Below are 461,373 nucleotides of genomic sequence, written 5' to 3'. Positions count from 1 at the left end.
GTGCCGAAATACAAAGTATGGCTCTTGGCTTTGGCAATGTTTTGGCTACTTGCTGAAAACCTTGTGTGAAATTATTATCTGCCAATGCATTCATCGGATTTCCGTGTCCAAGAAAAAGAACTGGCATTCGTTCTGTTGGGCCAAAAGTATCTACGGCCGTTTTGAGTGAGCTGAGTTTCATTGCTGCAGCTCCGATAGGTAAAATTGCCATGGTTTTTAGAAAATCTTTACGATTCATTTTTTATAATTAATTGCTTAAAAAGTATCTTTTATTTGTGATACAAAGTTGCATTTAATTATAACCAAAGAGGTAACGATTTTCGGAAGAAAGGTTGTGTTTTTAAGAAAGAAGCTTCTTCATTTCTTCTCTAAATTCGGTTGGAGTTATTCCTGCTTTTCGTTTGAAAGCGTGTGTAAAATAGGTTTTTTCATTAAAACCGAGTTCGTAACCTATTTCGGCAATGTTTTTATCTGTGGTCATCAATAAGTTTTTGGCTTCAGTCAATTTTCTGGTTTCAATAATTTCCGAAACGCTTTGCTGTAGAATATTCTGGCAGATATTATTTAAGTTGCGCGAAGTCATAAAGAGTTTTTCTGCATAGAAATTAACATCTTTAGATTCTTTATAATGCTCTTCTAACAATCTCAGAAAGTTTTTAAAAGTAGAACTTTGAATTTTTTTCGATTCATCATTATTCAAATTCAATTTTCGTCTTTCTGATTCGATAATGGTAAAAAGCGCGCTTAATAATTGTTTGATAACGGCAAGATCAGGAGCTTCTTGTTGGTATTCGTCAAAAATAATTTTGCAGATCGTATCCAGTTTTTCAAAACACTGATTGCTCTGCAAACTAATATTTGCCTTGTCATGAAAGGAAGCATAAAGGCTAAAAGTAGTTTCGGCAATAAATTCACTTTTGAATCGCAAAACCCACATATCACAATCCCCATCTTTTACAAGAGGTTTTGCGCGATGAATTTTTCCTTGAGTGACAAAACTGATAAAAGGCGCTTCTATTAATTTGGATTGAAAATCTATAAAATGTTCCAGCTGACCTTTATTTCCAATAATAAGTTCTTCAAAATCATGCGTATGGGGTTCGTTTACCGATTGCATAATTTTTTCAGATTCGGCAGTTGTAATTTTAAACATTTTAAAAATCTCAGTCATAAATCAATTTTTATAGAATTTTAAAGGTAATTATTATTTTTAAAATTTTTTGAAATCAAAAAAACACAATAAGATTGAATGTCCTTCCAATTAAGTTAAAGAAATTGTTGTATAAATATTCTTATATTCGCTAGAAGATATTTTTAAGTATTAAACAAAAAACGTTTTGTTGATTTGCAAAAGAGGTAAAAAATTGTCTTATTCGAAATGATAAAAAAATAGAAATGAAAATAAAATTAATCATTACAATTGTTCTTTTAACTTTTTTCACAAAGGCTCAATGTCAGTATGTAATAAACTTTAAAGCTGATTTTAAAATGTCTTTGAACGAGACGTTTAATGAAGACCAACTAAATGATTTATTTTCGAAATATTCAAATCTTTTAACTCCGCAAAGCGATATTACACAATTAAGTTCTGGTTTGAAGGGCGAAACTTTGGTGAATTTTCCTTTAAGCGATTTCAAAAATGACGATTTGTATATTGACAACATTGATAAAATGTTGAATTCAGAAAACTCTTTTCAACGTTTATTTTCCTATTTAATAATTGGCGCTTCCAATGATCTAGCAAGAGAAGGACAATTGTTAAATAAACTAAAAACAGAAAAGGATAAAGGAAATTTGATTTGGTGCGGAATGGCACTTCTTAATTTAAAAACAAAGCATACTACTGAATTGTTTGATTTTTTAGTAGAAAATGAAAATTTTGGAGATGCTCATATGCTTCCATTATTTTTAAAACTAGATAAAAATAATTTACAAGAAACAGCTTATCAAAGATATAATATTGACAATATAAAAGCTAGAATTTTAGCGATTCAGATTTTATCAAAAACTGGAAATAATACTGAAACGGAGAAAATTGTTTTAGATGCTGTTAAAAATTGGGATATAAACATTAAAGGATATGCAATTTATACGGTAAAAGAACTTCAAATAGGGAATTTGCTAGAGACTGTTAAGCCATTTTTAGATAATGATAATACAAGAAAAATTACTTTACAAGCTTTAGCAAATAGTCCGACAAGTAGCGACAATGAGTATTTAAAATCATTAATAAATCAAAAAGAGACTGTTCCAGATGATTTATTAAATTGTTTTCTTGAATCGAAAAAAATTGAAAATGTAAAATATTGGTTAGAATTACTGACATCAAAAAAGATTTCAAATGATTATTACTTTTTAGTTCAGCGAAATAAAATTCTTTATTCTGAGGAATTATTGCCCAATATCCAAAATGCTTTAAAAGAGTGCAATAACGAAAAAATAATTGAACAATTAGTTAGTGCGTTAAAAAGTAGAAATGATGTGGAAAGTACAACTATTTTGTTAGACTTTTTAAAACACAAAAACAGAACGATAAGATATTGGAGTGCAGATGCATTGAAAGGAAATAAAAGTCAAAAATTAATTGACCTTTTACCAAGTTTAATAAATGATGAAAAATACAGAACAGTAGCTTTGGTAAATTTATTTGTTGAAAATAGGATTAATGATCAGCAAATTATATTTGAGAAAATATATAAAAATAATACCAAAGATTCCGATTGGGAAAGAGGGGCAATAGAATATTTAGCAAGTTTTCCTTTAGAAAGGCATGCAGAATTTTTTAGAAAAATTTTAATGAATAAACAATCCGATTTTTCCGTTAGATATGATGCTGCATTGGGATTAGGAAGATTAAAAGATGTTGATTCTGTTGATTTACTTATTCAAGTTTGCGAAGAAACCAGAAAAGAAAGCGATCTAAATTCGAGAACATACCTACAGGCATTAGCAATGATTAAAGGAGAAAAAGCACGAAATGAAATTAAATCATTTTTAAATAGCGATGAACAAGTTGTTGCAAAACTTGCAATCGAATTATTAGACAATTGGTAAGTGTAATAATGATTTTAAAAACCTATGAGCATAATTTTTGCAGATTTTTTATTTACAATTTGAAACATCATATTTTCTAAAATTTTAATGAGCTGTTAAATAGAATCATATAAATTTTCTCCAAAATCATGTAACAAATTTTCGAGCTATTTTTTTCAATTTTACGAGTCTATGAAAACAAAGTAATAATCATACTTTCAGTTTTTGATGGTATAAAAAGAATTAGAAATGGATACACGAGATGAAAAAAACGATTTATTCCAAGATGGAATTGATCGTACGCAAGAAACCAATTGGGATCCTATTTTAGGATATCAGATGTATTTTCCGAATGATGAAAATAAGCAGGAACACCTAAACGAAGCAGATACCCCTGTGCACCAGCAAAATACGGGAGATTGGGGAGATGATGCCGATTACGAAGAACTTAGGCATAAAAATAATTTAAATAGAGATATTGCTGAAAATGAAGCAACAAAAACAGACTAAAGAATAAAGAAAGAGCAGAAATTTTCTGCTCTTTTTTTTATACTTATATCAAATTGGTTGAAAAATGAAAAGTTTTTTATATAAAAAGTTAGTGAAATTGTGTAAAAAACGTAAAGTCGAAAAGGAGTATTTTTATAATATTAAAAGGAGAAAATATTTATTTAAAAATATAGGATTATGAAAAGGCAAATAAAAATGAAACTTGCTTTCTTAATTCTTCTTATGGGACTAGCATTTTCTTGTAAAAAGAACGAAAGCACTACAATAGATTCATCCGAGAATGATTCTATTCAAAACACGATTGATACCGTTGCAACCGGAAGTGGATACAATTAATATGGATACAACAGTAACAGTTAAAGCCGATACGATTAAGAAATAATTATTCGGCAAAAAAATAGTAGAAAGCTGAATCTTAATGATTCAGCTTTTTTGATTTTAGAATCACATAAAAGAATTCAACAAATGTTAAAAGTAAAAACGTTTTTCTCTATATTTGAGAAAGAATATAATCTTTTAAATGCCTTTTTGACTATTGAGCAACTTTAGAAATTACCTTTATTTAGTACGATAATGGAGCTAATAAATAATTTAGACCTTTTTCAAACCGTCTTTAATTCTGCGCCAAATGGAATAGCAGTTTTAAAGTCTTTGTACGATAATAAAGGCAAAATAGAAGATTTTTCAATATTATTGTTTAATACTTATATCATCAACTGGATTGATGATAAAGAATACAAAGAAAAACTATTCAGTAAAGTTTTCTCTAAAATAAATAAAACCAATATTTTAGAACAGTTTATTGAGACGGCAGAAACTGGAGTTACAGCCAATTTTGAGCAATGGTATGGAGACGAAGCCAACAAACAATGTTTCAGATTTACTGCTGTAAAACAAGACGATGTTTTGGTGGTAACCATGGAAGATATCACAGAAAAGAAACATGCCGAAACAGCGCTTCGTAATGCATTGCTTGATGCAGAAAAACAAAAAAGGCTATACAATTCTATACTAAACGGTACTCCTGATCTAGTTTACGTATTTAGTCTCGATTATAAATTTACTTACGCCAACAAAGCTTTATTGACGATGTGGGGCAAGTCTGCAGAAGACTCCATCGGACGCAGATTAATTGAAAATGGTTATGAAGATTGGCATGCCGAAATGCATGAAGAAGAAATAGATACTGTAGTAGCTACGAAAAAACCAGTTCGAGGAACAGTTTCTTTTCCGCACGCAGAACTGGGAAGAAGAATTTACGATTATATTTTTGTTCCCGTTTTTAATGAAAATGGAGAAGTAGAGTTTGTTGCTGGAACAACACGAGATATTACAGAAAGCAAGCAAGCACAAGAAAAATTGCAGCAAAGTGAGAATCGTTTTCGCAAAATGATTCATCAAACGCCAGCTCCGACTTTAGTCCTTAAAGGAGATGATCTTATTATTGAGCAGATCAATAGGCATATGCTGCAAATGATTGGTCGCGGCGCAGAAATTATCGGCATGCGACTGATTGATGTTTTGCCAGAACTGGAAGGGCAATATGTTTGGGAGCAAGTTTTAAAGGTTTATAATGAAGGAATTCCTTTTGATCAAAGTGAAGTTTTGGTGCCGCACAATCGTACAGGCGAATTAAAAGACTATTATTATAATTTGGCTTATCGTCCGTTAATTGAAGATGGAGAGATAACCGGAATGATACAAGTAGCAGTTGAGGTTACGCAACAAGTTGTGGCGCGTCAAAAAATGGAAGAGAGTGAAAGCCGCTTCCGTGCTTTAGTCAACGCATCATCCGATTTGGTTTATCGAATGGATGCCGATTGGATGATTATGCAGGATTTAGAAGGAGACGGACGTTTGGCCAATCAAAGAGAACGTGGTGTCAATTGGTTGGATAAATTTATTCATGCTAGCGATTTGCAGATGGCTGTACATCTTATTTCTAAATCGATAGTAGAAAAATCCATTTTTGAAATGGAGCATAGGGTTATAAATAAAGACGATTCTGTTAGATGGGTTTTCTCTAGAGTGGTCCCGATATTAGACGATCAAGAAAAGATTATTGAATGGTTTGGAGCATCGAGCGATATTACTTCGCAGAAAGAACTTCAAAATGTTATTGCAGAAAGTGGAGAACGATTTAGACAGCTTGCAGATTTGGTTCCTCAAATTATTTGGACTGCCAATTCAGAAGGTTTTGTTGATTATTACAATAGCCGCTGGTACGAATACACGGGTTACATAGAAGATGAATTTGGAGATCCAAGCTGGATTTCAAAATTACATGCAGACGATGTTTATCTAGTGTCAAAAATGTGGTACGAAAGTGTTCATGCCGGAGTTCCTTATCAGACTGAATTTCGCTTAAAAAATGCCAGTACGGGAGAATACCGCTGGTTTTTAAGTAAAGCGCTTCCTATTAGAGATAAAGAAGGTATCATTACCAATTGGTTTGGTACCTGTACAGATATTCACGAACAAAAGTCGATTACTGAAAAACTTGAGATTTTGGTAAAAGATCGTACTAAAGAACTGCAAAGATCTAACGACGATTTACAGCAGTTTGCACATGTTGCTTCGCATGATTTAAAAGAACCGGTTCGAAAGATAAAAACTTTTTTAAGCCGTCTAGAAGATCATATGTCAGGACAGTTTGATGAATCTTCAACAAAATATATTGAACGAATTCATGTTGCGGCAGATCGTATGTTTAATATGATTGATGGTGTATTAGCCTATTCGAAAATGAATGCCGATTCGCAAAAAACAACCATAGTCGATTTAAATGAAGTTATTAAAAATATAGAAACCGATCTTGAAATTGCGCTTCAAAATACAAATGGTACGATATATTTTGAAGAACTTCCCGTTATAGAAGGCGCTTCTGTATTGTTGTATCAGATGTTTTACAATCTTATTAATAATTCTATTAAATTTGCTAAAGAAGATACTCCGCCAGAAATACGTATTACAGCAACAGAACAAATTGAAGAAGGCAACAGAATTGCGATAATTACAGTAGAAGATAACGGAATTGGTTTTGATCTTGATCAAACAAGACGAATTTTTGAAACTTTTACACGTTTAAATTCTAAGGATCGTTATGAAGGAACGGGGTTAGGTTTGTCGCTTTGTAAAAAAATAGCCGAACGTCACGGCGGAAGTATTACGGCCACAGGAATTGCTAATAAAGGAGCCATTTTTATTATAACATTGCCAATTGAGCAAAAAGTAAAACACATTTAATATGCAAGAAAAGATGATTTTATTGGCTGATGACGATCAGGATGATGCAGAAATGTTTTGCGAAGCATTGGCAGAAATAGATGAAAGTATTGTTTGTCATTGTTCAGAAAATGGTAGCGGTGTGCTAAATACGCTTAAAAATCAGGAGAAGATTCCAGAAATTGTTTTTCTAGATTTAAATATGCCAGTTATGAACGGCTGGGAATGTCTGAAGCAATTAAAATCAGAAGAACGATATAAAGATATTCCTGTAATTATGATTTCTACTTCTTCGTACAGAAATGATATGGATACGGCTGCCAATCTTGGAGCAGTCTGCTATTTTGTAAAACCAAATAATTTTGACGACTTAAAACAGGTCTTGAGATTAATTACTTCAAACCTTGAAAATGGATTAAAAGAAACTTTTTCAAATCTTGAAAAGAATAAATATCTGCATGTCTTTCTTGCAGAATGAAACTGTTTTTTCTTTTTTTGAAAAGTAAAACGTATGAATTCCTTTTATAAAAAAAGTGCTTGCCCAAAAGTGTTTTTATTTTTAATGTATTGATTTTTAAAATTTTAAATTGTACTAAATGATCTTTTTAATAAAAAAAGTAAAAAAAAGTATTTTAAACTTGACTAATTCGGTAGAATTAATATATATTTGTATCACAGAAAATTTATATAATGATACTTATCCAGAAAGACTGAGGGAATAGGCCCATTGAAGTCTTAGCAACCTGTTGCCGAATAAGGTGCTAAATCCTTCCGCTGTGTGCGGGTAGATAAGAAAGATTTCTCCGTAAATCTGTTTAAGATCATCCAATTTAAAATCTTTATTATGAAAGCAGAATCCATTTTGTACGCCAGTTATGAACTCTTGAATTCCATTTTTGAAGAAAACAGTTTTGCTTTTTTCTGAAGGCTTAAAGACTAGTTTCTCTCCAATTTCTTTTATAAACAATACTAACGCTAATGACTTTTTTCATTGGCCTAAAATTCTTTTGTCTAATCTTAAAACTAAAAATAAAATGAAAAAAATACTATTAGGTTTTGCTTTGCTTTTTGGAGCTTTTCAAACTCAAGCGCAGGAAAATAATTTACAATTAAAAGGGACTGTTGTCGATACAGTGGCGCAATATGTTTACCTGCAAAAGTTTCACAATAAAATGTTTACTACAATTGATTCGGCAAAAGTAAAAGATGGAAATTTTAGTTTTAAAACAAAAGTAAAAACACCAGAATTATATGGATTGAGCGTCAATACAGAAAGTTCGCCCTTGTATGTTTTTCTTGAAAAAGACCCAATTACAGTAAAACTGAGTCCGAAGAAATATTATACCGCTTCTGTAGTTGAAGGTTCAGCTTCTCAAGATTTGTTCGAAATCTATAAAAAGAGCAAAGATGTAGAAATCAGTAAATTCATAACCGAACATCCAAAATCTATTGTTTCAGCTTATGTGTTGTACAGAAACTGGTCTTATAGATTAACGCCAGAGCAGATTACACAAAATATTGCTTTGTTGGATAAAAGTCTTCAAAATACCACTTACGTGAAAGAATTAAAAGAACTGGCTATTGTTTTAGACGGATTAGCGGTAGGTAAAAAAGCCCCTGATTTTACAGCCAATGATCCTGACGGAAAGCCAGTTCGACTTTATGATAATTTAAAGGGCGGATATACTCTAGTTGATTTTTGGGCTTCATGGTGCGGACGCATGCCGAAGAGAGAACCCAAATATTGTAGCAGCTTACAAAGAATTTCATGATAAAGGATTCAACATCGTAGGGATTTCTCTAGATAAAAAGAAAGAAAACTGGGTTAAAGGAATTCAAGATGATAATTTAACCTGGACACACGTTTCTGATTTGCTTTTCTGGAACAGTGCTGTTGCTAAATTATATGGTGTAAGAGCTATTCCAGGAAATTATTTAGTGGATTCTAAAGGAATAATCGTTGCGAAAAACCTGCACGGAGAAGAATTACAAGCTACACTAAAAACGCTTTTAGAAAATAAAATTTAATAAAGAACACGCAATCTTGTCATTCCTCGAAATGACAAAAATTGAGAAAGAATACATATTAGTTAATTTAAAATGATAAGGAAATGAATGCGATTGAGCCAACAACAAAACCAACAGAGCCTGAATGTTACTTTTCTAAATTTAGAGAAAATACAGTAGGAATTGATCATACTTTCGAATCGGTTTACGGAGAACAAAATTTAGTGTACGCAGACTGGGTTGCCAGCGGAAGATTATACCATCCGATCGAAGATATAATGCTCAATAAAATTGGTCCAATGATTGCCAATACGCATTCACTTTCAAGTCAGACAGGAAAAACCTCTACTTATGCCTATCAGCATGCAAGGGATATTATTAAAAAATCGGTTAATGCCAATGATTCGGATGTTTTGGTAACGACTGGAAGTGGTATGACAGCAGCTTTGTCAAAACTGCAACGTATTATGGCACTTCGAACAAAATCGGAAGAAGATAGACCAGTGGTTTTTATTACGCACATGGAACATCATTCTAATCAGGTTTCGTGGTATGAGACCAATGCTGAGGTAATTATTCTTCCGCCTGATGAGAACAATTTAGTCGACCCAAATGTTCTTGCTGAAACGATTAAAAAATATGCAAACAGAAGCTTAAAAATAGGTTCGTTTACGGCTTGTTCGAATGTTACAGGAATTATTACGCCTTATCACGAATTAGCCAAAATCATGCACCAAAACGGCGGACTTTGTTTTGTAGATTTTGCAGCTTCGGCGCCGTATGTCAAAATCGATATGCATCCAAAAGATCCAGAAGAACAATTGGACGCTATTTTCTTTTCTCCTCATAAATTTTTAGGACGAACTGGAACTTGTGGTATTTTGGTTTTCAATGAAAAATTATATCAATCTGATTTTCCAGATAATCCTGGCGGAGGAAATGTAAAATGGACTAATCCGTTGGGCAAATATTGTTACAGCGATGTAATAGAAGTTAGAGAAGATGGAGGAACGCCGGGATTTTTACAGGTTATTAGAACGGCATTGGCTTTAGAATTAAAAGAGCAAATGGGCGTGGAGAAAATCAAAGAAAGAGAAAAAGAACTGCTTGATCTTTGTTTTTCAAGACTTCAAAAAATAGAAGGTTTATCTATTTTAGGAGATTTAACTACAGAAAGAATTGGTTGTGTTTCTTTTGTTATTGAAGACATTCATTATAATTTAATCGTAAGGCTTTTAAATGACCGTTTCGGAATTCAAGTACGTGGCGGCTGGTCGTGTGCGAGTACTTATGCGCATTATCTGTTTAATATTAACGAAAAGAAATCGGCAGAAATTACCAATGAATTATTGCAACGAAATCAAACCAATAAACCAGGTTGGGTGCGTTTGTCACTGCATCCGATTATGAGCAATGAAGAGCTTTTTTATATCTGTGATGCAATTGAAAAAGTAGCTCTGAATTATAAAAAGTGGAAAAAAGATTATGAATATAATCCGGTTTCAAATGAATTTGAGAATCCGGAAATTAAAGATACCATCGCAAGAGAAGTAAACGAATGGTTTAAGTTAGATTAGTTAGTAGTCAACCTAACAGGTTTTGAAAACCTGTTAGGTTTCCAATGGGATAATATTCCGTGGGAATATCTCATCGGTACAAAAATTAGAATTATTTAAGCGATTCGATAATCTTCTCTCTATGCGCCAATCCCCAGTTGACTAAAGTTTCAGTAACCGGAAGCACCGATTTTCCATATTCGGTAATAGCATAAACGACAGTTGCCGGTTTGGTATTTTGTTCGGCTCTGGTAATAAGTAAATTGGTTTCCAGTTCTTTAAGTTCTTTGCTGAGCATTTTAGCCGAAATACCATCAATTTCACGTTGCATTTTTTTAAAATGAATCACCTGATGCGTTCTATTGGTTAAAAACCTTAGAATCATCAATTTCCATTTACCGCCCAAAACATCAAGACTGTCACGCATTGCCATAAGTTCTTCAGAACAATTGGCCTCGCGAAGTACTCCGTTATCGTTAATTTTTGCCATACTAGTTTCTCTTTGGTAACCGGTTACCTTGGGTTAACCCATAACAAAAATAAGGCATTACGGCGATACTTTTGTAAACTAAAATGATAAAAATGAAAGCAATTGTATTACAGGAAAACTGCGAATTTAAACTGGAAACAGTAGCAATTCCGCAACCAGAATCGCATCAGATTCAGGTAAAGATTATGGCTTCAGGATTTAATCCGATTGATTATCAAATGACCGAAAACGGTTCTGAAAGAAAGCTGATACATTCACCAATTTTAGGAAGAGAATTTTCGGGAATCATAACAGCAATTGGTGCTGAGGTAACGGATTTTAAAATTGGAGATGCTGTTTTTTGCGGTTCTGGAAGTATGGGATCAAATGGTACTTATGCCGAATATATTTGTGTCCCAGCAGGAATTGCAATAAAGAAACCACAGAATATTTCTTTTGAAGAAGCGGCCGGAATTCCATCAGCTGGACTTACGGCTTTGCAATCTTTTAAACGAATGAATGCTTCTTTAACCGATTCGATACTAATTACGGGCGGTGCTGGCGGAGTAGGGAATGTGTTTATGAAACTGCTTATTGCTAAAGGTTTTTCCAATTTTGTGGTGACAGCTGGAAACGAAGAAAGTATCACTTCTTTGGTGAATCTTGGCGTAAAACCAAAACAGATTATCAATTATAAAAAAGAAGATATTTACGAAGCCGCTTTTTCTTTAAACGGAAATAAAAAATTTGATATCGCGGTTGATTTAGTTGGAAATCATGTTGCAGAAATTGCGGCAAAATTGTTGAAAATAAACGGAAGGTATATTGATGTCACAAATTTTTCTACTCCAGAATCGCGTGGTATTCTTTTTTCGAGAGGCGCTACAATTCATAATATTTCAAATTATGCGTATGGTGTTGAAAAACAATACGATTACTATAAAAACGGATTGACAGAATTAAGTGATTTATTAGAAAATGAAATAATTACACCGCCAAATATTAATGTAATTGGCGGACTGAATAAAGAAACAGTAGATAAAGCGCTTACTATTTTGAGAGAAAACAAAACCAGTGGCAGAAAATTAATAATGCAGATCAATTAAATGAGAACAATACCACGAAGAATTGTAACAGGTATACGAAACGGAAAATCGATTATAGAACAAGATGAAATCGTTTCGAATGTGTCGGAACATTTTCCAGGATTAATTATTTCAGACATCTGGTCGACAGATTCGATACCGGCAAAATTTGAAGAAAAAGTTATTGAGAATACCGCTTTTCCAAATACACCTAAGAACGGAAGTTATTTTCGTTATGTCCAGATTCCGCCCGATAAAGATTTAGGAATTGTTGCTCCCGAAGGAGAGCCACATCCGTTAATGCATCAGACCGATACCTTAGATTACATTATCATTATTTCGGGTGAAATTTACCTGATTGTAGACGAAGAAGAAACTTTAGTGCAAGCTGGAGATATTGTAATACAGCGCGGAACCAATCACGCTTGGAGCAACCGATCGGATTCGCCCTGTATTCAATTGGCAATCTTACTGGACGCAGTAAAAGCAGAATAATATCAATTATACGCCGATAATTACATTTTTGATTTATTTGTAAAATTGCAATAATCTCATTTGATTGTTGCAATTTTTTTTTGTTTTTAAATATGCACGGAATTTCTCAAAATTGTTCCATTTTATAAAATGAAACAATTTTGATTGTTTGTGTATTAAAGTGTTGAATAATAATTGTTTAAATTTATGCGAAATAATAATGATTGGATAAGCAGATCCAAATAAACCTATCGTAGTTTTTCCGCCTAGCTAAAATTTAATTTTCATCGAAACTTCTGCTAAATATTACATAATGTTGATTACAAATTTCGAAAAAATGCAAAATTAAATCCATATCATCTCATGAGCTATTGGCGGTTTAAAGTTTTTCGTTTAAAGCATTTAGCTCTTTTTTATTGAGCTGCAGCCTCAATGTAAGTTTTGCGCAACAGGATACGATCAGTCTGGCGTCTGCTAAAAAAATAAGATTGGACGAAGCCATTTTATTAGGCATTAAAAACAACCGTCAATTAAAATTGGCCAATGCAGATCTCGCTATTGCAAATGAAAATGTCAGTCAGGCCAAAATTGCAAAAGCGCCAAGAATAAGCTTAAATGGTGGCTACAATTATATTGGCGATCCTAAAATCTATGAAGGATTTTATGCCAGAAATGTTACGGTAGATTATTACGATCATCAAGGTTTTGCCAATATTGTTTCCTCACTCCCAATTTACGCTGGAAATGCCATTAACACTAGAATTAATCAGCAGGAATTAATTAGTGAAATGCAGGAATCTGCGGTGAAAATGACAGAAGCCGATGTCAAGAATGCGATTACAGAGCAATATTTTACACTCGAGAAATTATACCGTCAGATCGAGGTTACGAAACAGAATATTATCAATACCGATATTCGAATAAATCAATTAAAATCACGAGTGAAAAATGGTCAGAATCTTACGAGCGACCTTTTGAGAACCGAATTGCAGCAATCTAATTTTAAGGTTTCTGTTTTTAGAAGCACTAATACGATTGAACTGATCAGCAATTATCTGGATATTTTAATCGGTTTTCCAACCAATACGATTCTGAAACCAGAAGTGACAGAAAGCATGATTCCGACAGAAAATATGAATCTGCAGCAAAGTTTGGAAGAAGCTTTTCAGAATAGGGAAGAAATCAAACGGGCAGACATAAGAATCAAGCTGTCAGAATCTTCATTAAGTCTTACCAAAAGCGGATTTAAGCCAAACCTAAATGCAAATGTTATTCTGAATACCGAATATCCAGCGCAGTGGCCCAATTATGTCAATATTCTCAATTACTGGGCGGCGGGACTTTCTTTGAATTGGGATATTTCGAGTTTCTATAATCTGAAACATCGTATAAGTGGCGATAAACTGGAAATCGATAAAAGTAATATTGCCTTAGAAGTGACCAAAGACCAGATTAGCACGAAGTTAAAAATGCTTATGTGAGATATGCGGAAAGCAAAGAAAATATCAAAACCTATAAAAAAGATGTAGAGTTGTCTATGAGCAATTATAAAATTGTGAAAAGCCGTTATGACAACGATTTTGCTTTAATCAGCGAGATTGTTGATGCAGAATTACAGCTGAACAACTCTCGAATTTCACTTGTAAACGCCAATTTAGATTTAATCATTCAATATTATTCACTTCAATATGCAATGGGCAAACTTTAATATATCTTGTTATGAGCGAAACAGATACACAAAACGGAGCAGTTCAAAAAAATGAAAAAAGAAGAAACACAATTCTAACGGTATTGTCATTTGTTTTTTTGATTGCGGGCGGATTGTGGATTTTAAGTTTGTTCTTTGATTTTAGTTCTTATGAAACCACCAATAATGCTCAGGTTGAATCTTACATCAATAATGTAGTGGCAAGAGCGACTGGACATATAAAAGAAATACGATTTGAAGCCAATCAGAAAGTGCAGAAAGGAGATACATTGGTTGTTTTAGACGATTCTGAATATGTCATTAAAGTCAAACAAGCCGAAGCGGATTTGGCTATAGCCGAAGGAAATCTGCATTCGCTGCAGCAAAACATTACGACTTCGATTTCCAATCAAGCTTCGGGAAAAGAAAGGTTGGCGGGAGATTTGGCGAGTTTAGAAAAAGCGCAAAAAGATTATCAGCGGTTCAAAAATATGTATGCCGATTCGGCCGTAACGCGAAATCAGTACGATCAAGTTATTTCCAAATTAAAATCAGAAGAAGCGTATGTAAAAGCAGGTAAAAAAGGTTTGGATGCCAGCAGCTCGATTACTAAACAAAGTTCAATTAATCTTGAAGCCGCCACAGCAACTGTCGCTAGAAAGAAAGCAGATCTTGATGCGGCAAAACTTCAATTGTCCTATACCGTTATTACGGCTCCAACGAGTGGTTTTGTGGGAGAACGAAATTTGTCTATTGGCGAATTAATCAATGCCAATCAAACCATTGCGACAATTGTATTGAATGAAAAATTATGGATTACGGCCAATTTTAAGGAAACTCAGATAGAGAAAATAAAACAGGGACAAGAAGTAACCATCACGATTGATGCCTTGGACGGAAAAGAATTTAAAGGAAAAGTGGCTGGTTTTTCTCCCGCGACTGGAGCTAAATTCTCAATGTTAGAACCCGATAATTCGACTGGAAATTTTGTCAAAATCACCCAGCGAATCCCAGTTAAAATTGAATTTGAAACTCCGACAAAAGAGCTACAGGAAGTTAGACCCGGAATGAATGTAACAGTTGATGTAAAAAAATAAGAGATGTTTGCAGGAAAAAAAGGAAGCGTTTTTACACTGACAGGATTGTATATCCTGACGATTCCTTTTTTTAACGGACTCAATGTTACGACTTATGATAATTCGCAGATATTAGGACATTTCGGCACCTTCTACGACTGCTTTTAGTTATGCGGTTTACGTTCCGATTTTTGTCATGTTGGCTTTTCTGCCTTTAGGTTTAAAATTAGGGAAGCAAATCAAGGTTAGAACCATGATTTTATCGGTTTCATTTTTATCCTTAATCTTCAATACTGCTTCATTGTTTGCACCCACAATAGCTTGGTTTGTTTTATGCCGTTCTCTTTTAGCAATGGTTTCAGTCATCGGAATATTTGCTTCGATGGTGCCTATTTTATTAAAATACAATCCCGCTCTCAATATGGCTTTGCTTTACGGCATTTTTCAGTTTATCCAGAAAGGAAGCCAGCATTTGTATCAATATTTAGGAGCGCATTTTGTGAGTTTTCATAACTGGACGTTTGGAATTTATTTCTTAAATGTCAACTTTTTAATCTGTATTATTCTCGCTTGGTATTTCTATAAAGCCGATGTTGCACCTCTAAAAACCAAATTCCAATTTGATTGGAGAGGCTGGATTATCCTGATTTTATTTTTTGCGATTATTCTTTTTGTATGTGCCGAAGGGCAGACCAGAAATTGGTTTAGCGATCCTAAAATAACTTTGGCTTTTGCAGTTTTATTTATTGTGGCGGGAATCTATCTGCTTCATGTTCGTTTTACAGTAGAACCATTAATTAATCCGGATGTTTATAAATTTAAAAATGTCATCGCAGGTGCCTTTTTGATGTTTTATATCGGATTAATAAACGGAACCGGAAGTGTCGTAACAGGCTATATGACTAATATTTTAGGATTTGATCCTGTTTTGGGAGCGGTAACACATCTTTCGTTATTAATCGGATTATGCATTTCGATTCCGCTTTCGACTTATCTTTTATACAAGCGCATTTATATGGCTACGATTTGGGTAATTGGTTTTGCTTGTTACGGGATCTATCATATTATACTTTTTTTCAGATTTTATCCCGAAATCGATGCGTCTGATTTTTATCTGCCTTTAATTTTTAAAGGGTTAGGAATGGGGTTTCTTTTTCCTGTTTCGCTTCTTTACATTTCAGAGGGAATTCCGCTGTTTTTGAGCACATCGCGCATGATGACTGGAATTATTGCTCAGGCTGTTTTTGCTTCTTTACTTGGAGGCGCTGTTTTAGGAACTTTTATTTCGAACATGAATGTACAGCATAAAACAGGTCTGAGTCAGCAATTGAGTCCAATAAACAAACAAGCTGAACAACAGCTGGAAAACTCAAAAAGACAATTTTTATTTATGGGATTATCAGATGCCGAAGCGCAGAAAAAAGCCGAGAAGAGCCTTTCGAATCAGACTTCTCAAACTTCTATGTTATTGGCGTACAAAGATATTTATCTCGTAATGTCGGCAGTGTGTTTTCTGCCCATTTTTATTATTCTGCTTTTTAAACTTTGGCGAAGACCAATTGGAAGGGTAGAAGTGGAGCCGATACCGATTTGAGGGTGGAGAGGAAAGAAGCAAGAAGCAAGAAGCAAGAGGAAAGAATATAGAATATAGAATTTGTCCTTAGGCTTTGATATTGGAATTTAGAATTTAGTTTTTGGGATTTGTCCTTAGGCTTAGGCTTCAGGATTGGAATTTGGAATTTAGTTTTTGGAATTTATCCTTAGGCTTTGGAATTTAATATTTGGAATTTATATTATGATAGCAAAAAAAGACCGTTTTTTATATCGCTTTTGGACTCAAGAGAAAGGCCTCAGCGGTATGCTGATACTTCTGTTTATCATGCATTTTATTGTCATTCCGTTTTTTGGCGGTTATACGCGTTTTATGGTGGCGGTTAATATATTTTGGATGCTATTTCTTTTTGCCGGAATTATAGCTTTATCCAAACATAAAAAACAGGCTTTTCTCATTTCCATAATTCCCTTTTTATTTATTATAACACAATGGATTAATTATTTCGAACATAATATTTTCATCCTTTTTGCGGATCTAATTCTTTCTGTTGCCATAATGTTGCTTCTCATTACTTTGGTTTTAATAAAAGTTTTAGAACCTGCGTAACTACTTATCGCATTGTAGGGTCAATAGTCGTTTATATGCTTTTGGTTCACTTTTGGTCTACACTTTATTTATTTTTATTTCAGCATATTGAAGGCGCTTTCCAAATAACCGAATCTAAATTTTCAAGTAATAGCGATCTGGCTAGTTTTATGTATTTCAGTTATGTCTGTATCACATCAACGGGTTTTGGCGAAATCGTACCTCTACATCCTTTGGCTCGTTCGCTAGTTCAGACTGAGGTGCTTACAGGTGTTCTGTATCCCGTAATCTTAATTGGAAGACTGGTTTCAGATGCCAATTTTGCTGTTAATAAGATGGGGAAGAATAAAGAGTAAAGAATATAGAATAAAGAATATAGAATAAAGACACAAGAGTTAAGATTTATAGAGGAGAATTGATTTATCATTTACAACTCACAACTCACAATTACCATTCACCATTAAAAACAATAACCATGAAAACAACCAATTCGAATAAAAAGAAAGAACTCTTCGATACTATTTTGCAGTTATTTTTCATTTTTCTCCTTGTGGGATTTTGTCTTAAATTGTTGCTGCCTTTTTTTATGCCTATTCTTTGGGCGGTAATACTTTCAGTTGTGTTTTATCCTTTATTTAATTCGCTGCAGCGAATACTAAAAGGACGCAAAGCACTAGCATCGGTTGTTATCACTATTTTGCTTATTGCTATTATGGTGGTTCCTCTTATTTATTTTCTGAAAGCGGCAACGGGAAATTTTTTAGAACTGAAAAACAGTTTTGAAGCTGGAACATTAAAAATTACTCCACCAGGAGCTTCTATAAAAGAGTGGCCGATAATTGGTAAACCGCTCTACGAATTTTTACTTTCGTTATCAACAGATTTGGAACAGAGCGTTGTGAAGTACCAAGATCAGATAAGAGAATTGTCGTCTAAAATTATGGCCAGTATTTTGAGCTCCGGTGCGGCATTTCTTCAGTTTATTTTATCGGTTATTATTGCGGGAGTTTTATTAGTATCGCCAGGTGGTAAAACTTTCTTTATGAAATTCCTTAGAAAAATTGCCGGAAATGAGGCCGAAGGAATTATGACCATTTCGGTTTCAACTATTTATCAAGTGGTTAAAGGTATTTTGGGAGTTGCTGTTATTCAGACCATTATTCAGGCAATTGGATTGTTTTAGGCCGATATTCCGTATGCTGGAATTTTGACGTTGATCTGTCTGATATTTTCTATTTTACAGATTGGCTCCATTATAATTAATATTGGCGTTATTATTTATCTTTTCTCAACAGGAGATTCTGGTTATGCTATTTTTTGGACGGTGTTTTTCATTATTAGCGGATTATCAGATAATGTTCTAAAACCATTATTGCTAGGAAAAGGCGCTCTTGTGCCTATGCTCGTGATTTTTCTAGGTGTAATTGGCGGATTTATCATGTCGGGTTTTATCGGATTGTTTGTTGGACCCATTGTGTTTTCAATAGGCTACAAACTCTTTGTTGCTTGGCTGGATGATAATTCAGAACCCATTGAAGAACCTGTAGAAGATATTGAAATTAGTTAATTGTTAATTGTGAGAAGTTAGAAGTTAGAAGTGTTACTTAAGTAGTTTTTTATTTTTCACTTTGTGATTCTCACTTTGTACTTTTTTCACATTTCACAATTAACATTTCACACCTTAATTAACAATTAACAATTTATAATTCACAATTAAATAAAGTATTTTTGCAGGATTATAATTCTAGCAAATGAAACGTTCCGGTACAGCAGATCTTCCTTTACATTATGGACATGTTCCATTATGGCTTGCTGAGCGAATGTCTAAACTTGGCCTTGCCATTGTAGAAACGATTGCAATGGAATTTTCGACTGCCGAAGTTATAAGCAAATTAAGTAATCCTTTCTGGTTTCAGAGTTTTGGAGCTGTTATGGGAATGGATTGGCATTCGTCTGGAATTACCACTTCGGTACTTGGAGCATTAAAAAAATCGGTTAATCCGCACTCCAAAGAACTCGGAATTTATATCTGCGGAGGCAAAGGAAAACACTCGATGGCAACGCCGCAAGAACTTTTATTTGTAGGTGAAAAAACAGGTCTCGACGGAAATAATTTGGCCAACTGCAGCAGACTTACCGCCAAAGTAGACAATACTGCCATTCAGGACGGATTTCAATTGTATCAGCATAATTTTATTGTTGATAATAAAGGGCAGTGGGCTGTAATTCAGCAGGGAATGAATCCGAATTCTAGAACTGCCAGAAGATATCATTGGCATTCGCAAGATTTAAAGTCTTTTATAAACGAACCGCATACTTTTATTTATGGCGAAAATCAAGGCGCCATTTTAAATCTTACAGCAAATGCTGCAACCAAATCTCGCGAAGGTATTTTAGAATTGGTAAAAGAATCACCAGTCAAAATCATAAAAGAAATGCAGCATCTTTCTATGCCTGCGCATCACGACGTGAGAATGGAAGATGTGAATATGAAAAGACTGGGCGCTATGCTTTGGGCTACTCATGAAAATAAACCCGAAGATTTTGAAGAATTACTGCTTTTAAAAGGAATGGGGCACAAGAGCTTTGCAGTCGTTGGCGTTGGTAAGCGAAATAATCTACGGAACTCCAACACGATTTGATGATCCCGCCCGTTTTTCTTTTGCTCATGGCGGAAAGGATGGACATCCGTTTCCTGTTCCCGTTAAAATCTACGATGAAACAATAGACACGTTGCAAAGAGCTATTAATCGTGCTAAAATTGGGAATAGTGATAAATTGAGCGCTATTCAAAAACTATCTGAAATTTCAAGAAAAGCAGAAGAAAGTTTTACGCCAAATTCCAATTTTGATGCTCTTGTTCAAAGAGAAAGAGAAGAATCGCACAAATATGGAGGAAGAACCGTTTTTGGCGATGCGAAACCTCCAAAAAAGAAACCTATAAACCCAAACAATCAGCTGGAATTATTTTAAAGAATCATAATTGTCTACCTGCCTTTAGTTATATAAAAATCTAATAATGTCACAAAACGAAAAATCAATTTATACCTTACAATTCATTTTGCTTTGTTTGAGTTCTCTATTATTTTCATCAAGTTTTAATATGATGATACCCGAACTTCCCAATTATTTAAGCAGTTTGGGAGGAGCAGAGTATAAAGGACTTATTATTTCGTTGTTTACCTTGACGGCAGCAATTTCGAGGCCTTTCAGCGGTAAACTTACCGATAAATGGGGACGTGTTCCAGTTATGGCAATAGGCTCTTCGGTATGTGTGATCTGCGGATTTCTCTATCCCATTTTGAGTTCGGTTTCAGGATTTTTGCTTTTGCGTCTGGTGCATGGTTTTTCAACAGGATTTAAACCTACGTCAACTTCGGCTTATGTGGCAGATATTATTCCGCAACATAGATGGGGAGAAGCACTCGGAATGCACGGATTATGTTTTAGTATTGGTGGGGCGCTGAGCCAGCGCTGGGCAGTATGATTGTGAATTTGTACGGAATCAATGTCATGTTTTATACTTCGTCGTTTTTGGCTTTCTTTTCCATTATTATTGTTTTGAACATGAAAGAAACTCTTGTTGCAAAAGAAAAATTGAACCGATCAATGTTCATTATAGGCAAAAACGATATTGTAGATAGAAACGTATTTCCAGCAGGAATTATCACTTTTCTTTCGTATACAGCTTTCGGACTTATTTTAACTTTAATTCCAGATTGGAGTGAGCATTTGGGAGCAACAAATAAGGGGATATTTTTTACTGCTTTTACGGTAGCTTCAGTTATGGTTCGTTTTGGCGCGGGAAAAGTTTCCGATAGGCACGGCCGTCCAAAAGTGATCATGGCTGGATTAATCATCACTTCGATTGCTCTTTTTGTAATAAGTGCAGGAAGAGATATCAATATGTTATTAATCGGAGCCGGAATTTACGGAGTCGGCACCGGTATTTTATCACCAGCCATTAGCGCATGGACTATAGATATGAGTAATCCTGAGCATAGAGGAAAAGCGGTCGCAACGATGTATATTTCGATGGAACTCGGAATCGGTTTAGGAGCTCTTTTAGGAGGAACTTATTATAATGATCAAATCAACCGTATACCGCAAATCATTAGATTTGATATCTTGGTGCTAATTCTTGGGATTGTATATCTTACTTATTGGGCAAGAAATAAAAGGAAAATCAAAGCATAATTTTATAACGCCTTGGATAAAGTAGAAGAAATTTAAGTAGTAATAATGAAGAAGATTTTGTGGAGCGGGAGACAACTAACCGATTTTTTATTTCGATTAGTTGTCTTTTTCCTATTCAGGTTTACAAGCCGTGTCACCTAAAGCAATAAAAGCATCAATTGCTGCATCTGCTTTATCGCCAGTAAAGACTTTTGCTACAATGCACAAAGGTTTTATTATTGCCCAAATAGAGCACCATTTAGTTGCAAACTTTTTTGTGTCTGGATTTTTAAAATCTCCTGATTTTCCATTTGGAAATACTCCTCCGATTGTTAAATCCTTTTCAATGAAATTTGCTAAATGAATTGCATTACTAACATTTAAGGAGTTTTCCGTAAACGTTTCTTTTTCTTTTGCGGATAATTTCATAATACTATATTTTTGGGTTAAGAATCAAAAATATAATATATTAATTCATTATAAAAGAGTGTAAATACCTGTTTTTCAATGTTTTGAATCGTGTTATAGGAATGGTTTTAATTTAAAATGGTTAATATTATTCTTTTTGAATCGCTAACTGCACTTTAAAATTACCATAATACGGATTGTCGGCCATTAACGAATGTCCGATGACTAAAATATGAGTCCCTTTTTGTTGAAGCGGTATTTTGGTATCCATTCCAAAAGGGCCGTCTGAGGTTTTATCCGGAAAAATAATTTGATTAAAACGAATGTTTCCTTTTCCTGCATCTGGAACAATTTGAGCGTTTAATTCTCCCAAATCTTCATTTTTAAATTGGACATAAACTTTTGAATTTATAGAATCTAAATGGCCTTCTGCTGAAAACACATTTTCTTCATTCTTAAAATTCATAGCAATAGTGTCGCCTATTTGTTCATTTTCTTGTTTTTTCTCTTGTTGAACAACGGGTGTCGGTGCTTCAGCAGCAGGTTTTTTGTTTTCCTTTTGCTGACATGAGAAAAAGAAAACCGAGATTAAAAGTAGAAAACAACTTTTCATATCAGTATTTTTTAGCTTACCATTTCAAAACTTCCAGGTTTTTCTTCATTCTTATCGTATTCTCCGTCAATATCATTTAACTCTTCTTCTTCCCAATCATTTTCATCATACTCTGAATCGAAATCATATTCAAGATTGTCTTCCAGTTCTCCAAGCTCTAGATTGTAGTGATTAGAGGCTGTCAGTCTATTATTGTAATCACCCTCTAAAAAGTCGTCATAATTTAGTAGTAGTTGTTCTTCATAAGAATTCATTTCAAATTCTTCAGATGCGTAATTTTCATATCTCATAATAATCGGTTTTAAAGGATGAATAATAATTATCTCTATTTTTAGATTATTCTAAAATTACTGTCTTAATCTGCTAACTGTTTTATATAATTTTTTTATAGTATTGTCAAATTTTCATTTACCCTTAAATTTAACCATAAAAAAGCAAAAGTTTGAAAATACGAGTACTTTTTTAAACTATAATACTGCTGTTCAATATTATTAAGATTAATCATATTGAATTTTATTCAAAAATGTTTACGAAATCCTTTGCGCTTTTTTTAACTTAATAATCTTTTGGCTTTTAACATTAAAATTGTTTAATATTGCGTTTTTGATCCTCACTTTTTATTAATTAATGTCTGTTTATAGCAAATATGCTGATCATATCTTATTAAATCTCCTTAAGGATGATGATCAATTGGCCTATACAGAAATTTTCGAAAGATATTCTAGACTTTTAGTAAATCATGCCTACAAAATGACGGGAAATCATGATGAGGCCAATGATGTTGTTCAAGAAGTTTTCTTATTTATCTGGAACAAGCGTCGGGAATTGGAAATCACAGGATCATTATCTTCTTATTTATACAAAGCAACCAAAAACAGAATCTTAAATCATATTGCTCACGAAAAAGTGGTTTCTCGTTACGCAGATTCTTTTTCGAACTTTATTGAAAATGATTATGTTTTTGCAGATTCTAAACTCAGAGAAAAAGAATTGGAAGCTATTATTGAAAGCGAAATTGCTTTGCTTCCAGAAAAAATGCGTGAAGTTTTTCTTTTAAGAAAAGTAGAAGAACTGTCATACGACGAAATTGCACTTCAATTGAACATAACAGATAAAACGGCTAAACAGCAAGTTTATAATTCGCTAAAAATTCTTCGTGGAAAGCTAAAATCGGCGTTGAATGTTTTTGTGTGGTAAATTTTTCTTGTTCTTTTTGTTAAATTTTCAAATAAAAACTATCCATAAAAGCCTCATTAATAAAGAGAAACTAACGTTTCAATGAATTTATTAATGATAAATTAATATTTTTTTGATTTTCATCTATGACAAAACCCCTTTCTAACTGTCTTATTATAAAACAAGACAAAATTTCGTGTTGTAATTATGAATGAAACTGAATTTTTAGAACTGCTTAAAAGACATCAAAATGGCACTTTATCTGGTGAAGATAAAGACAAACTTGATGCGTGGTATTTGCATAAAGCGGCAAATAATACTAAACAGCTTAGCGAATACGAACTAGCAGATAGTTACGAACATTTGAAATCGAGACTTCCTTTAGTAAAGCAACCAAAAGTGATTACTCTTTGGCCGCGTGTTGCCGCCGCCGCATCTATTGCGTTACTTTTTGGCGTTGGAATATTCTATTTTACAAAATCGGAAGTAGGAGTAGAACAAGAAAATATTCAGGTTGTCGAAAAACCAAAAGAAATTGCCCCAGGCGGAAATAGAGGAATTTTAACGCTTTCGAACGGAAAGCAGATTGTACTTTCTGATATTTCTTCAAAAGATATTATTGCTAAAGAAGATCAAGATGAGGTAACCATTAAAATGGATGCCAATGGAGTGATTACTTATGTAATAAACCCAAATGCTGATGCTTCAGAAGAAGATGCAAATTCATTTAATACACTTTCGACCCCAACGGGCGGACAATATAATATTGTTTTGGCAGATGGAACAAAAGTATTCTTGAATGCTGTTTCATCTATCAAATATCCCACTCAGTTTAATGGTGATCAAAGAATTGTTGAATTAGAAGGAGAAGCTTATTTTGAGGTTGCTAAAAATAAAAGCAAGCCTTTCTTAGTAAAATCAGCTAACCAAACAATCGAAGTTTTAGGGACACATTTTAATGTCCATGCTTACAATAATGAATCTGTAGTAAAAACTACATTACTAGAAGGTAGTGTTGCCGTTTCTTCTAAAAATCAGAAAGCGATTTTAAAGCCGGGCCAACAATCCAATATATCTGAAAGTTCTAGTAAGATTGCCGTTAAAGAAGTCGATACCGAAGCTGCAATCGCTTGGAAAAACGGCCGATTCAAATTTGATAATGCCGATTTAAAATCAGTAATGAAACAGTTGGAGCGCTGGTACGGAATTAAAGTGGAATACCGCGGTGATGTCTCGGATGTGAGATTTAACGGAGGTACATTTAGAAATAAAAATTTGTCTGAGGTATTAAAAGTACTTGAGCTTAGTAATATAAAATTTAAGGTTGAAGGAAAAACGATTATTGTCTATCCATAAGACCTTATTTAACCGATTATATTGAGTCTATAAACTAAAAAACCAGAGGCAGTTGCGATGCTTCTGGTTGTTTAAAAAGTTTATAGCCAATATAAGTTGTCCACTATTGTTTAACTATAACCAATGTAAATGTATGAAATTAAATTTACAACCAAAAAAACCTTACAAAAAACTTAAAAAAAAGATTCCCAAAGTTCATTTTTCTCCCCATTTATGGGCGTTATGCGCTGTTTTTATGGTGTTGTGCAGTTTTACTGGACAAGCCCAAAACATCACCATTAATTTTAAAGGTGCATCGCTTGAAACAGTTTTAAAAGAAGTAGCCAAACAGGCTAATCATGAAGTTTTATACACTCAAAAAATGCTGAAAGATTCTAAACCTGTAAGCATTAATGTTAAGAATGCGAGTTTGAATGAAACTTTAAATCAAATTTTTAAAACTCAAAATTTAAAATACAATATTACCAATCAGACCATTGTAGTAACTGCTACAAAAGAAAAAGGGGAGAGCTTGGGAAACGAATTAATCAACATTCGCGGAAAAGTACTAAACAATAAAAACGAACCTTTTCCGGGAGTAACGGTTTCTCTTTCTGGAACCAACAGAGTTAGCATTACTGATTTTGATGGTGGTTTTTCTTTTGACGGTGTTCCTGCTGATGGTATTATTGAATGTACAGGATTAACGATCGAGAAAAAAACTTTTGGCATTGGCGGCAGAACGCAGTTAAGTCTTATTGTGGAAGACAAAGTTGCCGCAATGAAAGAAGTGGTAATTACAGGGTATCAGACTTTAGAAAGAAGCCATTCAACCGGTTCTATTTCAACAGTAAGCGAGAAAACTTTAAATGAAAATATCAATACTGATTTAGCAAGTGCTCTAGAAGGTCGTGTGGCAGGTTTAGTATTTCAAAAAAATCCAACAGGAGGCGGTGCAGATACACCTATATTAAGAGGTATGGGAACTTTTTCGGTATCAGAAGTTGGATTCAGTCCGCTTTTAGTAGTGGATGGTCTTCCGACTGAATTGACTCTGGAAGATATTAATCCGTACGATGTTGAAAGTATAAATGTTCTTAAAGATGCGGCGGCGGCTTCTATTTATGGCTCTAGAGCGGCAAACGGAATTATCGTTATCGTTACTAAAAAAGGAAACGGTAAATTAAAAGTAAACATCAACTCGGATTTCTTTGTTTCTACCAAGCCCAATTTAAGAGATATGAATTACGCTTCAACAAGCGATTTAATCGATTTTGAACAGGCAGTTTATAACAGAGAAAGAGGCAGATTTGCAGATACAGCTACCATGTTTAGCAATTATGGAGATATTGGGAACAGTAGTATGAAATATTACAGTCCGCTTTATCAGTTGAACAGAAATTTAGAAGAAGGGAAAATCAACAGTGCAGATTACGAAAGTACTATTGCCCAGTGGAGAAAGAATGATTATGCCAAAGATTACCGCGATAATGTGTGGCAGAATGAATTTAGACAGCGTTACAATGTGTCGTTTTCTGGAAGTACAAGCAGACAAAATACATACGTGTCATTGAATTATGACGAGGCAAAAAATCGTATAAAATTCAATGACAGCAGATCATTTAATTTGTATGCCAAAAGCAGTTTTCAGGTAAACAACTGGTTAAATGCTACATTTGGAATTAATGGAACGTACAGTAATGATAATGTTACAGATAATGATTTCAATAATTATGATATTCAAAAAAGATACGAACGCATTACAGACGATAATGGTAATTTAGTAGTATCACCTTTTGTTGGAATTAAAGACGGGTTTACTTCAAGTGGTGTTATTAATCCTGCTGCTGCAGAAAAATTGGCCGCTTTAAGCGGATTTAAACCTATGACTTTTAATGTTCTGGATGCACTTCAGGAAGGAATTTTAAAAGAAAAATCATTAAGCTTAAGAGCATTTGGAAATCTTAAAGCGAAATTATGGAGAGGTTTAAGCCTTAGTACGCAATTTCAATACGAAGTTAGAAGAAATGATAACGAACAGTTTTATGATGTTAACTCATATAAAATGCGTTACGCCATCAATGCTTTAACAGCTTATAATCCTGCAACAAATGCGTACACTTATTTAGAAGGTTTTTCTACTGGAGGCAGATACAAACAAATAAGCAACCAGTCAACTAATTATTCTTTTAGAAACCAATTAGACTATACTCAGGATTTCAGTGAAGGAAAACATTCTATTAACGCACTGGCTGGTTTTGAAATGCGTGAAACTTTTCTTCCAAGAACGATTGAACAGTTACGATATGGTTACGATCCTGTAACGCTTTCTTCGGCTGTAATCAATAATCTTGCATTAAGCCAGACTGGAACGCCAAGTTATATGTACGGAAACAACCGAACTTTATCTGCATTGTCACGAACACAAACTGAGATTCTTCACCGTTACTTTTCGGTTTTTAGCAGTTTGGGTTACACTTTCTTATCAAAATATAACATAACAGGAAGTTATCGAGTAGACCGAGCAGATTTATTTGGAGTTGATCCAAAATATAAAAACCGTCCTTTGTGGTCAACAGGTTTTGGATGGAATGCGAGTAATGAAGAATTCATGAAAGAAATAAAATGGGTTACGGCGCTTAAAGTGAGAGCAACTTATGGCGTTAACGGAAATATAGATCAAAGTACAACACCTTACGTAACGGCTACGAGAAGAAATGATAATTTATATCAGTCATTACAATACACTAATATTAGCGGACAGCCCAACCCAATGTTAAGATGGGAAAAAACACAAAGTACCAATTTAGGGGTAGATTACAGTTTGTTTAGAGCAAAATTAAACGGTAGTATTGATATCTATCGTAAATATAGCAGTGATTTATTGGCTACGACCGATTTAGATCCAACTGTTGGGGCATTAAACAGAAGAATTAATGCAGGAGCTTTATTAAACAAAGGAATTGAGTTCAGTGTTGGTTCAGATTGGTACAATAACGGAAGTTTCCGTATTGGTTCTAATGTGATTTTAGCTTTTAACAGAACAACAGTTGATAAAATTACAAGAGCAGAATCGTCAGCAGCTTCTTATGTTAGTTCGCCTTTAAATTATTTCTTAATAGGAGAAACCTACAATAGTTTGTACGCTTACAAATACGGCGGAACGGTTAATGGATATCCTTATGTTTTAGATGAAAACGGAAATCCAGCAGTTACTTTTGATGCAAATGGTGTTCCTGTATCAAGTTCTATTAAAACAGTTAACTCCCCAAAAGCTTTGGTAAATATGGGAAGTTTGACGCCAACTTACTCCGGTTCGTTATCGCAGCGATTTTCATATAAACAATTTGATTTGAATTTCTTATTTGTTTTCTCAGGCGGAAATGTAATGAGAAAAGAAGTTCTGGATACAGGTTCTGATGCGGTAAACCTTTCGGGTATTGCAGATCGTTATACAGATGCAAATCCAAATGGAAATACACGTTTGTATGTCGATTATGATGAAAGTGTTAGAAACTATGCTGTAACAATGAGCAGTTTATGGAGAAATTCAGATGTAAATGTTGTAGATGGCGATTACATCAAACTTAGAAACATTTCATTAGCTTATAATTTACCAAAAGCTTTTGCTGGTAAAATGAATATTTCATCGGCTAGGTTTACTTTTCAGATGAATAATATCTGGTATTGGAGTGCAGCAGGAAACCATATTGATCCTGAGGTTTATTCTGCCAATTCAGCTACACGTAATTTACCATTGCCAAAAACATATTTGTTTGGCTTTAATCTTACTCTTTAAATTATGAAACATTTATATATTTCAATTCTGTCCGTAATGATGTTTTCAGTAACATCTTGCGAAGAATATACAGACATAACACCAAAAGGATCTTTAGTAGTTGAAACAGCCGATCAGTTTCACGAAATGGTTTCACTTCCGGGGCGCGGTTATCCAATCAATAACTTTCAATATTTATCTGACGATCAATGGATGAGAGAAGCCAACGTAATCGGAAGAACGCCAAACATTGATATTCTTAATTTTACTTTTGATGAAAGCGTAGACAGAGTTTCGTTATTAAGTGGGTCAAGCTTTTATAATCAGGCTTATAATTATATCAACAGATGGAATACCATTATTTCATTAGTAGACAATAGTAAAGGCGATGCAAATACAAAACAATTAGCAAAAGCCGAAGCTCAGATTTACAGAGCCTACGATCACTTTTTATTAGTAAACACTTACGCAAAAGGCTACGATCCAAATACTGCAGCAACAGATGGTGGAATCTGTATCATGGATAAATTTGATTTAGAAGCACAGCCTTCAAAATCTACAGTGGCGCAGGTTTATGATTTTATTCAAAAGGATATTGAACAAGCGTTGCCTTATCTTCAGGAAAAACCGCTTGATGTTTATCATCCGTCTTTAGCATTTGCTTATGCCTTTAAAGCTAAAGTGCATTTGTTTAAAAGAGAAATTGCACAAGCTCAAGCAGCAGCAGAAAAGTCGTTAAGCTACAACAACCAAATTTTTGATATGGTAGCCTACAGCAAACAAGGACGAACCAACTGCAGTTGCAGTACCAGCAGCCAATAATATAGAAGTATTGAGCTATATGTACATGACAGGTTATAACGAAATGAACTTTGGTCAGCTTTATGTCATCAGTCCGGAATTAAGAACTTTATTTGGTACTAACGATGCCCGCTTCAATTTGTTTTTTAATTCTACAAGCGCAACCAATTTAGATCAGGGTTCAAATACAGCATATTGGGCAACACAATACACCAGATTTTTCTACCCTACTGTGGGGATGAAAACGACAGAAGTATATCTAATTCTGGCAGAATGTTATGCCAGAGATAATAAATTTAATGAAGCCGTTACGGTTTTAAATACATTGAGAGCAAAACGTATTTTATCAGGTACAGTAAACTTAGAAGTTCCAGCTACAAGAAAAGAAACAATGGAACTTGTTATTAATGAAAGAAGAAAAGAATTGCTTTTAGGCTTTAACCGTTTCTTTGATTTAAAGAGATTGAATACAGAAACCGAATTTGCTAAAACCATTACAAGAGTATTTCCTTTGGTAAACAAAACTGTTCCTCAAAAAACATATACGTTACAGCCAAACTCTAGATTGTATATTATCCCGTTTCCCTTATCGGTTTTGCAGAAAAACCCGAAACTGACATTAAACACAGACGAAAAAGTCCCATTTTAATTTAGATGAAAAAGTTAATTATATCTCTAATCATGCTGTCGTGTTGGCAGCATGGTTTTGCTCAGACTCCCGAAAAGAAAGCCGATAGTACCAGTACACAGCCAAAAGGTATGCAGGCTTACAATAAAATAATTACCGATAAAGCTAAAAACAAATCAGGTCTTTTTACAGTTAGCCAAGTTGATACTAAATATTACTTTCAAATTCCAGATAGTTTATTTAATCGATACATGCTTGTTGTAACGAGATATCTTTCAACACCCGAAGGTTTTGGGAATTTTGGCGGAGAAAAAGCGAACGAGCAGACTATTTATTTTGAAAAAGGTTCCAATAATACAGTTTATTTAAGATCGCTGCAATACAGACAAGATGTTCGTTCTTCAGATTCTATGCTTGCAAAAGCATTAGAAGGAAGCAATGAAAATCCGATTGTGGCTGCGTTTCCAATAAAAACAACCAATCCAGACACCAAAGATGTGGTTATTGAAGTAACAGATGTTTTCAAGAAAGATAATGCGATGTTCTCTATCGGAAGTCAGGACAAAACAGAGAAAAAATTAACGTCTCTTGCCGATGACAAATCTTTTGTTGAAAGCATTGATGCATATCCAATTAATATTGAGACTAAAACAACAAAAACGTATACCAGTTCTACATCAAGTAGTGGAAGCATAACATTACGATTGAATACTTCGATTGTATTGCTTCCGAAAACGCCAATGCGCAAACGTTTCTTCGATGAAAGAGTGGGTTATTTTGCCAATAAATATGTTTTGTTTGATGATGATGAACAGCGTGCTCAAAAGAAATTCATTGTGCAACGCTATCGTTTAGAACCAAAAGACAAGGATATTAAAAAATACTTGAGAGGTGAATTGGTAGAACCAAAGAAACAGATTGTTTATTATATCGATCCGGCAACGCCAAAAAAATGGAGGCCTTATTTAATTGCAGGTATCAACGATTGGCAAAAAGCTTTTGAAGCAGCAGGTTTCAAGAATGCCATTGTAGGTAAAGAATGGCCAGAAGACGATAAAACCATGAGTTTGGAAGATGCAAGATATTCTGTAGTGCGATATTTAGCATCAGAAACGCCAAATGCTTACGGGCCAAGAATTAGTGATCCAAGAAGTGGCGAAATTATGGAAAGCCACGTTGGCTGGTATCATAACGTAATGAAATTGGTGCAGCGATGGTACATGATTCAGGCCGAGCTTTTAGATCCAAGAGCAAGAAAAATGCATTTAGATGATGAATTAATGGGGCAATTAATCCGTTTTGTCTCTTCTCACGAAATCGGACATACCATTGGCTTACGTCATAACATGGGAGCGAGCAGTGCAACTCCGGTTGAAAAACTTCGTGATAAAAAATGGGTAGAAGCAAATGGACATACGGTTTCTATTATGGATTATGCCCGTTTTAATTATGTAGCACAGCCAGAAGATAATATTAGTCCAATAGGTCTTTATCCGCGTATTGGGAGTTATGATAAATGGGCTGTTGAATGGGGATATAAATATTACCCAAACACGAAAGATGAGTTTGAAGAAGAGAAATTATTGGCCAAATTAACCACTGATAGCTTAACGGCGAACCCGAAATTATGGTTTGGTGGAGAAGGAAAAGACGAAGATCCGCGTAGTCAATCAGAAGATCTTGGAGACGATGCGGTACTTGCCAGCGATTACGGAATTAAAAACCTGAAGCGTGTTGTGCCTCATCTTATCGAATGGACTTATCAGCCAAACGATCCGTATGATAATTTAGCAGAAATGCACAAAGCAGTAGTAAGACAATACGGATTGTATTTGTATCATGTTCTGAAAAATATCGGAAACAATTACGTTACAAAACGAACAGTTGATGAAAAAGGGGTAGTTTACAAACCAGTTCCTAAAGCAAAAGTAAAGGCAGCGATAGATTATTTGGGAAGACAATTGTTTGTTTCTCCACTTTGGATGTATCCGCAAGAAATTGATGATCTGATTGCTTTAAAGAGAGAAGATCAAATCTCTGATCAGCAGAATCAAGTTTTAAATATGCTGTTGAGTTCAGGAATGCTTTACAATATTAACCTCAAATCAATGCAGTCGGAAGGAGCTTATACGGTTCCAGAATTTTTGAACGATGTGCAACAAACGGTTTGGGTTAAATTTAGCGGAGACGAAAAACAAGATTTTTACAGAAGAGGTTTTCAGCGCGGTTATATCGAAAAATTAGGCATGCTTTTATTGCCGAAAGAATTAGAACCTGGAAAAGCAGCAAATGCAGCACAGCGAAGTGATGTGAAATTATACGCAAAACAGCATCTTTTAAAATTGAAAACGGATATTGAAAAATTAAAAACTTCAGTAACAGGAATCAATAAAGATCATTATGAAAGCATTTTGATTGACATCGATAAAATCATTACCAAATTAGATAAACCTACATCATGAAAAATTTATTAGTTATAGCATTTATTTTCTGTAGCTTTTTAGCTCAGGCGCAACTTACATCAAAAGAAGAAGTAACTCCTGAATTGGTTGCCAAGCGTGAAGCAGAGAAAAAAGAAATCACAAAAAGTTATTTGGCTTTAAAAAATAGCTTTTTAACATCAGACAGTTTAGCGGTTGTTAAAAATGCAGAAGCTTTAAAAAGTGCCTTAAAAAACTTCAAGTTTAAAAAGTTAAATTTAGAAAACATGAATGCGGCTACGACTTCGAGAAAAGAAATTATCGAATTGGCAACGGCATTAACGACAACAAAAAACATCAACAAACAGCGTAAGATTTTTGAAACACTCTCGGTAAAATATTGGGATCAGGCTCCAAAATTTAAACCTGCTGATGAGACATTGTATTTACAAATTTGCCCAATGACAGGTGCGGTTTGGACAAGTGATAGTAAGGAAATCAAAAATCCGTACTACCCAAAAAACATGCTAACTTGTGGTGAAGTAAAAGCAAGTTTATAATTTTTTTAATTTTGAATTAGTTTGATGAATGCGGTATTCTTTGTAGGGAAGCCGTATTTGTCGTTTATGAAATATACATTTTTTTGAGCGAATTTTTGATTTGAAACGAAAGAGCCTTTTCTTTAAGTAGAAAAGGCTTTTTTTGTATACTTTATAAATGATTTATTTATTGATTAGCTTTTCAAGCCTTGCCATCATTTCATCTTTCTCTTTCAACATACGCTCATATAAAGCTATTTTATCATCATACAATTGTACAATTTTATCAATAGGATTAAATGTACAAGTATCATTCTTTTGATAGCCAATTGAACCGTTATCAAATTTATTTGAAATAATATTTATCGCCTGTTCTTCATCAAAATTCTGAAATGCTTCAACAGGAATTCTCAAAGAATTCGAAATTTGTTTAAGAAGAGAATCTTCAATAACATCTTTCTGCTCCAACATAGAAATTTTCTTTTGGTTCCAGTCTTCGCCTAGGTCATAAGCCAATGCTTCTTGTTTAATACCAAGCATTTCCCTGAATCGTTTTACATTTCTTCCTTGATGAATTTTCTGTTCCATAAATGAGTCTTGATTTTCTGAATGCTCAAAGATAAAGCCATTTCGATTAAAAACATTTGAATTTCAAAGATAAAAAAATATTCTATACAATATCTTTTGTAAGATATTATGTCTAAATCGCAATAGTTTTTACTTTTTGTATATATTTATGAAAAACAAAAAAAACGAATACATTCATTGTTTTGCAAAAAATTACTTTTGAATTTGAGGATGAATTGGAACATGAATGTTTGACAAATTATAGATCTAATAATTTGTATGATTCTTTTTTTAATCAGGAATTGAAAAAAGTAACTTATGATTTTAAAATAATAAAAAAGAATGTATAGATCAACAAGATAAAAAATAGTAAATATTTAATTATGAATAATCGCATTTCAGAATTATTGAGCGAATATGATGATATTTTAGAGTCTCCTATTAGTATGGAAATGACTAATCAACCAATAAATGTGTATGAAGGAGAATTTACTTTAAAAGATGACACAGATGAAATCAAACTTATTGGCAAGATCGAATATCGATGGCTTCCGCACAAAGGAGTAATTTTTTACGGGAAATCAATAGAAAAATCTGAAAAGATAATGAAGCTCATAAATACAATTGGATATTTTGATGTTATTTGTGATGAGCATAATTTAGGAAAAGGCTTTATATCTAATTTTAATATTGATGATCAAATTACAATAAAAGGGGTATTTCACTTTGAAGCAATATTCGGAGATAAAACAATAGCTGTTGATAAAATAAAATTTTGTGTACCAAATTTTCGAGAGTTTTCAGGAGGTATAGTTAAAAAAATAGATAACACATTTAGTGGTTCATTTAAAAGCAGAATAATTTTAGATAATGATAAATACTCTATTGTCATTGATAAATGTCTAAACTACAAAATGTCAGTTGATTTGCTAAATGAAAGTGGAGGGTATTTAATTTTATATTCAGGTGAATTAAAAGTAAAAAAAGGTACTTTAACATTTCAAAGTTCTAAAGAAATTCTTCACTGTTTAAGTGTTTTTCTGAGTTTTTTAAATGGAAAACGAACTTCGGCATTATTTATACATGGTATTTATAAAGATAATGTTCTTTGGTTAGATTATTCTAATTACCATGCTGATTCTTATGATAAATTAACAAGTTGGACTAATTCTCATTCTATTGAAGGTTTTAATGAGCTTTGGCAAGTTTTTAGTAATAAATGGAAAGATGAAAATCATAAAGATGTACTAAATAGTGTAATTCATTGGTACATGGAATGTAATAAAGGGAGCGGATTTATTGAAGGTTCAATAATAATGGCTCAAACAGCCTTGGAATTATTATATAATTGGTATATCGTAGAAAATAAGAAACTATTAATTGGTAAAGATTCTGAAAATATAAATGCCTCTAATAAAATACGTTTACTAATTTCTCAATTGAATATTAATTACGATGTTCCAAAAAGATTTACGTCATTGCAGAATTTTTTAAAGTCCGAAAAATTAAGTGATGCTCCTGAAGCTGTTGTACAGATAAGAAATGCAATTGTGCATTCGCAGGAGGAAAAAAGAATAAAACTAAGTAAGATAGAAGATAGGGCTAAACAAGAAGCTTTGGAGCTTTGCATTTGGTATATTGAGTTGACGTTGTTAAAAGTGCTAAATTTTAAAGGTAATTATTGTAATCGGTGCTCTGATCATCGTTTTACAAGTGGAAAAGTAGAAAGACTTCCCTGGAATTAATGATAATAATTAATTTCAAAGTATAGTAAACACCATTGTATGAAGAAATTTGAAGAAATTGATTTTGAAAAGCTTTCTTCCAGAAAGCAATTAGAAATGAAGTGTTATCCAAAAATAAAATGGATATATGTGAAGTTTTATTCAATTTATGGATATTATTGGGCATATAAATTGTTTTGTAAAAACTATGATCTTCCGTATTGGGAGCAGTGGGCTTTGTGGATTTTTGCAATGCTTAGTTTATATTTTTTTGCTAGAGATGAAAGGTTAGATAATTTTTTTAATAAATAATTATATCAATTTTTAAAAAAAACTTCTCCATTTTTTTGATAATACAGATAATGTAAATTATGACAGTAAAGATTGCGAAAAGCCAACCCAGTACAAATTTTATTGAAAAAGAAGCTCTTAGCAAGATTCGAAGTAAGTTAAGAAACTTATTTTTTTTAAAAGATTTAGAAATTCTTGAAAATGAAACCAACCCTAGTCAGGATTGGGGAACAGATATCTATATTGAAGTTCTAAATAAGTCTAAGCATAATAAAAGAGAAATACTTTTTCTAGTACAATCTAAAGGCATTAACAAAAAACCTAAAATTCTGAAAAATGAGGATTCTTTTTCATTCCAGATGTCTCTTCGACATGCTAATTATTTTTACTATGAATTATCGGAACCATTAATTTTTATGGTATGTGACATATCAAATGATATGATTTATTGGTATGCTGTTCAACTTGATAGCAAATTGGAAGATCAAATTATTGAGCAAGCTCAAAAAGGGAAAAAATCTTTACAAGTTAAAATACCGCAGAAAAATATTTTAAATGAAGAAAATTTTGAGAGATTTTTTTCAGATATAGAAGAGTCTCAAAAACATCAATTACATAAAAGAAAATCAAAGATTTTTTTGAGGCCTAATTACAAGCAAATTAATCATGAGGTAAGCAAACTAAACATTATAGATGGGCTTTGTAAGGTAATTGATAAATTTGAAGGAATTGATGTTTTGCCTATCCCTGTAATTAATGGATTAGATATCCTTATTGGTAAAAATGGAAGTTTACTTGGAGAGAATCTTTCAACTGATAATGAAGCAATATTTGATTTGTTTAGTAGTTTAGAACTTAAGGATAATGTATATTATTTTAATAATTTAGATATTGATTACTCGCACGTCAAAGATTTACAAGAAAAACTTAAAAAAATCTTATTGTTTTTCTCAGTGAATTGGATTACACATTTAAATTGGTGTGGTAAAGCAAAAAGAATTGAACATAGAATTTGCGTTCATAATCTGTATTTTTCAAGTGATTGCAGTTGTGAAAGATGTTCTTATGGCGAATTAAATTTTAAAAGAACAAACGAATTACTGCAAATTGACTTAGATTCTACAAATATAGCATTTAGATTACGAAAGGCTTATACATACTACCTAATTGCTGATTTTGAGAAGTCTTACAGAGAACATAAAAATATACTTACTGATATCACTATCAGTAAGTATCCTGGTTTTTTCATTATTGTAAAGTTTAACTTGATTCAGTTAAAAAAAATGATTTCATGGGATTATTTTGGAGTAAATAGGAATGAAATACTTAATGATTTAGATGAATTGACATTTGATCTTGACGAAATACTAATACCTGAGCATTTTATTGATATTTTTAAGTTAATAAAGGATAGAAGATTTATTGATGGTGCTTTATGGGAGATTGATAGTAAATTGTCTGAAATTCAAAAGTTTTGGTTTAATGATCAATTTGGTGGTAGCTCACGAAATGGATATTCCAGAGCTTTAATAGTAGATTTTTTAAGAGCATACGGTTTTATTGAATATAATTTATTAATATACAGTGATTATCTAGAATTTGAAGTATTAGTAAATAAAGCTCTTGAAGGTATTTTTGCTCTTTATTCAATTAATAATCCAGCTTCTGATAAATATGATCATTTTGGTTATACAATTATCGATATGTGGCTTTTTCATGCCGAACCAAAACAAATACGATATTTACTAAATAAGTATAAATTGAAATCATTAGATATTCAATTTACTGATATTACTTATGACCGTCTTAATAATTATATAGATAATTTGGTTAATTCAACAGGAATAATTATTGATAATTTTAAAAATGAAAATTATAAGCACAATAGAAAAATCTTGCAGATAACTCAGAGTTATTTGATGATTTTGGAAGTAATTAATATTTCTATTGATCAAAAAAATGCACTACTTGAAAAATATTTACTCTTATTAGAAATATTAGGAGAAACTTATTTTAGAAATTATGATTTCCTTTATAATTTTTTAAACAGTAGTAATGAAGTTTCTGTATCTAATCTCGAAAAGATAATCTCATTACTTACTTTGGATAATTTACAATCTAGTAATGTGTTTTCGTTGGCCATTAAGTTATATATCGAAAAAAATAATAAAGCCTCAGTTCTAATAGAGAATTCACTTAAAAAGATATTGCAGATTTCAGAATTTTCTATTGAGGAATTCTGTAAGAGGGAGCGATTTGCAAATCTAATATTTATTATAAAACATCTAACTGTTGAGACTGTTACAATATTAAAAGAACAGCTGAACTCTAAACTTGAAAAAGATTTTGATGAGGAGTTGTATTATCTTTTTTCTATTTATAGTGTATTGGATCATAAAGTAGAGTTTTTTGATAAGTATTTAAAACTAACTCCAGATTATACAAATCTAAAAACTGGACATGAGTTTTTGAGTGGAAGAAAAGAAACGAAAAATTATCACTTGGATAAAGTTATAAATTTAATGTTCAAATTTGATATTGAGTTTACAGGGGAAGTTAGATTACTTTCTTCTAAAGCAGTTGATAAGGATTATTATGATTGGTTAATGGATATGGAAGGATTTGATTATTCTAAATTCAACCTATATTGGTTACTTTACTATAAAACAGATTTTTATAAGAAAGCATTTAAGAAGAGTGAAAAATTAAGGATAGAGATTATAAAAGGCTTAAAGGGAAATTACATTGAAGGTGTGGCTAAAATTTTCCTAAATAATTTTAATTGATTTTTAGATTGACTAATTAAAGAAATATAATTAATATCACTATAAAAAGCCTATGATTTTTTTTCGTAGGCTTTTTTATAATGTAATATTTATTATTCTAGTTTAAATGCATAATATTATTATTGCCATGGATTATAGCTTTATCTCTTAAAAGATATTTTAATAATATTAGGCATGATGCATCCGAGAATTTTAGTTTATAGAACAATTATAATATTTTTTTTAACAGGGAAAAAACTCCTGTAATCCAAGCTGGATTGGCAATTGTTTTTGGTGGCTCAGGACTTATATATTCAACTATTGCTTTTATATTAATGGATATTTACAACTTCTTATCAAAAACTATTTTATCATCATCATTCTTGGCTCAATAATAAATATGTTTACTTGTGAATTGTCGTATTAAGTTTTTGTACCAATATAAGATTGCTAAATTAGACTTAAAAAAAGCTGATAAACTAGTTTTTATATCTATATTTGTAATTAATCTACAAAATAAAGGGTAAAAATGATTGTAAATTTTACTATTCAAAACTTTGGTTCTATAAAAGATAAACAAGAATTATCATTTGAAGCCACAAATTCAACAGATTTAGAGAATCATTATGTATTTGAACCTATTAAAGGTATTCGTTTGTTAAAGCTAATTTTAATATACGGAGCTAATGCATCAGGTAAAACTACTGTTCTTAAGGCCTTAGAATTTCTTAAAGATATAGTTCTAAATCCACATGATAAAAAAACGGAAAAATTTGATTTGCATCCTTTTTTATTTGATGAACTAACCCCACAAGAAAATACAATCTTATCTTTAGAATTTATTCATAATAAAATAAAATATGGGTATGAAGTTGAACTTAATAGGAATGCTATAATCAGAGAGGAATTAAATTTTTATAATCCAAATAAAGCAAATGTTTTTAAAAGGACAACAGATATTAATAAACAATTAACCAATATAAAATTTGGAAGCAAAATTTCTAGAAGTAAATCTTTTGAAAAATCATTAGAGGGAAATACTTTATGGAACAATACCGTACTAGGTGGATTTCTGAAAACTAATATTGAACTTCAAGAATTGAAAGAAGTTACAGATTGGTTTTATGAATCTTTAAAGCCTCTTGTATATACTAAAACTGATCTTGAGAGTTTTGTTACAAATGAAATTAATGATGGAAATATTATAAAAGAAAATGTTATAAATATTTTACAAAAAGCTGATTTCAATATTTCAGATATAGTCTTTAATGAAGAAGAAAAAGAAATCCCCAAAAGCTTTATTGAATTTTTAGAAAGGAATGATAAAAATTCTAAAGATAGAGTAGCTGAATTAAAGGCTAATTCAAAATTTACAACAATTAATTTAGAGTTTGAACATACTGTAAATAATTCAAAATATAAACTTCCTTTCGAAAAACAGTCACAAGGAACGCAACGTTATTATGGTTTTGCTGGATTATTAGATTTACTACTTCACAATTCTATGATCATTCCTATTGATGAATTAGAAGCATCCTTACATCCAGATTTATATATCCATTTTCTTTTAACATATTTAATAAATTCAAAAGAATCTCAAATTATTGCAACTACTCATAACAGAGAAATATTAATTAATAAAGATATTTTTAGGAACGATTCTATTTGGTTTACTAATAAAGATGATCAAAATTCAACAGAATTATATTCATTATCAGATTTTGACAGTAAAACAGTTAGAGATACAAGTAATATATTTAATGCTTATAAAATAGGAAAATTAGGGGGTATTCCTCAATTAGGCGATTATTTTTTAGATATTAATAACGACGAGGAATAAAATGAGAAAGAAGAAAGACTTAAAATTTAAAAGTAGGAAGCAAATAGCAATAATTGTTGATGGAGAATGTGAGTTTTGGTACTTTGAAATGATGAAAAGAAATGAGTCAACTTTAAATGTAAGCCTTAAGCCAAAATTACCTCAAAAAAAGAGATTATCTGAGCAGTATAATGAAATAGTTGAATCAGCGAAACATTTTGACAGTGTATTTTGGATTGTTGATTTTGATAAAATAAATGAAGAGGATAGAACAAAATCAAAAGGACAAAAATCAACTGTGCAAGAATTTAAAGAATATCAAATAAAGTTATCTAAAGTAGATAATGTAAAAATAATAGTAAATAATCCTTGTCTGGAATTTTGGTTTTTATTGCATTTTGAAAAAACTGGTCGTTTCTTTGATTCTTGTGAAGGTGCTTCAAAGCAATTGAAGAAACATCTAAAAGATTATGAAAAAACTCAAAAATATTTTACAAAAAAAGATAATGATATATATTTAAAATTGCTTTCTAATCAAAAGAATGCTATTGAGCATTCAAAAGCATTAGGTGATTTTGATATTAATTCTCCACAATCAGCTATTTCAGAAATGTTTGAGTTTTTTGAGAAAAAACATAAATTATTTGCATAAAAAAATAAATAATAGTTAAGTTGATAAGTTATAATTGAAAATTTAAATTGTAGTTTTTGAAAAAAAAAGAAACTAGTGGTATAATGCGTTTTAAGTATGCAATCTATTACTTAGAAAAAAAAGTATTTATCAACAATAAAAATATCAACTAAATTGTCAATTAAAAATCAAAAAGCCTGTAAACAATAAGTTTACAGGCTTTTTTGTGGAGTCGCCGGGAATCGAACCCGGTCCAAACGAGCAACTAAAGAGCTTTCTACACGTTTATTTCCTGATTGAATTTTCGATGTTGAGCTAGGCCAGAAACAACCACCCAACACTTATCTTCTTAATTTTCGAAATCCACCCGAAGCTCATGGAAATCTAGGTTTATTTTTACGGTTCCCCTGAACGGAACGCCACAAACCAAGGCTTTCCAGGAGAATCCAGCTTCTCTACCTTGTAGAGACGTGGCGCAATCTTACTATGATTCGGATTATGCAGCTAAAGCGTAATTATTTTCGCCGTGTAAAAGTTCGAGATCTTATATTTACGAGCAAGGTCTCAATGCTCGACGTGCTTACTGTTCAATTCGACTCGCTGTCAAAACCAGTCGACCCCAAAAATAAGTCTGCAAATTTAGAGTATTTGAAATTACTTTCTGCTAAAAATTTCAGAAAAATTTTGTTATTCTTCGTCTTTAAAATTAAAAGGGTAATCTCCGAAGACTGGGGCTAGTTTACGAACTGCATAAGTGTTTCTGGTCATCTTATTTGATAACGCAATAATGGTTACGCCTTCGTTCATCAAAGTAATGTAAGATGAGGTGTTTCCGTGCCACCAGCCATTATGAAAATAGAAATTCTGACCTGTTTCCCAGTTAATCATTCTAATTCCAAGACCATAATTTTTAGTTCCTTTACGTTCGTTGCTGTAACCTGTGTATACTTGTTTCAATAACTCAGGTTTTAAGAAATCTGGTGATTGTCTTGCTCTATCAAACTTTAAAAGATCTCTAGCGGTAGAGAAAATGTTTTTGTCGCCGTAAACATTGTCTAGATAATCAAAACCAATTTCAACGCCGTTACCTTTATAGGATGGGACAATTTTTTTTCTGTCTTTATCATCGTCAAAAACGTAGGTGTTTTTCATTCCTAGTGGCTTAAAAATCATTTCAGACATTGCTTCTTTGTAGCTTAAACCAGTAATTTTTTCGATAATAAGTGCCAACATTGCATAGTTAGTATTACAGTAGCTAAAACGAGTTCCTGTTCTAGATTCTAAACCAATATCTTTTGTTGCTAAAATATCCAGAATATCTTTATTGGTTAATTGATTATGTCGGTTCCAAATCGATTTATCACGATCTGTGAAATAAGCATAGTTGCGCATTCCGGTACGATGATCCAGTAACATTCTTATGGTACATTCTTCGTATGGAAAAGTTTTTAAGATCGTATTTACCTTTTGGTCCAATTCAATTTTACCTGCATTAACCAATTTTAAAACTGCTGTAGCCGTCAAAACTTTACTTACCGAAGCAATTTGTACAGGTGTTTCGGGCGTTATTTTGGTTCCTTCATTTTTATTGGCAAAACCATTATATCTTTCAAATAAAATCTGTCCGTTTTTGGCAACCAAGAAACTCCCGTTCATGTTATTATTGGGCCAATTTTTATTGTAAAAGTGATTTATTCTGCCTACAACCGAATTTTTATATGCTTGAGAAACTTTCGGCTCTGAACCTAACGGTTTCATTTTAGGTAAAGTATCTTCGACTGTTTGAGTAGTATCTGTTGTTGTTTTTTTGTTTTGACCACATGAACTTAAAACAAGTATAGAAAAAAGTAATTGTGGTATCTTTGTCTTTTTAAGGAAAATCATTTGCATCGTTCTTTAAAAACAAATATATCGAATTCAATTTTGTTGTATTCTTAGTTCTGAGGCTTTAATTTGTTTTTTTAACATAATTTTAAGAAAAGTAAATTTTAGTCGATTGTTTTTCAGCTTTTAACGGTTTTAAAACATTTTAAATTGAATTTTAGAAACAAAATTTTAACTAAATTTGTTATATTTGAAACAAATACATTGCGAAAAGTTATATTATTTAATATTAAAAAATCAGTTTAAATGAAATTTGGAATCATAAAAGAGAGAAAAAATCCGCCAGATAGAAGAGTCGTTTTTTCTCCAAATGAATTGACAAGGTTAAAACAGCTTTATCACGATGCTTCTGTAAAAGTAGAGAGTTCTGATATAAGAATATTTTCTGATGATGATTATAAAAATATGGGAATTACCGTTGCCGATGATGTATCTGACTGCGATGTATTATTTGGAGTAAAAGAAGTTCCCGTAGCCGATTTGATTCCTAATAAAGCCTATTTCTTTTTTTCTCATACAATTAAAAAACAGCCTCATAACAGAAAATTGCTTCAGGCAATTTTAGAAAAGAATATCGATTTATACGATCACGAAACAATTGTAGACGAACATGATCGTCGTTTAATTGGTTTTGGAAGATACGCTGGAATGGTTGGCGTTTATAACGGAATTCGTGCTTTCGGAATTAAATTCGAATTGTTCAAACTTCCTAAAGCAGAGACGCTTTCAGGAAAAGAAGATTTGATTAAGCATTTAAAACGCATCACAATGCCAGCTCTTAAATTTGTAGTTACTGGAACTGGAAAGGTGGGGAGCGGAGCAAAAGAAATTTTGGATGCGATAAAAGTAAAAGAAATTACGATTGATAATTATCTGACTAAAAAATACGCTCAAGCGGTTTATGTGCAGTTGGATGTTTTGGAATATAACAAAAGAAAAGACGGTCAGGTTTTAGATTTTACAGATTTTGTGAATCATCCCGAGGAATACGAATCTGATTTTGAAAGATTCACGAAGGTTTCTGATATTTATTTTGCCGGACATTTTTATGCAAGTAATGCGCCAATGATTTTAACAAAAGAAATGCTGAATGCAAGCGACTGCAAATTGAAAGTTGTAGCTGATATTTCTTGCGATGTTAATGGACCAATTGCTTGTACAATTCGCTCTTCGACAATTGAAGAACCCTTGTACGGATATTTTCCATTGGAAGATCGTGAAGTAGATTTTTTTCATCCTGCTGCAGTTGCGGTAATGGCGGTAGATAATTTGCCATGCGAAATTCCGAAAGATGCGAGCGAAGGTTTTGGAGAACAGTTTATGGAACATGTAATTCCAGCTTTCTTCAACGGAGATAAAGACGGAATCTTAAAACGCGCCAAAATCACAGAAAATGGAAAATTGACGGAGAGATTTAGTTATTTGCAAGACTATGTAGACGGGAAATAAGTTTTTTTTGTTTCAAGTTTCAGGTTTCACGTTATTAAAAAAGGGAGAAAATTTTAAATTTTCTCCCTTTTTTAATTAAGTTAGGTTTTATTCGTCAAGTATTTCAAAACATGAAACATGAAACAAAAAAACTAAACCATCTCCTCAGGTTTCACCCAAGCATCAAAATCTTCTGGAGTTACATACCCTAAACGAACAGCTTCTTCTTTAAGAGTAGTTCCGTTTTTGTGTGCGGTTTGCGCAATTTCTGCCGCTTTGTAATATCCGATTTTAGTATTTAAAGCGGTAACTAGCATTAATGAATTATCTACCAATTCTTTTATTCTTTTATGATTAGGTTCGATTCCTTGTGCGCAATGCTCATCAAAAGAAACACAAGCATCTCCTAATAATTGTGCCGATTGTAAAAAGTTGGCTGCCATTACAGGTTTGAAAACATTCAATTCATAATGACCTTGCATGCCTCCAACTGCAATTGCCATATCGTTTCCAATAACTTGAGCGCAAACCATGGTTAAAGCTTCGCATTGCGTTGGGTTTACTTTTCCTGGCATGATTGAAGAACCTGGTTCATTTTCAGGAATATGAATTTCACCAATTCCAGAACGCGGACCAGAAGCGAGCATTCTAACATCATTAGCAATTTTATTTAAAGAAACGGCCAATTGTTTTAATGCTCCGTGTGTTTCTACAATAGCATCGTGTGCAGCAAGTGCTTCAAACTTGTTTTCAGCCGTTATAAAAGGATGATTTGTAAATTGGGCAATATACTCGGCTACTTTTACATCATAGCCTTTTGGTGTGTTTAATCCAGTTCCAACAGCTGTTCCTCCAAGTGCTATTTCAGATAAATGTGCTAAAGTGTTTTTTAATGCTTTTAATCCGAAGGCTAATTGAGCAGCATAACCCGAAATTTCTTGACCTAAAGTTAATGGCGTTGCATCCATTAAGTGTGTACGCCCGATTTTGACTACGTCTTTGTATTCAGCTGCTTTTTTTGCTAATGTAGCGTGAAGTTTTTCTACACCAGGAATGGTAGTTTCGACCACCATTTTATAAGCCGCAATGTGCATTCCGGTTGGAAAAGTATCGTTTGATGATTGTGATTTGTTTACATCGTCATTGGCTTTAATGAATTGTTCGCCTTCGCCAATTTCAAAACCTTTAAGAACTTGAGCGCGATTGGCAATTACTTCGTTCACATTCATATTGCTTTGCGTTCCCGAGCCTGTTTGCCAAATTACTAATGGAAACTGATCATCTAGTTTGCCTTCCAGAATTTCATCGCAAACAGCAGCGATTGCATCTCTTTTTTCGATTGGTAAAACGCCTAAATCGTAATTAGCGTAAGCAGCTCTTTTTTAAGTAAGCAAAACCTTCAATGATTTCTTTAGGCATAGATGCCGATGGTCAGATTTTGAAATTGTTTCTGGAACGTTCTGTTTGTGCACCCCAATACTTATCGGCTGGGACTTGAACTTCGCCCATGGTGTCTTTTTCTATTCTGTATTTCATTATGTTGTTTGTAAAAATGTTATTCTGTAAAATGTGAAATGTCTAAAGGTGAAATGAAAAGTTTCTTTTGAAAATGAGTCTTTTAGCCCTGATGGTAGCGGCATCTCCCGATTTAGAAAAACAAGGCTTTTTAGCCGTAGTTTTTGTTTATCGGGAATACAGCGGACAGCAGGAATAGCTCCTGAAAATTATTACAATTGTCTGAGCTCTTTATTTCAAAGGACTTCAAGTTCAAAAAAAGCTTATTTAAAATGAGTATAAATATACGTATAAATGTTATTTAACGAAAATTGATTTAGATTTTATTGCTGAGAAAAAATATATACCCTACATTTGTCGTAACATTCAAAAATTCCGGAAAACATGTTTGAATTTTCACAGTACTTAGGCTTTTTACTTTTCTTAACCATACTAACTATAGGGTTTTGGTTAATGTTTTTCTTAGTTGGTTTCGTATCTTATTGGGTTACGGGAGCAAGCTGGGAAATGATTAAAGAAAAAAGAGCCAGAAAAAGACAAGAAGAACAATCTATTAAATATTAGATTGATGTCATAAGAAAAGAACCCACTAGGGTTCTTTTTTTTTGTGCAAAAAAAAAGGAAATTACAATCCTGAAAATTTCAAATTCCAATATTTTGCGTTTAGAACTTTGCCAAAATTTTAAGCTAAATCTAGTTTGCCCATTTTTGTCATTTCGATCAAAGGGAGAAATCTTCGCAAGTAGCTCGACAAAGATTGGGCTTTTTTGAGGAGTTTCTTATGGAGATTTATTTCTCGTGTTCACCATCCATTAGGGCTAAATTCCAAATTCCAATACTCTGCGTTTAGAACTTTGTCAAAGTTTTAAACTTTGACAAAGTTAGACAGCTAAGAAGTAGGCTTAAAATAAAAAATTCCAAATCCCAATTATAATTGGAATTTGGAATTTTTTGTATTGGAATTTAACAGATGTTAGCCCGGAAATTCTCCGCCGCCTTCTCCGCCACCATCGTTTCTTGGCTGTGCGTTTTTATCTCTTTCACTTTTTGGTTTGTTAAAACGGTAAGTGAATGATAAATTGAACTGACGTTTACGGAATTGGAATTCGCTATAAGAATTTACATTGTCTAAGTACGTGTAAGATCTCATTTTTCTTGAATTAAAAACATCGCTAATATTGAATGCGATAGTTCCTTTGTCTTTCATAACATCTTTACTGAAAGCTGTATTCATTCCGAATTGACCTAAGTTTTTACCTTGAGCTGTTTTTTGCTCTCCGTTGTACATTGCTGTTAACTGCCAGTCAATTTTGTATGGTAACGTTACTTTAGAGTTTACTCTTGCAAACCAAGAATTAGCCTGATTGTCTAAATTTTGAACAATCTCGTTTCCTTGTGTGTCTGTGTAACTGTGTTCTCCAGTTGTTTTTACGTTAAAAAAGTTGAAGTTACTGTTTAGTTTCCACCATTTGTATGGAGTATAATTGAATGTAAATTCGAAACCAAATTTTTGTTCTTTTCCTAAGTTAATAGGCTGGCTTTTGATAACTGGGATTCCATTAACTTCATCACCTGTAGGAGATCGTACAAAGCTGAAAACGTCTTTTGTGTCTTCAAAATAGGCAGATGTGTTAAAAGTTACTTTACTCCATTTTTTAATATAGCCTATGTCATATTTATCAGTTAAAGAAGGATCCAAGTCTGGATTTCCTTGAAAGATATTAATGTTACTTGCATAGTTTACAGCAGGATTCATGAAACGACCTCTAGGTCTAGTTAAACGTTTACTGTAGCTAGCTGAGAAATTGCTCTGATCTGAGATTTCGTAACTAACAAAAGCACTTGGAAATAAGTTGTTGTATTTTTTAGTATTGAAATCGCTGTTGTCTAATAAGTTAACTTGGATGTTTGTGTCTTCCCATCTTAAACCAAATAAATAAGAGAATTTATTTACTTTGAAACCATATTGTGTATAAAGTGCATTGATGTTTTCTTTATACTCTAATGTATTTGATAAATTAGGATTTACTGCACCAGTATCGTCTTTTACATAGTACACGTTATTTAGATCTCCAAAACTTCCTTTATAGCCCGCTTCAAATTGACCGCCTTTTCCTAAAGGCAATACGTAGTCTGTTTGAAAAAGAACTTGTTTCTGGATTTGATCGTTTAAAGTAGTGTCAAATCTAGGAGAATCTTCAATAGTACTTTGGCTATCATCTGTATTTCTAGAAATAGAAAGATCTGCTGTAAGTTTATGTCCTTTATCGTTGAAATTTTTAATTAAGTTTGAAGTATACTCAAAGTTTTCACTTCCAGTATCGGCATTATTTAAACGATAGGTTGTTCCTGTAAAATTATGAGCAGCATCATAGTTGTAATAGTTGATCAAATCTCTATCGTCACCAGAATTTTTTTGGTAATTGATAGCATTCGTCCAAAATGTTGATGGGGTAATTGCTCGATTCTACGCCAGCTCTTCCGTTAAAACCTTTTCTAATACGTTGTGTATCGCGGTCTTCGTCTAAGAAACTTTTTGTTGTGCCATCTGGATTTAAATATTCAGAATTTGTTTGTCCGGCACCTTCTGTAGTTCTGTAATTGTAACCAGCTGTGGTAAAATAGTTTAACTTTTCTGTTTTATAGTTCAAATTAGCACTTAAACCGTAAGTTTCTGGTAAACCTGTTGAAGCAATAAAAGTTCCGTTGAAGCCTTGGTTTTTACCTTTTTTAAGAATAATATTGATAATTCCAGAACCACCTTCTGCATCATAACGTGCTGATGGATTGGTAATAACTTCTACTTTATCAATTGCATCTGCAGGCAGTTGTCTTAAAGCTTCTGCCATGTTTATAGCCTGGGAAGGTCTTCCGTCAATTAAAATGCGAATATTGTCACTTCCTCTTAAACTTACATTTCCTTCTGTATCAACAGAAACAGATGGAACGTTGTCTAATACATCGCTCACGCTTCCACCTTTTACAATCATATCTTGACCAACATTGTAAACTTTTTTGTCTAGTTTAATTTCAACTGTTGATTTTTCAGCACGAACAACAACCTCATTTAACTGCGCCGCATCTTCAGATAGGTTTACTATGCCTAAATTGGTGTCATCCTGAATACTTTTCCCCTTAATTTCAGTTGATTTAAACGAAATAAATTCAACCTTAATATCGTAAGTTCCTGGCGCAACAGCAACCTCAAACTCTCCTTTTGGATTTGTGATGCCTCCAGCGACAACTTTTGTATCGTTTGGAGCAGTAATTGAAATAGTAGCATATTCTAAGGGCTGTTTGCTTACTTTCTCGAAAACTTTCCCGGTGACTTTTACTTTATTCTTGCCACCTGGGCCTCCTTGTTGAGAGTAATTGTAAAAACTTGTAAACAAGAATACAAGTAATACTGCAAATTTGATTTTTTTCATTTTCTGGTTTTCTTTATTCCTTTAGACGGCAAATGTAGTTTTTGGTTTAAAGAGAGAAATCACAAAAAAATGTTAATAGGATATTTTAGAATCAATCTAAAAAAGAAGCAACCAATTCTGGGTCACGGCCAATTATAGCTTTTCCGTCTTTTACAACAATCGGACGTTCAATTAAGATAGGGTTTTCTACCATTGCATTAATGATCTCATCATTGCTCAAGGTCTTACCTTTAAAATTTTCAATCCAGATTTTTTCTTTGGTTCTGATAAGCTGAATTGGTTCAAGATTTAACTGTACTAATAGTGTTTTTAACTGATCAAAAGTTGGAGTTTCGGTTAAGTAAGGAATGATTTCAAAATCTTGGTTCGATTTTTCGATAAAAGCTAGGCAGTTTCTTGATTTTCCGCATCTCGGATTATGGTAAATTTGTATCATTTTGTTATATTTAAACGTTTCAAATATTCTTACAATAAAAAAGGGGTATTTTAGCAATATCAAAAGTAAGATTAACTTATCGAATTTGAATTCTCATTTTTTAAAATTTTAAATTTATGTTTTTAGAGCAAGGGATTAAACCTGAAAATAAATTTTGGAAATATCTTTTAGGATTTGTCTTTATTATTTCTGCGTCTTTTGTTGGCCAACTTCCAATTACAGCAGCTGTGTTTTATAAAACATTTACCGAGCACATTGCTTTTCCAACAACTAACGAGGGTGTTATGAACATGTTCGAGTCGAATACGACACTTTTTCTGGTTATGATTTCGTTTGTTTTTGCGTTTGCAGGAATTTATTTTGTTGTAAAATTTATTCATCATCAAACCTTATTATCAGTTACCACTTCTAGATCTAAAGTAGATTGGAAACGAATTTGGTTTTCTTTTTTTGTATGGACATTTTTTTCACTGCTTAGTTTTTTATTTGTCTATTTAAGAGCGCCAGAACAATTTGTATTGCAATTTAAATTGGTTCCTTTTTTAATATTAGTAATTTTAGGTTGCATTTTAATTCCGATTCAAACCACTACAGAAGAATATGTTTTTAGAGGATATTTAATGCAAGGATTTGCCAATTTAGCGCAGAACAGATGGTTTCCGCTCCTGATGACTTCTGTTATATTCGGTTCAATGCACTGTAACCAATCCAGAAGTTGGCAAAATGGGAAATATTATAATGATTTATTATATCGGAACTGGATTGTTTTTAGGAGTGATAACTTTGATGGATGAAGGAATGGAGCTTGCACTTGGATTTCATGCAGGCAAACAATCTTGTGGGAGCTTTGTTGGTTACATCAGATTGGACTGTTTTTCAAACGAATTCTATATTTAAAGATCTTTCAGAACCTTCGGCGGGAATCGATGTTATTCTGCCAGTTGTGGTTATTTATCCTCTTCTACTTTTTATTTTTAGTAAAAAATACGGTTGGACAAATTGGAAAGAAAAGCTAACGGGAAATATTAAACATGTCGAATTAAAAGCTTAAGAATATGCAAAACTTAACTCAAAATAACGTTCACAATTATTTTAAATTAAATGGATATCATTTAAATGCAAAAGATCTGTGTCGTATCGCTTATAGTTTTATCAAAGAAGGAGATGCCTACGAACAATCAATAGGAGAGTTCTTTTTGGATTGGTTTGATAAAAAAGATTATATAGAAATGACTACTTCTGGTACAACAGGCCTGCCAAAATTAGTTAGGCTGAAAAAACAAGCCATGATACAGTCGGCGCTTGCAACGGGAGATTTTTTCGATTTAAAACCAGGGGATAAAGCGTTGTTGTGTCTTCCGACGCAGTTTGTTGCGGGAAAGATGATGCTGGTAAGAAGTTTAATTTTAGGTTTAGAATTGGATGTTGTTTCGCCAAGTCTTCATCCGTTGGAATTAAATACAACGACTTATGATTTTGTAGCAATGGTTCCGCTTCAAGTTCAAAATTCTATTGCTGGACTTTCAAAAGTTCGTAAGTTGATTATTGGAGGTGCTAAATTAGATTCGGCTTTAGAAGAGAAATTGTTGCCACTTAAAACGGAAATCTATGAAACATACGGAATGACTGAAACTATTACGCATATTGCAGCGAAACGTTTAGGTGATTCTGTTTTTTCGATTCTTCCAAATGTGAAAATTTCTCAAGACGATCGCCAATGTTTGGTAATTAATGTTGCGACGATTTCTGATGAACCAATTGTGACTAATGATTTGGTTGAATTGTTGAATGAACAGCAGTTTAAATTTTTAGGCAGAATTGACAACGTAATCAATAGTGGAGGAGTGAAGCTGATTCCAGAACAGATTGAAGCGAAATTAATCGGAAAAATAAACAGCAGGTTTTTTGTTACAGGACTTCCAGATACCACTTTAGGAGAAAAATTAGTTTTGGTTATCGAAGGAGAAAAACAAGATTTTGAACCTGAATTTTTTGATGTTTTAGGTAAATATGAAAAACCAAAAGAAATAGTTTTTGTTTCAAAATTTAAAGAAAACGAAAATGGTAAGTTGTTACGAAAACCTACCTTGCAGGATTGAAATTACAATTTTTTAAATTGCTTCGTCTGTTCGCTAACGCTCGAGTCCAAATTCCAAAGCTTCAAGTGTTATGCTAATATAAAAAAAATCCAAATTCCAACTTTTCGCAATCTTATCATTTCGACGTAAGGAGAAATCTTCGCTAGAAACTCCACAAAGATTTGCCTATTGGAACGGAGCTACTTGCGGAGATTTCTCCTTACGTCGAAATGACAAAAAAGTGAGAACATTGTTTTAGTAATAGAAAAACTCTGAAAATAAAAAATCCCAAATTTCAATAACTAAGATTGAAATTTTGGGATTTTAAATATTAAGTAATTCCAAGGTTGGAATTTATCTTTTTATTTTTTTCTTTCCAAAAGCGCCATATAAAATCCGTCAAAACCAGATTCTGAGGCTAACATTTTACGATCTTCAATAAAAGTAAATTGCTGTCCGATTTCTGTTTTTAAGAACTTCTCTACTTGCTCTTGATTTTCTGATGGGAGAACAGAACAAGTTGCATAAACCAATTTTCCGCCTGGTTTTACAATTTTAGAATAGCTTTCCAAAACTTCGCTCTGAACTTTACGGATATTATCGATAAATTCAGGTTGTAATTTCCATTTAGAATCTGGGTTTCTTTTTAAGACTCCTAATCCGCTACAAGGTGCGTCAATTAAAACACGATCTGCTTTTTCGTGTAATTTTTTGATCACTTTTGTGCTGTCAATAATGCGGTATTCGATATTAAAAGCACCATTTCTTTTTGCTCTTAATTTCAATTGCTTTAATTTACTTTCGTACAAGTCCATTGCAATCAATTGCCCTTTATTTTCCATTAAAGAAGCCATGTGCAATGTTTTTCCTCCAGCGCCAGCGCAAGTATCAACTACACGCATTCCTGGTTTTACATCCAAAAATCCTGCAACTAATTGAGAGTTGGCATCCTGAACTTCAAAAAGTCCTTGCTTAAAAGCATCTGTCAAAAATACATTGGCTCTTTCTTTCAAAACAAGAGCTTCTGGCTGATCTTTTAAATATTCTGTTTCAATATTTAAATCCATTAAAGTATTTCGAAGGTTTTCTTTAGTGCCTTTTAAAGTATTGGTTCTAAGAATAACTTTTGCAGGCTGATTTTGCGCTGCAATTTCTTTTGCCCAAGCTTTTTCTCCAAGTTCTTTCACGCCCAATTCATCCATCCAATCTGGAATAGATTCTTTGATAGCTCTGGTCTTAGATAATTCGTCAAAACGTCCTTTTATTTTTCTTTCAGGAGTTCCTTCCAATTGTCTCCAATCTGGAATTGGATAACCGCGTAAAACAGCCCAAACGGCAAACATTCTCCATAGATTGTCTCTGTCGTAAGGTTCTTTTACTTCGGCAATTTCAGCGTATAATCGTTTCCAGCGAACAATTTCGTATATGGTTTCAGCAACAAACTTCCTGTCAGAACTTCCCCAACGTTTGTCTTTTTTTAATGCTCTTGCTACCACTTTATCAGCATATTCTCCTTCGTTGAAAATTGCATTTAAAGAGTCAATGGTAGTATAAACTAAATTTCTGTGTAATCTCATTTCTATAATTTGAGTTGCAAAGGTACTATTAATTGATTGAAAGTTAAATTTTTAATACTGAATCTTACTTCAGACTTTCACTAAATGAAAAAAACACTCTAAATTAGAGTGTTTTTTGAAATTATTGTTAAGCTTTTTATTCTTTCGAAATAATACGCGTTAATCCAATATTTTCTGGAGCATGAAGCACCATTGGGAATTTTTCTATCTTAACAGAGCTGCTGTCCAAGCCGAAAGCTCTTTCTTCAGACAAACTCAGTTTTTTGATAAAGAAGTAAGAATTCATGATAATGTTTTCATGCCATCTTAAATCATTATCGTTTGATAAGAATTTCTCAGACAATACAAATTTAAAGTCTCCAATAATATTGTTTTTGTTCAAAGATTCATAACGGCTCGTAATATCTACTTCTCCACGTTTTACCATGTCTTTGATAACTTCTCTAAACATCAAATTGATTTTGGTTGGCTCTCTAAAACCTAAATTGAAGTCAATTCTGTAGATGTCATCTTTAGCAATTTCGGTTACTTTATATTGCGTTTTATAGGGTTCAGTCAAAATATTAACGTGAACAAACCAATAAATATCGGCTCTTTTTGGACGTTTTTGCAAGATAGAATAGATGATTTTTTCCTCTAGTTCATCCACACGATTAGCATTTGTCATATAAACCAAATGCGTAGCATATTTCGGAATAGATAAATCTTGGCTTAACTCTACCAAAACTTGTTTGTAATCATCGACCTTAACGACTTTTGTATAGTTTTTGTTGATTTTCTTAGCCAAATACCAAATTGTCATTACGGAAATTAGCATACTGGCAATGATTAGTGTTACGTAACCACCTTCTGCAAATTTGGTAATATTAGCGAAAAGGAAGCTGAACTCAATCAATAAGTAAATCGTAATCAACGGAACCATGAAGTACAGTTTTACACGTTTCATGATTAAGTAGTAGTTTAAGAGGATCGTTGTCATGATCATGCACAAAATAATCGCAAGACCATAGGCGTGTTCCATGTTTCCTGATTTCTCGAAATGTAAAACGATTCCAACACAGCCAAAAAACAATAACCAGTTAATTGACGGAATATATAATTGTCCTTTTACCTCTGTAGGATATTTGATTTTTACTTTTGGCCAGAAATTCAGACGCATTGCTTCGTTAATTAAAGTGAACGAACCAGAGATAAGGCCTGAGATGCGATTACAGCAGCAAGAGTTGCAACTACAATTCCGAATGGTAAAAACCAATGTGGCATAATTAAGTAAAACGGATTTCCGTTTTCGCCTCCTAATTGCTGTAATGTGCTTCCTTCATGGTGAATCAAATAAGCTGCTTGTCCGAAATAGTTTAAAACCAAAGTAGTTTTTACAAAAATCCAGCTAATTCTGATGTTTTTTCTTCCACAGTGTCCCATGTCAGAATATAAAGCCTCGGCTCCAGTTGTACATAAGAATACAAAACCAAGAACGAAGAAACCATCAGGGTGTATCGATAATAAATGATAGGCATAGTAAGGATTAATCGCTTTAATTACCTCTGGATAATTCAGAACCTGAATGGTTCCTAAAGTACCTAGCATAGCAAACCAGATCAGCATCATTGGGGCAAAGAATTTACCAACCAATTTAGTTCCGAACTGCTGAATGGTGAATAAAACGAATAAAATTGTAATTACGATATACACAATGGTTTGTGTTTCCATCGTCGGGTAGAACGCTCTAATTCCTTCTACAGCAGATGAAATCGAAATAGGCGGAGTTATAATTCCGTCAGCGAGCAGGGCGCTACCTCCAATAATGGCGGGTACTATGAGCCATTGAATTTTTGTTTTTTTGACTAATGCATATAGGGCAAAAATTCCTCCTTCACCGTGGTTGTCTGCACTTAAAGTAATAAGTACATATTTAATTGTAGTTTGTAATGTTAAGGTTCAGAACACACAAGAGATACCGCCTAGAACAATATCAGCATTTATCGTGTGATCGCCTAATATAGCCTTCATTACATACAATGGAGAGGTTCCAATATCTCCATAAATAATCCCTAAAGTAATTAATAAACCCCCAATAGACAACTTACTGTGTAAGTTTTTATGCGATGCGCTCATGTTAATTTTATAAAAAGACGGTTGCAAATTTACTGTTTTAAAACAAATTAGAGGCATTTAAAATTAAAAAGATAAAAAAAAGCACAATCGTTAAATTGTGCTTCTGTTTTTGAATATTATTTATTTGGAAAATTAACCTCGTCTTCCGTTTCCTCTAGAATTCGAGCCGCTTTCTCTTTGGCTTTGTCCGCCTCTAGATTCTTGGCTTACTCTAGAAGATTCCTGGCTCATTCTAGGAGATTCTGAACGTTGGCTTTGCTGCGGTCTAGCTGAATAATCTCTATTTGAACTGCTAGATTGATTTTCTGAGTAACTTCTTGAACTTCTTTCAGCTCTTGGAGCAGATGCTTCACGGCTTGAGCTACCTCTTGATGCGCTAGAAGAATTGTTGCTGCCGTAATCTACTCTCTGAGAATTTTGTGTTCTAGGAGTGCTTTCAGCTCTTGGAGTATTATTCGTACTATTAGAATAATCGCGAGTTGCGCTTCTTTGAGTATTTACATTTTCAGTGCTTCTACCTGTAGAATTGTAGCCTCTGTTGCTGTTTCCATTGCCATTATTGCTTTTGTCGACAGAAGATCTATTTGTAGTGCTTCTGTTATCAGCATATGTTCTGTTAGAAACTCCATTGTTAGATGTTGATCTGCCACTGTAATTTCTGTTTGTATTGTACGTATTTCTATTATTTTCTCTGCTTACAACACGTCTTTGATCTAATTCGTATCGGTTTGTTGTGTTAGCATGTCTTTCCGCAAAACTATAATTCGGACGCATTCTTTCGTAACCATAAGTACGTCTTGTTTCATAAATAGCAGGAGCTCTGTAGCTTCTTCTCACATTTACATAATTGTAGGTATTGTGTACATTGATGCATACATTTACGTTGTTTCTGTATCTATAAACAGGGTAAGGTGTCCACGCCGTGTAATACGTTGGATAATAACCCCAGTACCAAGTTGAATAATATGGTCTGTAATTTGTTACCCAAAACGAAGTATAGATAACAGGAACCACGCTATAAACGGGCTCATAAATATAATTTGCTCCGTATAAATAAGTGTTTCCTACAATCTGAACACTTACTTTGTTGTAATTGTCTCTCTCCACATCGATAGTTGCAATGTCTTGATAAACATCACGATCTAAAACGGCTTGAATAATCACAACGTGTGTTCTGTTCTCTACACTCTCAATAACGCGAAGGTAATCTACTTCGTTATCGCCATTAAGGTCTAAGTTTGATATTTGATATTTAGGATCATTTAAACGTCTTTCAAAATCTTGAAGGTTAGCTGATTCTCCAAACATCGAAGCAACAGCTCTTAAATCTAAGTTATCGCTTATATCTGAGTTTTTTGCATAAACAGTAGCTCCAGCTTGGGCTTGGCAAGAACTAATTCCTAATGCAAATAGGGCTAGTAAAAGTATTTTCGCTTTCATGATAAAATCATATTGAAGATTAATATTCTGAGATATCCAATTACTGTGCCATAAAATTTATTCAATATAATTATGGGTTTAGTTTATTGATTATCAGCATTTTTTTATTATCGTCTGTGGAGAAATACGTCCAAAACTGTAAATATAAATGGAACAATAATATCTTTTGGTCGAATTCCGGGATTGGTATTGTATCCTGTATTTCTAGAATTCATGATAATATTAATGGTAGCCACATCTTCGAATATGTTGGTTTGTATTTCTGATTGAATGATGATGATTTTAATATTGTTTTGAATTTTTTCTGAAACTCTTAAATAGTCAACTTTTCCATCATGATTTAAATCTAAGTTTGAGATTCGTTCATCAGGATAATTTAGTCTTGTTTCAAAATCTGCCGCATCTACAGATTGAGAGAATATCATCGAAACGGCATTTAGGTCTAAATTATCTTCTACATAAGAATTTTTAGCATAAACATTTACTTTTTGTGCATTAATGGAATTTATTAATAGTATAAAAAAAGCTATAGATAGTATATTTTTCATATTTTACTTGTTAAATATTATTTGTAGGAAAGCAATTACTGTGCCAGAAAAGAATATAGAATGATTTTGAAATTTTATAAATAATCGTATTTTAGCGTTAACCAAATTTTAAATTTCCTATGAGAAAACTTGCTTTATTTTGCGGTATCTTTATTTTATTGATGTCTTTTACAACATTTAATTTTAAAACTGAAATTCCATTTAACGGTGGATTTACATCAATGACGATAGATACATTATTCAAAGACAGAATTAGTATTAGGGCAATTCTTATTGATAAAAATAAAGTTTGGTACGGGGCAGATAATTCTCGTTTTGGTTATTATGATTTGGATAAAAAAGAAAAATTTGAAGAACATATTTATCGTGATACACTTAAATTAGAATTTAGAAGTATAGCACAAACTTCAAAAGACATTTTTTTGTTGAGCGTGGCAAATCCGGCACTTCTTTATTCAGTTTCTAAAAATGACCGAAAAGTTAAATTGGTTTATAAAGAAATTAATCCGAAAGTATTTTACGATAGCATGCAGTTTTGGAACGATAAGGAAGGAATTGCAATTGGTGATCCAACAGAGGATACTTTTTCTATTATAGTTACTCGAGATGGCGGAGAAACTTGGACGAAACTGCTTTCTGATAAATTACCAACAAATAGCACTGGAGAAGCAGCTTTTGCAGCCAGTAATACCAATATTGTTATAAAAGGAAATGATACATGGTTGGTTTCGGGCGGAAAAAAAGCACGTGTTTTTTATTCTCCAGATAAAGCAAAAACGTGGAAAGTTGTAGAAACTCCTATTGTACAAGGAAAACAAATGACAGGAATTTTTACTGCCGATTTCTACGATTCTAAACAAGGTTTTATTGCAGGAGGAGATTATGATCTTCCTAATAATAAAGCCAATAATAAGGCTTTTACAAAAGATGGCGGGAAGACTTGGCAATTAATTGGTCAGAATATGGGATTTGGTTATGCGTCATGTATACAATATGTTCCAGGAGGCAATGGAAGAGAAATTGTTTGTGTAGGCTCAGAAGGAATACAATATTCTCAAAATGGAGGAGAAAACTGGATGCAGCTTTCTACAGATACCAAATTCTTCACCATTCGTTTTGTAAACAGAAATACTGCAATCGCAGCGGGACATAATAAGGTAGTTCGATTGAATTTTAAATAAAAAAATAAGAACCCTAAATAATAAAGTAAGTATTATTATATAGGGTTCTTATCGCTGTTGTTTCTTTAAGTCTAGTCTTTATTGCCTTTATCTCGATATTGCTGCAATAGTTTTCGATTAAAATCGTCTTCCGATTTTTTAAGTAAAAGTATCTTCTTTGCAGGAAGTACTTTTTTCAGACTGCTCATATATTTTTCACGAAGCTGATATATTTCTTTATCAGTACTTTCAATTTGAGATAATAACGTTGCTGCTTCTTTATCTGAAAGATTTTTAAGATTATCATCTTTTAGTTGTTTCAGATAAGTCTTCATTTTTAAATACTTTAATTCATATTGCTTATCATCATAAGCATTATAAATAGGCCAGAATTTTTCTGCTTCAGTCGAAGTTAATTCCAATTCTGTTGTTAAAAATGACACTTTAAAAGCTTTAATTTTTTCTCGCTTTTCATCAATTTTTCCGCTTTGGGCAAAAATTGAAAAACTTGTCAGAAATAGCAGGAGTGGTAAAATGTTTTTTATTTTCATTGTTAAGCTAAGTTGTTGAGTTAAGTTTGATTTAATTTTGTTCTGAAATTAAGTGTTCTAAGTTCGGACTTGTGACTAAAATGTCTTCTAGTGTTTCGTCTTCTAAAGTGACATTGTTGCCTAATTTTTCTATATCACTGTCGTCTAAGGTTTGAATTAAATCGTATTGGCTGATATTGGAGTGATAAGATAAATAAGTTTCTAAAGTAGCTTCATCAAGTTCGTTTGAGTTAGCTTTGTAATTATTTACGATCGGTATTAATAATGCAAAACCAATTACTGCTGCGGCCGCTAGCGAAATGGTTTTGTTGCGTTTGTAAAAAGGAATTACTTTAACTTCTTTTTTGTCTAATTGCTGTAAAACCTTCTCTGAAAAATGATCAAAATAATTGTCCGGGGTTTTAAAACCAGATTTTATTTTGGGTTCGTTTTCTAATTTAAATGTTTTCATGATACTTATAAGATAGTTTTTGTTACAAAAGGTTTAATTTGATGTAACATATAATTCAATTTTTTTTACTGCGTGATGATAAGATGCTTTTAGAGCTCCAACAGATGTTCCTAAGATTTCTGCGATTTCTTCATACTTCAATTCCTCAAAATATTTCATTTTGAAAACTAATTGTTGTTTTTCTGGAAGAGTTACAATTGCTTTTTGAAGTTTGATTTGAATTTCATCTCCATCAAAATAAAGATCTGCTTTTAAATTATCGATCGTTTTATTCTGCAGATCTTCAGATGAAATTCCGCTTAATTTTGCTTTTTGCGATAAAAAAGTCAAAGCTTCATTGGTAGCAATGCGATACATCCAGGAAAAAAGTTTACTTTCTCCTTTAAAGTTTTTAAGATTTTGAAAGACTTTTACAAAAGTGTTCTGTAAAACATCGTCGGCATCATCATGATTCAAAACAATGTTTCGAATATGAGAATACAAAGGTCTCTGATAATCAGACAAGAGTTTTTGAAACGCAGTATTTTGCGTTTCGGGATTTAATAATTCTTTTATAAATTCTTTCTCGTCTATCAAACTTTTTGTTTTGTAAACTTTCTTTAATAGAAGTTAGACAGAATTTAATGTAAAAGGTTTAATGCGCCTTTGAAATTATTTAAAATTCTGAGTCTTCTTCTTGTACAGGTGTTTGCGCTGGAGCAGGAGTTGGTGCTGCTGGCTTGCGTTTTACAGGCTCTGTACGTGGTTGTTCTGTATGTGGCTCGCTTGTAGTTTCGCTAGTGCTTTCTGGAGTATAAGTCGGCTCAGCAGTAACAGGAACTACTTTTGGTTTTATTGGCAAATAAATTTCAGTCACCAATTTGGATGAAGCTTTTACATCCAATTTACTCAACGTTAAGATTTCAAGATGAGACCAGCTCAAATCTGGAATAATTTTTTGGTTGTTAATGTAAGCCGTTGTTTTTGCAATTGCTTCGTTTCTATGAGAGTAATCTCCGTTAAGAGTTGTTTTTACAGCATCAAAACCATTTAATTTTCCTGCTAAAATATCACTTCCTGAACTAGTTGAAATTTCTTTATTAATAGGTAGACAGATTGAAATCTTTGCCAAACCTGTTTTAGTGTCGTAGGTATGATAAATAATGAATGGTTTTCCGCTTGCTGCTAAACCATTTGTTTCACTAAAGTGAATAAGCTTCGGAATTACAATCCTAGCATTTTTATTTACTTTGGCAATTTCGCTAGTAAAAGTCTGTTTTATATAAGGCGTTTCTGTTTTCTTAACCACTCCGTCTACTGTAACGGCGTAAGTTTTGGTTTCGTAATCTAAATTTTTGTCAATATTAGCCAAACTTTTTTCGTAGATAGTTCCGATAACTCTGTCTGAACCTCCATGTAATGCGGTATAAATTTTAAACAGAAAGCTCATTGTTCCTTTTCCTTTCCAGGTAACTTTTGTTTTACCGTTCAAAGTATCTTTCAAAGTCCAGTTTACATCAGCTTCAGTACCGTCAAACTGCATTTTTTGGTCAATGCTTTCGCCATCTTTTGTTTTAAGAATAATAGAATTTCCTTTTCCATCAGCACCATCCCAATAAAATGTCGCACCATTTCCGCTAGTTTTATTAGTGTATGTCATTTTTATAGAAGGATCTTCAACCGACCATGATTCAAAATCTTCGTAATTTCTAAAGTCGTTTAGGTAGTTATAAACCGTTGTACGAGGAGAATTGATGACTTTACTTCTTTCTACAGAAAAATCTCCTTTTTGAGTAGCAACAAAAACAGTAAGAGCAACAAAGCTTAAAAGTGCAAAAAGAAATAAATACTTTAGAATTTTCATGGTAGGCTGTTTGGTTTCGGTAAAGTTATAAATTTATCATGACTCTTACTAATAACCCATAATGATTAGGTTTTATTTTATTGCGAGCAGAATAATTTATCGTTTCAAAAAGATTTTAATTACGAACAAAAGGACAATGAAAAGCAGAAAGGCAAGGAGTACTTTGTAATTTCCTTTATAAAAGACTTTGTGTAATTTTAAATCTTTTCGATAAGCAAATATCATGATGATTACAAAAACGATAAAAAAACATATTCCAAATTGTATTTGACCTTGACTAAACATAGTTATAAAAATTTTTGGCAAATTTAAAGATTTGTAAACGATTTGCTGCTAAATTGCCTTTTATTTCCTTCAATAAATTTCAGATTTATAAGAAAGTGACTTAAATTAGCAAAAAAAAGAAAACGACTATATGAAAAAACAACTTGACGCCGTAACTGAATTTCACACTGCTTTTAAAATTGGCCACAGCGCAACTCCAATTGCCGATGTAGGAGCAGAGAAAAAACTACTCCGTTATAATTTAATGAAGGAAGAGAATGAAGAGTATTACGAGGCGGTTCAAAATAATGATTTGGTTGAAATTGCAGATGCACTTGGAGATATGATGTATATTTTGTGCGGAACAATTATCGAGCACGGACTTCAAGATAAAATTGAGGCTGTTTTTGATGAAATTCAACGCAGTAATATGAGTAAATTAGGTGAAGATGGAAAACCCATTTATCGCGAAGACGGAAAAGTGATGAAAGGCCCAAATTATTTTAAACCTGATTTTTCGAAATTATTATAAAGAGGATTAAACGCAAAGAACGCTAAGTTTTTTTTCTGTGGTTCTGATAAGAACGCAAAGTTCGCAAAGTTTTACGTTATTTGAGTTTAGTCTTATCTCTAAGATAAAATTTAAAAATAAAGAAAAATGAAAAACCCGATAAAACTAAATTTATCGGGTTTCTTTTTTATATGGTTTTGGATTATTGAACTTTAACTGTCCATCCAAAAGTATCTTCAGAAAGTTTGTTTTGAAGACTTGTTAATTTTTCTTTTAAGAAAGAAGCATAAGAATTCTCAATTGGAGCCATTTCAAAATATTCATCTTTATAAGAGAATCCTTTGATAACGCTAATAACTGCAGCAGTTCCTGCTCCAAAGATTTCTTTTAGAGATCCGTTTTTAGCCGCTTCAACCAATTCTGAAACAATTACTGGACGAACATCAACTTTTAATCCTTCTTTTTCGGCCATTGCAATCAAACTTTTTCTGGTAACACCATCTAAAATTCTTTCGCTTGTTGGAGCTGTCAATAAAGTATCGTTGATTCTGAAGAAAACGTTCATTGTTCCCGCTTCTTCTAATTTTGTGTGCGTTGCATCATCAGTCCAGATCACTTGTTGGAAACCGTCTTTGTTTGCCAAGTTAGTTGGGTAAAATTGAGCAGCATAGTTTCCGGCAGCTTTCGCAGCACCAATACCACCATTTGCAGCTCTACTGAAATGCTCAGCGATGATTACTTTTACTTCACCTCCATAATATGCTTTTGCAGGAGAAAGTAAAATCATAAATTTATATTCGTCAGAAGGATTTGCGATAACTCCAGGACCTGTAGCAATCATAAACGGACGAATGTACATACTAGCTCCGTTTCCTCTTTGAATCCAGTCTTTGTCTAATTTCAATAATTCATTTAAACCATCCATAAAAATAGCTTCCGGAACTTCTGGCATTGCCATTCTTACAGCCGATTTATTAAAACGGTTAAAGTTTTCATCTGGTCTAAACAACCAAACATCATTATTGTCATCTTTATAAGCTTTCATTCCTTCGAAAATTGCTTGTCCATAATGGAAGACTTTTGAAGATGGATCCATTAAAATTGGAGCATAAGGCTTAATGACAGGATTTTGCCACTGTCCGTTTTTAAAATCGCATTCGAATAAATGGTCTGTAAATACAGCACCAAAACTTAAGTTGTCAAAATCTACTTCGTTTATTTTTGTAGAAGTAGCTTTAATGATTTCAATTTTGCTTGTTTGAGTTGTACTCATAGTTATGTAAGTTTTTTGTGAGATACTCTTCACTATCAGAAATCTAAAGTGACGATATCATTTAAAATGGAATTTATTGAATGCAAAATTACGTAAAAATATGTAAAATGCTTAGCGAAAATTCATTATTTGATGGTTTTGACTGAGATTTATTTATCCTATAATAAACTCAAATATTTAATTGATTTTTATAAAGATTTTATGAAAAAAGTATGGTTTTTTAAGGCTTTACGCATTAGTTTTGATTAAATTTGATTATTAAAATGGCTTGAAAACCAATAAAAAGCTATTGTAAAATTCTAAAAAAAGTGAAAAGAGAAATAATTAAAACGCTAGATGGCTCAACTACAATTCGTTTACCAGAATGGGATGAATGCTATCATTCTAAACATGGTGCCATTCAGGAAGCGAAGCACGTTTTTATTAAAAATGGTCTTTCGTTATTTGAAAATCCGATAAGTATATTAGAAATAGGTTTTGGGACTGGTTTGAATGCTTTTATAACTTTTTTAGAATCTGTTAGAAAAAAGCAGGCTATCGATTATGTTGGAGTAGAAGCCTATCCAGTTGATGCAGATGAGATTTTGGAAATGAATTATGCGGAAGAATTAGAAGCGTCGGAATTTTATAACATTTTTGAAAAAATGCATAAATCGGAATGGGATGAAAAAATAGAAATTTGCGATCAGTTCTCGTTAACCAAAAGAAAACAATTTTTTCACGAAATAAACGATTTTGAAATTTTTGATTTGATTTATTTTGATGCCTTTGGTTATCGAGTGCAGCCAGAACTTTGGAGTACAGAAATTTTTCAGAAAATGTACAACAGTTTAAAGCCAAACGGAGTTCTTGTAACTTACGCAGCCAGAGGAGTTGTTAAAAGAAGCATGATTGAAGTTGGATTTACTGTAGAAAAATTGGCATGAGCCTCCAGGGAAAAGAGAAATGTTTAGAGCCTTTAAAAACGTTTAAATGAGTTATTTAGAATAATTCTACATTGATTTATATGTTTTAAGAAAACGTATTCGTTGCTAAATTTTTTAAAAAAATAAGTTAAAAGTAGAAATTATGTTAGTTATTTGTTTAAATTTGGCTCGAGTTTAAAAAAATAGATAACCCCCGAAAATCTTATTTTATTATGTCAAAAATGATGTTTGATTACACGAAATCAATACTTGAAAGAGTTAGTTTCGATCCGATACTTTTCTGCAAAGAGTTAGAAAAAGCTATCAAAACACTGTTACCTTACGAAATGGAACAATTGCAAGAGTGGTTACTTAATTTCGTTGTTGGAAAACCAGAATTAAAACAAAGTCTACAACTAATTAAAGTATAAAAGAAAGGAGCCAAATTGGCTCCTTTTTTATTACGCTTTCTTTTGTAATGGACTAATGATTTGAACATTCTGAAAAACTATTGCACCTTTTACAACGCCAGCAATTGTAGATCTTAATGCGTCAATGATTTGCATTTTTAATTCGCTCTTTGGGTAGATCAAACTTACCTCTCGAGCAGGTTTTGGCTCCTTAAAATTACGGAGCTTCAGTTTGTCGGATTCTTTTAAGTCTAAAGTGTGCAAGTACGGAAGTAACGTTGTACCAAGGCCTTCGTCTGCCAATTTAATTAAGGTTTCAAAACTACCGCTTTGAATCTGGAAATTGTTTTGGTCGACGTCTGAGACATTTTTGCATAAATTTAAAATACCATCCCTAAAACAATGTCCGTCTTGCAATAAAAGAATTTCATTTAGGTTTAAGTCAGAAACTTCAATTTCTTCTTTCTGGAAACTTGCGTGGTGTTCCGGTATATAGGCTACGAATGGCTCAAAATACAAAACAATTTCTTTGATTTTTTCGTCTTCTAACGGAGTTGCGGCAATCGCAGCATCCAAATGTCCATTTTTTAGCTTTAGAATAATTTCCTCTGTATTCAACTCTTCGATTAAGAGTTTTACTTTCGGATATTTTTTAATGAAGTTATTCAAAAACATTGGCAAAAGCGTAGGCATAATCGTTGGAATAATACCTAAACGAAATTCTCCGCCAATAAAACCTTTCTGCTGTTCTACAATATCTTTAATACGATCCGCCTCGTTTACGATATTTTTAGCTTGATTTACAATTTTCTGTCCTATATCAGTCAGCTGAATTGGTTTTTTACTTCTATCGAAAATTAAAATATTAAGTTCTTCTTCGATTTTTTGTATTTGCATACTTAAAGTTGGCTGTGTTACGAAGCATTTTTCAGCAGCAAGAGTGAAATTTTTATGCTCAGCCACCGCTAACACATATTGCAATTGAGTTATAGTCATGTTGATAGTAATTTGTGATGCAAAAATAAGAAAATATAATTTTTATTTATGTTTATTTTAGTAAAGTTACTCTAAATTTGTAGTAAATTAGTGTAAAAAAAATAGATTATGAAGACGAATATTTTAGGATTACCAGTAAAAGAATCAGAATTATTAGTAAAAGAATTGAATGTGCTATTGTCAAATTTTCAAGTGTACTATCAAAATTTGAGAGGAATTCACTGGAACATTCGCGGAAAGCGTTTCTTTGATTTGCATGTAAAATTTGAAGAGTTATATACAGATGCACAGTTGAAAATAGATATGATTGCAGAAAGAGTTTTGACCATTGGAGGAACTCCTCTGCATACTTTTGAAGATTATATTAAAAACAATAAATTAACAGTTGGAAAGAATATTTCTAATGATGAAAAAGCAGTTCAGTTAATTGTTCATTCTTTATCAGATTTATTAAAAATCGAGAGAGAAATCTTGAACAAATCTGACGAAATTAATGATGAAGGAACCAATTCTATGATGAGTGACTTCATTGCTGAGCAGGAAAAAACGATTTGGATGATGAATGCTTGGTTAGAAGAAACTTTGTAAATAATTGTTTTTTAAATAATTAAAAGCAGAATGGAATAAAAATTGCATTCTGCTTTTTTGTTTGTGTTAAATTTCTATGAATTTTCTTTGATTTTATTTGTTTAACGCTATTTTTGTTCTGATGAAATTTATAGCCCGCATATTATTATTCATATTTATTGCCTTCTTATCGACCCCGACAATTGTTCAGGCGATTAAGAAAGGGAATAATACGGCTATATCTTTTAGTATCTCTGAGGAAGAAGTGCATAAGGAACTTAAAAACGTTATGCATCCCACTATTCTTGAGCATGAAGTTTTGATTCCGGTTTGCATCGAGAAAAAAACAATCATTTCTGAAAATATTGTCAAACTAGACAACATATCTCCGAGCATCTTTGCTCCACCACCTAACGTAGCATAATACTTCCGATTATTTCGAACTTTAGCCGCATTTCCATCGAGATGGGGTAAATCTTTAATGAATAATTTTTTTAGTATTATATTATGACAAAAAAAATCAATCTTTTTGCCAACCTCAAATCTGATTTTGCGTCAGGTTTAGTGGTTTTCTTGGTGGCTCTTCCGTTGTGTTTAGGTATTGCAATGGCTTCTGGAGCACCATTATTTTCTGGAATTATCGCAGGTGTTGTGGGTGGTATCATTGTAGGATATCTAAGCCAGTCACATATTAGCGTATCAGGTCCAGCTGCTGGGTTAACGGCTATCATTTTAACCGCAATTACCGATTTAGGAGCTTTCGATGTATTTTTAATGTCTGTTTTTATTGCTGGATTAATTCAATTAGCATTAGGATTTTTAAAGGCTGGAAGTATATCGAACTATTTTCCGACAAACGTAATTGAGGGAATGCTAGCGGGTATCGGAATTATTATTATTTTAAAACAAATACCTCACGCTTTTGGTTATGATGCGGATTTTGAAGGAGATCAGGCTTTTATTCAAAATGATGGAAGTAATTCTTTTTCATTTCTATTTGATGTTTTAAATCATATTCATTTAGGAGCTGTGGTAGTTTCTGCAGTTTCATTGGTGATTTTGTTAGCTTGGGATAAGGTTCCTTTCTTAAAAAGAATAAAACTAGTTCCTGGAGCTTTGATCGCAGTTATTGCTGGAGTTGTTTTAAACGAAATATTTATATCTACAGGAAGCACTTTGGCAATTGCAAAAGAACATTTGGTTTCTTTGCCAGTTCCAAAATCTTTTGATGACTTTAAATCAATTATAATTACGCCAGACTTCACCGCTGTTACAAATCCGCAAGTTTGGGTAGTTGCTATTACGATTGCCATAGTCGCTTCTATTGAAACGCTTTTATGTATTGAAGCTACAGACAGAATGGATGTACAAAAACGTTACACCAATACCAATGTAGAGCTAAGAGCGCAAGGCATAGGTAATGTTGTAAGTTCTCTTTTGGGAGGTCTACCAATGACTTCTGTAGTAGTAAGATCTTCTGCCAACAATAATGCAGGAGCAAAATCTAAATTGTCTGCCATAATTCATGGCGTTCTTTTATTAATAAGCGTATTGTCTATACCAGCGATTTTAAACAAAATTCCTTTGGCGACATTGGCAACAGTTTTGATTTTGGTTGGATATAAACTAGCAAAACCAGCAACCTTTATGCATTTCTGGAAAAAAGGGAAATACCAGTTTGTCCCTTTTATTGCAACTTTGGTCTTTGTCGTTGCGACAGATTTGCTAAAAGGTGTTGCGCTGGGAATTGTGATCAGTATCATTTTTGTGTTGAGAGGAAATCTGAAAAGAGCCTATGTTTTCAAGAAAGAAGAATATGAAGATGGCGATATTATTCATATAGATTTGGCTCAGGAAGTTTCATTCTTGAATAAAGCGGCAATCAAACAAACATTGGCAGAAATTCCAGAAAATTCTAAAGTAATTATTAATGCGCATGATACGGAGTATATTTCGCATGATGTTTTAGATTTAATTCGTGAATTTAAAGAAACCCGCGCAATAGATGAAAACATTAAAGTGAAGCTTAAAGGATTTAAAGAAGCTTACGAATTAGAAAATACACCCGAAAACCATAATCATGTTACGATAGAACATTACTATGATGTGGCAAAAAGGGAAGTGGTTAAAAAAGAAGTTGTTAGAGAAGAATAATTAAAAAATGGTATTTTTAAAGCCGTAGAAATGTCAAATTTTAGGTAACTTTACATTCAAGTTCTTTTTTGAGACATTCGTAGAATTAGAAATTACCACACAAAAAATAAAAAAATGAGAAAATTTTATGAGCAGTTATTAGAAAACAATAAGAAGTGGGTTGAAACTTCATTGGCAAAAGATCCTAATTATTTTGCTGATTTGGCAAAAGGACAACAACCGCCATTATTATGGATTGGATGTTCTGATAGCCGTGTTCCTGCGAACGAAATTGTTGGTGCTAAACCAGGTGAAGTTTTTGTTCACCGTAATATTGCCAATATGGTAGTGCACTCTGATATGAATATGCTTAGTGTTCTGGATTATGCTGTAAACGTTTTGAAAGTAAAACATGTTATTGTATGTGGACATTACGGATGCGGTGGTGTAAAAGCTGCAATGGGACATCAGTCTGTTGGAATTATTGATAACTGGCTTCGTCATATTAAAGATGAATATCGTTTACATGATAAATACTTAAACTCTATTGAAGATGAAACAGAGCGTTTTAATGCTTTTGTTGAAATCAATACTAAAGAACAAGTTTACAACTTAGCAAAAACATCCATTGTGCAAAATGCTTGGAAAAATGGCCAAGACTTAATGCTTCATGGGTGGGTTTACGGATTAAACTCAGGTTTTGTAACTGACTTAGATGTAAATATCGCTTCAAATGATGAGCTAGACGAAGTTTACCAATTAGATCTTTAATAGATACAAATAGAAATCGCCCTCAAAAGGGCGATTTTTTTTATTCGTTTTCGTCTAAATTCTCATTAAATGCCGATGGAAGCATTGTTGGGATAAACTTTATCAAGATTGGTAATAATAAACTTCCTCCTGGAAGTAAAAATATGGTTAGCGACGGAATGGTTTTACAAATGTCCAAAAGCTGTTTTTTTACCTTTTTCTTTTCCTTCGCATCCAAATCTCTTGTTGTAGAATAGGCGAGTAGCACCATCAATTCCTTACTTTGAACAATTTCTTTAATTAGCCTATTTTTGTTTCGTATGATTAGTTTGACTACACTGTGCGTCATTTGGTCATAAAAATGTTTAACAGGATTTGAATAATTAAAGTACGGAATTTTCTTTTTGTGGGTTGTAATAAAAGTATTGGTTGTATCCATGCTTTGCGTTACAAAATCATCAGGAACTCCCATTGTTGAGCCTAAAGAATATAGGAAATACGACTCCTCATTTTCTACAACTCCATCACTCCACAAAGCCATTCCGGCCATATCGATTAAATAGTACTGTTCAAGTCTATTTTTAAAGTATTCTAGATTTAAAGTTTCCAAAGTCTCAACTGTAACTTTCGAAAACTTTGAATAACGTATAGAAGCTTCAAAAAGTTTAATTAAAAGATCGTCGTGCTGAGATTTTACTGTTTTGGTTTTTAAAGCCAAACCAACAATTCCAAGAACCGTTTCTTCAATTCTTTTTAAATATTTTTCAGGAATTTCTCCATGCTCTAAATATTGTCTAAAGGCCAGAACATCAATAAACAATAAAGCGTTTGTCACCAAATGCGAGAAGTTTTTGCTAATGATGCTGTCATTCGTTTGAACTCTTTGGTCAATAATGTTTTCCAGAGATAGAGAAGGAGTGTCTTTTGGCAATAAAATTTTAAACAAATTAAATCCTTCTGGATTCATTTGTTTATAAAACTTTAAAACTTCAGCAATAAAATGTATAGGTTCCGAATTTCTTTTCTCTAAACAAAAAACATGATAGAGTGTGTTAAGTAAGGCAACTTTTGAAATTTCGGTTTTAAACCAGCCCTTTATCGGAATTGGGACTTGAGAATCTATGGCAATAATATGTCCGTAAATAAACCCTGTTTCTCTCACTTTATAGTAAAAGAAATCCACAGTTTCAAAAGGAATTGCTTCTGAAAACTTCTGTTCACTAAAAAATTTATCAATCCAGCCTGGTGCTGATGGGTTAATCATGGACTTAATTTTGCTGATGCAAAGCTATGTCTTTTTCTTGTTTTAGGATTCATTTTAAAATTAAATAACCGCTAGATTTTGTTAAAAATAGCGGTTATTCAAATTTTTCTTATTTAATGATTCCTGCACAAGCAACTCTTCCTCCTGCATTTCCAGTTGGCTGAGTGGTAAAATCATCTGTTCCTGCGTGTACGATTAAGCCTTTTCCTAGAACATCTTTATTACTATCTCCACATCCAATACACCATTCGTCAGTTGTTAAAGTGATAGATCCGTTCCCTTTTGCATCTGCGGTAAAGTTTCCAATATCACCCTTATGATATTCTGCAACTCCCCATTTTCCATGTTTTTTAAAAGTCGGATTCCAGTGTCCTCCAGCAGAACTTCCGTCGGCAGAACTACAATCTGCTTTTTCATGAATATGGATAGCGTGCACTCCAGGTTCTAATCCTGTTATTTTTGCTGTAAAAGTTACTTTACCATTTTTTTCAACAAAAGTAGCAGTTCCGGCAACTTTACTGTTGCTTTTTGGCTCTAACGCAACAGTTAGAGTTTTAGCATCATTTGATTTGTTATTTGTTTTACAGCCAATGATTAAGGCAGTAATTATAGCGAAAGAAACAATTAGTTTTTTCATATCTACGGGCATTTTTAATTAAAGATTAAGTAAATTTAACATAAAATAACGGAATTGATTGACTCTAAAAGTTAAAAAAAAGTCAAACTATACGTTATAATTTGATGTTGATTGAGTTAAAACCCAAAAATATTGTTTAAATTCGTGTAGGTTTTTAACGAATAATTTCTGAAAACCATTTATCTAATTCGCTCACATTTAATCCTTAATGTTATGATGAAAAAGATTTTTACCCTCGTTTTTTTTAGTTCGTTTTTAATTTCTTGCAAATGCGCAAAAACGGATGCAGTTTCTAAGCTTGATGGAACTTGGGAATTGAATTATATTTCTGGACCACGAATTACTTTTGAAGGATTATACCCAAATAAAAAACCAACCATACAATTTGATACCAAAACAAATCAGGTTTCTGGTAACGCAAGCTGTAATTCATACACAGGGAAATTGCTTGTTGATGGCAACAAAATTGATTTTACTCAGCCAATGGCAGTAACGAAAATGATGTGTTTGGATGGATTGCAAGGTGAGCAAACTTATTTGAGTACGCTTCAGAAAATAACTTCTTACGATATTACAGATGATGGTAAAACTTTGAATTTCATTTCTGGAGATATTGCAATGATGCGTTTTACTAAAAAATAGTCTTATGGAAACTAGATTATGTATCTTCCTGTTTCTGATTGTTTTCAATTTTTCAGCTTCTGCACAAGAAAAGACAAAAAAAGAACTCAAGCAAGAAAGAGAATTAAAGAAACAAAACGAAATTAAAGCGCTTATAGATGCTCAAAACTTTGTTTTTGAGGCTCAAAAAGCAACGCCTCAAGGTGGCCGATTACTTCAATTGGACTATAATACTTATTTTTTAAAGTTTAAGGCCGATAGTGCAACTTGCGATCTTCCTTTCTTCGGACGCGGTTATAATGTTGGTTATAATGGTGATGGCGGAATAAAATTTGAAGGCAAGCCTGAGAACATTAAAGTCGAAAATAAAAAAAATAATACTATTCTAAAAGCAACAGTAAGAGGTGCTAATGATGTATATGATTTGACGTTTTCTATCTTTTATAACGGAAACACAACACTTTCTGTAAGCAGTAATAATCGAGGTCCAATTAGTTATGATGGAGTAATATATGCTCCAAAAACAGCAGAGAAACAATGATGTAATTCAATACTAAACTTGTCACAAATTCGTCTGAATATATGGTAAGAATCTTTTTATGGTTAGTAAAGTGGCAGTTTTCGGTTTTGTTTTTCTTTTTTGGTGTGTTCAGCGTATTTGGTCAGGATTTGGAACCCAGAGCTTATGCTAATGTTCCTAAAGGTCTAAACGTAATTGCGGCGGGGTATGTTTTTATGAATGGAAATGTGCTGACAAATCCTTCTCTGCCCATAAAAGATTTTACACTTCAAAGCCACAATATGGCTGTAAATTATATCAGAACTTTTGGGTTGGCAGATAAACTGGCTCGTATACAGGTAGCGCTGCCTTTTACGTTTATGGATGGATCTGCTGTAATTAGTGATCAGTTGGTTACTGGCTCTAGAACTGGTTTTGCAGATATGAAAGTGCGTTTAGGAATTAATTTGCTAGGTTCTCCTGCACTTGATAAATCTGAATTCAGAAGTTTTGAGCAAAAAACAATTCTTGGAGTCAGTTTGGTTACTTCAATCCCAACAGGAAGGTATTATGGCGATAAACAAGTAAACATTGGAACAAACCGTTGGGCTTTTAAGCCCGAAATAGGGGTATCGAAAAGGTTTGCTCACATTTATGCTGAGGCCTATGGCGGGGTGTGGTTTTATACGGATAATAATGATTATCTAGGGAAAAAATTAGAGCAAAAACCAACCTATAGCCTTCAGGCGCATGCAAGCTATTATTTTAAAAACCAAATGTGGGTTGGTTTTAATACGACTTGGTTTTTTGGAGGTAGAACTATTGCTGATGGAGTTTCAGATGATAGCCAAATTGATAATTGGCGGGTGGGCGGAACTTTTTCTACTCCAATTGCAAAAGGACAGTCGGTTAGATTTCAATATCATATTGGAGCCTATACCAATAACGGACTAAATTATTATGCTCTTTCAGCGGTTTACCAATATTCATTTTTTTAAAACCTGTTGATCGTTTAATGTGTTTAAAATCAGTATATTTGAGTATGCATATATTTTTAAAAACAAATTTAAAATTGAAACTATGAAAAAATTAAGTCTTATTCTTATCATGGCGATAGCCTCATTTTCATCTTATGCGCAATCTTCTTATAAAGAAGATTTGGAAGTAGTACAAAGTGTTTATGGAAAATCTAAAGCTGAATTGGTAAAACAGTACATGAATTTATCTGATGCGCAGGCAACAGCTTTTACTAAAGTTTACGATAACTATGAAACGTCGCGAAAAGCTTTAGGGCAGACTAAGTTTCAATTGATAAATGATTATGCGGCCAATTATGAAACTTTAACCGATGAAAAAGCGGATCAATTGGCTAAAGCAACTTTGAAAAACCATATTGATTACGAGAAATTGTACTCTAAAACTTATAATCAGGCAAAAAAAGCGATTGGTGCTATAAATGCAACAAAGTTTATTCAGCTTGAAGTATATCTTCAAACCATAATAAGAAGCGAAATTTTAGAAGCAATTCCGTTTATTGGAGAATTAGATAAGAATAAGGTAATGTAAATTGTTACGATTTTTATAAAAGTAAAATGGGCTGTCTCAATTTTGAAACAGCCCATTTTATTTTATTTTTCAGTTTTAACTTTATAAATTTCATTTACCATTCCGTCGCGGAAACTATCCAAAGTAAGTTCCCAAAACATAATTCCACCTAATTTTTTTGCTTTTGCATATTCAGCTTTAGCTTTGATCGATTTTAAATCATCAGATGTTGCAAAAGTTTTCGTTGAAGCATTGTACCAATATGGTGCTTGAGCTTTTTCATCATAAAAATATTTCCAGCCGTTAGCCTCTGTGTATGTTGTAGCATAGTTTTTAAAATCAACACCTTGAAAATGCTCTCCAGATTGATACAATCCGTTATTGATGTTTTCTACGTTCTTCCATTGTCTAGTATAGAATGCACCTCCAATTACTAACTTTTCAGCAGGAACGCCTGCTTTTAGTAAAAACTCAACAGCTCTATCTGTAGATTCTTCTTTTGGATTTGTGCTGTATAATGGCGTATGATGACCAGTAACTTTTGAATATCCGTTTACTAAATCGTAGCTCATAATATTAATGCGGTTTACATAAGGAGCTACAGCTTTCCAGTCTATAGACTCATCTAAACATTTTTGGAAACCTCCCGCAGCAAAACTTAGTTCATATTTTTTTCCTAATGTTGAACGTAAAATTTTAAGAAGTTCTGTAAAATTAGGTTTATCAGCAGCTTGGTATAAATGTCCAGGAAGTCCTTCAATTGATGGATATTCCCAATCTAAATCTAAACCATCAACTTTAAAATAATCGCTTACTTCTTTGACAGATTTTGCAAATTTTAAGCGTCCTTCAGCAGTTGAAAATGCTTCCGAGCATGGCTCACAGCCTCCCCAGCCACCAAGAGATAAGATAATTTTAAGTTGCGGATTTTTTGCTTTAAGCGAAACCAAATGTTTGATAGTAATAGAGTCTTTAGCTGAATCAACGCTCAATTTCCCATCTTTTAGATGGCAAAAACTAAAGATAATCTGGTTTAATTTGCTGACCTCATATTGGTCAATGAGTTTAGAATCGCCAGTATAGTAGGCAATAATATCCATTTTTTTGTTTTTCTGTGCAAAAGTGGTTGTAATACCAAAACACAGCAAAAAGGATGCGATTAGAGTAATTTGTTTCATTATTTTGTTTTTTTATAGTTTTTAGAATGTTAAATATACTGTAATACATTTAATATTTTACATCGTAAATGCTCTAGAAAGTTAATTTTAACGAATATTTTGCAAATTTCTGCAAAAATATTGCGTCTTGTAAGTGATGTCTTTCATGGAAAATTACAAAAAAATAAGCCCGCGCAGTTTCGGACTTGCGCGGGCTTAAACAAATTAAAAGCTAAAAACTATTTGATATTAGAAGCAGTAATTATCTTCTGCTACTAATTTCGCTGCAATTTTTTCTCTCAATGCCACAACGTTTGGAAGATTAGTATATTTAGTGAAACGTTTAAGTCCCATTAACATCATACGTTGTTCGTCACCTTCAGCGAACGAAGCAATTCCTTCTTTTCCTCTTAAGTTTACGATATCTACAGCTTTATATAAGTATAATTTTGCCATAGCGATTTGCTCCTGAACTTTATCTTCACCTTGAGCTTTTGCTAATTTTTCAGTTCTCAAAATTGTACTTTCAGCCATGTAGATTTCGATTAAGATATCAGAAGCTGCCATTAATAATTGTTGGTGAGCATCTAATTCATGACCATATTTTTGAACAGCGCTACCAGCAACCATTAAGAAAACTTTTTTCAAGTTAGCTACGATTACTTTTTCTTCTGCAAATAATTCAGAGAAATCAGGCGTATCAAAAGATGGAATTCCCATTAATTCTTCCTGAACTTTCATTGCTGGTTCAAGTAAATCAACGTGTCCTTTCATTGCTTTTTTGATCAACATACCTACAGAAAGCATTCTGTTGATTTCGTTTGTTCCTTCATAGATACGAGCGATACGAGCATCTCTCCAAGCACTCTCCATTGGAGTGTCTTCAGAGAATCCCATTCCACCAAAAATCTGAATTCCTTCATCAGAACAAGATTGAACGTCTTCAGAAACTGCTACTTTCAAGATAGAACACTCGATAGCATATTCTTCAACACCTTTCAATTCAGCTTCTTGGTGGCTAGTTCCTTCAGCTTCACGAGCAGCGATTCTGTCTTCGATATCTTTTGCAGCACGGTAAGAAGCACTTTCTCCAGCATAAGCATTCGTTGCCATTTCAGCTAATTTAGAACGGATAGCTCCAAATGATGAAATAGAAGTATTGAACTGAATTCTTTCGTTAGCATATTTCACAGCTCCAGAAGTAACTCTTCTTTGCGCATCTAAACAAGCCGCAGCCAATTTAATACGACCAACGTTTAAAGCATTCATTGCAATTTTAAAACCGTTTCCTCTTTCAGATAACATGTTTTCAACTGGAACTTTTGTTTCGTTGAAGAAAACCTGACGAGTAGAAGAAGCACGAATTCCTAATTTATGCTCTTCTTCATTCATAGAAATTCCGTTTGAAGGATCGTTTTCTACGATGAAACCTGTAATATTTTTATCATCTCCAATACGAGCAAAAACGATGAAAACGCTACAGAAACCTGCATTCGAAATCCACATTTTTTGTCCTGTAATTAAATAATGAGTTCCGTCTTCAGATAAAACAGCTTTTGTTTTTCCTGAGTTAGCATCAGATCCTGCGCCTGGTTCAGTTAAGCAATAAGCTCCAAACCATTCTCCAGTAGCTAATTTCGGAACGTATTTTTTCTTTTGTTCTTCAGTACCGTAAAGTGTAATTGGCATAGTTCCAATTCCTGTGTGAGCACCAAAAGCAGTTGAGAAAGAACCTGTTGCTCCAGAAATGTAGTCACAAACCAACATTGTAGAAACAAATCCCATTCCTAATCCGCCGTATTCTTCAGGAACCGCAACTCCAAGAAGTCCTAGTTCGCCCGCTTTACGCATAGAAGATTCTGTATAAGCGTAATCTTTCTTTTCGAAACGATCTTTATGCGCCCATAATTCTTTGTCAACGAACTCTTTTACAGAGTCACGCATCATTAACTGCTCTTCCGAGAAATCTTCTGGTGTAAAGATATCCTCGCATTTTGTTTCTTTAACTAGGAATTGACCTCCTCTTGTTTTGTCGCTCATGACTTTTTTGTTTTTTAGATTGATAGGATGAAAAAGAGGCAAGAAGCAAGAAGAAAGATTTTAACCTAACTTATTGATGAAGCCTGTAGTCATCTTTTGAAATTCAATTATTTTGTTTTCTAATTTTTCTGTTTTTTCTTTTGTTAGATAGTCGTTTTGATAAGCTATTAACAATTGTGTTTGTAATTCAAATGAAGATCCTAAACTAATATTCAAATAATGCTGAAAGTGTTTGTTTCCTCTGTTAGAGCCTTCGGCAATATTGGAAGGCATTGAAACAGAACATCTATTCATTTGATTTGACAAACTATAAGTTTCTGATTTTGGAAAAGTGGCAGTTAGTTTATAGATATCATTTGTAATCTCCATAGCTAAAATCCAAATTTTCAAATTCTTAAAATTATGTTTCATGTTTTTTTGAGGCAAGATAAGAAGAAAAAATAGAAGTAAGTTTTTTACTACTTTTAAAAACGCACTTTTAGAATTTCTACATTCCAAATGTAAGTCTTGCTTCTTGCTTCTTTCCTCTCAAAAAAACTACAGCACTTCGTAAATACCAGCGCTTCCTTGCCCAGTTCCCACACACATACTCACGATTCCGTATTTATTACCTCTACGTTTCATCTCGTCAAATAACTGAACAGAAAGTTTAGCTCCTGTACATCCCAGAGGGTGACCTAAAGCGATTGCTCCACCGTTTACGTTTACGATATCTGGGTTTATATTTAATTCTCTAGTAACTGCTAAAGCTTGTGAAGCAAAAGCCTCGTTTAATTCAATTAACTCAATATCGTTTAATGTTAGACCAGCTTGTTTCAAAGCTTTCGGAATTGCTTTTACAGGACCGATACCCATAATTCTAGGTTCAACACCAGAAGAAGCAAAGTTTACCAAACGTGCAATTGGCTCAAGGTTTAATTCTTTTACCATTTCTTCGCTCATGATTAAAACGAATGCAGCGCCGTCGCTCATTTGAGAAGAGTTACCAGCAGTTACGCTTCCGTCAGCAGCAAAAACGGGTTTTAAACCTGCCAAAGCTTCTTTAGAAGTTCCAGCTCTTGGCCTTCGTCTTTATTTACAACGTATGATTTAGTTTCTTTTTTACCATTTTCATTGATGAAAGTCTGCTCAACAGTAATAGGAACGATTTGTTTGTCAAATTTACCTTCTGCTTGCGCTTTTAATGCTTTCATGTGAGAGTTGTAAGCAAACTCATCCTGATCTTCTCTTGAAATTTTATATTGGTTGGCAACCGCTTCCGCAGTTAAGCCCATTCCCCAGTAATAATCTTCGTGACCTGCAGCAGCAACTTTATAATCTGGAGTTGGTTTGTAACCTCCCATCGGAATATAACTCATACTTTCTGCACCACCAGCAATGATACAATCTGCCATTCCTGATTGGATTTTAGCCGTCGCCATTCCGATAGTTTCTAATCCAGAAGCGCAGTAACGATTTACAGTTACACCAGGAACGTCTTCCACTTTTAATCCCATCAAAGAGATCAAACGTCCAACGTTAAGACCTTGTTCTGCTTCCGGCATGGCATTTCCTACCATAACGTCGTCGATACGTTTTTTATCGAAATTAGGCAGTTCATCCATCATAAACTGAATGGTTTCTGCAGCTAATTCATCGGGTCTTTTAAATCTAAAAACACCTTTTGGAGCTTTTCCAACTGCTGTTCTATATGCTTTTACTATATATGCTGTTTTCATTTATAAAATGTATTAAGATTGGTGTATTAAGTATTAAGACTGCCAATCGATATAGTTATTATTTTTTTAGAGATCTTTGAAGCGCAAAATTCATGTTGCTGACTTCTACTAATTCATTTATTATAGTTGATATTTTTTCTTCAGCTATTAATTTCAAACGTTTTGAAATCATTAATTGAGTAATTAATTCATAAGTTGAACCATTTGCAATTCCTAAAAAATGCGCAAACTCATTGTTAGAATTTCTTCCAGAGCCTTCCGCTATATTTGAAGGAATAGATACTGCACATCTTTTTATTTGACTTATTAAGTTAAATTTTTCATCTGACGGTAATTCTGCACAAACTTTGTATACGTTTTCTACTATATCCATAGCTTTTTGCCAGATTTTCAACTTTTCAAATTGATGCATAATTCTTTTTAATCTTAATACTTAATACTCAAATCTTAATACTCAAATACTAATTTCTAAGCGGTTTTCCTTTAGTCAACATGTACTGGATTCTTTCTAAAGTCTTACGCTCTGTACATAAACTCAAGAAAGCTTCACGTTCGATATCTAATAAATATTGTTCAGATACTAAAGTTGCTTCAGATAAATCACCACCAGCCATTACATAAGCCAGTTTGTTAGCTATTTTCTTATCGTGCTCAGAAATATATTTTCCAGCTTGCATTTGATCTGTTCCTACTAAGAACATACCCAAAGCTTGTTTTCCTAAAACTTTAATATCGTTTCTTCTGATTGGTTGTGTGTAACCAGCTTCTGCCATTAGCAAAGCATGTTTTTTAGCTTCCGCAATCTGACGATCTTTGTTTACTACGATGACATCTTTTCCATGTTGTAAAAGTCCAGTGTCAAAAGCTTCGTATCCAGAAGTCGAAACTTTAGCCATTGCGATTGTCAAGAAATACTCTTGAAGAACATTCAATTCCACATCGTTTTTGCGGAATAAATCTGATGCTCTTAATGTCATTTCTTTAGAACCACCACCACCAGGGATAACTCCAACACCGAATTCAACTAATCCCATATACGTTTCTGCAGCAGCAACCACTTTATCAGCATGTAAGCTCATTTCGCATCCACCACCAAAAGTCATTCCGTGAGGTGCTACTACAACTGGAATAGAAGAGTAACGAACACGCATCATTGTATCTTGAAACAATTTAATTGCCATGTTCAATTCGTCGTATTCCTGCTCAACTGCCATCATGAAAATCATTCCGATATTAGCCCCAACAGAGAAATTCGCTGCTTGGTTTCCAATAACTAAACCTTGATATTCTTTTTCAGATAAGTCGATTGCTTTATTGATAGCTTGCAGTACATCGCCACCAATGGTATTCATTTTAGATTGGAATTCTAAGTTTAAGATTCCATCTCCTAAATCCTGAATGATTGCACCGCTATTGCTCCAAACTTTTTTGCTTTCGCGGATGTTGTTTAGAATAATGAATGAATCTTGTCCAGGAACTTTTACTTGTGATTTTGTTGGAATGTTATAGAAATAAGTTGCTCCTTCTTTTACAGAGTAGAAACTTTCGCTTCCAGAAGCTAACATTTCATTAACCCATGCAGCAGGCTCTAAACCTTCCGCTTTCATAATTTCAATTCCTTTCGCAACACCAATAGCATCCCAGATTTCAAATCGGACCATTTTCCCATCCAAAACCAGCTTTCATGGCATCGTCAATTTTGTATAATTCGTCTGAGATTTCAGGAACTCTGTTTGATACATAAGCAAACATTCCAGCGAAACTCTTACGGTAGAATTCTCCCGCTTTGTCTGTTCCTTTAACTAAAACTTTAAAACGATTAATAGGTTTATCGATAGTTTTTGTTAGTTCAAGCGTAGCAAAATTTGCTTTTTTGGCAGCACGGTATTCTAATGTATCTAAGTCAAGAGAAAGAATATCTTTATCTACTTTTTTGTAGAAACCTTGTCCAGTTTTACTTCCTAACCAATTATTTTCCATCATTTTGTTGATGAAATCAGGAAGTTTGAACAATTCGTGTTGTTCGTCATTCGGGCAGTTTTCGTAAATACCGTTGGCAACGTGTACCAAAGTATCCAATCCAACAACGTCAACGGTACGGAAAGTAGCCGATTTTGGACGACCGATAACTGGTCCTGTCAATTTATCAACTTCTTCAATTGTTAATCCCATTTCTTTTACTAAGTGGAATAAACTTTGGATTCCGTAAATACCAATTCTGTTTCCAATAAACGCCGGAGTATCTTTAGCAACAACAGAAGTTTTTCCTAAGAATTTAGATCCGTATTCGTTTAAGAAATCCAATACTTCAGTAGAAGTTTTTGGACCAGGAATAATTTCAAATAATTTTAAGTAACGCGCAGGGTTAAAAAAGTGAGTTCCGCAGAAGTGCTGTTGGAAATCTTCGCTTCTTCCTTCACTCATAAAGTGAATTGGAATACCAGAAGTATTAGAAGTAACTAAAGTTCCAGGTTTACGGAATTTCTCGATTTGTTCAAAAACTAATTTCTTAATGTCTAAACGCTCCACAACAACCTCGATAATCCAGTCAACATTAGCAATTTTTGCCATATCATCTGTCGTATTTCCAGTCGTAATTCTGTTTGCGAATTTCTGACTGTAAATAGGAGATGGTTTTGATTTTAATGAATTCGCCAAATGTTCGTTTACCACACGGTTGCGAACGGCTTTACTTTCAAGTGTTAATCCTTTTTTAGCTTCAGCTTCGGTCAGTTCACGCGGTACAATGTCCAGAAGTAAAACTTCGACACCAATGTTAGCAAAATGACAAGCTATACCTGAACCCATAATTCCGGATCCAATTACAGCAACTTTTTTAATTGTGCGTTTCATACTTGTTATTATTTGTTTGTAGGAGAAAATAAATGCTTTTTAAAAACTATTTATTTTCTGTGTTTTCTGTTTGATTAAATATGTTTTTATCGTGAATCAGTTCATTGATAATTTCAGAAACCTCGATAAAATGATTCAGTTTTTCTTCCGAAACATGTTTTCTTACCATTTCATTAAATTTCAGAACTGTATTTTTAGATAAATCTCTTTTTTCTTTCCCAAAATCGGTCAGATAGATTAAAACACCTCTTCCGTCGCTTGGGTTTTTCTTGCGAACAATTAAACCTTTTTCTTCCATAGATTTTAAAGTTCTTGTTAAGCTGGTGGCTTCCATACCCATTCTATGCAGAGCCGTTGATGGAGTTCCTTCTTCCTTGTCCATACTTAAAAGAGCAAATCCTGTCGCCATTGTTGCATCATATTTTGCAGCCTCTTCATTATACATTCTTGAAACAGCTTGCCATGTCGCTCTTAAAATATAATCTATCGTTTTGTCTTTCATAGGTAACTATATCGATTTCAAATATAATTAAAAAATACTATGCATGCATATAATTTTTTAATAATTTTTTGGTTAGTTATAAAATATCCCTGATTTAGAGGGTTTTGGTGGTTTATTTTAAGTGTAATATACTATTCTTTTTTTAGATTTTAACATTTTTAATGCGGTAAAAATCTTTTTTTAATTTTTAAAAAGCATTTATTTCTGTATTCTGTAAAAAATCATGCATTTATTTCAGTTGGTTTTTCAGATTCGTAGCGCGAAATAGCCTCTTGAAGGGTCTTTTTCATACGATTTCTCAGACTTTCAGGTCTTAAAATTTCCAGACAGCTTCCAAAACCCAAAAGAAGCCTTTCCATTTCATAATTTGGTATTACATATATATGTATAATAACACTCCCGTCTTCATTTTCCTTAATTAATCGCTGAGACGTGTGCAAAGGTTTAGTGAGTACATAAGGTGCATTTGACGCATCTACCCACAATTCAATTCGTCTTGCATTCAATCCCGAATTTACCGTAACACCAATGACATCTTTGTAATAAATGTCAGCATCAAAATCTTCTTCTAGATAAGGATGATTAAAATCGTAATCAATAGAAATGATTCTGTCCAAAGCTAAATTGGTAATCGGCTGTGAGGCTTTTTTCTTTCCGATTAAAAACCAGCGATTGTTAAACTCTTTTAGTATAAAAGGATGAAAATGGAATTTTGTTTCTTCTCTGGATTTAAAAGATTTATAAGTAATAATGAGAACCATTTTCTTGATAATCGCCTGATATATTTCGTCCAGATAATGAAGTCCTTTTAATTTCTCATTTTTATCCAGGTAAATTACAGGTTTGGTATGTGATTTTTCGGAATAGATTTTATCTTCCAATCGCTGTAGAATATCCGAAACATCATTAAATAAAGAGAAATCTTTAAACTGTTTCAGCATAGAAACCGTTTCCGTCAAAACATTCATATCGGTTTCCGTCAGCGGAATATCGGTTATCGAAAAATCTTCGTCTTCATATTTATAATACTTTTTATCGTAAACCACGATCGGAGCGTTATATCCCAGTTTTTCACTTCGCATCAGCTGAATGTCCATCTGAATGGTTCGCTTACTGATTGGATTCTGTCTTCCTTCATATTCAAATAAAGCTTCAGAACATTCTTCGATTAAATCTTCGAGTGTCCATTGTCTGTATTTATTCTGTAGGCATTTATCGATGGTTTTGTATCTAATTAGGGCGTTTTTGTTTTGTGACATTTTTGTGTTGTTTTGCCACAAAGGCGCGAAGGCGCAAAGTTTTTTAATTCAATGATTATTAAGATTTGTTTCACGCAGATTAAAAATGATTTAGGCAGATTCAGCAGATTATTTTAAAAATAAAATCTTTTTAGATCTGCTCAAATCTGTAAAATCTGCGTGAAACAAAAAAACTTTGCGACTTTGCGACTTTGCGAGATTCAATTTTTAGCTTAATAACTTTATTTCTTTCTCAATATTAGCCCGAGCTTTTCCCTCATATAAATTCCTAAATTCCTCGGTCTGAAAAATAAATTCGTTTTCCAGAAAATGCTTCAACGCTTTTGCGCGACCGGGTTTGTATAGAAAATCAGGATAAATGCGATATTCTTTTCTAATTTGTTCAAAGTAGATTTTATAATCATCCCAATCTTTAGCGAGGATTTTTAAATCAAAATCGATTAACCAATTGATATCTTCAATTGCATTTTGCTGATGCTGTTGTGTAGCACAAATCGCATCAAAAACCAATTCTTTATTCAGGCTGACATTTTCAGGTAAAATTGCCAAAGCATATTCGGAACTTTTGAGTTCATTGTCTTTTTTGGAAGCCGAATAAACAAAATCATGATAAAAAATAGAAAATAATATTTCGTTTGGATTTTGAAGTTTATCGCGATAGGTTTCAAAACTGGAAATCATTTCTTTTAAATGGGTAAGATTATGATAATGTCTTGATTTTTTGGAATATGCCTTTTCTAAATCCAGCCAGTTTTGCTGAATTTCATTTGCTGAAAAGCCAACATTTGAGAGTAAATCAGAATAAATTTCCTTTAAATTCATCTTGTTTTTTACTCAAATTTAAAATTCTTTTTTTACTGCGCAAAATAATTGCGTAGTAGTTTTGAAATCTTTGTAATGTTAAAACGAAACAGTTATGAGAAGTATTAAAATTTATTGTAGAGAATGTGAAGTTGAGTTGACTTCTGAGTTAAACGAAGTGCTGGAATCCACATTGCGTTGGGAAGACTATGATCAGAGTATAATTGCAAAAAGTAAATTTTCATTTTTAAAGAATATAGAATCAAACAAAAACGATATTGTAGTTGCTATTGATGATTATAATCTTATAAATCATGCTGATAAAAATAGATTTTATGGATGTTGCGGAAGTGATGGTACAAACGGATTAAATAAACTTTGTATCAATGGTCATGAAGTAGCGACTGAATTTTCAGATTGTTGGACAGGACATTATATCGAGTTTGATGATGATAAAATATTTATTAGTGAAAAAAATCACTAACACTATTCAAAAAATTGGAAGAAAAATTCACTACGCAAAATAACTGCACACTAGTTTTAAAATCTTTGTTCAGAAATAAAAACAAACGTTCATAGAAATAGAAAAAAGAATAAAACAGGTCAAGTTTGAGTTACTTCGAAAACACTTTCCAATGTACACACTTAAACCATTACCTTTTTATTTTATAATCATAATTGGGGCAGTAGCTCAGTGGTAGAGCAGGTAGTTTTGAAATTATCAATTAAAGGTCAATCAAAATTTACTTCTTACACTTTTAATGTCCGTGTCGTGGGTTCGAATCCCACCTGCTCCACAATTAATGGTCAATTAAAACTTACTTCAGAAAATTGGTACTCCGGTTCGAGTCCGGCAAGTTTTAAAATCATCATTAATAAAAAAACGAGGGTCAAAATTAGCTTACTTCTTGGGGAAACCCGCAAACCAATTTGAATCAGCTAATTCATTACACTCCAATTTCAGGTCAAGTGTTTCTTACTTCAAAAATCTTTTAGGTAGAACTCAGAAACACCATTATCTAAATTTTAAAAATTAAAAAAAATGAAAACAAAAGAATTATTAAAAATCAGTTTACGCCAAAATGCTATTTTCATTCCATCAGAAATGATTACGAATGACGTTAAAAATTTATCAGGAACAACATCCGTTTTATTGGCTAATGTTTCAAAACTTGGATTTACATTTTCTGAAACTTTACTTCACGCTTTAAACAACGTGAGCCCAACTTATAAAATCGAAGTTTTAGAAGTTCTAAGAGAAGTTTTAGGAACAGATAAAAACTGGACGCCATTGGTAAAAGAATGGAATATTCCAACAGGCGAATCTGTTGTAGATCATATTATCACGTATTTCGGAAATGTTTTTAAAACTAAAAACGGAACAACTTTACAATGCGGTCATATTATCCCAGATAATACTTTTCCATTAGAAAGATACAACGGTTGTCCGTTCTGCGGAACTCCGTTTGAATTCGGTAAACTGGAAAATATCGGACAAGGAAGCAAATTGAAAATGCTGGAATTGTGGACAGAAAAAGATTTAAATGATTTCTATATATCGTTATTGCAATCTAAAACCGCTTTAGACGCTACTCAGGTAGATAGTTTAAAAATGGCGATGCAATATTTGCCTTTACCAAAAACCGAGGTAGCAATGAAGGAAACTTTAATGCTGGTGATTGATCTATTGATCGAAAATGGTAAAGAAGACGAAGCGTCTCAGTTTTTGAAAACACCAACCGATATCTTACGATACTTATGGTATAAAAACACAGGAATGCTTCAGATTATTGAGCCAAAAACGATTATCAAAAGAACATCAAAAAATGCTCAGCATTTCCATAATGTTTTAGATTCAAGCGTTCAGGCCAGAATTGCATCTCAAAAAGATTTGAAACTAAAATATTCCCGAAAAGAGTGTTTAATGGTGGCAAATTGGTTGAATAATATGAATATGGATGTTGAAGCGATGTGCGAAACCATGCATCCAAAAAGAGGAATGTGGGTTCGTTTTATCCGTGCACTGCGTTTGGCAGAATACAGCAAAAGAAAAGGATTCGAGAAATTGAACTTCTTAATGGATGTATTCTACAACCAAGTGTACGATGTTTGGCAAAGTAAAGTAGATTCGTCAAGATTGAAATTTGATGCCGATAAAACGTTTGCTTTATTGAAACAGCGCCCAGGATTGTTTGCTCGTTCGTTATTTTCGAATATGCTTTGGTTTGGAGCAGAGGAAACGATTGCTCATTTTGAAGAAATCATCGATAAAGTTCCGGCTCGATTGGTGTTTACTTTAAACATGTATGCTCAAAATTATTTTGATAAAAACATGCAGAGAAGTGTGAAACCTTTGGGTGGAACCAACAAACGAATTGAAGCAAATGCTTTATTGAAGTTGTACGAAGATTTTCAGTTGGAGGCAATGAAAAATCAAATCGAAGAATTGTGTCTTTTAGCCATGAAAAAACGATTTGCGAAAATGGCGAACACCAACAAAACAATCTATATCGATCCGCAATTGTTTAACATTCCGGTTTCTATAGGAGACCGAAGCGAGACAGTTCAGGATTTGCCAGTTGCTTTAATGGGAACACGTTTCCCAGTTGAAGGTAGCGAAGTGCGATTGTTTATGCAATGGGGTAAAGATTTGCCAGCGCAACATTTAGATATGGATTTGAGCTGTCATATCGCTTATGAAGATAAAGCCGATATTTGTTCTTTTAGCCGATTAACCACAACAGGTTGTCAGCATAGTGGAGATATCCGAAGCATTCCAAATAAAATTGGAACAGCCGAATATATCAACATCAACATCGACGAATTGGCGAAAGCGAAAGCAAAATTTGTAACTTTTACTTGCAACGCGTACAGCAACGGAAGTATTACGCCAAATTTGGTTGTAGGTTGGATGAACAGCAAACACCCGATGAAAATTTCGGAGAAAACGGGTGTAGCATACGATCCGTCGTGTGTAGATCATCAGGTTCGTGTGACGCAGAATGTTGCCAAAGGTTTGGTTTTTGGAGTGTTGGATGTAGCCAAAAGAGAAATCGTTTGGTTAGAAATGACTTTTGGAGGTCAGGTTGTAGGCGGACTAGATTTCAAAGGCGTTCAGGCGTTGTTGTCAAAACTAAACAGCAAATTGAATATTGGTAGTTTGTTACAGCTTAAAGCGGAAGCTCAAGGTTTAACGATTACTGAAAATGAAATTGCTGATGAGGTGTATACAGCGCAATGGGCGATGAATCCTGCGGTTGTGACGCAATTGTTGGTGGATTAGTTGCAAAGTTGCAAAGTGACAAAGTGACAAAGTAACAAAGGTTTGTAGAGGTGCACTGCTGTGCGTCTCCGCAAAGATTGGTAAATTTAATCACGCAAAGACGCGAAGTCGCAAAGTTTTTTTAAGCGACAGATTATGAGGATTAAAAGGATTATTAAAAAATCGGCAGAATCTGCAATCCCGATAGCTATCGGGAGCGGGAAAAAATCTTTGAAATTACTGTAACCACACAGTTTGTCAATTCGACCGAAGGGAGAAATCACACGCGGGATTTGACAAAGATTGGCGACGTTCTGTGCGGAGTTTCTAGTGTGATTTCTCCTTACGTCGAAATGAAAAAAAATCCTTTTTAATCCTCATAATCTGTGGCTTAAAAAAGAAAAATCTTAGCGTCTCTGCGACTTTGCGAGAAATAATAAAACTACGCAAAATAACTGCGCAGTAGTATTTAACCTTTGTACTATCAAAATAGAAAGAAAAATGAAAACACAAATAAACGGTACAGATATATTAGAATTAGGATTCCCAGAAGGAAAAATAATCGGAATCGCCTTAAAAATAAACAGCAAAAGAAACGGATTCACAAGAGACGAAATGATTACCAATTTTAAAAACGTCTTAGAAACTCCGGAGAATTATATAGACGATAAAATCTTCAGCAAACTAGCTGTGGCTTTAATCGAAAAATCGAATGAAAAACCAGAAGATTTTATTGCTTTAAACGAAAATCCGAATGCGTATTCGGCTTACGGATTAGATCATATCGAAGATGGAGCCAGAAAACAAATGGAAGTTGCCATGAAATTGCCTGTTACGGTTGCAGGAGCTTTAATGCCAGATGCGCACCAAGGTTACGGATTACCGATTGGCGGAGTTTTAGCCACAAAAAATGCTATTATTCCGTATGGTGTTGGCGTTGATATTGGGTGTAGAATGGCATTGTCGGTTTATGATATTCCAGAAGATTTTTACTTTGAAAACGAAGCTAAATTCAAAAGAGAATTAATTGCGAATTCTATTTTTGGAGCAGGTCACGGATTTCACGGTCAGTACAAATCTGATCATGCGGTTTTGGAGAATGAGACTTTCAATATGAATCCGTTTGTGAAGAACTTGAAAGATAAAGCCTGGTCGCAATTAGGATCTTCAGGTGGTGGAAATCACTTTGTGGAATTCGGAATCATGGAATTTGCGCAAGACGATGCGGTTTTGAATATCCCAAAAGGAAAATATGTCGCTTTGTTAACGCATTCTGGTTCACGCGGAATGGGAGCAACCATTGCGGGACATTATACTAAAATCGCCAAAGACGAATGTAAACTTCCAGAAGTGGCAAAAAACTTGGCGTATTTAGATATGAACTCACAGTTAGGTCAGGAATATTGGCTGGCGATGAATTTGGCGGGAGATTACGCTTCGGCTTGTCATGAGATTATCCATAACAAAATGGAACGCGCTCTAGGAGCGACGATTTTAGCCAAAGTCGAAAACCACCATAATTTTGCCTGGAAAGAAATCTGGAACGGCGAAGAAGTGATTGTACATAGAAAAGGAGCAACTCCAGCCGGAAAAGGCGTTATGGGAATAATTCCGGGAAGTATGACCGCACCGGGATTTTTGGTGAGAGGAAAAGGCGAGGAGAACGCCATTAATTCGGCTTCGCATGGAGCAGGAAGACAAATGAGCAGAACCCAAGCCATCAAAAACATCACACAATCCGAAATGAAATCGATCCTGAGAGATCATGGTGTTACGCTTATCGGTGCAGGTCTGGACGAAGCCCCAATGGCGTATAAAGATATCAATCAGGTTATGGAAGCGCAGAAAGAATTGGTTGATGTTGTAGCGAAGTTTACACCGAAATTAGTGAGAATGGCGGATGATGGGAGCAAAGAGGATTAGTGGTCAGTTTTTTATTGTTCAGTCGCGGTCACAGTTTTCAGTTTAGAGGCGCACAGCAGTGCGTCTAACGCTTTGTGGTGATTTTAACCGCAAAGTTCGCTAAGAATTACGTGAAGGTCGCAAAGATTTTTTCACGCAGATTCAGCAGATTTTAAAATAATCCTTTTAATCTTAATAATCTGTGGCTAAAATAAAAACTTTGCGACTCCGCGACTTTGCGAGATTAAAAACAAAAAACTTAGCGTCCTAGTGCCTTAGTGGCAAAAAATAAAAAATAATTTAAGGCAACAGAGAGAAAAAAACTTAGAATCTTAGCCTCTCAGAACCTTAGCAACTTTAAAAAAAAATGAATTATATAGACATAGGAATAAACCTAACCAACAAACAATTCCAAAACGACATAGACGATGTCGTACAAGACGCGCTCGACGCCGATGTATCGCAAATGATACTTACGGGAACAAGCGTACGAAACAGCGAAGCTTCATTAGAAATCGCAAAACAATATACGGGAATATTATATTCGACGGCAGGAATACATCCGCATGATGCGAAGAGTTTTGATGAAAAAAGCATTTCGAAACTGCGGAATTTATTAAAGCAGAAACAAGTCGTTTCGGTTGGTGAATGCGGACTCGATTTTGATCGTGACTTTTCGCCCCGAAACAAACAGGAAGAATGTTACAAAGCCCAATTAGAATTGGCGATCGAAGTACAGAAACCTTTGTTTTTGCACGAAAGAAGCGCTTTTAGTTCTTTTATGAATATCACCAAAGACTATTTACCACAATTGCCAAAAGCCGTTGTGCATTGTTTTACAGGAACATTGCAGGAAGCCAAAACCTATCTCGATAACGGATTTTATCTCGGTTTTACGGGAGCGATTTCTGATGTTAAACGTTTCAGCCATTTAAAAGAAGTCATTCAGTACGTACCCATCGACCGAATGATGATTGAAACCGATGCGCCGTTTATGCTTCCTAAAAATGTCCCGAACAGCCTCTTAAAGAAATACCACGAACGCCGTTGCGAACCTGCTTTTCTGCCGTATGTTGCCGGAACAATTGCACAGTTTAAAGGAATTACTTTGGCTAAAGTGGCAGAGGAAACGACTAGAAATACTAAGAGCTTTTTTGGGATTTAGAATTTAATTTATAAAGATTATTTGTTGCCTTTTAAATCAGGTGTTTGTACTTGGTTTAAGGGCTTTTTGTTTGTATGTATTTGATTACATCTCGATGATATATTATGGAAAACCGTAAAATAGTTTTTAAAATCTTATTCATCTTTGATTAAAATGTTTTCAATATAAAATAATTAAACAGATAATTTAATCAGAATAATAAGAGTATATTAGAAGGCAGAGAAATTTGAATAGAAATTGAGAGTTATTATTTAAAATTATCGAAACAAACACATTAAAATAAATATTATGGAACCAATTACAATGGCAGTTATTACACCTTTTTTAATCGAATTAGGAAAACAGGGAATAGAAAAATTTAAAGAGAAAGGCGTTGAAAGCATTTCAGAAGGAGCAATTAATTGGATTAAATCATTATTCTTTAAAGATGATAAACCAAAAAAGGCATTGCTAGAGCTTCAAGAAAATCCTGAAAACATAGAAAAGCAAAATATTGCAAAAGCACTTATTGAAAACTCTCTTGAAGATAATCCTGAATTTAAAATTCATTTAAAGGAAATTTTAGAAAAACTTCCAAAAGTTGAAAATACAATTACAAATAGTAAAAATGTAAATACAGGTAATGTAAATACAGGAGGAGGGGATTTTAGATTAGGAGATAATTATGGAGCTTAATAATGTAAATTTAGGAAATATTGATACTAATGGGGGGCCAGTTCATCTTGGACATAACATCAATAATATTTTTGAAGGATTATCTTTTTTGCTTACTGAGTATAAACAACAATTAGAAGAAATTAATAATCTTATTCTATCTTTTAAACCTAAAACAGCACTTGATTTGCTTAATGGATTGGAAGAAAGAATTAAAAATGGAGAAGCTAAAATTGATGATAAAATAAAGAGTAAACTACTTTATTTGAAAGCTCAATGTAAAAGTGATTTAATTGAATATTCGAAAGAAGATTCTGGAAAAGATTTTGTTCAAGCATACAAATTAAATAATACAGATGAACTCCTTAAAGAAAGGGCCTGTGTTGAATATCTAAATTTAAAAGATAATGTAAAAGCGATAGAACTGTCTGATCAAATACTTCAAACCGATGAATATAATATAAGTGCTTGGTTTGTAAAAGTTTTAACTTCTGGTGATATTAAAAATTATCTAAAGTCTGTACCTAAAATTGTATTTGATAACTATGGTTTTCAACAGAGTGTTATTTATCAAATTATTCGAATTGAAAATTTAGATTTCTTTGAAAACTTAAAAGAATATGGGTTTGAGTTAAATATCGATTTTGAAAAATATAAGGAAGTTACATTCGATAATAAGATATCATGGTTAATAGCTATAGATTTAGCTCTTACTAAAATATTCAACAAATATCCAACAAAATATATTGCAGGGGAGAGATTTCTTTTAGAAGAAATTCCTGAAATTGAGCCTACTATTAGCTTGGCTGAAATTTTTGTTAATACATTAGATAAAACAGAAATATCAAATACTATTAGTCACCAAAAGTTTTATTATTACTATTTAAGTTATATACAGACATATAGCGATAGTGATTTTGAAAATATTAATAAATCATTTCAAGATTTACAAAAACCTTTTTGGTTTTACACATACTTTATGTGCCAAATTCTTAATCACAAAAAGCAATATGGAGAAGCACTTGCATTATTGAATGATTATGAAAATTTAAAAGGAGAATTAAATAGTGAATATTTTCTCTTTAAGTCTGTTGTATTTCATTTGCTGAAAAAAGATGATGAAATTGAAAAATTATTTGACCAATATTTACAATCTATAGATATTTTAAATGAAAAACATATTTTGAATATTGATAATGCATTTTTTGGTGTTCAAAGTAAAAATTACGATAAAGAATTATACAATAGGGAATTGGAAAAAGTTTTAAAAAAGGATTTTAGCTTTGATGAACTAAAAGTTTTTTTTGAAATTTTAATAAAAATTAGATATATAAAAGAGTACGATAGTGAAAAAATTTATGAGCAGATAATTCAAATAAAGGACTATGAGTTATTTGATGTTAATTGTAAAGTTCTAATAGCTAATAGCCTAAATTTAATAGGAAAGGTAAAAGAAGCTATTAATTATATGGAAACTTTTATAGAAAAATCTAAAGTATCAGGTGCTTTAAGACTGTATATAATACTTCTTCACAAACAATTACATGATAAAAATGATGATGAAAGAGGTAGATATAAGGAATTGTTAGAATTGTTGAAATTTTGGAGAGAGAATAATTCATATATAGACGAGCTCTTACTTGGATTTGAACATAATTTCTATGTAGAGATAGATAATCTAGATAATCTAGAACAGATAGATGAACTTTTGCACAAAGAATTTCCTAATAATGAACAATATTTATTTTTTTATTTAGCGACTCTTGAAAGGAAGAAATCATTTGATAAAATTGATGAAATCTGTACGGATATTAAAACCGTTTTTGATGATGAAGTTATAGGACTAAATATTAGCTTTATAATGATTCGCAATAATATTAATATTTCAAAAGGATTTGGCATATTATATAATCTAGCCCTAGATATTAATAATACTAATGCGAGAAAAAACTATTTTACAGCTTCATTATTGCTTACTGATTTTTTTGAACAGTATGAAGAAGTGGAATTAGGTTATTGGGTCGCATATAATGTAAATGGAAAAATCGAAAAGAAAAAAATTATAAATGCAGAAGGATTAAATAAAGAATTTATAGGTAAGAAAAAAGGAGAATCCTTTTCTACTAAGTCTTCAATGTCTCATAACCTTAATACAATTGTTATTATTGAGATTTATAATGACGCTATGAAATTGTTTAGAGATATTTCAGAAGAAGCCAATAATCCAATTAATGAGTTAGGTTTTGAATCGCTTCAAGTACCTAAAGATGCCGAAGAAATGAAAAAATTTCTAATTGAACAATTTGGAATTTCTGGTACTCAAGAAAAGCAAAGAGTAGATAATCTTTTAAATGACTATTATGGTTATCAAGTAGGTTTTACAGAAATAGTACGGGGAGTTTTTAGAGAAAATTATCTAAATGCCTATTTGCATTTGACAAACGTCAAAGGATGTAAATTTACTACAGTACCGAATGTGTTTTCCCAGAAAATTGCTTCGAATGATGACGTTGAATTCATTTTAGATTTAAGCACTTTGTTATTATTCTTTTCTTTAGAAAGAGATATGGATTTTAAGTTTAAGCATAAATTTAAAATATCTCATTTGATTAAGAAAGGAATTGAGGATGAATTATTAGAACTTAAAAATTCACCAGAATCCTCAATGAGTATTCAAATTACGACTGAAGGTATAACAAGATATGATATTCCTGAGAATTATAAGGAAAAAGAGAAGAGTTTATAAACTCAATATTAAAATGGATTGATGAAAATTGCGAAATTGATTTTGTTGAAGAAAAATTAGATTTGGTTCCAAAATTGAGGCAAAATGAAATAGGATTTGATTCTAATATTATGAAAATATTAATTGATTATATGCATTTATCTATGAGGGAAAATCATAATTTAATTAGTAGCGATAATACTTTGTTTTTATTTAAAAAAAATGCAAACTTGTATGGTAATATAATTAGTCCTGAAAAATATTTTACAACTTTTTATCCAGAGAAATGTAATACAGATTTTTACAGATACTTACTAAAAAGTAATTATTTAGGAATTGATATTAGCCTTGAAACTCTAAAAAATGAATTTTTTGATTTTATAACTGGCAGAGAGAATTATTATCTTTTAGTTTTGGAAAATTTGCAGTATTATATAAATCATAATCCTAATGTAATTATTTTATGTGTTAATTTTCTAAAATATCTTTACTTAAGTAATACCATAACAGTAAAAGATAAAAATAGATATTCTTCAGAATTATTTAGAAATACTTTTTATGGAATGCCTATAAATTTGATTAATCAATATGAAAATATTCTAAAAAAAGAGTTTAAGCTTTTAGGAGATTATTATGAAGAAGTTTTAAGTGAATTTTATGCAGTAAAAAATCTTTATTATTCTTAATTTAAACTTATGTAAAATTTAAAAAGTAAGTTATTTCTTTCTTTTTTGAAATAAAAGTATATCTTTGCGATGCAAAACAATCAAAGGAGAAATCCTTAAAACTTTTTTTAAGTTAACATAAACGAATACCTCGTCATGGTGAAGGAACAGGAAACTGTCCTAAATCATTCCTTTGAATGTTTTGCACACCTAAAGCGAGGTATTCGCGTATCTAAAATTTTCTATTATGCAAAAAGAAAATCAAAAACCAACACATCGTGATGTAGTGCCATCCGTAATTAATTTCCTTTCAGACGAATTGTTTGAGGGAGATTACAAAGAACAGCCCATGTATTTACAGGAAATCTTCGAGCTATTAATGCATACAGAGTTTGGCGACGATATCAATTTAAGGCAAAAAATACTGAGCTGTTTAAGAACCAGCCGAAATCTGGCAGAAACGTTATCGCCATTTTCAGAGAAGCAGATTCAGAAGGCTTGTGTAAGCAATAGATAAATTATTCCACTAAAAACCCAAACCCTGCAAATTGGTTTTTGCAGGGTTTAATTTTGTAGATAAAATTCTTATATTTATTTTTTATTTTTTTAATTATGAACTGCAAAATATCATTCAAAGAAAGGGCGGAAATAGGTATGAAAATTTTAGCCAAACAGAAACCAGTCACTTTAGAACAAGCAAGAGCACAAGCAAAATGGCTTAGTGAAAATAGTACTTCTAAAGTAAAGAAGAAAAGAATCTAATATTTTATCCGAATAAAAACCCAAACCCTGCCAATACCAATTGGCAGGGTATTTTTTTGCAATCAAATAGTACTTTTAACTCCTAGATTTTTTAACATTTAAAAGACATTATTTTAAGAACAAATCACTCTAAAATTCTTACATTACCCTTTCAAAATAAAAGCCGATAAAGATGAATATAAGCATCTCAGTTAAACAATTAGGAAAAAAACATCCGCTACTTCAGGAAAAAAGTATCGCTCTGGATATTGAAAATCCTGTCATTACTACACAAAAACTCATAGAATCGATTGTTGACCATCAGGTACAATTGTTCCGATCTTCATCCTTTGAGTTTGAAGACGAAGACAAAATCCATCTTCCCAAAGAACATTATTTACCCATTCTTACCGATACCGGAAAAGTAGGTTTTGGCGCGCTGTACAATCACAATCAAGTAGATTTGGCCAAAGCGCAGGAAAATGCCATTGTAGCTTTCGAAGACGGTTTGTATGCTATTTTCTACGGAGACGACCAGCTAGAAACGTTAACAGAACAAATCGATTTATCTCAAAACAAATCCATCACTTTTATCAGGCTTACGTTTTTGGCGGGAAGCTACTGGTAGTTAAATTCCAAAAAATAAATCCCAAATTCCAAAAGCGAATTCCAAATTCCAAAAAAAAAAATAAATCCCAAATTCCAAAATCTGTTTGGGGAAATCCTTCGACTTCGCTCAGGAAGACAAAGTGAAGTAATCTATCCCGATAGCTATCGGGACTAAAATCAGAAATCTAAAATAAACAATATGACAATTGAAGATTTATTAAAAAGTAAAGTAATCGAAAATCCAATTAAGAGATTTAAAAAAGAATTGGAAGAAATTGTAAACAGTAATCTGGTTACTAAATTATTTTCTAAAACAAAACTAAAAAAAGAAGTGGCGGAGTTTGGTCTAGAACTCGTTAAACTTCAGGACAATTATTATAGCAATTATATTTCTCTTGGTTCTAAAGAAGCCGAAAAGTTTGCGACTTTGGTAAAAGAGGATATATGGGAAGATCAAAATTACTACGATCTTTTGCTTTACTTTTTTGGCGAAGAAAACGCCGCATACGTCAAAGAAGCTTGGAGCAGATTGCCTCAAAAAATGTATCAGACGGGTTATACGCGAAGAGCATTTAGAGCACCAAATCATAAAAGTTATTTGCTGGTCAATCAGATTAATTTTCTGCGTTCTTTGCTAAACTGAACCTTACAAATACAATTATCAGGACAGCACCACTTTTTATTATGATTTGAGTATTGAAGATGAAATTCGTTACGATACCGAGATTTCAAATACCATTACCAAATTCATGGTTTGGTCTGCTGCATTGGATTCTGGTAAAGAAGGACTTTTTCAATTATTTGAAGACATTATTTTCAATAAAGATTCACACGGAAAAGTGTCTAGAAATATCATCAAAGCCCTTTTAAACAGCGAAAAGCAGGAAAACTGGGAATTGGTAGAAAAACTTCTTCTGGCCGCTCAGCGTCAGGAAGGTTTGCGCCAGACGATTCTGGAAGCTTTAGACGAAACAAGCATCGGTGCTTTGCAATACATGATTAAAGTACTTATTGATAATAAACTGACTCGTTTTTCATCGGTTGTAAGAGCGATTGATACGTGGACAGGTTTGGGTTGGGATTCTGAAAAAGAAACTACAGTTCGAAATATTATCGAGTTGGCTTCGGGTTATTTTACAAAACCAGAAACGATTGCAACTGGCGTAAAAAGCAAAAATAATAACGAAGTCTACATGGCGCTTTGGGTTCAAGGTGTTTTGGATGTCGAGAAAACAGTTCCGTACCTGCACGAATTATTAGAAAAAGGTTCGGTCGAAAAGAAATCGCTGGCATTGAAATTTGCAGGAGAAACCAACGATCCTTATATCGAAATGCCTCTTTATTTTAAAGCATTAGAAGATGAGAATCTGCAGGTTTTAGCCTTTGCAGTTCCGAGAATGAATGCTTTATTGGAAGCCAATACAAAATCGAAGTTTTATATCGAAAACACAGATTATCCGAACTTCTTTGATAAAGTTTACAATCTTGCACAAAGCATTACCGAAAAAGAAAAAACTTTTGAAGGAAAAGTGTTCTCGTGGTTAAATGTAAAGTTCGAAAGAGATACGCTTTATGCCGCAGCCATTAATTTGGTTGGTGATAACAACGAAAGATTAGAAGCGGTTTTGCAACATTTTGAAGGCTTCTCGATCAATTTAAGAGAGAAACTGACTAGAAATTTATTGGGAAGTTTTTATAGCTATTCGTATTACAGTAATCAAAACAATCAAACCAAATCAGAACCAACTGAATTTCAAAGAAATTTTGCCTTACGTATTTTAAAAGATAGGGGAGAATCTCTTGTGGCTTCGGCGGTTAATGTTTTAAAAGATTTGAGTTTAACCGAAGAGGAATTGACTGTTTTTCAGGAATTATTTAAACGTAAAAATTCTAATTTAAAAAAGAATCTAACAGCAATTCTGATTAAGCAAGAAGATCAGAAAGTAGTCAATTTTGTTGATCAGACCATAGAAAAAGGCGATTTAGAACAGCGTATGTCTATGTTGAACCTAATGTTGCAAGCTTCAGAAAAATAATAAACTGACAGATAAGGTTAACGATTGGGTAAAAGATTATCTGCAAAGACCAAAAATTACCGAGAAGGAAACCAAATTTATTGAGCAGTTAGAACCTTCAAAAAAACAAGATCTTTTAAGCGCAGAAAACGGTTATGGATTTTTTACGCCAAACGAAATTTCAGTTTACGAATTGCCAAAACCAAAGGCAGATTCTGTGTATGCAAAAGCGGTAAAAGAACATCAGTACGGTTTTTCCAAATCGATGTCGCATATTAAAGAGGAAATTGCGAAGCTTTATAAATTGTTTGAAGAAAACAGAAATTACGAATACGAAATTGAAAACTACGATAACAGCAAATCGACTGTTTTATTGGGGAATTCTTTTAGACCATTAAAAAATCTAAAAGACGAAAAGAATTCAGAATTGGCAGCAACCAATTATCCGTTATATGAAGTTTGGGAAGAATGGTTTAAAAATTCAGGTTTAGTAGAACGAGATTTGTTTTTGCTAACGTTTGTAAGCAGTTGCGATCGAAAAATCTGGAGAGATTTTCTAGAAAAGCATGTTTTTTATTATAAAGAATTACTGCCACACCCAAACAAAAGAGGTTACGATTGGGACAATGCGATTCTGAATATTCTGAATGCGTTGCAAGTAAAATATGCTTTTGAAGAAAAAGTCGATTTCTTAATCGACGCTAGTAGCGCTTTGTATGCAGATCTTCCAGAATCTATAAAAGAGTTTGAATACGTGCCAGGTAAAAATGAATATTATTACAATAACAACAACGGAAACGGCTGGCAAAGTCAGAACTTTTTTGATGTTTATCTAAACAGAATCGACTTAAGAAATGTAACTACAGAACAAGAAATTAAGATATGGAATCTGTACAGATGGAGACAGTTAAACGGACTGGAAAAAAATATTTCTCACTGCAAACCTTTTGTTCAGTTATATAGTGCTGCATTTGAACAAAAGTTAATTACCGAAGGTGAATTGTACGAAGGTATTTTGGAACCAGAAAGAATTTCATTTTTAACGGGTGGAAACAGAAATTACAGAAATCAAGGAAGCGAAGACTTATTGGTTAGATTTCCATTCCTAGTTTCGATGGTAGATAAAATTCGCGAAACATTTTTGGATGTCGAGGTTAAAAGAGGCGATTCTAATACTTCGGTAGCGCATTTGGTACAAAGTTTCCAGAAGATTTTTGGTGCCAACCGTTTGGTCGAATTGATTACAGCGCTTGGCAAAGCAAGTTTGTACAAAGGCTATATTTATTCGTGGAGTTACACCGATTTAACGAAACAGAAATTATTTAGTTTCTTATTAAAGAGATGTTATCCGCTAGAGACAGATACACAAGAAAGCTTTAATGCTTTAATTAAAAAAGCTAAAATCTCTGAAGAAAGATTGATTCAGACTGCTATTTATGCGCCTCAATGGCAAAAGTTTATCAGCAGTTATTTGGATTGGAATGGTCTTGATGAAGGAATTTGGTGGTTTCATGCGCATACCAAAACAGCATCTTACAGTGCTACAAATTCAGAATTAGAAAGTGAGGCGGCTAGATTTTCGACTTTAGATTTGCAAGATTTTAAAGATGGTGCCGTAGATAAAGATTGGTTTACATCGGCTTACAAAAAACTTGGAAAAGCTAAATGGGAAATGCTGTACGAATCGGCTAAATATGTAACAGACGGAAACGGTCACCGTCGTGCGCGTTTATATGCAGACACGATTACAGGCGATTTGAAAATTAGGGAAGTTACAGCCAAAGTAAAAGACAAACGTGATCAGGATTATTTGCGTGTTTACGGTCTGGTGCCTTTAAGTAAAGCAAGTCCAGAAAAAGATATTTTGGCGCGTTACGAATATTTGCAGCAGTTTAAAAAAGAAAGTAAAGAATTTGGTTCGATGAAACAGGCGAGCGAAGCTTTGGCGATTCGTGTGGCATTGGAAAACTTAGCCAGAAATGCGGGTTATCCAGATCCAGTTCGTTTGACTTGGGCAATGGAAACCAAGCAAGTTCAGAATATATTATCAAAGGAAACCGAAGTGGTTTTAGATGATGTAACGATAAGTTTGGTGATCAATAATGAAGGAAAAGCCGATTTAGTTACCTATAAAGCAGGAAAAGAATTAAAATCGATTCCGCCGAAATACAAAAAAGACAAAGGAGTTGTTGAACTGACGAATTACAGAAAAACGATGCGCGAGCAATGGACACGTTCGAGAAAAGGTTTGGAAGAAAGTATGATTCGCGGAGACGAGTTTTTATTCGCAGAAATGCAAAACCTTTTTGAACACCCGATTATTTCAAAACATCTGGAGAAATTGGTTTTTATTTCTAATGACAATCAGATTGGTTTTTATGTCGATGGAAGTTTAGTGACCGGTTTAGGAGAAATGATTTCGTTAAACGAAAATCAGACTTTCAGAATTGCGCATTGTTTTGATTTACATAAAAATAATGTTTGGGTAGATTACCAGAAATATTGTTTTGACAATAAACTGCAACAGCCATTTAAACAGATTTTCAGAGAATTATATGTTCCAACGCCAGATGAATTAAAAGAAAAATCAATTTCGAGACGTTATGCAGGGCATCAAGTACAGCCGAATCAAACTTTGGCTTTATTGAAAACAAGAGGCTGGAAAGTAGATTATGAGGAAGGATTGCAGAAAGTTTTCCATAAAGAAGGCTATCAGGTAAAAATGTATGCAATGGCAGATTGGTTTTCGCCAGCAGATGTAGAAAGTCCGACTTTAGAAACTATCGAATTCCATTCTTTAAAAGATTATAAAAACATTGCTTTTGAAGATATTAATCCGAGGATTTTCTCAGAAGTCATGCGCGACATTGATTTAGTGGTAAGCGTTGCTCATGTTGGCGGAGTTGATCCAGAAGCGAGTCATTCTTCTATCGAAATGAGAGCAGTATTGTTAAGAGAAACACTTCGTTTATTTAAAATAAAAAATGTAGAAATTACTGGAAACCATGCCATCATAAAAGGACAATTGGCCGAATACAGCGTACATTTAGGAAGCGCGATTGTACATCAGGTTCCGGGTAAATATTTGTCAATATTGCCAATTCATTCGCAACACAGAGGACGTTTGTTTCTTCCATTTGCAGACGACGATCCGAAATCGGCTGAGGTTATGTCTAAAGTTTTATTGTTTGCGAAAGACAATGAAATTCAGGATCCAACTATTTTAAGTCAGATTGATAAGACGTATGCTTAAATTAAAAATAGAAAAGGCTGTTCAATTAGAACAGCCTTTTTTTAAATTCTTTTTTTTTATATAAAAAGTCTAAGTAGTTGTAGTTGGTAACAAAAAAAGAACGTTACTTTATCAAAGCTTTAACTTCAATAAAAAATGACAAATCTAAAAAACCGGGGAAAAGAAGCCAGCGATGATGCGCTCTTCGGAACTTTAAAAATGCAACAGAAACTAAAAGAAGCTGTTGCAGATATGCACTACTTTCTTAGCAGAGGTTATGGCGAAAAAGCAACATTGGTTTTGGTTGGAAATCGCTACCGTTTAAATGCGCGTCAGCAACAAGCTGTTCGTGGAATGAGTGCTTCTCAAAGTCAGATTGAAGACCGAAAATCAAAGGAAATTCAAAATAAGGATCTAGAAGGAAAAGAAATTGTTATTGATGGTTTTAATGTGTTAATTTTGCTGGAAAGCATCTTATCAAAAGCCTATGTTTTTACAGGATTAGATGGTTATATAAGAGATTTGTCAAGTGTTTATGGAACTTATAGAAAGGTAAATCAAACTTCGCAGGCTATTGACATAATAGTGGATTTTTTTAGAAACGAAAAAGTAAAAACGGCGCATTGGTTGTTTGATAAACCCGTTTCTAATAGCGGAAAATTAAAACAGATAATTGAAGAAATCGCTTTGAAAAATTGTTTAGATTGGAAAGTCGAACTAGTCAATAATCCTGATAAAGTTATGGCAGAAAGTAATCAAATTGCGATAACATCTGATGCGTGGATTTTAGATCATGCTTTAGCAAATTTTAATTTGATGAAATATGTTTTGACTCATCTCAATATAACTGAAACTATAATTTGCAGTGAATAAATAAAAAAAGAATGTTCTTTTTTAAATGAGGCCAAAGCTGTAATTCTTAAAAATAATGAAAGAAAACAATAACAACAATACCTATATTTTTGATGATGAAGAATGGAAAAGCTGTATAAAGGTTTTACAGGCTTTAAAAGACAATCCGTTGGAGAATCCTGACAACGATTTATTTGCGGGTTTGATTACCAAAATTCATAAAAATGCCAAAAAAAATATCCGAAGCGTCAGTTATACTTCAAAAAAGCAGCAGGATTTTCAGGTTAGTATAAACTCGACTATAGTATCAAAAGCTTTAAAAGGAGAAACATTATTTTCAGAAAAAGAAAATCCAGAAGAACAACAATTTACCGAATTAAATCTGCCTAAAAATTGTTATGCCTGTAATCGGTCTTATAAGTTGGCCCATAGTTTCTACACAAGACTTTGTCCAGAATGTGCAGAAGAAAACTATGAAAAACGTTTTCAGAATATAGATCTAAAAGGAAGAAACGTAATTTTAACTGGCGGACGAGTAAAGGTAGGTTTTGCAACAGCTTTAAAATTATTGCGAAGTAATGCCAATGTTGTACTTACAACCCGTTTTCCTGCGCTTGCGTTAGAACAATTCAAACTTGAAGAAGATTTTGATCAATGGGGAGAAAATCTGATTATCTATGGTCTGGATTTACGAAATCTAAATGCTATTAATGAATTTGTATCGTTTTATAAATCCAAATTTGACAGTTTGGACATTTTAATAAATAATGCGGCTCAAACTATAAAATATCCAGATGAATATTATGTTCCATTAATTAGAAAAGAAGAAAACCTGCTTGGAGAATTTTCGGTAAATGTCCATCTGATTGCCAATAAAACTCAAGTAACATCAGAAGTAAAAGCTTTAGAGTATGGCTTTGAAGAACAAACCGAAATCGCACTTTCGCGTTTTGGACAACCTGTTGATAATCGGGATAAAACCAGTTGGAATTCTACTTTGGAAGAAATTAGCATGTATGAACTTGTTGAGGTTAATCTGATCAATCAAATTGCGCCTTATTTCCTGATAAAGGAACTTAAACCATTATTTTTAAACTCAGCATTCGATGAACGTTTTATTGTGAATGTGACATCTTCTGAAGGAATATTTAGTTATACTAACAAAACGATTTTTCACCCTCATACTAATATGACAAAAGCAGCACTAAATATGATGACACTTACTTCTGCCAAAGAATTTGCAGAAGATGCTATCTTTATGACCAGTGTAGATGTTGGCTGGATTTCGACCGGTGCAAAAGAAAGCCTGCGAAAAAAGCAGTTTGAGGAAGGATATATTCCGCCGCTGGATTCTGTAGATGGAGCCAGCAGAATTTTTGATCCAATCGTGCAGGGTATTAAAGGAAAAAGTATATTTGGGGTCTTGTTGAAAAACTACAAAGTTTCCAATTGGTAAAAGTTAGGATAGTAGTTTAATTGGAAAAATATTCCCCCCACAGGAAAAGTTTTGGGTTCGAGTCCCAACTATCCACTAGGGTGTTAGCTCAATTGGAAGAGCGTTCCCCGCCACTGGGAAAGGTACAGGTTCGAGTCCAGGTGCATCCTTTTTTTTTAAAGTTGCAAAGGTTCATAGCTTAAAAGTGACAAAGGGCTTTAACTTTGCGGCTTATTTAAGGTTCAAAACTTAAAAAGAAAACTTCGTGTCTTGCTGCCTTCGTGGCAAATAAAAATATAAAGGTGTTAGCTCAATTGGAAGAGCGTTTACCCAGCAGGTAAGAGGTTGCAGGTTCGAGTCCAGGCACACCTTTCTTTTTTAAGTTACAAAGACGCATAGTTTAAAAGTGACAAAGGTTTTTTTACTTCAAAACTTAAAAAGAAAACTTCGTGTCTTAGTGCCTTCGTGGCAAATAAAAATACAAAGGTGTTAGCTCAATTGGAAGAGCAACTGTTTGCTAAACAGAAGGATGCAGGTTCGAGTCCTTGCACACCTTTTCTTAAATACGCATTTTCGCGGTAGTAATTCCTTAAAACATGCGTTCAATTTATTTAAATTGTATGCTATTGAATATCAGTATGTTTAAGTTGTTTTTAAAAAAATATGTTAAAATTAATTTCATTAATCAATTTAAATTATGACAAAATATACTACATTTGTGGCCATAATTAAATATCCTAAAATACATATGACACTTTCAATCGCAAAATATTTTGACCACTTAGCAGGAGAACTTCCGGCTAGAGTATCAGGATGCAATATGTATTTTTATGAAATTAAAATGTAAAATTTAGAGTCAAACTCATCATAAAACAGAAAAGCGTCCTCAAAGTAGGGCGCTTTTTTTGTTTTTAACCACTTCGACTTCGTTCATTGTGACAATAAAATTGAATAGAAAGACAATAAAAATGATAGAATATTAAACCATAACTAAAAAAAACTAAAAAAATAATTGACAAAATGTTTAATGATTAAACCCAATAGCGAAATATAATCTTGAAAAGTAATCTGATGAGTAACAGTCATTTGATAAAAAGAGAAATCTGCACCAGTTTGCGGACAGGGATTTCTTTGGTTTAATTTTAAGTGTAACTAATTGATAATCAGAAAAATAATCTTAAAAAATATTTGGAAATATGATTTTTTCGACATTATCTTTGCCAAACAAAATTGAAACACAGCGTTTCAAATAATAACAAGAATTTAAAATATAATACAGCATACAAAATGGCTTTACAAAATAAAATATCATACGGATTACCACTAAACGCAAGATTCGATCTTGGACGTTTGACAATGCAGGTGCATCAATATAGGCAATAGGATAGTTATATCACGTTGAATTTTGTAAAGCACCTTTGATCGGGTGCTTTTTTTATGCCCAAAAAATTGATTTTGTAGCTCAGTTGGATAGAGCGTCTGCCTACGAAGCAGATGGTCGAAGGTTCGAATCCTTCCAAAATCACTTGTTCTCTAGAAGGAACTGGCTCATTGGGGTTACTGGCTAACCTTCCCGACTGTCTCTCGGGAGAAACGGGTTCGACTCCCGTATGAGCCGCTTTTTTAAAGTTTCTAAGTTTCTGAGATGTTAAGATTCTAAGTTACTTAAATAAACCTGGGAAGATAACGGAGGTTGTTTACCCGCTTTGGATGCGGGAGGTCGCAGGTTCGAATCCTGCTTCCCAGACAAATGAAATGGTTTTTAAAGTTGCTAAGATTCAGATTTAAAAGTTTAAAAAACTTAGTCCCTTAGCATCTCAGAAACTTAGAAACTAAAAAAAAAATGCAGGAATGGTGAAATGGTAAACACGGCTGATTTAGGATCAGTTTCCTGAGAGTTCGAGTCTCTCTTCCTGTACAAAAATGAAGATTTAAAAAAATATACAATGAAAAAGATAAGTACATTATTCGCCAAAGATCCTAATGATTTAGGAAGGATTATAGATAAAATTAATATTGAAAACAAATGGGTTTTTGAAGGAGAATCTATTGCAACTAGAAAATTTGATGGTACATCTGCAGCGATTATCGACGGTGAAATATTTAAAAGGTTTGATGCTAAAAAAGGAAGAACAATTCCGTTGGGAGCAATTCCTTGTCAGGAAGCAGATCCAATTTCAGGACATCATCCACACTGGTTAAAATGTGATCGTTCAAAATCGGAGGATAAGCATTTCTTTGAAGGTTTTGATGGATTAGAAAATAAAGTTGACGGAACTTACGAATTATGCGAACCTAAAGTACAAGGAAACCCGGAAAATTTTGAGAAACATACATTGGTAAAACACGGAAGTGAAATACTTGATTTTGTAAGTCTTGATTTTAAGGATTTAGAAATATTCTTATCAGAGAATGACATTGAAGGTATTGTTTTCCATCACATTTCAGATGAGCGAATGTGTAAATTAAGAAAATCAGATTTTGGTATTAAACGAATGAAATTAGAATCTGTGTAAAAAGAAAATAACGCTAAAAATTAAAAAAATGAAAGAATTATACAACCGAATAGCTCTTGTTGGAATTGAACAAGAAGAATATGATGTTATAAAAGGCAATTATTCAGGACATATTATTTGGCATCAGTCTATTCCTAAAATCGTAGTAAAAGATGAAGTGCTTTATATGGAAAAAGCCAATGGAGTTGGAATGCTTCCGGTTGATAAAGTGGTTTATTATGGAATTTACGATAATGATTTCGATTTTATTACTGGTTTAGCAATTTGGCGAGGAGACTGTTATCCGAATGCGGCGGCAATGTTGGATTGCCGATTTAAGATTCCGTGTCTGGTAAAAGCATTATCTCTTTCGAAATTTAGTGCACCTCGTGGGTTTATAAGTGCTGGAGCTTCTGTAACTATTGCAAATGATACGGTTGCCAAATGGGGTAATTGGCATTGCGGCGAGAATAAACATCGTTTTACGGGAGAATGGGAAAGCCAATTTACGGCTACAATTGAACCTTATTATGAAGGGGAAGCCGTTCGTATCATGATGATTGGAGATGTTTATTGGCAGATTAAATTAGAAGGAGACGATTGGTTAAAATCTATTCATCCTGATAACGCAGGTTTTATGCCTGTTGATGAAGATTTACTAGCAGATACAATTTATATAAAAGAAACTTTGAAGATGGATATGATTGGAAATGATTATATCGTTGGAAAAGATGGTTCTAAATATTTATTAGAAGTAAATCATATTCCGAACATAACTCGATTTGATCAAGTAAGAGAAGCTTATTTATCGACGGTTATAGAATGGATTAATTAAAAAAATATCCTGCGCAGAATAATTGCGCAGGATCATTTGAATCTTTGTTTAAGAAGTAAAAAAGTTCTTTTATAAAATGAAATTATATCAAAGGAAACTTTGATTAAAAATATCAAACAAGCCTTGTTGGGTGTTTCGGTATAGCACCATTGTAGCAGACTTTTCGCGAAAGCGTATTATGTTTTTCTATGCAGCTTGGTTTGGAGGTTTTGATGGTTTTCCAAAAAATTATCACACGATCTATTTGTCGTGGGTTCGATTCCCATCCGCAGTAATGTGGTAACTCAGTTGGTAGAGTAATAGAATGTTTATGCAGGTTCGAATCCTGCACCGAACACGTTTCGGTTGGACGAATTGGTTAGTCAACGGGTCTCAAAAACCTGTAACAGTAGAGCGCATCACTCTTAAAAAGATGTACCATTAGAAAAAACTAATTTGTCTTTGTCAGTGAAATTAAGATTTTAGAATCTGATGTTTCACACTCTGATAAAGCCAGTGCGAATCGAAATGTGTTTTGAAAAGTTTGTTTTCTTTTTGATTTGATTGTTAAGAGAATTTGGGGATTCTCTCAATAAAATAAAATCAGAAACAATTCAGACAGACAAAGAACAAACTATTCGTCCGTTTTTCTTAGAGGAGAAAGGCAAAAAGGTTTTTTTATTAAGAAGAGAATAGAGGAAAGAAAATAGAGAAAAGAATAAAGAGAATAGAGGTTTTAATGATTTCAGAACATGAAACTTGAAACATGAAACAAAAAAACATTATGATAAAAAGAATTAAAATCGAGACTTACCAAGTAGGCTTGGTGTTCGAAAATAGAAAATTAATAAAAGTATTAGAAGAAGGATTACACTGGGTTTTTGGAAACAAAAACATTATGATTTATGATCTAAACGGATTCTTTCAGGCTCCTTTTGAGTTGGATATTTTATTGCAAAATGAAGTGTTAGCATCTCTTTTGGAAGTTGTTGAAGTTGCCGATAACGAAATTGTGTTGCAATTTGTAAAAGGAAATTTTAAAGAAGTTCTGGTGCCAGGAAAGTATGCTTTTTGGAAAGGAGTTGTAAAAAATGAATTCATTAAAGCAGATTTGTCTAAGATTGAAATTACAGAAAATATTCCAGTAAACTTATTGGAAAATGTTAAGATGAGATACTTCACAAGAAAATTTATTGTAGCAAGTAATGACAAAGCTTTATTATTTGTGAATGGAACTTTTGTGAAAGAATTGAAATCAGGGACACATTATTTCTGGAATAACGCCATTACAATGGAAGTGAAAACAGTTGATACTAGACAGCAACAATTGGAAATTTCTGGTCAGGAGTTGTTGACTAAAGATAAAGCAGGATTAAGAATCAACTTTTTTGTGAGATATCAAGTGGTTGATATTATGAAAGCTTTGACTGAAAATAAAGATTTTGAAAAACAATTGTATGTCGCAATGCAACTGGCTTTAAGAGCTTTTGTTGGCGGATTAACTTTAGATGAATTATTGTCAAAGAAGGATGCAATTGCCGATGCAATTTTAGAAGAAGCAAAAACTAAGATCAAAGATTTAGGTTTAACAATTTCTGATGCTGGAATAAGAGATGTAATTCTTCCAGGAGATATGAAAGAAATCATGAATCAGGTTTTGGTTGCTGAGAAAAAAGCGCAGGCCAATAGCATTATGAGAAGAGAAGAAACTGCTGCAACAAGAAGTTTGCTAAACACAGCAAAGCTGATGGAAGAAAATGAAATGTTGTGGAAGTTGAAAGAGATGGAGTACGTTGAAAAAATCGCTGATAAAATTGGTGAAATCACCATTTCTGGCGGTGGAAACGTAATTGGTCAATTAAAAGAAATCTTCGTAAAATAAAAGAGCCATTAACAGTAAATGTTGATCGTTTAAGTTTAATAATAAAAATTTAAGGATGAATCAAGAAATAGGATTTGCGTCGGGCTAAAAAGGTCAAACGGATAAAGTGGAGTTAAGTGAATCTTCGTTTGCCTCAATTAAAGGAGCAGATTTAGAATGCATTAGCCTATGGAATGAAAAGGTGAATTTTCGGGAAACCATATATATCATTTAGAGATATTTCTCTGGTAAAGCAAGCGTGCTTTTAAACTTTGTGATATTGGATTTCCCAGAAAAGCCTTTGATTTCCTGAGATTTCCAAGAATTGCAAAAGAAAAATATCATGCAAAACAATACACTAGAAAAATATAAAAAAGCAATTAGAAATAAATACGAGACAGAAAAAGGCGGCAAATACTTTGATTATTTGTACAAGCCTTCTCGTGGAAAACTTCGTGATTTGTGCTGGCTTATTTTCGAAAATAACCCAACTCAAGATGATTTGAATGTTTTTAAAAACCTATTAGGGCTAGATTTCGTTCATACGAAAAAGAACAAGTTTAAGGAAAAGAAAGACAAATTCAGACCTATCGAAACTTTCTTAAAAGGAGAAACAGATCCATCCAATATTGATGCTATAAATATGGCAGCTATTTTGGTTGATTTTGAGCCACGTCCTTTCAAAAAGTTTTATGAAACTTCTAAAAAAGAAGAGACAAAACCAGTTAAAAAGCTTGAGAAAGCTAAAGCTGTTTTTGAAAAGAAGAGTTCTGCAAAAAAAGAAAAGCCTGAAAAAAAGTCTAAGAAAAGAAGTTTCTTTCTAGATTTTAAAAGCATGTTTTTCTAAAGGTCTGCCACAAAGTCGCTAAGACACAAAGTTTTTTAGACACAGATTAACAAGATTATTAAAAAAAATCTGCTGAATCTGCGAGAAACTAATCTTAGCGTTCCTTTGCGTAAATCTTAGCGCTCTTAGCGGTTAGAAAAATCTCGCAAAGGCGCAAAGGCGCAAAGTTTTTTAGCCACAGATTAATAAGATTAAAAGGATTATTAAAAAAAATCTGCTAAATCTGGGAGAAACTAATCTTAGCGTTCCTTTGCGTGAATTTTAGCGCTCTTAGCGGTTAGAAAAAAAATAATTATTAAAAAATTAAAAAAATGAAAACTACAGATAAAATTATTATTATTGATTTAGAAGCCACATGCTGGCAAGGCGCGTTGCCCGAGCGGGCAGCAAAATGAAATTATAGAAATTGGTTTGGCTGTGTTGAACACAGAAACGGGAGCAATTTCTAAGAATAAAGGGATATTGGTAAAGCCGCAACGCTCAACCGTTAGTTTGTTTTGTACAGAATTGACCACCATTACTCAGGATTTACTTGATAAGAGCGGAGTTAGTTTTGAAGATGCTATTAATGAGCTTATCGACGAATATAATCCCGATTTGTACACTTGGGCAAGTTACGGTCAGTACGATTTGAATATGCTGAAAAAACAGTGTAAATCGTTTGGTGTTTCTTATCCAATGGGAGAGGAGCATATCAATGTAAAAGAGCATTTTGCCGAAAAGTTTGGCTTGGTTAAACCAACAGGAATGAATGGTGCGCTTGCATTGCTGAATATTCCGTTAGAAGGAACACATCACCGCGGAATTGACGATGCCAAAAACATCGCAAAGATTTTGAATTGGTGCCTTAAAAATTAGAATTTAATTTGTTAATCGCAGTTATCAAAAGGATAGCTGATAACTGTAGAAAACTGCAAATAGAAGTATTTGCAGTTTTTTGTGTTTTTACAATTGCTGTAAATCATTCAAATCCATTCTCCAGCAGCATTGTAATCATCTGGAAGATAAGTAAGATATTGAACCATTCTTGGACTTTCTCCTCTGTTAGGTGTTGCGCAGTGTGGCAATGCATTGTGCCAGATTATAAAATCGCCTGCATCTCCTGTAATTGGTTTTGGTTGCAACGTTTTTAAAGCTTTTTCTCTTGGATTTTCATGTGGCTCAAGTTCGTCGAGCCATTCATCGATTTGATTGTGAAAACCTGGAACGCAATGGAAAGCGCCATCATTTTCTTTGCATTCAGTTAAATAAAATAACCCTTGTAGACCATAAGTAAGCGGTTTTTTTAAGCTCATATCCCAATGAAGCGGACTTCCAAGAAAGGTGAAATGATCTGTTTCGGGCGGATTAAAACTTACTTTATCTATTGTTTTGTAGATATTTGTAGTTCCATAAAGCTGTTCGTAAGCCTTTTTTACTTTTGGCGAAAAGCGATTACGATTTAAAGTTTCATGATCCGAAAAATTAAGCATAAGCCCTTTTTGTTCTTCGTGACGCTTGTACCAGCTTTCTTTTTCATTCGGATTCATTTTTAAATATTCCCAAATGGCTTTTTGAGTGGCTTCGCAATCTTCTTTTGAAATAGCATTTTTAACCACAACATAACCGTTCCGATTCCAAAATTCAAGATCCTGTTCAGACAAGACATTTACAGTTAAATCCTCAATTTCTTGATCAGTATTTCTTTTTCTATTATTAATCCATGTTTTGAAAGTTTCAAAATCTGGTTTTTCAGAATATAGAAAATACAAAGTATCTTCCATGCCAATGCCTAACTGATATAGTGTTTTAATCTGGTTATCCCAATTGGTATGGTCTGAATTCGCATTTTTAGAATCTAAAGTTCGTTTCCACAATTGTTCGAGAACTGTCCAAGGCATATTGTTTTGTTTTAGGTAAAAGAAAACCTAAAAATACGCGATTTATAGTTGGGTGTTTAAAGTAAAAATACCCGTTTTTTGATACTAAAAAAAAGGCTATCTCAATGAGACAGCCTTTTCACTTTGGTTATATTATCTTGATTTATTAATTGTTTCCGTAGATTTTTGCATAAAGATCTTTGTAAATTTCTTTAATGATTTTACGTTTCAATTTTAGAGTAGGGGTAAGCTGCCCGCCGTCAATTGACCATACATCTGGAGTAAGTTCAAAACGTTTTACTTGTTCCCAATGTCCGAATTTTTTGTTGATTCCTTCTACTTCTTCATCGATTCGTTTGATAACATCTGCATTAGCGCTGATTTCCGCATCAGAACTTCCTAAAGTAATTTTATGGATTTTTGCCCATTCTTTTACAAATTCAAAGTTTGGCTGAATAAAAGCACCTGGCATTTTTTCGCCTTCACCAATAACCATTATCTGTTCAATAAAACGAGATTGTTTCATGGCATTTTCGATCATTTGCGGAGCAATATATTTACCTCCAGAAGTCTTGAACATTTCTTTTTTACGATCGGTAATTTTTAAGAAACCTTCGCTGTCAATTTCTCCGATATCTCCCGTATGAAAATAACCGTCAATTACAGCTTCTGCCGTTTTCTCAGGATCTTTATAATAGCCTAACATTACGTTTGGCCCTTTTAATAAAATTTCTCCGTCTTCGGCAATTTTTACTTCTAGGTTACGAATCGGCTTTCCAACAGTTCCAATTTTAAATCCTTTGTTTCTTTGGTCGTTTACAGCAATTACTGGAGAAGTTTCCGTTAAACCGTAACCTTCCATAACTGGAATTTCTGCAGCAGCAAAAACCCTTGTCAAACGCGGCTGTAAGGCAGCACTTCCAGAAACCATTAAATCTAAATTCCCACCCAAACCTTCTTTCCATTTACTGAAAATTAATTTGCGTGCAATTTTTAATTGGAATTCATACCAAGCGCCATTTGCTCCGTATGGTTCATATCTTAAACCTAAATCGATAGCCCAGAAAAACAGTTTTTTCTTAATTCCTGTTAGCTCAGCTCCTTTAGCATAAATTTTATCGTAAACTTTTTCTAAAAGTCTTGGTACAGCTGTAATTACAGTTGGACGGACGTCTTTTAAGTTATCACTGATTTTATCAATAGATTCTCCAAAATAAACCGATACGCCATAATATTGATAGATATACAAAATCATTCTTTCAAAAATATGACAGATAGGCAAGAAGCTTAATGCGGTGCTTTTTCCTGGATCAAATGGGATTCTTGGTGAGCTGTCTAAAACATTTGACACAATATTTTTGTGCGAAAGCATAACACCTTTAGGTCTTCCTGTTGTTCCAGAAGTATAAATAATAGTAGCTAAATCATCTGTTTGGATACTGTCTTTTTTAGCCTCAACTTCGCTTTGATTGCTGTCATCTTCGCCTAAAACCAATAAGTCTGACCAATGTTTACAGCCATTAATTTCATTAAAAGAATATACTTCTTTCAATGTCGGTACATTGGCTTTAATTGCATTTACTTTTTGTAACACTTCATCATCAGAAACAAAACAGTAAATACTGCCGCTGTGGTTTAAAATATATTCGTAATCTTCTTCTGCAATAGTTGGATAAATTGGAACATTTTGCGCACCAGTCTGCAAAATTCCAATGTCCATTATATTCCACTCGGTACGGTTATTTGAACTAATTAAAGCAATTTTATCATCTTTCTGAACGCCCATACGCAATAATGCTCTCGAAATAGCATTTGCTTTTGCAATATATTCTTCACTGGATGTTTTTTCCCAGACTCCATTTTTTTTGGTTGCGAGAGCAACTGGAAGGTTGTAAGTTTCTTGTTGATAATAGGGAAAATCAAAAAGGCGTGTGATTGAAACCATGTTTAATATATTGAATTTTATTGCAAATTAAATAAAATTTGGGTATGATTTTCAGTTTTATAAAATTTAATGGGAAAATTTATAAAGACTATTAAAAATCAACGAAAACGTTTTCTTTTTCGCCGTTAAATTTCTAAAAAATCAAGAAAAATTTAATTTGAAGACGTTTTTTAAACGCTATTGTACGTTATAATCTTCGTATACTTTTACTCTTTCGCCCATTAGAAACATTTTTTTCTTAGCAAAATGAATAGAGAATTGAGAATAATACCATTCATTACTGTCATTTGGTCTGTACCAGAATGTGTAAGAAGCACTATTGAATCCTTCTTTAAAAACAGGAACACCTTCTTCAGTACATTCGATTCCCCAATTTATTTTTTGTTTGCTTAAATCTTCAGCTTGAATAAAACCTGTTCCGTCTGGATTTAAAACCGTAATAGGCTCTTTTTGATTTAATGGCGCGTAAGTTCCAGGAACTGGATAGCCAATTGTAGTAGTAATATAACGTTCTTTAGAATTGTGGATAATCTGATCTACGTGAACTTGTGAATGTGATGGTGTAACAGCAAAGAATAGGCTGAAAACAAAAAGTAATTTTAAAAATTTCATTCTATGTAGGTTTAAATATTTTTGGGTCGAAAAATCTAGTGGATGATTTTTGCTGAGCGAATATAATCCATTTTTTTTATAGAATGGAAGCTTAAAAATACAAGAATGAAATTTTTATGTTTTATTTATTTTAGGTAAGTTTTTACTCTGTAGAAAACTGATTTTCTAGTAATTTTTCTTTAAAATCAGATCTAAACGTATAAGCAAAAGTAATCATCAAAGCGCGTGTGTCTGATTTGTTTGTTCGGTGATTGCTAAACAAAAGAGTGTTGTTTTTATAACCGCTTTCTAAGGTGTTAAACATATCGGTTACAACCAAACCTAAACGGGCATTTCCTTTTCCTAATTTCTGTTGAAATCCCATATCAACATTATAAATCGGAATTCTTTTTCCTTGTGGAGTGGCAACGGCCGAATTATAGTTTCCGATAATCTGAAGTTTTCCGCCTTTCCAAGGAACAAAGTTGTTAATCATTTTTCCGTACCAGCTGAAGGCATTGCTCACAACATCTTCGGCCTGTGGCAAATTGTCTGTATTAATGTTTTGCTGAAAAGCGGTTAAACTAATATTAGCATCATAAAAACCAACTGGTTTAAGAGTAAAAATGGTTTCTAAACCATAAGTAACCGTGCTTCCAATGTTTTGTGGCTGAAGTAAAACCACTCCATTGTCCAAAAGTTGTGCATATTGTCTAATTGCGTCAGTTGCATTTCTGTAAAAAGCATTGGTCGAAAAAGAGTAGTTACGCCAGTTTTTATTATAACTGATTTCGGCAATATGAATGATTTCAGGTTTTAAATATGGATTTCCTCCATGCGGATTTAACGCATCGGTAATGTCAATAAACGGATTTAAATCATCCAGGTCAGGGCGGTTAATTCGTTTACTGTATCCTAATTTTATAAATTCATCCGATTTTAAATTTAATTGTAAAGAAGCAGATGGAAAGAGTTTTAGATAATTATTGCTGAATCGGTCACTGTTATTTTGTGTTGCTCCAGTGTTGGAAACATTTTCTGCACGCAAACCTAAATTGTATTTCCATTTTGGGTTTTCGCTATCGCCAATATAAGAATTCATTAGACCATAAACGGCATTTATCTGTTCGTTAAATTTGAAACTATTACTAGCTAACGGATTCACGATATATTCACCATTAATTAGATCAGCACTTTCAAAATCGGACTTAAAAAATCGGAAAGTTCCTTTGTAACCTGTTTCTATAATCGATTTTTCTGAAATTGGAAAAGCGTAATTTACAATGGCATTCGAAATATTCTGATTTTCATAATTGTGTGTTCTCTGCAGTAAAGCCTCACCAATCTGCTGCTGATATTCATCGTAATTATAAGTGTCAATATCAGTGTTTTCTTTATGTTTTCCAAAAGAAGAAGTAATAGAGGTATTCAGACTTTTTCGTTCGTCATCAAATTTACGATCATAGGTAAAAGCAAGTTCGCCAACTTTTGAACGTTCCAGTTCTAATGAATGTCTTCTATTATTGGAGAAAAAGGCGTTGGCACTTGTGTTTACCTGCGTGTATAAAGTCTCGTCATTGTCTTGATTTTCTAGATTTCCAAGCGCTTCAAATGAAAAACTATTTTTGTCATTTGGAGAAAAATCAATATTTAATTTCAGATTCTGAAGGCCTTCAGTTCGTTCATCGTTTCGATTTTGATGAATATAATGTTCGTCATCAATAAAATAATTGGTTCGGTCAGCATTTATTTTCTTTGTTCTTCCAGCAAAACGATTGTCATAGCCTAAACCAAAATTCCATTTTTCTGTTTTATGATTGAAAAGAACAGAACTATTTACTCTTCCTTTTGCACCAAAACCTGCGCCCAATGCCACAGCACCATTTGTACCGCTAAGATTGTTCTTTTTAAGTTTTATATTAATGATACCGCTTTCGGCATTTGCATCATATTTAGCCGTCGGATTGCTAATTACTTCGATACTTTCAATACTGCTCGCAGCAATCTGATCCATATTGGTAATGGCCGAATTTTTTCCGTTTATCAAAATCATCGGCGATTTTCCTCTTAAAGTAATACCGCCTTCTGCATCGACAGCAACCGTTGGAATACTTTTAAGCATATCTGTAGCGGTTCCGCCCGTTTGCGAAATATTCGAAACAGCATTAAAAATAAAGCCTTCGTTTGTTTTCTGAATCTGTTTTTTCTGTGAGTTTACCACTACAGTATTAAGCTGGTTGGCATCTTCTTGTAAAGTGATCGTTCCAAGTGAAATAGCTGTACCAGTATATTTTATTTTTTTAGTATTGGTTTTAAAACCAATTAATTTAAACTGAAGCAGATATTCTCCAGAAGTTATATTTTCTAATGAAAAATTTCCAGAAATATCTGTAACGGCGTAATTAGCGGTTTTGGTTGAATCGGCTGTGTTTTTTAAAATTACATCAACAAACTCTATAGGATTTTTTCCGTCTGTGATAGTTCCTTTTATTGCTGTTTTTTGAGCGAAAGAAAATTGGCTTAAAGTAAATAAGAGGATTGCGAGGTATATTTTGCGTATAATATTTTTCATGTAGCAAAGATATTTACCAGAATGTTTACGCTTGCTTAAGCTGTCTTAAGATACCATTAAATTAATCTTAGAGTCGTTTTAAATAATGTTTTTTTGCCACAGATTAAAAGGATTAGAATGATTTTAAGCGTTGCTAAAAAATTCTGTGATAATCTTTTTAATCTGTGGCTATAAAAAAAAGCGCCCGATAAAATTCGGGCGCTTTTAGTAAAAATATATTTCTTAGTTTTTCTCAATCCATTTTCTGGCATTAACAAAAGCTTCGTGCCAAGGCGAAACCTCGTCATTTCTGTCTTTTGGATAATGCGCCCAGTTCCATTGGAAAGTCGAACGCTCAATGTGAGGCATCATAACCAAATGTCTTCCTGTTTTATCACACATCATAGCCGTGTTGTAGTCAGAACCATTCGGGTTTGCAGGATAACCTTCGTAAGCATATTTAGAAACAATGTTGTATTGGTCTTCTGCATAAGGTAATTTAAATTTACCTTCTCCGTGAGAAACCCAAACACCTAAAGTGCTTCCAGCTAAAGTCGATAACATAACCGAATTGTTTTCCTGAACTTTTACAGAAGTAAAGATACTTTCGTGTTTGTTACTTTCGTTATGGTGCATTTTTCCGTGAACTTCATGTTCTGGATTAATCACTTCCAATTCCATAAACAATTGGCAACCGTTACATATTCCAACAGATAAAGTATCTTCTCTTTTGAAGAAATTATCTAAAGCCGTTTTTGCTTTTTCATTGTATAAGAAAGCTCCTGCCCAACCTTTAGCAGAACCTAAAACATCAGAGTTAGAGAATCCTCCAACAGCACCAATAAACTGAATATCTTCAAGTGTTTCGCGACCAGAAATTAAATCGGTCATGTGAACGTCTTTTACATCAAAACCTGCCAAGTACATAGCATTTGCCATTTCACGCTCAGAATTACTTCCTTTTTCACGAATAATAGCCGCTTTTGGTCTCTCGACTCCGCTCGAGATGACAGGCGCTTTTCCTGTAAAATGTGCAGGGAAAGTATAATTTAAAACCTGATTTTTATAGTTTTCAAAACGTGCCTGAGCTCTTCCGTTTTTAGATTGTTTTTGATCTAATAAATAAGAAGTTTCAAACCAAATGTCTCTGTACTTCGCAATATCCAAATTATAAATTCCAAATTCCAAACTTGGTATGCTTTGAACTGTACCTAATTTGAAGAATTCGATATTGTTTGCATTTAATTTAGCTTCAACAGCTGCATCAGATTTTGCTTGGAAAACAATTCCGATGTTTTCAGCGAAAAGGATTTTCAATAAGTCTTTTTCCGCGAAAGCGCTGAAATCAATTTTTGCTCCCAAATTCACATCAGCAAAACACAATTCTAATAAAGTAGTGATTAAACCACCGCTTCCGATATCATGTCCAGCTAAAATTTGGTTTTCACCAATTAATTCCTGAATGGTATTAAAAGCATTTTTGAAGAAAGAAGCGTCTTTTATAGTAGAAGTTTCGTTTCCGATTGTGTTTCTGATTTGCGCAAAAGAGGAACCTCCTAATTTGAAATCATCCTGAGACAAATTGATATAATAAATTGAATCTCCGTTTTTCTGTAAAACTGGTTCAACTACTTTTCTAATATCTGTACAGTTTCCTCCAGCCGAAATAATAACCGTTCCCGGCGCGATTACTTCGTCGTTTGGATATTTTTGTTTCATCGAAAGCGAATCTTTTCCTGTTGGAATATTGATTCCCAATTCGATTGCAAATTCTGAACAACCTTCAACAGCAGCGTACAAACGAGCGTCTTCACCTTCGTTTTTACAAGCCCACATCCAGTTTGCAGATAATGAAATTCCTTTTAAACCATCTTTAATTGGAGCCCAAACAATGTTTGATAACGATTCTGCAATAGCATTTCGAGACCCTGCAACAGGATCAATCAAAGCAGCAATAGGAGCGTGTCCAATAGAAGTTGCAATACCTTCTTTTCCTAAATAATCCAGAGCCATTACCCCAACATTATTTAAAGGTAATTGTAACGGACCTGCATTTTGTTGTTTTGCTACTTTTCCACCAACACAACGGTTCACTTTGTTTGTTAACCAGTCTTTTGAAGCAACAGCTTCTAAACGTAAAACGTCTTTTAAATAACTTTCAAAATCATTTGCTGAATAAGCAACATCAGCATATTTTCTATCGATAGTTTTGTCAGTCATAACCGTTTTAGGAGAACTTCCGAAGAAATCTTCTAAAGCATAATCCATCGGTTTTGAACCATTTGATTTAGATTCGAATGTAAAACGGTGATTTCCCGTTACATCTCCAACCTGATACATTGGCGAACGCTCTCTGTCGGCGATTCTTTGTAATGTATCAATATCTTTTTGACCAATGACCAATCCCATTCTTTCTTGAGATTCGTTACCGATAATTTCTTTTGCAGAAAGCGTTGGATCTCCAACAGGTAATTTATCTAAATCGATTAAACCTCCAGTTTCTTCCACCAATTCTGAAAGACAGTTTAAGTGTCCTCCAGCTCCGTGATCGTGAATAGAAACAATTGGGTTATTATCGCTTTCTACTAAACCACGAATCGCGTTTGCAGCACGTTTTTGCATCTCAGGATTTGAACGCTGAATGGCATTTAATTCGATTCCTGAACCGAAAGCTCCAGTATCTGCAGAAGAAACCGCAGCACCACCCATTCCGATTCTATAATTTTCTCCTCCAAGAATTACGATTTTATCGCCTTCTTGTGGTTTCTTTTTAATAGATTGATCTAGTTTTCCGTATCCAATTCCACCCGCTTGCATGATTACTTTATCGTAACCAATTTTACGTTCGTTTTCTGAATGTTCGAAAGTTAAAACTGAACCTGTAATAAGCGGCTGACCAAATTTATTTCCGAAATCTGAAGCTCCGTTTGAAGCTTTGATCAAAATATCCATTGGCGTTTGGTACAGCCATTTTCTTTCTTCAACAGCATTTTCCCATTTTCTGTCATCTTTCAAACGAGAGTAAGATGTCATATAAACCGCAGTTCCTGCTAATGGCAATGAACCTTGTCCACCCGCTAAACGGTCACGAATTTCTCCTCCAGAACCTGTTGCAGCTCCGTTGAAAGGCTCAACTGTTGTTGGGAAATTGTGTGTTTCGGCTTTTAATGAGATAACAGAATCGAATTCTTTTATTTCGTAAAAATCAGGTTTGTCTGCCGATTTTGGTGCAAATTGCTGCGACTTTTGGTCCTTTTACAAAAGCAACGTTGTCTTTGTAAGCAGAAACAATATCGTTAGGATTTTCCTGAGATGTTTTTTTGATTAATTTAAAAAGAGAAGTTTCTTTTTCTTCACCATCAATAACAAAAGTTCCGTTGAAAATTTTGTGACGGCAGTGTTCTGAATTGGCTTGAGAAAAAGCAAAAATTTCAGAATCAGTTAACTTTCTTCCTAATTTAGTCGAAAGATTGTTTAAATATTCTACTTCTTCTTCGCTTAAAGCTAAACCTTCTACTTTGTTGTAAGTTGCAATATCATCAATCTCCAAAATTGGTTCTGGCTGAATGTTGATAGTGAAGATTTCTTGATCTAATTCGTTGAATTTTTGAGAAAGCATTGGGTCAAAATCAGTAAAATCTTCCGTTGCAGGATGAAATTCTTCGATTCTGATAATGCCAGAAATCCCCATGTTTTGAGTAATTTCTACAGCATTTGTACTCCAAGGTGTAATCATGGTAGCGCGAGGCAACCAACAAAGAAACCTGTCAATGCAGATTTTTCGATCTTATTCGCGTCGGCAAAAAGCCAGTTTAATTTTGAAATGTCTTGAGCTGAAATTTCGTTTTGCGTTTGTACTGCAAAAACAGTTTTGCTTTGGTTTTCAAAGAAATGGATCATTTGTGTAGTTTGTTGTATTGAGGTGCAAATTTAGTCAATCTAAACCGAAAAAAAAGCAACAATAAACGCCTTTTTAATTATTTATTTTTGCCCTTTTTTGCCCTGAAAATGCAATTTTTTTGCTAGTTAAAGCGTCCAAAATTTAACATTTTTACATCTTTAATTTTTGCCTGTAAACGTTTGTTGTTTTTCAAATTTCAATCAAAAAACTACTTCATATGAACAAGGGAATTCTTAAAATTTAATTACAAATTTTTCTAAAGGAAATCCGAGAAATTTGCAGAATGGTCAAAATTTAATCTCGCAAAGACGCAAAGGCGCAAAGATTTTTTTTAGTTTTCAGACTAAAACTTGGCGACTTTACGTCTTTGCGAACAAAATTCACAACCAAAATTCAAAAAAAACTTTGCGCCTTAGTGCCTTAGTGGCAAAAAAAAGTTACTTAGGAAAATCTTGACTCTGATAAGCACCCAAATCTGGCGGCGAAGTTCTTGTAATTCCTAAAATGTCGGTTGGAATCATAAAGACTGGATCTCCTTTCGCGAAAGCGGCAGAAGTTTTATCAATATTAAATTTATTCTGAGGCACATTATAAAACTTCGGATTTTCATTCAGAATTATATTCGTATAATGTTCGGTGTCGGTCTTGAATTGATAATTAGGATCTTTAGTCGAACTGCTGAATTTTAATAGACAATTATTTAATTGATAGACAAATGGCGCATTTGGATTTTTATCCAAATTGAATTCGTTTGTAGCCGAACCATAAATAATGCAATTATTAAAAATAGCATTGGTTAAAGGATTGGTTTCTGGAGTTGCTCCAGCTAAAGAGTTACTTAAATTTACTGCAACTTGAGAACTGCTTGACCAATTGTTGTTAAAGGTGCAATGCGTAAAGTTGTAATTTCCACCATAAACGCAGGATAGAGAAGCTAAACCTGCATAGTTTATTACAACATTGCTAGCAATAACATGAGTATCTCGAGCTAAAATTCCGTATTCGGCACAATTATAAATTTGAGTGTTTTTAATTTCGAATGTATTATAAGGACTTTGCAAATCCAAACCAATAACCGCATTTTTCAAAGTTAAATGATTGATGGTGTGATTGGCACTTCCATTAGAAAAAATAACCGATTTCCACTGTCCAGGAATGTCAGAATAAAGTGATTCTAAACGATCGCCTTCAAAAATCACTTCATTTTCAAGTTTATCAGTGGTAGAAGTTGTTCCGTTAATTTGTAGAGAAGCGTTATCGCCAACATACAATCCAGAATTGGCATGAAAATGAACTCTTGCGCCAGCTTCAAAAGTTACGGTTTTAAATTCTGGAACTCCTGCGTAGCCATAAATTACGTATGGTTTTTCATTTGTAAAAAGAAGTTCATTTCCGTTTGCAGGATCATTTTCGTTTAAATAAAATCCGTCAACATCTTTGCCGTCAATTTTAATTTTTTCTTTGGTTCCGTCGGGATTTTGATTTGGATATAAAAACACGGCATCTTGAATTAAAGTAACCAAAGCTACTTCTTGCAAATTTGCACCACTGTCAAACTGAATTTCGTCGGTATATAAAAAATCATCGGGATTCGCATCTGTAATATCTGCCGTGGTTTCTATAAAAATGTACAAACTGTCTTTTGCTAAAAGCGTAACATCTTTAAAAATTTTTCCGTTGTTGCCTGTCATTCCATCAACAGTCATTCTATATTTAGAATCTAAGCCTTTTTTGAATTGTACAATCGGAATCGAAATATCATTTTTACTCTGATTGTATATTTTCAATTGGTAAGTGCTTGAGCCAATGTTTTTAAAAACAGTATCCAGATAAACAGTGTCTTTCGAGAACTTTAAATTTCCAGAACTGGCAACAGTATCAAAATCAGTTCGGCAAGAACTGAAAACTAAAATTAAACCAATAATGGAAAGTGCAAAGTATTGACGCATTTGAATGTTTTTTTTAGCCAAGAATTCACGAATTTTTATTTGAATTAATTCGTGAATTCGTGGCGAATAAATTGTAGATAAAAAATCTTTTTAATCTGTGTAATCTGTGGCAAAAAAAGCCAAAGATTGATTTTGATTGTTTTTGTAAAAATAGCAAAAAACTGACAAGTTCATAATTGATTTTTAATTTTAGAATCCGATTTTTAGATTTATGTCTTATCTTTCTTTAATTTTACGATTTTAAAGTTTATTTTAATGAATTATACAAAAGAGCAGATTTTAGCGCGCTGTAATGAGTTTTCTAAAAACACATTGATGGAAACGTTAAAAATAGAATATATCGATGCCGGAGAAGATTTTTTAACTGCAAAAATGCCTGTAAATCCAAGTGTTCATCAGCCAATGGGATTATTGCACGGAGGCGCTTCTGTAGCTTTGGCAGAAAGTGTTGGGAGTGCAGCTTCTTTCTTTTTTATCAATCCGAAAGAACAAGAGGTAAGAGGTATCGAAATTTCGGCAAATCATCTAAAAAGTATTCGCGAGGGTTATGTTTTCGGAACAGCTCGAATTATTCACAAAGGAAGAAGTCTTCATCTTTGGGAGATCAAAATCACCGATGAAGCAGGGAATTTGGTTTCGCTTTGCAAATTGACGAATATGGTTTTGGATAGAAAGAAAAGCGAATAAATATGAATTCATTTTTCTTAAAAATTAAAAATCATAAAGAACAAAATTTACCCTTTGTACTTTATTCAAAACCCAATACAGAAAATTATGTTGGGATTTTACAGCAAAATAATATTTTAAATACCGTTTCGGATTATAGTGAAAAAGGTTTTGTTTTTGCTTCTTTTGATGAAAAACAGCTCATCCTAATTCCTGAAAAGGAATCGGAAATTATTACGGTTCAAAAAGAAAAGACTTCATTTGAGTCCATTGAAATTGATGATTTGAGTTTTGGTGCTGAAGCTAAATTTCAATATGAATATCTAGTAGCGCAGGGAATTCAAGCTATTAAAAATGAAGAATTCAAGAAAGTAGTTTTATCACGAAGTGAAGAAGTTCCGTTGTCTGAATTTGATTTTATTGAAACCTTTCAGCACTTGGTTCAGCTATATCCAGCCACTTTCTGCTATTGTTTTTTTCATCCTAAAATTGGACTTTGGATGGGGGCGACACCAGAAAAACTACTAAAAGCAAATGGAAATGTTTTTGAAACCATGGCTTTGGCGGGAACACAAAAAGATAATCAGGAAGCAGAAATCATTTGGCAACAGAAAGAAAAAGACGAACAGCAATTTGTTACTGATTTTATTGTAAAAAGACTTCGAGAATTTACAGCTTCTGTTGTGGTTTATGAGCCTTACAGTTTAAAAGCAGGATCGATTTGGCATATTAAAACAGATATTTCTGGGGTTTTAAAAGATAATTCGACTTTAGAAGAGGTAATAGATACGTTGCATCCAACACCTGCTGTTTGCGGACTTCCAAAAAAGAAATCGAAAGCATTTATTTTAGAAAATGAAAATTATAATAGAACTTTCTATACTGGTTTTCTAGGTGAATTGAACAGTACTTTTGAAGGAAATAATGCTAGTTCTGATTTATTTGTAAATTTACGATGCATGCAGATTCAGGAAGATAAAGCGATTTTATACATGGGCTGTGGTATTACCAAAGAAAGTATTCCAGAAAAAGAATGGGAGGAAAGCGTCAATAAATCAATGACGATGAAACGGGTTTTGAGAAAATAGTTTATAAAATTGTTTCAAGTTTCAGGTTTCAAGTTTCACGTTCTGTTGACAACTTGAAACCTGAAACTTGAAACTTGAAACAAAAAAATAATGAAATTAGACATATTAGCCTTTGGGGCGCATCCAGACGATGTAGAATTAGGTTGCGCTGGAACCATTTTGAAAGAAGTTTCCCTTGGGAAAAAAGTAGGTATTGTAGATTTGACGCGTGGTGAATTAGGAACGCGCGGCACAGCAGAAACTAGAGATCAGGAAGCAAAAGATGCTGCAAAGATTTTAGGAGTTGTTGTTCGCGAAAATTTAGCAATGCGTGACGGATTTTTTGTTAATGACGAAAAGCATCAATTAGAAGTTATAAAAATGATCCGTAAGTACAAACCTGAGATTGTATTATGCAATGCAGTCGACGATCGTCATATCGATCACGGAAAAGGAAGCAAATTGGTTTCTGATTCTTGTTTCCTTTCGGGGTTAATGAAAATTGAAACATCAGTTGATGGAGTGCAACAAGAAGCGTGGAGACCTAAAGTGGTGTATCATTATATTCAATGGAAAAATCTAGAACCTGATTTTGTTGTAGACATTACAGGATTTGAAGAAAAGAAGGTTGAAGCGATTATGGCCTATAAAACTCAATTTTACGATCCGAATTCAAAAGAACCTTCGACGCCAATTACGAGTAAAAACTTTTTTGAAAGCTTAAATTATCGTGCGCAGGACTTAGGAAGGTTAGTTGGGAAAGATTTTGCAGAAGGTTTTACAGTGGAAAGATGTTTGGCAGTCAATAGCTTAGATAATTTGATTTAATTTTTATGAAAATTTTTCATTTTTTTCTTTGTAGAACTCAACCTTTGTTCTATATTTGCACTCGCTAAGCAGAAAAATGGTGGTTGTAGCTCAGCTGGTTAGAGTAGCGGTTTGTGGTGCCGCGGGTCGCCGGTTCGAACCCGGTCAGCCACCCAGATTTAAAGCCTTGAAGAAATTCAAGGCTTTTTTTGTTTTCTGACGAAAACAAAAAAAAGTAAAATTCCAATAAAAAAATTCCAAATTCCAAGTTGTTCTACTTTTGGAATTTGGAATTTTTTTATTGGAATTTTATTAAAGAAAGCTTAAATTAAAAACTTAGTATTTCAAAATATAGCCCTCGGTTTCAACCGCGGGAACGATAAGGATATACGTTGTGGTAACGTTGCGTTCCGGCGGTTTCAACCGCTGGTTATGTTTTTATATGCTGATGAATAATTTAAGGAGAACAAGGATTTTTTTTTGTAATTCTTTAGTTCTTCAATGGAATTAAAGATTGGAATTTGGAATCTTTTTATTGGAATTTCATTAAAAAAACCCAACTGCTAAGTTGGGCTTTTTTTGGTGGTTATTATATTTGGTTTTATGTATTATCGAATTTCTTCAAATGTGTTTCCTTGATTTATATCTCCAGTTTTAAAACCTTTTTTAAACCAATACATTCTTTGCTCTGAAGTTCCGTGAGTAAAAGAATCTGGAACAACGTGTCCTTGCATTTTGCTTTGTATTGCATCGTCTCCAACAGCATTTGCTGCACTTAAAGCTTCATCAATATCTCCAACATCTAGATCTTTTTGGTTATCATGCGCCCAAACTCCAGCATAAAAATCAGCTTGTAATTCTAATGCTACAGATAATTTATTAGCTTCGGCGTCACTTTTTCCTTGCTGCATCTGACGCATCTTAGAAGATGTTCCCATTAAAGTTTGAATGTGATGTCCAATTTCATGCGCAATTACATAAGCAATGGCAAAATCGCCTCCTTTCGCACCAAATTTAGTTTTTAATTCTTCAAAGAAATCCAAGTCCATATACACTTTGCGGTCACCTGGACAATAAAAAGGACCGAAGCAGATGATGCTCCACCGCAGGCAGTTTGTACAGCGCCTTTAAAGAGAACTAATTTTGGTTTTTCGTATGTCATTCCATGCTCTGCAAAAATCTTAGTCCACGTATCTTCATTGTACGCTAACAAAGTTCTTACATAATTTCCCATTTCTTCGTCTTCCTTGCTTAACGGAGCTGCAGCTTCGGTCTGTTGGCCTTGTCCGCCTTGCATTTGTTCTAGTATTGGCGCTATTTGCTGACCTGTTTCGCCGCCAAAAACATTCAGAAGCAAAACGATGATCCCAATAACTCCTCCGCCAATTATTGCTTTTCCTCCACCAGAAATTGATCTTCTGTCTTCGACATTATCACTTTGCCTTCTTCCTTGCCATTTCATATTGAATTGTTTTTTAACTTGTTATTTAAAACGTTGTACGAATTTATAGATTTTTTATGATAAATTTTACAATTGAAACGTTTATGTTTTGTTGTCGGTCGCAGTTTTCAGTTTAAGATTGTTTGCTGAAACTGAAAACTGCGACCGAGACTGAAAACTAAAAAATCACCCCAGCCATTTAACTAGTGCTTCTTCAACACTTCCTTTCATAATTGGTTTAGAAATGTAATCATCCATTCCGGCCGAAATACATTTGTTTCGTTCCTCTTTTTCAGCGCCTGCCGTAACAGCGATTATAGGAACATCACGGCCCTTCTTGGTATTTCTAATTGCTTTTGCAGTTTCATAACCATTCATAATTGGCATTTGGATATCCATAAAAATAATGGTCGGATTAATTTTTTCAAATTGTTGAATGGCTTCGTATCCGTTTTCACATTCAAAAATAAAAGCATTATTATACAGGTTTTTTATAATTGTTTTAAGAAGAAGCATGTTTACTTTGTTATCTTCTACAATTAAAAAGGTAATATTGTTGTCGTTTGTCTCAATTTCGTCGGCATCTAAGTTAATATTCAAACTTTTAAGCTCGGCATTGTATTTATCATTAATGCTGTGATTGCTTGTTTTTAAATTTAAATCAAAGAAAAAAGTACTTCCTTCGTCAATTTTACTTTCTAGCTGTAAACGGCTTTCCATTAAAGCAAGCAATTGGTTAGATATCGTTAAGCCTAATCCTGTTCCTCCAAATTTTCTTGTTGTTGAGCTGTCTTCTTGCAGAAAAGCTTTGAATATTTTTTTCTGATTTTTTTCAAGAATTCCAATTCCGGTATCAATTACAGCAAAACGGATAACGTAATGGTTGCCATGGTTCTTTTCTAAAACCGAAACGTTTAGTTTGATGGAACCTTCTGTTGTAAATTTAACCGCATTTGAAAGCAGGTTAATCAAAATTTGTTTGAGACGAACAATATCTGTCCAGATATATTTAGGAACATCGGGATCAATATTCAATTCGAGTTCCAGATTTTTTTTATTAGACTCATAAACAATTAAATCGAAAACTTGGCCTAAGATTTTTTTTATGTCATACAAATCAATAAAAAGCTCTAGTTTTCCTGCTTCAATTTTTGAGAAATCCAAAATATCATTTATAATTTCAAGAAGGGAATGAGCCGATTGGTTAATCGTGGTCATATATTTTTCTTGAATTTCCTCCAAATCCGTTTTCATTAATAAGTGTGTAAAACCAATAATTCCGTTTAGAGGAGTTCTAATTTCGTGCGACATATTAGCCAAGAAGTCAGATTTTGATTTGTTTGCCGCTTCAGCAAGCTGTTTGGCTTTTATCGCATCTTCTATTTCTTTTTTACTTGTAATGTCAAAATAGATTCCGCCCACAAATTCAATTTCATCGTCTCGCTTAATTACATCTCCAAATTCTTCTATCCAAATAAATTCGCCACTTTTGCGCTGAATGCGATACACGTTATGTAAAGGCATTCCGTGCTGTAGATTATCGATTTGATTGTTAATTACTTCTTCTTTATCATCAGGATGAATTAACGATAGAAAAGACAAATTATTTTCAATGAATTCAGATTTTGAATATCCGGTAAGATTTAAAACTTCATCGTTTAAGAATATTTTGGTCGAGAAAGCATCAAATTTTGATAAATAAACGGTTCCAGGAATATTGTTTGCAATCAGTTTAAATTTCTCTTCGCTTTCAATAATCTTAGTTTCATTTCGGTTTCTTTCTAATGCCGATGAAATATTATTTGCCAATACCTGAAAGATGTTTATTTCATCTTCAGTCCATTTTCTTTCGGTTGTACAATCATCAAAACCAATAAAACCTGTAAAAAGATCATTAATGTAAATAGGTAAGATTAAGATAGATTGTATTTCATTGTCAATGAGAAGTTTTTTGAAAAAACCTTCATTAAGATTTCTTGTAAATATATTTAGGATTTTTCTTTGCGATGCCACATCATATATTTCTTGAAGATTTTGTTCTGTCATATGATGCAAAGGGGTAATTTGATGGACAACCCCCTCTCGTGACCATTTATATTTTTGACTTACAGTATTATAGATTACATCTTTTTCGTAATAATACATATGATCTACTTTGGCTGCTTTTCCAATAATATTGAACGTTTCCTGAAACATTTGATGAGTCGTTTTGCTTAGCAGAAACTTCTCTGTACATAAAGAAAGTGCGGATAAAAGCTGGCTTTTAAGTTCTAATTTTCTTTCTGCCTCTAAACGCATTTGTGAAGAAATGGCAAGAGAAATTACATCTGATATGGTTCTCGCATAATTAATGTCTTCATTGTCCCATTCTCGCTTTTGTTCTGTGCTTTCAAAACAAGCAACACCTGCTAATTGCCCTGTTAAAAAAATAGGTACATCTAGCATTGATTTGATGTTATTTTTTGTAAAATAAAGCTTTTGAAACTCAGATGTTTCCAATTTGTTGAATACATCTGGTGCGTTAATAATTGCTTTATTGTTTAAGGTTTCAAAATAAATAGGATAGGACTCTTTATTTAGAATGTTTTTGTCGCTTAAACTTTGATTGTCAAGACTAAAAAGATTTTTACAGGTAATTAAATCATTGTCATATTTCCAAAAGCTTACGCGGTTAGTGTTGCTTATAGAAGCCGCTTCTTTTAATATTAAATCGATAACAGTGTTTAATTCGTCGTACTTGCTAAAATCTGTTGTTGATAATTTTTTGGTTGAATTATTATAAGCTTCAATTTTTTTAAGGCGTCTTTTTTTCTCGTTTTCGATGTTTTTTTTCTCGGTGATATCTCTTGCAATTCCAGAGAAACCAATTGTTAATCCTAATTCATTTTTACGAACAATAATTTTTTGAGACATCCATATTTCGTCACCATTTTTCTTCAAAATAGGAATTTCAATAATGGGATAATTATTTTCATTAAGAACCAAATTTTCGTAAAAATCTACAGCACTATTGATGTAATTATCATGAATAAAATTGGAATAATGCTTTTTGATTATTTCGTTTTGAGAATATCCAAGAGCAGAAATACCAAATTCATTTATAAAAGTAAAATGACCTTCTGCGTCTATTTCAAAAATAATATCGGTGGCCGTTTCGATTAGGTTTTTGTATTGATCCTGAACAATAACTTGTTCGGTAACATCTTGTCCAATGCTAATAATTAAATCGTCTGAAAACTTTTTATCTTTCCACTGAATGTATTTGTATTCGCCGTTTTCAGTTTTTAATTTTCTAATATAAAGTTTGTTTTCTTGGTCTCTAACAGGATTGAATTTTTCTTCTGATTCTAAATCTTGGGTTAATTCCCAGAATTTCAATCCCATAACCTGATCGGGCTGGTATCCTAAAATAGGAGTTACGGTTTCGCTGCAGAAAAGTATTTCACCTTTTTGATTGGATGCTATTGTAAGTGAATTTCCTTTATGGACGATTTCGTTTGCAAATCTAAAATTGTCGCGATTGTTTAATAAAACTGCATATTTTACTTGATTTATAATGAAAATTAGAATGCAGAAATTAAGCAGTAAGATGGAAGATTTTATTGGAATAAGTTGAAGTGCTAATGTCGTAATTAGAAAGGTAAACGTTAAAGCAACAAAGGCCCAATAAATCTTTATGGGTTTAAGGATGTTGTACGAAAAGAAAAAAGAAATCAGGAAAACAATAATGGGTACAACATCATTTTTTAGTGTAACAATGTTGTAGGCTACGTAACTGATGTAAATAAAAAAGCTGGAAATAAAAATCTGCTGGATTTTATCTCTTATCCATTTAATTTTTTCGGTTATCGTATAAATGATAAGTACCAAAACCCCAATTGAAACATTTACAATTAAGAGGCTTTTGGGTCTTATTTTGAAAATTTCATTTATGATTTCAATTACAATTACCGCAATACCAAAAAATAAGATATAAAGCTGGTATTCTCTTCCAACAGCATCTTGTTCTTTCTTCTTTTCGATGAAATATCCAATTTTGGCTTTAATTCTAAAAAAATGATAAACTAAGAGCGAAAGGAAAGCAAAAAGTGATAAGCCTAAAACAAAAAGTTTATGGTTATTGTAGTAAATGATATCGGAATTAAAAACATACCATCCAGTCATAATTGATTCTAAGGTACTCCCAATAGTGGAAATTCCTGAAATAACCGAATTGAAAAAACTATAGTTTGCGACCATAGAATTTGGAGTATGTTGGTTTAGTAAATAGCCTTTTGAAAATTCTTAAAAGAAGTGGTTAATTTCTCGGTAAATAAGAATTTTCGGTTTTAATCTACATTGTATTTTCCGATTGAATCAATTGAATCTTCTTCTTCAGATTGTGTTCCGAAAATGGCAAAATAAGTCGCATAAATCATAGAGCTGTTAAAAACAACCGTAAATATGATTCCGACGCAACAGCCAATAAATCCAACCATTGAACCAAGAAAACCTATGATAAAAAAAGCAAATATGTTAAGCGGATTTTTTGTAACGATAATAAGGCTAGATTTTATAGCATCTATAGCTTTAAGGTTTCCAAAAACAATTAATGGAATGGAAAGGTACATAAAGTAAGAAACCATAAACGAAATGATGTTTCCAACAAATACAATTCCCGAACTTTCGATTAAATTGGCAATCGCAGTTCCTAAAATTGCTGGAATAAAAGCAGCAACAAAAATTTGTGCAAAATAGGGTGCTTTGTAATAAGTGAAAATAGTAGAAACATTGAACTCAATATCTTTGTCTGCAGAATCGGCCATTTTTAGGAAACCAGCACCAAAAGGAGCTGTAATTCCTGCAACCAAAGAAACAGCAACGGTTTGAATTACGAGTTGAATTGAAGTGAATTGTTGATTCTCAAAATTTTGAATGAAATCTTTCGTCATCGCCTCGGCACCAAAATAGGCAATCATTATACCCATAAAAGCGACGGCTGCAATAATTGAAAAAACTAGGATGATAAGTCCTGAGTAAAGCGCTATTTTTTTATAATTTTCGAAAGCGTGATTAAAAACTGTAGCAAAATCAAGGGAAAAGCCATTTTTTTTAATGTCCTCAATTTGGTTAAGTGTAGATTTCATTTTTATGTAAGATTGTTTTATAGACTTGTAATATTTGAAAGGTATCTTGACGTAAATATAATATTTTTAATCAATTCCGTATAAAAATCTACAAAACATTCCAAAATGTTTTTAGCTGCTGTTACAGCCAGTCTAAAATTCGTTTTATTGGCCAATTTGTCTTTGTAAGGAGCGTAGCGCATAGGCAAATCAAGCCAATTGCCTTTTTTTACAATTGCTTTATGGTGAGAAAATGTGTCGAAGCTTCGTTTACCATGATAAGCACCAATTCCACTATATCCGACACCGCCAAAAGGCAGTCTGTTGTTAGAGAAATGAATAACGGTATCGTTGATACATCCGCCTCCGAAAGAGTATTTCGAAATTAATTTCTTTGCAAAGGAATTATTTTCGCTAAAAATGTAAAATGAAAGAGGTTTCTCATAACGGCTCACAACATTTTCGATGTCATTTTCATTTTCGTAAACAAGAATCGGCAAAATAGGCCAAAGATCTCTTCTTTCATAACGGCACTGTCCAAATCTGGTTCTTCAAGAAGAGTAGGCGCAATATAAAGTTGGCTAGCATTGCTTTCTCCACCAAACAAAATGTGCTCACCTTGAATCATATTGGTCAAGCGATACCAGTTTTTTGTATTTATAATTCGAGCAAAATCGAGAGATTTGTCAATTTTTTTCCCGTAGGCTTTTATGATTTCTTCAATCATATAAGAAATGAAATTGACTTTCATGTTTTTTTGAATTAGAATATAGTCGGGTGCAATGCAAGTTTGTCCTGCATTGATAAATTTTCCCCAGACAATTCGTTTGGCAGCTAGTTTTAAATTGGCTGTTTCATCAATAATGCAAGGGTTTTTTCCGCCTAATTCAAGAGTAACCGGAGTTAGATTTTCGGCTGCCGCTTTTGCAACAATTTTACCAACAGCAACGCTTCCTGTAAAAAAGATATAATCCCAGCGCTGCGCCAATAGTTTATTAGAAACATCAACACCGCCTTCAAAAACTTCTACGTGCTTAACGTGAAACGTTTTTTCTATAATTTTTGCAATTATAGCAGAGGTGTGAGGGGTAAGTTCAGATGGTTTTAAAACGACTCTATTTCCTGCAGCAACTGCAGCTACGAGCGGACTCAAAGCAAGCTGAAAAGGGTAATTCCATGGAGCAATGATTAATACATCTCCATAAGGTTCTTTGTAAAGATAATCGGAAGAGGGAAAATTAAGCAGAGATGGAAAAACACGTTTTGGTTTTGCCCATTTATTCAGGTTTTTAATCGTATCCTTAAGTTCCGAAATAACGTAATTCGTTTCGGTTAAAACAGCTTCGAACTCTGGTTTTTTAAAGTCATCATATAAAGCTTTTACAATTAAATCTTCGCTTTTTTGAATATTATACAATAACTTTTTGAGAGTTTCCTTTCGATATCCGATGTCGCTTTTAAAGTCCATTTTTTTCGATTTGCTTGTTTTTTCTCTATGCAAGTTAATCGATAAAATTTAAAAAATTAACAATTAAATCATAAAAATCAGACAGCATTCCAAATAGGATCATCTGGAGTAGGGGCAATAATTGTAATATTCTCTTTTGAAACAGGATGGACAAAAGTTAGTTTTCGTGCATGAAGATGGATGCCTCCATCGGGATTGCTTCGGTCTGCGCCATATTTTAAATCTCCTTTAATTGGCGATCCGATTGCACTTAATTGTGCACGAATTTGATGATGACGACCCGTATGCAAATTGATTTCCAGAGTGGTATAATTCTGAAGTTCTTTTATTATAGTGTAATCTAAACTGGCTAATTTGCTATCTGGAACTTCTTTTAAATGCGCTTTTGAAGTGTTGTTTTTTTCGTTCCTTTTTAAATAATGAACCAATTTTGCTTTTTCGTCTTTTGGTTTATTTTTGACAACAGCCCAATATGTTTTTTGGGTTTCGCGATTACTGAACAATTCATTCATACGCGATAAAGCTTTGCTAGTTCTAGCAAAAACAACAATTCCAGTTGTAGGTCTGTCTAGACGATGAATAACCCCCAAGAAAACATCTCCAGGTTTATTGTATTTGGCTTTGATATATTCTTTCACAACATCAGACAAAGGTTTGTCGCCCGTTTTATCACCTTGTACAATATCGCCCACACGTTTGTTGACCACAATAATATGGTTGTCTTCGTGCAGAATTTGGAGATTGTTTTTGTCTGAAATAATTTTCATTTTGAAGTGAAATTTTAAATTGAAAAAGTTTGGCTAAAGCCTTTAATATGTCTTAAAAATAAACCTCCAGCTAAAGCTGGAGGCAATTCATAAAAATCTTTGAACCTTTGTTGCTTTGTCTCTTTGAGCCCAAAAACTTAGAACCTTAGCAACTCAGAACTTTAGTATCTTAAAAATTAATATTGTTCCTTTTCGTTAGGAAAATCACTAGCCTTAACATCTGCAGCATATTGACCAATTGCTTTCGTCATTTCGTCGTAAAGATTTAAGTAGCGACGTAAGAAACGAGGGCTGAATTCATTGTTCATTCCTAACATATCGTGAATTACTAAAACCTGACCGTCAACACCGCCTCCAGCTCCAATTCCGATTACTGGAATAGAAATGCTTTCAGCTACTTTTTTAGCTAGATCTGCTGGGATTTTTTCTAAAACAACAGCAAAACATCCTACTTTTTCAAGCATTTGAGCATCTTCAATCAATTTTTCAGCTTCTTCTTCTTCTTTAGCGCGAACACTGTAAGTTCCGAATTTGTAGATCGATTGAGGTGTTAAACCTAAGTGCCCCATTACAGGAATACCAGCATGTAATATTTTTTTAATAGATTCTTTAATTTCTTTTCCGCCTTCTAATTTTACAGCATGAGCCCCACTTTCTTTCATAATTCTGATAGAAGAACGCAAAGCTTCTTTTGGGTCAGATTGGTAACTTCCAAAAGGCAAGTCAACTACAACTAAACCTCTTTCTACAGCGCGAACTACAGAAGAAGCATGATATATCATTTGATCTAAAGTAATTGGCAAAGTCGTTTCGTGACCAGCCATTACATTTGATGCCGAATCACCAACTAAAATTACATCGATACCAGCGGTATCAACAATTTTTGCCATTGTATAATCATACGCAGTAAGCATAGAGATTTTCTCTCCGTTGCTTTTCATTTCAATTAATGACTTTGTTGTGATTCTTTTATAATCTTTTTTTGCTACTGACATTTTAATGTTTTTTTGATGTTGTAAAAGTATTGAATAATTGTAAAAAGGGAATTAGCAATTATAGAATATTTCGAGAGAAAATGGTTTTCGGTCTTTAAATCCTAATAGAAATGGACTGTTTCCTATTACAATAGAGTAATTGTGTAGTAATTTTTGAGGTTTTTGACAAAGACTAAAGGTTTTAAGAATGATTTTTTATCAGTCTAAAACCTTTAATCTCTAGCATTAGTTATTTTAAGTTTTAGCAATCAGCCATGTTTACAGCAATTGCAAGACCTCCTTCAGAAGTTTCTTTATATTTTGAATTCATATCTTTTGCTGTTTCCCACATGGTGTTAATCACTTTGTCTAATGGAACTTTAGCATTTTTAGAATCGGTTTCTAAAGCTAATTCAGCAGCGTTTATGGCTTTAATGGCACCCATTGTATTTCTTTCGATACATGGAATTTGAACTAAACCGCCAATAGGATCGCAGGTTAAACCTAAATGATGTTCCATGGCAATTTCAGCAGCCATAAGAACTTGAGCAGGAGTTCCGCCCATTAATTCGCAAAGAGCAGCCGCAGCCATCGAAGACGAAACGCCAATCTCAGCTTGACATCCGCCCATTGCTGCAGAAATAGTAGAACCTTTTTTAAAGATACTTCCAATTTCACCAGCCACCATCAAAAATTGTTTGATTTCTTTTTCGCCTGCATTATGGTTTTCAATAACCATGTAGTACATTAAAACAGCAGGAATTACACCCGAACTTCCGTTGGTAGGAGCAGTAACCACACGGCCTAAAGAAGCATTTACTTCATTAACTGCAAGGGCAAAACAGCTCACCCATTTTAAGATTTGACGGAATTTAACTTCAGTTTTTCTAATTTCTTCCAACCAGCTTTGCGGGTCTAGTGTAATTAGATAATCCAATTAAGTTTTGGTGCATATCAAAAGCTCTTCTTCGTACGTGAAGTCCGCCTGGAAGAATTCCTTCAGAATGGCAACCAATATACATGCATTCCAACATCGTATTCCAAATACGCATTAATTCAGAATGCACTTCGGCTTCTGGACGCATCGAAATTTCATTTTCGTATACAATTTCAGAAATCGATTTGTTTTCAGTAACCGTATAATTTAATAATTCTGCGGCGTTTTGAATAGGATAAGGAAAGGCACATTTTATAACCTCTTTCAGTTTGGCATTTGTACGTTCTTCTTTTACCACAAATCCTCCTCCGATTGAATAAAAAGTAGATTCGTATTCTGAATCATCAGGCTTGTAAGCCGTAAATTTCAATCCGTTTGCGTGAAACGGAAGAAAGTCTTTATTAAAAACAATGTCTTGAAGAAAAAAGAATGGAATCACTTTTTGGTTGCCCAAATTGATTTCGTTTGTGGTTTCGATTTTTTTAATAATTCCTGCAATATCCTCTACAGGAATATATTCAGGATCTTGTCCGCTTAATCCTAACATTACCGCAAGATCTGTTGCGTGGCCTTTTCCAGTTAAAGAAAGCGAGCCATATAAATCGACTTTTACCCTTGTAATATCGTTTAAAATTGCTTCTTCTTTCAATTCTTCTAGAAAGCGTTCAGCAGCGCGCCAAGGACCGAAAGTGTGTGAGCTTGAAGGGCCAACGCCAATTTTAAGCATATCAAAAACAGAGATACATTCTTCCATTGTTCATTTTTTGTTAAGACAAAGATAATCGAATAATGCAATGATGATTTCTTTTTTAATGTTAATCTTGCGTATTTGTTAAAATAAATATTAAAATTTAATAATTCGGCAACGAAATAAATTTAAAACCTTAATATGCACTTTCCGTAAAAAGTTCGTGTTTTTTAGGTATTTTTGTAAAAGAACGACTTGTATTACTCGAGTCTTTATTATTAATACTTCATGGATTTTGTTTTAATTCTGAAAACGTCTTTTTACAAATAATAATGCCACAAGAAGATAAAGTTACCCTATGATAGAATTTTTCAGACATCTATTACAAGAATTCGAATTACCACTAAGCAATCCAGTATTGATTTTTTCATTAATACTATTTATAATCCTGCTTTGTCCCATTTTACTAAAAAAAATAAACATTCCTGGAATTATCGGACTTATTATTTCTGGGGTTATCATTGGTTCGCATGGATTAAATATTCTGGCTAAAAACTCTGCGGTAGATTTATTTTCTACAATCGGGCTTTTGTACATCATGTTTATTGCGGGTTTAGAATTGGATATGAACGAGTTTAAAGCCAATAGAAATAAGAGTTTGCTCTTTGGCTTTTTCACCTTTATTCTTCCGCTTTCAATAGGATTTCCTGTTTGTTTTTATTTGTTGAAATATGATTTTAATGCGAGTTTCTTAACGGCAAGTATGTTTGCTACACACACTTTGGTCGCGTATCCGATTGTGAGTAAATTAGGAATTGCTAAAAATCAAGCTGTTGCCATTACGGTTGGAGGAACTATTTTAACAGATACTGCCGTTTTAATTATTCTGGCAGTAATTATGGGAAGCAGTCAGGGAAATCTAAATCAGGCATTTTGGGTTAAATTGATCATTTCATTGGCGATTTTCTCTGCTATTATGTTTTTGATTATCCCTCGTGTAGCAAAATGGTTTTTTAAGAAGTTAGAAAGTGAAAAACACGCCCACTATATTTTTGTGCTTTCTGTCGTTTTCTTTGCTGCCTTTTTGGCTGAAGTGGCAGGAGTAGAGCCCATTATTGGAGCTTTCGTTGCAGGTTTGGCTTTGAATCCGCTGATTCCGCATTCTTCCGCTTTGATGAACAGAATTGAATTTATGGGGAATTCGTTATTTATTCCGTTTTTCTTGATTTCTGTAGGAATGCTAGTGGATGTAAGCGTTATTTTGAGCGGACCAACAGCTTTAATAGTGGCTGGAACTTTGAGCGTTGTAGCGATATTTGGAAAATGGATTGCGGCGTTTTTTACTCAAATTGTTTTTAAATATACCCGAACAGAAAGACAGCTTATTTTTGGATTGAGCAGTGCGCACGCCGCGGCAACTTTGGCTGTAATTTTGGTCGGATTTAAAGCAAAAATATTAGATGAAAATATTTTAAACGGAACCATTATCCTAATTCTGATTACGTGTATTGTAGCTTCTTTTGCAACTGAAAAAGCAGCGAAAAAAATTGCCATCTGCGAAGAAGAAATTTCACATGAAGACGCAGACAGAGATCAGATCTTAGACGAACATATTTTGATTCCGTTGGCAAAATCGTCTGCTGCAGCAAGTTTGTTGGATTTTGCGCTTTTGATCAAAGATAAAAAATCATCAAATCCGGTTACTTTATTGACGATCGTTCCAAACAATAATCAGGCGGAAAAGAACATTTTAAAATACAGAAAAGCCGCCGATAAATTTGTAATTCAAGGATCGGCTTCAGAAGTGAAAATTAATACTATTGCCAGAATCGATCACAATCCTGCGAGCGGAATTGCAAGAACTTCTAAAGAAATCATGTCGGATATTGTGATTGTCGGTTGGCCAAGGAAAACAGGATTTATTGATAAAATCTTTGGAGAAAATGTAGATTCGATTATCAATAATGTAGATAAGACTTTATTTATCTGCAGGTTTCAAAAGAATTTTATTGAAGAAAAAAGACTGGTTTTTATTTGTCCGCCATTTTCAGAAAGAGGAATTGGTTTTCATTTGCTAATGCAAAAAGTGAGCCGTTTGGCACAGGAATTAAGTATTCCGATTGTGATTTACGGCGAAGAGAGAACCTATCAGGCTATTCAGCAGATTGCTTCTAATTTAAAACTGAACAGCAAATTTGGTTTTAAAAACATTTCGGATTGGGAAGATTTTGAAAGCATCTCTGATGAAATAAAACCAACCGATTTAGTGGTTGTCAATTTATCTCGAAAAGGTTCTGTTTCATATCAATCTATATTTGATAAATTACCAACGAAGTTTGAAAAATATTTCGACAGCAATAATGTAATGCTTGTTTATCCGCAAGACGATAGGAAAGAAAGTGCAATGGATGCTTACGAAGATTTTACCGCATCGCCTTTGGCAAAAGGTATCGAAGCAATAGAACAAATTGGACGCGGTTTGGGAAGTATTTTGAAGAAAAGCTAAAAATCTGATTTTCATGAAAATCTCAACTATTTTGCTTGTTTTGGCTTTCGCTTTTATTGCTGTAAATTGTAATAAAGTAAAAGAAGAGACGAAATCAAATTCTGAAATTGCTATTAAAAGTGATAGCATTGCAAAACCCATAAAAAAAGAATTGCCTGAGAATTTTGACGAGTTCAATAAAAAATTCCATTCTGATTCTCTTTTTCAAGTTTCAAGAGTTGATTTTCCGATCGAAGGAAAACATGTTTCTGGTTTTGAGCAATACAATTGGACAAGAAAGAATTGGCAGTTTCAAGTAATTCCTGTTGCTGAAAAAACAGAAATTGAAGAATACCAGCATTCATTAGTAAAAACAGATACTTTAATCACAGAAAAATTTTGGATTCCAGATAGTGGTTTTGAAGTAGAAAGACAATTTAAACTGATCGGTAATAAATGGTTTTTAATTTATTATAACGACATAAATTTATAGTAAATGAATCACGGAGCTAAATCAATCAGACCTTTTATAGGTGCTAAGAACTTTGAAATCTCTAGAAGTTTTTATCGCGATTTAGGATTTGAAGAAACGGTTTTAGAATCTAATTTTTCGGTTTTTAAAACGGGAGTAATAGCTTTTTATCTTCAAGATTACTACGATAAAAACTGGATTGAAAATACTATGATTTTTCTGGAAGTGGATAATGTCGAACGCTATTACAGCGAACTTTTAGCTCTAAATCTTCCCTCAAAATATGAAGGAGTAAAACTGACTCCAATAAAATATTTGGATTGGGGAAGCGAATGTTTTTTGCACGATCCGTCTGGAGTTTTATGGCATTTTGGGAAATTCAAGCAATAATTTTTTCTCACTCAAAAACCTTGTTTTCCATTTCATAAATGGCTTCTCAATTATTTGATGTAGCAAATATGCGGCTCCTACACAAGTAATAATGCAAATTAGCATTGAAAATGTACTACTTGTATCAATGTTTAAAGAAGCGAGAAATTCCTGCGTAATATGAATAATTCCTTTGTGCGTTAAATAAATTCCATACGAAAGCCCTGCAATAAAAGTAGTGGTTTTAGAATTCCATTTGTATAAAACGCTTTCAGGAGATATTGCGCCCATAACTACAAATCCATAGCCGAGCCCAATTACCGGAAATCCGAAAAGTGATGCGTAAAAAGATCTTTCTTCAATGCAAAGAATATAAGCACCAAACAATATTAGAAGTCCAATTATAAGTAAAAGGTTGCCGTATTTCGAGATTTTATTCCATAATTCAGGAAGAAATTGATAGAGGGCAGCAATGGATACTCCAATCAAAAGTCCATCCAAGCGATTGTATGTTGGGTAGTAAATATATTTGTACCAATAAAGCCAAGAATTATCATTTTCAATTAATGGAATATATAATTTTTCCCAGCTATAGAATCGAAAAACAAATCCTAACAAGACAAAGATAATCAGCAGCCAATAGGATTTTTTGAAGAATGTTGTGTTGAGCAAAAAGTACAGAAATAGAGGTAAAAGAAGATAAAAGTGTTCTTCTACGCAAAGTGACCAAGCATGCGAAAAAGTGCCAAAATCTTGAAGGTTTAAATCAAAATTTTGAGTAAAAGTAAGTAGCTTCCATAAAGGAGGAAGCGCTTCTCTTTCTCTAAAAAAAGGAAAAAGATAATAGATTGCTGTGACGAACCAAAAAGCAGGCAGAATTCTAAAAAAGCGTTTTACAAAAAAGTCTTTAAACGAAATTTCGATGCCATTTTTAATTTGAAAAAACAGCTGAGAAGAAATTAGAAAACCACTTAAAACAAAAAACAAATCGACTCCTGTCCAGCCAAATTTAGCAATTGCAGGAAGCCATTTTGGGTAATCAAAAACGGGAACTTGATAATGAAATAAAAAAACAAAACAGATTGCAAAAGCACGTAAATGATCTAGTCCGTAAAGTTTTTTATCCACCGTTGTAAGTTTGTATAATTTGGTTATTTTGAACCCAAAGGTAGAAGTATTTGTAAAGCTTAAAACTCGAAATTAGAAGTTTTATTAACAAAATTTATTCTGGTTTAAAGTAAATTATCTCAAACAAAAATCTCCCAAAACACGAGTAGTATTTTTACGCTGATACCAGTCATTGTAAACCAATTCTAAATTTTTAACTTCGAATTCTCCGAAATCATAATCACGAAATTTTGCTGCTATTTCTATTAGTTTTTTCGGGTCATGAAGCTTTTCTTGAAAACGCATTATAGTTGAATGGGCTGTCGATATAGAATAACGGCTATCTATGCTTTGCTGTAATCCGGAATTTTTAAAGTTTTCACGAAGTCTATTTCGTAAATTATTCAGCGTTTCGTCGCTTGGAAATCCCTGAATCATAATTGCCGAAGGAGAAGCAGTTATGCCTTTGTAATGAATTTTTATTTTCTCCACATCTACAAGACTTCGGCAGATTACCTCGATATATTCATTTGGTGAAATCTGATCTAAGGTAAAAGCTGAAGAACAAGAAATAATCGACATAATGGTAATATGAATGTCTGAATCTGGGTAAAAATATTGCTCAGGTTCGGCTTTTTTTAATTCATTAATGAAAGTCTGAATATTAGCTTTAGTTTCATCATTTGGGCGAATAAGTAACGTGATTCCAAAACGAGAATCAGATTCATTTTTAAGTTCAGAATCAATAGCATATTTGCCTGCTGAAATGATTTCAGAAGATGTTTTGTAAAGTTGATCGTAATGTTGGATTAAATTCATTGTGGTTTATTTCTTTTTTGCTTTTTCCAGATTTTCTTTGACTCTAAATTTGACAATTTCAGTAATCAAGTCATAAGGCATTGCTTCTTTTAAAGGAAATTGAACAGATCCTTTTCCAGATTTATATTTAGAAAGTTTTTCTGCAAAAGCAGCGTGTCCGCTTGGTAATGCATAAAGTCCAATATGGTTTTTAAAAGCCGCAAAATAAACTACAATACCGTTCTGTTCAAAAGCTGGCATCGAATAACTGATTTTTTCTTTGGCATCTGGCGCCGCCTTCTGAATCGTCATTCTAACTTTTTCCAGAATTTCTTGTACATCATTAGGAAATGCTCCAATATATTCGTCTATGTTTTCGGGTTTCTTTGTTTCCATTTGGAGAAATTTATTTTTAAGTTTTTTTTTAATCTCGCAAAGTCGCGAAGTCGCAAAGTTATTTTGAACAGATCTTAAAGATTAAGTTTTTTGTTATAAATAAAAAAACTTAGTGACTTTGCGTCTTTGCGAGACTAATTCGTAGCAGTATAGAAAACTTCGCGTACTTTGCGTAAAACCTTTGCGAGCTTTGCGTTAAAAAACTTTACGGTTAAATCACAATTAAGCAAGTCCTTTAGGAAAGCGATCCAATACCAAATTCAATAGTAAATTATGCTCTAAATAAGCTTTTGCTCCAGCCAAAACCAAAGTAAAACCCTCAGTCGAATTACGAACCTGATCGATTATTTTATCAGTGTCTCCATGAAAACCTGAATTGATGATACTTACAAAAGTTTCATTTTCATTCAACGGACTAAAAACCCATTCGACCAAAGTGATTTCATCTGGATTTCCCCATTCAATTACAATCTTTTTATTTTCCTGTAAAACAAGCGTAGTAACCGAAAGCGAAAAACCGTACATTTCCCAAGTCCATTCTGTTTTTTTATTTTCTTCTAATTTTCCAGATCCCTTTGTAAACCAAAATTTACTTGTAATATGAGGATCAATAAAAGCCTGAAAAACTTCTGAAACAGGTTTTCTTATCAGCATTTCGGCCTTTGCATATTTGTTGTTTTCTGTTTTCATTTTTTGTTGGTGAGATGTTGTTTGCGAATTGTAAAATGTGAAAAAAGTCTAGTTTGTTATTCCGAGGAACGAGGAATCTTCACAAGAAACTCCGTAAAGAAAAGCCAATCTTTGTCGAGCTACTGGCGGAGATTCCTCGTTCCTAGGAATGACAAGATTGGGTTTAAAACTGATACGTTTTTTCGAACCTCTAAATTTAATAAAAAAAATCCACACAAGTTTTTACCTGCGTGGACTTTATAATCTACAATCTGCGATCTACAATCTGCGATCTACAATCTACAATCTGCAATCTAAATTTATTCTCTTATTGTAGTTTTATCATGTAGTGCTATTTCTGCAATTTCATCTTTTCGTTTAAAGCTTACGCCTTGATGTTGCTGCATATATTTGATGAGATCGTTTGCTGCTTTTACCATTTGCGGAGTTCCTCCAATACGGTCATGAAAACTAATTGACATTTGTCGGCGTTGTGTTTCACTTTCAGCGTATAATTGGTCAAATTCCATTTTAACTTGTTGAAAGAATTGATCTGCCGAAAAGTTTTTCCCTTCAATCAAAACAATATCATTGCATCGAAGTGTATATGGAACCACTGCAAAATCTTTATTTTTTATCTGAATAATAAAAGGTTCATCACGGCTAAGATCATCGATATGATATTTAAAACCAAGTTCCTGTAAAATATCCAGAGTATTTTGTCCTCGGCGTAACCAGTTGGCATTGTAACCAACAGGAGTAAAGCCTGTAACTTTTTTTATGGCATCGACACCGTCTTTTATAAACTTTTTTTCTTCGTCATACGGCATGGTGTATTGCGTGCTCCAGCTCATTCCGTGTGCGGCAGCTTCGTGGCCTCGTTGTACAATTTCTTTAGCCAGTTCGGGATTTTTTAAAACGGCGGTTCCAACCATGTGCGAAGTTACTTTTACGCCCAATTTATCCCAATTGTCCAACATACGTGGAATGCCTTCTTTATATCCATATTCGTACCAGGTTGCAGAAGGAAGATCAATAAAACCTTTTTGTATATTTTGAGGAAACGGACTTTCGGCATTTTGAGGCTGTCCGCCAGCTTCAAATTGCATTGAGATCGAAACCACTAATCTAGAACCATCTGCCCATTTTGTTTTTTGTGGGACGAAAAGAGGTGCATTTTTCGAAACTTCCGAAAAAGTTTCAATAGGATTCATCATGCCAACCATTCCTATTATTCCAGTTTGCTTAATAAAATTTCTTCTTGAACTCATGCTATTTATTTTTTAATTAAAGTATCAATTGCCCAGCTGTTATAATCTGCAAAATGCAAAAGCAAAGCAAAGAAAGCGATGTGAATTAATTGTGACGGAATAGCTTCCCAGTTCTCAATCATCGAAGTGCCAAATAATAAGATGACCATAACAATTGCTCCTCCAACTAAAGAGGGTTTAGTAAAGATGCCTAATAATAGGAAAAGACCAATTGCAAATTCGGCTATTGGAAGAATGTAACTAAATGGTGTTATGATGATTTTTGGCAGCATCGAATTTTCAAAACTGCCAACCATCCAATTGCTGAAAGTTGCTAGTTTTGGCAAACGGACTAATCCGTGGCCAAACATACTGATGGCGATTGCAAGACGTAATAATAAAAATGAGGTTGTTTCCATATTGATGTGATTTTATAGTACAAAGTTGCAGATAACGACTTTTATAAATTTGTACAATCATTGGAATAATTTGTATTTTTGGAAGATGGAAATTAGAAACTTACACCGTCCTTTTGAACTTCAGTTTTTAGAAGTTTTAGAATACGAACCGAAAGAACGTAAAAATACGTTCTTTGAAATGGTGTTTGTTCTAGAAGGAAAAGGAACTCAAATTATCAACGATCATCGATTACCGTATAGCAGTGATAAGTTTTTCTTGATTTTTCCTCAAGATACACATAGTTTTGAAGTCACTGAGAAAACGAAATTTTTCTTTATACGCTTTAATGACAGTTATCTTAAAACGCAAAACAGCGATTGGATTCAGAAGTTGGAGTTTATTTTCCATAACCACAATCATATGCCGGGCTGTATTTTAAAAACTATAATCGACAAACCTTTAATAAGGGCAATGATAGAGGCACTTATTAGAGAAGAAAAAAGCCAGTTTCCGCAGCAGCAAGAAGTTATAAAGCAAATTCTAAATACGATTATAACAATAGCAGCGAGAAATATTTCGCTTATGGCTCCTCTTAGTATAAATGAAGTTAATGCAGTGCCAAGTTTGGATTTATTGAATTATGTTCATCAAAATATTTATCGTCCAGATCAATTAAGGGCATCGAATATGGCGTCAGCATTTAATATTTCGCCCAAATATATAAGTGAGTATTTTAAAACCAAAACAGGGCAAAGCATACAGGAATATACAATCGCGTACAAAATAAAACTAATTGAAACACGACTGAAATATACCAGTATGCAAATCAATGAGATTGTGTATGAATTTGGTTTTAGCGATGCAAGTCACTTGAATCGACTGTTTAAAAAACATAACGGAGTAAATCCAAGTGACTATAAAAAGCAGTTTAAAAATGTTGATAGAGTGTAACGCCGAAAACTAAGATTGTGCTTTGTCAATCCATTTTCCAACTGTTGGCGGAACATAATTTCTCATTTTTTCTAATAAATCATCAATAGAATCGCTAACTAAAAGCATTTGCTGATTGACCTCTTTCAGCAATCCTTTTTCGGTCATGGTTTGCAGTAATGCAATAAGCGAATCGTAAAAGCCATTTATGTTTAAAATAGCAATTGGTTTTTTATGAAGCCCTAATTGTGCCCAAGTCAGCATTTCGAAAAGTTCTTCAAGTGTTCCAAATCCTCCAGGAAGTGCAATTACGCCATCGCATAAATCGTTCATTTTGGTTTTTCTTTCGTGCATGCTTTCTACCAAAACTAATTCAGTTAAACCTAAATGAGCAATTTCTTTAGATCTTAAAAAGTTTGGAAGCACACCAATCACTTTTCCGCCAGCGTTTAAAGCGCCGTCTGCTACAGCGCCCATCAAACCGACATTTGCACCACCATAAACTAGTTCTATATCTTGTTCGGCTAAAGTTTTTCCAACTAAAATTGCTTGTTCTTCGTAAATTTTTTCAGTGCCAAAACTAGAGGCACAGAAAACGGTTATTCTTTTCATTTTTCTTTTTTTTTATTATTTTGAGAAGTAAGAAGCAAGAGAAGTTCTGCATTTTTCTTGCTTCTAGTTTCTTTCCTCTAAATTCTTTTCTCTTAAGAATCTCTCATTCTTTCTTCAATTCATATTCAAAGTAAGGCACTTCAAGACCATTAACAGTAAATGTCAGCTCATTGATTTTTTCTGCTCCGAGTTTTAAAACGGCTTTTTGCGAACGGAAATTTTCTGCTCCAATATGAAAAAGTACCGAATTAACATGCTGAAAAGCATAATCAATCATTAATTTTTTGTTCGATTTATTATAAGGCCCGCCCCAATATTTTCTGGTAATAAAAGTGTAGCCAATTCCAACGCTCGATTTTTCTGGATTGTAATCGTAGAAACTCGTTGTTCCCATAATTTCGTTGGTTTGTTTATCGAAAATTAAGAACGGACTTTTTGTAATTATCATATCAAAATAAGTTCTAAAAACGTCTCTTTTATATCGATCTTTAGCTGGATTTTGTTCCCAAATTAACGGATTGGAAGCGGCTTCAAATAATGCTTCAAAATGTTTTTCTTCTAACGGAATTAACTGTGAGATTTCATTTTCTAAGAAATCGGGCTGTAGATTGAAGTTATTTATTGTCATATTTTTGGTTTTTTATGATTAGTTTTTGCCTAATTAGACAGAATGTAAAAAATAAAGCAAGAAATAAAATCTGCTATAATCAGCAAAATCTGCGTGAAACAAAAAAATTAAATCTGCTTAATCTGAACACAAGAAACGTTTTCCATTTTAATCTCTTTTCCTATTTTCTTTAATAATCCAGTTTTAGAATCTCTTTTAAAAACAACAACATTGTTGGTCAATACATTTGATGCTACTAAAAATTTTCCGCTTTCATCAAGAGCAAAAATCCTCGGATGTTTTCCTAAAGTAGATTGATAGCCAATGTTTTTTAGATGCCCGTTTTCATCAATAGAGAAAATCGCAATATTGTTTTCTTTTCCACGATTTGTAGCATATAAAAATTTACCATCAGGTGAAATATGAATATCAGAGCTTTCAAAACCCTCTTTTATTTTATCGGAATGCGTCGCAATACGCTGAATTTTATTTAAAACACCATTTTCGTAATTGTAAACGCTTATTTGCCCCGCCATTTCTTCAATACAATATCCCCATTTTTGATTGGGGTGAAAAGTAAAATGTCTTGGCCAGCTTCTAAATCGGTTTTCGTAAACGGATTTTTAGTTTCAATTAAAGGCTTTTTTAGATTTTCATCAAAAGCATAACAGCGAATTTTATCGGCTCCTAAATCGGGTAAAAACAAATAATCGCATTGAGGAGAAAATATGGACGAATGAACGTGAGATCGAGTTTGTCTGTCTTTATTTACGCTTCCGTCCATGTATTGAAAATTTTGAGCAATCGAATCGATTTTGCCGTTTTCCAAGATCGGATAAACCGAAACGCTTCCTTCGGTATAGTTGGCATTGGCAAGCCATTTTCCGTTTTTATGAACAGAAACATAAACAGGATTTTCACCTCCGCTTCTCTGACTGTTTAAAAAAGTCAAAGTTTTTGCTGACGGATTAAATTCAAAACTGCTTACGCTTCCTGCATTTGGAGTTTTGGTATCGGTGCAAGCATAAATGTATTTTCCGTTTGGTGAAACCGTTAAATAAGACGGATTGACAACATTCTTAACCGAAGTAAATTTGGTTAATTTACCACTCAAGGTATCCAATTGATAAACTTGAATAGCTTCAGCTGTTTTATCACGATTGTAAGATCCTAAAAAAACATAGGTATTTTGAGAAAATAGGTTTATTGTTAATAGAAATGCAATTGCGAAATAGTATATTTTTGGTTTCATTTTTTGGTTTCAGGTTTCAAGTTTGAAGTTTCAGGTTTCACGTTTCAAGTGCTGTGCTTGTTGTCAGGCTGAGCGAAGTCGAAGCCCAATTGCCAATCGGAACGCCCTTCGACTTCGCTCAGGGTGACATTACAATTCACAATTCACAATTCATAATTAATTAACCCCTTTCCACCATTGCTTAAACTCTTGTTTTTCATTTTTCAATTCAACGATTTCGCCAATCATTGGTGTAATTAAAGGAATCGGATTTTCAGACAAACTATTCAATTCGGTTACTTTTTTCAAAGGTTCGTCCCAAGCATGAAGCGATAGCGAAAATTTAGAAGAATGCACCGGAAATACACGTTTTGCTTTCAGGTCTTTCATTGCTTTTATTACATCTTGAGGCATATTATGAATATATTTCCATTTCTCATTGTATTGACCATTATCCAATAAAGCGATGTCAAATGAACCGTATTTTTCACCAATTGCAGCAAAATGAGAATCGTAACCGCTGTCGCCACCCAAATACATCTTAAAATCTTTAGTTTCCAAAACAAAAGAAGTCCAAAGTGTATTGCATCTTTTAAAACTTCTGCCAGAAAAATGTCTTGATGGCGTAGTATGAATCGTCAGGTTTTCATCTAATTTGATGGTGCTGTACCAATCTTTTTCGATAATTTTTTCTGATGGAAATCCCCAAAACTCAAAATGTGAACCAACTCCAAGAGCGGTAACAATCTTTTTTGTTTTAGGTTTTAATTTTAAAATCGTATCGTAATCCAGATGATCATAATGATCGTGTGTAATCAATAAATAATCAATTTCTGGAAGATCCTCGACAGAATAAATATCAGAACCTTTGAAAGATTTTGTTGTGCCGGGAATAGGAGAGGCGTTTCCGCTAAAAACGGGATCAATTAAAAATCGTTTTCCTTCCAACTGAATAAAATAAGACGAATGTCCAAACCAAACTAAAATATCCTGATCAAGAGGAAGTTCATGCAAATTGGTTTTTATAGACGGAATCAAATCGGTTGGAGTTTTTCTTTCTACTTTTTTGAAGAAAAATTCAAACAAAACCCCCGCCATACTTTCTCCTTCTGCAAGGTCGGGTGTAAAAGATTGATTTTCAAATTTTCCGTTTTTATATTGAGGCGAATTTTGAATTAAAGTTAATCTTTCGCCAGAAGGAGCTTTTCCGAATTTTGGATGCTGAAGAAATTTGTAAATGGCAAGTAGTATTAAAAATACGAGAATTAAGAATATAATCATTTTATTTTGAGGGATATAATTTTTGAGTGTATTGTTTAGAAAGCAAAATTATCTTTTTTAAGATTTCGATATCGACATCAGCCAATTTTTTGATATAAATGCAAGCTTTTGAAGAGGTGTGTTTTCCTAGTTTCGATAAAAGTTCTTCTCTTTTTTCTTCTGGCAAATAGAAATAAACGGTCAATGCTGTTTTTCTTGGCGAAAATCCAGCTAAAGGCGCGTCGCCTTCATGCCCGCTTTCATATTTATAATGATAACTTCCAAAACCAATAATGCTTGGTTCCCACATCTTGGGTTCAAAACCGGTTGTTTTCTGTATTATTTTAAGAAGTTCAAAAGCATCTTTTCTTTTAACTTCATTTTCGACAGCGTTAATAAAATCAGTAACACTGTTTTGAGTTTCTGTAGTTTTATTTTTTGCCATTTTGTTTACTTTTTACTTAATAAATCGCTTTTTAGAAGGATGTTTTTGATTTTGAATTCAGAAGCATAAAACAAATTGGCATCTTCGGGCATTTGATTTTCTAAAACAATCAGACTAACGTCGCTTTCTGGGAAATACAAATTTACACCAGAAAATCCGTCTCCTAAACCTGTATGTCCAAGATATTTTACAGATTCTTCTTCTACAATTCGAATTCCGTCTCCATAAGGTTGTTTTTCTTTTCCGAAGAAATTATGCTGAGATAAAATGGTGTTTTTAGTTAATAACTGATACGATTCTTGTTTTAATATTTTTCCTTTATGAAGATTAGTGTTCCAAATGGCAAGATCAGAAACGGTTGAAATAATGCCGTCTGCACCTAAAGTTTCATCTGTGATCTGCCTTGAAGTATCAGCTTCCAGCTGATTTTTTACATTATAATATCCCGTTGCCAAATTTTGTTCTTTATCTTTTGAATAACAAAAAGTGTGATTCATTTTTAATTTCTTAAAAAGTGATTCAGCAACCTCTCTATAGCTTTTTTTAGAGCTGAATTCGACAATTTTTGCGACCAGATTAAAACTTAGATTTCCGTATTTAAAATCGGTTCCCGGTTTAAAAGCCAATGGTTTTTCTAAATCGACAATTCCGTGCGAGTGATTTAAAAGCTGATGTACTGTTACCGAATCGGCCCAAGTTTGCGTAAGCTCTGGCAGGTATTTTTTGATTGGAGCATTCAAATTTACTTTTCCTTTTTCTACTTCCAACAAAAGAAAAACGGCAGCAATTAATTTACTGTTGGACATGATTTCAAATTGGGTATCCATTTTCAAAGGTGTTCTAGTTTCAAAATTAGAAAAGCCTTGTGCTTTAGAATACATTGTTTTTCCGCTTTGCGAAATCAAAATCACACCATTAAATTTTGGATTAGAATTTTGAAGTATACTGTCGATACTTTTTTTATAATCCTCTTTTTTCTGTGCCGATGAATTGCAAGAAGTGAAAATTAGAATTGTTAATAAGGAAATTTTGGCGATGAAGTTCATTTGATTGTTAGTGGTGAATTTTTTAATGGTCAATTTTCAATTCTCAGTTTTCACGTTTTGTAGGTAACTTGAAACCTGAAACGTGAAACAAAAATTAAAACATTCCATTTGCATTAATAGAATCTTTTGGAACGGGCTGCCCTAAATCCCAGAATTCTACTATTTTGTCGTCTTTAAATTTTAGAATATGCACCACGGCAAAACCAATGTCTGAAGGCGTTTGTTTAAGATGTGAATGCACAGCAACAAGGTTTCCATCTTCTAAAACATGATGAATTTTAAAAATCTTATTCGGATTTGTCCTGGCAGATTCTTCCATGGCAAGCATTAAGGTGTCTGCATCGCCTTTGAAGTACGCGTTGTGATGTTTGAAATTCTTTCCGACATATAATCGAAAACCTTCGTGAGAATGTCCTTTTGCTGCCAATTTCAGGAAGTTTTTAGCGATTTCTTTCTTAGTCATGATTCAAGATTTAAAAGCAAACTAAGTTATGAAATAAAGTGCTATAAATTTTGTAGAAAAGAAAAGGAAATTTATAAAATTAAATGGCTTCTGATTTTATTTTGCTAAGATCTATTCCTAGTTTAGAAAACTCTTTTTCACCCAATTCGGTTATGTAAAAATGCTTCTCTTCGGGATTATTTTTGGCAATCCATTTTTTGTCTGCAAATGATTCTAGAAGCAATTCTCCCAATTTACCGCCAAGATGTTCATAGCATTTTTTTGCTGGTTTTATCTTTTTTTGATTTTCCATTATTTTACTTTTTTACAGCAACTTTAGAAGCCAAATAAGCCATCGGAATATAAGCAAAAACTAAATCAACTAAACCATACCAAAGTGGAGAAGGTAAAGTGAAAATTGTAACAAGACCACCAAATAAAAAGAAACCTCCAATGCCGAAAGCCAGTTTTGTTTTGTGCTTAATTGCAGCAAAAGCGGTTGTCAATGCTCCTGCAAAAGTTCCGAGTGCGTGCGCCAAAAATGGGAAAAGAAAATGCTTTGGCTCAAATAAATGCATGTTTGCTTTTAAACCTTCAGCAGTAGTAACGTCTGCACCATTTGGCGCTGGAATTATAGAGCCGCTTACTAAAATGATGCTCATGTTGACAATACTGCCAATAACAAGACCTGCAATTACAGCCAAAGTATTTCTTAAAAATGGATTCATAATTTTCGTTTTTTACCTAACGAATGTATGAAAAATAAAGCAATTAGTTAAACGATTGCCTGAATTCTAAAGGGGAAGTGTTGGTCTTTGTTTTGAATAATTTACTAAAGGATTGCTGGTGCTCAAAACCCAGTTCAAATGCAATTTCGCTGATCGATAGAGTAGTAGTCGAAAGCTTTTCTTTTGCCTTTTCAATCAATTTATTGTGAATATGCTGTTGCGTGCTTTGACCCGTATGCGTTTTTAATAGTGCGCTAAGATAATTGGATGAAACATTTAGGTTTTCGGCAATAAATTGAACTGTTGGAATTCCTTTTTGTTTTAAAGTGTCGTCGGTAAAATAGTCTTCCAAAAGTTTTTCTAATCGTGCCAAAATCTGATGACTGCTTATTTTTCGGGTAATAAATTGTCTGTTGTAAAATCGTTCCGCATACGTGAGAAACAATTCAATTTGTGCAATAATAACGTCTTGACTGAATTTATCGATATTGGATTGGTATTCCTGCTGAATATTTTTAATAATATCAATGAGCATATTCTCTTCTTTATCAGAAAGATGTAACGCTTCATTGACCGCATAACCAAAGTAGTCGTATTGTTTGATTTTGTGAGCAAGCGGCGTATTCCAAAGAAAATCAGGATGAATCAATAATGACCATCCTGTGTGTTGCATTTCGGCATTTCCTTCAATAGAAAAAACTTGTCCTGGCGAAAGAAAAATTAAAACTCCTTCTTTAAAATCGTATTCCTGTTGGCCATATCGCATTTTTGCGTTGGCATTTCTTTTTAAAGCAATCGAATAAAAATCCAGCATTAAGCTTTTGGGTTCTTCGTTATTTAGATATTTTAAATCTTCAAAATTGTAAACGCTTACTAAAGGATGTTCGGGTTTTGGCAAATCTCTAAAATCATGAAATTCGCTTATTGTCTTAAATCGAAGTGGTTGCTGATTGGCCATAGTACAAAGTAATTAATTTTGATTGAAAACGGCAGCAAATTCTTTTGCATAATCTGCCAGTTTTGTTTTTCCTAAAACCGCTGGACGATTTTGGTAATAATCTTCACTTAGCAAACCACTGTAAAGTGCGGCATACATTTCTACCAAACCTTGTGCAATTTTAGGTTGCATTCCAACAGCAATTAATCCGTTTAGTGTTTCTTCGTCAGATATTAATTTCCACTTTAAATCTGGATTTCCGATGGCGTCGCCTAAAATTTTTGCAGTTTCATCTCCAGAAACTTCTTCGCTAGCCACATAACGTATTTTTTTTCCGTCAAGCGGAGTTGTAAATTCTTCTGCAATTGCTTCGGCTATATCGTTTGGAGAAACCCACGGAATCAATTGATCGGCTCCATAATTAGCAGCTATAATGGCTTGGTTTTTAATCATCGGGATGTAAGCCAGCAAATTGTAGTAAAAAGAAGTCGGACGCATAAAGGTAATCGAGACATCTGAAAGTTTGTTCAGAACCGCTTCGATTTCATTATAACGCTGAATAATTCCAGAACCTTGTTGTAAATGTGCGCCAATACTGCTTAAAAACACTACTCGTTTTACGCCAGATTTTGCAATAGCTTCTGCATAATTATTTCCAATTGTACGCGTAAAAGCATCTAAATCAAGATTCGGATCAAAATAATTCGCTCGTGGAATCATGCAATATACGGCATTGGCTCCCGTAAAAGTTTGAGTCAAAAAATCGACATCATTTACAGATCCAATTGCGGCTTGAGCTCCAAGATTTTCAATTTCCGATTTTCTTTCGCTACTGCTTGCAATTATTGTAATTTGATGTTTTTCTTTTAATAAAGCTTTCGCTAAAGGCTTGCTAATGTTCCCTAGAGAACCTGTAATTATAATTTTCATACTATTATTTTTTTGTTGATACAAAGTTGCGAAGCATTAGCAAAATAGATTTAGCCAAATCTATGATTGACGTAGTCTAAAATAATAGTATGAAATGTGATTCTATTTTTCAGATAATTTTCTTTCGGTTTCAATTTGTGGTTTTCCAGTAGCATTCGGCATACCTTTTCCTGTTTCAATTAGTTTTTTCAAACTATTCTCAATGTAATTGGTCCAGCCTGCTTTGCAAACGTCAAAACATTCGTAATCAGGAACCAAACCCACATGGGTAAAAACTAGTTTTGTTTTGTCATTTTCTTTCGAAATATCAAAAACAGCAGTAGTATTGGTTGATTCGGTATCGTCTTGGGTGAAGCTGAAATAATTTTCCTCAATCAACCAAACGATTTTCTGATTCGGAATTACTTCAATCAGTTTTATTTTACAACGGTGTACGTCTTCATAATGGTATTTAAATTCGTCTCCTTGGTTCGCTGTTTTTCCTTCAATTTCTTCAGACCACCAGCCGCGAACGTTTTGTATGGCTTTAAAGACTTCTTCTGGTGTTTGACTGACAAGTATTGTTGTGGTAAAATCTTGAGTATTCATAATCAATTGACTTTTAAATTAGTAAAGTAAATTTACAATCTAAAAATCAATTGGTTAAGGTGCTTAAAAGACAATTTTAAGGTGTATTTCGGACAGAAAAATTATTAGACGTTTTCTGTTAATAAGACTACACTAATTATGATTCCGAAAAAAACAATAATGCTTAACAAACCAATCAAAGTGACTCTCCATCCTCCAAAAGTTTCACCTCCATTTTGAATATGTTTTTGAATATTCTGTTCTTGAAATTTTTTCAAAAAATAAGAAGAAACCGTTAAATAAAGTAACGGAAAAAGAAAACTAGGAAAGTTATCTGGAATAATAAAAATAAGCGGAATAATTGCAATCATGGATATGATGGTTATGATCCAAGTGTTTTTGGCTTTTTCAAAATCATTAAATACTTTGAAATTTTCTGCAATGCAATATCCAGCAACTAATCGAACCCGCAAAAAATGTTCCTATTCTTATGGCTTTTTCTGAGTATATTTTTTCTGTTGGGATTTCTTCAAAAACTGATTTTTGTTCATTATTATCTAGTTCCATTTTTGATAAAAGTAAAATTTAAGGTTTATAGTATTGCTTTAATTTTTTGAGGAATTTTATTTAGGAGTTCAAAATGTGTTGACATAACCTTTTCTAGTTCCAGTGTTCCGCCTAGAATGATCATTTCTTTATGCGTAAAACGTTTTCCAAGTCGGTCTTCGAGCATAATTTTTTCCATACTTTGTGCAATTTCAATTTCATGCAAGAATTCATTCGGATGACCTGCTGTACAAATTACAAGACCGTACGGAATAGTTTTCATTTTTCTAGACGTTTCGTTTTGTCCATAAGCATATCCAACCGAGTAAACACGATCAAACCAGCCTTTTAATTTTGCAGGACAATCGCTCCACCAAACAGGATATAGAAAAATAATGCAGTCTGCTTTTTCTATTTTTTCTTGTTCTGCTAAAACATCTTTAGAAATAGGAAGTTCTGTTTTGGCAAGACCTTCCCGTTCATATTCTTCCTCAGACATATCGCTCACAAAATTGGACGCAAATAAATCGGAGATTTCTACCTTCCATTTTTCAGTATTCAAGACTAGTTTCAATCTTTCTAAAACTTGAAAAGTGTACGATTTTTTGCTCGGATGTGCGTAAACAATTAGAATGTTCATTTTCAGGTTTTTTAGATTTATAATTTTTTGAAATCCCAATCTGATTTGTACGAAAATACAAATTAAATCGAAATGAAATTATTCTTCAGAAAATTCTAAAATATCGCCAGGCTGGCAATCTAGAACTTTACAGATGGCTTCGAGCGTACTGAAACGAATTGCTTTTGCTTTGCCAGTTTTTAGAATGGAAAGATTAGACAAGGTTAAATCTACTTTTTCTGAAAGTTCGTTTAATGACATTTTTCGTTTTGCCATCATGACGTCTAAATTTACTATAATGGGCATAATTTTTTGTTTAAATAGTTAAGTCAATTTCAGATTGAATTTCGATTCCTCTTTTAAAAATCTGTCCTACCACAAACATTACAATGGCCATAAAGATCCAAATGCTGTGTCCTTCAAGATTAAGCGATTCCAACGAAGGAAGTTTTACGCCTTTAATAATTAACCAATTGTTGAATTTAAAGGCCTAGAAAGAAAACAAACCAATTCCGAAAGCGAGATAAGAAAGATAAGATATAAAGCGTCCCATTTCGGCAGTAAAAGGCTGTTCGATGTTTAATTTTTTCTCATGCAACATTTTTACAATCAGATAAAACATAATGGCTTTTAAGATGGCCACGATGCTGATAAAGGATATTTCTTGAATATAAAAACTAGGACTGTAATTATATAAGTCAAGTAAATCAAGAAACCGAGCATTGTAGGAGTTTATTGTCATAGTATAAATTCCGTTAAAAAGATACATGCCGGCTTCTACGCATAAGCCAATAAAAATAATCCATGATAAGATATTCAGGATTTTTAGAATCTGTGGTGTTCCAATTTTAATTTCCATACTATTCAAGATTAGAAGTTATGCTGCTAAAATAATAAAAATTTATTGATAAACAATAAATAAATAGTTTTTATCAAAAAAAAGCTTCAACATTAAAATTTGCTGAAGCTGTGGTATTTTGTTTTTAAAATTATGTTAGCGAAGCATTTTCTTTTCGTTTTCAAGCATTTTTTCGATGTTAAAATAAATACCGTCTACATTGTAGACACCTTTTTCGAAACTGAGATAATCGCAATTATCAACGAGCGATTGTCCTTTAGATTCAATTTCAAAAAGATTGAGCAAAATGTATTCGTGTTCGACCATTATGACATGAAAACCAGTTTCGCATTTCTTTCCGTCTCCAGAAGAAAGTATGACATTCATAATGCTGTGAAATCTAAAAGAAGCAATTTTTGCAGATGCTTCGTCTCCTTTTAAGTGATAAACGTAAGTAAGGAAATTGAGCTGTTTTAAGTCAAATGGGAATTCGCTTAAGGTATGATTGGATAATTTGATTATTTGGTCGTAATCTGAAGCTTCGAGTTCTTCCTTGTCATAATATTTGCGAAGCTGTTCCTCGTCTGGTGATTTCCAAAAGGCATCATATTTGGGTTGAAAAACATAGCCTAAATACAAATGGCGGTATTCGTCATGCGATAAAAGCGTATCGTTTTTCGTGAGTCTTTCCATTAATTTAGGATAGTAAAACTTTGAATTTTTGTCGTTGATTTCTTTTTCGATGGCTTTATAATCTGGGGTTGTAAAACCAATTTCTTGTGAATGCACTTGAATTCCGAAACAAAAAATGAGAAGGATGAAAATTTGTTTTAGCATGATTTAGAGGTGTTTTTGGTTGTAGTTCTGATCTTACTAATGTACAAATTATATAAAAACAAAGTGTTCTTATGGATGCCAGATGCGTGAAGGATGGGAGCGGCATCTCCCGATTTAGAAAAACAAGGCTTTTTAGCCGTAGTTTTTGTTAATCGGGAATATAGCGGACAGCCTGACCCGGAGGGACACGCCCCAGTAATTAGGAATCTTATTTTTCTAGATTATTCGCTAATTCATTTTCCTTTTTTAAAGTGGTTTTATTCGAAGCAGTTCGCCTTTCCGTTTGACAATGTTTTTATAGTCCCATTGAATTTCTCTGCTTTTTTCTAGCCAGCGTTTTAAGTCTTCTTCGTTTATTTGATCAACATTTGTATAACGCATTTCTGCAGCTTTGAACGAACCTTCGTTTTGGAGTTTTTCTTCGTCAAAAGATTGTCCGCTCCAGAAAAGTAATCGAACAGAATCTTTTAATTTGCTATAACCCACAATCGGATTTCCGTCTAGAAACCAAACCGGATGCGCATGCCAGATTTTGCTTTCGGCATCAGAAAGGTTTTTATTTATAATCGCCAAAAGAAGGTCGCAGATTTCTTTGTTTTCTACTGTCTGAGAATTGTTGTAATCTTGAATCTGGCTCATGTCTTCAGCATTTTAGGGTTATTTTACCTCTTGGGTCAACTCAAATAGAATATAAGTTCCGTTGCTCGAATTTCCTCTCGTTTTTTCTACAAATCCCTTCTTTCTATAAAACTCAATTGCTTTAATGTTGCTTGTAAGGCATTTTAGGGTAATTGGAAAAGAGATTTTTAAGAGGGCTGCTTTTAACAATTCTGTACCAAGGTTTTTTCCTTGATGTTTAACATCAACGTAAAGATGATGAATAAAATTGTTTGGCATCCAGATCGAAATAAATCCGACTGGAATATTGTTTACAAGAGCCGTTAAAATGTATTCACCTTGTGTTTGTTTGTCAAAATCGTCTAATTCAAATTCTGAAATATCTTGTTCTGTAAATGTGCGCCGTCTTTCGTTTAAGAATAATTCTCTTAAATGAGGTAAATCGGTATCTCTAGATTCTACGATGCTTAACATGCATTTTTGTATTTAATTTCTTTTCAGCAAAATTGTACTTGCTGCATTAGATTCATTAAATTCTGTGGCTCTAACTCCGTTTAAAGTGAGATTGATTTTAATTTCATCATTACTTTTAAAATCTAATATTGCTAAAAACCTGCCTTTTTCAATTTGCTTGCCTTTTTCTAAAGCATAAGCGATGATATCTAGCGCTATAGGCGTTTTAGATTCATCAATTTCATATTTTAATAGGCCTTTTTGCCCGTTGTTTTTTCCTCCTTTAACGATATAATTTTTCCCGTCGATTAATTCACCATTAACGGTCATCGAAATAAAATTATCTGAAGTAAAAATCATTGTATTCTTTGCGCCACTGGCATCTGTTCCTAACCAATTGCCTACTAGGATTTCTTTTTTTGTTTGCGCGTATGATACACTGGTTAAAATAAGGAATAGTAAGAGAATTTTTTTCATTGATTATACTGTTTATATTTTCTTATTGTTCTTCAAGTATAGAATTTCCTTTAGATAAATCTCCAGAAGTCCATTGCCACGTTTCGTGAAGCCTAATTTTTCCGCTTGCTAAAATTTCAGGTTTAGAAGTGCAGAAACCAGTCATTAATTCGCCTTTTTCATTCACTTGATGATATCTCATTTCGATATTTCCCGCGCCGTCAACCAAACCAATTAAATGGCCTTTAACGATTTTTCCTCCAGAATATTCAGAAGTTAAAATGTTTCCTTCTTGTTTATAATGAAATGAAGTTTCGTTAGAAGTTTCTCCGTTTTCGCTGTTGCTTACAGGTTTGAAGATTTTATTATTGTAATTAATCATTCTGGTTTGCAAATTAACTTTTTCGATTTAAATCGGTAATTAATAATGGATTGTTTTCTTTTAATTTATGAACTAATGCTTCAACCTTTTCTGGGTTTTCTTTAATGTTTTCGTATTCTTCTGTAGTAATTCCGACGATTTGTAAAAATGAAACTTCACCGTGTGGCGTTTGTTTTTTAGGGACTTCGGGATCATTCACAAAAATTAATGCCGTAATATCGGTTTCAGTGTCCAAACGAATTGGTCCGTTTGCTGGCATGTAATGAAACTCTTCAAACCAATTTCCACTGTCAAATACATATTTAGCTATATTTTGAAGCAAAGCCACAGCCCAGCTCGGATTTTGATTGTCGGCTCCATAAGGTTTTAATCTAAAAGTAAGTTCAAATCCCCATTTGCTAAATTCTCCATCTGCTTTTTCTTCATTATAATACAATTCAGAAAAACCGTAAGTAATAAAATGGTAATGATCTTCTTGATTTTTGCTTTCGTAATAGCTTACACCATCAAGCGGATGTTCTCCGCCAAGCATATAACTAATTGCTGGAGCAAAATGTTTGGGTTCCTGATTAGGATAAAGGCGTTCAAATTCTTTATCAATTTCTAACCAGCCAACAGCGTCATCTTCGGTAAATTCTTTTTTGTATTGTTCTAATTCCATTTCTAATAAAACTTATTTTTACACTAAAATAAGTCTTTTTTCTAGCTATTAGTTTCCATACATTAAAAAAAATCCGATTTGATTTCGCAAATCGGATTTTGATCTATTTATTGTTGTTGCAATTTTTTCATGAATTCATTTGAAGCCTGTTCTAAAGCCTTAAAATAGTTTCCTTTTTTAAGTTCGGGTATCGAATAGGTGCTGATTATATTTTGTGTGTCTTCAGCATTTAATTTGTATTTTATAAAATCGACGCTTAAAACCTGAATTTGCCTTAATGTTTTACTGACAACAATTAAAAGGGTTGGATCTAATCGCGGGTCTTTTGATAAAAATTTGTCAAGATCTACTGCAAATTCGTCAAAAGATTTAAATGGTTCAACAGAAGGTGTTGTTATGACTACAATTTTATAAAGGTGTTTTTTTTCGAAAGCGTTAAGGGTAGTGTTTAACGATTGAAGTTCTGCTGGTTTTAATACTTTTTCGAAGTCGTTGACACAGTCTGTAGATTGAGAAAAAGTGCTTTTTAAACGGGAAGCAAAATCGGTGTCGGTTTTGGTTTGGGCAGATAAAACTGAAGATAACAGTATAAGCGTAAAGAATAATTTTTTCATTCTATGGCATGTTAGATTTGGTGCTGCAAAAGTAGCACATTCTTTATTGTAAACAGATGAAAAAACGGATCAGTTTTGATTTTAAAATGAAAAAATATTCTTTTTCGAAAAGAAGGTTATTAAACAAAAATCCGATCTACTTTTGGTAAATCGGATTTTGAAATTTTTTATTGAAATAAAGGTATTAAATGATCCCATTTGAGTTCTTTGGCAAAATCTAAAGCTGTTTTTCCGCTATTGGTTTTTGCATTTGCATTGGCTCCTGCTTTTAAAATAAGTTCTACAGAAGTTTGATTTCCAGCAATAGCTTCACGATGCAAAAAAGTGTAGCCTAAATCGTCTTGCGCTCCTATTTCTTCTGGATTGTTTTTTAAGAATTCGATGAGACTTTCTTTCATATTGATACTCATCGGATGCTCTACCAAGTTTTCTGGCTTCTCTTTCTGATTTGTAACAACCAGAATATCATTGTAATCTCCAAACTCTAAGCCCCAAGCGTCGTCGTGGTCTTTTCTTTCGTCTTCGTCCATTTCTGAGCGCATGGCATGTATTGTAAAAGCCCCGTATGTTTTTCCTTGACTTGCAAATAACCAATCGCTGATTTGATTAATCGGAATTGCAATTTCGTCTCCATTATTGACATTGGTTAGATCATTAGGATCATTTACTAAAATTCCGTATATCATTTCGCCATCAAAGTTTACGTCGTTAATCCACATATGTTCTACGATGGTTTCGTCGTCTATATCTTGAGTGAAAGCCAATTTTACACAAGCAACATCCAATCCTGGAACTATTCTTCTGTATTTCCAAGATAGTTCTCTCCAGAAGTATTTAAAGGTTTCTTGTGCTCTTTTGTAAGCTTCGATCATTTTTGGATTTTCTCCGTCGGCGTAGAATATTTTTGTTTCTTCCATAAAAAAGGATATTTATAATGATTTATAAAAGTAATCTTTTTAGTACTTTGGGAGAAATGTTATTTAATTATTTTGAGGTTTTAATTTAAAAGTAAACCTTTTTTTAGACAAAGTATTGTCATTTCGACCGAAGGGAGAAATCTCCGCAAAGTGAAGTTATTTGCAAAGATTTTTACTAATCTTTGTCGAGCTACTTATGGAGATTTCTCCCTTCGGTCGAAATGACAAAACTATACGCACAAAAAAATCCGACTTGTTTTCACAAATCGGATTATATAAAAATTAGAAGTTAATTTCTTAAAAAGTATACCCTATTCTTAAATGAAAATAAAGTAAGAATTGTTCCTTTGTGTAATCAAAATTATCTACACTTTGTGCATTTCCAAAATTAGAATTTGCTTTAATAAATACCATTCTGTATCCTATTCCTGCGCCTGCTTCGTAAGTAAGATGTTCTCCAATTGCTCTTTTCATTCCCCATGTTGGTGTAATAGATAAATCTGCATTTTTAGTGATATTATCATCTAAATTAATGACAAACCAATCTGGATGGTAACTTGTTTTAAGAGAAATATAATTACCGCTATTATTTGAAATGTTTTTTCCTTTAGCGTTTCTTTTTTTCAGATTGAAATAAAATTTTGGCTCTGCTGTAATTACGGGTTGTAATATAAAACCAGCTTCATCATAATGATCTCCAACTGCAAAATCATGTTCGATACCAATTTCGCTTCTTAAAGCAATTGAATTAGCAAGTTTTAATTCGTTGTTAAGCCAAATTCCGGCAAAACCTGTTTGTGCCGAAAAGATTGATTTTTCTACGCTAGCTTCTTGAGCCTTAGCATTAATAGTTATTCCTAAGATTATAAATAGGATTAATTTTTTCATACTAGTATTTGTTTTTTTTGTAATTGGTTAGATTAATTTTGGTGCGAAAATAGTATTAAAATTTTAAAATCTTAATTTGCAAAAACTATAAAGGTTTAAAGAGAAAAGGCACAAAAAAATCCGACTTGCTTTCACAAATCGGATTTTAACGCAAGTAATGTATAGATTACTTTTTATTTACCACAAATCGAATTGTATTCTTTAAAAACATCGATAGCGGTATTTGTTTTAGGCTTATATTTTTCATCTTTGGATTTTTTTACTAATTCAGGACAATCGTAAAAGAAACGATGTATAGTTGTTCGATAAAAACTACCCGCGCCAATTGTCGCTCCAACGTCAGTAGCTGTAAATAATTCAGCTGCATTTTCCCCTTTTCTCCAAATGTAATAAATAGTTGTAATACCCATGTAATGTCCTCTAGGATTTGTAACTTCTTTTTCTAGGCTATACAAGGATGCTTTTCCTTGTGTTATTTCAATTGGAGTAAGCCAGAGATATTTCAATTTTCCTTTTTTCTTATTAGAATAAACTGGGAGAAGAATTTTATCTTCTCCTGATATGGTTACTTTTTCAATATCAGTATTTGTATATGTTATTTTTCCATCTTTAGTTTTAATTGAAAGTTTTTTTTTATTATTATTTAGATTAACATAGTGTGAAGGATCCTTCATCAATCCCTCAACAGATGTTCCATCTTTTAATAGGGTTGTTGATTCTAGTTGAGGGTTTTTGCTTGCACATGATAAAAACAAGCTAGTGAAAATTATTATTACGTACTTTTTCATTATTTAATAAGTTTAATTAGTGTGTAAACCTACAATCTCTTAAATATGAAAAAATACACGAGAAGTTATTTTTGTAATAGAATGCGGTTAAAATGATATTGTGTAATTAAATGATTATCAATTTTTATATGTAGTAAACAAAAAAATCCGACTTGCTTTCACAAATCGGATTTATTAAATTGAGAATTATATATAACCGTAAAACGGTATATTTTTACAAGTGAATTACTTCGCCGTAAGCATCAGCTACAGCTTCCATAACAGCCTCGCTCATTGTTGGGTGAGGGTGGATAGATTTAAGGATTTCATGACCTGTAGTTTCTAGTTTACGAGCTACAACTGCTTCAGCAATCATATCTGTAACACCAGCACCAATCATGTGGCATCCTAACCATTCTCCGTATTTAGCATCGAAGATTACTTTTACGAATCCGTCAGCATTTCCAGCCGCTTTTGCTTTTCCAGAAGCTGAGAATGGGAATTTACCAATTTTTAATTCGTAACCTTTTTCTTTTGCTTGTTTTTCTGTTAAACCTACAGAAGCGATTTCTGGAGTTGCGTAAGTACAACCAGGAACGTTTCCGTAATCGATTGGGTCTACGTGTAAACCTTTAATTTTTTCTACACAGTTAATTCCTTCAGCAGAAGCTACGTGAGCTAAAGCTTGACCTGGAGTAACGTCTCCAATTGCGTAGTATCCTGGAATGTTAGTTTCGTTGTACGCGTTTACTAAGATTTTATCTCTATCAACAGCGATTCCAACTTCTTCTAATCCGATGTTTTCAATGTTTGTTTTGATTCCAACTGCAGAAAGTACGATGTCAGCTTCTAAAACTTCTTCTCCTTTTGCCGTTTTAACAAAAGCTTTAACTCCTGCACCTGTTGTGTCAATGCGCTCAACAGAAGAGTTAGTCATTACTTTAATTCCTGATTTTTTCAAAGAACGCTCAAATTGTTTTGAGATATCTTCGTCTTCTACAGGAACTACGTTTGGCATAAATTCTACGATAGTAACATCTGTTCCCATTGAGTTGTAGAAGTGAGCGAACTCAACTCCAATTGCTCCAGAACCCACAATAATCATAGATTTTGGTTGAGTTGGCAATGTCATTGCCTGACGGTATCCAATTACTTTTACACCATCTTGAGGTAAGTTTGGTAACTCACGAGAACGAGCACCAGTTGCGATGATAATGTGATCAGCGCTGTATTCTGTAACTTTATTGTCTTTATCGGTAACGTCAAGTTTTTTTCCTGGTTTTAATTTTCCAAAACCTTCGATAACGTCAATTTTGTTCTTTTTCATTAAGAATTGAACACCTTTGCTCATTCCTTCAGCTACACCACGGCTACGTTGAATAACTGCAGGGAAATCTTTATCAAATTCAGAAACTTTCAATCCGTAGTCAGAAGCGTGTTTAAGGTAATCAAAAACTTGAGCAGATTTTAAAAGCGCTTTTGTTGGGATACATCCCCAGTTAAGGCAAACTCCACCTAGATTTTCTTTTTCTACTACAGCAGTTTTAAAGCCTAATTGTGAAGCTCTAATCGCTGTTACATATCCTCCACTGACCACTTCCTAAAACAATAACGTCGTATTTCATTTTTTTTGCTTTTAGTATTAACTATCGAAAATGAAGTTTGTATTTCCGAAACTCATCTTTCGATTTTTTCTTTGTTATTTGTGTTTGCGAATTTAAGGATTTATTTTATATGAACACTTGAAATTTTATTTTTAAAGACATAGATTTTGGTCTTTTCACAGAAAGCGAAGTAATTGTGAATTGTAAATTGTGAATTATGAAGTGATTTCTAAGATTTAGTGATTAGTTCTTAGTAATTAGAGACAAGTGCCTTAAAAAAAATAAAAAATAAGCCACAGATTATTAGGATTAAAATGATTTTAAAAAATCTGTGTTAATCTGTGTAATCTGTGGCTATTATAATTTTGTCTCTTTAAGCGAAGTCGAAGAGCTTGCGCGGGCTTCGACTTCGCTCAGCCTGACAGTTATTGAATGGTATGAAAAAAATAAGCCACAGATTATTAGGATTAAAATGATTTTAAAAAATCTGTGTTAATCTGTATAATCTGTGGCTTATAATTATGAATTAATAATTTGCCATTCACAATTAAAAATTAAATCTTAACGTGTCCCCAGTTTTCTCCGCTGGCAATTCTTCTAATTTGCATTTCGCTTACACCAAATTGTTTGGCAATCATTTTAAGACGTGTTTTTTGTTCAGGTCTTGCTAGTATTTTTTTAATTAACATCACTTTTGTAGTGGTTAATTTTCGTCCGTCAGCTTTAAGATTATGTTCAATTAAGTTCTTTTTAGCTTGAATAACACGCGGACTTTTACGGCTGTGCGCCATCATTTCCTGTTTGGTTGCCCAGCGAAGATTACTCACATCATCGTTTGCTCTGTTGTAATCTAAATGCAAAACATAGGTTTGATCTTCAGAATCTTTTGGAATAAAGTACTGAGCCACTAGTTTGTATAAGAAGAGATATTTATTTACGATTTTATCGTCTTTTTTAACCTTAAAACGGAAAGTTGGATATCCGTCGCTTAAACCTCCTTTTAAAATGCGTCCGTTTTCAATATCGTCGGTAAAACTGATTAATCTTCCTCTGTTCGAAATGGCGTATCTTAATTGTAATGAGGCGTTTATTTCTATTTCTTTGAATTTTTCATCAGGATAAAATCTATTTTGTGGCATTGTCTTTTACATTTGATTTCTATATTCTCAAAGATAAAGAATAAACAAAAAAATTCTGCTATCTAACTGATTGTGAAAGGTCAATTTTATGATTTCTATAACGCTAATTTAACGTTTTAAAGCTTTTTTGACAGTTTTTAGTCGGATTTTAAATCACAATTTATGAATATTGCAGTTTTTTAATTTAAGAAACAAACATCAATTTATGGCTAAATAATTATTAATTTATTGATTGAGCCAATTTTTGAAAGTATGAACTTCCTTTTTGCTCATGAAAATTGTGTTGGATTGGATTTGAAGTACATCAGAATCAATCTAAACTCTATAATGTGAAAAAAGGGTTTGACTTTCAATTAAAGTCAAACCCAATTATTTTTAAACTCACATATTTTTTAGAAGGTCTTTTGATTTCCTAATATTGGATTTGAAATAATAAGCGTATCAAAAATCCAGTTTTAAGCAATTTGTTATCTTCTTTAAAAACAAATTAATTACAAGGAGGAGTTCTAAGAACCATATGTACTGTGGTTTCTTTTGGGATGTTGTAATCAGATAGTGTTCTACCGTCTTCAAGTTGTTTTCCTGCAAATATGATTCTTTGGCATTCAACTGGAATTCCTTCTTTATCGAATATTTTAGCCTTAAGATTATCAATAGTGTCTGAACTTTCAATCTCAATTGTTATAATTTTTCCAGTCAAAGTTTTTACAAAAATTTGCATTGAAAAGGCATTAAGCGAAAATGCCAAAAATAGAACGATAAAAAGTAATTTTTTTTTCATAGGATTTTTAAAAATGATTATTTATACCTCAAACGTACTTATTTATTTGTAAGAATACAAGTGGAATTGTTTAGTTATGATAAATTATTTTTTCCCTAATTATAAGAATGAAATGCTTTTTGGTGCTTTAAGTTTTGTAAGATTTTGAAAACTAAGTGCGTAAGTAATTTCTTAAAGCTAATTAGATGCTGAAAATTGCATCAGATTTAACTTGAGGAAGATTAAAAATCAATTCTTAATACTATATGATAAAAGGGTTTGACTTTAATTGAAAGTCAAACCCTTTTATTTTTTGATCTTAGACACTTTTTAGAAGTGTCTTTTTTCTATAGCAGAAAAAAGACTAATTATTACCTTTCCTTACGAACAACCAGATGTATTGAGCTTTCTTTTTGAATGTTATAATCAGATAATGTTCTTCCATCTTCTAGTTGTCTTCCTGCAAATATAAGCCTTTGGGTATCAGGAAGAATCCCTGTTTTGTCCATTATCTTAAACTTAATGTAATCAATGGTATCAGAGCTTTCTACCTCAAGGGTTATAGTTTCCGTAGAACCAACAACTCTAATGAAAATTTGCATTGAGAATGCACTAACCGAAAAGGTTAAAAAGAAAACGATAAAAAGTAATTTTTTTTTCATAAGTATTTTTTAAAAATGATTATTTATTCCTCAAACTTACTTATTTATTTGTAAGAATACAATTAAAATTATGGAGTTATGATAAATTCATTTTTTCCTAAATACAGGAAATATCAGTGCTTTTTATGTTTATTTTTTGTAAGATTTTGAAAATTAAGTGTGTAAGTAATTTCGCAAAGCTAATTAGCTACTGAAAATTGCGAATCGTACAGGTTTTTGTAATATCCATCTGCTTTATTCAGTAATTCGTGATGTGTGCCTTGTTCGACAATCAAACCTTTATCCATCACCACAATTTTATCTGCATTTACAATTGTTGCGAGTCTGTGTGCAATAATAATAGAAGTTCTTCCTTTTGTAATCGTTTCTGTTGCACGCTGAATCATTTCTTCAGAATAGGTGTCGATAGAAGAAGTTGCTTCGTCCAAAATCAAAATACTCGGGTTGCTTACATAAGAACGTAAAAAAGCAATAAGCTGACGCTGTCCAGAAGAAAGCATAACGCCTCGCTCTTTTACATCAAAATCGTAATTATCAGGCAGATTCATAATAAAATCATGAACTCCAATTTTTTTTGCTGCATCAATTACTTTGTCTCGAGTAATTTCTGGATTGTGCAAAGTAATATTATTATAAATCGTATCGGCAAACAAAAACACATCTTGCAAAACAACAGCAATTTGTTTTCTTAAAGAAGCCAAAGTGTAGTTTTCGATATTTTCTCCATCAATGCAGATTGTTCCGCTATTGATTTCGTAAAAACGATTCAGTAAATTAATAATAGTAGATTTTCCTGCTCCTGTAGAACCTACAATCGCCACGGTCTGTCCAGCAGAAACCGAAAGATCAATACCTTTTATGACTTCTTCTTCTGGAATATAGCTGAAACGAACGTCTTTGAAATCAATTCTTCCATCAAAAACAGGCGCTTCAATGGTTCCTGTATCTTGAATGTGATCTTGTGTGTCGATAATGTCAAAAACACGATTGGCAGCAATCATTCCTAATTGCATCTCGTTAAATTTATCTGCAATCTGTCTCAGCGGATTAAATAGCATTCCGATGAACATGGTATACGAAAACAAATCACCAAAAGTCGTAAAATGATCTCCATTCAAAATTCTGAATCCGCCATAAACCACAACCAAACCTAAAGTAATAGACGAAATAATATCGGCAATCGGGAAGAAGATGGAGTTGTACAAAATCGTTTTAATCCAAGCGACTCTATGCTTGTTGTTGATTTCTTTAAAGTTTTCTGCTTCGATTTTTTCGCGGTTAAAAAGCTGTACAATTTTCATTCCCGTCACGCGCTCTTGTACAAAAGAGTTCATATTGGCAATTTGCGTTCGAACTTCTTCAAAAGCCACTTGCATTTTACGTTGGAAAATTCTGGTAATGTAAACCAAAATAGGCATTGCAACTACAACTATCCAGGTTAGTTTCCAGTTCATATAAAACATGAAAATAAGTACCACGACCATTTTCATCAAATCGCTTATAATCATAAACAAACCTTGACTGAAAATACGGGCAATCGATTCAATATCCGAAACAGCGCGAGTAACCAGCTGGCCAACTGGAACCAAATCGAAATACTTCATTCTGAAACTCAAAATGTGTTTAAAAAGTTTAGTTCGAATATCTTTTACAATATCTTGTCCGAGCCAGTTGGCCCAATAAACAAAGTAAAATTGAGAAAAGACCTCCATCAGTAAAACGACTCCCATCAAAACGATATACATCAGCAATCCCATTTTATCATGAGTTTTGATGTAACCATCGACCGTTTCTTTTAGTAAATAGGGGCGAAGTGCAGCGAAGATAGACAGCGAAATGGCAAATATGATTACGCCATAATAACGCCATTTATAAGGTCGTGTATATTTTAAAATTCTTTTGAATAATCCTGTATCGAATGCTTTTGCTTTCATTTATTTTTAGGAGCTGTTTCCTGCTTTCCGTTACAAGTTTTTCTCAAAAATATGTTTTTGTTTAATTTTTATAAAGCTTCCGTTGGTCGCTCCATAAAAATTACAAAAACTATATTTTTTTCAAAAAAGCTTTTCACTTCAATCAGGGCTATTAAATGTAATCGTAATAAATATTGGTCAAATATAAACCATGTGCCGGAACCGAAAATCCTGCTTTTTCCCTGCTTTTGCTGGCAATGATATTTTCAAAATCAGCTAAAGTTATTTTCTTTAAACCAATATTGATCAAAGTGCCCACAATAGCGCGAACCATATTTCTTAAAAAACGATTTGCTGAAATGGTAAAAATCAGTTTTTCGTTTTCTTGTTTCCAGTACGCCTCAAAAATCGTGCAATCAAACGTGTTTACATCAGTGTTAACTTTTGAAAAACATTGAAAATCGGTATGCTTCAGTAGTAACTGCGCTGCTTCATTCATCAAAGTTACATCCAATTTTTGTGTAACATACCAGCTCAATTCCTGTAAAAACGGATTTTTTACTGTATTGATATGATATTCGTAAGTTCGTTTTGTAGCATCAAATCTACAATGCGCATCATCGTGAACCAGAATAATATTAAAAATCGCAATATCTTTTGGTAAATAAGAATTCAGTTTATGAACTAAAACCGGAATGTCTAAGTTTTTTTCTGTGTCAAAATGACCGTACATTTCGCTTGCATGAACACCAGTATCTGTTCTTCCAGCCCCCATAATGCTGATGTTTTCATTTAATAAAACCGAAAAAGCTTTATTTAAAGTTTCTTGAACTGAAGAAGCGTTTGGCTGTATTTGCCAGCCATGATAATGTGTTCCGTTATAAGCGAATTGAATAAAATATCTCACTGTTGAGGTTCAAAGGTTCAGAGTTGCAAAGGTATGAAAAAGATACTAAGGTTCTGAGATGCTAAGATTCTAAGTTTTTTTTTCTTTAGTGGCAAAGTTGCAAAGATTCAGAGTTACAAAGATTTTGGTTGTGTATATCTGTAGAGACGCACTGCAGTGCGTCTAGCCGTAAAGGTATGAAAAAGATACTAAGGTTCTGAGATGCTAAGATTCTAAGTTTTTTCTATAGGGATGTTATGATGTTTTTGGTATTTGTTATTTGCTAATCAAGTTTTAGATGCACAGTAGTGCGTCTCTACAATTTAAAATGCTAGGAAAAACTTAGTATCTTAGCACCTCAGAATCTTAGCCTCTTAAAAAAAAATGACCAAAATCCTTCTTCTCTCAGACACCCACAGTCACATCGATGATACTATTTTAAAATATGTTGCTCAGGCAGACGAAGTTTGGCATGCTGGAGATATTGGAGATTTGGTAGTGACAGATGCGATTAAAAAACTAAAACCTTTACGAGCTGTTTACGGAAATATTGACGATGCAAAAGCAAGATTAGAATTTCCACTAAATAATCGTTTTTCTTGTGAAAATGTGTCGGTTTGGATTACTCATATTGGTGGTTATCCCGGAAAGTATAATCAGTATGTTAGAGAAGAATTAGCTATGAATCCGCCTAAATTATTTATCTGTGGGCATTCGCATATTTTGAAGGTCATGTTTGATAAAAAGAATAATTTATTGCACATGAATCCAGGCGCGGCAGGAAAAAGCGGTTTTCATAAAGTGAGAACCATGTTGCGTTTTGTAATCGATGATGATAAAATCAAAGACTTGGAAATTATAGAAATAGGAGAGAAGTAATTAATGCGGCAGCGGAATCTGAATCTTTATTTTGGTTCCCTGATTTTCTTTGGAAGTTATCGATAAAGTTCCTTTGTATTTTTTGATTCTAGCTCTAATTCTACTTAAACCGAAGCCTTCAGCATCTTTTAATTTTTGTGTTTTAAAACCAATTCCGTCATCGTGAATGTGGAGGATAAGTTGGTTTTCTTTTTCTGCTAAAGAAAGTTTTGCTTTTTGAGCATTGCTATGCTTGGTAATATTGCTGAACAGTTCACTGACTATGAAATAGATTTTCATCTCAAATTTCTCAACATATCTTCTACTGGTCGGAATAGTGCTTGAAAATTCAAATTCAATCGCAGAGTTTGAGTTTTTCTCGCATAGATCTTCCAAAGCATAAATTAATCCAAAACGAACCAAAAGCGACGGAACAAGATCGTGAGACATATCGCGTAAAAGTTCATGCACTTCTGATAGAATAGCTTTTGCTTTACGTATTTCTTCCGATTTTACATCGTTCTGAGCTGTAAATGTATTTAAATGTAATCCTGCAGAAGACAATAATGAATTGATATTGTCATGGAGAAAAGAAGCAATTTTTTTACGCTCTACTTCTTGAGAATCGATTCCAGAATTAATAATATTTAGAAGGATTTTCTGTTTGGTGTCTTTTCTTTTTATTTTCTGTTTTAGCTTGTTGTTTTGGTATAAAAAGTAAAACAAAAGAAAAATGATGACAGTAAGTATAATGGTTAAACTGAAGATTTTTTTGTTTCGAAGCTGTTCTGATTTACTAAGATGATTAACGGTCGTTTGGTTGTTTGCCGTTTGTGAAACTTTTGTTGCATCCTTTGGTTGTGCGATACTATTTCCTTCAAAAGAAAAAAGTAAAAGAATAAATAGAATGAATTTGAAACGAAACATAAAAACAGTCTTTAAGGATTAATCAAATTGTTTTTAAGAGCATATTTTACCAGACCTATTGTGCTTTTTATATTAAGCTTTTTCATGATGTTTTTTCGATGCGTTTCGACAGTATGGGAGCTGATAAAAAGCTTTTTGCTAATTTCTTTACCGCTGTATTCTAAGGCAATTAAAATAATGATTTCAATCTCTCGCGGACTTAAAATTGGGTTTTCTATAACCGCGTTTTGATTTAATTTAGGATTGTCTCTAAAAGTATTAAAAATTTTTTCTCTAATGCTATCGCTAAAATATTCCTGACCTTGATAAACGGCTTCAACAGCTTCAATGATATTTTCTCCGGCGCAATTTTTTAACAGATAGCCTTTTGCACCTAATTTCATAACCTCTTTAATGATTTTCAGATCATCATAACTGGATAAAATAATAGCTTTGCAAGGCATTTCTTTTTCATTAAACTCTTTCAGTACCTCTATGCCGTCTTTCTTTGGCATACTTATATCAAGAATTAAAACATCGGCTTTGTCCTTCATGACATCATCATAAACAGTAGTCCCGTCTAAAGAAGTTCCGACCACTTCAAAATTTGAAACAGTTTGGAGCAGATTTGAAAGACCATCAATTAATACCTGATGATCATCTGCAAGATGAATCCTTATTTTTGGTGTCATGATTATATTTGAATTTGAAAATGCAAATTTATCATGTAAATCACATATCTATAATGCCCTTTAGGTCTGATTTATGATAAAATAAGGCATAAAAAAAACCCGAATAAAAATTCGGGTTCTTCTTCGCACAAATAAACTAAGTTTATAGGTTTACCTCAAACGATCAACAGATTTTACAAGATCTTCGTCCTTTTTGATGGCCTTATTAGCTAAAACTAATAACACGATAGCAACAATCGGCATGAACATCCCAATACCTTTCTCAGAGACCTCAGTCCCTCCAGATAAATTTAGTGATCGATATACAAATAATCCTAATAAAATTAAATTTAATATTATGTTCAATCTGTTTAATACAAACTGATTTTGTCTCTTTTTGAATGAAATGATACTGATAATACTAAGCATAGTCGTTAAGCCTAATAAAACAGTATAAAGCTGGTCATGCATAAAAAAGAATGGCTTTCCTGCACTAGTTGTCCAAAGCGGAACAAAAAGCATTAAAATGCCAGTTGCAGCAAAAGCTAGAAATAAATATACAGTCTGAATTCTTTGTATCATGGTCTAAAAATGTTTTACAAAAATATATTTTCTTTTTTTAAAATACTATTGTATGATAAAATTTTATTCGTATTATTGCATCATAATACCGTAAGCACTTCATACTGCGGTCAATTCAAATTAATTATCTACCTATTCTTTTTACAGTATTCCTTAAAATAATTAAATTCATAGAACATTCATGTTTGATATTTCTGCATTAAAAGAAATGAAGCTTTCTGAGCTTCAAGAAATAGCTAAGTTAGCTAAAACAATAAAGATTACTGGTGTCAAAAAAGAGACTTTAATTAGTCAGATTTTAGCACACCAAGAGAGCTCTAATGCGCCAGCTCAAGCTTCTCAAACAGAAGTAGTTTCTGATGCCAAAGAAGATAAACCAAAGCGTGCCAGAATTGCTCCAGCCAAAACAAAAGCAGCAAATGCCAAAAATACACCCGTTTTAGAATTTGATAAAGTAGAGGAAACTGTTCAAAAAAACGATGCTGCAGATACAATTGAGCCAATTGCAGAAACGGCGACAGTAGAAGCGCAGGATAAGAAAGAGCCAGTAGCAAAAAAAGAGCCTAAAGTTGTAAAATTCAGCAAGTCGGCATACGAGAAAAAAGTAGCTCTTAAAAAAGAGAAAGAGGCTGTAAATGAAGTTCCTGCAGAGGAAAATGTAGAAGCAACCCCATCTGAGCCAACTACTTCTGAGCCAACAGCCGAAATAGCTGAAAAAACTCCTCAAACTGCTCCTGTTAAAAAGATCAATCCGAATCAGAATAAAAACCAGAACCAAAATCAAAACCCGAATCAGAATCAAAATCAGAGCGGGAATGGCAATGGAAACGGAAATCACAATAATCAAAATCCTAATCATAAAAATAAAAAGAACAATAATAATTTCAGGGATTCAGATTTTGAATTTGACGGAATTATTGAAAGTGAAGGTGTTCTGGAAATGATGCCTGACGGTTACGGATTTTTACGTTCATCAGATTATAATTATTTAGCTTCTCCAGATGATATTTATTTATCAACTTCACAAATCAGATTATTTGGTTTAAAAACCGGAGATACTGTAAAAGGTGTGGTTCGCCCTCCAAAAGAAGGTGAGAAGTTTTTTCCTTTGGTTCGTGTATTAAAAATTAATGGGCACGATCCGCAAGTTGTTCGCGATAGAGTTTCTTTCGAACACTTGACACCAGTTTTCCCTTCAGAAAAATTCAAACTAGCCGAAAAAGGCAGTTCTATTTCAACCAGAATTATAGATTTGTTTTCACCAATAGGTAAAGGTCAGCGTGGTATGATAGTTGCACAGCCTAAAACTGGTAAAACAATGCTTCTTAAAGATATTGCAAATGCAATTGCAGCAAACCATCCTGAAGTTTACTTAATCGTTCTTCTGATTGACGAACGTCCTGAGGAGGTTACAGATATGCAAAGAAGTGTTCGTGGTGAAGTTATTGCTTCAACTTTTGATAGAGAACCACAAGAACACGTGAAAATTGCTAACATTGTTTTGGAAAAAGCAAAACGTTTAGTAGAATGCGGTCACGATGTTGTGATTTTATTAGATTCTATTACACGTTTAGCAAGAGCTTACAACACGGTTCAACCAGCATCTGGAAAAGTATTAAGTGGAGGTGTTGATGCCAATGCATTGCAAAAGCCAAAACGTTTCTTTGGAGCGGCAAGAAATGTAGAAAACGGAGGATCTTTAAGTATTATCGCAACTGCATTAACAGAAACGGGTTCTAAAATGGACGAAGTTATCTTCGAAGAATTTAAAGGAACAGGTAACATGGAGCTTCAATTAGACCGTAAAATTGCGAATAAACGTATTTTCCCTGCAATCGATCTTACATCGTCAAGTACACGTCGCGATGACTTATTATTAGACGAAAAAACATTACAAAGAATGTGGATTATGCGTAAATATCTTTCAGATATGAACCCAGTAGAATCTATGGACTTCGTAAACGATCGTTTCAAGAAAACAAAAAACAACGAAGAGTTTTTGATTTCGATGAATGACTAGTTAAAGTTGCTAAGATTCTGAGATGCTAAGATTCTAAGTTTTTTAGCTTTGAGAAAAGTAAATCAAAAAATATATAAAACAAAAAAAGGATGAGTAAAACTCATCCTTTTTTTTATGATCGTTTCTAAAATAAAACTTAGAATCTTAGCATCTCAGAATCTTAGTATCTTAAAAAAAACTATTTCTTATCAACTACCGGTCTATTCTCTCTATTAGCTAAATCCCAAGCTACAACAAAAGCCAGTTTTGTTCTTTTAGTTAAAGCGTCGTATTCAATTTTTTGAGGTTCGTCACCTTTTCCGTGGTAATCTTCGTGAACTCCGTTGAAGAAGAAAACAGCTGGAATACCGTGTTTTGCAAAGTTATAGTGGTCAGAACGCTCATAGAAATGGTTTGGATCTTTTGGATCATTAAATTTAAAATCTAAGTCCATTTTGATATATTTTTCGTTTTGAGCTACAACTGCATTGTGTAAATCAGAAGATAATCTGTCAGCACCAATTACATAAACGTAGTTGTTTGTATTTGAATGCTCAACATCACGACGTCCTATCATGTCGATGTTGATGTCTGCGATTGTATTGGCAATAGGAAATAATGGATTTTCAGAATAATAACGAGATCCGTGTAAGCCATGCTCTTCACCAGTTACATGAAGAAACAAAATAGAACGTTTTGGACCGTGACCTTGTTTTTTAGCTTTAGCAAAAGCTTTAGCCATTTCGATTACCGCTACAGTTCCAGAACCATCATCATCTGCACCGTTGTAAACTTCGCCGTCTTTGATGCCCACGTGATCGTAATGTGCAGAAATTACCAAAACTTCATTTGGTTTTTCTGTACCTTCAATGTAAGCCCAGATGTTTTCTGAATCTGGAAGGTTTTGATTGCGTTTTGCATTCATAAATGCTGCAGGAACTGGCTGATAGAAGTCCGACGCTCCTTTTGGAAAAGAAATTCCGCTTTTTTTGTATTGCTCGATCATGTAAAGACCTGCTTTTTTCTGTCCTTTAGAACCCGTTTCGCGACCTTCCATTTCGTCAGAAGCAATAGTGTAAAGCATTTTTTTAAGATCTTTTTCACTGATAGCTTTAACATATTTTGACGGATCCGAATTGTCTTTGGCTGTTGTTGACTGCGCAGTTTTACAAGAATACGCAGTAACAACTAAAAATAAAATGAGTATTTTTTTCATTCTAGTTAGTTAGTGTAAATTAATAAATGTGTAAAGAACGTATAAAGTCAGTAAAAATAGGATAAAAAGAGAATTTATTATAAACAATAAAAAGCTTTTTATAAAAGAGACTATTCTTGATTCGCCATAAAAACGGTGGTGTGCAGGATAAAAATAATAGCACATCCAGATGGTTCCTGCAAATGTTGTGATTGATGATATAAAAGACAGCGGATTATCTTCTCCAAAAAGACCAATCAATCTGTCAACAACAAACATGATGAGGAAAATCAGTAATAGGAAAGAGAAATAGTGTAGTGTGAAAATTCCGTGATCAAAATAATACCATCTTTTTTTGTTGTGAAAAAGCCACAAGAAAAAAGCAAAAAACGGCATGATTATGAAGAGAATTTTAGGGAGGTTATGAAAGAACGATTCAACGAATTTTTCATAAATCTCTTTTTTGGTATATTTTTCCGTAACGTGTATTGCTTTTTCTGAAAACCAATACGAAGAAGCATTTAGCTTCTCACTTTCTTTTCCATATTTTTGAATCGAATCAAGTTCTTTCATTGTTTTAAAATGAAAGTATCTTTTGTCGTCTTTTCTGCTTATATTTAAGCTATCAGTAGCCTTAGAGAGTTCTTTGTTAAGTGCTTCTTCACTTTTATCAATTTTTTCGCCAACATTATTTGGAAACATTGCAATTAATAAAAAAGTAATAAAACTTATAAAAATGTAAAGTCGAACTGGCGCAAGATAAGACAAGCGTTTTCCCGAAAGGTATTCTTTAGTAAGCGTGGATGGTTTAAAAAGAAGATTTTTTATTGTTTTCCAAAAAGCATTTTCATAATGGGTTAAATCTTCAAAAAAGTGAATAAATAAATGATGAAAAGTCTTTCGGCTATCACTATTTTCTTGTCCACAGTTGGGGCAGTATTTCTGCTCCACAACATGTCTGCAATTTAGACAAGTTTTGTCTTCTCTAATTTTGTTATGTGACATTGGTTTATTTTAATTGATTTGTTTTGGTAGTTTTTAGGTATTTGTTTTTTGAAATTATTTTTTCAGGACTTCGTTTAAGAAAAGCTGTAAATGGTCAAAAGATCTTTTTGCAGCCACAGCATTATACGCCGCACCTTTAGAATTATCACTTCCTGCTTCAGGATTAGTAAAAGAGTGGACGGCATTTGCATAATAAATCATTTCCCAGTCTGCTTTGCCATCACGCATTTCCTGTTGGAAAGCAGCGATTTCGTCTTTTGAAACAAACGGATCATCGGCTCCATGACAAATAAGAACTTTGGTAGCAATAGGTTCATTTTTTCTGCTGGCATCTTTTCCTAAACCACCGTGAAAGGAAGCAATACCTTTGACATTCAAATGTCCGCGGCCGCTTCAAGAACACCGCTTCCACCAAAGCAATACCCAATGGCAACAATATTATCGGCATTTGCGCCAGATTTAACTAATTCTTTCAAAGCGGCATCAATACGTTTTTGATACGCTTCAAAATTTGTTTTATAAAAACCAGCTTGTTTTCCTGCTTCGCCAGTATTTTTAGGATAATTTCCTTCGCCATAAATATCAGCGATAAAAACATGATAGCCCAATTTAGATAATTCTTCAGCGATTCCTTTAGAAGCATTATCAATCCCAAGCCATGCTGGTAGAAGTAAAATTCCTGGATTGTTACTGCTTTTTTTAGCAGATTTTATAAATAAGCCATTAAGTTGCTGGCTTCCTTCTGTATATTTTAATGGTTTTAATTGCGCATTCATAAGATTTGAGAATAAGATTGCACTGAATAAAATGATTATGGAGTTTTTCATAATTTCTTCAATTTTTAACAAATATCAGAAATATTATGTTACAAAAAAACCTCACAAGTAAATTCTTGTGAGGTTTGTAACCAATACTTTAAAAGAATGGTTTTCTTTTTATAAGGATATGTTTCGTTTAAAAGCGCAACCCAATTCTACAATAGAGTCGGTTTTGTCAATGCCTGGAATTCCGTCGATTTTTTCGTAAAGAATACGGCGCATATGTTCGTGATTTGTTGCTATGATTTTTATGTAAAGCGTAAAAGAACCGGTTACGTAATAGCATTCGGTAATTTCAGGAATTTCTTTAAGAGCCTCAATAATTCTTTCAGAATCAGAATCTTTATTTAATGTAAGTCCAGTAAAAGAAGCCCAATCGTAACCAATTTTCTTTTCCTGAATAATAGGTTTTATCCCAGAAATCACACCTTGTTCAATCATTCTGTTAATACGCTGATGCACCATTGTATTTGATATTTTAAGATTAGTGGCGATAGAAGAAAAGGCCATTCTTCCATCTTTTTCCAATTCTTTGATAATGCTAATATCAAATTCGTCTAATAATTCCATTCAATATAAATCGGTTAAAAATTGAGTCTTTGTTATTTATAAAAGTAATTCTTTTTTTTAATAAACGAACACATAATCTCATTTCGAAAAAAATAAATATGTCTTTTTAGAAGTGATTAAATTGAGTTTTTGACTTTTATTTTGTTATATTTAAGTCAAAATATCGTTTTGCAAGTGGTTATTTGTTTAATTTTAATATTTTTGTAGAAATAAAAAGCATATTATGATAAGTACAGAAAAAACACTTTCATCAAAATCAGAAGTTTTGATTGAAAAAGAAAACAAATATGGTGCTCATAATTACCACCCGCTTCCTGTAGTTTTAGAGCGCGGAGAAGGCGTATATGTATGGGATGTTGACGGAAAGAAATATTATGATTTTTTATCTGCTTATTCTGCGGTAAATCAAGGTCATTGTCATCCTAAAATTGTAAATGCAATGGTAGAGCAGGCGCAAAAACTGACTTTGACTTCTCGTGCTTTTTACAATGATAAATTAGGAAACTACGAAGAATATGTAACAAACTATTTTGGTTTTGATAAAGTTCTTCCAATGAATACTGGTGCAGAAGCAGTTGAAACTGCTTTGAAAATCTCAAGAAAATGGGCATACGAAGTAAAAGGAATTCCTGAAAATCAGGCACAGATTATTGTGTGTGAGAATAATTTTCACGGAAGAACGACAACTATCATTTCATTTTCTAATGATGAAACAGCTCGTAAAAACTTCGGGCCTTTTACAGATGGGTTTATCAAAATTGAATATGATAATTTGGAAGCGCTTGAAAATGCTTTAAATTCATCTAAAAATATTGCTGGATTCTTGGTTGAGCCAATTCAGGGTGAAGCTGGAGTTTATGTTCCTTCTGAAGGATATTTAGCGAAAGCGAAAGCACTTTGCGAAAAACACAATGTTCTTTTTATCGCCGATGAAGTTCAGACAGGGATTGCACGTACAGGAAAACTATTAGCCGTTCATCATGAAAATGTGCAGCCTGATGTTTTAATTTTAGGGAAAGCGATTTCTGGCGGAGTTTATCCAGTTTCAGCTGTTTTATGTAATGACGAAATCATGAATGTGATTAAACCAGGACAACACGGATCTACTTTTGGAGGAAATCCTGTTGCAGCGGCTGTAGCGATTGCAGCTTTGGAAGTTATTAAAGACGAAAAGCTGGCTGAAAATGCAGAACGTTTAGGAGTTATTTTAAGAGACGGATTGAATAAAATCGCTGAAAAAAACAACCTAATTACGCTGGTACGCGGAAAAGGACTTTTGAATGCAATCGTAATCAATACAGATGAAGATTCTGATTTGGCTTGGGAAATCTGCCTAAAATTTAGAGACAACGGATTATTGGCAAAACCAACTCACGGAAACAAAATTAGATTGGCTCCGCCGTTGGTAATGACCGAAGAGCAAATTAATGAATGTCTTGAGATTATCGAGAAATCTTTGGAGGAGTTTAAAAATTAATTAATTCTCCGTAACTTTAATGATATAAAAAGGCGACTGTAATGAAACAATCGCCTTCTGTTTATAATTACTTAAAATATCAAAAAAAGTAACTATTTCTTATGAGTCAATGTTTTTAAAGCATTGACTCATTTTTATTTTAGAATTTCACTTTCTTAAGTTCCCATAAGGTTTTAATAAAAGTATCTACATCTTGAGTTGTGTTGTAAAAAGCTAATGAAGGACGAACCGTAGTTTCAACTCCCATTCTGCGTAAAATAGGCTGTGCACAATGATGTCCTGTTCTTACCGCAACGCCTTCTTTGTTCAAGGCCTGTCCGACCTGATCGTTTGAGTAGCCTTGAAGGTTAAAAGACAAGACGCTCGCTTTATCTTTGGCAGTTCCTATTAATCGTACTCCTGGAATTTCTTTCAACAGGTTTGTCGCATATTCTAGTAAATAATGCTCGTATTGTCCAATCGCTTCAATTCCCAGTTTCGTTACATAATCAATAGCAGCGCCAAGGCCAATGGCATCGGCAATATTTCCTGTTCCAGCTTCAAAACGATTAGGTGCTTTGTGGTATTTTATTTCCTCAAAAGTCACATCCTGAATCATGTTACCGCCAGATTGATAAGGCTGCATTTCGTTCAATAAATCTTCTTTTCCGTACAAAGCGCCAATTCCCGTTCGGACCAAATAATTTATGTCCCGAGAAAACCAGCCAATCCGGATTCAGATTTTGAACATCTACTTTCATATGCGAAACGGATTGTGCGCCATCAATCAAAACTTTTGCTCCGGCAGCGTGTGCCATTTCAACTATTTTTTTAGCTGGAGTTACAGTTCCCAGTGCATTTGAAACTTGTGTAAAAGCCACTAAACGCGTTCTTGGATTTAGCAGTTTTGCATATTCATCCAATAAAATCTGACCGTCATCATCAACAGGAATCACTCTTAGCTTCAAACCTTTTTTGTCGGCAAGACGTTTCCAGGGAACGATATTCGCATGGTGCTCCAAATTACTGACAATAATTTCATCGCCCGAATTTAAATTCTGATCGCCCCAAGTTGAAGCAACTAGATTTATTCCTTCGGTTGCGCCTCGTACAAAAACAATTTCGTTTACCGAACGGGCATTCAAAAAAGTTTTTACTTTTTCGCGGGCAGCTTCGTAGGCATCAGAGGCGCGAGCAGCTAGTTCGTGTGCCGCACGGTGAATATTTGAATTTTCATGTTCGTAGAAATAGGCAATTCTGTCAATAACTGATTGTGGTTTCTGAGTCGTTGCGGCGTTGTCAAACCAAACTAGAGGTTTTCCGTTTACGGTTTCTCTCAGAATTGGAAAATCCTTTTTGACCAATTCGGCATTAAAATGATGTCCTTTAAAAAGATTAACTTCTTTAGCATCAAAAGAATTTCCGACGACGATATTGGCACTTCTTCTATCAAACGCAAAAGGATTCTGGTCTAAAAAATAATACGATGTTGCTGTTTCATTTCCGTTTAACGGAAAATCTTCTCGTTTTTTAAATTGTGTATCAACAAAAGCTAATGCAGCCTGCAACTCAATTTCAAAAGAAGAATTTTCTGTTTGAAATGGCAGATATTGATTGTTGAGCAATAATGGCGAAAAAGCAGATTCTTCATTCAGGTGCGGATTCCCATTATTCAAATTAATATCATGAAATCCAGTATGCGGATCATCGATGTTTAAATCATGATTTTCCTGAACTCCAGAAGAACTCTTTTCGCCCTTTGGATCAAATCCCGCTCCAGCATTTGGCGGTAAAGCAAAAGCTCCCGTGTTTTCGTAATTGGATAAGGTAGGAGAAGCGCCAAACCCGCTAAACGAATGCTGAGTCGGTTGCACATTCGACCGAACTGCTAAAGGAATTTGATCTAATGAGCCAATGTTTCCTGTTTGCAAGAACGTTTCTGCAATCTTTGTCGCACGCGGATGCTCGGCTTTATCCGGACTTAACGATATTTCTTTTGGAAACTCGTTGGGCAAGGCTTTGAACAATTCGTTTGCCAAATGCTGCAAATCGTCTATGTTAGGTAAACCGTTGTGGTTAATATTTGTACTCATGATACTTTCCTATTTCTACATCTTCTAATACAGCTATGGCATCGTCAACCAAAATAGCCAAAGAGCAGTAAAGTGAAACCAGATAAGAAGCAATTGCTTTTTCGTTAATTCCCATAAAGCGAACTGATAACCCTGGAGATTGTTCGCCTTGCAAACCTGGCTGAATTAATCCGATAACGCCTTGACGGCTTTCGCCTGTACGCAATAATATGATTTTAGATTTTCCTTTTACAATTGGCAGTTTATCCGAAGGAATAAGCGGAATTCCTCTCCAAGTTAAAAACTGAGATCCAAATAAAGATGTAGTAGGAGGAGGAACGCCACGACGAGTACATTCGCGTCCGAAAGCTGCGATTGCCAATGGATGTAGTAAAAAGAATCCAGGTTCTTTCCAAACCTTTGTAAGCAATTCATCCAAATCATCAGGAGTTGGAGCTCCTGTACGTGTTTTAATGATTTGTGAAGGCACAACATTGCTCAATAAACCATAATCTTTATTATTTATTAGTTCGCTTTCCTGACGTTCTTTAATCGTTTCAATTGCCAAGCGAAGTTGTTCTGAAATCTGGTTGTAAGGTTTACTGTATAAGTCAGAAACACGGGTGTGAACATCAACAATGGTTTGTACTGCCGCAAGATTATATTCTCTTGGATTATCGATATAATCAACAAAAGTATTCGGTAAAACCCTTTCGTCACGAGCAGAACAATCTACTTCGATATGATTGGCATTTTTAACTTTGTTTAAACGAAATACGCCCGATTCTACTGGTGTCCAATGTAATAAATGTGTTAGCCATCTTGGTGTTACAGTTCCGATTTGCGGAACGGTACGAGTTGCTATTGCGAGCTGTCTTGCTTGCAACATCGCCTAATGCGGTCTGTTGTGGTTTTGTTTCGGCCATTTTTTTTGAGTTTTAATAGGTTTATAATTTATTTTTTGATTCCTTAAAGTTATTCATAAATTTTATTCAAACAGCTCATCTACAGATAAATATCTCTCTCCTGCGTTGTAATTGAAAGTTAGGATTGTAGTGTCTTTTTGTGTTTCCTTTTTGTTTTCTGAAAGTGTTTTAATTTTTATTTCGTTCTTATGATACACAATAGAATTTGGAAGAATACTGTTAGTAAGCCAGACATTACCGCCAATAATTGAATTTTTTCCAACGATTGTCTGACCGCCAAGGATGGAGCTGTTGGCATAGATTACCACACTATCTTCAATTGTTGGATGTCTTTTTATAAATGCGTCTTCTTTTTTCACACTCAAAGCCCCAAGCGTAACGCCTTGATAAATTTGTACATCATTGCCAATAATTGTGGTTTCACCAATTACAATTCCGGTTCCGTGATCAATGGCAAAATTATCTCCGATTTGAGCGCCGGGATGAATTTCTATACTGGTTTTAATATGTGCATATTCAGATATAGTTCTGGCAAGAAGTTTTAGATCCTGTTCCCATAATTGATGTGAAAATCGATAAACCGCAATAGCAAAAAAGCCGGGGTAAGAATACAAGACTTCTTCAAAGGATTTTGCGGCCGGATCTTTCGTAAAAATGGTAAGCGCATCGTTTATGGCTTTTTTGTGTAAATGCGGAATGGCTTCAAAAAAAATTTCAGTTTGTTGTCTCGAATCACTTTTGGGAGAAAAATCGGTGACTAGTTCATCAAACTGTTTTTCAAGAAGATTGAATTTATACCTTACAGATGCCTCAGTTTCATAAGTCTTTGTTGTATTTGAATACAGCAGAAGGAAGAAATCATCAATAAACTGATGGATAACTTTTTTTTCAGGGAGGATTAATAATTCCTGATGTTGTCGCGCTATTTCGTGATAAAAAGATTTCATAACAATTGGTTTTTGGTTTGTAATTGAAATTATTACCATAACTGATATCTGAATCAAAACCTTTTAAATAGTATTTGATGACATAATAATCCTCTTGATGCAAAACAGCAAAGTGATTATAGGATTACAGTAGGAAAGTGTTTGGGAAATAAAGAGAATCGCTTTTTGGTTCCCATTTTTTAAAAATGGAAATCGCTAAAAAGAAAATAGTGAAGGAATTAACAACAGAAACACATACAACAAAATGTATTGTATGTATAATTTTTAGGAAAAATGTGAGACGATATTTTTTCTGCTGTTTTCAAAATGTAGTGCTTTAATTATTTAAATTCTACTAATTCTGTAGACAAAGTTATATTTATTATGGTAAAATCCAAATCTTTTTTGAAATTTATTTGAGGCGTTATGAAATTATTCAGAGATAAATAAAATATTTTGTTTTTAATGTGTTGTTTATTAGTTGATTGTGTTTTATTTGGGACAATAAAAAGGGTCGAAGAATAAGTTTTTAGAACTCATTTTTCGACCCTTGAATGCTTTAAAAAATTCAAAAAAGATGATTTTTTTAAAGTTTTGAATTATTTCTTAGCCGCAGCGCCCGGAATCAATTCTCCTTTTTGTTTGAATTTACTGTATTCTACAACTCCTGTTTTATCTGCCCAATCAAAATATTTGGCCGAAAGATCGTTTACAATTCCAGGATTTTGTGAAGCTACGTTTGTAGTTTCTCCACGGTCTGCTTCAAGATCGTAAAGTTCCCATTGGTAAGACGGATAAATAGAAACCAATTTCCATTTTCCTTCTCTAACCGCTCTATTTCCAGCTCTTTCCCAGAATAATGGAGCGCCACGATTTACTTCTGATGCATTGTCAAATAAAACCGGAAGTAAACTTTTTCCAGGAAGCGGATTAGAAGTTACGCCATTTAAATTTTTAGGATATTCAATTCCTGCCAATTCGTAGAAAGTAGGAGCAAGGTCAATAATATGTCCCGTTCCTTTATCAATTCTTCCCGCTTTAATTTTAGATGGATACCAAGCGATAAAAGGAGAACTGAATCCGCCTTCGTGCATGTTATTTTTATAATCTTGCAACGGCGTATTCGATAAATAGGCCCAGTTTTGTTCCTGATAATCAAAAGAACCAGAAGTTCCGATTGGCCCGTCGTTACGAACTAAACCTCTTTTTAATGGATTGTACGTATTGAATCCGCCTTGAGCGCCATTATCTGCAATGAAAATGATTAAAGTGTTTTTATCTTTCTTTAAAGCTTTCAGTTTATCTAAAACCTTTCCAACATTTTGATCCATGTTGTCTACCATCGCGGCATAAACCTCCATTTTAGCTTTCCAGAATTGTTTTTCGTCATACGTCAGTTTATCCCATTCTGGAACTTCTGGATCTCTTGGAGCAATAGTTTGGTTAGGAAGCAAAATGCCGTTTTCTCTTAATTTCTGAATTCTTTTTTCTCTTAAAGCATCCCAGCCTTCGTCAAATTTCCCTCTGTATTTGGCAATATCTACAGGTTTTGCCTGTAATGGCCAGTGAGGCGCTGTAAAGGCTAAGTATAAAAAGAAAGGTTTGTTTTCTTTGTTTTGTTCGTCTAAGAAATTAACCGCATTGTTTCCGATTTCATCTGTGAAGTAGTAAGAATCGTCTTTTGGATGCAGTTCTTCATTATTGCGGATCATTTTCACAGGATAAGCCGTTTTCCCAAACGGAAGCGGTTTTGTATCAAAATAATTCGCGGCACCTTTTAAGATTCCGTAAAACTTATCAAAACCTCTTTGGTTTGGCCATTGCGCTTGATCTTCTGAACCTACGTGCCATTTTCCTGACATTAAAGTGCTATAACCGCCAGATCGGAAAACTTCTCCTAAAGTCAGAGATTCTTTGTTTAAATAGCCTTGATAAGCTGGTAAACCCAAATTCACATCAAAGTAACCAACTCCCGCTTTGTGCTGATATTGCCCAGTTAATAAAGAAGCTCTCGTAGGCGCACAAATCGAATTGTTGTAAAATTCACGAAGACGCGTTCCTTCTTTCGCTAAACGGTCTAAATTTGGCGTTTTTATCTCAGAACCGTAATTTCCTAAATCAGAATATCCCATATCATCTACCATAATTAAAATTACGTTGGGTTTAGATGATGCGGTTTGGGCTTCGGTTTCATAAGAACCTATTATTCCTGTCAATAAAACAGAAAATAAAATGTTTATTCTTTTATTCATCTCATTTATAATTTACTGTTAGTGTATTTTTTATCTCCAAGCTGGAACTTGCTTCAAATTCGGATTCAAATCCAATTCTCTCTGCGGAATAGGAAAGTGAACATGTTTTGGCTGTGCGTTAGTTTTTCCTGCTGCTTTTAATTTTGCTACAAAATAATCTGGGCCTCTTCTTGCCAAATCAAACCAGCGCTGATATTCGTAAACCAGTTCTTTTCTTCTTTCTTCAAAAACGGCTTCTCTAAACGCGTCTTGGCCTAATGCTGGAGAAGTTGTTGCCAATAATTCAACACCTGCTCTTGTTCTCACTCGGTCAACTGCGGCATACGCTTCTGGAGTTGGACACTCCGTTTTGTTCGTTTAAAGCTTCTGCATAAATCAACAATACTTCTGCAAAACGTATAATTGGCGTGTTTTTAGAAGACTGCCCCGGCGAAGTTGGCGTCGCGGGATCAAAATATTTGTTGAAATGAGGCGTAACTTTATACGTTTTTCCATCAGTCGGACTTACAAATTCGACTGCAAAAGTGATGTACTTTCTTTTGTCTGTTTCAGCGAATGCTTCAAAAAGTTTACCTTCTTTATGCAATGCATCTGCTTGATCTCCTGCAATTCCAGGAACCGAAGTTGGAGCAGCTGTAGAAGCCAGCATATTTCCATTCCAATTTGTTAAGCCTTTAAATTGAGCGGAGAAAATATGTTCTTTTCCGTTTTTGGTTGCCACATTAAATACATCAGCATAATTTTCGAACAAATCATAAACTTTGCTGTCAATGATTTCTTTACTTTTTTCGGCTGCTTTCTGCCATTTCTTTTCAGTTAAATATACTTTTGCCAAAATACTTTTTGCAGCGCCAGCCGTTACTCGGCCTTTATTTTGTTGCACTACAGGAAGTGCTTCTGCATCAATTAGATCATTTTCAATCTGAGTATAAACATCTGCTTCTGGTGTATTGCTGACATTGATTGCTTCTGGCGTTAAAACTGTTGTTTCGTGTAAAACCAGCGGAACATCTCCAAACCATCGTACTAAATTAAAGTATAAAAGGGCTCGTAAGAACTTTGCTTCGTTAATTAAATCTTTGTCTTTCTGTGAATTAAGATTTGGATTCTTCGCGATATTGTCAATTGCCACATTTGCTCTGTTGATTCCGTCATAACTTTGTCGCCATAATTCAATCATACGGTCGTTTGATGCATCGTGCGTTAAGTTCGACAAAGCTCTAACATGTGCATTTCTGGCTCTTGGTCCCGCTTCGTAGTCGTCTGTTGCCATTTCGGTTGCAATCTGAATTAAACGATTGTATAATGTATGCGTCGAACTGTTTATAGCATTATGAATAGCAATAACTGCAGCATCAGCATCTTCGGTGGTTTTATAAAAATTGGTAGACGAAATAAAAGCTTTCGGATCTTCGTCTAAAGAATTGCAGGCACTCACTAAAAAGAGTACTGCTAAACTGAATATTATATTTTTTTTCATGATAAGTCTTTTAGAATGTTACGATTAATCCGCCTGAAATTGTTTTAGAAGCTGGGTAAATTCCAGTATCTGTTCCAGGAGAAATTGTCGTTCCGTTTGTTACTTCAGGATCGTAGCCGGTGTATTTGGTCCACGTTAATAAGTTTTCTCCAATTACTCTAAATTTTACGGAGGTTAAGCTTAGTTTTTCGGATATTTTTTTAGGCAGATTGTAACTGAAAGCAATGTTTTTTAATCTCACAAAAGAACCATCTTCTACAAAACGATTAGAGAAAACCGGAGCTGGATCTAATTTTGCTCTTGGCGTTGTAGTACTCGGATTGGTTGGTGTCCAAGCATCCAAAGCTGAGGTTGATGCATTTTGCTGTCCGTTGTACAATTCCAAAGCTTGTAAGTTTCCGTTAAGAATTTTATTTCCAACAGAACCGTTTACTAAAATGGCTAATTCAAAACCTCTATAAGTGAAATTATTTGAGAATCCGAAAACAAAATCAGGCTGTGCGTCGCCAATACTGGTTCTGTCTGCAGCGGTTGTAAATGCTCCATCTCCGTTAATATCTTTATAGAGACGATCTCCAGCTTTTGGTGTTGCATTTCCGGTATAAACTCCTTTTGTCGCCACTTCATCTGTTTGTAAAATTCCGTCAGTAACCGCGCCGTAGAAAGTTCCTAAAGACTGGCCAACCTTTAAAATATAGTTTCCGAAAGTATAGAATTCGGCACCATTTCCTAAAGCAATAATTTTGTTTTGGTTAAATGCAATATTAAAGTTCGATGTCCAAGAAAAAGCTGTGTTTCCAAGAGAAGCATTCAAGCCAAATTCAATTCCCTGATTACGAACAGATCCAAAATTCTGAAGCGAAGAAGTAAACCCTGTTGTGTACGGAAGCTGAACGTCTAACAATAAATCTTTGGTTGTTTTGCGATAAACATCAACCGTCAGATTCAATTTATCATTAAAGAAGCCAACATCAACTCCAGCATCAAACTGATTCGTTAATTCCCATCCTAAATTGTTGTTTGCAATTCGCGTAGGCGTAAAACCAGTATAAATCTGATCTCCAAAAAGATATTTTACACTCGTCAAAGTTGATAAAGACTGATATTCTCCAATTTCCTGATTTCCTGTAGCACCCCAGCTTGTTCTGATTTTTAAACTATTGATAACGTCTTTTACAGGATTAAAAAACGATTCGTTACTAATCTGCCAAGCTGCGGCAACAGAAGGGAAATAACCCCATTTATTGTCTTTTCCAAATCGTGAAGAACCATCGGCTCTAATACTTCCTGTTAAGAAATATTTCGAATCATAATTATAATTTACCCTCGACAAAAACGAATTTAACGCCCAAGTGCTTTCGCCAGAAGTTGGCATTAAAGCCACATTTCCGCTTTGTAAACTGTAGTAACCTGTAATATCATTTACATATTGCTGTGATCCAGAAGTATTAAATTCTCTGGTTGAACTTTGCTGTGTATAACCCGCCAAAGCATTCAAATGGTGTTTTTCTCCAATTACTGTTGTATACGTTAAGGTGTTCTCGTTTAACCAGCTTCTAGAATCGGCAGTTCCGATTTTTCCTTCTCCATTTGTAATAGAACCTTCATAAATGCTAGAAGGCAAATAGCTTTTTTCTTTGTTGAAAATCATATCGGTTCCAAAAGAAACTTTCAAAACCAGATTTTTCAAAATATCATATTCACCATAAATAGTTCCTAAAATACGATCGGTAATAGATTGATTTTTGCGTTCGTTTAATGTCGCAATCGGATTGGCAAAAATATTCTCAAACGGATTTCTTAAAGTATAGCTTCCGTCTGGTTCATATATCGTTGCAGTTGGAGGCATGCTCAATAAAGCTGTAACCAAACCGCTCGGCGCTACTTTCGATTTGGTTTCGGCAATCGTTAAGTTCAAACCAAATCTCGCTTTGCTGCTTATTTTTGAATTTAAATTAACACGTCCGCTAAAACGTTCGAAACCTGTGTTTTTTATGATTCCTTCCTGATTGTAATAGTTTCCAGAAACGGCATATTTGGTCTGATTGTTTCCGCCAGAAACACTTAATTGGTGATTTTGTGTCAGTCCTTTTTGGAAAGCCGCATCTTGCCAGTCGGTTCCTTTTCCTAATTGCGCAATTTGTGCATCACTCAGATATTGGTTTGTTCCGCCCGCTGGATTAGAATCATACAAAGCGGCATTTCTTAATCTCGAAAAACCTTGTGCGTCTAGAACATCAACTTTTTTACGAACCGACTGCTGGCCGATTGTAAAATCATAATTTACAGTTGTAGCAGTATTTGAACCTTTTTTGGTTGTGATAATTACAACTCCGTTTGCGCCTCTAGAACCATAAATGGCTGTTGAAGAAGCATCTTTTAAAACCGTAATCGACTCGATGTCTGACGGATTTATGGTTGAAAGTGGATTGGTTGGCGTACCGCTCAAAACACCAGAAGTGACTTCGGAATTGTATAACGGAAAGCCGTCGATTACGTATAAAGGCTCATTTCCGCCCTGAATCGAACTTCCTCCACGAATACGAATACTCATTCCTGCGCCCGGCTGACCCGAAGTTTGTGTTACGTTAACACCAGCCACAGAACCTTGAAGTGAACTTTCAAGCGTTTTTTGAGTTGCTTTTAATGACATTTGGGCTACTGTTTCGGCTGCTCCGGTATAATCTTTTTTAGAAGTGCTTCCGTATCCAATAATTACAATTTCGTTCAATTCTTTTACATCTTCTTTTAACGAAATCTGAATGAAATCTTTGGTTGCGATATGCTCTGCGGTAACGTAACCTAAATAGCTTACGATTAAAGTATAAGGGAATTTTTGTCCCGTTTGAAAATAGAATTTTCCGTCTAAATCGGTTACAGAACTATGAGTTGTTCCTTTAATTTGAATCGTTACGCCAGGAATGGGCTGATTGGTAACTTGATCTACAACGGTACCATTTAAGGTCGAATTAATTAAGGGCTGTGTATTTTGTGCTTTAATTCCGATCGAAATTAAGAATACAAAAAGCCACAAAAAGGCATGTAATTGCTTGTTCATTACTTTTTTGGATTTAAATAATAAAGCGGTACGGAAAATTGGTTTTCCAATTTCCGAAGGCTTTCTTTAGTGATAAATGTTCTTTGAGTCTTGCCATTTCTGTTGCCGCAGAAATGGTTTTTACTATGAAAGGATAGGGCAGTGCATTATTTTCATTTTGTAATCTTGTTTAGTTATTATTTTTTTTAGTTAATATGGTTTTGACATAATTGTTCTTTCAATACACTTAAGGTATCAATCGTTTATTGTCAATGTGAAATTTAGTTTGTGATTTTATTTTCGATAAGAAACGAAAACGAAGATTGGATTTTAACAACACATGCATATATAACCAAAAGTGTTATAAGTGAATTTTTCAGGAAGAATGTAATGCGATGTGTAAGCTGTTGTTTTCAAAATGTAGTTCTTTATTGTTTAAACTCTACTAATCCTATAGACAAAGTTAATTTTATTATAATGAAAACCAAAAGTTTATTTAATTTTTTTCCAGGAAAAGTATATTTAAAGAATGTGAAATATATTTCAAATATTTCTAAGTAATTATATATTAGTTGTTTAGTGTTTTTGTTTTAAAAAATAAAAATAGATTTAAACTATTTTGTTTATACAGTTTTTACTTGCTTTTTTAATTATTAACTGAATGGTTTTAAACCTTTTCTTCTTTTAGAGTGAACTATTTTTTAATTTGATATGAATTAAATGAATTGCCTCCAGCTTCAGCTGGAGGTTTATGTTGTCTAGTAGAAAAAGGCTTTAGCCAAACTTTTAATTTTGGCTAAAGCCTCTGGAATGTTAAATCAAAAACCTCCAGCTGAAGCTGGAGGCAATTGAAAATTAAAAAATAATTCATTCCGTAGGAACGTTTCATTAATGCAGCGATATATTATTTCTGTAAAATCAGGTGTCCTTACAGGACACAATTCTAAACAATGCGATTTTATTTACCAACGAGATATTCCGTAGGAATATTTCAAGGTTTAAAAAGCAAAAAAGCGATAATCAATGTAATAAGGATATTAAAAAATTGCGCAGCGAGAAAAGCTATTAAAGGTTTTCGGCTATTATTTTGAAGCAAATCTTTAAAATTGGTTTCCAATCCAATGCTCGTAAAAGCCAAAGCAAACCAAAGGCCTTGGAGATTTTTTAAACTTTCTTTTAGTTCATCGCGAGTTTCTGGTGCAACAAAAAACGAAAAGACAATAGAAGCAGCAATAAAACCAATGACAAACTTTGGAAAACGCTCCCAGATTACGCCGAGAGTTGGTTTAGATTCTTGAACTTCAGATTTTTTGTTATGAGTGTAAGTCCAATAAATCGAAATGGCAAAAGCGGCTATACCCAATAAAACATTTTGAGAGAATTTGACAATCGTACTTATTTTTAAGGCCGTTTCGCCCACCAAAGTTCCAGATGCGACGACAGCTCCAGAAGTGTCAATGCTTCCGCCGAGCCAAGCGCCCGTAACTTCTTCGGGAAAATTAAAATGACTGGCAATTATCGGCATAAAAATCATCATCGGAATTGCGGTAACCAAAACCATCGTGATGACATAAGACAGTTTTTTTGAATCTCCTTTTATAGCGCCCGAAGTTGCAATCGCCGCCGAAACACCGCAGATAGAAACTGCGCTCGAAATCATCATGGTTAATTCGTCGTCGATTTTTAGTTTTTTGCATAACCAAAAGGCAAAATACCAAACCGATAAAACTACCACTAAAGCCTGAATTAAACCTAAGGAACCTGCTTTTAAAATATCAGAAAAAATAACACTCGTTCCCAATAAAACCAATCCGATTTTGACAAAAAGTTCGGTTGATAAAGCAGAACGAAACCATTCGGGAAGTTTGAAGAAATTGCCAATAATCAATCCGATGACTAAACTGAAAATAACTGCTTCTAGATTTAGCGCTTTTACTTCAGAATTTCCTGCAATGATTATGGCGATTATGGTCAGGATATAGATGATTGGAAATCCGAAAATGAAATTTTTAATTGATTTTCCAACTAAAAAAGTGCCGATTGTTCCGATAGCAATAAAATAAAGGAATTGTAGAACAATTGTTTGAATGTTTTTAATTTCGAAAACATTGTTTATTAAGTCTGTTCCATTTGTCCATTTAAAAACAGGAACTTCTGGCAGAAAAATAAAGAGAGAAATTCCGATAATTAGAAAACCGAGAATAACGACGGTCCAGTCTTCGTGGATAGTAAATTTTGTTGAGGTTGACATTGTATTCTTAATTAATTTTGTTATCCTAGCAGGTTTTAAAAACCTGTTAGGTATCATTTATAGGGAATTAAATAATAACTGCTATGTAGTTGATTTTGAATCTGTGTAGGTTTTCTGTTTTACCTGTACTGACTTAAAAGTAAATACCTAACAGGTTTTTAAAACCTGTTAGGATATTAGAATTATTTAGTCTGTAATGTTTGTAGATTGGTTACAAATCGACAAAGTATTTTTGCTTGCCAAAGTCAAATTCGTAATAGGTTAAATTAGGCCAAAGAGGCTTAATCAATCCCTTTTCCCAGTTTTGTAAAGCGGCTTGTAATTCCTTTACTTTTTCAGGATTTTTTTGTGAGAGGTCTATTTTTTCAAATTTATCAGAAGCAAGGTTGTAGAGCCATTTTTCATGTGTTCTTCCGCTGATGACTAATTTCCAGTCGCCGCTTCTAATGGCTTTTGCATCGCCCGAACGCCAATATAAATCTTTGTGCGCTACTTTATTTTCATTTACCGTTTTTACTAAATCAACTCCGTCATAAACTCGATCTTTTGGTAAATCAGAACCAATCGCTGATGCAATGGTTGTGAAAATATCTAGAGTGCTTATAGGATTTTTGTAAACAGTATGAGGTTTGACTTTTCCTTTCCAAGAAAGTGCAAAAGGAACATTGATTCCGCCTTCAAAATGAGAAAATTTACCGCCTTTTAAAGGTGCGTTTGTTGTGGCAAAAGTATAATCGGCACCACCGTTATCGCTGGCAAAAACAATTAAGGTATTTTCTTCAAGACCTTCCTTTTTGACTTTTTCGCGGATTCTTCCAATTGCATCGTCCAAAGCGCTGATCATGGCAAAATAAACGCGTTTGTTTTCATCTTTTACATTCGGAAAACGATCGTAATATTTTTTACGAACCTGAAATGGCGTATGTGGCGCATTAAACGGAATATAAAGCAAGAAAGGTCTGTTTTTATTTTTATCAATAAAAGCTTCGGCTTCTTCTGCAAATTTTTCGGTTAAATACTCTTTCTCATCAATAATGGTAGTGTCTCTACGAATTTGTCCAATTCCAACGCGACCATTTCCCCAAATCGTTTTGTCTGTAAAATCTTTATGATGATAATTGATAATATCAGGATTATTATCCTCAGGTGCATAAAGCGAAAATGCCTGATAAAATCCGTAATGATAATCGAAACCACGATCTAAAGGGAAGAATCCTTTGTTATGACCTAAATGCCATTTTCCTATAATTCCAGTGCTGTAGCCTTGTCTTTTGGCTAAATCGGCAAATGTGATTTCAGATTTTGGAAGTCCTTGCGTTTTAATCGAAGCATCGTTTGGATATTCGATTTTATCATTTAATCTCCACTTATTAGTATTCACCAAATATTTGAAGGCATAATATTCGAGATTGTTTTTCGGATAGCGATCTCCTGGCTGATATTCATGTCCAAAACGTTCCTGATATCTTCCTGTAATCAAACCCGCACGAGAGGGCGAACAAATTGCTGCCGATGCATATCCATCGGTAAAAGTAACTCCCGAAGCCGCCAAAGAATCAATCTGTGGAGTAGGAGTCGATTTTCCGCCGTAGAGCGAAATATCATATTTGCCTAAATCATCGGCAAGGAGAATAATAATATTCGTCTTTTTTACTGTTGAATCAGATGGAGCTTTTGAAGCTAAAAAGGCTTTTTTCCCTTCGGCAAGTTTTTGATCTTCTTTGACTAATGTTCCGTCAGTGTTAATAGGCCAGAATAAAAATGCTGCCAGAATGAGAAGCACTAGTAAAATAAGGGTAACAATTTTGGTTATTTTTTTATAGGTTGCCATATATGGTTTTGGTTGGGTTTGAGTGGAATTGATTTTTTTTTGTCATTTCGACGAAGGAGAAATCTTCGCCAGTAACTCCGCAAGAAACTCTACAAAGATTGGCGATTTTGATTGCGGGCTTTGACTTCGCTCAGCCTGACAAACTGTACGTTTATAGAACTTTGTCAAAGTTTCAAACTTTGACAAAGTTTTACGCACATTTTTTGTATGGTTTAAAAGCTTTACTTCGAAGCCAACGCAACATCAACTTCACTTTTCAAATCATTTATACCTTCTTTCTTAAAAACAATTTTACCATTCTCATATAAAATTAAAGTCGGGAAAACTTTTACTGTTTTTAAATCGGCAATAACTTGCGGACTGTCTTCCAATTCGATTTCTACGATTTTTAAATGGGTTCCGTATTCAGATCTGATGGTTTCTAAAACTGGTTTTACTTTTTTACAAGGCGCGCAGTATTTGGATCCAATATCTACTAGAACAGTTTTATTAGCAGCAATGATTTTATTGAATTCTGCCAATGACAATTTGCTTTTAAGATTCGAGTAAAAAGGTTTTCCGTTTCCGATCCAGTTGGCAATTCCGCCATCTAAACTATAGGCTTCAGAAAAGCCATTTTTTAACAATTCTTTTTCTAAAGCCACACTTCGGCCAGCTCCGATAGAATAAATAAAAACGGGTTTAGTTTTATCTAATTTAGCAACAGATTGCGCGTAGTTTTCAGATTGAAGATTAAAGTTTACAGCGCCTTCAATATGATTCAAAACAAATTCTTCAGGAGTTCTCGCATCAACAATCTGCGGATTCTTTTGGCTTTTTATTTTCGAATAAAATGAATCTAACGACAATGAGCTGTGGCTTTCATTTTGCGAAAAAGCAGCAACTGCCCATAAAAAGGCAATTGCTGTTATACTGTTTTTTAAGATTTGATTTTTCATATCCAGAAGTATTAAACTTGTTCTAATACAGGTGATGGAGTTTCTTCGGTAACCGTTTTTGGTTTTAGCGGAAGCGATAATACTCCCTCGGCAAGAGAACTGCCTTCTTTTTTAGATTTAAAAATTGGCCAAAGAAACTGTGCGTACCATTCTTCTTGTTTGTATGATTTTGTTCCGAATGATTTAGGGTATTGACGTGTAATTAACCCTGTTCCGAAAATAACATCCCAGATAAAAAACATGTTCCCGAAGTTTCCTTTAAAATGACCAACGCCATCTCCGCTTGTATCAGCATGGTGCGCGTGATGCGTTGCAGGAGTAGAAATCAGTCTTTCTAAAACCCATGCAATTGGATGCAAGACTTTGTATTTGTAAAAAGGTTTGTCCCATGGAATGCTTGAATGCGCGCCTAAAGTGATGAAACTTTTAATTACTAAAACAAATAAAGCAGGAAGTCCTAAACCTAAATAAGTTAAAGTCGCTGTCAAGTAAATTTGAGAAAAGAAAAGTGTATAAATAAAGTTTTGTCTAGAAGCCATTGCCATTCCCATATACGGAGCTGAATGATGTGTTCTATGAAAACGCCATAAAAACGGAACTTGATGATGCAATCTATGATACCAATATTGCGTTAAATCGTCTGCAATGGCAATTAAGAAAAAGCCTCCCCAAAACGGAACCCATGATAATGAGTTTGCTAAGTTTGGCAGTAAATAAGGCAAAGCAGTTAAACTAAAAAAAGCAATTACAGGAGGCAAAAGAAGTTTTGGCGCTAAGAAACAAACGATATCTATTTTGCGTTCTTCGCCAGTCCATTCATCATCGTATAAACCTGCTGCAAATTCGATAACTCCCAAAACAAGCATAAATACGGTTAATCCCCAAGTTCTGATATTGGCAAAAACAGGTTGCGCAAATTCTAAAAATGAAGGCAGTGTAATATGCGATTCGCTTACAGCTCCTCCAGTTAATTTAAAATACAGATAAATTGCCACTACAGGCAATGAATAAATGAAAAAACTTATCATTAAGTCTCTCGTTAATTTTTCTTTTTGAACTATTGCCATGATTTCTTACTTTAAAAATTGATTTACTACTGCTAATCCGCCAGCCAGAATCGCCAGTGGAACTAAAAATAAGATTATCCCCACGACAATCTTTTTTCCTATAATTTCATAATCTACTCGTTTCATAATCGTTTGTTTTTTATCCTGCAAGGTTTTTCAAACTTTGTAGGTATTTTTTAAAGTTGATATAATTTAAACCTACAAGGTTTTGGAAACCTTGCAGGTTCGGTAATTAGTTATTGGTTCCTCCAGGTTTAGTTGCCTGTTTGATTAAGTCGGAAACTGTTTTTCCTTTGTCGGCACCTGTGTTGTGGATTCTTCTGTTGTAAACATCCTGCCAGTCAATCAACGGATACACATTGTTTTCTTTTGCCTGTTCGTCAAATAATTTTTGAAGTTCAGCTAGTTTTTCAGGATATTTTTTCGCCAGATTATTACGTTCGTTGAAATCTTCGTTTAGGTTATACAGTTCCCAAACATCGGTATCGAAGTTGCTCGGAGCAGGTTTTTCGTTGCTTCCTAAAGATTTTTTCACAGCAAAAGAATCTGGTAAATGTGCTGCAGAAGCTTTCCATCCGTCTTTGTAGATTGCTCTGTTTCCAAAAATGTAGTAATACTGTACTTTGTGCAATGATTCGGCTTTCGGATTATCTAAAGAAGCTTGGAAAGAAGATCCTTGAATAATATCTTGTTTGATTCCTTTGATATATTCTGGAGCTTTAATTCCTGCAATAGCCAATGTAGTTGGAAGCAAATCGGTTACGTGGCTGTATTGATTTCTGATTCCGCCTTTATCTTTAATTCCGTTTGGATAAAAAACGATCAATGGGTTACGTGTTCCACCTTCTGAATGCGCATCTTGTTTCCAGTTTTTGAAAGGAGCATTGGTTGCTTGCGCCCATCCCAAAGGATAATTGGTATTTAGACCTTTTGCTGTTCCGATTTCTCCAATATTATTCAAATTGCTTTGGAAATTCTCCTCATCTGTTTTTCCTTGAGCAAACAAACTCTGATTGATTGTTCCTTGTAAAGTTCCTTCTTTACTGGCTCCGTTATCACCAATAGCAACAAAGATTAAAGTATTATCCAATTGTCCGCTTTGTTTTAAATAATCCACAACTCTTCCAATTTCATAATCAGTATAAGTTAGGAATCCTGCGTAAACTTCCATGAATCTTGCATATACTTTCTTTTGGTCTGGAGTTAATTTTTTCCATTCCGTAATTAAAGCGTTACGATCTGGCAGTCCTGCATTTTGAGGAAAGATTCCCAATTTCTTTTGGTTTGCCAATACCTTTTCGCGGTAAACATCCCATCCTTCGTCAAATTTTCCTTTATATGGTTCAACCCATTTTTCGGCAACCTGATGCGGTGCATGAACTGCTCCCGGCGCGTAGTACAAGAAGAATGGTTTTCCCGGTGCTGCTTTTTGCTGTTTCTGGATGTAACTGATGGCTTTGTCTGTAATCAATTCATTCAAATGACGTCCGTCAGGTTTAATATGAACTTGATCTTCTACCAAATCAGGATTGTATTGATCGGTTTGAGAACCTAAGAATCCGTAGAAATGATCGAAACCTTTTCCAGTTGGCCAACGGTCAAACGGACCGCATCTGATGCTTCTTCGTCTGGTGTAACGCCATATTTTCCAACGGCAAAAGTGTTGTATCCATTATCGCGAAGAATCTCTGCAATTGTTCCTTTATCAGAAGGAATTCTTCCATCCCAGCCTGGGAAACCTGCGGATAAAATAGTATGAGAAAATCCACTAACGTGAACTCTTCCTGAGTTTCTACCAGTCAATAAAGCCGCACGGGTAGGGGCGCAAATTGCTGTTGTATGGAAGTTGGTATAGCGCAAACCATTATTTGCCAAATTATCAAAAGTAGGCGTATTAATCAATCCTCCAAAGGTACTTGAAGCTCCAAATCCTACGTCGTCTAAAAGAATCCAAACCACATTCGGAGCACCTTTTGGCGCCGTTACAGGATCTGGCCAGTATTCTTTAGAATCAGCCAATGTTTTTCCGATTACTCCTTTAAATTCAGTTTTTTCCTGTGCTATTCCCAATTGTGTAATCAGGAAAGCAGTAATCAAAAGTCCTTTCTTCGGACTTTTGATTGCAATGCTATTTTTTAAATTTTTCATTTTTTATAGTTTTTTAGTTATATGGTTTTAAATAATGGTTCTTGTTTTTTTAAACACATAGAATCATAGATTTGCTTTGCGTTGAAAAGGTGTTTCACTTGTTTAAATGCACATAGTAATCTATGTGTGAGAAACATGTTTCTCTTTTAATTCTTTTATTAAATAAAATCTATGTCTCTATGTGTTTAAATTTTTTAGTACCCAGGGTTTTGCGGTAATCCATCAGGGTTGATATTTCTTTCGCTTTGCGGAATCGGATAGAGGTTATTTCGTTCTGAAACTGAGTTTTTAGCCGTTACTTTTTTCACTTCAGTAACCAATGTTCCCCATCGTACTAAGTCAAACCATCTTTGCCCTTCTTGAACAAATTCTTTTTTGCGTTCTTCCTGAATCGCTGCTCTAAAAGAGGTCTGATTTAATCCGACTAAATCCACAGCTGCGTCTGGAGTTGTAATAGGCTTCCCAAAAGCTCTTCTTCTTACTTGATTGATTAATTCGTATGCTTCTGCCGTTGGTTCGCCTTGTTCATTTATCGCTTCCGCTAAAGACAAAAGGATATCTGCATAACGAATAACAGGAAAGTTGATCGCTACGTTTCCAGGAGTAGCCAAATTGGACAAATCCAAGTATTTTTTGAAGATTGGTTTCGGAAAAGTATAAAGTGTTCCCGTTACAGGATTCAACAACTGTTTGGCGTAACTTACATCTCTTCTTTTATCGCCAGGGGCATAAATATCATAAAACAAAGCAACGTCTGAGATAATATCTGCTGGTTCTGTAGCTGTAAATCCGGTAAAAGAAGTTGCTTGGAAAGTACTTCCGCTAGAACCGTTTCCTGCCTGATTTGGCTCAAATTGAACTGAGAAAATATGTTCTTTTCCGTTCTTTTTTGTTTTAGTGAAAATATCTTGAAACTCTTCAAACAAAGCATATCCGTATCCGCCATCAATTACTTCTCTAGATTTTGCAATAGCATTTGGCCAGTCTTTTCTAGTCAGATATACTTTTGCTAAAATTGCTTTTGCAGCTCCCGATGTAGCACGACCTGCATCTGCGGCTGTATACGTTTTTGGAAGAGCTTCAGCATCTGTTAAATCTTTAATGATTTGATTGTACACTTCGTCAACTGTAGAACGATTTGTTTTTAAATCTCCTAAATTGATAGAAGTCGCTTCGTGCAAAACAATCGGAACTCCGCCCCAAAGACGAACTGCCTGAAAGTACAATAGTCCTCTAATAAATTTAGCTTCATTAATTAATCTAGTTTTAATTACGTCTGAACCAGAAACTTTCGGAATATTATCAATAGAAACATTGGATCTGTTGATCCCGTTGTAAATTTGTCTCCACGCCACTTGAACACGATCTGAAGTCGCATCATGCGTTAAACTGCTCAAAGCTCTAACTTGCGGATTGGTTGCTGAAACGCCTGCAGACGCATAATCTGAAGCCATATCGGTCAAGAAATAAAGGTTTCTTCCAAATAAACTCTGCTCACCCGGATCAAGGCTTAAAGAAGCGTAAACAGCAGTTACACTTGCAGTAGCATCATCTTGCGTGACAAAATAATTGTCTTCGGTTACAAACGAGGTAGGTGTTACCTCAAGATCAGCGCACGATACCAATAGACCGGCACTTAAAAGGAATGTTATGATTATCTTTTTCATTATATATTTTTTTACTTAGAAAGTTACGTTCAAGCCCGAGATGAATGTTTTAGAGTTTGGGTAAGAACCAAAATCAATTCCCGGATATAAGTTATTTTGTTCGTATGAACTTACTTCTGGATCATATCCAGTGTATTTGGTCCATGTGATGAGGTTTTCTGCCGAGATGTAAAATTTCACACTCTTGGTTCCCAGTTTTTTAGAAACGCTTTTTGGCAAAGTGTATCCTAATGTGATTAATTTTAATCGTAAGAAAGAAGCATCTTCTACGTAGCGCTCAGAAACAATTCCAAGAGGAGAACTAGATGCTCTCGGGATTTCGTTGCTTGGATTGGTTGGTGTCCAGCGATCATTTAGAGTCGCAGCAGCATTGGTTCCAAGTGTAGAAATTTCTAATTGCTGATTTAAAGCATTGAAGATTTTTCCGCCGTATGCTCCTTGAAAAGAGAAATTCAAATCAAAATCATTGTATGAAACTGTATTGCTGAAGCTTCCCACAAATTTTGGCTGAGAAGTGCCTAAATTTCCTTTGTCAAGAGCTGTAATTACACCATCTCCGTTGGTATCAACATATTTTCTATCTCCGACTTTGGTGTTTGCCAAACTGTTGATTTTTGGCTGTGTGTTAACTTCTTCCTGAGTCTGGAAAATTCCGTTGGTTCTATATCCCCAAAAAGTTCCTAAAGGCAACCCTACTTTTACAATTACGGGCTGTTGTTGTAGCAAAGATCCGTTTGGCACTACAGGAAAAAATTCGTTTACACCGTTTCCGATTTCGGTAACTTTATTTCTATTTAAAGAAAATACGATGTTCGAGTTCCACGCGAAGTTTTCGGTTTTGATGTTTTCAGTTGTTAAACCAACTTCAAAACCTTTATTTTCAACTCCACCAATGTTTTGAAGAACTGTTGCATAACCTGAACTCAATGGCACTGGAACATTGATTAATAGGTCACTTTGTCTTTTTGTAGTACACATCAAAAACAAAATTGATTTTTCGATCTAATAATGATAAATCCAATCCAACGTTATACTGATTTGTTTTTTCCCATTTCAAATCTGGATTTGCCAATCGGGTAGGAGCTAAACCGGTGTATAATGTTCCTCCAAAAGAATAGTTTACAGATCCCATTGAAGCCAACGGAAGATAATTTCCAATTTCTTGGTTTCCTGTAGTTCCTGCTGTAATTCTCAATTTTGCTTCCGTTAAACCTTTAATATTGTTGGCAAATTCTTCGTCAGTAATATTCCAAGAAAATCCAGCAGAAGGGAAATAACCCCAAAGCGATTCTGAACCAAATCTTGAAGAACCATCTGCACGTCCAGATAAAGTGAAATTGTATTTTCCTTTATAAGAATAATTTACTCTCGCCAGCCAAGATTTCAGAACACTTTCGTAAGCATCACTATACGGTTTTACAGGAACACCATCTTGAATGGCATTGTAAGTATTGGCATCATTAACAAAAGTCTGCGCTCCAGCATTCACAACTTCGCCTTTTGTATATTGAAGCGTATAACCGCCCAAAGCAGAAAACTTATGATCTGCGCCAAAATGAGTATTATAATTCAGCGTATTTTCATTCAGAACAGAACTTACCAACCTTTCTCCAATAGAAGCCAAACCTTTTGTTCCTGCACCTGTAGTAGTGTTTGAAGGCGCGTAATAGTTTTGTTTTGTATTCAAAACATCACCGCTTACAGCAACTTTTGCCGTTAATTCTTTATTGAATTTATACTCGCCAAATAAACTAGTTAGAATTCTGTTTAATTTGGTTTCGTTGGTTGTGTTATCCAAATCGTTAATCGGATTCGGAACATAACCATTTACGGAAGTTGCATAAGGATTGTTCGTTACATTGTAACTGCCATCCGCATTTTTGATTGGAACAACTGGAGCAGTTAAAACAACGCTAACCAATGGATTTGGATTCCTTCCAGCTCCCGCGCCGCCATTTGTACCCACGCCATTTGCAATCGAATTGGTATAATTGGCATTTACCCCAAATTTGAATTTCTGAGAATAGTTTCTTTCATAGTTGGCTCGAAGAGAAATACGTTTGAAATCAGATCCTAAAACAATACCATCTTGGTCAAAATACCCTGCAGAAACTGCATATCTTGATTTCTCATCTCCGCCAGAAAATGATAAATTATGGTTTTGTACAGGTGCCGCAGTTACAAAGGCTGCCGATTGCCAATCGTAATTTCCAGAAGTTTTTAAAGCTTCAATTTGTTCAGGAGAAAAAGAAGGAGCTTGACCAATACTTGCCTGAACATCATTTCTTAAACTTGCCCATTCGCTGGCATTCATTAATCTCAGTTTCTTTGAAATATTCTGGAAACCGAAATAACCTTGGTACGAGATGTTATCTTGTCCTTTTGTTCCTTTTTTGGTTGTAATAATGACAACTCCATTAGCACCACGAGAACCATAAATTGCTGTTGCCGATGCATCTTTCAGCACTTCTATCGATTCAATATCAGCAGGGTTAATAGTTGACAGAACATTTACACTTGCTCCAGCATAAGTTACTCCAGCGCCACTATTACTGTTATCATTGTAGATTAAAATTCCATCAACAACATACAAAGGTTCGTTACCAGCAGTAATAGAGTTTCCTCCACGAATACGAACGCTCGAAGAAGCGCCTGGACGACCAGAACTTTGTGTAACTACAACTCCAGCTACAGCGCCTCTTAAAAGATTATCTGCCGATGAAGTGACCTGAGATAAATTGGCTTTTGGAACCGATGCTACCGAACCCGTAATGTCTTTTCTTTTTTGAGTTCCGTAACCCACAACAACCAATTCGTCTAGTTCTTGGCGTTCTTCTTTAAGGTTAATGATTACTGGATTTTTCTCAACAATTACTTCTATTTTTTTATATCCGATGTAAGTTACAATCAGAGTGTAAGGAAATTTCTGTCCCGTTTGAAAATAAAACTTTCCTTCTGCATCTGTAACAACGCCGTGAGTGGTTCCTTTAATAGTTACAGAAGCACCTATAATAGGCTGATTTGTAATGTCATCTACAACAGTTCCGTCTAGTTTTGATTGAATAAGCGGCGTGGTATTTTGGGCTTGTATTCCTGCCGTTATCAAGAGTAGAAACAGCAGTATGTATATGTTTAACTTTTTTTTCATTTCTTTGTATTGGTTTTAAGTAATTAACAAGACGCCTTGAGCACTGTTTATACAGCACTCTAAAAGTGTTCTTGATTTAGTGATAAATGTTCTTTAAGCCTTGCCATTTCTGTTGCCGCAGAAATGGCTTTTTTTATTTACAGCAACAAGTTTGCAATGTTTTCATTTTAGTTTTTTTTAGTTGTTAGTTATTTAATTTGTTGAATAATAGGTGTGGTTTCAAGAATCTGATCCAACACAATTGAATGCATCGGAGAGACTTTTGGTTAAAATTCAGTAAATATTTTTGGTGGTGTTTTTTTTGATTTGCTTTGATATGTATTCTAAAGGCAAACAAAATAAAAGTAGATTATTAACAACAGAAACACATATAACAAATAGTGCTATAAGTGTATTTTTTAGGAAGAATGTAACGCGATATGCTTTCTGTTGTTTTCACAATAATAATTTTTATAGTTTGAAATATTATCTTAAACTCTACTAATCCTATAGACAAAGTTAAATTTTATATAATAAAAACCAAAAGTTTGTAAAGTTTTTTTCAAAAAAATATTCATTTAAAGTAGAGCCTAAAGAATCGATTCTCTTGAAATGCCTTATTTCAATTGATTTCGTGCTAAATTATTGATTCACAGAAATGTTAAATTTAAAATTAGAAATAAAATAAAAATGTAGTATTTATACCCTTTTTTTATAAATTTAAGAGTGCTTAAGACGTAAAATGGAGCTCTTAAAACGTCTGAAAACCATCTTTATAATATTAATTTATAAAAAAATAATAGAGCACATATTCTTTCTTTATAAAGTTGTGTTGCAATTGGTTTATTTTATAAATATTTATTCTTCAATAAGTAATGTTTTGGTTTAATAAAATACCATTTTATCCTTTAATATGATATTTGTCATTTTTAGTAAGAATTTAACCCTGTAGTTTTGCTTTGTAATTGAGGAATAGTATTCTCAATCTAAATCAAAGTAATTTTCTATTTATGGGTAATCTATCTCAGTCTCACAGAATTTTATTCCTTAACACACTTGCTTTTACAATTTGTTTTGCTTGTTGGACTTTAAACGGCGTTTTGATTACTTTTTTGGCTGATAAGGGAATATTTAATTTCACTGTTGTAGAAATTGGTTGGCTTTTAGGAATTCCAATTCTTTCAGGCTCTATATTCAGACTTCCAATCGGGATTTTAACGGATAAATATGGAGGGAAAGTTATTTTTTCTGCTTTATTATTACTTTGTTCAATTCCACTTTTTTTAATGCCGTTTGCAGATTCTTTCTGGACTTTTGCCATTCTTAGTTTTTTCTTTGGCTTAGTGGGAACAAGTTTTGCTGTCGGAATAGGTTATACCTCAATTTGGTATCCTAAAGAATGGCAAGGCAGGGCTTTAGGGATTTTCGGAATGGGAAATGCAGGCGCTGCAGTGACTACTTTTATAGCGCCAACCTTATTAAATACTTTATCAGAAGATGATCCTACTAATGGCTGGAAAATGCTTCCTGTTATTTACGGAGTAACATTAGTGCTTGTAGGAATCCTGTTTATTGTTTTTGCTAAAAACAAAACCAATCAGGTAGTATCAAAAACTATTGGCGAACTAATGTCGCCCCTTAAAAAAGCCAGAGTCTGGAGATTCGGTGCCTATTACTTCTTAGTTTTCGGATTTTTTGTTGCCTATTCGCAATGGCTTCTTCCAAACTTTGTGAATGTGTACGGTACAAGTTTAGTCTTGGGAGGAATGTTTGCCACAATGTTCAGTTTGCCGTCTGGCGTAATCAGAGCTCTAGGAGGCTATCTATCAGATAAATTCGGAGCCCGAAAAGTGATGTATTGGGTTTTAGGATCTTCAATAGTAATTAGCTTTTTGTTGATGTTTCCAAAGATGGAAATCATTACTGCTGGTCATGGCGTTATGTCTCTTACCAACGGAACAGTTACAGAAATTACTGCAAATAAAATAATTGTAAACGGAAAAAAACATCAAATCAACAGTAAAAAAGATTTAGAAACTAACGGCGAATCTTCTGTTTTTCCTGTAAAGAAATCATGGCAAGAAATTGTTGTAGAGCAAAATCAGGAGGTTAAAAAGAAAGAATTATTAGCTCATGGAATTACGCAAATTAATTTCAGTGCCAATCTTTGGGTTTATCTCGTTTTGGTAATCCTGATCGGCATTTCTTGGGGAATTGGTAAAGCAGCAGTCTACAAACACATTCCAGAGTATTTTCCAAATGAAGTGGGTGTAGTAGGCGGAATGGTTGGTTTAATAGGAGGTTTAGGAGGGTTTTTAGGTCCCATAATCTTTGGATATCTCCTCAATTATACCGGACTCTGGACTAGTTCATGGATTTTCATATTTCTAGTTTCTGTGCTTTGTCTGGTATGGATGCACCGCACAATCATAAAAGCTATGAGAACAAAATCACCAAATTTTGTAAGACAAATAGAGGATAATTAATAATTTAAATAAAATAAAGATGAAAACTTGGTTAGAAAAATGGAACCCAGAAGATGAAGCATATTGGAATTCTGACGGAAGTAAAATAGCATGGAGAACTTTAATTATAACAACAATTACTTTAACATTATCATTTGCTTCGTGGTTTATGATGAGTGTTATTGCAGTAAAATTGCCAGGATTAGGATTTAGTTTTTCTAAAGATCAGCTTTTTTGGCTAACAGCAATTCCTGGATTAGCGGCAGGGTTATTAAGAATTATTCACACCTTTCTGCTTCCAATATTTGGAACTCGTCATATTGTATCTTTTGCGACAGCAATTAAATTAATTCCCGTAATCGGAATTGGTTTTGCAATTATGAATGTAAATACGCCATTTTGGGTTTTTGCAGTTTTAGCATTTACTACAGGTTTTGGTGGAGGAGATTTTTCTTCTTATATGCCAAGTACAAGTTTGTTTTTTCCGCAAAGATTAAAAGGAACTGCTCTTGGAATTCAGGCAGGAATTGGAAACTTTGGAGTTTCTCTTGCACAGTTTGTTACGCCTTTAGTAATTAGTGTCGGAATTTTTGGAGCCTCAACGGTATTTACGAGTATTGACCCAAAAGAAACCATAACGGTATTTAAAAATTCATCAGTGCAGAAACAAAAAGAAGTTTTTGCTTCTTTAGATACTGAAGTACAGGCTCGAATCTTATCTAATGTGAAAAAGAATATTGTAGATTCTGTTAGTACGGCAGTTAATTCTCAAGATAATTCAGTTATTTTTTCGTCACTTCCGCTTAAGGCTAAAGCAAAAGCAATTGCAAACGCTAACCCAAAATTAGCCGAAAAAGTACTGAACGATTTAAGCCCAGAAAATTCGGCAGTTAAAAACAAACCAATTTATCTGCAATCTGCTGCATTTTGGTTTGCGCCATTTTTAATACTTATGGCATTTGTAAGCTGGTTTTATTTGAGAAGTATTCCAATGAAAGCTTCTGTAAAAGAGCAATTAGATATTTTTTCGAATAAACATACCTGGTACTGTACAATTACTTATGTAATGACTTTTGGGACATTTGCCGGTTTGTCAGCAGCATTTCCTCTTATGATTAAATTTTTATACGGAGATTTTCCCAATGCACCAGATCCTTTGGTATATGCATTTTATCGTTCATCTTAATTGGTTCTGCTAGCAGAATAGCTTTCGGTTTTGTGGCCGACAAAGTTGGAGGTGCTATATTAACGACTATAACAGGCTTAGGAATTTTAGCAGGATCAATACTTTTAGTAACACAAGGTTTGGTAGCGCCGACAAGTATGGATCAGTTTCCGCTTTTTGTAACTGTAATTTTAGGTATGTTCTTTTTTACAGGTATTGGAAACGCAGGAACATTTAGACAATATCCAATTATTTTTAAAGAAAACCCGCGTCAGGCCGCAGGAGTAATTGGCTGGACGGCTGCTATTGCTGCTTTTGGACCTTTTATATTCTCTAAGTTAATAGGCAATAATATTTCAGCAAATGGTACTGTAAATCAATTTTTTATAGGTGTCTGTCTTTTTACCCTTCTAGCTACAGCTATCAACTGGTGGTTCTACAACCGTAAAAATTGCGAAAAACCAAGTTAAATAAGTAATCAATAAATTTTTAGTTAGTGATGAATAACAAAACATATAATACCAAAGCTTTACTGGTTGCTTCGGCTGTTTCTATACTTACAGTTGTGTTTGTATTTTATGGTTCGAGAGAATTACAAAATTTTGATGCAGCACTTGTAACATACCTTTTTGGAACGATATTCGCCTTCTTCGGAATCGTTTACAGATACACCGTTTGGCTGCAGCGTCCTCCAACATGGATGTACTTTAAACGAAGTATAAAATTTCTATTTACCGGAAAAGTATTTTCTCATTTATGGTTTTTAGGAAAAGAATCAGTGCAGAATATTGTCGTTCAGAAATTTATTTATCCGAGAAGTAAATATCGCTGGTTTGCGCATTTTTGTATTGCATTAGGTTGTCTGTCAGCTTTTGCCATTACAATACCGCTTACATTTGGATGGATCCATTTTACATTGGCTCCTAATTCTATTTCGATTTATGAAGCACATTTTTTTGGATTTAAAATGATGGATTTTGAAATAGGATCGTTTCTTGCATTCTTAATATTTCATGCCTTAAACTGGTCTTCATGGCTTGTAATTATTGGCTCGGTTTATTATTTAAGAAGAAGATTAACCAATCCGGGATTAATTGCAACACAAACTTTTGAAGGCGATTTACTACCTCTAATTTTATTGATTGCAATTTCAGTAACGGGTTTATGTCTGACGTATTCTTATCAGTTTATGAAAGGATTTGCTTATGACTTCTTAGCTGTAATTCATGCTGTAACGGTTATCATGTTTTTGATTTGGATTCCCTTTGGAAAATTCTTCCACATTATTCAGCGTCCGGCACAAATTGGTGCACACATTTACAAACAGGAAGGCATTAAAAAAGGAATGGCCGTTTGTCCGCATACAGGAGAAGAGTTCGCAACAAAACTTCATATTGATGATTTAAAAATCGTGACCAATCAGTTGGGATTTGATTTTACACATGAAGATGGAACTTCTCATCTCGATTTAAGTCCAGAAGGTAAAAGATCACGATTAGCTCAGGCACATTTAAAAGCCAGATCGCAGGGCGGTAAGTTATTTGGATAATTTTTAAAGTCTCAGTCTCAGTTTGCAGAACTGAACTGTGTGATAAAATGAAAATATTAAAAAAAAAAGTAAACAGTCATAGTTTTTAGTTTAGAACTGAAAACTGCGACTGAAAACTGAAAACTTAAAAAAAAATGGCAAAATTACCAGTATCAGCAGAAAAAATAATAGAAGTTTTCGGAACCTCATAAAAATTACGCGCCTCTTGACGGTTATGAAGGAAGAGATGAACCAGATGAGGTTGTAAAAACACATTGTTGTTTTTGCGGAATGCAGTGCGGTATTCAATTATTAGTTAAAGAAAATAAGGTGGTTGGTTTTGAACCTTGGATGGAATTTCCTTTTAACGAAGGTCGTTTGTGTCCAAAAGGTGTACAACGTTATCTTCAGAACAATCACCCTGACCGACTTTTACATCCTATACAAAGAGTTGAAGGAAAAGGTTTTGAAAAAATATCATGGGATGATGCAATGGATAAAACTGTTGCGGAAATAAAACGAATTCAGGAAAAATATGGAAAAGATGCTTTTTCAATGCTTTCAGGAGTATCACTGAGTAACGAAAAAAGTTATTTGGTCGGAAAATTTGCCCGAGTAGCCCTTAAAACAAAGAATTTGGATTATAATGGAAGACTTTGCATGGTGAGCGCTGGTGCGGGCAATAAAAAAGCTTTTGGTTTAGATCGTGCTTCAAATAATTATTCAGATCTCGAATATGCCGAAGTTATTATTGTGACTGGAGCAAATATCAGTGAAACTTTTCCAACATTAACACACTGGATTTGGAAAGCAAGAGACCGTGGTGCCAAACTAATTGTGATTGATCCAAGAATGATTCCGCTAGCCAGAACAGCAGATATTCATTTGGATATAAGACCCGGAACAGATTCTGCTTTGTATGGTGCCATGTTGAAATACTTGGTAGATCATGACATGCTAGATCATGATTTTATAGATAATTACACATCAGGTTTTCAGGAAACAATAGACGCTGTGAAAGATTATACATTAGAATGGGCAGAGGAAATAACAGGCATTGATAAAAACAAAATTAAGGAAGCAGCAGAATTATGGGGTAAAGCTAAGACAAGTTTTTTACTTCATGCGCGAGGCATCGAGCAGCATTCTAAAGGAGTAGATAATGTGGTCGGGTGTATCAATTTAGTTTTGGCTACAGGAAGAATTGGAAGACCTTATTGCGGATATGGAACAATAACCGGACAAGGAAATGGACAGGGAGGAAGAGAACACGGTCATAAATGCGACCAGTTGCCAGGGAATCGAGATATAGAAAACCCAGAACATCGCAAATACATTGCTGGAGTATGGGGGATTGATGAGAGAGATATGCCTGGAAAAGGACTTTCGGCTTATGAAATAATTGATGCTATTCATAGAGGAGAAATCAAAGGTTTGCTTTCAATTTGTTTTAATCCATTAGTTTCTCTTCCAAATAATAGTTATGTGCGAGAAGCGCTGGAAAAGTTAGAGTTTTATGTTTGTATCGATTTCTTTTTAAATGAAACTGCCCGCCATGCCGATATTGTTTTGGCAGGTTCTTTACAGGAAGAAGAAGAAGGAACCACAACTTCTGCAGAAGGGCGTGTTATAAGAGTTAGACAAGCTGTAACGCCTTCAGGAGAAGCACGAACAGATACTTCTATACTATTAGAAATTGCCAAAAGACTGGGAGAGGAAGATAAATTTACCTATGACAATAGCGAAGCCATTTTTAATGAACTTCGCGTGGCTTCGAAAGGAGGTACAGCAGATTATTTCGGAATTTCTTATAAAAAAGTAGAAGATAATATGGGAGTTTTTTGGCCATGCCCGACAGAAGACCATCCAGGAACTCCAAGGCTATGGGAAGATAAAAAGTTTAAAACTCCAGATGGGAAAGCGCATTTTAACCCAGCACCCTATAGATTGCCAAGTGAAGTGACAGATAATGCATATCCGATTACTTTGACTACTGGGCGAGTGGTTTCTCAATATTTAAGCGGAACGCAAACCCGTAGAATTGGAAAATTAGTAGATCAATTTCCTGAGCCATTTGTAGAAATTCATCCAGATCTGGCAGCAAAATACGGAATAAAACAAAGAGAATTAGTGAAGGTATCAACAAGAAGAGGAGAAGGAATTTTTCCAGCAAATATTGTAGAAACAATTAGACAGGATACTGTTTTTGTACCGTATCATTGGCCAGGACTAAAATCAGCAAATCAATTAACTATTGCTACGCTAGATCCTGTTTCTAAAATGCCTGAATTTAAAGTTTGTGCGTGCCAATTGGAACCACTGGGAACAATGGCTCCGCCTTCTAACGAATCTGATGCATATGCAAGCGTTTAATCTGTAAAAAAGAACTTATGAATTTAACCAATTTTAATACCAGCGAGGAATTTTTTGTAGATATGCAACGTTGCATTGGCTGTAAAGCCTGTGAAATGGCCTGTGCTGAATGTGAAACAAATGGTCAGCAAACTTTGATCAGTGTAAATTATGTTGATCGTGCTGCCACAATTCAAACCACAGTGCAGGTTTGTATGCATTGCGAAGATCCGGTTTGTGCCAATGTTTGTCCTGCAGATGCCATTTCTCAGGACGAATTTGGAGTCGTGCACACCGCCAATACAGAAAGATGTATAGGCTGCTCAAATTGTGTAATGGCCTGTCCTTTTGGTGTTCCAAAAAAAGTCGAAGAATACGATTTGATGATGAAATGTACAATGTGTTACGACAGAACAAGCGTGGGCAAAAAGCCAATGTGTGCAACCGTCTGTCCAAGTGGGGCTTTGTTTTACGGAACAAGAAATGAAATAGAAGAAATGAGACCCAATAGCGCACCAATTAATAATTTCATTTTTGGCAAAGAGAAAGTTAAGACTAAAGTCAACATTATGATGCCAAAAGGAAGTACAGAATTAAGAATTTATTAAATATCGAGTCATGTCTAAAGAAGATAACTTAAATCAAAACTGGAAAAAAGATTTTCCAATAAAAAAACAAGAATCAACTCAAGTCAGCCGACGCGATTTTGCTAAATTTTTAACTTTTGTTTCTGGCGGATTAATGGTTGGAAGTGGTTTTGTAACTGCAAAAGCATTTTTATTGCCAAAAGAAGAAGTTCAGGGCGAGCATTTTATTTGCAATAAAGAAGATGTTCCTGTAGGTGGTACAAGAGGTTTTGTTTTGGAAGGAAGTACGATTCCGTATATTTTGATTCACTTAGAAAATGGTGAGTTTAAAGCATACGAACAAAAGTGTACACATCTTTCTTGTTCCGTATTCTACAAGCCCGGAACTGGGATTATACATTGTCCTTGTCACGAAGGTTCATTTGATGCCATGACGGGAGACGTAATCGCAGGACCACCGCCAAGAGCTTTGCCACAATTAGAAGTGGTTTTTAAAGAAAATGCTGTTTTTGTGAAAGCATTTATTGAGAAAAAGGATAGCTAAAAAATAAAGATATGAGTAATTTTAGAACAGGCCAGAACAATTCAAACCCAAATAAGTTGAATAATATACTTTCAACACTTATATTTATTTTAATTTTAAACGTCAGTATACAAATATGGCTTTTGTATGCTTCTCTAAATAATGCATTAGATAACAATAAAGAAATTTTAATACCAGCATTTATCGCTTCGGCAATCCTGTTTCTTATTGGTTTTTCATGGTTGTATTATCTTCCTAAAGGAAATTTCAAAAAAGAAAGAAAATAAAATCCTTAATTTCTTAAAGATATTTTGGTTTTTTCTAAATCAATTAACGGTAAATGCATTAAATTTATATTTTTTAAAAGAATTAAGATTATTAATAATTCAAACTAAGTAAAAGTACTTATATTTGTGATAAGTATTTTTTGCTTTTTAATACATACCGATAATGATTAAAGTTGAAGAAGCCATAGCAATTATTGAAGCGAATAGTACTAAAATGCCTTTGAAAAGTATTCCTGTCAGCAAAGCACTGGGATATGTTTTAGCAGAAAAAGTAATTTCGCCAATCAATATGCCACCATTTCGCCAATCGGCTATGGACGGATACGCATTTAAGCACGGCATTCGACATCAATATGATATTGTTGGTATTTCGCAAGCTGGAGATCATTCCAATTTCAAATTGAAACCGACAGAAGCTGTTCGTATTTTTACTGGTGCTTATGTTCCTAATGATGCAGATACCGTGGTTATGCAGGAACATGTCATGGCAAGCGAAGATTCAATTTTGATTGCAAAAATGCCAGAAGCATTTGCCAATGTAAGAAACAAGGGCGAACAGATTAAAGCAAATGATGTTGTTTTTGAAGCTAATACGTTGATTACGCCGGCGGCAATTGGTTTTTTAGCGTGTTTAGGAATTACAGAAATAACAGTTTATAAGAAACCAAAAGTGGCTATTTTAGTCACAGGAAATGAGTTAGTAAAACCAGGAAAAAAACTTTCAAAAGGTAAAATTTACGAAAGTAACTCTTTAATGCTTCAAGCTGCACTACAGACCATTGGAATTAATAAAATTAAAGTTCATACTGTTAAAGACAATTTAAAAGCAACAAAAAAAGCATTGCAGTCCATTCTGAAAAAGAATGATATTGTGCTTATATCTGGCGGAATTTCTGTTGGGGATTATGATTTTGTAAAAGAAGCATTGTTGAAAAATGGAGTAGAAGAGCTTTTTTACAAGATTAATCAAAAACCTGGAAAACCAATGTTTTTTGGTTCTAAAAAAGATACTTTGATTTTTGCGCTTCCTGGAAACCCCGCTTCGTCTCTGACAAATTTTTATATTTATGTATATTCAGCAGTCAAAAACCGAATGGGATTTTCTAATACACATTTGTCAAAGATTGTTCGAAAATTAGACAACGATATCATAAATAACACAGGAAAAACACTTTTCTTAAAGGCATTGTACAATGAAACAAGTGTTGAAATTTTAGATGGACAAAGTTCTGCAATGCTAAATTCTTTTGCTGTAGCGAACGGATTAGTAATGGTTCCAGAAGATGTTGAAAATATCAAAAAAGGCGAGTCGGTGACGATTCTACCAATTGATTAGAGTTTTTTAGATAGAATAAAGAATAAAGAATAAAGAATAAAGAATAAAGAATAAAGAATAAAGAATAAAGAATAAAGAATAAAGAATAAAGAATAAAGAATAAAGAATAAAGAATAAAGAATAAAGAATAAAGATTTTTGCATAAAAAACGAAAAGCGCTATATAAATAAAAACACATAGCAATAAACTTGAAACTTTAAACTTGAAACAAATAAAACAAAATACATGAATCTCCTAACTTCCGAAAATATGCTATTATTCAGTTTTGCCTTAATTATAATAGCATTTTTATATTCAAGTGTAGGGCACGGCGGAGCATCGGGATATTTGGCATTGATGAGCATTTTTGCTTTTCCGGTTTCGGTAATGAAGCCATCGGCTTTGCTGTTGAATTTGTTTGTTTCGAGTATTTCGTTTTTGTTTTATTATAAAAACAATTATTTCAAACCAAAGCTCTTTTACCCGTTTGCCATAGCATCGATTCCAGCGGCGTTTATTGGCGGTTTTATAACCTTAGATAATACGATTTATAAAATTGTTTTAGGAATTGTATTGGTTTTTGCGGCATTGAGATTGTTTGGAGTATTTAATTTTAAAGAAAAAGAAGAAGTAAAAATAAATCTTCCATTTGCTTTGGCAATTGGTTTTGCCATCGGATTATTATCTGGAATGCTAGGAATTGGCGGCGGAATTATATTAAGTCCGATTCTGTTATTTTTAGGATGGGCATCAGTAAAAGAATCGGCAGCAATATCGAGTTTATTCATTTTTGTGAATTCATTTGCGGGAATGATGGGATTCTTTTTAGGAGGAAAAACAATTCCGATGGAAAGTTTCTATCTCGTTCCAATTGCTGTAGTAGGAGGAATGTTAGGAGGTTTTTACGGAAGTGGATCTTTCTCCAACAGAACATTAAAAATGGTATTAGGAACAGTGATTTTAATGGCAAGTGTTAAATTGATTTTTCCTTGAAAATAAAATTGAATTTAACCGCAAAGCACGCAAGGTTTTGTAAAAGCGGTTTTTAAAATAGTAAAGTTCGCAAAGCTTTGCGAACTTAATTTAAAAGTTAAATGAATAAAAAACTTAGCGCACTTTGCGGTAAAAAAAACTCATTGCAACTTAAAAACCTGAAACAAAAAAGACCATGGAAACACTAACAGTATTTATTCTTTGCGGAGGAAAAAGCACCAGAATGCAGTCAGAAAAAGGATTGGTTTTGTTTCAAGATAAACCTTTTATTGAGCATATCATTCAGGCGATTTTGCCTATTACAGATCAAATTAAACTAATTACGGGATCAAAAGAATACGATTATTTACCGTATCAAAAAATACAGGATTTAGTTGTAGACAAAAGGCCGCTGGGAGGAATTTACACCGCTTTATCACATTCTGAAACCGAATTCAATTTGATTTTAAGCTGTGATATTCCGTTAATTTCAACCGAATTATTGCAGGAATTAATTTCAAAACATACGCAAGAAGCAGGAATTACAGTTTTTGCTTCCGAAAGTAAAACCCATCCGTTAATCGGAATTTATTCAAAAAACATTGTTCCAGTTATAAAAGAAGCAATTGATTCTAATGAATTAAAAATGATGGATCTGCTAGCCAAACTGCCGCATCAGATTATCAACATAGAAGAAAGCGAGAACTTTCATTTAACCAATATTAATTCGGCCGACGAGTTAAACGACCTGAATATCAATTTAACTTAAAAGACTATGCGAAATTTAAAAACACCAAAATTGACGATTGTAGGCGCAGGTCCTGGCGACGTTGAATTGATTACTATAAAAGCAATTAAAGCTTTAAAAAGTGCCGATGTGGTTTTGTACGATGCTTTAGTAAACGAAGAATTACTGGAATATGCATCAAATGCAGAAATTGTTTTTGTTGGAAAACGTTTAGGCTGTCATGCCTACACACAAGATCAGATTAACGAATTGATTGTTTCTATGGCAAATCGTTATGGACATGTTGTACGCTTAAAAGGCGGAGATCCGTTTGTTTTTGGAAGAGGAAGTGAAGAAATCGAATTTGCAGAAGATTTCGGAATCGAGACGGCTATTGTCCCTGGAATTTCATCTGCTTTAGGAGTTCCTGCTTCAGTCGGAATCAGTTTGACACAACGTAAAGTTGCCGAAAGCTTTTGGGTTATTACAGGAACGACTTCAGATCATAAATTATCAAAAGATATTTTGTTAGCATCAAAATCGGCCGCAACGGTGGTTATTTTAATGGGAATGCATAAATTAGACGAAATCATTTCGATCTATCAAGAAAACAGAAATGACGATCTACCTATTGCGATTATACAGAATGGAACAAAAAACTCAGAGCAAAAAGTAATTGGAACTATCAATACAATTACTAAATTGGTGGCTGAAAAAAATATATCATCGCCTGCCATTATTGTGATTGGCGAAGTAGTGAGAAATACATCAAGTTGGATTTCGTATTTTCAAGAACACTTTGAAGACGAATTTATTTTTCAGAATTTAAATTTATAAAAATGATCGAGGTTAAATATTTTGGAGCTGTTGCTGAAAAAACAAAATGTGAATTCGAAAAATTATCTTTTTCGGAAGAATTGTCATTGCAGCAATTATTACAGGATTTAAACGAAAGATACGAGTTTGATTTGCTGACTTTCAGCGTTGCTGTAAATCAGAAAATAGTTTCTAAAACTTCAGATTATACTTTACATACTAGTGATATTGTAGCATTATTGCCACCATTTGCCGGAGGCTAAACCAAACCTAAATGAGCGAAACTTCACGATATAACAGACAAATTATTCTTCCTGAAATAGGAGAGGATGGCCAGTACAAATTGCTGAAAGCTAAAGTTTTGGTTATTGGTGCAGGAGGTTTGGGAGCCGCAATTCTGCCTTATTTGGCAGGTGCAGGAGTTGGTGAAATCGGAATTGTTGATGATGATTTTATCGAAATTTCGAACCTTCATAGACAGGTAATTTACAAAAGTTCAGCGGTTGGAAAAAGAAAAGCGGCTGAAGCAAAAGCGATGATTTCAGAACTGAATCCGCTTATTAAAGTGAATGTTTTTGCAGAGAAATTATCAAGTAAAAATGCCATTTCCTTATTTGAAAACTATGATATTATTGTTGATGCAACAGATAATATTGCAATTAAATATTTGATTAATGATGCTTGTCTCGCAACCCATAAACCAATGGTTTACGGATCTATTTTTAGATTTCAAGGACAAGTTTCGGTTTTCAATTATCAAAACGACCAACCTATCGCTGCTTATATCCAGATGAAAATAATAGTGCATTAAATTGTGAAGATGCTGGTGTAATAGGAGTTTCGGTTGGAATTATTGGAATGTTTCAAGCGAATGAAGTCATAAAAATGATTCTAGGAGTTGGAGAAGTTTTAAGCGGAAAGATTCTGGTTTATAATATTTTGAAAAATGAGCAGCAGAAATATGATTTCGAAAAAAGTTCAGAAGTAGAAATGACCAAAGAAGATTTTGAACAGAAATATAATTCATCTGAAAATCAGGTTGAAGAAATAGAATTTGAGCTTATTTTGGATGAAATAGAAAAAGATGAGGTTCTTTTTTTAGATGTTAGAAATGAAGACGAACTACCAAAAATAAATTTGAAAAACAGCCTTCAGATTCCGTTGGTAAATCTAGAAAATGAAATTAAAAAACTGAATTTAAATCAAACTATTTACGTTTTTTGCCAATCTGGAATCAGAAGTAAAATTGCAGCTGAATTGCTTCAAAAACATCAATTTAAAAATGTAAAAAGTATTTCTGATGGTGCTTTAGCGATGAAACAATCATTGCATGAAAAAATCCAGTAAAACTAATTAATAACGGCTACTATGAAAAAAGTTATTTTCGGATTGTTTTTGTTCTTTTGTTTTTCTCAATTTGGGTTTTCACAAACTCATATTGATGCTACTGACGAAACGGAGCTTTATGAAGCTTATGATAAAGCTGATAAAGAATTGAATGAAGTTTATAATCAGCTGAAAAAGAAATTAGGAACAAAAGATCAGACAGCTTTAGTCGTTTCTCAAAAAGACTGGATAAAATTTAGAGATTCAAATTGTAAATTTAAAAGCTATCCAGAAGGTTACGGTGGTGTCATAGCAAATAAAATGTACGCAGATTGTAAAATGCAGCTTACCATTAGCAGAACAAAGGAATTGAAAAGTTTGATGAATGGCTTTTAAAGGCCTTATTAAAAAACATAAAAATGAGTAAAAATGTATTTGTAGAAGGGCCAATTGCTCCTGAATTTATAGCGGAATCGATCGCTAAACATCAATCCAAACATACGATTGGAGCGCATAATATTTTTCTGGGACAAGTCCGTGCCGATGTTATTCACGACAATACCGTCGTAGCAATAGATTATTCGGCGTATACAGACATGGCAAATGAAGCTTTGTATGCAATCCGCGAAAAAGCGTTTGCTAAATTCGATTTAACCTGCATGCACATTTACCACAGTTTAGGCGTTGTAAAAGCGGGCGAAATCTGTCTATTTGTTTTTGTTTCGGCAACACGTCGCAAACAAGTTTATGAAGCTACAGAAGCCATTGTAAACTGGATTAAAACCGATGTTCCGATTTTTGGTAAAGAAATGTTCGAAAACGATACATTCACTTGGAAACAAAATACCTAAAAAATTATAATGGTAGATATTACGCATAAAATAAGCACATTAAGAGTCGCAACTGCAACTGCAATTGTAAAAGTTAGCAAGCAAGAAACAATTGATGCTGTTGTCAACAATTTAGTGCCAAAAGGGAACGTGTTTGAAATGGCAAAAACGGCTGGACTTTTTGCGGTCAAAAATACCCATTTGTCCATTCCAGATTGTCATCCGCTTCCAATTGAATTTACTTCTGTAGAATACAATATCGAAGGTCTAGACATTCATATTATTTTCAAAGTAAAAACCGTTTATAAAACGGGAGTTGAGGTTGAAGCCATGCATGGCGCATCAATTGTAGCGCTTACAATGTATGATATGCTAAAACCAATTGACAAGGAAATCGAAATTTCGACTATCAAATTAATTAATAAAGAAGGCGGAAAATCGTCTTTCAAAAATAAATTCCCGAATGTAATTAAAGCAGCAGTTTTCGTTTGTTCTGATTCGATTTTTGCCGGTGATAAAGAAGATCGTTCTGGAAAAACAATTGTAGAAAAACTGGATTCATACGGAGTTGAAACTTCGCATTACGAAATCATTCCAGATGAATTGGATATTATTCAGGAAAAAACAAAAGCTTTCGCTAAAGAAAATCAGCTGGTTATTTTTACAGGCGGAACTGGATTATCTCCAAGAGATGTTACACCAGAAGCTTTAGAACCATTATTAGAAAGCAGAATTCCAGGAATAGAAGAAGCCATTCGCAATTACGGTCAGCAAAGAATGCCGTATGCAATGCTTTCTAGAAGTGTTGCGGGCACTTTAGGTAAAAGTTTAGTTTTGGCTTTGCCGGGTTCAACAAATGGCGTAAGAGAATCTATGGATGCAGTTTTTCCACACGTAATGCACGTTTTTCATATTTTAAAAGGAAAAAACCATGATAGCCTCTAACACTATTTTGACGGATGGTTTTGGGCGCAAGCATAATTATCTGCGCATTTCGCTGCTGGAAAAATGCAACCTGCGTTGTACATATTGCATGCCGGCGGATGGAATTGCCTTATCTCCAAAAGCGAGTTTAATGACAGCTGATGAGATTTTTGCAATTGCTGAAACTTTCGTGAAAAATGGTGTTGACAAAATAAGATTAACAGGTGGAGAACCTTTGCTGAGAAAGGATTTTCCTGAAATTGTTTCTAAATTATCAGAGCTTGGCATTTCACTTTCCATGACAACAAACGGAATTTTAGTTGATCGTCATATTGATGTCTTAAAGCAGTTTAAAGTAAAAAAAATCAATTTAAGTTTAGATACTTTAGTTGCTTCTAAATTTACTTCTATAACGCTTAGAAACCAGTTTGAAAAGGTAATTGATAATCTGCATTTGCTTTTAAATCATGATTTTCAGGTAAAAGTAAATGTGGTTTTGATGAAAGGTTTTAATGATAACGAAATTGTAGATTTTGTAAAACTGACTCAGTTTCTGCCTATTTCGGTTCGGTTTATTGAATTTATGCCTTTTGCAGGAAACGAGTGGGACAGAAGCAAAATGGTTTCACAACAAGAAATTTTATCTTTAGTTGAAACTCAATTTTCTTCAGAAGAAATTCTGAAATTAGAAGACGAAAAAAACTTCACTTCCAGAAATTATAAAATTAAAGGGTTCCAAGGCGATTTCGGAATTATCAGTTCCATTACAAATCCGTTTTGTGACAGCTGCAACCGCATCCGCTTGACGGCAGACGGAAAAATAAAAAACTGCCTTTTCTCTAATTCAGAAACCGATTTGCTGACGGCGTTTAGAAATGGAGAATCGATTACCGAGTTAATTTCAGAATCCATTCAAAACAAAAAGAAAGTCCGCGCAGGAATGGTTACGATGGATGAAATGGACGATCCTAAAAAACATTTTGACAATCGCAGTATGATTGCGATTGGGGGGTAGGAGTTTTTAGTTATGAATTGTGAGTTATGAGTTATGAGTGACCCATCGTTATAAGTCCTTCGACTTCGCTCAGGATGACATAAGGTTTGTCTGGCTGAGCGAAGTCGAAGCCTTAACCTCCTAGTTTTATCATTTTTATCATAGAAATCAGAATTGTAAAGGTTAGATAATTCGGTAACAAAATTTAACTTTAATAAATTTTGTTGCGATGAGAAATAACAGTCAGGATTCGACATTAGAGAGAAACTATTTAGAGAAATATCGTTTTTTAATAAGAGAATACGAGCAGGTAAAAAACAAGACTCATCCAGTGCATAAAAAAGCAATGGATTTTTACACAGCAAATGATACCTGCCGAAAAAGTTTTTTAAAGTATTATAACCGCTATAAGCAAAGTGGTAAGGCTGTAGATTTATTGCCTCAAAAGCGAGGTCCAAAATATAAAACCAGGCGCCCTTTGCCTTTTATAGAGCAAAAAGTAGTTGAATTAAGAGAAAAAGGAAACAACAAATATGAAATTGTTAGTATCTTAAATCCCAAATTAGGAAAACATACACCATCATATTCTGGAGTTTATAATATTTTAAAACGGCATAAAATAAATAGATTAACTCCGAAGATTAAAAAGAATCATCAGAAAATAATCAAAGAAAGAATGGGACAGCTGGGTCATATTGATTGCCATTACTTAAGTAAAAGCATAATTCGCGGAGAAAACAAAAAACTGTATTTAGTCTGTGTAATTGATGATTACAGCCGGATTGCCTGGGCAGAATTGGTTCCCGATATAACCAGTTTAACCGTAATGTTTGCTTCATTAAAATGCTTAAATATTCTAAGCAGCCATTATGAAATAAAATTTGAAGAGTTATTATCTGACAATGGAGCTGAATTTGGAATTAAAACAAGCAAGGTAAAAAATCAGCATCCTTTTGAAAGAATGCTTATGGAACTTGGGATCGTACACAGATACACCAGACCTTACCGTCCGCAGACAAATGGTAAAGTAGAGCGATTTTGGAGAACTCTGGAAGAGGATTTATTACGAGATACTGACTTTGATTCTCAAGAAGAACTAAAAGAGGAACTGCTGCAATATTTATATTATTACAATCATGAAAGACCACATCAGGGAATTGATGGAAAAAAGCCAATTGAAATGATAAATACGTTACCGAAATAAGTAACTTTTACAAGAATGACAAACTGTATGTGACATTGCTAATGAAAATAAAAAAAGGTTTAACTTTTTTAAAGTCAAACCTTTCTCAAAATTATTTTTTCTTTTTAGCTTTTGTCTTTTTCTGTGCTTTCGCTTTTTTATCAGCAATTTTCTTAGCTTTCGCTTTTTTAGCCTTTTCTTTTTTCTTTTCGGCTGCTTTTAGTTTTGCTTTTTTCTCTTTTTCTAATTTTTTGATAACAGCTTTAATCGCTTTTTCTCTTTTCTTTTCTTTCTCTTTTTTTGCTTTAAGTTTAGCTTTTAGCTTTGATTTTATGTCATTTTTCTCTTTGCCAATTTTTTCAACAGTTACAACAGGTTTGCTTTCTGCAACGTCATTGGTTTTAATTTCTACAATCTCAGAAACGATAGGTTCTGTTTTTGCAGATGTTGTTGCAGTTTTTTTTACCGTAGCTCTTGGTGCTGTTTTAGAAGCTGCTCTTACAGGTGTTTTTGCAGCAGTTTTAACAGTCGCTGCGGGTGCTTTTGCAGCAGCTGTTCTTGTTGTAGCTGTTTTTGCAGTTGCTGGTTTTACTGCAGTCCTAGTAGTTCTTTTAATTGTTGTCTTAGTTTCTGGTTGTATTTCTGTAGTGCTTTCTACAGCTGTTTCTGCCGGAACATCGGCAGCTTTATCAGCAGAAGATTGTGTTGTTCTTTTTATCATAACTGTATTTTTTATTGAATAAATAGATCTTAACCAAGTGGTTTTAAAGCTTTTGAAGTATAATGCTTTAACGTAAATTCTTAGTTAAGCTAAATATACGCAATTTTTAAATACAGAAATAGTAGAACTTATTAATTTTCAACTGTTTCCAAAATTCTAAAATTGCTTTTTGGTGCTTCACAAAGAGAACAGCAATACGTTTCTGGAAGATTTTCAAACAAAAGACCTTTTGGAATTCCCTGAGTTTCGTCTCCATATTCTGAATTATAAAGCGTTAAGCATTCCTGACATTGGTAAATATCCTGTTGTGGTTTTTCTTTTTTCTGTTGTTTTTCGGTGGTTTCAGATGTTGTGTTTCCTAGCTCTTCAAAATATTTTCGGCTTAATTCAATTAAAATAGTTGGCAGTTCGAGCTTATCAATATCTTGTGAATGCACGATATATTCGCGAGTATTTGGATCGAAATTCTTGGCGAACAATACATTATAAGTATCTCTGATTTTGATCGATTCTAAAGCTATAGGAAGTTCATTTTTTTCGATGACAATCGAAGTAAAATAATGCCCGTCACGATTGTATTCTGAAATTCCAAAGTTCAATCCGTAAGTACTGATGTCGAATTGATCTAATGTTCTAACCAAAAAAGTTTTTAGATTTAAAGCCCATTCCATCGCAACGGGTAAGTGCCAGTTCAATTCTAATAGCGAATGTCGAACATTGATGCCGCGTTTTCCTAAGAATTTTTCCCATTCTAGTTTTCGGTCTTTCGGGATTCCTTTTATAATAAAAGATTTCCAAGGCGTAATACAGATTTTCCCGATTTTGCACTCAAAACACAAATCGCACATTTCTTTCAGAAAATCTAAATCGTATAAATTATTTCTCCAGTATAATCCCAGCCAATATTGATCAATTCCCATTCTGTTCATTCCTTCGTAATAAGGAAATGGGTAAAAAGGAATATTTAATGGTTTATCGATTGTTCTGTTATTAGTGTCTACAGCTTCGCTGACCAAAGTGAAAAGCAGTTCGATGTCAATTGCATCCTCTTCTGAAATTTTTTCGATTTCGTAGTAAATCTTAGCCAAATCCCAACTGTAAATCAAAACAGGATACACTTCTATTTTTTCCCATTTTGGAAGGCGAATGTATAAATACCAATAATCTTCATGTTCTGAAGCAATGAAATTCAAATGACCTGTAAACAAAGGGACTAATTGCTGCTTCGGATCGGTTATATTAACTTTTAATTTTGGCTGTTCTTTAAATTCTTCCAAAATATATAAAAATCTATTTCCAGTAAGCCAATTGGTATTTCTGAAAATGTCTGTCGAAACATAAGAAGAAACAATATTGTTACCACTTTTTTGATCTGGAAAAACAAAATGATGTTTTCCTAAAGTGGTTTTATCCAAAGATTTAAATCCTTTCGGAAAAATAATATCTTGTCTAGAACCAAACGAAATTGAATCCAAACCTTCTTCTAAAGCGATGTTTACAACTTCCCTAAGTTCTCCTGGCGAAATAACGCCTCCTTTTACTATTAATCTAGTTAGTTCCATTTTTTCTTTTTGTTTCAGGTTTTCTTTGTTTCTGGTTTCAAGTTGCTTTATTTTGAACATAAATTTTACCGCAAAGTTCGCAAAGGTTTTTCGCAAAGTTTTTTTATTTTATAATAAGTTGCCAAAGTTCACAAAGCTTTGGGTAAAGATTTTAGCGCATAGCTTTGCGAACTTTTTTCGAAAGAAAACAATTTTAAGCAGAGAATATTATTCTTTGCGAAACTTTGCGAATAACCTTTGCGAACTTTGCGTTTAGATCAACACAACATAACAAAAGCGGCTAAACCTTGCACTTCGCCAATATCTCCTTTACTTCCGTTTTGCAGCTTCCGCAACCTAAACCTGCTCCTGTGTTTTTGCATAAATCCGTAAAATCACTTACACCGTTTTTAATTGTTTCTTCGATGTTTCCAGCTCCAACTTGGCTGCAGGAACAAACTAATTTTCCTAAAACTGGTTTTGCGTTTGAGCTTCCTCTTAAAAGCGTATTTCGTTTGTCTGATAATTCGATTTTGCTTTCAATCATCGTTTTAAATTCGGCAAACTCGTTTTTATCGCCCATTAAAATCGCCCCAACCAAAAGATCATCTTTTACAATGCATTTTTTGTAATAACGTTTTTTCAAATCTGCAAAAACAATTTCTTCATAGGAATCATCATTTTCTGGAATGTTAAGATCGCCAATACTGCAAAGATTAATGTCTTCTAATTTTAGAATATTCATTAAAATCGAGCCTTTGTAATAACTGCTAATATCGCCCGCAAGGAAATTTGCTAGAATATCAGCTTGTTCTTCGGCGGCAGAAGTGATTCCGAATAACTTATTATCAAATTCTGCTATTTCTCCAATCGCAAAAATATCAGGATTTGAAGTTTGTAAATACTGATTTACCTTTACACCGCGTCCGCAGGCTAAACCGCTTTCGCGAGCAATTTCGATATTCGGAATAGTTCCAATCGTATATACAATTGCATTTGCCGTAATAATTTTTCCGCTCTTTAAAGCAATTTCAATTTCATTCGGATTATCGGTTTCAAAAACGGTGCTGACTTCATTATCAAAATAAATCTGAATGTCACGAAGCTGTACTTCTTCGGCCAATAATTTGCTTGAAATCAGATCCAATTGGCGCTCCATTAAACGTGAAGCTCTCTGAACAATTGTAGTTTTTACTTTTTTATGCTTTAAAGCCGCAGCCAATTCTAAACCTAATAATCCTCCACCAATAATGACAACATGCTGTTCTTCTGGCGGAAGATTGGTATTGTCTAAGTGTTTTTTCAAACGGTCGGCATCTTCTTTTCTTCTAACGGTAAAACGTCCAGAAAGATGAAGCTGTGCATTTTCTGGAATAAACGGACGACTTCCTGTTGCTAAAATCAAAGAATCGAAAGTGTGAATTTCTCCCTGACTGTCAACAATTGTTTTTTGTTTTGAATCTAATTTTTCAATTGCCACGCCAGCTTTCATGGTAATTTTCAGTTTATTGAAAGTTTCGCCATCTTTAACTTTTAAAAGCTGATCCCAACTGAATTCGCCCGTCATATATTCGGGAAGCAAAACACGATTGTAAAACGGATTTACTTCATTCGAAAAAACAATAATTTCATCAGTTGAATTGAATTCACGATAGTTTTGAATGAATCGGAAAGAAGCCGCTCCAGCACCAACAATGGCAATTTTCTGAAATGGTTTTACGTATTTTTTAATCGAAACGGTTGTGAACTTAAAATCAGGTTCTTTTGAAATTGGATCGACAACGTTGTTCGTTAAATTATTCGTTCTATTCAAATCATTTTCAAGCTGTTTTCCCCAATGCATCGGCAGAAAAACGACCTTTTCTTTGATCGAATCGGTTACTTTTGCTTTTACGCGAACTTCTCCGTTTTTGCTTGAAACCACCACAATATCTCCATTTTTAATATCGTTTTTAAAAGCATCAATCGGATTTATTTCTAAAACAGGACTTGGAATATGCGTTAACAAACGAGAGACTTTTCCCGTCTTTGTCATCGTATGCCATTGGTCGCGAATTCTTCCTGTGGTTAAAATAAAGGGGAATTCGTCGTTAGGCTGTACCGAAGTATTTTCGATTGAAACGGGAAGATTAAAAATCGCTTTTCCAGAAGGCGTATAGAATTTTTTATCCGTAAACAATCGTGGAGTTCCCGGATGATTATAATCTGGAACGGGCCAGCTGAAAAGTTCCTTCGGTTTTTAAACGATTATAATTTAAAAATGAAATATCAATATTCGTGTTTTTGGTAAGTGCACAATGTTCTTTGTAAACTTCTTCGGCGCTGTTGAAATTGAATCCGTTGAAATTCATTTTTTTAGCAAAACGAATTAAGATTTCAATGTCTGGAAGTGCCTCTCCAGGAGCATTGATTCCTTTTGGCAGATATGAAATACGACGCTCCGAATTGGTCATTGTTCCTTCTTTTTCTAACCAACCCGCAGCAGGCAATAATAAATCGGCAAATTTGGCTGTATCAGCATTATGCGAAATATCTTGAACAACTACGAATTTTGCATTTTTAAGCGCTTTTTCGGCTCTTCTAGAGTCAGGTAAACTCACAAGCGGATTGGTGCAGATAATCCAAACAGCTTTCATTTTACCAGATTCTAAGGCTTCAAACATTTCTGTTGCCGTTAAACCTGGTTTGTCTGAAATTTCGTCAACGCCCCAAAAATCAGCAACTTCCTTACGATGTGTTGGATTGGCAATGTCTTTATGCGCTGCCAAAAGTGTTGCCATTCCGCCAACTTCGCGTCCGCCCATAGCATTAGGCTGACCTGTTAATGAAAATGGCCCAGAACCTGGTTTTCCAACTTGTCCAGTTAACAAAGATAAATTTAGCAATGCCGTATTTTTATCAACGCCAACAGCACTTTGATTTAATCCCATCGCCCAAAGCGAAATAAAACCTTTTGCTTTTCCGATAATATCGGCAGCAAGTTTAATATCGTTTACAGAAATTCCGCAAAGTTTAGATGCTTTTTCAAGAGAAGTTCCTAAAACAAGGTCTTTATATTGTTTGAAATTTTCGGCGTGATTTTTAACGAAATCATGATCGACGTGACCTTTTTCGATAATGCGTTTGGCAATGGCATGATATAAAATAATATCTGAGCCTGGAATAATCTGCAAATGTAAATCGGCAAAAGCAGCCGTATCGGTTCTTCTAGGATCGATACAAATTATTTTGGTTTTCGGATTTTTCTCTTTGTGTTTTTCTAATCTTCTAAAAAGAATAGGGTGGCACCAAGCAGGATTTGCTCCTGTAATTAAAAAAGTGTCCGCCAAATCAATATCATCGTAAGCAATTGGAACAGAATCTTCTCCAAAAGTTTTTTTATAACCCACAACAGCAGAACTCATACAAAGTCTCGAGTTAGTGTCTATATTGTTGGTTTTTAGAAAACCTTTTACAAGTTTATTGACTAAGTAATATTCCTCAGTTAGACATTGTCCAGAAATATAAAATCCAACGCTATCTGGTCCGTGTTTTTTTATAATAGAAGAAAAAACAGCAGCAGCGCGGTCAAGAGCGGTATCCCAACTGACGCGTTCCAGCGGATAGGATTTACTTCCTCGCATTTCAGGGTACAAAATTCTGTCAGAGGTATCATTAACTACGTAGTGCAAGTTCATCCCTTTAGAGCATAGCATTCCTTTGTTTACAGGATGATCTTTGTCGCCTTCTACCATTACTCCATTTTTTGCATCGTTGGTCACAATTATACCACAGCCAACGCCACAGTAGGAACAGGTAGTTTTGATCTTCGTAGTTTGCATTAGAGTTCTATTTAGAGATACTATTTTTATTGATTGATCTGACTTTAGAAAAGTACTTATGCAAAAATAAGTATTTTTACGTATTTATACGTATTTTTTAGATTTATTTTTTTAATTTTGATGAAAATAAATGAGGAACAACAAATTAGTTTTTAATCTGTTAAAATTTAGGACTCATGAAAGAAGAGCAAACCGTTTGTTATTCCTGCGTCAATGAAAATTGTTTTATCAAGAAACATCTGCATTTAGAACAGATGGCAGGTTATGTTTCTAAAAAGCAAAGTATTACCTGTAAAAAAACAGATCGATTTATTACAGAAGGTGCACCGTTGCAAGGTCTTTATTTTATTTGCAAAGGAAAGGCTAAAACAGTAAAAACCGGAATTAACGGTCGTGAACAAATTGTTCGTTTAACCGCAAATGGTGACATTATTGGTTTCCGCGGATTTGGAACGAGTAAACGTTATTTAATTGGTGCTTATGCGCTGGAAGATACGGTTTTGTGTAATTTTAGTAATGAAACGATGCTCGAGATTTTACAGCAAGTTCCTGAATTTACTTATGCTTTGATGCTGTTTTATGCGGAAGAATTGAACAAAAGCGAAAACAATATCCGCAAGATTGCACACATGAATGTTCGTGAACGTGTAATTGATTTGCTGCTTTATATTCATCGCAAATTCGGACAAACTAATGGTTTGATTGATATCGAGCTTTCGCGAAAGGAAATTGCAGACTTTGCAGGAACTACAGAAGAACAAGCAATACGTATTTTATCAAGCCTTAAAAAAGAAGCATTGATTAAAACGGAAGGAAAACGTGTTGGGATTTTAGAAGTTTCAGAGTTGAGATCTGAAATTATGGAGCATAAGTATTTTTAATCTATGTTGCTAAGATTCTAAGATGCTAAGGTTTTATGTTGATGTAAAAATTTTGATTTTTTTTTGTAGAGACGCACTGCAGTGCGTCTTTACCGCATGCGTCTCTACGTCGAGTGTGATTTATTTTTTTCTGCCAATAAATCGAATTACAGAGCCAGTTCCGTTATGGAATAAGCCTTCGTTGAGTTCAATTTCTTTTTCTTCTAATTCAATGATTTCATAATTAGGGAAATCAGCTTTGATTTCTTCTAGTGAAAATAAAGATTCGATATCTTTTGGTTCGCCAACTTTTTCGTTTTTGGTAACGTATTCTAAATGCTTTTTACTGAAAGCTTCAAAAATTAGAATCCCATCTTTTCGTAAAAGTTTGTCAAGTTGTTTATGAATTTCAGATTTTATGGTAGCGGGAAAATGTGCATAGATTAAAGCAATCGCATCAAATTGTCCCTCCTGAAAATCTAAAGTTTCCAGTTCGCCAACTTGATAATCAAGAGAAACATTATTGTTTTCTGCCAAACGAAGCGCTTTGTTTCTGCCTTCTTCGCTAATATCAAAAGCAGAAACTTTCCAGCCTAATTTCGCTGCAAAAATGGCATTTCTTCCTTCGCCTTCAGCAGGAAAAAGAATAGTGCCTGTTTCTAATTTTTCAATTTGTTCTTTTAAATAATTGTTGGGTTCTTCGCCGTATGCGAATTCTTCGCTTTTATAACGGTCATCCCAACGCTGAGTCCAAGTGTTGTTCATTTATTAAATTAAATTTAAAGTTTATTTTTAAGAAACCCACGTTTCTTCAATTTTATCTATTATCCACTTTTGATCTGTTTTTTTTATATAAATTCTAAATCCCTGTCCACAAAGCCTTCCGCATGCAAATCCACCATTTAAAACACCAAATTTTTTATTTTGATCAAATTGTATTCTCGAAAAGAAAATAGCACCTGAAAAATTGAAGTTGTATTTAGTCAGCCAAATTATGCCTCTTTCTTTTGGGAACTGATTTATATGTCGTAGTTCAAATCTGTTATTGAGTTTGATTTTTTGAAAGTCAAGGATGTATTCATTGTAAATTTTTTCTTTTGGAACAAATGCTTTGGTATTTTTAAAGTGTTTTTCAAGATATTCTTTTAAATCTTCGTTGCTATATTCAATTATAGGATTAAATGCTATTATGATTTTAGAAGTGTCCTTTTTAATTTTTTCAGTATTAATTTTCCATTCCAATAATTTTTGTTTTTGCTCTTTTGTTGCTTTTGTGCTGTCAACACCAATATAATGCCCTGTTTTATCAAATATTGATTCACCATACTCAGGAGGAAAGTTAGTAAATAGCCTTGTATCCATGCAAGTTGAATCAATTAAGCTCGGAAAAATTTCGGTCATTACTTTTTTTTCAAATTCCAGATCTGAAATTTCCTTTTTACAGCTTGTAAATAGTATAATAGAAATAATAAATAGTAAGGCTGCGAGTTTCTTCATTATTGTATTATTGATTTGATGTTCAGACATATTTTAAATTAAAGGTCTCAAATTATAAAGTAAATTTAACGATTAAAGGTTTGTGGTCGCTGTACAAAGTCCAGTCTTTATAAGAACCAACTTCCACGCTTTCTAAAGTTTCCATAAAATCATTTGAAGCAAAGCAATAATCAAGATGATAGGGTTTATTTTCATGACGATACAAATACCAAGTTGGATGTTCTTCTTTGCCTTGAATCTGATTGAAGTATTTATGATAAGTGCTAAAAATATTCTTTTCAGCCAATTTATTTACAACTGCTGTATGATTTCCTGCTCTTCGAGGTTTGTCCCAAATTGTATTGCTGTTGAAATCGCCAATTAGTATGGTTTTAGTTTCTTTGATTAAATCTTCGTAGTAATTAATTGCTTTCCAAATCTGAGTTACATAAGCGCCCTCTTTATCTGCAGGATTATTGGCCCAAATAGCAAATAGAGTAAAGTCAATTTTTCCGTCTGTTACGGCAATTGGAAGAATGTTTTTGAAAGTTGGATTATGGCATTCTAGCAATTGAAACCTATAATCTCCGAACGAAAAAACGCCAATTCCTTTATTTGGATTTGCGCCATACCAAAGAATATCCGAAGGTAATTTTATGCCATCTTGAAATTTGAGTTTTTCAGGACTTTCGCACTCAGAAATTACAGCAATATCAGGATTTAAAGCTTGAATATATTGAGCTTTTTTTCTGAATGCCATGTTGCAATTCCAAGCGATGAGTTTCATTATTTTAATGGATTTAAATTGATTTTACAATCCTGTTTTCTGCTTTTTTTCAATTTCATTTTTCCATTGTTCTCTGTTCGTTACAACAAATTGTTCTTTTAAACCATTTTCGGTTCTTATTAATAATCCGTTGTTGACCATTCCTAAAGTTTTTTCAAATTCTATTAAAGTAACATCCTTTAAATTAATTATACATTCGTGTTTTTGTATAAAATTAAGGATGTTGGTTTGAAAGATTAGTTGATTATCTGTTAAGTATAGATTACCACCAACTGCGATTCCATTTAAGTAATGATTTGCTCTTCCAGAATAGATTATATTTTTTAATTCTTGAAAATTAATTTCTTTATTGTTTATGTTGGCAAACATCTTAAAATAAGATATTATTGTAATAAAAATAAACATAAAGACAGCACTGAAAAGTATAACATTAAAATTATATTCTCCTTTGTGACTAATATAAAGGGTTAAAAAGATACTTGTGCTTAATCCTAATACTAACGAATATTTTAGTCTTTTCACAGTTTTTTGCTTTCAGATTGATTAATAAAGAAAAGTTTTTGTTGCTAACGAAAGTACAAATTATAGCATAATGTTGCTTTCATAATTTCGTCAAAAAAATACCCTTTTCCAAAACTGAAAAAGGGTAAGATTTACTATGTTTTAAGTATACTTTTATGAGATTAGCCAACAAATTTAGTTTCGCCACTATTTACATCAATTTCAGCAAAATTATGTTTTCCGATAACGATAAGCAGTTTGTCTGAATTATAACCAACATATCTAATTTCAGGTTCTCCTTTTTTTGGTTTTCCGCAAACAGAAATTACATTGGTTTGCCATTTCAATTTGCTTCTTTTGTAGGCAGAAATGGTTTGTAAATCGTTCTCAACATAATAAACAATGTTGTTTTTCTTGATTCCTCTTTTTTGCGTTTTGGCAAAATTTATTTCAGAATTTTTAGAAATTAAGGCATCATTGTACTTTTGAGCAATGCCTGTTTGCGTGACAATAAAAGTCACCAATGACAATTTTAGAAATGGTTTCATTAGGATAGAATTGGGGGTTCATAATCGCTTCAAATATAAATAATTAAAACAAATAATGAAGTTTTTGGGGATGAAAAAAAATCCCTTTTTTCGAAATGGGAAAAAGGGATTTTTTATGAGTTAATTTTAAAGAAAAATTATTTTTTCCAGCTAAAAATTCTTGGATTCACAGAAACCATTAACCATGCCCAATTGTTGGTATGACCGGCATCTCCAGTTTTAATAAATTCCATCGTTTTAGATCCGAACATTTGAGAATAACCTCCTGTAACTGTAATGTCTTTTTTGAAATTATATCCAAAAGTTGCATCAACTTCAGTTCCTAAATAAGAATCCATTTTTTCGTTAAGAGGAACATTCACTACATCCGCTGCAGCTAAAAATACGTGCGGAATCAAAGCAAATTGCCACTTGTTTACATTGTAATTCAATTTGATAAAAGCATCTTGCAAACCAACATTGTTTAAGTGATTTCCAACATAAAAATAATCCATGTAACCGTTGAATCCGTGGTTGGTTCCAAAAATTGGGTTGAAGGATTTGATTACAGTACTTCCATCATTTGAATCTTTACCAGATAAAAATTCGTAACCTAAACCAGCTTTAAAAGAATCAGTTATGTTATAATTAAAATTTGCGGCAGCATTCCAAGCGCTTACTTGCAAATCGGTACTTTTTCCTGTTTGCCCGTATACCCAAAAGTTACTATCGATTTTACTTGTTTTATAAGTCAAATAAGACCAAAAGTCTGTTTGTAATCAACTAATAGTTTTGCATCGGCATTTGCGTATTCGTAACCTGTGTTAAGCAATAAAAAGCTTGCGCCTAATTTTTCATTAAATTGGTTATGATACCAAGCGTATTGCATTGCTTTATAATTGGCAACGGTATATGGAGTTTGTACAACATTTTCTGCTGTTGAATTGTAAGCGCCTCCAAAATCTAATTTTTGAGTTTCATCATGAAAAGAAACCGTTAACGCATCGTGGCTTTGGCCCTGCTGTGCCCAATCCATTTCACCAAGAATACGCTGATTATCATAAGAAAGAACCTGACGTCCCATTCTGGCGCTCCATTTTTCAGTGAAATTATATTGCGCCCAAGCTTCAAAAACAGCGACTCCATTTTTATCAGCAACTATAGCAGGAGCAACATCTCCCCATGTTCTTGTGTTTTGGAAAGTTAATTTTAAAATTAAATCGTCTTGTTTGTAATTGAAGTTTAGACGAGAACGCTGCGAAATTTGAGAAGTTCCTTTTTGTCCTTCTTGTAAAAGTTGTTTGTAACCGTTACGATATTCAAAACGTGGCCTAATTTGCAGATTTACATCTAATTCTTGAGCTTGGATTTCAAAACTTAATCCTACGATAAGTATTAAAATTAGTTTAAGTTTTTTCATAAAATTCTTGTATTTATATCGAAGGTAAATTTATAAGAAAATGCCGTCATAAACTATGATTAAGATCATGTTTCTAATTTTTTTTTAATCTAAGTCTAATAAGCAGGCTCTAATTTTGCTTTACTTATTTTAACTTCTTTTTCCTTAGATAGTTGTGTAATAGTGTAATGCATCCAAACTAAGCAGACAGTTGAGAAGATTAAAATAAAAATCCATGAACTTGACCAGATTCCTGTTGCAGTTAATAAGTATCCGAAGATAATTGGTCCAAAGAATCCGCCTAAACCGCCAATCATTCCGACCATTCCGCCCACAACACCAACTTCATTTGGGAAGTATTCTGGAATATGTTTGTAAACCGCTGCTTTTCCGATTCCCCAAGAAATTCCAATTAGAATTACTAAAATTAAAAACACCCACATATTAGCATCAAATTTAATAACGGTAACTCCTTTGGCTATCAGTTCTTTTTTAGCTACACTTTGATTATGTGTAACTACAACATCTTGCCAGCTTGTAGAAGTGGGAAAAATAGCATTTTCATTACCATTGGCTTTTTTTTGCACAATTGGATACTCTTTATCTCCAATTTTTACGGTTTTGTCGCTGATTACGTTTACAACGCCTTTTTTTGCTGCTAAGATTCCAGGGCCAGAAGTTGTAATTTCCATTTTAGGAATCGACAATAAAGCACTCAAAATTACTGAAGAGCCCAAAACCCAATACATTACTTTTCTAGCTCCGAATTTATCAGATAAATAACCTCCGAAAGCTCTGATTACTCCAGATGGTAAACTGAACATTGTTGCAAACAATCCTCCCATAACCAAACTGGTTTGGTACACGTTCATGAAATTTGGCAATAACCATTGAGAATAGGCCACAAAACAGCCGAAAACTAAGAAGTAATAGGCTCCAAAGCGCCAAACTCTTTGCGATTTTAACGGGGTAAGCATTTGTGAAATAGTTTTACCGTTGCTTTCTATTTTCTTGTTTTGAGCGAAAATTAAAAACGCAACCCCAATTACAACCAAGGAAATAGCGTAAATAATTGGAAGAAGTTTCCAGCCATTTTGCGGATCATCAATTGAGAAATGGTTTAATAGAGAAGGCGCTAAAAAAGTGGTAATTGCTGCGCCTGCATTTCCCATTCCGAATATTCCCAAAGCGCGCCCTTGCCATTCTTTTGGATACCAGATAGAGGTGTAGCCAATTCCGACTGCAAAACTGGTTCCGACCATTCCGAAGAAGAAACTAAGTACGGCAAACATGAAAAAACTGTCGGCGTAGGGAAGGAGGAATAACGGAATTGAGCTTAGAAGCAGTAAAAGTGAAAAAACATATTTTCCGCCAAATTTATCAGTTAAAATTCCGATAGGAAGACGCATGATTGAACCTGTTAAAATTGGAATGCCCAAAAGCCATCCAACTTGTATAACATCCCAATGGAAAATTCCGTTATCGACTAAGAAGGTTACCAGAACCCCGTTTAATGTCCAGCAGGCAAAACACACTGTAAATGCCAATGTGTTCAAAAATAAAATTTTGTGTGATTGCGATAGTGAGTTTGTATTTTTCATAGCACTTATATTTTTATGTAAAAATAAGTACTATAACTTAGTTAAAACCTGCTAAAACGCAGTTTTTGAAAAATAATTACGTATTTATACGTATTTTTAAATTAAAGAATACTCAGCCGCCTTGTTTGAAAGTTCCATTAGGTTTTTTACTTTCAGTTTTTTCATCAAGTTGAAACGGTGCACTTCGGCAGTTCTTTTACTGATGTCAAGCGCTTCAGCGATTTCTTTATTTCCTTTTCCTGATAAAAGAAGCGTCAAGATTTCTTTTTCTCTTTTTGTTATCATCATTTCTTCACCCAAGGTTTGCTTAGGTTCTAAAGATGGCGATGAATTAGTGAGTTGACTGATTAAAATGGAAGAAATATCACCGCTGAAATATTTGCCTCCACCAGCAACACTGTGTAAAGCTTTTAGGAATTCTTCTTTGCTCGAACCTTTCAGTAAATAACCATCGGCGCCAGCTTTTATCGATTTCAACACATATTCTTCTGATTCATGCATAGAAAGCATAATGATTTTTACGTTGTTATTCTCGCTTCTAAGTTTTTCTACTACCTCGATACCAGTTAAGTTAGGCATACGAATATCTACTATAAGTAAATCTGGCTGCGTTGCGGCAACTACTTCCAGAGCATCTGCACCATCGATTGCTTCGCCTACAACCTCAATGTTTGCTTCATTTTCCAGCAAGGATTTGATTCCGTCTCTAACAAAAACATGGTCATCTGCCAATACTACTCGAATGATATTGCTCATAGTTTACTTAATTTTGATTCTCTATTTTTACGTATATTCATCTAAAAAGAAGATGCTAATATACGTACTTTTTTTATTTAAAAATCCAATTTTTTAAAATTCCAAACTTCAACATTAAAAAATCATTAGAAAAAATTGCAATATCAATGACAATTGCAATAACAAATTTCAATTTTTTATTCTCATTTTTTGTCATTTCGACGAAGGAGAAATCTCCACAAGTAGCTCTATAAAGATTGGATTTAGATTGCGTGGGCTTCGACTCCGCTCAACCTGACAAAATTGAGGTTAACTTTGACAAAGTTATTTGCGCAATATTTGTCATTTCGACGAAGGAGAAATCTCTACAAGTAGCTCTATAAAGATTGGATTTAGATTACGTGGGCTTCGACTCCGCTCAGCCTGACAAAATTGTGGTCAACTTTGGCAAGTTTATTTATTGTATGGGGCTTGGAATTTGGAATTTAAAAAGATTGGAATTTCTATTTAAGAATCGGAATATTAAAAGTAATCCTCGTTCCTTCGCCAGGAATGGAGTTCATAAAAACACGGCCGTTGATGTATTGGATTCTTTCTTTCATGAATAAAAGTCCCATTCCAGATTCGCTGTTGCGTTTTTTATCGACTGAATTCACGTCGAAACCTTTTCCGTTATCGTCAACGATGATGCTTAAAAGTGTTTCGCTGTGCGAAAGCTGTACAATAATATGTGACGATTCAGCATATTTAATCGCGTTGTTGATCGCTTCCTGTGTGAGACGATAAATGTTGATTTCGATTAAGGAATCTAAACGCTGGTCAAAATCAGTTTTGTTGTAAAACAGGATTTCTTTTCCGGTTAGTTTTGAAAGTTCTTGAGTGAGTTTTGCTAAAGAAGAAACGATTCCGTGATCGCTCAATTCTGGTGGCATTAAGTTGAAAGTTGCCGTGCGGACACCTTTTATAATGTCTAATGAAAGTTTTTTTAAATACTCAATTTTTTGTTCTGATTTTTCTCTGTCATCTAAATTGATGCTTTCTAAACTAAATTTTAAACCGGTAAGCATTTGACCAATTCCGTCGTGAATTTCTTTGGCGATTCGGTTTTGTTCGTTTTCTTGATTTTCAACGATTTTGCTTGAAATAATCTTTTGCTGATTGATTTTTTCGGTTGTGTTTTCAAGGTTTAAACGTTCAACCTCGCGTTGCGCTTTTTTGCGTTCGGTAATGTTGAAACAAACAATCAAAAGTTCCAATTCGTCTTTTTTGATCATTACGGGAACCATCGACAAATCGAGCCAGATTTCTTTTTCGTCTTTATTTATAATTTTGATTTCGCCTTGCCAGCCGCTGCGCTGTTTTTCGAAAATTAAACGGTCAAAATTAACCTGTTCTTTTTCGTCTTCAGTCAGTACTTCAGAGAATTTTTTGTTAGATAAAAACTTAGTGTAATTAAGAAGTTTGGCAAATTTTTCTCCGATGTGAATGATGGAACCGTCTGGTGAAATTCGGCAATACAGCAAAGTATTTTCCATCGCGTAATTGAGCGATTTTAATTCTTTTACCGAATTTTCTTTGATTTCACTAATGATTTCGGTGTCGTATGCCAGTTTTAAAGCTTTCTTTTCAGAAGATAAAAGTTGGGCAATTAACCTTTCGATTTTCTTGTTGGTTGGTTTGAAAATGAAGAAGAATTCTAGAAGAAGAACTAAAAGTGTAAAACCAAAAATCCAATATTCGATTCGGCGCTGTTCGGTTACTTTTTCGTGCGCTTCAAGATCGTATTGGGTTACAATCTGATTCATTTTTGAAAGGAAAACGCCTTCGTTTTCTAAAATAATCTGAACCAATTTTTGATTTTCAGAAGCCGATTTTTTCTGTTGCAGATTTAATAAAAAAGAATCTGTAGTTTGTGCAATTTTATTGAAAATCGGATTGATTTCAAGATATAATATAGAAAGTGTTTCTGATTTTTCTTTTGGAAAAGCTAAACTGTCACTGCCGTTTTTCAGTGCGTTTTGGTTCTTTTTCCAAATTTCTAGAACTTCTTTTAAATGCGAAGTTTTTTTGGCTGTAGCCGAATCAGAAACGTAATGTAAAATGAGAACTTCTTTTACAATTTTCTGGCTTAGCATTCTTTGTTTACCAGAAAAATTGATAATCTTAGAATCGCTTAACTGCTGATTCAGATTGTATTGTACTAAAAACTGACTTATGATTATAGTTAAGGCAATAGTAAGAAGCGCAAAAAAATACAGACGGCGTAAATTTTTGAAAGTGATTTTTTCTGCAGCTTCCTGATTGCTTTTTTTCATTCGAAGATAATATTTGTCTTTCTATAGGAAAATGGAATTCGCTTTAGCTCATTTCATATTTTTTACAATCCTAAAGAAGCTTTTATTAGGTTTAAATTTTCTTCAGAATAATTGATTTTTAAAGCTTCCTGATGCCCTTTGTCCGACATTTTATCCCAAGTTTTCTTGATGATATTTTTTAGCTTTTCTTCATCATGTTTGTGGACGAAAGGTTCTAAATAATATTCTAAAAATACCAAACAAATTACATCTTCTAGCAATTGGGTTTCGGCATCTTTTTTAAGTAGTTTTTTTTCAATTAAGAAAGAAACACGATCGATGAAAGTCTGATCATATCCAGCTTTTTCGAGAATTTCAGCAGTAGTTTTTGCATGGAATTTTTTCAGTTCTTCTCTCCATTTTAAATAACCTACGCGATCCATTGGGTACGATTCACGAGCCACTTTCCATCGGCAGATGTGCTGTGCTTTTGATGCAATCTGGATTTCTTCGGATGCATTAGGTTCAAACTGCATTAGTCTTTCGTACATCCTGTTTGAATACAATAATTCTTTTGGATATTCGGTGTTTTGGTCTAATTCGATGTTTGGATCCTGAGCGTTTTCAGCATCAATCCATTCGCTTGCTTTTTGAAAAGGTGTAGTCATTTTTTGGTTTGATAATAGAATTTCAAAGATACGGAATTATGTTTTTTTTCGTCACGAATTTCACGAATTAGCACGAATTATTGTTTTTGTTTTTTTGCCACAGATTAAAGGATTTTTTGGATTTAACTTGGTGTTTATTTTTTTTCCGCCACGAATTCACGAATGAAAACGAATTATATTAGTGAAATTAATGACACAAATTGTACACAAATATTCGTGAATTAGTGGCGGAAGAAAATATCCATTTAATCTATAAAGCCAACAAAAACTTCATCTTCGATAATCTTAATCGGATAAGTTGCAATGCTATATTCTTCGCCGTTTAAATTTGAACCGTCAACTAATGAGAAAGTCTTTTTATGCATCGGGCAGGCAATTTTCGGAATATCATCTGCAGATCCAGTCATTCCTCTTGAAAGCACCATTTCCATTTTGTGCGGACAAGCATTTTGACAAGCGTACCATTCGTTGCGACGCGTAAAATTAAAAATCGCAATTTGTTTGTTTTTGTATTTGATGCAGCCTCCTCGGTTGGTTGGAAAATCTTCTACTTTACCTGCTTTGAACCAAATTGTAGCATCGCTTGCATGAACCGTTTCGTATTGATTTAAGATTTCTTCCATTTTGATTGAGTTTTTGTTTCCTGTTTCTTAGCCCTCTTTTTACAATCAAGAGAGATTTGATGGCGCAGTAAAAAAGAGGGTAAGAAGGACAGCAAACGTTTAATGATTTTTTTTTCTTTTTTTGGAGCTTTATGGTGTTTTGCCACAAAGGCGCAAAGGCGCTAAGTTTTTTCATTAAGCTTTTGTAATTTGACTTTGCGACTTTGCGTCTTTGCGAGATTAAAACATTTTTTACGACCAAGCTTTAGGCATTTTTTGATCTCTTAATGGCACAAAAGCAATGTTGTCATCTTTCTCGTCTGAGTTCACAAAATGATTGAAACGTTTCAATAATCTTGGTTTTTCAAGAACTTGTTTCCATTCGCATTCGAAAGTATTTACCAACGTTTGCATTTCAGCTTCTAATGTTTCGCAGATTCCTAAGCTATCTTCGATAATTACTTGTTTTAGATACTCTAAACCGCCGTCTAGTTTTTCTAACCAAGTTGAAGTTCTAATTAGCGGGCCAGCGGTGCGGATGTAATACATTAAGAATCTATCCATATATTTGATTACTGTTTCTTTATCGATTTTTTCGGCTAATAAAACCGCATGTTTTGGATTGGCACCACCATTTCCTGCGATGTATAAATTCCATCCACCTTCAACGGCAATTAATCCGAAATCTTTTCCGCGGGCTTCGGCGCATTCGCGAATGCAGGCTGAAACGCCACCTTTTAGTTTATGCGGAGAACGGATTCCTTTATATCTGTTTTCTAATTCTATTGCAAATCCAGCGCTGTCGTCCATTCCGTAACGACACCAAGCATTTCCAACACAGCTTTTTACAGCACGAAGTGATTTTCCGTAAGCGTGGCCGCTTTCAAAACCATTATCAATTAAGATTTTCCAGATTTTTGGAAGATCACTTAAATGCGCTCCGAATAAATCAACTCTTTGTGCTCCGGTAATTTTAGTGTACAAATCGAATTGTTTTGCCACTTCGCCAATTACGATTAATTTCTCGGCAGTAATTTCGCCTCCGGCAACTCTTGGAACAACAGAATAAGTTCCGTTTCGCTGAATATTGGCTAAAAATCTATCGTTTGTATCTTGCGTTGTAACGTGTTTGTTTGCCGTATCGTTGTAAATACTAGAGAAAATAGAAGCTACAACAGGTTTACAAATTTCGCAGCCATCGCCTTTTCCATGATGATCGAGAACATCATAGAAATTCTCGTATTTATTGATTTTCACCAAATCAAATAATTCCTGACGCGTGTAGCTGAAGTGCTCGCAAATAACTTCTTTTACTTCTTTCCCTAGAGATTTTTGTGTTGCTTTTACCAAATCGGAAACCATTGGTTTACAGCCTCCACAGCCCGAAGTTGCTTTTGTTGCTTTGACAACATCTGAAAGTGAAGAACAACTTTCGTCTAAAATTTTACAGCAGATAGCGCCTTTAGTTACATTTTCGCAAGAACAGATTACAGCAGTATCAGGCAAATCCATTACGCTTCCTAAAGAAGAACCTTCAGAACCGTCACGGGAACCTAAAATCAAATCTTCAGGATTTTTAGGCAATGCCATTTCATTGATGTAAATCTGGAAAAGCGAATTGTAATCGCTGGAATCTCCGACTAAAATTCCACCTAATAATTTTTTAGAATCTTTGGTAACGTTGATTCTTTTATAAACACCGCTTAATTTATTCTCATAAATAATAGCAGTAACGTCATTATTTTCAATAAAAGGATCACCAAAACTCGCAACTTCAACACCAATTAATTTTAATTGTGTTGACATATCGATGGTTTCTCTCATGGTTTTTTCACCATTTAAGATTTGCTCCGCGGCTACATCGGCCATTTCGTAACCTGGCGCAACAAGTCCGTAAATGTTATGATTGTAAAGAGCCGCTTCACCAATCGCAAAAATAGAAGGATCTGATGTTCGCATTTGATTGTTTACCACAATTCCGCCTCGTACACCAACTTCAAGTCCTGAAACTCTTGCTAGTTCGTCGCGAGGTTTAATTCCGGCAGATATAACCAACATGTCTACTTTTAACAATTCGTCGTTTGCAAACATCATTCCTGTTATACTTTCCTTTCCGTCAATATATTGCGTTGCTTTGTTAAGATGAATTCCGATGTTTAATTCTTCAATTTTTGACTGAAGCATATCACTTGCGCCTTGATCCAATTGTCTCGGCATCAAACGCGGCGCAAATTCCACCACATGCGGATTCAATCCTAAATCTCTAACGGCTTTTGCAGCTTCAAGACCTAATAAACCTCCACCTAAAACAGCAGCTTCAGTTGCGCCTTTTTGTTTTATTTTTTTCGCGTAAGCCATAATAGCATCAAGATCTTCGATGGTTCTATAGACAAAAACACCTTCTTTTTCTACACCTTCAATTGGCGGAACAAAAGCCGAAGAACCTGTTGCTAAAACTAAGTAGTCATACGTATGTGTTTTGTTTAAGTGTGTATGTATGGTTTTTGCATCACGATTAATATCTGTAATTAATTCAGATGTGTTTAGAATAATATTGTTTTCTGCGTACCATTGGCTCGTTGAAAGTGATAGATCGTCTGCTGTCTTTCCGCCAAAGTACTCGCTTAAGTGAACGCGATCGTAGGCGCGTCGTGGTTCTTCTCCAAATACTGTGATTTGATACTTTTCTTGTCCTGATTTTGCAACAAACTTTTCGCAAAATTTATAACCAACCATGCCGTTTCCAACTACTATTACTCTAATCATGATTTCTTTAATTAAGTATTACTACGCAAATATAAGTATTTATACTTATAAAAATACGTAATCAAAATATTTTTTAGGTAGTAAGTAGGTTCGGTTTACTACGTATTTTGTCTTAATCTTTTACGTGGTGCGGGTTTTGAACAATTTGTTCCTTACTTAGTTTTTTTAAATTTGAAAGGATTCTAAATAAGCGTTTCGAAAAAATATCGTAAATTCATAAGAATTTTACAGATGTTTTATAAAAAGAATATTTTTTAAACTAAGATCTTATGAAAAAAATACTTTCAATATTGTTATTAGCAGCTTTAATAATCGGCTGTAAAACGACTGCAAACAAAGAATCTGGCACAACATCTTCTGTAAGTTCTACAGAAGAAGATCTAAAATATTATTTTAAAGGGACTGGAAATGAGCCATTTTGGGGAATCAAAATGGGGAATGAAGAAATCGTTTTTACGTCATTAATTCCTGGAAAGGAAAAAATCACTTTTCCAGCAGTAGATGCAATTAGGGCTATGGATGCCAATGTGAAAATGTATCAAGTAAATAATGAAAATACTTCGGCAACCATTACGATTCAGCAATTGGATTGTCAGGATTCTATGTCTGGAGCGATTTCTCCTTACAGCGTAAAAGTCGAAATCAGAAATAATTCGGAATTAGAAACGAAGAAATTAAGCGGTTGCGGAAAATATCTCACCGATTATAGACTTCACGATATTTGGGTTTTGGAAGAATTGAATGGCTATAAAGTTTTTGCAACCGATTTTCAAAAAGAATTTCCGAGACTTGAAATTAATTCTGCCGAAAATAGATTCTCCGGCTTTGGAGGCTGTAATTCGATAACGGGACAAATCTTTTTTGAAAAAGATGTTTTGCGTTTCACTAAAGTAATTTCAACTTTAATGGCTTGTCCGCAAGGAAATAAAGAAGGTGAGTTTTTAAAAGCTTTACAAAGCACAACAACATATTCTATTGGAAATAATCAATTGACTTTGTCGAATCCTTCTGCGAAATTGGCTGTTTTTAAGAAGGTAGATTAGAGTTTTAAAATGTCCTATTGTATCTAAAATAAAGCTTATTCGGCTCTTGTTTATATTAGCACTAAAATATTTTTGTAAAATAAAACTTATAATATTTATTTTACATGAAAAGGATTTTAATGTTATTAATTGCAATGGTGTTAGTTTGCAGTTGTAAATCGACTAAAGAAGCGAAAACAACAACTTCTGCTAGTCAAGATTTAGTGGAAAAGAAATTACAGCAAACTTGGATTTTGGAAAACTTAAACGGAAAAGTTATTACTGATAAAGAATTTTCAAGTTCTCCGAAAATTGTAATTACGTCCTCTGCATTTTCTGGATCGACAGGATGTAATGCTTTAAAGGGTAATCTAGTTTCAAAAGGTGATGGAAAAATTCAATTTTTAAACTTCACAACAGAAACTAAAAAATGTGATGCAAAAAAAGAAGGTGAATTCACGCAGTTGTTAAAAACGACATCTGGTTATTCTATTAAGGATAATAAACTTTTCCTTTCAAACCAATTTGGACTTACAATGTCTTTTAAAAAGGGTTAATTAAAAAAGAAAGGCTTCGATTTATTTCGAAGCCTTTTTTATTTTGATAAAAATATTGTTACTCAAACAATTCCTTAGGATCATCTTCATTTTCTGATTCTTCTTCAATAAAATCCAATTCCAAAGCTCTTACGCTTTGAACCGCATTTCCAGCAATACCACGAATTGAACCGTACATTCCTAAAGTATTATGAACTACTTTTTCGATTTGTTTTTCGCGCTGTTTCCAAATTCTCTGCATTGCTCTTTTTTCAGAATCCAGATCGCTCTGCATTTGAGTAAAACCTTCAACAATTCCTTCAATCTGCAAACGGAATTCGTTGCTTGTAAGGAAATCATATAACATAGACATTTTATCGCCTTTATTTTCTTGCGCTTGAACGGCTTGGTTAATTTGAATTAAAGATTGACGTAACACAGCGCTTAAACCTTTGAATTCTTCATAGGTACAAATCCAGATCCCGTCACGCATTCCCATTCGATCCATTCCCGAAGGCATAACTTCAGTAACCAAAACACCAATATTGGCTCTTTTGGTTCTAATATCATTTTTGAATTTCTCAATCCATGAAGGCTGAAACGCTTTTGTTCTTTTACTTTCATAATAAATAGAACCGCAATTTTGATGTTCTCTTGTGTTTACAACTTGAAGACAATCGGCGCCGTTTGCACCTTTCTTAATTTCATCAATACTATCAAGAGGGAAGTTGTTGGCAAGCCATTCTTCAATCGCCAATTCCATTACTTCGCCCTGCAATTGCATAGAACCTTGTTCTTGCTTACGTTTCATTTCTTCAGTCAGCTTTTTTTGTTCTTCAAGCTGTTTCTGAAGTTCTTTGAATTTTAATTCGTTTTTATCGTCTTCCTGTTTTCTGATTTTTTCGCGTTCCAAACCTAATTGTACATTCAATTGTTTTTCAGCTTCAGCCTGAATGGCTTCTTTCATTTCCAGTTTTTCGCGCTGCAATTTGGCGATTTCACCTTCCATTTTATTTAATTCCCTGATTTTTTCCGATTTTTCAGAGAGTTCTTTTTCCATCAATAACAAGCGATCTTTGTTTTCTTCTTCAAGTTTCGCTTTTAGTTTTTCCGAAATTTCTTTTTCGGCTGTTTTTTTCTCGCGCTCCAAACGTTCAGCAAAAAGTTCGTTTTCCTGTTTTTTCTTCGCTTCAAATTCGGACTTGGCTTTTTCCAATTGTTCATTTTTAAGCTCTAATTCACGGTTTTGAACATTTGCTTTTTGCTGGAATTCTTTACGAATGCTATCTTCCAACTGATGTTTTAAAACATCATTGACATCGATAGGAGTTCCGCAGTTTGGACACTGAATTGAAGATTGCTCGGCCATTTTATATTGAAATTTTATTGTAGAATTTGAATTTGCTAAGATATTTAAAAGTTCTCTTTTTGTGGTGTGGATTTCTGTACTAAATTGTAACGATTTTTTGTTATAGCCACAAGGGCGCTAAGACACAAAGTTTCTTATGATTTAATCTCGCAAAGTCGCAGAGGCGCAAAGTTTTTTGCCACAGATTAAAGGATTAAATGGATTTATTGAATTGCCTCCAGCTTTAGCTGGAGGTATGAAAGTTGAATTAGAAAAGGCTTTAGCCAAATCAGTAGTTGTTTGGCTAAAGTCTTTTGAACTTAATTATTTTTCCATCCAGCTAAAGCTGGAGGCAACTTATAAATAAAAGCTTTGCGACTTCGCGGCTTTGCGAGATTAAAAAAATTGCGTCTTAGCGCCTTTGTGGCAATAAAAACTCAACCGCAGATCGAGTAATCTCAGATTCATCTTCTTTTGCGGTGATAATTGAAACATTCGTATATAAATTCACTTTTTTCAATTCAATAAAACCAATTTCAGGATCTTGATTGTTTTTGGCAATGTTTGACGGAACAATTGAAATTCCTAATCCGTTTTTGACCAATTGTACGATGGAGTTGATGTTATTTGCTTCATGAATAATTTTTGGCGTAAAGCCATAAAAAGCACAAAGCTCCAATAAGACTTCGTGGTAATGCGGTGCATAATCTTTATTGAAAAAGACGAATGTTTCGTCTTTAAGTTTTAAAATATCATTTTCTGATTTTATCTGAAAAGAACTTTTATTATAAACCAACGAAAACCCATCTTTAAACCATAAATGTGATTTTATTTTTGCAGAATGAATGGGCGATCTAATTATTCCCATTTCAATTTTTCCTTGCTCTAAAGCATCAATTTGTTTTGTGGTGGAAATCTCGAAAAGTTTGAAATTGACATACGGAAATTGTGCTTTCAAATGTTTTATCAAATCTGAAATGACAGAAGAGTAAATCGAACTGATGTATGCAATTCTAAATTCGCCTGAGACGTTCTCTGCAATCTTTTTTGTTTTGATCGAGATGCGTTCCAGATTCTGAAAAAGCGCTTTGACTTCTTCCTTAAAATACTTTCCTGCTTCGGTAAGTTCTACTTTTTTATTGTTTCTGATGAAAAGTTTTGCCTGAAGTTCGTCTTCCAATTCCGCTATTTGTCGGCTTAATGGTGGCTGCGAAATAAAAAGTTTTTCTGAGGCTTTGGTAAAGTTCAGTTCTTCGGCGACAGCTAAGAAATATTTTAAGTGACGTAATTCCATGATACCTCTAAAGTATTATTAATTGATAAAAATAGTATTTTTAAAGTATTTATGAAAGAGATAGTTTTGAATAAAAATAATTCTCTCGCAGATTTTGCAGATTGGGCAGATTATTAATTGATTTATTAAAATAATTCTTAATCACAAAATATCCTGATCTATAATAGCAAAAACGATCCACTAAATCTGCTAGATCTGCGAGAGATTAAAAAAAACAAAAGACCATGAAAAAATCAACTATTGAAGAAATCAAAGAACGATTTGACAATGATGTCGAACGATTTTCAAACTTAGAAACAGGACAAGTGGCCACAATCGATGCTACTATTTCTTTAGAATTAATAACAGAAGCTTCAAAGCGAATTGTTCCTAATGCTACATCCATTTTAGATGTTGGCTGTGGAGCTGGAAATTACACGTTAATGATGTTATCTAAAGTGCCAAATTTAAACTGTACTTTGGTCGATTTGAGTTTGCCCATGTTGGATCGCGCTTTTGAAAGAGTTTCGGCAGTAACAAATGGAAAAGTAGAAATTAAACAAGGAGATATTCGAGAAGCAGCTTTAGAAGAAAATAGTTTTGACATTATTTTGGCTGGTGCTGTTTTACATCATTTGCGTGATGATAACGATTGGGAAACGACTTTCGTTAAATTATTTAAATTATTAAGACCAGGCGGTTGTTTGATGATTTCTGATTTGATCACGCAAGACACACAATTATTAAATGAATATACTTGGCAACGTTATGGCGAATATTTAGAAGGAATAGGAGGAGCGGAGTATCGTCAGAAAGTTTTGGATTATATCGAAAAGGAAGATTCGCCAAGATCTATGAATTATCAGTTAGATTTAATGAAAAAAGTGGGTTTTTCAAAAGTCGAAATCTTACATAAAAACATGTGTTTCGGAGCTTTTGGCGGTATTAAATAAGATTCTATTCGCCACGAATTCACGAATTAGTTTAAAGATCTTTGCGTATAGATTAAAAAAATAAATTCGTGAATTCGTGGCAGAAAACCTTTATAGAATCTGAGCAGTTTTGTAAACCTGAATCGGAGTTGAAACCAGACTTTCGGTTTTTTTGATGAATTCTTGTAAATAAGATTGATTGTTGTGCAGGTCTAATCCTGGCTGATCTTTCCATTCTTCCCAAAGAATAAAAACATTTTCGGAAGTGTGTAAATCGTAACGAATACAAGCAGCTTCTTTTCTAGTTTCAGAAACTAAATTTGTCAGCAGGTTTTGAACTTCATTTAAATGCTCTGGTTTACTTTTTAAAATTGCGGTAATCGAAATCATAATTATAAGTTTTTAAAAGTTTGCTCTAAATGTTCGGTGTATTGTTTTTTAAAGATAACAATATTTTCTGGTGTTGCGCCTTTTTCTACATCATGAAAATGGAAGCCGTTTATTTTTTCCATTCCGGTGAATTTATTCATTTTGTGGAAACCAAACATTACTCCATCATCAACAGAAGTCTGATCGAAGAATTCTCCTGGAAGTGTAAAAGCGGTTGCAGGTGCATTCCAGCTTGTAGTAAGCATATATTTGCGTCCGTGTAGAAGTCCGCCCGTTCCATAATTGATGTCTGGGTTTACACGACTTCTTCCGTCACTTTTATAGATTCCGTTGTTGTGTCCTTGTGTGAAAACATCGTCAATGTATTTTTTAAAAAGATTCGGAATTTGAAACCACCAAACTGGTGTATGATAGATAATTAAATCTGCCCAAACGAATTTTTCTACTTCTTTTTGAAGATCTATTTCGTCTTCAATGTGAGTTGTTTTTATTTCGTAATCGTTGTTTTTAGAAAGAAATTCAACTGTCCAGTCTTGAACTGTTTTGTTGAATTGTCCTCCTGAATGAGCGAATTTTTGCCCGCCGTTAATGATAAATATCTTTTTCATTTTACTTTATGTTGTTATGGATACGTGATGCGTGAGGGATAGGAGCGATATCTCCCGATTTAGAAAAACAAGGCTTTTTAGCCGTAGTTTTTCTTTATCGGGAATTTAGCGGATAGCCCAGCCCTTGGGACACGCCCAAATTCTAAATTATTTAAGTTTTGAGATTTTTTTTAAACACATAGAAACATAGGTTTTTCTTTCTTGGAAAAGAGAATGGAAAGAAACTAGTTTCTAACACATAGGTATGTGTGTTAATGTTAGTGAAACGCCTTTATAGACAAAGTAAAACTAGGTTTCTATGTGTTTAAAAAGAGAATTATTTTATTTTAGCAATTGCCTGATTGATAAATTCCAATTCTGAAGCTGATAGATCGAAATTCATTGTTTTGGCGTTTGAAATGGCTTGTTCTGCATTTCTAGCTCCCGCTAAAACAATTGCAATTCCTTTTTGTAAAGATGTCCAGCGTAAAACTAATTGCGATAAGCTTGCTTCTTTTGCATGTGCTAAAGAAGTTAATTCTTCAACTAAAGTTTTTACTTTTTGAAGATCAAACTGATTGAAATAACTGTTTCTATGGTCGTTTTCTTTTAATTTGCTGTCTGTGAAATATTTTCCAGTCAATAAACCTCTTTCCATTGGACTGTAAGCAATGATTCCGATGTTTTCTGCAACTGTAAAAGGAATTAATTCTTCTTCAATTTTACGGTTCAGCATGCTGTAGGCTACTTGGTTTGAAGATACTTGAATTGTTTTTTGTGCTTCCTGAATTTGTGCAACATTGTAATTGCTTACTCCAAAAGCTCTGATTTTTCCTTGCTGAATTAAGCTTTCTGCGGCTTCCATTGTTTCAGAAATTGGAGTTGTTGAATCTGGCCAATGAATTTGCAGTAAATCGATATAATCGGTTTGAAGGCGTTTTAAGCTTTCTTCAACTTCTTTAATTACGTTTGCTTTTGATGAATATTTGTAAATCGGAACTTTTTTTCCATTATCGTCTGCGTCAAAAAAGAAGTCTCCTTTTCCGTTATTGCTTCCGTCCCAAACCAAACCGAATTTTGTAAGTAACTGAACTTTAGAACGATCTTGACTTTTAATAGCTTCTCCGATCATTTCTTCGCTTAAACCAAATCCGTAAAAAGGAGCGGTGTCGATTGTTGTAACGCCATAATCGATTGAAGCGTGGATAGAATCGATTGAATCTTTCTTTTCTGTTCCACCCCACATGGTTCCGCCAATAGCAAATGCACCATAAGTAATAGCTGATAATTCAAGTTCTGAGTTGCCTAGTTTTCTATATTCCATGATTGTGATTTTTTGTATTTAAAATTGATGAGGCAAAATTATACCGTTTTTATGATTCTTATTTGGTATATATTTGTCTTTTTTAGGTATATTTGCATCTTCAAATAAATAGAATTATGAAAAAAGAAAACTTATATGAACCTTTTACGGTTTCTTTTGAAACGCTGAATGAATATCCAGATGTGGGAGATCGTCATAATTTTTTCGAACTGGTTTACATTTTGGAAGGAACAGGAAGGCAGTGTATTAATAAGAATATTTTTGAGTATGATCCGGGACATTTGTTTTTATTGACGCCCGAGGATTGTCATAATTTTACAATTGAAACCGAAACGAAATTTTTCTTTTTGAGGTTTAATGATATTTATTTGAAAAATTCTAGTCTGCAGAATGAAAATATTCAGCGATTAGAATATATTCTTCAAAACGCCAATCATCAGCCGGGCTGTATTTTAAAAAATGATCCTGACAAATGTTTGGTTAAGGTTATGATTGAAGCTATTTGTCGTGAGCATCAGGATAAAGACGTTTACAATCAGGAACTGATTCAGCAGTTGGTGAATACGCTGATTATTATCGTGGCGAGAAATATTGCGAAATATCTTCCAGAACAAATAACGATAAATACGGAAGCAAAAGCGATGGATATTCTGCAATATATTCAGAATAATATTTACTATCCTGAAAAGATTAAAGCGGAATCTATTAGCGATTATTTCGGAATTTCGAATACGTATTTAGGGCGTTATTTTAAGAAACATGCCAGCGAAACGATGCAACAATACATCAGTAATTACAAAACAAAACTAATTGAGCACCGTTTGCAATTTAGCGATAAGCGTATTAACGAAATTGCGTATGAATTTGGTTTTACGGATGAAAGCCATTTTAATAAGTTTTTTAGAAAACAGAAAGGATATAGTCCGTCTGAGTTTAGAAAAACGATTAGATTGAGTGCTTAATGTTTGTTCGCCACGAATTCACGAATTTGCACTAATTTTTTTTGGCCACAGATTAAAGTGATTAAAAAGATTTTTTTTGTTTCGCACAGATTTTAAATGGATTTTTAAAATAAATCTGCTTAATCTGCGAGAAAAAAAATCCGTGTAAATCCGTGTTTTCGCAAAGTGAATCAGTTTTATCCGCATGCTTTAGTGCTTTAATCTTCTTTTCCAATAATAAAATCAAAATGCTCCGTTTTACCTGCTCTTAGATTGCGGATTTCATTTTGGATTAATTCTTCTAAAGAATCAGCTACGATGTTTCTGTCCCAAGATTCATTTTGGAGCTCTATAATCTGTCCAAATTTTCCTTTTGAAGCGGGATCTGTATCGTAAAGCAAATAATCGCCATTTCTTCCTGTAGCAAACGGAATCCATTTTGGGTTAGCATAATTATTGGTTTGTATTTTTTCGAAATCTATTTCTTGTTCTGGTAAGTCTTCTTCGTCAAATTGCAAATCTTGAATTGAATTCCATTCTTCTGCAATATCTTCAAACGGAATTAAATCATAGCTCCAATTGTTTACTCCAAACTGAAAAACAGCCGTTACTGGGTCATAATCTACATTTTTAACTTTATAAAAATTTACAAGAGCTGGCGGTATAGTAATATTATCTTCAAGCTCCACATGTTCTTGAATATCTTCTTCAGAAATTCCTTGTGTAAGATTGTAATAATCGTTTTTTGTTGAAACAATTTTATTGATTTCCGAAATCCATTCCTGCCATAAGGGCTCAAATAATTTGAATTCGGGGTCAATAGCTGCAGTGATTTTCTTTTCTTTTTCTTCGGAAGCGGAAATGCTCAAAGACGTAATTTTGCCATCTTCTTTATCAAACCAAACACTTATTCCGTTAAGGATAAAGGCACCGCTTCGGTCTCCTTTAAAAAGCTTTACAAGCTGATTTTTGTTGTCTTCGTAGTATTGAAATAATTCTTGTCCGTCAAAAATAAATTCTCCTGCAAAGATGCTTTTTGCGCAATAATCATATTCTCTAACTTCAAATTCAATGGCCAAACTTTCGACTTTGTTTCCTTCTTTAGAAAACGCCATAATGCCAAGTTCATCCCAAGTATAGATATGATTGTATTGTTTTTTTAGATATCTGTAATCTCCTAAAGCTTGTTTTAAAACTGTGATATCAATTGGGAATTCGATGTTTAGGTTATTAATCTGAAAGCCTGTTTTGGATAATTCAAGTTTTGTCATTTTGCTTTTTTGAGGGTTAGATAATCTTTTTGATTACGCGTAGTTTATGGGTGTGTTTGTTTAATTCTGGATTATAGATTCCAGTATTGTGCCAGAACGGTCAATACGAACTTTTCCACTTGCGTGAATGATGTAATTGTTGTCCATAATGATTCCGACATGGGTAATGTTTCCTTCGTCATTATCAAAGAAAGCCAAATCGCCTGGTTCGCATTCTTCAATAAAGCTTAAAGGATCTCCTTCAAGCGCTTGTTGAGAAGCGTCACGATGAATTTTATAGCCGTTCAATTTATAAACCATTTGAGTAAAACCAGAACAATCAATACCAAAAGGGGTTTTTCCTCCCCATAAATAGGGAGCATTCAAATACATAAAAGCCGTTTTTATTAAAGCGCTTTTAGGTTTGATGCCACTGGTTTTGGTTCCTTCGAAATCGAAGTTTGAGATATTGATTTCGCTGTTGTTTAAAAAAGATAATGAAGCTCCAAGCGGAATTGGGAGCAGGAGATTATTGGGAGCCGTGATGTAATCAATTAAATCTGCATTTAAAATAATCGACTCTTTGCTCAAAAGATCAAATTGCTCTTTGGTAATTTCCTGATATTGCTTAGAATCTACCCAGCCTTCATAGTCATCAAACTGAATCTTAATTCGTGCCCATTGATTTTTGCGTTCTAAAATTTCGATATGCTCGCCAAACAAAAGTTGTGTGACAATTTCACTTCTGTCGCTGGCTTCAGCTCGAACGGGTACTATGGCTAAATTGCAAATTCCAAACATTTAAGGAAATTTATAAGTTGAAAAATCAGGAGTTGTATTTACTCCTGATTTTTTGTGATATTGTTTTAAGCTCTTTCGATAACAATTGCCGATGCGCCACCGCCGCCGTTGCAAATTGCAGCTGCTCCAGTTTTTGCATTGTTTTGTTCTAAAACATTCAGTAAAGTTACGATTATACGTGCTCCAGAAGCTCCAAGAGGATGTCCTAATGAAACCGCTCCACCGTTTACGTTTACTTTATTGTTATCAAGGTTTAATATTTTTGCATTGGCTAATCCAACAACAGAGAAAGCTTCGTTAAACTCGAAGAAATCAACATCTGAGATTGAAATTCCTGCTTTGTCTAAAGCTTTTGGTAATGCTTTTGCTGGACTTGTTGTAAACCATTTTGGTTCTTGTGCAGCATCTGCATAGCCTTTTATGTAAGCTAGAGGTTTTAATCCTAATGCGTTTGCTTTTTCTTCAGACATTAAAACCAAAGCGGCAGCTCCGTCATTAATTGTTGAAGCGTTTGCAGCAGTTACAGTTCCGTCTTTTGTGAAAACTGGTGCTAAAGATGGAATTTTATCTAATTTCACGTTAGTATATTCCTCATCTTTTGAAAATATAACAGGTTCGCCGCGTCTTTGCGGTACTTCAACAGGAACAACTTCATTGTCGAATTTTCCAGCGTCCCACGCTTTTGCACTTCTTTCGTAAGATTGAATTGCAAATGCATCTTGTTCTTCACGGCTGATTTTGTATTCAGATGCACATAAATCAGCACAAACTCCCATTGCGTTGTTGTCGTAAGCATCTGTTAAACCATCTTTCTGCATTCCGTCCAACATAGTTGCAGGACCAAATTTATTTCCGGCACGCATTTGAACGTAGTGAGGAATCAAGCTCATGCTTTCCATTCCGCCCGCAACGACAATTTCGGCGTCACCGCATGCAATTGCTTGCGCAGCAAACATTACAGCTTTCATTCCAGATGCACATACTTTGTTTACTGTTGTAGCAGCAACTTCTTCTGATAATCCGGCAAATAATGCAGCCTGGCGCGCTGGTGCTTGTCCAACTCCGGCCTGGATTACATTCCCCATGAAAACTTCATCGACTAATTTTGGGTCAAGATTAATTTTTGAAAGCGCTCCTTTTATGGCAGCAGCTCCTAATTTTGGTGCAGGTACACTAGATAACCCGCCCATGAAACTTCCGATAGGTGTTCTAACGGCAGAAACGATAACAACTCTTTTGTTCATTTTCTGTTTAATAATAGTTAGTAAGCAAATTTAATGTTTATTTGAATAAATTCAAATTTTGTATTGAATAGGGTTGATTTTAAATTTAAGGTCAAATTTTTGTTAATTCTATTTGTTTGATTGTTAAGTGGTTTTGAAAAAAGATGAAAAAAAACTAAAAAAACTCAAAAAAAAGCTTGTGAGAAAAGGAATGTTGTTATACATTTGCACTCGCAAAACGGAAGCAATTCCACTAGCAAGGAGAGGTGCCAGAGCGGTAATGGAGCAGATTGCTAATCTGTCGACGGGTAACCGTCGCCAGGGTTCGAGTCCCTGTCTCTCCGCTTAAATTTTGCCTCGGGGTGTAGCGTAGCCCGGTTATCGCGCCTGCTTTGGGAGCAGGAGGCCGCAGGTTCGAATCCTGCCACCCCGACTACAATTGAAATAATGGTCGCATAGCTCAGCTGGATAGAGCACCTGCCTTCTAAGCAGGCGGTCGAAGGTTCGAATCCTTCTGCGATCACAAAAAGCTACTCAATCGAGTAGCTTTTTTGTTTTATGTAGATAGTTTTGATTTCTATTCTTAGAAATTTTAAAATAATGGTTCCATAGCTCAGCTGGATAGAGCAACGCACTTCTAATGCGTAGGTCGAAGGTTCGAATCCTTCTGGGATCACAAAAGCCACTCCAATCGAGTGGTTTTTTTGTTTTTGATCCTATTTTATTTATTTTTAATTGTTGATGATAAAAAAAACATTAATGACATGAGAATAGCAATACTAGGAGCTCATTTGGTTGGTAAAACAACATTGGCAGAAAAACTACATGAATCTTTTCCTGATTATGAGTTTTATCTAGAGCCTTACTTTGAATTACAGGAAATGGGTTTTGCTTTTTCTGAAATACCTACCGCCGATGATTATATGATGCAGCTAGAGCATTCTTTAAAGCAAACTGTAAGAAGTAACAGAAACGCTATTTTTGATCGTTCTCCAATTGATCTTTTAGCTTATGCGATTGCGGTTGACAATACACTGAATTTTTCATCAGTATTTACTAAAATACAAAATGCAATTAAAGAAATTGACTTTTTTGTATGGGTTCCTATTGAAGAACCTGATAGAATTTCTTGTTCAGACTCCAATTTGCCCGAACTGAGATATGAGGTAAATGATCTTCTTGGCGAATTAATCGATGATTTTGAGATAGAAGTAATTAAAGTGAAAGGAAATTTATCTGAAAGATTAAATCAAATTCAAAATAAAATAGAAGAGTTAAAGGGATAAAATCAATAAAGACCAAACATTCTTGAATGCTTGGTCTTTATTCGTTTGTAAGATTTATTTTTAATGCAAATTACATTTATCAATAATTATCAAATTCTTTACGTTTGTAAAAAGTATCATCATTACTTTCAGAAGCAAGGCGCGATTCTTCAGTAGGATAGTAAGAATTCAATACTCTTCTTTCGTACTCCCTATCAAAATCATTTTGCCAGTTATATCTGCTTGTTTTTCTAAATGTATCATATCCAATATTGTTGGCCATGACAATTTTAGTGTCTTTATTTATGCTGACAGAACCAATTGGTATAATAATATGGCTGTCTCCATCTTTGTATATAAATTCCCTTCCGTTTTCATTCGCAATTGCATCATGTACTTCATTACGACTGTCTTCTATTAATCCTTTATCAAGATTAACGTCAAGATAAACAACTCGTTGCATATCTTTATTAACCCAAAGATTATCAATTTTTCCTATTGTGCGGTTGTCTCCGTCTACAATTTTCCAACCTCTTACATCCGAATAGTTTGAGGCAACTTTATAATCAGAAAGCTCATCTAATCTGTATAAATTTCTATCTTTATTTTCCATAGTTTCTTAATAATTTGCTGTGCTGTCTACACTAGAATTGTTTTCGATTTCCATTCTGTTTTCATTTCGCACTTGATCATCTCTCAAAAAGACATAATATACAAGTGCTGAGATTAATAGGACTGCTACAATCCATGGCCAAATTGGCTTCTTTTTCTCAATCTTAATTTCTGCCATAACCTTTATTTTTTTTATGAATATTTAATTTTATAATAAAGGTACAAATGGAGATTGCGTTTGAAAGTATTTAATTTCAGATAGAAGTTATACAATTCCCAGTCGTCTAGAAAATTGATTTATAATGTTTTGTAAGTTTATTTACTTCAAATATATTTGTTCAAATTGTTTTTTGTCACTTAGATAAACCCAATGTTTACTGGAGTTTCTTATGTTCTTAGATTATTTTGTAGTAAATTGCTTGTTCCTTTTTAATTCTAATAACAAACGAAAAATTTTTACTACGCCCCATGAATGAAGAAATAAAATTATACCGGAACGCTAAGAAAACCAGAAACTTACTTTTATATGCTAGCGGAATCAGTATTTTAATAGCAATTATGCTTCTATACGGCATAGGAGCTTTTGACGGAGTATTTAAAGTAAAACTTTCCATTGCTTCTGGTGCAATTCTTTTAATAATGCTTGTTTTAATATTTAAAATTCTTGCAAGCATAAAAGATAAATCTCCCTTAATTCAAATAGATTCAAATGGTTTTTCTGGAAGAACGACTCCAGTGGCAAAAGCTTTTGGAAGAATAGATTGGCAAGATGTTACCGATTTGCAATTAAAGAAAGTTGGCGGTGATACTTTAGTTGCTGTTACAATTGATAATGTAGCCAAGTATGACGGCCGTGCTTCTAAGTTTCTTTGGAAACTGGCTTTTGATGAACAAAATTCGAAATTGAATATAATGTACTCGGCTTCAGAAATTGATATGAATGAAAAAGCTCTTTATGACTTGTTTGTAAGTAATTGGAAAAAATAAAATCGTAGAAAATTATTGTTAAGTGATGGGGTTTATTATTTTTTTTAATTATTAAAATAGCTTAACTTAGTGTAAATGACATCAAATAACTTCAAATTTACACGTTTAATGCATTTTAAATATTTATCAATATTCCTGATTTTAATATCTTTTAAATCCAATTCGCAAATTGTTGAAGAAAAAAAGAATTTTCGAGCAGCAGATTCTTTATTGAAAGAAAATAGTTTTTCGGTTCATAAAGATAATTACTTTTTGACAGGAATTCCTTTAGATGAGCCTATAACCAGAAACTCTGCAGACGTAAAGTATCAAGTTAGTTTCAAACTAAGATTAAATTCTAAGCCTTTATGGGGCGGATTTTTCCCTTACTTAATGTATACTCAAAAAGCTTTTTGGGATATATACGCGAGCTCTAAGCCTTTCTCAGAAATTAACTTTAATCCGGGAGTTGCAATTGTTCGGCCTTTTTATTTAAAAGGAGGGAGATTAACATACGGGTCGATTTCAGTTGAACACGAGTCAAATGGTAGAGACTCCATCTATTCCCGAACATGGAATATGATCGCTTTTTCATTAAAATCTCAAGTCTCGCCAAGATGGATTGTTGGAATAAGAGGCTGGATTCCTATTGTTGATAAAGATGATAATCCTGGATTAACCCAATATGTTGGTTATGGAGAAGCCAGTGCAACTTATCAGATAAAACCGGGACGTTGGAGCGCAGATGTTCTCTTTAGGAAAGGCAGTGGGCTTATTAATTACGGATCTCTGCAGACACAGCTTAATTGGCGACCTTATAAAAATGAAAATTATTACGTTACTCTTCAATGGTTTATTGGTTACACGGAAAGTCTAATAGATTATCAGGAACATACTAATATGGTGCGTATAGGTTTTACAATTAAGCCGGAAGGAATGGGCATCTTTTAAATTGCTGTAAATTATTTATTTTAATTTTTTGAGCTGATCAAAACACTGAGAATGGATCGTTTTACCTTGATGGTATTGCTCCAAAGTCATTCCGTATAATTTAATAGAACGATTATATTGGCCATTTTCAATATCTTTTTTTGACTGAAGTGTCTTTTTGCTTTTATTGTTCGTAGAAGACATAATATTGTTGTTAGGATTTATTTGATTTTCCAGATCTTAAATTTATTGAGACGTTAAAAGTTTTATTTTTTCAATTGCTTGTTTGTTTTCATATGCAACTTCTACCAATGCTAATAAAATATCATTTCTAAGTATTGTTTTGTTTCGTACATTTCTAATTAATGCTTTGCTTGGAGCAGGATGCCCTTTTTTGATAATACAAGAGATGGTAAGATCAACATACGTTACAGGTAAATGCTTATCTATAAATTCATAAGCTTTTTTATTGTGAGAATTATCTTCTTTAAAATTGCTATTATTGATTAATTTTGACATATATTTGCTAATTATTAACGGCATGGTTGTTAGTCTGTGTAAATGTAAGAATATTATTATATTTTGTATTCTTTTTAATGTTAAAAAATATATTTTAACTATATTTTGTTTGAATTTTAATGATGATGTATCACGAGAAACTAAGTAAATTCTTTAGGGATAAAGGATTAAAGCAGAAGGAAGTCGGGGCAATTTTAGGATTTAGCCCTGCAATGATTGGAAGGTATTTACATGGAACGGCTAATATAGGTTCTGAATTTATTCTTAGCTTAAGTAAAAACTTTCCAGATGTAGATTTGAATGATCTTTTTGCTCCCGATGGGCAAAATTTGGTTAATGAAGCTGGAGCAGTTTATGAAAAGCAAACTATTTTAAACGATTTACAAGAAATAGAAGGCCGTATTCATGATATTAGGCTGCGATTAGCAAACAAAAAGTTTGAGGAATAGTAAATGGTTTCCCAAAAATATCTAACAATTCTAGATTTTACAGTATTAATTTAACCACTCTTTTTAGAGTGGTTTTTTGTTGTGAAATACTTGATTTTTAGTTGAATGTATTCTAAGAGGTTAAGTTTTTTTTTATTAAATTTGGTTAACAATTTCTAGCAGTAACCAATATGGAAAAATTAAAACGACCGGTTTATGTTAAACCAGGAACAGATGATTTTTTTAAAAAGATGCGTTTAGAAGTGAATGAAACGGTCTTAAAAAACTCGTCTTTATATGTATTAAATGTTGTAAAGTCCCTGGGACTTTTAGCAGTATTTTTTTTATTCTATGCCTGTATTTTAATTTTCGGCAACCAGACTCCCTTACTATTTCTTTTTTACATTTTGGCTGGTATTACAATGATTGTTTTATTTATAAATGCTTTTCATGATGCCGCACATGGAGCTTTGTTCAAAAAGCCAAAGCATAATGAATGGTTTTTGTATGTTTTAGAACTCTTTGGGAGTAATCATTGGCTTTGGATGCGACGCCATATAAGTTTGCATCATGCTTATCCAAACGTACCCGATTGGGATGTCGATATCAAACAAAGTGATATTATTAGAATATTCCCAAATAGTCCGTTGTTTAATTACCACAAGTATCAGCACATTTACATGTGGTTTATTTATCCTCTTTATAGCTTAAACTGGCTTTATATTAGAGATTTTAAAGACTTTTTTGGCACGAAGGATAATTATGTAAAAAGAGTAGTCGACAAGATTCCGAGACAAGAAGTTTACAGAATGTTTGCGGCCAAGATTATTAATTTAACTTACCTGCTTTTTGTTCCCATGTTGCTTTTAAGCCAGCCTTGGTATACCGTTCTTTTTGCTTGGCTGTCTATGCATTTATGCGGAAGTGCCATTGGGGTTGTGGCGCTGGTTTCGACCCACGTTGATGAAGATGCTCATTTTCCGGGTACAGATGAAGACGGAAATCTTTCTGATACTTGGGTGGTACATCAAATGATTGTAACTAAAGATTTTAGTACAGAAAGCAAATTGGCTAATTTTTTATATGGCGGATTTACGCATCACGTGGCGCACCATCTTTTCCCGGCGGTTGGCCACACGTATTATCCTTATATTACGCCAATTATAAAACGATATGCAGCAGAATATAATTTGCCTTATACTTCGTACCCATTCTATCATGCCGTTCGTTCTCATTTTAGAATGTTGAAAAACAAAGGGGTAAAAGAAAATATTTTAGTAACAGGAGAGATATAGTTATTGCAAGCTATTTTATAAAAAAAGTCTGGTTCATTATTGAACCAGACTTTTTTTTTGAATTTGCTCCAGAGAAGCGATACTTTTTTAACGTTATGCTTATTTTTTATTTATGATATTTTCCTTTTTAATGTTCAAGTCTTTTAAAAGGTTGCCTTTAATTTCAATGACAAAATTATCTTCTTTAAATACCGTTAGTTTTGATTCGGCAAATTTGTAGACATTAATTTTATTGTTTTTAACATCAATGTACAAATCGTACGAATAATTGCTGCAGTCGTGCTGTTTGCATCCCCAAGCGTGCAATATATTATCTTGTTTTTCAAAAGGAGTTTCGGTATTCCAGTTTGCTACCATTTGATCATAGTCGGTTCCTAATAGTTTTTTTAATCTTGGTGCCAACTTGCTTTTGGTCAAAAACTGAGTTCCGATGACACTTTTATCAGCTAAAGCATATAAAGAATCATTTGGATTTAAAACGATACTGTCTTCTTTTAAAGCTTCTGTTTTTATTGAAGTAGAATCTGTTTTGGGAATACTTTTAAAGCTTTCTTTTTTGCACGAAACAAAGAGTAAACTGCTCAAAATAACTGTCGAAATGTATGTGGCTCTGTAATTCATATAACTGATTTTTTTGAATTAATAATTTAATATACAAAGTCATAATAGTCTAATTTTCATAAAGATATTAAAAATATTTTTTGTTTTAAAAGTAATTTAGGATGGATTTCGGACTCAAAAAACTAATTTTTAGCTTTAAAGAGGAACCATAAGAATCGATTTTTAATATTTTTTGTTTAATTTCAATTTTTTAAATTATTAGGCAATGAATCACACTTTGAAAATTTTAGTTTTTTTTCTTTTCGGAATTAGCTCTTTACAAGCGCAAAATGAAGCCTATGTATCTTCATCTGAAACTAAAATCTCAGATACGACTTTTGTAAACCTAAGAGATTATAGCAATGATTTTGTCTATGATATGAAATATGCTACAGAAGATAATTTTCTAAAAACCAAAGTATACGACTGCGCAGAATGTATGCTTCGTTTAAAGACGGTAAAAGCTTTAATTGCGGCCAATAATGATTTTTTGAAGAAAGGGTACAGAATCAAATTATTTGATTGTTATAGACCTTTAGATATTCAGAAAAAAATGTGGGAGATTGTGTCGAATCCGACTTATGTTGCAAATCCAAAAAAAGGCTCCATCCACAATAGAGGAGGAGCCGTAGATATTTCTTTGGTGGATATAACAGGAAAAGAAGTGGATATGGGAACTTCTTTTGATTTTTTTGGAATTATGGCCAGTCATAATTTTAAACAGCTTTCAGAAGAAATTCTTTCAAAAAGAGCGTATTTAAAAAATACAATGATTAAAAATGGCTTCAATTCATTTGATTCTGAGTGGTGGCATTATAATTTAAAAGCAGGTTTAAAAGATAAAGTTTCCAACCAGAAATGGAAATGCGATTGATTACTCAACGCATCTAATATTTTGCATGAAATAAGTATTCGGATTGGTAACCTTTCCTGTTAACTCAGATGTTAACTCTCGTTTTACAACATAATCCTCTATGTTGGTCAAGTATTTTATTCGCATTATAGAAATTGGAGATTTTTTTAGTTCTTCGTAATTGTCTTTCATGAACATAAAAATTCCTGTGTTTACACGATTGTTAAAACCTTTATCATCACGAATTAATGTGCCGCAATTTTCTTGGTTGATATGCATTAAGGTTACAATTTTTCCGTTTTCTAATTGTAAAAAGATTTTGGAATTTTTATCAAAACAGTTTGCCTTAATAAAATCTTTACTTTTTTGAATAGCCTGAAGATTTAAAGTTGGCAATCCGTCCGTTTGTGCTAATGAAAAGAAAATATAATCAAAGTTTCCTCCAAAATATTTTTCGCTCATTAGATACTCATTGGTTACTTTATAGCTTCCAATTGAGTCATTTACATTTACACTATATTCACATGGTTTTTGTGCAAATGCTGTAATAGTCAATAAAAAAAGAGTTAGTGTAATTAGTTGTTTCATTGTATTAGTTTATTTTGGTGCAAATTAAAACTATTTTGTTAGCTTTTACATCAGTTGTAAAAAAACAATACAAATTACCGCCATTTTTTATTTTCCACTTTTTCCTAATGTTTTCTACCGTCTCGGGGAAATTGCGAGTCGTAATATTCGCCTGCTGATTTGCAAGCTCACTCTTCATTTCATTTTTGTTGTATGGAATAACTTTTTTAATCTCAAATTTTCTTCCAGGAAAATCAATTGAATCCTCAGAAGTATACAAATGAGAATGTTTATGAAGTTTATCCATTTGAAAAGTGACGCTTACTTCATCAAAACCGCCAGATTTCATAATCGCGGCATTGGGTTCGTAAAGATATTTCTTTGGAAAATCAAAGGACGGATACGAGATTTGATCGCCTAAAACAAACTCAAAAACTTCTGTTTTTTCTTTTAGAATATTAGCAGTTTTTAAAGTTACGTTGCCTGAATAACCTTTATGGATTTCAAAAAGCAGTTCCTTAACTTCGTTTTCGAGCGCTATAATATGAATGTTCTTTACGTTTTTTAATTCTGACAATCCCGCTGAAATATCTAATAAAGGCGCTGTTTTAATTAAAATATGATCCGATTTTTCGAAATAAAAATCTAGCAGTTCTGGAACATTTGGAAGACAATCTTTGAGCATAAAAACTTTGCCTTTGCTATCATTTCTTCGGGAAGGATCAATATAAATCCACTCAAATTTCTGATTGGTTTCTTCTAATAAATGAAGAGAATCGCCAGCATGAAAAGTGCAATTTTCAACTTTTAACTGTTTAAAATTGTGTGAAACAACGGCAGACAATTCTTCGTTTATTTCGCAATGTATTATTGATTTAAAATTTTTCGAAAAATAATAATCATCGACACCAAAACCTCCAGTTAAATCAATTAAAGATTCGCCAGAAATTAAAGAAGCTTTGTAAGCCGCTGTTTTTTCTGAAGAAGTTTGTTCTACTGATATTTTGCTTGGGTAAATTATATTTTCCGTAGCAAACCAAGTCGGCAGTTTTTCTTTGGCCTTTGTTCGGGCTTCAATCTGATTTAAAATTAAAATCCAATCCACCTCTGGAAACGGATTTTTTTGCAACGCCAATTTTGTTACATCTGCACCAGTATTTTGGATTATAAATTCCTGTATTTCTTGATGCAAAATAGAAGTGTTCAATGTTAAATTCTTTCGGTTAATACGGAGACAATTTTATTATTAGGAAAAAATTCTTTTAAAATTACTTTGATCATGGTAAAAACAGGAATGGCTATAATCATACCCACAATTCCAAATGTAATACCGCTGATTAAGATAACCAAGAATATTTCTAATGGGTGCGAATTTACACTTTTTGATGAAATTATAGGCTGGCTAACATTATTGTCGATGGCCTGAACGACTAAAAAGCCAATAATTACATAAATGGTTGTAGGAAGAATTTCTGATTGAAAATCTTTCCCGATCATACTTATCATAGTTAATAGCCCTGCCAAAGTGGTTCCGATAATTGGTCCCAAATAGGGTATTATATTTAGAATGGCACATAAGAAGGCGATTACAAAAGCATTTTTATTTCCAAAGATCAGTAACACAATTAAATAAAGAATAAAAACAACGATCAATTGCAATAATAAACCAACAAAATAGCGAGTCAGTAAATGGTTTATTTTAGTAATAGAACTTAAAATTTTATCCTCATTTGAATCTGGTAATATTCTTCTTGCCTGATCTTTAAAGATATCTTGATCTTTAATAAAAAAGAAAGTAATAAAAAATACAGAAACCAATCCCATTCCCATATTGGCCATAAAATTGATTATCGAATTGATGAATCCTGTAAAATAACTGAAATCTAAAACAGAAGTAAGTTTAGAGTCTTTTATCACCTTATTTAAATCAATGTGCTGAATATTAAAGTATTCCTCAAGATGTCTTTCTGCCTCTATAAAATTAGTTTGAAGATGTGCAGTATCTAGCAATGCTAAATTATTGGCTTGCGAAATAATTAAAGGAACAAACAAAAGGATGAAACCTACAATTAGAAATATAAAAAGGATGATGGTGGTGGTGGCCGCCAACGAATTGCTGAATTTTAATTTATTCTTTAAAAATAAAACTAACGGATTCGCAATTAAACATAGTATTAAAGAAATGCACAAATAAACAATAACAGTTTGTATTTCATATAAAAAGTATAAAATGATGCCAATTATTAAGATTGTAGCTAAAGCTCTTAAAATTCCGTTTGAAATAGTTTTTGACGTGATCATGCTTAAAATTTAGATTATAAATATAAGGAAAAGCATTTATATTCTAATCTTCGGGAGTTCTAAAATAATTGGCAAAAAAAAGGCGAGATGATTTCATCTCGCCTTTAATTAAGTTTTTTTATTATGGTTGTGCAAAAGAGGCTCTAGCTCCTCCAGTCGTAAAAATAGCTGAAATTCTGTTTTTCTGACCTGTTGAAAACATGTACATTGCTGCATCGTCAACATAATCCATGTAGTTCATTGTCATTTCTACAGGTGTTCCAGAGCAAGTGCTGTAGTGTGGATATGCAGGAACTCCATAGTTTTCCTCATTGTGAGTAGGAGTGTCAGCAACAAGATCGCTTCCGCAAGTTGCATCCCCCCAAATGTGACGTAAATTCATCCAGTGGCCCACTTCGTGTGTGGCAGTTCTTCCTAAGTTGAACGGTGCGTTTGCTGCACCAGATAAACCGAAATAACGAGGATTGATTACCACTCCGTCAGTTGCAGAAGAACCTCCAGGAAATTGTGCATAGCCTAAAATTCCGCCTCCAATGTTGCAAGACCACATGTTTAATTTTGTAGTTGGAGAAGTAGGAGCAATTCCTCCTTGAGCAGTTTTTTTCATTGCATCATTTGTTCCCCAAGAAGTTTTAGTTGTAGATTTTCTAATAACTTGGTCTAAAACAAAAGTGATTCCAATGTTAGCTTTAACTCCTGAGAATAATGCTGGTACATTATTGTAATCTGAGTTTAAAGCATTAAAATCTTTGTTTAAAACATCAATTTGTGATTGAATTTGTGCGTCCGAAATGTTTTGCGCAGCAGTTCTGTAAAGAACATTCACTACAACTGGAATTTCGATTTTTCCATTTACCAAACGGCCTGTAAAATTTGAACCTGCATGTGTTGCAGTAAAAGTTTCAATTTCGTTCATTCTAATAGCCAATGATGGATCAGCTTTTAATTGCGCTTCTAAAACGTCTTGTGTTGCGCATCCTCTTCTAGAAGCAACACTCGCATCTGGATTAGCAGAATCTGCTGATTGGTCATTTTGACAAGCAAATAGCATTAAGGCTACAAATGTGGTAATAATAACTTTTTTCATAATAATTTGGGTTTTTTGTTATAAAATTGTTGATTAGTTAAACATTGCAGCAATTTTATAACAAAAAAATATTGTAGAAAAATATTACAAAGAATATTTTGTCAGAAATTTTACGAACCCTTACAAACGCTGATTCCTACAAAATTTAGGTAAAAAATATTAATAAGTTTTTTCTTTCTTTTGTGTTTTTGAAATGCATTTCGTCGTGATTATCTGTAGTTTATCGATAATTTAAAACGAGTAAATTGATTTAAAAATGAAATAAAATGAACAGAAAGAGAATTTTTTACAAAGAAATAATCTCATAAAGTGCAATACTCGCAGCCTGAACCACATTCATACTGCTGTTTTTGCCAAACATATTGATATGCACGATTTGATGAGAAAGTTTTAGAAGCTCTTCAGATATTCCGTTGATTTCGCTTCCTATTAAAAGCGCTATTTTTTTATTTTTAGGAATAGTAACTTCTTTTAAAGGTTTGCTATTTGAAGCGATTTCTAGAGCGATAATTTCAAAATCATTATCCAAAAGAAAAGATTGAAGTTCAGTAAAATCTTCAATGACAGAATGTGCTACATGAAGATGTGTGCTTCGTGAAGTTTTATTTATTTTACGAGGCGTAAGCGGAATATCTTTTCCGAAAAAGATAATATTTTCGACTCCGAAAGCTTCAGAAATTCTAAATAAAGAACCAATATTCTGCTGAAAGTAAATATGATCGCAAACTAAAGTTATAGGAAATGTTTTTCTTTCAAATTGATTTTCTTCGTGAGTCAGCTGCATTTTTTGTTAGTGAAAAGTGATTAGTAATTAGTGATTAGTAATTAGTAAATAGTGTTGAGAGTGACGTTGTTTTTTCTTAATTGATAATTACTAGTTACTAATGACTTGTGACTAGTCACTAATTTGTAAATATATAATTGATAATGTTTGCGCCCATTTTTAAGGCTTTGTCTCTTACGTTTGCTGGATCATTATGAACTTCGGGATCTTCCCATCCGTCTCCTAAATCACATTCGTAAGTATAAAGTAAAACCAGCTTATTGTCTATAAAAATTCCAAATGCCTGCGGACGCGTTCCGTCGTGTTCGTGAATTTTCGGCAATCCGTTAGGGAAAGGAAAAGGTTTTTGAAAAATAGGATGATTCGCTGGAATTTCGACTAAACTATTATTTGGAAATATCTTTTTGATTTCTTTTCTAATAAATTGATCCATTCCGTAATTGTCATCAATATGCAGAAAACCACCAGCAGTTAGATAATTTCTCAAGTTTGTTACGTCGGCATCACTAAAAACTACATTTCCGTGTCCCGTCATGTGTACAAACGGATACGAAAATAAATCTGGATTGCTTGGTTCTACAGTCGAAGGTTTGTTTTTGATGCGGGTATTAATATTAGCATTGCAAAAGCTAATTAGGTTAGGCAAAGAAGTAGGATTTGCATACCAGTCGCCACCGCCGCTGTATTTAAGCAAAGCAATTTCTTGTGAAAAAGAAGAGATTGAAAAAAGGAATAATAGGTAAAATATTTTTTTCATGTAAGTTTTAAATATCTTGTTTTCGCATTTTTTGTCATTTCGGCGAAGGAGAAATCACACTAGAAATTCCGCATAGTTTGCCGCCAATCTTTGTGTAATCGAGTGAGATCCTTCGTTCCTCAGGATGACAAACTTTGCGGTTAATTATTCATTAAAAAACACAACACTATGGCAAGCTACAATAGCAGCTGTTTCTGTTCGTAAACGTGTATTTCCTAAAGTTACGGGCTTGTAATTGTTTTCTAATGCCAATGCAATTTCTTTTTCAGAAAAATCACCTTCAGGACCAATTAAGATCGTAACATCTTCGTTGGGTTTTAAAACCTCTTTCAGCGATTTTTTGTCTGTTTCTTCGCAATGTGCAATTAGCCGTAAGCCATTTTGCTTTTGCTTAATAAATTCTTTAAACGAAATAGCTTCATTTAATTTCGGAAGAAATGTTTCGTTGCATTGTTTCATTGCCGAAAGAATGATTTTTTCAAAACGATCTCGGTTAATCACTTTTCTTTCAGAACGATCACAGAAAATCGGAGTAATTTCCTGAATTCCAATTTCGGTAGCTTTTTCCAGAAACCATTCAAAACGATCGTTCATTTTAGTTGGCGCAACAGCCAAATGCAAATGAAATTTTGGTTTTTCGGCATTCGTAATGTTAAGGACTTCAACAATACATTTATTGTCTGAAGCCAATGTAATCTGAGTTTCAAACAATAGCCCAGAACCATTGGTAACATGCAGAATATCTGCATCTTTTTTTCTAAGGACTTTTATAATATGACGGCTTTCTTCCTTGTCAAAAGAAAAGCTTTCGGTTGTTTCGTCTATATTCGGATTAAAAAATAACTGCATGATTTAAAATTCGATTCTTGCTTTAGAAACCACAGCAGAAGTTTCAAAACGATTAGATAAGTATTTTTGGTATCCTACAATTCCAATCATTGCAGCATTGTCTGTTGTATATTCAAATTTCGGAATAAAAGTTTTCCAGCCATATTTGCTTTCGGTCTCTTTCAGCGTATTTCTAATTCCTGAATTTGCCGAAACTCCACCGCCAATTGCAATTTGTGTAATTCCGGTTTCTTTTACAGCTAATTTTATTTTATCCATCAAGATTTCGATAATCGTATGCTGAATAGAAGCACAAATATCGTTTAGATTTTCTTCAATAAAATTCGGATTCTGCTGTTTGTTCTTTTGAATGAAATATAAAATAGCTGTTTTTAATCCAGAAAAGCTAAAATCTAATCCCGGAACTTTAGGTTTTGTAAAAGGAAAAGCTTTCGGATTTCCTTCTTTCGCATATTTATCAATCAAAAGCTCGCCAGGATAGGGAAGTCCAAGAATTTTAGCGCTTTTGTCAAATGCTTCACCGACAGCATCATCGGTAGTTTCTCCGATAATTTCCATATCAAAAAAACTATTCACTTTTACAATCTGCGTATGTCCTCCGCTAATGGTTAAAGCTAAAAAAGGAAATTCTGGTTTATCATATCCTTCTTCATCAATAAAATGAGCTAAGATATGAGCATGCATATGATTTACAGCAATTAGCGGCACATTTAAAGCCAATGACAATGATTTGCTGAAGGAAGTCCCCACCAATAAAGAGCCCATTAATCCTGGTCCTTGCGTAAACGCGATTGCGCTTAACTGTTCTTTTTGTACATTTGCTTTACGAAGTGCAGCATCTATTACAGGGACAATATTCTGCTGATGTGCTCGGGAAGCCAATTCAGGAACAACACCTCCGTATTGATTATGAATTAATTGATTGGCAACAACATTTGACAATACTTTGTCGTTATGTAAAACCGCGGCAGCAGTATCATCGCATGAACTTTCGATGGCTAGAATAAAAACCTCTGGATTTTGCATATAAAGGCACAAATTTTGAATTATATTTGACAAATCAAACGATTATATTTCTTTGATTTAAGCAGTGCCCCAAAATTAAAGAATTTTTATCAAAAACAGCCGTACTTTGTCTGTTCAAAATAAATTAAAAGAAAACTAAAATTAAAGAAGCTATCAAAAAAGTAAAAAAAATAATATCACGAATCCTAATGGGGTTGCTTTTACTTTTGTTAGCGCTTGCTATCATATTATCTCTTCCTGTCGTTCAGACACAGATTGCCAATTATGTTACCAACTCATTAAACGAAGATTACAAGGTTAATATTAATGTTGAAAAAACGGCAATCAATATTTTTGGCGGAGTAAAATTGAAGAATGTAACGATTTTAGATCATCATAAAAAAACGATGATTTATTCGGATATCATTACTACCGATATTGCCAGTTTTAGCAGATTGTTAGACGGAGATTTAATTTTTGGAGATTTGCGTTTAACAGGTTTGATTTTTAATCTGAAAACCTACAAGGGAGAAGACGAGAACAACATCAATAAGTTTATTCAAGCTTTTGAGGTAGAAAATACGCCAAAGAAAAAATCAACAAAACATTTTCTTTTAACTGCTAAAAACGCTTACATCGAAAAAGGAAGGTTTTCTGTTGTTGATGAAAATAAATCTACACCTCAATTTCTGGATTTTACAAAGCTAAATGCCTATATCAGTGAGTTTAAATTGTATGGGCCAGATGTAAATACAAACATTCACCGGTTTTCTTTTATGGATCACCGCGGTTTGTATGTTTCTAATTTTGCGGGAAAATTTAGTTATACTAAAAAACAGATTAAGGTTGAAAATTTGGCTATTAAAACCAAAAGATCTTCTATTTACGGTTTAGCTATTTTAAATTATAAACCGTCAGATTTTCTTGATTTTACAGATAAAGTTCGATTTAATGTTGTGATAGATTCGTCTTCTATTGCAACAAACGATATCCGTTATTTTTATGATGGTTTAGGAAAAAATCAGCATTTTAAACTGAAAACAAAACTAGATCTGTCCGTTGAATAATATGACACTTACAAAGTTAAGATTGAGCGATACAAACGGATCAAAAATTAACGGGACAATCAATTTTAGAAATCTTTTAGGCAGCAAAGAGCAGAAGTTTTCTATGGATGGAAAATTTGATAAACTGCTTTCTAGTTATGATGATTTAGTGATTTTGCTTCCAGGAGTTTTAGGTAAAAAACTTCCGATCGAAATGAAGAAAATTGGTAAGTTTAATATTGTTGGAAAAGCAAAAGTAACGACCACAGAACTAGAAACAGCTTTTAAAATTGCTACCGATATCGGAAACGGACAGGTTGATCTTCATATGAATAATATGGATTTCATTGATCGAGCTTCTTATTCTGGGAATATCATTTTGACGAATTTTGATGTCGGAACTGTTTTAAGTAGAAAAGATATTGGCAGAACTACATTGAATCTTGATGTGGATGGAGTTGGTTTTACCGAAAAATATTTGAATACGGTTATTAAAGGAGATATTGCGAAACTGGATTATAATAAATACACCTATAATAATATAGTAGTAAATGGAAACTTTAAGCTTCCTTATTATAAAGGGCAAATTGCGATAAACGATCCAAACCTGAATTTAAGTTTTGATGGTTTGCTGGATTTGAGCAAAAAAGAGAATCGTTATGATTTTCATATCAACGTTGAAAATTCTGATTTGCGAAAACTTAAGTTGGTCAAAGATTCGATTTCGCGTTTTAAAGGAGATGTTGTCGTTCAATTAACTGGAAATTCTATCGAAAATCTGCAAGGAGACATTTTTATTAATGATGCAGAATATGAAAACCCAAAATCGACTTATGTTTTTGATCAAGTGAATTTGAACTCCAGTTTTGATGCCGATCGTTTGAGAACCATCACGATTAGTTCGAATGATGTGGTCGACGGAAAAATTGTGGGTAAATTCAGATTTGATCAATTGGATAAATTGGTAATGAATTCTGTCGGTAGTTTGTATACCAATTACAAGCCTTATAAAGTTAGAAAAGGGCAGTTTTTACGATTTAATTTCCGTGTTTACGATAAAGTGGTTGAAATGCTTTATCCGCAAATTAATATTGATTCCTCTACCGTTGTGCGCGGAAAGATAGATTCGGATTTGCAAGAATTTAAATTTCGTTTCAGATCTAAAAAAATTACCGCAGACAAAAACACCTTTGATAATATCCGTATTAATATAGATAATAAGAACCCGCTTTATAATGCTTATGTCGAATTAGATAGTATTAAGACACCTTATTATAAAATACGTGATTTCAATTTGATTAATGTTACGGCAAATGATACTCTTTATGTGCGTTCGGAGTTTAAAGGAGGGAATAAGGGCGAGGATTACTTTAATCTAGATTTATACCATACGATAGACAAGAGTAAAAACAACATTGTCGGGATCAAGAAATCTGAAATGAAGTTTAAGGATTATATCTGGTACTTAAATGAAGATGCTGAAAAAGATAATCAGATTATAATTGATCAATTTTTTAAAAATTTCACATTTGATAATATCGTTTTATCTCACGAAAACCAAAAAATTGATTTAAATGGAGTTATTAAAGGGACAGATTATAAAGATCTCCAACTGACCTTTGAAGATGTTGATATTAATAAAATTACACCTGTAAATTCCAAGTTTGTATTTGATGGTAATTTGAATGGAAATGTCAATTATAAGCAGAATAAAAATGTTTATCAGCCCACGGCATCCATAAAAATCGATCATCTGGTTATGAATAAAACAGAATTGGGTACGCTTAATTTTGATATTTCTGGAGATGAAAGCTTTAAAAAGTTTACGGTTAATTCATCGATTCAAAATGGTTTTACCGAATCGTTTATGGCCAACGGAACTTTTGCAGTAGAGAATAAAGAAACAATTATGGATATGAGCCTGAAACTTGAAGGTTTCAATTTGGCTACATTAGGAACTATCGGTGGAGATGTTTTATCGAACGTTCGTGGTTCTGTTTCTGGAAATGCTGCTGTTATTGGGAATTTGAAAAAACCAGAAATTAACGGTCGTTTGTATGTAGAAAAAGCAGGAATGACCATTCCGTACCTCAATACAGATTACGAACTTAGCGATAGAACGGTAATTGATTTAACAAATGAGAAATTCTTGTTTAGGAATAATCAGTTGACAGATACTAAATACAACACAAAAGGTTTGTTGAACGGAAGTATTGAACATAATAATTTTGGAGATTGGAAATTAGATTTGAATATTACTTCTAAACGATTAGTAGCGCTCGACACAAAGGATAGTGATGATGCAGCCTATTTTGGTACGGCATTTATAAACGGATCGGCCAGCATAAAAGTGTCCTGTTGATGCTCTGCTTATTAAGGTAGACGCAAAATCTGAAAAAGGAACCGAGGTTAAGATTCCGATTAATAATACTCAAAGTGTTGGAGAAAGCAGCTGGATTCATTTTGTAACACCAAAAGAAAAGTACAATCTAGCCAATGGAATCGTCGAAAAAACCAGAGATTATAATGGACTTGAGCTAGAATTTGATTTTGATATTACGCCAGATGCCGAAGTAGAAGTTATTCTAGATCGAAATTCGGGTCATGGTATGAAAGGAAAAGGATATGGATCGCTTTTGTTTAAAATTAATACTTTGGGTAAGTTTAATATGTGGGGGGATTTCCAGGCATACGAAGGAACTTATAACTTTAAATATGGCGGACTTATCGATAAAAAGTTTACAGTTAAAAAAGGAGGTTCTATTATATGGGAAGGAAATCCAATGCGTGCCCAGCTGAATTTGGAAGCCGTTTATAAAACGCAGGCCAATCCAGCGGTGCTTTTAGATAATACTTCTTCATTTAATAAAAAAGTTCCTGTAGAAGTTGTTATCGGGTTGAGAGGAGATTTGGCTAGTCCAGAACCTAATTTTGATATTCAGTTTCCATCGGTTAGTAATGTTTTAAAATCGGAGATACAGTATAAATTGGATGATAAAGATATTCGTCAGACACAAGCGCTTTATTTATTGTCAACGGGTTCCTTTATGAGTACCGATGGATTCAGCCAAGGAGATTTCTCTGGAACATTAACAGAAACGGCTTCGAGTCTACTGGGTGGAATTATCAAATCGGATAATGATAAAGTAAACATCGACTTAAATTATATTGCAGCAGATAGAAGAACAGGGCAGGAGGTTGACGGTCAGTTTGTGGCCAATATATCATCTCAGGTAAATGAACGAATTACAATTAATGGTAAATTGGGAGTTCCTGTTGGAGGTGTAAACGAATCGGCTATTGTGGGAGATATTGAGATTTTGTATCGTGTAAATGAAGATGGCACGATGAACCTTCGCTTATTCAATAAAGAAAATGATATTAATTATATAGGACAAGGAATTGGTTATACGCAAGGAGTCGGTATTTCGTACGAAGTAGATTTTGATACCTTTAGCGAGCTTGTCAATAAGCTGTTTAAAAGCCATAAAATTGAAAAAGCAGTAAAAGGTTCTTCTGCCGATCAAATGCAGGATTCTTATTTAAATCCGGATTATATGAATTTTACAAGTAAAAAAGATTCGGAGAAAAATAAAAAGAAAGCAAAAGAAGACGAGGAGAAAAGAAAGAAAGAAGAAGAAAAGAAGAAAAAGGAACAGTCGCAAACACAAACTCCAAATAATAACAATCAGGGGCTGATTCCAGACAACGATTATTAACACTTTGTTAAAAATAGACATTTATAAAACCATTATTCTCGATAATGGTTTTTTTTGTGCTAAATTTAGGCGCTCTAATAGAATTTTCCAAGTGAGCGGTAAATTCTGATTTTTATAACACTTCATCAGGGTATTGTTAATTTTGACGATTTAATTAAAAAAATACGGTTTTATTATTTTTAATGAAATTTTTTCCTAGAAAAAACTTATTAACGAAAACGTTTGAATTTAACAGATTTTATTAATTTATGATAATCGTAACCCGAAAAGTGCTGAATGTTTGCTAATTTTACACTTTAATACTTAAATAATGCCAAAAACAATAAAAAAAGTAGGTGTTCTTACCTCAGGAGGAGATTCACCTGGAATGAATGCTGCAATACGATCAGTTGTTCGAACTTGCGCATACCATAATATAGAATGCATCGGAATTTATAGAGGGTACCAGGGAATGATTGAAGGTGACTTCAAAGAAATGGGACCACGAAGCGTAAATAATATTGTAAACAAAGGTGGAACGATCTTAAAATCGGCTCGTTCAGTTGAGTTTAGAACCCCTGAAGGTAGAAAGAAAGCGCACGAAAACCTAGTTAAGGCTGGTGTAGATGCTTTAGTTGTTATTGGTGGTGATGGTAGTTTTACTGGAGGATTAATTTTTAATTCAGAATTCGATTTCCCAATAATGGGAATTCCGGGTACAATTGATAATGATATTTATGGTACAAGTTTTACTTTAGGGTACGACACGGCTTTAAATACTGTTGTAGACTGTATCGATAAAATTAGAGACACAGCAAGTTCTCATAACCGTCTTTTCTTTGTAGAGGTTATGGGTAGAGATGCGGGTCACATTGCTCTTAACGCTGGTATTGGTGCAGGAGCAGAAGAAATTCTTATTCCTGAAGAAGATTTAGGTTTAGATCGTCTTTTAGATTCACTTCAAAAAAGTAAAGCATCAGGAAAATCATCTAGTATTGTTGTAATTGCGGAAGGAGATAAAATTGGTAAAAACGTATTTGAATTAAAAGATTATGTTGAAGCTAATTTACCAGAATATGATGTACGTGTTTCCGTATTAGGACACATGCAGCGTGGTGGTTCTCCATCTTGCTTTGATCGTGTTTTGGCAAGCCGTTTAGGAGTTAAAGCAGTTGAATCTTTAATTGAAGGAAAATCTAACTATATGGTTGGACTTCGTGAAGATAAAGTGATCTTAACGCCGCTTGAGCAAGCTATCAAAGGTAAATCAGAAATTGATAGAGAATTATTAAGAGTGTCTGACATCATGTCGACATAACCAATATAAAGTTTAAAAAGAGAGAGAAGTTTATTGTGAGGAAATTAGACTTTGAATTAGTGTAATAAAAACAAAAGCAAAAAATTTAGTAAAATGTCAAAAGTAAAATTAGGAATAAACGGATTTGGACGTATCGGAAGAATCGTTTTTAGAGAGTCTTTCAATAGAGATAATGTAGAAGTTGTTGCAATCAATGACTTGTTAGACGTAGACCACTTAGCTTATTTATTAAAATATGATTCAGTTCACGGTCGTTTCAACGGAACTGTAGAAGTTAAAGAAGGAAAACTATATGTAAACGGAAGAAACATCCGTATCACTGCAGAAAGAAATCCTGCTGACTTAAAATGGAACGAAGTTGATGTAGATGTAGTAGCTGAATGTACTGGTATCTTCACAACTATCGAAACTGCAAGCGAGCACTTAAAAGGTGGTGCTAAGAAAGTTATCATTTCTGCTCCTTCTGCTGATGCTCCAATGTTTGTAATGGGAGTTAACCACGAAACTGCTAAAGCTTCTGATTTAGTTGTTTCTAACGCTTCTTGTACTACAAACTGTTTAGCTCCATTAGCTAAAGTTATCCACGATAATTTCGAAATTGTTGAAGGTTTAATGACTACTGTTCACGCAACTACTTCAACTCAAATGACAGCTGACGGACCTTCTAGAAAAGACTGGAGAGGTGGACGTGCTGCTGCAATCAACATCATTCCTTCTTCAACAGGTGCTGCTAAAGCGGTTGGAAAAGTTATCCCATCTTTGAATGGAAAATTAACTGGAATGTCTTTCCGTGTACCTACTGCTGACGTTTCTGTTGTAGATTTAACTGTAAAAGTAGCTAAAGAAACTACTTACGAAGAAATCTTAGCTGTATTGAAAAAAGCTTCAGAAAACGAAATGAAAGGTATTTTAGGATATACTGAAGATGCAGTTGTTTCTCAAGACTTTATTTCAGATAAAAGAACTTCTATCGTTGATGCTGGTGCAGGAATCGGTTTAAATTCGACTTTCTTTAAATTAGTTTCTTGGTATGACAATGAGTACGGATACTCAAGCAAATTAATCGATTTATCTGTACATATTGCAGGTTTAAAATAATAATATATATTTTTGCAAAATCCCGTTACTTTACAATAACGGGATTTTCTTATTTTGTTACTTCTATAATTAATGTAAAAAGTACACTTTTAAATTAAGAATAGAGAAACCTAATTCCAAAAACGAAACAAATGAAATTAATAGTTGACAGTGGATTTACTAAAGCCGATTGGATTGCGATAGATGATAATGGAAAAGTATTATTCACAACACAAACTTTAGGATTAAATCCTGAAATTCTAGACGAGCCAGAAATTATCGAAAGATTAAATGACCGTTTTGATATCTTACAAAATAAAAAAAATGCTACACATTTATTCTTTTACGGTGCCGGATGTGGTACTGATAGAATGAAAGAGTGGTTGAAAAGAATTTTTCAAGAATATTTTTCTAACGCAATTGTAGACGTTCAAGAAGATACTTATGCAGCTGTTTATGCAACAACTCCAAAAGGAGAAGAGGCAATAGTTTCAATCTTAGGAACAGGTTCTAACTGCAGTTATTTTGATGGAAAAGTATTGCACCAAAAAGTACAATCATTAGGGTATATTGTTATGGATGATTGTAGTGGTAATGTTTTTGGAAAAGAATTAATTAGAAAATACTATTTTAATAAAATGCCTAAAGAATTGGCTGTTGAACTTGAAAAAGAGTACGACGTTGATCCGGATTTTATTAAAAACAAATTATATAAAGAACCAAATCCTAATGCTTATTTAGCTACTTACGCTAAATTCTTAATTAAGCATAAAGACACTGAGTTCTGTAGAAAAATCATCTTCAAAGGAATGAAGTCTTTCGTTAAGAATTACATCAAACAATTTGATAACTGCAAAGAAGTTCCAGTACATTTTGTTGGTTCTATTGCATTTTACTTGAAAGACGAATTACAAGAGACATTTAACAAATATGAACTTCAATTGGGTAATGTTTTAAGAAGGCCTATTGACGGATTAATTGCTTACCATGTCGCTAATCAATAGTTCTGGTTTTATGGAAATTGCCATTATTGCTCATGATGGAAAAAAAGCTGATTTAATTGATTTCCTAATCAAAAATGAAGCTGTTTTGCACAATGAAAAAATAAGGCTTATTGGTACTGGTACTACGGGAGGAAAAGCAGAAGCTGCGGGGTTTAAAACTCAAAGAATGCTATCTGGAACCTCTTGGAGGCGATGCGCAAATTGCAGGAAGAGTAGCGGAAGGAATTACTCAGATGGTTTTCTTTTTTAAAGATCCTTTGTCAAGTCATCCGCATGAAGCAGATATTAATATGCTAATTCGTGTTTGCGATGTCCATAATGTGCCGCTGGCAACCAACGAAGCAACGGCACAATTATTATTAGATGCTATCGCACAGCGATTATAGAAATTTCTACATTAACATTTTTTGGCAAACAAGCCACTTGAACCGTTTCACGAGCTGGAGCGGTTTTTTCGTTAAAATAAGAACCGTAAATGGTGTTTATTGCTCCAAAGTTATTCATGTCCATAATGAAAATAGTAGACTTAACAACATTCTCAAATGTCATGTCTGCTGCTTCAAGAATAGCGGCAATGTTTTTCATAACCTGATTTGTCTCGTCATTAATGTTGTCTGTAATCAATTCTCCTGACTCAGGATTGATTGCAATTTGTCCAGAAGCATAAAGTGTGTTTCCAGATAATACGGCTTGATTATAAGGCCCGATTGGAGCCGGAGCTTTCTCGGTGAAAATGATCTTTTTCATAATAAAATTATTTTGATTCGAAAGTATATTATCTATTTGAAACGCTTCGTTTGTTCCATTTGATATCGCTAAGCATACCAGATTTAATTCCGATGAAGAAGTTCCAGTTAGAATTTGTACCCAAAGGCTGCCAGTTAAAGGCCATTCTCCAGCTTAATAAATCTCTTTCAAAACGGAATTGTGTAAAGGTAACTCCTTTTTGCACAAAATCGTATCCTGTAGAAACTCCAGCTTTCCATTTAGGAGTAAGATCGGTATTAATAGAAACCATGATCGAGTTTCCAGAAATAGTGCTTTCTCGTTTGATGTTTGAATAGGTTAACGAATAGGCAAGTGTCATATCCCACGGAACTTTCGAATTGAAGAATTCTGTGATTACATCATCTTTTTCGGGTTCATTGGCAAACTGGCTGTTACGGCTGTCATTTAAGTCGGTATTGGTACCAAATAAGTCATCGCTTCGACCTCCGTTTCGCTGACTCTGTGTGTTTTGTTCTTTTTCTTTTCCGCTTCCTTTATTCGAGAATGAGTAGTTTACAGTTACGTTTGCACTTGTCATTCTGAATAAACTTCCGCCATTGTCAATGTTGAATTTGTCAATTTTGTTACCACCATTATCAATCGCATAAGGATCTAATGTGGCACCAAAGTTCATATTCATTTTATTGTCAAAAAACTGTGTTCCACCACTAACTAATACAGGCTGCCATCCAAATGTTGATTTTCCGTCAGCATTAAAATTGTAGCTTGTGCTAAAGTTTAAGTTGTTTAACAGCATTATTTTTTTAGGTTCTGTTTTTGTGCTGTCTCGATCTCTTACTTTAGCTTCAAAAGTATTGCTCAAAGCAAAACCAACAATGTTTGAATTGTCTTTTCCTGGCGATCCATATATTCCGCTTTCAAATCGCGTATACTCAGAAGTAATTCTACCAGAAGCATCTACAGCATACGTATCGTAGTATTTTTCAAAACTTGGAGTATAGGCATAAGTTACACTCGGACGCATTACGTGTCGAATAGATTGGATTCTTTTATCGTCTCCAAAATTAAAAGTTCCGTAAATCGTCGTACCTAAATTGGTGCTGAAATTGTATGTTCTAAAGGAATCAAAGCCATTTACAGTTTTGTTAACTGTTTGTCCTTCTGTAGGGTCGTAAACTTTTTGAATCGTTTTATTTACCCATGTTTCTTGATAAGTTGTAGAAGCTCCCGCACTAAAATATTTGAAGATTTTAAAGTTTGTGCTTAACGGAATAGTCTGCTGCAACCCTAATTGCGCATCATCAAACATTTGTGGTTTGAAAAACAGTGAATCTTTGGTTTTAAAATAGTTTTTACCGCTTACATTGTACTGTAAGTTGATGTTTTTGATTAATCCCTTTTTAACGCCATTCTTTCCAACAAAAGGATAAATACGGTCAATACTTCCCTGTAAAGACGGAAGCGTCATAATAATGTCTTCTGTTTGCGTATTTTGACTATGAGTTGCAGATAACGCAATACGGGAACCTGGGATCGTATTAAATGTTTTATTATACGAAATAGAAGAGCTTAATGTGTTATTTAAGTTCGATCCAATATTGGCTTGGTTGATAGACTGTTTAAAGTACTTACTACTACCCATGTTGACAGAAGCAGAGAAAGTAGAATTAGGGTTCGATTTTGTGTCTTTAGAATGCGACCACTGAATATTGTAGATGCTTTGTTTCGAATAATCTGGATAACCACGTTCGCTGCTAATTAAATTTTCAAAACGAATGTTCACATTTCCTCGATACTTATATCTTGTCGCATATGCAGATTCAAATCGCATGGCGTAACTTCCGTTGGTATAATAATCACCAAGTACGGTTAAATCGTAATTGTCGCTTAAAGCAAAGTAATAACCTCCATTTTGCAATGAAAATCCACGTGTGTTAGAATCGTTGTAACTCGGAATGATAATACCCGATACGCTTTTTTCCTTGCTTAAAGGGAAAAAACCGTAAGGTAATGCTAGTGGAGTAGGAACATCGGCAATTACCATTTGCGTTAAGCCTGCGACAATTTTTTTGCCTGGAACAAACTTAATTCTACTTGTTTGGAAATAGTATTCAGGATGATCGATATCTTGAGCAGTCGTAATACGTGCACCCTTTAAAAAGTATACAGAGTCGTTTTCTTTTTTAGTAACAGAAGCCTTAATGTTTAATTCTCCTTGTTTTGTTCTTGAATTATAAATTAAAGCCTTTTTTGTTTTAAAATTAAAGCGAATAGAATCTGGTTGCACTTCGCTTGATCCCTGTTTGAAATTAGGATATTGAGTTAATACTCCTGCAGAATCTTTAATTCTTCCGGCGTAAACTTCGTCTTTTTCATAATTAAGAACAATTATACCAGATTTTAATTCGACATCTTTATAGTATAATTCCGCTTCATTGTATAAGGTGATCAGCTTTTTTTTCTGATCAATTTTAGCATAGTCTTTTGCTTTGTACCTTACTTTTCCATCCAAAAAAGTCTTTTTGGGTTTAACAGTATCTAGTTTTATGGTGTCTGTAATGGCAGGATTTTCCTTATCTGTTTGTTTTACAGCAGGTAAAGGCTTTTTTTTGTTTTTTATTTCTTGCGAGTATAAATTACCACAACCTATAGTTAGGAAAAATGATATTAAAACGATATTAAATAAGTTTGTGTGCAAAGGTTTAAATGCTATTTTTGTAAAATTATGGCTTGTTTTTTGACATGTCAAACTTACATATAATTTTTTGGCAAAAATAATCAATTCTAAAAATTATAACAGCTGCATTTTATTAAAATTAACTTTTAGATTTATGAATAGAATTAACAAATTTAAGGTAATATTTACTTTATTTCTAATAATATCGTCCTTTTATGCTCAGAGTCAGTCAAATGTGTTTAAGGTAACACTTGACGCGGGCCATGGAGATCATGACTTTGGAGCGGTTTATAGCGGACGAATTGAAAAGAATATTGCTTTAGCTATTGTTTTGAAAGTGGGGAAGATTTTAGAGCTTAATCCTAATGTTAATGTAATTTATACTCGTAAAACAGATGTTTTTATAGATTTAGTTGAAAGAGCTAATATTGCTAACCGTGCAAATTCAAACATTTTTGTTTCTATTCACTGTAATGCAAATAAAAATACGGCTGCCGACGGTACAGAAACTTATGTAATGGGTTTAAGTAAAGTAGCATCAAACCTTGAAGCGGCGAAAAAAGAGAACTCTGTAATTACATTAGAGAAAGACTATAAACGTAAATATGAAGGTTTCGACCCAAATTCTCCAGAGTCGATGATTGGTATGACTTTGATGCAGGAAGAATATTTAGACAATAGCATTACGCTTGCGACTAAAATCGAGGAAAATTTTGAGAAATTAGGAAAAAAACTTCGTCACGGAGGAGTGAAGCAAGCTCCTTTTATGGTACTTCATAAAGCTTATATGCCTAGAGTTTTGGTTGAAACAGGATTTGTATCGAACCCAACAGAAGGTAATATCCTGAATTCTGAAGAAGGCCAAGACGATATTGCAAGAGCAATTGCAGAAGCTATTCTAAGTTATAAACGTGAATATTTTGGGACAGGAGCGGAAGCTACTGAGAGTCGGCCAGTAAGAGATACTACGCCTGCAAAACCAAAAACAACTACTCCAGTTGCTGTAGCGAAGAATGCTCCAAAAGGAACATTTTTTAAAGTACAGCTTATTGCAAGTATTAAAAAAACACCTTTAGAGCCTAAAAATTTTAAAGGATTGAAAAATGTAACAATGGTGTACGAAAATAATATTTACAAATATTTCTACGAAGAAACTCCAAGTTACGAAACAGCTCAAAAATATCTGCAAGAAGCTAAAGGTAAAGGATATGGCGCCGCATTTTTAGTAGCAACTAAAGATGGAGAAAAAATCAGTATTCAGGACGCGATTAAATAATAAGCGCAAGTTCGAATATTTATATTAATTTTGTACAAACACTTAGAATTTTGAAACTAACAAGAGAAATTAAAACGGCTATTTTAGTCATCGTATCTATTTTATTATTTATCTGGGGATATAGTTTTTTAAAAGGTAGAGATCTTTTTACTAATTATACTGTCTTATACGCTGAATATGATAATGTTGAGGATTTATCACCATCAGCTCCAGTAACACTAAATGGACTTGCAATTGGTAAAGTAAGTAAAATTACAATTGATGAAGTAACGGGTAAATTACTGGTTGAACTTCAGCTTAAAACAGATTTCCCAATTACGAAAAGCAGTACAGCGGCAATTTATTCTCCAAGTTTAATTGCAGGAAAACAAATTAAAATCATTCCGAATTTTGCTGATAAAGAATTAGCTGAAGACGGACAGAAATTAACTTCTACTGTCGAATTAGGTTTGACAGAGTCATTAGGAGGAAAAATTGAACCAATTCAGCAAAAGCTTGATAAAATGCTTTTGAATATTGATAATTTGGTTACCGGATTAAACAATACTTTAGATAAAAATACTCAAGAAAATCTAAAGAAAACAATTGCTGAATTAAGTCAGACAATGCAACAATTTCATAAAGCATCTGGAAGTCTTAACAATATCTTGGATACAAATAAAGGACAGATTAATGGAATGGTTACAAACTTCAATAAAATGTCTGGTAACTTCAATAAGATTTCAGATTCATTAAATAAAGCAGATTTAGGTAAAACAGTTCGCAATTTGAACCAAACTTTAGCTAAAGTTGATGTTTTAATGAACAACTTGAATTCTGGAAAAGGTACAGCAGGAAAAATACTTAACGATGAGGCTTTGTATAATAACCTGACTAAAACTTCAAAAGAGCTTGAATTGTTATTGCAAGATCTTCGTCTTTATCCAACTCGTTACGTAAATGTTTCTCTTTTTGGAAAGAAAAATAAACCATACGTAGCACCAACAGAAGAAACAAACTCAACAGATAAAAAATAATTATAAATGAGTTATTTAGATAATATTTTATTCGCAGTACTTCTTATAGTAGGTTTCGGTTTTTTTGCAGCGAGCGTAAAAAAAATCATCCGAAATATTAATTTGGGAGTCGATGTAGATCGAAAAGATAATCCTAAAGCTCGTTGGAAAAACATGGCATTGATTGCTCTTGGGCAATCAAAAATGGTGAGACGCCCTGTTGCAGGAATCCTTCATATTTTTGTATATGTAGGTTTCATAATAATTAATATCGAATTATTAGAGATTATTATTGATGGACTTTTTGGAACACATAGAGTTTTTGCGCCTTATTTAGGTGTGGTCTATGATGTTTTAATTGCTGCATTTGAAATATTGGCAATACTTGTAATTTTTGCTGTAGTTACATTCTGGATTAGAAGAAATGTAATTCGTTTGAAACGTTTTATCAATTCTGATTTGAATGGATTTCCAAAAAGTGATGCCAATTACATTCTGTATTTTGAAACAGTTTTAATGATTCTGTTTTTATTGATGAATGCTTCAGATTTGCATTTGCAGAATGTTCCAGGCGGATATTCTCATTTTCATAAAGCAGGAAGTTACCCAATAAGTCAATTTATTGCGCCAATTTTTAATGGTACATCTAATGAAACAGTTGGGTTGTTATTTGAAGTTTTCTGGTGGTTGCATATTGCAGGTATTTTAGTTTTTATGAACTATTTATACTTTTCAAAACACTTGCATATTCTTTTGGCTTTCCCGAATACGTATTTTGCAAACTTAAAACCAGAAGGACAATTTGATAATTTAGCTTCTGTTACAAAAGAGGTAAAATTAATGATGGATCCAAATGCTGATCCGTTTGCGGCAGCTCCGGTTGATGAAAATGCTGCTCTGAGTAAATTTGGTGCAAGCGACGTTCAGGATTTAAACTGGGTTCAGTTGTTAAATGCTTATACCTGTACAGAATGCGGACGTTGTACTTCTTCTTGTCCTGCAAATCAAACCGGTAAAAAATTGTCTCCACGTAAAATTATGATGGATACAAGAGATCGTTTGACTGAAGTTGGTAAAAATATTGATGCTAATAAAGGTGTCTTTGTTCCAGATAACAAAACATTATTAAACGATTATATCACGCCAGAAGAATTATGGGCTTGTACTTCTTGTAATGCTTGTGTTGAGGAATGTCCTGTAAATATTAGTCCGTTGTCTATTATTATGGATATGCGTCGTTATTTGGTGATGGAACAAAGTGCTGCTCCAATGTCATTAAATGCAATGATGACTAATATTGAAAATAACGGTGCACCGTGGCAGTACAGTCAGCAAGACCGTTTAAATTGGAAAAACGAGAATTAAGATTTATTGTTTAATCGGTTAGTTCTTTAACCGTTTAATGGATTTTAAAATAATATTTCGGTTTTACAGAATTGTCATTTCGCTTTTAGCGATTAAACAATTTTACGATTAACCGATTAAACAAAAGTGAGAGAAATGTCAGAAAATTTAGTAGTACCAACAATGGCAGAAATGCTTGCCGAAGGAAAACAGCCAGAGGTTTTGTTTTGGGTAGGTTGCGCAGGAAGTTTTGATGATAGAGCAAAAAAAATTACTAAAGCATTTGTACGAATCTTAAATCGTACCAATGTTTCTTTTGCAGTTTTAGGTACAGAAGAGAGTTGTACTGGAGATCCTGCAAAAAGAGCTGGAAATGAATTTTTGTTTCAAATGCAAGCCATGATGAATATCGAGGTTTTGAATGCTTATGAAGCTAAAAAAATCGTTACAGCTTGTCCGCATTGTTTTAATACATTGAAAAATGAATATCCGGAATTAGGTGGTAATTACGAAGTTATTCATCACACAGAATTCTTAAAATCATTAATTGATGACGGAAGATTAACTGTTGAAGGCGGACAATTTAAAGGTAAAAAAATTACGTTCCACGATCCTTGTTATTTAGGTAGAGCCAATAAAGTTTACGAAGCACCGAGAGATTTAATTCAGAAATTGGACGTAGAATTAGTTGAAATGAAACGTTCTAAAGCAAATGGATTATGCTGTGGAGCAGGTGGGGCACAAATGTTTAAAGATGCTGAACCTGGAAACAAAGAAGTAAATGTTCTTCGAACAGAAGATGCATTAGAAGTAAAACCAGACATTATTGCTGCGGGTTGTCCGTTCTGTAATACAATGTTAACGGATGGAATTAAACATGCTCATAAAGAGGGTGAGGTAAAAGTTATGGACGTTGCTGAGTTAATTGCAAATGCGCAAGATTTGTAGTCTGAGGTTCTAAGTTACTAAGATGCTAGGGTTCTAAGACTAAATCTTAAAATCTAAAATCAACAATCTAAAATCTAAAATTAAAAATGTATATACCTTTTGAAAATTTACCAGGTGAATCTAGAGTTTGGATTTACCAGTCGAACAGAAAATTTTCTGAGGAAGAGTTTTCTGAAATCGAAACAGATTTAAAAGCTTTTGTAGAACAATGGGCTGCACACGGCACAAGTCTAGAAGCTTCGTTTTTATTAAAATACAACCGATTTATAATATTGGCAGTAAATCAAGATGTCCAAGCCGCTACAGGTTGTTCTATTGATAGTTCTGTTGAATTTATTCAAAGTCTAGAGAAAAAGTACAACGTTGATTTATTGGATAAAATGAATGTTACTTTTAAAATTGGAGAACATATTGCACATAAACCATTAATTGATTTCAAGAAAATGGTAAAAGATAAATCAGTTTCTGAGAATACAATTGTTTTCAATAATTTGGTAAACAATATCGAAGAATTCAACGAGTCTTGGGAAGTTCCTGCTGCCGATAGCTGGCACAGCAGATTTTTCTAAGAATATTTAAAATATATTATAAGGCACAAAATTTAGATTTTGTGCCTTTTTTTATGGTTTCACGTCTCAAGTTTGAATCCTAACAGGTTTTTAAAACCTGTTAGGATTAGTTGTTTAAAGAACTTTGTCAAAGTTGGGGTAATAATGTTTACGAATTAAACCCGACAGGTTTTTAAAACCTGTCGGGTTTCGTTGCGCAATCTTTGTAAGTAAGAACTTTGTCAAAGTTTTAAACTTTGACAAAGTTGGTGAAGAAAGGTTCTTATGAAAAAGAAAACTTCTAATCTAGCCCCGATGGGAGCGGTATCTCCCGATTTAGAAAAACAAGGCTTTTCAGCCGTAGTTTTTGTTGATCGGGAATTTAGCGGACAGCGGGACTGCAAGTGGTTTTGAATAATATTGTTCTGCTCCTAAAAATATTTATCAACCAGTATTAATCTAATTTTGTCAAAAATCTAACAATTTAAACGGTTAATTAAACGCTATTTTTGAGTATTTTCGTAGAATTAAATTTTATACATGAAAATAGCAATCGTCTGTTATCCTACTTTTGGAGGTAGTGGTGTAGTAGCTACTGAGTTAGGTCTCGAATTGGCCAGAAGAGGACACGAAATACATTTTATTACATATAGTCAGCCAGTGAGATTGGCACTTTTGAATCCGAATGTTCATTATCACGAAGTAAACGTTCCTGAATATCCTTTGTTTCATTATCAGCCCTACGAATTAGCTTTGTCTAGTAAATTGGTTGATATGGTGAAATTGTACAAAATTGAGCTTCTGCACGTGCATTATGCCATTCCGCATGCTTATGCAGGTTATATGGCAAAACAAATGCTTAAGAACGAAGGGATTAATCTACCCATGATTACAACACTTCACGGTACCGATATTACGCTTGTTGGAAATCATCCTTTTTATAAGCCTGCGGTGACTTTCAGTATTAATAAATCAGATTATGTGACTTCGGTTTCGCAGAGTTTGAAAGATGATACGTTGAAATTGTTCAAAATCAAAAATAAAATTAAGGTAATTCCGAATTTTATTGAATTGGACAAAGTCAAAAAAGATCCAAACGCGCCTTGTCACCGTTATGTAATGGCGAATGAGAATGAGCGTATTATTACTCATATTAGTAACTTTAGAAAAGTAAAACGTATTCCAGATATTATTAAGATTTTCTATAACGTTCAGAAAGAAATTCCAGCTAAATTGATGATGGTTGGAGATGGCCCTGAGAAGGAAAAAGCTGAGATTTTATGTCAGGAATTGGGGATTTTAGACAAAGTGATTTTCTTTGGGAATAGCCATGAAATTGATAAAATCTTATGCATGACCGATTTGTTTTTACTGCCTTCAGAAACTGAAAGTTTTGGTTTGGCGGCATTAGAAGCAATGGCGTGTGGTGTTCCGGTAATTTCAAGTAATTCTGGAGGTTTGCCTGAAGTAAATTTTGATGGTTTTTCTGGATACTTAAGCAATGTCGGAAACGTTGAGGAAATGGCACAAAATGCATTGAAGATTTTAAAAGACGATGCGGTTTTAAGTCAGTTTAAGGCAAATGCTCTAGAAGTGGCTAGAAAATTTGACATTAAAAACATTTTGCCTAAATATGAAGCTTTATATCAGAAAGCAGTTGATGATTACAAATTGGAGAAGCACTAATTTAAAAGAATAAGATGAAAAAAGTAATTTCTGTTTTAGCGATTTTTGTTTTGATTTCGTGTGGAGTGAAGAAAGTTGGTAGTTCAAATACTGCATTGTACGAAGTTTTAACAACTCAATCTGATGGCGGTGGAAATATTAAGTTTTTTGAAATTTTGACCGAGCCAAATGAAATCAAAATGCTTGAAAATGATCCGCTTTTGGCGCATAAGATGAAGGATCCCGATATTCAGGATTACAATTATGTGATTCTAAATATGGGCGAAAAAAATACAAGCGGTTATTCTATTGATGTTGAAAAAGTAGAAGAAACAGATAAAAATATCATTATCACTGTAAAAGAAAATAGTCCAGCAAAAGATGCCATGACTATGCAGGTGATTTCATATCCTTATACGGTGGTGAAAATTCATTCTAAAAAAGAGATTATTATTAAGTAAAATATGTAAGGTCTGGGCTTCGACTCCGCTCAGCCTGACATTGATTGTTTCTTAGGAAGCGATTTCAAAGTTTGTCAGGCTGAGCGGAGTCGAAGCCTTTTTTTAGGCTAGAACTCTTCGATACAGTCTCAAACAAAAAAATAAAAAAAAACCTGTCGCTTTTAAACGACAGGTTTCTTCTTACAATTATTTTTTAATTTTAATTTAGAATCTAAATTTAACGCCTAAACCAACGTCAAATCCAAAATTGTCATCATCGTAGTAACCTGAACCAATTTCTGGTCTTGCGTCTAATGATAAGGTAAGTGGCACTTCTTTAAATCTATATTCTATACCGATATCTCCAGCTGCAAAAACATAAGTTCCGCTATCGCTGTATCTGTAATTGTTGTTGTAGTAATCGTGATCCCAAGCAGCTAGTCCTCCTCCGACACCAGCATACCAGTTAAAACCTCCGTCGATGTTCCAAACCCATTGGTAAAGGGCAACTCCTTTTATGGCGTCTACATCACTGCTGTTTCTCCATCCTAAATCGAATTCAAGTCTGTTTTTTTGATTTAATCCTAATTGGTAAGATATTTCTCCTCCAAATCCGTTGTTGTCTCCCAGACGTAATCCTAAAGCGTGTTTCGAAATTTCTTGTGATTGAGCCGTAAATGCTAAACCAAGAAGCATAAGGGCAGATAAAAGTATCTTTTTCATAAAAATGGTTAATTAATTTTTTTCAAATGTATTATATCAGTCAAATAGAGAACGTATAATATTTTTGAAAATTGTTATATAATTTTCATTTTTAGGAATTCCGACCGTTAAAATTCTTAAAAAACTGCTTCTGAGCTCTTTATTTAAGGATTATTGAAGAAATGAGCTGAGATGTGATAAGATCTTCCATTTCTAAAAGATTTTCTTCTTCAGCAAAGTTGCTAGCCTTGTAAGAGAAAAGCTTCCAGCGTTTTTTATGGTATTCTAAAGCAGTCAGATTTTCTACCCAATCACCAGAATTTAGGTATAAAGTAGAACCGTATTTATTTTCTTTGGTCATTATTTTTGGTTCATGAATATGTCCGCAGATAACATAATCGTAATTCTTTTCAATGGCTAGATCGGTTGCTGTGGTTTCAAAATCAGAAATAAATTTTACTGCTTTTTTAACGCTGGCTTTTATTTTTTTAGAAAAAGAATAAGGTTCGCGTCCTAATTTTGCCAGACACCAATTTGCAAATCGATTTGTTAGAATTAGATAATCGTAACCCAATCCGCCTAATTTTGCAATCCATTTTGAATGCTGAACCGAGGCGTCAAACACGTCTCCGTGAAAAATCCAGGCTTTTTTGTCGTCTAATTCTAAAACTAATTTATCAACTAGAGCAAAATTTCCCATGTTCATATCACTGAATTTTCGAAGGATCTCGTCGTGATTTCCAGTAATATAGTAAACTTTTGTTCCTTTAGAAGCCATTCCTATAATGCGCTGAATCACTCGTAAATGTGCTTTTGGGAAATACGATTTACGAAACTGCCAAGCATCAATTATATCGCCGTTTAAAACTAAAGTTTTGGGTTTAATGCTTGAAAGATAGTTGTTTAGTTCTTTAGCGTGACTTCCGTAAGTTCCTAAATGGACATCAGAAAGAATGACCAATTCGACATTTCTTTTTTTCAATTTTTCTTGATTTGAAGTTTTACAAATGAAAGAAAATTTGTGAAATTTAATTTTATTAAAAGGTTACCAAAAAGAGGGTAATTTTACCAAATTGTGATTTTTATCCCATTTAATGTTTCGTTAATAATACCAGTTTTAAATTTTTTAATTTAATTCATAAAACTTACATTTGCTCAAAACAAAACACAATGGCAGGAAATAGCTTCGGCACACTATATAAAGTAACTACATTTGGAGAATCTCACGGTGAAGCTTTAGGCGGAATTATTGACGGATGTCCTCCGGGAATACAATTAGATTTTGAAGCAATTGAACTAGATATGGCTCGTAGAAAGCCAGGTCAGTCGGCAATTGTAACACAAAGAAAAGAGCCAGATGCGGTTCAGTTTCTATCAGGAATATTTGAAGGAAAAACGACTGGAACTCCAATCGGTTTCATTATTCCAAATACCAATCAAAAATCAGACGATTACTCTCATATAAAAGATAATTACAGACCAAGCCATGCTGATTATGTTTACGATCAGAAATATGGTTTCCGCGATTATCGTGGTGGCGGAAGAAGTTCTGCAAGAGAAACAGCAAGTAGAGTAGTAGCAGGTGCAATTGCAAAGCAAATGTTGCCAGAAATTAAAATCAATGCCTATGTTTCTTCTGTTGGTCCAATTCACTTAGAAACACCATACCAAGAATTAGATTTTTCAAAAATTGAAAGCAATCCAGTACGTTGTCCAGATGAAAAATCTGCAGCGACTATGGAAGAATATATTCGAGAGATCCGCAAACAGGGAGACACTGTTGGAGGTGTTGTGAGTTGTGTAATTCAAAATGTTCCAGTTGGTTTAGGAGAACCAGTATTTGATAAACTTCATGCAGAATTAGGAAAAGCAATGCTTTCTATTAATGCAGTAAAAGGTTTTGAATACGGAAGCGGTTTTTCTGGATCTGAAATGAAAGGAAGCGAACATAACGATTTATACAATCCTGACGGAACTACAAAAACAAATTTATCAGGCGGAATTCAAGGTGGTATAAGCAACGGAATGGATATTTATTTCAGAGTTGCCTTTAAGCCAGTTGCAACTATTATGCAGACTCAAGATTCTTTAGATAATAAAGGAAACATTACACCAATGACTGGAAAAGGACGTCATGATCCATGTGTAGTGCCTCGCGCAGTGCCAATTGTTGAAGCGATGGCCGCAATTGTTTTGGCTGATTTTTATTTAATCAACAAAACATATTAATAAAAGGTAAGACAGTGAGGGTCTTATTATTTTAATAATTAAAAAATAAATTAATGCAAGAAGTTACAGAAACTAAAAAACAATCATTTCTTTCGGGATTAACAGGGCAAATTATAATTGCAATGGTTCTTGGAGCCATTTTAGGAATTATATTGCACAACACCATTTCGCCAGAATCAGCGCAGGCATTTAGCAGTAAAATTAAAATGCTGGCAACCGTCTTTATTCGTTTGGTGCAAATGATTATTTCTCCATTGGTTTTTACGACTTTGGTAGTAGGAATTGCGAAATTGGGTGATATTAAAACCGTAGGAAGAATTGGAGGAAAAGCTATTGGGTGGTTTTTTACAGCTTCATTTATTTCTCTTTTAATTGGATTGTTTTACGTAAATATTTTGCAGCCAGGTGTTGGTCTAAAACTAGATCACGTTGATATGGCAGCAGCTTCTGAGGTTACAGGTAAAACACAAAATCTGTCTTTTGATAATTTTGTTGAGCATATCGTGCCAAAAAGTATTGTTGAAGCGATGGCTACCAATGAAATTCTTCAGATTGTAGTTTTCTCTATTTTCTTCGGATTAGCAGCAGCTTCTTTAGGGTCGACAGTAAAGCCAATTATTAGTGCTTTTGATAAACTATCGCACATTGTTTTGAAAATGGTAAACTATGTAATGAAGTTTGCTCCAATTGGAGTTTTTGGAGCCATTGCAGGTGTGTTTGCTATTCGAGATGCAGAAGAATTGGTTATTACGTACTTCAAATTTTTCGGTTCGTTTTTAATTGGTATCGGTACGCTTTGGGCAATTTTAATTGTGATAGGATATATTTTCCTAAAAGGAAGAATGACAGAATTGCTAAGACGTATTACAGGGCCTCTAGCAATCGCTTTTGGAACTACAAGTAGTGAAGCCGTATTTCCTAAATTAACAGAAGAATTAGAAGGTTTTGGAGTAAAAGATAAAATCGTTTCTTTCATGCTGCCGCTTGGATATTCCTTTAACCTTGACGGAAGTATGATGTACATGACTTTTGCGAGCATCTTTATTGCCCAATTCTATAATGTGCATTTAGATTTAGGAACGCAAATGGCAATGCTTTTAGTTTTAATGCTTACCAGTAAAGGTATTGCGGGTGTGCCACGTGCCAGTTTGGTTGTCGTTGCGGCGACGTGTGGTATGTTTGATATTCCGATTGAAGGAATTGCATTAATTCTTCCAATTGACCACTTCTGCGACATGTTTAGAAGTGCAACAAATGTATTAGGAAATGCATTAGCGACTTCTGTTGTTGGACAATGGGAAAACAATAAAGAATAATAAAGAAACTGAGATTTTAATTTTTTTATCTTAGTTGTTGAAAATAATTTTTGAAAAGCTGTATTTTTTTATGAAATACAGCTTTTTTTTATTTTAAAGTGTATATTTGATCAAACTAGCCGATTGATGCCCCAAAAACGGATTTTGTTACTTTTACTCTTGATTCTGAATTGCTTTGCCAATTCGGCAATCGCGCAATCTAATTGTAATCTAGATCCTAAAATTGATAAGACTGTTAAGAAAGCACTTTTAAATTTTAGAGAATCTAATTTCGAAAAATCACTTATCTATTCTAGAGCTGCCTTAAATGCGGCAACAGTGCTAAAAGATTATTGTCTTACTGCTCGTTCTTACAATATTATTGCGGCCAACTATAATGAATTGGCAGAGTTTGATAAAGCGATTTTCTTCTACAAAAAGGGGCTGTATTATGCCAATAAAACCGATAACGATTCTATAAAATGTCTTCTCTATAATAATTTAGGGAATATGTATTGTTTCGAAAAGAAACAGTTTGATGAAGGAATCCGTAATTATAAAAAAGCAGTTGCTTATGCTTTGAAAATTAATGATTTGAAAGAGGTGTATTTTACCAATGTCAATATTGCTTGGGCGTATTTTGATATTGGAAACTTCAATCAAGGGCATCTTTTTTTGAAATATGTTAATAGTACGAAATTAAAATATAACGACGGATCGACAGAAGTTATAGTAGATATGCTGAACGGTATTTATGCTAGCCATAAAAATGACAACAAGGCTGCAAATGCTTACTTTTTGAGCGCTATTGAATCTGGAAAAAAGTGTCAAGAAAAAACAGATTTGGCACATGCATATTTAGAATATGCCCATTTCTTAAATAAAATCGATAAGCATAAAGAAGCTTACGAAGCGCTTGTTGATCATTATAATCTTTCTGATAATTTATATGATGTTAAAAAACTGAAAAAGGCTTCTCAAGCTGGTCTAAGTCTAGAATTGGACGAATATAAAAGGCAGATTGATAAAGTTGAGGGAGAAAAAGTAGAGCAATCTCAAAGTTTAAGAAAGTCAAAAATCATTGTGATTCTTTTTATTTTGATTTCGCTTATTCTTTTAATTTTAATTATCACACTGATAAAGAATATCAGATACAAGAAAAAACACAATTTAGAGCTTCTTAAAGCGAAAGAAATTGCAGAAGAAGCGTCCTTGCTCAAAACGCAATTTATATCGACTATAAGCCACGAATTGCGCACTCCGCTTTATGGAGTGGTCGGAATTACTAATATGCTGCTCGAAGAACATAAAGAAATTTCGAGAAGCCAGCATTTAAGTTCCTTAAAATTTTCTGCAAGATATCTATTGTCTCTCGTAAATGATATTTTGCAGATCAATAAAATTGAAGAGAACAAAATTGTGCTGGAGAATCTGACGTTTAATATTTCTGATGAAATTACCGTAATTAAGAATTCGCTTTCTTTTCTCTCACAGAAGAATAATAATAGCATTTCTATTGATATTGATTCTCATATTCCAGAGTATTTAATTGGAGATAAATTGCGCTTGGCTCAAATTTTAATGAATTTGGTCAGCAATGCCTTGAAATTTACCAAAGACGGACAAGTTGAAATTATAGTAAAACTGAATAAAGTAGAAGGAAAGCTCCATTATTTAGATTTTTTGATAAAAGACAACGGAATAGGAATCGCAGCTGTAGATCAGAATAAGATTTTTGAAAAATTTGTTCAAGTTGGCCGTAAAGACGAAGATTATCAAGGCACAGGATTGGGGCTTAGTATTGTAAAAAGACTTTTAGGGCTTTTTGGAAGCACCATTACTTTGGACAGCGATTTAGGAAAAGGAACTTCATTTTCGTTTACCATTGCTTTTGAGCATGATTTAGCCAAAACGAAAAGTATTATTGATGAGATTGAAGTTGATTTGACTTCGAGTGAAGTTTACAAAATTCTAGTGGTTGAAGATAATTTGATTAATCAGCTAGTTACCAAAAAGATTATCGAAAAAAACAATTATTCTTGCAAAGTGGTCGATGATGGTTTTGCAGCTCTTAAAGCCTTAGAAAACGATACATTCGATCTAATTTTAATGGATATTAATATGCCTTTAATGAACGGATTTGAAACCACCAAACGAATACGTCTTCAAGGTATAGAAACTCCTATTGTCGCTTTGACGGCTTTTGATAAAGATGAAATTACAGATGAAGCAATTTCGTCTGGAATGAATGATATTATTATTAAACCTTTTGAACCGGTTAAATTATTTAAAATAATTAATTTCCTTATAAAAGAAAAAAACGCTGTTTAGTACCAGCGTTTTTTGTTTTTCTTAGCGTTTGTTGACTTTCTCGATTTGTGAGCTCCGCCACTTCTGTTTGAGCTTTTAGGTTTTTCTCCAGCTTCTGGACTTCCAGAATGCCATTGATACGGATGATCGGCAATCGTTTTTACATCAACTTTTATTAATTTTTGAATGTCTTTCCAATACGGAAGTTCATCTTTTCCGCAGAAAGAAATTGCGATTCCGCCATTTCCTGCACGACCTGTACGGCCAATTCGGTGAACGTAAGTTTCTGGAATATTCGGTAAATCAAAATTGATTACATAAGGCAGTTGCTCGATGTCAATTCCTCGTGCTGCAATATCGGTTGCAACCAAAACTCCAACTTCTTTGTTTTTGAAGGCATCTAGAACTCTTTGTCTTGCGTTTTGCGATTTATCTCCATGAATAGCTTCTGCAGGAATATCTTTTTTGCGAAGTGCTTTTACCACATTATCGGCACCGTGTTTTGTTCTCGAGAAAACAAGCACATTTGATAAATTTTCTTCTTTAATTAAATTGTATAGCAAGTTTCTTTTTTCTGTTTTATCAACAAAATAAATGCGCTGTTCGACATTTTCTGCTGTAGAAGAAACCGGAGAAACTTCCACTTTTTCTGGATCTTGAAGAAACATTTCTGCAAGTTCACGAATTGCAATTGGCATTGTTGCAGAGAAAAGTAACGTTTGTCTGTTTTTGGGAGTCAGTTTTACGATTTTTTTGACATCGTTTATAAAACCCATATCCAACATTTGATCGGCTTCATCTAGCACTAAAGTGTGCAAATGATTTAAATCAAGAAAACCTTGCTTATGAAGGTCTAATAAACGTCCTGGAGTAGCAACTAAAATATCAACTCCATTTTTTAAAGCATCTACTTGCGGATTTTGAGAAACTCCTCCGAAAATAGTCAGCTGTGTTAAGTTGGTATATTTTGCATAAGTGTCAAAACTTTGACCGATCTGTACTGCTAGTTCGCGAGTAGGCGTAACCACAAGCGCACGAATCACTTTTGCTTTTTTTGATGAACCGACAATTCGGTGTAATTGATGTATGATTGGAATAGCAAATGCTGCCGTTTTTCCTGTTCCTGTCTGCGCACAGCCAATTAAATCACGGCCTTCTAATACAATCGGAATTGATTTTTCCTGAATTGGAGTCGGATTTAAGTAGCCTTCTTCAAATACGGCTTTTTGTATACTTTTTGAAAGTGATAGATCTTCGAATAACATATCTTTGGTATTTAGTATTTCAGTTTTAATAACTAAAATGCTGTGCAAAGATATGTTTATTCGTCCAATCGTTTGTTTGAATTTGCTTTTATTTGGCAAATAGGCCTTATAGCATAACTCAATAGCATATTTAAAATCAAGCAGGTTCGATGTTTGCTTTGATAAAATCGGTAACTAAATAACCAATCAATTTGCCGATTAAATTATTGTTTGGAGAATTATCTAAATCTGGCGCTCCTTCGCAGATATGCAGATATGCAGCATGTTTATGTTCGCCAAAGAAAGAAACAAATTGTCTTAGTTCTTCAACAGAGAAACCGCTGATAGTCATGGCGCTGCTGGCAATATTTGGAATCGCATCAAGATCAATTTCAATTCCGAAAGCATCACTTTTAATAAAATCCAAAGCGGTAATCATTTCGCGATTAAAATCTTTTTCTTTTCTAATGTTGACACTGTCGTAAGTATTGTATCGAACGCGGTCTTCCAATTTTTTTATAATATCTAAAACGCTTTTTGACGTATAATTTTCGTGAAGGCCAAAAATGAAATATTTCTTTAAGAAACCTTCTTCATATGCGTATGAAAAACCGTTTCCGCTATGGCGGCCTTCTAAAATTCTAAAATCAGAGTGCGCATCAAAATTGATTGCATTTATTGGTTTTCCTTTCGCAAGAGCGGCACCTTTGATATTTCCGTAAGCATTGTTGTGGCCTCCACCAATAATAATTGGCGTTTTTCCAGCTTTGATTATAGTAAAAATAGTATGAGAGACTTCTTTGTCTATTTTTTCAACCAGCTGACTTAATTTTGAACGATCATCTATGTCGTTAAAATCTAAGTTTTCAACCTGACGCATTTCGTCACTAACATTAATGTGTCCTAAAATAATAATGTTACTCCCCTTAGAAAAACGATTGTGCTGAATATTAGCAATGCTTTTTATCGCAGATTGCCATGCAGAAGCGGCTCCAGGCCTTCCGTAATTAGCGCGCACACCAATATCTTCGGGAATTCCTAGAAGCACATACTTAGCTTCACTTTCTTTAATAAAATTAATCTTATCAATTCCTGGCGGAATGACAATCATTTTTTCTCCGAACTTTATTTCACCACTTCTGTGATTTGTGATTTTAGCTAAATCATTTATAGTGAATGGGATTAATTTTTCCATGAAAAAAATTTATTTTCCAAAAATAATATAATTGTAGAAACTTACGTTATTACCTTATATTAATTCTTAAATTTGTTATTAAAGAAAATTATTTAAATATGGAAAACCCAAAGAACAACAATTCAAGTCTAAAGGCGGTAATCGCAGTTTTAGCAGTCCTACTGATCGGTAGCTTAGTGTATATTTTTAAATTATCTTCTGATACAGAGGTGGTTAAGACTGAACTTACAACAACCTTGACTGAGAAAGAGTCTGTAATGAAAGATTTACAGGAGTTAAAAGCGACTTATGATGCTGCAATTGCTGAAAACACTTCTATGTCTGACGAATTAATCCAAGAAAGAGACAAAGTTGTGGCTTTAATGGATGATTTGAACAAGTCTAAAGGAGATGTTTCTAAATACAGATCTCAAGTTCAAGCAATGCAAAGTAAAATGAAAACTTTAGTTGCTGAAAACGATGAGTTGAAAAAACAGAATGGTGTTTTAACAACTCAAAGAGATAGTACTATTGTAGTTTTAGGAGAGTCTAAAAAGTATAATGAAGTATTAGTTGGTCAAAATGAAGAATTGGCTAAAACTGTAGAAAAAGGATCTAAATTATCTGTTTTAAATACTAAAACTTCAGCTTACAAATTGAAAAGCTCTGGAAAACAAATCGAAACTGATAAAGCAAGTCGTGCTGATGTTTTGAAAGTTAGTTTTACAATTGCTGAAAATCAAATTGCAAAATCTGGAGACAAAACGTATTATGTTCAAGTTATCGACGCTAAAAACAATGTTTTAGGCGAAAAGAAAACTGAAAGTTTTGGAGAAAACACATTAACTTACAGCTTTAAAACTACAGTGAAATACGAAAATAAAACTGTACAAGTTAGTGAAGATCTTCCAGGAAAAGATTTTGCTAAAGGAACTTATTTTATCAATGTTTTTGATAATGATGAGTTAGTTTCTAAAACTAGTTTTAGTTTAAGATAAGGAGCCTTAGGGATACAATACCACTTAAGATATTAAAGGTCTGTGATTTTTCACAGGCCTTTTTTTATGGGATAATGTGGGGTAATTTTTTCAATTTAATCTGCAGATATCTGCCTAAATCTTTTTAAATCTGCGTGAAACATTTTACGTTTAGATTTTTTCACGCAGATTTAAATGATTTTAGCAGATAAAATTAAATTTTAATTATTGAATTGAACTGTTTGTTTATTTGGACAAACGATTTATTTTAAAATTTTGCCCTCAACAAAAACTGATTCAATAAGATTGCTTCCAAAAGCGTAAGGGATTTGGTAATAAGAAGAAATAGGTTTTGTTAGAATCAGATTGGCTTTTTTACCTTTTGTGATACTTCCGTGTGTTTCTGAAAGCCCCATTGCGTAGGCGCCGTTTATTGTTGCAGCATTAATCGCTTCTTCTGGCGTCATTTTCATTTTGATGCAAGCTGTTGCTACAACAAAATTCATATTTCCTGATGGAGTAGAGCCAGGGTTGAAATCTGTTGCTAACGCTAAAGGTAAACCTGCTTTTATCATTTCTCGAGCAGGAGTGTACGGAATGCTTAAAAAATAAGAACAAGAAGGTAAAGCAACAGGCATTGTTTCGGTGTCTTTTAAAGCTTCAATATCTTCTGGATTCATAATTTCAAGATGATCTACAGAAAGTGCATTAAATTTAACGCCAGCCTGAATTCCGCCAATAGAATTAAATTGATTGACATGGATTTTTGGTTTCAAGCCAAATGCTAAACCTGCTTCCATTATTTTTTCGGTTTCTTCTACAGAAAAATAACCGCTTTCGCAGAAAACATCTACATAATCAGCAAGCTTATTTTTGGAAATTTCTGGCAGCATTTCGTTAATCATTTCGTCAAGATAGCCAGCTTTATCCTCTTTGTAATGTAAAGGAAAAGCATGTGCGCCTAGAAATGTCGCTTTGATGGCGATAGGGTAGTTTTCTGCCAATTTTTTAATTACACGAAGCATCTTTAATTCTCCATCAACCGTTAATCCATAACCTGATTTAATTTCTACAGCACCGGTTCCTAACTGCATTACTTCTTCTAATCGAACTTTAGATTGCTCATAAATTTCTTCTTCAGAAGTTTCGTTTAGTTTTTTAGCCGAATTTAAAATTCCGCCGCCGCGATTGGCTATTTCTTCGTAAGAAAGACCATTTATACGATCAACAAATTCCTGCTCGCGATTTCCTGCATAAACAATATGCGTGTGGCTGTCGCACCAAGACGGAAGAACAACTTTTCCAGTTGCATCAATAGTTTTGTCGGCTTTGATTTCTGGAAGATTATCCATTGAACCGAAATCTTCAATTAAATTGTCTTTTAATACCAAAAAAGCATTTTTAATTGTTGGAAGTTTTGCCATTTCCGCACCCGAAACTTTAGTGATAGAAGTTTCGCGAACTTGTAATAACTCTTGTATGTTTATGATTAATGTTGTCATTGTGGATATTGTTATAAAACACAAATTTCACGAATTTTCACTAATGAATTGTGAAAACTCGTGAAATTTGTGTCAGATAGGAATTAGGAATTTTAAAAATTCAATATTATTGTTTTTATTCAGAAACGGTAATTTCGAACATTTTGCTCCAGTTTTTACCCGTTACAAAAATGGTTTTAGTTCTAGGATTGTATGCAATACCGTTTAAAACATCATCTTTTGTAATATCTGTCATTGTTTTTCTTAAATCAGATAAATTTAAAATGGCTTCAACTGCTCCCGAATTTGGATTTACTACAGCAATAGCGTCTTTGAACCATACATTTGCATAGATTTTCCCATTGATCCATTCAATTTCATTAACGGCTTTAATTTTAGATTCTCCCGAATAAACGTTGATGTAGTCAATCATTTTTTGAGTAGCAGGGTCAACTTTCCAGATTTTTTCAGTTCCATCAGTTTGATAAATGTGCTTTCCGTCATTTGTCATTCCCCAACCTTCAATATCTTTTTCATAATCAAAGGTTTTTTCAAGTTTTAAAGTCTTTGCGTCGTAAATGAAACCTTTTTTGTTTTTGTACGTTAGTTGGAATAATTTATCATTTATAAATGTAATTCCCTCTCCAAAATACTGTTGGTCTAGATCAATTTGCTTGTAAACTTTTCCAGTTTTGTAATCGTATTTTTTTACAAAAGAAGCTCCTTCTTGTCCAGTGCTTTCGTATAAAGTATCTTTATAAAACTCTAAACCTTCTGTAAAAGCTTTTTTGTCGTGAGGAAAAGTATTTACGACTTTATATTTTAATAATTTAGGCTCAATGTCTGAAACGACTTCAATCCTGGCAGTTGCGTCTGAAGAATCTCCGCCAAAATAAACTTTAGCTTTTAGGTATTGATATCCTAATTTTTGATCTATTAATTCAAATCTAAAATTTGCAGCACCTTTTGTACCTCCAACTCTTTGGTCGTTTACGAAGTAGGCAACGCTGTCAATTTCTTTTGATTTCGGGTTTAAAATTCCAATATTAAGCGCTTCTTTTTGTGTAAGATGAGCAGGAAAAGCAGAATCATCGATAGTAAATAAAGAATTTTCACCTTTATTTTTTTCTCCACATCCAACCAATGTGATTCCTAATAAAATGACAGCTAGGAAGTTATATTTTTTCATAGTTTAAAATTTCAATAAGCCAATATACGACGATATTTTTATTGTTACAAAGGTCTTGCAAAAATATAAAAAGGTTGTATATTTGCACCGGCAAGTCCTACACGACCAGCTCCTGCAGACTCCCCCAGGATGGGAACATAGCAAGGGTACGTGGTTGAGCGGTGCGATGTAGGTCGCTTGCCATTTTTTTTTAGAATTTAATAGTTTTGTAATCTTCCTTTTAGGAGGATTTTTTTATTTTTGACCCTATCTGAAGTTAGATGTTATTGGTTAGAAGTTCAAAATTGTCTGCTTTATGTAGTTCAAAATAAACCCAATTCCAAAAACTTATAACTCATAACCCATAACTTATAACTAAAAAATGAGCAAAGTCGTTTTAATTACCGGAGGATCATCAGGAATTGGAAAATCTATTGGTGAATTTTTGCACCAAAAAGGTTTTGTCGTGTACGGAACAAGCAGAAATCCTGAGAAAGTTTTAAATTCAGTTTTTCCGTTAGTTGCTTTAGATGTTCGAAATTCTGATTCTATTAAAACAGCGGTAAACAAAATTATCGAAACTTCTGGAAGATTGGATATTGTAATTAATAACGCTGGAGTTGGAATTACAGGACCTTTAGAGGAAATTCCGACTGAGGAAATTCGAAATAATTTTGAGACTAACTTTTTTGGTCCAATTGAAGTTATGAAAGCAGCATTGCCACAAATGCGTAAGCAAAATTCTGGACTTATTATTAATATTACTTCGATTGCTGGTTATATGGGACTTCCGTATAGAAGTGTTTATTCTGCATCGAAAGGAGCTTTGGAATTGATTACTGAAGCTTTGAGAATGGAAGTAAAAGCTTTTGGTGTCGAAATCACGAATGTTGCACCTGGAGATTTTGCAACCAATATTGCTGCCGGACGTTATCACGCCCCAGTTATTAAAGATTCTGCTTACGAAAAGGTTTATGGCGATGTTCTAGCCACAATGAATGATCATGTTGATGCAGGAAGTAATCCAAATGAAATGGCAGAAGCAGTTTATAAAATTATTCAAACTAAAAAACCAAACGTACATTATAAAGTGGGCGCTTTTATGCAGAAGTTTTCGATTGTTTTAAAACGTGCGCTTCCAGATAAAATGTATGAGAAAATGCTTATGAATCATTATAAGCTGTAGAAAAATGTAAAAAACACACTTATTTTTAACATATAATTTTAAAATGGTTTTAATTTTAAAATCTTTATTGGTATTGATTTTGTAATTTTGCAGCTAGATTTCTTTAAAAGAATTTATTTGAAAAGAAATTTATAAATACAAACAAACCATTTTTAATTAAACAAATTATGAAATTTTTTATAGACACAGCTAATTTAGCTCAAATTAAAGAAGCACAAGCTTTAGGTGTTTTGGATGGTGTAACAACTAATCCGTCATTAATGGCAAAAGAAGGAATCACTGGAAAAAACAATATCCTTAAGCATTATGTTGACATTTGCAATCTTGTTGATGGTGATGTAAGTGCAGAAGTTAACGCTCTTGACTTTGAAGGTATGGTTAAAGAAGGTGAGGAGTTGGCTGAATTACATGAGCAGATTGTTGTAAAACTTCCTATGACTAAGGAAGGTGTTATGGCAGCAAAATACTTTTCTGATAAAGGAATTAAAACTAACGTAACTCTTGTTTTCTCTGTAGGACAAGCACTTTTGGCTGCAAAAGCTGGAGCAACTTTTGTTTCTCCATTCGTTGGGCGTTTAGATGATATTTCTACTGATGGATTGAATTTGATTCAAGAAATTAGAGAGGTTTATGATAACTACGGTTACGAAACTCAAATTTTAGCAGCTTCTGTACGTCATACTATGCATATTGTAAACTGTGCTAAAATTGGTGCAGACGTTATGACTGGACTCTTTCTGCAATTTACGGTTTATTGAAACACCCATTGACAGATATCGGTTTAGCTCAGTTTGTAGCTGACTTTGAAAAAGGAAATAAATAATCCTCAGATATTTACAAAATTATAATCGTCTTTTTTCTAACGAGAAGAGACGATTTTTTTTTACTTTTATATTGAATCTTAAATAGTTAAATATGAAAGTTATCTTATTTATGTTGTCTTTTTTTGTAGCGAGTTTTTCTATAAACGCTCAAGCTGCTAAAGTTATTACTTCGGTAAATGAAGCGGGCGATGTTGCTACTTATGAGCTAGATTGCTCAGTTAAATTTCAAACTCTCGCCAAAGGTCTTCGATATAATATTACGAGGCATGAGTTTAAAGGTTCGGAATTAAAAAATTCATATCGTCTTTTGCTGGTAATGGATGGATTTTATTCGAAAACATTAAATAGCGAAATGACGATTTCGGCAATCTTAAGTGACGGAACAAAAATAGAAGCTAGAAAAACTATAGAAGATGACGGCTTTTTTGATGGAGCCTGCACCTTGAAGATAAAAGATCCGCAAGCGCTTTTAAATGCCGATATAGATAAAGTAATTGTTCATGCGGACAAAGATGTGGTTTATCCTTTAACGGTTCAAAATAAGGCTCTTTTTAAGAAGAACTTGAGTAATATTATTAATGCCAAATAAAAGTTGCTAAGATTCTGAGATGCTAAGCTTCTAAGTTTTTTTCTTCTTTAAATAAAAAAATCCAAATTCCAGTTTTAAAATGGAATTTGGATTTTTATATATTGGAGTTTTTTACTTTTTAGTGTCCACCACCAGCACTTTCTATATGGCTAATACCTTGTCTTTTTAGAATTTTAGGACAGTAAAAACCGTAGAATCCTAAATATGCAAAACCAAGTAGCGGTATAATGTAAGAGAAGTGAGTGTAAGTGATACCGAAAATTCCGTTAGGATTTGTTGCATCTAAATCACAGATACTTCCTTGTACCAATGGAATAACTCCACCACCAAGAATCATCATGATTAAGAAAGAAGATGCTTTTCCTGTGTTTTTCCCTAATCCTGCAATCGCTAAATCGAAGATTGAAGGCCACATGATAGATAAGAACAATCCGCCAGAAATAAAGAAGAATTTAGCAATTTCTGGATCTGGCCATGCTAATCCTAATGCCATCATGGTTAATCCTGAAATTCCGAAAAGCATTAATGTTTTTCCAGCATTTTTACCACCAATAAAACTTACCGCAATAAATAGTAAAATCCAGAATGGGTAGATATAGAATGAAGAAACATCGTGAGCAGCAAAAATATTTGCTCCAATGATTACTCCAAATGCCGCAGCAGGAACGATAAATTTAAGTGCCGTATTTACTAAGTTTGAAGTATTAAATACGTTTGCTCCACCATTCCAACGGCCAATCATTAAACTTCCCCAGTAAAGCGCAATAAACGGTGCTACAGCGTCTTCTAAGATGTTTCCGAATTCGTTAGTGTGTAATAAAGCAGGTAAATTACTAATGATAGTTACCTCAGTTCCTACATAAATAAAAATTCCTAACATACCCAAGTATAATTGTGGATAGTCAAGAATGTTGAATTTACTGTGTTTTTCTTTGATTATTGCTTCTTCCTCTTTTACAGGATCTTCGATTTTTGAGAAATTCATAAATACCGCAACCGCAATAAAAGCAAGACCTAAAATGATGAAAGGCAATTTAATATCTTCTAATGAAAGAGCTGTTTTTTTGTTATCTCCCATTCCGAATAAAGCGATACCTAATAAAATAGCTCCGATTGTTGTTCCGAAAGAGTTGATTCCTCCCGCAAGAGTTAAACGGTGCGCTCCAGTTTCTGGACTTCCCATTTTAATAGCTAACGGATTTGCAACAATCTGTTGGATAGAGAATCCTAAACCTACTGTGAATAAAGCTGTTAAGAAGAAAGGAAAACTTTGAATTGTAGCTGCTGGAATGAATAGGAATGAACCTACTGCTGATAAAATTAATCCTGCAGATAGTGTTTTTTTATAGCCGTATTTTTGTAAAACGTCTACTTTTAAAGAAACGATGAAGAATATAATTGATCCAACAAAATATGCAGCGTAGAAAGCCCATGCTACTAATTGAGATTGTACTTGCGATAACGTAAATACTTTTTTGAATACTGGAATCAGGATATCATTGGCTGAACCAACAAAACCCCAAAAGAAGAAGACGATTATCAAAGAGATAAATTGCCCCCATTTGGTTTGCACATTTTCTGAACTCATAATAATAAGGTTAATTTTTTATTTTATTGTTTTTTGAAGACCGTAAATATATTTGTTAGGATTATCAAAAAAAAATAAAAAGGTATAAATAATGTTAAATTTAAACCAACGGCTATGTTTTTTCAACAAAGTGTTAATTTTAACCTACTTAGAAAATGTAATTCGTAATTATATTTTATTCCAATATCTTGTTTTTAACTTCTTTACTGTAGTTTCTGCCTATCGGAATGTTGTAAGATTGTATTTGAACGCGGTTTCCTTCTATAGATTTCACCTTATTTAATGCAATTACATAAGATTTGTGTATTCTAAGGAAGCGATCTGCAGGCAATTCTTCAGATAAGGATGTAAGAGATTTATGTGTAATATAGGTTTTATCGGGAGTGACAACTTTTATATATTCCTTCATTCCTTCGACAAACAGAATTTCTTCAATATTAATTTTCATCATTTTTTTATCTACTTTGATAAAAATATGAGAATCTCCTTTTGCTGTTTCAATCTTGATATTGTTTTTAAGATTGTATTCGGTAGTAATTTTGTTGATGCATTTGATAAACCTTGGCAACGGAATTGGTTTTACCAAATAATCTAATACATCCAAATCATAACTTTCGGCAGCAAATTCTCTAAATGCAGTGGTAATAATAACTTTGGTTTTGTTTTCGATAAGACTAATAAGTTCAAAACCCGTCATCATAGGCATGTTAATATCTAAAAAGACAGCATCAACAGGAGTACTGTTGATAAAATCGAGCGCTTCTAGAGAGTTATTGAATGTCGCAACAACTTCAAAATCTGTAAAATTGGTAAAATAATTTTGCAAGACTTTGATAGCTAGAGGCTCATCATCAATTAACACGCATTTAATCTTCATTCTGAGTTGGTATTTGCAATCTGATTATGTAGAAATTTAGTTTGGTTTGCTGTTTTAGGCTAAAATTGTTTTTGTAAATTAGCTTTAGCCTCTTTTTTGTATTAACGAGACCAATTCCTTTTTTTTGATTATGATTTTGTGAAATTACGAAATTATTTAAGATTTCAAAATCGAGTACTTTGTTGTCTATAACTTTGCAATTGATTTTTATTTTTAAATTTTTGTTGTTTAATCCACCGTGTTTAAAAGCATTTTCTACCAAAGAAATAAAGATTAAAGGCGGTACAACAACATCTTCTATATTAGATTCTAAATTTATGGTCACTTCAACATTTTCAAAACGAAGTTTTTCGATTTCGATATAGTTCTGAATATAATCTATTTCTTTTATAAGCGGAACAAATTTGGTTCCTTTTACATCATACAAAACATACTCCATCAAATTAGAAAGTTTGATGATTACATCTGGAACTTTCTTTGATGATTCTAAAGATAAAGCGTACAGATTATTTAATGTATTAAAGAAAAAATGAGGCTGAATCTGATTTTCTAGATATTTTAATTTTATTTTAAATTGATTTTCTCTCAATGATCTATTTCTTTCACGCTCTCTTAACCAGGTTAAAGTAAGATATACAGAAGAAGCCATTGCTAGAACATACAATTCTCCTATACAAACAGCAACAATGTGATTGATCTCAAAAGGATGGTATTCGCGATTTGCTTCTGGCCAGATATTTTCTGATATAATATAATAGGTTAGGGCCGTTTTGAGCAAATACATAACAAACAAACTTACTAGAAGCAAAAAAGTATACAGTATGTATTTTTGTTTTAGTACATACTTGGGAACTAAAACAAATAAATTCAAATACACTAACGGAATAACTAGTGAGAATTCGATTACATTAGATTTGAATGCATAAGGGTAATCATTAAAGTAAGCTCCCCATCTTAAAAAGTTTAAAGTAAAATATACTCCCCAAAACCAGATATGATTTTGCAGTTTAATATCAAATTTAACTTTTCGTATTTCTTTCAACTGGTTTTAAGTTATTTGCGTTTTTTTTTGGTTTTTCTTAACAATATTGAAATATTGTGCAACTTTAAACAATTAACTGCAAAGAGCCAATTTTTTTGAATAAAATTTTGCAAAAAAAGGATATTTGTGCTTATTTTTTCTATTAGAACGTTTTCGTAAAGCGTATTATTGAATGTTTTATGTCGTTCGTTTAAATTTTATTGCTGTTGGTTTAATTTATTTTTTTTAACAATGCCTTAAGAATAATTTTACATCATAACTAACAAAATAAAATAAACATGAAAAAAATTTTCTTAATCTTTATGATTGTTTTTACGGCGCAAGTTTCACTTGCACAAGTAAAAAATGTCAAGGGTGTGATTACAGATTCTGATGGTATGCCATTACCTGGAGCTTCTGTTGCTGTACAAGGAGGTCAAAAAGGAACTACTACCGATTTTGACGGATTGTACACTATTGAAGTTCAAAAAGGTCAAAGTTTAGTTTTTACTTACGTAGGACTAGAGACTCAAACAATAGTTGTAGGAGATGCTGCTACAATTAATGTGAAGATGGTTCAAGCGGCTTCAAATGCATTAAATGAGGTTGTAGTAACTTCTTTAGGTGTTAAGAAAACAAGAAAATCTTTGACTTATGCAGCTCAAGAGCTTAAAGGAGAAGAGTTGACTCGTGTAAAAGATGCCAACGTTATTAATACTATTGCAGGTAAAATTGCGGGTGTTGCTGTAACAAAAAGTTCTGGAGGTACTGGAGGATCTACAAAAGTTGTAATTCGTGGTAACTCTTCGATCATGAATAGCCAGCCACTTTACGTTATTGATGGTATTCCTATGTATAATGGTACTTCAAATCAGCAAGGTAATACAAATGCGTCAAATGATTCATTTGGTAGCACTGCTGGAGGAAACCGTGACGGAGGAGATGTTATTTCTTTGATTAATCCAGACGATTACGAAGGAATGACTGTACTTAAAGGTGCAGCAGCTTCTGTTTTATACGGATCTCAAGGAGCAAATGGGGTTATTTTATTATCTTCTAAAAAAGTTAAAGAAAATACAGGAAATTTAGCTGTTTCTTCTGTTACTACTTTTGAATCTGTTCATTCATTACCAGAATTTCAGTATGAATATGGAACAGCGGATGCACAAAAATCTTGGGGAGGAAAAGTACAATCGAATGATTTTGTAAAAGACTTCTTTAACACAGGAGTTACTCAAATTACTTCTGCTGCTTTTACAACGGGATCTGATATTTCTTCAACAAGTATATCTTATGCTAATACTACAGCTTCAGGAGTTATTGAAGGTAATGGCTTAAAGAAAAACAATTTTGGAATCCGTCAGACGGGTAAATTTTTCAACAATAAATTAACTGTTTCTGCTGATGCAAAATATACATCGCAAACGATTAATAACAGACCTGTAAACGGACTTTACTCAAACCCATTAACGGGAGTTTATTTGTTCCAAAGAGGAAATGACTTTAATTATTACAAAGATAATTTCGAAACATTTATTCCTTCTAGAAACCTATACGGCCAAAACTTTTACAGCGCACCAAATGCTGATATTTATGTTCAGAATCCTTATTGGTTAATTAACAGAAATAAATCTGTTGATAAAGATAATTTCTTCAACGGAAATTTAGCTTTAGAATACAAAGCAAACAATTGGTTAAGCATTGCTGCAAGATATAGCTATAATAGAGTTGAAAATGATTATGATAAAAAGATTTATGCTACGACCAATACTTCTTTATCTAATATAAACGGTAGATATATAAACGTTGCTAATTTAAGCACACAGCGTTATGGAGATTTGATTGCTAAAATTAATACTAATTTCAACGAAGATTTTAGCTTTAATGCTATCGTAGGAGCAAGTATCAATAATACATTAGCAAATCAACAGACTACGTTAGATTCTGGTATTGTTGGCGGGCTTGTAAATGCTAACTTGTTTACTTTGGGGAATTTTGCAAGTGCAAGTGGTTTAGATAACTTAAGCCTTCAGGCTACAGGTTCTTCAAGAGAGGTTCAATCAATTTTTGCTTCTGCAACTTTTGGTTATAAAAACATGTTATACTTAGATGTTACAGGACGTAATGATTGGTCTTCTACTTTAGTAAATACTGATACTTCATCTTATTTTTATCCATCTGTAGGGGTTACTGCTCTTATTAGTGAAATGGCAACAATGCCAGAATGGATTAACTTCGGAAAAGTGAGAGGAACTTATGCTCAAGTGGGTAATGACGTTTCTGCTTTTGTGACTTCTCCAAAATCGACTATTCAAGGTGGTAATATTATTCCTCCTGTAGTAGGCCCAAGACCAGGTGAAGGATTGAAACCTGAATTGAAATCAGAATTTGAATTTGGTACTGAATGGAGAATGTTCAACAATAGATTAGGTTTTGAAATTTCTTACTACAACTCAGAAACTAAAAATCAATACATTCAAGTTCCGGCTCCGGCAACAAACCCTTACGGTTATACTTTCTACGGAATAAATGCTGGTAGTATAGAAAATAAAGGACTTGAAATTGTTGTTAGCGGTAAAATTATTGAGGGGCAAAAATTTTCATGGGAAACTATGGTAAATTATTCTCACAATAAAAATAAAGTAAAAGAAATTCCAGAAGAATTAGGAGGTAAAATTCCATTAACTCCTGTAAATAACATTAACTACAGATACTCTTTAACAGAAGGAAGACCATTTGGTGTGATTGAAGGAAAAGGTATTGTTAGAAATGATAATGGAGAAATTGTTTTAGATGATAAAGGAAATTTAGCAGTTGAAGCTGATTTCCATGAAGTTGGTAATGCAAACCCTGATTTTATGTTAGGTTGGTCAAACACATTCAAATTTGGTTCTTTTACAGCTAACTTCTTGATCGATGGTCGTTTTGGAGGAGATGTAATGAGTATTACTGAAGGTATGAATGATTTTTATGGGGTATCAAAAAGATCTGCAGATGCTAGAAATGCTGGTGGTGTTGCTGTAAATGCAGTTATGCCTGATGGTACCAAAGTGACTAAAATAGATGCTCAAAAATACTATGAAGCTGTAGGTGGTCTTAACGGTGCTACTGCTGAGTATGTTTATGATGCAACAAATGTAAGTTTAAGAGAGGTTTCGCTTGGATATACCTTCAATAAAAAAGCAATTCCATTTGTTAATACAGCAACTTTATCATTAATCGCAAGAAACTTATTCTTCTTTTATAAAGATGCACCATTCAATCCAAACATTGCTTTAAGTACAGGTCAGGGCTTGCAAGGTGTTGATATTTATGGTTTACCATCAACAAGAAGTATTGGTCTTAATTTAAATGTAACTTTCTAATTAAAACATCATGAAAACAAATAATATAAAAAAATCACTAGTTGGTCTTAGTCTTTTGGCCTTAGTTGGTTGTACATCGAATTTTGACGAGATTAATAGTAATCCTGATGGTTTTACACAAGAAGAACTAACGCAAGACTTTAATCATATTAAAGGCACTTTACTACAATGTTTGACAATGTGATGGTAAATGTGCCAGGGTGGAAGTATCAGGTGGCTATTGACTTATCTGGTAATACTTGGGGAGGTTATACTACAGCACCAGGTTTTGACGGTAATAATAACCTTTCTTATGCACTTTCTGACAACTGGAACCTTTGGGGATGGGAAGCTATCTATACACAGGTTATGGCAAATTACTTAAAAGTTGAAGCTGCATCTAAAGGAAAATATGATGAGTTTTATGCTTTAGCAACTATAGTAAAAGTACAGACTTTGCATAAAGCAGCAGATTCATGGGACCAATAGTTTATTCTAAATTAGGTACTACAGATGCAGCAATTGGTTATGATTCTCAAGAAGAAGCTTATGGCCTAATGTTTAAAGATTTAGATTTTGCTGTTGCGGAATTAACAAAAAGAATTGATGCAGGAGAAGTAAGTTCTTTTACAAAAATCGATCGTTCGACTTATAAAGGAGACTATACAAAATGGGTTAGATATGCAAATTCTTTACGTTTAAGATTAGCAATGCGTATTGTAAAAGCAAATCCAACATTAGCTAAAGCGGAAGCTGAAAAAGCTGTTAGCCAAAAATTTGGTGTAATGACAGTAAATGCAGACAGCTTTATTGTGAATAAAGATGTTTCGCAACACCCACTTAGAGTTGCTGCTTACGAATATAATGATAGCCGTATGTCTGCAGATATGGAGTCTATCATGGGAGGTTACAATGATCCTAGAATAAGTGTTTATTTTAAAACTTCAGAAGAGTTTCCTGGAGAATATAAAGGAATCCGTACAGGTGGTATTCTTGGTGATAAGTCAAAACACATTAATTTTTCGAATTTTGGTAAGATAATAGATGAAGACAAACAAGTTGTTTGGTTAAATGCAGCTGAGATTTACTTCTTAAGAGCAGAAGGAGCTTTAAGAGGTTGGAATATGGGCGGTGACGCTGCAACATTCTACAAAGCAGGTATTACGGCTTCTTTTGAACAGCTTTCTGTAGGTGGTGCTGCTGATTATATTGCAAATAATGTAAAAACAGCTAAAGATTATGTAGATCCAGTTGCTCCATTCAATAGTGGTTTAGCGGTGAATAAAGTAACTGTTGCTTGGGATGATGCTGCAAGCAACGAAGTAAAATTACAAAAAATCATTACTCAAAAATGGATTGCTAATTTCCCTGACGGTATGGAAGCTTGGGCTGAACACCGTAGAACAGGTTACCCAAAATTATTACCAATTCTTAACAACCAAAGTGCTGGTGCAATTACAACTGAATATGGTGTAAGAAGAATCAACTTTGTTTCAACTGAAAAAGACGGAAACCCAGAAGGTCTTAAAACAGGTATTGCAAAACTTAACGGTCCTGACAATGGTGGAACAAGAACTTGGTGGGATGTTAACGCTCCAAATTTCTAAAAAAAAAGAGAATATTAAGTTTGGTTAGTAGTATGGTATAGATGGCGAAAGCGATCTATACCATTCTTAAAACCAAAATGGTAATTACTACAAAAAAGAAAAGAAATGAAAAGTGCTTTAGAAATAAAACCTGATATTAGTTACAAAAGCGCGGGAAAATTTGAAGAAACTCGATTTGAGAAAATTCATATTGAAATCTTTAAAGGCTCGATTGATGCTTCTGTAATTGTAGCCCAGGAAATTGCGCAGCTAATTAGGTCTAAGCAGGAGAAAAATAAATCTTGTGTTTTAGGTCTGGCAACAGGTTCTTCTCCTATTAAAGTTTATGAGGAACTAGTGAGAATGCACAGAGAAGAAGGACTTAGTTTTAGCAATGTTATCACCTTTAATTTGGACGAATATTATCCAATGACTAAGGAGAACAATCAGAGCTATCATTATTTCATGCATGAGCATCTTTTTAATCACATTGATATCAAACCTGAAAATATAAATATTCCTGACGGTACAGTAGCAATTGAAGAAATCAATCAATATTGTATCGATTATGAAATGAATATTAAAAATGCAGGTGGACTTGATTTTCAATTGCTTGGAATTGGTAGAACGGGTCACGTTGGATTTAACGAGCCAGGTTCGCATATCAATTCAGGAACAAGAATTATTACCTTAGATCACATCACTAGAGTCGATGCTTCATCTGCTTTTAATGGCATAGATAATGTGCCGAAACGTGCCATAACAATGGGGGTTTCAACCATCATGAGGTCAAAACGTATTGTTTTGATGGCTTGGGGGCAAAATAAAGCAGACATTATAAAAAGAACAGTTCAAGGCGATATCAGTTCAGAAATTCCAGCAACATTTTTGCAGAATCATCCAAACGCAACTTTTGTTTTAGATCAGTCAGCAGCTTCAGAGTTAACCCGTTTCAAAACGCCTTGGTTAGTTGGAGAATGTCTTTGGACTCCTGAATTAAAAAGTAAAGCGATTGTTTGGTTATGTCAAAAAACAAAACAATCTATTCTGAAATTGACAGACCGTGATTATAACAATAACGGAATGTCTGATCTTTTGGCTCAAGAAGGTTCTGCTTATGATATGAATATTAATATGTTCAATATTTTGCAGCACACTATTACCGGATGGCCAGGAGGAAAACCAAACACAGATGATTCATTTCGTCCAGAAAGGGCAAATCCGGCAAAAAAGAGAATTATTCTTTTTAGTCCGCACCCAGACGATGATGTGATTTCTATGGGAGGAACATTTTCGAAGTTAATCAAACAAGGACACGATGTTCACGTAGTGTACCAGACCTCTGGAAATATTGCGGTTTCAGATGATGAAGCTTTAAAATTTGCAGAAGTTGCCAGCGATTTTATCGGAAATGAAAAATCAGATATCAATTTCAAATCAGTAATCGAATTTCTAAATAATAAATCTGAAAATCAGATCGATTCTTTGGAAGTGCGAAAATTAAAAGGATTGATTAGAAGAAGAGAATCTTACGGAGCAACAAGATATATTGGACTGAAAGATGAAAATACACACTTTTTAGATCTTCCTTTTTATGAAACGGGGCAAGTTAAAAAGAATCCGTTAGGGCCAGAAGATATTGCTATTGTAAAAAATATTATTGCAAAAATAAAACCACATCAAGTTTTTGCTGCTGGAGATCTTGCCGATCCGCACGGAACACATGAGGTTTGTTTAAATGCCATTTTTGCCGCTCTAAAAGAACTTAAACCAGAACCGTACATGGATGACTGCTGGTTATGGCTTTATAGAGGAGCTTGGCACGAGTGGGATATTCACGAAATTGATATGGCAGTTCCATTAAGCCCATCAGAGGTTTTGTTGAAACGTCATGCTATTTTACACCATCAGTCTCAAAAAGACAGGGTGATGTTTCAAGGTAATGACTCTCGTGAATTTTGGGTTAGGGCAGAAGATCGAAATAAAAATACAGCCATTTTGTATGATGAATTAGGTTTGGCTGAATATGAAGCGATCGAAGCTTTTAAACGTTTTGATTACTAAAAATTTTTTCCGATTCATTTTAGAATGAATCAAATAGCAAAATTCAGATTGATCTCATAGCAAAGTGAGGTAAAAGCTGAAATCATTCTGAGTTTTGTTTTTTTTATAAATTTAGGATACTTATAAAAAGCTATCCAACCAAAAAAAAGAAAAATGAAATATCTATTTGTACTATTATTTGCAGGTTTAACAGCAGGTGCTCAAGTCCAGAAGGAGCAGCTAAATCTTATGCCTTGGCCTCAGAATGTTGTTATTAATGAAGGTAATTTTAATTTAACTAAAAATTTTAAAGTAAACATTACAGGAAATCCAAATACTAGAATATTTGGAGGAGTAACTCGTTTTTTGCGCCGCTTAGATGGTAGAACAGGTATATTTTTCGAACAAGGTTTTATTGAAAAACTAAATGAAGTTCCAAATGCAGAATTGCAGATCAATTGCACTAAAAGCGGTAAAATTGGTTTGTACGAAGACGAAAGTTATCATTTAGATATTACTTCTAATAAAATAACAATAAACGCTTCAAGCGATTTAGGAGCTTTACATGGTTTGGAGACATTGTTGCAGATGCTTCAAAACAACTCAAAATCTTTTTATTTTCCAGTTTCAAAAATTTCAGATTTCCCAAGATTTACATGGAGAGGTTTAATGATTGATGTTTCAAGACATTTTCAGCCAATTGACGTAATTAAAAGAAATATTGATGCATTGGCAGCTGTGAAAATGAATGTTTTTCACTGGCATTTGGTTGATGATCAAGGTTGGAGAATCGAAATGAAAAAACATCCAAAGTTTACTCAATTAGCTTCGGATGGAATGTATTATACACAAGAGGAAATTAAAAATATCGTAAAATATGCAGATGAGCGCGGTATTTTAATTGTTCCAGAAATAGATGTTCCAGGTCACGGATCTGCAATTTTAACGGCTTATCCAGAAATTGGCAGTAAAGTAATCACGCTGACAGGAGGAACATCCGAAAAAAATATTCAAGGTACAGCAATTGCTACCTATGGAATTGAAAGAAATGCGGGTATTTTTTCGCCAACATTAGATCCTTCAAATCCTAAAACATATCAATTATTAAGTGAAGTTTTTGATGAGGTTTGTCCATTATTTCCTGGCGCTTATTTCCACATTGGAGGAGATGAAAACGAAGGAAAAGATTGGGATGCAAATCCGAAGATTCAAGAATTCAAAAAGAAGCATAATTTAAAAACCAACCACGAATTGCAAACTTATTTTACCATGCAATTGGCACCGATGTTAAAAAAGCACGGAAAGCAATTAATGGGTTGGGAAGAAATCTTGACAAAAGATTTATCTAAAGAAGCTATTGTACATTCTTGGAGAGGTGCCAAATGAAGGAATGCCAGCAGGACAATCTTTAGTAGATGCAGTTAAAAAAGGATACAAAACCGTTCTTTCAAATGGCTATTATATCGATTTAATGTACCCAATAGCAAGCCATTATTTAAATGATCCGATGCCAAAAGGAGCTAATTTAACCAGCGATGAAAAAGCAAGAATCTTGGGTGGAGAAGCTACAATGTGGACAGAATTGGCTACACCAACCACGATAGATTCTCGAGTTTGGCCAAGAACAGCTGCTATTGCTGAAAGATTGTGGTCTGCGGAAGATGTAGTGGATGTAGAAAATATGCGCAAACGTTTAGAGCAGATCTCTTTCAGATTAGAAGAATTAGGCATTACGCACATTCGTAACAAAGATGTTATTTTAAGAAATATTGCCAACAATCAAAACATTCAGTCGCTTGAAGAATTTTCTAAAGTTAGTGAGCCTTTAAAAGGATATACTCGTAACAAAGGAGGAACAGAGTACCAGATGTATTCTCCGTTTACCTTGTTTGCAGATGCATGCGGACCAGACGCAAAAGATGCACTTGCGTTTGATGCTGCAGTAGATCAATATTTAACAAATAAATCGGCTGATAATAAAGCAAAAGTAACAGCATTTTTTAATAAATGGATTGCTGTAAATAAAGACTTAACAGCGCTAAGTGCCAATGCGCCATTAGTGCAGCCAATTTTGCCTTTGTCAAAAAAATTAAGTGATGCATCGCAAGAATTATTGCTTGTATTAGATAATAAATCGACTTTAAAACCAGCAGATTTAAAAAGTCTAATAGAGCAATGCAATACAAAAGATCATGCTGACGTAGAATTGTCAGTTTATGAGAGTTTAAAGAAACTAATATAAATTTTGGTTGAGTTAGTGTTTTAGAGTTACATTAATCAGGCTTTTAATTATCTCTGCCGGAGTTCCACGGTAGAGATAGTTATAGCCAAGATTTCAGAAGTAAACACCACTTAACTTAATTCAATATTAAAAATATAAGCCATGAGACTAGTATTAACCTTTAAAACCAAATAGAAGAATTAGAATACCACAAAACATGACAAAAAACGAGAGTATAGATTGATGATTAGTCCCAAATTTATCATTTGTATTTAAGATTAATTTTTAGAATTATAAATAAATATCGATCACTGCTATTTACTAATGATTATGAATGAATCAGTAATAGTAATATTTATCTATAGAATGTAATTTGAGTTTATTTCCAATCGACCGCGGGGTTCCAATCTGCAGTTGAGCGAAACCCAGAAGATTTTAAAAGCTTCTGTGGCCCAATTATTTATTTTCTATTAACTAATATTTATTAACTATGAAACATTATTACAGATTGCTCTTTTTGTTATTGTTTCCCTTACTAGCGTTGGCTCAACCAGCTCACGGAAAAAAAGTAGTGGGGTATTATGCGCAATGGTCTATCTATGCTAGGGATTTTAATGTTCCTAAAATTGACGGAAGTAAAATAACGCATTTAAATTATTCTTTTTATGGCACAACTTATGATCCTGCCCATCCAGAGAATACCAAGTTAAAATGTTTAGACACTTATGCTGATTATGAGCATATGGAAGGCGGCATTCCGTGGGATGCTCCAGTAAAAGGAAACTTCTATGATTTAATGAAATTAAAAGAAAAGTATCCGCATTTAAAAATTTTAATTTCTGTTGGAGGCTGGACAAAAGGACAAGATCTTTCTCCAATTGCTGCAAGTCCTGTAGCAAGAGCAGCTTTAGCAGCAGATATGGCAAACTTTATTACTACGTATCCTTTTATCGACGGTTTTGATATCGATTGGGAATATCCTCTTTCGGGTGGGACTGACGGTACAGAAATAGTAAATGGTGCGCCTGTTCCTCCGCAAAAATACAGTCCAGACGACAATAAAAATTTAGTGCTTTTATTGAAAGCAATGCGTCAGGCAATGCCAAATAAATTGGTTACCATTGCTGCTGGAAACAATGTTAGAAACGTTGCTAAACAGTATTTAAGGGCCAAACAACAGAGCGCAGTATGGCATGAGCGAAGATATTTCGACTTACTGTGATTATATTACCTATTTCGGATATGATTTTGGAGGAAATTGGTATGATAAAACCTGCTATAATGCTCCTTTATATGCAAGCGGGAACACTAATGATCCGTTGTATGGCGCAACGCAATCAGAATCATTAGACGAATTAACCAATCAATATCTAAACGTAATTGGTTTTCCTGCGAATAAATTAATCATGGGATTGCCTTTCTACGGAAAAAAATTCGATAACGTTGCTGCAAATTCAACAAACGGATTATTTGTTTCAGCACCAAGATATATCGTTCCTGGATGTACAAATCCTCAAAATCCAACCGGTACATGGGATGGTTCGGGAGCTTGTGAAAAATCTGGAAGTATCGAAATCTGTGATTTAGTTGGAAATCCAGTTACCAATTCGCATGCTTATTTAGATCCAAACACGATGATGGTAACGCCATCTGCGGCTTCGGCAGGATGGGTTCGTTATTTTGATAATACTACAAAAGTTCCTTATTTATATAATGCTACTAGAAAAGAGTTTATTTCTTATGAAGATAAACAGTCAATGGACTTAAAAGTGCAGTATATAAAATCGAAAAACTTAGCAGGAGGTATGATTTGGGAATTATCTCAAGATACCAGAGGTGCAATTCCGAATTCATTATTAAACCAAGTGGATGCTTCTTTCGGCAGTGTTGTTCCAGGAACAGTAAGTATTTCTGGTTCTGTAAAAAACGGATCGACTTTGGTTACCAATGTTACTGTCGAATTGCGTAATGCATCTAATGTCGTTATCCAGACAGTAGTTTCTCAAACAGGAAACTTTGCATTCAATAATTTAACTTCAGGACAAAACTATTCGCTTACAGCTTTAAAGGCGAGTTATACCTTTGTTCCAGTATCGTTAAACAATGTAACGGTAAATCAGACGGCAGTTGTAATTAATGGAACACAGCCAACTTATACTGTAAGCGGAACAATTGTAGACGGAAGTGGTCCAGTTTCTGGTGTAACTGTTTCAGCAGTTTCAGGAAGCACAACTTTAACAGCAGTTTCAAATGCAAGTGGGGCTTACAGCGTTGCAGGTTTAACAGCAGGTTTAAACTTCACAGTTACAGCTTCAAAATCTGGATTTTCTTATACTCCAGCTTCAACAGTTTACAATGCAATTGATGCCAACAAGACGTTGAATTTCACTCAAGGTGCGGCAGTTGTAACGTACACCGTAAGCGGAACAGTTCTTAACGGAAGTACTGCAGTTTCTGGCGTAACCGTTACGGCAGCTTCTACAGCAGGAAATGTTACGGCAACAACTAATTCAACTGGGTCATATTCATTGACTTTAGCTTCTGGCGGAAATTATACTGTAACTGCAGCTTTGACTGGGCAAACTTTTACGCCAGTGTCGACAGTTTATTCTAATTTGAATGCCAATAAAACATTAAACTTTGCTCAGGATGTTGTAACGACTTCAAGTAAAATTAGCGGAACAGTTAAAAACGGAACAACGCCAGTTTCAGGAGCCAAAGTAGAATTGGTTTTACCTTGGACAGATAATGCACATCCGTGGAAAAGTGTTTTGGCAACAACAGATGCACAAGGAAAATACAGTTTTGATAATTCTGTTATAGACGGTTATACAACCATTACAAGTTTAAAACTAAATACTTGGTCAAACGGAGAGGTAAATTATTATCCAAATAATCTAGCCAACTTTGCAGTTCCTGCAAGTCCAACAACGTACAACTTCAATACAAGTGCAACGGCTAGAGTAGCATTAGCGGCAGCTACAAACTTAATTAGCGGAACGGTGAAAAACGGTTCAACGCCTGTAGCAAATGCAAAAGTGGAAATTGTTTTACCATGGACAGATAACACCCACAACTGGAAAAGCGTTCTGGCAACAACAGATGCATCAGGAAATTACGCTTTTGATGATTCAGTTGTAGCGGGGTATACACAAATTTTAAGCTTGAAATTAAATTCATGGCAAAATGGAGAAGTAGCTTATTATCCAAATAATCTAGCAAACTTCGCCGTTCCAACAGCGCCAACAGTTTATAATTTCAATACACAAACAACAGTTGTGACTAAGCCAGTAGTTGCTATTACAGCACCAACAGCTTCGGCGATTGCTATAAATTTAGGTTCAGCAATTAATTTTGTTGCAAGTGTAGGATTAAGTGCTACAGATGCCACTACAATTTCATCTGTTGTATTTAGTTTAGACGGACAAAGCATAAGCGCTACCAATTCTTCAGGAACTTATACAGCGGTTTGGACACCAGTAGCAAATCAGTTTGGAGTTTCTCATACGCTAACCGTTACGGCTACGGCTTCAAACGGAACAACAGATTCAAAAACCTATAGTTTTACATTAAATTGTTCAGGTGCAAACTGTCCAAATTCATTGCCTGTAATCACTTGGAATTCACCATCAAATACTACGGTATACCAAAGCTCTTTCCAAGTTGTGCCAATTTCAGTTACAGCTGTCGATAGTGACGGATCAGTTTCTGGTGTTACGATTACCATAAACGGAGGCACTTTTAACATGACAGCAGGTACAAATAATACTTATACGTATAATTTTACGCCAACTGCTTATCAAGATTATCCAATTGTAATTAAAGCAACCGATAATAAAGCTGCTGTAACTACATTAAACAATACTATTAAAATTGCTACAATAAGTGGTAATAGATTTATTCCGCTTCCATCTAAAATTATTTTAGGATATGCACATTCTTGGGAAAATACTGCAGCTCCATTTTTATATTTTTCTCAAATGGTCGGAAGTAAATTTAACGTAGTGGATTATTCTTTCGTAGAAACAGTGAATCGCGATGGTTATACACCAATATTAACCACAAACGATGCGAGATATTTGACCAATGGCGTTTTCAATAAGCAATTGTTGAAAAACGATATAAAAGCCTTAAGAGATAGCGGTGTTCCTGTTATTGTTTCTATTGGAGGTCAAAATGGTCATGTTGTTTTAGACAATGTAACTCAGAAAAATATTTTTGTTAATGGTCTAAAAGCAATCATCGACGAGTATCAGTTTGATGGAGTTGATATTGATTTTGAAGGTGGATCGATGAATTTTAGTGCAGGAGGTTTAAGAGATATCTCTTACGCTGGTATTTCGGCTTATCCAAGATTGAAAAACGTGGTAGATGCTTTCAAAGAATTAAAAGCCTACTATGGCCCTGGATTTTTATTGACTGCAGCTCCAGAAACACAATATGTACAAGGAGGATATACTACTTATACAGATACTTTTGGTTCTTTCTTGCCAATTATTCAAAACTTACGCAACGAATTGGATTTGCTAGCAGTACAATTGTATAATACAGGAGGAGAAAACGGATTAGACGGTCAATATTATGGTACGGCTAAAAAAGCCAACATGGTTACAGCCTTGACTGATATGATCATAAAAGGGTATAACATTGCTTCAACAGGAATGCATTTTGATGGATTGCCAGCTTCAAAAGTTCTTATTGCATTACCAGCTTGTCCGAGTGCAGCAGGTAGCGGTTATTTAACTCCGACAGAAGGAATTAATGCTATGGATTATTTAAGAAATGGAACCAATTTCTCAGGAAGAACCTACACAATGCAGCCAGGATGGGCCATATCCTTCTTTAAGAGGTTTAATGACTTGGTCTGTAAACTGGGATGCCTCTTCTTGTGGTAATTCATCTGAATTATCTAAAGCATATGCAGCTTATTTTGCATCTCAAGCCACAGCAAAAACATTAATTTTAGAAGATATTAAGCCTGAGAGTAATGCGACTGTTGCCTATTTTAGAAACAATACTTTATCGGTATCTAATGAAACAGAAGACATTGTTCAAGTTGATGTATTCAATACAATAGGACAAACTGTTACAAGTTCTAGAAATATTCAAAACAACAAAGAAGTATTGCTTCATAGTCCAAGTTTTGCTAGTAGACAAATTTTTGTCGTGATCGTAACAGATAAATCTGGACACAAAAAGTCATTGAAAGTAATGAACTTTTTAAACTAAAAAAGAATTGAAAATTTAGAAATAAAAAACGGGACGGTTAAAATTGAGTTTGGTTATTTATGTTTTAATCTATTTTATTTCTAAAAAATGCCACTTTAGGTAATTTGTTATTTGGTTTTTGCCTAAAGATGCGCATTATGAACCTGGTAGTTTTACTGCCAGGTTTTTTTTATATGACTTTCGATAAATGGACTAATAACTCAATATAGTACACGGATGAGGCGGATTTACTTCGTAAAGAAGCGGATAAAAAACGGATTTTTTTTACTTATTTTTTTAGATAGATTAATAAAAAATCTGCTAAATCTGCAAGAAACCCTTTGCGAACTTTGCGCATACCTTTGCGTCTTTGCGGTTAAAAAACTTTCACTATTTTTGAGATCAAATACAATTGTTTCAGAATCCATGCAGAAATTCATTAGCTTAATTGCACTACTCTTTATTTTTACAATAAGTACAGCTCAAAATAAATTCGGAAACCCAGAAGCTGATCCTTTACAAATTCAGAAAACGTACGAGCAATGGTCGGTTTATAATAAAGGAATTATGCTTTCGAGAGATTTCACTGCACTTGATTCATCTTCAAAAGAAATCTCAAAAGAAGCTTTTTTAGATCAGCTGGCAAATGGAAATTTCATTCCAGTTCGATTGAAATCAGAAGCGAATATGTATGTTTATAAACTATTCAAAATTCAGCCAAAAACAGATTCAAGCATAAAAGCCACCATCAATCAAATTGGTTTTGATGCTTATAAAAATTATAAAATGGAAGGAACCGCTTTTCCGCAATTCTCCTTTAAAGATTTAGACGGAAATTTGGTAACGAACGAATCCATGAAAGGAAAAATCATTGTAATCAAATGCTGGTACATTCACTGTACGCCTTGCATTAGAGAATTTCCTCAGGTAAATAAATTGGTTGAAGAATACAAAGATCGAAACGATATTGTTTTTATGAGTTTAGCCGAAGATTCAGCAGAACAATTAAAAACATTTTTAGCTAGAAAACCATTGTCTTATTCTGTAATTCCAGATATGAAGGAATATATGAATAATGTTTTACAGCTGAACTCTTTTCCAACACATTTTATAATCAACAAAGAAGGAATGATTGCTAAAGTGCTTCCTAATTTTGAGAGTCTTGAAGTGGCTTTGGCTAAAGAAAGTAAATTGTAAGTTTTAATTAATCTCGCAAAGTCGCGAAGTCGCGAAGTTTTTTTTAACCAAAAATTAACGATCCAGTTTGTCATTTCTGTAAAAGTTACTTATTTCGGTAACGGATTTATCATTTCAATTGGCTTTTTTCCATCAATTCCCTGATGTGGTCTTTCATGATTGTAATAATATAAATATTGCAACAGTTCCTCTTTTAGTTCTTCTTGAGAATCAAAGTCAGTATCTCGTAATAAATCCTCTTCCAGAGTTCTCCAAAATCGCTCTACTTTACCATTTGTCTGCGGACGGTAAGGTCTGGTGTATCTGTGTACGATCCCAAGTTCCATAAGCATTCTTTCAAAAGGATGCTGATTTTTTACCTTGCTTGTTTTAATTCCAAATTCAGCTCCATTGTCAGATAATAACTCTTCAAATTTTATTTCATAATGGCTGCTTAGAATATTTAAGCATTTTAATGAAGCAAACATTACGGTTAAACTGGTTATATCGGGAACCAATTCTGCCCAGGCAATCCGGCTGTAATCATCAATTACACAGACTAAATACAGTTTTTTGTTTTCTCCGCGAATTATGCTTTTACTTAAGTAATGGCAATCAATATGACCCAGCTGTCCCATTCTTTCTTTGATTATTTTCTGATGATTCTTTTTAATCTTCGGAGTTAATCTATTTATTTTATGCCGTTTTAAAATATTATAAACTCCAGAATATGATGGTGTATGTTTTCCTAATTTGGGATTTAAGATACTAACAATTTCATATTTGTTGTTTCCTTTTTCTCTTAATTCAACTACTTTTTGCTCTATAAAAGGCAAAGGGCGCCTGGTTTTATATTTTGGACCTCGCTTTTGAGGCAATAAATCTACAGCCTTACCACTTTGCTTATAGCGGTTATAATACTTTAAAAAACTTTTTCGGCAGGTATCATTTGCTGTGTAAAAATCCATTGCTTTTTTATGCACTGGATGAGTCTTGTTTTTTACCTGCTCGTATTCTCTTATTAAAAAACGATATTTCTCTAAATAGTTTCTCTCTAATGTCGAATCCTGACTGTTATTTCTCATCGCAACAAAATTTATTAAAGTTAAATTTTGTTACCGAATTATCTAACCTTTACAATTTCGAGGAACGAGAAATCTCCACAAGTAGCTGGACAAAGATTGACAATTATAGACGAAGGTTTACTTCGTCTATTCGCTATCGCTCGGGTCTTCTTCGCCGATATGACAAGATTACGTAGTAATCAATTTGGTGAAACAAAACTCTGCGCCTTTGCGCCTTTGCGAGAAACCCATCACAAGCATAAAAACCTTAGCACCTTACTATCTTTGCAACTTAGAACCTTTTTCACTACTTTTGCACCAAATTAATTAAAAAGACATTCATGTTAACAGTCAATAATTTATCAGTTCAATTTGGCAAACGAATTTTGTTTGACGAAGTAAATACCACATTCACTCACGGAAATATTTACGGCGTTATTGGAGCCAATGGTGCTGGAAAATCTACATTTCTAAAAATTATTTCAGGCGATATGGACCCAACTTCAGGGCATATTCATTTAGAACCGGGAAAACGTATGTCGGTTTTAAACCAGAACCACAACATGTTCGATGAGCATACTGTTTTGGAAACCGTTTTAATGGGAAATAAAGTTCTGTACGCTGTTAAAAAAGAAATGGATGAACTTTATTTAGATTATAATGATGCTAATGCAGACAGAATAGGGGAGTTGCAAGTTCAGTTTGAAGAAATGAATGGATGGAATGCCGATTCTGATGCTGCGTCTATGTTGTCTAACTTAGGAATCACAGAAGCAGATCATTATACTTTAATGGCAGATATGGAAGGAAAGATGAAAGTACGTGTGCTTTTGGCGCAGGCACTTTTTGGAAATCCAGATGTATTGATTATGGATGAGCCTACCAACGATTTGGATTTCGAGACAATCGCTTGGTTAGAAAACTTCTTGGCAAACTACGAAAACACTGTAATTGTTGTATCTCACGACCGTCACTTTTTGGATGCGGTTTGTACACATATTTCTGATATTGATTTCGGAAAAATCAATCACTACTCAGGAAACTATACGTTCTGGTACGAGTCTAGCCAATTAGCGGCAAAACAACGTGCACAGCAAAACAAGAAAGCAGAAGAGAAGAAACAAGAGTTGGAAGAATTTATTCGTCGTTTTAGTGCAAACGTTGCGAAATCGAAACAAGCTACTTCTCGTAAAAAAATGATTTCGAAATTAAATATTTCTGAAATCAAACCTTCTAGCCGTCGTTATCCTGCGATTATCTTCGATCAGGATCGTGAAGCGGGAGATCAGATTTTGAATGTAGAAAACTTAGCGGCTTCTGTAGACGGAGAAGTTTTATTTAAAGACATTAACTTGAATATGGCAAAAGGCGATAAAATCGTTCTTTTCTCTAAAGATTCACGTGCTACAACTGCTTTCTATGAAATCTTAAACAACGAACAAAAAGCAGATGCTGGAACTTTCGATTGGGGAATTACAACCAATCAAGCGTATTTACCAGCTGAAAACCACAAATATTTCGAAAACGACTTAACTTTAGTTGACTGGTTACGTCAGTACGCTAAAACAGAAGAAGAGCGTGATGAGGTTTTCATTAGAGGTTTTTTAGGGAAAATGATTTTCTCTGGAGAAGAAGCTCTTAAAACGTCTAGAGTTTTGTCTGGAGGAGAAAAAGTACGTTGTATGTTGTCTAGAATGATGATGGAGCGTGCTAACGTTTTAATGCTTGATGAGCCAACAAACCACTTAGATTTGGAGTCTATTACAGCTTTCAATAACTCATTGAAAAACTTTAAAGGTTCTGTAATCTTCACAACGCATGACCACGAGTTCGCGCAAACTGTTGGTAACAGAATCGTAGAATTGACACCAAACGGAGTTATCGATCGTTACATGACATTTGACGAATATCTTGATGATGAAAAAATTCAAGAACAAAGAAAGAAGATGTACAATCTTTAATTTTTGAAATTCCAATATATTAAAAATCCCAAATTCCAAATTAGACTGGAGTTTGGGATTTTTTTATGTTTAAAAATATAGCCACTAATTGCACGAATTTCCACGAATTAAATTTGTGCTAATTTGTGTAATTCGTGGCAAAAAAAAACAATCCCAGCTATAAAAATTGGAATTTGGGATTTTTAATTTGTTTATTTTACTACTATTTACTGCCGAACATTTTAGCGAAAATCCAGATAATAATCGCAATAATAAAAATTACGATAAAAATCCCGAATCCCATTCCGGCTTTAAAAATGTCTCCAATAACTTCACAGCTTGTAAATGAAAACAGTATTACGAATACCATTAACAATCTTAGTATTTTATTTTGCATGATTCTGATATTTTAAATTGATACTTAAAATTACTTCAGGAATCAGCGAAATGTGTTATAGAATTTTTTGGAAATGTTTTAGGATTTGGAGTTTGTAATTTTTATTTCTAAAGTGACAAGTCCAATAATTACTGCTATTTCTGCTAGAAAGTAAATAATCCCAAAGATAGAAACGCTTTCATAATTGTAGATTAAAATGCCGAATGTTAAAAGACAATAAAGAATGTTCGCCGTACAAATTATTTTTAAAAACGATTTCCAATTTTGCTTGATTAAAAAATAACAACTTATTGAATAAACGAAAAAAGTAAATGCAATAATTGCAAGATATTCAAAAACTTCTTTTGATAAACCGAAAAAATCATTGAAAATTCTAAGTATAAAAAAGAGTAGGATGGAAGTAAGTAAAGCTCCAAAGCTATCTACTATAAATATTTTTTTTGGTTTAGTTAGAAGATTTTGAAGCATTTGTTTTTATTAGATTATTATTTTATAAATCAGAGAATGTAATGTGATTTTTTCAAGATAGTTCTAAATTCCTGGTTTCCATCATTAAGGTGCTGTCATCATGAAATTCTAATTTTTTGGATTTTGGATTTATTTTTACATAAATAGTATGATGTGGTTTTTGAGATAAATCTTTTATTTTATCTGATAATTGATCATTAGGATAATTTTGATAATGATCCAAAAGATAGTTAGACAATTCATCAACAGCATTTTCCCAATCATCTAGTTCTAAATCATTATCAAACAAAAGTTTAATTAGTCTTTTTGTTTTTGTTTCTGCTAAAATTGAAACAGAAAGTGATTGGTTGTATTTTTTAGATAATTTTTTTGTCGATTTACTCGCTGAAATTAGTTTGACTTGAGTTTCTTTTCCTCTTTCTAACATTCTCTTACAAGCATTTTTTAAGAGCTGATAATGGTCTTTGCCTGCTTCTTGGAGGAAAGATTCAAAGTAAGGTTTAAGAATATAAGTTGCAAAGAAGGTAGGTATAATCCATTCCAATGCTGCATAAGTCTCAACTCCTTGCTTTTCAATATGAATTTTTAAGTTTTGTCTTTCAATCTCAGAGATATCATCATCAATAATTTCTTTAGAGAAGAGTTCAGGATAAGTAAATACTAAGTGTGGATTTTCAGTCATTTCTTTTTTGGTTTTATATATTCATTAAATTTTTTATATCTGTGAAAGATTTAATTAATTCTTTTATAAGAGTTTCGTAAACTTGAAAATGAGTAGAATCATTATTTAAATGTAATCGTTCTTTGCAAAAATTATAGCGTGAGTCAAAGCTACTATCGCTAAAATGTCCTTGAAGTTGACGTAAATCACTTAATACATATAGAGATGATAATATTGATTTAATCTCGTAGTTATCATTTTGATGAAATTCCAATAGAAATTTTTCAAGAGTTTTTAAAGAACCTAGACTATTTATTTCTTTTGACTTAAATTTTTCTATCAGTTTTCTTTTTAATAAATCAGTTTGAATATTTTCAATTATTAATTTATTTAAACTAATATAGGCATTGAAAATTTGTTCCTTTTCCTCTAGGATTGGAGGTTTGTAATATTCGAAATAATCTTCAATATGTATTTTTGTTAATTTAATTTCATATTTGTCATAAAAAACTTCATCTACTTCATTCTTAATAATGAATAATTGTGTTTCATTGTCTGAAGCCTGAAACATATCACTTGGGGAGAAGGGATTTTGGCTTAAATAAAATTTAGAGAATATATCATGATCAGATTTTACATTGCTTGCTTGGAATCTTTTCAAATGTGGCAACATGCTTTCATCTTTAAAATCTTCATTTAAATCGCCAAGCCATTTAAATATTTTACCATTTCGATTAATTCCGAAACCCCAGTTGAATAAAGGCTTTCCTTGATAATAAATATTACAACTGGAAAATGAGCCAAATTTGACACTATAGTTTGGGTGATTATTATAATAAAGGAGAATATCTTTATCGAAAAAAACGGGCGTTAAATAGCCGTCATCTTCATCTCGAAATAATCCTGGTATTAAATAGTAGTCTTCAGAAGAATATATAAGATTTAAGTGATTATATCTGGGGAATTTCTTGTTTTCATATTTGAAAACTATATCAAGCATTTCTCCATCTTCCATTTCTTCAAAATCTTTTTCAGTCATTTGGTCGTAATATTCTTTTTCATACAATGGCTTTTTATGACCACATGTTGGGCAAATAAAAAAAGGAATATTTATGTCTAATTGTTTATTTTTTTCTTTTTTATATCGTACCCAAAAGATTTCTAATTTTTTAAAATCGCTACATTCGGGACATTTCAGTGGATGTTTGCTCATTAGTGTTGAAGGTTTAGATAGAGTAAATATACAAAACAAAAAATCGCATTTTAATATGATTTTTTTTAATATTTTGGATTTTAGTTTTTCAATAAAAAAATATTTTCCCTCTCCAACACCTCAACAAATAAAATCAGATTCCTTATATTTGCGCAACCAAACATTATAATTACTTATGAGTCAAAAAGTATTACTTAATTCGAAAGAAGTTACTATCATACTCCATCGTTTGGCTTGTCAGTTAATCGAAAAACATCTAGATTTCTCTAATACAATTTTGGTTGGAATTCAGCCAAGAGGTGTTTTTTTAGCTGAACGTTTAAAACAAATATTAGAAAACGAATATAAGGTTCCTGAAATTTCGTTAGGATACTTGGATATCACTTTTTTTAGAGATGATTTCCGTCGTACTGATAAACCGCTTGAAGCCAATAAGACCCAAATCAATTTTATAGTCGAAGACAAAAAGGTCATTTTTATCGATGACGTTTTGTTTACAGGAAGAAGCATTCGTTCTGCCTTAACTGCCATTCAATCTTTCGGAAGACCTTCGGAAATCGAATTGTTAGTTTTAATAGACAGACGTTTCAGCCGTCATTTGCCAATTCAGCCCGATTATAGAGGCCGTCAGGTAGATGCTATTAATGGTGAAAAAGTAATTGTAAGCTGGAAAGAAAATGATGGTGAAGATGTTGTTCACTTAGTTACGAATTAAGTTTAATCGGTTAACCGGTTAATTGTTTAATCGGTAATAACACCGATTAAGCGATTTGACAAAAAAAAACGATTAAACAATTCAACGATTAAACAAATAAACAATACAAATGAAAGAATTAAGCGTAAATCATTTATTAGGAATAAAATATATCAACGAGAATGATATTAACCTGATTTTTGAAACGGCAGATCATTTTAAAGAAGTCATTAATAGACCAATTAAAAAAGTTCCTTCATTACGAGATATTACCATTGCCAATATTTTCTTCGAAAACAGTACCAGAACCAAACTCTCTTTCGAATTAGCGCAGAAACGTTTATCTGCTGATGTAATCAGTTTTTCTGCAGCTCAGTCATCGGTTAAAAAAGGTGAGACTTTGATTGATACTGTAAACAATATCCTTTCGATGAAAGTGGATATGGTTGTAATGCGCCACTCTAATCCCGGAGCGGCTTATTTTTTATCAAAAAACGTCAAAGCAAGCATCGTAAATGCTGGAGACGGAGCGCATGAACATCCAACACAGGCTTTATTAGACAGTTATTCGATTAGAGAAAAACTAGGCGATGTAGCCGGAAAAAAAGTAGTTATTGTAGGCGATATTCTGCATTCGAGAGTTGCCTTATCCAACATATATGCTTTGCAGATGCAAGGCGCTGAAGTAAAAGTTTGCGGACCAAAAACATTGATTCCAAGATATATTGAATCGCTTGGTGTTACCGTTGAACCAAATTTACGTAAAGCTCTAGAATGGTGTGACGTTGCGAATATGCTTCGTGTACAAAATGAACGTATGGATGTGAATTTCTTCCCATCAACACGTGAGTACGCACAACAATACGGAGTAGACAAACCACTTTTGGATTCATTAGGAAAAGAAATCGTAATCATGCACCCAGGCCAATCAATAGAGGAGTAGAAATCACTTCTGAAGTGGCAGATTCTGATCATTCGGTGATCTTGAATCAGGTGGAGAATGGAGTTGCGATTAGAATGGCGGTTATTTATTTGCTGGCTTCTAAGATACAGTAGTTTTTTTTAGTGATCAGTGTTCAGTTTAGTGATCAGTCGCGGTCGCGGTTTTCAGTTTTGAAATGAGTGTCGAATTGAATGAAGTGTTTTTTAAAAACGAAATTTGCTTTGCAAACGTGGGCTTCGACTTCGCTCAGCCTGACAAACGTGAAACTTGAAACCTCAAACTTGAAACCTCAAACTTTAAACGTGAAACTTAAAACAATAAAAAAACTTACTAAATTAGCATCATAAAATACAAGCCTCACAAATTATAAAAATGAAAGTAGATCAAAAAGGACATACCGTTACGATTAAAGATACTCAAGGAGATGTAAACGCTTTCTTGGAAAAAGTGACGCAACAGTTTAAAACCTTTGAAAAACAAAATATTATAATCGATTTATCAGCTGATGTAGCAATTACAGAAAAAGATTTGAAAGCTTTTTTACCACTTTCTAAGCTTCATAAAAAAGCAAAAAAATCTTTTGTTATAGTTGCAACCGATCTTGATTTTAATGCTATTTCAGATAAATTAGCGGTGGTTCCTTCACTTTTGGAAGCTCATGATATTATCGAAATGGAAGAAATCGAAAGAGACCTGGGGTTTTAATTTTAGATTTCTGATTTTAGATTTTAGATTTTTGAATGCTAAATCTAAAATGTTTTGTCAATCTAAAATCTACATTCTAAAATCTAAAATCAAAAATGAAACTTACTATACTTGGCTGTTATGCCGCAACTCCGAGAACACTTACTAATCCGACTTCGCAGGTTCTAGAAATTAAAAACCGATTGTTTTTAATTGATTGTGGAGAGGGAACTCAAGTTCAGCTTCGAAAGAACAAGATTAAATTCTCAAAAATCAATCATATTTTTATTTCCCATCTTCACGGCGATCATTTGTATGGATTGATTGGGACGATTTCTACTTTTTCTCTTTTGGGAAGAACAACCGATTTGCATATTTATGGTCCGAAAAGGAATTAAAGAATTAATTCTTCTTCAATTAAAATTGACGGAATCTTGGACAACTTATTCTTTGTTTTTTCACGAATTAGAATCAAAAGAAAGTGAAGTTATTTTTGAAGATAAAAAGGTTATTGTAAAAACGATTCCGTTAAAGCATCGTGTTTATACCAATGGCTTTTTGTTTCAAGAAAAACCAGATGAAAGAAAACTAGATATTGAAGCAGTTCAGCGTTATGATATTCATGTGGCTTATTATCAGAAAATTAAAAATGGAAGTGATATCACACTTGATGATGGAACTGTAGTTGAGAATAAAAAATTGACTTTTGATCCGCCACCAACAAAAAGTTATGCCTTCTGTTCTGATACGGTTTACAACGAAGAGATCATTCCGATTATAGAGAATACAGATATTTTATATCACGAATCGACGTTTCTGGAATCTGAAGCAAGACTGGCAGAAAAAACCTTGCATTCTACAGCAAAAGAAGCAGCTAATATTGCATTGAAAGCCAATGTAAAACAATTAATTTTAGGTCATTATTCAACACGTTACGACGGAATTGAGCGTTTTAAAGAAGAAGCCGAAACTGTTTTCCCAAATGTGCTTTTGGGAGATGATGGACGTAGTTTTGAGTTTTAACTAAAAAAAAGATTCTAAGGTTCTAAGGTTCTGAGATGCTGAGGTACCAAGTTTGTATGTGGTTTGTTTTAGGTTTAACATTTCACGTTTGTCAGGCTGAGCGAAGTCGAAGCCCACGTTTGCAAATCAAGTTCTGTTTATAAAAGCATTTCGACTTCGCTCAGTGTGACAGTCAAATATTCAGATTCTGTCAACCTGAAACCTGAAACTTGAAACAATAATCTAAAATCTAAAAATCAACAATCTAATATCATAAGTCATGAACGATTTAAGTAATTATAGAAAATCTTACGAGAAAAGCGAATTATTAGAAAGTACTATTCCCGAAGATCCAATCAATCTTTTTAACCGATGGTTTCATGAAGTGGAAGATTTTGGCGGAAGCGGAGAGGTGAATGCTATGACGGTTTCGACAATTGGATTGGATGGTTTTCCTAAATCTCGTGTGGTTTTATTGAAGAAATTCTCTGAAGAGGGATTTATATTTTACACCAATTATAATTCGGAGAAAGGAAAAGCGATAGAAGCAAATCCAAACATTTGTTTGTCTTTTTTTTGGCAGGAAATGGAACGTCAGGTTATTATAAAAGGTATTGCACAGAAAACATCGGAGATTATTTCAGACAATTATTTTGATTCACGCCCTGACGGCAGTAAGCTTGGTGCGATTGTTTCTCATCAGAGTGAAGTGATTCCGTCAAGAACATTTTTAGAAGAAAACTTAAAAAAACTAGAAGCTGAATTTGAAGGAAAGCCAATCCCCAGACCCGAAAATTGGGGTGGCTATATTGTAACTCCATTACAAGTTGAATTTTGGCAGGGAAGACCCAACAGGCTTCATGATAGAATTCGCTACACGAGCCAATCAGATTTTTCTTGGAAAATTGAAAGATTGTCTTCTTAAAAGTAGTTTTACGTAAGAATTTTATATAATAAATAAAAAAATAAATGCATTTCATCGATTAATTTTGCACTTTAACGGTAAATTGAATACGTTTGGTATACAATAATACGAACGAATTTATTCAAAGATAAATTTAAAGGATTTGCCCCAACATTTACTTTAAACCGCTAAAATGCTGATGATTATGAAAAAGATTATGCGCACCATGTTGTTCATTGCGATTCTTGTCGCAATGAACGCATGTTCTGCTGATTCCGCTGAAGCTGGCTTGGAAACTACTACTCCAACAGAAACCCTTGTTGCAAATTACACATACAATGATACCGAAATAGAGACGATGAGATTAATAAACGAATATCGTTTGAGTATTGGTTTAAATTCTCTGGAAAGAATTAATCATATATCTTATAAATGTGAAGAGCATAACAAATATATGATTCAGAACAATGTTGTAGATCATAACGATTTTGTTGCTAGGTCTACTAATATGACTAATGTATTGGGAGCTAAAAGAGTGGGAGAGAATGTTGCTTACAACTATAAAACTCCAGAGGCCGCTGTAAGAGCTTGGCTTGATAGTCCAGGGCACAAAGAAAATATAGTTGGCGATTATACTCATTTTGGGTTATCTGTAACCACAGATCCAGCTACAGGAAAAAAATATTACACTAACATATTTGTGAAGCTTTAAAAATATATTGAACAGGTTGGTTTTTTAGAAAACGTTGTAATTCTTTGATTTGCAACGTTTTTTTTTTAGAATTTAAAATTATTTACGTATTTATTTTCTTACTTTTGCGTCGATTTTTTAAAAATGAGAAGCAATGAATGAAATAATTAAAAATTATGTAGATAGAGGAGTAGCTTTTGTAAAAAAACATCAAGAATATCTTATGTATGAAAATGATGTTGCAGAAGATATGATATATGATTTTGATTACAATATAATCAAAAATAAATCTGTAAAAATGGAAATGGTACAGAAGAATTCTAGTGAAGAACTTTTGGAAATTTTAAAATCAACTGACAAAATATGGAAGCCAATTGATAGCACAGTAACTGAAAATCAAATAACTGAAATTGAAAAACATTTCAATATAATATTTCCAAATTCTTATAGAGAATATTTAAAATATAAACACTTTTATACTATTTTTTTACATTCAGATCTTAGATTATTTCCCAAACCAAGTGATAAATGGCAAAATATATTAGTGGAGAATAATGAAGAAATGAAAGAAGTTTTATTAGAAAAAGGATATTTTGCTATCGGTAATTATAGTGATTATGGTGAAGTTTGTTTTGATTTTAGAAATTCTAAAAGAAGCAGCAATTGTTTTAATAGATTATGAAAATTTAGATACTGAAGTGTTGGCAGAAAATTTTATTAAGCTATTAGAACAAACCCTGGAATTAGAAGAGCCAGTTTTAAGAGAATTAAAACCATGGCAAAAAAAGATGTACGGGATGGAATAAATTTAATTAAAAAAAAGCTGTTCAAAATTTTGAACAGCTTTTTTTTAATTGCATATGATAGTGTGTTGATTACAAAGCCGTAATAATAAATTCGCTTCGTCTGTTGGCCTGATGCTCTTCTTCAGTGCATGGCACGCCGTCTGCGCATTTATTTACCAGTTCTGTTTCGCCATAGCCTTTTCCGGTTAGTCGGTTAGGGGCTATTCCGTTTTTAATAAGCCACTGAATGGTCGATTTGGCTCTTCTATCCGATAAAGCTTCGTTGTATTGATGAGAAGCTCTACTGTCTGTATGCGAACGGATATCCAGCTTCATGCTTGGATTGTCGTTTAAGACCACTAGTATTTTTTCCAGATCCAGCGCCGCTTCTGTTCTAATGTTAGACTTGTCCAAATCAAAGTAAATCATTTTGATTCCGAAACATTTTCCTAAATCATCACCCACAGTCACCTTGCAGGTTGATTTTTCAAGTGCAATCGGAAGATTGGTCTTGCCGCTTGTTTTATCTATTGTTATACTTACTTCTTTTGTAGCGAATTCAGGCTTTTCCGCCCTTACGAAATAGGTTTTTCCGCATTCCACATCAAAAGTGTACATTCCGGAACCGTCTGCAGCGGCAGAGTTTTTAAGGTTCATCTGGTCATCATACAGAGTGACTTTGGCTCCCGGAAGCGCAAGCCCCGTTTCTGCATCCGATATTATTCCGTACAGCTGTTGGATGCATTTTAGCCTTCTGGTTTCTAGGAACCTGTAGATATCATCAGAACCCTGTCCGCCATCTTTATTGGAAGTGAAAAACCCTCTTCTCGTTTCAGGATCAATGATGTACGCAAAGTCATCTTTTGGAGAATTGACATCTGCCCCGACATTCTGAATGTTGCTTACTTTTCCGCTATTGTCAATATTGGCGACAAAAACATCCAATCCTCCCAGACCCGGATGTCCGTCAGACGCAAAATAAATCTCGTTTTCAGAAGTTAAGTAAGGATACGTTTCTTTTCCTTCCGTATTAATCGTGTTTCCAAGATTTTGCGGATGGCCAAAGCCGCCATTTGAATTTATAGTTACTTTATACAGATCAGACTCTCCAAAAGATCCCGGCATATCGGAAGCAAAATACAGCGTTTTTTCATCTGGGCTCAAAGCCGGATGGCCTGTGCTGTAATTATTGCTGTTGAATGGAAGTTCGGCAATGCTGGTTCGATTTGCCGTCTTTTCCCAGTTCTGCTCTGTAAAGCTTGATTAAAGTGACTCTGCTTTCGTCCTTGCCTTTCTTGCCGCCAATATAGTTGTTTCTGGTAAAATAGACTGTTTTTCCGTCTCTGGTAAAAACAGGAGAAGCTTCGTGAAATTTGGTGTTTATGGCCGATTTAAATTTATTCACTTTTGATGCGGTTCCCGTTGCGGGATCCAGATCGGCATTATAAATATTGGTGAAATATTCTCCTGTCCATTTGTGTTTGCGCTGCACAAAATTTCCCGTATCCCGTGCAGATGCAAAGTAAATTTTATTGCTGTACACAAATGACCCGTAATCGGAGTATTGGCTGTTGATTCCAGCGTCTTCTATCTGGTACCTCCCAGAATTTGCCTTTATCTGGTCGAGATAGTTTATGTCTTCTCTGTAGAGCTTTCCTCTGCTGTCATTTTTTGAGACGGCATTGAATTCTTCCAGAAGCCTATTGGCTTTGCTGGTGTCTCCAGCCGATTTTAAAGATTGCGCGTATCTGAAATAATATTCCGGCTCCGGATTTGGATTCATGGCAAATAATTCGCCGTACCATTTTGCCGCGTTCTGGAAATCTGAATTGAAATAGTAGGCATTTCCCAGTTTTTTAAACATGTCTTCAGATCTGTAGCCTTTGGCCGCAACTTTTTCATAAGTCTTTATTGCATCGACATAGGCGTAGCTGTCATATTTTTTATCTGCAGCATTTATTTTTGCCTGCTGGGCATGGCTGCCGAATGAAAAAGCGCCTATGATTGCAGCGAAAAGTAGTGTATAGTTTTTCATGATGCCTTATTTTTAGAAGAAACGAGGAGTTGTCATTTTGCCTTTGTTGGAGAAGAATTCATAGCGCAGGAAGATCTCGTGCGAGCCTGAATTGTAATTGTTCAATTTGGTGGTTTCCCGATCGTAGCCATAGCCCAAATAAAGTCCGTCTGTGATCTGAAACCCAACCATAGCACTTAATGAAGCGCTCCATCTGTAGGCCGCGCCTATCATAAATTTATCGTAGAACATAAAATTCGCAGAAACATCTACCTGCAATGGCGCCCCTTGAACCATTTTGGTTAGTATGGCGGGCTTGAATTTTATGTACTGGTATTTGTCAAGATCGAATACGTAGCCTCCAATTAAGTAGTAGTTGATTCTGTCTTTATAGATGGCAACATCATTGTCGTCGTAACGGTTTGTTTCAATAAAGTTTGGAACAGACAGGCCAATGTATGCTTTGTCAGAATGCCAGTAGACTCCAGCCCCAACGTTTGGAGAGAACTTGCTGTTTAAATCTTGAAACTGGGGATTGCCCTGATCTGCAGGATTTAGTTTGTTTACATCCAAATTGAAGATATTTGCCGTTCCTTTGATGCCAAACGAAAGCTTAAAATCTGCAGAGGTCTGAATGGTGTAAGACAGATCCACTGAGATGTTGTTTTCATTTGTAGGGCCAATTTTATCATTGACCAACGAAGCTCCAATGCCTAATCTGCTATTATTTATTGGCGTATTGATTGAGAAGCTGCTTGTCTCTGGCGCTCCATCAAGACCAACCCATTGGGTGCGGTAAAGGCCAAATACGCTAAATACTCCACGGGAACCTGCATAGGCAGGATTTATGGCTATTGTATTGTACATATACTGGGTGTACTGCGCATCTTGCTGTGCATAACCTGAACATGTAACTAACAGAATGACGAAGAAAAATAATTTTGTTCTCATAGTAGATTTTATTAATTTAATAATTACTATTGACTATTTAAATCATTGTTTTTTAATTAATTGTGTTTTGGAATTAATCAAAAAAAATATAGATTTTTTAATACGCTGCAAATATTTATTTGCAGCGTATTTTAATTGCTATCTAGATAAATATAAATACCCGTCTAGTTTATGATCTTGAACATTGTTGTTTCCATCTAGAGATTTATACGTAATAATGTAAAAATAGGTTCCAGTTGGTAGTCCGTCAGATTGCTTAACAGTTGTTCTTCCTCGTGAAGTTCCATCAAAAGCATTTGTTGTATTGTTGTAATTTGTAGTTTCAAAAACTAAAATTCCCCAGCGATTATATATTTCAACAGTATTGCCTGGATAACAAGTTAGTTCATCAATATTGTCAATTTTGAAGAAATCGTTCATGTTATCACCATTAGGAGAGAAAGCATTATGCACTAACACATCACCACAAGCTAAGACTTTACAATCATCATTGATTTCCATGTTTAAAACTATGCTTCTTGGACAGTTTTGATCTGCTATTACATATTCAAAAACATAATTGCCTAATGCTAAACCAAACGGATTAAGAATGCCTCCTTGTAACGCATTGGTATTGTTTCTATCTTGCCAAACTCCTGTTGTAGGGCTTCCTTCAGGAAGTAGGCTACTTAAGTTAACCAATGTTGAATCATCATTACATGCTGTCGATCTGGTTTCAGTAACACCATTTGGAACTACTATAATAGTAATCGTTGCGGTGTCACAATTTTCAGAACTTAATTTATCACATATTCTATAGCTATAAGTATAAGTACCGGCAGGTGTTAGGCTGGATACATTTACATTTCCAGAATTGTCAATAGTAATGTTTGGATCTGTTTTAGTATTGTTACCTTCTGTAAGAAGTGTAAAGTTTACTAATTCAAGTGATGCGCGAGTTATTCCTTTTACATCATTACTCAATACATTGCCTACTAATCCAAAAGAATTACATCCAATATTATTGAAGTTGTCATCATTCGCTACTACTGGAGTAGGTGGTGCTGGCGGATCAAGAACGACTACTGTTACAATTGCGGTATCACAATTTCCAAAATCAGCTTTTTCGCAGATTTGATAAGTCAAAGTGTAAGTGCCACCTGGTGTGTTTGGTGCAACACTTATAGTTCCATCAGGGTTAATAGATATTGAACCTTTTGGATCTGGAATAGTTGTGGTTAGTGTTACATCATTTATATTTACTGGGCTACCATTTAATGTATCGTTAGTTAAAACGTTGCCTACAGTAGTTTGCGTTGCACTTGCTGTTATTGGTGCAGGAGTATCATCATTAGCCACTATTGCAAATGTTGGTCTTGCAGTACAATAAGGATCTGCAGGCGGATAACTAATTGTAATAGTCTCACTTGGATTAACAGTGAAAGTTACATTGGTAGTTGGACGTAATTTCTCAAATCCATCTGCTCCTTCAATCCATCTGTTGTTTTCAAAAATCCAGCCTGGCCAATCGATTCCTTTTCCTTGCTCGTCTACAACCGCTCCTGGCCACAATACACGACCACTTAATGGTAAATTGTTCATTGTTGTTACGACATTATTATTGCTGTCTGCCCAAGCAATGGTTACACCATTTACAGGAGTGAAGTTTACGGCTGTTACTACATAATCAATATATGGAACATCATTAACACATATTGAAGTTGCGGTAACGGTCATTACTGGAGCTTCAATTGTAACTGTAACCGTTGCAGTGTCGCAGTTATCTGTCTGATCGGCTTCGCAAATTTGATATACCATTGTTAGTGTTCCTACAGGAGCATTTGGTAGTACATCAACAGAACCATCAGGATTTAATTGTAAAAACTCGTTTGGTGTTACAGTTGTAATAATAACATCAGATGCAGTTATGGCATTTCCTTCTAAAGTATCATTTGGCAATACATTTAATACATTAGTTGTAGTATGGTTTACACCTGCAATTGAACCAGCATTATCATCATTGGCAACAATATCTTTGTAATCTTTACAGCTTACACCAAAGTCGGCATCTAAATGAACTAAATCTTCTGGAGTTACTGTTACAACATAACCACTGTCTGTTGTTGTTGTACAAACGGTATGCAATTGCAATTTGCTTGTTTTAGCAGTTATGTTTTTTCCAGATATTGAAGGAAGAACTTTTACTAAACCAGTTGCTCCTAAAGCAGCAGCCACAGCATCAAAGTTGGCATCTCTAACCAATTTGATCGTATAGTCTCCATAAGGATTTGCTGTCTCTGGACGATCTCTCCAGAATCCTTCGATACCTACTATAACTTCTTCATGATATCCGTTTGGACCATCGATTATTACATTGGCACTTAACGCATTTCCAAAACCTGCGGCATTTAATTCGCCATTGTTTTGTGGGCCAGTATAGCTTCCGTCTCCGTTAAGGTCAATCCATTCCCATTGGCTATAGTCAATTGAGCCATTTGAATCTGGAATGTTTTTGGTCACCACTCCATCATTATTGGCATCGTACCATTCATCTTGAATTCCATTATTGTTAAGATCATACCAAACATAATCTCCAAGAACTGGAAGGTTCGATTTTCCGTATTCAAAGTTATGAACTTGGAAAGCACATTCTTCAAGAGTAGTAAAGAACAAACTTGAATCAACTGGATATAGCTGATGTGCGCTATTTAAATTAGCATCTTGAACTTGTACCAAATAGCTTCCGGCAGGCATTCCTGTAAAGCTGTACATTCCATCGGCACCAGTAATACGCATTTGTATTGGACTAGTAGTTGTTCCTTGCGGAATCAATGTCACAGGCACATTTGCGATTGGAGCGTTAGTATCTACATTTATAATTTGTCCAGATATTTTAACTCTATAATCAGGCTCTGTAATCACAACTGTTGCAGTTGCTGTACAAGTTTGGTTTTCACCATTTACTACAGACGTTGCAGTAAGTGTATATGTTCCAGCTGGTAAATTAGTATTTCCAACGACCTCATTATTTTGATTTGTAATAACTACCGTAGCTCCAGGACTGCTAGTAACTGCTATAGAACCGTTTCTTTCTCCTTGACAGCTTACATTGGTAGCTATACCGCTCACAGAAACTTTATTTTCAACTGTAAAGGTTTGTACCAATTCAGTTTTATTTCCTGCACAATCTGTTAGCGTATAAGTTCTAGTTAAAATGTAAGATTCTCCATTACATCCGGTTCCTCCATTGTTAGTGTCGTTTACAGTAATATTTACAGTTCCACTACAGTTATCAGCCGCATCTTTTATGTCTTCTGGGCTTCCTGCTGGAATGTCTGCAGCATTTTGCAGATTAGCAACATCTGCTGGTGCAGTACCTGTCGGAGGGGTTGTATCTCTTACTGTAATAATTTGAGTATAAGAAATTGAATTTCCTCCACAATCACTTGTTGACCAGTTGCGAGTTAAGGTATATTCTGTACCGCATTCGTTTTTAATATCGCTTTTTGTTTCGCTGAAAACAATTGGCAAGTCTCCGTTGCAATTATCAGAAGCTTCCATATTGAATGGCTCTGGAACTGCATCACAAGAAACTGTAATATCTGAAGGCAATTCGCCAACGAAAGCAGGTTTTGTAGTATCCTGAATTGTTATTATCTGAGTGAAAGTTTCAGAAGTATTTCCGCAGTCGTCTTTTACTGTCCAAGTGTTGGTGTAAGTTCCAGCATTTCCGCAGTTTTCAGAAGCTACAAACTGTCCGCTTACTTTAGTGATATTAGAAACATCAGTATCACATAAGTCAGAAGCAATTGGGAATTGAGCCTGAGCAGCAGCAAGTCCTTCTGTATCGCTACACTCTAAAGTTGCGTTTAAAGTGCCAGCTTGAGTAGTCCATGTTGGCGCAGTTGTATCCTGAATTGTAATTATCTGAGTAAAGGTTTCAGAAGTATTTCCGCAGTCGTCTTTTACAGTCCAAGTATTGGTGTAAGTTCCTGCATTTTCACATCCTTCAGAAGCTGTAAACTGTCCGCTTACTTTAGTGATATTAGAAACATCAGTATCGCATAAGTCAGAAGCAATTGGGAATTGAGCCTGAGCAGCAACAAGTCCTTCTGTATCGCTACACTCTAAAGTTGCGTTTAAAGTGCCAGCTTGAGTAGTCCATGTTGGCGCAGTTGTATCTTGAATTGTAATTATCTGAGTGAAAGTGTCAGAAGTATTTCCGCAGTCGTCTTTTACAGTCCAAGTGTTGGTGTAAGTTCCTGCATTTCCGCATCCTTCAGAAGCTACAAACTGTCCGCTTACTTTAGTGATATTAGAAACATCACTGTCACAAGTATCCTTAGCTATTGGGAATAAAGATTGAGCATTTGCTAAAGCCTGTTCGTCACTGCATTCTATAGTTTTGTCTAAAGAAGCAGCTTGAGTTGTCCAAGTTGGAGCAGAATTGTCTTGCACTATTATGGTTTGACTTACAGGAAGTGAAACATTTCCACAAGCATCTTTCGCAGTCCATGTTCTTGTTTTGGTATAAGTTCCAGCACAATTTCCTTCTGTAGTACTATCTTCATAAGTCAATGAAGAGATCGTTCCACTGTCGTCACTTGCTGTTGCTTGCGCAAAAACAGGTTCTGCTGGACAATTGATAGTAGAAACTACAGGTAGTGGATCTATAACCGGTATAACAGAATCTCCATCGATAATAATTACAGTTTTTACGATGGTACATAAGTTAGCATCTTTAACCGTAACATTATAAGTTCCAGCTTTTAGTCCTGTAGCTGTAGCATCTGTCTGAACAGGATTAGTATCCCAAGAGTAAGTGTAAGGACTTGTTCCGCCAGATGGTATAACAGTTGCAGAACCTGTTGCTCCGCCACCACAAGCTACATTAACTTGCGTTGTTGTTGCGCTTAAAGGAGCTTGAGGCTGATTAATTGTTATTTCGCATGTTGTGGTATATCCTAATTTGTCAGTAACTTTTACAGAATGTAAACCTGCTGTTAAAGCAACTGCTTGAGCAGTAGTTTCATCATTATCCCAAAGGTAAGTATACTCTCCGTTACCGCCGACAGCTGTTACCGTCGCTTTACCAGTATTCCCTCCATAACATTTTACAGCGCTATCTTGCGAAATACTACATGAAAGTATATTAGGTTCTGTAATTAAAACAGTACATTCTGTAAAACAGCCGTTTGCATCGGTAACTTTTACGCTATGTGTTCCTGCATTTAAAGCTACTGCTTTAGGTGTATTTTCTCCATTATCCCATAAGTAAGTGTAAGTAGGAGTACCCCCAATTGGAGTTACAGTTGCCTCACCATTGCTTAAACCATTTGAAGTCACAGGTTTATTTTGTACAACAGAGCATGATAAAGCAGCACCTGGCTGTATTATGGTTACAGAAAGAGGTGCAGTAGAACATCCGTTTGCATCTTTCACGGTTACAGTATAAGTTCCTGCAATAAGTCCAGTTCTATCTTCAGGATCATTAATTCCTGCAAGATCGGCCCAGTCGTAAGTATAAGGCGCTACACCTCCAGAAGCTGTTATATTTATTGCTCCTGTTGAAGAGCCAAAACACAATACATCAGTTTGTGAAGTTTTAGCTACGGCTACTGCTGAAGCAGGCTGTGTAATTGTAATGGCAAGAGGCGCTGCAGCACATCCATTTGCATCTTTCACGGTTACGGTGTAAGTTCCTGCAATAAGTCCAGTTCTGTCTTCAGAATCGTTAGTTCCTGCAAGATCGGCCCAGTCGTAAGTGTAAGGCGCTACACCTCCAGAAGCTGTTATATTTATTGCTCCTGTTGATGATCCAAAGCACAATACGTCAGTTTGGGAAGTTTTAGCCACGGCTACTGCTGAAGCAGGCTGTGTGATTGTAACGGCAAGAGGAGCGGCAGAACATCCGTTTGCATCTTTCACAGTTACAGTATAAGTTCCGGCAATAAGTCCAGTTCTGTCTTCAGGATCATTGGTTCCCGCAAGATCAGCCCAATCGTACGTATAAGGCGCTACGCCTCCAGAAGCTGTTATATTTATTGCTCCTGTTGAAGAGCCAAAACACAATACATCAGTTTGGGAAGTTTTAGCCACGGCTACTGCCGAAGCAGGCTGCGTAATGGTAATGGCAAGAGGCGCTGCAGAACATCCGTTTGCGTCTTTCACGGTTACGGTGTAAGTTCCTGCAATAAGTCCAGTTCTGTCTTCAGGATCAGTTGTTCCTGTAAGGTCTGCCCAGTCATAAGTATAAGCGTCCGACACCTCCAGAAGCTGTTATATTGATGGCTCCTGTTGAAGAGCCAAAACACAATACATCAGTTTGAGAAGTTTTGGCAACGGCTACTGCTGAAGCAGGCTGTGTAATTGTAACGGCAAGAGGAGCGGCAGAACATCCGTTTGCATCTTTCACAGTTACAGTATAAGTTCCTGCAGGCAATGCTGTTCTGTCTTCAGGATCAGTGGTTCCCGCAAGATCAGCCCAATCGTATGTATAAGGCCCAACTCCTCCAGAAGCTGTTATGTTAATGGCTCCAGTTGAAGTTCCGAAACACAATACATCAGTTTGGGAAGTTTTAGCCACAGCTAAGGCAGAAGCAGGCTGTGTAATTGTTACGGCAAGAGATGCAGCAGAACATCCGTTGGCATCTTTTACGGTTACAGTGTAAGTTCCTGCAGGCAATGCTGTTCTGTCTTCAGGATCAGTGGTTCCAGCAAGATCAGCCCAATCGTAAGTATATGGGGCTACACCTCCAGAAGCTGTTATGTTTATTGCTCCTGTTGAAGAGCCAAAACACAATACGTCAGTTTGAGAAGTTTTAGCCACGGCTACTGCCGAAGCAGGCTGTGTAATGGTAACGGCAAGAGGCGCTGCAGAACATCCGTTTGCATCTTTCACAGTTACGGTGTAAGTTCCTGCAATAAGTCCAGTTCTGTCTTCAGGATCAGTGGTTCCTGCAAGATCAGCCCAGTCGTAAGTATAAGGCGCTACACCTCCAGATGCTGTTATATTGATTGCTCCTGTTGAAGAGCCAAAACACAATACATCAGTTTGAGACGTTTTAGCAACGGCTACTGCTGAAGCAGGCTGCGTAATGGTTACAGAAAGCGGTGCGGCAGCACATCCGTTGGCATCTTTAACGGTTACGGTATAAGTTCCTGCAGGCAATGCTGTTCTGTCTTCAGGATTAGTGGTTCCCGCAAGATCAGCCCAGTCGTAAGTATATGGCACTACACCTCCAGAAGCTGTTATGTTGATGGCTCCAGTTGAAGCTCCAAAGCATAATACATCAGTTTGGGAAGTTTTAGCCACGGTTACTGCTGAATCAGGCTGCGTAATGGTTACAGAAAGCGGTGCTGCAGAACATCCGTTTGCGTCTTTCACAGTTACGGTATAAGTTCCTACAATAAGTCCAGTTCTATCTTCAGTATCATTAGTTCCTGCAAGATCAGTCCAGTCGTAAGTATATGGCGCTACACCTCCAGAAGCTGTTATATTGATGGCTCCTGTTGATGATCCAAAGCACAATACGTCAGTTTGCGAAGTTTTAGCCACGGCTACTGCTGAAGCAGGCTGCGTAATGGTTACAGAAAGAGGCGCGGCAGAACATCCGTTTGCATCTTTCACGGTTACGGTGTAAGTTCCTGCAGGCAGCGATGTTCTGTCTTCAGGATCATTAGTTCCCGCAAGATCGGCCAAATCGTAAGTATATGGCGCTACACCTCCAGAAGCTGTTATGTTGATCGCTCCTGTTGAAGCGCCAAAGCACAATACATTAGTTTGAGACGTTTTAGCAACGGCTGCTGCTGAAGAAGGCTGCGTGATTGTAATGGCAAGAGGAGCGGCAGAACATCCGTTTGCGTCTTTCACGGTTACGGTGTAAGTTCCTGCAGGCAATGCTGTTCTATCTTCAGTATCATTAGTTCCTGCAAGATCAGCCCAGTCGTAAGTGTAAGGCGCGACACCTCCAGAAGCTGTTATGTTGATTGCTCCTGTTGAAGAACCAAAGCATAATACGTCAGTCTGAGACGTTTTGGCCACGGCTACTGCTGAAGCAGGCTGTGTTATGGTTACAGAAAGCGGCGCGGCAGAACATCCGTTTGCGTCTTTCACGGTTACAGTATAAGTTCCTGCAATAAGTCCAGTTCTGTCTTTAGTATCATTGTTTCCTGCAAGATCAGCCCAGTCGTAAGTATATGGCGCTACACCTCCAGAAGCTGTTATGTTGATGGCTCCTGTTGAAGATCCAAAGCACAATACATTAGTTTGAGACGTTTTAGCAACGGCTGCTGCTGAAGAAGGCTGCGTGATTGTAATGGCAAGAGGAGCGGCAGAACATCCGTTTGCGTCTTTCACGGTTACGGTGTAAGTTCCTGCAGGCAATGCTGTTCTATCTTCAGTATCATTAGTTCCTGCAAGATCAGCCCAGTCGTAAGTGTAAGGCGCGACACCTCCAGAAGCTGTTATGTTGATTGCTCCTGTTGAAGAACCAAAGCATAATACGTCAGTCTGAGACGTTTTGGCCACGGCTACTGCTGAAGCAGGCTGTGTTATGGTTACAGAAAGCGGCGCGGCAGAACATCCGTTTGCGTCTTTCACGGTTACAGTATAAGTTCCTGCAATAAGTCCAGTTCTGTCTTTAGTATCATTGTTTCCTGCAAGATCAGCCCAGTCGTAAGTATATGGCGCTACACCTCCAGAAGCTGTTATGTTGATGGCTCCTGTTGAAGATCCAAAACACAATACGTCAGTTTGGGAAGTTTTGGCAACGGCTACTGCCGCGGCAGGTTGTGTAATTACAACGCCATTTATATTTGCAGAACATCCATTTGCATCAACAACTTTGATATTGTAAGTTCCAGCAGGTAAACTCTGTAAAGTATTTACGGTTGTTTCTCCGTTAATGTAATACTTAAACGGACCCGTTCCGTTTGTTACATTAATCTGAATTTTACCATCATTACCGCCAAAACAAGTAACATTGCTTGTTGTTCCAAGTGCAACAGTGTAGAATGGAGGCAAAACGATATTAGAAGTTACAAAGTCTCGATTGGCATACCACCATGTATTGATGGTATTTAAATTTCCATATTGAGGCGAACCATTATTACTGTCGTTAAACCCATTCCATCTATGGCAATTACTTGGAGGAGTACCATTTGGTGTACAGCCAGTAAGATTTACTTTGGCGTCAAAAGTACCTCCAGTATAAGTAATATTGCTGTCGTCCCAGTAGAATTTTAAAACATATCCAGATGGAGCCGCAGGTCTAACGGTTGTACAGGAGAAACCATATTGATTTTCTTCTACATCATATATCGGGAAATGAAAAGCAGCTTGTCCAAAAGTAACGACTATTGGTATCGAGGTGCCTTGTGCGATAGTGTTTCCTAAACCATCTTTTCCATTCCATGGAACACTGACAGCATAAGGAGGAGCTCCCGATGCTGTAACAGTTTGGGTAGTTAATACATCTTTTGTACCTGGAGTATAAATTCCATCTCCACCGTTAAAGTCAAGAAGTATTTCGATAGTTCCGCTTTTAAAAACACTAATGTTTATATTGCTTTCGCCAATACCACAATTGGTAATTCCGTTAATTTGTATGTTACCGTTATAGGTTCCATTTTTCCATATATTAATATCAGGATCATTTAAGAAAACCTCATATTTTGGACTCATTTGCGTAGCATTCGGTGCGTTATAAATACTTTTTTGATCATTAGCCGCATTTCCTGAATTTCCAGGGCCTGTATTATTAAAAGCCACATTGAAATACCAAGGTCTGAAACCAGCACCATTAAAATTGATTTTATTCACAAAACCGTTTTGAGTAACAGCCCCGGTTGTAGAACCGTTATCTGGAGCAAAAACATAAAAAGCACCATTAAAGTCAGTATCAACATCATCCATAGCAAAAGCCCAGCGTTTTGAGTAAATACGTCCAGGAATTGATTTGTTTGAACTATTGGCAACGGTAATATCGTAATAGTTATAGTAAATTTCAGTACTGCTACCATCAGTTGTGCTCTCAAATTCGATATAGTAATCACCAGCAGGCATGCCATTTGGATTAAAAACTATAGGAGTATATCCAGCAGAAGTAACTCCATCGATACCATTTGGACCATTTTGAGCTCTTGTAAGTCTTTGGGCTTCAGTACCTGTTATGTTCGATGAGGTGCCATCCAAAGTATAGTTTGCAAATGCTACACTTCCATCGGGTCTAATGATTCTAAATCTAGAAGTAATTTCAGTGCCAGTTGGACTTGATCTTCTAGCTCTGCTAAAACCTAAATATACTTTTTCGCTATTTGGGTTTTGAATTCGAATATACAATCGCTGTGCATCTGTCGAACCATATCTACCAAAACTTCCATAAGTGCTATTGTTTATCGCAAGTGAAGCCCTATGATTAATGTCAGGAGTTGTTTGTTTGCTTCCTTCTCCAGCATAAACATTAAGAAACAAAATGCTCAATAGAAAACTTAGAAGGAATTTTATTCTTTTTTCGAAAGTAAAGTTTTTCATATTAAAATGTTTAATATTGATATAATATTTTAACTAACTGAAAACGATTTGCACCTACATAGAGTAGTAAAAAGCACTTAATGTTTTGGGAGTTGTATTATTTTTTAGGTCTAATACTGGCGCAGTAAAGCCAATTCCCTTTGTCTTTTTTGGAGGAATATAAGTATGCACAACAGTTTGGCTTTTACTGTCGGGACAAGTGGTAGAAGTTACTGTGACCGAAGTGCCGTTCCATTGATCGAGTGTAGAAATATCAGCCAAGCTTAATTTTACATAAAACTCAGCAGTTTCTCCTGGAGAAAGTGTAAGTGTTTTATTCATGGGAGCATAATTTTTGCTCTCAAGTCTATTGTTCATTAAAACATTGCTTTTTGTAGTACTGCCATCAGGGTTTTCTGGAAAATTTGAAAAGTTCTCAGCAGACAGTTGATACGTATCCGTATTACTTCCAGTATTTTTAACCTGCAGTAAAAACGAAACTTCAAAACCATTGTACTTTTGATAATTCTCTCCGTCAATAGTTATCTCAGAATTACACGAACCAGATTGCGAAAACGCAATTGAAGTAATTAATAAGCAAAGCAGATTAAAAATGTTTTTGCTAAAGATATTTTTCTTCGAGAAAAAAATAAACTTACAATTGCTTACAAATTTTACTGCTTTTTCAAGAGTAGATTTTGTTTTCATAACTTAAGATTTAGTTTTAAAGTATTTATGAAATTTTAACAGAATCAAAGTTATATTAGAGTTTTTCTAATATTATTTTTTTATCTATAACTAACCTAAAAACTCGTTGAAGTGTTGTTTTTTTGTCAAAAATTGCCTCAAAAACACTTTTTTTTAACTCTAAAAAGTGAAATTTTTTCGTACATTTTTTTGCTTTATTAGTTAAAATTGGTTTATTTGAAATATTATAAATAGCTAATAATCAAATATTTAGTTAAAATATTACGAACTATCCCATTATCGACTAAATACTAATTTTATAGATAAAGTACATAAAATGCAATTTTTATTTTTCTATTATTTTATAAATGTTAACATTTTACGAATTGTTTATTCCTGTTAAAATTTCGTTATAATGTTAACAGAAATAAAAAAAGGATAAGGTTTAAAATTTCTTTTGTAAATTAGAACTTAATTAAAAATAGCCTGCAATTCAGGTTTTTAAATTCTGCTGTTTATGAAAAATCTTATTTTAATTCGTCATGCGAAATCTAGCTGGGAAGCACCATTAAAAGATTTTGATCGTCCGTTAATGAAAAGGGGAATTTTAGATGCGCATGATGTTTCATTAAATATTTCAGAGTATCTACCTAAAACATATATAATGTGGAGCAGTACAGCTGCGAGAGCCTCAGAAACTGCTTTGATTTTTGCGCAAAACATATCTTATCCTCTAGAAAGTATTGTTTTTAGAGATGATTTATACACTTTCGATGAAAAACAACTCGAAAAAGTTATTAAATCGTGTGATAATAGTTTTGAAAGCGTTATTCTTTTCGGACATAACGAGGCTATTACAAATTTTGTTAATAAATTTGGGGATGTTTTTATAGAAAATGTTCCAACTTCGGGCTTTGTATCATTGCAATTTGATGCCGACAGTTGGGATACGATCCATAAGGGCAAAACACATAAAACTATTTTCCCCAAAGATTTAAAAGAATAACAGTGTACGAACAGAAATATATCGATAGAGAAAAAAGCTGGTTAGCGTTTAATGCAAGAGTACTTCAAGAAGCTGCAGATAATACAGTGCCACTTTTAGACAGACTGCGTTTTGTTGGAATTTTTTCAAACAATTTAGACGAATTTTTTAGAGTTCGATACGCGGCCATTCGGCGATTAAGCCTCTCGGGTATTTCTGGCGAAAAATATTTAGGCGGTATTTCTGCGCATCAATTGATTAAAGATATTACCGAAATCGTTATTCAGCAACAATCTGAAAGTTTGCGTATTCTTGGCAATATTGAAGCAGAGCTTGAGTCTGAGAATATTTTTATCATAAATGAAACACAGATTACACCAAAACAAGAATGTTTCTTAAAAGACTTTTATAACCAAAAATTAAGTCCAGAGTTAGTAACTATCATTTTAAATGATCTAGCCGTTTTTCCAATTCTTAAAGACACTTTAGGCTATCTGGCTGTTCGTTTAGAATTGGCTAATGATGAGGTTCGCTATGCTTTAATAGAAATTCCAAAAACCATCAACAGGTTTGTTGTACTTCCTTCTGATGACGAAAAACAATATGTTATTTTAATTGATGATGTTATTCGTTTCAAACTGAAAAACATCTTTAATATATTTGATTATAAGAGTGTTTCTGCCCACATGATCAAAATTACCCGCGATGCACAATTAGATATAGATAGTGATTTGAGTAAAAGTATGCTCGAAAAAATCGCTTCTTCTGTAAAAGACCGTCGTATTGGAGAGCCTGTTCGTTTTATTTACGATAATTTAATTGAAGAAGATACACTCCAGTTTTTCTTAGATAAAATGAAAATTGTAGAAACAGATAGTATAATTCCGGGAGGAAGATATCATAATCGTCGCGATTATATGAGTTTTCCAAACCTTGGCAGATACGATTTATTATACAAACCAAATGAACCTATGCCAGTTCCTGGTTTAAGTTTAGAAGGTAGTATTTTAGAAAAAATCAGTAAAAAAGATTATTTGGTTCATGCACCTTATCAGTCGTTTTCTTATTTGACCAAATTTTTGCGTGAAGCTGCTTTAAATCCGAAAGTTACAAGCATCAAAATTACCTTATATCGATTAGCTAAAAATTCGCAAGTAATTAGTTCTTTAATAAATGCGGCTAAAAATGGTAAAAGAGTAGTAGTGCAAATCGAACTTCAAGCACGTTTTGATGAAGCTTCGAATATCTCTTATGCAGAACAAATGCAGACAGAAGGCATTGAACTTATTTTTGGTATTAAAGGATTAAAAGTTCACAGTAAAATTTGTGTAATCGAAAGATTAGAAGAAGGTAAAAACCGCCGTTACGGATTCATTTCAACTGGAAACTTCAACGAATCTACAGCTAAAATCTATACCGACGTAACGCTTTTAACTTGCCATCAAGGAATATTAAAAGATACGTCAAAAATATTTGAGTTTTTCGATATCAATTATAGAGTTCATAGATACAAGCATTTAATTGTTTCTCCTCATTATACAAGGACTAAATTTATAAAACTGATCGATCGTGAAATTCTACATGCTCTTGCGGGTAGAAAAACACACATCAAATTAAAAATGAATAGTTTGTCTGATTTTAAAATGATCGATAAATTATACGAAGCAAGTAATGCAGGGGTAAAAATCCAGCTTCAAGTAAGAGGAATTTGCTCTTTAATTCCGGGAATTCCAGGAATGAGCGAAAACATAGAAGCAATAAGTATTGTAGACAATTACTTAGAGCATTCGAGAGTTTACATTTTCGGAAACGCAGGTTTAACCGAAGTATACATTTCATCTGCCGATTTTATGACTAGAAACCTTGATGGAAGAGTGGAGGTAACCTGTCCAATTTATGACCTGGAAATTAAGAAAGAATTGATCGATAACTTCAATATTGCGTGGAAAGGAAACGTAAAAGTAAGATATCATTCATACAAATTAGATAATAAATATAAGCCGAAAAATCATCATGCCCCATTTAGAGCACAATTTGAAACCTATAAATATTATCAGAATAAAGTAGCAATATTAGAAGAGGTTCCTCAAAAAGTAAATTAATAATAAATACCAATTTCAAATCATAAAGTGAGCATGATTAATATTAGGAAGTTTGCAGCGATAGATATCGGTTCGAATGCCATGAGGCTTTTGATCGCTAACGTTGTGGAACAAGAAGGCAAAGAACCGCAGTTTAACAAAAGTTCCCTTGTTCGTGTACCAATTCGTTTAGGACAAGACGCCTTTACAGTTGGAGAAATTTCACCAGAAAATATAGATCGAATGGTTGATGCCATGAAAGCATTCAACCTTTTGATGAAAGTACATAAAGTAGAGCGTTATATGGCATTTGCAACTTCTGCAATGCGCGAAGCCTATAATGCAAAAGAAGTGGTGGCTTTAATTAAGAAAAAAGCCGATATTAAAATCGAGATCATCGACGGTAAAAAGAAGCCGCAATTATTGCTTCTACAGATTTGCATCATTTAATTAAATCGGATGAAACGTATCTTTTTGTTGACGTTGGAGGTGGAAGTACCGAGTTTACCTTATTCTCTGATGGAAAAATGATTACGTCAAGGTCTTTCAAAGCAGGAACCGTTCGTTTATTGAACAATATGGTTCATGATTCAGTTTGGGATGAGATCGAAAAATGGATTAAAACCAATACAGCCGATTACGAAGAGGTTACGCTGATAGGTTCTGGAGGAAACATCAATAAGTTGTTTAAAATGTCTGGAAAACAGCAAGAAAAGCCGCTTTCGTACATTTATGTTAACTCGCAGTATGCATTTTTAAATTCGTTAACTTACGAACAGAGAATTGCCGAATTAGGCTTAAACTCCGACCGTGCCGACGTAATTATCCATGCCACTCGTATCTATCTGAATGCGATGAAATGGAGTGGTGCGCGCCAGATTTATGTTCCTAAAATCGGACTTTCTGATGGTATCGTAAAAGCAATGTACTACGGTAAAATTTAATACTATTTTTTTAATGAATAAAGGCAGACTAGAAGCTTTTAGTGATGGCGTTTTGGCAATCATTATTACGATTATGATTTTGGAAATTAAAGCGCCAGAAGGACATCAATTTGCAGATTTAAAACCGCTTATCCCGAAGTTTTTAAGTTATATTTTGAGCTTTATTTATGTTGGAATATATTGGAATAATCACCACTATTTGCTTCATGGATTATTAAGAGTAAACGGAAAAATCTTATGGAGTAATCTTCACTTTTTGTTTTGGCTTTCTTTAATCCCAGTTTCTACCGCTTGGATGGGAGAACATAATTTTGAAAAGGCTGCAATGACAATGTATGGCGTTGTGCTACTTCTTTCTGCAATCTCCTATATTATTTTGCAATATACCATTATGTGCAGTGAAGGAAAAGATTCTGCTTTAAGAAGAGTGCTTAAAAAAGATTATAAAGGAAAAATCTCCTTAGTTTTATATGTAATCGGAATTGTTACTGCATTTTACAATCAGTGGATTTCTGGAGCTGCTTACTTTACAGTGGCAATGTTATGGCTTATTCCAGACAAAAGAATCGAGAACATTTTTGCTTCAAACGAATAACTTATGAAATCTGTTTTTCAGTCCATTCAAGATTTCTCTGCTCATGAATTAAGTCTTTTAGACGATTTAATTACATTTCGGACATTGAAAAAAGGAGAACTTTTATTGACTGAAAATCAGGTTTGCAACGAAATAGTTTTTATAGAAAAAGGAATTCTGCGATCCTTTTTTGTCAATCATAAGGGAGACGAAATTACCAATTGTTTTGCTTTCGAAAATGAATTTATGGCTTCTTTCGCCAGTTTTATTACCGAAGAAAAAGCAGAGGAAAATATTCAGGCTTTAACCGATACAGAATTGCAAATTCTAGACCGAAAAGCTTTAGAAAAACTCTACCAATCAGGATTCAATTGGCAGGAAACTGGTAGGAAATTAACCGAATTGGAATTTGTAAACCTGCATAAAAGAATGATTTCTTTTCAGAAATTATCTGGAGCACAGCGTTACGAAGAGCTTTGCCAGAATCATCAAAAGTATATTCAGTTAATTCCTTTACAATATTTAGCTTCTTATTTAGGAATAACGCCAAGGCATTTAAGTCGAATTCGTAAAGCTATTTTATAAACTTTGAATTTTTGTTTCACGCAGATTTAAAATGATTTAAGCAGATTTTTTTTAATTCTATTTATTCTGATATTAAAATCTGCGCAAATCTTGACAGTCTTCAAAATCTGCTTTATTTGCAAAATCTGCGTAAAAAAAGAATAGGACATTTGTCCTATAAAAGAAAATGTACTAATAGTATTTTTGATAAAACATTTCACATGAAAAAAATACTAATTATAAACGGACACCCAAATGCCGAAAGCTTCAATTTCGGAATTGCAGAATCGTATCAAAAAGGTGCAATTGCTTCCGGTGTACAAGTAGAAACCATCACAATTGCCAATTTAAACTTCAACCCAAATCTTAAATTCGGTTATCAAAAACGAACAGATTTAGAACCCGATTTATTAGAATCTTGGGAGAAAATAAAAAGAGCAGATCATTTAGTTTGGATTCATCCCGTTTGGTGGGGCGGACTTCCAGCGATAACGAAAGGGTTTATCGATCGATTATTTTTGCCTGGAATGGCTTTTCAATACCGTGAAAATTCAGTATGGTGGGATAAATTATTAAAAGGCAAAACAGCTCACATTATTACAACCCTAGATCAGCCAAGCTGGTATTATCGTTTCTTTTTTGGAAGACCAAGTGTTAATCAATTAAAAAAATCTACTTTAGAATTCTGCGGCGTAAAACCAGTTAAAGTAAGCTACATCGGAATTGTAAAAGGCTCGAATGATGAACAAAGAAAAAAGTGGCTAGATAAAGTTTACAATTTAGGGTTCAAAAATAAATAATTTTAGTAATTATTTTAATAACATGAAATAGAAAAAAATAGAATTTAAAAAGAAAAATTCGTGAATTTGTGCCTATTAAAAAAAATTAATCCTTTAAATCCAATCCAAATGTTGAGCGTAAAAGCTCGATGTTTGGATTGATTTCTAAGAAACGATTATAACGGTCTTGATTGTTGTAAGTTCGTTTCGTTTCAGCCTGTTCATTTACAATTACTTCAATAGTAATATCGTGATTGTGCAAATGACCTTTTAAATGCCCTAACAAACCGTTCATTTGACTTTCAAATTCTAGTTTTGAACCTTCGTTTGGCAATTCATAAGAAATTGTTGTTCCGTTCAAAACAGGATCACTAATCAATAGAATTGATTCCATGATTCTAAGTCCCTTTTGGCCTAAACGTTCCGCATATTTGTTCCAATGAAGACGCATGTCGGTTTCGTTAAACTCTTCAGTTGGTAAAACAGAAGATGGTTTAACATACGATTTTGTGCTAGCCTCCAATTCTTTTTTCTTGCGGATACTAGCAAGAGAAAAAGCAGAAACTTTAGGAGCGCCACTTGTATCTGCTTTTGGAACTTCTGGAGTTTGAACTTTTGGAGTCTCAACAGGAATTTGTGCTGTATTTGAAATAGTTGCAGCAACAGGAGTATCATTGCTATTTGAATTAGCATTGACATTATTTTTTTCTTCCGAACTTGGAGTTTGGGGTTTTACACTTGGAACTTCAACTATAGAATAGCCCCCGTTTTTAAAGTAAACGGGCGGAATTATGAATTGCTCAGCTTTTTTTTTCTCCATCAAAGTTGATAGAGGCCAATTGCATCAAGCATAATTCAACTAAAAGTCGTTGATTCTGACTTAATTTGTATTTTAAATCGCAATCATTTGCAATGTCAATTCCTTTTAATAAAAATTCCTGAGAACACTTCTGCGATTGCGTTGCATACATTTGCTGTGCTTGTTCTCCAACTTCTAATAAAGCAATAGTCGAAGGCGTTTTGCTTACCAATAAATCTCTAAAATGCGAAGCCAAACCAGCAATAAAATGATGCCCGTCAAAACCTTTAGCTAGAATATCGTTGTAAGCCAATAAAAGCTTCGGAATTTCATTTTCTAAAAGTAAATCGGTAATCGAAATGTAGGTTTCGTAATCTAAAACGTTTAGGTTTTCAGTTACAGCCTGACGTGTTAAATTGGTACCGCAATACGAAACTACACGGTCAAAAATAGACAAAGCATCCCGCATTGCACCATCTGCTTTTTGAGCAATAATATGCAGTGCATCATCTTCAAAAACGATTCCTTGACTTTCAGCAACATCTGCCAAATGTTCTTTAGCATCTTTTACTGTAATTCTTTTAAAATCAAAAATCTGACAGCGAGATAAAATCGTTGGAAGAATTTTATGTTTTTCTGTTGTTGCTAAAATAAAAATAGCATGCTTTGGCGGTTCTTCTAATGTTTTAAGGAAAGCATTAAAAGCGGCCGAAGATAACATATGCAACCTCGTCAATGATATATACTTTGTATTGTCCAGTTTGAGGTGGGATTCGAACCTGATCGATAAGGTTACGAATATCATCAACCGAGTTGTTTGAAGCGGCATCTAGCTCAAAAACATTAAATGCGAAATCTTCGGTAGGATCATCATATCCAGGCTGATTTATTTTTCGAGCCAAGATACGGGCGCAGGTAGTTTTACCAACTCCACGTGGTCCTGTAAATAAAAGAGCAGAAGCTAAGTGATTGGTTTCTATAGCATTCAACAAAGTGTTGGTAATGGCTTTTTGCCCCACAACATCCTTAAAGGTCTGCGGGCGATATTTACGTGCCGATACTACAAATTGTTCCATATTCTTTTTTATTCGATAGCAAATATATGACTTTTGTTTCGTTGTTTAAAACCGATTTTAGTTATTTGGCGAAATTCTTTTTCTTCAAAATAACAAAGAGTAAACTCAGAAATAATACGATGTTGACAATCAAAGAAATGATAATATATTGGCTGTAAGTTTCCAATTTTGTTTCTGTTTTTTCTTTATCAGAAATTTCTTTTTGAGAATTTTTATAGGCCCGCAATTTTTCTAATTGATAAATCCAATCTTGTAAATTTCGATTTTCAAATTTCAAATCCCAAACATAAAAAGAGAGTGATTTTATTTGATCATCTATCTTTTGAGAGATTTTGATTTCTGGAGGAGGAGGCATGGAGTTACTTCCATAAGGTCTAAATCCAGTACTTGGAGAGCAACCACTCACTTCGATAGTGTTGTCGTCATTAAAATAGGCGTAAACAATCCAAAGTTGTTTTACAGATGGAATATTAGAACAGTTACCAGAGTATTTTTGCGTAATGAACTGAGAATTGTATTTCCCTTTAAAGAGTTCTATGATTCTAAAAGTATAAATTTCTTTTATTGAATCTACTTTTATAACTTCTCCGTAAAACACAATTTCATATTTTAATCCTATTTCTACCATGCTCTCTCGGTCAATTGGCTTACAATCACAAGAAAAAGCATAATTGGCAATCAATAAAACTGTAAAAAGTAATCGATATTTCAATTTCATAAAAGAAAAATTTTAATACAATAATAATGATTTTTAACTACATTATTTTGTATTTAAAAAAGTTCTATTTTCGTGTTAATTAATATAATATATTATAGTATAGCATATGGGAATATTTGATTTTTTATGGAAAAAGAATTCTGGAATTGAAGAGTCTAAATTTAATTCATCTCAGTTTCAACATGAAGTTTGTGCTTTAGCACTAGCTGAACTTGAAGGGAATGGATTAAATCCTGATGCAGCAATATATGAATTAGAAAAATTAGGTTTGAGTAATGAACAAATCAAATATGTTTTAGATAAGGTTAATATATTTCTAGAAAAAGAAAAAGAGAGCAATAATGGGGTTTATGGCAATATAAATGAATTAAAGCCACAAGAAACTGATTTTCAAAAAGCTCTTGATTCGGGAGCTATTTCTGAAATTAAAATCATTCCTAACCCTGATCATGTGAGAGAAAATGCAGATTCTGATCAAGTGGATAAATATATAGGTTTTGGTGCTTATCAAATGGATAGAGGTGACTTCGATAATGCTTTGGAACTTTTTGATAAAGCCCTTGAGCTTGATGAAAAGGCTACGTTAGCTTATGCTAATAAAGGGACTTTGTATGCAAGAAAAAATGATAACGAAAAAGCAATATATTTTTATAACAGAGCATTAGAAATAGAGCCAGATAATCTTCAGATTTTAGAAAATAAAATGGATTTATTATTCGAAATGATGACCGAATCTAATGAATCTGAATTTATTGAGACAGTAAAAACTATTCTTAAAAATGATGAAACTAATCCGAATGCTTTAATTTTTATAATCCAATTTTATTCGAAAAATAATGAAATAGAAAAGGCATTGATTGATTTAAAGAAATTGTTTTCAATATATCACAAAGAGCATGTCGTAATTGATCTTTTGCTTAATACTTTTCATAAACTTTCTAAAGAAAGAGCTTTATCTGAGTTTATGAATTTCAGAAAAGACTTTGACGAGCAGGCAAGATATCAACTTGGTTATTGTAGAGGTTTGTATTTAAAAGGATTAGGTGATTTTGACGAAGCAATTACTCAGTTTGAAGAAATAAATAAAATTCATGAGTTTTCATGGAATTATTATCAAATAGCTATAATGAAGAATAGGCAAGATAAAATCCAAGAATGTTTTAAATATCTGAAAACTACTTTTGAATTAGAACCAGGATTAAAAAATGACGCAAAGCAATATCCAGAACTTCAGAATTTGTGGTTAAATCAAGAATTTATAGAATTAACCAAGTAAAAGATGGTTGGCTTTGAAAATAAATGTAATGTGTATAGATCATGAGAAAGTACTTTCTACTATTATTTTTATTTACAGCATTTGCCGTAAAAGCACAAAAAGCAACTCAAACAAGTCCCGTTTTTCAATTGCGCATCTATGAGATTTTTGAAAGCAATAAAAAAGAATTTCATGAGCGTTTTCGTGACCATGCCATGCGTATTATGAAGAAATACAACTTTAAGATTATTTCGATCTACGAATCAAAATCAGAGAAAAAAACGGAGTTTGTATATTTTCTAGAATGGCCAAATGAAACAACGATGAAAAAAGCTTGGGAAGATTTTAGAAAAGATCAGGAATGGATTGATGTCAAAAAGATGTACACTGAGAAATATGGTGATGTTGTGGGGAATATTGAAGATCGGGTTTTGACTAAACTTAATTATTCGCCTAATTAAAGTTTTGGTTATAAAGTGGGCAAAGTATGTATTAAGAGATTTATATTAAGTGCTTGTAATTATTTGATAAAAAGCTAGTTGTGTTTTATGAAGTCATAGAAGTTTTGAATTGCAAGATTCAAAACTTTTTTTATGAGCTAATTTTAAGAAATCAATAATATTTAAAAATGTAAGATTATTATGTAATACTTGATTGATTTATTCGTTAACTTAGAAGATTAATTAATTTAAAAAAGATATCATTATGAAAATTAAATCGATGTTATTAGGAATGAGTTTTGCTTTTTTATTAGTGGCTTGTGAACCTAAAGATGCAGATATTCAAAAGGAAATTACTGCAAAATTAAGCGAATTACCTGGAGTTTCAGTGACTGTAGAGAAAGGTGTTGCGACTATTTCGGGTACTTGTAAGGATGACGCTTTCAAACAAAATGCAGAAAGCATAGTAAAAGGAATAAAAGGAGTTAAATCGGTAGTGAACAATTGTGAGATTCCAGCTCCAGAACCTGTAGTTGCAGCTCCTGTAGAAATTAATCCGGATGCAGTTTTAACCACTTCAGTAAATGAGGTAGTAAAAACCTACAGCGGTGTAACGGCAACAGTTAAAGATGGCGTAGTGACACTTACTGGTGATATCAAAAGAAGTCAATTGCAAAATTTGATAAAAAGTGTTCAGGAATTGAAGCCTAAAAAAGTAGAAAACAAATTAACTATTAAATAATTGATGTTATGAGTTTAAAAGATAAATACAAAGAGTTAACAGATTTAGCTTCTAATTTAGGAGTAGCTGATTTGCAAGTAAGAGAACAAGATAATGTGCTGTATGTTGACGGAACAGCAAAATCTGCAGATGATAAAGAAAAACTTTGGGCTGCTTACGCAAAAATAGATCCTGATTTTAGATCGGCAGATGTAGTAATGAATATTGAAGTTTCAGAAGGAGCTTCTATAGAATATACTGTTGTAGGTGGAGATTCTTTATCAAAAATAGGAAAAGCGCATGGCGTTTCATGGCAGACTATTTATGAAGCCAATAAAGACATTATTAAGAACCCAGACATCATACAGCCAGGCTGGAAGTTAAAAATACCAACAGCATAATTTTACTTATGGTGTGTTGTAAAAGTCCATCTCAATGATGGGCTTTTTTGTTGGATTTAATTGCAAAATTTATTCTCATTTTATGTTACTAAATAACCCCAGATTAATTGAAAACATATAAATCTCATCATAATATCCTATAATCATTTGCTAATTAATCTTTTTAATTTTAGAAGTACAAAATTATTAAAAGAGAGTATTATGAAAATGAGATCCATTTTATTAGGAATGTGCCTTGCCGTTGCTTTGGTATCCTGTAAACCTAACGATGCTGATATTGAAAAAGCAGTTAATGAAAAAATAAATGATCCAGATATCCAAGTTGCCGTACATGAAGGTGTGGCTACAATTACAGGTATTTGTGACGACGAAATGTTCAAGAAAAATATTGAAAAAAGCGTAAGAGCAACCAAAGGTGTAAAATCTGTTGTCAATACCTGCGAACTTGCCAGAGCCAATCAAGAACCTGCGGCGGCGACTGTTATTATTAATTCAGATACCGATTTGGATAAAGCTGTCAGTAAAGTAGTCGATGCGTACGATGGTGTGAGCGCAACTGTTGTTGGTGGCGTTGTTACGCTTTCGGGAGAAATTGCAAAAGATAGATTGCAGCTTTTAATGCAAAGTATTCAGGAATTGCATCCTAAAAAAGTAGACAATAAATTAACTATTAAATAAGGATGTTATGAGTTTGAAAGATAAATACAGGGAAGTGATAAATTTAGCATCCGAAATTGGAATTGCTAATTTGCAGGTAAGAGAACAGGATAATGTGCTTTATATTGATGGTACAGCGAAATCGGCTACTGATAAAGAAAAACTTTGGAATGCGTACGAAAAAATTGATCCTGAATACAGATCGGCAGATGTTGTAATGAATATTGCTGTTATAGAAGGTGCAACAAAAGAATATATTGTAAAAGGAGGCGATTCTTTATCTAAAATTGCTGCGGCATACGGTATTTCGTGGAATGATATTTTTGAAGCGAATAAAGATATTATTTCTAATCCTGATTTGATTAAACCAGGTTGGAAATTGAAAATACCAACAGTATAATTTGTTATGTTGTGTTATAAAAGTCCGTCTTGACGATGGACTTTTTTGTTGTGATTTTATGTCTTGCAAGGAACAAATTAGTTAAAATTAAGAATGAATAATTACCAAATTTTGGTAACTTTGCATTGTTAATAAGAAAAGTCATGGGAAGAAACACTTCAATATCGCTTGGAAATCATTTTGAAAATTTCATTGAAAATAGTCTTTCTGAAGGAAGATTTAAGAATGCCAGTGAAGTAGTGAGAGCTGGATTACGTCTTTTGGAAGAAGAAGAGAATCGTTTGCTTATTTTAAAACAGGCAGTTCAAGATGGGATTAATAGTGGACGCGCTGAAAACTTTGATCCTAAGAAACATCTTGAAAGTTTAAAAGCAAAAAGAAAAAATGGCTAAATATTATTTGACGAATAAAGCAGTCGAAGATTTAACTGATATTTGGAATTATACTTTTGATGAATGGTCAGAAAAGCAGGCTGATAAATATTATCTATTACTTTTGGATTCCTGTCAGGAGATTGCTGAAAACCCGAGTTTGGGAAGAAAATATGATAGTGTAACAGCAAAAATGTTAGGGTATAAATCAAATCAGCATATTCTCTTTTATCACATTATTTCAAGTAATGAAATTGAGATTGTTAGAATCCTTCATGGAAGAATGGATTTAAAAAGTAAGTTTTAAGAAGGGTAACCACAATAAGTGTAAAGATAGGAGAGATTTTTCTCATTTTATGTCATGCCGAGGGACGAGGGATCTCAACTGAAAACTCTGCAAAGATTAGAAATTATCGCCCCTCGGCATGACAAAATTATAGTTACTTTTTGAAAATGTAAAAAGATAAATTTTCTTTTGAAACAGAATGCCTAGCCCTGATAGTAGCGGTATCCTTTTTCTTGCTCCTTTAGCAAGGAAAAGATACAAGCGAATAGCAGGAATATGCTTCTAAAAAAACTACCTTCCCCTAATACTTAAATCAAATAAAAATTTTGCTGTTTCCTGATCTGAATCTGCCGAAAAGCCAGCAACATAAACTCCTTTTTTACCCGAAGTCGATTTAATTCCGTATACAACTGCCTCATCCGCTGGGTCTGACTCACCCTCGTATCGATACACATGAACAATTTCAAATTTCTCAGGATTCTTTTTAATCGCATCTGCATTTCGATTAAAATCGCACGTAAATCCTTTTTCATTCAATTGATCTAAAGCCTTTGAAACAGTTGCGTAATGATACATTCTTTTCATGATAAACTGAATTTAAATTATAGATTTTTAAAGATAACTATTTTAAAATTAAAATGTTATGATAAAATTCATAAAATCTGAAATTTAAAATCGTTATTGTTAGTGCTTAAATCCCTACTTTTGCAGCGCAGACCGCCTTATCGTCGTCCCGATTCATCGGGAGGGAGGAAAGTCCGGACACCATAGAGAAGCATAGCGGGTAACGCCCGTCGGTTCCGAAAGGGATTAGGACAAGTGCAGCAGAAAGTATGTACAGGTAATGCTGTAGTGAAACCAGGTAAACTCTATGCGGTGAAATACCAAGTATATCGGCATTTAAGGGCTTCTCGTTCGTTGCCGAAGGGTAGGTAGATTGAGTCCAGTAGTAATGCTGGATCTAGATAAATGATAAGGTATTGTATCGTTGCAAAATGAGACAAGAACAGAATCCGGCTTACAGGTCTGCATTTTTTATATATTTGTGAAACTATCTAACTTGTTTTCATGAATACTGCCACTCCAAATTCTTCTTCAAAATCCAAAAGAAGCCTTTTCAGAACCATTGCAACCAATCTTACTTTTTGGGTTTTAATTGCTATTATTTCGGGTATTTTACTCGGACATTTTTCTCCAGCAAATGGTGTGAAGATGGAATTTTTGGGCAAAAAGTTTATTCAGCTAATTTCTCTTTTTATTGGTCCGATTATTTTCTTGACCATAGTTTTAGGGATTTCGGGAATGGGAAATCTAAAAAAAGTGGGAAGAATTGGTGTAAAAGCGTTAACTTATTTTGAAGTGGTTTCGACCGTTGCATTAGCAATTGGTGTCGCTGTTGCTTACATATTTAAGCCAGGAAAAATTGATAAATCGGGATTGACATTTGGAGATGCAAGTCAGTATACAAAAGGAGCTTCCGAACATTTTTCGTGGTTGCAGTTTTTCTTATCCAATTTTACTTTACAGGTTTTGTTGGCTGCTATTATCTGCGGAATTGCATTGAATTTTTATCAGAAAAGAGAGCAGACTATTTTAGTTCTGGAACGATTCTCAAAAGTGGTTTTCTTCGGATTAAAATATGTAATGTATCTCGCTCCAATTGGTGCTTTTGGCGGAATGGCGTATACAATTGGTAAATTTGGTCTTGCCACTTTGATTCCGTTAGGAAAACTGATGCTTTGTGTTTATTTGACTATGGCACTTTTTGTTTTTTTTGTTCTTGGAAGTATCTTGAGATATTATAAAATAAATATTTTTTCGATTTTAAAATATATCAAAGAAGAACTTTTATTGGTTTTAGGAACATCGTCTTCTGAAGCTGCTTTGCCAAGTATTATGGTGAAACTGGAACGAATGGGTTGCAGTAAATCGGTTGTAGGATTGGTAATTCCAACAGGTTATTCTTTTAATTTGGATGGAACTTCAATTTACCTTTCGATGTCGGTGCTGTTTATTGCACAATTATATGACGTTCATTTAAGTTTCTTCGAAATCATGACCGTTATCGGAATTTTAATGATTACTTCTAAAGGTGCAGCAGGCGTAACCGGAAGCGGGTTTATTGTTTTGGCCTCTACATTAACCGCTTTGCATAAAATTCCCGTTGAAGGTTTAGCATTTTTATTGGGAGTAGATAAATTTATGAGCGAAGCCAGAGCGATTACCAATTTAATAGGAAATACAGTCGCAACAATAATAATCTCGAAAACAGAAAGAGATTTTACAGAACTGAATCTTGATACTGTTTCGGAGTAGTTTTGCCACGAAGGGCTAAGACTCTAAGTTTTTGTTTTTCTTTGGGTTTAAAATTGCTCGCAAAGTCGCAGAGTCGCAAAGTTTTTTTATGAATTGATTCCAGCTTTAGCAGGAGGATATCATGAATTAAATTTTAAAGGCTTTAGCCAAACATTTTCTAGTTTGGCTAAAGCCTTTTTCTTCGTTAATTTTTGACCATCCAGCTAAAGCTGGACGCTATCCAAATTAAATTTTACAATTAGTATTTGCTCACAAAGTTTTTATTTTTCTTTAGGCTTAAAAATTGCTCGCAAAGTCGCAGAGTCACAAAGTATTTTATTAATTTTTAAAACTTTGCGACTCTGCGACTTTGCGAGATAAAAAAACTTTGTGCCTTAGCGCCTTAGTGGCAAAATAAAAAAAAATTAAGCTTCGTCCTTCGTTGTTCGCACCAGACTAATGCCCGACATGAAAAAGACAATTCCTAATATTCCGTAAATAATAAGCGATTTTATATCTCTGGTTTCTCCAGATGTGCCGGCAAAAATAACTGCCGTATAAATAAGTCCTACAATTCCGAGGATTGTAAGCAACCCACCGAAAAATCTTTTTAGGTTCATGATTGTTAGATTTAAAAGTTCTCTAACAAAGTTAATTTTCAATAAGTTAATCGCTGTTATACAATTGCTTATATAAAATTATATGATTTACAGGATGCTATTTTTCTATTTTAAATTCTAATCCGATATTTCGAACGCTTTCAATCTTGATTTTCGGATCTGAATTAAAATATTTCCTAAGTCTGCTGATAAAAACATCCATGCTTCGCCCGGAGAAATAATCGTCTTTTTTCCAGACCGACATTAAAATTTGATCTCTTTTTAATAACTGATTGTGGTTTAAATACAAGTATTCGATAAGAGAAGCTTCCATTTCTGTAAGCTGCTGCACATGATTTTTATTGTTAAGTGTCAGACGTTCGTTATCAAAAATATACGAACCAATTTCGATTATGTTATTTCCGTCCAGACTTCTCTTTTGTTCGATTCTTTTTAGAATATTCTGCAAACGCAGCACCAGTTCGTCAACTTCAAACGGCTTTACGATATAATCATCTGCGCCAAGTTTTAGGCCAATGATTTTATCTTCTTTTAGCTTTCTTGCGGTTAGAAAAATAAATGGAATTTCGGGATTAATGGTAATTATTTTTTCAGCCAATGAAAATCCGTCCATTTTGGGCATCATTACATCAAAAACACAAATATCAAAAGTCTGGTTTTGAAAATAGTCTAAAGCTATTTCGCCGTTTTCGGCCAGATTACTTCAAATTGATGCAATTCTAGATATTGTTTTAAAATCGCCGCAAAGTCAAAATCGTCTTCGGCTAATAGTAATCTTTTCAAAATAAAGGGATTAAACTTTTAATAAAATAGTAAACTGAGTTCCTTTTCCTAAATCGCTAATAACGTTTACAGAACCCTGATGCGCTTTTACGATTTGGTCAACATAATACAATCCTAAACCTAAACCTTTTGTGTTGTGCAGGTTTCCTTGTTCTACTCGATAAAACTTATCAAAAAGAAACGCTTGTTTTTTTTTGGCAATTCCAATTCCGTCATCTTCAAAACTGATTGAAAATTGTTTTTCTACAATTTTTGTTTTTACTGTAATGGTGTTTGATCCGTATTTTACAGCATTTTCGAGAACATTTAAAAAAGCAGTTGTCAAATGAAATTTATCCAAAACTAAAATAGTTTTCTCAGTCTGAAAATCGGTTTTAAGATTGATTTTAGGAAAAGTAATTTTAAAATCATTTACGATAGAAAGCAGAAAATCTTCGGCTTCTATTTTTTCTTTTTGCAGTTCGATTTCGTTTTCTGCCAAAGAATTTGCCATAACCTGATCAATCAGATTCTGAAGACGGTTATTCTGGCGCGAAATGGTATTTACAATCGAATTGAAATTTTCATCGTTGTCGCGAATATTTTTCTGCGCTAAAATCTTTGTTGAAATCCCCAAAGTAGCCAATGGAGTTTTCAGTTCGTGCGTAATATTATTGATGAAATCGGTTTTAACGTCGCTTACTTTTTTCTGTTTGATTAAAGCTTTTAAAGCTATAACAAAAAGCGTAATTAAAGTCAGAATTGATAAAAGAGATAGGATGAGAATAAACGTCATTCTTCTTAGAATAATCATTTCCCAGTCCATTACAGAAACGTACATCGAATCTTCTGTCAATAATTTATATTCCTCATTTTCAAAAGTGCCGTTTGTTGTTCCAACATAACTTCTTACTAAAAAGGCATGATTTAAAGAAGTCAGATTTCCATACAATTTATTTTGGATAAAAGGTTTTTCAGAAAAAATAGTATCTGCTTCCTGTTCGTTTTTGTAAAGAATAAATTTGTTTAGAACAATGGCAAAATCGATCTTAAAATCGGGTAAATCTTTCTCGAATTTTCGTTTGATTTTTTGAGTTATTATGTTTTGAGATTGCGCATTCAAAACGCCATTTTTAATGTCCAATTTACTTTTTTTTCCTTTCATGTATTTTTCTGAAAGGCTTTTGTAAAGCACTTCTTTTCTAGAAACCAAAGCCGAATCGATATCGCTGTAATTATTGGTAATTTGAGCAATTTCGTTTTTAATCTGCGTATGAAACTGCGCTACTTTATATTCGTAAGCTGTCTTTACTAAATAGCATTGTACCGTCATAAGCACAAATAGCGCTACGACAGAAAATCCGATTAATAAATTGATTCTTTGCTTCATATTGGTTGAAATGACGCTTCAAAAATACAGTTTTTAGCCAACAAATAGGAGATTAACCTTGCATTAACCTACGATTAACTTTCAGAACTGGGTTTTCAAAGCACTTTTGCACTTCCATTAACTAAAAATATACTTTAAATGAATTTTTGCCTGCCCTTAAAACTGCTTATTACTCTGTTGCTTTTTTGTCTTTCCTTTATGGCAAACGCTCAGAATGAAACACCAAAGGATTCGATTTCAAATGAATTAAAGGAAGTAGTAATCAGTAAGGAGAAAAAAATGTTTAGCAACGCAAACGGAAATGTAAAGATCGACGTTGCCAATTCGGTGTACAGTACAATTCCAAATCCGATTGATTTGCTTTCAAAACTGCCATCGGTTCAAATAGGCAGTGATCGCGAAAGTATTTCGATTGTCGGAAAAGGAAATCCGTTAATTTATATAGACGGTCAAAAAGGAACGATAAGCGATTTAAATGCTTTATCTGTTGCCGATATTAAAACAGTAGAAATTATTAAAAATCCCTCTTCTAAATACGAAGCCGAAGGCCGTGCTGTGATTCTGATTACGAGAAAAGTAAGTAAAAAAGATAGTTTTAAAACCGAAATTTCTGAAGTGGCTTCTTTTAAAAGAAATTACAATAATTATTTGGGGTTTAATTCTAGCTTTAAAAAAGATAAATTAGAATGGAAAGCCAATTTTAATTACAATCTACGAAATCCGTGGGAAAATCATAGTTTGGAATATGAAATCCCGAAGGCTTCCATAGTTTCCAATTATGATGTGACAGCAAATTCGCATGTAAAGGAATATATTTTTGGAGGAGGTGTGTTTTATAAAATAAATGAAGATGATTATTTGTCGGTTAATATAAATGGCAAAATGCGAAATGATACTTTCGATATCAACACTTTCACTTTTAATGAAAATCAGAATGAGATAAATAATGTCTTCACTTTTAGCGATAATTCCAGTTCTAAGAATTTGTTGAATTCATTCATCAATTATTCGAAAAAAATAAAAGCTATAGACACTAAGCTTTTTATTGGTTTTCAGGGTTCCAACTACAATCAGCATTTGTTGAGTTTGGTGCAAAATAATTTTAATGAAACCGATTTTGAATTGTCGCAAAACCGCGATCAGAAATTTAATGTGGATGTTTTTTCTGGAAGGATCGATTTGGAGAAAAAGTTCAAAAATGAAATGACTCTGGAATACGGCGGATTGTATTTAAAAGCGAAATCAAAATCAAATGCTGACATTTTTGATTTTGAAGAGGGTAAAAGCGAAGTTTCAGATTATGATTTTAAAGAAGAAAACCTCGCCGCTTATGTTCAGTTTTCGGGAAAGCTGAAAAAAATCGATTTTTCATTCGGGTTAAGAACAGAAAACACTAACGTGTACTCCAAGTTTAAAACACAAGTTTCGCCCTCTATAGATAAAAACTACACCAATCTGTTTCCTAAAGCCGATCTTACAATTCCTATTGATAGCACAAAAAGCATTAATGTAAATTATTCAAAAAGTATTGTGAGGCCTAATTATTCGTCTTTAAGTCAAATTGTGACGTATATAAATCCGTATTTTTTATATGGGAGCAGCATAAATTTACTGACCAGCATTTGTAGACGAACTTTCAAGCTCATTTCAGTATCACGACAAAACTTTAAAATTGAGTTATTATCAGACGAAAGACGTAACCAATCCGAGTTTTGTGTTCAATGAGGAAACCAATGTATTAATGATCACGGATATTAATTATAAAAGAGAAGCGGGTTTTACGATAGATTTTACACTTCCGTTTACCTATAAATTCTGGACAACAACCAACTCTCTAATTTTTGTAAAAAGTAAGGTGGAAGACGATACGGCGCTTTTGCATCCTTCAAAGCCTTATTTGTATTATTACTCAAACAATACATTCAAATTACCAAAAGATTTTAGTTTCGTTTTTTCTTTCTGGGGAACAACCAAACAAAATGATGGGATTTTTGAGCGTAAAGCTAATTTTGTAGTCGATATGTCTTTAGCAAAAACATTTGGTAAAAACTGGAGCTGTAACTTGAATTACAATGATATTTTTAAAGCTACAAGTTATACCGATACTTTTACGGTGAATAATGTCCATTCCAAATTTAAATATTTAGTCGATGCCAACGAGATTTCTATTGCAGTTCGTTATTCTTTCGGAAAAATAAAAGATTCTGAATACAAGCAGAAAAGCGTAAATGAAAGTGAAAGTCGAATTAGGTAAAATTCCAAATTTAAAAAATCCCAAATTCCAATTTTCTCAGAAGTGCCGAGTTTGGAATTTGGGATTTTAATATTTTAATATTTGCTTTTTATTTACCCTTCATCTTCTTCAGATTCCTTTTTAGAAGCATCATGTGGTAATTCTTCATCCTCATCGGTCGAATTCAATTCAAAAAAACTAAAGAAAGAACCGCCATAACTTTTCTGAAAAGAAAAGTTACTCATATGATCCAGTTTCGTATATTTTGAATGTTCGATAATCATCATTCCGTCGTCTTCCAATAAATCTCGTTCAAAAACCGTTAGAACAATTTTCTCAAAAGTGGCCTGATCCAATCCGTAGGGTGGATCTGCGAAAATGATATCGTAAGTAGTTTTAGAATTTTCTAAGAATTTAAAAACATCGCTTTTAGTTGCGGCAATATCAAAATCATATTCTGATGAAACTTGTTTGATGAATTTTACGCATCCGAAATCACCATCAACAGAAGTAATGGGAGCACTTCCGCGAGAAGCGAATTCATAACTTATATTGCCAGTTCCCGAAAAAAGATCTAAAACCTTTAAACTGTCAAAACTAAAATGATTATTCAAAACATTAAACAATGCTTCTTTACTCATATCAGTCGTTGGTCTTACAGGTAGATTTTTTGGCGGAAAAATTCTGCGTCCTTTGTATTTTCCTGAAATGATTCTCATGATTGAAATAAGATATAATGTTTTTGATTTTGAGCGGTTGTAAAGCTATTTCTTTCCTTCAGTTTTGAAACATCCAGAAAAGAAATGTGGCGTACATATTTGTAAGCTATGGCATAAAATGGATCATTTTCTGAAATAGTTCCTAATAATTCTAATTTGAAACTTTCCGGATTCATGCTCATTTGTTCTGCTGTAAATAAAATATAGTAGATAAAATCTTCTGGCGTATTGTATTCGAATGAATTAAAAAGCAAAAGTTTTTGATTCTGGACTACAATAATTTCAAAACTCTCCGGATTAAAATTGACGATCATTTTCTTATCGTCGTTATTTCTTGAGTTATCCAAAAGTTTTTCGACCAAAATGCTGTTAGCGTGTTTATAATCAAAAGAACCCACATTATCGATTAAGAAATTGTTGATATTCACAAACGGAATATAAACCGAGTTCATCTGATAATTCGGAATTTGATCAAAAGTAAAAAAGTCGGTATCAAACACTTTTGTAGTGTATTGCAGATAACTTCCTAAATAATTCTCATCAAACAAAGCAGTCGGAACAAAAGTCGAAAGATTATTATTGTGAATAACCATTACTTCATCGTAAGTGTTTTTTAATTCAGGATTGCTTTTAAAAGCATCATTGAATAAATCTTCAATTCGCGATGTCTTACTGTTAGTGTCAAACTTTATTTCCTTAAAAGAAGTGATGATATTATTTAAAGTATCAAAACAGCAATATGAAAATCCAGTCAGTGAAACCTGAATAGAAAGTTTTCTGTAATTTTTTGAAGTAATGTTAGTATTTTGTAATGACATAGTTGATTTACAATTCGTTACCTGTTTTAAATCAAGAAAGAATTTAAGCGACCACAAACTTACAAATAAAAAAAATAACAATGTCAATTTCAATATCAATGAAAAAGACTTAATTAGTATGCAATTTCAAAATTTAATATTACAAGAAAGTTAGCAGAATATTATCATTCTGTTTATTGTCAATTATTTAAGGTTGTAATTAAATTTAGGTTTTAGATAGTATTTTAATTTTCATATTTAATTTGACTTTGCCATTGCCATTGCCATTGCCATTGCTATTGAAATTGATTTTTGTCATTGCAATTGATTTTTGCCATTGCCATTAAAAAAAGCGACCTTTGTATTTCAATATTACTCTATGAATTCTGCACAGTTTTACGGTACTTTACAAAAGCGATTTCCTTTTGCTCCAACATACAAACAGGATATTTTTTTTCAGAAAATTGCAATCTTTCTAACCGAACCCCAAAACGACACGATTTTCGTTTTGAAAGGATATGCGGGAACGGGAAAAACTACCGTTATTTCTACTATCGTTAATAATCTTAGCCAGATCAATAAAAAATATGTTTTGTTAGCACCAACAGGACGTGCGGCAAAAGTAATCGCCAATTATTCGAATAATCCAGCCTTTACGATTCATAAAAAAATATATTTCCCGAAGAAATCTTCTGGAGGAGGAGTGGCTTTTACCAAGCAAGTCAACAAACATAAAAACACCATTTTTATCGTCGATGAGGCCTCGATGATCTCAGACAGTACATTAGATAGCGGCTCGCTTCTAGACGATTTGATTAATTATGTGTATTCTGGAAGTAATTGTAAAATGATTCTTTTGGGAGATACTGCACAGTTGCCTCCAGTAAATTTAGATATTAGTCCGGCGTTAGATATTCAGACTTTGGGCATTCATTATGACAAAGAAATTGAACATATCGAATTGGACGAAGTAATGCGTCAGGAAGAAAGTTCAGGAATTTTATACAACGCAACAGAATTACGTGAATTGTTGAAAGAAAGTTTTATAACCGAATTTAAATTCAATGTAAAGAAGTTTAAGGACATTGTTCGACTAACTGACGGTTACGATATTCAAGATGCGATTAATACCGCTTATAGCAATTATAGCATTGAAGATACTGCTTTTATTGTTCGTTCTAATAAACGTGCCAATCAATATAATGAGCAAATTAGAAGCCGAATTTTATTTAAAGAAAGCGAACTTTCGGTTGGAGATTTTTTGATGGTAGTAAAAAATAATTATTTCTGGCTGAAAGAAACAGACGAAGCTGGATTTATTGCCAACGGAGATATTATTGAAGTTTTAGAACTTTTCGGAATCAAAGAATTGTACGGATTTAAGTTTGCGAAAGTAAAAATAAGAATGGTTGATTATCCCGAGCAAAAACCTTTTGAGACGGTTTTAATTCTAGATACTTTAACAAGCGAATCGCCTTCTTTAACGTATGAAGAATCGAATCGTTTGTATGAAGAAGTGATGAAAGATTATGAAGATGAGCCAACCAAATATAAAAGATTTCAAAAGGTAAAAGAAAACGAATATTTTAACGGATTGCAGGTTAAATTCTCCTACGCGATAACTTGTCATAAATCGCAAGGAGGGCAGTGGAATACCGTTTTTATCGAACAGCCATTTCTTCCAAACGGAATTGATACTGATTACATTAGATGGCTTTATACGGCGATGACACGTGCCAAAAATAAGCTATATTTGATAGGGTTTAAAGACGAGAGTTTTGAAGAGTAATTGTTTGCCACAGATTAAATGGATTAAAAAGATTTTTTGAATGCGTTTAAATTTCTCTCGCAGATTTTGCAGATTGAGCGGATTATTAATTTAAAAAACTCAATCAAACAATCTGATCAATCTGCAAAATCTGCGTGAAACAAAAATTAAGCATCACACCATTTTAGCTTAAAATGAGTAAAAATCTTTTTAATCCTTTTAATCTGTGGCAGAAAAAAAGTTTTAGCAAATGACAACACTAAACGACTTACATTCGATTTCATCTACGTTTTCGAATACCGATAAAATGCCAGTTTTGTTTTTAGGACATGGCAGTCCAATGAATGCTATTGAAGAAAATCAATTTGTGGCTGGTTTTCGTAATCTGGCTAAAACATTGCCGCAGCCCAATGCTATTTTATGTGTTTCGGCGCATTGGTTTACCAAAGGAACAAAAGTAACCGTGATGGAAATGCCGAGAACCATTCATGATTTTGGCGGTTTTCCGCAAGCGCTTTTTGATGTGCAATATCCAGCAAAAGGAAGTCCAGAATTGGCAGTTGAGACGCAGAAAATTTTAAATCCCATTACGGTCGAATTAGACGAACATTGGGGATTGGATCACGGAGCTTGGAGTGTTATCAAACATTTGTATCCCAATGCAGATGTTCCCGTAATTCAGCTGAGCATCGATTATACCCAGTCGGGACAATATCATTTTGAATTGGCTCAAAAACTGCAAGCATTACGTTATAAAGGGGTTTTAATTATCGGAAGCGGCAATATCGTACACAATCTTAGAATGGTCGATTTTAGAAATTTTGATAAAGATAATTACGGTTACGATTGGGCAATTGAAGCCCGCGAAACTGTGAATAATTTTTTGCTTGATGGAAATTTCCAGCCTTTAATTGATTTCGAAAAAATGAATAAAGCTGTCCAATTAGCAGTTCCAACACCAGAACATTATCTTCCGTTATTATATACTTTAGGTTTAAAAGATAAAAACGATGAATTGGAATTGTTTAATGATAAACTTTTGGCAGGTTCGTTGAGTATGACTTCGGTGAAAATATTATAATAGTATTTTTTTTAAATCGTTTTCCAATCGTTTTCATTTATGTGATATTGGTATAAAAATTATAATCTTCACAATTTGTTTAAAAAATAAATTGGTGAGACAATAAAATGTTTCATCTAAATTTGTTTATTTTTGTGTAAGTGATTGTTTGTCAGTTGATTGTTTGATTTGTGTTTTCTTTTTGAGTAGTTTTTTAAATGCCTTTTGTGATTAACTGGTAATAAATTTAAAAAACGATAGAAGATGTGTACAAATTAAGTTAAAGTGCGGCATCAGCACTATAATCACTGATAAAACTAAGATGAATCCAAACAAAGCATTATGGGAAAAAGGCGATTTTACACGCGTTGCAGAATCTATGAGAGAAAGCGGTGCGGAATTGGTTGCCAAAATTGGAATAAAAGAAAATAGTGACGTTTTAGATCTCGGCTGTGGCGATGGTACTACCGCAATACCTTCGGCAAAATTAGGAGCCAATGTTTTAGGTGTTGATATAGCAAGAAATTTAGTTGAAGCTGGCAATCTTCGAGCAAAAAAAGAAGGATTAGATAATATTGTATTTAAAAAAGGGGACGCAACCGATTTAAATAAATTGAAAAATCAATCTTACGATGTGACGATGAGTATTTTTGGAGCAATGTTTGCTCCAAAACCTTTTGATGTTGCTAAAGAAATGGTTCGTGTCACACGACCTGGAGGTAAAATTATTATGGGTAATTGGATACCGGGTGATCCAACGTTGATTGCACAAATCTTGAAAATTAGTTCTGAATTTACACCACCGCCTCCTGAGGGTTTTGTAAGTCCAATGCTGTGGGGTATTGAGGATAATGTTATCGAAAGGTTCACAAATGCGGGTATTCCTAAAGAAAATATTTCTTTTGAGAGAGATACCTTTACATTTAAAGCAGCATTTCCACCTTCGGAGTGGCTAAATCGATTAAAAAATTACTATGGTTCGAACTATGAATGCTTTTGAAGCTGCCGAGCAAAACGGAAAAACTTCAGATTTGTATGCTAAACTTGAAGGATTAGTGAATAGCCAAAACCAAAGTAATGACAAAAATTCTACCTTAATTCCTGCAACTTATCTTCGTGTTACGGTTTTGGCCTAATTTTTTTCTAAATACATAAGACAAGAAGTTTGTTAATAATAATCAATGTATGATTTGCTAGTAAACAGAAAATTAAAAGTAATTTTTGCATATTTGCAAACACTTAAAACCAGTGAAAATTAAATTACTAAATTTTGAGTTTTTTAAACTCAGTAAAATATAAGAATGAAAATAATAGCGGTAATTCCGGCCAGATATGCTTCAACTCGTTTTCCTGCCAAATTAATGCAGGATTTGGGAGGCAAAACAGTAATTCTAAGAACTTATGAAGCGGCAGTTTCGACAAAATTGTTTGATGATGTTTTTGTAGTAACCGATTCTGATCTGATTTTTGATGAAATTGTTTCTAATGGAGGAAAAGCCATTATGAGCATTAAAGAACATGAATCTGGAAGTGATCGAATTGCAGAAGCCGTTGCGAATCTAGATGTTGATATTGTAGTGAATGTACAAGGTGATGAGCCTTTTACAGAAGCTGAACCATTGGAGCAGGTTTTATCGGTTTTTAAAAATGATTCAGATAAAAAGATTGATCTAGCTTCATTAATGCGCGAAATCACAGAGGAAGAAGAAATCAATAATCCGAATAATGTAAAAGTGGTTGTAGACCAGTCGCAGTTTGCATTGTACTTTTCAAGATCTGTAATTCCGTATCCAAGAGAGAAAAATGTTGGGGTAAGATACTTTCAGCACATCGGAATTTACGCATTCAGAAAACAGGCTTTGTTAGACTTTTACAGCCTTCCAATGAAATCTTTAGAAGCTTCTGAGAAGTTGGAGCAGTTAAGATATTTAGAATTCGGAAAACGCATCAAAATGGTTGAAACGACGCATGTTGGAATTGGAATTGATACGGCCGAGGATTTGGAAAGAGCTCGAGCGATGTTGAGAGATATTTAATTAATATTTATATCCACAAACTTGTCATCCTGAGGAACGAAGGATCACACTCGTAAATCGGCAAAGATTGGAGATATTCTAAACGGAGTTTCTAGTGTGATCCTTCGTTCCTCAGGATGACAAATAAAAACAAAAACGCTCCAAATTCTTGGAGCGTTTTTAATATCTAAAATTCTTATTTTACTGGTATAAAGCAGGGAATTTAGAAGGATTTACTTCGTGCATCATATCATAAATTTTCTCGTAAATATCTTCTGCAGAAGGTTTAGAGAAGTAATCGCCGTCAGTTCCGTATGCTGGTCTGTGCGCTTTTGCAGCTAAAGTTTGTGGTTTGCTATCCAAATATTTGTAAGCATCTTGTTCTTCTAAAATCTGCTGTAAAATGAATGCTGAAGCTCCTCCAGGAACGTCTTCATCAATTACTAAAAGACGGTTTGTTTTGGCAACACTTTTTACGATGTCTTTCTTAATATCGAACGGAAGTAAAGATTGAATATCAATAACTTCACACTCAATTCCTTTTTCTGCCAATTCATTAGCCGCTTGCATAACCAATCTTAAAGTTGATCCGTAAGAAACTAAAGTAATATCAGAACCTTCTCTTAGCGTTTCTACAACTCCAATTGGCGTTTTGAATTCACCAAAATTCAGCGGTGTTTTTTCTTTTAAACGATATCCGTTCAAACATTCAATAACCAAAGCAGGTTCATCACATTCTAACAAAGTGTTATAAAAACCAGCCGCTTGTGTCATATCTCTTGGAACCAAAACATGGATTCCGCGAATAGCATTAATGATCATTCCCATTGGAGAACCAGAATGCCAGATTCCTTCCAAACGGTGTCCGCGAGTTCTAATGATTAATGGTGCTTTTTGTTTTCCAACGGTTCTATATTGTAATGTAGCTAAATCATCACTCATGATCTGAATAGCGTACAACAAATAATCTAAATACTGAATTTCAGCAATCGGACGCAAACCTCTCAATGCCATTCCGATTCCCTGACCAATAATAGTCGCTTCACGAATTCCGACATCGGCAACACGAAGTTCTCCGTATTTTTCCTGCATCCCTTCCAGACCTTGATTTACGTCTCCGATGTTTCCAACATCCTCACCGAAAATTAAAGTTTCAGGATATTTGGCAAATAAAGCATCAAAATTATCACGAAGAATCATTCTTCCGTCTAAATCTGGTTTTGCATTTTCTGCATATTTAGGAAGAACTTCCTGTACTGAAAATACATTTTTAGAAGATTCAGAATGTAAATTACTGCTAAATTTTTCCTGAGTTTCTGCTATAAAATCTGTAATCCAATTTGATAAAAGAACTTTGCTGTTTGGAACTTCAATAAAACGAAGAATCTTTCTAGCATAAACCAATAATTCTTTCTTTAAAGGCGCTTTAATCGCACTTAATTCAGAAATTAATTTCTTGATTCTATCTTTATGGTTAATGCTTGCATCAGCAATTTGTTCTAATAAAGTAAGAAGGTTTTTTTGATCCTCAATAATTGGATTGATAAAGTTGTTCCAAGCTTCTTTTTTAGCTTCTAGAACTTCTTTCTTCAATTCGAAATCAATTTCTGCCAATTCTTCTGGAGAGGCAATATTAATGGCAATCATCCATAAGCGCATTTGACGAATACAGTCAAAATCTCTTTCCCAAGCCAGTCTCTCTGCATTTTTGTAACGTTCGTGAGAACCAGAAGTAGAGTGACCTTGCGGCTGTGTTAACTCATTAACATGAATTAAAACTGGAATATGTTCCTCACGCGCAATTGCTCCGGCTCTTTCATAAGTAGAAACCAGTTCGGCATAATCCCAGCCTTTCACTCTAAAGATTTCATAACCTTTAGAATCTTCATCACGCTGATATCCTTTTAAAATTTCAGAAATATTCTCTTTAGTAGTCTGATGTTTAGCATGAACAGAAATCCCGTATTCATCATCCCAAACACTCATTACCATTGGAACTTGTAGAACTCCAGCAGCGTTTATAGTTTCAAAAAACAAACCTTCAGAGGTACTTGCGTTACCAATAGTTCCCCAAGCTACTTCGTTTCCATTAACAGAAAACTTATCTTTAATGGTTATTCCATCAACCTCTCTGTAAATTTTTGAAGCTTGTGCCAAACCAAGTAATCTTGGCATTTGTCCTGCTGTTGGAGATATATCTGAACTTGAATTTTTTTGTTTGGTTAAGTCTTTCCAAGAACCATCTTCGTTTAAACTGTGCGTTACAAAGTGTCCGCCCATTTGTCTTCCGGCAGACATCGGATCAAAAGCTAAATCAGTGTGGCCGTATAAACCAGCAAAAAACTGTTTGGCATTCAATTCACCAATAGCCATCATAAAAGTTTGATCGCGATAGTATCCAGAACGGAAATCTCCGTTTTTAAAAGCTTTTGCCATTGCCAGCTGCGGAACTTCTTTTCCGTCACCGAAAATTCCAAATTTAGCTTTTCCTGTTAATACTTCTTTTCGACCTAAAAGACTACATTCACGGCTTGTTACCGCAATTCTATAGTCATTCAATACCTCAGTTTTGAAGTCTTCAAATGTCAGTGTAGTATTGCTTTTTTCTTTTATCATAATCTTGTAGCGTCATGTTGTTTATGTCGCGAAATTACTTAAAAACAATCAATAATCATAATTCTTTAAACTAAATATAATTTAATTATTTGTATTCAAATCTAAAAACTACGTATTTTATTTATGTTATTTTTATATGAAATTTAATTTTATTGATAATTTCGCAAGTTTTTGTTTAAAATTTATTTGATTAAAACCATTTTCGGGTAAAAAGAGTAACTAAAGTTTTTGGCGAAAAAGTGATTATAAATCGTATTTTTTCATTGTATTTAGGCTGTGATATTTCCCATCCATTATTCGAATAAACAGGAAAATAGAGTTCAAAGTAGTCAGGAACCAAGTTTAAACGGACTCCAGAATCGTAAGCAAAGAACTCACTTTTGTGCTTGTTTTTTAAGAAACCAATGTCACCATAAATTTCAACCCAGTTCCATATGGCGTAACTGGCATTTAAAGTTGCCATCCATTGATTAGCATATGCAGGTTCAAGTTGCGATTTGAAACCTCCTTCAGCGATAACATACTGCTGGCTAAAAAAGCCCGTGCTTTCTGATCTTCCGAATAAATTATAATCAAATAAATAATCTGTCGGACGGTCTAAACCAAAACTAAAATAATCTGAATTTGTTGTGTTGTACAAGAAGGTTCCAGCGTATAATCTTAAATTTAACTTTTTGTTATTTTCAAATAATCTTCTGTATTCAATTTCTCCAGAAGCCTTTCCGAAACCGCTAGAAAATTGCAAATCAGTCATAAAATTAAAATGATCAATTAATTCTGTTTTCGTATTAGAATAGCGGGCATTAAAGATTGAATAGTTTGGTTTTGAATTATCTGTAATGTAAGTACTTGCTTCACGATTTACAATAACCTGACGAGCCAAAAACAGCTGTTTCCTATTATCTCTAAAATCTTTTTCTCGAATACGAAACTGCACCATCGGATTTAATCTTAAATAAGTTGCATCTGGGGCGTAATGATAATAATTCTGACTTATAGAATATCGAACATTATATAAGGTGCTGTTTCTATAATATTGATTCCATGAAAAAGCAGACGAACCTGAAACTGTTCCCGCTTTTATAGAATATGCCGGATTAATGTCAAAATTAAAAGGTTTGTCTAAAATGGTTTTATTATGAAAACGAATTCCTGGCGTTATACCGTCATAATAATTATAATTTAAGGTCGGAATGTATAAAATCTGATTGTAGTCTGGATCTTCTAAATCTTTAGCAAAATTAAATTTAACAGGACGGTTGAGCGCAACATGTTTTAGAGATTTCCAATTGTTTCTTTGGTTGTATTCTGGAACTTCATTATCATAATTAATGACAATTTTTTCTGCATTTTTACGGCTAAACTCATAAACAGAGTCTTTTTTAGTAGGCTCAATCCATTCTTTAAATACGACTTCTTTCTTTTTAATTCCGTAAATCGGAATAGGAGCGTAGATGCCAGTTTTATTTTTAACCGAAAACGTAACGCTATCTGCAGTTCTCGAAACATTCGAAAATTTATAATCGATAATGTCTCTCGAATCGATAATGGTTTTAAAGAACCAATCGATATTTTTTGGGCTTTTTTGGGTTAAGATTTTCTCAAAATCATAACGATTCGATTGTCCGAATTGGTTGAGATTGTAAAATTCTTTGACGCTTTTAGGAACAATGTCATGATTCAAGTAGTCATCTAAATAGCTCAAGCTCAAACCAGCACGATATTTACTAGCAATTTGCTCGTTAAATTTTATTAAGGTGTTTTTTGGATCGCCAAGTGGCTGATCCAAGTTTTTACGAGCCATTAGCATGTAGTAATAGCTATACTGCTCGTTAAAAGTCAGATTCGTGATATTGTAGCTTTTAAAGAGCTTCATGTTGGATAGTCTTCCTAGCATTTTTTCATCCTTATGATGTTCTTCCATATACTTCATCATGGCATAAATCTGGATTCCGTCATAAATCCAATTGTCTTTTCTAGGATCTAAGCGAAGACTGTTTTTAAGATAATTGTTTAGAAAAGTCTTTAAAAACTGAATTTCAAATATAAAATCATCCTGAAACGGACTGATAAAAGAAGGCAGCTGATTTAAACCGTAAAAAGGATTTCTATCGTAATCGATCTGAGAAACGGTTATTTTTTCATGCGGATATTTTCCAATAAACTTTTCAGCATAAGAAACCACACGGTTAATGATAATAGCTTTCTGGATTTCGTCTATTTTTTTATTTTTTAAATTGGTTTCAACCAGTAGAGAACCATTATCATATGTTCTAAAGCTATTTTGTTTTTCTATATAAAGACTAAAATCGGTTCTGTTTCTGCCAGAGAAAGAATAAATATTGTAACCCTGATTGCTGGTATCTTTTGAAATCGAATTTAAATCGGTAGTAATAGAGTATGGATTCGGAATTTTAATTTCAACGTCATAATCGCTCACCGCATTGGCAATATCATCTAGATTGAAATTGTTATACTTTACAAAAAGACCATTTTCAAAACGGGCAGGACTTATAAACCAGTTTTTAAGAGCCATACCGCCATTTTGATCAAAACCAAAATGTGTGAATTTATCGTTTGGTATTTTTACAATATAATTGAGATGTAAAACGATTTTTTCGTTAGGAAGTAGTTTGCGATTCAGCTTAACCGTAATATAGTCAGGATCCTGAGTGCTTCTTTCCCATTCCAAAGCCGAAAAATTGGTTTCTGTCAGGTTAATAATTGTCGTTTTTCCTCTGTCGGCGGCCTTTGCCAAATGAAAACCTCTGTAAAATTCATCAGAAAAACGTTTTGCTAGAGGCGTGTTTTTATCAGCAAAAGCGTTATTCCAATCGTTCAAAACAATCGAAGCCAAAGTATCATTTGTAGTATTGTGATACGTAAGATCTTGTTTTATGTTTAGTGTTTTAAGTTCGAGATTTACCGCCACTTCCATCTTAGATTGATGTTGTGCAGTTAGTTTTATCGAAAATGATAAAGCTAAAACGAGGCAAATAATTTTATAAAGTGCTTTCAAATAGTGGCTTAAAAATTATCAGACATACTTAAATTACAGACATATTGCGGTTTCGGATTTTTGTAAAAATAGTATAAAAAAAGCTGTTTAAAAAAACAGCTTTCAATTTTTATGATATTTACGTAATTTAATGATAAATAGTATGATGTTCACAGCAAAATTTAATCTCACACATGAAAATTAAATTTAGAAATTCGGACTTAAATCGTACTTTTTGTAGAATTTATCCAATGCTTCTACAACTTCGTCTTCAGTGTCTACAATTTTAAATAAATTCAAATCTTCTGGGCTTACAGTATGCATTTTTTCAACCAAAACAGTTTTAACCCATTCGATTAAGCCAGACCAGAATTCAACTCCAACCAAAATAATCGGGAATTTTCCAATTTTCTTAGTCTGAATCAAAGTGATAGCTTCAAACATTTCGTCTAAAGTTCCAAAACCACCTGGCATCACCACAAAACCTTGCGAATATTTTACGAACATTACCTTTCTCACAAAGAAATAGTCGAAATTCAGGTTTTTGTCATGATCAATATACGGATTAAAATGCTGCTCAAACGGAAGTTCGATATTTAAACCAACCGAAATTCCTCCGCCCAAATGCGCGCCTTTATTTCCAGCCTCCATAATTCCATGACCACCTCCTGTAATCACACCATAACCTGCTTTACTGATTTTATAAGCAATTTTTTCAGCCAATTGATAGTATTTATCCTCTGGTTTTGTTCTTGCCAATCCAAAAATAGAAACACAAAGGCCAATACGCCCCATTGCCTCGTAACCATTTACAAACTCAGACATAATCTTAAAAATTGCCCAGCTGTCATTGGTTTTAATTTCATTCCACGTTCTTTGTTTCAAACGATCCTGAATTACTTTATCTTCATCATTATCAAAATCTTCTAATCTCATTTTAGGTATTTTAATTTATTATTTTATTTATGTTTTTGTCCCTGTAATTGTCATCCTAAGCATATTCGGAGTTAGGAGCTATTTCCTGCTGTCCGCTATATTTTTTGTGCCGAACCCCGGCACAAAAGGATGTCGCTCCCATCAGGGCTAGGGCAGTTGGTTTCAAATAAACATTTGGTTTAATTGAAACATATTTTCTTTAAAAAGCTTGAGTTTTTCAGAAAAAGCGGACACTAAATTAACGCTTTTTTCTAGAATTGTTATAAAAAACAGGAATTATAATCCAAAAGTAATGTTGCGATAATAATCAAATTTAGGTTTTTGATTCATTATCAGGTGTATAGTGTGTATAAAAGCAGGAAGTTTTTTGGACTTAAATCTTTGTCAAAGTTTTAAACTTTGACAAAGATTACTCTTACTCCAATTCTTTTTTCAAAAACTTAGCCGTATAGCTCTTTTTATTCTGAGCCACTTCTTCTGGAGTTCCTTTGGCAACCAATTGTCCGCCGCCTTTTCCACCTTCAGGGCCAATATCGATAATATAATCGGCAAGTTTGATTACGTCCATATTATGTTCGATCACCAGAATAGTATTTCCTTTATCAACCAATTTATTGATTACTTCCATCAAAACACGAATGTCTTCAAAGTGTAAACCTGTTGTTGGTTCGTCTAGAATATAAAATGTATTTCCAGTATCTTTTTTAGATAATTCTCCCGCTAATTTAATTCGCTGCGCTTCACCACCCGAAAGCGTTGTGCTTTGTTGCCCAAGTGTAATATAACCTAAACCAACATCTTGAATGGTTTTAATTTTTCTGTAAATTTTCGGAATATTTTCAAAAAATGGAACCGCTTCATCAACCGTCATATCCAAAACATCCGAAATAGATTTTCCTTTGTATCTAATTTCTAAAGTTTCTCTATTGAAACGTTTTCCCTGACACGTTTCGCATTCTACGTAAACGTCTGGTAAAAAGTTCATTTCGATTGTTCTTACACCAGAACCTTCGCAGGTTTCGCAACGTCCACCTTTTACGTTAAAACTAAAACGTCCCGCTTTGTAACCACGAATCATACTTTCAGAAGTCATTGTAAACAGATTTCTGATTTCAGTGAAAACCTCTGTATAAGTCGCCGGATTCGAACGTGGCGTTCTTCCAATCGGACTTTGGTCAATATCAATTACTTTATCAATATGTTCCAGGCCTTCAATCTTTTTGTAAGGTTGCGGTTTTTTTACGCCATTAAAATAATACGCATTTAAAATCGGATACAGCGTTTCATTAATCAAAGTCGATTTACCGCTTCCTGAAACTCCTGTAACGCACGTTAATTGCCCTAATGGAATTTCAATCGAAACGTTTTTAAGATTGTTTCCTGTTGCACCGGTTAGTTTCAAGAATTTGCCATTGCCTTTTCTTCTTTTCTTCGGAATCTCAAATTTCATTTTACCATTCAAATATTGAGCGGTAATAGTGTCCGAAGCTAAAGTTTCTTTTGGAGTTCCAATACTGATGATTTCTCCTCCATATTTACCAGCTTTTGGTCCAATATCAATTACATAATCAGCCGTTTCAATCATGTCCTTGTCATGTTCAACCACAATAACCGAGTTTCCGATATCGCGTAATTGTTCCAAAGAATGAATCAATTTCTCGTTATCTCTTTGGTGTAAACCAATACTTGGCTCGTCCAAAATATAAAGAACTCCAACCAGCTGAGAACCAATTTGTGTTGCCAAACGAATACGTTGTGCTTCACCACCAGAAAGCGATTTTGAACTTCGGCTTAAAGCCAAATAATTCAAACCAACATTCATTAAAAAGTTCAAACGGTCTTTAATTTCTTTTACCACTTCAGAAGCGATTAAAAGCTGTTTATCTGTCAAATGGCTATTTAAATCTTGAAACCAAGCTGTTAAATCTGAAATATCCATATCACATAATTCGGTGATATTTTTTTCGTTTACCCTAAAAAATAAAGCTTCTTTTTTAAGACGTGAACCGTCGCAAACAGGACAGTTAATTTCGTCCATAAAATCTTTTGCCCAACGTTTTATGCTGGTTGTAGCGCTTTCGTCATATTGATTTTTGATGAAATTAGAAATTCCTTCAAAATCAATTTTATATTCTCTCGTTACGCCAAGATCTTTAGAATTGATAGAAAATTTATCTTTTCCACCATACAAAATCATTTGCATTGCTTCTTCAGGAATTTTCTCAATTGCATCGGTAATTTTAAATCCGAATTTTTCTCCAATGGTTTCCAATTGTTTGAAAATCCAAGACGATTTGTATTCGCCAAGCGGAGCAAAACCACCCGCTTTTATAGATAATTTCGGATTTGGAATAATCTTTTTAACATTGATTTCGTGTACCGTTCCCAATCCGTTGCAATGCGGACAAGCTCCTTTTGGAGAGTTGAACGAAAATAAATTTGGTTCTGGATTCTGATACGATATTCCTGTTGAAGGACACATTAAATTTCTACTGAAATAACGTACTTCATTAGAATCTTGATCTAAAATCATCAAGACATCTTCACCGTGATGCATTGCGGTATTGATGCTTTCAGATAATCTTTTTTGTGTATCTGGATTATCTTCAATCACCATTCTGTCTACAACAATCTCGATATCGTGTGTTTTGTAGCGATCCAATTTCATTCCTGCAACAAGATCTTGAACTTCTCCGTTTACACGAACTTTCAAGAATCCTTGTTTAGTTATTTGTTGGAATAATTCCGCATAATGACCTTTTCTGGCTTTAATAACCGGAGCAAGAATATTGATGCGTTTTCCATTATAATCCTGAATAATCAGATCTTTAATCTGCTCATCAGAATACGAAACCATTTTTTCGCCAGTGTTGTAGCTGTAGGCATCTGCGCCACGCGCGTATAACAGCCTTAAGAAATCGTAAATTTCAGTAATAGTCCCAACTGTAGAACGCGGACTTTTACTAGTTGTTTTTTGTTCAATCGCGATTACAGGCGAAAGTCCGTCGATTTTATCAACGTCTGGACGCTCTAGTCCGCCAAGAAATTGCCTCGCGTAGGCAGAAAACGTTTCTACGTAACGACGCTGTCCTTCGGCATAAATCGTATCAAAAGCCAAAGAAGATTTTCCCGAACCTGATAAACCAGTAATTACAACCAGTTTTTCACGTGGAATAGATATATCGATATTTTTTAGATTATGAACTCTTGCACCAAGAACTTCAATAGTATTGTCTTTATCTAACATAATTTTGAGCAAAACGCAAAGTTACCACTTTGATTTGTTCTTTTAGTGCTCGATAGCAAAACTTTATGTTACAATTAGTAACAAAAAACGCTAGTATAAACTAGCGCTTTCTTTTTCTGGTTGCCATATAGTTTTCTATGGCTTCTTTTGTGGTGTACCAATTTCGGCCTTCTTTATAAGCGTCAATTTTTCCCGTTCTGGCCAATAAACTGACATATTCTTGTCCATAAGGTGTATCAGGTTCACTAACTATGTTTTGAATCGATTGATAATCATAAGGACTTCCAGGCATTGCACCTAGATAAATATTGAGTGTTCTTTCTAGGGCTTGGCACATTAAAAGGGTTAGTTTCTGATAATTGCCATTATTTGCCTGATTGAGTGCTTCGTAATATTTTTTTCTATCATTTTTAAGAATAATAGCCGGCGGAAAACCACATCGCATCAATAATAAATTCATGCTTAAACGAACCGTGCGCCCATTTCCATCAAAAAAAGGATGAATCCAGACAAGTTTATGATGATAGATGGTGGCGAGTTCTATATCGTTTAAACCTAAAGGATTTGTATTGATAAACTCGATTAATTCATCTAAATAATCGGAGACTTTATTGGCATTTGGAGGCATAAAATTGGCTCCAGAAATACGAACTCCTCCGTTACGAATTCTACCAGCAAAATCTTCTTCGATAGAACGCATAACCAAACCATGGATAGAGAGAATATCTATACTCCTTAGCTTATAATTTTCATCTACAATAGAGTAGAGGTAATCAATAGCTTTGTCATGATTATGGGTTTCAAAATGTTCTCGTAGCGATTTGCCTTTTATGGTAATTCCTTCTTGAATTACCATTTGGGTTTCTCTCAAACTAAGTGTATTCCCTTCGATACTGTTTGAATTGTAAGTCCATTCTAAAGAAAGGCTTTCTCGTATTTTATTCAAAGCAATAGTAGGCAATGGTCTGCTGTTTTGCAGTTCCTGCCTTTTTTGGTACAATCGATCAAACGTTGATTGAAATTCTTCTCTGTATGTTAGGTCAATATTAAACATAATCCTACAAAGATACTTCTTATTATCGGATAATAAAAATTTTTAACGTATCCGATATTAAGGCTATTCAATTGTCATAGAACGAAGTTTTGTTCTATATGCTTCAAGTGCTATCGATTTTGAAATGAATCCGTGATATTTTCCGTCTCTTAGAACAGGAAGAAAAGCAGATTTTGAGGTTTCAAATTTGCGCATTACAATTTCCATGCTGTCAAGTGTAGAAATTGTAGCAGTTGGTGCTTTCATTACATCTCTAATGAAAGTATATTTTACACGGTAAGAGTTAAATATAATTTCGCGAATATCATTAAAATGAACCACTCCGACTAAATCTTTATCATTGTTTACAACCGCAAAAACAACTTGATTAGAGTGTGAAATCAAGTCTACTAATTTACTTAGGTTTTCATCTGGATGAACGGTTAGGTAATCACACTGAATGATCGTATCAATTTCTAAAGTGGATAGAATATTAGAATCTTTATTACTCGTAAAAGCATGTCCTTTTTTAGCTAATCCTTTTACGTCAAGTGAATATTTTTCGTAACGCTTAGAAATAGCAAAACTGATTGAAGAAACAATCATAAGCGGAATCATTAATCCGTAACCTCCTGTAATTTCTGCGATTAAGAAAATTGCAGTAAGAGGGGCATGAAATAAACCGCTCAAAATTCCGGCCATTCCAACCATTGTAAAATTACTGATAGGAAGTTTAGATAAGCCAATCATCGTAACCAATTTAGAAAAGAAATAGCCCAAATAAGATCCTAAAAATAGAGAGGGAGCAAAGTTACCTCCATTACCACCGCTGCCAATGGTTAATCCAGAAGCAAAAACTTTAACCATTGCTGTTGCTCCAACAAATAAAAGTAAAACCCATGGATTATTTCTAAAATCGGCAAACAAAGTATTATCCAATAAAAGACCAGGATCTGCATCAGATAATGTTTTAATGCTTTCGTAACCTTCACCAAATAATGTTGGAAAAATAAAAATTAATAATGCCAATAACGATGAACCAATTAAAGCTTTTTTATATGGATTAATTTGCTGTTTCGCAAAATAATGCTCTACTTTTTGGAAATTTCTAGAGTAATAAATAGCAACCAATCCAGTAAGAACGCCTAAAAGAACGTAAAATGGAATATTATGATAATCGAATGTTTCTTGTTTTTTGAAGCTTAATAAAATGCTCTCGTCCAAAACAATTGCAGAAACCAAAGCGCCTGTTGCGGCAGAAATCATAATAGGGGTAAAGGCAGAAATACTAACATCTACCAATAAGACTTCAATAGCAAAAAGGACTCCAGCAATTGGTGCATTAAATGCGGCAGCAATTCCGGCTGCAACGCCACAGCCAATTAACAACGTTCTGTCTTTGTATTGTAACTTATAGTTTTGGGCAAAATTAGAACCAAAAGCGGCTCCTGTAATCACAATCGGACTCTCTAAACCAGCAGAACCTCCTAAACCAACCGTTAACGAACTGGTCACAATCTGGGCGTACATTTGTTTTTTCGGAATAATACTTGCTTTTTTGGCAACCGCATAAAGTATTTGTGAAGTTCCTTTCTGAATACTTCCGTTAAGAACTTTATTTACAACAAAAACCGTTAGTGTAATACCAATAATAGGCAAAATACTATTGATGAAACTCAATTTTAAAATCCCGTTGATGTAAGTTGCAAAAGAAAAAACGCTGTGGGCGAATGTTTTAAGGACAATTACCGCAAATGCACACGATATTCCAGTTAAAACACTAGATAAAAACAGAAATTGTTTTGGTGTCATTAAAGATTGAGCCAAAGCAATTATACTTTCAAGTCGTCTGAAATATTTTTTTATCATTATGTTTTAAAAATTATCGATCTTACAAAATTAGATTTTAATCTTGTTTAAAAAAAATAAAATCAAAAATCACTCTAAAAACCAACAGCTGTGTCGTCTCCTCTAAAATCTGCTCCTCCTTCTAATCTATTATCAGGTAAAACTAAAATGGCATCTACTTTTCCGATAATTGGAGTTGGCTTTTCGTTGATAATGTAACTCTTAGCTTTTAACTGATCTATAGTTTTTGTTTCAAAAGTATTAGGTTCGAAAGTGATTAAATCGGGTAGCCATTGATGATGAAAACGTGGAGCATTTACTGCTTCCTGCATGCTTAATTTGTATTCGTAAACATTTAAAATCGTTTGTAAAACAGAAGTAATAATGGTTGAACCGCCTGGAGTTCCCACAACCATAAAAAGCTTTCCGTCTTTTTCTACAATTGTTGGTGTCATAGAGCTTAACATACGTTTTTGCGGTGCAATGCTGTTGGCTTCATTTCCTACCAAACCAAACATATTTGGAGATCCAGGTTTAGCACTAAAATCATCCATTTCATTATTCAAAAAGAAACCTAATTCGTCACAGTAATATTTAGAACCATAACCATCATTTAAAGTGGTTGTAGCTGCAATTGCGTTTCCAAATTGGTCTACAATAGAATAATGTGTGGTTTCTGTGCTTTCGGCATAATTTACTTTTCCTTCCTTAATTTCGGTAGACAAAGTTGCTTTTTCAGGATTAAAACTTGCCATTCTTTCGCGCAGATAGTTTGCGTCTAACAATTCTTTCATCGGAATTTTTACAAAATCAGGATCGCCCAAAAAGTAACTTCTGTCTGCATAGGCTCTTCTTTCGGCTTCAACAATTACCTGAATGGCATCTGGAGAATTATGTCCCATTTTTGCTAAATCGTAAGGCTCAAGCATTTTTAAGATTTGTGCCAGACAAATTCCGCCACTGCTTGGAGGAGACATCGAAATGATTTTTAAATCTTTATAAGTAAACTGAAGCGGCTTTCTCCATTTTGCCTCATATTTGGCTAAATCTTGCATCGTGATAATACCACCTTTTTTCTGAAGATAATCGACTAAGATTTTTGCCGTTTCGCCTTTGTAGAATTCATTTCTTCCTTTTTTCTGAATTCTCTTTAAAGTTTTGGCTAACGCTAAGTACTTGATCGTATCATTTTCTTTAAAATTGCCTGATACTAGTGAATTTTCGCCGTTAATTTTTACAATGCTTTCATGATAATCTTTTATACTTTTTTCCTGTTTTTTCGTTACAATAACACCTCTTTCTGCCAAAGCAATAACAGGCTCCAGAATTTTAGAGATTGGCATTGTTCCGTATTTTTTATGTACAGCAAAAACACCTGCAATAGTCCCAGGAATGCCAATAGCAAGTGCCGTTTGCGTGCTTTTTCCTTTTATAACATTTCCTTCGCTATCCAAAAACATATCTTTTGTGGCTGCAAGTGGTGCTTTTTCTCTATAATCCAAAGAACCCACTTCACCATTTGCTTTTCTGTAAACCATAAATCCGCCACCGCCTATATTTCCTGCAAACGGAAAAGCAACCGCAAGAGCCAATTCGGTTCCGACCATCGCATCAAAAGCATTTCCTCCTTTTTTCATAATGTCGGCACCAATTTTTGAAGCTTCTTCGCGAGCAGAAACTACCATTGCTTTTGTAACAACCAATCCTGTTGGTTTTGAAAAAGCTTCTTGTGCGTTGCTGCTATTTAAATATAAAAGGGCGATTAAAAGTGTAATTTTTTTCATGTGCAATAAAATTAAATTGGGCTAAAGAGAAAGCAGTTTTTCTTTGGCTTTTACTCTCATTTCTTCAAAGAAAAGGGTAAATTCTTCTTCAAATTCATCATAAAACTCAATAAGTTCTTCAACAGCAAACTGCATTTGAGAAATGTTTTTCGACCTTCTGTCCATTTGCGTCAAAATATGCTGAATTCCTTCTGTTGTACGATAACTTACCAACCAGTTTCTTTCGATCATGTACGGCATTAAACCTTGTGTTTTTTCGGTTAAAATCTCATAATTATCATGCAAAGAATGATAAAACCGTTTTACGAAAAGTTCCAATTCCTCATCCGAATATTTTGTCCAGTTTTTGGCCAAAAAATGATCATAAACTATATCGACAATTACGCCTGCATAATGATGGTATCTGTCATGAAGACGTTTGGTGCTGGTTCTAAAAATATCGTGAGAATCGGTATAGGTATCTATGAATCGGTGCAGTAAAATTCCTTTTTGCACATCTTCAGGAAAATGTTCAAATTGTTTCCCGCGAATTCCGTCAGCCATAAAATTCCCTATTTTAATCAGATCATTTTCTCCAGAAAGGTATATGTGGGCTAAGAAATTCATTTTTTTGAAAGTTGCCAAGAACCTTAGAGTCTAAGATTCTGAGTTATTTTAGTAAATGTATAAAAACTTTTTTAAATCATTTTGTTATAAAAATAACGAGAAATAAGTAGTTTCTTATAGATTAAATTTAAATTCTTAGAGACTTAGCGCCTTAGTAACTCGGTAACTTTTTTATATTTGTAAAAAAATAACCCTAACTCACAAAAATGACTCTAATAAAATCTATTTCTGGAATCCGTGGAACGATCGGAGGAAAAGTGGAAGACAATCTAACTCCTGTTGATGCAGTGAAATTTGCCTCGGCGTACGGAACTTTCTTAAAAAACAATATTGCTAAAGATAAATTGACTGTGGTAATTGGCCGTGATGCGAGAATTTCTGGACCAATGATTCATAATTTAGTAGTGAATACTTTAATTGGTTTAGGAATCGATGTTATCGATCTTGGACTTTCTACAACGCCAACTGTTGAAGTGGCTGTTCCTTTGGAAAAAGCTGACGGAGGAATTATCCTAACGGCATCTCACAATCCAAAACAATGGAATGCTTTAAAATTATTAAATGCAAAAGGAGAATTTTTAAGTGGCGCTGACGGTGCAAAAATTCTTGAAATTGCTGAAGCTGAAGCTTTCGACTTTTCTGATGTAGATAGTTTAGGTGAAATTATTTCTAATGATGCGTATATGGATATTCATATCGATGAAGTTTTAAACTTGCCATTGGTTGATATCGAAGCGGTTAAAGAAGCTAAATTTAAAGTGGTTGTTGATGGTGTAAATTCATCTGGAGGAATCATTATTCCGAAATTGCTAAAATTAATGGGCGTTGAAGTTGTAGAATTATACTGCGAACCAAACGGACATTTCCCTCATAACCCAGAACCATTAAAAGAACATTTAACTGATATTTCTGAGCTTGTTGTAAAAGAAAAAGCTGATTTTGGTATCGTAGTAGATCCAGATGTTGATCGTTTGGCTTTTATTAGCGAAGACGGAGAAATGTTTGGAGAAGAATATACGTTGGTGGCTTGTGCAGATTATGTTTTGAGTAAAACTCCAGGAAATACAGTTTCTAATATGTCATCTTCTCGTGCTTTAAGAGATGTTACGAAAGCCCACGGCGGAAGCTACGAAGCAAGTGCAGTAGGAGAGGTGAATGTAGTAGAGTTAATGAAGAAAAATAACGCCATAATTGGTGGTGAAGGTAATGGTGGAATCATCTATCCTGAATTGCACTACGGACGTGATAGTCTGGTAGGAGTTGCTTTGTTTTTAACGCATTTAGCAAACAAAAAAATGCCAGTTTCTGCCTTGAGAGCTTCTTATCCAGAATACTACATGAGTAAAAATAAAATCGAATTGACCCCACAAATAGATGTTGATGCGATTCTGTCTCAAATGACAGAGAAATACAAAAATGAAGATATCTCGACAATTGACGGTGTAAAAATTGATTTTGCGACAGAATGGGTTCATTTAAGAAAATCAAACACAGAGCCAATTATTCGTATTTATACTGAAGCGCCTTCTCAAGATGCTGCAGATCAATTAGCACTTCGAATTATTGATGAAATTAAAGTAATTGCTGGAATCTAAGATTTTAGTTTTTTAAATAACTAAGCCTCTTTGGAAATATCTAAAGAGGCTTTTTGATAAAAAAAACATTCCGTTAGGAATGTCTCGTAGGTAGAAAAAAAATGGTGATGTTTGAATTTGTGTCCTGTAAGGACACCTGATTTTATGGGATTGAATTCAATTTCCCAATTAATCAGACGTTCCTACGGAACGATACCCTCTGTGTATAATTTGGTTCTACCGACGAGACATTCCTAACGGAATGAATTTGTATGGAATTATAATAACATTTGCAATCTCTTTCTACCGATGAGATGTTCCTAACGGAATGAATTTTAATAAAAAGTCAGAAAAACAACATTTGATTTTCTGACTTTTCAGTAAATTATTTTTGAAATATTATTCAATACGGTGTTTCCATCTTTTGTGCGTCCACAAATAAAATTCTGGCGCTTCTAGAATTTGTTTTTCTACTTCTTTTAAATACATTTCTGTGATTTTAAAGTTTTCAAAATCTTTAGGATTATCAGCAATAGGAATAAATGTAGCTTCATAATAGCCTCTTCTAGCTTTTTTAACTTCCACAAATAGAACTGCTAAATCATATTTTTTTGCCAATGTTTCAGCGCCCGTATGAACAGGAACTTCAACTCCCATAAATTTCATCGAATGAAAAATCCTTTCCATTTTTGGCGATTGGTCGCTTGCTAAGCCATAAAGGCTTAAAACTCCATTGCGCTGGTTTTGAGCCATTGTCGGAATTGCTTTTCTGGTTTCGATCATTTCTGTATTATATTTAGAACGAATTTTTCGAACCAATTTATCAAAATAAGGGTTGGCTAATCTTTTGTAAACAGCAACGCCCTGAAATCCAAGTTTCGGATTAATAGTCAAAAGCCATTCATAGCTTGCATAATGTGAAGCCACTAGAATTACACTTTTTCCTTTTTTGGCATAATCACGAACCAGATCAATATTAGTGACATGAAATCTTCGTTCCATTTCTTCAGGAGACATGCTCATGGTTTTAATCATTTCTAAAAACATATCGCACATATGCTTGTAGAATTTCTTTTCTATAACTTTTCTCTCTGCATCGCTTAAATGAGGTAAAGTAAGGGCAAGATTTTCGCGAACTACTTTTTTGCGATATCCAATAACTCTATAAACCAAAAAACAGACAAAATCTGAAAATAGGTAAAATATAGGAAAAGGAAGTATAGAGATAAGCCAAAGTAATGGGTAGGCTAAAATATAGACAAGAAACTGCATGTAATTTTTTTTGGCAAAGATAAATTAAAAATGATTATCGACTGCTATTTTGCATTCTTGCTAACTTATCTTTAAGAATGATTATATTTACAAATCAAAATTCACAATACTTATTACTTATGAATATTATTTTAATAGCGATTATCATTGCGAACGTTGTTATTAGTTACAAAGGTTTTAACGATCTTTATTTTTTTAGAAAATACGAATTTCATGTCGGAAGCATTCGTTCAGGAGAACAGATTAGAATGTTGTCTTCTGGCTTTTTGCATGTAGACATGATGCATTTGATTTTTAATATGCTGACTTTGTATTTCTTTGCTCCTGTAGTTTTAAACTGGCTCGGTAACTTTTCTTTTATCTTAGTTTATTTTGGGAGTTTAATTTTTGGAAGTCTTCTTACCATGCTATTTCACAAGAATGATTATAGTTATCGTGCAGTTGGTGCTTCTGGCGCTGTAACGGGAGTTTTATATTCCGCAATATTATTGCAACCTGACATGATGCTCGGAATATTTTTTGTGATTCCGATGCCGGCTTATATTTTTGGAATATTATATTTATTATACTCGATTTACGGAATGAAAGCCAAAAATGACAATATTGGCCACACAGCACACTTTGGAGGTGCTATTGGAGGTTATCTGATTACTTTGATCAAAATGCCATCACTTCTTACAGATCATACCCTAATGGTTATTCTTCTTGCAATTCCGATTTTGATACTTTTTGGAATGGCAAAATTGGGAAAACTGTAAGCTTGGCACAACTTTTGAAATGCTCTTATCAAACATTAAAATTTAACAAAAATGAAAAAACTAGTATTATTTTTAACAATCATGTTTATGACTATGTCTTACGGCCAAGAAATCAAACAAGTACCACTAATTAATGTTAATGGAGAAGGAAAAGTAAAAGTAGCACCTGATCAGGTTTGTATTTCAGCTTCGGTTGAAACAAAAGGGAATAATGCTAAAGACGTTAAAAAACAAAATGACGAAAAGATGGACGCTGTTTTAAAATTCATCAAAAAAATGAATATCCCAACAGCAGATTTCAAAACAAAACAAGTAGCTCTTAATCCGCAGTACGATTATGAGAAAAAGAAAACTTCTTATAATGCTACACAAACAGTAGAAATCGTAGTGAAAGATTTAGCTAAATACGATGAGTTAATGGAAGGTTTGGTTCAGCAAGGAATTAATAGAATAGATAAAGTTTCTTTTGAAACCTCTAAATTAGCACAATACGAGTCTGAAGCTAGAAAATTAGCAATGAAAGATGCTAAAACAAAAGCGGAAGAATATGTTTCTGTTTTAGGACAAAAAGTGGGTAAAGCTTTTACCATTTCAGACAATTCTCAAATCTATCGTCCACAGCCAATGTATGCTGCAGCTATGAGAATGAAAGAAGCAGACTCAATGGGTGCTTCAAACGAAACTCTTGCAGTTGGTGAAATCGAAATTACAGCAAATGTTAGCGTAAGTTTTGTATTAGACTAAACGTTTATAAAATACCAATATTTAAAAATCCAAATTCCAATTTAAACTGGAATTTGGATTTTTTTGTTTTAAGTCACTATTCATATCTTTATATCAAAACAATTTTATGAATAATCCTGAGCAATTATTAAAAACTCATATTGAAAAAGTAGTTCCTCTGTCAGACGAAGAAGCATCTTTTATAATTTCTCATTTTGCTGTGCAGAATTTTCAAAAAGGCGATCTTATTATTGAAGAAGGAAATGATGTAAAAGATGTTTATTTTATAATTTCAGGACTTGTAAAATTGGTTTATGAAGATCAGGATGCTAAGAAACATATTGTTTCATTTGCCATGGAAGATTGGTGGGAAACAGATTTTCAGGCTTTTTATACACAAAGTAAAGCTACACTTTCATTAGAATGTATAGAAGATACAATTGCTTATAGTCTCTCTTTGCAAAACTTCGAAAAACTTTGTTCGGATTTGCAGAAAATGGAGCGTTTTTTTCTTCGCAAATCTATTGCTGGTCACATTGGTTCACAAACTAGGATTTTGTCTTTTCTAACGTCAAATGCACGGGAGCGATACGAACAGTTACTACTTAGAAATCCGTCGTTGCTACAGCGTGTTCCTAAAAGTTATTTAGCATCTTTTTTAGGAGTTTCCCGCGAGACATTGAGCCGTCTTTTTTAAAATAGTGATATTTGTCACACCTAAGAAAAGAAAGGCTTGCTGATTTTTGCATCTGTTAATTTTAAAAATTTAAAAGATGGAAAAACAAATAATTAATCCGTGGAAATGGCAGGATGCCAGAAATTATGTTCAGGCAGTAGAGGTAAGCGATGCAAAAGGGACATTGTACGTTTCGGGACAAACTGCTATTGATGATGACGGAATTTCGAGCAATGCAGATATGAGAAGTCAGTTGCTGCTAACAATAGAAAATCTGGAGAAGGTAATTCTTAACGCCAATTATGAATTGAAGAATATTGTAAGGCTTAACATTTATACAACAGATAGTGTTGCTTTATTTGAAAATTTTGATGTGATGCAAAACTGGATTCAAAGCAACGAAATCAGGCAATCTAGTACAGTTTTGGAAGTGAAAAGTCTTTTTGAAACTTTAAAAGTAGAGTTGGAAGCTACTGTAGTTAAATAATATTTTAAAGATTTGAATTCCAGATTCCAGATTAAATTTGGAATCTGGAATTTCAGTATTAGAATTTAAACAACCTTTATAGGAAGTGTAAACTGAAATGTACTTCCTTTTCCTTGTTCACTTTCTACCCAAATTGTTCCTTGATGAATGCTTACAAACTCTTTGCAAAGCAATAATCCGAGTCCGCTGCCGAGTTCGTTTTCTGTTCCTTTTTGTAGAACCTTTCCGTTAATTTTAAATAGTTTTTCTTTTATGTAGTCTGGAACACCGATTCCGTTATCTGTAATAGAAATTTCTACTTTTTGATTTGTTTGGACTAGTTTGACTTTAATCTCACCGTTCTTGTCTGTAAATTTAATCGCATTGCTTAGCAAGTTTCGTAAGATGGTGCTAATCATATTTTTATCAACTTCTGCTTCGACAAGGTAAGCCGATTCAAACGTGATGTTGATGTTTTTATTTAAAGCTACATTTCGGCTTAGTTCTATATTCTCCTCAATCAAGGCATTTAAAAGCACATTTTTAGGATTAAAGGCAATCATTCCAGTTTGTACTCGAGACCAATCCAGAAGGTTCTCTAGTAATTTGTAAATGTTCTTGTTTGAATCGTGCAGGAGCTCTGAAATTTCTTTAATTTCTTCTCGACTGTATTGTTCAATATTCTCCAATAAAATTTCAGAAAGAGAAACAGAAGAGCCTAAAGGGCCTCTTAAATCGTGAGAAATAATAGAAAAGAATTGGTTCTTGTCGTTTAAAAGCTTTTTAATTTTATGATCCTGCTTTTCTTTTACCAAAAGCAAAAAGCCTACGATGCCAATTAAAGTCAATAAAAATAGGCAAATGCTGTACAAGCTATCGAAGGTGTCATTGGAAATAATAAGATCTTGAGGATATAGATATCTGTGAACAATTCGTATTACAATTAGAATTTCAAATGATATGTAACACATAACATAAAAAGTCTTAAAAAAGCTTTTTTCCTTTTCTGTAAAATAAGTTATAGTTGGCAATAAATAAATAAAAAATATGCCAATACCGCCAATTATGACGCGAGTATTCATAGATGCGTCAAAAATTGTAGCAATATTAAAGAATACTATTGATGCTGCGGTAATTGCTATTTGAAACCGATAATGCTTTTTTGCATGAGTTTTAATAAGTGATAGCATAGCCATCGTCTCAAAGCAGCAAGCTCCAAGAATCATAGAATTGGCAATGTTAATAGACGCAAAATCAGGAATAATATTTCGCAAAAGCGCCAATACCCAAGCAAGTGTAAGTATTAATTTGCCTAAGCCAAACCATTTTAAAGTTTTTCGGTTATCGCTAGTGGCATATGAAAATGAAAAACTAAAAATAAGAATGCAGGTAAACAGATTGCCCCAAAAGTAAAGTAGAAATATTGTTTTTGGATCTACCGGTAAGAGTTCAAACATTAGAGGGATTTTGTTTTTAAAAATCGATTTAACAAATATACAAATAAAGTAAACATTCAAGCGAGAGATGACAGGACAAGCGCAGTGTTCTAGCACATTTAACAATTTATTTTCCTTCTAATGTGCTACAACATTAAACTGTTTTTAAAAATTAACAGCAGTTTATTTTTAAATTAATTTGTGGTATTTTGAAAAAACAAACATACGATGTAAAATCTTATACTTTAAAAATAGACAATAGTTTTTACAGTTTTATGTTATAGATTTAAAAATAACTTTTTTTCGATTTTTTTGTATATGTTTTTTTAGGGAATTACTAAAAAGATAAAATAGAAAGAACGAATTAATTTACATATTGAATGATTTCTTAGCTTTGTATTAATTACCACAAAATTCTTTGTTATGCCACTAATTGAACAATCAGAATATAATTACCCTTCTATTATTCATCGCAACAGGCATGTTTCTACCATTTATGCTGCACTGATTAAGAAATTTGAAGTGCCTGAATATACAAGAGAAAAGCATGAATTAAATGACGGAGATTTTATCAATATCGATTATATTTTAAATGGCTCAAAAAAGGCCGTTATTTTATGCCACGGTTTAGAAGGTGATTCGCGTAGAACCTATAATAACAGCTGTGCAGCCTATTTTAAGCAGAAAGGTTTTTCGGTTTTTGCATGGAACAATCGTACTTGTGGCGGAGAAATGAATCGTCTTCCAAGGCTGTATCATCACGGTGCAGTTGATGATTTGGACGAAGTGGTTCAGTTTGCTTTGAAAAAAGGATTTGAAGATATTTATCTGATAGGATATTCAATGGGAGGCGTTCAACTTTTAAATTATTTGGGATGGACAAAAATAGATGAACGTATAAAAGCTGCTGTCTCAATTTCGGTGCCAACCCATATTGCCACAAGTGCAGAGGTGCTTAAGCAAGGTTTTAACAGAGTTTATTTGAAGAATTTTACCATTGATATTAAAAAGAAATTGAAATACAAAGCGGCTCAATTTCCTGATTTTATCAACCGTGATCAAATAGATAATATCTCTACTTTTGATGAAGTAGACCAATATTTTACGGCACCACTTCATGGTTTTGCAAGCCGTGATGATTATTATGAACGTGTTTCTCCAGAGTTTTCTCTAAAAAATATTACAACTCCAGTTTTAATTATTAATTCGCTAGACGATCCTTTTCTGGGCGAAAGATGTTACCCAAGAACTATTGCCAAAGAAAGTGCATTTGTTTATCTGGAAACCCCGAAATATGGAGGGCATTGTGCTTTTCCGCTTCGCGATTCTGAGTATTCTTATGCAGAGAAAAGAGCTTTTGAGTTTTTTGAATCTTTCAGATTTAACAGTACTTTAATTTAAAAAATAAATTTACTCATCGCCCGAATTCTCAATCTCAGAAGGCGTTTTTTTCCTGATGCTGTTACTCAAATAAAAAAACAATCTTATGGTGTGATTCATGTCATATTGATAGCCAGAGTATTTTTGCTGGTATACATTCATATAGCCAAAATCGTAACTCCATTTCGGATTAATGCTCTTTCTGATTCCTATAAAAAAGCGGTTTTGATCAAAAGTATTGTAAACGACTTCTTCTCCAAAATGCAGTAAAATCTCATCTGAGAGAACCATTTGAGGCCATGATTTCTTATCTGAGATTCTAAAAGTAAAACTCATCAGATAACGAATTCTATTGGTAAAACGCCAATCGCCGCTAGGTCTATCATTGACCATTTTTTCCTGCCAGCGCTGTTCATTCCGTAAGCGCTGCAAAATGCTTACATTTCCGAATTTTGTGTTTAACTGCGCCTGCTGATAAATTCTGTTTTCATCTGCAAAAGTACTCCATTCTGGATTTGACGGCGCAAGCCACATATGTGCATATCCCAGATTTAAGGAAATATTTGAATTTGGAATATAACTGATGCCTCCTCTTATAAAATAAAAACTTGGATCGGCGACAAAATCATTCCGCCTGATATGAAAATCACCAATCAGACCCCAATGTTCTGCAAATTTGGTAACCGTATTGATGGAAACCCAAGTCTGAAGCTGCTGGTTGATTTCTTTTTTTTGAGTTTGCCCTAATATACTTAATGGAAGTAATAAAATCAGGATTCTGATAAAATTGGTTTTCATATAAATACGATAGAAATTAGTTAAAGGGTAAATTTCTTTTGAATAAGTCTAAGGCAATTATGGAAACAATTATTATAAGTAAAGGTATTCTTTTTTCATGAAGATTTATAGGATAAGTTTTAAGTTTAATTTGTTTTATATCAGGTGTTTATGCTTTTTTTTTGGGGTTCAAGGTGTTAGCGATCATATTTTTGTATCTGCAAGCAAAGGAAAGCGGTCATTTGAAACTGGCTATATCAATATATCCAGATTTATTATACTATGAATATATATCTAGTCCGTAAAAAAGGAGAAAGAAGATATTATAAATGATATTTTTTTGATTTTAATTCGTATGAAAAAAGCGATTAATTTTAATGTAATATACTATTTTTGAGGTTGTTATGCTTTTCTGTTTGTGTGTTGTTACATTGCAGTACGGGAAACCGTATTTAAATCATAATTAAAAAGATTACTTTTGTTTTTTTAATATGGAAATAATTACATCTTATGTCCCCAAATAAGTTTATTTTTTTCTTTTTATTGTTTATATCGGTATCCTATTCACAGACTAAACGTCCTGCTGTTGTGGTTAAAGCCAGAGCACAAAAGGATAAAATTTTAGTTCGCTGGGCTATCAATTCTCCAGCAGAATGGCAGAAAGCCAATAAAAAAGGATTTACAATTACCAGAACTACAATTCTACGCGACGGTAATGTCTTGCCTAAACCCGAAAAAGTACTTCTTAGTTCTAAACCATTAACTCCCGAACCACTAGATTCTTGGATTGATTTTGTACAGAAAGACAATAATGCGGCTATTATTGCCCAATCTATTTATGGCGAAAGTTTTGAAGTAACAAGTGCAAAAGAAGGTGATTTGGCAAAAATAGTTAATATGGCCGACGAACTAGATCAGCGATATACTTTTGCTTTATATGCTGCAGATATGAGCTTTGAAGGAGCCGTAAAAGCGGGTTGGGGTTATGTAGACACAGACGTAAAGAAGAATGAAGTATATGCTTACCAAGTAAAGGTTTTTGAAAGTCCGCAGGTAAAAGAAGCTTCCTATATGATTGGTCTAAAAGATTATTCGGTTCTGCCTGCTCCAACAGACTTTATTGCTGTTCCAGACGATAGAAAAGTACTGCTTTCTTGGGATTATGAAACCTTCAAAAGAATTTATACCTCGTTTATGGTAGAAAAATCTTCAGACGGAATCAATTATACGCCAATATCAAATACCGCTTTAGTTAACTTAAACGATAAAGACGAAAATCCGTCCAAAAACATGTACTTTGTTGATACACTTAATGTAAACGACAAAGTTTATCATTATAGATTATACGGTATAACTTCGTTTGGAGAAAAAGGAGAAGTTACAAAACCTATAACAGCGACAGGTGTTGCCGCTGTAGTAACTCCAGCAAGATTGGTAGATTATGCGATTATAAATTCTAATGAAGTGAATCTTGAATGGGATTATCCGAAAGAATCTGAAGGATTTATTCAAGGTTATGAAATTAATTTAGCAAGTAATGATAAAGGGCCTTATAGAGTGGTCTCTAAAATTATTCCTCCATCTGAAAGGAAACTCAAGTTTAAAGAAGAACTGTATCCGTCCAATTATTTCACCATTTCGGTTGTTGGAAAAAACAATCAGAGATTAACTTCTCAAAGTATGCTGGTACAACCAGTCGATTCTATACCGCCAGCCAAACCAATCGGGCTAGAAGGAGTGATTGATAGTCTTGGAACGGTTAGACTAAAATGGAAACCCAATACAGAAAAAGATCTTCGCGGATACCGAATACTAAGAGCCAATACTGAAGGAGAGGAGTTTGTAGATATTTACCATCAATCTTACAGCGGTACAGAGTATAAAGACAGCGTGAGTTTAAAAATGACGAACAGCAAAGTTTATTATAGAATTGCTGCTGAAGATATGCGTTATAATATCTCTGATCCTTCTGATATTCTGGTATTAGATAAACCCGATAAAATTCCGCCGGCTGCACCTATTTTTAAAGATTATGATAACAAAGATGGCAAAGTACATTTAAAGTGGATACGAAGCTATAGTGAAGATGTTGTCAGTCATAGTTTAAGAAGAAGAGAAAAGGGACAGGAAAAATGGGTCGAAATCAAACAAATAAATGATACGATTCAGGAATTTACAGATGATCGAATAGAAAACAAAAAGATTTATCAATATGCTATTCTGGCTAAGGATAAAAGTAATCTATGGTCTTCGTTAGATCATTCGGTAATCACGGTTAGTGTGTTGAATTTTACACCAGTAAAAGTGATAACATTTTCGCAAGGAACAGCAGATAGAGAAAATCGAAAAATAGTTCTTTCTTGGGACTATGCAAAGAATAAAGGCAAGGTTTTAGGCCTGAGTATTTACAAAAATGAAAAAGGGCTTCCGCCAACTTTATGGAAAGAATTAAACGGAACGGTTTTTACTTTAGAAGATAAAAATTTGAAAATTAATAAAGAATACGAATATCATCTGGTCCCAAGTTTAGAAAATGATAGTCCAGCAAAACCAGAGACCTTAACAGTTATTTATTAAGCCTATGAAGAAATTTTACTTATTTGTTATCTTGTTGGTTTGCGGATTGGGTTATGCTCAAGGTCAGACTGCGGAATTGGGTTCGTACGAAGTTATTTTTAATGGCTCAGTTTATAATGATGAACACCATAATTGCGGGACTGCATTTGTTACTTTAGAATTTAGCACTCCTGCAGATAATTATAAAGCCTTAGATATTACTTATTCTGATAATAGAAAGACTGATTACTATACTAATGTGAGAACTACATTCAAAGCGAATAAAGTTCTGCAATCTTTGTACTTTTCTGCTTCAAGATATGATAAGCATTCTTGTAACGGAAATAGGCCTTATAATATGGGGAGACTTACGAGAAGAGATAGATTTCTTTGCTATAGTGATGATTTTCAATTTAAAGAATATAGAAATGTAGGCAGTGACGGGGATGGACTTGGTACATCTTCATTTAACATACAGATTCGTCCTGTGCTTGTAGTTGTTGATCCTGGGAGTAAAAATGATTTGCCAACCGACACAAAAGTTACGGTAAGTTCTAATACAGGGTTTGACAGTTCAGAATATAATTGGCAGTTTTCATTTGATTATACCAGTCCATATGGTTGGGTCAACATGCCACAATTTGCAACAAAGTCAAGTTTTACTGCTAGTGCAAAAGATATTTTAGGTGATTCAGCGGGAGAATATCATGGTAAAAAGATTTATATAAGACAATTAGGATGTACTTCTGTTTCTAATGTGGTTACTTATATTGTACGTCAGTCGGCTCCTTTAATTGAATCTTATCAAGAACAAGAAATGACATGTTTTGGTTCTAATGATGCTAAAGTGAACGTAAAATTTAACAGACCTCTATTTAGTACCGAAAAATTGATTTTTAGTATTAAACGCTTTGATGAAATTTTAAATAAGTGGACAGACGTAATTTGTTCAGGACAAGCAGATAAGAACTCGTTTAGTGGAAGTAATTTTATAGCACCATGTAATTTTGAAAAAGGACAGTATAGCCTAACATTCGCGGGATTTATTAATGATGCCACTACGAGCTCTATATATATAGATAGTAGCCCTTATAAATTTAATATAGGGGCGCCCAATCCTGTAGATTTTTCGATTAAGAAAAAGAATGATATTAATTGTCATGGCGGTTTAGATGGTGCAATAACGGTAACGGCTACTGGAGGAGCAAAAAGCGGTATTTTCCAATATTCTACCGATCATGGAGTAAATTGGAAAGATTTTGAAAATGGAGCGACAACTTCTATAGAAGGTCTTAAATTAGGCTATCATTATGTTAAAGTTCGAAAAATAAAAGATGCATCTGACATACTTGGCTGTATAGCGCTAACGCCAGAAAACAAGGAAAAAGAATTATCAGAAGAAATTACTCAACCTGACGGGCCGCTTGTTGTAGAAGGTAAAGTTTCAAAATCGAATCCTACTTTTCACAAAGCTGAAAATGGTACAATAACAGCTTCAATTTCGGGTGGAACACCTATAAAAGGTAATTCGTATGCTTTTATTTGGACAAATAGTAAAAATGATAAGATCGATGCAAGTAAGTCATCTACTCAATTTGCGAATAATGTTTTTACCATTTCATTAAAGAACGTTCCCGCCGATACTTATAAATTATCTGTAACAGACGAAAGAAATTGTTTGATAGATCAACAAATAGATCCAAATTTAGAAGTTACATTAATTGATCCCGATCCAATTGAAATTAAAATTACAGTGGAGCAACAGATTTCTTGTAATTCAGAAAGCCTAAATCCGATTGGTGGTGAAAGTAAATCCGCAGACGGAATATTAAAAGCTACAGTAAGCGGTGGTGTGCCATTTGAAGGAGGAAATAATGGTGGTCAGCCTTATAAAATTTTCTGGTCGAAATATAATGAGGATACCAAAGAATGGGATGAATTGTCTGAGTATAAAAAACTACTTGCCGAAAATCTTTCTGAAGGTTCCTACTCTTTAAATGTTGAAGACGCTAATGGAATAGTACAGGGAACTTACGATACAGAAAAACTCTTAGAAGCAAAAGCAGCTATTCAAAAAATTTCTGAACCTGATAAAATACAGCTGTCCTATACTTGGGGAGATGTTTCGTGCCATAAAGGCAATAACGGATGGGCAACTGTAACCGCAATAGGAGGAACTGGTGTTTATACATATAAATGGTATAATACAGGAGAAGGAACTGTCGATGAAAATAAAATATCAAATTTAATTAAAGGAACGTATGCTATTGAGGTAACTGATGAAAATGGATGTTTTAGCACATTAAATATAGATATAGATGAACCTGATTTCGCTGTAAGTATTAATTATGAGACATTAAAACCCCCTACTTTTTCAGGTGGTTCTAATGGTAAAATTATAGCAGAAATAAAGGGAGGAACAGAATTTGATCCTGCATCAAATGAAGGCCGACTATATAATTACGAGTGGAAAAACTCGGCTGGCTTGGTACAAAATCCAACTGCAGAAGTAATAAATGGAGTTTATACTATCACCTTAAATAACGTGCCAGCAGATTTTTACTATTTGACTGTAACAGATAAAAATTACAATGAAGCGACTGGCCAGACAGTTAATTGTACGATTGCAGAATCTGAAGTTCAATTGACAGAACCAGACCCTATAAAAGTGGTTTTCAAAATTGTTCAGACTATTTCTTGTAATGCCAAAAATGAGTTTGGAGACAATACCGATACAACTCCAAAAGATGATCAAAGAGATGAATCTCAAGATGGAATTTTGAAGGCTTATGTTACAGGTGGAATTCCGCTTCCATTAGATGAAAATAATGGATTGCCTTATTATTTTTATTGGAAAAAACAAAAGGACGATGGTTCTTGGATTGACTTAAAGAATATAAAAGGAGAAACAGCTTCAAATCTTTCTTATGGAACTTATGCGCTTAATGTAAAAGACAGAAATGGAATCGTTTTAGGAACTTATGTTAACAATGAGCTTGCAGAGGCGATAGATGTTACGCAATTTATGGATCAGCCACCAGTATTGTCTGTGAAAATCGCAAAAGGAGATGTTTTTTGTAATGGAGGTAATGACGGATGGGCAACTGCAACTGCAGAAGGAGGAAGCGGAGATTACACTTATGAATGGTCTAATGAAGTAAAATCGGATAAAAATACCGTTTTAAAAACAGGAAATTATTGGGTAATTGCAACAGATAAAAAAGGCTGTACGGCTTACGCTGAAGTTTTTATCGATCAGCCAAAAGCGCCGCTTGCGATTAAATATACAGAGGTTGTAAATCCGAGTTTCTACAAAGCAACAAATGGAAAAATTGTAGTTGAGGTTACTGGCGGAACTATTGCAGCAGACAATACATATTGGTTTGAATGGAAAAATAGTAAAGGAGTAGTGCAAACTAGTTTTACAACAAGTTTTGAAAATAGTGTTTATAGAATATCATTAACAGGACTTCCTGAAGAAACTTATACTTTAACGGTACGTGATGCTAATTACAATGCGGCGACAAATAAAACGAGTTGTACCGTAGCTAATTCCGTTATTGAATTAGACGATCCGGATCCGATTGAAGTCACTTTTGAAGTGATTCGCACTATTTCTTGTAATGTGAGCAACGAATTTGGAAACGAGATTGATGCTAATCCTCTAGATAATCAAAGAGATGAGTCGCAAGACGGAATTTTAAAAGCGAATGTAACAGGAGGTATTCAGCTTAATAAAGAGAAAAATAATGGATTGCCTTATTATTACACTTGGAAGAAAAAACAAGCCAACGGTTCTTGGGCTATCTGGAATAATACAGGAGATACAGCTGAATATCTTTCTGAAGGAACTTATGCACTAAACATTGAAGACGCCAACGGAATAAAACTGGGAACTTATGTGAATAATGTTTTAGTGAAAGAAATTGATGCCGAAAAGTATATTCCACAACCAGATCAGTTGAAATTAACCTTTACGAAGTTTGATGTGGGCTGTACGACTGGAGATGACGGTTGGGCAGAAGCACATGTAACAGGTGGAACGCCGCCTTATACATACGAATGGACAAACGGAGAAACAACTTCTAAAATAGAAAACATTACCACAAACAATTATTTTGTAATAGCGGCAGATGCAAAAGGATGCGTGGTTCAGGGAAGTATTTTTGTGGGAGATCCAAACGGAATACTATCAACGGAAACGGTTAAAAATCCTATTTGCTATAAAGGAAACGACGGATCTATAGAACTTAATGTTACAGGAGGTAATTTGCCTTATACGTATTTATGGAATACAGGAGCAGTTACCAAAGATTTAAATAATCTTACGGCTGGAAATTATGAAGTTACGATTACTTGTCCAGAGTGTTGCGTTTACAAAAAGCGATTTGTTTTAAAAGATCCTGAGCCAGTTATTGTCAACGTTGGTTCAGGATCGAACTTTATGTATTGACCAAAGTCTAGATTTAGATGCTTCAATTAAAGATCCGCAAGCAAAATATAGTTGGACTTCTACAAACGGATTCACTTCAAATGAAGCAAAAATTAATGTGTCAAAAGCAGGAACATATCATGTAAAAGCTACTACGGCTTTAGGTTGTATTGGCGAAGATGAAATTGTGATAAAAACGAGCCAAATGGCCATTAGCGCAGAATTTTTATTGAGTTCTCAAGCGTATTTAGACGAGGAAGTAATTTTGGTTAATACCAGTAGTCCTTTTGGAGAAAGCACAGATTGGGTTATTCCAAACGGAGTAAAAGTGGTAGAGCAAAAGGAAAAATACGTGACCTTAAAGTTTGATGCAGTTGGAGTGTATTCAATTGGCTTAAAACAGACCCAAGGAGAATGTTATGCAGTTTTTACCAAAAATATCATGGTAGAAAAACGCGGTACATTACCAAATACCGAAACGGCATCTCAATTTATTATAGATTTTATTGTAACCCCAAATCCGAACAATGGTAATTTTAAAGCAATTGTAAATTTAGAAAACAACAGTGCGATAAATTTAAGACTGTTCTCCTCTTCTGGACAAAATACGATGATTCAAAAACAAGACTCAGGGAAGAAAAAGTACGAAGTAGATTTTAATACTTCACTACAATCGGGTATGTATATTTTAGTATTGGAGACAGGACAGCAAACATTGGTTAAAAAAATTATCATCAATTAAAAAATGAAGAACCTTTTCAACAACCTATATTTCATTGTTCTATTTCTGTTTTTTAATGCAGTTGGATATGCACAATTGTATCCAGTTCAATTAACACCAGTTTTCAATAGTCCGTATAGCGTCAAAATATCCGATTATGCAACAAGCATGGATACGAAGATGCAATTGTTGATTAATCCAACCGATATCTCTATCTCGCAAAGAAGAGTACGCTTAAAACTGTACATACAAGGCAACGGATTAAATATCCAAACTTCTGATTATGCACAGGAACAAAGGCCAATATATATAAATGGAGGGGAACTGCAAACCTTAACCAATGTTGATATTGCATCTCTTTTTAGGTTAGAAAACCTGCAAGGAATCTCTGCAACGCAATATGCGAATCCGTTGCCAGAAGGAATGTACAATTTTTGTTTTGAGATGTACGATTTTGTAACGAATCAAAAAATATCTCAAAAAAGTTGTGCTAGTTTATACCTGATATTAAATGATCCACCGTTATTAAATACACCGCAAAAAAACGAACAAATTGCTTCGACAGAATTTCCTAATATTTTATTTACTTGGACACCGCGTCAGATCAATGCAACAAATGTTTCGTATAAATTTGAGCTAAAACAGCTTCTAGATCCAACATTAGATCCTCAAATTGGGTTTCAAATGTCGCCGACTTTATACGAAGAAACTTTATTTGGAACCGCTGTTCTATACAATTTAAGTATGCCAATACTTACTCCAGGTTTACGTTACGCATGGAGAGTACGAGCGATTTCGACAACGGGACTTTCAGAAAATGCTGTTTTTAAAAATGACGGATACAGCGAAATATATTCTTTTAAATATACGGCTTCATGTACCGCGCCAACGTTTTTATTAAGCGAATCGCAAAGTTCAAAAAGTGTAAAAATTACTTGGGAAGGAGTGCCAGAGCATACGCGCTATCAGGTACAATATAAAAAACAAGGTGTTCGGAATGCACAGTGGTTCTCGTCAAATAGTTTAAACAAACAAAGTTTAATTACCAATTTAGAGCCAGGAGTAACCTATGAATTTAGAGTGGGATCGAGCTGTGATCCGGCTGAAGACGGAATTCAGTCGTTTACTTATTCTAATATAAGCACTTTTACCACACCAACAGAAAGTAGTGGTGTTCCTGCATACAATTGTGGTATCGTTCCGCAAATCAATATTCAGAATCAAAAACCGCTAACCAATTTAATTCAAAGCGAGACATTTAGAGCTGGTGACTTTCCTGTAACTATTTTAGAACTTAGAGGAGAAAACAGCCCATATTCTGGACTCGGATATATCATTGTTCCTTATTTAGCCGATACTAAAATTGCGGTAGAATTTAAGGATATTGTGATCAATACCGATTATCAATTGATCAGTGGTGTTGTAGAAACAAGCTATAACCCAGATTGGAAAAATGTTACCGACATTGAAGATTTCACAGGAGAGGGTAAAGGCGGACAAATTGAAGAAAAAGTTCCTTTTATAATTAAAGATATTGTCATTAATGCTAATGGAGATATACTTGTAAATGGTGTTGACGGCGAGCAGATAACCATTCCTGGAGGAAAAGACACTGTAATTACAGACAGCGGTGTTGTAGATAAAGACGGAAAAGTTGTTGTTCCTCCAAAAGTTTACACGGTAGACAGTGAAGGAAATGGAAGCAATCAAGGTGTTGCAGTTGCCGAAGGAGGCAAACCATCGCCAGAAAATACAGATGGCGTAGATAAAAGTGGTCAAGCCACAGCATTTACGGCCAAAGGTATTTCGATTGCTTTTTCTGGAAACGGAAGCAAGTATGCTTTTGATGTAATGCCAGAAGGTGCATCTGCAGCTTTAAAGAAATTGTATGCCAAAGCAGGTGATAACGTATTGCCGTATAAAGCCGTTTTGAATGGTGATTCAGATACAATGTTGGCTACGGTAACCGTTACAGATGCCAAAATAAATCTCGATAGCATAGTTTTTAAAACCCAGAATGGAGCAAAAATTGACTTTACAAGAAATGATAAAATATTTGTTCTTACTGTAAAAGGGAGTTTAACGTACGCCGAAGAACAAATATTAGCAACCGTAAAACAAGGTGATAAATGGCAGGTTATTGGCGCATTTATGCTAGTGCATATTTCTCCAAAAGATGTTAATGTGGCCTTGGTTCCTACTGATGATATCTCTGCAAATAAGTTAAATGAAATTATTGCTGAAACACAGAAGATTTATAGCAAAATTGGAGTTAAAATTAACTTTAAGAAGGAGGCTATTTTTAATATAGATAAGATAGTTTCAGGCAATGTAATTCAAACCGAGAAAAATACTATTACTTCTACTTACAGTGCAGAACAGCTAAAGATAAATGCATCATATCAAGGTTCGCGTAACGGTTATGTTTTGTTTATTACAAACAAGATTTCTAGCACAAAACAAGATGGATATATGCGTTTAAATGGACAATTTGGATATGTATTCGCGAAAGCTAATAATGGCAAAGAAAATCTTGCTACTGCAGCTCATGAGTTAGGGCATGGAATCTTTAAGCTAGAACATCCTTTTGAACAGTATAAAACAGCCGAAGGCAGTACCAGTTTCTTAATGGATTATAGTACCACAAGTACTCTTTTAAACCATTTGGATTGGAAACAGATTAATGATCCTGCATTTAAATTATATGCGTTTCAGAGTCAGAGTAGTGGGGAGCTTAATAAATTTGCCCATTTAGCATTAACACCAAGTGGAGTTCTTATAGATGAGTTTTATTTTAATAATGAGAGAATAGTAGTTTCAGTAGCAATTGCGAAAAATTACATTATTAAAACCATTAAATATAATGATAAATATTATGAATGGGATATAAATGCAAAAGCATTCATTAATGGTACTGAAAAGATTGTAGCAAAAAAAGTTTCTAAAACGATAAACGATAAAGTTAATCTATTTAGATCTAGAGGTGATGGTTGTGATTATGATTATGTATTAGTTGAATGGAATGCAGAAGATGAAAAGGTTAAAGATGTTAACGCAAGGGTTTTAGAAAAAATAAAAAACATTCCTGAAAGTGATTGGAAGCTTTCTCCTTTTGATATAAAAGACGGCTCGTGTTATAATAATTTCGCACAAGAATTATTGTCAAGAGATTTAAGAGATTGCTCATCTTCTGAAATGCAAGATGGAATTGCAGAATTAAGAGCGGTAATGAAATTAACAGATGGAGAAAAAGTTGCGACCTCTGTTAATAATGCTTGTATGTCAGCTATTAGAAACTTAGCTTACACAGAAATTGAGAGCCTTATCAATACAATTTCAACGCAGTCAGCGTTAAAGGAACGTTCTGAATTGGCGATTTTGCGCTTAATGAGTGCTATTAGAACTGATAATTATACCAACTTTTATGCATTTTTAGAGAAGGAGACTAATAAGGTTTTAAAAAAGCTTATAGGAGAAATAGATGATGCTTCTGTTTACTTTTTAACTGATAAGAAAAACTATACAAATTTTATAGGGGCTTTAGTAACAATGTTTAATCAGGCTCCAAAATCTATAGAGAACAGATGGCCTAAGGAAACAGATGATTTCGCAAAAAGAGTAATAAATCTACAAGGAATAGATTATAGTAGTGATACATCATCATTAATTAGTCCAGTATTTACCTCTAAATACAATGAAGGAGTATATAGTGAAAGTACAGGAAACGTCACGTTGAATGATAGGTATATTACTTATTTCTATAAGGCATTTGATACTAAAGGTAGTGGAGTAAATAAAGAAGAACATATTGAAATTATAGAAGAAGTTTCTCCTTTGACTCCAATTATAATAGTACCACAACAAGGAAAACTACCTTTGATAGCAACAGCTTTAGGAGATAATGATTTAGGAAATAACCATTATATTGTTCCAGCAATTTTCTTAAAATACCAAGATGATAAAGTAAGGAATGATTATATTGAGAAAGGTATAGTTACGACACTGGATTTAGCTACTATTTATTTTAGTGGTGGTACTGCTTTGGCTGCTAAAGTAACATGGGTACGTCGTGGCTGGGCTATGGCAGAAGTAGTAGGTGCTGTTGGAAATATCGCAGTAAACACCGAAACAGTAGATTCAAAAAGTACTTTTGGACAAATCATTAATGCCTACAATATGGGTATGGCAGTTATTGGAATGAAAAATGTAGCTGTAGGTGGATATAAGTTCGTATCAAAGTTACCAGCTGCAACCAAAGCTTTACTTCAAGAGAATAAGGCTATTAAGAGTTTATTAATTGCACAGTATACCGAATGGAGAAGTCTTATAGTTAAAATAGATGATTTATCGCCTGCACAAAGAAAATTAGTTACTGAACAAGAAGAAGTCTGGAGAGTGCTTGGGTTTATTGATGAGGTAGGTGACATGGTCTATAAAAATGTGAAATTTAAAGATTTTGTAAATTCCGTGAATGATTTTGCAGGTGGAGCTAAAGCAGAAATTGCAGAACAAGCATATAAATTATGGGGTGAGAATAAATGGGACGAACTTTATGATCTATTTAAAAGTAATGATCTTAATCACTATAAAGGTATTAATTGGCCGCCATATAATGGATTTTCTAAAATAAAGCAGATAATTAGTGGAAAAAATTATAAGTTTAGAATAGATAGATTTCAAAAAGAAGCAAGTTTATCAGGAGGATTTGGAAGTCCTATCTTAAAAAATTCTGAAGGCGTAGATGATTTAGTTTATACTTATGATTCAAGAATGCTGAGTGACGATATTAGCGAAGGAACCTACTATTTTGTTTTTGAAATGAGTGATAAAGCTACTGATGTAGATCTTAAAATAGGTGATGTAGCACCATGGTTTAAGAAGGAGGCAGATTTAGCTGGAGAACAAATAGAATTTACTAAAAAATTGCATTTCATGGATGCCAGCTATTTCAAAAATTTAGAAGCTAAAATATATTTAAATGGCAAGTGGAGAAACTGCGTTGTAGAAGGAAAAGAGGTAGTAACCGATTTGCAAACGGTGTTTAATAAATTACCTTTAGACGTTTCAGATGATATAGTAGATTACATAAATGCATCTTCTAAGATACTTTCAGATTTTAAAGAAGCTCAGAAAGCGGGGAAATTAGATGAAATGATAGAAGCTTTCGAGATTTTTAGAAAAAATAATATTAAAAAACCATGTTTATGAAATTAGATAGTCAACACTTTTATAAAGCTTTAAAAAGTAATACAGAAATTATAGCAACAGAATTAGAGGAACTTAATTATGGTCGAATGTTTTGGAAATTCGATTTTCTTGTAAATAATTCAAAAATCGATATTCCATTGTTGCAATGTGAATTTGAAGGACTTTTTGTAAATCTGGATCATTTTAAAATGGAATCAGAAAATGGAATATATATTTACATTCCAAAATATAATCCTATTATATTCAATACAGATACTAAAGAGTTTAAAGAATATAAATCTCCTATTGAACCGAGGAATAATGATTTTGTGAGAAATTATTTTTTTGATAATAATTTGATCATTCTTCATGAAAGAAGTGTTTATAGAATCAATTTGGAGACAAGTGATATTGAACACATTTCATTCGAATTCGGAAGTGTTCTGTTGAATGATATTTATTTTTTAGATGGAAGATATGTACTAAAGTTTAAGAATTTGAGCAATTACGAAGATGAGGAAAAAGAAATTAAATTGTAGTATAATGAAAAAAATAGTAATTCTTTTTTTTGTATTGCATTCGTGCTTTTCTTATTCGCAATGCCTTAAGTTTTTGATGGAAGATTTAGCAATAAATGGTAAAGAATTTAAAGCGCTCGTTAATGAAAATTCGGGTTTTAAGGCTTGGCAAGTTTTAGCAGAACATGCTCCATCGCTTCGTACAGATTTGAATGAGTTAAATTTAGTATCTAAAAATTTAGAAGCTATTGAAAAAGCGGGAGGGTATACGAAATGGAAAGGATTGTATAAAGCAAGAGATTGGAAATCAATTCAGCATATAGCCAATAAATTTCCAACCGAAGAAATGCCTTTAGATGGACAACTTTGGGGCATAGCAGAAATTGAAAGTGGATATATTAAACAAATGGCCTCTAAAGGAAATACATTTAATGATGTTGATTTTGTAATAACAACAAATGGTGAGTTAAAAATAGGGAAAAAGCATCATTTTTTAGGAAATGCGAGTAGTGTTGAAGCAGCCGGTACAATAAAGACTGTCAATGGTAAATTAAAAAAAATTTCAAATTCGTCTGGACATTATTTTCCGACTGTTGATGAGACAAACAAATTTCCTGAAATTTTTAGACAACTTGGTATAGATACTAAAGGGGCTTCATTAGAAATAAAATATTTAGATGATGCAGGAAATTTAAAAACCCAAACGAAATTTATTACTGAATAATTATGAGTGAAATTGAATTAGCAAAACAACTTTATGCATCATCACCCTTAAATAGATTTAGGATTCATACAAGTATTAAAGAAAAAATAGAGATGCTATCTATTGATCAAAAAATGAATTTATTAGTTTTTTCATTTAAGAATTATGACAGGAGTTATAATATAGAATTATGTTTAGCATATACTATTTTGTGGAGAGACTTTAATGGGGATAATTGGAAAAGATTAATATTAGAAATGTTTCCAAGAAAAGTAAAGTTTGAAGAAGGAGTGAAGGAAATAAATACGAGCTTCTATTTCGATATATTTTTGCTTAATGGAATTATAGGAGTTTCTCCATTTGAGTTTATTTTTAATGAATTTGAGATACATGTGAAGGAAAAGAAAGAATTTCTTAATTATTTAAAGTTTTATGGTGATGTGTTTTTTTATTACAATGAACGAGAATTGATAGAGGATATAGTTAATTATTATGAATTAGAAACATTTGTAGATATAGTAAAAATGAAAGAGTATATTCTAACAAATTTAATTTTTGAACCATCAATGAGTCATTCCGATTTATTAAATCGATATGAAAAAGACAATAATTAATAAAAATTACTCGCCTCGTACAGATATCAATGAGTTAAATGTGGTGTGTAAAAACTTAGAAGCTATTGAAAAATCAAAGAGGAGTTGAAACTTGGGATGTTATAATTGCTGATACAAAATTAAGTAAAAAAGATCAGATGAATTTGGGAGACTATTTTGGAGTTGGCCTTCTTTATTTTAAAAAACTTATTATTATGCGAGTTTGTAGAAATGACAATTATACTCACTATAAACAATGGTTAATAAATACCTATGTAGAAGAGGAATTGCAAATGAGATGCAGAATGGAATGGTGAGTTTAATTTATTAAACGAGCTAATTGAAATTTTAGAAACTGAATATTAGTATATAGGAATAAAAGTAAGAAATAAATACTTTGTATAACAAAAAAAAACAAAAACTAACAAATGAAAAAAAATCTTTTAACCCTAATAGTAATGCTAATTAGCATTGGTGGGTTTACACAAAAATTAAAAATTGATAAAGGAGAACTAAAACTAGACGAAAAAACAATAGGTTTTGTAGAAGGTAAAAAACCTCTTTTTACCATTTTTAGTTTAGATAAAAGTTACTCAATTACGGCAGAACTAAAGAAAGCTCCAAACGAAGATTCTATGGTATTGCCATGGATTGAAATTAAAGATGAAGCGACGGGGAAATCGAACGAATTAGAATTTAAGAACAAAAGCAGAAAATTTAGTGCCTTTAATTACGACCGCAGTATAGTCTATGAATTATTGGATAGAGGTATGGTAGGAGCAGAAGGTTTAAACAAAGAAGCAATTGAAAGTTTTATCAATGGTGAATCAGCAGGTATAGCTGCAAAGCGTTTGGGCGTTCAAGGCGAAATAGATAATGCTGGTAAAATTGCAGATACTTATCAGTTAGCGATTGATGATTATGGTACAATCTTTAGCATTAAGGCACAAAATAAAGATATAGACGATAAAAGAATCGGGTTTATCAGAGTGACATCACCTTCTCAAAATGGAGATTTAAAATATGAAGTAATGGAACCTAGATAATAATTTAGTAGGAACTTGGTTTGCCAGAGGCGGTATGTTCTCAGGATATGAAAAACTACTAAATCAGGAAGTGATTACATTCAATGGGAAAGTGTTCAAAGCGACTTTCGACAATAGAGGAAACCCTACAGGTTACAAAATGAGCAAAGATATAACAGCAATGAATATTGCGAGAGTTTTGGTTGGAAATGGATATACTTTAGGAAGTCAGTCTAAATAGAATTTAAAAAAATGTATAAAATAATTAAAATGAAAAAAACAGTCTTATTAGCCGCAGTATTGCAACTTTTTATGGTACTAGGTAGCTGTAGCTCGGATTCAGATAGCACTTCAACTCCAGAACCACCAGTTGTTGTAATAAAAGCAGCAAAAGTAACATCCTACTCTAAAAACTTTGGAGAAGCTGGAGAAACTATTACAATCTTTGGTGAAAATTTTTCCGATAAGATAAGCGATATTAAAATTGCTTTTGATGGTGTTTCTGCAGCAGTCGTTTCGTCGACAGCTACTGAGATTGTATTCAAACTGCCGTCAACTGAAAAACTAGTTCCGCAATTGTCTTTAACAATTGAAAATAGGACCATTACGAATGAAGTTAAGAATGATTATAAAGGAAATATAGGCGTTTTACCTAAATCATCTACTACTGATTGGTTTACAATGGACAATGTTCTGAAAAATGAAAATAAAGTCTATAGTGTTCAAGTCGTTAGCGATAAAATAATGTACTATTCTATGGCTGATTATGGAGCAAGTGGAGTTTACAGAACGATTGACGGAGGTATTACTTTTGTAGAATGGGGAAGAACTGGTTTTTCTGGGGCTTTTTCGGCTACTAAAAATGACGAAGGCTGGGCAGATACAGCATTTGGAATTCAAAAGGTACCAGTTGGAGGTTCTCCAACAATGGAATTTATCAGCGCAACAACAAAGGGTATTTATTACTCTGTTTATGTTGATGATGATATGAAAAAGGGAACTATAATTACTTCATACGGAGATGTTTATAGTACAGCTGATGGAGTTGAGTTTTCACAAGTCTATGATGCTCATTTTCTTGATAAAGGTTTCGATTCAGGATCTATAATCAAATCTGATGAAATTGACAATGATCATATTTGGGCTATTGGTATGAAAAAAGTGGAAAATATATATTATCCTTTTATTTTATTTAAAAATAATGAAACTGAGGGTTGGAAGGAACATTATTTTGCAAGTGAGCCAAATACTTTAGCAGCAGAAGTATCTTTTGCAGATAAGGCAAATGGTTATTTTTTAATTAATAACTCTACCATTTACAAAACTACAGATGGCGGTGATACTTGGACTAAAATTTATAGTGGAGAGAAATTCACAAAATTGGTATTTAAAGATGCTAATACCGGTTGGGCAGTTTTAGAAAATAAAATTTACAAAACAGTAGATGGAGCTAAAACATGGACACTTGATTACACCAATACTCAAGCGATCAAAGCAATTGGTTATAAAAACAATATTGTTTGGGCTATTTCTATAGATAAAATTATCAAACGTTATCTGTAATTTTTAATCAATAGAATTCAAAATAGAGAATAAAAAACACTGCAGTTTTTTAATAGCTGCAGTGTTTTAAAATGCACTGAATGAAAAAAACTTTACTCTTATTCTTACTTTTCGTTATTACTTCTTGTTATCAGGAAACTGCTATAGTCATAGAAGGTGAGTTCACGACTTCGTATGTTGATCAAGATGAATCTATACCCGTTATTATTAAAATTGATAATAAAATAACGGGTGCAGATACATATGAATGGACATTTGAGGGCGGAAACCCTTCTGTTTCAAATTCTAAAAATCCAGGCGAGATTTTATACAGCAAACAGGGAACCTATACCATTAAAGTAATAGCAAAAAATGTAGATGGTGAGAGTAGAGAATTTACTCAAACTGTTGTAATAAAAGAAGGCATTAATATTGAGTTTACACATGAAATTGTAAAAAGCAATTACTCTCCTGTTGAGGTAATTTTAAAGAATGCTACTATTGGAGAAGGCTTGACTTTTAATTGGGAATTTCAAGACGGTTTGCCAGCTTCTTTTTCAGGGAAAACACCTCCAAATGTTGTCTTTACAACTCCTGGAGAACACCTAATAACTTTGACGGTGTCAAATGGTTTTGAATCTGAAAAACAGACTAAAACCATTACTGTTGCTCCGTATTTGGTAAGTTTGTTTACCTATGAGCCAAAGTTTGAAGATGATGATTATGAAGCTCCTGTAACAATTAATTTTACAAACAAATCTGTAAGTGCAACCCATTACAAATGGACATTTGAAGGCGGAAATCCAGCTGTTTCTACAGAAGAGAATCCGACTGTGGTTTTTACAAGTGCAGGTGCTCATGAAGTTACTTTAGAAGCTTTTAATGATAAAACAAGTCAGATTTTCAAATCGACTATTACAGTTCTGCCCGATACAAATCTGCGAACATTTACTAATGTAAAATTAGGAATTAACACAGCACATAACGGCAATAATATTGGTGCCATGTTCTCGACAGTTACACGCGAAGTTTATAAGGCAAACGAAATTAACGATGAGAATAGCAGTCTAGTTGATATCGTATTTCAAGGTTTAAACAGCAATTTTACCTATAACAGATTCATCTCACCAGATCAGGCCAATAACTATGGTTTTTTAGCATTAAAAAATGCACAAAGCACCATTTTTGTAAATTCTCAAAGCTTGTGTAATTGCGGTTTAAATTTTACCGAAGCACAATTCGACAGTATGGTAAATGACACGCCTATAAAAGCATTAAACATAAATTATAGCGCTGGAGGAGCACAGGAATTTGGATTTACTTATCCGAGAATCATTTTATTTAAAACACAAGACGGCAGAAAAGGCGCCATTAAAATAAAAGAAATGGTAAAGAACGGTGCAAGTTCTTATATTTTATGCGACATCAAAGTCCAAAAACAATAACCGCTAAATGAAGATAAAGAATAATAAAATCTTGTTTGGGTTATGTATTGTTTTGGCCTGTTGTTTTTGCAGGAAAGGATATGCACAGGACGTAGATTTGGAGAATTTTTATAAACCTAATTTTAAGGTGACGGGTAATATTAATGCCAATATGATGTACTACAATTCAAATATGGAAAATTCACGTGAACCTTTCACTTATCTGTTTTCAGGGAGTTTGAATATTAGTGCTTTCAATTTTAGCGTTCCGTTGTTTTATAGTTTTACCAATCAAGGAGATAATTTAGGATATACTGCTCCATTTGATTTTAACAGATTAAGTATTATGCCCAAATACAAATGGGTAAAGGCTTATATTGGAAATGTGAGTATGACATTTTCACCTTATACATTAAGCGGTTATCCATTTAAAGGAGTTGGATTAGAACTGACGCCAAACAGTCCGTTTAAAGTGTCGTTAATGGGAGGACAGCTGCTTAAAGCCGTTTCTGCAGAAAATGCTTCAGGAGAAATTCCGATTTATCAGCGTTTTGGTTATGGAGCTAAAGTAGGTTTTGAGAAAGCGCAATATAAATTAGGTTGGATTGGTTTTTATGCCAAAGACGATGCCAGTTCATTAAACATGGTAAATGATAACGGAGTTACGCCAAAAGAAAACTTTGTAAACAGTTTGATTTTTAGCACTTCGGTAGTGAAAAATTTAAATTTAAATGTCGAGTATGCCTTGTCTGTATTAACAGATGACACTAGAAGTGAAAGTCTTTCGGGCGGAGGTTTTCGAGATAAAATATTCTCTGGTAAAGAAAGTACGAGTTATATGAACGCTTTCAATGTTAATTTCGATTATAATATTCAGAAAAGCACTGTCGGATTAACTTACGAGCGCATTGATCCTAATTACAATACGCTTGGAGCATTATATTTTAATAATGATTTAGAAAACATCGCGTTGCGTTTTGCGAGACCTTTTTATCATGATAAAATAACAGTCTCGACTAGTTTAGGATTTCAAAAAGATGATTTAGAAAAAGTTAAAAAACAAGATACAAAACGTGTTGTCGGATCTATCAACATGAATTATAGAGTTACAGATCAAATCAACATTACGGGTAGTTATTCTAATTTTTCTACTTATACCAATAAAAAATTAGATCAGTTTGAATTGATAAATAATCCAAATGTAGTGCAGGCAGATACTTTAGATTACAGACAATTGTCTCAAAATGCTAATGTGAATATGTCTTATGCTTTCGGAAAAAAAAGAAATCAAAATTTAAACTTTAATTATAGTATTGCAGGTCAGGCCAACGAGCAAGGAGGTGTGATTAGAAAAGGTCAGGCGAGCACGGTTCAAAATTATAATTTGGCGCATACGGTTAGTTTTCTTGCAACAAAAGTCGCTTTAAACAGTTCGCTTAATTATACCAAAAATGAAGTGAGCCGAAACAATAATTCATCTATGGGAGCTTCAGTTGGAGCATCAAAGAAACTATTCAAAGACAAGCTAAATACAAACCTTGGGTTTCTTTATAATAATTCGCAAGGAAATATGAATTCAAGTTCTGTATTTGGAATCAAGTTTAACAATAGTTATGTAATGTATCAGAGACATAATTTTGGTTTAAATGTTATTTCAATGTTTAGAAGCAGTACGAATACAGAGAAATTTAATGATTTGACGGCTACTTTAAATTACACCTGTTCATTGGATAAAATTAAACTTCCTGCCAAAAAAGAGCCTAAAAAAGAAAAAGAAGAAGTTTTAAATCCTATTCTAAAAATAAATCATAAAGACAAAACGTACGAAGGAACGAGAGACGAAATTATACAGCAACTTCACGATATGCAGTCAGCGCTTCGTCCGATGCCAAAAGAAGATTCAGAAGAATTGCAACATCTTCTTACGCTTACGACTTTGACGCCAGATGATGATAGCTTCAAAGAAAAAGCATTGAATTATTTAAAAGCATACGATTTAAATAATGACATCTTAAATAAATACGACAATTACATTCATGAAACGGTAAAAAGTTTAAGAGAAGAAATGGTTCGTAAAGACGAAGGATATGAGAATGATTATGTGATGGCTCTAGGAAGAGTAAACAAACATAAGATGCATGGTGTAGACGAAAAAGACGTCACAGATAAAGTGAGTTATAATTCGTACTTAAAACTCGTAGACAGAAAAAATAAAAAATTACAGCCTTTATTAGTTCATCGATGGATGCTTAATGAGATTGGAATACTTTCAAATACACCTGTAGATCAGCTTCGTCAAAATGAAAACCTTTCTGCTTTTAATAAAGAAGAGCTTGGGGATTTCTTTAAAATGATGAAAGAGAAAAAAGCAGATGCAGTAATAATTGAAGAAATAAAAATCAAACTAATTCCATTCTATCATGATTTAGCAGTTAAAAATGTTAAGGATGGTGAAGTCGATTTTAAGTTTTTAAAGAATAATTAATAGTCAAATAAACTCTTTTACTGTTCGAAAGAGTAAAAATATAAAAGAAGTCGGTATGCTTTATTTTTCAAAAAAACAGAATGATTTGCTTATGAAAAAAAATTACAAAATACATTTTGCAACACTGCTTATCTTGCTTTCGGTTGTTTTTTCTTATGGGCAGGAAATTCAGCCACCAAAAGAATTAAGTGTAGCTTCAAGTTCGATACAAAAGATTGAAGCCGCTGACCGTTGGGTAGATAAATTTTCAAATCAAGATTTGGTAGAACTGCCTATTGGTATTCGTAATACGGTAAATAATATTCAATATTCTATCGGAATTACAAAGGCTACTTTTACGCCAGAGTACACAACGCTGACTGTTTTCTGTAGAGTTGATATTCCTCAGAAAGATAAAAAAACCGGACAGCCCATGCAGCTTTTCTTTGGTGCAGATAATGTTAAATTATCGCATCAAGGAGGTATTATGGGCGAAGCCAAATTGGTATTGCTAGGCAATGTTGATATTCCGTTTAACGAAGATAAATGGCAGGTTTCTTTATATGGAGGTTTCGAAATGGCGACTGGAAAGGTAAACGACCTGACATATGTAAAGATTGATTGTGATGGTTTTAAAGAAATGAAGATTTCTGGCGCTGTTGAGTTTTCTAGAGATCTAATTCTGCCAATCGATCCGTTGACTAAAACGGTTGACGAAGCAAAAACGACAGTTCCAAAAACGTATTATAACGGAAAAACGGTTGCAATACCCAATAGAGTTAGAGGAGAATTTAGTTTTACAGCAGGCAGCTGGAATGATATTTTATTAAATGTAAGTCTGCAGCCTTTCGTATTAAAAGACAAACGAAACGGAAAAGATTTTGATGGTAATTTCCAGTTTTTGGTAAGCAATGCAGTATTGGATTTAAGTGATTTAAAAAATGATCCTGTAGTTGTTTTTCCAGAGTATTATGCAAAAAATTCGCTTTTGGTTCCAAGTCAGGAATCGTGGAAAGGAGTTTTTGTCCAGACTTTTGACGTAGGTCTGCCCAAGGAATTTCAAACAACCGATACGGCATCAAGTAAAGAAAGGCTTCATGTGGGGGCACAAAATCTTATTATAGATAAATTTGGAGTTTCGGGAACTTTCTATGCAGATAATGTTTTTCCTTTAGATCGAGGAATAACCAGTCAGGAAAAATCATGGGCTTATTCGTTAGACCATATTGATGTGACTATTGCGGCAAATACTTTCGTAAAAGCAAATTTAAAAGGACAGATTCTTTTACCAATTAGCAAAGCTGCACCAGAGAAAAAAGAAACGGCTACAACTCCTGCAACCAATACAGGAACGGCTGCTGCAACAGGAACCGATGCTGCTAAACCAAAACAGACCAATAGAGCTGGTTTAGAATACAACGGATTTATTTCTATGGAAGAGCAGCAATTGGTTGTGATAACAAAAGATTCCATAGCTTTTGATATCTGGAAAGCAAAAGCATTATTGCTGCCCAATAGTTCTGTCGAGTTAAAATTAGTCAACGGACGATTTTTGCCTAAAGCCAATCTAAACGGTTCGGTTTCTTTTGGAACCAATAAAGGAGCAACTGACGATAAAGATGTCGAAGGCAAGAAAACAGTAGACTTTAAAGGAATTACGTTTGAGAACCTGCAATTACAGACCGTTTCGCCTATCATTTCTGTTAGAAATATGGGATATAAAGGGACCGTTGGTTTTGGTAATTTCCCTGTTTCGATCGGAAATATTAATGTAGCCATTAATGGAGATGATTCCCGAATTGATTTTGATTTAGGAATTAATTTAATGGAAAGCATTGGAGCAGGAGCAACCGCAAGAATTGGAATAAAGGGTAAGATGTACGACGATGGGTATAGGCAAAAAAGCCGATACGCTGGTCTGGATCTTTCGGCCATAAACATAGATTGCAAGTTTAGTGGATTAACTATTAAAGGTGGTCTTATCCTAATGGAAAAAGACCCTGTATATGGAGATGGATTTAATGCAGATGTTGAAGTCGACGTTGTGGATGTTGTTAATGTAAAAGCAAAAGCAATTTTCGGACGTACTACTTTTAGATATTGGTATTTTGATGGAGCGGTTAAGTTTCCTCCAACGCCAGGTGTGCCTTTTATGATTACAGGTTTTGGTGGAGGAGCCTATTACAAAATGCATAGAAATCAAGATATTGCCATTGGCGAATTTTCTCCTTCCGGATTAAGCTACACGCCAGATGAGAAAATAAGTTTAGGAATTAAGGCTTTAATTTATTTTCACGTAGGAGCAGAAACAATTTGCGATGGTGAAGCTGGATTTGAAATGGCATTTAACTCAAAAGGAGGAATAAACAGATTAGCTATTTTTGGTAAAGCCAATGTTATGGCTAAAATTCCAGGTCTTAAAAATGTTACCGATTTAATGGGTAAAGTAGCTTCAAATGTTACTGCTAAGAAAAGCTTTTTAGGAATTACAGAAAATGACCTTAAAGGATCTTTTGCCAGCAAATATATTCCAGAAGCTAAAGAAGCAATTCCTGGAGATTTATCTGCTGCAGTAGGAATAAAAATGGCAGCAGCTGTCGAATTTGATTTCGAAAACAAATCGATGCATGCCACTACCGATGTCTATATCAATACACCAGGAAATTTCCTTTCGGGAATTGGAGAAGGAGGAAGAGCCGTTTGGGGAGTTTTCCATAAAGATCCAAAAGATTGGTACATGTACATGGGAACACCAAAAGACCGATGCGGAATTAAAATTGGAGTTGCTGGTATGTACTTAAAAACTACAAGTTATTTTATGGCAGGAACGGTACTTCCGGGCAGTCCAGCGCCTCCTCCACAAGTAGCTCAAATTTTAGGTGTCGATTTAAAAGAACTGGATTATATGCGTAACGAAAATGAATTGGCAAATGGAGGAGGTATAGCCTTTGGAGCCAGTCTAGATTTTGATACAGGAGATTTAAGTTTCTTACTTTTCTACGCACGTTTTCAAGCAGGAATGGGATTCGATATTATGCTTAAAGATTATCAGGAAGCAAGATGTTCCAACACAGGAAGTCGTGTAGGTATAAATGGTTGGTACGCTAACGGACAATCTTATGCTTATTTGCAAGGAGAACTTGGAATTAGAGTTAAATTATCTTTCTTAAAATTAAAGGTTCCAATTATTTCTGGAGGAGCCGCAGTTTTATTGCAGGCAAAACTGCCAAATCCAGTTTGGATGAGAGGGTATATGGCTGGAAATATGAATATCTTAGGTGGACTGATAAAAGGAAAATTCAGGTTTAAATTTGAAATTGGTGAAGAATGTCAATTTGAAAATCCATCGCCATTGGGAGGAATTAAATTAATAACCGATGTAACTCCAAAGCAAAGTTCGACAGATATTGATGTTTTTGCTGTGCCACAAGCTGCATTTTCAATGAAAGTTAATGAAGCTTTTGTAATCCCTGAGGATTCGGGTGATGTGACCTACAAAATAATTTTAGAGAAATTCAAAGTATTTGATGGCACAAAAGAAATTCCTGGGGTTTTTGAATGGAGTACAACTAAAGACAGAGTTAATTTTGTCTCAAGCGACATTCTTCCTCCAAATAAAGAATTGAAAGTTCAAGTTGAGGTAAGTTTCCAAAAAATGGTAAATGGTTCTTTCCAACCTATAAAAGTAGACGGAAAAGTGGCCACAGAATTTGAAGAAAGAATATTTACAACAGGAGGTGCGCCAAACCATATTCCGCTTAATAATATTAAATACTCTTATCCAATTGTAGAGCAAAAATATTTCCTTGAAGAAGAGTATCCAAAAGGATATATTCAGTTGAAGCGTGGTCAGGATTATTTGTTTGAAGACTCTAATTGGGAAACTAGTATAAAGGTAGAGCAAGACGGAATTCCTAATGCAAAAGCGGTTGCGTTTAACTATGATACTACTTCAAATGAAGTCTATTATAACTTGCCAAATATCGATCAGGAAAAGAAATATAATTTCTCTATCGTTAGTAATTTAAAGCAGAATGTAACAAGAAATACAGCAGCGAATACAAAAACAAATACCATTAGCGATGAAGGCAACGACATACAAATAAAAGAAAATCAAGCCGATGCCGTGTCTAAATCTGAAGGAACTATCGAACGTCTAACTTATTCATTCAATACCAGTAAGTACAGAACTTTTGCGTCTAAGATGAATGCGATCAGTACTCAAAACTATAACTTCGGAATTTTAGATTCAGATGTTATTTATTTGAGCAATACTATTTCGAGTCAAGAAGCCTTTGATATAGTTGATCTTATGGGTGTAGCTTATAGCGATAATAAAGCTGTAATAACGGCAGAATCTAAGTTGAATGATCAATATTACCTAGTAGATATTTATCCGTATTTATACAAAGATTATCCTTTAAACGGTACTTTCACGATAACCAATAGAGACACTAACGAGTTGGGTGTGGTTCCAGCCAAAGCAATTCCGCTTAGTTCTTATTATACGGTTAGTTTAGAAAACAATATCAATCAGTCATATACAAAAGGAAATTTCCCATTTAATTACAATATGCCATTTTTCTATAAGGAAGACTGGGCTGATTTAAACAACCAAATAGTTAACTCATACGTTAACGGAGATGCTGGTATTATGGCACTTTCTCAACGATTTCATAATAATAATTTCCAATTCATGAGACATGGAAATTATGAGATAGTAGTAAAGTATAATCTGCCAGGAAATAAGCAAGCAAATGAGTTTGTTTATAAGTATAAAAACATTGCTGATTTTAGGTAATTTCTATAAAGAACACTAAGTAACTTTAAAAACCCGTTTGAGAATTTCTCAAACGGGTTTTTATTTTAATGTGTGTCCCGTCCTGAAATAGCGATACATAAAAAAAATCGTTATGGAAGAAAGCTCAAATTATGTGAAGCGAACTCAAAAAGACTATTCTATGTCTTTTAAATTACAAATTGTCCAAGCAATAGAACAAGGACAGCTCACAGCCACTCAAGCCACAAAGAAATATGGCATCCAATGCAGAAAAACTGTTGTAGTATGGTTACGTAAATTTGGTAACTTTGATTGGGAGAACCAATCCCTTTTAAATATGCCAAAGACAGCAGAACAGAAAATCATGGAGCTTGAAGCTCAAGTCAGGTTATTAGAAAAGCAAAAGGCTTTTTTGGAGAAGCAAGCATATGTGGCAGACAAAAAAGCGATCTTGTTTGATATGATGATTGATTTAGCGGAGAAAGAATATCATATCGATATACGAAAAAACTCTCCACCCGAACAATCGACAACTTCAGAGCAAAAGAACAAAAAACAATAGCATTTACCTGTTATTTGTTCGGGATAGACAGACAGGTTTATTATCGAAAAATCAAAAGAAGAGCATCCAAAGAAAACAAAGCCAGGCAAGTCATTTTGATGGTAGATAATATCAGAGAGATAATGCCCAGAATAGGTGCTCGAAAACTATATTATCTTTTGCTGGATAAGCTTCAATTAATGAAAATAGGAAGAGATAAATTCTTTGATATACTTAGAGCCAATCATTTATTGATACAGCCAAAACGAAAGTATCATGTAACAACTAACTCACATCATAGATTTAGGAAATATCAAAATCAGCTTTTAGATTTAGAAATTAGCAGACCAGAACAAGTTTGGGTGTCTGATATCACATATATAGGAAAAAGAGATAATCCCTGTTATTTGAGTTTAGTCACAGATGCTTATTCTAAAAAGATCATGGGCTATAATGTTGCTGATAACATGAATACAGAAAGCATTCTGAAGGCTTTAAAAATGGCTCTTTGTAATAGAAACAACAAAAATTTGCCACTAATACATCATTCCGACAGAGGTATTCAATATTGTGCTAAGGAATACCAAAAACAACTTAATAAAAACCAGATCATATGTAGTATGACACAAAATTCAGACCCATATGAAAATGCAGTTGCAGAAAGGGTTAATGGAATTTTAAAACAGGAGTTTACCATTGACAAATACAGTCAAAAAGTAGAGATCATGAAAAAACTTGTAAAAGAAGCTATTAACATTTATAATGAAATCAGACCTCATTATTCAAACTATATGCTTACTCCAAATCAGATGCACAGTCAAAATTTAATTAAAATGAGGACTTATAAAACAAAAAACAGCAGTAAACATGAGTTTACTACTGTCTAAAATTGTATTTTTATTTTTTATTAATCCTGTATCACTTTTTCAGGACTAGACAGTGCTCTTATTTCGTAATACTTTGCAGGTTTTTTATTAATTTTCATGACTAAGAACTCGATACTAAAATTTGCAGAAAAAATGTTTGAGGTTTACCAAAACAGACAAAATAATGATGAAATCAAAAGATTCATCATACCTAAAAATAAAGGATTTAATAATTCTACATGGATTCTTATAACCATAAAAGGAAACAGAGAATTTCTTATGGAAAGATTCTTCGAAAAATTAGAGATTAAAGAAGACGAATGGGAATTAAAAACAAATTATGCTTTTCCATCAGCACTTATGAACGAGTTTTTACGCTTAGATTTTGATGATGAAAATCTTAAAAAATACTTGTAATTCAATTCCTTTTTAGAATTAGGAGCAAAATAAAAAAAAACGGCTATGAGAATAAGAAGAGATTCATTTGCAAAACATATGGGAATCGAGTTTAGGTTTTGGAAAAGAGATCATTTTTATATTTTACAAGCGGACTACAGCGAAGAATTATTGAGGAAAGGTTTTAGAATTGATGATAAACTCAAATTGAAACTCAAATTAATGCTAAAGTTGAAACTAAAACCAGAACTTGAGCAAAAAGTTAATATATATAAAGAAGTTTCTTTTAATGATATTGAAAGCGCTTATTGGGCAAATACTTTTTGTACATACAAAGGTTTTAAGTTTTTTGTAGAAAACGCTTCGAGCAGAAAATATACTTTGCGTCCATTGGAGGAAGCGATGAATCATTTTAATGATTTCCCTAAACAGGCTTACGATCGTGTATATGAAGCTGATGAAAATGAAATAGAAGAGCTTTGGGAAGAACGAAAACCAATAGACGAGTTTGTTTTTGATACGGAACCGATTATTTATATTAAGCGAAAAATAGAATTGTCTAGTCCTGAAAAAGTGATACAGGATTAATAAAAAATAAAAATACAATTTTAGACAGTAGTAAACTCATGTTTACTGCTGTTTTTTGTTTTATAAGTCCTCATTTTAATTAAATTTTGACTGTGCATCTGATTTGGAGTAAGCATATAGTTTGAATAATGAGGTCTGATTTCATTATAAATGTTAATAGCTTCTTTTACAAGTTTTTTCATGATCTCTACTTTTTGACTGTATTTGTCAATGGTAAACTCCTGTTTTAAAATTCCATTAACCCTTTCTGCAACTGCATTTTCATATGGGTCTGAATTTTGTGTCATACTACATATGATCTGGTTTTTATTAAGTTGTTTTTGGTATTCCTTAGCACAATATTGAATACCTCTGTCGGAATGATGTATTAGTGGCAAATTTTTGTTGTTTCTATTACAAAGAGCCATTTTTAAAGCCTTCAGAATGCTTTCTGTATTCATGTTATCAGCAACATTATAGCCCATGATCTTTTTAGAATAAGCATCTGTGACTAAACTCAAATAACAGGGATTATCTCTTTTTCCTATATATGTGATATCAGACACCCAAACTTGTTCTGGTCTGCTAATTTCTAAATCTAAAAGCTGATTTTGATATTTCCTAAATCTATGATGTGAGTTAGTTGTTACATGATACTTTCGTTTTGGCTGTATCAATAAATGATTGGCTCTAAGTATATCAAAGAATTTATCTCTTCCTATTTTCATTAATTGAAGCTTATCCAGCAAAAGATAATATAGTTTTCGAGCACCTATTCTGGGCATTATCTCTCTGATATTATCTACCATCAAAATGACTTGCCTGGCTTTGTTTTCTTTGGATGCTCTTCTTTTGATTTTTCGATAATAAACCTGTCTGTCTATCCCGAACAAATAACAGGTAAATGCTATTGTTTTTTGTTCTTTTGCTCTGAAGTTGTCGATTGTTCGGGTGGAGAGTTTTTTCGTATATCGATATGATATTCTTTCTCCGCTAAATCAATCATCATATCAAACAAGATCGCTTTTTTGTCTGCCACATATGCTTGCTTCTCCAAAAAAGCCTTTTGCTTTTCTAATAACCTGACTTGAGCTTCAAGCTCCATGATTTTCTGTTCTGCTGTCTTTGGCATATTTAAAAGGGATTGGTTCTCCCAATCAAAGTTACCAAATTTACGTAACCATACTACAACAGTTTTTCTGCATTGGATGCCATATTTCTTTGTGGCTTGAGTGGCTGTGAGCTGTCCTTGTTCTATTGCTTGGACAATTTGTAATTTAAAAGACATAGAATAGTCTTTTTGAGTTCGCTTCACATAATTTGAGCTTTCTTCCATAACGATTTTTTTTATGTATCGCTATTTCAGGACGGGACAAATCTTAAAGTCAAAACCCGTTTGAGAATTCTCAAACGGGTTTTTATTTTAGACAATCAGATTTAACATTTAGGAGCGCTTTTTTTTATTAATTTACATAAAACTTACAAATCAAGCTTTTGTCTAAAACTAAAAGATGCTGAATAATAAAGAAGAAAAGAAAGAACAAAATGCAGTATATCTGCTTCCTTGGGTAACGGCAATTGCAATGTTTATGCAATCTTTAGATGGTACAATTCTTAATACTTCGCTGCCTTCAATAGCCAAAAATATGGGATATTCGGCAACCGAAATGGATTCGGTTATTGTAACCTACACACTCACATTAGCCATGTTTATTCCGCTTTCTGGATGGCTGGCAGATAAGTTTGGCACCAGAACCATGTTTATGATTGCCGTATTTCTGTTTATCATGGGATCTTTGTTTTGCGCCCTTTCAGTTGATTTGAATACGCTTAATATGGCACGTGTTTTACAAGCGGTTGGTGCTTCTATGATGGTGCCAATTGCCCGATTGGCTATTTTATACCAATACCCAAAAAACGAACTGCTTAAAACAATGAATTTTATAACCTTATTTGGATTGTTAGGAATGGTTGCGGTGCAAGTTTAGGCGGTTTTCTCTCGGATAATTTCAGCTGGCATTGGATTTTTCTAATAAATATTCCAATTGGTTTCATCGGAATTTCGATGGCGTATCGCATTATGCCTAACTTTAAGCACGCAGTAGGAAGATTCGATTTTAGAGGATTGGTTTATTTCAGTTTGGCATTAATTTCTATTACTTTAGTTTTAGAACTTATCGGAAATGGAAGACCACACATGATTGTAATTCTAAGTTTATTGTTTCTCTTCGGACTGCTTTCTCTCTTTTATTATATTCATTATAAAAAAACGGAAAAACCCATAATCGACCTGCATCTTCTAAATATTAGAACCTTAAAAATAGGATTAATGGGCAGTTTAATTACTAGACTTGGAATTGGCGGACTGCCATTACTTTTACCGCTTATGTTGCAAACCAGTTTTGGTTACTCGGCATCGGTATCAGGATTATTGCTGTTGCCTTCTGCCTTGTCAAATGTTGCGGTTAAGCCTTTTATGGTAAATATTATAAAGTTTTTTGGCTACAGAACAGTATTGATAAGCAACACCATTTTGTTGGGAATTGTTTTAATTATTCTTGGATTTGTAACGAAAGAAACACCAATTGGATACTATATTTTACTGATGATATTTTACGGAATTTTCACCTCTATACAAATGTCTGCCATGAATACGATTACGCTTTCAGATTTAGATCAAGATACAGCGAGCGGCGGAAATACCATGTTGGTTATTATGCAACAGCTTTCAGTAAGTTTTGGAGTTTCGGTGGCGAGTCTTGCGCTTTCTTTATTTCAGGACGGAATTTTCAATTTAGATGCTTCAAAAGCATTTCAATATACTTTTATTGCATTGGCTGTTTTTACCATCTTTTCAAGCTTTACTTTTTCAAAATTAAGTAAAACAGATGGAGGAGGGTATATATAATTTTACTTAGCATAAGCAAGTTTTGATTTCAAAAAAATATACAACTTATCGAATCAATCTAACTTGTTTCGGATTAAGTTATTCTTCTTTAAAAGTATAAATTTTATTTGCAATCAAGATTTGTTCTTCAAATGGCTTTTGCATAATTTTACATACTATGTATGAAATATTCCAAAAGTATCTAGAAGAAAAAACAGAGCTGACTCCCAAAGAATCGGAACGTATACAATCATTTGCTATAATTAAAAAATTGCGTAAAAGACAATATCTGCTTCAAGAAGGAGATGTCTGGAAATATGATGCTTTTATTACAAAAGGCTGTGTTCGAACTTATACCGTTGATGAAAAAGGCAGTGAGCATGTAAATAGTTTCAGCATCGAAAATTGGTGGACAGGAGATCGCGAGAGTTTAATGATGCAGCAGCCGTCTCGTTTTAATATTGATGCCATTGAAGATACCGAGCTTGTTCTTTTTACTCATGAGAATTTTGAATTGCTATGCAAAGAAATTCCAGCATTTAATAATATGGTAAATGCTATTCTTCAAAGAAGTTTTATTGCCGCTCAAAATAGAATTCAGGCCTCACTTACTTTAACGGCCGAAGAAAAGTATTTGAATTTTATAAGCAAGTATCCTGGTTTTGCTTCGAGAATTCCTCAAACCATGATTGCTTCCTATTTGGGTATGACACCAGAAACGTTAAGTCGTATTCGAAAACAAACCGCAAAGAAATAAATGTACAAGGAGCTTTTAAAGCTCCTTTTTTATGGCCTCTTCCAACTCTTGATCTATATCAAGTTTTTACTTATTTCTAATCAATGTACAGGTTTTGCATTCATCGCAACTTTGTAATGTTCAAAAGAAACAAACATTATAAACATTTAAATATTAGAAATCATGTCAAAAACAATTTTCATTACAGGAACAAGTACAGGCTTTGGAAAATTAACAGCTGTAACACTAGCAAACGCAGGTCATTCTGTAATTGCAGGAATGCGAAATACCAATGATAAAAATGCCGCTGCTGCGAAAGAACTCCAAGCAATAGAAAACATTGAAGTAGTAGATATCGATGTTACAGATGATGCATCAGTTACTAAAGCTATCGAAAAAGTATTGATTAAATACGGAAAAATTGATGTTTTAATCAATAACGCGGCGGTAAGCGGTTTTGGTTTGCTGGAAGGATATTCTATCGATCAGGTTCGCAAAATGTTTGATGTAAACGTTTACAGCGTACTTCGCATGTATCAAGCAGTGCTTCCTTCTATGAGAAAAGAAAGAAACGGACTCGTAATTAATATTACAACTGGAGCAAGCGCACACACACTTCCATTTATGGTTCCGTACATTGCATCAAAACTGGTGGTTGAAAGTTTTACAGAAGGATTGCAAGACGAGCTTGCCGATTACGGAATTGAAAACGTAAGCATTCAGCCAGGAGTTTATCCAACAGAAATGAATAACGGATCTAAAGCGGGTATTCATGCTGATAAAACACAAATTATAGAAGAATATGGAGATGCAGCTACCGAAAAATTCAACGCCTTAGGCACAGCATTATTTGGTAAAATGGCTCAGTTTGATATGAATCCGCAGACCATTGCTGATGGTATTCTAGAATTGGTAAGTATGAAAAAAGGGGAGAGACCGCTTCGTTTCCCGCTAGATGCCATTGCCCAAGGAACCGATAAAGAATTTATAGAAGCCCGCGCCAATATTAAAGCAAAATGGGTAGCAGCTTATACCAATTAATTTCCCCTTTAAAAGCACATTTTAATAATTTACTTAGATTCAAAATAATCATGAAAACAACGCATATAAAATCAAATAAAAAAGTCCAAACTTCAGCCGCTGCAATGCTTAATTTATTAATACTCTTTTCTGCCTCAGAAAAAACAACCGCACAAACTAGTGCAGGAATCGTCGGAATTGATCACGTCGGGATCAATGTTCCTGATCTTAATAAAGCCGTTACATTTTTTAATGATGTTTTGGGTTTTACGCCCGTAACTCAATTAGGGCCAATTCCGCTTGACGATGATTGGAAAAAACTAAATCACATTAACCCAAATACTGGAGCCGTTACCATAAAAATGATCAATGCAGGAAACGGAGCAAGTATAGAAGTTTTTGAATATGCAGACAATAAAGGAAGCAAAACACACCCCAATACAGATGATATTGGAGCATCTCATATTGCATTTTATGTAAAAGATATTCATGCATCTGTACAATATTTAAAAAGTAAAGGCGTAAAAATAATAGGAGAACCTTTTACAATGCCTTCTGGCGATACAGCAGGAGAAACTTGGGTTTATTTTGAAACGCCTTGGGGATCTAAAATGGAATTGGTTTCGTATCCTAATGGAAAAGGGTATGAGAAAACGAATCCGAAAACGCTATTATGGTCTCCAAAAAATGAAGCATTGAAAAAAGTTTCTGCAGATGATTTCGATTCTAAAAAGAACACGGCAATAGTAGAAAACCATCTTAAAATCTGGAATGAAAAAGATGAAGCAAAACGCAAAGCTTTATTAAATCAAGTTTATGCTTCTAATGTAGAAATGGTTGATCGTCATTTTATTGCTGAAGGAATTGAAGATATCAATAAATTTATCGTAGAACTTCAAACTAAAAATCCTGATTTTAGATTTACAGCAAAATCTGTCGAAACCAATCATAATATAGTTCGTTTGTATTGGCAGTTTGGTTCAAAAACAAAACCATCTGTGGTAAGCGGTATGGACTTGTTTGTTATCGAAAATGGTAAAGTCCAAAAACTGTATGTTTTTGTTGACCAAAAAGAATAACTTTTAAATTGATTTTGAAAGTTTTAAAAAGCCAGAAAAATAAATTCTGGCTTTTTAAATTTCTATTAAATGGTTTTTAAAACACCACCATCTGCTCTTAGAGAAGCTCCATTTGTTGCCAAAGAAAGCGGACTTGCAAGATAAACGGCAAGCGATGCAATTTCAGTTGGATTTATAAAACGCTGCAATAAAGAATGCGGATTGGTTTGCTGAACAATGCTATTTTTCATTTGTTCCACTTCGATATTCTGTAGGGATGCTATGTGTTCTATAACAGCTGCAACTCCGTCAGAATAAGTTGGTTCGCCTAGAATGGTATTTACGGTTACCTCTGTTCCAATGCTTAGTTTAGATAAGCCATTGCTCACAGCAGTCATTGCGGCTTTAGTCATTCCATAATGAATCATATTACCTGGAATATTTACTCCAGATTCACTGCTTATAAAAATAATTCTTCCTGATTGCTTCACCAACATCTCTGGTAAAAGTTTCTTAGAAAGACGAACAGCACTCATAACATTAATTTCAAATATTTTATACCAATCTTCATCTTCAATTTCTTCGAAGTTTTTTAGATCAAATTGGCCAACATTATTGATTAGAATATCGATGTTATTTAATTGGTCTAATAACGCGTCTATTTCTTCTTTTTTGCTAAAATCTGCTGCAATTCCAGACACTTTGCAGTTTGGAAATTCAGTTTTCAATTTTTCGACCGCCAGATTTGTTTTTTCTTCACCTCTTCCGTTGATAATTACTTCTGCTTTTTCGTTTAATAATTGTTGTGCAATTGCAAAGCCAATTCCTTGAGTTGATCCGCTGATGAAAGCTTTTTTACCTTCTAATTTTAAATCCATTTTTTATTATTTAATTTTGTAATGATTGATACATAAATAGTCAAAAAAATTAGCTGATGACAGCTAATTGCATTTCGATCTGATCTGTTAATATTTTCTTGTCAGGATACATTCTGCGGAGCGTATTAAGTCCGCACCAAAACGTGATGAGGTATTTTCCTAGAACCTCAGGAGCAATTTTAGATTGTATATTTCCTTTTACTTGTTCCGTTTTTATGGTTGCTATAAACATCTGTTCGACTTCTTTTAAAATTTGTACAGCATTTGCTTCAAGGTCTTCATCTATATAAGTCATTTCGACAACGGTATTAGCGATAATACATCCCTTCAAATGTTCATTTGCGTCGGTTTCTGCAATACTTCTAAAAAAATCTTTAATTAATTCTAAAGGCGAATCACTTTTAGCCAATTCATTTTTAAAAGCATCAAAAGCTAATCTGCGTTCTTCAATAGCTTTTTTAAAGACTTCTTTTTTTCCGCCTTTAAAAGTATTGTAGAAACTTCCTGCTCCGGCTCCAGTTGCTTTTTGTAAATCACTTAAAGAAGTTGCACTATATCCTTTTTGCCAAAAAACTTCCTGAGCCTTTTTTATAATATTGGAATCTTCATAGATTGTTGGTCTGCCTCTCATTTTATTTATTTTGTAATGATCGATACAAAATTATATAAAAATAATTATGCAGCAATTTTTTTTTAATGTAATCCTTTAAGAAGATTTTTTAAGAACTAAAAACAACGCAGCTGCGATGCCTAATCCCATAATTGCAGTTTTAGCAAAATTAGAGTCTGTTTTTGAAGGTGGATTCCCGTAGACTCTTAAAGGTTCTTTAGAATTGGTAAGCACATTTCCAGGATTATTCTCCTTATTTTGATTAAGTTTCATTTTTAGACGAAGCGCTGTCGATGCGGTATTGCTAATTAATTTTGGAAATAATTTATAGGTATTAGTAATTGCCGACGCTTTAAAATCGGGAAACAAATCTTTTTTAGGATTTTTGGCCAAATAAACCATTTTGGCAGCAGTTTCGCGTGGGTCTGAAGCAATAAAAGGAATTTTTATATCAAAACCCGAATACTTAGCAGAGTGAAGATTTCCTGTAGAATTTTGTAACTGAGGATACAGATTGCAAACATGAATATGTCTGCGGTTAGAAATTTCTCCCTGCAAACATTCCATCATGCCTTTAATACCAAATTTTGATGCAGAATATACAGCGCTGTAAGGCGCGGGCATAAAGCCACCAATTGATACATTATTGATTAAGATACCGTGATTCTGATTTTTAAAAATTTTGATTGCGTTGTAAGCTCCATGCATGTATCCAAATAAATTGGTTTTTATAACCTGCTGATGAATTTCTAACGGAATTTCTTCAAATTTTCCGCTGGCCATCACTCCGGCATTATTGACCCAGATATCGATTTTACCGCTCATAGAAAGGGCTTCTGCGGCAACTTTCTCTACATCTTCAGCTATAGACGTATCTGCCGAAACACCCACAACAGAAACATTTAATGCTCGGCAAAATTCTACAACTTCATTAATACCTTTCCAACCTCTGGCAGCGAGGACTAAATTACATCCTTCATGAGCAAAAGCTTCTGCAGCTGCACGACCGACACCACTGCTTGCACCCGTTATAACAACTGTTTTTCCTTTTAGATCATTCGTATATTTTCCTTCATTTTTCATATCCTAAATATTAAAGTATGTAAAAGCGCATTTTACTGCGGTGGGTTATTTCAAATTGCTTTTTTAGACAAGATAATAATGCGCTTTTCGTTTGTTCTGCTTGAACTATTTTTTAAGATATATTTTTTCTCAGATGTTCTCGTACTGAATATTCTATTTTTTTGATTAAAAAAAAGCATAGCAAGTAATTTAGTAACGAAATAGCTTTTCCGTCTAATTGAAATATAAAATTAGAGTAAAACTATTCGGACGCTGTTATATAATTACGCTTGCTAATTGCTTAATTAAGAGGTTGTAACAAGGCTTTTGATTTATCTAATCCTTACAAATTTTAGATTGTCAGTTTTAGTTGTAATAATTAGATCCTCTTTGCGCAAGATGTATTTCCCTTTTAGATAGTTTTTTGTTTTATGCTGCGAGTTCTCGTTAGTTTTTAAAGTTAAAGAATCTTTTGTAAACGAGTATTCGCCATTTATAATGCTATCGAGTCGATCTGTTTTATTAATTTGAAAATGATTCATGATTTCAAAATGCAACCTTTCTTTAGTTTGAAGATTTTCCCAAGTTCCGTAAAAATCGTCTTGTGACATGTATTTGGTTTTCATAATACTAAACATGATAAAGAAACCAATGAATACAGCAGGAATATAAACGAATTTTATGACACTAATCTTATTCATCCATTTGGGTCTGTCACTGTTTTGATACAATGGAGGTTCTTCTAAAAAGTATTTTAGAAAAACTTTATAATCAGAAAAGAATACAAACAATGCCATTAGGGTTAATGTTATTGCAATCTCTTTTGCATTAATATCATAAGCAAAATCGGTTAGAAGAATATTGACCATAAAAGTTAGGAAAAGAATAATCCCTATTCTTGTCGTTTTTCTAAAAAAGAGCAGGAACGAGCTTATAATTTGAGTAATGGCAATAACAATTGGGTACCAATTGCAGTAGCCATAATAATACCAAGTAAGTCGAAAACCATCTAGAGAACCAATAGGCATATCGTACACGCTTGGCTGTGATACAAATTGGGTTTTTAATATTTTACCATAAGCATATAAGATTATAATGGTAGCTAGAAAGTATCTGCAAAAGGTGTGTAAAAAAAGATGGATTTTTTGCCAGTTCATATTTTTTGGGATTTTTTTGTTTTACATTATTTGGTATGGGGTAAAAGTATAGTATCCCAAAATCGCAGAATTGTACAAATGGAAACTGTTTAGACAAACAGCCAAATATTTTCTTTTTCTGTATCTATATTTTTGAAAAATATTTGTGGATTCCTGTTTGTGAGCTCTTTAAAGTTTCGAATAAAATGAGATTGATCATAAAAATCATATTGAGACAACTCAGAAAAATTCTTGCTTTGCTTCTGTTTAAGAATTGAGTTTCTAAAACGATGAATTTTTCGGTACTCTGAAGGCGATTTGCCAATATGTTTTGTAAAAAGCTTATTCAAATATTGCCTGCTCATTTGATGTTTAAGAGCGATTTCTTCAATCTTTTCATCTGTTTCAATATCGGCAAGTATTTTTTCAATTAAAGAAAAATCTTTTACCTGTAATTTAGAAAGCAGATAGTCTTCAAGCTCCTGACTTTGTTTGTCTTTAGCTAAATCGAAAATTTCAATCATTTTAGCATTAAAGTCAGGCATAAAAGTAAAATCCAGAATAGTGCTTTCTGAAAAAATACTTTTGGAATCGGATAAAAACTGACTTATTCCTAATGGCTTAAAGTAAATCGTAACTTCATTTATAAGCTCTTTGTAATGAATTTTAATAGGCTTAGTATAACGAGAAACTACACATGTCATAATATTTTTATCTGGCGATGATTTTATAATGACTTCGTTATTTTGTATTTCAACATCTAGATCTTCATTGGTGGTTAGAATGCAGAAATTATTAGGAAAGGTGAGATATTGTACAGAGCCCGAATTTTTATCTTTTGAAATAAAGTAATATCCTTCAATATATTTTTTTAAAATGTCATTTTTAGGCTGATAAAAATCCAGATTCATTTGTTCTCTTTGAGGTAATGGGTAACGGTTTATTCTTTTGGAATAGTATTGAAAAAACTAAAGTAGCAAATTAAAGTTTGCACTATCGCTGATCGTTCATTATTTTTTTAAAGATAAAATTTGTTTATTAAAGAGACTGCTATTTTGAAAAGGAAATTTTGGCTTATTATGTTGTGATGAATGGCAAACTGAGATTAATAATATGAATATTTTATTGCGATCTAATAATTAATAAAAGTATTTCTGTGTTGAAATTGAACTTGCGATATTTTTACTTTTTTATATCTAATTATGTAATAAATATGTTTTTTAAGGTGATTTTTTTCGTAGTTCATAAAAACAAACAACACAACCGATTGCGTTTGAATGATATTTTTTTATATTTGTAATAAATACACTTATGAATTGCTATTTCATTTTTGTTCTTTAAGTGTTTAAAAATAACCGAGCTAACAAACCAATCTTAATAATTAACCAATGATCACAAAAAAAATATCTTTTTTATTTGTTATGGGATTTTTATGTTTTTTCTCCCTGACAGCCCAAGAGAAAAAATCAAAGAAAACAGCAGACAAGCGATCTCCGGTCTTTTCTAGTGTTACCTATCAAGGAGATGATGAAATCTATAAAAAAAATCCCTTAAAGCCCGATGAATTCTATTCTCCAATTCTTCAAGGATGTTATCCAGATCCAGCCATTACAAGAAAAGGAGACGATTACTATATGGTATGCTCTTCATTTGCCATGTTTCCAGGAGTGCCAATTTTTCATTCTAGAGATTTAGTAAACTGGACTGATTTAGGTGGAGTATTGAATAATGTTTCAGAGTTTAATCCGCATGATACGGGTATCAGTGCTGGGGTTTATGCGCCGGGAATAACTTATAATTCTCATAATGACACTTTCTACATGATTGTAACGGCATTTACGGGCAATATGGGAAATATTATTGTAAAAACTAAAGATCCGAAAAAAGGATGGGGAAGTCCAATTAAATTGGCTTTTAACGGAATTGATCCTTCTATTTTCTTTGATGATAATGGCAAAGGTTATGTAGTGCACAATGATGCTCCAGATAAAGGAAAAGAATTGTATGAGGGTCATCGTGTGATTAAAGTCTGGGAATACGATTTAGAGAAAGATCAGGTTATTCCTGGTACAGATAAAATTATAGTAGATGGTGGCGTTGATCTTTCTAAGAAACCCATATGGATAGAAGCTCCTCATTTATATAAAAAAGACAATCGTTATTATTTAATGTGTGCCGAAGGAGGTACAGGAGGAAATCATAGTGAGGTTATTTTTATTAGCGATAGTCCAAAAGGCCCTTTTAAGCCATCATCCAATAATCCGATTCTTACTCAAAGATATTTCCCTCAAAACAGACCCAATAAAGTAGATTGGGCAGGACATGCCGATTTAGTGCTAGGTGCCTGATAATAAATATTATGGAGTATTTTTAGGAATTCGTCCAAATGAAAAAGACAGAGTAAATGCAGGACGAGAAACGTTTATGTTGCCCGTAGATTGGTCGGGGACTTTTCCTGTTTTTGAAAATGGTTTAGTTCCAATGGAACCAAAATTAAAAATGCCAAATGGTGTAGAAAACAAAACGGGTAAAGACGGTTTTTTTCCTAATGGCAATTTTACATTTACAGAGAATTTTACCTCAGAAAAACTAGATTACAGATGGATAGGATTGAGATGCCGAGAGAGCATTTTATTTCTATTGTTAAAAAAGGATTGCAGATTAATCCGTTTCCGGTAAATATCAAAGAACTAAAACCAACTTCGACATTATTCTACAGACAGCAGCACAATAATTTTTCTTTTGAAACCACATTAGAGTATAAACCTAACTCTGAAAAAGATTTGGCAGGAATAGTATGTCTTCAAAATGAACATTTCAATTATGTTTTTGGAATAACTAAAAAAGGAAAAGATACTTATGTTCTACTGCAAAGAACAGAAAATGGTCAATCTGAAATTGTAGCCAGTACAAAAATTGAGATTAAGGGTGCAATGCGTCTTCAAGTTAAAGCGACAGGAGATAATTATCAGTTTAGTTACGCTTTAAATGGTACCGATTTTCAAAATCTGGGAAGCGCCGTCTCAGGAGATATCCTTTCAACAAATGTAGCGGGAGGATTTACAGGAGCTTTAGTAGGTTTATATGCTACTGCATTCAATAATGCAATTCCGAAATAAAATACAAAAAACAACAGCAGGATTACGGAATCGGGCTCAAATGCATGAATCCGAAAGAACAACTTTGATGCAGTAATTGATTTTGACAAGAAAGGGCATCAGAAATTGATTCTAAGGCACAAAGAATCGGGGAAGCAGTAGATTTAAACTTATTTAATTAAAGCAGATTTAACAAGATATCATGAAATCAATACTTAAGTTTTTCGCAGTTACAGTTCTTTTTTTTGCAGGATATAATGGATATTCTCAGGATCCAAATTTTCATGTCTATTTAAGTTTTGGACAATCTAATATGGAGGGCGCTGCGCCAATAGAAGCTGAAGACAAGACAAATGTAGATCCTCGTTTTCAGGTTCTGGAAGCAGTAAATTGTCCAGATTTAAATCGTGAGATGGGGCAATGGTACACAGCGATACCGCCGTTATGCAGATGTAAAACTGGATTGACACCAACAGATTATTTTGGAAGAACAATGGTTGCCAATCTTCCTAAAAACATAAAAGTAGGAGTGGTAAATGTTGCAGTTGGAGGTTGTAAAATTGAGCTTTTTGATAAAGACAATTTCGAAAACTACATGAAAACAGCGCCGGACTGGATGCTCGGAATGATCAAAGAATATAATGGAAGTCCTTATGCGAGACTTGTTGAAATGGCAAAAATTGCACAGAAAAAAGGCGTTATAAAAGGAATATTATTACACCAAGGAGAATCAAATACTGGGGATACACTTTGGCCAAAAAGGTCAAAATTGTATACGACAATTTGATGAAAGATTTGAATTTAGACCCTAAGAAAGTGCCTTTACTTTCTGGAGAGACCGTTCATGAAGACCAAAATGGGAAATGTGCGAGCATGAATAAAATTATTGCAACACTGCCTCAGACAATTCCAACCTCTTATATAATTTCATCAAAAGATTGTGCAGTTGCTACAGATTTGCTCCATTTTAATGCGGTAGGATACAGAGAATTAGGAAAGCGTTATGCAGAAAAAATGCTTTCATTATTGGGTTATAAATCAGATAATTCTAAAGAGCCTTTTGTCGTTCATGCGCCCATAGGTTTTGATCAGTTGAATCCAGCAGTTCCAGCTGGAAAAGTAGAAACGGTAAGTTATAATTCAAAGACAGTTGGAACAGTTAGAAAAGCCACTATTTACACGCCGCCGGGATTTGCTAAAAATAAAAAATATCCAGTTTTATACCTTTTGCACGGAATTGGAGGAGACGAAAAAGAATGGTTGAACGGTGGAAATCCGCAGATTATTTTAGACAATCTTTATGCAGAAGGAAAACTACAGCCAATGATTGTGGTAATGCCAAACGGAAGAGCCATGAAAGATGACAGTGCTTCTGGAAATATAATGGCTCTAGATAAGGTTCAGGCATTTGCAGATTTTGAAAAAGATCTATTAAATGATTTAATTCCTTTTGTTGAAAAAAAATACAATGTTTTCAAAGACAGAGAACATCGTGCCATTGCAGGATTATCTATGGGAGGGGGACAGTCCCTGAATTTCGGATTAGGTAATTTGGACAAGTTTGCATGGATTGGCGGATTTTCGTCGGCTCCAAATACTAAGAAAACAGAAGAGCTAGTGCCTAATCCTGAGGAAACTAAAAAGAAACTGAAACTGCTTTGGATTTCTTGCGGAGATAATGATTGGCTGATTGAAAATAGTAGACGAACCCACGATTATTTATTTAAAAATAATGTCCCGCACATTTATTATTTGGAACCTGGAGTTCATGATTTTAAAGTATGGAAGAATAGTTTGTACATGTTTTCGCAGTTATTATTTAAACCCGTTGATGAATCTAGTTTTGCAAAATATACCATGATTTATTGATGTATTCGCTATTATTCAATTAGTTTAATATTCCTGTCAGATATTTTTTTAGAAATACCGAAAAAAGAAATTATGATAAAAACACAAGATTTTATATATGCTGTTCTGGTCATTGTAATGAACATTTTTGTAGGTGAGGCTCAAAAGGACAAAGCTCAAAATCCCATTATTTTTGCAGATGTGCCAGATTTATCTATAATCAGAGTAAACGACACATATTATATGAGTAGTACAACGATGCATATGAATCCTGGTGTTCCTATTATGAAATCTAAAGATTTAGTGAATTGGCATCTTGTAAATTACGCTTACCAAACTTTAGAAGATAATGATGATCGATTGAATTTAGATCATGGAAAAAATGACTACGGTAGAGGTTCTTGGGCAAGCAGTCTGCGCTATCATAACGATGTATATTATGTGAGTACTTTTTCGGGAACAACAGGCAAAACGTATATTTTTTCTACAAAAGATATTGAAAAACGAACCTTGGAGAAGAATTGTATTAAACAATTCCTACCATGATCATTCGCTTTTCTTTGATGATAATGGTAAATTTTACCTTGTCTGGGGAGGCGGAAAACTTCAGATTGTGGAGTTAAAAGAGGATTTGTCGGAAGTAAAAGAAGAGACTAAAAAAGTTTTAATAGAAAATGCCAATGAACCTGCTAAAAGCGATATAATGCTGCCGGCTGAAGGATCACAACTTTTTAAAATTAATGGAAAATATTATTTATTTAATATCTGCTGGCCCAAAAACGGCATGCGCACCGTAATCATACATAGAGCAGATTCCATTACAGGGCCTTGGGAAGGAAAGATTGGACTGCAGGATTTAGGCGTAGCACAAGGCGGACTTATTGATACTCCAGATGGCAGATGGTTTTCGTATTTGTTTAGAGATGCAGGTGGCGTTGGCCGTATTCCGTATCTGGTTCCTGTACAATGGGAAAACGGTTGGCCAGTATTGGGAGAAAATGGTAAAGTGCCAGAAACTCTAGACCTTCCTGCCAATAAAAGCCTGATTCCCGGAATTGTAAACTCAGATGAATTTACTCGTAAAAAAGGTGAAAATGATTTGCCGCTGGTTTGGCAATGGAATCATAATCCAGATAATAAGTTTTGGTCTGTTAAAGAGAGAAAAGGGTACTTAAGATTAAAAACATCCAGAATAGACAGCAGTTTTACGCAGGTAAAAAATATTTTGACGCAAAGAACTTTCGGTCCTGTATGCTCAGGATCAGCCTTGTTGGAACTTTCAAATATGAAAGAAGGAGATTTTGCAGGACTTTCATTGCTGCAAAAAGATTTTGGTCTCGTTGGCGTAAAAGTCGAGAACGGCAAGAAAAAAATTATCATGATAAATGCTGAAAATGGAAATCCAAAAGAAATAGAAAGCGTTTTATTGAATCAGGACAAAATCTATTTTAAAGCCGAATGCAATTTTAAAGATCAGGCAGACCGAGGAAAGTTTTATTACAGCTTAGATGGCAAAAAATGGATTAGTATCGGTAAACCAATAAATATGCCGTACACAATTCCACATTTTATGGGCTATCGATTTGGACTGTTTAATTATGCTTCAAAAACAATTGGAGGTTCTGCAGATTTTGATTATTTCAGGGTGAATGATAAAATTTCAGAAACGAAGTAAACTGTATCTTTATACTTCGCATGTCAAAAGACAATTCTACTTGTTTTACCATGAATCATTTTCACACATAAAAAACATTTTAAAAATTCTTTTATCAAAAGATAAATCTATAATTATGAATCTTAAAAGTTTAATACTCCTATGTTTGGTTAGCTTTTTAAAACTAAACGCTCAGTCCACAGTAAAAAGTCCAGACGGAAAACTAATAGTTTCGGTTTCTATAAGTAATGGAATTCCATTGTACAGCATTACATACATTGAAAAGAGTTTTGTTGAAAAATCTCCTTTAGGATTAAAGACAAATGCAGGAGATTTTAGCTCTGGCTTGTCTCTAGAATCAAATGTGAAACAAAATAGAATAGACGAGACCTATCAATTGCGCAATATAAAACAAAGTAGCGTTCATTATATAGCGAACGAAGCTGTTTTTTCATTCACAAAAGAAGGCACATCAGTACTTGATGTGATTTTTAGAGTCAGTAACAACAATGTGGCATTTAAGTATAAATTATATCCGCAGAAAGAAACACTTTCTTGTGTGGTTCAAGAAGAGGTCTCAGGATTTTTATTGCCAAAAGGAACTACTACATTTCTTTGTCCGCAAAGTAATCCAATGACAGGATTTGCTCGGACAGCCCCTAGTTACGAAACTTCCTATACACTAGACGATGCAATCGGAAAAAATGGATTAGGAAATGGATATACATTTCCATGTCTATTTAAGGTCAATAACAGCGGATGGGTCTTAATTTCTGAAACAGGTGTAGATAGCGGTTATTGTGCAAGCAGGTTAATTGGTCATGAAAATGGGGTCTATACAATCGGATTTCCAATGCCCGGAGAGAATAACGGAAACGGAACAACAGCACCAGGAATACCGCTTACGGGAGAAACACCGTGGCGTACCATTACAATTGGAGAAACACTTGCTCCGATAGTTGAAACCACTATTCCGTTTGATTTAGTTAAACCAAAATATGAAGCGTCTAAAGAATATGCATATACAAAAGGAACTTGGAGCTGGATTATAAAAATGGATGGCAACACCACGTTTCCTGTGCAAAAGCAATATATTGATTTTAGTGCCTCGATGGGATATGAAACTGTTTTAGTTGATGCGCTTTGGGATACGCAAATAGGCCGTGATAAAATAGCAGAGTTAGCGGCATACGGCGCTCAGAAAGGCATAGGACTTTATTTATGGTACAATTCAAATGGGTATTGGAATGATGCTCCGCAAGGTTGCCAAAAGGCTTGATGGATAATGCTACTATCAGACGAAAAGAAATGGCTTGGATGAAAAGCATTGGAATTAAAGGCATTAAAGTTGACTTTTTTGGTGGAGATAAGCAGGTAACTATGAAATTATATGAAGATATTTTAACAGATGCGAATGATTTTGGAATTATGGTCATTTTTCATGGCTGTACTTTACCGCGAGGTTGGGAACGAATGTATTCTAATTTTGCATCTAGCGAAGCGGTTTTGGCAAGTGAGAATTTGCATTTTGGACAGAAAAGCTGTGATAACGAAGCTATAAATGCAGCAACACATACTTTTATTAGAAACACAGTAGGAAGCATGGATTTTGGAGGAAGCGCTTTAAATAAATTCTACAACAGTGATAACATTGCAAATAAAGGCTCAAAAAGAATGACTTCTGATGTGTTTGCTTTAGCTACTTCAGTGCTTTTTCAAAGCGGCGTGCAGCATTTTGCATTAGCGCCAAATAATTTGCATGATGCTCCAGATTGGGCTATAAAATTTATGAAAGAAGTGCCTACAGTATGGGATGAGGTTCGCTTTTTGGATGGATACCCAGGCAGATATGTATTGCTGGCCAGAAGGAAAGGAGCAAAGTGGTATATCGCTGGAATTAATGCTGAAAGTAAAACCCTTAGAACAAAACTAAAATTAGACATGTTTTCTTCTGGGACAGCGGTGAATTCTTATACAGATGATGATCAGCTCAATGGAAAAGTAAATGCGCTGAAAATAAATAAAAATAAAGAAATAGAAATAAAAATACCTCGTAATGGAGGCATTGTAATAATCAATTAAACAATTTGAATTATTACTATTAAGATCAGTTAATCTGATTTTTTAATAAAAAGCCAGTGCTCCAAAAAGTTAGATACTATTTGGAGCATTTTTTATAGAGAAACTAAACAAGACTTTAGACTGAGAAAATTATACCAAAAAGGATTTCTAGAGTTATTTGCAATAGATGTAAAAAGATTTGTCAAAAAAATATAGCCTGATGCAGATTATGATAATAATTGCATCAGGCTATTTTGTTTTAGATAGCATGTACAAATAGCTTCAAGAAAGGTTTGATTTTTTAACAACCGATTGTTGTTTTTCGTTTTCTTGTCATTTTTGAATGTTTTTGTTTATAAGATAAATTGTAAAATAGAACTTTTTAACTCATTTTAGTACTATTTAACTTATTTTATTATTGTTTTTAAAATAAAATATTAGATTTTTCTTATATTATATTTTCTGTAGAAAATCTGTCAGTTAGCTATTAAATTATTATAATTTATTTCAAAATTATTTTATAAATAAATTATTCTTATTTTTTTAAACTTAAAAATATTTTTAATGTTTTTATTTTGGAGTTTTTTTATTGATATTTTAAACAAAATAAAATGCAACCGATTGTTTTATGGGTTGTTTTTTTATATTTGTTACCCAAATAATTACAATTTGTAGGAATCAATTTTTTTTTCAAAACATAAGATTTAAAATAAATAACCAAATAAAAATACCACCAATGAACTTTTATTACAATTAAATTAAACAAACCATTAACTATTTAAACCAAACAAAAAACTATTAATATGAACTTAAAACTCAAAATTGCACTAATCGGACTGCTGATCGTGGGCAGTCATAGTATAATGGCACAATCAAAGACCATTCATGGCGTGATTACCGACCCCTCAGGATTTCCGTTGCCTGGTGCCGGTATTAATGTAGAAGGAACGCAGAATAGCGCATCAACCGATTTTGACGGTAAATACTCTTTACAAGGAGTTAATCCGACTGATAAAATAACTTTTTCTTATGTGGGCCTAGTATCACAGACTATTACTGTGGGCGAAAGAAGCTCGATCAATGTAACTCTTGTTCAATCTACACAAAATTTAAATGAAGTTGTAGTAGCCTATGGTACTCAAAAGAGAACTAAGGTTACTGGTGCAGTTTCAACAGTAAGTTCAAAAGATATTGCTGCTGTACCTATTACAAATGCTGAATCTGCATTGCAAGGACGCGCGGCAGGGGTTACAGTTGTAAATGGTGCACCGGGCTCTAATCCTACGGTTAGTATTCGTGGTCTGGCTACCATGGGAAATAGTGCTCCTCTTTATGTAATTGACGGAGTTTTAACTGGAAATCTTTCTGGTTTAAGCCCTAATGATATTGAGAGCATTTCTGTTTTGAAAGACGCTTCGACTACAGCTCTATATGGTTCTAAAGCTTTTAATGGCGTTATTATGGTGACTACCAAAAAAGGTAAAAAATGACCAGGTCAGTTAAGCTTTGGCACTTACGTTGGAGGGCAGGAAGTGACAAAAAGGTATAATGTTTTAAATACACAGCAATACCTTCAGTATGCTAAAGATTTAGGAAGTGATTTAACGGCTAGAGCAGCTGAGTTTGGAAACATAAATACCAACTGGCAAGATCAGATTTTTCAAACAGGGCTTATGCAGGATTATAATTTGAGTTTTTCAAATGGTACAGAAAATTCTACAAGCCGCTATTCTGCTGAATATATGAAACAGGAGGGAGCCATTGTTAATACAGGTTTCGAACGTTATTCTTTTAGAGCTAATAACACGCAAGATATTGGTAAATTAAAAATAGGAAGCAATATTGGGGTTTCTTTCAGTACCATTAATCCAGAACGTACTGCAGGAGGAAGAACATTATTAGAACATGCTATAAAAATGGCACCTTATTTACCGATCTATAATCAAGATAATTTAGGCGGTTATCAACGAACTTAGCGCTATTGATGGCAATGACGCAGAAAATCCTGTTCGTGTAGCTAATTTAGGATATCAGAAAATAAATAACTTATCTATAATTGGAAACATTTATGCTGAATTAGAAATTTACAAGGGTTTAAAATTCAGATCACAAGTTTCTTTAGATTACTATACAGGTAAAGATCATACTTTCATTCCAAGTTTTCAGGATGGTTCTTATCATAAGCAGGCGTTTTCTTCAACAAACGAAACAAATTCTCAAGGACAGACTATCGTTTTTGATAATAGTTTGACTTATAAAACTACTATCGCAAACAAACATAATCTGGAAGTTCTAGGAGTTATTACTAAAATTGATGGAAAATCGCAAAGTGTAGCAGCTGGTAGCCGTTACTATATTTCAAATGAAATTGATCAGTTAAGATATAATGAAGGAAGTTTAGGATCTGCAAATTATGAAGAAAAAAACTTAGGCTATATTGTTCGTATTAACTATGACTACGATGACAAATATATGCTGGCAGTTTCAGGACGTAGAGATGCATCTTCTCGTTTTGGATCAAATAATCGCTGGGGTAATTTTTATTCTATTGCTGCGGGTTGGAATATAGCGAAGGAAAATTTCATGCAAAATTCTATTTTCAGCACATTAAAACTTAGAGCTAGTACAGGAACAACAGGAAATGACAGAATAGACAATTACCAATACAGCGCTACTTTAATAGCAAATTACAATTATCCAATTGGAGGAGCGAATGCACCTGGAGTTTCTTTGGGAGTGGCAGCTAATCCAGACTTAAAATGGGAGTCAAAATTAGATAGAAACATTGGTCTTGATTTTGGATTTTTTGACGAAAAGCTAACGGGTTCATTTGAATATTTCAACAATAAGAGTAGCGATATTCTTTTTGCAGTTCCTCTTGCAGCTTCTGTTGGATCTGCAGGCGGCGGAACACAGATTCAAAATATTGCTGACGTGAAAGTAAGCGGTTTTGAAGTTTCGATTGGGTACAACGACAGAAAAGGAGACTTTACATGGTCTGCTGTGGCAAATTTAGGTACTAGTAAAAATGAGGTGGTGAGTTTAGCTCCAGGGGTATCGAGCGTTTTAGGCCAGCTGCACCAAGAGCAGGTTTAGAGAATTTTTCAAGATTAGAAGTAGGTCAGCCGTTATTTTACTTTTATGGATATCAGACCAATGGAATTTATCAAAATCAAGCAGAAGTAGATGCTGTTTTTGGGCCAGGGCAGACATCTGTAAAACCGGGTGATATCAAGATTGTTGATCGTGATGGAAATAAAGTGATTAATTCAGATGATAAAACAAACATCGGAAATCCATATCCTGATTTTACTTATGGTTTGAACCTAAGTGCTGCATATAAGAACTTTGACTTTAATTGTTTTATAACTGGAGTTGCAGGTAATGATATTTATAATGCCAACACTTTTGATTTAAAAGGAATGAACCGCTTGTTTAATGCCAGCACAGATGTTTTAGACAGAGCAAATGTTGTCAATGGCGTTGTTACCAATCCTTCTGCAACATTGCCAAGAGCTCAAGGTGCAGATATTAACTGGTCTTCTGCAAACCAGCGTTATATAGAAGATGGTTCTTTTACGAGATTAAAAAACATCGCTTTAGGATATACATTATCGGGAGATGCTTTTAAAAGCTATTTCTCAAAAGCAAGATTTTACGTAAGCGGACAGAACCTTATTACCATTACAAATTACTCAGGTTTAGATCCAGAAATTGCACGTGCAGATGCTAATGCGAACTCAGCAGGTATTGATTTAGGAAGGTATCCACAGCCAAAATCGGTGATTTTTGGAATTGATGTTACATTTTAATATTTAAAGACGATGAAAAAAATTAAATATATACTTATAGTACTGTCTGGAGTTTTAACCATAACTTCATGTGACACGGGCGAATTAGAATTAAGCAATCCTAATGCTTTATCGCCTGAAACTTTCTTTAAAACTGAGGCACAGGTGCAGTCTGCTGTAAATGCTTCTTATGCAAATCTTCAGACCAGAGGGCTTTATGGAAGAAATCTTTTCTTTGCGATGGATCTTATGGGGCATGACGCTTTAGGGAACCCGCAGTTAGAAGGTAACAAGAAACCTTTTCAGGATTTTTCTTTTAACGGAGGAAATGATATTATTCAATATTACTGGGAATCTTGTTATATGGGAATCTCCAGAGCGAATTTTGTGTTAGATAACGAGCAGAAAATTAACGCTCTTCCAGCTTCTATTTTATCTCAAGAAAAAAAGAACAAATACTTAGGAGAAGCTCATTTTTTAAGAGCTTACTATTACTTTCTCCTTGTAAAACGTTTTGGTGATTTGCCAATTTATAAAACAAATACTATTGTCGGTAATGCAAGAAGCCCTAAAGCAGAGGCTTATGCTTTGATTGAAGAGGATCTTGTATTTGCATCTCAAAATCTTTTGCCAAGAGGATCAGAATCAGCAGGAAGAGCCAATAAAGAAGCAGCTTATGCACAATTGGGTAAAGTATTGCTATATCAAAAGAAATATACTGAAGCTTTAGCAGCGTTTAATAATGTGACAGGTTTCAGTCTGGAAGATAAAGGGAATTTTTACAACAACTTTATGGAAGAAACGGAACACGGTAAAGAATCGATTTTTGAAATTGAGTTTGATGAAAAAAATGGAACTGGCGATCAATGGGGTGCTGTTGGTGATAGTGGAGGAACAGGCTTCGAGGAGTCAACACTAAGAGGTCAGGAATATGGAAATCTTAGCTGGTATAATGTTTACCCGTCAGACGATCTTTTAGATTCTTATGAAGCAGGCGATAACCGTTTTGGAGATACTTTTTATGTGCCAGGATCGTCTTATTTAAAAGGTACTAAGGTAATGGTAGCAGGTAATTTTACGACTTCTGCTGGTATTAGAAGAGCAGGCTGGAAAAAATATCAAAACTATTACAATAGAGAAGATGAAGCAACAAGATCAAGCATCAACTTTAAAGTAATGCGTTATGCAGATGTGCTGCTTATGAAAGCAGAATGTGAAAACCAAAGAGACGGCGGTTCGCAGACAGCAGCAATAGCATATATCAAAGAAGTGCGCGACAGAGCCAACCTGACAACTAATATTGCTCCAACAAAAGAGGCTGTTTTTGCAGCAATTGTTCACGAACGTCAAGTAGAATTTGCCGGAGAACAATCTCGTTTTGATGATATTATAAGATGGGGTATAGCAAATACTGTATTGCAAGGAACAGGTTTTACTGCTGGTAAAAGCGAGTTATGGCCAATACCAAACAGAGAAACCTCGTCTAATCCTAAAATAAAGCCTAGTGATAATAATCCTGGTTATTAAGGCTTTAAATTTTGGTTAGTTTAAGTTAAGTTAGTTTTTTATAAACAGCGCATTTACTGCGCTGTTTATTGTTTAGAGAAATACTATCGAAGAAAAATCAAATGGCATTTTGAATTAATTGAATCAAAAAATGAAAAATATAAGTAAAATTTTATTGGTGATCATTTCTTGTTTTTTTACAATAAACATAGAAGCGCAAAACCCAATTATTAAAGACATCTTTACAGCAGATCCTGCGCCTCTTGTACACAAGGGAGTCTTGTATCTATATACAGGGCATGATGTAGCAACTCAAGAGGATACTAATTATAAAATGGCTGACTGGCATGTATTTTCGACAACAAATATGAAAGACTGGAAAGATCACGGAGCGCTGCTTTCGCCTAGCACCTTTTCATGGGCAACGGGCGATGCTTATGCTGCCCAATGCATCGAGAGAGACGGAAAGTTTTATTGGTTTGTTTCGACATTTCATAAAAAAGATGAGGTAAGCCAAGGCGGTGCAGCAATAGGCGTTGCGGTATCAGATAGTCCTACAGGCCCTTTTAAAGATGCGATTGGAAAAGCCCTTATAATAAACGAAATGACAACCGATATGAAGTACGGTTGGGATGATATTGACCCGACTGTGTTTGTGGATGACGACGGGCAAGCCTATATGTTCTGGGGCAATGGAAGCTGTAAATGGGTTAAACTTAAAAAGAATATGATCGAGCTAGATGGAGATATTACCACCTTCAAACCTAAAAATTACATTGAAGCGGCCATGGGTTTATAAAAGAAAAGGACTTTATTATTTAGTATATGCCAGTGAAGGTACAAAACCTGAAATGATAGAATACTGCACCGCTAAAAATATTACATGCCTATGGAATTATCAAGGAATTATTCAGGAAAACGTGCAGAATAGTTTTACTACGCATCCCGGTATTATTGACTATAAAGGCAAATCATACTTTTTTTATCATAACGGAAGTTTGCCAACAGGCGGAAGTTACAGACGTTCAATTTGTGTAGATTATATGCATTATAATAAAGATGGCACTATTCAGAAAATAATGCAAACTGCAGAAGGTGTAAGCAGAATCAAGTAAAAAGCCGATTTAATTTTTCTAATGAAACGAAAGATTTCAAAGCATACATTTTTTTTGAATTACTAGTAAAATAATAAAAATATGAACATAGTTATAGCTAAAGATTTTATAAAGAAATACCTGGTTAGAACCCGATTGCTACTATTGATTTTTGCAGTGATGGTTCCGTTTTTAGTTATTAGTCAAAATAAAAAGAAAGCGGATAAATCAGAATTAAAAAGGCCTCAATACCGCAATCTTTTTAAAGAAGCAGGTTATAGCCAGATTGAAATAGACAAGAAACTGGCCAAAGCCTATTATGATATTTTTGAAGGGCCAGATAAAGTTTATTTTGAAGAAGGGGATGCTTTAGGATACGTTTCTGATATCAAAAATAAAGATGCCCGTACAGAAGGAATGTCATACGGAATGATGGTTGCTGTTCAGCTCAATAAAAAAGATGTTTTTGATCGTCTATGGAGATGGTCGGTAAAATACATGCAGCATCAAGATCTAACCAAGAGAAGGTTACTTTGCTTGGAGCGTAAATCCAGAGACTAAAAAACAAAATTCTCCAGGTTCTGCTTCAGACGGAGAATTGTATTATATAACGAGTCTGCTTTTCGCTTCTAATAAATGGGGCAATGATACTGGAATAAACTACTACAAAGAAGCAAGGAGAATACTAGATGCTATGTGGAAAAAAGATGGTACTGGCAATGTGCATAATATTATTAACACAGAACACAAGCAAATTTCTTTTGTGCCAGAAGGAGGAGGCTACAATTGGACAGATCCTTCTTATCATGTTCCTGCCTTTTATGAAATATGGGCCTTGTATGCCAAAGACGGACATGAGCAGTTTTATAAAGAATGTGCCGATGTTTCGCGTAACTTTTTACATAAAGCCTGCCATCATGTGACGGGGCTAAATTCAGATTATACAGAGTTTAATGGAGAACCGCATCCGACACCTTGGATGCCCCCTGGATTCCGTTATGATTCTTGGCGCGTTCCTATGAACATTGCCATGGATTATACTTGGTACGGAAAAGATAAAGAGTGGCAGGAAGACTATGCGAAGCGATTTCAAAATTTCTTAAGGTCTAAAGGATTAGATACTTATGAAGATCAGTTCAATCTCGATGGTTCTACACAAGAGTTTATTCTTCAGGCAGGCTGCCTGTTAAAAAACTAAGACATTCGATTGGGTTAGTGGGAACGGCGGCTACAGCATCATTAGTGAATAAAGACAAAGCCAGTATAGATTTTGTTCATGCGGTTTGGAATGCCAAGCTAGAGCCTTACGAAGACGGTTATTTTGATCCCTATTATGATGGATTAATGTATCTCTTCAGTTTACTGCATCTGAGTGGAAATTACCAAATTATAGCTCCAAAAGGTTAATCAATTTTTAAATCTAAAAATAGGATTACGGCAGATTTAGCGGTACGGCAAATTTTCTTTTTCTAAATCGTATGCTAATCTGCCATAACGTTTTTATGGTAAAAAACTGAGGCAGCTTCAAACGGTGATCACTCAATTAATCCTTGACATCTTTGATTTGATCAAAAGCCAGATTACTGCTGCCTTCGCCTCTTCCGATTTTCTTTTTCATGCCAAGCCATACAAATACTTCTCCGTTCAGCCAACGCGTGCGCTGAAAGGATTGCGATACTTTTATACCTGCTCTTGGTATTTCTTCCTCATGAATATAATAGGGTAATGGTTTTGGAATTTCATCCAAACCTTCGCGCAGAATACTGGATTGCGGCTTGATTTTTTTTGGCGTTTCCTGATCTTTTTCTATAATTCTTAATAAAGAGGCACGCTGTAATTGGATTTCCCTATTATCATTTTTTTTATGTACCGGCACAAATGGGATCCAGTTTTCAGGAACATTGCTCATAGCCTGATAACTAATTTTGGCTGAATAAGGCAATGTTGCAATTGGGGTATTTTTGTTTACGATGTTTTCATGAAATTGACGCACACGCAATGCCGCTTCGCTTCCTTTTTCGCCAATACCTGCTGGAGAAGGAATAACGGTTTCTATTCCCCAGACCATATTCGATATTTCATCCCTTATCAATACAATTTCTTCGATAGGATCACTTTCATGTACTTTCATGGCAGTTGGGGAGAGAAATAGTGTGTTATTTTGTTTTTCTGAATGTAATTTATACATACTCCAACTCATATTCTCTTTGCCTATTTCCTCAGTTGGTTTAATCCAGATGGTTTCTCCAAAGTTGTTTTTCACCGTGAGGCCTTCAATATTGGCCAAAGAACCAATTGGAAGTGTGTACGGAACTAAGAACCAGTCGTTAGCAAAAACCAATCCGAATTCCATTAATAATAGTTTTGAAAGTTCTGTTGTTGAAGGTTTTATATCTCCGAGGTCGGTTTTAGAATCTTCAAATTGCCACCATCTTCGATCCGGCATGCCTTCAAATGCGATGTGGGAAGGTATAAAAGTATCGGTGAATTTGTTGAGTGGCTCTCCTGTGTCATTCGTTTTTTGTTCTTCAATATCAAATACATACCAATCTGGATGTCCTTGATAATATTCAGCAGCAGACAATTTTTTTTCTGTTTTTTCAGCTGTTGCGCTACATTCAAATTGGTATTCTAATTTGTTAGGCAGCCACGCAGTATTCTTTTCATCATTCGGCTGAAGATATATTTTAGCGTACCAGTCTTTAAAGTCATTTGCGAGATCATTGTCAAGTACTGTTTGATGTCCAGGATCGCTTAAAACAATGCCGTCAGATGCGGGTGTGCCCAAAATAATCTTTTCATATAGCGCATAACCATCCATTGCTCTTCCGCTTATAGCGGCATATTGTTGCCACACATTTTTATGAGCATAAATAGCGGCATTATCACGATTATTTGGCGGCATGGTAAAACCATAATTTTCGATATAAATGTCTCGGTAGTTTAGAGCATATTTTTTTAATAATTGTAACCAGTATCTGCCCATTTGCAGCCTAATATCAATGCTTATTTTTTTTTCTTCTCTTTTAAAAGCAATCTTCTTCTGTTCTGTTTTTGCTTCGAGAGGGACATTGTTTTCAAAATTTTGAATGGCATTAGCGGCCGCTTTGTACTTTTGTAAATGCGAACTGGTAATATGAATTTTTGCAAATACAGGAGAACCTGCATCATCGGCTTTAAATTCTCCCATTTGCCATTGTTTGGTAAGCATCCATAATGCATCTCTTACTTCGGCTTTTAATGCACGGTCAAAATTATGGGCGCGTGGCCTTCCTTCAAGTCTATTCCACATCATTACGGTAGGGAATAGCTTTAGCTCAAGCGCTTCTCTGATATCTTTAATAGGATTAACCATTGTTTATTTTTTTATAAATATTATTGTTTTGAGCCAGATTGATAGAAGCCGTAATCCAATGCATGCTTACAGCCATTATGGTCGCAGGAAGAAACTGTCCATATCTTGAACCTTCTATTTGGGCAGGTTCTACAGCACGTTTTTTAGCCATCTCTAGAGTTTCCTCCATAGATTCAATGATATCGTTCCATTTCCAATTTCCGGTTATTTGTGGAGGTGTTACCAAAAACATTGTTTGCGGAGGTTCGCTATTCGGTTGATCATAATGAAAAGCGATTCCAGTTGTTTCTTCATTCGCAGGAATTACTTCTGTCCATTCATCTATTACAATTCCGCATTGTGGTTTGGTGTTATCATAATCTTTTGCAAAATGTGCAGTATAGAGCAACTTATCATTTTTGATGTTAAAGATGTATTTGCCATTTTCATCTTTTTCGGTGGCCGTATCCTCTCTAAATTTTACAGCTAGCCAGCGATCATTGGATTGATAAGGAAATTGTAGGGCAGTAAGGTTCACTTCGACTGTTGGTTTGAATGCATCGGTGAGAAAAACAATGTTTTCCCAATGATGCGCTTTATCTCTCACTCTGGCAACTCCTCCCAGCCAGTCTTCAACTGGAAATAGGCTGTTTTCTGTTGCTTTTATAAAAGATAATAATTGATCTCTATCGGTAAGAGCGTTATTAAATTCGGCGGCAGAAGTACTATTCAGCGTAAAGCGTGGCAATAGTAAAGCTTCATCCCCCAGTATTATTTTTGCAGCTTTTATTAGGGCAGTAATTTTATCGGCATTGACAACTGTCGCATCAGCCTCGGCTATTAAGGCTTTACTATTGATTATTTTTTTCTCAATATATTTTTGAAGGTTGTTTAGCGATACTACAATATCTTCTTTCAATAAAGCCAATTGTAATAGTTCTGTCGTAGTGGTATTACTTTCGGTTACGGTATCAAATGGCACGGTATCGAATACGCTTACCTCTTTAATGGTTGTATTTACATCTGATAAAAAATCAATAACTGTGGTTTTGTTATTTGTTTTTAGTGCTTTAATGTTGTTCAATAAACTAATAAAATCGGCTTTCTTAGTATCAAATGCGGTTTTATAAGCAGCCAATGGTAAAACTGGAAAAGTAGAAACAGATGAAATTTGTTGTTCTGCTTTTTGAAGTAATTCTATTTTTTCGTCAGGATCGGCTGTTGTAGTATAAGCCGACATGATGAGTTCTGCTTCAATTAATTTTTTATTCCATCTTTCTATCAGAATATCTAGTTTGGTAAATACATTTTCATAAATAACAGCTACGCCGCTATGAATAAAGCCAATTCCTGTTTGTACGTTATCAAAAAGTGCTGTTTTTAAATACTGCGTAGAAATATCTTTTACCAAGGTGTCAAAATGGATAAAATTAGACGCATACAGCTCTAGATAGTTATCATAGGTTGATTTTAAAGTATTAATGGTTGAAGGTACACCTATAGAGTTAATACTATTTTCAAATGCAGTCAGGATCGTAGCTTTGTTAGCAGGATTTGGGTCAGCAAGATAGTTTTTGAGATCAGATTTTAATTGTATAATGATGTTGTCTTTAATGGATGGGTCAGTTATGAGTGTTCCAATATCATTAGAAAGTTGTGCCGAAATGCTGGTAAACGAATGTGTGTTGGTGCTAATATTTTCTAAACTTGTTTTGACACTATCAAAATCAATATCTATTAAATTTTCTACCGTTGTCTTCAATCTCACATCATCGAGATTAGTTGGTGTTGCAGATTCTGTTGATAATAGCACCTGAGTTGGAGTTATTGCTTTTGATCCGATCAATATTTTGCGTAAGCTTTTTATTAGGGCAGCCAATTCAAAGAAAGAAACATTCGCTTTATTTGTTGTATTTACAGCTTCGGTATAATTTATTTTTATGGTTGTTTTTGGATGATTTGATTTGGTGTAACGTACGAAATTCAATATTCTATCATCCAATTCGGTCATTGATTGTTCGGTATCTGTGTTTAATACGTATAAAAGATCAATTGCTTCCAGTCCTAGTTCTTTTTGAGAAACGGTGATCGGAATATCGGCCTGAAGAGGGGTACTGTAGACTACATTACAGATCACATTTTCTGGCGCTGGTAAATTTTCGATAAGCCATTTGTTAATAGCAGGCTCGGCTTTTACTCGGGCTATTGCACCTGAAATTGCCGTTGCATCACTATCGAACTGAATAGCCATTCGATGTGTAAGGGTTACACCGCTTCTAGGGGTGTTGATAATGTCAATATCGGGCGGATAATCTCCTTTGCTAAATGCATTTGCGTTTCCGGATGCTCTTTCAAAATTTCCCTGCACTACCTGATAGACTTGTTCTGCCATTACAAGATCGGATATCGCATCGTTGATATCGATAATGTAGTCGAGTTCTTCTTTTATTGCCTTAGCTTGATCTGGAGTGGCCGTGGGTAAATTAAAAGTTGATGCTAAACCGAAAGGATATGCCTTAACAGAGGCTTCTCTGACATAATTAATGAACTTTAATCCATCAAGAACATTGTTTGCCGCTATCATTTCTTCATTTTCTTCAGGTTTTGATTTAGTGTCTATAAGATTATCTGCCACCAACGGAAAGACTTTTCTTAAAGGCAAAATAAATTTATCTACTTCACCTTTACCAAGACTGTATTTGTCATGTAATCCTCTTTCAAATTGATAGCCAAGTAATGCCGCAAGAGGCTGACCATTACGCATGCCTTCTAAAAAATTAGCGGCTACACGCACTCTGTCTGATGTGAGGTTTATAGCAAAAGGATTGCCACTGCCGGCATCTTTGTTGCTATCATAAGCGTTCCGCAAAATAGCAGCGGTGGCGGCTTGGTCTAAGGAAGGTGCATGTATGAAACCAAGATTTTTGCTGTCTGATTGAAGCGGAGCAATGTTCTCCTTATTGAATATTTCATTCAGTTCTGGTGTAAGCGTTTCGTTGGTAAGTAATTTATTTTGTGGCTCGACATCCAGCAACCAGCCATAGGCGCCAAGATAGATGCCTTTTGAAGGCTGAGTATTTTTGCTGTTTCTTAAACGTTGTTCCGTAAGTTTGTATTGTACCAAACCTGTTTTCCATGCATCAATTCGATAGCTGCAGCAGTCTAGATGTTCGGTTAATAAACGTTCTAATCTTGCGGTTGGTGTTTTCTCCAGTATTTTCAGAGCATCAATTGTTTCCTTCAATTGTTCAGTCTCTGCCAGATTGTGTAAAATATTGGGTTTCTGGATATAATCTATTAATTTCGTTGTAGCATCTCCAGTGATAGTAGGATAGGTATTGAACAAATGTTCGTATTTACTTTTTCCGATACCTTTGGCTTCTACATGTAAAAAATCAGGATCTTTAAATACTTTTCTGCTGGCAATGAGATTGTTTGTTGCCAACACATTTGCCGCTGCATTGGATTGTGATTGGGTAAGCGCGTGTTTTAAAAGTAAATAGAGTAGTGCTGTTGGGGCTTCTTGATCACCAAAATCATCTCTGCGTACTGTGTCGCCCGCTGTTGCAGCCAGCCATTCGATATAATTCAATCCGTTTGCACTATAGGGACGGATAGGAGACGTTTCTGAATCGGGTACGTCATCAATAAATGGGCCGCTCAATAGATTAGGACGACTCAGAAAGAATTTTTCAAGTATAGGAACGGTGTCAATTCCAAGCTCATTTAAAATTTGCTTTGCTTTTTCCTGCATTTTCTTTTCAAATTTTGGTGTTAAAAGAAAATGATGTTGCAGATTTAACTGATTATGCATTTGATTTTTCGACTGTGCATAGCGCTGATGAAACTCAACTGAATTGGCATTCAATGCTAGAATTTTTAATAATAGCTTGTGGGCATCATCTGTTGTTTTACCTATATGTGCGACATCTATTAATAATTCATCCCAAGTGCTATCCATTTTCATCAGCCATCTGTGAAGTCTTGGCAGAAATGGTGTTCTAATGTTGTTGGATAAGTCTGTGTTATCGTCTCTTCCTAAGAAATTTAACTTGGAACAGACCGATATTGGCAGAATTCCATAAGGCTGTTTTCCGATTCGTATGGCCGGTATAGCGACCTCGTCCAGAAACGAACCCAGAGAAGAATGCTTTGGTCGCTTCGATATCCCTGTCGGTGAATAATGGATCCATCATTTCATCCATAAAATAGCCCAACGTTGCTGGAAAAAGTGCCGTATTCATAGCATAAGCTTCTAACTGATCTTTACCATTGGCATTTTTTACATTTTTTAATATGGCAGGATCTATTCCAAGGCAATCAGCCAGTTTTTCGCCATCTGATTTTTTATCTGGTGTATCTGCCGAAGCAAAATCTTCAGTATTGCTAAAAAACGAATCAAAACTATCATCGCCATTATCAGTCCAAGTGTATGCAGCAGGTGCGTCTTCAGTGTTATTTGTAGGTGCTCCCTGTTTTATTAGTTCAAGACCATTTTTGCTGTAAAAATGATCCGTAAATAAGGTTTCCAGTTGTTCTTGGCCATCAGCTTCATCAGAGGTGAATCTTATGCCTGTAACAAATAATTTTTTAAAACCGGTTTGCGCTTCCTCAGGTGTAAGGTCTATTTTTGTTGCCATTCCAGCCTGTTCTGCTTTTTCAAAATCTACCATCCAGCTCAATTCATCATTGAGAATAAGGTTTTTATCATCATCTTTCTTAAGCTGGTCATCGCCTGTTAAAGAAGGATCCACACTTACAGCCAAATGATCTTTGACAGGGTTATTAAACAGGATTGTTTTTTTTACATTTCCATCAAAGGTGGTTACTACAAACTTATTGGGCAGTCCCATTGTTTTAGCCGACTGTGTCCAAGAACTATTTTTAGCGGTATAATCAGGAAGATCGATTTCAGAAATTATGATTTTACTACCGTCTTGTTCTTCAGGTATTTCATCAGTAATATTTTCCGGAATATAGTTTTCTTGTATTGATGTTGCTGTAGCAGAGTTTGTTGCTACGGTTAAAATTTCTTTTGCCTTATCAATTTTTACAGCGTCGCCTTTGGCAAACCAAATAGCTGACCAATATTTTGTTGCGGCATCTTTTTCTGCCGAGCTTAAAGAAAGGGAAGAGTTTACTACAAATATTTTATATGCCGCGCTAGGTCTTACAGTTTTTGTATTGGCAGGTTTATACTCTTTTATAATATAAGCAGAACGCCCCGTACCATGACTATTTACTAAGCTTCTCCAAGCCGCTTTTTCATCTGCTTTTATGCCGCCTGCTTTCCACATTTCTATCCAAAAAGCTTTTGCATTTTTCAATTCAGATTCAGATAACAGTTCTTCTTTACTATTGATATTACAATCATCGGGATAAACTCGTAACCAAAGCTGTTTTTGATTGCCAGTTGATTTGAATCTTGTTTCTAAACGTAACGGAAACATCAGAATAGGAATGTTGTCGTTTAGTTCTGTGATCTTTTTTATAGGATCAAGTTGCGCTAAAAAAGCATTCGTTATCTTTTCGTAGTTGGCTTTAATCGATTTTTTTGAATCTCTTAGCTCTCCAATATCTTTTATTATTTGGTTTCTTTGTTTTTCATTGAATAACTTCTTCGATTCGCGTTCTTGTTCATTTAGACTTTTTAGTTCTTCCTTTTCATCAGCATTCAATTTCTCCAATGCAGCTTGCGCCTTTTGAATTTCAATATTCACCGCAGCCGACTGTTTTCGGTTACTGTTTTGTGCGTCCTGTATGTTTTTTAGATCACTCATAGTTAAAGTTATTTGGGTAACATTCGGCTAGCATGTACTCCAACAAGTACTGGAACCTGATAAAGGATATAGGCAAGTTCAGCGGCATTGGTGTCAGGAGACCATCTTGCTTGCACATCATCTGGGTGTTTTATATTTTCCTGATCATCAGCATTGGGTGTTTGTAAGGTCACTGTTTTATTCATTTCAATACAACTTCCGTCAGCCGTTTGAATGTCTTTCCAAGAAAGGTTGTTCCAGTTTACAATTTTTTCCACTCCTGCCGCATTCTTCGCTTTTTCAATGTCTAGTCCAAAGCGCAGTTCGCCTGGTCTTTCTTTTATGACAAAAAACCAGCCTGGATCATCCGTTATTGAAGTTGGATTTAATTTGCCTCTTGCTTCCTCGTCATCAAGATCAAATCCAAAAAAGTAAATATCAGGTTCTACTTTTGCTTCAAACAAGGGCGTTTTGATAATAGATTGTGGTGGATTTTTTTCCTCCTCTGCAGAAAGTTTTGCAAAAATCCTTTCTTCACTTACGCTTCTGGGTTTTGGAGCGGGCTGGTCTGGTATAATAGTTTGATCAGGTCCCCAATCTGCTTTATGTGCATATATTACTGCTGTTGGGTATTTTTTCAGTAATTCTCCTCTTATCACTAATACTAATTGTGTTTTCCCGCTTATTAGTGCCCTTTGGTTATGCTGACCCAGTTCATTTTTCAATGGAGAGTCTGCTTGCGAAGGAAAAACTTTTGCAGTATTAATTTTTGACCATTCGTGTATTTTGGGAATATCTCTTAATTTTTCTCTTAATTCTTGTGCTGAGGTTTCCGATTCAGGTTGTGGTGGCAAGAAACTTTGTACGTCCCAGAATTGTCTAAAATAGGAACCTCTTTGATCGGTTGGATATTCTCTCCACAATAATTCTCTTGACATTTCATGATTAATACCAACCATATAAGATTCAATAAACTTTTGGTTGTTTTCTAAAAGTGTAATGCTATTCTGTTCAATAAGGTTGATATTTGGCAGAAACAATTCTGAAGACATTTCGCTCAATGGCTTATACATCGGGATATCGATCTCCGGATATACCATTACTGGTGCAAATTGTTCGACCATATTGGTGGTTATACGAGCCGGGATAGTAATACCGTGATGGGTTCTCTTAGGAATAGTAATAACGGGATTTAGCAAGTTTACTACTGAAGTGGTTAAATCTTTTAAATCCACCGGTTTGCGTATAGGATCTGGATACTTAATACTTATCAATGTAAAAGCATCTTTTAGAGCAGTTTTAAATTTAATTGCTTCTTCACTGTCTGTACTGCCAGTTGTTGGTGTATAAGTGCTTCCGGGTAATGTTATAACAAAGCCAGGACTAACAGGATATTGGTCTACTGCAGCAGGCGTTTGACTGTCTTGTGTTACAGCGGCGGCGGCCATAACATCGTTATTCCATTTTTTTAATTTTAGATAGAACCATACCAATGCAGCTCCTATTATTCCCAATACCACAGATCCGCTTAACGATGCGGCGAATAGTAGCATGAATAAGAAAAGCAATATCAATAATAACAGAGGCAAAAACTTGAACCACTTGTATTTCTTTAAGAGCTCTACAATCAATTGCGGAATATCTGTTGGTGCCATCTCCTCGGCCAGGTCGGTGAGGTTTATTGCGCCTTCGGGATCTGTTTTTGGCGGTGCAATAACAACTTCGCCGTTGTTTATTCTATCTATTAAATTATAAGGCGTAACAGTATCAGAAAAGTTTAGTTTCTTCATAAAACCGCCTCGAGTTCTTGTAATGCTACGAAATTTGCCCGAAGTCATTACAGCTGGTATCGTACTTTCTGATATGGTTTGATAGACAGTAAGGTTTTTGTAGATAATCCTTTTTTGAACGGGTGACGTAAACATAAACGCTTTTTCGGTAATCAGCGGCGTCAGATGTTTGTTATAATATTTTAATGATACCTGCAATGCCAGTTGTGCAAATCTGAACTTGTTGTTAATCTCTGTTACACGACCTACTTGCTCCCAAGCCGCTTGCATATATTCTTCCTGATTTTTCTGAATAACTTTAGTTCCTATTCCTGCAGCGGTTCTAAATCTGGGATCAAGGTTTAGCTCATGTATCCAGTTTTTATTGTTGGGAAGGTCTGTACCATCGCTGGTTTTCAACAAACGCTGCTGTAGTGCGTGCCATGTGCCATATAATGGAGAAGTGATTACCGGATC

At 33.9% G+C, this 461,373-nt stretch carries 378 protein-coding genes, 13 tRNA genes, 3 other RNA genes, 34 pseudogenes and 1 riboswitch (2 of these 429 running past the window's edge); of the genes and pseudogenes, 229 read left to right on the top strand and 199 right to left on the bottom strand.

Features of this window, described 5'->3' with window-relative positions; genetic code table 11:
* Together ygiD (ACPWTF_RS05860) and ACPWTF_RS05855 are read right to left on the bottom strand one after the other, a co-directional pair.
* Positions 1 to 181: pseudogene (gene ygiD / locus ACPWTF_RS05860) on the bottom strand (4,5-DOPA dioxygenase extradiol); it reaches 654 nt to the left of the window's first position.
* Between the two features lie 159 nt (positions 182 to 340).
* Entirely contained in the window at positions 341 to 1,171 is an 831-nt protein-coding gene (locus ACPWTF_RS05855; RefSeq protein WP_427874783.1) for a helix-turn-helix domain-containing protein, read from the bottom strand.
* Positions 1,172 to 1,395: 224 nt separating this feature from the next.
* Here ACPWTF_RS05855 and ACPWTF_RS05850 point away from each other — a divergent pair, with 224 nt between their 5' ends.
* From ACPWTF_RS05850 to ACPWTF_RS05815, 8 genes are all read left to right on the top strand, one after another.
* Positions 1,396 to 3,054: a HEAT repeat domain-containing protein gene (locus tag ACPWTF_RS05850; RefSeq protein ID WP_427874782.1), complete on the top strand. Its 1,659-nt coding sequence runs from the start codon at positions 1,396 to 1,398 to the stop codon at positions 3,052 to 3,054.
* Between the two features lie 228 nt (positions 3,055 to 3,282).
* A complete protein-coding gene (locus ACPWTF_RS05845; protein ID WP_427874781.1) occupies positions 3,283 to 3,543 on the top strand; it encodes a hypothetical protein in 261 nt (86 codons plus the stop codon).
* Between the two features lie 177 nt (positions 3,544 to 3,720).
* Positions 3,721 to 3,879, top strand: coding sequence for a hypothetical protein (locus tag ACPWTF_RS05840; protein ID WP_427874780.1), 159 nt, complete (start codon positions 3,721 to 3,723; stop codon positions 3,877 to 3,879).
* A 237-nt stretch (positions 3,880 to 4,116) separates the two neighbouring features.
* The gene (locus ACPWTF_RS05835; RefSeq protein WP_427874779.1) at positions 4,117 to 6,789 is read left to right on the top strand and encodes a PAS domain-containing sensor histidine kinase; all 2,673 of its coding nucleotides are present in this window, start codon (positions 4,117 to 4,119) and stop codon (positions 6,787 to 6,789) included.
* A 1-nt stretch (position 6,790) separates the two neighbouring features.
* Entirely contained in the window at positions 6,791 to 7,246 is a 456-nt protein-coding gene (locus ACPWTF_RS05830; RefSeq protein ID WP_427874778.1) for a response regulator, read from the top strand.
* Positions 7,247 to 7,462: 216 nt separating this feature from the next.
* Positions 7,463 to 7,563, top strand: a riboswitch (SAM riboswitch).
* 239 nt (positions 7,564 to 7,802) lie between these two features.
* Positions 7,803 to 8,540 (top strand): DUF4369 domain-containing protein, encoded by a 738-nt coding sequence (locus tag ACPWTF_RS05825; RefSeq protein ID WP_427874777.1) that lies wholly within the window; start codon positions 7,803 to 7,805, stop codon positions 8,538 to 8,540.
* The gene (locus tag ACPWTF_RS05820; protein ID WP_427874776.1) at positions 8,461 to 8,796 is read left to right on the top strand and encodes a peroxiredoxin family protein; all 336 of its coding nucleotides are present in this window, start codon (positions 8,461 to 8,463) and stop codon (positions 8,794 to 8,796) included. Before ACPWTF_RS05825 ends, ACPWTF_RS05820 begins: the two co-directional genes overlap by 80 nt.
* An 83-nt stretch (positions 8,797 to 8,879) precedes the next feature.
* A complete protein-coding gene (locus ACPWTF_RS05815) occupies positions 8,880 to 10,352 on the top strand; it encodes an aminotransferase class V-fold PLP-dependent enzyme (RefSeq protein WP_427874775.1) in 1,473 nt (490 codons plus the stop codon).
* A 91-nt stretch (positions 10,353 to 10,443) separates the two neighbouring features.
* Here the strand turns inward: ACPWTF_RS05815 and ACPWTF_RS05810 are convergent, their stop codons facing one another.
* Positions 10,444 to 10,821 carry a winged helix-turn-helix transcriptional regulator gene (locus ACPWTF_RS05810; protein WP_379796581.1) on the bottom strand — a complete coding sequence of 126 codons (378 nt, stop codon included), beginning with the start codon at positions 10,819 to 10,821 and terminating at the stop codon, positions 10,444 to 10,446.
* Between the two features lie 92 nt (positions 10,822 to 10,913).
* Here ACPWTF_RS05810 and ACPWTF_RS05805 point away from each other — a divergent pair, with 92 nt between their 5' ends.
* From ACPWTF_RS05805 to ACPWTF_RS05785, 5 genes and pseudogenes are all read left to right on the top strand, one after another.
* Positions 10,914 to 11,906 carry an NADP-dependent oxidoreductase gene (locus tag ACPWTF_RS05805; protein ID WP_427874774.1) on the top strand — a complete coding sequence of 331 codons (993 nt, stop codon included), beginning with the start codon at positions 10,914 to 10,916 and terminating at the stop codon, positions 11,904 to 11,906.
* Positions 11,907 to 12,380 carry a cupin domain-containing protein gene (locus ACPWTF_RS05800; protein ID WP_427874773.1) on the top strand — a complete coding sequence of 158 codons (474 nt, stop codon included), beginning with the start codon at positions 11,907 to 11,909 and terminating at the stop codon, positions 12,378 to 12,380. It abuts the gene before it with no gap.
* Positions 12,381 to 12,775: 395 nt separating this feature from the next.
* Positions 12,776 to 14,067, top strand: a pseudogene (locus ACPWTF_RS05795) (TolC family protein).
* 11 nt (positions 14,068 to 14,078) lie between these two features.
* Complete coding sequence (locus ACPWTF_RS05790; RefSeq protein WP_427874772.1) at positions 14,079 to 15,143, top strand: HlyD family secretion protein; 1,065 nt, start codon at positions 14,079 to 14,081, stop codon at positions 15,141 to 15,143.
* 3 nt (positions 15,144 to 15,146) lie between these two features.
* Positions 15,147 to 15,290 carry a hypothetical protein gene (locus ACPWTF_RS05785; protein WP_427874771.1) on the top strand — a complete coding sequence of 48 codons (144 nt, stop codon included), beginning with the start codon at positions 15,147 to 15,149 and terminating at the stop codon, positions 15,288 to 15,290.
* Between the two features lie 9 nt (positions 15,291 to 15,299).
* Here ACPWTF_RS05785 and ACPWTF_RS05780 read toward each other — a convergent pair whose 3' ends face one another.
* A complete protein-coding gene (locus tag ACPWTF_RS05780) occupies positions 15,300 to 15,488 on the bottom strand; it encodes a hypothetical protein (RefSeq protein ID WP_427874770.1) in 189 nt (62 codons plus the stop codon).
* Here ACPWTF_RS05780 and ACPWTF_RS05775 point away from each other — a divergent pair.
* From ACPWTF_RS05775 to ACPWTF_RS05745, 7 genes and pseudogenes are all read left to right on the top strand, one after another.
* A complete protein-coding gene (locus ACPWTF_RS05775) occupies positions 15,475 to 16,716 on the top strand; it encodes an MFS transporter (RefSeq protein ID WP_427874769.1) in 1,242 nt (413 codons plus the stop codon). The genes ACPWTF_RS05780 and ACPWTF_RS05775 overlap by 14 nt on opposite strands.
* 201 nt (positions 16,717 to 16,917) lie before the next feature.
* A complete protein-coding gene (locus ACPWTF_RS05770) occupies positions 16,918 to 17,283 on the top strand; it encodes a hypothetical protein (RefSeq protein WP_427874768.1) in 366 nt (121 codons plus the stop codon).
* A gap of 35 nt (positions 17,284 to 17,318) precedes the next feature.
* Entirely contained in the window at positions 17,319 to 17,618 is a 300-nt protein-coding gene (locus ACPWTF_RS05765) for an ion channel (RefSeq protein ID WP_427874767.1), read from the top strand.
* A 119-nt stretch (positions 17,619 to 17,737) separates the two neighbouring features.
* A pseudogene (locus tag ACPWTF_RS05760) lies at positions 17,738 to 18,829 on the top strand (AI-2E family transporter).
* Positions 18,830 to 19,013: 184 nt separating this feature from the next.
* Complete coding sequence (locus ACPWTF_RS05755) at positions 19,014 to 19,904, top strand: DUF763 domain-containing protein (RefSeq protein WP_427874766.1); 891 nt, start codon at positions 19,014 to 19,016, stop codon at positions 19,902 to 19,904.
* Positions 19,864 to 20,235 carry a DUF763 domain-containing protein gene (locus tag ACPWTF_RS05750; protein WP_427874765.1) on the top strand — a complete coding sequence of 124 codons (372 nt, stop codon included), beginning with the start codon at positions 19,864 to 19,866 and terminating at the stop codon, positions 20,233 to 20,235. Before ACPWTF_RS05755 ends, ACPWTF_RS05750 begins: the two co-directional genes overlap by 41 nt.
* A 46-nt stretch (positions 20,236 to 20,281) precedes the next feature.
* Positions 20,282 to 21,459, top strand: a pseudogene (locus ACPWTF_RS05745) (MFS transporter).
* Between the two features lie 111 nt (positions 21,460 to 21,570).
* Here the strand turns inward: ACPWTF_RS05745 and ACPWTF_RS05740 are convergent.
* The 3 genes from ACPWTF_RS05740 to ACPWTF_RS05730 all read right to left on the bottom strand — a co-directional run bounded on the left by ACPWTF_RS05740 (position 21,571) and on the right by ACPWTF_RS05730 (position 22,749).
* Positions 21,571 to 21,867 (bottom strand): hypothetical protein, encoded by a 297-nt coding sequence (locus ACPWTF_RS05740; protein ID WP_427874764.1) that lies wholly within the window; start codon positions 21,865 to 21,867, stop codon positions 21,571 to 21,573.
* A 127-nt stretch (positions 21,868 to 21,994) separates the two neighbouring features.
* Complete coding sequence (locus ACPWTF_RS05735) at positions 21,995 to 22,459, bottom strand: hypothetical protein (protein ID WP_427874763.1); 465 nt, start codon at positions 22,457 to 22,459, stop codon at positions 21,995 to 21,997.
* Positions 22,460 to 22,470: 11 nt separating this feature from the next.
* The gene (locus tag ACPWTF_RS05730; RefSeq protein ID WP_250836924.1) at positions 22,471 to 22,749 is read right to left on the bottom strand and encodes a hypothetical protein; all 279 of its coding nucleotides are present in this window, start codon (positions 22,747 to 22,749) and stop codon (positions 22,471 to 22,473) included.
* A 337-nt stretch (positions 22,750 to 23,086) separates the two neighbouring features.
* Here ACPWTF_RS05730 and ACPWTF_RS05725 point away from each other — a divergent pair, with 337 nt between their 5' ends.
* The 7 genes from ACPWTF_RS05725 (at position 23,087) to ACPWTF_RS05695 (ending at position 33,157) form a co-directional block, all read left to right on the top strand.
* Positions 23,087 to 23,656 (top strand): RNA polymerase sigma factor, encoded by a 570-nt coding sequence (locus ACPWTF_RS05725; RefSeq protein WP_095928965.1) that lies wholly within the window; start codon positions 23,087 to 23,089, stop codon positions 23,654 to 23,656.
* Positions 23,657 to 23,842: 186 nt separating this feature from the next.
* Positions 23,843 to 24,991, top strand: a complete 1,149-nt coding sequence (locus ACPWTF_RS05720) for a FecR family protein (RefSeq protein WP_427874762.1) — start codon at positions 23,843 to 23,845, stop codon at positions 24,989 to 24,991.
* Between the two features lie 133 nt (positions 24,992 to 25,124).
* On the top strand, positions 25,125 to 28,769 hold the full coding sequence (locus tag ACPWTF_RS05715; protein WP_427874761.1) for a SusC/RagA family TonB-linked outer membrane protein: 3,645 nt from the start codon (positions 25,125 to 25,127) through the stop codon (positions 28,767 to 28,769).
* 3 nt (positions 28,770 to 28,772) lie between these two features.
* On the top strand, positions 28,773 to 29,570 hold the full coding sequence (locus ACPWTF_RS05710) for a RagB/SusD family nutrient uptake outer membrane protein (RefSeq protein ID WP_427874760.1): 798 nt from the start codon (positions 28,773 to 28,775) through the stop codon (positions 29,568 to 29,570).
* A gap of 19 nt (positions 29,571 to 29,589) precedes the next feature.
* The gene (locus ACPWTF_RS05705; RefSeq protein WP_427874759.1) at positions 29,590 to 30,198 is read left to right on the top strand and encodes a RagB/SusD family nutrient uptake outer membrane protein; all 609 of its coding nucleotides are present in this window, start codon (positions 29,590 to 29,592) and stop codon (positions 30,196 to 30,198) included.
* A gap of 5 nt (positions 30,199 to 30,203) precedes the next feature.
* Entirely contained in the window at positions 30,204 to 32,639 is a 2,436-nt protein-coding gene (locus tag ACPWTF_RS05700) for a zinc-dependent metalloprotease (RefSeq protein ID WP_427874758.1), read from the top strand.
* Positions 32,636 to 33,157, top strand: coding sequence for a DUF3347 domain-containing protein (locus ACPWTF_RS05695; protein WP_427874757.1), 522 nt, complete (start codon positions 32,636 to 32,638; stop codon positions 33,155 to 33,157). The genes ACPWTF_RS05700 and ACPWTF_RS05695 overlap by 4 nt, the downstream gene beginning before the upstream one ends.
* Before the next feature lie 162 nt (positions 33,158 to 33,319).
* On the opposite strand, the gene ACPWTF_RS05690 is transcribed toward ACPWTF_RS05695, so the two are convergent.
* Positions 33,320 to 33,724, bottom strand: a complete 405-nt coding sequence (locus ACPWTF_RS05690; protein ID WP_427874756.1) for a helix-turn-helix domain-containing protein — start codon at positions 33,722 to 33,724, stop codon at positions 33,320 to 33,322.
* 362 nt (positions 33,725 to 34,086) lie between these two features.
* Here ACPWTF_RS05690 and ACPWTF_RS05685 point away from each other — a divergent pair, with 362 nt between their 5' ends.
* From ACPWTF_RS05685 to ACPWTF_RS05665, 5 genes are all read left to right on the top strand, one after another.
* A complete protein-coding gene (locus tag ACPWTF_RS05685; RefSeq protein ID WP_427874755.1) occupies positions 34,087 to 35,448 on the top strand; it encodes a hypothetical protein in 1,362 nt (453 codons plus the stop codon).
* A gap of 39 nt (positions 35,449 to 35,487) precedes the next feature.
* A complete protein-coding gene (locus ACPWTF_RS05680; protein ID WP_427874754.1) occupies positions 35,488 to 35,739 on the top strand; it encodes a hypothetical protein in 252 nt (83 codons plus the stop codon).
* A gap of 59 nt (positions 35,740 to 35,798) precedes the next feature.
* Complete coding sequence (locus ACPWTF_RS05675) at positions 35,799 to 38,504, top strand: DUF4365 domain-containing protein (protein ID WP_427874753.1); 2,706 nt, start codon at positions 35,799 to 35,801, stop codon at positions 38,502 to 38,504.
* Positions 38,505 to 39,012: 508 nt separating this feature from the next.
* Positions 39,013 to 40,323, top strand: a complete 1,311-nt coding sequence (locus ACPWTF_RS05670) for an AAA family ATPase (protein ID WP_427874752.1) — start codon at positions 39,013 to 39,015, stop codon at positions 40,321 to 40,323.
* 1 nt (position 40,324) lies between these two features.
* A complete protein-coding gene (locus ACPWTF_RS05665; protein ID WP_427874751.1) occupies positions 40,325 to 40,954 on the top strand; it encodes an RloB family protein in 630 nt (209 codons plus the stop codon).
* 203 nt (positions 40,955 to 41,157) lie between these two features.
* Here the strand turns inward: ACPWTF_RS05665 and ssrA are convergent.
* Positions 41,158 to 41,554, bottom strand: a transfer-messenger RNA (tmRNA) gene (gene ssrA, locus ACPWTF_RS05660).
* Between the two features lie 66 nt (positions 41,555 to 41,620).
* Complete coding sequence (locus tag ACPWTF_RS05655) at positions 41,621 to 42,823, bottom strand: serine hydrolase domain-containing protein (protein ID WP_427874750.1); 1,203 nt, start codon at positions 42,821 to 42,823, stop codon at positions 41,621 to 41,623.
* Between the two features lie 240 nt (positions 42,824 to 43,063).
* On the opposite strand from ACPWTF_RS05655, the gene ACPWTF_RS05650 reads away from it, so the two are divergent.
* Positions 43,064 to 44,266, top strand: coding sequence for an NAD(P)-dependent oxidoreductase (locus ACPWTF_RS05650; RefSeq protein WP_320492181.1), 1,203 nt, complete (start codon positions 43,064 to 43,066; stop codon positions 44,264 to 44,266).
* Positions 44,267 to 44,397: 131 nt separating this feature from the next.
* Here the strand turns inward: ACPWTF_RS05650 and fumC are convergent.
* Positions 44,398 to 45,781 (bottom strand): annotated as a pseudogene (gene fumC / locus ACPWTF_RS05645) (class II fumarate hydratase).
* A 363-nt stretch (positions 45,782 to 46,144) separates the two neighbouring features.
* Between fumC and ACPWTF_RS05640 the strand changes: the two are divergent.
* The gene (locus tag ACPWTF_RS05640) at positions 46,145 to 46,324 is read left to right on the top strand and encodes a hypothetical protein (protein WP_095928943.1); all 180 of its coding nucleotides are present in this window, start codon (positions 46,145 to 46,147) and stop codon (positions 46,322 to 46,324) included.
* A gap of 409 nt (positions 46,325 to 46,733) precedes the next feature.
* On the opposite strand, the pseudogene ACPWTF_RS05635 reads toward ACPWTF_RS05640, so the two are convergent.
* Both ACPWTF_RS05635 and arsC read right to left on the bottom strand, forming a co-directional pair.
* A pseudogene (locus ACPWTF_RS05635) lies at positions 46,734 to 49,188 on the bottom strand (TonB-dependent receptor domain-containing protein).
* Between the two features lie 91 nt (positions 49,189 to 49,279).
* The gene (gene arsC, locus ACPWTF_RS05630; RefSeq protein WP_320492178.1) at positions 49,280 to 49,624 is read right to left on the bottom strand and encodes an arsenate reductase (glutaredoxin); all 345 of its coding nucleotides are present in this window, start codon (positions 49,622 to 49,624) and stop codon (positions 49,280 to 49,282) included.
* A gap of 116 nt (positions 49,625 to 49,740) precedes the next feature.
* On the opposite strand from arsC, the pseudogene ACPWTF_RS05625 reads away from it, so the two are divergent.
* Positions 49,741 to 50,675, top strand: a pseudogene (locus ACPWTF_RS05625) (CPBP family intramembrane glutamic endopeptidase).
* A 4-nt stretch (positions 50,676 to 50,679) separates the two neighbouring features.
* On the top strand, positions 50,680 to 51,723 hold the full coding sequence (locus ACPWTF_RS05620) for an AMP-binding protein (protein ID WP_427874749.1): 1,044 nt from the start codon (positions 50,680 to 50,682) through the stop codon (positions 51,721 to 51,723).
* 341 nt (positions 51,724 to 52,064) lie between these two features.
* Here ACPWTF_RS05620 and ACPWTF_RS05615 read toward each other — a convergent pair whose 3' ends face one another.
* The 4 genes and pseudogenes from ACPWTF_RS05615 to ACPWTF_RS05600 form a co-directional block, all read right to left on the bottom strand.
* Positions 52,065 to 53,279, bottom strand: coding sequence for an RsmB/NOP family class I SAM-dependent RNA methyltransferase (locus ACPWTF_RS05615; protein ID WP_095928938.1), 1,215 nt, complete (start codon positions 53,277 to 53,279; stop codon positions 52,065 to 52,067).
* 136 nt (positions 53,280 to 53,415) lie between these two features.
* A pseudogene (locus ACPWTF_RS05610) lies at positions 53,416 to 55,394 on the bottom strand (KUP/HAK/KT family potassium transporter).
* Between the two features lie 132 nt (positions 55,395 to 55,526).
* The gene (locus ACPWTF_RS05605; RefSeq protein WP_427874747.1) at positions 55,527 to 56,834 is read right to left on the bottom strand and encodes a hypothetical protein; all 1,308 of its coding nucleotides are present in this window, start codon (positions 56,832 to 56,834) and stop codon (positions 55,527 to 55,529) included.
* A gap of 107 nt (positions 56,835 to 56,941) precedes the next feature.
* Positions 56,942 to 57,382, bottom strand: a complete 441-nt coding sequence (locus ACPWTF_RS05600) for a hypothetical protein (RefSeq protein ID WP_427874746.1) — start codon at positions 57,380 to 57,382, stop codon at positions 56,942 to 56,944.
* A 119-nt stretch (positions 57,383 to 57,501) separates the two neighbouring features.
* Here ACPWTF_RS05600 and ACPWTF_RS05595 point away from each other — a divergent pair, with 119 nt between their 5' ends.
* A complete protein-coding gene (locus tag ACPWTF_RS05595) occupies positions 57,502 to 58,563 on the top strand; it encodes an oxidoreductase (RefSeq protein WP_427874745.1) in 1,062 nt (353 codons plus the stop codon).
* 71 nt (positions 58,564 to 58,634) lie between these two features.
* On the opposite strand, the gene ACPWTF_RS05590 is transcribed toward ACPWTF_RS05595, so the two are convergent.
* From ACPWTF_RS05590 to ACPWTF_RS05575, 4 genes are all read right to left on the bottom strand, one after another.
* Positions 58,635 to 59,093 carry a sensor of ECF-type sigma factor gene (locus ACPWTF_RS05590; RefSeq protein ID WP_248727686.1) on the bottom strand — a complete coding sequence of 153 codons (459 nt, stop codon included), beginning with the start codon at positions 59,091 to 59,093 and terminating at the stop codon, positions 58,635 to 58,637.
* Between the two features lie 31 nt (positions 59,094 to 59,124).
* A complete protein-coding gene (locus ACPWTF_RS05585) occupies positions 59,125 to 59,544 on the bottom strand; it encodes a hypothetical protein (protein ID WP_427874744.1) in 420 nt (139 codons plus the stop codon).
* 33 nt (positions 59,545 to 59,577) lie between these two features.
* On the bottom strand, positions 59,578 to 60,120 hold the full coding sequence (locus tag ACPWTF_RS05580; RefSeq protein ID WP_427874743.1) for an RNA polymerase sigma factor: 543 nt from the start codon (positions 60,118 to 60,120) through the stop codon (positions 59,578 to 59,580).
* A 79-nt stretch (positions 60,121 to 60,199) separates the two neighbouring features.
* Entirely contained in the window at positions 60,200 to 61,387 is a 1,188-nt protein-coding gene (locus ACPWTF_RS05575) for an SRPBCC family protein (protein ID WP_427874742.1), read from the bottom strand.
* Positions 61,388 to 61,802: 415 nt separating this feature from the next.
* Here ACPWTF_RS05575 and ACPWTF_RS05570 point away from each other — a divergent pair, with 415 nt between their 5' ends.
* The gene (locus ACPWTF_RS05570; RefSeq protein WP_057116704.1) at positions 61,803 to 62,183 is read left to right on the top strand and encodes a nucleoside triphosphate pyrophosphohydrolase family protein; all 381 of its coding nucleotides are present in this window, start codon (positions 61,803 to 61,805) and stop codon (positions 62,181 to 62,183) included.
* Between the two features lie 181 nt (positions 62,184 to 62,364).
* Here the strand turns inward: ACPWTF_RS05570 and ACPWTF_RS05565 are convergent, their stop codons facing one another.
* Complete coding sequence (locus ACPWTF_RS05565) at positions 62,365 to 63,435, bottom strand: branched-chain amino acid aminotransferase (protein ID WP_250836901.1); 1,071 nt, start codon at positions 63,433 to 63,435, stop codon at positions 62,365 to 62,367.
* Positions 63,436 to 63,743: 308 nt separating this feature from the next.
* Here ACPWTF_RS05565 and mnmD point away from each other — a divergent pair.
* Both mnmD and ACPWTF_RS05555 read left to right on the top strand, forming a co-directional pair.
* A pseudogene (mnmD, locus tag ACPWTF_RS05560) lies at positions 63,744 to 64,407 on the top strand (tRNA (5-methylaminomethyl-2-thiouridine)(34)-methyltransferase MnmD).
* A 166-nt stretch (positions 64,408 to 64,573) separates the two neighbouring features.
* The gene (locus ACPWTF_RS05555) at positions 64,574 to 64,771 is read left to right on the top strand and encodes a hypothetical protein (protein WP_095928926.1); all 198 of its coding nucleotides are present in this window, start codon (positions 64,574 to 64,576) and stop codon (positions 64,769 to 64,771) included.
* 30 nt (positions 64,772 to 64,801) lie between these two features.
* On the opposite strand, the gene ACPWTF_RS05550 is transcribed toward ACPWTF_RS05555, so the two are convergent.
* Positions 64,802 to 65,746 carry a LysR substrate-binding domain-containing protein gene (locus ACPWTF_RS05550; RefSeq protein WP_427874741.1) on the bottom strand — a complete coding sequence of 315 codons (945 nt, stop codon included), beginning with the start codon at positions 65,744 to 65,746 and terminating at the stop codon, positions 64,802 to 64,804.
* A 108-nt stretch (positions 65,747 to 65,854) separates the two neighbouring features.
* On the opposite strand from ACPWTF_RS05550, the gene ACPWTF_RS05545 reads away from it, so the two are divergent.
* The 3 genes from ACPWTF_RS05545 to can all read left to right on the top strand — a co-directional run bounded on the left by ACPWTF_RS05545 (position 65,855) and on the right by can (position 69,217).
* On the top strand, positions 65,855 to 66,334 hold the full coding sequence (locus tag ACPWTF_RS05545) for a Dps family protein (RefSeq protein ID WP_095928924.1): 480 nt from the start codon (positions 65,855 to 65,857) through the stop codon (positions 66,332 to 66,334).
* Positions 66,335 to 66,820: 486 nt separating this feature from the next.
* Positions 66,821 to 68,467, top strand: a complete 1,647-nt coding sequence (locus ACPWTF_RS05540; protein ID WP_250836899.1) for a SulP family inorganic anion transporter — start codon at positions 66,821 to 66,823, stop codon at positions 68,465 to 68,467.
* Between the two features lie 114 nt (positions 68,468 to 68,581).
* Positions 68,582 to 69,217, top strand: a complete 636-nt coding sequence (gene can, locus ACPWTF_RS05535; RefSeq protein ID WP_250836898.1) for a carbonate dehydratase — start codon at positions 68,582 to 68,584, stop codon at positions 69,215 to 69,217.
* Positions 69,218 to 69,257: 40 nt separating this feature from the next.
* On the opposite strand, the gene ACPWTF_RS05530 is transcribed toward can, so the two are convergent.
* Complete coding sequence (locus tag ACPWTF_RS05530; RefSeq protein ID WP_427874740.1) at positions 69,258 to 70,460, bottom strand: LETM1-related biofilm-associated protein; 1,203 nt, start codon at positions 70,458 to 70,460, stop codon at positions 69,258 to 69,260.
* 109 nt (positions 70,461 to 70,569) lie between these two features.
* Positions 70,570 to 71,097 carry a superoxide dismutase family protein gene (locus ACPWTF_RS05525; protein WP_379796498.1) on the bottom strand — a complete coding sequence of 176 codons (528 nt, stop codon included), beginning with the start codon at positions 71,095 to 71,097 and terminating at the stop codon, positions 70,570 to 70,572.
* Positions 71,098 to 71,310: 213 nt separating this feature from the next.
* Here ACPWTF_RS05525 and ACPWTF_RS05520 point away from each other — a divergent pair, with 213 nt between their 5' ends.
* The 4 genes from ACPWTF_RS05520 (at position 71,311) to ACPWTF_RS05505 (ending at position 73,783) form a co-directional block, all read left to right on the top strand.
* Entirely contained in the window at positions 71,311 to 71,739 is a 429-nt protein-coding gene (locus tag ACPWTF_RS05520) for an META domain-containing protein (RefSeq protein ID WP_427874739.1), read from the top strand.
* A 4-nt stretch (positions 71,740 to 71,743) separates the two neighbouring features.
* Positions 71,744 to 72,259 (top strand): DUF4251 domain-containing protein, encoded by a 516-nt coding sequence (locus ACPWTF_RS05515; protein ID WP_427874738.1) that lies wholly within the window; start codon positions 71,744 to 71,746, stop codon positions 72,257 to 72,259.
* Between the two features lie 41 nt (positions 72,260 to 72,300).
* On the top strand, positions 72,301 to 73,215 hold the full coding sequence (locus ACPWTF_RS05510; protein ID WP_427874737.1) for a transporter: 915 nt from the start codon (positions 72,301 to 72,303) through the stop codon (positions 73,213 to 73,215).
* 82 nt (positions 73,216 to 73,297) lie between these two features.
* The gene (locus ACPWTF_RS05505; protein WP_427874736.1) at positions 73,298 to 73,783 is read left to right on the top strand and encodes a hypothetical protein; all 486 of its coding nucleotides are present in this window, start codon (positions 73,298 to 73,300) and stop codon (positions 73,781 to 73,783) included.
* Positions 73,784 to 73,845: 62 nt separating this feature from the next.
* Here the strand turns inward: ACPWTF_RS05505 and ACPWTF_RS05500 are convergent, their stop codons facing one another.
* The 9 genes and pseudogenes from ACPWTF_RS05500 to ACPWTF_RS05460 form a co-directional block, all read right to left on the bottom strand.
* Complete coding sequence (locus ACPWTF_RS05500; RefSeq protein ID WP_427874735.1) at positions 73,846 to 74,940, bottom strand: glycoside hydrolase family 18 protein; 1,095 nt, start codon at positions 74,938 to 74,940, stop codon at positions 73,846 to 73,848.
* 228 nt (positions 74,941 to 75,168) lie between these two features.
* Entirely contained in the window at positions 75,169 to 76,959 is a 1,791-nt protein-coding gene (locus tag ACPWTF_RS05495) for an acyl-CoA dehydrogenase family protein (protein ID WP_427874734.1), read from the bottom strand.
* A gap of 60 nt (positions 76,960 to 77,019) precedes the next feature.
* The gene (locus ACPWTF_RS05490; RefSeq protein WP_427874733.1) at positions 77,020 to 77,370 is read right to left on the bottom strand and encodes a four helix bundle protein; all 351 of its coding nucleotides are present in this window, start codon (positions 77,368 to 77,370) and stop codon (positions 77,020 to 77,022) included.
* A gap of 126 nt (positions 77,371 to 77,496) precedes the next feature.
* Positions 77,497 to 78,677: pseudogene (locus tag ACPWTF_RS05485) on the bottom strand (thiolase family protein).
* Positions 78,678 to 78,735: 58 nt separating this feature from the next.
* Positions 78,736 to 79,089 (bottom strand): four helix bundle protein, encoded by a 354-nt coding sequence (locus ACPWTF_RS05480; protein WP_308853113.1) that lies wholly within the window; start codon positions 79,087 to 79,089, stop codon positions 78,736 to 78,738.
* A 49-nt stretch (positions 79,090 to 79,138) separates the two neighbouring features.
* Positions 79,139 to 81,530 (bottom strand): annotated as a pseudogene (locus ACPWTF_RS05475) (3-hydroxyacyl-CoA dehydrogenase NAD-binding domain-containing protein).
* Between the two features lie 46 nt (positions 81,531 to 81,576).
* Entirely contained in the window at positions 81,577 to 82,032 is a 456-nt protein-coding gene (locus tag ACPWTF_RS05470) for a MarR family winged helix-turn-helix transcriptional regulator (RefSeq protein WP_427874732.1), read from the bottom strand.
* Positions 82,033 to 82,253: 221 nt separating this feature from the next.
* On the bottom strand, positions 82,254 to 83,291 hold the full coding sequence (locus ACPWTF_RS05465) for a helix-turn-helix transcriptional regulator (RefSeq protein WP_427874731.1): 1,038 nt from the start codon (positions 83,289 to 83,291) through the stop codon (positions 82,254 to 82,256).
* A 207-nt stretch (positions 83,292 to 83,498) separates the two neighbouring features.
* Positions 83,499 to 84,113, bottom strand: coding sequence for an HD domain-containing protein (locus ACPWTF_RS05460; protein ID WP_427874730.1), 615 nt, complete (start codon positions 84,111 to 84,113; stop codon positions 83,499 to 83,501).
* A gap of 94 nt (positions 84,114 to 84,207) precedes the next feature.
* Between ACPWTF_RS05460 and ACPWTF_RS05455 the strand changes: the two genes are divergently transcribed.
* From ACPWTF_RS05455 to ACPWTF_RS05325, 27 genes and pseudogenes are all read left to right on the top strand, one after another.
* Positions 84,208 to 84,576: a hypothetical protein gene (locus ACPWTF_RS05455; protein ID WP_427874729.1), complete on the top strand. Its 369-nt coding sequence runs from the start codon at positions 84,208 to 84,210 to the stop codon at positions 84,574 to 84,576.
* A 196-nt stretch (positions 84,577 to 84,772) separates the two neighbouring features.
* Positions 84,773 to 84,889: transfer RNA gene (locus tag ACPWTF_RS05450), tRNA-OTHER, on the top strand.
* Positions 84,890 to 85,134: 245 nt separating this feature from the next.
* On the top strand, positions 85,135 to 87,375 hold the full coding sequence (locus ACPWTF_RS05445) for a hypothetical protein (RefSeq protein ID WP_427874728.1): 2,241 nt from the start codon (positions 85,135 to 85,137) through the stop codon (positions 87,373 to 87,375).
* A 480-nt stretch (positions 87,376 to 87,855) separates the two neighbouring features.
* Positions 87,856 to 89,277: an RtcB family protein gene (locus tag ACPWTF_RS05440; RefSeq protein WP_427874727.1), complete on the top strand. Its 1,422-nt coding sequence runs from the start codon at positions 87,856 to 87,858 to the stop codon at positions 89,275 to 89,277.
* Positions 89,278 to 89,623: 346 nt separating this feature from the next.
* Positions 89,624 to 90,421: a TatD family hydrolase gene (locus ACPWTF_RS05435; protein ID WP_427874726.1), complete on the top strand. Its 798-nt coding sequence runs from the start codon at positions 89,624 to 89,626 to the stop codon at positions 90,419 to 90,421.
* Between the two features lie 288 nt (positions 90,422 to 90,709).
* Positions 90,710 to 91,096 carry a hypothetical protein gene (locus tag ACPWTF_RS05430; RefSeq protein WP_427874725.1) on the top strand — a complete coding sequence of 129 codons (387 nt, stop codon included), beginning with the start codon at positions 90,710 to 90,712 and terminating at the stop codon, positions 91,094 to 91,096.
* Positions 91,086 to 93,821, top strand: a complete 2,736-nt coding sequence (locus ACPWTF_RS05425) for a hypothetical protein (RefSeq protein WP_427874724.1) — start codon at positions 91,086 to 91,088, stop codon at positions 93,819 to 93,821. Before ACPWTF_RS05430 ends, ACPWTF_RS05425 begins: the two co-directional genes overlap by 11 nt.
* A 110-nt stretch (positions 93,822 to 93,931) precedes the next feature.
* Positions 93,932 to 94,486, top strand: coding sequence for a hypothetical protein (locus ACPWTF_RS05420; protein ID WP_427874723.1), 555 nt, complete (start codon positions 93,932 to 93,934; stop codon positions 94,484 to 94,486).
* Positions 94,487 to 94,712: 226 nt separating this feature from the next.
* Complete coding sequence (locus tag ACPWTF_RS05415; protein ID WP_427874722.1) at positions 94,713 to 94,982, top strand: hypothetical protein; 270 nt, start codon at positions 94,713 to 94,715, stop codon at positions 94,980 to 94,982.
* A gap of 417 nt (positions 94,983 to 95,399) precedes the next feature.
* Positions 95,400 to 95,834, top strand: coding sequence for a hypothetical protein (locus tag ACPWTF_RS05410; protein ID WP_427874721.1), 435 nt, complete (start codon positions 95,400 to 95,402; stop codon positions 95,832 to 95,834).
* A gap of 180 nt (positions 95,835 to 96,014) precedes the next feature.
* The gene (locus ACPWTF_RS05405; RefSeq protein ID WP_427874720.1) at positions 96,015 to 96,458 is read left to right on the top strand and encodes a hypothetical protein; all 444 of its coding nucleotides are present in this window, start codon (positions 96,015 to 96,017) and stop codon (positions 96,456 to 96,458) included.
* 46 nt (positions 96,459 to 96,504) lie between these two features.
* Positions 96,505 to 97,851: a hypothetical protein gene (locus ACPWTF_RS05400; RefSeq protein ID WP_427874719.1), complete on the top strand. Its 1,347-nt coding sequence runs from the start codon at positions 96,505 to 96,507 to the stop codon at positions 97,849 to 97,851.
* A gap of 172 nt (positions 97,852 to 98,023) precedes the next feature.
* On the top strand, positions 98,024 to 101,083 hold the full coding sequence (locus tag ACPWTF_RS05395) for a DUF4132 domain-containing protein (protein WP_427874718.1): 3,060 nt from the start codon (positions 98,024 to 98,026) through the stop codon (positions 101,081 to 101,083).
* A 135-nt stretch (positions 101,084 to 101,218) separates the two neighbouring features.
* Positions 101,219 to 101,935: a DUF434 domain-containing protein gene (locus ACPWTF_RS05390; RefSeq protein ID WP_427874717.1), complete on the top strand. Its 717-nt coding sequence runs from the start codon at positions 101,219 to 101,221 to the stop codon at positions 101,933 to 101,935.
* A gap of 55 nt (positions 101,936 to 101,990) precedes the next feature.
* Entirely contained in the window at positions 101,991 to 103,370 is a 1,380-nt protein-coding gene (locus ACPWTF_RS05385; RefSeq protein WP_427874716.1) for an SDR family NAD(P)-dependent oxidoreductase, read from the top strand.
* Between the two features lie 77 nt (positions 103,371 to 103,447).
* Positions 103,448 to 103,520, top strand: a tRNA-Trp gene (locus tag ACPWTF_RS05380).
* A 128-nt stretch (positions 103,521 to 103,648) separates the two neighbouring features.
* Positions 103,649 to 103,722 (top strand) — tRNA-Ala (locus ACPWTF_RS05375).
* Positions 103,723 to 103,832: 110 nt separating this feature from the next.
* A tRNA-Ser gene (locus ACPWTF_RS05370) sits at positions 103,833 to 103,906 on the top strand.
* 894 nt (positions 103,907 to 104,800) lie between these two features.
* A tRNA-Arg gene (locus ACPWTF_RS05365) sits at positions 104,801 to 104,874 on the top strand.
* Between the two features lie 20 nt (positions 104,875 to 104,894).
* Positions 104,895 to 104,967, top strand: a tRNA-Asp gene (locus ACPWTF_RS05360).
* Between the two features lie 57 nt (positions 104,968 to 105,024).
* Positions 105,025 to 105,096 (top strand) — tRNA-Pro (locus ACPWTF_RS05355).
* Between the two features lie 98 nt (positions 105,097 to 105,194).
* Positions 105,195 to 105,267 (top strand) — tRNA-Leu (locus ACPWTF_RS05350).
* A 28-nt stretch (positions 105,268 to 105,295) separates the two neighbouring features.
* Positions 105,296 to 105,865: a hypothetical protein gene (locus ACPWTF_RS05345; protein WP_427874715.1), complete on the top strand. Its 570-nt coding sequence runs from the start codon at positions 105,296 to 105,298 to the stop codon at positions 105,863 to 105,865.
* 28 nt (positions 105,866 to 105,893) lie between these two features.
* The gene (locus tag ACPWTF_RS05340; protein WP_427874714.1) at positions 105,894 to 106,679 is read left to right on the top strand and encodes a hypothetical protein; all 786 of its coding nucleotides are present in this window, start codon (positions 105,894 to 105,896) and stop codon (positions 106,677 to 106,679) included.
* Between the two features lie 745 nt (positions 106,680 to 107,424).
* Positions 107,425 to 108,540, top strand: coding sequence for a slipin family protein (locus tag ACPWTF_RS05335; RefSeq protein WP_427874712.1), 1,116 nt, complete (start codon positions 107,425 to 107,427; stop codon positions 108,538 to 108,540).
* Positions 108,541 to 108,862: 322 nt separating this feature from the next.
* Positions 108,863 to 109,366 (top strand): hypothetical protein, encoded by a 504-nt coding sequence (locus ACPWTF_RS05330; protein ID WP_427874711.1) that lies wholly within the window; start codon positions 108,863 to 108,865, stop codon positions 109,364 to 109,366.
* 311 nt (positions 109,367 to 109,677) lie between these two features.
* Positions 109,678 to 110,224, top strand: a pseudogene (locus tag ACPWTF_RS05325) (exonuclease domain-containing protein).
* A gap of 107 nt (positions 110,225 to 110,331) precedes the next feature.
* Here the strand turns inward: ACPWTF_RS05325 and ACPWTF_RS05320 are convergent.
* The 6 genes and pseudogenes from ACPWTF_RS05320 to ACPWTF_RS05295 form a co-directional block, all read right to left on the bottom strand.
* A complete protein-coding gene (locus ACPWTF_RS05320; protein ID WP_427874710.1) occupies positions 110,332 to 111,246 on the bottom strand; it encodes a phytanoyl-CoA dioxygenase family protein in 915 nt (304 codons plus the stop codon).
* 145 nt (positions 111,247 to 111,391) lie between these two features.
* Positions 111,392 to 113,170, bottom strand: coding sequence for an AMP-dependent synthetase/ligase (locus ACPWTF_RS05315; protein ID WP_427874709.1), 1,779 nt, complete (start codon positions 113,168 to 113,170; stop codon positions 111,392 to 111,394).
* Positions 113,171 to 113,347: 177 nt separating this feature from the next.
* A complete protein-coding gene (locus ACPWTF_RS05310) occupies positions 113,348 to 113,782 on the bottom strand; it encodes a hypothetical protein (RefSeq protein WP_427874708.1) in 435 nt (144 codons plus the stop codon).
* A 142-nt stretch (positions 113,783 to 113,924) separates the two neighbouring features.
* Positions 113,925 to 116,333 carry a TonB-dependent receptor domain-containing protein gene (locus tag ACPWTF_RS05305; protein WP_427874707.1) on the bottom strand — a complete coding sequence of 803 codons (2,409 nt, stop codon included), beginning with the start codon at positions 116,331 to 116,333 and terminating at the stop codon, positions 113,925 to 113,927.
* Positions 116,334 to 116,555: 222 nt separating this feature from the next.
* Positions 116,556 to 120,212: pseudogene (gene purL, locus ACPWTF_RS05300) on the bottom strand (phosphoribosylformylglycinamidine synthase).
* A 438-nt stretch (positions 120,213 to 120,650) separates the two neighbouring features.
* Positions 120,651 to 122,162 carry a hypothetical protein gene (locus ACPWTF_RS05295; RefSeq protein ID WP_427874706.1) on the bottom strand — a complete coding sequence of 504 codons (1,512 nt, stop codon included), beginning with the start codon at positions 122,160 to 122,162 and terminating at the stop codon, positions 120,651 to 120,653.
* A 255-nt stretch (positions 122,163 to 122,417) separates the two neighbouring features.
* On the opposite strand from ACPWTF_RS05295, the gene ACPWTF_RS05290 reads away from it, so the two are divergent.
* The 4 genes from ACPWTF_RS05290 (at position 122,418) to ACPWTF_RS05275 (ending at position 124,876) form a co-directional block, all read left to right on the top strand.
* Positions 122,418 to 122,849 carry a PaaI family thioesterase gene (locus ACPWTF_RS05290; protein ID WP_095928875.1) on the top strand — a complete coding sequence of 144 codons (432 nt, stop codon included), beginning with the start codon at positions 122,418 to 122,420 and terminating at the stop codon, positions 122,847 to 122,849.
* Between the two features lie 2 nt (positions 122,850 to 122,851).
* Positions 122,852 to 123,916, top strand: a complete 1,065-nt coding sequence (locus ACPWTF_RS05285; RefSeq protein WP_427874705.1) for a chorismate-binding protein — start codon at positions 122,852 to 122,854, stop codon at positions 123,914 to 123,916.
* A gap of 90 nt (positions 123,917 to 124,006) precedes the next feature.
* Positions 124,007 to 124,723 carry a bacillithiol biosynthesis deacetylase BshB1 gene (gene bshB1 / locus ACPWTF_RS05280; RefSeq protein ID WP_427874704.1) on the top strand — a complete coding sequence of 239 codons (717 nt, stop codon included), beginning with the start codon at positions 124,007 to 124,009 and terminating at the stop codon, positions 124,721 to 124,723.
* A 79-nt stretch (positions 124,724 to 124,802) separates the two neighbouring features.
* A tRNA-His gene (locus tag ACPWTF_RS05275) sits at positions 124,803 to 124,876 on the top strand.
* 434 nt (positions 124,877 to 125,310) lie between these two features.
* On the opposite strand, the pseudogene ypfJ reads toward ACPWTF_RS05275, so the two are convergent.
* From ypfJ to ACPWTF_RS05240, 7 genes and pseudogenes are all read right to left on the bottom strand, one after another.
* Positions 125,311 to 126,164 (bottom strand): annotated as a pseudogene (gene ypfJ / locus ACPWTF_RS05270) (KPN_02809 family neutral zinc metallopeptidase).
* Between the two features lie 165 nt (positions 126,165 to 126,329).
* Positions 126,330 to 130,382, bottom strand: a complete 4,053-nt coding sequence (locus ACPWTF_RS05265) for a PAS domain S-box protein (RefSeq protein WP_427874703.1) — start codon at positions 130,380 to 130,382, stop codon at positions 126,330 to 126,332.
* Between the two features lie 89 nt (positions 130,383 to 130,471).
* Entirely contained in the window at positions 130,472 to 131,269 is a 798-nt protein-coding gene (locus tag ACPWTF_RS05260; RefSeq protein ID WP_379795210.1) for a hypothetical protein, read from the bottom strand.
* A gap of 121 nt (positions 131,270 to 131,390) precedes the next feature.
* Positions 131,391 to 132,716 (bottom strand): annotated as a pseudogene (locus ACPWTF_RS05255) (aldehyde dehydrogenase).
* 77 nt (positions 132,717 to 132,793) lie between these two features.
* Entirely contained in the window at positions 132,794 to 133,483 is a 690-nt protein-coding gene (locus ACPWTF_RS05250; protein WP_427874702.1) for an RluA family pseudouridine synthase, read from the bottom strand.
* Between the two features lie 176 nt (positions 133,484 to 133,659).
* Entirely contained in the window at positions 133,660 to 134,478 is an 819-nt protein-coding gene (gene panB / locus ACPWTF_RS05245; protein ID WP_095928867.1) for a 3-methyl-2-oxobutanoate hydroxymethyltransferase, read from the bottom strand.
* A 241-nt stretch (positions 134,479 to 134,719) separates the two neighbouring features.
* A pseudogene (locus tag ACPWTF_RS05240) lies at positions 134,720 to 136,148 on the bottom strand (L-serine ammonia-lyase).
* Positions 136,149 to 136,440: 292 nt separating this feature from the next.
* Between ACPWTF_RS05240 and ACPWTF_RS05235 the strand changes: the two are divergent.
* From ACPWTF_RS05235 to ACPWTF_RS05225, 3 genes are read left to right on the top strand one after another with little or no spacing between them, the layout of a single operon-like run.
* Positions 136,441 to 138,588: a cation:proton antiporter gene (locus ACPWTF_RS05235; protein WP_427874701.1), complete on the top strand. Its 2,148-nt coding sequence runs from the start codon at positions 136,441 to 136,443 to the stop codon at positions 138,586 to 138,588.
* 13 nt (positions 138,589 to 138,601) lie between these two features.
* Entirely contained in the window at positions 138,602 to 139,060 is a 459-nt protein-coding gene (locus ACPWTF_RS05230; protein ID WP_427874700.1) for a hypothetical protein, read from the top strand.
* 3 nt (positions 139,061 to 139,063) lie between these two features.
* Positions 139,064 to 139,429: a glyoxalase gene (locus ACPWTF_RS05225; protein ID WP_427874699.1), complete on the top strand. Its 366-nt coding sequence runs from the start codon at positions 139,064 to 139,066 to the stop codon at positions 139,427 to 139,429.
* On the opposite strand, the gene ACPWTF_RS05220 is transcribed toward ACPWTF_RS05225, so the two are convergent.
* From ACPWTF_RS05220 to ACPWTF_RS05195, 6 genes are all read right to left on the bottom strand, one after another.
* Positions 139,400 to 140,536, bottom strand: coding sequence for an acyltransferase family protein (locus ACPWTF_RS05220; protein ID WP_427874698.1), 1,137 nt, complete (start codon positions 140,534 to 140,536; stop codon positions 139,400 to 139,402). The genes ACPWTF_RS05225 and ACPWTF_RS05220 overlap by 30 nt on opposite strands.
* A gap of 114 nt (positions 140,537 to 140,650) precedes the next feature.
* A complete protein-coding gene (locus tag ACPWTF_RS05215) occupies positions 140,651 to 141,334 on the bottom strand; it encodes a 2'-5' RNA ligase family protein (RefSeq protein ID WP_427874697.1) in 684 nt (227 codons plus the stop codon).
* A 6-nt stretch (positions 141,335 to 141,340) separates the two neighbouring features.
* Positions 141,341 to 141,709 carry an iron chaperone gene (locus ACPWTF_RS05210; protein WP_427874696.1) on the bottom strand — a complete coding sequence of 123 codons (369 nt, stop codon included), beginning with the start codon at positions 141,707 to 141,709 and terminating at the stop codon, positions 141,341 to 141,343.
* 222 nt (positions 141,710 to 141,931) lie between these two features.
* Positions 141,932 to 142,399, bottom strand: a complete 468-nt coding sequence (locus tag ACPWTF_RS05205) for an SRPBCC family protein (RefSeq protein ID WP_427874695.1) — start codon at positions 142,397 to 142,399, stop codon at positions 141,932 to 141,934.
* A 299-nt stretch (positions 142,400 to 142,698) separates the two neighbouring features.
* Positions 142,699 to 143,649 carry a polysaccharide deacetylase family protein gene (locus ACPWTF_RS05200; protein ID WP_427874694.1) on the bottom strand — a complete coding sequence of 317 codons (951 nt, stop codon included), beginning with the start codon at positions 143,647 to 143,649 and terminating at the stop codon, positions 142,699 to 142,701.
* Positions 143,650 to 143,654: 5 nt separating this feature from the next.
* A complete protein-coding gene (locus ACPWTF_RS05195; RefSeq protein ID WP_427874693.1) occupies positions 143,655 to 144,047 on the bottom strand; it encodes a DoxX family protein in 393 nt (130 codons plus the stop codon).
* Between the two features lie 85 nt (positions 144,048 to 144,132).
* Between ACPWTF_RS05195 and ACPWTF_RS05190 the strand changes: the two genes are divergently transcribed.
* The gene (locus ACPWTF_RS05190) at positions 144,133 to 144,978 is read left to right on the top strand and encodes a helix-turn-helix domain-containing protein (RefSeq protein WP_427874692.1); all 846 of its coding nucleotides are present in this window, start codon (positions 144,133 to 144,135) and stop codon (positions 144,976 to 144,978) included.
* A 9-nt stretch (positions 144,979 to 144,987) separates the two neighbouring features.
* Here the strand turns inward: ACPWTF_RS05190 and ACPWTF_RS05185 are convergent, their stop codons facing one another.
* The 34 genes and pseudogenes from ACPWTF_RS05185 to truA all read right to left on the bottom strand — a co-directional run bounded on the left by ACPWTF_RS05185 (position 144,988) and on the right by truA (position 169,343).
* Positions 144,988 to 145,569: a TIGR00730 family Rossman fold protein gene (locus ACPWTF_RS05185; RefSeq protein ID WP_427874691.1), complete on the bottom strand. Its 582-nt coding sequence runs from the start codon at positions 145,567 to 145,569 to the stop codon at positions 144,988 to 144,990.
* Between the two features lie 103 nt (positions 145,570 to 145,672).
* The gene (locus tag ACPWTF_RS05180; RefSeq protein WP_427874690.1) at positions 145,673 to 146,197 is read right to left on the bottom strand and encodes a GNAT family N-acetyltransferase; all 525 of its coding nucleotides are present in this window, start codon (positions 146,195 to 146,197) and stop codon (positions 145,673 to 145,675) included.
* Between the two features lie 107 nt (positions 146,198 to 146,304).
* A complete protein-coding gene (locus ACPWTF_RS05175) occupies positions 146,305 to 146,712 on the bottom strand; it encodes a lactonase family protein (protein WP_427874689.1) in 408 nt (135 codons plus the stop codon).
* Positions 146,697 to 147,428: a lactonase family protein gene (locus ACPWTF_RS05170; protein WP_427874688.1), complete on the bottom strand. Its 732-nt coding sequence runs from the start codon at positions 147,426 to 147,428 to the stop codon at positions 146,697 to 146,699. Before ACPWTF_RS05170 ends, ACPWTF_RS05175 begins: the two co-directional genes overlap by 16 nt.
* Before the next feature lie 156 nt (positions 147,429 to 147,584).
* Positions 147,585 to 148,688, bottom strand: a complete 1,104-nt coding sequence (locus ACPWTF_RS05165) for an MBL fold metallo-hydrolase (protein ID WP_427874687.1) — start codon at positions 148,686 to 148,688, stop codon at positions 147,585 to 147,587.
* A 1-nt stretch (position 148,689) separates the two neighbouring features.
* The gene (locus tag ACPWTF_RS05160; RefSeq protein WP_427874686.1) at positions 148,690 to 149,112 is read right to left on the bottom strand and encodes a DUF1801 domain-containing protein; all 423 of its coding nucleotides are present in this window, start codon (positions 149,110 to 149,112) and stop codon (positions 148,690 to 148,692) included.
* A gap of 5 nt (positions 149,113 to 149,117) precedes the next feature.
* Positions 149,118 to 150,158 (bottom strand): serine hydrolase domain-containing protein, encoded by a 1,041-nt coding sequence (locus ACPWTF_RS05155; RefSeq protein WP_427874685.1) that lies wholly within the window; start codon positions 150,156 to 150,158, stop codon positions 149,118 to 149,120.
* A 94-nt stretch (positions 150,159 to 150,252) separates the two neighbouring features.
* Positions 150,253 to 150,621, bottom strand: a complete 369-nt coding sequence (locus tag ACPWTF_RS05150) for a nuclear transport factor 2 family protein (protein WP_427874684.1) — start codon at positions 150,619 to 150,621, stop codon at positions 150,253 to 150,255.
* Between the two features lie 79 nt (positions 150,622 to 150,700).
* Complete coding sequence (locus tag ACPWTF_RS05145) at positions 150,701 to 150,913, bottom strand: ArsR family transcriptional regulator (RefSeq protein WP_427874683.1); 213 nt, start codon at positions 150,911 to 150,913, stop codon at positions 150,701 to 150,703.
* A 4-nt stretch (positions 150,914 to 150,917) separates the two neighbouring features.
* The gene (locus ACPWTF_RS05140; RefSeq protein ID WP_427874682.1) at positions 150,918 to 151,328 is read right to left on the bottom strand and encodes a hypothetical protein; all 411 of its coding nucleotides are present in this window, start codon (positions 151,326 to 151,328) and stop codon (positions 150,918 to 150,920) included.
* A gap of 43 nt (positions 151,329 to 151,371) precedes the next feature.
* Positions 151,372 to 152,286 (bottom strand): helix-turn-helix domain-containing protein, encoded by a 915-nt coding sequence (locus tag ACPWTF_RS05135; protein WP_427874681.1) that lies wholly within the window; start codon positions 152,284 to 152,286, stop codon positions 151,372 to 151,374.
* A gap of 12 nt (positions 152,287 to 152,298) precedes the next feature.
* Positions 152,299 to 153,195, bottom strand: coding sequence for an NmrA family NAD(P)-binding protein (locus tag ACPWTF_RS05130; RefSeq protein ID WP_427874680.1), 897 nt, complete (start codon positions 153,193 to 153,195; stop codon positions 152,299 to 152,301).
* Between the two features lie 102 nt (positions 153,196 to 153,297).
* Complete coding sequence (locus ACPWTF_RS05125; RefSeq protein ID WP_427874679.1) at positions 153,298 to 153,783, bottom strand: SRPBCC family protein; 486 nt, start codon at positions 153,781 to 153,783, stop codon at positions 153,298 to 153,300.
* Positions 153,784 to 153,887: 104 nt separating this feature from the next.
* A complete protein-coding gene (locus tag ACPWTF_RS05120) occupies positions 153,888 to 154,235 on the bottom strand; it encodes a hypothetical protein (RefSeq protein WP_427874678.1) in 348 nt (115 codons plus the stop codon).
* 119 nt (positions 154,236 to 154,354) lie between these two features.
* On the bottom strand, positions 154,355 to 154,948 hold the full coding sequence (locus tag ACPWTF_RS05115) for an NAD(P)H-dependent oxidoreductase (RefSeq protein ID WP_427874677.1): 594 nt from the start codon (positions 154,946 to 154,948) through the stop codon (positions 154,355 to 154,357).
* 78 nt (positions 154,949 to 155,026) lie between these two features.
* Complete coding sequence (locus tag ACPWTF_RS05110) at positions 155,027 to 155,233, bottom strand: helix-turn-helix domain-containing protein (protein ID WP_057116634.1); 207 nt, start codon at positions 155,231 to 155,233, stop codon at positions 155,027 to 155,029.
* Between the two features lie 10 nt (positions 155,234 to 155,243).
* Positions 155,244 to 155,366, bottom strand: coding sequence for a hypothetical protein (locus ACPWTF_RS05105; protein WP_427874676.1), 123 nt, complete (start codon positions 155,364 to 155,366; stop codon positions 155,244 to 155,246).
* Positions 155,367 to 155,417: 51 nt separating this feature from the next.
* Entirely contained in the window at positions 155,418 to 155,786 is a 369-nt protein-coding gene (locus ACPWTF_RS05100; RefSeq protein WP_427874675.1) for a hypothetical protein, read from the bottom strand.
* Positions 155,787 to 155,921: 135 nt separating this feature from the next.
* Positions 155,922 to 156,602 (bottom strand): DUF4919 domain-containing protein, encoded by a 681-nt coding sequence (locus ACPWTF_RS05095; RefSeq protein WP_427874674.1) that lies wholly within the window; start codon positions 156,600 to 156,602, stop codon positions 155,922 to 155,924.
* Positions 156,603 to 156,848: 246 nt separating this feature from the next.
* A complete protein-coding gene (locus ACPWTF_RS05090) occupies positions 156,849 to 157,241 on the bottom strand; it encodes a DUF1801 domain-containing protein (RefSeq protein WP_427874673.1) in 393 nt (130 codons plus the stop codon).
* A gap of 18 nt (positions 157,242 to 157,259) precedes the next feature.
* Positions 157,260 to 157,694 carry a GNAT family N-acetyltransferase gene (locus tag ACPWTF_RS05085; RefSeq protein WP_427874672.1) on the bottom strand — a complete coding sequence of 145 codons (435 nt, stop codon included), beginning with the start codon at positions 157,692 to 157,694 and terminating at the stop codon, positions 157,260 to 157,262.
* A gap of 12 nt (positions 157,695 to 157,706) precedes the next feature.
* Positions 157,707 to 158,150: a hypothetical protein gene (locus ACPWTF_RS05080; protein ID WP_427874671.1), complete on the bottom strand. Its 444-nt coding sequence runs from the start codon at positions 158,148 to 158,150 to the stop codon at positions 157,707 to 157,709.
* 22 nt (positions 158,151 to 158,172) lie between these two features.
* Positions 158,173 to 158,511, bottom strand: coding sequence for a n-acetylglutamate synthase (locus ACPWTF_RS05075; protein ID WP_427874670.1), 339 nt, complete (start codon positions 158,509 to 158,511; stop codon positions 158,173 to 158,175).
* Between the two features lie 13 nt (positions 158,512 to 158,524).
* Positions 158,525 to 159,172 carry a suppressor of fused domain protein gene (locus ACPWTF_RS05070; RefSeq protein WP_427874669.1) on the bottom strand — a complete coding sequence of 216 codons (648 nt, stop codon included), beginning with the start codon at positions 159,170 to 159,172 and terminating at the stop codon, positions 158,525 to 158,527.
* Between the two features lie 107 nt (positions 159,173 to 159,279).
* Positions 159,280 to 159,786, bottom strand: a complete 507-nt coding sequence (locus ACPWTF_RS05065; RefSeq protein ID WP_250836821.1) for a TPM domain-containing protein — start codon at positions 159,784 to 159,786, stop codon at positions 159,280 to 159,282.
* 167 nt (positions 159,787 to 159,953) lie between these two features.
* Complete coding sequence (locus tag ACPWTF_RS05060) at positions 159,954 to 160,703, bottom strand: DUF2314 domain-containing protein (RefSeq protein ID WP_427874668.1); 750 nt, start codon at positions 160,701 to 160,703, stop codon at positions 159,954 to 159,956.
* A gap of 297 nt (positions 160,704 to 161,000) precedes the next feature.
* Entirely contained in the window at positions 161,001 to 161,591 is a 591-nt protein-coding gene (locus tag ACPWTF_RS05055) for a hypothetical protein (protein ID WP_427874667.1), read from the bottom strand.
* A 173-nt stretch (positions 161,592 to 161,764) separates the two neighbouring features.
* Positions 161,765 to 162,379, bottom strand: a complete 615-nt coding sequence (locus tag ACPWTF_RS05050; RefSeq protein WP_427874666.1) for a hypothetical protein — start codon at positions 162,377 to 162,379, stop codon at positions 161,765 to 161,767.
* 214 nt (positions 162,380 to 162,593) lie between these two features.
* Positions 162,594 to 163,983: pseudogene (gene lpdA / locus ACPWTF_RS05045) on the bottom strand (dihydrolipoyl dehydrogenase).
* A gap of 533 nt (positions 163,984 to 164,516) precedes the next feature.
* Positions 164,517 to 165,101 carry an NUMOD4 domain-containing protein gene (locus tag ACPWTF_RS05040; protein ID WP_095928832.1) on the bottom strand — a complete coding sequence of 195 codons (585 nt, stop codon included), beginning with the start codon at positions 165,099 to 165,101 and terminating at the stop codon, positions 164,517 to 164,519.
* A gap of 487 nt (positions 165,102 to 165,588) precedes the next feature.
* A complete protein-coding gene (locus tag ACPWTF_RS05035) occupies positions 165,589 to 165,882 on the bottom strand; it encodes a ubiquitin-like protein (protein WP_320492097.1) in 294 nt (97 codons plus the stop codon).
* Between the two features lie 350 nt (positions 165,883 to 166,232).
* Positions 166,233 to 166,523: a ubiquitin-like protein gene (locus tag ACPWTF_RS05030; RefSeq protein WP_427874665.1), complete on the bottom strand. Its 291-nt coding sequence runs from the start codon at positions 166,521 to 166,523 to the stop codon at positions 166,233 to 166,235.
* A 179-nt stretch (positions 166,524 to 166,702) separates the two neighbouring features.
* A complete protein-coding gene (locus ACPWTF_RS05025; protein ID WP_427874664.1) occupies positions 166,703 to 168,457 on the bottom strand; it encodes an ABC transporter ATP-binding protein in 1,755 nt (584 codons plus the stop codon).
* Positions 168,458 to 168,608: 151 nt separating this feature from the next.
* Positions 168,609 to 169,343 (bottom strand): tRNA pseudouridine(38-40) synthase TruA, encoded by a 735-nt coding sequence (gene truA, locus ACPWTF_RS05020; protein ID WP_427874663.1) that lies wholly within the window; start codon positions 169,341 to 169,343, stop codon positions 168,609 to 168,611.
* A 363-nt stretch (positions 169,344 to 169,706) separates the two neighbouring features.
* On the opposite strand from truA, the gene ACPWTF_RS05015 reads away from it, so the two are divergent.
* Complete coding sequence (locus ACPWTF_RS05015; RefSeq protein ID WP_427874662.1) at positions 169,707 to 170,201, top strand: metallophosphoesterase family protein; 495 nt, start codon at positions 169,707 to 169,709, stop codon at positions 170,199 to 170,201.
* On the opposite strand, the gene ACPWTF_RS05010 is transcribed toward ACPWTF_RS05015, so the two are convergent.
* From ACPWTF_RS05010 to ACPWTF_RS05000, 3 genes are all read right to left on the bottom strand, one after another.
* On the bottom strand, positions 170,202 to 171,107 hold the full coding sequence (locus tag ACPWTF_RS05010; protein WP_427874661.1) for a sensor histidine kinase: 906 nt from the start codon (positions 171,105 to 171,107) through the stop codon (positions 170,202 to 170,204). It lies immediately after the preceding gene.
* 11 nt (positions 171,108 to 171,118) lie between these two features.
* Positions 171,119 to 171,778 (bottom strand): response regulator, encoded by a 660-nt coding sequence (locus ACPWTF_RS05005; protein ID WP_427874660.1) that lies wholly within the window; start codon positions 171,776 to 171,778, stop codon positions 171,119 to 171,121.
* Positions 171,779 to 171,928: 150 nt separating this feature from the next.
* Positions 171,929 to 172,339 carry a DUF4293 domain-containing protein gene (locus tag ACPWTF_RS05000; protein WP_427874659.1) on the bottom strand — a complete coding sequence of 137 codons (411 nt, stop codon included), beginning with the start codon at positions 172,337 to 172,339 and terminating at the stop codon, positions 171,929 to 171,931.
* 181 nt (positions 172,340 to 172,520) lie between these two features.
* Here ACPWTF_RS05000 and rho point away from each other — a divergent pair, with 181 nt between their 5' ends.
* Complete coding sequence (rho, locus tag ACPWTF_RS04995; RefSeq protein ID WP_427874658.1) at positions 172,521 to 174,359, top strand: transcription termination factor Rho; 1,839 nt, start codon at positions 172,521 to 172,523, stop codon at positions 174,357 to 174,359.
* A gap of 178 nt (positions 174,360 to 174,537) precedes the next feature.
* Here rho and ACPWTF_RS04990 read toward each other — a convergent pair whose 3' ends face one another.
* From ACPWTF_RS04990 to ACPWTF_RS04975, 4 genes and pseudogenes are all read right to left on the bottom strand, one after another.
* On the bottom strand, positions 174,538 to 175,554 hold the full coding sequence (locus ACPWTF_RS04990) for a M28 family peptidase (protein WP_095928825.1): 1,017 nt from the start codon (positions 175,552 to 175,554) through the stop codon (positions 174,538 to 174,540).
* A 9-nt stretch (positions 175,555 to 175,563) separates the two neighbouring features.
* Positions 175,564 to 176,538 carry a DUF3667 domain-containing protein gene (locus tag ACPWTF_RS04985; protein WP_427874657.1) on the bottom strand — a complete coding sequence of 325 codons (975 nt, stop codon included), beginning with the start codon at positions 176,536 to 176,538 and terminating at the stop codon, positions 175,564 to 175,566.
* 54 nt (positions 176,539 to 176,592) lie between these two features.
* Positions 176,593 to 177,365: pseudogene (locus ACPWTF_RS04980) on the bottom strand (dienelactone hydrolase family protein).
* 108 nt (positions 177,366 to 177,473) lie between these two features.
* The gene (locus tag ACPWTF_RS04975) at positions 177,474 to 177,926 is read right to left on the bottom strand and encodes an Lrp/AsnC family transcriptional regulator (protein WP_095928823.1); all 453 of its coding nucleotides are present in this window, start codon (positions 177,924 to 177,926) and stop codon (positions 177,474 to 177,476) included.
* 223 nt (positions 177,927 to 178,149) lie between these two features.
* On the opposite strand from ACPWTF_RS04975, the gene rocD reads away from it, so the two are divergent.
* Positions 178,150 to 179,403, top strand: a complete 1,254-nt coding sequence (gene rocD, locus ACPWTF_RS04970; RefSeq protein WP_427874656.1) for an ornithine--oxo-acid transaminase — start codon at positions 178,150 to 178,152, stop codon at positions 179,401 to 179,403.
* 139 nt (positions 179,404 to 179,542) lie between these two features.
* On the opposite strand, the gene ACPWTF_RS04965 is transcribed toward rocD, so the two are convergent.
* The 17 genes from ACPWTF_RS04965 to ACPWTF_RS04885 all read right to left on the bottom strand — a co-directional run bounded on the left by ACPWTF_RS04965 (position 179,543) and on the right by ACPWTF_RS04885 (position 203,125).
* The gene (locus tag ACPWTF_RS04965) at positions 179,543 to 180,082 is read right to left on the bottom strand and encodes an aminotransferase class V-fold PLP-dependent enzyme (RefSeq protein WP_427874655.1); all 540 of its coding nucleotides are present in this window, start codon (positions 180,080 to 180,082) and stop codon (positions 179,543 to 179,545) included.
* Entirely contained in the window at positions 180,003 to 181,475 is a 1,473-nt protein-coding gene (locus ACPWTF_RS04960; RefSeq protein ID WP_427874654.1) for an aminotransferase class V-fold PLP-dependent enzyme, read from the bottom strand. Before ACPWTF_RS04960 ends, ACPWTF_RS04965 begins: the two co-directional genes overlap by 80 nt.
* A complete protein-coding gene (locus tag ACPWTF_RS04955) occupies positions 181,459 to 182,343 on the bottom strand; it encodes a family 2A encapsulin nanocompartment shell protein (RefSeq protein WP_427874653.1) in 885 nt (294 codons plus the stop codon). Before ACPWTF_RS04955 ends, ACPWTF_RS04960 begins: the two co-directional genes overlap by 17 nt.
* 99 nt (positions 182,344 to 182,442) lie before the next feature.
* Positions 182,443 to 183,327, bottom strand: coding sequence for a serine O-acetyltransferase (locus ACPWTF_RS04950; protein WP_427874652.1), 885 nt, complete (start codon positions 183,325 to 183,327; stop codon positions 182,443 to 182,445).
* Between the two features lie 578 nt (positions 183,328 to 183,905).
* The gene (locus tag ACPWTF_RS04945) at positions 183,906 to 185,558 is read right to left on the bottom strand and encodes an arylsulfatase (RefSeq protein WP_427874651.1); all 1,653 of its coding nucleotides are present in this window, start codon (positions 185,556 to 185,558) and stop codon (positions 183,906 to 183,908) included.
* A 30-nt stretch (positions 185,559 to 185,588) separates the two neighbouring features.
* Positions 185,589 to 185,864 (bottom strand): RagB/SusD family nutrient uptake outer membrane protein, encoded by a 276-nt coding sequence (locus tag ACPWTF_RS04940; protein WP_427874650.1) that lies wholly within the window; start codon positions 185,862 to 185,864, stop codon positions 185,589 to 185,591.
* A gap of 4 nt (positions 185,865 to 185,868) precedes the next feature.
* A complete protein-coding gene (locus tag ACPWTF_RS04935) occupies positions 185,869 to 187,038 on the bottom strand; it encodes a RagB/SusD family nutrient uptake outer membrane protein (protein ID WP_427874649.1) in 1,170 nt (389 codons plus the stop codon).
* Between the two features lie 10 nt (positions 187,039 to 187,048).
* Positions 187,049 to 190,096, bottom strand: a complete 3,048-nt coding sequence (locus ACPWTF_RS04930) for a SusC/RagA family TonB-linked outer membrane protein (protein ID WP_427874648.1) — start codon at positions 190,094 to 190,096, stop codon at positions 187,049 to 187,051.
* Positions 190,097 to 191,066: 970 nt separating this feature from the next.
* Complete coding sequence (locus tag ACPWTF_RS04925; RefSeq protein ID WP_427874647.1) at positions 191,067 to 192,326, bottom strand: YeiH family protein; 1,260 nt, start codon at positions 192,324 to 192,326, stop codon at positions 191,067 to 191,069.
* A gap of 211 nt (positions 192,327 to 192,537) precedes the next feature.
* Positions 192,538 to 194,157, bottom strand: a complete 1,620-nt coding sequence (locus tag ACPWTF_RS04920) for a sulfatase-like hydrolase/transferase (protein WP_427874646.1) — start codon at positions 194,155 to 194,157, stop codon at positions 192,538 to 192,540.
* Positions 194,158 to 194,378: 221 nt separating this feature from the next.
* The gene (locus ACPWTF_RS04915) at positions 194,379 to 195,095 is read right to left on the bottom strand and encodes a thioredoxin domain-containing protein (RefSeq protein WP_427874645.1); all 717 of its coding nucleotides are present in this window, start codon (positions 195,093 to 195,095) and stop codon (positions 194,379 to 194,381) included.
* 11 nt (positions 195,096 to 195,106) lie between these two features.
* Positions 195,107 to 196,162 carry a sterol desaturase family protein gene (locus ACPWTF_RS04910; RefSeq protein ID WP_427874644.1) on the bottom strand — a complete coding sequence of 352 codons (1,056 nt, stop codon included), beginning with the start codon at positions 196,160 to 196,162 and terminating at the stop codon, positions 195,107 to 195,109.
* A 232-nt stretch (positions 196,163 to 196,394) separates the two neighbouring features.
* A complete protein-coding gene (locus tag ACPWTF_RS04905) occupies positions 196,395 to 197,780 on the bottom strand; it encodes a sulfatase-like hydrolase/transferase (RefSeq protein ID WP_427875732.1) in 1,386 nt (461 codons plus the stop codon).
* Entirely contained in the window at positions 197,714 to 198,310 is a 597-nt protein-coding gene (locus tag ACPWTF_RS04900) for a sulfatase-like hydrolase/transferase (RefSeq protein ID WP_427874643.1), read from the bottom strand. Before ACPWTF_RS04900 ends, ACPWTF_RS04905 begins: the two co-directional genes overlap by 67 nt.
* Before the next feature lie 194 nt (positions 198,311 to 198,504).
* Positions 198,505 to 199,977: a RagB/SusD family nutrient uptake outer membrane protein gene (locus ACPWTF_RS04895; protein ID WP_427874642.1), complete on the bottom strand. Its 1,473-nt coding sequence runs from the start codon at positions 199,975 to 199,977 to the stop codon at positions 198,505 to 198,507.
* A gap of 15 nt (positions 199,978 to 199,992) precedes the next feature.
* Positions 199,993 to 200,955, bottom strand: coding sequence for a hypothetical protein (locus ACPWTF_RS04890; protein WP_427874641.1), 963 nt, complete (start codon positions 200,953 to 200,955; stop codon positions 199,993 to 199,995).
* Complete coding sequence (locus ACPWTF_RS04885; protein ID WP_427874640.1) at positions 200,930 to 203,125, bottom strand: SusC/RagA family TonB-linked outer membrane protein; 2,196 nt, start codon at positions 203,123 to 203,125, stop codon at positions 200,930 to 200,932. Before ACPWTF_RS04885 ends, ACPWTF_RS04890 begins: the two co-directional genes overlap by 26 nt.
* Before the next feature lie 989 nt (positions 203,126 to 204,114).
* On the opposite strand from ACPWTF_RS04885, the gene ACPWTF_RS04880 reads away from it, so the two are divergent.
* The 20 genes and pseudogenes from ACPWTF_RS04880 (at position 204,115) to ACPWTF_RS04785 (ending at position 221,119) form a co-directional block, all read left to right on the top strand.
* Positions 204,115 to 205,590 carry an MFS transporter gene (locus ACPWTF_RS04880; RefSeq protein ID WP_427874639.1) on the top strand — a complete coding sequence of 492 codons (1,476 nt, stop codon included), beginning with the start codon at positions 204,115 to 204,117 and terminating at the stop codon, positions 205,588 to 205,590.
* 19 nt (positions 205,591 to 205,609) lie between these two features.
* Entirely contained in the window at positions 205,610 to 206,755 is a 1,146-nt protein-coding gene (locus tag ACPWTF_RS04875) for a magnesium transporter MgtE N-terminal domain-containing protein (protein ID WP_427874638.1), read from the top strand.
* A 32-nt stretch (positions 206,756 to 206,787) separates the two neighbouring features.
* Positions 206,788 to 207,204 carry a hypothetical protein gene (locus ACPWTF_RS04870; RefSeq protein ID WP_427874637.1) on the top strand — a complete coding sequence of 139 codons (417 nt, stop codon included), beginning with the start codon at positions 206,788 to 206,790 and terminating at the stop codon, positions 207,202 to 207,204.
* A 29-nt stretch (positions 207,205 to 207,233) separates the two neighbouring features.
* The gene (locus tag ACPWTF_RS04865; RefSeq protein ID WP_427874636.1) at positions 207,234 to 208,283 is read left to right on the top strand and encodes an MFS transporter; all 1,050 of its coding nucleotides are present in this window, start codon (positions 207,234 to 207,236) and stop codon (positions 208,281 to 208,283) included.
* A 134-nt stretch (positions 208,284 to 208,417) separates the two neighbouring features.
* Positions 208,418 to 210,635: pseudogene (locus tag ACPWTF_RS04860) on the top strand (molybdopterin oxidoreductase family protein).
* A 17-nt stretch (positions 210,636 to 210,652) separates the two neighbouring features.
* Positions 210,653 to 211,222 carry a 4Fe-4S dicluster domain-containing protein gene (locus tag ACPWTF_RS04855; RefSeq protein ID WP_427874634.1) on the top strand — a complete coding sequence of 190 codons (570 nt, stop codon included), beginning with the start codon at positions 210,653 to 210,655 and terminating at the stop codon, positions 211,220 to 211,222.
* Positions 211,223 to 211,232: 10 nt separating this feature from the next.
* A complete protein-coding gene (locus ACPWTF_RS04850; RefSeq protein WP_427874633.1) occupies positions 211,233 to 211,745 on the top strand; it encodes a Rieske (2Fe-2S) protein in 513 nt (170 codons plus the stop codon).
* Between the two features lie 11 nt (positions 211,746 to 211,756).
* The gene (locus tag ACPWTF_RS04845; protein ID WP_379795276.1) at positions 211,757 to 212,011 is read left to right on the top strand and encodes a DUF6755 family protein; all 255 of its coding nucleotides are present in this window, start codon (positions 211,757 to 211,759) and stop codon (positions 212,009 to 212,011) included.
* Between the two features lie 163 nt (positions 212,012 to 212,174).
* Complete coding sequence (locus tag ACPWTF_RS04840) at positions 212,175 to 213,347, top strand: molybdopterin molybdotransferase MoeA (protein ID WP_427874632.1); 1,173 nt, start codon at positions 212,175 to 212,177, stop codon at positions 213,345 to 213,347.
* 225 nt (positions 213,348 to 213,572) lie between these two features.
* On the top strand, positions 213,573 to 214,319 hold the full coding sequence (locus tag ACPWTF_RS04835; RefSeq protein WP_427874631.1) for a sulfite exporter TauE/SafE family protein: 747 nt from the start codon (positions 213,573 to 213,575) through the stop codon (positions 214,317 to 214,319).
* A gap of 175 nt (positions 214,320 to 214,494) precedes the next feature.
* On the top strand, positions 214,495 to 215,067 hold the full coding sequence (locus ACPWTF_RS04830; RefSeq protein ID WP_427874630.1) for a molybdenum cofactor guanylyltransferase: 573 nt from the start codon (positions 214,495 to 214,497) through the stop codon (positions 215,065 to 215,067).
* 6 nt (positions 215,068 to 215,073) lie between these two features.
* Entirely contained in the window at positions 215,074 to 215,862 is a 789-nt protein-coding gene (gene cobA, locus ACPWTF_RS04825) for a uroporphyrinogen-III C-methyltransferase (protein ID WP_427874629.1), read from the top strand.
* A gap of 2 nt (positions 215,863 to 215,864) precedes the next feature.
* Positions 215,865 to 216,104 carry a MoaD/ThiS family protein gene (locus ACPWTF_RS04820; protein ID WP_427874628.1) on the top strand — a complete coding sequence of 80 codons (240 nt, stop codon included), beginning with the start codon at positions 215,865 to 215,867 and terminating at the stop codon, positions 216,102 to 216,104.
* 11 nt (positions 216,105 to 216,115) lie between these two features.
* Positions 216,116 to 216,753: pseudogene (locus ACPWTF_RS04815) on the top strand (HesA/MoeB/ThiF family protein); the annotation flags it as partial.
* Positions 216,727 to 217,188, top strand: a complete 462-nt coding sequence (locus ACPWTF_RS04810; protein WP_427875731.1) for a rhodanese-like domain-containing protein — start codon at positions 216,727 to 216,729, stop codon at positions 217,186 to 217,188. The pseudogene ACPWTF_RS04815 and the gene ACPWTF_RS04810, both read left to right, overlap by 27 nt.
* Positions 217,189 to 217,209: 21 nt before the next feature.
* Positions 217,210 to 217,563: a lysozyme inhibitor LprI family protein gene (locus ACPWTF_RS04805; RefSeq protein WP_427874627.1), complete on the top strand. Its 354-nt coding sequence runs from the start codon at positions 217,210 to 217,212 to the stop codon at positions 217,561 to 217,563.
* 23 nt (positions 217,564 to 217,586) lie between these two features.
* The gene (locus ACPWTF_RS04800; RefSeq protein ID WP_035648088.1) at positions 217,587 to 218,018 is read left to right on the top strand and encodes a molybdenum cofactor biosynthesis protein MoaE; all 432 of its coding nucleotides are present in this window, start codon (positions 217,587 to 217,589) and stop codon (positions 218,016 to 218,018) included.
* Between the two features lie 9 nt (positions 218,019 to 218,027).
* On the top strand, positions 218,028 to 218,942 hold the full coding sequence (gene moaCB, locus ACPWTF_RS04795) for a bifunctional molybdenum cofactor biosynthesis protein MoaC/MoaB (RefSeq protein WP_427874626.1): 915 nt from the start codon (positions 218,028 to 218,030) through the stop codon (positions 218,940 to 218,942).
* Positions 218,929 to 219,936 (top strand): GTP 3',8-cyclase MoaA, encoded by a 1,008-nt coding sequence (gene moaA, locus ACPWTF_RS04790; RefSeq protein ID WP_427874625.1) that lies wholly within the window; start codon positions 218,929 to 218,931, stop codon positions 219,934 to 219,936. The genes moaCB and moaA overlap by 14 nt, the downstream gene beginning before the upstream one ends.
* A gap of 208 nt (positions 219,937 to 220,144) precedes the next feature.
* A complete protein-coding gene (locus ACPWTF_RS04785) occupies positions 220,145 to 221,119 on the top strand; it encodes an integrase core domain-containing protein (protein ID WP_427874255.1) in 975 nt (324 codons plus the stop codon).
* Positions 221,120 to 221,210: 91 nt separating this feature from the next.
* Here ACPWTF_RS04785 and ACPWTF_RS04780 read toward each other — a convergent pair whose 3' ends face one another.
* From ACPWTF_RS04780 to ACPWTF_RS04770, 3 genes and pseudogenes are all read right to left on the bottom strand, one after another.
* Positions 221,211 to 221,819: a hypothetical protein gene (locus tag ACPWTF_RS04780; protein ID WP_427874624.1), complete on the bottom strand. Its 609-nt coding sequence runs from the start codon at positions 221,817 to 221,819 to the stop codon at positions 221,211 to 221,213.
* Between the two features lie 131 nt (positions 221,820 to 221,950).
* Positions 221,951 to 223,381 (bottom strand): rubredoxin, encoded by a 1,431-nt coding sequence (locus tag ACPWTF_RS04775; RefSeq protein ID WP_427874623.1) that lies wholly within the window; start codon positions 223,379 to 223,381, stop codon positions 221,951 to 221,953.
* A gap of 280 nt (positions 223,382 to 223,661) precedes the next feature.
* A pseudogene (locus ACPWTF_RS04770) lies at positions 223,662 to 227,181 on the bottom strand (molybdopterin-dependent oxidoreductase).
* A 176-nt stretch (positions 227,182 to 227,357) separates the two neighbouring features.
* On the opposite strand from ACPWTF_RS04770, the gene ACPWTF_RS04765 reads away from it, so the two are divergent.
* Entirely contained in the window at positions 227,358 to 228,062 is a 705-nt protein-coding gene (locus ACPWTF_RS04765) for a Crp/Fnr family transcriptional regulator (protein WP_427874622.1), read from the top strand.
* 120 nt (positions 228,063 to 228,182) lie between these two features.
* Here the strand turns inward: ACPWTF_RS04765 and ACPWTF_RS04760 are convergent, their stop codons facing one another.
* The 13 genes from ACPWTF_RS04760 to nirB form a co-directional block, all read right to left on the bottom strand.
* Entirely contained in the window at positions 228,183 to 228,806 is a 624-nt protein-coding gene (locus ACPWTF_RS04760) for a class I SAM-dependent methyltransferase (protein WP_427874621.1), read from the bottom strand.
* Positions 228,807 to 228,833: 27 nt separating this feature from the next.
* A complete protein-coding gene (locus ACPWTF_RS04755) occupies positions 228,834 to 229,568 on the bottom strand; it encodes a hypothetical protein (protein WP_427874620.1) in 735 nt (244 codons plus the stop codon).
* 22 nt (positions 229,569 to 229,590) lie between these two features.
* Complete coding sequence (locus ACPWTF_RS04750; protein ID WP_427874619.1) at positions 229,591 to 230,304, bottom strand: endonuclease/exonuclease/phosphatase family protein; 714 nt, start codon at positions 230,302 to 230,304, stop codon at positions 229,591 to 229,593.
* A 24-nt stretch (positions 230,305 to 230,328) separates the two neighbouring features.
* Positions 230,329 to 230,826: a GRAM domain-containing protein gene (locus ACPWTF_RS04745; protein ID WP_427874618.1), complete on the bottom strand. Its 498-nt coding sequence runs from the start codon at positions 230,824 to 230,826 to the stop codon at positions 230,329 to 230,331.
* A gap of 161 nt (positions 230,827 to 230,987) precedes the next feature.
* Positions 230,988 to 231,353, bottom strand: a complete 366-nt coding sequence (locus tag ACPWTF_RS04740) for a hypothetical protein (RefSeq protein WP_095930462.1) — start codon at positions 231,351 to 231,353, stop codon at positions 230,988 to 230,990.
* A 137-nt stretch (positions 231,354 to 231,490) separates the two neighbouring features.
* Positions 231,491 to 232,087 (bottom strand): hypothetical protein, encoded by a 597-nt coding sequence (locus ACPWTF_RS04735; RefSeq protein WP_427874617.1) that lies wholly within the window; start codon positions 232,085 to 232,087, stop codon positions 231,491 to 231,493.
* A complete protein-coding gene (locus tag ACPWTF_RS04730) occupies positions 232,084 to 232,752 on the bottom strand; it encodes an alginate export family protein (RefSeq protein ID WP_427874616.1) in 669 nt (222 codons plus the stop codon). Before ACPWTF_RS04730 ends, ACPWTF_RS04735 begins: the two co-directional genes overlap by 4 nt.
* 95 nt (positions 232,753 to 232,847) lie before the next feature.
* On the bottom strand, positions 232,848 to 234,332 hold the full coding sequence (locus ACPWTF_RS04725; RefSeq protein WP_427874615.1) for an MFS transporter: 1,485 nt from the start codon (positions 234,330 to 234,332) through the stop codon (positions 232,848 to 232,850).
* A 96-nt stretch (positions 234,333 to 234,428) separates the two neighbouring features.
* Entirely contained in the window at positions 234,429 to 235,088 is a 660-nt protein-coding gene (locus tag ACPWTF_RS04720) for a response regulator (protein ID WP_379795307.1), read from the bottom strand.
* 482 nt (positions 235,089 to 235,570) lie between these two features.
* Entirely contained in the window at positions 235,571 to 237,382 is a 1,812-nt protein-coding gene (locus tag ACPWTF_RS04715) for an ATP-binding protein (protein ID WP_427874614.1), read from the bottom strand.
* A gap of 62 nt (positions 237,383 to 237,444) precedes the next feature.
* On the bottom strand, positions 237,445 to 238,029 hold the full coding sequence (locus tag ACPWTF_RS04710; protein WP_427874613.1) for a DUF4202 domain-containing protein: 585 nt from the start codon (positions 238,027 to 238,029) through the stop codon (positions 237,445 to 237,447).
* A 245-nt stretch (positions 238,030 to 238,274) separates the two neighbouring features.
* Positions 238,275 to 238,652, bottom strand: a complete 378-nt coding sequence (gene nirD / locus ACPWTF_RS04705; protein WP_427874612.1) for a nitrite reductase small subunit NirD — start codon at positions 238,650 to 238,652, stop codon at positions 238,275 to 238,277.
* A 231-nt stretch (positions 238,653 to 238,883) separates the two neighbouring features.
* The gene (gene nirB, locus ACPWTF_RS04700; RefSeq protein ID WP_427874611.1) at positions 238,884 to 241,397 is read right to left on the bottom strand and encodes a nitrite reductase large subunit NirB; all 2,514 of its coding nucleotides are present in this window, start codon (positions 241,395 to 241,397) and stop codon (positions 238,884 to 238,886) included.
* Positions 241,398 to 241,666: 269 nt separating this feature from the next.
* Here nirB and ACPWTF_RS04695 point away from each other — a divergent pair, with 269 nt between their 5' ends.
* On the top strand, positions 241,667 to 242,440 hold the full coding sequence (locus tag ACPWTF_RS04695) for an META domain-containing protein (RefSeq protein ID WP_427874610.1): 774 nt from the start codon (positions 241,667 to 241,669) through the stop codon (positions 242,438 to 242,440).
* 104 nt (positions 242,441 to 242,544) lie between these two features.
* Positions 242,545 to 242,976, top strand: a complete 432-nt coding sequence (locus tag ACPWTF_RS04690; protein WP_427874609.1) for an META domain-containing protein — start codon at positions 242,545 to 242,547, stop codon at positions 242,974 to 242,976.
* Between the two features lie 58 nt (positions 242,977 to 243,034).
* Here the strand turns inward: ACPWTF_RS04690 and ACPWTF_RS04685 are convergent, their stop codons facing one another.
* Positions 243,035 to 244,324, bottom strand: coding sequence for a DUF2130 domain-containing protein (locus ACPWTF_RS04685; RefSeq protein WP_427874608.1), 1,290 nt, complete (start codon positions 244,322 to 244,324; stop codon positions 243,035 to 243,037).
* A gap of 175 nt (positions 244,325 to 244,499) precedes the next feature.
* Here ACPWTF_RS04685 and ACPWTF_RS04680 point away from each other — a divergent pair, with 175 nt between their 5' ends.
* On the top strand, positions 244,500 to 244,670 hold the full coding sequence (locus tag ACPWTF_RS04680; RefSeq protein WP_427874607.1) for a hypothetical protein: 171 nt from the start codon (positions 244,500 to 244,502) through the stop codon (positions 244,668 to 244,670).
* Between the two features lie 45 nt (positions 244,671 to 244,715).
* Here the strand turns inward: ACPWTF_RS04680 and ACPWTF_RS04675 are convergent, their stop codons facing one another.
* Positions 244,716 to 245,597 (bottom strand): LysR family transcriptional regulator, encoded by an 882-nt coding sequence (locus ACPWTF_RS04675; RefSeq protein WP_427874606.1) that lies wholly within the window; start codon positions 245,595 to 245,597, stop codon positions 244,716 to 244,718.
* A gap of 224 nt (positions 245,598 to 245,821) precedes the next feature.
* Between ACPWTF_RS04675 and ACPWTF_RS04670 the strand changes: the two genes are divergently transcribed.
* The gene (locus tag ACPWTF_RS04670; protein WP_427874605.1) at positions 245,822 to 246,529 is read left to right on the top strand and encodes a class I SAM-dependent methyltransferase; all 708 of its coding nucleotides are present in this window, start codon (positions 245,822 to 245,824) and stop codon (positions 246,527 to 246,529) included.
* Between the two features lie 90 nt (positions 246,530 to 246,619).
* Here the strand turns inward: ACPWTF_RS04670 and ACPWTF_RS04665 are convergent, their stop codons facing one another.
* The 3 genes from ACPWTF_RS04665 to ACPWTF_RS04655 all read right to left on the bottom strand — a co-directional run bounded on the left by ACPWTF_RS04665 (position 246,620) and on the right by ACPWTF_RS04655 (position 248,809).
* Positions 246,620 to 246,898 carry a putative quinol monooxygenase gene (locus ACPWTF_RS04665; protein ID WP_379795327.1) on the bottom strand — a complete coding sequence of 93 codons (279 nt, stop codon included), beginning with the start codon at positions 246,896 to 246,898 and terminating at the stop codon, positions 246,620 to 246,622.
* A 2-nt stretch (positions 246,899 to 246,900) separates the two neighbouring features.
* Positions 246,901 to 247,506 (bottom strand): NAD(P)H-dependent oxidoreductase, encoded by a 606-nt coding sequence (locus ACPWTF_RS04660; protein ID WP_427874604.1) that lies wholly within the window; start codon positions 247,504 to 247,506, stop codon positions 246,901 to 246,903.
* Positions 247,507 to 247,822: 316 nt separating this feature from the next.
* Positions 247,823 to 248,809, bottom strand: a complete 987-nt coding sequence (locus ACPWTF_RS04655) for an aldo/keto reductase (protein ID WP_427874603.1) — start codon at positions 248,807 to 248,809, stop codon at positions 247,823 to 247,825.
* Positions 248,810 to 248,925: 116 nt separating this feature from the next.
* On the opposite strand from ACPWTF_RS04655, the gene ACPWTF_RS04650 reads away from it, so the two are divergent.
* Entirely contained in the window at positions 248,926 to 249,771 is an 846-nt protein-coding gene (locus ACPWTF_RS04650) for an AraC family transcriptional regulator (RefSeq protein WP_095930479.1), read from the top strand.
* Positions 249,772 to 249,968: 197 nt separating this feature from the next.
* On the opposite strand, the gene ACPWTF_RS04645 is transcribed toward ACPWTF_RS04650, so the two are convergent.
* The 3 genes and pseudogenes from ACPWTF_RS04645 to ACPWTF_RS04635 all read right to left on the bottom strand — a co-directional run bounded on the left by ACPWTF_RS04645 (position 249,969) and on the right by ACPWTF_RS04635 (position 253,045).
* A complete protein-coding gene (locus ACPWTF_RS04645) occupies positions 249,969 to 251,021 on the bottom strand; it encodes an SMI1/KNR4 family protein (protein WP_427874602.1) in 1,053 nt (350 codons plus the stop codon).
* Between the two features lie 16 nt (positions 251,022 to 251,037).
* Positions 251,038 to 251,801, bottom strand: a pseudogene (locus ACPWTF_RS04640) (NlpC/P60 family protein).
* A 65-nt stretch (positions 251,802 to 251,866) separates the two neighbouring features.
* Complete coding sequence (locus tag ACPWTF_RS04635; RefSeq protein ID WP_427874601.1) at positions 251,867 to 253,045, bottom strand: acetyl-CoA C-acyltransferase; 1,179 nt, start codon at positions 253,043 to 253,045, stop codon at positions 251,867 to 251,869.
* Between the two features lie 239 nt (positions 253,046 to 253,284).
* Here ACPWTF_RS04635 and ACPWTF_RS04630 point away from each other — a divergent pair.
* The 5 genes from ACPWTF_RS04630 to ACPWTF_RS04610 all read left to right on the top strand — a co-directional run bounded on the left by ACPWTF_RS04630 (position 253,285) and on the right by ACPWTF_RS04610 (position 254,310).
* Positions 253,285 to 253,368, top strand: a tRNA-Ser gene (locus ACPWTF_RS04630).
* Between the two features lie 14 nt (positions 253,369 to 253,382).
* Positions 253,383 to 253,457 (top strand) — tRNA-Pro (locus tag ACPWTF_RS04625).
* A 16-nt stretch (positions 253,458 to 253,473) separates the two neighbouring features.
* Positions 253,474 to 253,547 (top strand) — tRNA-Arg (locus tag ACPWTF_RS04620).
* A gap of 79 nt (positions 253,548 to 253,626) precedes the next feature.
* Positions 253,627 to 253,700 (top strand) — tRNA-Arg (locus ACPWTF_RS04615).
* 88 nt (positions 253,701 to 253,788) lie between these two features.
* Positions 253,789 to 254,310, top strand: a complete 522-nt coding sequence (locus ACPWTF_RS04610; protein WP_427874600.1) for an AAA family ATPase — start codon at positions 253,789 to 253,791, stop codon at positions 254,308 to 254,310.
* Positions 254,311 to 254,389: 79 nt separating this feature from the next.
* Here ACPWTF_RS04610 and ACPWTF_RS04605 read toward each other — a convergent pair whose 3' ends face one another.
* Together ACPWTF_RS04605 and ACPWTF_RS04600 are read right to left on the bottom strand one after the other, a co-directional pair.
* Entirely contained in the window at positions 254,390 to 254,902 is a 513-nt protein-coding gene (locus ACPWTF_RS04605; RefSeq protein WP_320492033.1) for a PRC-barrel domain-containing protein, read from the bottom strand.
* Between the two features lie 6 nt (positions 254,903 to 254,908).
* A complete protein-coding gene (locus ACPWTF_RS04600; RefSeq protein ID WP_379795347.1) occupies positions 254,909 to 255,079 on the bottom strand; it encodes a hypothetical protein in 171 nt (56 codons plus the stop codon).
* A gap of 290 nt (positions 255,080 to 255,369) precedes the next feature.
* Here ACPWTF_RS04600 and ACPWTF_RS04595 point away from each other — a divergent pair, with 290 nt between their 5' ends.
* Together ACPWTF_RS04595 and ACPWTF_RS04590 are read left to right on the top strand one after the other, a co-directional pair.
* Positions 255,370 to 255,888 (top strand): STM3941 family protein, encoded by a 519-nt coding sequence (locus ACPWTF_RS04595; protein WP_427874599.1) that lies wholly within the window; start codon positions 255,370 to 255,372, stop codon positions 255,886 to 255,888.
* A gap of 75 nt (positions 255,889 to 255,963) precedes the next feature.
* Complete coding sequence (locus tag ACPWTF_RS04590; protein ID WP_250836756.1) at positions 255,964 to 256,818, top strand: phospholipase A; 855 nt, start codon at positions 255,964 to 255,966, stop codon at positions 256,816 to 256,818.
* Positions 256,819 to 256,833: 15 nt separating this feature from the next.
* Here the strand turns inward: ACPWTF_RS04590 and ACPWTF_RS04585 are convergent, their stop codons facing one another.
* Together ACPWTF_RS04585 and ACPWTF_RS04580 are read right to left on the bottom strand one after the other, a co-directional pair.
* On the bottom strand, positions 256,834 to 257,001 hold the full coding sequence (locus ACPWTF_RS04585) for a hypothetical protein (RefSeq protein WP_427874598.1): 168 nt from the start codon (positions 256,999 to 257,001) through the stop codon (positions 256,834 to 256,836).
* A gap of 42 nt (positions 257,002 to 257,043) precedes the next feature.
* Entirely contained in the window at positions 257,044 to 257,316 is a 273-nt protein-coding gene (locus ACPWTF_RS04580; RefSeq protein WP_427874597.1) for a hypothetical protein, read from the bottom strand.
* A gap of 119 nt (positions 257,317 to 257,435) precedes the next feature.
* On the opposite strand from ACPWTF_RS04580, the gene ACPWTF_RS04575 reads away from it, so the two are divergent.
* Together ACPWTF_RS04575 and ACPWTF_RS04570 are read left to right on the top strand one after the other, a co-directional pair.
* Complete coding sequence (locus ACPWTF_RS04575; RefSeq protein ID WP_427874596.1) at positions 257,436 to 257,765, top strand: helix-turn-helix domain-containing protein; 330 nt, start codon at positions 257,436 to 257,438, stop codon at positions 257,763 to 257,765.
* Between the two features lie 170 nt (positions 257,766 to 257,935).
* On the top strand, positions 257,936 to 259,039 hold the full coding sequence (locus tag ACPWTF_RS04570) for a fatty acid desaturase family protein (RefSeq protein WP_427874595.1): 1,104 nt from the start codon (positions 257,936 to 257,938) through the stop codon (positions 259,037 to 259,039).
* A gap of 99 nt (positions 259,040 to 259,138) precedes the next feature.
* On the opposite strand, the gene ACPWTF_RS04565 is transcribed toward ACPWTF_RS04570, so the two are convergent.
* On the bottom strand, positions 259,139 to 259,660 hold the full coding sequence (locus tag ACPWTF_RS04565) for a hypothetical protein (RefSeq protein WP_427874594.1): 522 nt from the start codon (positions 259,658 to 259,660) through the stop codon (positions 259,139 to 259,141).
* A 205-nt stretch (positions 259,661 to 259,865) separates the two neighbouring features.
* On the opposite strand from ACPWTF_RS04565, the gene ACPWTF_RS04560 reads away from it, so the two are divergent.
* Positions 259,866 to 260,513 (top strand): M15 family metallopeptidase, encoded by a 648-nt coding sequence (locus ACPWTF_RS04560; RefSeq protein WP_427874593.1) that lies wholly within the window; start codon positions 259,866 to 259,868, stop codon positions 260,511 to 260,513.
* Here ACPWTF_RS04560 and ACPWTF_RS04555 read toward each other — a convergent pair whose 3' ends face one another.
* The 8 genes from ACPWTF_RS04555 to tsaD form a co-directional block, all read right to left on the bottom strand.
* A complete protein-coding gene (locus tag ACPWTF_RS04555) occupies positions 260,514 to 261,080 on the bottom strand; it encodes a hypothetical protein (RefSeq protein WP_427874592.1) in 567 nt (188 codons plus the stop codon). It lies immediately after the preceding gene.
* A 4-nt stretch (positions 261,081 to 261,084) separates the two neighbouring features.
* Complete coding sequence (locus tag ACPWTF_RS04550) at positions 261,085 to 262,266, bottom strand: THUMP-like domain-containing protein (protein ID WP_427874591.1); 1,182 nt, start codon at positions 262,264 to 262,266, stop codon at positions 261,085 to 261,087.
* 2 nt (positions 262,267 to 262,268) lie between these two features.
* Positions 262,269 to 263,360: an AI-2E family transporter gene (locus ACPWTF_RS04545; RefSeq protein WP_427874590.1), complete on the bottom strand. Its 1,092-nt coding sequence runs from the start codon at positions 263,358 to 263,360 to the stop codon at positions 262,269 to 262,271.
* Positions 263,361 to 263,481: 121 nt separating this feature from the next.
* The gene (locus ACPWTF_RS04540; protein WP_427874589.1) at positions 263,482 to 264,447 is read right to left on the bottom strand and encodes a zinc metalloprotease; all 966 of its coding nucleotides are present in this window, start codon (positions 264,445 to 264,447) and stop codon (positions 263,482 to 263,484) included.
* 286 nt (positions 264,448 to 264,733) lie between these two features.
* Positions 264,734 to 265,231: a TrmH family RNA methyltransferase gene (locus ACPWTF_RS04535; protein WP_427874588.1), complete on the bottom strand. Its 498-nt coding sequence runs from the start codon at positions 265,229 to 265,231 to the stop codon at positions 264,734 to 264,736.
* Between the two features lie 118 nt (positions 265,232 to 265,349).
* On the bottom strand, positions 265,350 to 265,988 hold the full coding sequence (locus ACPWTF_RS04530) for a DUF4159 domain-containing protein (protein WP_248727527.1): 639 nt from the start codon (positions 265,986 to 265,988) through the stop codon (positions 265,350 to 265,352).
* A 144-nt stretch (positions 265,989 to 266,132) separates the two neighbouring features.
* A complete protein-coding gene (locus ACPWTF_RS04525; protein ID WP_427874587.1) occupies positions 266,133 to 266,837 on the bottom strand; it encodes a 16S rRNA (uracil(1498)-N(3))-methyltransferase in 705 nt (234 codons plus the stop codon).
* Between the two features lie 3 nt (positions 266,838 to 266,840).
* Positions 266,841 to 267,863 (bottom strand): tRNA (adenosine(37)-N6)-threonylcarbamoyltransferase complex transferase subunit TsaD, encoded by a 1,023-nt coding sequence (gene tsaD / locus ACPWTF_RS04520; RefSeq protein WP_427874586.1) that lies wholly within the window; start codon positions 267,861 to 267,863, stop codon positions 266,841 to 266,843.
* A 188-nt stretch (positions 267,864 to 268,051) separates the two neighbouring features.
* Between tsaD and ACPWTF_RS04515 the strand changes: the two genes are divergently transcribed.
* The 7 genes and pseudogenes from ACPWTF_RS04515 to ACPWTF_RS04485 all read left to right on the top strand — a co-directional run bounded on the left by ACPWTF_RS04515 (position 268,052) and on the right by ACPWTF_RS04485 (position 276,371).
* A complete protein-coding gene (locus ACPWTF_RS04515; protein WP_427874585.1) occupies positions 268,052 to 268,909 on the top strand; it encodes a hypothetical protein in 858 nt (285 codons plus the stop codon).
* 1 nt (position 268,910) lies between these two features.
* Complete coding sequence (locus tag ACPWTF_RS04510; RefSeq protein WP_427874584.1) at positions 268,911 to 271,250, top strand: translocation/assembly module TamB domain-containing protein; 2,340 nt, start codon at positions 268,911 to 268,913, stop codon at positions 271,248 to 271,250.
* Positions 271,251 to 271,254: 4 nt separating this feature from the next.
* Entirely contained in the window at positions 271,255 to 272,607 is a 1,353-nt protein-coding gene (locus tag ACPWTF_RS04505; RefSeq protein WP_427875730.1) for a translocation/assembly module TamB domain-containing protein, read from the top strand.
* 310 nt (positions 272,608 to 272,917) lie between these two features.
* On the top strand, positions 272,918 to 273,904 hold the full coding sequence (gene pfkA / locus ACPWTF_RS04500; RefSeq protein WP_095930499.1) for a 6-phosphofructokinase: 987 nt from the start codon (positions 272,918 to 272,920) through the stop codon (positions 273,902 to 273,904).
* Positions 273,905 to 273,997: 93 nt separating this feature from the next.
* Complete coding sequence (gene gap / locus ACPWTF_RS04495) at positions 273,998 to 275,002, top strand: type I glyceraldehyde-3-phosphate dehydrogenase (protein ID WP_012026555.1); 1,005 nt, start codon at positions 273,998 to 274,000, stop codon at positions 275,000 to 275,002.
* Between the two features lie 131 nt (positions 275,003 to 275,133).
* A complete protein-coding gene (locus ACPWTF_RS04490) occupies positions 275,134 to 275,985 on the top strand; it encodes an N-acetylglucosamine kinase (RefSeq protein WP_427874583.1) in 852 nt (283 codons plus the stop codon).
* A 10-nt stretch (positions 275,986 to 275,995) separates the two neighbouring features.
* Positions 275,996 to 276,371: pseudogene (locus tag ACPWTF_RS04485) on the top strand (methylglyoxal synthase).
* Here the strand turns inward: ACPWTF_RS04485 and ACPWTF_RS04480 are convergent.
* Both ACPWTF_RS04480 and ACPWTF_RS04475 read right to left on the bottom strand, forming a co-directional pair.
* Positions 276,352 to 276,732 (bottom strand): RidA family protein, encoded by a 381-nt coding sequence (locus ACPWTF_RS04480; RefSeq protein ID WP_427874582.1) that lies wholly within the window; start codon positions 276,730 to 276,732, stop codon positions 276,352 to 276,354. The pseudogene ACPWTF_RS04485 and the gene ACPWTF_RS04480 overlap by 20 nt on opposite strands.
* A 28-nt stretch (positions 276,733 to 276,760) precedes the next feature.
* Positions 276,761 to 279,463, bottom strand: coding sequence for a putative LPS assembly protein LptD (locus tag ACPWTF_RS04475; protein WP_250836740.1), 2,703 nt, complete (start codon positions 279,461 to 279,463; stop codon positions 276,761 to 276,763).
* A gap of 82 nt (positions 279,464 to 279,545) precedes the next feature.
* On the opposite strand from ACPWTF_RS04475, the gene ACPWTF_RS04470 reads away from it, so the two are divergent.
* The 7 genes from ACPWTF_RS04470 to ACPWTF_RS04440 all read left to right on the top strand — a co-directional run bounded on the left by ACPWTF_RS04470 (position 279,546) and on the right by ACPWTF_RS04440 (position 286,628).
* On the top strand, positions 279,546 to 280,667 hold the full coding sequence (locus ACPWTF_RS04470) for an N-acetylmuramoyl-L-alanine amidase family protein (RefSeq protein WP_427874581.1): 1,122 nt from the start codon (positions 279,546 to 279,548) through the stop codon (positions 280,665 to 280,667).
* A gap of 50 nt (positions 280,668 to 280,717) precedes the next feature.
* Entirely contained in the window at positions 280,718 to 281,683 is a 966-nt protein-coding gene (locus tag ACPWTF_RS04465) for an MlaD family protein (RefSeq protein ID WP_095930503.1), read from the top strand.
* Positions 281,684 to 281,689: 6 nt separating this feature from the next.
* On the top strand, positions 281,690 to 283,027 hold the full coding sequence (locus tag ACPWTF_RS04460; RefSeq protein WP_427874580.1) for a 4Fe-4S dicluster domain-containing protein: 1,338 nt from the start codon (positions 281,690 to 281,692) through the stop codon (positions 283,025 to 283,027).
* Between the two features lie 135 nt (positions 283,028 to 283,162).
* Positions 283,163 to 283,954: a (Fe-S)-binding protein gene (locus ACPWTF_RS04455; protein WP_250836736.1), complete on the top strand. Its 792-nt coding sequence runs from the start codon at positions 283,163 to 283,165 to the stop codon at positions 283,952 to 283,954.
* An 86-nt stretch (positions 283,955 to 284,040) separates the two neighbouring features.
* The gene (locus ACPWTF_RS04450) at positions 284,041 to 284,523 is read left to right on the top strand and encodes an ABC transporter ATPase (RefSeq protein ID WP_427874579.1); all 483 of its coding nucleotides are present in this window, start codon (positions 284,041 to 284,043) and stop codon (positions 284,521 to 284,523) included.
* A 519-nt stretch (positions 284,524 to 285,042) separates the two neighbouring features.
* Positions 285,043 to 286,188 carry an N-acetyl-alpha-D-glucosaminyl L-malate synthase BshA gene (gene bshA, locus ACPWTF_RS04445; RefSeq protein ID WP_095930507.1) on the top strand — a complete coding sequence of 382 codons (1,146 nt, stop codon included), beginning with the start codon at positions 285,043 to 285,045 and terminating at the stop codon, positions 286,186 to 286,188.
* A 14-nt stretch (positions 286,189 to 286,202) separates the two neighbouring features.
* Complete coding sequence (locus ACPWTF_RS04440) at positions 286,203 to 286,628, top strand: protease complex subunit PrcB family protein (RefSeq protein ID WP_427874578.1); 426 nt, start codon at positions 286,203 to 286,205, stop codon at positions 286,626 to 286,628.
* Positions 286,629 to 286,832: 204 nt separating this feature from the next.
* Here the strand turns inward: ACPWTF_RS04440 and ACPWTF_RS04435 are convergent, their stop codons facing one another.
* Positions 286,833 to 287,330 carry a hypothetical protein gene (locus ACPWTF_RS04435; protein ID WP_095930509.1) on the bottom strand — a complete coding sequence of 166 codons (498 nt, stop codon included), beginning with the start codon at positions 287,328 to 287,330 and terminating at the stop codon, positions 286,833 to 286,835.
* A 139-nt stretch (positions 287,331 to 287,469) separates the two neighbouring features.
* Positions 287,470 to 288,291, bottom strand: coding sequence for a UDP-2,3-diacylglucosamine diphosphatase (locus ACPWTF_RS04430; RefSeq protein WP_427874577.1), 822 nt, complete (start codon positions 288,289 to 288,291; stop codon positions 287,470 to 287,472).
* A 188-nt stretch (positions 288,292 to 288,479) separates the two neighbouring features.
* Between ACPWTF_RS04430 and aroC the strand changes: the two genes are divergently transcribed.
* The 3 genes from aroC (at position 288,480) to ACPWTF_RS04415 (ending at position 293,164) form a co-directional block, all read left to right on the top strand.
* Positions 288,480 to 289,538 carry a chorismate synthase gene (gene aroC / locus ACPWTF_RS04425; RefSeq protein WP_250836731.1) on the top strand — a complete coding sequence of 353 codons (1,059 nt, stop codon included), beginning with the start codon at positions 288,480 to 288,482 and terminating at the stop codon, positions 289,536 to 289,538.
* 53 nt (positions 289,539 to 289,591) lie between these two features.
* The gene (locus ACPWTF_RS04420; RefSeq protein ID WP_427874576.1) at positions 289,592 to 290,854 is read left to right on the top strand and encodes a dicarboxylate/amino acid:cation symporter; all 1,263 of its coding nucleotides are present in this window, start codon (positions 289,592 to 289,594) and stop codon (positions 290,852 to 290,854) included.
* A 144-nt stretch (positions 290,855 to 290,998) separates the two neighbouring features.
* Positions 290,999 to 293,164, top strand: a complete 2,166-nt coding sequence (locus ACPWTF_RS04415; protein ID WP_379795399.1) for a response regulator — start codon at positions 290,999 to 291,001, stop codon at positions 293,162 to 293,164.
* Here the strand turns inward: ACPWTF_RS04415 and ACPWTF_RS04410 are convergent.
* The gene (locus ACPWTF_RS04410) at positions 293,161 to 294,408 is read right to left on the bottom strand and encodes a DEAD/DEAH box helicase (RefSeq protein WP_250836728.1); all 1,248 of its coding nucleotides are present in this window, start codon (positions 294,406 to 294,408) and stop codon (positions 293,161 to 293,163) included. The genes ACPWTF_RS04415 and ACPWTF_RS04410 overlap by 4 nt on opposite strands.
* A gap of 136 nt (positions 294,409 to 294,544) precedes the next feature.
* Positions 294,545 to 295,582, bottom strand: a complete 1,038-nt coding sequence (locus tag ACPWTF_RS04405) for a formimidoylglutamase (RefSeq protein WP_250836727.1) — start codon at positions 295,580 to 295,582, stop codon at positions 294,545 to 294,547.
* Positions 295,583 to 295,680: 98 nt separating this feature from the next.
* On the opposite strand from ACPWTF_RS04405, the gene ACPWTF_RS04400 reads away from it, so the two are divergent.
* Positions 295,681 to 296,559: a hypothetical protein gene (locus ACPWTF_RS04400; RefSeq protein WP_095930515.1), complete on the top strand. Its 879-nt coding sequence runs from the start codon at positions 295,681 to 295,683 to the stop codon at positions 296,557 to 296,559.
* Between the two features lie 242 nt (positions 296,560 to 296,801).
* Here ACPWTF_RS04400 and hutI read toward each other — a convergent pair whose 3' ends face one another.
* Positions 296,802 to 298,040: an imidazolonepropionase gene (gene hutI / locus ACPWTF_RS04395; protein ID WP_427874575.1), complete on the bottom strand. Its 1,239-nt coding sequence runs from the start codon at positions 298,038 to 298,040 to the stop codon at positions 296,802 to 296,804.
* A gap of 115 nt (positions 298,041 to 298,155) precedes the next feature.
* Positions 298,156 to 299,208, bottom strand: coding sequence for a glutaminyl-peptide cyclotransferase (locus tag ACPWTF_RS04390; RefSeq protein ID WP_250836725.1), 1,053 nt, complete (start codon positions 299,206 to 299,208; stop codon positions 298,156 to 298,158).
* A gap of 88 nt (positions 299,209 to 299,296) precedes the next feature.
* On the opposite strand from ACPWTF_RS04390, the gene ffs reads away from it, so the two are divergent.
* The 4 genes and pseudogenes from ffs (at position 299,297) to ACPWTF_RS04370 (ending at position 301,786) form a co-directional block, all read left to right on the top strand.
* Positions 299,297 to 299,394, top strand: an RNA gene (gene ffs / locus ACPWTF_RS04385) — signal recognition particle sRNA small type.
* A gap of 175 nt (positions 299,395 to 299,569) precedes the next feature.
* The gene (locus ACPWTF_RS04380; protein ID WP_320492011.1) at positions 299,570 to 300,373 is read left to right on the top strand and encodes an SDR family oxidoreductase; all 804 of its coding nucleotides are present in this window, start codon (positions 299,570 to 299,572) and stop codon (positions 300,371 to 300,373) included.
* Positions 300,374 to 300,540: 167 nt separating this feature from the next.
* A pseudogene (gene fsa, locus ACPWTF_RS04375) lies at positions 300,541 to 301,196 on the top strand (fructose-6-phosphate aldolase).
* Between the two features lie 92 nt (positions 301,197 to 301,288).
* On the top strand, positions 301,289 to 301,786 hold the full coding sequence (locus ACPWTF_RS04370) for a hypothetical protein (RefSeq protein ID WP_427874574.1): 498 nt from the start codon (positions 301,289 to 301,291) through the stop codon (positions 301,784 to 301,786).
* 118 nt (positions 301,787 to 301,904) lie between these two features.
* Here the strand turns inward: ACPWTF_RS04370 and ACPWTF_RS04365 are convergent, their stop codons facing one another.
* From ACPWTF_RS04365 to ACPWTF_RS04355, 3 genes are all read right to left on the bottom strand, one after another.
* The gene (locus ACPWTF_RS04365) at positions 301,905 to 303,374 is read right to left on the bottom strand and encodes an MFS transporter (RefSeq protein ID WP_250836722.1); all 1,470 of its coding nucleotides are present in this window, start codon (positions 303,372 to 303,374) and stop codon (positions 301,905 to 301,907) included.
* A 175-nt stretch (positions 303,375 to 303,549) separates the two neighbouring features.
* Complete coding sequence (locus ACPWTF_RS04360; RefSeq protein WP_095930523.1) at positions 303,550 to 304,251, bottom strand: LytR/AlgR family response regulator transcription factor; 702 nt, start codon at positions 304,249 to 304,251, stop codon at positions 303,550 to 303,552.
* Entirely contained in the window at positions 304,241 to 305,293 is a 1,053-nt protein-coding gene (locus ACPWTF_RS04355; protein ID WP_427874572.1) for a sensor histidine kinase, read from the bottom strand. Before ACPWTF_RS04355 ends, ACPWTF_RS04360 begins: the two co-directional genes overlap by 11 nt.
* A gap of 278 nt (positions 305,294 to 305,571) precedes the next feature.
* Between ACPWTF_RS04355 and ACPWTF_RS04350 the strand changes: the two genes are divergently transcribed.
* From ACPWTF_RS04350 to ACPWTF_RS04320, 7 genes and pseudogenes are all read left to right on the top strand, one after another.
* Positions 305,572 to 308,637 (top strand): SusC/RagA family TonB-linked outer membrane protein, encoded by a 3,066-nt coding sequence (locus tag ACPWTF_RS04350; protein WP_427874571.1) that lies wholly within the window; start codon positions 305,572 to 305,574, stop codon positions 308,635 to 308,637.
* A 10-nt stretch (positions 308,638 to 308,647) separates the two neighbouring features.
* On the top strand, positions 308,648 to 308,821 hold the full coding sequence (locus tag ACPWTF_RS04345; RefSeq protein ID WP_427874570.1) for a hypothetical protein: 174 nt from the start codon (positions 308,648 to 308,650) through the stop codon (positions 308,819 to 308,821).
* A pseudogene (locus ACPWTF_RS04340) lies at positions 308,806 to 310,223 on the top strand (SusD/RagB family nutrient-binding outer membrane lipoprotein). The gene ACPWTF_RS04345 and the pseudogene ACPWTF_RS04340 overlap by 16 nt, the downstream one beginning before the upstream one ends.
* A gap of 105 nt (positions 310,224 to 310,328) precedes the next feature.
* Positions 310,329 to 312,266 (top strand): glucosamine-6-phosphate deaminase, encoded by a 1,938-nt coding sequence (nagB, locus tag ACPWTF_RS04335; protein WP_250836718.1) that lies wholly within the window; start codon positions 310,329 to 310,331, stop codon positions 312,264 to 312,266.
* 153 nt (positions 312,267 to 312,419) lie between these two features.
* A pseudogene (locus tag ACPWTF_RS04330) lies at positions 312,420 to 314,487 on the top strand (beta-N-acetylhexosaminidase).
* 469 nt (positions 314,488 to 314,956) lie between these two features.
* Positions 314,957 to 319,695 (top strand): annotated as a pseudogene (gene chiA / locus ACPWTF_RS04325) (T9SS-translocated chitinase ChiA).
* 375 nt (positions 319,696 to 320,070) lie between these two features.
* Entirely contained in the window at positions 320,071 to 320,871 is an 801-nt protein-coding gene (locus tag ACPWTF_RS04320; protein WP_427874569.1) for a TlpA family protein disulfide reductase, read from the top strand.
* A gap of 89 nt (positions 320,872 to 320,960) precedes the next feature.
* Here ACPWTF_RS04320 and ACPWTF_RS04315 read toward each other — a convergent pair whose 3' ends face one another.
* The gene (locus ACPWTF_RS04315) at positions 320,961 to 321,935 is read right to left on the bottom strand and encodes an integrase core domain-containing protein (RefSeq protein WP_427871829.1); all 975 of its coding nucleotides are present in this window, start codon (positions 321,933 to 321,935) and stop codon (positions 320,961 to 320,963) included.
* Between the two features lie 320 nt (positions 321,936 to 322,255).
* Between ACPWTF_RS04315 and ACPWTF_RS04310 the strand changes: the two genes are divergently transcribed.
* The gene (locus tag ACPWTF_RS04310; RefSeq protein ID WP_427874568.1) at positions 322,256 to 323,875 is read left to right on the top strand and encodes an ABC-F family ATP-binding cassette domain-containing protein; all 1,620 of its coding nucleotides are present in this window, start codon (positions 322,256 to 322,258) and stop codon (positions 323,873 to 323,875) included.
* Positions 323,876 to 324,077: 202 nt separating this feature from the next.
* Here ACPWTF_RS04310 and ACPWTF_RS04305 read toward each other — a convergent pair whose 3' ends face one another.
* From ACPWTF_RS04305 to ACPWTF_RS04295, 3 genes are all read right to left on the bottom strand, one after another.
* Entirely contained in the window at positions 324,078 to 324,251 is a 174-nt protein-coding gene (locus tag ACPWTF_RS04305; protein WP_008468862.1) for a hypothetical protein, read from the bottom strand.
* A gap of 520 nt (positions 324,252 to 324,771) precedes the next feature.
* Positions 324,772 to 325,401 (bottom strand): hypothetical protein, encoded by a 630-nt coding sequence (locus ACPWTF_RS04300; RefSeq protein WP_427874567.1) that lies wholly within the window; start codon positions 325,399 to 325,401, stop codon positions 324,772 to 324,774.
* A 13-nt stretch (positions 325,402 to 325,414) separates the two neighbouring features.
* Positions 325,415 to 326,593 carry a hypothetical protein gene (locus ACPWTF_RS04295; RefSeq protein ID WP_427874566.1) on the bottom strand — a complete coding sequence of 393 codons (1,179 nt, stop codon included), beginning with the start codon at positions 326,591 to 326,593 and terminating at the stop codon, positions 325,415 to 325,417.
* Positions 326,594 to 326,768: 175 nt separating this feature from the next.
* Between ACPWTF_RS04295 and pyrR the strand changes: the two genes are divergently transcribed.
* The 7 genes and pseudogenes from pyrR (at position 326,769) to ACPWTF_RS04260 (ending at position 332,193) form a co-directional block, all read left to right on the top strand.
* Positions 326,769 to 327,308 (top strand): bifunctional pyr operon transcriptional regulator/uracil phosphoribosyltransferase PyrR, encoded by a 540-nt coding sequence (pyrR, locus tag ACPWTF_RS04290; protein WP_012026512.1) that lies wholly within the window; start codon positions 326,769 to 326,771, stop codon positions 327,306 to 327,308.
* Positions 327,309 to 327,417: 109 nt separating this feature from the next.
* A pseudogene (locus ACPWTF_RS04285) lies at positions 327,418 to 328,343 on the top strand (aspartate carbamoyltransferase catalytic subunit).
* A 259-nt stretch (positions 328,344 to 328,602) separates the two neighbouring features.
* Positions 328,603 to 328,935: a ribonuclease Z gene (locus tag ACPWTF_RS04280; protein ID WP_427874565.1), complete on the top strand. Its 333-nt coding sequence runs from the start codon at positions 328,603 to 328,605 to the stop codon at positions 328,933 to 328,935.
* Positions 328,936 to 329,030: 95 nt separating this feature from the next.
* A pseudogene (locus tag ACPWTF_RS04275) lies at positions 329,031 to 329,937 on the top strand (ribonuclease Z).
* Positions 329,938 to 330,196: 259 nt separating this feature from the next.
* Positions 330,197 to 330,841, top strand: coding sequence for a pyridoxamine 5'-phosphate oxidase (gene pdxH, locus ACPWTF_RS04270; RefSeq protein WP_427874563.1), 645 nt, complete (start codon positions 330,197 to 330,199; stop codon positions 330,839 to 330,841).
* 184 nt (positions 330,842 to 331,025) lie between these two features.
* A complete protein-coding gene (locus tag ACPWTF_RS04265) occupies positions 331,026 to 331,532 on the top strand; it encodes a CAP domain-containing protein (protein WP_320491998.1) in 507 nt (168 codons plus the stop codon).
* Between the two features lie 133 nt (positions 331,533 to 331,665).
* Complete coding sequence (locus ACPWTF_RS04260; RefSeq protein ID WP_427874562.1) at positions 331,666 to 332,193, top strand: SMI1/KNR4 family protein; 528 nt, start codon at positions 331,666 to 331,668, stop codon at positions 332,191 to 332,193.
* A gap of 193 nt (positions 332,194 to 332,386) precedes the next feature.
* Here the strand turns inward: ACPWTF_RS04260 and ACPWTF_RS04255 are convergent.
* The 5 genes and pseudogenes from ACPWTF_RS04255 to ACPWTF_RS04235 all read right to left on the bottom strand — a co-directional run bounded on the left by ACPWTF_RS04255 (position 332,387) and on the right by ACPWTF_RS04235 (position 346,461).
* Positions 332,387 to 334,331 (bottom strand): annotated as a pseudogene (locus tag ACPWTF_RS04255) (OmpA family protein).
* A gap of 12 nt (positions 334,332 to 334,343) precedes the next feature.
* Positions 334,344 to 335,261 (bottom strand): PorP/SprF family type IX secretion system membrane protein, encoded by a 918-nt coding sequence (locus tag ACPWTF_RS04250; protein WP_427874561.1) that lies wholly within the window; start codon positions 335,259 to 335,261, stop codon positions 334,344 to 334,346.
* A gap of 138 nt (positions 335,262 to 335,399) precedes the next feature.
* On the bottom strand, positions 335,400 to 341,507 hold the full coding sequence (locus ACPWTF_RS04245; RefSeq protein WP_427874560.1) for a gliding motility-associated C-terminal domain-containing protein: 6,108 nt from the start codon (positions 341,505 to 341,507) through the stop codon (positions 335,400 to 335,402).
* Positions 341,485 to 345,774: a hypothetical protein gene (locus ACPWTF_RS04240; RefSeq protein ID WP_427874559.1), complete on the bottom strand. Its 4,290-nt coding sequence runs from the start codon at positions 345,772 to 345,774 to the stop codon at positions 341,485 to 341,487. The genes ACPWTF_RS04245 and ACPWTF_RS04240 overlap by 23 nt, the downstream gene beginning before the upstream one ends.
* A gap of 54 nt (positions 345,775 to 345,828) precedes the next feature.
* A complete protein-coding gene (locus tag ACPWTF_RS04235) occupies positions 345,829 to 346,461 on the bottom strand; it encodes a hypothetical protein (protein WP_427874558.1) in 633 nt (210 codons plus the stop codon).
* A gap of 496 nt (positions 346,462 to 346,957) precedes the next feature.
* On the opposite strand from ACPWTF_RS04235, the gene ACPWTF_RS04230 reads away from it, so the two are divergent.
* The 6 genes and pseudogenes from ACPWTF_RS04230 to ACPWTF_RS04205 all read left to right on the top strand — a co-directional run bounded on the left by ACPWTF_RS04230 (position 346,958) and on the right by ACPWTF_RS04205 (position 352,388).
* Positions 346,958 to 347,446: a SixA phosphatase family protein gene (locus ACPWTF_RS04230; protein ID WP_427874557.1), complete on the top strand. Its 489-nt coding sequence runs from the start codon at positions 346,958 to 346,960 to the stop codon at positions 347,444 to 347,446.
* A 2-nt stretch (positions 347,447 to 347,448) separates the two neighbouring features.
* A complete protein-coding gene (gene ppk1, locus ACPWTF_RS04225) occupies positions 347,449 to 349,527 on the top strand; it encodes a polyphosphate kinase 1 (protein WP_427874556.1) in 2,079 nt (692 codons plus the stop codon).
* A 33-nt stretch (positions 349,528 to 349,560) separates the two neighbouring features.
* Positions 349,561 to 350,450, top strand: a pseudogene (locus ACPWTF_RS04220) (Ppx/GppA phosphatase family protein).
* Positions 350,451 to 350,463: 13 nt separating this feature from the next.
* Entirely contained in the window at positions 350,464 to 351,045 is a 582-nt protein-coding gene (locus tag ACPWTF_RS04215) for a TMEM175 family protein (protein ID WP_320491937.1), read from the top strand.
* 3 nt (positions 351,046 to 351,048) lie between these two features.
* Positions 351,049 to 351,609, top strand: coding sequence for a Crp/Fnr family transcriptional regulator (locus tag ACPWTF_RS04210; protein WP_427874555.1), 561 nt, complete (start codon positions 351,049 to 351,051; stop codon positions 351,607 to 351,609).
* A gap of 200 nt (positions 351,610 to 351,809) precedes the next feature.
* Positions 351,810 to 352,388, top strand: coding sequence for an NAD(P)H-dependent oxidoreductase (locus ACPWTF_RS04205; protein WP_427874554.1), 579 nt, complete (start codon positions 351,810 to 351,812; stop codon positions 352,386 to 352,388).
* A gap of 85 nt (positions 352,389 to 352,473) precedes the next feature.
* Here ACPWTF_RS04205 and ACPWTF_RS04200 read toward each other — a convergent pair whose 3' ends face one another.
* The 3 genes and pseudogenes from ACPWTF_RS04200 to ACPWTF_RS04190 form a co-directional block, all read right to left on the bottom strand.
* Positions 352,474 to 353,187, bottom strand: a complete 714-nt coding sequence (locus tag ACPWTF_RS04200; protein ID WP_427874553.1) for a DNA polymerase III subunit gamma/tau — start codon at positions 353,185 to 353,187, stop codon at positions 352,474 to 352,476.
* A pseudogene (gene dnaX, locus ACPWTF_RS04195) lies at positions 353,168 to 354,242 on the bottom strand (DNA polymerase III subunit gamma/tau). Before dnaX ends, ACPWTF_RS04200 begins: the two are co-directional and overlap by 20 nt.
* Positions 354,243 to 354,303: 61 nt before the next feature.
* The gene (locus ACPWTF_RS04190; RefSeq protein WP_427874552.1) at positions 354,304 to 354,960 is read right to left on the bottom strand and encodes a hypothetical protein; all 657 of its coding nucleotides are present in this window, start codon (positions 354,958 to 354,960) and stop codon (positions 354,304 to 354,306) included.
* Positions 354,961 to 355,066: 106 nt separating this feature from the next.
* On the opposite strand from ACPWTF_RS04190, the gene ACPWTF_RS04185 reads away from it, so the two are divergent.
* The 8 genes from ACPWTF_RS04185 (at position 355,067) to ACPWTF_RS04150 (ending at position 359,512) form a co-directional block, all read left to right on the top strand.
* A complete protein-coding gene (locus ACPWTF_RS04185; RefSeq protein WP_427874551.1) occupies positions 355,067 to 356,236 on the top strand; it encodes a tetratricopeptide repeat protein in 1,170 nt (389 codons plus the stop codon).
* A 41-nt stretch (positions 356,237 to 356,277) separates the two neighbouring features.
* Positions 356,278 to 356,676 carry an NIPSNAP family protein gene (locus tag ACPWTF_RS04180; RefSeq protein ID WP_427874550.1) on the top strand — a complete coding sequence of 133 codons (399 nt, stop codon included), beginning with the start codon at positions 356,278 to 356,280 and terminating at the stop codon, positions 356,674 to 356,676.
* Positions 356,677 to 356,920: 244 nt separating this feature from the next.
* Positions 356,921 to 357,397: a BON domain-containing protein gene (locus tag ACPWTF_RS04175; protein ID WP_427874549.1), complete on the top strand. Its 477-nt coding sequence runs from the start codon at positions 356,921 to 356,923 to the stop codon at positions 357,395 to 357,397.
* A gap of 8 nt (positions 357,398 to 357,405) precedes the next feature.
* Positions 357,406 to 357,777 carry a LysM peptidoglycan-binding domain-containing protein gene (locus ACPWTF_RS04170; RefSeq protein ID WP_427874548.1) on the top strand — a complete coding sequence of 124 codons (372 nt, stop codon included), beginning with the start codon at positions 357,406 to 357,408 and terminating at the stop codon, positions 357,775 to 357,777.
* Positions 357,778 to 357,978: 201 nt separating this feature from the next.
* Complete coding sequence (locus ACPWTF_RS04165; RefSeq protein WP_427874547.1) at positions 357,979 to 358,455, top strand: BON domain-containing protein; 477 nt, start codon at positions 357,979 to 357,981, stop codon at positions 358,453 to 358,455.
* Positions 358,456 to 358,462: 7 nt separating this feature from the next.
* Positions 358,463 to 358,834, top strand: a complete 372-nt coding sequence (locus ACPWTF_RS04160; RefSeq protein ID WP_427874546.1) for a LysM peptidoglycan-binding domain-containing protein — start codon at positions 358,463 to 358,465, stop codon at positions 358,832 to 358,834.
* Positions 358,835 to 358,977: 143 nt separating this feature from the next.
* The gene (locus ACPWTF_RS04155; RefSeq protein WP_427874545.1) at positions 358,978 to 359,226 is read left to right on the top strand and encodes a type II toxin-antitoxin system ParD family antitoxin; all 249 of its coding nucleotides are present in this window, start codon (positions 358,978 to 358,980) and stop codon (positions 359,224 to 359,226) included.
* Positions 359,219 to 359,512: a type II toxin-antitoxin system RelE/ParE family toxin gene (locus ACPWTF_RS04150; RefSeq protein WP_427874544.1), complete on the top strand. Its 294-nt coding sequence runs from the start codon at positions 359,219 to 359,221 to the stop codon at positions 359,510 to 359,512. The genes ACPWTF_RS04155 and ACPWTF_RS04150 overlap by 8 nt, the downstream gene beginning before the upstream one ends.
* 270 nt (positions 359,513 to 359,782) lie before the next feature.
* Here ACPWTF_RS04150 and ACPWTF_RS04145 read toward each other — a convergent pair whose 3' ends face one another.
* Entirely contained in the window at positions 359,783 to 360,076 is a 294-nt protein-coding gene (locus tag ACPWTF_RS04145; protein ID WP_008467915.1) for a hypothetical protein, read from the bottom strand.
* Positions 360,077 to 360,200: 124 nt separating this feature from the next.
* Here ACPWTF_RS04145 and rnpB point away from each other — a divergent pair.
* Positions 360,201 to 360,528: RNase P RNA component class A (gene rnpB, locus ACPWTF_RS04140), an RNA gene on the top strand.
* A 31-nt stretch (positions 360,529 to 360,559) separates the two neighbouring features.
* The gene (locus ACPWTF_RS04135; RefSeq protein WP_427874543.1) at positions 360,560 to 361,807 is read left to right on the top strand and encodes a cation:dicarboxylate symporter family transporter; all 1,248 of its coding nucleotides are present in this window, start codon (positions 360,560 to 360,562) and stop codon (positions 361,805 to 361,807) included.
* Positions 361,808 to 362,211: 404 nt separating this feature from the next.
* Here the strand turns inward: ACPWTF_RS04135 and ACPWTF_RS04130 are convergent, their stop codons facing one another.
* The 3 genes and pseudogenes from ACPWTF_RS04130 to ACPWTF_RS04120 form a co-directional block, all read right to left on the bottom strand.
* Complete coding sequence (locus ACPWTF_RS04130; RefSeq protein WP_427874542.1) at positions 362,212 to 362,406, bottom strand: hypothetical protein; 195 nt, start codon at positions 362,404 to 362,406, stop codon at positions 362,212 to 362,214.
* Positions 362,407 to 362,503: 97 nt separating this feature from the next.
* Positions 362,504 to 363,189 (bottom strand): annotated as a pseudogene (locus tag ACPWTF_RS04125) (response regulator transcription factor).
* A gap of 10 nt (positions 363,190 to 363,199) precedes the next feature.
* Complete coding sequence (locus ACPWTF_RS04120) at positions 363,200 to 364,558, bottom strand: sensor histidine kinase (protein ID WP_427874541.1); 1,359 nt, start codon at positions 364,556 to 364,558, stop codon at positions 363,200 to 363,202.
* 198 nt (positions 364,559 to 364,756) lie between these two features.
* Between ACPWTF_RS04120 and ACPWTF_RS04115 the strand changes: the two genes are divergently transcribed.
* Together ACPWTF_RS04115 and ACPWTF_RS04110 are read left to right on the top strand one after the other, a co-directional pair.
* Complete coding sequence (locus ACPWTF_RS04115; protein WP_427874540.1) at positions 364,757 to 366,283, top strand: TonB-dependent receptor domain-containing protein; 1,527 nt, start codon at positions 364,757 to 364,759, stop codon at positions 366,281 to 366,283.
* The gene (locus tag ACPWTF_RS04110; protein ID WP_427874539.1) at positions 366,231 to 366,812 is read left to right on the top strand and encodes an outer membrane beta-barrel protein; all 582 of its coding nucleotides are present in this window, start codon (positions 366,231 to 366,233) and stop codon (positions 366,810 to 366,812) included. The genes ACPWTF_RS04115 and ACPWTF_RS04110 overlap by 53 nt, the downstream gene beginning before the upstream one ends.
* A gap of 92 nt (positions 366,813 to 366,904) precedes the next feature.
* On the opposite strand, the gene ACPWTF_RS04105 is transcribed toward ACPWTF_RS04110, so the two are convergent.
* Together ACPWTF_RS04105 and ACPWTF_RS04100 are read right to left on the bottom strand one after the other, a co-directional pair.
* On the bottom strand, positions 366,905 to 367,510 hold the full coding sequence (locus ACPWTF_RS04105; RefSeq protein WP_427874538.1) for an RsmD family RNA methyltransferase: 606 nt from the start codon (positions 367,508 to 367,510) through the stop codon (positions 366,905 to 366,907).
* Positions 367,507 to 368,328 carry a DUF3822 family protein gene (locus ACPWTF_RS04100; RefSeq protein WP_427874537.1) on the bottom strand — a complete coding sequence of 274 codons (822 nt, stop codon included), beginning with the start codon at positions 368,326 to 368,328 and terminating at the stop codon, positions 367,507 to 367,509. Before ACPWTF_RS04100 ends, ACPWTF_RS04105 begins: the two co-directional genes overlap by 4 nt.
* Positions 368,329 to 368,686: 358 nt before the next feature.
* On the opposite strand from ACPWTF_RS04100, the gene ACPWTF_RS04095 reads away from it, so the two are divergent.
* The 5 genes from ACPWTF_RS04095 to kdsB all read left to right on the top strand — a co-directional run bounded on the left by ACPWTF_RS04095 (position 368,687) and on the right by kdsB (position 373,171).
* A complete protein-coding gene (locus tag ACPWTF_RS04095) occupies positions 368,687 to 370,096 on the top strand; it encodes an ATP-dependent DNA helicase (RefSeq protein ID WP_427874535.1) in 1,410 nt (469 codons plus the stop codon).
* Between the two features lie 229 nt (positions 370,097 to 370,325).
* The gene (ygiD, locus tag ACPWTF_RS04090; protein ID WP_427874534.1) at positions 370,326 to 371,156 is read left to right on the top strand and encodes a 4,5-DOPA dioxygenase extradiol; all 831 of its coding nucleotides are present in this window, start codon (positions 370,326 to 370,328) and stop codon (positions 371,154 to 371,156) included.
* 301 nt (positions 371,157 to 371,457) lie between these two features.
* Positions 371,458 to 372,135, top strand: coding sequence for a class I SAM-dependent methyltransferase (locus ACPWTF_RS04085; RefSeq protein WP_427874533.1), 678 nt, complete (start codon positions 371,458 to 371,460; stop codon positions 372,133 to 372,135).
* Positions 372,110 to 372,271: a hypothetical protein gene (locus tag ACPWTF_RS04080; RefSeq protein WP_427874532.1), complete on the top strand. Its 162-nt coding sequence runs from the start codon at positions 372,110 to 372,112 to the stop codon at positions 372,269 to 372,271. The genes ACPWTF_RS04085 and ACPWTF_RS04080 overlap by 26 nt, the downstream gene beginning before the upstream one ends.
* Positions 372,272 to 372,436: 165 nt before the next feature.
* Positions 372,437 to 373,171 (top strand): 3-deoxy-manno-octulosonate cytidylyltransferase, encoded by a 735-nt coding sequence (gene kdsB, locus ACPWTF_RS04075; protein WP_427874531.1) that lies wholly within the window; start codon positions 372,437 to 372,439, stop codon positions 373,169 to 373,171.
* A 180-nt stretch (positions 373,172 to 373,351) separates the two neighbouring features.
* Here the strand turns inward: kdsB and ACPWTF_RS04070 are convergent, their stop codons facing one another.
* From ACPWTF_RS04070 to ACPWTF_RS04035, 8 genes are all read right to left on the bottom strand, one after another.
* Positions 373,352 to 375,766: an alpha-ketoacid dehydrogenase subunit alpha/beta gene (locus tag ACPWTF_RS04070; RefSeq protein ID WP_427874530.1), complete on the bottom strand. Its 2,415-nt coding sequence runs from the start codon at positions 375,764 to 375,766 to the stop codon at positions 373,352 to 373,354.
* A gap of 190 nt (positions 375,767 to 375,956) precedes the next feature.
* Positions 375,957 to 378,704, bottom strand: a complete 2,748-nt coding sequence (locus ACPWTF_RS04065) for an aminopeptidase (protein ID WP_427875729.1) — start codon at positions 378,702 to 378,704, stop codon at positions 375,957 to 375,959.
* Between the two features lie 267 nt (positions 378,705 to 378,971).
* Positions 378,972 to 379,700 (bottom strand): TIGR00730 family Rossman fold protein, encoded by a 729-nt coding sequence (locus ACPWTF_RS04060; protein ID WP_427874529.1) that lies wholly within the window; start codon positions 379,698 to 379,700, stop codon positions 378,972 to 378,974.
* 415 nt (positions 379,701 to 380,115) lie between these two features.
* Positions 380,116 to 382,947: an excinuclease ABC subunit UvrA gene (uvrA, locus tag ACPWTF_RS04055; protein WP_250836676.1), complete on the bottom strand. Its 2,832-nt coding sequence runs from the start codon at positions 382,945 to 382,947 to the stop codon at positions 380,116 to 380,118.
* A 100-nt stretch (positions 382,948 to 383,047) separates the two neighbouring features.
* Positions 383,048 to 384,001: a Fic family protein gene (locus tag ACPWTF_RS04050; protein ID WP_427874527.1), complete on the bottom strand. Its 954-nt coding sequence runs from the start codon at positions 383,999 to 384,001 to the stop codon at positions 383,048 to 383,050.
* A 63-nt stretch (positions 384,002 to 384,064) separates the two neighbouring features.
* On the bottom strand, positions 384,065 to 385,849 hold the full coding sequence (locus ACPWTF_RS04045) for a chloride channel protein (protein WP_427874526.1): 1,785 nt from the start codon (positions 385,847 to 385,849) through the stop codon (positions 384,065 to 384,067).
* A gap of 74 nt (positions 385,850 to 385,923) precedes the next feature.
* Positions 385,924 to 387,612: a gamma-glutamyltransferase gene (gene ggt / locus ACPWTF_RS04040; RefSeq protein WP_427874525.1), complete on the bottom strand. Its 1,689-nt coding sequence runs from the start codon at positions 387,610 to 387,612 to the stop codon at positions 385,924 to 385,926.
* A gap of 21 nt (positions 387,613 to 387,633) precedes the next feature.
* Positions 387,634 to 388,218: an ACP phosphodiesterase gene (locus tag ACPWTF_RS04035; protein ID WP_095931591.1), complete on the bottom strand. Its 585-nt coding sequence runs from the start codon at positions 388,216 to 388,218 to the stop codon at positions 387,634 to 387,636.
* Between the two features lie 206 nt (positions 388,219 to 388,424).
* Here ACPWTF_RS04035 and glmM point away from each other — a divergent pair, with 206 nt between their 5' ends.
* Positions 388,425 to 389,813, top strand: a complete 1,389-nt coding sequence (gene glmM / locus ACPWTF_RS04030) for a phosphoglucosamine mutase (RefSeq protein ID WP_427874524.1) — start codon at positions 388,425 to 388,427, stop codon at positions 389,811 to 389,813.
* Positions 389,814 to 390,191: 378 nt separating this feature from the next.
* Here glmM and ACPWTF_RS04025 read toward each other — a convergent pair whose 3' ends face one another.
* Entirely contained in the window at positions 390,192 to 391,064 is an 873-nt protein-coding gene (locus ACPWTF_RS04025) for a lysophospholipid acyltransferase family protein (protein WP_427874523.1), read from the bottom strand.
* Between the two features lie 119 nt (positions 391,065 to 391,183).
* On the opposite strand from ACPWTF_RS04025, the gene ACPWTF_RS04020 reads away from it, so the two are divergent.
* The 4 genes from ACPWTF_RS04020 (at position 391,184) to ACPWTF_RS04005 (ending at position 393,708) form a co-directional block, all read left to right on the top strand.
* The gene (locus ACPWTF_RS04020; protein WP_427874522.1) at positions 391,184 to 391,822 is read left to right on the top strand and encodes a rhomboid family intramembrane serine protease; all 639 of its coding nucleotides are present in this window, start codon (positions 391,184 to 391,186) and stop codon (positions 391,820 to 391,822) included.
* A 51-nt stretch (positions 391,823 to 391,873) separates the two neighbouring features.
* On the top strand, positions 391,874 to 392,566 hold the full coding sequence (locus ACPWTF_RS04015) for an SIMPL domain-containing protein (protein WP_427874521.1): 693 nt from the start codon (positions 391,874 to 391,876) through the stop codon (positions 392,564 to 392,566).
* Positions 392,567 to 392,672: 106 nt separating this feature from the next.
* On the top strand, positions 392,673 to 393,242 hold the full coding sequence (locus ACPWTF_RS04010) for a Crp/Fnr family transcriptional regulator (protein ID WP_427874520.1): 570 nt from the start codon (positions 392,673 to 392,675) through the stop codon (positions 393,240 to 393,242).
* Positions 393,243 to 393,318: 76 nt separating this feature from the next.
* Positions 393,319 to 393,708 carry a RidA family protein gene (locus ACPWTF_RS04005; protein WP_427874519.1) on the top strand — a complete coding sequence of 130 codons (390 nt, stop codon included), beginning with the start codon at positions 393,319 to 393,321 and terminating at the stop codon, positions 393,706 to 393,708.
* Positions 393,709 to 393,773: 65 nt separating this feature from the next.
* On the opposite strand, the gene ACPWTF_RS04000 is transcribed toward ACPWTF_RS04005, so the two are convergent.
* On the bottom strand, positions 393,774 to 395,144 hold the full coding sequence (locus ACPWTF_RS04000; protein WP_427874517.1) for a sensor histidine kinase: 1,371 nt from the start codon (positions 395,142 to 395,144) through the stop codon (positions 393,774 to 393,776).
* A 402-nt stretch (positions 395,145 to 395,546) separates the two neighbouring features.
* Here ACPWTF_RS04000 and ACPWTF_RS03995 point away from each other — a divergent pair, with 402 nt between their 5' ends.
* Entirely contained in the window at positions 395,547 to 396,524 is a 978-nt protein-coding gene (locus tag ACPWTF_RS03995) for a YheT family hydrolase (protein ID WP_427874516.1), read from the top strand.
* 9 nt (positions 396,525 to 396,533) lie between these two features.
* On the opposite strand, the gene ACPWTF_RS03990 is transcribed toward ACPWTF_RS03995, so the two are convergent.
* On the bottom strand, positions 396,534 to 397,301 hold the full coding sequence (locus tag ACPWTF_RS03990) for a DUF2490 domain-containing protein (RefSeq protein ID WP_427874514.1): 768 nt from the start codon (positions 397,299 to 397,301) through the stop codon (positions 396,534 to 396,536).
* Between the two features lie 567 nt (positions 397,302 to 397,868).
* Here ACPWTF_RS03990 and ACPWTF_RS03985 point away from each other — a divergent pair.
* The 18 genes from ACPWTF_RS03985 to ACPWTF_RS03900 all read left to right on the top strand — a co-directional run bounded on the left by ACPWTF_RS03985 (position 397,869) and on the right by ACPWTF_RS03900 (position 425,616).
* The gene (locus ACPWTF_RS03985) at positions 397,869 to 399,857 is read left to right on the top strand and encodes a hypothetical protein (protein ID WP_427874513.1); all 1,989 of its coding nucleotides are present in this window, start codon (positions 397,869 to 397,871) and stop codon (positions 399,855 to 399,857) included.
* Between the two features lie 4 nt (positions 399,858 to 399,861).
* Complete coding sequence (locus ACPWTF_RS03980; RefSeq protein WP_427874512.1) at positions 399,862 to 404,289, top strand: SprB repeat-containing protein; 4,428 nt, start codon at positions 399,862 to 399,864, stop codon at positions 404,287 to 404,289.
* On the top strand, positions 404,252 to 405,010 hold the full coding sequence (locus tag ACPWTF_RS03975; protein ID WP_427874511.1) for a T9SS type A sorting domain-containing protein: 759 nt from the start codon (positions 404,252 to 404,254) through the stop codon (positions 405,008 to 405,010). Before ACPWTF_RS03980 ends, ACPWTF_RS03975 begins: the two co-directional genes overlap by 38 nt.
* Before the next feature lie 3 nt (positions 405,011 to 405,013).
* Entirely contained in the window at positions 405,014 to 410,197 is a 5,184-nt protein-coding gene (locus ACPWTF_RS03970) for a hypothetical protein (RefSeq protein WP_427874510.1), read from the top strand.
* Positions 410,194 to 410,715: a hypothetical protein gene (locus ACPWTF_RS03965; RefSeq protein WP_427874509.1), complete on the top strand. Its 522-nt coding sequence runs from the start codon at positions 410,194 to 410,196 to the stop codon at positions 410,713 to 410,715. The genes ACPWTF_RS03970 and ACPWTF_RS03965 overlap by 4 nt, the downstream gene beginning before the upstream one ends.
* 4 nt (positions 410,716 to 410,719) lie before the next feature.
* Positions 410,720 to 411,418, top strand: a complete 699-nt coding sequence (locus ACPWTF_RS03960) for a hypothetical protein (RefSeq protein ID WP_427874508.1) — start codon at positions 410,720 to 410,722, stop codon at positions 411,416 to 411,418.
* Between the two features lie 2 nt (positions 411,419 to 411,420).
* Positions 411,421 to 412,011 (top strand): hypothetical protein, encoded by a 591-nt coding sequence (locus ACPWTF_RS03955; protein WP_427874507.1) that lies wholly within the window; start codon positions 411,421 to 411,423, stop codon positions 412,009 to 412,011.
* Positions 412,012 to 412,076: 65 nt separating this feature from the next.
* On the top strand, positions 412,077 to 412,307 hold the full coding sequence (locus ACPWTF_RS03950; protein WP_427874506.1) for a hypothetical protein: 231 nt from the start codon (positions 412,077 to 412,079) through the stop codon (positions 412,305 to 412,307).
* 111 nt (positions 412,308 to 412,418) lie between these two features.
* On the top strand, positions 412,419 to 413,036 hold the full coding sequence (locus tag ACPWTF_RS03945) for a hypothetical protein (RefSeq protein ID WP_427874505.1): 618 nt from the start codon (positions 412,419 to 412,421) through the stop codon (positions 413,034 to 413,036).
* Positions 413,037 to 413,070: 34 nt separating this feature from the next.
* Complete coding sequence (locus ACPWTF_RS03940; RefSeq protein WP_427874504.1) at positions 413,071 to 413,256, top strand: hypothetical protein; 186 nt, start codon at positions 413,071 to 413,073, stop codon at positions 413,254 to 413,256.
* Positions 413,257 to 413,285: 29 nt separating this feature from the next.
* A complete protein-coding gene (locus tag ACPWTF_RS03935) occupies positions 413,286 to 414,578 on the top strand; it encodes an IPT/TIG domain-containing protein (protein ID WP_427874503.1) in 1,293 nt (430 codons plus the stop codon).
* An 80-nt stretch (positions 414,579 to 414,658) separates the two neighbouring features.
* Positions 414,659 to 416,002, top strand: a complete 1,344-nt coding sequence (locus tag ACPWTF_RS03930; protein ID WP_427874502.1) for a PKD domain-containing protein — start codon at positions 414,659 to 414,661, stop codon at positions 416,000 to 416,002.
* A 7-nt stretch (positions 416,003 to 416,009) separates the two neighbouring features.
* Positions 416,010 to 418,466 (top strand): hypothetical protein, encoded by a 2,457-nt coding sequence (locus tag ACPWTF_RS03925; protein ID WP_427874501.1) that lies wholly within the window; start codon positions 416,010 to 416,012, stop codon positions 418,464 to 418,466.
* 91 nt (positions 418,467 to 418,557) lie between these two features.
* Entirely contained in the window at positions 418,558 to 423,246 is a 4,689-nt protein-coding gene (locus ACPWTF_RS03920; RefSeq protein ID WP_427874500.1) for a hypothetical protein, read from the top strand.
* A gap of 112 nt (positions 423,247 to 423,358) precedes the next feature.
* Entirely contained in the window at positions 423,359 to 423,787 is a 429-nt protein-coding gene (locus ACPWTF_RS03915) for a helix-turn-helix domain-containing protein (protein ID WP_320493932.1), read from the top strand.
* 14 nt (positions 423,788 to 423,801) lie between these two features.
* Entirely contained in the window at positions 423,802 to 424,653 is an 852-nt protein-coding gene (locus tag ACPWTF_RS03910; protein ID WP_427874308.1) for an IS3 family transposase, read from the top strand.
* A gap of 132 nt (positions 424,654 to 424,785) precedes the next feature.
* Positions 424,786 to 425,049, top strand: a complete 264-nt coding sequence (locus ACPWTF_RS03905) for a hypothetical protein (RefSeq protein WP_427874499.1) — start codon at positions 424,786 to 424,788, stop codon at positions 425,047 to 425,049.
* Between the two features lie 45 nt (positions 425,050 to 425,094).
* Positions 425,095 to 425,616: a guanylate kinase gene (locus tag ACPWTF_RS03900; RefSeq protein ID WP_427874498.1), complete on the top strand. Its 522-nt coding sequence runs from the start codon at positions 425,095 to 425,097 to the stop codon at positions 425,614 to 425,616.
* 20 nt (positions 425,617 to 425,636) lie between these two features.
* Here the strand turns inward: ACPWTF_RS03900 and ACPWTF_RS03895 are convergent, their stop codons facing one another.
* Both ACPWTF_RS03895 and ACPWTF_RS03890 read right to left on the bottom strand, forming a co-directional pair.
* Complete coding sequence (locus ACPWTF_RS03895) at positions 425,637 to 426,488, bottom strand: IS3 family transposase (protein WP_427874308.1); 852 nt, start codon at positions 426,486 to 426,488, stop codon at positions 425,637 to 425,639.
* Between the two features lie 14 nt (positions 426,489 to 426,502).
* Entirely contained in the window at positions 426,503 to 426,931 is a 429-nt protein-coding gene (locus ACPWTF_RS03890; protein ID WP_320493932.1) for a helix-turn-helix domain-containing protein, read from the bottom strand.
* Between the two features lie 175 nt (positions 426,932 to 427,106).
* Here ACPWTF_RS03890 and ACPWTF_RS03885 point away from each other — a divergent pair, with 175 nt between their 5' ends.
* From ACPWTF_RS03885 to ACPWTF_RS03865, 5 genes are all read left to right on the top strand, one after another.
* A complete protein-coding gene (locus ACPWTF_RS03885; protein WP_427874497.1) occupies positions 427,107 to 427,583 on the top strand; it encodes an MFS transporter in 477 nt (158 codons plus the stop codon).
* Positions 427,584 to 427,660: 77 nt separating this feature from the next.
* On the top strand, positions 427,661 to 428,503 hold the full coding sequence (locus tag ACPWTF_RS03880) for an MFS transporter (protein WP_427874496.1): 843 nt from the start codon (positions 427,661 to 427,663) through the stop codon (positions 428,501 to 428,503).
* Positions 428,504 to 428,660: 157 nt separating this feature from the next.
* Entirely contained in the window at positions 428,661 to 429,239 is a 579-nt protein-coding gene (locus ACPWTF_RS03875; protein ID WP_427874495.1) for a Crp/Fnr family transcriptional regulator, read from the top strand.
* Positions 429,240 to 429,401: 162 nt separating this feature from the next.
* Positions 429,402 to 430,259, top strand: a complete 858-nt coding sequence (locus tag ACPWTF_RS03870) for an SDR family oxidoreductase (protein WP_427874494.1) — start codon at positions 429,402 to 429,404, stop codon at positions 430,257 to 430,259.
* A 50-nt stretch (positions 430,260 to 430,309) separates the two neighbouring features.
* Positions 430,310 to 431,317: a VOC family protein gene (locus ACPWTF_RS03865; protein WP_427874493.1), complete on the top strand. Its 1,008-nt coding sequence runs from the start codon at positions 430,310 to 430,312 to the stop codon at positions 431,315 to 431,317.
* Between the two features lie 65 nt (positions 431,318 to 431,382).
* Here ACPWTF_RS03865 and ACPWTF_RS03860 read toward each other — a convergent pair whose 3' ends face one another.
* From ACPWTF_RS03860 to ACPWTF_RS03840, 5 genes are all read right to left on the bottom strand, one after another.
* Positions 431,383 to 432,174, bottom strand: coding sequence for an SDR family NAD(P)-dependent oxidoreductase (locus tag ACPWTF_RS03860; RefSeq protein ID WP_427874492.1), 792 nt, complete (start codon positions 432,172 to 432,174; stop codon positions 431,383 to 431,385).
* Positions 432,175 to 432,223: 49 nt separating this feature from the next.
* Positions 432,224 to 432,805 (bottom strand): TetR/AcrR family transcriptional regulator, encoded by a 582-nt coding sequence (locus ACPWTF_RS03855; RefSeq protein WP_427874491.1) that lies wholly within the window; start codon positions 432,803 to 432,805, stop codon positions 432,224 to 432,226.
* 75 nt (positions 432,806 to 432,880) lie between these two features.
* Positions 432,881 to 433,867 carry an SDR family NAD(P)-dependent oxidoreductase gene (locus ACPWTF_RS03850; protein WP_427874490.1) on the bottom strand — a complete coding sequence of 329 codons (987 nt, stop codon included), beginning with the start codon at positions 433,865 to 433,867 and terminating at the stop codon, positions 432,881 to 432,883.
* Between the two features lie 311 nt (positions 433,868 to 434,178).
* On the bottom strand, positions 434,179 to 435,003 hold the full coding sequence (locus tag ACPWTF_RS03845; protein ID WP_427874489.1) for a hypothetical protein: 825 nt from the start codon (positions 435,001 to 435,003) through the stop codon (positions 434,179 to 434,181).
* An 89-nt stretch (positions 435,004 to 435,092) separates the two neighbouring features.
* Complete coding sequence (locus ACPWTF_RS03840) at positions 435,093 to 435,893, bottom strand: helix-turn-helix domain-containing protein (protein WP_427874488.1); 801 nt, start codon at positions 435,891 to 435,893, stop codon at positions 435,093 to 435,095.
* Between the two features lie 477 nt (positions 435,894 to 436,370).
* Here ACPWTF_RS03840 and ACPWTF_RS03835 point away from each other — a divergent pair, with 477 nt between their 5' ends.
* From ACPWTF_RS03835 to ACPWTF_RS03745, 19 genes and pseudogenes are all read left to right on the top strand, one after another.
* A complete protein-coding gene (locus ACPWTF_RS03835) occupies positions 436,371 to 437,330 on the top strand; it encodes a glycoside hydrolase family 43 protein (protein ID WP_427874487.1) in 960 nt (319 codons plus the stop codon).
* A complete protein-coding gene (locus tag ACPWTF_RS03830) occupies positions 437,323 to 437,661 on the top strand; it encodes a hypothetical protein (RefSeq protein ID WP_427874486.1) in 339 nt (112 codons plus the stop codon). The genes ACPWTF_RS03835 and ACPWTF_RS03830 overlap by 8 nt, the downstream gene beginning before the upstream one ends.
* Positions 437,583 to 438,101: a hypothetical protein gene (locus ACPWTF_RS03825; protein ID WP_427874485.1), complete on the top strand. Its 519-nt coding sequence runs from the start codon at positions 437,583 to 437,585 to the stop codon at positions 438,099 to 438,101. Before ACPWTF_RS03830 ends, ACPWTF_RS03825 begins: the two co-directional genes overlap by 79 nt.
* A 181-nt stretch (positions 438,102 to 438,282) precedes the next feature.
* Complete coding sequence (locus ACPWTF_RS03820; protein ID WP_427874484.1) at positions 438,283 to 438,867, top strand: sialate O-acetylesterase; 585 nt, start codon at positions 438,283 to 438,285, stop codon at positions 438,865 to 438,867.
* Positions 438,867 to 439,949: an alpha/beta hydrolase-fold protein gene (locus tag ACPWTF_RS03815; protein ID WP_427875728.1), complete on the top strand. Its 1,083-nt coding sequence runs from the start codon at positions 438,867 to 438,869 to the stop codon at positions 439,947 to 439,949. The genes ACPWTF_RS03820 and ACPWTF_RS03815 overlap by 1 nt, the downstream gene beginning before the upstream one ends.
* 117 nt (positions 439,950 to 440,066) lie before the next feature.
* On the top strand, positions 440,067 to 440,474 hold the full coding sequence (locus tag ACPWTF_RS03810) for a family 43 glycosylhydrolase (RefSeq protein ID WP_427874483.1): 408 nt from the start codon (positions 440,067 to 440,069) through the stop codon (positions 440,472 to 440,474).
* The gene (locus ACPWTF_RS03805; RefSeq protein WP_427874482.1) at positions 440,425 to 441,603 is read left to right on the top strand and encodes a family 43 glycosylhydrolase; all 1,179 of its coding nucleotides are present in this window, start codon (positions 440,425 to 440,427) and stop codon (positions 441,601 to 441,603) included. The genes ACPWTF_RS03810 and ACPWTF_RS03805 overlap by 50 nt, the downstream gene beginning before the upstream one ends.
* A 115-nt stretch (positions 441,604 to 441,718) precedes the next feature.
* Entirely contained in the window at positions 441,719 to 442,861 is a 1,143-nt protein-coding gene (locus tag ACPWTF_RS03800; protein WP_427874481.1) for a glycoside hydrolase family 97 N-terminal domain-containing protein, read from the top strand.
* Positions 442,861 to 443,664, top strand: coding sequence for a glycoside hydrolase family 97 catalytic domain-containing protein (locus tag ACPWTF_RS03795; protein ID WP_427874479.1), 804 nt, complete (start codon positions 442,861 to 442,863; stop codon positions 443,662 to 443,664). Before ACPWTF_RS03800 ends, ACPWTF_RS03795 begins: the two co-directional genes overlap by 1 nt.
* Before the next feature lie 782 nt (positions 443,665 to 444,446).
* A complete protein-coding gene (locus ACPWTF_RS03790) occupies positions 444,447 to 445,133 on the top strand; it encodes a TonB-dependent receptor plug domain-containing protein (protein WP_427874478.1) in 687 nt (228 codons plus the stop codon).
* 42 nt (positions 445,134 to 445,175) lie between these two features.
* Positions 445,176 to 445,619: a hypothetical protein gene (locus ACPWTF_RS03785; RefSeq protein ID WP_427874477.1), complete on the top strand. Its 444-nt coding sequence runs from the start codon at positions 445,176 to 445,178 to the stop codon at positions 445,617 to 445,619.
* A 271-nt stretch (positions 445,620 to 445,890) separates the two neighbouring features.
* Positions 445,891 to 446,739 carry a TonB-dependent receptor domain-containing protein gene (locus tag ACPWTF_RS03780; protein ID WP_427874475.1) on the top strand — a complete coding sequence of 283 codons (849 nt, stop codon included), beginning with the start codon at positions 445,891 to 445,893 and terminating at the stop codon, positions 446,737 to 446,739.
* 164 nt (positions 446,740 to 446,903) lie between these two features.
* Positions 446,904 to 447,455, top strand: a complete 552-nt coding sequence (locus ACPWTF_RS03775; protein WP_427874474.1) for a hypothetical protein — start codon at positions 446,904 to 446,906, stop codon at positions 447,453 to 447,455.
* A 12-nt stretch (positions 447,456 to 447,467) separates the two neighbouring features.
* Entirely contained in the window at positions 447,468 to 448,961 is a 1,494-nt protein-coding gene (locus tag ACPWTF_RS03770; protein ID WP_427874473.1) for a RagB/SusD family nutrient uptake outer membrane protein, read from the top strand.
* 130 nt (positions 448,962 to 449,091) lie between these two features.
* Positions 449,092 to 449,739: a family 43 glycosylhydrolase gene (locus ACPWTF_RS03765; protein ID WP_427874472.1), complete on the top strand. Its 648-nt coding sequence runs from the start codon at positions 449,092 to 449,094 to the stop codon at positions 449,737 to 449,739.
* Positions 449,717 to 450,055, top strand: a complete 339-nt coding sequence (locus ACPWTF_RS03760) for a family 43 glycosylhydrolase (RefSeq protein ID WP_427874471.1) — start codon at positions 449,717 to 449,719, stop codon at positions 450,053 to 450,055. The genes ACPWTF_RS03765 and ACPWTF_RS03760 overlap by 23 nt, the downstream gene beginning before the upstream one ends.
* A gap of 81 nt (positions 450,056 to 450,136) precedes the next feature.
* A complete protein-coding gene (locus tag ACPWTF_RS03755; RefSeq protein ID WP_427874470.1) occupies positions 450,137 to 450,595 on the top strand; it encodes a glycosyl hydrolase family 8 in 459 nt (152 codons plus the stop codon).
* Positions 450,596 to 450,626: 31 nt separating this feature from the next.
* Positions 450,627 to 451,232, top strand: a pseudogene (locus ACPWTF_RS03750) (glycosyl hydrolase family 8); the annotation flags it as partial.
* Positions 451,233 to 451,249: 17 nt separating this feature from the next.
* Entirely contained in the window at positions 451,250 to 451,441 is a 192-nt protein-coding gene (locus ACPWTF_RS03745; RefSeq protein ID WP_427874469.1) for a hypothetical protein, read from the top strand.
* 136 nt (positions 451,442 to 451,577) lie between these two features.
* Here the strand turns inward: ACPWTF_RS03745 and ACPWTF_RS03740 are convergent, their stop codons facing one another.
* The 4 genes in view from ACPWTF_RS03740 to ACPWTF_RS03725 are tightly spaced (at most 58 nt apart) and all read right to left on the bottom strand, a layout consistent with a single transcriptional unit that may run on beyond the window.
* Positions 451,578 to 453,389: a hypothetical protein gene (locus tag ACPWTF_RS03740; RefSeq protein WP_427875792.1), complete on the bottom strand. Its 1,812-nt coding sequence runs from the start codon at positions 453,387 to 453,389 to the stop codon at positions 451,578 to 451,580.
* Positions 453,382 to 457,335, bottom strand: a complete 3,954-nt coding sequence (locus ACPWTF_RS03735; RefSeq protein ID WP_427874468.1) for a hypothetical protein — start codon at positions 457,333 to 457,335, stop codon at positions 453,382 to 453,384. Before ACPWTF_RS03735 ends, ACPWTF_RS03740 begins: the two co-directional genes overlap by 8 nt.
* A 58-nt stretch (positions 457,336 to 457,393) precedes the next feature.
* The gene (locus ACPWTF_RS03730; RefSeq protein ID WP_427874467.1) at positions 457,394 to 459,148 is read right to left on the bottom strand and encodes a hypothetical protein; all 1,755 of its coding nucleotides are present in this window, start codon (positions 459,146 to 459,148) and stop codon (positions 457,394 to 457,396) included.
* Positions 459,149 to 459,156: 8 nt separating this feature from the next.
* Positions 459,157 to 461,373, bottom strand: the 3' portion of a protein-coding gene (locus ACPWTF_RS03725; RefSeq protein WP_427874466.1) for a hypothetical protein. 1,191 nt of this gene lie beyond the right edge of the window; the window shows 2,217 of its 3,408 coding nt (coding positions 1,192-3,408); its start codon lies off the right edge, out of view — the gene reads right to left on this strand; its stop codon occupies positions 459,157 to 459,159.

Source organism: Flavobacterium sp. MMS24-S5, from assembly GCF_050320125.1.
GTDB lineage: Bacteria > Bacteroidota > Bacteroidia > Flavobacteriales > Flavobacteriaceae > Flavobacterium > Flavobacterium tyrosinilyticum.
The sequence above is the reverse complement of the archived record's forward strand: the minus strand, read 5'-3'. Positions and strand labels throughout refer to the sequence as shown.

What these genes read in the sequence shown, in the direction of transcription:
- ACPWTF_RS03905 (WP_427874499.1), top strand. Translation starts at nt 424,786, where the DNA reads ATGTTTGAGGTTTACCAAAACAGACAAAATAATGATGAAATCAAAAGA.
- glmM (WP_427874524.1), top strand. Translation starts at nt 388,425, where the DNA reads ATGACTCTAATAAAATCTATTTCTGGAATCCGTGGAACGATCGGAGGA.
- ACPWTF_RS04260 (WP_427874562.1), top strand. Translation starts at nt 331,666, where the DNA reads ATGAATGAAATAATTAAAAATTATGTAGATAGAGGAGTAGCTTTTGTA.
- ACPWTF_RS05590 (WP_248727686.1), bottom strand. Translation starts at nt 59,093, where the DNA reads ATGAAAATAAAAAACATTTTACCACTCCTGCTATTTCTGACAAGTTTT.
- ACPWTF_RS05260 (WP_379795210.1), bottom strand. Translation starts at nt 131,269, where the DNA reads ATGAAATCTACACTTAACCAAATTGAGGACATTAAAAAAAATGGCTTT.
- ACPWTF_RS05705 (WP_427874759.1), top strand. Translation starts at nt 29,590, where the DNA reads ATGTACATGACAGGTTATAACGAAATGAACTTTGGTCAGCTTTATGTC.
- ACPWTF_RS03945 (WP_427874505.1), top strand. Translation starts at nt 412,419, where the DNA reads ATGAAAAAAAATCTTTTAACCCTAATAGTAATGCTAATTAGCATTGGT.
- ACPWTF_RS04390 (WP_250836725.1), bottom strand. Translation starts at nt 299,208, where the DNA reads ATGAAAAAATATAACTTCCTAGCTGTCATTTTATTAGGAATCACATTG.
- ACPWTF_RS05830 (WP_427874778.1), top strand. Translation starts at nt 6,791, where the DNA reads ATGCAAGAAAAGATGATTTTATTGGCTGATGACGATCAGGATGATGCA.
- ACPWTF_RS05035 (WP_320492097.1), bottom strand. Translation starts at nt 165,882, where the DNA reads ATGAAAAAAAAATTACTTTTTATCGTTCTATTTTTGGCATTTTCGCTT.
- ACPWTF_RS04885 (WP_427874640.1), bottom strand. Translation starts at nt 203,125, where the DNA reads ATGAAAAAAAAGTTAAACATATACATACTGCTGTTTCTACTCTTGATA.
- ACPWTF_RS05070 (WP_427874669.1), bottom strand. Translation starts at nt 159,172, where the DNA reads ATGGAATTAGAACAATACAAAAAAGAATTTACCGAAGATGACGCTGTT.
- ACPWTF_RS05615 (WP_095928938.1), bottom strand. Translation starts at nt 53,279, where the DNA reads ATGAGATTACACAGAAATTTAGTTTATACTACCATTGACTCTTTAAAT.
- ACPWTF_RS04890 (WP_427874641.1), bottom strand. Translation starts at nt 200,955, where the DNA reads ATGTGTACTACAAAAAGACAAAGTGACCTATTAATCAATGTTCCAGTG.
- ACPWTF_RS05605 (WP_427874747.1), bottom strand. Translation starts at nt 56,834, where the DNA reads ATGAAAGCGAAAATACTTTTACTAGCCCTATTTGCATTAGGAATTAGT.
- ACPWTF_RS05490 (WP_427874733.1), bottom strand. Translation starts at nt 77,370, where the DNA reads ATGAAACATAATTTTAAGAATTTGAAAATTTGGATTTTAGCTATGGAG.
- ACPWTF_RS05470 (WP_427874732.1), bottom strand. Translation starts at nt 82,032, where the DNA reads ATGAAAGACAAAACGATAGATTATATTTTAAGAGCGACATGGCAAGCT.
- nagB (WP_250836718.1), top strand. Translation starts at nt 310,329, where the DNA reads ATGAAAAGTGCTTTAGAAATAAAACCTGATATTAGTTACAAAAGCGCG.
- ACPWTF_RS05805 (WP_427874774.1), top strand. Translation starts at nt 10,914, where the DNA reads ATGAAAGCAATTGTATTACAGGAAAACTGCGAATTTAAACTGGAAACA.
- ACPWTF_RS04715 (WP_427874614.1), bottom strand. Translation starts at nt 237,382, where the DNA reads ATGAAAAAAAGCAATCAGGAAGCTGCAGAAAAAATCACTTTCAAAAAT.
- ACPWTF_RS04315 (WP_427871829.1), bottom strand. Translation starts at nt 321,935, where the DNA reads ATGAGAAATAACAGTCAGGATTCGACATTAGAGAGAAACTATTTAGAG.
- ACPWTF_RS05840 (WP_427874780.1), top strand. Translation starts at nt 3,721, where the DNA reads ATGAAAAGGCAAATAAAAATGAAACTTGCTTTCTTAATTCTTCTTATG.
- ACPWTF_RS04510 (WP_427874584.1), top strand. Translation starts at nt 268,911, where the DNA reads ATGACACTTACAAAGTTAAGATTGAGCGATACAAACGGATCAAAAATT.
- uvrA (WP_250836676.1), bottom strand. Translation starts at nt 382,947, where the DNA reads ATGTTAGATAAAGACAATACTATTGAAGTTCTTGGTGCAAGAGTTCAT.
- ACPWTF_RS05435 (WP_427874726.1), top strand. Translation starts at nt 89,624, where the DNA reads ATGAATTATATAGACATAGGAATAAACCTAACCAACAAACAATTCCAA.
- ACPWTF_RS04085 (WP_427874533.1), top strand. Translation starts at nt 371,458, where the DNA reads ATGAATCCAAACAAAGCATTATGGGAAAAAGGCGATTTTACACGCGTT.
- ACPWTF_RS05740 (WP_427874764.1), bottom strand. Translation starts at nt 21,867, where the DNA reads ATGAAATTATCCGCAAAAGAAAAAGAAACGTTTACGGAAAACTCCTTA.
- ACPWTF_RS05480 (WP_308853113.1), bottom strand. Translation starts at nt 79,089, where the DNA reads ATGCATCAATTTGAAAAGTTGAAAATCTGGCAAAAAGCTATGGATATA.
- ACPWTF_RS04160 (WP_427874546.1), top strand. Translation starts at nt 358,463, where the DNA reads ATGAGTTTGAAAGATAAATACAGGGAAGTGATAAATTTAGCATCCGAA.
- ACPWTF_RS03865 (WP_427874493.1), top strand. Translation starts at nt 430,310, where the DNA reads ATGAAAACAACGCATATAAAATCAAATAAAAAAGTCCAAACTTCAGCC.
- ACPWTF_RS04120 (WP_427874541.1), bottom strand. Translation starts at nt 364,558, where the DNA reads ATGAAGCAAAGAATCAATTTATTAATCGGATTTTCTGTCGTAGCGCTA.
- ACPWTF_RS05055 (WP_427874667.1), bottom strand. Translation starts at nt 161,591, where the DNA reads ATGAAAAAATTAATCCTATTTATAATCTTAGGAATAACTATTAATGCT.
- ACPWTF_RS04230 (WP_427874557.1), top strand. Translation starts at nt 346,958, where the DNA reads ATGAAAAATCTTATTTTAATTCGTCATGCGAAATCTAGCTGGGAAGCA.
- ACPWTF_RS04830 (WP_427874630.1), top strand. Translation starts at nt 214,495, where the DNA reads ATGGAAACACTAACAGTATTTATTCTTTGCGGAGGAAAAAGCACCAGA.
- ACPWTF_RS05185 (WP_427874691.1), bottom strand. Translation starts at nt 145,569, where the DNA reads ATGAAAAGAATAACCGTTTTCTGTGCCTCTAGTTTTGGCACTGAAAAA.
- ACPWTF_RS04360 (WP_095930523.1), bottom strand. Translation starts at nt 304,251, where the DNA reads ATGAAGATTAAATGCGTGTTAATTGATGATGAGCCTCTAGCTATCAAA.
- ACPWTF_RS05025 (WP_427874664.1), bottom strand. Translation starts at nt 168,457, where the DNA reads ATGAAAGCAAAAGCATTCGATACAGGATTATTCAAAAGAATTTTAAAA.
- ACPWTF_RS04365 (WP_250836722.1), bottom strand. Translation starts at nt 303,374, where the DNA reads ATGAGTTCAGAAAATGTGCAAACCAAATGGGGGCAATTTATCTCTTTG.
- ACPWTF_RS03875 (WP_427874495.1), top strand. Translation starts at nt 428,661, where the DNA reads ATGTATGAAATATTCCAAAAGTATCTAGAAGAAAAAACAGAGCTGACT.
- ACPWTF_RS04600 (WP_379795347.1), bottom strand. Translation starts at nt 255,079, where the DNA reads ATGGCAGAAATTAAGATTGAGAAAAAGAAGCCAATTTGGCCATGGATT.
- ACPWTF_RS03835 (WP_427874487.1), top strand. Translation starts at nt 436,371, where the DNA reads ATGATCACAAAAAAAATATCTTTTTTATTTGTTATGGGATTTTTATGT.
- ACPWTF_RS04805 (WP_427874627.1), top strand. Translation starts at nt 217,210, where the DNA reads ATGAAAAAAGTTATTTTCGGATTGTTTTTGTTCTTTTGTTTTTCTCAA.
- ACPWTF_RS04800 (WP_035648088.1), top strand. Translation starts at nt 217,587, where the DNA reads ATGAGTAAAAATGTATTTGTAGAAGGGCCAATTGCTCCTGAATTTATA.
- pyrR (WP_012026512.1), top strand. Translation starts at nt 326,769, where the DNA reads ATGAGTCAAAAAGTATTACTTAATTCGAAAGAAGTTACTATCATACTC.
- ACPWTF_RS04595 (WP_427874599.1), top strand. Translation starts at nt 255,370, where the DNA reads ATGAATGAAGAAATAAAATTATACCGGAACGCTAAGAAAACCAGAAAC.
- ACPWTF_RS05030 (WP_427874665.1), bottom strand. Translation starts at nt 166,523, where the DNA reads ATGAAAAAAAAATTACTTTTTATCGTTTTCTTTTTAACCTTTTCGGTT.
- ACPWTF_RS04240 (WP_427874559.1), bottom strand. Translation starts at nt 345,774, where the DNA reads ATGAAAAACTTTACTTTCGAAAAAAGAATAAAATTCCTTCTAAGTTTT.
- ACPWTF_RS04765 (WP_427874622.1), top strand. Translation starts at nt 227,358, where the DNA reads ATGAAAGAAGAGCAAACCGTTTGTTATTCCTGCGTCAATGAAAATTGT.
- ACPWTF_RS05715 (WP_427874761.1), top strand. Translation starts at nt 25,125, where the DNA reads ATGAAATTAAATTTACAACCAAAAAAACCTTACAAAAAACTTAAAAAA.
- ACPWTF_RS04205 (WP_427874554.1), top strand. Translation starts at nt 351,810, where the DNA reads ATGAAAAAAATACTAATTATAAACGGACACCCAAATGCCGAAAGCTTC.
- ACPWTF_RS04250 (WP_427874561.1), bottom strand. Translation starts at nt 335,261, where the DNA reads ATGAGAACAAAATTATTTTTCTTCGTCATTCTGTTAGTTACATGTTCA.
- ACPWTF_RS05500 (WP_427874735.1), bottom strand. Translation starts at nt 74,940, where the DNA reads ATGAAACAAATTACTCTAATCGCATCCTTTTTGCTGTGTTTTGGTATT.
- ACPWTF_RS04685 (WP_427874608.1), bottom strand. Translation starts at nt 244,324, where the DNA reads ATGGCCGAGCAATCTTCAATTCAGTGTCCAAACTGCGGAACTCCTATC.
- ACPWTF_RS04590 (WP_250836756.1), top strand. Translation starts at nt 255,964, where the DNA reads ATGACATCAAATAACTTCAAATTTACACGTTTAATGCATTTTAAATAT.
- ACPWTF_RS04865 (WP_427874636.1), top strand. Translation starts at nt 207,234, where the DNA reads ATGAATAACAAAACATATAATACCAAAGCTTTACTGGTTGCTTCGGCT.
- ACPWTF_RS03870 (WP_427874494.1), top strand. Translation starts at nt 429,402, where the DNA reads ATGTCAAAAACAATTTTCATTACAGGAACAAGTACAGGCTTTGGAAAA.
- ACPWTF_RS05620 (WP_427874749.1), top strand. Translation starts at nt 50,680, where the DNA reads ATGCAAAACTTAACTCAAAATAACGTTCACAATTATTTTAAATTAAAT.
- ACPWTF_RS05505 (WP_427874736.1), top strand. Translation starts at nt 73,298, where the DNA reads ATGAAAAAATTAAGTCTTATTCTTATCATGGCGATAGCCTCATTTTCA.
- rocD (WP_427874656.1), top strand. Translation starts at nt 178,150, where the DNA reads ATGATAAGTACAGAAAAAACACTTTCATCAAAATCAGAAGTTTTGATT.
- ACPWTF_RS04650 (WP_095930479.1), top strand. Translation starts at nt 248,926, where the DNA reads ATGAAAAAAGAAAACTTATATGAACCTTTTACGGTTTCTTTTGAAACG.
- ACPWTF_RS04410 (WP_250836728.1), bottom strand. Translation starts at nt 294,408, where the DNA reads ATGTTATTCGAAGATCTATCACTTTCAAAAAGTATACAAAAAGCCGTA.
- ACPWTF_RS05200 (WP_427874694.1), bottom strand. Translation starts at nt 143,649, where the DNA reads ATGAGTTCAAGAAGAAATTTTATTAAGCAAACTGGAATAATAGGAATG.
- ACPWTF_RS05000 (WP_427874659.1), bottom strand. Translation starts at nt 172,339, where the DNA reads ATGATACAAAGAATTCAGACTGTATATTTATTTCTAGCTTTTGCTGCA.
- ACPWTF_RS04010 (WP_427874520.1), top strand. Translation starts at nt 392,673, where the DNA reads ATGAATAATCCTGAGCAATTATTAAAAACTCATATTGAAAAAGTAGTT.
- ACPWTF_RS04930 (WP_427874648.1), bottom strand. Translation starts at nt 190,096, where the DNA reads ATGAACAAGCAATTACATGCCTTTTTGTGGCTTTTTGTATTCTTAATT.
- ACPWTF_RS04720 (WP_379795307.1), bottom strand. Translation starts at nt 235,088, where the DNA reads ATGAGCAATATCATTCGAGTAGTATTGGCAGATGACCATGTTTTTGTT.
- ACPWTF_RS05780 (WP_427874770.1), bottom strand. Translation starts at nt 15,488, where the DNA reads ATGACTGAAACCATTGCTAAAAGAGAACGGCATAAAACAAACCAAGCT.
- ACPWTF_RS05710 (WP_427874760.1), top strand. Translation starts at nt 28,773, where the DNA reads ATGAAACATTTATATATTTCAATTCTGTCCGTAATGATGTTTTCAGTA.
- ACPWTF_RS04585 (WP_427874598.1), bottom strand. Translation starts at nt 257,001, where the DNA reads ATGTCTTCTACGAACAATAAAAGCAAAAAGACACTTCAGTCAAAAAAA.
- ACPWTF_RS04435 (WP_095930509.1), bottom strand. Translation starts at nt 287,330, where the DNA reads ATGAAAAAGATACTTTTATCTGCCCTTATGCTTCTTGGTTTAGCATTT.
- ACPWTF_RS05680 (WP_427874754.1), top strand. Translation starts at nt 35,488, where the DNA reads ATGAAGAAATTTGAAGAAATTGATTTTGAAAAGCTTTCTTCCAGAAAG.
- ACPWTF_RS04035 (WP_095931591.1), bottom strand. Translation starts at nt 388,218, where the DNA reads ATGAATTTCTTAGCCCACATATACCTTTCTGGAGAAAATGATCTGATT.
- ACPWTF_RS04115 (WP_427874540.1), top strand. Translation starts at nt 364,757, where the DNA reads ATGGCAAACGCTCAGAATGAAACACCAAAGGATTCGATTTCAAATGAA.
- ACPWTF_RS05110 (WP_057116634.1), bottom strand. Translation starts at nt 155,233, where the DNA reads ATGCCCATTATAGTAAATTTAGACGTCATGATGGCAAAACGAAAAATG.
- ACPWTF_RS04645 (WP_427874602.1), bottom strand. Translation starts at nt 251,021, where the DNA reads ATGACAAAACTTGAATTATCCAAAACAGGCTTTCAGATTAATAACCTA.
- ACPWTF_RS04165 (WP_427874547.1), top strand. Translation starts at nt 357,979, where the DNA reads ATGAAAATGAGATCCATTTTATTAGGAATGTGCCTTGCCGTTGCTTTG.
- nirD (WP_427874612.1), bottom strand. Translation starts at nt 238,652, where the DNA reads ATGGAAGAAATCTTAAATCAATACGAAACGGTTCATGCAAGCGATGCT.
- ACPWTF_RS04670 (WP_427874605.1), top strand. Translation starts at nt 245,822, where the DNA reads ATGAAAAAATCAACTATTGAAGAAATCAAAGAACGATTTGACAATGAT.
- ACPWTF_RS04565 (WP_427874594.1), bottom strand. Translation starts at nt 259,660, where the DNA reads ATGAATTACAGAGCCACATACATTTCGACAGTTATTTTGAGCAGTTTA.
- ACPWTF_RS03765 (WP_427874472.1), top strand. Translation starts at nt 449,092, where the DNA reads ATGAAAAATATAAGTAAAATTTTATTGGTGATCATTTCTTGTTTTTTT.
- ACPWTF_RS05265 (WP_427874703.1), bottom strand. Translation starts at nt 130,382, where the DNA reads ATGGTCGCAAACTATAGTTTTTTCAATTCGGTTATTTCAGGAATTTCC.
- ACPWTF_RS04305 (WP_008468862.1), bottom strand. Translation starts at nt 324,251, where the DNA reads ATGCAAAATAAAATACTAAGATTGTTAATGGTATTCGTAATACTGTTT.
- ACPWTF_RS04015 (WP_427874521.1), top strand. Translation starts at nt 391,874, where the DNA reads ATGAAAAAACTAGTATTATTTTTAACAATCATGTTTATGACTATGTCT.
- ACPWTF_RS04530 (WP_248727527.1), bottom strand. Translation starts at nt 265,988, where the DNA reads ATGAAAAAAATATTTTACCTATTATTCCTTTTTTCAATCTCTTCTTTT.
- ACPWTF_RS05600 (WP_427874746.1), bottom strand. Translation starts at nt 57,382, where the DNA reads ATGAAAAATATACTATCTATAGCTTTTTTTATACTATTAATAAATTCC.
- ACPWTF_RS03980 (WP_427874512.1), top strand. Translation starts at nt 399,862, where the DNA reads ATGAAGAAATTTTACTTATTTGTTATCTTGTTGGTTTGCGGATTGGGT.
- ACPWTF_RS05790 (WP_427874772.1), top strand. Translation starts at nt 14,079, where the DNA reads ATGAGCGAAACAGATACACAAAACGGAGCAGTTCAAAAAAATGAAAAA.
- ACPWTF_RS05730 (WP_250836924.1), bottom strand. Translation starts at nt 22,749, where the DNA reads ATGAGATATGAAAATTACGCATCTGAAGAATTTGAAATGAATTCTTAT.
- ACPWTF_RS05725 (WP_095928965.1), top strand. Translation starts at nt 23,087, where the DNA reads ATGTCTGTTTATAGCAAATATGCTGATCATATCTTATTAAATCTCCTT.
- tsaD (WP_427874586.1), bottom strand. Translation starts at nt 267,863, where the DNA reads ATGCAAAATCCAGAGGTTTTTATTCTAGCCATCGAAAGTTCATGCGAT.
- ACPWTF_RS05205 (WP_427874695.1), bottom strand. Translation starts at nt 142,399, where the DNA reads ATGAAAACAGAAAACAACAAATATGCAAAGGCCGAAATGCTGATAAGA.
- ACPWTF_RS04945 (WP_427874651.1), bottom strand. Translation starts at nt 185,558, where the DNA reads ATGAATAAAAGAATAAACATTTTATTTTCTGTTTTATTGACAGGAATA.
- ACPWTF_RS04695 (WP_427874610.1), top strand. Translation starts at nt 241,667, where the DNA reads ATGAAAAAAATACTTTCAATATTGTTATTAGCAGCTTTAATAATCGGC.
- ACPWTF_RS05115 (WP_427874677.1), bottom strand. Translation starts at nt 154,948, where the DNA reads ATGAACATTCTAATTGTTTACGCACATCCGAGCAAAAAATCGTACACT.
- ACPWTF_RS03825 (WP_427874485.1), top strand. Translation starts at nt 437,583, where the DNA reads ATGGATAGGATTGAGATGCCGAGAGAGCATTTTATTTCTATTGTTAAA.
- ACPWTF_RS04570 (WP_427874595.1), top strand. Translation starts at nt 257,936, where the DNA reads ATGGAAAAATTAAAACGACCGGTTTATGTTAAACCAGGAACAGATGAT.
- moaCB (WP_427874626.1), top strand. Translation starts at nt 218,028, where the DNA reads ATGGTAGATATTACGCATAAAATAAGCACATTAAGAGTCGCAACTGCA.
- ACPWTF_RS03820 (WP_427874484.1), top strand. Translation starts at nt 438,283, where the DNA reads ATGAAATCAATACTTAAGTTTTTCGCAGTTACAGTTCTTTTTTTTGCA.
- ACPWTF_RS04060 (WP_427874529.1), bottom strand. Translation starts at nt 379,700, where the DNA reads ATGAGATTAGAAGATTTTGATAATGATGAAGATAAAGTAATTCAGGAT.
- ACPWTF_RS05210 (WP_427874696.1), bottom strand. Translation starts at nt 141,709, where the DNA reads ATGGAAACAAAGAAACCCGAAAACATAGACGAATATATTGGAGCATTT.
- ygiD (WP_427874534.1), top strand. Translation starts at nt 370,326, where the DNA reads ATGACAACACTAAACGACTTACATTCGATTTCATCTACGTTTTCGAAT.
- ACPWTF_RS04065 (WP_427875729.1), bottom strand. Translation starts at nt 378,704, where the DNA reads ATGGAAGTGGCGGTAAATCTCGAACTTAAAACACTAAACATAAAACAA.
- ACPWTF_RS05555 (WP_095928926.1), top strand. Translation starts at nt 64,574, where the DNA reads ATGTCAAAAATGATGTTTGATTACACGAAATCAATACTTGAAAGAGTT.
- ACPWTF_RS05585 (WP_427874744.1), bottom strand. Translation starts at nt 59,544, where the DNA reads ATGAAAACATTTAAATTAGAAAACGAACCCAAAATAAAATCTGGTTTT.
- ACPWTF_RS05190 (WP_427874692.1), top strand. Translation starts at nt 144,133, where the DNA reads ATGGAAATTAGAAACTTACACCGTCCTTTTGAACTTCAGTTTTTAGAA.
- ACPWTF_RS04635 (WP_427874601.1), bottom strand. Translation starts at nt 253,045, where the DNA reads ATGAACAAAAGAGTTGTTATCGTTTCTGCCGTTAGAACACCTATCGGA.
- ACPWTF_RS03925 (WP_427874501.1), top strand. Translation starts at nt 416,010, where the DNA reads ATGAAGATAAAGAATAATAAAATCTTGTTTGGGTTATGTATTGTTTTG.
- ACPWTF_RS04925 (WP_427874647.1), bottom strand. Translation starts at nt 192,326, where the DNA reads ATGTCAACCTCAACAAAATTTACTATCCACGAAGACTGGACCGTCGTT.
- ACPWTF_RS05315 (WP_427874709.1), bottom strand. Translation starts at nt 113,170, where the DNA reads ATGGTTTCAATCACACGCCTTTTTGATTTTCCCTATTATCAACAAGAA.
- ACPWTF_RS03940 (WP_427874504.1), top strand. Translation starts at nt 413,071, where the DNA reads ATGTTCTCAGGATATGAAAAACTACTAAATCAGGAAGTGATTACATTC.
- ACPWTF_RS04755 (WP_427874620.1), bottom strand. Translation starts at nt 229,568, where the DNA reads ATGTCTGAACATCAAATCAATAATACAATAATGAAGAAACTCGCAGCC.
- ACPWTF_RS04480 (WP_427874582.1), bottom strand. Translation starts at nt 276,732, where the DNA reads ATGAAAAAGATCATTTTCACCGAGAAAGCTCCGGCTCCAATCGGGCCT.
- ACPWTF_RS05290 (WP_095928875.1), top strand. Translation starts at nt 122,418, where the DNA reads ATGAATTATACAAAAGAGCAGATTTTAGCGCGCTGTAATGAGTTTTCT.
- ACPWTF_RS04605 (WP_320492033.1), bottom strand. Translation starts at nt 254,902, where the DNA reads ATGGAAAATAAAGATAGAAATTTATACAGATTAGATGAGCTTTCTGAT.
- ACPWTF_RS04955 (WP_427874653.1), bottom strand. Translation starts at nt 182,343, where the DNA reads ATGTTGCAAGCAAGACAGCTCGCAATAGCAACTCGTACCGTTCCGCAA.
- ACPWTF_RS03880 (WP_427874496.1), top strand. Translation starts at nt 427,661, where the DNA reads ATGGCGTATCGCATTATGCCTAACTTTAAGCACGCAGTAGGAAGATTC.
- ACPWTF_RS05575 (WP_427874742.1), bottom strand. Translation starts at nt 61,387, where the DNA reads ATGAAAATTCTAAAGTATTTATTTCTTTTTGCACTTTTAAGCTTTGTT.
- ACPWTF_RS05850 (WP_427874782.1), top strand. Translation starts at nt 1,396, where the DNA reads ATGAAAATAAAATTAATCATTACAATTGTTCTTTTAACTTTTTTCACA.
- ACPWTF_RS05695 (WP_427874757.1), top strand. Translation starts at nt 32,636, where the DNA reads ATGAAAAATTTATTAGTTATAGCATTTATTTTCTGTAGCTTTTTAGCT.
- ACPWTF_RS05430 (WP_427874725.1), top strand. Translation starts at nt 90,710, where the DNA reads ATGGAACCAATTACAATGGCAGTTATTACACCTTTTTTAATCGAATTA.
- ACPWTF_RS04535 (WP_427874588.1), bottom strand. Translation starts at nt 265,231, where the DNA reads ATGCAGCTGACTCACGAAGAAAATCAATTTGAAAGAAAAACATTTCCT.
- ACPWTF_RS05305 (WP_427874707.1), bottom strand. Translation starts at nt 116,333, where the DNA reads ATGAAAAATATTATACGCAAAATATACCTCGCAATCCTCTTATTTACT.
- ACPWTF_RS03900 (WP_427874498.1), top strand. Translation starts at nt 425,095, where the DNA reads ATGAGAATAAGAAGAGATTCATTTGCAAAACATATGGGAATCGAGTTT.
- ACPWTF_RS05425 (WP_427874724.1), top strand. Translation starts at nt 91,086, where the DNA reads ATGGAGCTTAATAATGTAAATTTAGGAAATATTGATACTAATGGGGGG.
- ACPWTF_RS04875 (WP_427874638.1), top strand. Translation starts at nt 205,610, where the DNA reads ATGAAAACTTGGTTAGAAAAATGGAACCCAGAAGATGAAGCATATTGG.
- ACPWTF_RS04780 (WP_427874624.1), bottom strand. Translation starts at nt 221,819, where the DNA reads ATGATAAAAAGAACAACACAATCTTCTGCTGATAAAGCTGCCGATGTT.
- gap (WP_012026555.1), top strand. Translation starts at nt 273,998, where the DNA reads ATGTCAAAAGTAAAATTAGGAATAAACGGATTTGGACGTATCGGAAGA.
- ACPWTF_RS04515 (WP_427874585.1), top strand. Translation starts at nt 268,052, where the DNA reads ATGGGGTTGCTTTTACTTTTGTTAGCGCTTGCTATCATATTATCTCTT.
- ACPWTF_RS05125 (WP_427874679.1), bottom strand. Translation starts at nt 153,783, where the DNA reads ATGAATACTCAAGATTTTACCACAACAATACTTGTCAGTCAAACACCA.
- ACPWTF_RS03860 (WP_427874492.1), bottom strand. Translation starts at nt 432,174, where the DNA reads ATGGATTTAAAATTAGAAGGTAAAAAAGCTTTCATCAGCGGATCAACT.
- ACPWTF_RS05130 (WP_427874680.1), bottom strand. Translation starts at nt 153,195, where the DNA reads ATGAAAATTATAATTACAGGTTCTCTAGGGAACATTAGCAAGCCTTTA.
- ACPWTF_RS04990 (WP_095928825.1), bottom strand. Translation starts at nt 175,554, where the DNA reads ATGAAAAAAATACTCATTTTATTTTTAGTTGTTACTGCGTATTCTTGT.
- ACPWTF_RS05455 (WP_427874729.1), top strand. Translation starts at nt 84,208, where the DNA reads ATGAGAAGTATTAAAATTTATTGTAGAGAATGTGAAGTTGAGTTGACT.
- ACPWTF_RS03970 (WP_427874510.1), top strand. Translation starts at nt 405,014, where the DNA reads ATGAAGAACCTTTTCAACAACCTATATTTCATTGTTCTATTTCTGTTT.
- ACPWTF_RS03845 (WP_427874489.1), bottom strand. Translation starts at nt 435,003, where the DNA reads ATGAACTGGCAAAAAATCCATCTTTTTTTACACACCTTTTGCAGATAC.
- ACPWTF_RS04985 (WP_427874657.1), bottom strand. Translation starts at nt 176,538, where the DNA reads ATGTCACATAACAAAATTAGAGAAGACAAAACTTGTCTAAATTGCAGA.
- ACPWTF_RS03890 (WP_320493932.1), bottom strand. Translation starts at nt 426,931, where the DNA reads ATGGAAGAAAGCTCAAATTATGTGAAGCGAACTCAAAAAGACTATTCT.
- ACPWTF_RS05140 (WP_427874682.1), bottom strand. Translation starts at nt 151,328, where the DNA reads ATGAATCCATTTTTAAGAAATACTTTGGCTGTAATTGCAGGTCTTGTT.
- ACPWTF_RS04960 (WP_427874654.1), bottom strand. Translation starts at nt 181,475, where the DNA reads ATGAGTACAAATATTAACCACAACGGTTTACCTAACATAGACGATTTG.
- ACPWTF_RS04840 (WP_427874632.1), top strand. Translation starts at nt 212,175, where the DNA reads ATGATTAAAGTTGAAGAAGCCATAGCAATTATTGAAGCGAATAGTACT.
- ACPWTF_RS05040 (WP_095928832.1), bottom strand. Translation starts at nt 165,101, where the DNA reads ATGCCACAAAATAGATTTTATCCTGATGAAAAATTCAAAGAAATAGAA.
- ACPWTF_RS04440 (WP_427874578.1), top strand. Translation starts at nt 286,203, where the DNA reads ATGAAAAAAGTAATTTCTGTTTTAGCGATTTTTGTTTTGATTTCGTGT.
- ACPWTF_RS05420 (WP_427874723.1), top strand. Translation starts at nt 93,932, where the DNA reads ATGAAAATATTAATTGATTATATGCATTTATCTATGAGGGAAAATCAT.
- ACPWTF_RS05530 (WP_427874740.1), bottom strand. Translation starts at nt 70,460, where the DNA reads ATGATTAACCCATCAGCACCAGGCTGGATTGATAAATTTTTTAGTGAA.
- ACPWTF_RS05015 (WP_427874662.1), top strand. Translation starts at nt 169,707, where the DNA reads ATGACCAAAATCCTTCTTCTCTCAGACACCCACAGTCACATCGATGAT.
- ACPWTF_RS05825 (WP_427874777.1), top strand. Translation starts at nt 7,803, where the DNA reads ATGAAAAAAATACTATTAGGTTTTGCTTTGCTTTTTGGAGCTTTTCAA.
- ACPWTF_RS04095 (WP_427874535.1), top strand. Translation starts at nt 368,687, where the DNA reads ATGAATTCTGCACAGTTTTACGGTACTTTACAAAAGCGATTTCCTTTT.
- ACPWTF_RS03995 (WP_427874516.1), top strand. Translation starts at nt 395,547, where the DNA reads ATGCCACTAATTGAACAATCAGAATATAATTACCCTTCTATTATTCAT.
- ACPWTF_RS03920 (WP_427874500.1), top strand. Translation starts at nt 418,558, where the DNA reads ATGAAAAAAAATTACAAAATACATTTTGCAACACTGCTTATCTTGCTT.
- ACPWTF_RS03955 (WP_427874507.1), top strand. Translation starts at nt 411,421, where the DNA reads ATGAGTGAAATTGAATTAGCAAAACAACTTTATGCATCATCACCCTTA.
- rho (WP_427874658.1), top strand. Translation starts at nt 172,521, where the DNA reads ATGTTTGATATTTCTGCATTAAAAGAAATGAAGCTTTCTGAGCTTCAA.
- pfkA (WP_095930499.1), top strand. Translation starts at nt 272,918, where the DNA reads ATGCCAAAAACAATAAAAAAAGTAGGTGTTCTTACCTCAGGAGGAGAT.
- ACPWTF_RS04175 (WP_427874549.1), top strand. Translation starts at nt 356,921, where the DNA reads ATGAAAATTAAATCGATGTTATTAGGAATGAGTTTTGCTTTTTTATTA.
- ACPWTF_RS04855 (WP_427874634.1), top strand. Translation starts at nt 210,653, where the DNA reads ATGAATTTAACCAATTTTAATACCAGCGAGGAATTTTTTGTAGATATG.
- ACPWTF_RS03960 (WP_427874508.1), top strand. Translation starts at nt 410,720, where the DNA reads ATGAAAAAAATAGTAATTCTTTTTTTTGTATTGCATTCGTGCTTTTCT.
- ACPWTF_RS05815 (WP_427874775.1), top strand. Translation starts at nt 8,880, where the DNA reads ATGAATGCGATTGAGCCAACAACAAAACCAACAGAGCCTGAATGTTAC.
- ACPWTF_RS04740 (WP_095930462.1), bottom strand. Translation starts at nt 231,353, where the DNA reads ATGAAACCATTTCTAAAATTGTCATTGGTGACTTTTATTGTCACGCAA.
- ACPWTF_RS05550 (WP_427874741.1), bottom strand. Translation starts at nt 65,746, where the DNA reads ATGACTATAACTCAATTGCAATATGTGTTAGCGGTGGCTGAGCATAAA.
- ACPWTF_RS04920 (WP_427874646.1), bottom strand. Translation starts at nt 194,157, where the DNA reads ATGGCAACCTATAAAAAAATAACCAAAATTGTTACCCTTATTTTACTA.
- ACPWTF_RS05495 (WP_427874734.1), bottom strand. Translation starts at nt 76,959, where the DNA reads ATGAGCGACAAAACAAGAGGAGGTCAATTCCTAGTTAAAGAAACAAAA.
- ACPWTF_RS03935 (WP_427874503.1), top strand. Translation starts at nt 413,286, where the DNA reads ATGAAAAAAACAGTCTTATTAGCCGCAGTATTGCAACTTTTTATGGTA.
- ACPWTF_RS04810 (WP_427875731.1), top strand. Translation starts at nt 216,727, where the DNA reads ATGATTCTAGGAGTTGGAGAAGTTTTAAGCGGAAAGATTCTGGTTTAT.
- ACPWTF_RS04690 (WP_427874609.1), top strand. Translation starts at nt 242,545, where the DNA reads ATGAAAAGGATTTTAATGTTATTAATTGCAATGGTGTTAGTTTGCAGT.
- ggt (WP_427874525.1), bottom strand. Translation starts at nt 387,612, where the DNA reads ATGAAAAAAATTACACTTTTAATCGCCCTTTTATATTTAAATAGCAGC.
- ACPWTF_RS04525 (WP_427874587.1), bottom strand. Translation starts at nt 266,837, where the DNA reads ATGCAGTTATTTTTTAATCCGAATATAGACGAAACAACCGAAAGCTTT.
- ACPWTF_RS03735 (WP_427874468.1), bottom strand. Translation starts at nt 457,335, where the DNA reads ATGAAAATGGATAGCACTTGGGATGAATTATTAATAGATGTCGCACAT.
- ACPWTF_RS04180 (WP_427874550.1), top strand. Translation starts at nt 356,278, where the DNA reads ATGAGAAAGTACTTTCTACTATTATTTTTATTTACAGCATTTGCCGTA.
- ACPWTF_RS05735 (WP_427874763.1), bottom strand. Translation starts at nt 22,459, where the DNA reads ATGAAAAGTTGTTTTCTACTTTTAATCTCGGTTTTCTTTTTCTCATGT.
- ACPWTF_RS05765 (WP_427874767.1), top strand. Translation starts at nt 17,319, where the DNA reads ATGCTTTTGGTTCACTTTTGGTCTACACTTTATTTATTTTTATTTCAG.
- ACPWTF_RS05345 (WP_427874715.1), top strand. Translation starts at nt 105,296, where the DNA reads ATGAAAAAGATAAGTACATTATTCGCCAAAGATCCTAATGATTTAGGA.
- ACPWTF_RS03770 (WP_427874473.1), top strand. Translation starts at nt 447,468, where the DNA reads ATGAAAAAAATTAAATATATACTTATAGTACTGTCTGGAGTTTTAACC.
- ACPWTF_RS05640 (WP_095928943.1), top strand. Translation starts at nt 46,145, where the DNA reads ATGTTTGAATTTTCACAGTACTTAGGCTTTTTACTTTTCTTAACCATA.
- ACPWTF_RS04575 (WP_427874596.1), top strand. Translation starts at nt 257,436, where the DNA reads ATGATGATGTATCACGAGAAACTAAGTAAATTCTTTAGGGATAAAGGA.
- ACPWTF_RS04975 (WP_095928823.1), bottom strand. Translation starts at nt 177,926, where the DNA reads ATGGAATTATTAGACGAATTTGATATTAGCATTATCAAAGAATTGGAA.
- ACPWTF_RS04185 (WP_427874551.1), top strand. Translation starts at nt 355,067, where the DNA reads ATGGGAATATTTGATTTTTTATGGAAAAAGAATTCTGGAATTGAAGAG.
- ACPWTF_RS05175 (WP_427874689.1), bottom strand. Translation starts at nt 146,712, where the DNA reads ATGGCGGGGCAAATAAGCGTTTACAATTACGAAAATGGTGTTTTAAAT.
- ACPWTF_RS05155 (WP_427874685.1), bottom strand. Translation starts at nt 150,158, where the DNA reads ATGAACTTCATCGCCAAAATTTCCTTATTAACAATTCTAATTTTCACT.
- ACPWTF_RS04835 (WP_427874631.1), top strand. Translation starts at nt 213,573, where the DNA reads ATGAATCTCCTAACTTCCGAAAATATGCTATTATTCAGTTTTGCCTTA.
- kdsB (WP_427874531.1), top strand. Translation starts at nt 372,437, where the DNA reads ATGAAAATAATAGCGGTAATTCCGGCCAGATATGCTTCAACTCGTTTT.
- ACPWTF_RS04045 (WP_427874526.1), bottom strand. Translation starts at nt 385,849, where the DNA reads ATGATAAAAAAATATTTCAGACGACTTGAAAGTATAATTGCTTTGGCT.
- ACPWTF_RS03915 (WP_320493932.1), top strand. Translation starts at nt 423,359, where the DNA reads ATGGAAGAAAGCTCAAATTATGTGAAGCGAACTCAAAAAGACTATTCT.
- ACPWTF_RS04070 (WP_427874530.1), bottom strand. Translation starts at nt 375,766, where the DNA reads ATGATAAAAGAAAAAAGCAATACTACACTGACATTTGAAGACTTCAAA.
- ACPWTF_RS04895 (WP_427874642.1), bottom strand. Translation starts at nt 199,977, where the DNA reads ATGAAAAAGATAATCATAACATTCCTTTTAAGTGCCGGTCTATTGGTA.
- ACPWTF_RS05565 (WP_250836901.1), bottom strand. Translation starts at nt 63,435, where the DNA reads ATGAGTACAACTCAAACAAGCAAAATTGAAATCATTAAAGCTACTTCT.
- ACPWTF_RS04000 (WP_427874517.1), bottom strand. Translation starts at nt 395,144, where the DNA reads ATGTTTGAACTCTTACCGGTAGATCCAAAAACAATATTTCTACTTTAC.
- ACPWTF_RS03795 (WP_427874479.1), top strand. Translation starts at nt 442,861, where the DNA reads ATGGATAATGCTACTATCAGACGAAAAGAAATGGCTTGGATGAAAAGC.
- ACPWTF_RS04105 (WP_427874538.1), bottom strand. Translation starts at nt 367,510, where the DNA reads ATGAGAATCATTTCAGGAAAATACAAAGGACGCAGAATTTTTCCGCCA.
- ACPWTF_RS04145 (WP_008467915.1), bottom strand. Translation starts at nt 360,076, where the DNA reads ATGAAAAGAATGTATCATTACGCAACTGTTTCAAAGGCTTTAGATCAA.
- ACPWTF_RS04950 (WP_427874652.1), bottom strand. Translation starts at nt 183,327, where the DNA reads ATGAAATCTTTTTATCACGAAATAGCGCGACAACATCAGGAATTATTA.
- ACPWTF_RS05410 (WP_427874721.1), top strand. Translation starts at nt 95,400, where the DNA reads ATGAATATAAGCATCTCAGTTAAACAATTAGGAAAAAAACATCCGCTA.
- ACPWTF_RS05720 (WP_427874762.1), top strand. Translation starts at nt 23,843, where the DNA reads ATGAATGAAACTGAATTTTTAGAACTGCTTAAAAGACATCAAAATGGC.
- ACPWTF_RS05170 (WP_427874688.1), bottom strand. Translation starts at nt 147,428, where the DNA reads ATGAAACCAAAAATATACTATTTCGCAATTGCATTTCTATTAACAATA.
- ACPWTF_RS05405 (WP_427874720.1), top strand. Translation starts at nt 96,015, where the DNA reads ATGACAATTGAAGATTTATTAAAAAGTAAAGTAATCGAAAATCCAATT.
- ACPWTF_RS05675 (WP_427874753.1), top strand. Translation starts at nt 35,799, where the DNA reads ATGACAGTAAAGATTGCGAAAAGCCAACCCAGTACAAATTTTATTGAA.
- ACPWTF_RS05835 (WP_427874779.1), top strand. Translation starts at nt 4,117, where the DNA reads ATGGAGCTAATAAATAATTTAGACCTTTTTCAAACCGTCTTTAATTCT.
- ACPWTF_RS04135 (WP_427874543.1), top strand. Translation starts at nt 360,560, where the DNA reads ATGAATACTGCCACTCCAAATTCTTCTTCAAAATCCAAAAGAAGCCTT.
- ACPWTF_RS05135 (WP_427874681.1), bottom strand. Translation starts at nt 152,286, where the DNA reads ATGGCCAATCAGCAACCACTTCGATTTAAGACAATAAGCGAATTTCAT.
- ACPWTF_RS04760 (WP_427874621.1), bottom strand. Translation starts at nt 228,806, where the DNA reads ATGAACAACACTTGGACTCAGCGTTGGGATGACCGTTATAAAAGCGAA.
- ACPWTF_RS04215 (WP_320491937.1), top strand. Translation starts at nt 350,464, where the DNA reads ATGAATAAAGGCAGACTAGAAGCTTTTAGTGATGGCGTTTTGGCAATC.
- ACPWTF_RS05180 (WP_427874690.1), bottom strand. Translation starts at nt 146,197, where the DNA reads ATGACAATAAATAACTTCAATCTACAGCCCGATTTCTTAGAAAATGAA.
- ACPWTF_RS04915 (WP_427874645.1), bottom strand. Translation starts at nt 195,095, where the DNA reads ATGAAAAATCAAATCTTAAAAAACAGTATAACAGCAATTGCCTTTTTA.
- ACPWTF_RS05650 (WP_320492181.1), top strand. Translation starts at nt 43,064, where the DNA reads ATGAAATTTGGAATCATAAAAGAGAGAAAAAATCCGCCAGATAGAAGA.
- ACPWTF_RS04280 (WP_427874565.1), top strand. Translation starts at nt 328,603, where the DNA reads ATGAAAGTAGATCAAAAAGGACATACCGTTACGATTAAAGATACTCAA.
- bshB1 (WP_427874704.1), top strand. Translation starts at nt 124,007, where the DNA reads ATGAAATTAGACATATTAGCCTTTGGGGCGCATCCAGACGATGTAGAA.
- ACPWTF_RS05080 (WP_427874671.1), bottom strand. Translation starts at nt 158,150, where the DNA reads ATGAAAAAAATTCTCTTACTATTCCTTATTTTAACCAGTGTATCATAC.
- ACPWTF_RS05215 (WP_427874697.1), bottom strand. Translation starts at nt 141,334, where the DNA reads ATGAATTTAATCCAACATTACGATCAACTTTACAAAACATCTTCTGAA.
- ACPWTF_RS05510 (WP_427874737.1), top strand. Translation starts at nt 72,301, where the DNA reads ATGGTAAGAATCTTTTTATGGTTAGTAAAGTGGCAGTTTTCGGTTTTG.
- ACPWTF_RS03850 (WP_427874490.1), bottom strand. Translation starts at nt 433,867, where the DNA reads ATGAAAAATGAAGGAAAATATACGAATGATCTAAAAGGAAAAACAGTT.
- ACPWTF_RS05775 (WP_427874769.1), top strand. Translation starts at nt 15,475, where the DNA reads ATGGTTTCAGTCATCGGAATATTTGCTTCGATGGTGCCTATTTTATTA.
- ACPWTF_RS04710 (WP_427874613.1), bottom strand. Translation starts at nt 238,029, where the DNA reads ATGACTACACCTTTTCAAAAAGCAAGCGAATGGATTGATGCTGAAAAC.
- ACPWTF_RS04545 (WP_427874590.1), bottom strand. Translation starts at nt 263,360, where the DNA reads ATGATCACGTCAAAAACTATTTCAAACGGAATTTTAAGAGCTTTAGCT.
- ACPWTF_RS03965 (WP_427874509.1), top strand. Translation starts at nt 410,194, where the DNA reads ATGAAATTAGATAGTCAACACTTTTATAAAGCTTTAAAAAGTAATACA.
- ACPWTF_RS05390 (WP_427874717.1), top strand. Translation starts at nt 101,219, where the DNA reads ATGACAAATCTAAAAAACCGGGGAAAAGAAGCCAGCGATGATGCGCTC.
- ACPWTF_RS04050 (WP_427874527.1), bottom strand. Translation starts at nt 384,001, where the DNA reads ATGTTTAATATTGACCTAACATACAGAGAAGAATTTCAATCAACGTTT.
- ACPWTF_RS04775 (WP_427874623.1), bottom strand. Translation starts at nt 223,381, where the DNA reads ATGGAACTAACTAGATTAATAGTAAAAGGAGGCGTTATTTCGCCAGGA.
- ACPWTF_RS05770 (WP_427874768.1), top strand. Translation starts at nt 16,918, where the DNA reads ATGATAGCAAAAAAAGACCGTTTTTTATATCGCTTTTGGACTCAAGAG.
- ACPWTF_RS05460 (WP_427874730.1), bottom strand. Translation starts at nt 84,113, where the DNA reads ATGAATTTAAAGGAAATTTATTCTGATTTACTCTCAAATGTTGGCTTT.
- ACPWTF_RS03855 (WP_427874491.1), bottom strand. Translation starts at nt 432,805, where the DNA reads ATGAGAGGCAGACCAACAATCTATGAAGATTCCAATATTATAAAAAAG.
- ACPWTF_RS05010 (WP_427874661.1), bottom strand. Translation starts at nt 171,107, where the DNA reads ATGTTTCGTTTCAAATTCATTCTATTTATTCTTTTACTTTTTTCTTTT.
- ACPWTF_RS04665 (WP_379795327.1), bottom strand. Translation starts at nt 246,898, where the DNA reads ATGATTTCGATTACCGCAATTTTAAAAAGTAAACCAGAGCATTTAAAT.
- ACPWTF_RS04130 (WP_427874542.1), bottom strand. Translation starts at nt 362,406, where the DNA reads ATGAACCTAAAAAGATTTTTCGGTGGGTTGCTTACAATCCTCGGAATT.
- ACPWTF_RS04310 (WP_427874568.1), top strand. Translation starts at nt 322,256, where the DNA reads ATGTTAACAGTCAATAATTTATCAGTTCAATTTGGCAAACGAATTTTG.
- ACPWTF_RS05285 (WP_427874705.1), top strand. Translation starts at nt 122,852, where the DNA reads ATGAATTCATTTTTCTTAAAAATTAAAAATCATAAAGAACAAAATTTA.
- ACPWTF_RS05145 (WP_427874683.1), bottom strand. Translation starts at nt 150,913, where the DNA reads ATGGAAAATCAAAAAAAGATAAAACCAGCAAAAAAATGCTATGAACAT.
- ACPWTF_RS03810 (WP_427874483.1), top strand. Translation starts at nt 440,067, where the DNA reads ATGAACATTTTTGTAGGTGAGGCTCAAAAGGACAAAGCTCAAAATCCC.
- ACPWTF_RS05230 (WP_427874700.1), top strand. Translation starts at nt 138,602, where the DNA reads ATGAAAATCTCAACTATTTTGCTTGTTTTGGCTTTCGCTTTTATTGCT.
- ACPWTF_RS04540 (WP_427874589.1), bottom strand. Translation starts at nt 264,447, where the DNA reads ATGAAAAAAGTTATTATTACCACATTTGTAGCCTTAATGCTATTTGCT.
- ACPWTF_RS05570 (WP_057116704.1), top strand. Translation starts at nt 61,803, where the DNA reads ATGAAAAAACAACTTGACGCCGTAACTGAATTTCACACTGCTTTTAAA.
- ACPWTF_RS05195 (WP_427874693.1), bottom strand. Translation starts at nt 144,047, where the DNA reads ATGGAAACAACCTCATTTTTATTATTACGTCTTGCAATCGCCATCAGT.
- ACPWTF_RS04820 (WP_427874628.1), top strand. Translation starts at nt 215,865, where the DNA reads ATGATCGAGGTTAAATATTTTGGAGCTGTTGCTGAAAAAACAAAATGT.
- ACPWTF_RS05440 (WP_427874727.1), top strand. Translation starts at nt 87,856, where the DNA reads ATGAAAACACAAATAAACGGTACAGATATATTAGAATTAGGATTCCCA.
- ACPWTF_RS05655 (WP_427874750.1), bottom strand. Translation starts at nt 42,823, where the DNA reads ATGCAAATGATTTTCCTTAAAAAGACAAAGATACCACAATTACTTTTT.
- ACPWTF_RS03990 (WP_427874514.1), bottom strand. Translation starts at nt 397,301, where the DNA reads ATGAAAACCAATTTTATCAGAATCCTGATTTTATTACTTCCATTAAGT.
- ACPWTF_RS04660 (WP_427874604.1), bottom strand. Translation starts at nt 247,506, where the DNA reads ATGAAAAAGATATTTATCATTAACGGCGGGCAAAAATTCGCTCATTCA.
- ACPWTF_RS05150 (WP_427874684.1), bottom strand. Translation starts at nt 150,621, where the DNA reads ATGACTAAGAAAGAAATCGCTAAAAACTTCCTGAAATTGGCAGCAAAA.
- ACPWTF_RS04025 (WP_427874523.1), bottom strand. Translation starts at nt 391,064, where the DNA reads ATGCAGTTTCTTGTCTATATTTTAGCCTACCCATTACTTTGGCTTATC.
- ACPWTF_RS04100 (WP_427874537.1), bottom strand. Translation starts at nt 368,328, where the DNA reads ATGTCATTACAAAATACTAACATTACTTCAAAAAATTACAGAAAACTT.
- ACPWTF_RS05540 (WP_250836899.1), top strand. Translation starts at nt 66,821, where the DNA reads ATGACAAAAAAAATCAATCTTTTTGCCAACCTCAAATCTGATTTTGCG.
- ACPWTF_RS05050 (WP_427874666.1), bottom strand. Translation starts at nt 162,379, where the DNA reads ATGAAAAAGTACGTAATAATAATTTTCACTAGCTTGTTTTTATCATGT.
- ACPWTF_RS05690 (WP_427874756.1), bottom strand. Translation starts at nt 33,724, where the DNA reads ATGGAACAGAAAATTCATCAAGGAAGAAATGTAAAACGATTCAGGGAA.
- arsC (WP_320492178.1), bottom strand. Translation starts at nt 49,624, where the DNA reads ATGATACAAATTTACCATAATCCGAGATGCGGAAAATCAAGAAACTGC.
- ACPWTF_RS03755 (WP_427874470.1), top strand. Translation starts at nt 450,137, where the DNA reads ATGAACATAGTTATAGCTAAAGATTTTATAAAGAAATACCTGGTTAGA.
- ACPWTF_RS05665 (WP_427874751.1), top strand. Translation starts at nt 40,325, where the DNA reads ATGAGAAAGAAGAAAGACTTAAAATTTAAAAGTAGGAAGCAAATAGCA.
- ACPWTF_RS04675 (WP_427874606.1), bottom strand. Translation starts at nt 245,597, where the DNA reads ATGGAATTACGTCACTTAAAATATTTCTTAGCTGTCGCCGAAGAACTG.
- panB (WP_095928867.1), bottom strand. Translation starts at nt 134,478, where the DNA reads ATGTCAGTAGCAAAAAAAGATTATAAAAGAATCACAACAAAGTCATTA.
- ACPWTF_RS05545 (WP_095928924.1), top strand. Translation starts at nt 65,855, where the DNA reads ATGAAGACGAATATTTTAGGATTACCAGTAAAAGAATCAGAATTATTA.
- ACPWTF_RS04845 (WP_379795276.1), top strand. Translation starts at nt 211,757, where the DNA reads ATGAGTAATTTTAGAACAGGCCAGAACAATTCAAACCCAAATAAGTTG.
- ACPWTF_RS03930 (WP_427874502.1), top strand. Translation starts at nt 414,659, where the DNA reads ATGAAAAAAACTTTACTCTTATTCTTACTTTTCGTTATTACTTCTTGT.
- ACPWTF_RS05340 (WP_427874714.1), top strand. Translation starts at nt 105,894, where the DNA reads ATGAAAGAATTATACAACCGAATAGCTCTTGTTGGAATTGAACAAGAA.
- ACPWTF_RS04935 (WP_427874649.1), bottom strand. Translation starts at nt 187,038, where the DNA reads ATGAAAAAAAATATAATATTCAGTTTAGCAGTACTCTTTTTAGTGAGT.
- ACPWTF_RS04190 (WP_427874552.1), bottom strand. Translation starts at nt 354,960, where the DNA reads ATGAAATTGAAATATCGATTACTTTTTACAGTTTTATTGATTGCCAAT.
- ACPWTF_RS04020 (WP_427874522.1), top strand. Translation starts at nt 391,184, where the DNA reads ATGAATATTATTTTAATAGCGATTATCATTGCGAACGTTGTTATTAGT.
- ACPWTF_RS04295 (WP_427874566.1), bottom strand. Translation starts at nt 326,593, where the DNA reads ATGAGCAAACATCCACTGAAATGTCCCGAATGTAGCGATTTTAAAAAA.
- ACPWTF_RS04560 (WP_427874593.1), top strand. Translation starts at nt 259,866, where the DNA reads ATGAATCACACTTTGAAAATTTTAGTTTTTTTTCTTTTCGGAATTAGC.
- ACPWTF_RS04555 (WP_427874592.1), bottom strand. Translation starts at nt 261,080, where the DNA reads ATGAAACAACTAATTACACTAACTCTTTTTTTATTGACTATTACAGCA.
- ACPWTF_RS04910 (WP_427874644.1), bottom strand. Translation starts at nt 196,162, where the DNA reads ATGGCAATAGTTCAAAAAGAAAAATTAACGAGAGACTTAATGATAAGT.
- bshA (WP_095930507.1), top strand. Translation starts at nt 285,043, where the DNA reads ATGAAAATAGCAATCGTCTGTTATCCTACTTTTGGAGGTAGTGGTGTA.
- aroC (WP_250836731.1), top strand. Translation starts at nt 288,480, where the DNA reads ATGGCAGGAAATAGCTTCGGCACACTATATAAAGTAACTACATTTGGA.
- ACPWTF_RS04155 (WP_427874545.1), top strand. Translation starts at nt 358,978, where the DNA reads ATGGGAAGAAACACTTCAATATCGCTTGGAAATCATTTTGAAAATTTC.
- ACPWTF_RS05225 (WP_427874699.1), top strand. Translation starts at nt 139,064, where the DNA reads ATGAATCACGGAGCTAAATCAATCAGACCTTTTATAGGTGCTAAGAAC.
- ACPWTF_RS04200 (WP_427874553.1), bottom strand. Translation starts at nt 353,187, where the DNA reads ATGGAGAAAAAAAAAGCTGAGCAATTCATAATTCCGCCCGTTTACTTT.
- ACPWTF_RS05235 (WP_427874701.1), top strand. Translation starts at nt 136,441, where the DNA reads ATGATAGAATTTTTCAGACATCTATTACAAGAATTCGAATTACCACTA.
- ACPWTF_RS04455 (WP_250836736.1), top strand. Translation starts at nt 283,163, where the DNA reads ATGTCAGAAAATTTAGTAGTACCAACAATGGCAGAAATGCTTGCCGAA.
- ACPWTF_RS05515 (WP_427874738.1), top strand. Translation starts at nt 71,744, where the DNA reads ATGGAAACTAGATTATGTATCTTCCTGTTTCTGATTGTTTTCAATTTT.
- ACPWTF_RS04880 (WP_427874639.1), top strand. Translation starts at nt 204,115, where the DNA reads ATGGGTAATCTATCTCAGTCTCACAGAATTTTATTCCTTAACACACTT.
- ACPWTF_RS03885 (WP_427874497.1), top strand. Translation starts at nt 427,107, where the DNA reads ATGCTGAATAATAAAGAAGAAAAGAAAGAACAAAATGCAGTATATCTG.
- ACPWTF_RS05845 (WP_427874781.1), top strand. Translation starts at nt 3,283, where the DNA reads ATGGATACACGAGATGAAAAAAACGATTTATTCCAAGATGGAATTGAT.
- ACPWTF_RS04470 (WP_427874581.1), top strand. Translation starts at nt 279,546, where the DNA reads ATGAATAGAATTAACAAATTTAAGGTAATATTTACTTTATTTCTAATA.
- ACPWTF_RS05330 (WP_427874711.1), top strand. Translation starts at nt 108,863, where the DNA reads ATGCAAAACAATACACTAGAAAAATATAAAAAAGCAATTAGAAATAAA.
- ACPWTF_RS03740 (WP_427875792.1), bottom strand. Translation starts at nt 453,389, where the DNA reads ATGGTTAATCCTATTAAAGATATCAGAGAAGCGCTTGAGCTAAAGCTA.
- ACPWTF_RS04450 (WP_427874579.1), top strand. Translation starts at nt 284,041, where the DNA reads ATGTATATACCTTTTGAAAATTTACCAGGTGAATCTAGAGTTTGGATT.
- ACPWTF_RS05165 (WP_427874687.1), bottom strand. Translation starts at nt 148,688, where the DNA reads ATGATTATATTCTTAATTCTCGTATTTTTAATACTACTTGCCATTTAC.
- ACPWTF_RS04750 (WP_427874619.1), bottom strand. Translation starts at nt 230,304, where the DNA reads ATGAAACTCATCGCTTGGAATTGCAACATGGCATTCAGAAAAAAAGCT.
- ACPWTF_RS03800 (WP_427874481.1), top strand. Translation starts at nt 441,719, where the DNA reads ATGAATCTTAAAAGTTTAATACTCCTATGTTTGGTTAGCTTTTTAAAA.
- ACPWTF_RS04350 (WP_427874571.1), top strand. Translation starts at nt 305,572, where the DNA reads ATGAAAAAAATTTTCTTAATCTTTATGATTGTTTTTACGGCGCAAGTT.
- ACPWTF_RS04345 (WP_427874570.1), top strand. Translation starts at nt 308,648, where the DNA reads ATGAAAACAAATAATATAAAAAAATCACTAGTTGGTCTTAGTCTTTTG.
- ACPWTF_RS04900 (WP_427874643.1), bottom strand. Translation starts at nt 198,310, where the DNA reads ATGAAAAATTTAAAAAATAGCATTGCAATCAAAAGTCCGAAGAAAGGA.
- ACPWTF_RS05060 (WP_427874668.1), bottom strand. Translation starts at nt 160,703, where the DNA reads ATGGAAGAAACAAAAATATTCTACGCCGACGGAGAAAATCCAAAAATG.
- moaA (WP_427874625.1), top strand. Translation starts at nt 218,929, where the DNA reads ATGATAGCCTCTAACACTATTTTGACGGATGGTTTTGGGCGCAAGCAT.
- ACPWTF_RS04405 (WP_250836727.1), bottom strand. Translation starts at nt 295,582, where the DNA reads ATGGAAAAATTAATCCCATTCACTATAAATGATTTAGCTAAAATCACA.
- ACPWTF_RS04265 (WP_320491998.1), top strand. Translation starts at nt 331,026, where the DNA reads ATGAAAAAGATTATGCGCACCATGTTGTTCATTGCGATTCTTGTCGCA.
- ACPWTF_RS04150 (WP_427874544.1), top strand. Translation starts at nt 359,219, where the DNA reads ATGGCTAAATATTATTTGACGAATAAAGCAGTCGAAGATTTAACTGAT.
- ACPWTF_RS04370 (WP_427874574.1), top strand. Translation starts at nt 301,289, where the DNA reads ATGAAAGTTATCTTATTTATGTTGTCTTTTTTTGTAGCGAGTTTTTCT.
- ACPWTF_RS04610 (WP_427874600.1), top strand. Translation starts at nt 253,789, where the DNA reads ATGAGAATAGCAATACTAGGAGCTCATTTGGTTGGTAAAACAACATTG.
- ACPWTF_RS05800 (WP_427874773.1), top strand. Translation starts at nt 11,907, where the DNA reads ATGAGAACAATACCACGAAGAATTGTAACAGGTATACGAAACGGAAAA.
- ACPWTF_RS05755 (WP_427874766.1), top strand. Translation starts at nt 19,014, where the DNA reads ATGAAACGTTCCGGTACAGCAGATCTTCCTTTACATTATGGACATGTT.
- ACPWTF_RS05785 (WP_427874771.1), top strand. Translation starts at nt 15,147, where the DNA reads ATGTTTGCAGGAAAAAAAGGAAGCGTTTTTACACTGACAGGATTGTAT.
- ACPWTF_RS05085 (WP_427874672.1), bottom strand. Translation starts at nt 157,694, where the DNA reads ATGTTAAGCATCGTAGAATCTAGAGATACCGATTTACCTCATTTAAGA.
- ACPWTF_RS04655 (WP_427874603.1), bottom strand. Translation starts at nt 248,809, where the DNA reads ATGGAATATAGAAAACTAGGCAACTCAGAACTTGAATTATCAGCTATT.
- ACPWTF_RS05385 (WP_427874716.1), top strand. Translation starts at nt 101,991, where the DNA reads ATGAAAGAAAACAATAACAACAATACCTATATTTTTGATGATGAAGAA.
- ACPWTF_RS04725 (WP_427874615.1), bottom strand. Translation starts at nt 234,332, where the DNA reads ATGAAAAATACAAACTCACTATCGCAATCACACAAAATTTTATTTTTG.
- ACPWTF_RS05465 (WP_427874731.1), bottom strand. Translation starts at nt 83,291, where the DNA reads ATGTCACAAAACAAAAACGCCCTAATTAGATACAAAACCATCGATAAA.
- nirB (WP_427874611.1), bottom strand. Translation starts at nt 241,397, where the DNA reads ATGATTAGAGTAATAGTAGTTGGAAACGGCATGGTTGGTTATAAATTT.
- ACPWTF_RS05250 (WP_427874702.1), bottom strand. Translation starts at nt 133,483, where the DNA reads ATGAAAATTATTTCAGACAAAAACAATCTCCAAATTCTGCACGAAGAC.
- ACPWTF_RS04170 (WP_427874548.1), top strand. Translation starts at nt 357,406, where the DNA reads ATGAGTTTAAAAGATAAATACAAAGAGTTAACAGATTTAGCTTCTAAT.
- hutI (WP_427874575.1), bottom strand. Translation starts at nt 298,040, where the DNA reads ATGACAACATTAATCATAAACATACAAGAGTTATTACAAGTTCGCGAA.
- ACPWTF_RS04420 (WP_427874576.1), top strand. Translation starts at nt 289,592, where the DNA reads ATGCAAGAAGTTACAGAAACTAAAAAACAATCATTTCTTTCGGGATTA.
- ACPWTF_RS05160 (WP_427874686.1), bottom strand. Translation starts at nt 149,112, where the DNA reads ATGGCAAAAAATAAAACTACAGAAACTCAAAACAGTGTTACTGATTTT.
- ACPWTF_RS04580 (WP_427874597.1), bottom strand. Translation starts at nt 257,316, where the DNA reads ATGTCAAAATTAATCAATAATAGCAATTTTAAAGAAGATAATTCTCAC.
- ACPWTF_RS04490 (WP_427874583.1), top strand. Translation starts at nt 275,134, where the DNA reads ATGAAATTAATAGTTGACAGTGGATTTACTAAAGCCGATTGGATTGCG.
- ACPWTF_RS03730 (WP_427874467.1), bottom strand. Translation starts at nt 459,148, where the DNA reads ATGAGTGATCTAAAAAACATACAGGACGCACAAAACAGTAACCGAAAA.
- ACPWTF_RS04850 (WP_427874633.1), top strand. Translation starts at nt 211,233, where the DNA reads ATGTCTAAAGAAGATAACTTAAATCAAAACTGGAAAAAAGATTTTCCA.
- cobA (WP_427874629.1), top strand. Translation starts at nt 215,074, where the DNA reads ATGCGAAATTTAAAAACACCAAAATTGACGATTGTAGGCGCAGGTCCT.
- ACPWTF_RS04380 (WP_320492011.1), top strand. Translation starts at nt 299,570, where the DNA reads ATGAGCAAAGTCGTTTTAATTACCGGAGGATCATCAGGAATTGGAAAA.
- ACPWTF_RS04300 (WP_427874567.1), bottom strand. Translation starts at nt 325,401, where the DNA reads ATGACTGAAAATCCACACTTAGTATTTACTTATCCTGAACTCTTCTCT.
- ACPWTF_RS05320 (WP_427874710.1), bottom strand. Translation starts at nt 111,246, where the DNA reads ATGCCTTGGACAGTTCTCGAACAATTGTGGAAACGAACTTTAGATTCT.
- ACPWTF_RS05670 (WP_427874752.1), top strand. Translation starts at nt 39,013, where the DNA reads ATGATTGTAAATTTTACTATTCAAAACTTTGGTTCTATAAAAGATAAA.
- ACPWTF_RS05090 (WP_427874673.1), bottom strand. Translation starts at nt 157,241, where the DNA reads ATGAGCCAGATTCAAGATTACAACAATTCTCAGACAGTAGAAAACAAA.
- ACPWTF_RS05095 (WP_427874674.1), bottom strand. Translation starts at nt 156,602, where the DNA reads ATGCTAAAACAAATTTTCATCCTTCTCATTTTTTGTTTCGGAATTCAA.
- pdxH (WP_427874563.1), top strand. Translation starts at nt 330,197, where the DNA reads ATGAACGATTTAAGTAATTATAGAAAATCTTACGAGAAAAGCGAATTA.
- ACPWTF_RS05520 (WP_427874739.1), top strand. Translation starts at nt 71,311, where the DNA reads ATGATGAAAAAGATTTTTACCCTCGTTTTTTTTAGTTCGTTTTTAATT.
- ACPWTF_RS04785 (WP_427874255.1), top strand. Translation starts at nt 220,145, where the DNA reads ATGAGAAATAACAGTCAGGATTCGACATTAGAGAGAAACTATTTAGAG.
- ACPWTF_RS04080 (WP_427874532.1), top strand. Translation starts at nt 372,110, where the DNA reads ATGGTTCGAACTATGAATGCTTTTGAAGCTGCCGAGCAAAACGGAAAA.
- ACPWTF_RS05415 (WP_427874722.1), top strand. Translation starts at nt 94,713, where the DNA reads ATGCAAAAAGAAAATCAAAAACCAACACATCGTGATGTAGTGCCATCC.
- ACPWTF_RS05855 (WP_427874783.1), bottom strand. Translation starts at nt 1,171, where the DNA reads ATGACTGAGATTTTTAAAATGTTTAAAATTACAACTGCCGAATCTGAA.
- ACPWTF_RS04235 (WP_427874558.1), bottom strand. Translation starts at nt 346,461, where the DNA reads ATGAAAACAAAATCTACTCTTGAAAAAGCAGTAAAATTTGTAAGCAAT.
- ACPWTF_RS05700 (WP_427874758.1), top strand. Translation starts at nt 30,204, where the DNA reads ATGAAAAAGTTAATTATATCTCTAATCATGCTGTCGTGTTGGCAGCAT.
- ACPWTF_RS05335 (WP_427874712.1), top strand. Translation starts at nt 107,425, where the DNA reads ATGAAACAAAAAAACATTATGATAAAAAGAATTAAAATCGAGACTTAC.
- ACPWTF_RS03790 (WP_427874478.1), top strand. Translation starts at nt 444,447, where the DNA reads ATGAACTTAAAACTCAAAATTGCACTAATCGGACTGCTGATCGTGGGC.
- ACPWTF_RS04730 (WP_427874616.1), bottom strand. Translation starts at nt 232,752, where the DNA reads ATGAAAAAACTTAAACTAATTTTAATACTTATCGTAGGATTAAGTTTT.
- ACPWTF_RS05810 (WP_379796581.1), bottom strand. Translation starts at nt 10,821, where the DNA reads ATGGCAAAAATTAACGATAACGGAGTACTTCGCGAGGCCAATTGTTCT.
- ACPWTF_RS05075 (WP_427874670.1), bottom strand. Translation starts at nt 158,511, where the DNA reads ATGATTAATTACAATAATAAAATCTTCAAACCTGTAAGCAACAGCGAA.
- ACPWTF_RS05525 (WP_379796498.1), bottom strand. Translation starts at nt 71,097, where the DNA reads ATGAAAAAACTAATTGTTTCTTTCGCTATAATTACTGCCTTAATCATT.
- ACPWTF_RS05685 (WP_427874755.1), top strand. Translation starts at nt 34,087, where the DNA reads ATGAATAATCGCATTTCAGAATTATTGAGCGAATATGATGATATTTTA.
- ACPWTF_RS03815 (WP_427875728.1), top strand. Translation starts at nt 438,867, where the DNA reads ATGAAAGATTTGAATTTAGACCCTAAGAAAGTGCCTTTACTTTCTGGA.
- can (WP_250836898.1), top strand. Translation starts at nt 68,582, where the DNA reads ATGAGAAAATTTTATGAGCAGTTATTAGAAAACAATAAGAAGTGGGTT.
- ACPWTF_RS04460 (WP_427874580.1), top strand. Translation starts at nt 281,690, where the DNA reads ATGAGTTATTTAGATAATATTTTATTCGCAGTACTTCTTATAGTAGGT.
- ACPWTF_RS05445 (WP_427874728.1), top strand. Translation starts at nt 85,135, where the DNA reads ATGAAAACAAAAGAATTATTAAAAATCAGTTTACGCCAAAATGCTATT.
- ACPWTF_RS05310 (WP_427874708.1), bottom strand. Translation starts at nt 113,782, where the DNA reads ATGAAATTTTTAAAATTACTTTTTGTTTTCAGCCTATTCTTTGCTGTT.
- ACPWTF_RS04210 (WP_427874555.1), top strand. Translation starts at nt 351,049, where the DNA reads ATGAAATCTGTTTTTCAGTCCATTCAAGATTTCTCTGCTCATGAATTA.
- ACPWTF_RS05595 (WP_427874745.1), top strand. Translation starts at nt 57,502, where the DNA reads ATGAGAAAACTTGCTTTATTTTGCGGTATCTTTATTTTATTGATGTCT.
- ACPWTF_RS05295 (WP_427874706.1), bottom strand. Translation starts at nt 122,162, where the DNA reads ATGCGTCAATACTTTGCACTTTCCATTATTGGTTTAATTTTAGTTTTC.
- ACPWTF_RS05100 (WP_427874675.1), bottom strand. Translation starts at nt 155,786, where the DNA reads ATGGAAATTAAAATTGGAACACCACAGATTCTAAAAATCCTGAATATC.
- ACPWTF_RS03840 (WP_427874488.1), bottom strand. Translation starts at nt 435,893, where the DNA reads ATGAATCTGGATTTTTATCAGCCTAAAAATGACATTTTAAAAAAATAT.
- ACPWTF_RS05005 (WP_427874660.1), bottom strand. Translation starts at nt 171,778, where the DNA reads ATGACACCAAAAATAAGGATTCATCTTGCAGATGATCATCAGGTATTA.
- ACPWTF_RS04005 (WP_427874519.1), top strand. Translation starts at nt 393,319, where the DNA reads ATGGAAAAACAAATAATTAATCCGTGGAAATGGCAGGATGCCAGAAAT.
- ACPWTF_RS05065 (WP_250836821.1), bottom strand. Translation starts at nt 159,786, where the DNA reads ATGAAAAAATTATTCTTTACGCTTATACTGTTATCTTCAGTTTTATCT.
- ACPWTF_RS04400 (WP_095930515.1), top strand. Translation starts at nt 295,681, where the DNA reads ATGGAAAACCCAAAGAACAACAATTCAAGTCTAAAGGCGGTAATCGCA.